Origin of the sequence: Pseudomonas neuropathica, assembly GCF_051174785.1 — a bacterium.
In the GTDB taxonomy this organism is placed as follows: domain Bacteria; phylum Pseudomonadota; class Gammaproteobacteria; order Pseudomonadales; family Pseudomonadaceae; genus Aquipseudomonas; species Aquipseudomonas neuropathica_A.
Genome location: NZ_CP195111.1, coordinates 4,763,906 through 5,221,352, shown reverse-complemented (window position 1 = coordinate 5,221,352; position 457,447 = coordinate 4,763,906). Strand labels below are relative to the sequence as shown.

429 protein-coding genes, 2 tRNA genes and 1 riboswitch (1 of these 432 only partly in view) are annotated in these 457,447 nt (G+C 59.3%); of the genes, 178 read left to right on the top strand and 253 right to left on the bottom strand.

The features are described from left to right. Window positions 1-341 precede the first annotated feature (341 nt). Window positions 342-1,967 carry a methyl-accepting chemotaxis protein gene (locus tag ACRRSD_RS23635; RefSeq protein WP_435035631.1) on the bottom strand — a complete coding sequence of 542 codons (1,626 nt, stop codon included), beginning with the start codon at window positions 1,965-1,967 and terminating at the stop codon, window positions 342-344. Between the two features lie 130 nt (window positions 1,968-2,097). Continuing rightward, complete coding sequence (locus tag ACRRSD_RS23630) at window positions 2,098-3,153, bottom strand: amidohydrolase family protein (protein ID WP_435035629.1); 1,056 nt, start codon at window positions 3,151-3,153, stop codon at window positions 2,098-2,100. Between the two features lie 128 nt (window positions 3,154-3,281). Between ACRRSD_RS23630 and ACRRSD_RS23625 the strand changes: the two genes are divergently transcribed. Both ACRRSD_RS23625 and ACRRSD_RS23620 read left to right on the top strand, forming a co-directional pair. Next, window positions 3,282-3,698 carry an OsmC family protein gene (locus ACRRSD_RS23625; RefSeq protein WP_435035627.1) on the top strand — a complete coding sequence of 139 codons (417 nt, stop codon included), beginning with the start codon at window positions 3,282-3,284 and terminating at the stop codon, window positions 3,696-3,698. Window positions 3,699-3,759: 61 nt separating this feature from the next. Next, window positions 3,760-4,626, top strand: coding sequence for a pirin family protein (locus tag ACRRSD_RS23620; RefSeq protein WP_435035626.1), 867 nt, complete (start codon window positions 3,760-3,762; stop codon window positions 4,624-4,626). 373 nt (window positions 4,627-4,999) lie between these two features. On the opposite strand, the gene ACRRSD_RS23615 is transcribed toward ACRRSD_RS23620, so the two are convergent. The 4 genes from ACRRSD_RS23615 to ACRRSD_RS23600 all read right to left on the bottom strand — a co-directional run bounded on the left by ACRRSD_RS23615 (window position 5,000) and on the right by ACRRSD_RS23600 (window position 8,709). Further along, window positions 5,000-5,728 carry a dienelactone hydrolase family protein gene (locus ACRRSD_RS23615; RefSeq protein ID WP_435035624.1) on the bottom strand — a complete coding sequence of 243 codons (729 nt, stop codon included), beginning with the start codon at window positions 5,726-5,728 and terminating at the stop codon, window positions 5,000-5,002. 68 nt (window positions 5,729-5,796) lie between these two features. Then, window positions 5,797-7,701 carry a molecular chaperone HtpG gene (gene htpG / locus ACRRSD_RS23610; RefSeq protein ID WP_435035623.1) on the bottom strand — a complete coding sequence of 635 codons (1,905 nt, stop codon included), beginning with the start codon at window positions 7,699-7,701 and terminating at the stop codon, window positions 5,797-5,799. A gap of 82 nt (window positions 7,702-7,783) precedes the next feature. Next, window positions 7,784-8,236, bottom strand: a complete 453-nt coding sequence (locus tag ACRRSD_RS23605) for a PaaI family thioesterase (protein WP_435035621.1) — start codon at window positions 8,234-8,236, stop codon at window positions 7,784-7,786. Beyond that, window positions 8,233-8,709, bottom strand: coding sequence for a PaaI family thioesterase (locus ACRRSD_RS23600; RefSeq protein ID WP_435035620.1), 477 nt, complete (start codon window positions 8,707-8,709; stop codon window positions 8,233-8,235). Before ACRRSD_RS23600 ends, ACRRSD_RS23605 begins: the two co-directional genes overlap by 4 nt. Before the next feature lie 158 nt (window positions 8,710-8,867). On the opposite strand from ACRRSD_RS23600, the gene ACRRSD_RS23595 reads away from it, so the two are divergent. Further along, a complete protein-coding gene (locus tag ACRRSD_RS23595; protein ID WP_007919867.1) occupies window positions 8,868-9,104 on the top strand; it encodes a hypothetical protein in 237 nt (78 codons plus the stop codon). A gap of 78 nt (window positions 9,105-9,182) precedes the next feature. On the opposite strand, the gene ACRRSD_RS23590 is transcribed toward ACRRSD_RS23595, so the two are convergent. After that, complete coding sequence (locus ACRRSD_RS23590; RefSeq protein WP_435035618.1) at window positions 9,183-9,584, bottom strand: MAPEG family protein; 402 nt, start codon at window positions 9,582-9,584, stop codon at window positions 9,183-9,185. Beyond that, window positions 9,584-10,321, bottom strand: coding sequence for a DUF599 domain-containing protein (locus ACRRSD_RS23585; protein ID WP_150752224.1), 738 nt, complete (start codon window positions 10,319-10,321; stop codon window positions 9,584-9,586). The genes ACRRSD_RS23590 and ACRRSD_RS23585 overlap by 1 nt, the downstream gene beginning before the upstream one ends. 233 nt (window positions 10,322-10,554) lie before the next feature. On the opposite strand from ACRRSD_RS23585, the gene ACRRSD_RS23580 reads away from it, so the two are divergent. Further along, window positions 10,555-11,790, top strand: a complete 1,236-nt coding sequence (locus tag ACRRSD_RS23580; RefSeq protein ID WP_435035616.1) for a hypothetical protein — start codon at window positions 10,555-10,557, stop codon at window positions 11,788-11,790. Between the two features lie 95 nt (window positions 11,791-11,885). Here ACRRSD_RS23580 and brnQ read toward each other — a convergent pair whose 3' ends face one another. The 10 genes from brnQ to sdhC form a co-directional block, all read right to left on the bottom strand. Further along, on the bottom strand, window positions 11,886-13,199 hold the full coding sequence (gene brnQ / locus ACRRSD_RS23575) for a branched-chain amino acid transport system II carrier protein (protein ID WP_122600289.1): 1,314 nt from the start codon (window positions 13,197-13,199) through the stop codon (window positions 11,886-11,888). 319 nt (window positions 13,200-13,518) lie between these two features. Then, on the bottom strand, window positions 13,519-14,400 hold the full coding sequence (gene sucD, locus ACRRSD_RS23570; RefSeq protein WP_007919877.1) for a succinate--CoA ligase subunit alpha: 882 nt from the start codon (window positions 14,398-14,400) through the stop codon (window positions 13,519-13,521). Further along, window positions 14,400-15,566 (bottom strand): ADP-forming succinate--CoA ligase subunit beta, encoded by a 1,167-nt coding sequence (gene sucC / locus ACRRSD_RS23565; protein ID WP_007919879.1) that lies wholly within the window; start codon window positions 15,564-15,566, stop codon window positions 14,400-14,402. The genes sucD and sucC overlap by 1 nt, the downstream gene beginning before the upstream one ends. A gap of 199 nt (window positions 15,567-15,765) precedes the next feature. Then, window positions 15,766-17,202 carry a dihydrolipoyl dehydrogenase gene (gene lpdA / locus ACRRSD_RS23560; protein ID WP_102356807.1) on the bottom strand — a complete coding sequence of 479 codons (1,437 nt, stop codon included), beginning with the start codon at window positions 17,200-17,202 and terminating at the stop codon, window positions 15,766-15,768. A gap of 97 nt (window positions 17,203-17,299) precedes the next feature. After that, complete coding sequence (odhB, locus tag ACRRSD_RS23555; protein ID WP_435035615.1) at window positions 17,300-18,523, bottom strand: 2-oxoglutarate dehydrogenase complex dihydrolipoyllysine-residue succinyltransferase; 1,224 nt, start codon at window positions 18,521-18,523, stop codon at window positions 17,300-17,302. Window positions 18,524-18,567: 44 nt separating this feature from the next. Further along, window positions 18,568-21,399 (bottom strand): 2-oxoglutarate dehydrogenase E1 component, encoded by a 2,832-nt coding sequence (locus ACRRSD_RS23550; protein WP_038363948.1) that lies wholly within the window; start codon window positions 21,397-21,399, stop codon window positions 18,568-18,570. A 251-nt stretch (window positions 21,400-21,650) separates the two neighbouring features. Then, window positions 21,651-22,355, bottom strand: coding sequence for a succinate dehydrogenase iron-sulfur subunit (locus ACRRSD_RS23545; protein ID WP_007919888.1), 705 nt, complete (start codon window positions 22,353-22,355; stop codon window positions 21,651-21,653). 11 nt (window positions 22,356-22,366) lie between these two features. Then, window positions 22,367-24,139, bottom strand: coding sequence for a succinate dehydrogenase flavoprotein subunit (gene sdhA, locus ACRRSD_RS23540; protein WP_038363946.1), 1,773 nt, complete (start codon window positions 24,137-24,139; stop codon window positions 22,367-22,369). Window positions 24,140-24,142: 3 nt separating this feature from the next. Continuing rightward, window positions 24,143-24,511: a succinate dehydrogenase, hydrophobic membrane anchor protein gene (sdhD, locus tag ACRRSD_RS23535; RefSeq protein WP_007919900.1), complete on the bottom strand. Its 369-nt coding sequence runs from the start codon at window positions 24,509-24,511 to the stop codon at window positions 24,143-24,145. Further along, a complete protein-coding gene (sdhC, locus tag ACRRSD_RS23530; protein WP_038363944.1) occupies window positions 24,505-24,879 on the bottom strand; it encodes a succinate dehydrogenase, cytochrome b556 subunit in 375 nt (124 codons plus the stop codon). The genes sdhD and sdhC overlap by 7 nt, the downstream gene beginning before the upstream one ends. 362 nt (window positions 24,880-25,241) lie before the next feature. Here sdhC and gltA point away from each other — a divergent pair, with 362 nt between their 5' ends. Continuing rightward, complete coding sequence (gene gltA, locus ACRRSD_RS23525) at window positions 25,242-26,531, top strand: citrate synthase (protein ID WP_007919904.1); 1,290 nt, start codon at window positions 25,242-25,244, stop codon at window positions 26,529-26,531. A gap of 1,155 nt (window positions 26,532-27,686) precedes the next feature. Here the strand turns inward: gltA and ACRRSD_RS23520 are convergent. The 3 genes from ACRRSD_RS23520 to ACRRSD_RS23510 all read right to left on the bottom strand — a co-directional run bounded on the left by ACRRSD_RS23520 (window position 27,687) and on the right by ACRRSD_RS23510 (window position 30,746). Further along, entirely contained in the window at window positions 27,687-29,345 is a 1,659-nt protein-coding gene (locus ACRRSD_RS23520) for a cation acetate symporter (RefSeq protein WP_435035613.1), read from the bottom strand. Continuing rightward, the gene (locus ACRRSD_RS23515) at window positions 29,342-29,653 is read right to left on the bottom strand and encodes a DUF485 domain-containing protein (protein WP_008087300.1); all 312 of its coding nucleotides are present in this window, start codon (window positions 29,651-29,653) and stop codon (window positions 29,342-29,344) included. The genes ACRRSD_RS23520 and ACRRSD_RS23515 overlap by 4 nt, the downstream gene beginning before the upstream one ends. A 241-nt stretch (window positions 29,654-29,894) precedes the next feature. Continuing rightward, window positions 29,895-30,746 (bottom strand): glycine betaine ABC transporter substrate-binding protein, encoded by an 852-nt coding sequence (locus tag ACRRSD_RS23510; RefSeq protein WP_435035611.1) that lies wholly within the window; start codon window positions 30,744-30,746, stop codon window positions 29,895-29,897. A gap of 285 nt (window positions 30,747-31,031) precedes the next feature. On the opposite strand from ACRRSD_RS23510, the gene ACRRSD_RS23505 reads away from it, so the two are divergent. Continuing rightward, window positions 31,032-32,627 (top strand): glycosyl hydrolase family 17 protein, encoded by a 1,596-nt coding sequence (locus ACRRSD_RS23505; RefSeq protein ID WP_435035610.1) that lies wholly within the window; start codon window positions 31,032-31,034, stop codon window positions 32,625-32,627. A gap of 107 nt (window positions 32,628-32,734) precedes the next feature. Here the strand turns inward: ACRRSD_RS23505 and ACRRSD_RS23500 are convergent, their stop codons facing one another. Then, complete coding sequence (locus tag ACRRSD_RS23500; protein WP_435035609.1) at window positions 32,735-33,103, bottom strand: hypothetical protein; 369 nt, start codon at window positions 33,101-33,103, stop codon at window positions 32,735-32,737. Between the two features lie 224 nt (window positions 33,104-33,327). Between ACRRSD_RS23500 and ACRRSD_RS23495 the strand changes: the two genes are divergently transcribed. Together ACRRSD_RS23495 and ACRRSD_RS23490 are read left to right on the top strand one after the other, a co-directional pair. Further along, window positions 33,328-34,626 (top strand): serine/threonine protein kinase, encoded by a 1,299-nt coding sequence (locus tag ACRRSD_RS23495; protein ID WP_435035608.1) that lies wholly within the window; start codon window positions 33,328-33,330, stop codon window positions 34,624-34,626. After that, entirely contained in the window at window positions 34,619-35,407 is a 789-nt protein-coding gene (locus tag ACRRSD_RS23490; RefSeq protein WP_122608270.1) for an MlaA family lipoprotein, read from the top strand. Before ACRRSD_RS23495 ends, ACRRSD_RS23490 begins: the two co-directional genes overlap by 8 nt. A 128-nt stretch (window positions 35,408-35,535) precedes the next feature. Here the strand turns inward: ACRRSD_RS23490 and ACRRSD_RS23485 are convergent, their stop codons facing one another. Beyond that, the gene (locus tag ACRRSD_RS23485) at window positions 35,536-36,450 is read right to left on the bottom strand and encodes a DUF808 domain-containing protein (RefSeq protein WP_435035606.1); all 915 of its coding nucleotides are present in this window, start codon (window positions 36,448-36,450) and stop codon (window positions 35,536-35,538) included. Window positions 36,451-36,585: 135 nt separating this feature from the next. On the opposite strand from ACRRSD_RS23485, the gene ACRRSD_RS23480 reads away from it, so the two are divergent. Further along, window positions 36,586-37,191, top strand: coding sequence for a TetR/AcrR family transcriptional regulator (locus ACRRSD_RS23480; RefSeq protein WP_007919931.1), 606 nt, complete (start codon window positions 36,586-36,588; stop codon window positions 37,189-37,191). A gap of 114 nt (window positions 37,192-37,305) precedes the next feature. Here ACRRSD_RS23480 and ACRRSD_RS23475 read toward each other — a convergent pair whose 3' ends face one another. Both ACRRSD_RS23475 and ACRRSD_RS23470 read right to left on the bottom strand, forming a co-directional pair. After that, window positions 37,306-37,764: an REP-associated tyrosine transposase gene (locus ACRRSD_RS23475; protein WP_150794398.1), complete on the bottom strand. Its 459-nt coding sequence runs from the start codon at window positions 37,762-37,764 to the stop codon at window positions 37,306-37,308. Between the two features lie 213 nt (window positions 37,765-37,977). Next, a complete protein-coding gene (locus ACRRSD_RS23470) occupies window positions 37,978-38,418 on the bottom strand; it encodes a GlcG/HbpS family heme-binding protein (protein ID WP_095050212.1) in 441 nt (146 codons plus the stop codon). 268 nt (window positions 38,419-38,686) lie between these two features. Here ACRRSD_RS23470 and gcl point away from each other — a divergent pair, with 268 nt between their 5' ends. From gcl to ACRRSD_RS23430, 8 genes are all read left to right on the top strand, one after another. Beyond that, the gene (gene gcl, locus ACRRSD_RS23465; protein WP_008083509.1) at window positions 38,687-40,462 is read left to right on the top strand and encodes a glyoxylate carboligase; all 1,776 of its coding nucleotides are present in this window, start codon (window positions 38,687-38,689) and stop codon (window positions 40,460-40,462) included. Window positions 40,463-40,655: 193 nt separating this feature from the next. Further along, complete coding sequence (gene hyi / locus ACRRSD_RS23460) at window positions 40,656-41,438, top strand: hydroxypyruvate isomerase (RefSeq protein WP_435035604.1); 783 nt, start codon at window positions 40,656-40,658, stop codon at window positions 41,436-41,438. 159 nt (window positions 41,439-41,597) lie between these two features. Next, window positions 41,598-42,491 (top strand): 2-hydroxy-3-oxopropionate reductase, encoded by an 894-nt coding sequence (locus ACRRSD_RS23455; RefSeq protein ID WP_007919937.1) that lies wholly within the window; start codon window positions 41,598-41,600, stop codon window positions 42,489-42,491. Window positions 42,492-42,644: 153 nt separating this feature from the next. Beyond that, a complete protein-coding gene (locus ACRRSD_RS23450; RefSeq protein WP_435035602.1) occupies window positions 42,645-43,919 on the top strand; it encodes a glycerate kinase type-2 family protein in 1,275 nt (424 codons plus the stop codon). Beyond that, on the top strand, window positions 43,916-45,331 hold the full coding sequence (gene pyk, locus ACRRSD_RS23445; protein ID WP_435035601.1) for a pyruvate kinase: 1,416 nt from the start codon (window positions 43,916-43,918) through the stop codon (window positions 45,329-45,331). Before ACRRSD_RS23450 ends, pyk begins: the two co-directional genes overlap by 4 nt. Before the next feature lie 219 nt (window positions 45,332-45,550). After that, entirely contained in the window at window positions 45,551-46,465 is a 915-nt protein-coding gene (locus ACRRSD_RS23440) for an urea transporter (protein ID WP_435035599.1), read from the top strand. Between the two features lie 21 nt (window positions 46,466-46,486). After that, window positions 46,487-47,311: an ion transporter gene (locus ACRRSD_RS23435; protein WP_122844877.1), complete on the top strand. Its 825-nt coding sequence runs from the start codon at window positions 46,487-46,489 to the stop codon at window positions 47,309-47,311. 104 nt (window positions 47,312-47,415) lie between these two features. Then, entirely contained in the window at window positions 47,416-48,414 is a 999-nt protein-coding gene (locus tag ACRRSD_RS23430) for a sulfate ABC transporter substrate-binding protein (protein ID WP_435035597.1), read from the top strand. A gap of 240 nt (window positions 48,415-48,654) precedes the next feature. Here ACRRSD_RS23430 and ACRRSD_RS23425 read toward each other — a convergent pair whose 3' ends face one another. Continuing rightward, window positions 48,655-49,266, bottom strand: a complete 612-nt coding sequence (locus ACRRSD_RS23425; RefSeq protein WP_435035596.1) for a hypothetical protein — start codon at window positions 49,264-49,266, stop codon at window positions 48,655-48,657. Between the two features lie 241 nt (window positions 49,267-49,507). On the opposite strand from ACRRSD_RS23425, the gene ACRRSD_RS23420 reads away from it, so the two are divergent. After that, a complete protein-coding gene (locus tag ACRRSD_RS23420) occupies window positions 49,508-50,695 on the top strand; it encodes an MFS transporter (protein WP_435035594.1) in 1,188 nt (395 codons plus the stop codon). Window positions 50,696-50,764: 69 nt separating this feature from the next. On the opposite strand, the gene ACRRSD_RS23415 is transcribed toward ACRRSD_RS23420, so the two are convergent. After that, on the bottom strand, window positions 50,765-51,169 hold the full coding sequence (locus ACRRSD_RS23415) for a type II toxin-antitoxin system HicB family antitoxin (protein WP_064390887.1): 405 nt from the start codon (window positions 51,167-51,169) through the stop codon (window positions 50,765-50,767). Then, on the bottom strand, window positions 51,169-51,381 hold the full coding sequence (locus ACRRSD_RS23410; protein WP_435035593.1) for a type II toxin-antitoxin system HicA family toxin: 213 nt from the start codon (window positions 51,379-51,381) through the stop codon (window positions 51,169-51,171). Before ACRRSD_RS23410 ends, ACRRSD_RS23415 begins: the two co-directional genes overlap by 1 nt. A 506-nt stretch (window positions 51,382-51,887) precedes the next feature. Here ACRRSD_RS23410 and ACRRSD_RS23405 point away from each other — a divergent pair. Further along, a complete protein-coding gene (locus ACRRSD_RS23405; protein ID WP_016987495.1) occupies window positions 51,888-52,355 on the top strand; it encodes a helix-turn-helix domain-containing protein in 468 nt (155 codons plus the stop codon). Then, window positions 52,352-52,927, top strand: coding sequence for a PIN domain-containing protein (locus ACRRSD_RS23400; RefSeq protein ID WP_435035591.1), 576 nt, complete (start codon window positions 52,352-52,354; stop codon window positions 52,925-52,927). Before ACRRSD_RS23405 ends, ACRRSD_RS23400 begins: the two co-directional genes overlap by 4 nt. Window positions 52,928-52,984: 57 nt before the next feature. On the opposite strand, the gene ACRRSD_RS23395 is transcribed toward ACRRSD_RS23400, so the two are convergent. The 10 genes from ACRRSD_RS23395 to ccmA all read right to left on the bottom strand — a co-directional run bounded on the left by ACRRSD_RS23395 (window position 52,985) and on the right by ccmA (window position 60,365). Next, on the bottom strand, window positions 52,985-53,389 hold the full coding sequence (locus ACRRSD_RS23395; RefSeq protein WP_016987493.1) for a hypothetical protein: 405 nt from the start codon (window positions 53,387-53,389) through the stop codon (window positions 52,985-52,987). A 25-nt stretch (window positions 53,390-53,414) separates the two neighbouring features. Beyond that, window positions 53,415-54,617: a c-type cytochrome biogenesis protein CcmI gene (gene ccmI / locus ACRRSD_RS23390; protein WP_435035589.1), complete on the bottom strand. Its 1,203-nt coding sequence runs from the start codon at window positions 54,615-54,617 to the stop codon at window positions 53,415-53,417. Beyond that, window positions 54,614-55,084: a cytochrome c-type biogenesis protein gene (locus ACRRSD_RS23385; protein ID WP_160038807.1), complete on the bottom strand. Its 471-nt coding sequence runs from the start codon at window positions 55,082-55,084 to the stop codon at window positions 54,614-54,616. Before ACRRSD_RS23385 ends, ccmI begins: the two co-directional genes overlap by 4 nt. Further along, window positions 55,081-55,617: a DsbE family thiol:disulfide interchange protein gene (locus ACRRSD_RS23380; RefSeq protein ID WP_158830022.1), complete on the bottom strand. Its 537-nt coding sequence runs from the start codon at window positions 55,615-55,617 to the stop codon at window positions 55,081-55,083. The genes ACRRSD_RS23385 and ACRRSD_RS23380 overlap by 4 nt, the downstream gene beginning before the upstream one ends. Beyond that, window positions 55,614-57,602, bottom strand: coding sequence for a heme lyase CcmF/NrfE family subunit (locus tag ACRRSD_RS23375; protein WP_435035587.1), 1,989 nt, complete (start codon window positions 57,600-57,602; stop codon window positions 55,614-55,616). The genes ACRRSD_RS23380 and ACRRSD_RS23375 overlap by 4 nt, the downstream gene beginning before the upstream one ends. Before the next feature lie 3 nt (window positions 57,603-57,605). Then, a complete protein-coding gene (ccmE, locus tag ACRRSD_RS23370) occupies window positions 57,606-58,061 on the bottom strand; it encodes a cytochrome c maturation protein CcmE (protein ID WP_034151526.1) in 456 nt (151 codons plus the stop codon). Beyond that, entirely contained in the window at window positions 58,058-58,234 is a 177-nt protein-coding gene (gene ccmD / locus ACRRSD_RS23365; RefSeq protein WP_435035585.1) for a heme exporter protein CcmD, read from the bottom strand. The genes ccmE and ccmD overlap by 4 nt, the downstream gene beginning before the upstream one ends. Continuing rightward, window positions 58,231-58,986: a heme ABC transporter permease gene (locus tag ACRRSD_RS23360; RefSeq protein ID WP_435035583.1), complete on the bottom strand. Its 756-nt coding sequence runs from the start codon at window positions 58,984-58,986 to the stop codon at window positions 58,231-58,233. Before ACRRSD_RS23360 ends, ccmD begins: the two co-directional genes overlap by 4 nt. 78 nt (window positions 58,987-59,064) lie before the next feature. Further along, window positions 59,065-59,733, bottom strand: coding sequence for a heme exporter protein CcmB (gene ccmB / locus ACRRSD_RS23355; RefSeq protein WP_007919970.1), 669 nt, complete (start codon window positions 59,731-59,733; stop codon window positions 59,065-59,067). Next, the gene (gene ccmA / locus ACRRSD_RS23350; RefSeq protein WP_435035580.1) at window positions 59,730-60,365 is read right to left on the bottom strand and encodes a cytochrome c biogenesis heme-transporting ATPase CcmA; all 636 of its coding nucleotides are present in this window, start codon (window positions 60,363-60,365) and stop codon (window positions 59,730-59,732) included. The genes ccmB and ccmA overlap by 4 nt, the downstream gene beginning before the upstream one ends. 197 nt (window positions 60,366-60,562) lie before the next feature. Here ccmA and ACRRSD_RS23345 point away from each other — a divergent pair, with 197 nt between their 5' ends. Then, a complete protein-coding gene (locus tag ACRRSD_RS23345) occupies window positions 60,563-62,137 on the top strand; it encodes a flagellar hook-length control protein FliK (RefSeq protein WP_435035579.1) in 1,575 nt (524 codons plus the stop codon). Further along, the gene (locus tag ACRRSD_RS23340) at window positions 62,134-62,463 is read left to right on the top strand and encodes an EscU/YscU/HrcU family type III secretion system export apparatus switch protein (protein WP_141128997.1); all 330 of its coding nucleotides are present in this window, start codon (window positions 62,134-62,136) and stop codon (window positions 62,461-62,463) included. Before ACRRSD_RS23345 ends, ACRRSD_RS23340 begins: the two co-directional genes overlap by 4 nt. A 118-nt stretch (window positions 62,464-62,581) precedes the next feature. On the opposite strand, the gene ACRRSD_RS23335 is transcribed toward ACRRSD_RS23340, so the two are convergent. From ACRRSD_RS23335 to flhA, 14 genes are all read right to left on the bottom strand, one after another. After that, a complete protein-coding gene (locus tag ACRRSD_RS23335; RefSeq protein WP_158959466.1) occupies window positions 62,582-62,977 on the bottom strand; it encodes a DUF2802 domain-containing protein in 396 nt (131 codons plus the stop codon). A 1-nt stretch (window position 62,978) separates the two neighbouring features. Then, a complete protein-coding gene (locus ACRRSD_RS23330) occupies window positions 62,979-63,464 on the bottom strand; it encodes a chemotaxis protein CheW (RefSeq protein ID WP_095050193.1) in 486 nt (161 codons plus the stop codon). 90 nt (window positions 63,465-63,554) lie between these two features. Then, a complete protein-coding gene (locus ACRRSD_RS23325) occupies window positions 63,555-64,520 on the bottom strand; it encodes a CheW domain-containing protein (RefSeq protein ID WP_435035578.1) in 966 nt (321 codons plus the stop codon). Between the two features lie 116 nt (window positions 64,521-64,636). After that, on the bottom strand, window positions 64,637-65,425 hold the full coding sequence (locus ACRRSD_RS23320) for a ParA family protein (protein WP_008077691.1): 789 nt from the start codon (window positions 65,423-65,425) through the stop codon (window positions 64,637-64,639). A 43-nt stretch (window positions 65,426-65,468) separates the two neighbouring features. Next, window positions 65,469-66,359: a flagellar motor protein MotD gene (gene motD / locus ACRRSD_RS23315; RefSeq protein ID WP_435035576.1), complete on the bottom strand. Its 891-nt coding sequence runs from the start codon at window positions 66,357-66,359 to the stop codon at window positions 65,469-65,471. A 12-nt stretch (window positions 66,360-66,371) separates the two neighbouring features. After that, window positions 66,372-67,112, bottom strand: coding sequence for a flagellar motor protein (locus tag ACRRSD_RS23310; protein ID WP_003222929.1), 741 nt, complete (start codon window positions 67,110-67,112; stop codon window positions 66,372-66,374). Continuing rightward, entirely contained in the window at window positions 67,112-68,260 is a 1,149-nt protein-coding gene (locus ACRRSD_RS23305) for a protein-glutamate methylesterase/protein-glutamine glutaminase (RefSeq protein ID WP_435035575.1), read from the bottom strand. Before ACRRSD_RS23305 ends, ACRRSD_RS23310 begins: the two co-directional genes overlap by 1 nt. Window positions 68,261-68,310: 50 nt before the next feature. Continuing rightward, window positions 68,311-70,584 (bottom strand): chemotaxis protein CheA, encoded by a 2,274-nt coding sequence (locus ACRRSD_RS23300; protein WP_435035573.1) that lies wholly within the window; start codon window positions 70,582-70,584, stop codon window positions 68,311-68,313. A gap of 54 nt (window positions 70,585-70,638) precedes the next feature. Further along, complete coding sequence (locus tag ACRRSD_RS23295; protein WP_007920000.1) at window positions 70,639-71,427, bottom strand: protein phosphatase CheZ; 789 nt, start codon at window positions 71,425-71,427, stop codon at window positions 70,639-70,641. Between the two features lie 18 nt (window positions 71,428-71,445). Further along, the gene (locus tag ACRRSD_RS23290; protein WP_008072643.1) at window positions 71,446-71,817 is read right to left on the bottom strand and encodes a chemotaxis response regulator CheY; all 372 of its coding nucleotides are present in this window, start codon (window positions 71,815-71,817) and stop codon (window positions 71,446-71,448) included. A 166-nt stretch (window positions 71,818-71,983) separates the two neighbouring features. Beyond that, window positions 71,984-72,724, bottom strand: a complete 741-nt coding sequence (fliA, locus tag ACRRSD_RS23285) for an RNA polymerase sigma factor FliA (RefSeq protein WP_007920004.1) — start codon at window positions 72,722-72,724, stop codon at window positions 71,984-71,986. After that, window positions 72,721-73,551 carry a flagellar synthesis regulator FleN gene (gene fleN / locus ACRRSD_RS23280; RefSeq protein WP_003222917.1) on the bottom strand — a complete coding sequence of 277 codons (831 nt, stop codon included), beginning with the start codon at window positions 73,549-73,551 and terminating at the stop codon, window positions 72,721-72,723. Before fleN ends, fliA begins: the two co-directional genes overlap by 4 nt. 116 nt (window positions 73,552-73,667) lie before the next feature. Continuing rightward, window positions 73,668-75,008 (bottom strand): flagellar biosynthesis protein FlhF, encoded by a 1,341-nt coding sequence (gene flhF / locus ACRRSD_RS23275; RefSeq protein WP_008077677.1) that lies wholly within the window; start codon window positions 75,006-75,008, stop codon window positions 73,668-73,670. An 11-nt stretch (window positions 75,009-75,019) separates the two neighbouring features. After that, window positions 75,020-77,149, bottom strand: a complete 2,130-nt coding sequence (gene flhA / locus ACRRSD_RS23270; protein WP_435035569.1) for a flagellar biosynthesis protein FlhA — start codon at window positions 77,147-77,149, stop codon at window positions 75,020-75,022. Window positions 77,150-77,758: 609 nt separating this feature from the next. Here flhA and ACRRSD_RS23265 point away from each other — a divergent pair. From ACRRSD_RS23265 to ACRRSD_RS23255, 3 genes are all read left to right on the top strand, one after another. After that, on the top strand, window positions 77,759-78,118 hold the full coding sequence (locus ACRRSD_RS23265) for a DUF6124 family protein (protein WP_435035568.1): 360 nt from the start codon (window positions 77,759-77,761) through the stop codon (window positions 78,116-78,118). 319 nt (window positions 78,119-78,437) lie between these two features. Next, a complete protein-coding gene (locus ACRRSD_RS23260) occupies window positions 78,438-81,659 on the top strand; it encodes a hypothetical protein (protein ID WP_435035566.1) in 3,222 nt (1,073 codons plus the stop codon). Window positions 81,660-82,314: 655 nt separating this feature from the next. Next, window positions 82,315-82,674 carry a DUF6124 family protein gene (locus tag ACRRSD_RS23255; protein ID WP_435035565.1) on the top strand — a complete coding sequence of 120 codons (360 nt, stop codon included), beginning with the start codon at window positions 82,315-82,317 and terminating at the stop codon, window positions 82,672-82,674. 126 nt (window positions 82,675-82,800) lie between these two features. On the opposite strand, the gene ACRRSD_RS23250 is transcribed toward ACRRSD_RS23255, so the two are convergent. After that, window positions 82,801-83,058: a hypothetical protein gene (locus tag ACRRSD_RS23250; protein WP_435035564.1), complete on the bottom strand. Its 258-nt coding sequence runs from the start codon at window positions 83,056-83,058 to the stop codon at window positions 82,801-82,803. A gap of 619 nt (window positions 83,059-83,677) precedes the next feature. Here ACRRSD_RS23250 and ACRRSD_RS23245 point away from each other — a divergent pair. Then, window positions 83,678-84,037: a DUF6124 family protein gene (locus tag ACRRSD_RS23245; protein WP_435035562.1), complete on the top strand. Its 360-nt coding sequence runs from the start codon at window positions 83,678-83,680 to the stop codon at window positions 84,035-84,037. Window positions 84,038-84,222: 185 nt separating this feature from the next. On the opposite strand, the gene ACRRSD_RS23240 is transcribed toward ACRRSD_RS23245, so the two are convergent. The 53 genes from ACRRSD_RS23240 to ACRRSD_RS22980 form a co-directional block, all read right to left on the bottom strand. Then, window positions 84,223-84,897 carry a hypothetical protein gene (locus ACRRSD_RS23240; protein ID WP_435035561.1) on the bottom strand — a complete coding sequence of 225 codons (675 nt, stop codon included), beginning with the start codon at window positions 84,895-84,897 and terminating at the stop codon, window positions 84,223-84,225. Between the two features lie 178 nt (window positions 84,898-85,075). Further along, window positions 85,076-86,215 carry a flagellar biosynthesis protein FlhB gene (gene flhB / locus ACRRSD_RS23235; RefSeq protein WP_435035560.1) on the bottom strand — a complete coding sequence of 380 codons (1,140 nt, stop codon included), beginning with the start codon at window positions 86,213-86,215 and terminating at the stop codon, window positions 85,076-85,078. A gap of 3 nt (window positions 86,216-86,218) precedes the next feature. Then, window positions 86,219-87,004, bottom strand: coding sequence for a flagellar biosynthetic protein FliR (gene fliR / locus ACRRSD_RS23230; RefSeq protein WP_435035558.1), 786 nt, complete (start codon window positions 87,002-87,004; stop codon window positions 86,219-86,221). Window positions 87,005-87,007: 3 nt separating this feature from the next. Further along, window positions 87,008-87,277, bottom strand: a complete 270-nt coding sequence (gene fliQ, locus ACRRSD_RS23225) for a flagellar biosynthesis protein FliQ (protein WP_038363854.1) — start codon at window positions 87,275-87,277, stop codon at window positions 87,008-87,010. Next, the gene (gene fliP, locus ACRRSD_RS23220; protein WP_016984314.1) at window positions 87,274-88,032 is read right to left on the bottom strand and encodes a flagellar type III secretion system pore protein FliP; all 759 of its coding nucleotides are present in this window, start codon (window positions 88,030-88,032) and stop codon (window positions 87,274-87,276) included. The genes fliQ and fliP overlap by 4 nt, the downstream gene beginning before the upstream one ends. Beyond that, the gene (gene fliO, locus ACRRSD_RS23215) at window positions 88,032-88,484 is read right to left on the bottom strand and encodes a flagellar biosynthetic protein FliO (RefSeq protein WP_038363852.1); all 453 of its coding nucleotides are present in this window, start codon (window positions 88,482-88,484) and stop codon (window positions 88,032-88,034) included. Before fliO ends, fliP begins: the two co-directional genes overlap by 1 nt. Beyond that, window positions 88,485-88,934, bottom strand: a complete 450-nt coding sequence (gene fliN / locus ACRRSD_RS23210; protein ID WP_007920031.1) for a flagellar motor switch protein FliN — start codon at window positions 88,932-88,934, stop codon at window positions 88,485-88,487. A 56-nt stretch (window positions 88,935-88,990) separates the two neighbouring features. Beyond that, window positions 88,991-89,959: a flagellar motor switch protein FliM gene (gene fliM / locus ACRRSD_RS23205; RefSeq protein WP_038363850.1), complete on the bottom strand. Its 969-nt coding sequence runs from the start codon at window positions 89,957-89,959 to the stop codon at window positions 88,991-88,993. A gap of 9 nt (window positions 89,960-89,968) precedes the next feature. After that, window positions 89,969-90,472: a flagellar basal body-associated protein FliL gene (fliL, locus tag ACRRSD_RS23200; protein ID WP_007920033.1), complete on the bottom strand. Its 504-nt coding sequence runs from the start codon at window positions 90,470-90,472 to the stop codon at window positions 89,969-89,971. 350 nt (window positions 90,473-90,822) lie between these two features. Beyond that, window positions 90,823-92,193, bottom strand: coding sequence for a flagellar hook-length control protein FliK (locus ACRRSD_RS23195; RefSeq protein ID WP_435035555.1), 1,371 nt, complete (start codon window positions 92,191-92,193; stop codon window positions 90,823-90,825). 104 nt (window positions 92,194-92,297) lie between these two features. Continuing rightward, window positions 92,298-92,645 (bottom strand): Hpt domain-containing protein, encoded by a 348-nt coding sequence (locus ACRRSD_RS23190; RefSeq protein ID WP_435035554.1) that lies wholly within the window; start codon window positions 92,643-92,645, stop codon window positions 92,298-92,300. A gap of 31 nt (window positions 92,646-92,676) precedes the next feature. Continuing rightward, window positions 92,677-94,380, bottom strand: coding sequence for an ATP-binding SpoIIE family protein phosphatase (locus tag ACRRSD_RS23185; RefSeq protein WP_435035552.1), 1,704 nt, complete (start codon window positions 94,378-94,380; stop codon window positions 92,677-92,679). 5 nt (window positions 94,381-94,385) lie between these two features. Then, window positions 94,386-94,691 carry an STAS domain-containing protein gene (locus ACRRSD_RS23180; RefSeq protein ID WP_435035550.1) on the bottom strand — a complete coding sequence of 102 codons (306 nt, stop codon included), beginning with the start codon at window positions 94,689-94,691 and terminating at the stop codon, window positions 94,386-94,388. A 190-nt stretch (window positions 94,692-94,881) separates the two neighbouring features. Then, window positions 94,882-95,334, bottom strand: coding sequence for a flagellar export protein FliJ (gene fliJ, locus ACRRSD_RS23175; protein WP_122600246.1), 453 nt, complete (start codon window positions 95,332-95,334; stop codon window positions 94,882-94,884). Window positions 95,335-95,340: 6 nt separating this feature from the next. Next, complete coding sequence (fliI, locus tag ACRRSD_RS23170) at window positions 95,341-96,699, bottom strand: flagellar protein export ATPase FliI (RefSeq protein WP_435035549.1); 1,359 nt, start codon at window positions 96,697-96,699, stop codon at window positions 95,341-95,343. Further along, on the bottom strand, window positions 96,689-97,495 hold the full coding sequence (gene fliH / locus ACRRSD_RS23165) for a flagellar assembly protein FliH (protein ID WP_435035547.1): 807 nt from the start codon (window positions 97,493-97,495) through the stop codon (window positions 96,689-96,691). Before fliH ends, fliI begins: the two co-directional genes overlap by 11 nt. Window positions 97,496-97,499: 4 nt before the next feature. Then, on the bottom strand, window positions 97,500-98,519 hold the full coding sequence (gene fliG, locus ACRRSD_RS23160; RefSeq protein ID WP_007958288.1) for a flagellar motor switch protein FliG: 1,020 nt from the start codon (window positions 98,517-98,519) through the stop codon (window positions 97,500-97,502). After that, window positions 98,512-100,299 carry a flagellar basal-body MS-ring/collar protein FliF gene (gene fliF / locus ACRRSD_RS23155; RefSeq protein ID WP_435035545.1) on the bottom strand — a complete coding sequence of 596 codons (1,788 nt, stop codon included), beginning with the start codon at window positions 100,297-100,299 and terminating at the stop codon, window positions 98,512-98,514. The genes fliG and fliF overlap by 8 nt, the downstream gene beginning before the upstream one ends. 15 nt (window positions 100,300-100,314) lie before the next feature. After that, the gene (fliE, locus tag ACRRSD_RS23150) at window positions 100,315-100,644 is read right to left on the bottom strand and encodes a flagellar hook-basal body complex protein FliE (protein WP_038363826.1); all 330 of its coding nucleotides are present in this window, start codon (window positions 100,642-100,644) and stop codon (window positions 100,315-100,317) included. 127 nt (window positions 100,645-100,771) lie between these two features. Beyond that, on the bottom strand, window positions 100,772-102,163 hold the full coding sequence (locus ACRRSD_RS23145) for a sigma-54-dependent transcriptional regulator (protein WP_435035543.1): 1,392 nt from the start codon (window positions 102,161-102,163) through the stop codon (window positions 100,772-100,774). Window positions 102,164-102,168: 5 nt separating this feature from the next. Beyond that, window positions 102,169-103,362, bottom strand: coding sequence for a sensor histidine kinase (locus ACRRSD_RS23140; protein WP_435038534.1), 1,194 nt, complete (start codon window positions 103,360-103,362; stop codon window positions 102,169-102,171). A 125-nt stretch (window positions 103,363-103,487) separates the two neighbouring features. Continuing rightward, a complete protein-coding gene (locus ACRRSD_RS23135) occupies window positions 103,488-104,963 on the bottom strand; it encodes a sigma-54 dependent transcriptional regulator (protein ID WP_007920053.1) in 1,476 nt (491 codons plus the stop codon). Window positions 104,964-105,135: 172 nt separating this feature from the next. Further along, window positions 105,136-105,432 carry a hypothetical protein gene (locus ACRRSD_RS23130; RefSeq protein WP_007920054.1) on the bottom strand — a complete coding sequence of 99 codons (297 nt, stop codon included), beginning with the start codon at window positions 105,430-105,432 and terminating at the stop codon, window positions 105,136-105,138. Between the two features lie 10 nt (window positions 105,433-105,442). Next, window positions 105,443-105,838 (bottom strand): flagellar export chaperone FliS, encoded by a 396-nt coding sequence (gene fliS / locus ACRRSD_RS23125; RefSeq protein WP_003222858.1) that lies wholly within the window; start codon window positions 105,836-105,838, stop codon window positions 105,443-105,445. Window positions 105,839-105,967: 129 nt separating this feature from the next. Continuing rightward, the gene (fliD, locus tag ACRRSD_RS23120; RefSeq protein ID WP_435035540.1) at window positions 105,968-107,428 is read right to left on the bottom strand and encodes a flagellar filament capping protein FliD; all 1,461 of its coding nucleotides are present in this window, start codon (window positions 107,426-107,428) and stop codon (window positions 105,968-105,970) included. A gap of 82 nt (window positions 107,429-107,510) precedes the next feature. Beyond that, the gene (locus tag ACRRSD_RS23115) at window positions 107,511-107,867 is read right to left on the bottom strand and encodes a flagellar protein FlaG (RefSeq protein ID WP_038363821.1); all 357 of its coding nucleotides are present in this window, start codon (window positions 107,865-107,867) and stop codon (window positions 107,511-107,513) included. A gap of 73 nt (window positions 107,868-107,940) precedes the next feature. Further along, window positions 107,941-108,792 (bottom strand): flagellin domain-containing protein, encoded by an 852-nt coding sequence (locus tag ACRRSD_RS23110; RefSeq protein ID WP_016984295.1) that lies wholly within the window; start codon window positions 108,790-108,792, stop codon window positions 107,941-107,943. Between the two features lie 243 nt (window positions 108,793-109,035). Next, a complete protein-coding gene (locus ACRRSD_RS23105) occupies window positions 109,036-109,302 on the bottom strand; it encodes a hypothetical protein (protein WP_435035538.1) in 267 nt (88 codons plus the stop codon). Further along, entirely contained in the window at window positions 109,299-110,588 is a 1,290-nt protein-coding gene (locus ACRRSD_RS23100) for a motility associated factor glycosyltransferase family protein (RefSeq protein WP_435035536.1), read from the bottom strand. Before ACRRSD_RS23100 ends, ACRRSD_RS23105 begins: the two co-directional genes overlap by 4 nt. An 87-nt stretch (window positions 110,589-110,675) precedes the next feature. Then, a complete protein-coding gene (locus tag ACRRSD_RS23095) occupies window positions 110,676-111,602 on the bottom strand; it encodes a ketoacyl-ACP synthase III (RefSeq protein ID WP_134178372.1) in 927 nt (308 codons plus the stop codon). A gap of 226 nt (window positions 111,603-111,828) precedes the next feature. Continuing rightward, window positions 111,829-112,881 (bottom strand): pseudaminic acid synthase, encoded by a 1,053-nt coding sequence (pseI, locus tag ACRRSD_RS23090; protein ID WP_435035534.1) that lies wholly within the window; start codon window positions 112,879-112,881, stop codon window positions 111,829-111,831. After that, the gene (gene pseG, locus ACRRSD_RS23085; protein WP_435035533.1) at window positions 112,874-114,379 is read right to left on the bottom strand and encodes a UDP-2,4-diacetamido-2,4,6-trideoxy-beta-L-altropyranose hydrolase; all 1,506 of its coding nucleotides are present in this window, start codon (window positions 114,377-114,379) and stop codon (window positions 112,874-112,876) included. The genes pseI and pseG overlap by 8 nt, the downstream gene beginning before the upstream one ends. Then, a complete protein-coding gene (gene pseF, locus ACRRSD_RS23080) occupies window positions 114,376-115,071 on the bottom strand; it encodes a pseudaminic acid cytidylyltransferase (RefSeq protein WP_435035531.1) in 696 nt (231 codons plus the stop codon). The genes pseG and pseF overlap by 4 nt, the downstream gene beginning before the upstream one ends. After that, window positions 115,068-115,688: a pseudaminic acid biosynthesis-associated methylase gene (locus tag ACRRSD_RS23075; protein WP_435035529.1), complete on the bottom strand. Its 621-nt coding sequence runs from the start codon at window positions 115,686-115,688 to the stop codon at window positions 115,068-115,070. Before ACRRSD_RS23075 ends, pseF begins: the two co-directional genes overlap by 4 nt. Window positions 115,689-115,719: 31 nt before the next feature. Further along, window positions 115,720-116,877: a UDP-4-amino-4,6-dideoxy-N-acetyl-beta-L-altrosamine transaminase gene (gene pseC, locus ACRRSD_RS23070; RefSeq protein WP_435035527.1), complete on the bottom strand. Its 1,158-nt coding sequence runs from the start codon at window positions 116,875-116,877 to the stop codon at window positions 115,720-115,722. After that, a complete protein-coding gene (gene pseB, locus ACRRSD_RS23065) occupies window positions 116,874-117,875 on the bottom strand; it encodes a UDP-N-acetylglucosamine 4,6-dehydratase (inverting) (RefSeq protein WP_435035525.1) in 1,002 nt (333 codons plus the stop codon). Before pseB ends, pseC begins: the two co-directional genes overlap by 4 nt. Window positions 117,876-117,905: 30 nt before the next feature. Further along, window positions 117,906-120,830 carry a TIGR00180 family glycosyltransferase gene (locus ACRRSD_RS23060; protein WP_435035523.1) on the bottom strand — a complete coding sequence of 975 codons (2,925 nt, stop codon included), beginning with the start codon at window positions 120,828-120,830 and terminating at the stop codon, window positions 117,906-117,908. A 50-nt stretch (window positions 120,831-120,880) separates the two neighbouring features. Further along, window positions 120,881-121,609 carry a cephalosporin hydroxylase family protein gene (locus ACRRSD_RS23055; RefSeq protein WP_435035522.1) on the bottom strand — a complete coding sequence of 243 codons (729 nt, stop codon included), beginning with the start codon at window positions 121,607-121,609 and terminating at the stop codon, window positions 120,881-120,883. Window positions 121,610-121,638: 29 nt separating this feature from the next. Continuing rightward, window positions 121,639-122,304 (bottom strand): acetyltransferase, encoded by a 666-nt coding sequence (locus ACRRSD_RS23050; protein ID WP_038363794.1) that lies wholly within the window; start codon window positions 122,302-122,304, stop codon window positions 121,639-121,641. Beyond that, window positions 122,301-123,422, bottom strand: a complete 1,122-nt coding sequence (locus tag ACRRSD_RS23045; protein ID WP_435035521.1) for a DegT/DnrJ/EryC1/StrS family aminotransferase — start codon at window positions 123,420-123,422, stop codon at window positions 122,301-122,303. The genes ACRRSD_RS23050 and ACRRSD_RS23045 overlap by 4 nt, the downstream gene beginning before the upstream one ends. After that, on the bottom strand, window positions 123,419-124,645 hold the full coding sequence (locus ACRRSD_RS23040; RefSeq protein ID WP_435035520.1) for a methyltransferase domain-containing protein: 1,227 nt from the start codon (window positions 124,643-124,645) through the stop codon (window positions 123,419-123,421). The genes ACRRSD_RS23045 and ACRRSD_RS23040 overlap by 4 nt, the downstream gene beginning before the upstream one ends. Continuing rightward, window positions 124,642-125,202: a dTDP-4-dehydrorhamnose 3,5-epimerase family protein gene (locus tag ACRRSD_RS23035; protein WP_123376267.1), complete on the bottom strand. Its 561-nt coding sequence runs from the start codon at window positions 125,200-125,202 to the stop codon at window positions 124,642-124,644. Before ACRRSD_RS23035 ends, ACRRSD_RS23040 begins: the two co-directional genes overlap by 4 nt. Next, entirely contained in the window at window positions 125,199-126,281 is a 1,083-nt protein-coding gene (gene rfbG, locus ACRRSD_RS23030) for a CDP-glucose 4,6-dehydratase (protein WP_435035518.1), read from the bottom strand. Before rfbG ends, ACRRSD_RS23035 begins: the two co-directional genes overlap by 4 nt. Beyond that, a complete protein-coding gene (rfbF, locus tag ACRRSD_RS23025; protein ID WP_003222820.1) occupies window positions 126,263-127,036 on the bottom strand; it encodes a glucose-1-phosphate cytidylyltransferase in 774 nt (257 codons plus the stop codon). Before rfbF ends, rfbG begins: the two co-directional genes overlap by 19 nt. A 255-nt stretch (window positions 127,037-127,291) precedes the next feature. Further along, complete coding sequence (locus ACRRSD_RS23020) at window positions 127,292-130,885, bottom strand: glycosyltransferase (protein WP_435035516.1); 3,594 nt, start codon at window positions 130,883-130,885, stop codon at window positions 127,292-127,294. A gap of 109 nt (window positions 130,886-130,994) precedes the next feature. Further along, window positions 130,995-132,563 carry a flagellar hook-associated protein 3 gene (locus ACRRSD_RS23015; protein ID WP_435035514.1) on the bottom strand — a complete coding sequence of 523 codons (1,569 nt, stop codon included), beginning with the start codon at window positions 132,561-132,563 and terminating at the stop codon, window positions 130,995-130,997. A 13-nt stretch (window positions 132,564-132,576) separates the two neighbouring features. After that, the gene (flgK, locus tag ACRRSD_RS23010; RefSeq protein ID WP_435035513.1) at window positions 132,577-134,622 is read right to left on the bottom strand and encodes a flagellar hook-associated protein FlgK; all 2,046 of its coding nucleotides are present in this window, start codon (window positions 134,620-134,622) and stop codon (window positions 132,577-132,579) included. 24 nt (window positions 134,623-134,646) lie between these two features. After that, window positions 134,647-135,939: a flagellar assembly peptidoglycan hydrolase FlgJ gene (gene flgJ / locus ACRRSD_RS23005; protein WP_435035511.1), complete on the bottom strand. Its 1,293-nt coding sequence runs from the start codon at window positions 135,937-135,939 to the stop codon at window positions 134,647-134,649. 11 nt (window positions 135,940-135,950) lie between these two features. After that, window positions 135,951-137,039, bottom strand: coding sequence for a flagellar basal body P-ring protein FlgI (locus ACRRSD_RS23000; protein ID WP_042704956.1), 1,089 nt, complete (start codon window positions 137,037-137,039; stop codon window positions 135,951-135,953). A 27-nt stretch (window positions 137,040-137,066) separates the two neighbouring features. Continuing rightward, complete coding sequence (flgH, locus tag ACRRSD_RS22995) at window positions 137,067-137,762, bottom strand: flagellar basal body L-ring protein FlgH (RefSeq protein WP_038363773.1); 696 nt, start codon at window positions 137,760-137,762, stop codon at window positions 137,067-137,069. A gap of 52 nt (window positions 137,763-137,814) precedes the next feature. Continuing rightward, a complete protein-coding gene (gene flgG, locus ACRRSD_RS22990; protein ID WP_007920118.1) occupies window positions 137,815-138,600 on the bottom strand; it encodes a flagellar basal-body rod protein FlgG in 786 nt (261 codons plus the stop codon). Between the two features lie 45 nt (window positions 138,601-138,645). Beyond that, entirely contained in the window at window positions 138,646-139,386 is a 741-nt protein-coding gene (locus ACRRSD_RS22985) for a flagellar basal body rod protein FlgF (RefSeq protein WP_435035509.1), read from the bottom strand. A gap of 272 nt (window positions 139,387-139,658) precedes the next feature. Next, window positions 139,659-141,221, bottom strand: a complete 1,563-nt coding sequence (locus ACRRSD_RS22980) for a sigma-54-dependent transcriptional regulator (RefSeq protein WP_435035508.1) — start codon at window positions 141,219-141,221, stop codon at window positions 139,659-139,661. Between the two features lie 387 nt (window positions 141,222-141,608). On the opposite strand from ACRRSD_RS22980, the gene phhA reads away from it, so the two are divergent. From phhA to ACRRSD_RS22950, 6 genes are all read left to right on the top strand, one after another. Continuing rightward, window positions 141,609-142,400 carry a phenylalanine 4-monooxygenase gene (gene phhA / locus ACRRSD_RS22975; protein ID WP_435035507.1) on the top strand — a complete coding sequence of 264 codons (792 nt, stop codon included), beginning with the start codon at window positions 141,609-141,611 and terminating at the stop codon, window positions 142,398-142,400. Window positions 142,401-142,517: 117 nt separating this feature from the next. Continuing rightward, entirely contained in the window at window positions 142,518-142,874 is a 357-nt protein-coding gene (locus ACRRSD_RS22970; RefSeq protein WP_003222798.1) for a 4a-hydroxytetrahydrobiopterin dehydratase, read from the top strand. Next, window positions 142,874-144,067 (top strand): amino acid aminotransferase, encoded by a 1,194-nt coding sequence (locus tag ACRRSD_RS22965; RefSeq protein WP_435035505.1) that lies wholly within the window; start codon window positions 142,874-142,876, stop codon window positions 144,065-144,067. Before ACRRSD_RS22970 ends, ACRRSD_RS22965 begins: the two co-directional genes overlap by 1 nt. Window positions 144,068-144,338: 271 nt before the next feature. Beyond that, entirely contained in the window at window positions 144,339-144,470 is a 132-nt protein-coding gene (locus ACRRSD_RS22960; RefSeq protein ID WP_016987951.1) for a hypothetical protein, read from the top strand. Between the two features lie 70 nt (window positions 144,471-144,540). Next, the gene (locus ACRRSD_RS22955) at window positions 144,541-144,723 is read left to right on the top strand and encodes a hypothetical protein (protein WP_025113527.1); all 183 of its coding nucleotides are present in this window, start codon (window positions 144,541-144,543) and stop codon (window positions 144,721-144,723) included. Between the two features lie 114 nt (window positions 144,724-144,837). Beyond that, window positions 144,838-146,025: an MFS transporter gene (locus ACRRSD_RS22950; protein ID WP_180988110.1), complete on the top strand. Its 1,188-nt coding sequence runs from the start codon at window positions 144,838-144,840 to the stop codon at window positions 146,023-146,025. On the opposite strand, the gene arfB is transcribed toward ACRRSD_RS22950, so the two are convergent. Then, the gene (gene arfB, locus ACRRSD_RS22945) at window positions 146,022-146,435 is read right to left on the bottom strand and encodes an alternative ribosome rescue aminoacyl-tRNA hydrolase ArfB (RefSeq protein WP_007920134.1); all 414 of its coding nucleotides are present in this window, start codon (window positions 146,433-146,435) and stop codon (window positions 146,022-146,024) included. The two genes, ACRRSD_RS22950 and arfB, sit on opposite strands and share 4 nt — an antisense overlap. Before the next feature lie 157 nt (window positions 146,436-146,592). On the opposite strand from arfB, the gene queC reads away from it, so the two are divergent. Beyond that, the gene (gene queC, locus ACRRSD_RS22940) at window positions 146,593-147,291 is read left to right on the top strand and encodes a 7-cyano-7-deazaguanine synthase QueC (protein ID WP_435035504.1); all 699 of its coding nucleotides are present in this window, start codon (window positions 146,593-146,595) and stop codon (window positions 147,289-147,291) included. A 57-nt stretch (window positions 147,292-147,348) separates the two neighbouring features. On the opposite strand, the gene ACRRSD_RS22935 is transcribed toward queC, so the two are convergent. Further along, window positions 147,349-148,227, bottom strand: a complete 879-nt coding sequence (locus ACRRSD_RS22935) for a queuosine precursor transporter (protein ID WP_123535988.1) — start codon at window positions 148,225-148,227, stop codon at window positions 147,349-147,351. Beyond that, window positions 148,211-148,816, bottom strand: a complete 606-nt coding sequence (locus ACRRSD_RS22930) for a helix-turn-helix transcriptional regulator (protein WP_038364044.1) — start codon at window positions 148,814-148,816, stop codon at window positions 148,211-148,213. Before ACRRSD_RS22930 ends, ACRRSD_RS22935 begins: the two co-directional genes overlap by 17 nt. A gap of 532 nt (window positions 148,817-149,348) precedes the next feature. On the opposite strand from ACRRSD_RS22930, the gene glyA reads away from it, so the two are divergent. Continuing rightward, window positions 149,349-150,698 (top strand): serine hydroxymethyltransferase, encoded by a 1,350-nt coding sequence (gene glyA, locus ACRRSD_RS22925; protein ID WP_435035503.1) that lies wholly within the window; start codon window positions 149,349-149,351, stop codon window positions 150,696-150,698. A gap of 68 nt (window positions 150,699-150,766) precedes the next feature. Here glyA and ACRRSD_RS22920 read toward each other — a convergent pair whose 3' ends face one another. Further along, window positions 150,767-152,185 carry an amino acid permease gene (locus ACRRSD_RS22920; protein WP_435035502.1) on the bottom strand — a complete coding sequence of 473 codons (1,419 nt, stop codon included), beginning with the start codon at window positions 152,183-152,185 and terminating at the stop codon, window positions 150,767-150,769. 893 nt (window positions 152,186-153,078) lie between these two features. Here ACRRSD_RS22920 and ACRRSD_RS22915 point away from each other — a divergent pair. Together ACRRSD_RS22915 and ACRRSD_RS22910 are read left to right on the top strand one after the other, a co-directional pair. Beyond that, window positions 153,079-153,216, top strand: coding sequence for a hypothetical protein (locus ACRRSD_RS22915; RefSeq protein ID WP_003222780.1), 138 nt, complete (start codon window positions 153,079-153,081; stop codon window positions 153,214-153,216). A gap of 70 nt (window positions 153,217-153,286) precedes the next feature. Further along, window positions 153,287-154,252 carry a leucyl aminopeptidase gene (locus tag ACRRSD_RS22910; RefSeq protein ID WP_435035499.1) on the top strand — a complete coding sequence of 322 codons (966 nt, stop codon included), beginning with the start codon at window positions 153,287-153,289 and terminating at the stop codon, window positions 154,250-154,252. Between the two features lie 218 nt (window positions 154,253-154,470). Here ACRRSD_RS22910 and rluB read toward each other — a convergent pair whose 3' ends face one another. The 6 genes from rluB to ACRRSD_RS22880 form a co-directional block, all read right to left on the bottom strand. After that, window positions 154,471-155,691, bottom strand: a complete 1,221-nt coding sequence (rluB, locus tag ACRRSD_RS22905; RefSeq protein ID WP_095050147.1) for a 23S rRNA pseudouridine(2605) synthase RluB — start codon at window positions 155,689-155,691, stop codon at window positions 154,471-154,473. A gap of 143 nt (window positions 155,692-155,834) precedes the next feature. Continuing rightward, on the bottom strand, window positions 155,835-156,026 hold the full coding sequence (locus ACRRSD_RS22900) for a DUF1289 domain-containing protein (protein ID WP_034153249.1): 192 nt from the start codon (window positions 156,024-156,026) through the stop codon (window positions 155,835-155,837). A gap of 159 nt (window positions 156,027-156,185) precedes the next feature. Beyond that, window positions 156,186-157,187 (bottom strand): SMC-Scp complex subunit ScpB, encoded by a 1,002-nt coding sequence (scpB, locus tag ACRRSD_RS22895; protein ID WP_435035496.1) that lies wholly within the window; start codon window positions 157,185-157,187, stop codon window positions 156,186-156,188. A gap of 11 nt (window positions 157,188-157,198) precedes the next feature. Beyond that, entirely contained in the window at window positions 157,199-157,897 is a 699-nt protein-coding gene (locus ACRRSD_RS22890) for a segregation and condensation protein A (RefSeq protein WP_172828192.1), read from the bottom strand. 123 nt (window positions 157,898-158,020) lie between these two features. Beyond that, the gene (locus ACRRSD_RS22885) at window positions 158,021-158,650 is read right to left on the bottom strand and encodes an L-threonylcarbamoyladenylate synthase (protein WP_038363745.1); all 630 of its coding nucleotides are present in this window, start codon (window positions 158,648-158,650) and stop codon (window positions 158,021-158,023) included. 13 nt (window positions 158,651-158,663) lie between these two features. Further along, window positions 158,664-159,527: a PHP domain-containing protein gene (locus ACRRSD_RS22880; protein ID WP_160056710.1), complete on the bottom strand. Its 864-nt coding sequence runs from the start codon at window positions 159,525-159,527 to the stop codon at window positions 158,664-158,666. Window positions 159,528-159,614: 87 nt separating this feature from the next. Between ACRRSD_RS22880 and ACRRSD_RS22875 the strand changes: the two genes are divergently transcribed. The 6 genes from ACRRSD_RS22875 (at window position 159,615) to ACRRSD_RS22850 (ending at window position 163,909) form a co-directional block, all read left to right on the top strand. After that, window positions 159,615-160,214, top strand: a complete 600-nt coding sequence (locus ACRRSD_RS22875; protein WP_007919675.1) for a septation protein A — start codon at window positions 159,615-159,617, stop codon at window positions 160,212-160,214. 1 nt (window position 160,215) lies between these two features. Next, window positions 160,216-160,515 (top strand): YciI family protein, encoded by a 300-nt coding sequence (locus tag ACRRSD_RS22870; RefSeq protein ID WP_008021382.1) that lies wholly within the window; start codon window positions 160,216-160,218, stop codon window positions 160,513-160,515. A gap of 109 nt (window positions 160,516-160,624) precedes the next feature. Then, window positions 160,625-161,035, top strand: coding sequence for a translation initiation factor 2 (locus tag ACRRSD_RS22865; protein ID WP_435035493.1), 411 nt, complete (start codon window positions 160,625-160,627; stop codon window positions 161,033-161,035). 7 nt (window positions 161,036-161,042) lie between these two features. Next, window positions 161,043-161,720, top strand: coding sequence for a response regulator transcription factor (locus ACRRSD_RS22860; protein ID WP_016987937.1), 678 nt, complete (start codon window positions 161,043-161,045; stop codon window positions 161,718-161,720). 231 nt (window positions 161,721-161,951) lie between these two features. Further along, on the top strand, window positions 161,952-162,392 hold the full coding sequence (locus tag ACRRSD_RS22855; protein WP_435035491.1) for a Spy/CpxP family protein refolding chaperone: 441 nt from the start codon (window positions 161,952-161,954) through the stop codon (window positions 162,390-162,392). Between the two features lie 176 nt (window positions 162,393-162,568). Further along, entirely contained in the window at window positions 162,569-163,909 is a 1,341-nt protein-coding gene (locus tag ACRRSD_RS22850; protein ID WP_180698563.1) for an ATP-binding protein, read from the top strand. Window positions 163,910-164,228: 319 nt separating this feature from the next. Here ACRRSD_RS22850 and ACRRSD_RS22845 read toward each other — a convergent pair whose 3' ends face one another. Continuing rightward, on the bottom strand, window positions 164,229-164,795 hold the full coding sequence (locus ACRRSD_RS22845; protein ID WP_435035489.1) for a nitroreductase family protein: 567 nt from the start codon (window positions 164,793-164,795) through the stop codon (window positions 164,229-164,231). A 121-nt stretch (window positions 164,796-164,916) separates the two neighbouring features. On the opposite strand from ACRRSD_RS22845, the gene ACRRSD_RS22840 reads away from it, so the two are divergent. After that, window positions 164,917-166,371, top strand: coding sequence for a TrkH family potassium uptake protein (locus ACRRSD_RS22840; protein ID WP_435035487.1), 1,455 nt, complete (start codon window positions 164,917-164,919; stop codon window positions 166,369-166,371). On the opposite strand, the gene ACRRSD_RS22835 is transcribed toward ACRRSD_RS22840, so the two are convergent. After that, entirely contained in the window at window positions 166,328-167,389 is a 1,062-nt protein-coding gene (locus ACRRSD_RS22835) for an AraC family transcriptional regulator (RefSeq protein WP_435035485.1), read from the bottom strand. The genes ACRRSD_RS22840 and ACRRSD_RS22835 overlap by 44 nt on opposite strands. A 164-nt stretch (window positions 167,390-167,553) precedes the next feature. On the opposite strand from ACRRSD_RS22835, the gene ACRRSD_RS22830 reads away from it, so the two are divergent. Further along, window positions 167,554-167,865, top strand: coding sequence for a DUF962 domain-containing protein (locus ACRRSD_RS22830; protein WP_122844930.1), 312 nt, complete (start codon window positions 167,554-167,556; stop codon window positions 167,863-167,865). A gap of 14 nt (window positions 167,866-167,879) precedes the next feature. Continuing rightward, the gene (locus ACRRSD_RS22825) at window positions 167,880-168,470 is read left to right on the top strand and encodes an HD domain-containing protein (protein ID WP_435035483.1); all 591 of its coding nucleotides are present in this window, start codon (window positions 167,880-167,882) and stop codon (window positions 168,468-168,470) included. A 77-nt stretch (window positions 168,471-168,547) separates the two neighbouring features. Here ACRRSD_RS22825 and ACRRSD_RS22820 read toward each other — a convergent pair whose 3' ends face one another. Further along, window positions 168,548-169,363 carry a UDP-2,3-diacylglucosamine diphosphatase gene (locus ACRRSD_RS22820; RefSeq protein WP_435035481.1) on the bottom strand — a complete coding sequence of 272 codons (816 nt, stop codon included), beginning with the start codon at window positions 169,361-169,363 and terminating at the stop codon, window positions 168,548-168,550. 135 nt (window positions 169,364-169,498) lie between these two features. Between ACRRSD_RS22820 and ACRRSD_RS22815 the strand changes: the two genes are divergently transcribed. Then, window positions 169,499-170,263, top strand: a complete 765-nt coding sequence (locus tag ACRRSD_RS22815) for an AraC family transcriptional regulator (RefSeq protein ID WP_435035480.1) — start codon at window positions 169,499-169,501, stop codon at window positions 170,261-170,263. A gap of 132 nt (window positions 170,264-170,395) precedes the next feature. Beyond that, entirely contained in the window at window positions 170,396-171,289 is an 894-nt protein-coding gene (locus tag ACRRSD_RS22810) for a DMT family transporter (RefSeq protein WP_435035479.1), read from the top strand. Here the strand turns inward: ACRRSD_RS22810 and ACRRSD_RS22805 are convergent. Continuing rightward, on the bottom strand, window positions 171,283-171,570 hold the full coding sequence (locus ACRRSD_RS22805) for a SelT/SelW/SelH family protein (protein WP_016771139.1): 288 nt from the start codon (window positions 171,568-171,570) through the stop codon (window positions 171,283-171,285). The two genes, ACRRSD_RS22810 and ACRRSD_RS22805, sit on opposite strands and share 7 nt — an antisense overlap. Window positions 171,571-171,641: 71 nt before the next feature. Here ACRRSD_RS22805 and ACRRSD_RS22800 point away from each other — a divergent pair, with 71 nt between their 5' ends. Beyond that, window positions 171,642-173,831: a patatin-like phospholipase family protein gene (locus ACRRSD_RS22800; protein WP_435035478.1), complete on the top strand. Its 2,190-nt coding sequence runs from the start codon at window positions 171,642-171,644 to the stop codon at window positions 173,829-173,831. A gap of 119 nt (window positions 173,832-173,950) precedes the next feature. On the opposite strand, the gene ACRRSD_RS22795 is transcribed toward ACRRSD_RS22800, so the two are convergent. From ACRRSD_RS22795 to recQ, 4 genes are all read right to left on the bottom strand, one after another. Further along, window positions 173,951-175,720, bottom strand: coding sequence for a FimV/HubP family polar landmark protein (locus tag ACRRSD_RS22795; RefSeq protein ID WP_435035477.1), 1,770 nt, complete (start codon window positions 175,718-175,720; stop codon window positions 173,951-173,953). A gap of 127 nt (window positions 175,721-175,847) precedes the next feature. Further along, on the bottom strand, window positions 175,848-176,282 hold the full coding sequence (locus ACRRSD_RS22790) for a MarR family transcriptional regulator (protein ID WP_007919713.1): 435 nt from the start codon (window positions 176,280-176,282) through the stop codon (window positions 175,848-175,850). A gap of 332 nt (window positions 176,283-176,614) precedes the next feature. Then, window positions 176,615-177,756 (bottom strand): IS3 family transposase gene (locus ACRRSD_RS22785; protein ID WP_435034309.1). Its coding sequence is split into 2 segments (ribosomal slippage): window positions 176,615-177,495 and window positions 177,495-177,756, totalling 1,143 coding nucleotides; the frame shifts between segments, so codons are not numbered across the junction. 116 nt (window positions 177,757-177,872) lie between these two features. Next, window positions 177,873-180,002, bottom strand: coding sequence for a DNA helicase RecQ (recQ, locus tag ACRRSD_RS22780; RefSeq protein ID WP_223025336.1), 2,130 nt, complete (start codon window positions 180,000-180,002; stop codon window positions 177,873-177,875). 377 nt (window positions 180,003-180,379) lie between these two features. Here recQ and ACRRSD_RS22775 point away from each other — a divergent pair, with 377 nt between their 5' ends. The 3 genes from ACRRSD_RS22775 to ACRRSD_RS22765 all read left to right on the top strand — a co-directional run bounded on the left by ACRRSD_RS22775 (window position 180,380) and on the right by ACRRSD_RS22765 (window position 182,101). Beyond that, window positions 180,380-180,967, top strand: coding sequence for a UPF0149 family protein (locus ACRRSD_RS22775; protein ID WP_435035476.1), 588 nt, complete (start codon window positions 180,380-180,382; stop codon window positions 180,965-180,967). 10 nt (window positions 180,968-180,977) lie between these two features. Further along, complete coding sequence (locus ACRRSD_RS22770; RefSeq protein ID WP_435035475.1) at window positions 180,978-181,373, top strand: YbaN family protein; 396 nt, start codon at window positions 180,978-180,980, stop codon at window positions 181,371-181,373. Between the two features lie 368 nt (window positions 181,374-181,741). Beyond that, on the top strand, window positions 181,742-182,101 hold the full coding sequence (locus ACRRSD_RS22765) for a DUF6124 family protein (protein WP_435035474.1): 360 nt from the start codon (window positions 181,742-181,744) through the stop codon (window positions 182,099-182,101). Window positions 182,102-182,292: 191 nt separating this feature from the next. Here the strand turns inward: ACRRSD_RS22765 and ACRRSD_RS22760 are convergent, their stop codons facing one another. Continuing rightward, a complete protein-coding gene (locus ACRRSD_RS22760; RefSeq protein WP_435035472.1) occupies window positions 182,293-190,902 on the bottom strand; it encodes a retention module-containing protein in 8,610 nt (2,869 codons plus the stop codon). 532 nt (window positions 190,903-191,434) lie between these two features. On the opposite strand from ACRRSD_RS22760, the gene ACRRSD_RS22755 reads away from it, so the two are divergent. The 3 genes from ACRRSD_RS22755 (at window position 191,435) to ACRRSD_RS22745 (ending at window position 196,503) form a co-directional block, all read left to right on the top strand. Continuing rightward, complete coding sequence (locus tag ACRRSD_RS22755; protein WP_435035470.1) at window positions 191,435-192,793, top strand: TolC family outer membrane protein; 1,359 nt, start codon at window positions 191,435-191,437, stop codon at window positions 192,791-192,793. A gap of 178 nt (window positions 192,794-192,971) precedes the next feature. After that, window positions 192,972-195,131 carry a type I secretion system permease/ATPase gene (locus tag ACRRSD_RS22750; protein ID WP_122600192.1) on the top strand — a complete coding sequence of 720 codons (2,160 nt, stop codon included), beginning with the start codon at window positions 192,972-192,974 and terminating at the stop codon, window positions 195,129-195,131. A gap of 10 nt (window positions 195,132-195,141) precedes the next feature. Further along, window positions 195,142-196,503, top strand: a complete 1,362-nt coding sequence (locus ACRRSD_RS22745) for an HlyD family type I secretion periplasmic adaptor subunit (RefSeq protein ID WP_122844940.1) — start codon at window positions 195,142-195,144, stop codon at window positions 196,501-196,503. Window positions 196,504-196,650: 147 nt separating this feature from the next. Here ACRRSD_RS22745 and ACRRSD_RS22740 read toward each other — a convergent pair whose 3' ends face one another. Both ACRRSD_RS22740 and ACRRSD_RS22735 read right to left on the bottom strand, forming a co-directional pair. Then, window positions 196,651-197,247 carry a tRNA-uridine aminocarboxypropyltransferase gene (locus ACRRSD_RS22740; protein ID WP_435035468.1) on the bottom strand — a complete coding sequence of 199 codons (597 nt, stop codon included), beginning with the start codon at window positions 197,245-197,247 and terminating at the stop codon, window positions 196,651-196,653. 5 nt (window positions 197,248-197,252) lie between these two features. Continuing rightward, entirely contained in the window at window positions 197,253-198,146 is an 894-nt protein-coding gene (locus ACRRSD_RS22735; RefSeq protein WP_007914510.1) for a LysR family transcriptional regulator, read from the bottom strand. A gap of 394 nt (window positions 198,147-198,540) precedes the next feature. Between ACRRSD_RS22735 and speB the strand changes: the two genes are divergently transcribed. The 6 genes from speB (at window position 198,541) to ACRRSD_RS22705 (ending at window position 204,118) form a co-directional block, all read left to right on the top strand. After that, window positions 198,541-199,491, top strand: a complete 951-nt coding sequence (gene speB, locus ACRRSD_RS22730; protein WP_003222717.1) for an agmatinase — start codon at window positions 198,541-198,543, stop codon at window positions 199,489-199,491. 10 nt (window positions 199,492-199,501) lie between these two features. Then, entirely contained in the window at window positions 199,502-199,924 is a 423-nt protein-coding gene (locus tag ACRRSD_RS22725) for a YybH family protein (RefSeq protein ID WP_435035466.1), read from the top strand. A 56-nt stretch (window positions 199,925-199,980) separates the two neighbouring features. Further along, window positions 199,981-201,483, top strand: a complete 1,503-nt coding sequence (locus tag ACRRSD_RS22720) for a purine-cytosine permease family protein (protein ID WP_250603639.1) — start codon at window positions 199,981-199,983, stop codon at window positions 201,481-201,483. A gap of 151 nt (window positions 201,484-201,634) precedes the next feature. Next, window positions 201,635-203,014, top strand: a complete 1,380-nt coding sequence (locus tag ACRRSD_RS22715) for a sodium:solute symporter (RefSeq protein ID WP_435035464.1) — start codon at window positions 201,635-201,637, stop codon at window positions 203,012-203,014. 86 nt (window positions 203,015-203,100) lie between these two features. Further along, window positions 203,101-203,826 (top strand): MBL fold metallo-hydrolase, encoded by a 726-nt coding sequence (locus ACRRSD_RS22710; RefSeq protein ID WP_435035463.1) that lies wholly within the window; start codon window positions 203,101-203,103, stop codon window positions 203,824-203,826. 43 nt (window positions 203,827-203,869) lie between these two features. Next, window positions 203,870-204,118, top strand: coding sequence for an acyl carrier protein (locus ACRRSD_RS22705; protein WP_435035462.1), 249 nt, complete (start codon window positions 203,870-203,872; stop codon window positions 204,116-204,118). Window positions 204,119-204,222: 104 nt separating this feature from the next. Here ACRRSD_RS22705 and ACRRSD_RS22700 read toward each other — a convergent pair whose 3' ends face one another. Together ACRRSD_RS22700 and ptrR are read right to left on the bottom strand one after the other, a co-directional pair. Beyond that, complete coding sequence (locus ACRRSD_RS22700; RefSeq protein WP_007914492.1) at window positions 204,223-204,351, bottom strand: PA1414 family protein; 129 nt, start codon at window positions 204,349-204,351, stop codon at window positions 204,223-204,225. A gap of 142 nt (window positions 204,352-204,493) precedes the next feature. Next, a complete protein-coding gene (ptrR, locus tag ACRRSD_RS22695) occupies window positions 204,494-205,387 on the bottom strand; it encodes a putrescine utilization regulator PtrR (RefSeq protein ID WP_435035461.1) in 894 nt (297 codons plus the stop codon). A 105-nt stretch (window positions 205,388-205,492) separates the two neighbouring features. On the opposite strand from ptrR, the gene ACRRSD_RS22690 reads away from it, so the two are divergent. After that, complete coding sequence (locus ACRRSD_RS22690; protein WP_435035460.1) at window positions 205,493-206,674, top strand: MFS transporter; 1,182 nt, start codon at window positions 205,493-205,495, stop codon at window positions 206,672-206,674. On the opposite strand, the gene ACRRSD_RS22685 is transcribed toward ACRRSD_RS22690, so the two are convergent. The 3 genes from ACRRSD_RS22685 to ACRRSD_RS22675 form a co-directional block, all read right to left on the bottom strand. Continuing rightward, on the bottom strand, window positions 206,619-207,587 hold the full coding sequence (locus ACRRSD_RS22685; RefSeq protein ID WP_435035458.1) for a DMT family transporter: 969 nt from the start codon (window positions 207,585-207,587) through the stop codon (window positions 206,619-206,621). The genes ACRRSD_RS22690 and ACRRSD_RS22685 overlap by 56 nt on opposite strands. Before the next feature lie 213 nt (window positions 207,588-207,800). Then, complete coding sequence (locus ACRRSD_RS22680) at window positions 207,801-208,199, bottom strand: DUF2177 family protein (protein ID WP_435035456.1); 399 nt, start codon at window positions 208,197-208,199, stop codon at window positions 207,801-207,803. A 46-nt stretch (window positions 208,200-208,245) separates the two neighbouring features. Continuing rightward, window positions 208,246-209,082, bottom strand: a complete 837-nt coding sequence (locus ACRRSD_RS22675; protein WP_435035454.1) for a CvfB family protein — start codon at window positions 209,080-209,082, stop codon at window positions 208,246-208,248. Window positions 209,083-209,423: 341 nt separating this feature from the next. Here ACRRSD_RS22675 and ACRRSD_RS22670 point away from each other — a divergent pair, with 341 nt between their 5' ends. The 3 genes from ACRRSD_RS22670 to ACRRSD_RS22660 all read left to right on the top strand — a co-directional run bounded on the left by ACRRSD_RS22670 (window position 209,424) and on the right by ACRRSD_RS22660 (window position 211,483). Next, the gene (locus ACRRSD_RS22670; protein WP_016985943.1) at window positions 209,424-209,612 is read left to right on the top strand and encodes a hypothetical protein; all 189 of its coding nucleotides are present in this window, start codon (window positions 209,424-209,426) and stop codon (window positions 209,610-209,612) included. A 206-nt stretch (window positions 209,613-209,818) separates the two neighbouring features. Continuing rightward, window positions 209,819-210,535, top strand: coding sequence for a TorF family putative porin (locus ACRRSD_RS22665; RefSeq protein WP_435035452.1), 717 nt, complete (start codon window positions 209,819-209,821; stop codon window positions 210,533-210,535). A 78-nt stretch (window positions 210,536-210,613) separates the two neighbouring features. After that, a complete protein-coding gene (locus ACRRSD_RS22660) occupies window positions 210,614-211,483 on the top strand; it encodes a DUF6279 family lipoprotein (RefSeq protein ID WP_435035450.1) in 870 nt (289 codons plus the stop codon). A gap of 120 nt (window positions 211,484-211,603) precedes the next feature. Here the strand turns inward: ACRRSD_RS22660 and ACRRSD_RS22655 are convergent, their stop codons facing one another. Next, complete coding sequence (locus tag ACRRSD_RS22655) at window positions 211,604-211,996, bottom strand: transcriptional regulator (RefSeq protein WP_435035449.1); 393 nt, start codon at window positions 211,994-211,996, stop codon at window positions 211,604-211,606. A gap of 175 nt (window positions 211,997-212,171) precedes the next feature. On the opposite strand from ACRRSD_RS22655, the gene ACRRSD_RS22650 reads away from it, so the two are divergent. The 4 genes from ACRRSD_RS22650 (at window position 212,172) to ACRRSD_RS22635 (ending at window position 214,714) form a co-directional block, all read left to right on the top strand. Next, window positions 212,172-212,906 carry a DUF899 domain-containing protein gene (locus ACRRSD_RS22650; protein ID WP_435035448.1) on the top strand — a complete coding sequence of 245 codons (735 nt, stop codon included), beginning with the start codon at window positions 212,172-212,174 and terminating at the stop codon, window positions 212,904-212,906. A gap of 73 nt (window positions 212,907-212,979) precedes the next feature. Then, window positions 212,980-213,255: a hypothetical protein gene (locus ACRRSD_RS22645; RefSeq protein ID WP_016985949.1), complete on the top strand. Its 276-nt coding sequence runs from the start codon at window positions 212,980-212,982 to the stop codon at window positions 213,253-213,255. Between the two features lie 262 nt (window positions 213,256-213,517). Continuing rightward, complete coding sequence (locus ACRRSD_RS22640; RefSeq protein ID WP_127926244.1) at window positions 213,518-214,102, top strand: papain-like cysteine protease family protein; 585 nt, start codon at window positions 213,518-213,520, stop codon at window positions 214,100-214,102. Between the two features lie 12 nt (window positions 214,103-214,114). Continuing rightward, window positions 214,115-214,714 (top strand): hypothetical protein, encoded by a 600-nt coding sequence (locus ACRRSD_RS22635; protein ID WP_435035447.1) that lies wholly within the window; start codon window positions 214,115-214,117, stop codon window positions 214,712-214,714. A 55-nt stretch (window positions 214,715-214,769) separates the two neighbouring features. Here the strand turns inward: ACRRSD_RS22635 and ACRRSD_RS22630 are convergent, their stop codons facing one another. Beyond that, entirely contained in the window at window positions 214,770-216,110 is a 1,341-nt protein-coding gene (locus ACRRSD_RS22630; protein ID WP_103306179.1) for a DEAD/DEAH box helicase, read from the bottom strand. A 192-nt stretch (window positions 216,111-216,302) separates the two neighbouring features. On the opposite strand from ACRRSD_RS22630, the gene ACRRSD_RS22625 reads away from it, so the two are divergent. Continuing rightward, window positions 216,303-217,601 (top strand): mechanosensitive ion channel family protein, encoded by a 1,299-nt coding sequence (locus tag ACRRSD_RS22625; RefSeq protein ID WP_435035444.1) that lies wholly within the window; start codon window positions 216,303-216,305, stop codon window positions 217,599-217,601. 106 nt (window positions 217,602-217,707) lie between these two features. Here ACRRSD_RS22625 and ACRRSD_RS22620 read toward each other — a convergent pair whose 3' ends face one another. From ACRRSD_RS22620 to ACRRSD_RS22610, 3 genes are all read right to left on the bottom strand, one after another. Continuing rightward, entirely contained in the window at window positions 217,708-218,574 is an 867-nt protein-coding gene (locus ACRRSD_RS22620) for a carboxylate/amino acid/amine transporter (protein WP_435035443.1), read from the bottom strand. Between the two features lie 345 nt (window positions 218,575-218,919). Next, the gene (locus ACRRSD_RS22615; protein WP_397483621.1) at window positions 218,920-219,519 is read right to left on the bottom strand and encodes an FMN-dependent NADH-azoreductase; all 600 of its coding nucleotides are present in this window, start codon (window positions 219,517-219,519) and stop codon (window positions 218,920-218,922) included. Between the two features lie 233 nt (window positions 219,520-219,752). After that, window positions 219,753-220,067 (bottom strand): 3-phosphoglycerate kinase, encoded by a 315-nt coding sequence (locus ACRRSD_RS22610; protein WP_435035442.1) that lies wholly within the window; start codon window positions 220,065-220,067, stop codon window positions 219,753-219,755. A 49-nt stretch (window positions 220,068-220,116) separates the two neighbouring features. Here ACRRSD_RS22610 and ACRRSD_RS22605 point away from each other — a divergent pair, with 49 nt between their 5' ends. From ACRRSD_RS22605 to aqpZ, 5 genes are all read left to right on the top strand, one after another. Continuing rightward, window positions 220,117-221,040 (top strand): LysR family transcriptional regulator, encoded by a 924-nt coding sequence (locus ACRRSD_RS22605; RefSeq protein WP_122608915.1) that lies wholly within the window; start codon window positions 220,117-220,119, stop codon window positions 221,038-221,040. 14 nt (window positions 221,041-221,054) lie between these two features. Next, a complete protein-coding gene (locus ACRRSD_RS22600) occupies window positions 221,055-221,858 on the top strand; it encodes an alpha/beta fold hydrolase (RefSeq protein ID WP_435035440.1) in 804 nt (267 codons plus the stop codon). A gap of 3 nt (window positions 221,859-221,861) precedes the next feature. Then, entirely contained in the window at window positions 221,862-222,425 is a 564-nt protein-coding gene (locus tag ACRRSD_RS22595; RefSeq protein ID WP_122608913.1) for a peptidylprolyl isomerase, read from the top strand. Between the two features lie 88 nt (window positions 222,426-222,513). After that, a complete protein-coding gene (locus tag ACRRSD_RS22590; protein ID WP_435035439.1) occupies window positions 222,514-224,346 on the top strand; it encodes an ABC transporter ATP-binding protein in 1,833 nt (610 codons plus the stop codon). A gap of 296 nt (window positions 224,347-224,642) precedes the next feature. After that, window positions 224,643-225,338, top strand: a complete 696-nt coding sequence (gene aqpZ, locus ACRRSD_RS22585; RefSeq protein ID WP_435035437.1) for an aquaporin Z — start codon at window positions 224,643-224,645, stop codon at window positions 225,336-225,338. A 55-nt stretch (window positions 225,339-225,393) separates the two neighbouring features. Here the strand turns inward: aqpZ and ACRRSD_RS22580 are convergent, their stop codons facing one another. Then, a complete protein-coding gene (locus ACRRSD_RS22580; protein WP_435035435.1) occupies window positions 225,394-226,518 on the bottom strand; it encodes a GNAT family N-acetyltransferase in 1,125 nt (374 codons plus the stop codon). A 283-nt stretch (window positions 226,519-226,801) separates the two neighbouring features. Between ACRRSD_RS22580 and ACRRSD_RS22575 the strand changes: the two genes are divergently transcribed. After that, the gene (locus ACRRSD_RS22575; protein WP_095119071.1) at window positions 226,802-228,124 is read left to right on the top strand and encodes a putative porin; all 1,323 of its coding nucleotides are present in this window, start codon (window positions 226,802-226,804) and stop codon (window positions 228,122-228,124) included. Window positions 228,125-228,268: 144 nt separating this feature from the next. Here the strand turns inward: ACRRSD_RS22575 and ACRRSD_RS22570 are convergent, their stop codons facing one another. From ACRRSD_RS22570 to aceK, 5 genes are all read right to left on the bottom strand, one after another. Beyond that, window positions 228,269-228,505: an anti-sigma factor family protein gene (locus ACRRSD_RS22570; RefSeq protein ID WP_435035434.1), complete on the bottom strand. Its 237-nt coding sequence runs from the start codon at window positions 228,503-228,505 to the stop codon at window positions 228,269-228,271. After that, a complete protein-coding gene (locus ACRRSD_RS22565) occupies window positions 228,499-229,110 on the bottom strand; it encodes an RNA polymerase sigma factor (RefSeq protein WP_435035433.1) in 612 nt (203 codons plus the stop codon). The genes ACRRSD_RS22570 and ACRRSD_RS22565 overlap by 7 nt, the downstream gene beginning before the upstream one ends. Window positions 229,111-229,247: 137 nt before the next feature. Next, window positions 229,248-230,369 carry a beta-ketoacyl-ACP synthase III gene (locus ACRRSD_RS22560; RefSeq protein WP_435035431.1) on the bottom strand — a complete coding sequence of 374 codons (1,122 nt, stop codon included), beginning with the start codon at window positions 230,367-230,369 and terminating at the stop codon, window positions 229,248-229,250. A gap of 328 nt (window positions 230,370-230,697) precedes the next feature. Then, window positions 230,698-234,609: an ATP-dependent RNA helicase HrpA gene (gene hrpA / locus ACRRSD_RS22555; RefSeq protein WP_435035430.1), complete on the bottom strand. Its 3,912-nt coding sequence runs from the start codon at window positions 234,607-234,609 to the stop codon at window positions 230,698-230,700. 274 nt (window positions 234,610-234,883) lie between these two features. Then, a complete protein-coding gene (aceK, locus tag ACRRSD_RS22550; protein ID WP_435035428.1) occupies window positions 234,884-236,605 on the bottom strand; it encodes a bifunctional isocitrate dehydrogenase kinase/phosphatase in 1,722 nt (573 codons plus the stop codon). Window positions 236,606-236,822: 217 nt separating this feature from the next. Here aceK and ACRRSD_RS22545 point away from each other — a divergent pair, with 217 nt between their 5' ends. Next, complete coding sequence (locus ACRRSD_RS22545; protein WP_435035427.1) at window positions 236,823-237,731, top strand: DMT family transporter; 909 nt, start codon at window positions 236,823-236,825, stop codon at window positions 237,729-237,731. A 121-nt stretch (window positions 237,732-237,852) separates the two neighbouring features. Here the strand turns inward: ACRRSD_RS22545 and ACRRSD_RS22540 are convergent, their stop codons facing one another. Continuing rightward, window positions 237,853-238,716, bottom strand: coding sequence for a DMT family transporter (locus tag ACRRSD_RS22540; protein ID WP_435035425.1), 864 nt, complete (start codon window positions 238,714-238,716; stop codon window positions 237,853-237,855). Between the two features lie 95 nt (window positions 238,717-238,811). Continuing rightward, on the bottom strand, window positions 238,812-238,976 hold the full coding sequence (locus ACRRSD_RS22535) for a hypothetical protein (protein ID WP_435035424.1): 165 nt from the start codon (window positions 238,974-238,976) through the stop codon (window positions 238,812-238,814). 295 nt (window positions 238,977-239,271) lie between these two features. Here ACRRSD_RS22535 and ACRRSD_RS22530 point away from each other — a divergent pair, with 295 nt between their 5' ends. Next, on the top strand, window positions 239,272-239,694 hold the full coding sequence (locus tag ACRRSD_RS22530) for a hypothetical protein (RefSeq protein ID WP_435035422.1): 423 nt from the start codon (window positions 239,272-239,274) through the stop codon (window positions 239,692-239,694). Then, window positions 239,691-239,888 (top strand): hypothetical protein, encoded by a 198-nt coding sequence (locus ACRRSD_RS22525; protein ID WP_435035421.1) that lies wholly within the window; start codon window positions 239,691-239,693, stop codon window positions 239,886-239,888. The genes ACRRSD_RS22530 and ACRRSD_RS22525 overlap by 4 nt, the downstream gene beginning before the upstream one ends. Window positions 239,889-239,947: 59 nt before the next feature. Here ACRRSD_RS22525 and ACRRSD_RS22520 read toward each other — a convergent pair whose 3' ends face one another. After that, window positions 239,948-240,886, bottom strand: coding sequence for an aspartyl/asparaginyl beta-hydroxylase domain-containing protein (locus ACRRSD_RS22520; protein ID WP_435035420.1), 939 nt, complete (start codon window positions 240,884-240,886; stop codon window positions 239,948-239,950). A 253-nt stretch (window positions 240,887-241,139) separates the two neighbouring features. Then, complete coding sequence (gene cysK / locus ACRRSD_RS22515) at window positions 241,140-242,114, bottom strand: cysteine synthase A (RefSeq protein WP_123465531.1); 975 nt, start codon at window positions 242,112-242,114, stop codon at window positions 241,140-241,142. A gap of 127 nt (window positions 242,115-242,241) precedes the next feature. Here cysK and ACRRSD_RS22510 point away from each other — a divergent pair, with 127 nt between their 5' ends. The 3 genes from ACRRSD_RS22510 to ACRRSD_RS22500 all read left to right on the top strand — a co-directional run bounded on the left by ACRRSD_RS22510 (window position 242,242) and on the right by ACRRSD_RS22500 (window position 245,900). After that, entirely contained in the window at window positions 242,242-243,318 is a 1,077-nt protein-coding gene (locus ACRRSD_RS22510; protein WP_435035418.1) for a DUF748 domain-containing protein, read from the top strand. 545 nt (window positions 243,319-243,863) lie between these two features. Next, window positions 243,864-244,709 (top strand): AAA family ATPase, encoded by an 846-nt coding sequence (locus tag ACRRSD_RS22505; protein ID WP_042558109.1) that lies wholly within the window; start codon window positions 243,864-243,866, stop codon window positions 244,707-244,709. Window positions 244,710-244,721: 12 nt separating this feature from the next. Further along, on the top strand, window positions 244,722-245,900 hold the full coding sequence (locus ACRRSD_RS22500) for a vWA domain-containing protein (protein WP_007956512.1): 1,179 nt from the start codon (window positions 244,722-244,724) through the stop codon (window positions 245,898-245,900). Between the two features lie 64 nt (window positions 245,901-245,964). On the opposite strand, the gene ACRRSD_RS22495 is transcribed toward ACRRSD_RS22500, so the two are convergent. From ACRRSD_RS22495 to ACRRSD_RS22475, 5 genes are all read right to left on the bottom strand, one after another. After that, window positions 245,965-246,513 carry a hypothetical protein gene (locus ACRRSD_RS22495; RefSeq protein ID WP_435035417.1) on the bottom strand — a complete coding sequence of 183 codons (549 nt, stop codon included), beginning with the start codon at window positions 246,511-246,513 and terminating at the stop codon, window positions 245,965-245,967. A 118-nt stretch (window positions 246,514-246,631) separates the two neighbouring features. Continuing rightward, window positions 246,632-247,549 (bottom strand): biotin-dependent carboxyltransferase family protein, encoded by a 918-nt coding sequence (locus ACRRSD_RS22490; protein WP_435035415.1) that lies wholly within the window; start codon window positions 247,547-247,549, stop codon window positions 246,632-246,634. Continuing rightward, the gene (pxpB, locus tag ACRRSD_RS22485; RefSeq protein WP_435035414.1) at window positions 247,546-248,250 is read right to left on the bottom strand and encodes a 5-oxoprolinase subunit PxpB; all 705 of its coding nucleotides are present in this window, start codon (window positions 248,248-248,250) and stop codon (window positions 247,546-247,548) included. Before pxpB ends, ACRRSD_RS22490 begins: the two co-directional genes overlap by 4 nt. After that, on the bottom strand, window positions 248,247-248,999 hold the full coding sequence (locus ACRRSD_RS22480) for a 5-oxoprolinase subunit PxpA (protein WP_435035413.1): 753 nt from the start codon (window positions 248,997-248,999) through the stop codon (window positions 248,247-248,249). Before ACRRSD_RS22480 ends, pxpB begins: the two co-directional genes overlap by 4 nt. A gap of 62 nt (window positions 249,000-249,061) precedes the next feature. Beyond that, on the bottom strand, window positions 249,062-250,348 hold the full coding sequence (locus ACRRSD_RS22475; RefSeq protein ID WP_435035412.1) for an MFS transporter: 1,287 nt from the start codon (window positions 250,346-250,348) through the stop codon (window positions 249,062-249,064). A gap of 159 nt (window positions 250,349-250,507) precedes the next feature. Here ACRRSD_RS22475 and ACRRSD_RS22470 point away from each other — a divergent pair, with 159 nt between their 5' ends. After that, window positions 250,508-251,419 (top strand): LysR family transcriptional regulator, encoded by a 912-nt coding sequence (locus ACRRSD_RS22470; protein WP_435035410.1) that lies wholly within the window; start codon window positions 250,508-250,510, stop codon window positions 251,417-251,419. A gap of 123 nt (window positions 251,420-251,542) precedes the next feature. Here ACRRSD_RS22470 and ACRRSD_RS22465 read toward each other — a convergent pair whose 3' ends face one another. From ACRRSD_RS22465 to ACRRSD_RS22455, 3 genes are read right to left on the bottom strand one after another with little or no spacing between them, the layout of a single operon-like run. Beyond that, window positions 251,543-252,085, bottom strand: coding sequence for a DUF2937 family protein (locus tag ACRRSD_RS22465; RefSeq protein ID WP_435035408.1), 543 nt, complete (start codon window positions 252,083-252,085; stop codon window positions 251,543-251,545). Between the two features lie 13 nt (window positions 252,086-252,098). Next, the gene (locus ACRRSD_RS22460; RefSeq protein WP_435035407.1) at window positions 252,099-252,875 is read right to left on the bottom strand and encodes a class II glutamine amidotransferase; all 777 of its coding nucleotides are present in this window, start codon (window positions 252,873-252,875) and stop codon (window positions 252,099-252,101) included. 15 nt (window positions 252,876-252,890) lie between these two features. Next, window positions 252,891-253,388 carry a hypothetical protein gene (locus ACRRSD_RS22455; RefSeq protein ID WP_038358408.1) on the bottom strand — a complete coding sequence of 166 codons (498 nt, stop codon included), beginning with the start codon at window positions 253,386-253,388 and terminating at the stop codon, window positions 252,891-252,893. Window positions 253,389-253,613: 225 nt separating this feature from the next. Between ACRRSD_RS22455 and ACRRSD_RS22450 the strand changes: the two genes are divergently transcribed. Beyond that, window positions 253,614-255,668 (top strand): S9 family peptidase, encoded by a 2,055-nt coding sequence (locus tag ACRRSD_RS22450; RefSeq protein ID WP_435035406.1) that lies wholly within the window; start codon window positions 253,614-253,616, stop codon window positions 255,666-255,668. A 200-nt stretch (window positions 255,669-255,868) separates the two neighbouring features. After that, window positions 255,869-256,342, top strand: a complete 474-nt coding sequence (locus ACRRSD_RS22445; RefSeq protein WP_102358752.1) for a cyclic nucleotide-binding domain-containing protein — start codon at window positions 255,869-255,871, stop codon at window positions 256,340-256,342. On the opposite strand, the gene ACRRSD_RS22440 is transcribed toward ACRRSD_RS22445, so the two are convergent. Then, window positions 256,339-256,623, bottom strand: a complete 285-nt coding sequence (locus ACRRSD_RS22440; protein WP_435035405.1) for a hypothetical protein — start codon at window positions 256,621-256,623, stop codon at window positions 256,339-256,341. The two genes, ACRRSD_RS22445 and ACRRSD_RS22440, sit on opposite strands and share 4 nt — an antisense overlap. A 79-nt stretch (window positions 256,624-256,702) precedes the next feature. Here ACRRSD_RS22440 and ACRRSD_RS22435 point away from each other — a divergent pair, with 79 nt between their 5' ends. The 4 genes from ACRRSD_RS22435 (at window position 256,703) to ACRRSD_RS22420 (ending at window position 258,930) form a co-directional block, all read left to right on the top strand. After that, complete coding sequence (locus tag ACRRSD_RS22435; RefSeq protein ID WP_007911335.1) at window positions 256,703-257,389, top strand: spermidine synthase; 687 nt, start codon at window positions 256,703-256,705, stop codon at window positions 257,387-257,389. A gap of 48 nt (window positions 257,390-257,437) precedes the next feature. Next, window positions 257,438-257,809, top strand: coding sequence for a YajD family HNH nuclease (locus tag ACRRSD_RS22430; RefSeq protein WP_007911336.1), 372 nt, complete (start codon window positions 257,438-257,440; stop codon window positions 257,807-257,809). Between the two features lie 192 nt (window positions 257,810-258,001). After that, window positions 258,002-258,472 (top strand): RNA methyltransferase, encoded by a 471-nt coding sequence (locus tag ACRRSD_RS22425; RefSeq protein ID WP_007911337.1) that lies wholly within the window; start codon window positions 258,002-258,004, stop codon window positions 258,470-258,472. A gap of 80 nt (window positions 258,473-258,552) precedes the next feature. After that, on the top strand, window positions 258,553-258,930 hold the full coding sequence (locus tag ACRRSD_RS22420; protein WP_134177669.1) for a YgaP family membrane protein: 378 nt from the start codon (window positions 258,553-258,555) through the stop codon (window positions 258,928-258,930). Between the two features lie 95 nt (window positions 258,931-259,025). On the opposite strand, the gene ACRRSD_RS22415 is transcribed toward ACRRSD_RS22420, so the two are convergent. Together ACRRSD_RS22415 and ACRRSD_RS22410 are read right to left on the bottom strand one after the other, a co-directional pair. Continuing rightward, window positions 259,026-260,255 (bottom strand): hypothetical protein, encoded by a 1,230-nt coding sequence (locus ACRRSD_RS22415; protein WP_435035403.1) that lies wholly within the window; start codon window positions 260,253-260,255, stop codon window positions 259,026-259,028. A 35-nt stretch (window positions 260,256-260,290) separates the two neighbouring features. After that, window positions 260,291-260,740 (bottom strand): YcgN family cysteine cluster protein, encoded by a 450-nt coding sequence (locus ACRRSD_RS22410; protein ID WP_095119093.1) that lies wholly within the window; start codon window positions 260,738-260,740, stop codon window positions 260,291-260,293. 279 nt (window positions 260,741-261,019) lie between these two features. Between ACRRSD_RS22410 and ACRRSD_RS22405 the strand changes: the two genes are divergently transcribed. Then, entirely contained in the window at window positions 261,020-261,613 is a 594-nt protein-coding gene (locus ACRRSD_RS22405; RefSeq protein ID WP_038358386.1) for a nitroreductase family protein, read from the top strand. A 124-nt stretch (window positions 261,614-261,737) separates the two neighbouring features. Here ACRRSD_RS22405 and ACRRSD_RS22400 read toward each other — a convergent pair whose 3' ends face one another. From ACRRSD_RS22400 to ACRRSD_RS22385, 4 genes are all read right to left on the bottom strand, one after another. Then, window positions 261,738-262,670: a D-2-hydroxyacid dehydrogenase gene (locus ACRRSD_RS22400; protein WP_435035399.1), complete on the bottom strand. Its 933-nt coding sequence runs from the start codon at window positions 262,668-262,670 to the stop codon at window positions 261,738-261,740. 104 nt (window positions 262,671-262,774) lie between these two features. Then, a complete protein-coding gene (locus ACRRSD_RS22395) occupies window positions 262,775-263,068 on the bottom strand; it encodes a YcgL domain-containing protein (RefSeq protein WP_435035397.1) in 294 nt (97 codons plus the stop codon). Next, complete coding sequence (gene rnd, locus ACRRSD_RS22390) at window positions 263,065-264,198, bottom strand: ribonuclease D (RefSeq protein WP_435035396.1); 1,134 nt, start codon at window positions 264,196-264,198, stop codon at window positions 263,065-263,067. The genes ACRRSD_RS22395 and rnd overlap by 4 nt, the downstream gene beginning before the upstream one ends. Before the next feature lie 228 nt (window positions 264,199-264,426). Then, window positions 264,427-266,076, bottom strand: coding sequence for a phosphoethanolamine transferase (locus ACRRSD_RS22385; protein WP_435035394.1), 1,650 nt, complete (start codon window positions 266,074-266,076; stop codon window positions 264,427-264,429). A gap of 415 nt (window positions 266,077-266,491) precedes the next feature. Between ACRRSD_RS22385 and ACRRSD_RS22380 the strand changes: the two genes are divergently transcribed. Together ACRRSD_RS22380 and ACRRSD_RS22375 are read left to right on the top strand one after the other, a co-directional pair. Beyond that, window positions 266,492-267,685 carry a cyanate transporter gene (locus ACRRSD_RS22380; protein ID WP_435035393.1) on the top strand — a complete coding sequence of 398 codons (1,194 nt, stop codon included), beginning with the start codon at window positions 266,492-266,494 and terminating at the stop codon, window positions 267,683-267,685. A 176-nt stretch (window positions 267,686-267,861) separates the two neighbouring features. Further along, window positions 267,862-268,797 (top strand): LysR substrate-binding domain-containing protein, encoded by a 936-nt coding sequence (locus tag ACRRSD_RS22375; protein WP_435035392.1) that lies wholly within the window; start codon window positions 267,862-267,864, stop codon window positions 268,795-268,797. Between the two features lie 3 nt (window positions 268,798-268,800). On the opposite strand, the gene ACRRSD_RS22370 is transcribed toward ACRRSD_RS22375, so the two are convergent. The 6 genes from ACRRSD_RS22370 to ACRRSD_RS22345 form a co-directional block, all read right to left on the bottom strand. Further along, window positions 268,801-269,166 (bottom strand): 5-carboxymethyl-2-hydroxymuconate Delta-isomerase, encoded by a 366-nt coding sequence (locus tag ACRRSD_RS22370; protein ID WP_435035390.1) that lies wholly within the window; start codon window positions 269,164-269,166, stop codon window positions 268,801-268,803. Window positions 269,167-269,347: 181 nt separating this feature from the next. Further along, the gene (locus ACRRSD_RS22365; RefSeq protein WP_034153162.1) at window positions 269,348-270,268 is read right to left on the bottom strand and encodes a LysR substrate-binding domain-containing protein; all 921 of its coding nucleotides are present in this window, start codon (window positions 270,266-270,268) and stop codon (window positions 269,348-269,350) included. Between the two features lie 74 nt (window positions 270,269-270,342). Continuing rightward, window positions 270,343-272,439 carry a DUF6311 domain-containing protein gene (locus ACRRSD_RS22360; RefSeq protein ID WP_435035389.1) on the bottom strand — a complete coding sequence of 699 codons (2,097 nt, stop codon included), beginning with the start codon at window positions 272,437-272,439 and terminating at the stop codon, window positions 270,343-270,345. After that, window positions 272,436-272,822, bottom strand: coding sequence for a GtrA family protein (locus ACRRSD_RS22355; RefSeq protein ID WP_435035387.1), 387 nt, complete (start codon window positions 272,820-272,822; stop codon window positions 272,436-272,438). Before ACRRSD_RS22355 ends, ACRRSD_RS22360 begins: the two co-directional genes overlap by 4 nt. Beyond that, window positions 272,819-273,535: a class I SAM-dependent methyltransferase gene (locus tag ACRRSD_RS22350; protein ID WP_435035385.1), complete on the bottom strand. Its 717-nt coding sequence runs from the start codon at window positions 273,533-273,535 to the stop codon at window positions 272,819-272,821. The genes ACRRSD_RS22355 and ACRRSD_RS22350 overlap by 4 nt, the downstream gene beginning before the upstream one ends. Before the next feature lie 3 nt (window positions 273,536-273,538). Next, the gene (locus tag ACRRSD_RS22345) at window positions 273,539-274,504 is read right to left on the bottom strand and encodes a glycosyltransferase family 2 protein (RefSeq protein ID WP_435035384.1); all 966 of its coding nucleotides are present in this window, start codon (window positions 274,502-274,504) and stop codon (window positions 273,539-273,541) included. 277 nt (window positions 274,505-274,781) lie between these two features. Between ACRRSD_RS22345 and ACRRSD_RS22340 the strand changes: the two genes are divergently transcribed. Continuing rightward, complete coding sequence (locus ACRRSD_RS22340) at window positions 274,782-274,973, top strand: YegP family protein (RefSeq protein WP_016984684.1); 192 nt, start codon at window positions 274,782-274,784, stop codon at window positions 274,971-274,973. A 117-nt stretch (window positions 274,974-275,090) separates the two neighbouring features. Here the strand turns inward: ACRRSD_RS22340 and ACRRSD_RS22335 are convergent, their stop codons facing one another. The 6 genes from ACRRSD_RS22335 to dapA all read right to left on the bottom strand — a co-directional run bounded on the left by ACRRSD_RS22335 (window position 275,091) and on the right by dapA (window position 282,682). Beyond that, window positions 275,091-278,591, bottom strand: a complete 3,501-nt coding sequence (locus tag ACRRSD_RS22335) for a glycosyltransferase (protein ID WP_435035383.1) — start codon at window positions 278,589-278,591, stop codon at window positions 275,091-275,093. 396 nt (window positions 278,592-278,987) lie between these two features. Beyond that, window positions 278,988-279,077: transfer RNA gene (locus tag ACRRSD_RS22330), tRNA-Ser, on the bottom strand. An 83-nt stretch (window positions 279,078-279,160) separates the two neighbouring features. Next, window positions 279,161-279,874: a phosphoribosylaminoimidazolesuccinocarboxamide synthase gene (gene purC, locus ACRRSD_RS22325; protein WP_007911389.1), complete on the bottom strand. Its 714-nt coding sequence runs from the start codon at window positions 279,872-279,874 to the stop codon at window positions 279,161-279,163. A 28-nt stretch (window positions 279,875-279,902) separates the two neighbouring features. Beyond that, on the bottom strand, window positions 279,903-280,664 hold the full coding sequence (locus ACRRSD_RS22320) for an MBL fold metallo-hydrolase (RefSeq protein ID WP_122608856.1): 762 nt from the start codon (window positions 280,662-280,664) through the stop codon (window positions 279,903-279,905). Between the two features lie 6 nt (window positions 280,665-280,670). After that, the gene (bamC, locus tag ACRRSD_RS22315) at window positions 280,671-281,786 is read right to left on the bottom strand and encodes an outer membrane protein assembly factor BamC (RefSeq protein WP_435035382.1); all 1,116 of its coding nucleotides are present in this window, start codon (window positions 281,784-281,786) and stop codon (window positions 280,671-280,673) included. A gap of 17 nt (window positions 281,787-281,803) precedes the next feature. Next, window positions 281,804-282,682, bottom strand: coding sequence for a 4-hydroxy-tetrahydrodipicolinate synthase (gene dapA / locus ACRRSD_RS22310; protein WP_435035381.1), 879 nt, complete (start codon window positions 282,680-282,682; stop codon window positions 281,804-281,806). Between the two features lie 330 nt (window positions 282,683-283,012). Between dapA and ACRRSD_RS22305 the strand changes: the two genes are divergently transcribed. Then, complete coding sequence (locus tag ACRRSD_RS22305; RefSeq protein ID WP_034153153.1) at window positions 283,013-283,573, top strand: glycine cleavage system protein R; 561 nt, start codon at window positions 283,013-283,015, stop codon at window positions 283,571-283,573. A gap of 10 nt (window positions 283,574-283,583) precedes the next feature. Then, window positions 283,584-284,057 carry a peroxiredoxin gene (locus ACRRSD_RS22300; RefSeq protein ID WP_435035379.1) on the top strand — a complete coding sequence of 158 codons (474 nt, stop codon included), beginning with the start codon at window positions 283,584-283,586 and terminating at the stop codon, window positions 284,055-284,057. A 139-nt stretch (window positions 284,058-284,196) separates the two neighbouring features. Here ACRRSD_RS22300 and ACRRSD_RS22295 read toward each other — a convergent pair whose 3' ends face one another. Together ACRRSD_RS22295 and ACRRSD_RS22290 are read right to left on the bottom strand one after the other, a co-directional pair. Continuing rightward, the gene (locus ACRRSD_RS22295; protein WP_034153151.1) at window positions 284,197-285,267 is read right to left on the bottom strand and encodes an AI-2E family transporter; all 1,071 of its coding nucleotides are present in this window, start codon (window positions 285,265-285,267) and stop codon (window positions 284,197-284,199) included. Window positions 285,268-285,297: 30 nt separating this feature from the next. Continuing rightward, a complete protein-coding gene (locus ACRRSD_RS22290) occupies window positions 285,298-285,537 on the bottom strand; it encodes a sulfurtransferase TusA family protein (RefSeq protein ID WP_435035377.1) in 240 nt (79 codons plus the stop codon). 98 nt (window positions 285,538-285,635) lie between these two features. On the opposite strand from ACRRSD_RS22290, the gene ACRRSD_RS22285 reads away from it, so the two are divergent. Further along, complete coding sequence (locus ACRRSD_RS22285; RefSeq protein WP_007911401.1) at window positions 285,636-287,069, top strand: M48 family metalloprotease; 1,434 nt, start codon at window positions 285,636-285,638, stop codon at window positions 287,067-287,069. 79 nt (window positions 287,070-287,148) lie between these two features. On the opposite strand, the gene ACRRSD_RS22280 is transcribed toward ACRRSD_RS22285, so the two are convergent. From ACRRSD_RS22280 to rpoE, 4 genes are all read right to left on the bottom strand, one after another. After that, window positions 287,149-288,579 carry a DegQ family serine endoprotease gene (locus tag ACRRSD_RS22280; RefSeq protein WP_435035375.1) on the bottom strand — a complete coding sequence of 477 codons (1,431 nt, stop codon included), beginning with the start codon at window positions 288,577-288,579 and terminating at the stop codon, window positions 287,149-287,151. A gap of 210 nt (window positions 288,580-288,789) precedes the next feature. After that, entirely contained in the window at window positions 288,790-289,755 is a 966-nt protein-coding gene (locus ACRRSD_RS22275) for a MucB/RseB C-terminal domain-containing protein (RefSeq protein ID WP_435035373.1), read from the bottom strand. A gap of 8 nt (window positions 289,756-289,763) precedes the next feature. Then, the gene (locus ACRRSD_RS22270) at window positions 289,764-290,351 is read right to left on the bottom strand and encodes a sigma-E factor negative regulatory protein (RefSeq protein ID WP_034153146.1); all 588 of its coding nucleotides are present in this window, start codon (window positions 290,349-290,351) and stop codon (window positions 289,764-289,766) included. A 30-nt stretch (window positions 290,352-290,381) separates the two neighbouring features. Beyond that, window positions 290,382-290,963, bottom strand: coding sequence for an RNA polymerase sigma factor RpoE (gene rpoE / locus ACRRSD_RS22265; protein ID WP_003172477.1), 582 nt, complete (start codon window positions 290,961-290,963; stop codon window positions 290,382-290,384). A 558-nt stretch (window positions 290,964-291,521) separates the two neighbouring features. On the opposite strand from rpoE, the gene nadB reads away from it, so the two are divergent. Continuing rightward, complete coding sequence (nadB, locus tag ACRRSD_RS22260; RefSeq protein ID WP_435035371.1) at window positions 291,522-293,138, top strand: L-aspartate oxidase; 1,617 nt, start codon at window positions 291,522-291,524, stop codon at window positions 293,136-293,138. Here nadB and ACRRSD_RS22255 read toward each other — a convergent pair. Together ACRRSD_RS22255 and ACRRSD_RS22250 are read right to left on the bottom strand one after the other, a co-directional pair. Next, entirely contained in the window at window positions 293,107-293,559 is a 453-nt protein-coding gene (locus ACRRSD_RS22255; RefSeq protein WP_435035370.1) for a protein YgfX, read from the bottom strand. The genes nadB and ACRRSD_RS22255 overlap by 32 nt on opposite strands. After that, window positions 293,543-293,797 carry a succinate dehydrogenase assembly factor 2 gene (locus tag ACRRSD_RS22250; RefSeq protein WP_435035368.1) on the bottom strand — a complete coding sequence of 85 codons (255 nt, stop codon included), beginning with the start codon at window positions 293,795-293,797 and terminating at the stop codon, window positions 293,543-293,545. The genes ACRRSD_RS22255 and ACRRSD_RS22250 overlap by 17 nt, the downstream gene beginning before the upstream one ends. A 149-nt stretch (window positions 293,798-293,946) precedes the next feature. Between ACRRSD_RS22250 and ACRRSD_RS22245 the strand changes: the two genes are divergently transcribed. Together ACRRSD_RS22245 and ACRRSD_RS22240 are read left to right on the top strand one after the other, a co-directional pair. Further along, window positions 293,947-294,888, top strand: coding sequence for a YgfZ/GcvT domain-containing protein (locus ACRRSD_RS22245; protein ID WP_435035367.1), 942 nt, complete (start codon window positions 293,947-293,949; stop codon window positions 294,886-294,888). Window positions 294,889-294,923: 35 nt separating this feature from the next. After that, window positions 294,924-295,745: an HDOD domain-containing protein gene (locus ACRRSD_RS22240; protein WP_435035365.1), complete on the top strand. Its 822-nt coding sequence runs from the start codon at window positions 294,924-294,926 to the stop codon at window positions 295,743-295,745. A gap of 109 nt (window positions 295,746-295,854) precedes the next feature. Here the strand turns inward: ACRRSD_RS22240 and ACRRSD_RS22235 are convergent, their stop codons facing one another. Together ACRRSD_RS22235 and ACRRSD_RS22230 are read right to left on the bottom strand one after the other, a co-directional pair. Continuing rightward, window positions 295,855-297,240 carry a sensor histidine kinase gene (locus ACRRSD_RS22235; RefSeq protein ID WP_435035364.1) on the bottom strand — a complete coding sequence of 462 codons (1,386 nt, stop codon included), beginning with the start codon at window positions 297,238-297,240 and terminating at the stop codon, window positions 295,855-295,857. After that, window positions 297,233-297,904, bottom strand: coding sequence for a response regulator (locus tag ACRRSD_RS22230; RefSeq protein ID WP_034153139.1), 672 nt, complete (start codon window positions 297,902-297,904; stop codon window positions 297,233-297,235). The genes ACRRSD_RS22235 and ACRRSD_RS22230 overlap by 8 nt, the downstream gene beginning before the upstream one ends. Before the next feature lie 236 nt (window positions 297,905-298,140). Here ACRRSD_RS22230 and ACRRSD_RS22225 point away from each other — a divergent pair, with 236 nt between their 5' ends. From ACRRSD_RS22225 to ACRRSD_RS22205, 5 genes are read left to right on the top strand one after another with little or no spacing between them, the layout of a single operon-like run. After that, window positions 298,141-299,433 (top strand): OprD family porin, encoded by a 1,293-nt coding sequence (locus tag ACRRSD_RS22225; protein ID WP_435035363.1) that lies wholly within the window; start codon window positions 298,141-298,143, stop codon window positions 299,431-299,433. Between the two features lie 53 nt (window positions 299,434-299,486). Then, a complete protein-coding gene (locus ACRRSD_RS22220) occupies window positions 299,487-300,464 on the top strand; it encodes a Bug family tripartite tricarboxylate transporter substrate binding protein (protein WP_435035361.1) in 978 nt (325 codons plus the stop codon). A gap of 56 nt (window positions 300,465-300,520) precedes the next feature. Further along, a complete protein-coding gene (locus tag ACRRSD_RS22215; RefSeq protein WP_095119119.1) occupies window positions 300,521-300,979 on the top strand; it encodes a tripartite tricarboxylate transporter TctB family protein in 459 nt (152 codons plus the stop codon). 1 nt (window position 300,980) lies between these two features. Next, window positions 300,981-302,495 carry a tripartite tricarboxylate transporter permease gene (locus tag ACRRSD_RS22210; protein WP_007911435.1) on the top strand — a complete coding sequence of 505 codons (1,515 nt, stop codon included), beginning with the start codon at window positions 300,981-300,983 and terminating at the stop codon, window positions 302,493-302,495. After that, window positions 302,488-303,522 (top strand): AbrB family transcriptional regulator, encoded by a 1,035-nt coding sequence (locus ACRRSD_RS22205; protein ID WP_095119120.1) that lies wholly within the window; start codon window positions 302,488-302,490, stop codon window positions 303,520-303,522. The genes ACRRSD_RS22210 and ACRRSD_RS22205 overlap by 8 nt, the downstream gene beginning before the upstream one ends. Before the next feature lie 127 nt (window positions 303,523-303,649). Here ACRRSD_RS22205 and ung read toward each other — a convergent pair whose 3' ends face one another. Next, window positions 303,650-304,342, bottom strand: a complete 693-nt coding sequence (gene ung, locus ACRRSD_RS22200; RefSeq protein ID WP_007911441.1) for a uracil-DNA glycosylase — start codon at window positions 304,340-304,342, stop codon at window positions 303,650-303,652. A 132-nt stretch (window positions 304,343-304,474) separates the two neighbouring features. On the opposite strand from ung, the gene ACRRSD_RS22195 reads away from it, so the two are divergent. Then, window positions 304,475-305,587, top strand: a complete 1,113-nt coding sequence (locus ACRRSD_RS22195) for an enoyl-CoA hydratase/isomerase family protein (RefSeq protein ID WP_435035359.1) — start codon at window positions 304,475-304,477, stop codon at window positions 305,585-305,587. A 68-nt stretch (window positions 305,588-305,655) separates the two neighbouring features. Here ACRRSD_RS22195 and ACRRSD_RS22190 read toward each other — a convergent pair whose 3' ends face one another. The 5 genes from ACRRSD_RS22190 to ACRRSD_RS22170 form a co-directional block, all read right to left on the bottom strand. Further along, window positions 305,656-311,199, bottom strand: a complete 5,544-nt coding sequence (locus ACRRSD_RS22190; protein ID WP_435035358.1) for a calcium-binding protein — start codon at window positions 311,197-311,199, stop codon at window positions 305,656-305,658. 2 nt (window positions 311,200-311,201) lie between these two features. Further along, a complete protein-coding gene (locus ACRRSD_RS22185) occupies window positions 311,202-312,056 on the bottom strand; it encodes a hypothetical protein (protein WP_435035357.1) in 855 nt (284 codons plus the stop codon). 1 nt (window position 312,057) lies between these two features. After that, a complete protein-coding gene (locus tag ACRRSD_RS22180; RefSeq protein WP_435035356.1) occupies window positions 312,058-313,302 on the bottom strand; it encodes a glycosyltransferase family 4 protein in 1,245 nt (414 codons plus the stop codon). Between the two features lie 196 nt (window positions 313,303-313,498). Continuing rightward, complete coding sequence (locus ACRRSD_RS22175) at window positions 313,499-313,906, bottom strand: hypothetical protein (RefSeq protein WP_435035354.1); 408 nt, start codon at window positions 313,904-313,906, stop codon at window positions 313,499-313,501. A 181-nt stretch (window positions 313,907-314,087) separates the two neighbouring features. Then, window positions 314,088-314,351 carry a hypothetical protein gene (locus ACRRSD_RS22170; RefSeq protein WP_435035352.1) on the bottom strand — a complete coding sequence of 88 codons (264 nt, stop codon included), beginning with the start codon at window positions 314,349-314,351 and terminating at the stop codon, window positions 314,088-314,090. A gap of 283 nt (window positions 314,352-314,634) precedes the next feature. After that, window positions 314,635-314,735: riboswitch (guanidine-I (ykkC/yxkD leader) on the top strand. A gap of 63 nt (window positions 314,736-314,798) precedes the next feature. On the opposite strand from ACRRSD_RS22170, the gene ACRRSD_RS22165 reads away from it, so the two are divergent. The 15 genes from ACRRSD_RS22165 (at window position 314,799) to ACRRSD_RS22095 (ending at window position 330,676) form a co-directional block, all read left to right on the top strand. Next, entirely contained in the window at window positions 314,799-315,866 is a 1,068-nt protein-coding gene (locus ACRRSD_RS22165; RefSeq protein WP_435035350.1) for a putative urea ABC transporter substrate-binding protein, read from the top strand. 18 nt (window positions 315,867-315,884) lie between these two features. After that, window positions 315,885-316,700, top strand: a complete 816-nt coding sequence (locus ACRRSD_RS22160) for an ABC transporter permease (RefSeq protein WP_435035349.1) — start codon at window positions 315,885-315,887, stop codon at window positions 316,698-316,700. Beyond that, a complete protein-coding gene (locus ACRRSD_RS22155) occupies window positions 316,697-317,485 on the top strand; it encodes an ABC transporter ATP-binding protein (protein WP_435035348.1) in 789 nt (262 codons plus the stop codon). The genes ACRRSD_RS22160 and ACRRSD_RS22155 overlap by 4 nt, the downstream gene beginning before the upstream one ends. A 25-nt stretch (window positions 317,486-317,510) precedes the next feature. Beyond that, entirely contained in the window at window positions 317,511-318,236 is a 726-nt protein-coding gene (locus ACRRSD_RS22150) for an urea amidolyase associated protein UAAP1 (protein WP_435035347.1), read from the top strand. An 11-nt stretch (window positions 318,237-318,247) separates the two neighbouring features. Next, on the top strand, window positions 318,248-318,889 hold the full coding sequence (locus tag ACRRSD_RS22145; RefSeq protein WP_435035345.1) for an urea amidolyase associated protein UAAP2: 642 nt from the start codon (window positions 318,248-318,250) through the stop codon (window positions 318,887-318,889). Window positions 318,890-319,167: 278 nt separating this feature from the next. Continuing rightward, a complete protein-coding gene (gene uca, locus ACRRSD_RS22140) occupies window positions 319,168-322,815 on the top strand; it encodes an urea carboxylase (RefSeq protein ID WP_435035344.1) in 3,648 nt (1,215 codons plus the stop codon). 24 nt (window positions 322,816-322,839) lie between these two features. Continuing rightward, window positions 322,840-324,612, top strand: a complete 1,773-nt coding sequence (gene atzF / locus ACRRSD_RS22135; protein ID WP_435035343.1) for an allophanate hydrolase — start codon at window positions 322,840-322,842, stop codon at window positions 324,610-324,612. Between the two features lie 385 nt (window positions 324,613-324,997). Next, window positions 324,998-326,485, top strand: a complete 1,488-nt coding sequence (locus ACRRSD_RS22130) for a sensor domain-containing diguanylate cyclase (protein ID WP_435035341.1) — start codon at window positions 324,998-325,000, stop codon at window positions 326,483-326,485. Next, a complete protein-coding gene (locus tag ACRRSD_RS22125; protein WP_435035339.1) occupies window positions 326,478-326,708 on the top strand; it encodes a cysteine-rich CWC family protein in 231 nt (76 codons plus the stop codon). The genes ACRRSD_RS22130 and ACRRSD_RS22125 overlap by 8 nt, the downstream gene beginning before the upstream one ends. Before the next feature lie 33 nt (window positions 326,709-326,741). Then, a complete protein-coding gene (locus ACRRSD_RS22120) occupies window positions 326,742-327,434 on the top strand; it encodes a pseudouridine synthase (protein WP_435035338.1) in 693 nt (230 codons plus the stop codon). A gap of 316 nt (window positions 327,435-327,750) precedes the next feature. Further along, window positions 327,751-328,635: an alpha/beta fold hydrolase gene (locus ACRRSD_RS22115; RefSeq protein ID WP_435035337.1), complete on the top strand. Its 885-nt coding sequence runs from the start codon at window positions 327,751-327,753 to the stop codon at window positions 328,633-328,635. A gap of 158 nt (window positions 328,636-328,793) precedes the next feature. Further along, window positions 328,794-328,867, top strand: a tRNA-Gly gene (locus tag ACRRSD_RS22110). A gap of 316 nt (window positions 328,868-329,183) precedes the next feature. Continuing rightward, window positions 329,184-329,909 (top strand): zeta toxin family protein, encoded by a 726-nt coding sequence (locus ACRRSD_RS22105; protein ID WP_077571504.1) that lies wholly within the window; start codon window positions 329,184-329,186, stop codon window positions 329,907-329,909. Next, window positions 329,906-330,064 carry a hypothetical protein gene (locus ACRRSD_RS22100; protein ID WP_176091699.1) on the top strand — a complete coding sequence of 53 codons (159 nt, stop codon included), beginning with the start codon at window positions 329,906-329,908 and terminating at the stop codon, window positions 330,062-330,064. Before ACRRSD_RS22105 ends, ACRRSD_RS22100 begins: the two co-directional genes overlap by 4 nt. Window positions 330,065-330,271: 207 nt before the next feature. Beyond that, window positions 330,272-330,676, top strand: coding sequence for a type II toxin-antitoxin system HicB family antitoxin (locus ACRRSD_RS22095; RefSeq protein ID WP_077571503.1), 405 nt, complete (start codon window positions 330,272-330,274; stop codon window positions 330,674-330,676). An 86-nt stretch (window positions 330,677-330,762) separates the two neighbouring features. On the opposite strand, the gene ACRRSD_RS22090 is transcribed toward ACRRSD_RS22095, so the two are convergent. Next, entirely contained in the window at window positions 330,763-331,125 is a 363-nt protein-coding gene (locus ACRRSD_RS22090; protein WP_435035335.1) for a DUF6124 family protein, read from the bottom strand. Window positions 331,126-331,690: 565 nt separating this feature from the next. On the opposite strand from ACRRSD_RS22090, the gene ACRRSD_RS22085 reads away from it, so the two are divergent. Then, window positions 331,691-332,419: a class I SAM-dependent methyltransferase gene (locus ACRRSD_RS22085; RefSeq protein WP_435035334.1), complete on the top strand. Its 729-nt coding sequence runs from the start codon at window positions 331,691-331,693 to the stop codon at window positions 332,417-332,419. Between the two features lie 236 nt (window positions 332,420-332,655). Here the strand turns inward: ACRRSD_RS22085 and tam are convergent, their stop codons facing one another. Next, window positions 332,656-333,426 (bottom strand): trans-aconitate 2-methyltransferase, encoded by a 771-nt coding sequence (tam, locus tag ACRRSD_RS22080; RefSeq protein WP_435035333.1) that lies wholly within the window; start codon window positions 333,424-333,426, stop codon window positions 332,656-332,658. A 166-nt stretch (window positions 333,427-333,592) separates the two neighbouring features. On the opposite strand from tam, the gene ACRRSD_RS22075 reads away from it, so the two are divergent. Continuing rightward, window positions 333,593-334,003 (top strand): low affinity iron permease family protein, encoded by a 411-nt coding sequence (locus tag ACRRSD_RS22075; RefSeq protein WP_426618156.1) that lies wholly within the window; start codon window positions 333,593-333,595, stop codon window positions 334,001-334,003. Between the two features lie 88 nt (window positions 334,004-334,091). On the opposite strand, the gene ACRRSD_RS22070 is transcribed toward ACRRSD_RS22075, so the two are convergent. From ACRRSD_RS22070 to ACRRSD_RS22020, 11 genes are all read right to left on the bottom strand, one after another. After that, entirely contained in the window at window positions 334,092-334,595 is a 504-nt protein-coding gene (locus tag ACRRSD_RS22070) for a DUF4142 domain-containing protein (protein ID WP_102900233.1), read from the bottom strand. A gap of 76 nt (window positions 334,596-334,671) precedes the next feature. After that, on the bottom strand, window positions 334,672-334,827 hold the full coding sequence (locus ACRRSD_RS22065) for a KGG domain-containing protein (RefSeq protein WP_007911485.1): 156 nt from the start codon (window positions 334,825-334,827) through the stop codon (window positions 334,672-334,674). A gap of 159 nt (window positions 334,828-334,986) precedes the next feature. After that, window positions 334,987-335,625: a LysE family translocator gene (locus tag ACRRSD_RS22060; protein ID WP_435035330.1), complete on the bottom strand. Its 639-nt coding sequence runs from the start codon at window positions 335,623-335,625 to the stop codon at window positions 334,987-334,989. 60 nt (window positions 335,626-335,685) lie between these two features. Continuing rightward, window positions 335,686-336,102: a fosfomycin resistance glutathione transferase gene (gene fos / locus ACRRSD_RS22055; protein WP_435035328.1), complete on the bottom strand. Its 417-nt coding sequence runs from the start codon at window positions 336,100-336,102 to the stop codon at window positions 335,686-335,688. A gap of 4 nt (window positions 336,103-336,106) precedes the next feature. Further along, a complete protein-coding gene (locus ACRRSD_RS22050; RefSeq protein ID WP_435035327.1) occupies window positions 336,107-336,832 on the bottom strand; it encodes a hypothetical protein in 726 nt (241 codons plus the stop codon). A 29-nt stretch (window positions 336,833-336,861) separates the two neighbouring features. Further along, the gene (locus tag ACRRSD_RS22045) at window positions 336,862-337,602 is read right to left on the bottom strand and encodes a hypothetical protein (protein ID WP_435035325.1); all 741 of its coding nucleotides are present in this window, start codon (window positions 337,600-337,602) and stop codon (window positions 336,862-336,864) included. Window positions 337,603-337,953: 351 nt separating this feature from the next. Continuing rightward, window positions 337,954-339,285, bottom strand: coding sequence for an MFS transporter (locus ACRRSD_RS22040; RefSeq protein ID WP_435035323.1), 1,332 nt, complete (start codon window positions 339,283-339,285; stop codon window positions 337,954-337,956). A 185-nt stretch (window positions 339,286-339,470) separates the two neighbouring features. Further along, the gene (locus tag ACRRSD_RS22035) at window positions 339,471-340,397 is read right to left on the bottom strand and encodes a hydroxymethylglutaryl-CoA lyase (protein WP_435035322.1); all 927 of its coding nucleotides are present in this window, start codon (window positions 340,395-340,397) and stop codon (window positions 339,471-339,473) included. Next, on the bottom strand, window positions 340,394-341,587 hold the full coding sequence (locus tag ACRRSD_RS22030) for a CaiB/BaiF CoA transferase family protein (RefSeq protein WP_435035321.1): 1,194 nt from the start codon (window positions 341,585-341,587) through the stop codon (window positions 340,394-340,396). The genes ACRRSD_RS22035 and ACRRSD_RS22030 overlap by 4 nt, the downstream gene beginning before the upstream one ends. 250 nt (window positions 341,588-341,837) lie before the next feature. Continuing rightward, complete coding sequence (locus tag ACRRSD_RS22025; RefSeq protein ID WP_435035319.1) at window positions 341,838-342,749, bottom strand: LysR family transcriptional regulator; 912 nt, start codon at window positions 342,747-342,749, stop codon at window positions 341,838-341,840. A gap of 63 nt (window positions 342,750-342,812) precedes the next feature. Then, window positions 342,813-344,117, bottom strand: coding sequence for a hypothetical protein (locus ACRRSD_RS22020; RefSeq protein ID WP_435035317.1), 1,305 nt, complete (start codon window positions 344,115-344,117; stop codon window positions 342,813-342,815). A 221-nt stretch (window positions 344,118-344,338) separates the two neighbouring features. Here ACRRSD_RS22020 and ACRRSD_RS22015 point away from each other — a divergent pair, with 221 nt between their 5' ends. Continuing rightward, a complete protein-coding gene (locus ACRRSD_RS22015; protein ID WP_435035316.1) occupies window positions 344,339-344,950 on the top strand; it encodes a hypothetical protein in 612 nt (203 codons plus the stop codon). 29 nt (window positions 344,951-344,979) lie between these two features. On the opposite strand, the gene yiaY is transcribed toward ACRRSD_RS22015, so the two are convergent. Then, entirely contained in the window at window positions 344,980-346,128 is a 1,149-nt protein-coding gene (gene yiaY, locus ACRRSD_RS22010) for an L-threonine dehydrogenase (RefSeq protein ID WP_435035315.1), read from the bottom strand. A 157-nt stretch (window positions 346,129-346,285) separates the two neighbouring features. On the opposite strand from yiaY, the gene ACRRSD_RS22005 reads away from it, so the two are divergent. After that, complete coding sequence (locus tag ACRRSD_RS22005; protein ID WP_435035314.1) at window positions 346,286-347,305, top strand: DUF4917 family protein; 1,020 nt, start codon at window positions 346,286-346,288, stop codon at window positions 347,303-347,305. A gap of 113 nt (window positions 347,306-347,418) precedes the next feature. Here the strand turns inward: ACRRSD_RS22005 and ACRRSD_RS22000 are convergent, their stop codons facing one another. From ACRRSD_RS22000 to ACRRSD_RS21990, 3 genes are all read right to left on the bottom strand, one after another. Continuing rightward, on the bottom strand, window positions 347,419-347,763 hold the full coding sequence (locus ACRRSD_RS22000) for a YegP family protein (protein ID WP_435035313.1): 345 nt from the start codon (window positions 347,761-347,763) through the stop codon (window positions 347,419-347,421). 183 nt (window positions 347,764-347,946) lie between these two features. Further along, the gene (locus ACRRSD_RS21995; protein WP_435035312.1) at window positions 347,947-348,252 is read right to left on the bottom strand and encodes a ribbon-helix-helix domain-containing protein; all 306 of its coding nucleotides are present in this window, start codon (window positions 348,250-348,252) and stop codon (window positions 347,947-347,949) included. A gap of 13 nt (window positions 348,253-348,265) precedes the next feature. After that, entirely contained in the window at window positions 348,266-348,847 is a 582-nt protein-coding gene (locus tag ACRRSD_RS21990; RefSeq protein ID WP_007916312.1) for a DJ-1/PfpI family protein, read from the bottom strand. Between the two features lie 278 nt (window positions 348,848-349,125). On the opposite strand from ACRRSD_RS21990, the gene ACRRSD_RS21985 reads away from it, so the two are divergent. Next, a complete protein-coding gene (locus ACRRSD_RS21985; RefSeq protein ID WP_435035311.1) occupies window positions 349,126-350,031 on the top strand; it encodes a DMT family transporter in 906 nt (301 codons plus the stop codon). A gap of 66 nt (window positions 350,032-350,097) precedes the next feature. Here the strand turns inward: ACRRSD_RS21985 and ACRRSD_RS21980 are convergent, their stop codons facing one another. The 5 genes from ACRRSD_RS21980 to ACRRSD_RS21960 form a co-directional block, all read right to left on the bottom strand. Then, complete coding sequence (locus ACRRSD_RS21980) at window positions 350,098-351,315, bottom strand: class I SAM-dependent methyltransferase (protein ID WP_435035310.1); 1,218 nt, start codon at window positions 351,313-351,315, stop codon at window positions 350,098-350,100. Between the two features lie 175 nt (window positions 351,316-351,490). After that, window positions 351,491-352,633: an IS481 family transposase gene (locus ACRRSD_RS21975; RefSeq protein WP_435035308.1), complete on the bottom strand. Its 1,143-nt coding sequence runs from the start codon at window positions 352,631-352,633 to the stop codon at window positions 351,491-351,493. Window positions 352,634-352,894: 261 nt separating this feature from the next. Next, window positions 352,895-353,512 (bottom strand): TPM domain-containing protein, encoded by a 618-nt coding sequence (locus tag ACRRSD_RS21970; RefSeq protein WP_150792583.1) that lies wholly within the window; start codon window positions 353,510-353,512, stop codon window positions 352,895-352,897. 33 nt (window positions 353,513-353,545) lie between these two features. Continuing rightward, a complete protein-coding gene (locus ACRRSD_RS21965; RefSeq protein WP_435035307.1) occupies window positions 353,546-354,310 on the bottom strand; it encodes a TPM domain-containing protein in 765 nt (254 codons plus the stop codon). Between the two features lie 13 nt (window positions 354,311-354,323). Further along, complete coding sequence (locus ACRRSD_RS21960) at window positions 354,324-354,932, bottom strand: LemA family protein (RefSeq protein ID WP_093438567.1); 609 nt, start codon at window positions 354,930-354,932, stop codon at window positions 354,324-354,326. 261 nt (window positions 354,933-355,193) lie between these two features. On the opposite strand from ACRRSD_RS21960, the gene bglX reads away from it, so the two are divergent. After that, the gene (gene bglX / locus ACRRSD_RS21955) at window positions 355,194-357,485 is read left to right on the top strand and encodes a beta-glucosidase BglX (RefSeq protein ID WP_435035305.1); all 2,292 of its coding nucleotides are present in this window, start codon (window positions 355,194-355,196) and stop codon (window positions 357,483-357,485) included. 141 nt (window positions 357,486-357,626) lie between these two features. Here bglX and ACRRSD_RS21950 read toward each other — a convergent pair whose 3' ends face one another. The 9 genes from ACRRSD_RS21950 to ACRRSD_RS21910 form a co-directional block, all read right to left on the bottom strand. Next, window positions 357,627-358,784, bottom strand: coding sequence for a phospholipase D-like domain-containing protein (locus ACRRSD_RS21950; protein ID WP_435035304.1), 1,158 nt, complete (start codon window positions 358,782-358,784; stop codon window positions 357,627-357,629). Window position 358,785: 1 nt separating this feature from the next. Continuing rightward, entirely contained in the window at window positions 358,786-359,376 is a 591-nt protein-coding gene (locus tag ACRRSD_RS21945) for a YceI family protein (protein WP_435035302.1), read from the bottom strand. Window positions 359,377-359,526: 150 nt separating this feature from the next. Beyond that, window positions 359,527-360,297, bottom strand: coding sequence for an IclR family transcriptional regulator (locus ACRRSD_RS21940; RefSeq protein ID WP_435035300.1), 771 nt, complete (start codon window positions 360,295-360,297; stop codon window positions 359,527-359,529). Between the two features lie 59 nt (window positions 360,298-360,356). Then, window positions 360,357-361,814 (bottom strand): amidase, encoded by a 1,458-nt coding sequence (locus ACRRSD_RS21935; protein ID WP_435035299.1) that lies wholly within the window; start codon window positions 361,812-361,814, stop codon window positions 360,357-360,359. After that, window positions 361,811-363,121, bottom strand: a complete 1,311-nt coding sequence (locus ACRRSD_RS21930) for a citrate-proton symporter (RefSeq protein WP_038358244.1) — start codon at window positions 363,119-363,121, stop codon at window positions 361,811-361,813. The genes ACRRSD_RS21935 and ACRRSD_RS21930 overlap by 4 nt, the downstream gene beginning before the upstream one ends. Before the next feature lie 81 nt (window positions 363,122-363,202). Beyond that, a complete protein-coding gene (locus tag ACRRSD_RS21925; protein WP_435035298.1) occupies window positions 363,203-364,378 on the bottom strand; it encodes a M20 aminoacylase family protein in 1,176 nt (391 codons plus the stop codon). Window positions 364,379-364,649: 271 nt separating this feature from the next. Beyond that, on the bottom strand, window positions 364,650-364,946 hold the full coding sequence (locus ACRRSD_RS21920) for an amidase (protein ID WP_435035297.1): 297 nt from the start codon (window positions 364,944-364,946) through the stop codon (window positions 364,650-364,652). Then, the gene (locus ACRRSD_RS21915) at window positions 364,943-366,016 is read right to left on the bottom strand and encodes a serine hydrolase domain-containing protein (protein WP_435035296.1); all 1,074 of its coding nucleotides are present in this window, start codon (window positions 366,014-366,016) and stop codon (window positions 364,943-364,945) included. The genes ACRRSD_RS21920 and ACRRSD_RS21915 overlap by 4 nt, the downstream gene beginning before the upstream one ends. Before the next feature lie 167 nt (window positions 366,017-366,183). Next, window positions 366,184-367,062 carry an acyl-CoA dehydrogenase gene (locus ACRRSD_RS21910; protein ID WP_435035294.1) on the bottom strand — a complete coding sequence of 293 codons (879 nt, stop codon included), beginning with the start codon at window positions 367,060-367,062 and terminating at the stop codon, window positions 366,184-366,186. Window positions 367,063-367,215: 153 nt separating this feature from the next. Between ACRRSD_RS21910 and olsB the strand changes: the two genes are divergently transcribed. Together olsB and ACRRSD_RS21900 are read left to right on the top strand one after the other, a co-directional pair. Beyond that, window positions 367,216-367,971: an L-ornithine N(alpha)-acyltransferase gene (gene olsB / locus ACRRSD_RS21905; protein WP_007916280.1), complete on the top strand. Its 756-nt coding sequence runs from the start codon at window positions 367,216-367,218 to the stop codon at window positions 367,969-367,971. Next, window positions 367,971-368,765 carry a lysophospholipid acyltransferase family protein gene (locus ACRRSD_RS21900; protein WP_435035292.1) on the top strand — a complete coding sequence of 265 codons (795 nt, stop codon included), beginning with the start codon at window positions 367,971-367,973 and terminating at the stop codon, window positions 368,763-368,765. Before olsB ends, ACRRSD_RS21900 begins: the two co-directional genes overlap by 1 nt. Window positions 368,766-368,869: 104 nt before the next feature. On the opposite strand, the gene ACRRSD_RS21895 is transcribed toward ACRRSD_RS21900, so the two are convergent. After that, on the bottom strand, window positions 368,870-369,454 hold the full coding sequence (locus tag ACRRSD_RS21895; protein ID WP_435035290.1) for an ACP phosphodiesterase: 585 nt from the start codon (window positions 369,452-369,454) through the stop codon (window positions 368,870-368,872). A 170-nt stretch (window positions 369,455-369,624) separates the two neighbouring features. Here ACRRSD_RS21895 and ACRRSD_RS21890 point away from each other — a divergent pair, with 170 nt between their 5' ends. From ACRRSD_RS21890 to ACRRSD_RS21880, 3 genes are read left to right on the top strand one after another with little or no spacing between them, the layout of a single operon-like run. Then, window positions 369,625-369,927, top strand: a complete 303-nt coding sequence (locus ACRRSD_RS21890) for an ArsR/SmtB family transcription factor (protein WP_007917068.1) — start codon at window positions 369,625-369,627, stop codon at window positions 369,925-369,927. Window positions 369,928-369,961: 34 nt separating this feature from the next. Further along, the gene (locus tag ACRRSD_RS21885; protein WP_007917078.1) at window positions 369,962-371,128 is read left to right on the top strand and encodes an MFS transporter; all 1,167 of its coding nucleotides are present in this window, start codon (window positions 369,962-369,964) and stop codon (window positions 371,126-371,128) included. Window positions 371,129-371,156: 28 nt separating this feature from the next. Further along, window positions 371,157-372,206 (top strand): alkene reductase, encoded by a 1,050-nt coding sequence (locus ACRRSD_RS21880; protein WP_435035289.1) that lies wholly within the window; start codon window positions 371,157-371,159, stop codon window positions 372,204-372,206. Between the two features lie 474 nt (window positions 372,207-372,680). Here the strand turns inward: ACRRSD_RS21880 and emhR are convergent, their stop codons facing one another. Then, window positions 372,681-373,313: an efflux system transcriptional repressor EmhR gene (gene emhR / locus ACRRSD_RS21875; RefSeq protein WP_150651422.1), complete on the bottom strand. Its 633-nt coding sequence runs from the start codon at window positions 373,311-373,313 to the stop codon at window positions 372,681-372,683. A 266-nt stretch (window positions 373,314-373,579) separates the two neighbouring features. Between emhR and ACRRSD_RS21870 the strand changes: the two genes are divergently transcribed. From ACRRSD_RS21870 to ACRRSD_RS21850, 5 genes are all read left to right on the top strand, one after another. After that, a complete protein-coding gene (locus ACRRSD_RS21870) occupies window positions 373,580-374,737 on the top strand; it encodes an efflux RND transporter periplasmic adaptor subunit (protein ID WP_435035288.1) in 1,158 nt (385 codons plus the stop codon). A 3-nt stretch (window positions 374,738-374,740) separates the two neighbouring features. Next, window positions 374,741-377,890 carry an efflux RND transporter permease subunit EmhB gene (gene emhB, locus ACRRSD_RS21865; RefSeq protein ID WP_435035286.1) on the top strand — a complete coding sequence of 1,050 codons (3,150 nt, stop codon included), beginning with the start codon at window positions 374,741-374,743 and terminating at the stop codon, window positions 377,888-377,890. Further along, entirely contained in the window at window positions 377,887-379,347 is a 1,461-nt protein-coding gene (emhC, locus tag ACRRSD_RS21860; protein ID WP_435035284.1) for an efflux RND transporter outer membrane subunit EmhC, read from the top strand. The genes emhB and emhC overlap by 4 nt, the downstream gene beginning before the upstream one ends. Before the next feature lie 378 nt (window positions 379,348-379,725). Further along, complete coding sequence (locus tag ACRRSD_RS21855) at window positions 379,726-380,985, top strand: OprD family porin (RefSeq protein ID WP_435035283.1); 1,260 nt, start codon at window positions 379,726-379,728, stop codon at window positions 380,983-380,985. Window positions 380,986-381,279: 294 nt separating this feature from the next. Next, the gene (locus tag ACRRSD_RS21850; protein WP_435035282.1) at window positions 381,280-382,083 is read left to right on the top strand and encodes a methyltransferase domain-containing protein; all 804 of its coding nucleotides are present in this window, start codon (window positions 381,280-381,282) and stop codon (window positions 382,081-382,083) included. 147 nt (window positions 382,084-382,230) lie between these two features. Here the strand turns inward: ACRRSD_RS21850 and pcaC are convergent, their stop codons facing one another. The 11 genes from pcaC to pcaR form a co-directional block, all read right to left on the bottom strand. Next, the gene (gene pcaC / locus ACRRSD_RS21845; RefSeq protein WP_007917093.1) at window positions 382,231-382,623 is read right to left on the bottom strand and encodes a 4-carboxymuconolactone decarboxylase; all 393 of its coding nucleotides are present in this window, start codon (window positions 382,621-382,623) and stop codon (window positions 382,231-382,233) included. Between the two features lie 13 nt (window positions 382,624-382,636). Beyond that, window positions 382,637-383,425 carry a 3-oxoadipate enol-lactonase gene (gene pcaD, locus ACRRSD_RS21840; protein WP_435035280.1) on the bottom strand — a complete coding sequence of 263 codons (789 nt, stop codon included), beginning with the start codon at window positions 383,423-383,425 and terminating at the stop codon, window positions 382,637-382,639. Window positions 383,426-383,437: 12 nt separating this feature from the next. Continuing rightward, window positions 383,438-384,802: a 3-carboxy-cis,cis-muconate cycloisomerase gene (locus ACRRSD_RS21835; RefSeq protein ID WP_435035279.1), complete on the bottom strand. Its 1,365-nt coding sequence runs from the start codon at window positions 384,800-384,802 to the stop codon at window positions 383,438-383,440. Between the two features lie 46 nt (window positions 384,803-384,848). Next, complete coding sequence (locus tag ACRRSD_RS21830; protein WP_007917096.1) at window positions 384,849-386,144, bottom strand: MFS family transporter; 1,296 nt, start codon at window positions 386,142-386,144, stop codon at window positions 384,849-384,851. A 137-nt stretch (window positions 386,145-386,281) separates the two neighbouring features. Then, window positions 386,282-386,848 (bottom strand): protocatechuate 3,4-dioxygenase subunit alpha, encoded by a 567-nt coding sequence (gene pcaG, locus ACRRSD_RS21825; RefSeq protein ID WP_435035278.1) that lies wholly within the window; start codon window positions 386,846-386,848, stop codon window positions 386,282-386,284. Between the two features lies 1 nt (window position 386,849). Then, on the bottom strand, window positions 386,850-387,554 hold the full coding sequence (pcaH, locus tag ACRRSD_RS21820; RefSeq protein ID WP_008080089.1) for a protocatechuate 3,4-dioxygenase subunit beta: 705 nt from the start codon (window positions 387,552-387,554) through the stop codon (window positions 386,850-386,852). A gap of 36 nt (window positions 387,555-387,590) precedes the next feature. Then, a complete protein-coding gene (gene pcaF, locus ACRRSD_RS21815) occupies window positions 387,591-388,796 on the bottom strand; it encodes a 3-oxoadipyl-CoA thiolase (protein ID WP_191625105.1) in 1,206 nt (401 codons plus the stop codon). Beyond that, a complete protein-coding gene (locus ACRRSD_RS21810; RefSeq protein WP_077571458.1) occupies window positions 388,793-389,572 on the bottom strand; it encodes a CoA-transferase subunit beta in 780 nt (259 codons plus the stop codon). The genes pcaF and ACRRSD_RS21810 overlap by 4 nt, the downstream gene beginning before the upstream one ends. After that, a complete protein-coding gene (locus ACRRSD_RS21805) occupies window positions 389,572-390,429 on the bottom strand; it encodes a CoA transferase subunit A (RefSeq protein ID WP_435035276.1) in 858 nt (285 codons plus the stop codon). The genes ACRRSD_RS21810 and ACRRSD_RS21805 overlap by 1 nt, the downstream gene beginning before the upstream one ends. 263 nt (window positions 390,430-390,692) lie before the next feature. Continuing rightward, complete coding sequence (locus ACRRSD_RS21800) at window positions 390,693-392,039, bottom strand: MFS transporter (protein ID WP_435035275.1); 1,347 nt, start codon at window positions 392,037-392,039, stop codon at window positions 390,693-390,695. Window positions 392,040-392,333: 294 nt separating this feature from the next. Then, a complete protein-coding gene (gene pcaR, locus ACRRSD_RS21795; RefSeq protein WP_007917109.1) occupies window positions 392,334-393,176 on the bottom strand; it encodes a pca regulon transcriptional regulator PcaR in 843 nt (280 codons plus the stop codon). Between the two features lie 653 nt (window positions 393,177-393,829). Between pcaR and ACRRSD_RS21790 the strand changes: the two genes are divergently transcribed. Together ACRRSD_RS21790 and ACRRSD_RS21785 are read left to right on the top strand one after the other, a co-directional pair. Beyond that, window positions 393,830-394,030 carry a hypothetical protein gene (locus ACRRSD_RS21790; protein WP_008080067.1) on the top strand — a complete coding sequence of 67 codons (201 nt, stop codon included), beginning with the start codon at window positions 393,830-393,832 and terminating at the stop codon, window positions 394,028-394,030. Window positions 394,031-394,401: 371 nt separating this feature from the next. Further along, window positions 394,402-395,877, top strand: coding sequence for an inorganic phosphate transporter (locus ACRRSD_RS21785; RefSeq protein ID WP_007917114.1), 1,476 nt, complete (start codon window positions 394,402-394,404; stop codon window positions 395,875-395,877). A gap of 1,033 nt (window positions 395,878-396,910) precedes the next feature. Here ACRRSD_RS21785 and ccoM read toward each other — a convergent pair. Both ccoM and ACRRSD_RS21775 read right to left on the bottom strand, forming a co-directional pair. Continuing rightward, window positions 396,911-397,024 carry a cytochrome c oxidase subunit CcoM gene (gene ccoM / locus ACRRSD_RS21780; protein WP_003222396.1) on the bottom strand — a complete coding sequence of 38 codons (114 nt, stop codon included), beginning with the start codon at window positions 397,022-397,024 and terminating at the stop codon, window positions 396,911-396,913. Window positions 397,025-397,168: 144 nt separating this feature from the next. Continuing rightward, window positions 397,169-397,330, bottom strand: coding sequence for a hypothetical protein (locus tag ACRRSD_RS21775; RefSeq protein WP_273914343.1), 162 nt, complete (start codon window positions 397,328-397,330; stop codon window positions 397,169-397,171). Window positions 397,331-397,512: 182 nt separating this feature from the next. Between ACRRSD_RS21775 and ACRRSD_RS21770 the strand changes: the two genes are divergently transcribed. From ACRRSD_RS21770 to ACRRSD_RS21760, 3 genes are all read left to right on the top strand, one after another. Continuing rightward, window positions 397,513-398,379: a LysR substrate-binding domain-containing protein gene (locus ACRRSD_RS21770; RefSeq protein WP_435035271.1), complete on the top strand. Its 867-nt coding sequence runs from the start codon at window positions 397,513-397,515 to the stop codon at window positions 398,377-398,379. Between the two features lie 88 nt (window positions 398,380-398,467). Continuing rightward, window positions 398,468-398,938, top strand: coding sequence for a RidA family protein (locus ACRRSD_RS21765; protein ID WP_435035269.1), 471 nt, complete (start codon window positions 398,468-398,470; stop codon window positions 398,936-398,938). Continuing rightward, window positions 398,935-400,146 carry an aminotransferase class V-fold PLP-dependent enzyme gene (locus ACRRSD_RS21760; protein WP_435035267.1) on the top strand — a complete coding sequence of 404 codons (1,212 nt, stop codon included), beginning with the start codon at window positions 398,935-398,937 and terminating at the stop codon, window positions 400,144-400,146. Before ACRRSD_RS21765 ends, ACRRSD_RS21760 begins: the two co-directional genes overlap by 4 nt. Here the strand turns inward: ACRRSD_RS21760 and ACRRSD_RS21755 are convergent. Further along, window positions 400,116-400,457, bottom strand: coding sequence for a hypothetical protein (locus tag ACRRSD_RS21755; protein ID WP_003222394.1), 342 nt, complete (start codon window positions 400,455-400,457; stop codon window positions 400,116-400,118). The two genes, ACRRSD_RS21760 and ACRRSD_RS21755, sit on opposite strands and share 31 nt — an antisense overlap. A gap of 254 nt (window positions 400,458-400,711) precedes the next feature. On the opposite strand from ACRRSD_RS21755, the gene rapA reads away from it, so the two are divergent. Next, window positions 400,712-403,558, top strand: a complete 2,847-nt coding sequence (gene rapA / locus ACRRSD_RS21750) for an RNA polymerase-associated protein RapA (RefSeq protein ID WP_435035265.1) — start codon at window positions 400,712-400,714, stop codon at window positions 403,556-403,558. A 171-nt stretch (window positions 403,559-403,729) separates the two neighbouring features. On the opposite strand, the gene ACRRSD_RS21745 is transcribed toward rapA, so the two are convergent. Then, window positions 403,730-405,079 carry a spinster family MFS transporter gene (locus ACRRSD_RS21745; protein ID WP_435035263.1) on the bottom strand — a complete coding sequence of 450 codons (1,350 nt, stop codon included), beginning with the start codon at window positions 405,077-405,079 and terminating at the stop codon, window positions 403,730-403,732. Between the two features lie 301 nt (window positions 405,080-405,380). Between ACRRSD_RS21745 and ACRRSD_RS21740 the strand changes: the two genes are divergently transcribed. Continuing rightward, a complete protein-coding gene (locus tag ACRRSD_RS21740; RefSeq protein ID WP_435035261.1) occupies window positions 405,381-405,749 on the top strand; it encodes a YkgJ family cysteine cluster protein in 369 nt (122 codons plus the stop codon). A 149-nt stretch (window positions 405,750-405,898) separates the two neighbouring features. Continuing rightward, entirely contained in the window at window positions 405,899-408,181 is a 2,283-nt protein-coding gene (locus tag ACRRSD_RS21735) for a putative bifunctional diguanylate cyclase/phosphodiesterase (protein WP_435035260.1), read from the top strand. Here the strand turns inward: ACRRSD_RS21735 and ACRRSD_RS21730 are convergent. Then, a complete protein-coding gene (locus ACRRSD_RS21730) occupies window positions 408,072-408,968 on the bottom strand; it encodes an NAD(P)-dependent oxidoreductase (RefSeq protein ID WP_435035258.1) in 897 nt (298 codons plus the stop codon). The genes ACRRSD_RS21735 and ACRRSD_RS21730 overlap by 110 nt on opposite strands. A gap of 196 nt (window positions 408,969-409,164) precedes the next feature. On the opposite strand from ACRRSD_RS21730, the gene ACRRSD_RS21725 reads away from it, so the two are divergent. After that, window positions 409,165-411,363, top strand: a complete 2,199-nt coding sequence (locus ACRRSD_RS21725) for a hypothetical protein (RefSeq protein WP_435035257.1) — start codon at window positions 409,165-409,167, stop codon at window positions 411,361-411,363. Between the two features lie 273 nt (window positions 411,364-411,636). On the opposite strand, the gene ACRRSD_RS21720 is transcribed toward ACRRSD_RS21725, so the two are convergent. Continuing rightward, window positions 411,637-411,957: a DUF2288 domain-containing protein gene (locus ACRRSD_RS21720; protein WP_435035256.1), complete on the bottom strand. Its 321-nt coding sequence runs from the start codon at window positions 411,955-411,957 to the stop codon at window positions 411,637-411,639. A 352-nt stretch (window positions 411,958-412,309) separates the two neighbouring features. Here ACRRSD_RS21720 and ACRRSD_RS21715 point away from each other — a divergent pair, with 352 nt between their 5' ends. The 9 genes from ACRRSD_RS21715 (at window position 412,310) to ACRRSD_RS21675 (ending at window position 420,058) form a co-directional block, all read left to right on the top strand. Then, window positions 412,310-413,437 carry a branched-chain amino acid ABC transporter substrate-binding protein gene (locus ACRRSD_RS21715; protein ID WP_166220952.1) on the top strand — a complete coding sequence of 376 codons (1,128 nt, stop codon included), beginning with the start codon at window positions 412,310-412,312 and terminating at the stop codon, window positions 413,435-413,437. A gap of 230 nt (window positions 413,438-413,667) precedes the next feature. Continuing rightward, window positions 413,668-414,591, top strand: coding sequence for a high-affinity branched-chain amino acid ABC transporter permease LivH (gene livH / locus ACRRSD_RS21710; RefSeq protein WP_435035255.1), 924 nt, complete (start codon window positions 413,668-413,670; stop codon window positions 414,589-414,591). Next, the gene (locus ACRRSD_RS21705; protein WP_435035253.1) at window positions 414,588-415,844 is read left to right on the top strand and encodes a high-affinity branched-chain amino acid ABC transporter permease LivM; all 1,257 of its coding nucleotides are present in this window, start codon (window positions 414,588-414,590) and stop codon (window positions 415,842-415,844) included. Before livH ends, ACRRSD_RS21705 begins: the two co-directional genes overlap by 4 nt. Then, a complete protein-coding gene (gene livG / locus ACRRSD_RS21700) occupies window positions 415,841-416,608 on the top strand; it encodes a high-affinity branched-chain amino acid ABC transporter ATP-binding protein LivG (protein ID WP_435035251.1) in 768 nt (255 codons plus the stop codon). The genes ACRRSD_RS21705 and livG overlap by 4 nt, the downstream gene beginning before the upstream one ends. Next, window positions 416,609-417,310 carry an ABC transporter ATP-binding protein gene (locus tag ACRRSD_RS21695; protein WP_008082262.1) on the top strand — a complete coding sequence of 234 codons (702 nt, stop codon included), beginning with the start codon at window positions 416,609-416,611 and terminating at the stop codon, window positions 417,308-417,310. A gap of 301 nt (window positions 417,311-417,611) precedes the next feature. Then, window positions 417,612-417,917 (top strand): BufA1 family periplasmic bufferin-type metallophore, encoded by a 306-nt coding sequence (locus ACRRSD_RS21690; RefSeq protein WP_273914339.1) that lies wholly within the window; start codon window positions 417,612-417,614, stop codon window positions 417,915-417,917. Between the two features lie 25 nt (window positions 417,918-417,942). Further along, window positions 417,943-418,830, top strand: a complete 888-nt coding sequence (gene bufB / locus ACRRSD_RS21685; protein ID WP_435035250.1) for an MNIO family bufferin maturase — start codon at window positions 417,943-417,945, stop codon at window positions 418,828-418,830. Next, window positions 418,827-419,585, top strand: coding sequence for an HvfC/BufC N-terminal domain-containing protein (locus tag ACRRSD_RS21680; protein WP_435035248.1), 759 nt, complete (start codon window positions 418,827-418,829; stop codon window positions 419,583-419,585). The genes bufB and ACRRSD_RS21680 overlap by 4 nt, the downstream gene beginning before the upstream one ends. Further along, complete coding sequence (locus ACRRSD_RS21675) at window positions 419,582-420,058, top strand: DoxX family protein (protein ID WP_435035247.1); 477 nt, start codon at window positions 419,582-419,584, stop codon at window positions 420,056-420,058. The genes ACRRSD_RS21680 and ACRRSD_RS21675 overlap by 4 nt, the downstream gene beginning before the upstream one ends. 109 nt (window positions 420,059-420,167) lie before the next feature. On the opposite strand, the gene ACRRSD_RS21670 is transcribed toward ACRRSD_RS21675, so the two are convergent. Beyond that, complete coding sequence (locus ACRRSD_RS21670) at window positions 420,168-421,082, bottom strand: LysR family transcriptional regulator (RefSeq protein ID WP_435035246.1); 915 nt, start codon at window positions 421,080-421,082, stop codon at window positions 420,168-420,170. Between the two features lie 104 nt (window positions 421,083-421,186). Between ACRRSD_RS21670 and ACRRSD_RS21665 the strand changes: the two genes are divergently transcribed. The 3 genes from ACRRSD_RS21665 (at window position 421,187) to ACRRSD_RS21655 (ending at window position 424,210) form a co-directional block, all read left to right on the top strand. Then, the gene (locus ACRRSD_RS21665; RefSeq protein ID WP_435035244.1) at window positions 421,187-421,786 is read left to right on the top strand and encodes a short chain dehydrogenase; all 600 of its coding nucleotides are present in this window, start codon (window positions 421,187-421,189) and stop codon (window positions 421,784-421,786) included. 59 nt (window positions 421,787-421,845) lie between these two features. After that, the gene (locus ACRRSD_RS21660; protein WP_435035242.1) at window positions 421,846-422,499 is read left to right on the top strand and encodes a COG3650 family protein; all 654 of its coding nucleotides are present in this window, start codon (window positions 421,846-421,848) and stop codon (window positions 422,497-422,499) included. Window positions 422,500-422,596: 97 nt separating this feature from the next. Then, a complete protein-coding gene (locus ACRRSD_RS21655) occupies window positions 422,597-424,210 on the top strand; it encodes an NAD(P)/FAD-dependent oxidoreductase (RefSeq protein ID WP_435035241.1) in 1,614 nt (537 codons plus the stop codon). Between the two features lie 138 nt (window positions 424,211-424,348). Here ACRRSD_RS21655 and ACRRSD_RS21650 read toward each other — a convergent pair whose 3' ends face one another. After that, window positions 424,349-425,443 carry a PLP-dependent cysteine synthase family protein gene (locus ACRRSD_RS21650; RefSeq protein ID WP_435035240.1) on the bottom strand — a complete coding sequence of 365 codons (1,095 nt, stop codon included), beginning with the start codon at window positions 425,441-425,443 and terminating at the stop codon, window positions 424,349-424,351. 250 nt (window positions 425,444-425,693) lie between these two features. Here ACRRSD_RS21650 and nhaA point away from each other — a divergent pair, with 250 nt between their 5' ends. The 6 genes from nhaA to ACRRSD_RS21620 all read left to right on the top strand — a co-directional run bounded on the left by nhaA (window position 425,694) and on the right by ACRRSD_RS21620 (window position 429,868). Next, a complete protein-coding gene (nhaA, locus tag ACRRSD_RS21645; protein ID WP_435035239.1) occupies window positions 425,694-426,881 on the top strand; it encodes a Na+/H+ antiporter NhaA in 1,188 nt (395 codons plus the stop codon). Between the two features lie 122 nt (window positions 426,882-427,003). Next, window positions 427,004-427,273 carry a hypothetical protein gene (locus ACRRSD_RS21640; protein ID WP_034154984.1) on the top strand — a complete coding sequence of 90 codons (270 nt, stop codon included), beginning with the start codon at window positions 427,004-427,006 and terminating at the stop codon, window positions 427,271-427,273. Next, window positions 427,270-428,010: a zeta toxin family protein gene (locus ACRRSD_RS21635; protein WP_435035237.1), complete on the top strand. Its 741-nt coding sequence runs from the start codon at window positions 427,270-427,272 to the stop codon at window positions 428,008-428,010. Before ACRRSD_RS21640 ends, ACRRSD_RS21635 begins: the two co-directional genes overlap by 4 nt. A 189-nt stretch (window positions 428,011-428,199) precedes the next feature. Beyond that, a complete protein-coding gene (locus ACRRSD_RS21630) occupies window positions 428,200-429,387 on the top strand; it encodes a colicin E3/pyocin S6 family cytotoxin (RefSeq protein WP_435035235.1) in 1,188 nt (395 codons plus the stop codon). After that, complete coding sequence (locus ACRRSD_RS21625) at window positions 429,384-429,614, top strand: DUF7683 domain-containing protein (protein WP_250603317.1); 231 nt, start codon at window positions 429,384-429,386, stop codon at window positions 429,612-429,614. Before ACRRSD_RS21630 ends, ACRRSD_RS21625 begins: the two co-directional genes overlap by 4 nt. After that, on the top strand, window positions 429,611-429,868 hold the full coding sequence (locus ACRRSD_RS21620) for a DUF7683 domain-containing protein (RefSeq protein ID WP_371043141.1): 258 nt from the start codon (window positions 429,611-429,613) through the stop codon (window positions 429,866-429,868). Before ACRRSD_RS21625 ends, ACRRSD_RS21620 begins: the two co-directional genes overlap by 4 nt. Window positions 429,869-429,930: 62 nt before the next feature. Here the strand turns inward: ACRRSD_RS21620 and ACRRSD_RS21615 are convergent, their stop codons facing one another. Continuing rightward, the gene (locus ACRRSD_RS21615; RefSeq protein WP_008086349.1) at window positions 429,931-430,395 is read right to left on the bottom strand and encodes a glycine zipper 2TM domain-containing protein; all 465 of its coding nucleotides are present in this window, start codon (window positions 430,393-430,395) and stop codon (window positions 429,931-429,933) included. A gap of 180 nt (window positions 430,396-430,575) precedes the next feature. On the opposite strand from ACRRSD_RS21615, the gene ACRRSD_RS21610 reads away from it, so the two are divergent. Next, window positions 430,576-430,812, top strand: coding sequence for a hypothetical protein (locus tag ACRRSD_RS21610; RefSeq protein ID WP_435035234.1), 237 nt, complete (start codon window positions 430,576-430,578; stop codon window positions 430,810-430,812). 5 nt (window positions 430,813-430,817) lie between these two features. On the opposite strand, the gene pdxH is transcribed toward ACRRSD_RS21610, so the two are convergent. The 5 genes from pdxH to dinG form a co-directional block, all read right to left on the bottom strand. After that, window positions 430,818-431,465 (bottom strand): pyridoxamine 5'-phosphate oxidase, encoded by a 648-nt coding sequence (pdxH, locus tag ACRRSD_RS21605; RefSeq protein WP_016986574.1) that lies wholly within the window; start codon window positions 431,463-431,465, stop codon window positions 430,818-430,820. A gap of 24 nt (window positions 431,466-431,489) precedes the next feature. Then, on the bottom strand, window positions 431,490-432,596 hold the full coding sequence (locus tag ACRRSD_RS21600) for an OmpA family protein (protein WP_435035232.1): 1,107 nt from the start codon (window positions 432,594-432,596) through the stop codon (window positions 431,490-431,492). A gap of 113 nt (window positions 432,597-432,709) precedes the next feature. Then, window positions 432,710-433,855, bottom strand: coding sequence for a serine hydrolase domain-containing protein (locus ACRRSD_RS21595; RefSeq protein WP_435035231.1), 1,146 nt, complete (start codon window positions 433,853-433,855; stop codon window positions 432,710-432,712). A 196-nt stretch (window positions 433,856-434,051) separates the two neighbouring features. Continuing rightward, a complete protein-coding gene (locus tag ACRRSD_RS21590; RefSeq protein ID WP_435035230.1) occupies window positions 434,052-436,532 on the bottom strand; it encodes a beta-agarase in 2,481 nt (826 codons plus the stop codon). A 95-nt stretch (window positions 436,533-436,627) separates the two neighbouring features. Continuing rightward, a complete protein-coding gene (gene dinG, locus ACRRSD_RS21585) occupies window positions 436,628-438,772 on the bottom strand; it encodes an ATP-dependent DNA helicase DinG (protein WP_038358136.1) in 2,145 nt (714 codons plus the stop codon). 98 nt (window positions 438,773-438,870) lie between these two features. Here dinG and ACRRSD_RS21580 point away from each other — a divergent pair, with 98 nt between their 5' ends. Then, window positions 438,871-439,335 (top strand): CopD family protein, encoded by a 465-nt coding sequence (locus tag ACRRSD_RS21580; protein ID WP_150646996.1) that lies wholly within the window; start codon window positions 438,871-438,873, stop codon window positions 439,333-439,335. A 220-nt stretch (window positions 439,336-439,555) separates the two neighbouring features. Here the strand turns inward: ACRRSD_RS21580 and ACRRSD_RS21575 are convergent, their stop codons facing one another. From ACRRSD_RS21575 to ACRRSD_RS21560, 4 genes are all read right to left on the bottom strand, one after another. After that, the gene (locus tag ACRRSD_RS21575) at window positions 439,556-440,314 is read right to left on the bottom strand and encodes a hypothetical protein (RefSeq protein ID WP_095119206.1); all 759 of its coding nucleotides are present in this window, start codon (window positions 440,312-440,314) and stop codon (window positions 439,556-439,558) included. After that, entirely contained in the window at window positions 440,307-440,588 is a 282-nt protein-coding gene (locus ACRRSD_RS21570; RefSeq protein ID WP_122600769.1) for a DUF1145 domain-containing protein, read from the bottom strand. Before ACRRSD_RS21570 ends, ACRRSD_RS21575 begins: the two co-directional genes overlap by 8 nt. Window positions 440,589-440,750: 162 nt before the next feature. Continuing rightward, window positions 440,751-441,473, bottom strand: a complete 723-nt coding sequence (locus ACRRSD_RS21565; RefSeq protein WP_435035228.1) for an OmpA family protein — start codon at window positions 441,471-441,473, stop codon at window positions 440,751-440,753. Between the two features lie 91 nt (window positions 441,474-441,564). Next, complete coding sequence (locus ACRRSD_RS21560; RefSeq protein ID WP_007918596.1) at window positions 441,565-442,260, bottom strand: OmpA family protein; 696 nt, start codon at window positions 442,258-442,260, stop codon at window positions 441,565-441,567. 199 nt (window positions 442,261-442,459) lie between these two features. On the opposite strand from ACRRSD_RS21560, the gene ACRRSD_RS21555 reads away from it, so the two are divergent. Genes ACRRSD_RS21555 through ACRRSD_RS21540 form a run of 4 tightly spaced genes read left to right on the top strand, consistent with a single transcriptional unit; the run spans window position 442,460 to window position 444,175 of the window. Next, entirely contained in the window at window positions 442,460-442,957 is a 498-nt protein-coding gene (locus tag ACRRSD_RS21555) for a DUF6231 family protein (protein WP_435035226.1), read from the top strand. Window positions 442,958-442,961: 4 nt separating this feature from the next. Next, complete coding sequence (locus tag ACRRSD_RS21550) at window positions 442,962-443,438, top strand: YchJ family protein (RefSeq protein WP_435035225.1); 477 nt, start codon at window positions 442,962-442,964, stop codon at window positions 443,436-443,438. 42 nt (window positions 443,439-443,480) lie between these two features. Next, on the top strand, window positions 443,481-443,975 hold the full coding sequence (locus tag ACRRSD_RS21545) for an LEA type 2 family protein (RefSeq protein WP_435035223.1): 495 nt from the start codon (window positions 443,481-443,483) through the stop codon (window positions 443,973-443,975). Then, complete coding sequence (locus ACRRSD_RS21540) at window positions 443,972-444,175, top strand: SEC-C metal-binding domain-containing protein (protein WP_034154967.1); 204 nt, start codon at window positions 443,972-443,974, stop codon at window positions 444,173-444,175. Before ACRRSD_RS21545 ends, ACRRSD_RS21540 begins: the two co-directional genes overlap by 4 nt. A gap of 156 nt (window positions 444,176-444,331) precedes the next feature. Here ACRRSD_RS21540 and ACRRSD_RS21535 read toward each other — a convergent pair whose 3' ends face one another. Beyond that, window positions 444,332-444,889, bottom strand: a complete 558-nt coding sequence (locus ACRRSD_RS21535) for a cysteine hydrolase family protein (protein WP_435035222.1) — start codon at window positions 444,887-444,889, stop codon at window positions 444,332-444,334. Window positions 444,890-445,035: 146 nt separating this feature from the next. Here ACRRSD_RS21535 and ACRRSD_RS21530 point away from each other — a divergent pair, with 146 nt between their 5' ends. From ACRRSD_RS21530 to ACRRSD_RS21485, 10 genes are all read left to right on the top strand, one after another. Beyond that, window positions 445,036-445,680 carry a glutathione binding-like protein gene (locus ACRRSD_RS21530; RefSeq protein ID WP_435035220.1) on the top strand — a complete coding sequence of 215 codons (645 nt, stop codon included), beginning with the start codon at window positions 445,036-445,038 and terminating at the stop codon, window positions 445,678-445,680. Between the two features lie 191 nt (window positions 445,681-445,871). Next, on the top strand, window positions 445,872-448,322 hold the full coding sequence (locus tag ACRRSD_RS21525) for a penicillin acylase family protein (protein ID WP_435035219.1): 2,451 nt from the start codon (window positions 445,872-445,874) through the stop codon (window positions 448,320-448,322). 510 nt (window positions 448,323-448,832) lie between these two features. Further along, the gene (locus tag ACRRSD_RS21520; RefSeq protein WP_435035218.1) at window positions 448,833-449,867 is read left to right on the top strand and encodes a ligase-associated DNA damage response exonuclease; all 1,035 of its coding nucleotides are present in this window, start codon (window positions 448,833-448,835) and stop codon (window positions 449,865-449,867) included. Further along, the gene (locus tag ACRRSD_RS21515) at window positions 449,864-451,552 is read left to right on the top strand and encodes an ATP-dependent DNA ligase (protein ID WP_435035217.1); all 1,689 of its coding nucleotides are present in this window, start codon (window positions 449,864-449,866) and stop codon (window positions 451,550-451,552) included. Before ACRRSD_RS21520 ends, ACRRSD_RS21515 begins: the two co-directional genes overlap by 4 nt. 357 nt (window positions 451,553-451,909) lie before the next feature. Next, entirely contained in the window at window positions 451,910-452,692 is a 783-nt protein-coding gene (locus ACRRSD_RS21510; protein WP_007918608.1) for a transporter substrate-binding domain-containing protein, read from the top strand. A 56-nt stretch (window positions 452,693-452,748) separates the two neighbouring features. Beyond that, entirely contained in the window at window positions 452,749-453,477 is a 729-nt protein-coding gene (locus ACRRSD_RS21505; RefSeq protein ID WP_122600778.1) for an ABC transporter permease, read from the top strand. Beyond that, the gene (locus tag ACRRSD_RS21500; RefSeq protein WP_007918610.1) at window positions 453,474-454,184 is read left to right on the top strand and encodes an ABC transporter permease; all 711 of its coding nucleotides are present in this window, start codon (window positions 453,474-453,476) and stop codon (window positions 454,182-454,184) included. Before ACRRSD_RS21505 ends, ACRRSD_RS21500 begins: the two co-directional genes overlap by 4 nt. 13 nt (window positions 454,185-454,197) lie before the next feature. Further along, complete coding sequence (locus tag ACRRSD_RS21495; RefSeq protein WP_435035214.1) at window positions 454,198-455,316, top strand: succinylglutamate desuccinylase/aspartoacylase family protein; 1,119 nt, start codon at window positions 454,198-454,200, stop codon at window positions 455,314-455,316. A 13-nt stretch (window positions 455,317-455,329) separates the two neighbouring features. Next, window positions 455,330-456,094: an ABC transporter ATP-binding protein gene (locus ACRRSD_RS21490; RefSeq protein WP_007918612.1), complete on the top strand. Its 765-nt coding sequence runs from the start codon at window positions 455,330-455,332 to the stop codon at window positions 456,092-456,094. A gap of 192 nt (window positions 456,095-456,286) precedes the next feature. Further along, a protein-coding gene (locus ACRRSD_RS21485; protein WP_435035213.1) for a ligase-associated DNA damage response DEXH box helicase crosses the window boundary here: on the top strand, window positions 456,287-457,447 show its 5' portion. Its footprint extends 1,329 nt past the window's final position; only the first 1,161 of its 2,490 coding nucleotides appear in the window; the start codon lies at window positions 456,287-456,289; the stop codon falls past the right edge of the window.

The window sequence follows — 457,447 nt, the reverse complement described above, 5'->3', positions numbered from 1 at the left end:
GTGCCAGGCTCGCCCCTCACCCCAGCCCTCTCCCAAAGGAGAGGGAGCCGACCGAGCTGTCTGGCGCTATGCATCGACCTGAAAAATCGAGTCGATTATGGATTCTCCAAAGCAAGATCAGGTCGGTGTAACTCGCCAGTCTCCCACGGACAGCCCCCTCTTCCCTTGGGCGAGGGAGCTGACCGAGATGTCTGGCGTTATCCATCGAACTGAAAGATCGAGTCGATTATGGATTCTCCAAAGCAAGATCAGGTCGGTGTAACTCGCCAATCTCCCACGGTCAGTCCCCTCTCCCCCTGGGAGAGGGTTAGGGTGAGGGCATCCTCAGGTTCACCACACACTCAAACCGAAAACTTCGCCACCATGCTGTTCAGATCCACCGCCAACCGCGACAACTCCTGACTCGCCGCACTGGTCTGATTCGCCCCCGCCGAGGTCTGCATCGCCAGATCACGAATGTTCATCAGGTTGCGATCAACCTCACGCGCCACCGCCGCCTGCTCCTCTGAAGCACTGGCGATCACCAGATTGCGCTCGTTGATCAGCGTGAACGCTGAGGCAATCTCTTCAAGTGCAGTCCCGGCCGCCTTGGCCAGCTCCAGCGTCGAACGCGCGCGCACATTACTCTGCTGCATCGAACTGACCGCCGAATCGGTGCCCTGCTGAATGCCGCCAATCATCTGCTCGATCTCTTGCGTCGACTGCTGCGTACGATGCGCCAGCGCCCGCACCTCGTCGGCTACCACCGCAAACCCGCGCCCGGCATCACCGGCCCGCGCCGCCTCGATCGCAGCATTCAAAGCGAGCAGATTGGTCTGCTCGGCAATCGAACGGATCACGTCCAGCACCTTGCTGATGCTGTAGACCTTCTGCGCCAGATCTTCCACCTGACTCGCATTGGCCGTCACATCATCGGCCAGCGACTCGATGGACAACACCGTTTGATGCACCTGTTCACGGCCATGCTGGGCAATACGATCGGATTCACGAGAGGCCTCGGACGTGGCCACGGCATTGCTTGCCACCTCCTCCACTGCGGCCGTCATCTGATTAACCGCTGTAGCCGCTTGCTCGATTTCCAGACTCTGCTGGTGCAAGCCGCGCGTAGCGTCCTCCGTGACGCAACTCAGCTCCTCCGACGCCGAGGCCAATTGGCTGGAGGACTCGGAGATTCGCCGAATCGTGTCGCGCAGGTTGTGCTGCATGCTCTTGAGCGCCTGCAGCAGTCGCGCCGGCTCGTCCTTGCCGCTGATGCTGATATCGCCCGTCAGATCACCACCGGCCACCACCTCAGCGATACCCAACGATTGCGCCAGCGGCAGGACGATGCTGCGCGTCAGCAACAGGGCCAGGCCAATGGTGATCAGCGCGGTAACGCCGATCATCACCCCGACCCACACCCGCGAATTGATAAACACCAACCGCGCTGCTTCGGTGGCGAGATTGGCATTGTGTTTGTTCAGCTCAACCAGTTCGCGCAAAAGCACTGCGATCTCATCGGCCAAGGGACTCATCTGACCGTTGAGAATGGTCGCAGCCTCCTCGACCCGATTCTGCGCCGACAACTGCATCACCTGCGCCTGAAACTCCAGATACTGGTGCTCGGCAACCTTGAAGCGGTCGAACAGCTTGCGCTCCTCGGGCAGTACGATCAGCACGTCGTAACGCTGCTGGGCCTCACTGAGCACACCGCGTAATTCATTGAGTTTGGCAACGTTCTGTTCGAGTGCCTGCGGATCCCGATTGAGCAACAGGCGCATGGTCAGCGCCCGCAGGCGCAGCATGTCCTGACTCATCTCACCGACCGCCATGACGCTGGGCAGCCAATTGTTATCGACCTCGTCAGACTGCGCGCGCATGTTCGACATTTGCAGCAGGGCGAACGCGCCCAAGGCAAACACCATCAACGCCAACAAGCCAAAACCGAGGCCGGCGCGCGGGGCAATATTGAGACTTCGAATACTCATTGCTCTGGTTCCTTCCAAAAGCGCTGCATCGACCCTGCAGCTGGTTGCTTTAGAAGGTATCGGCCCGGCGAAAAATTGCGTAAGACGAAAAGGCGATATCAAAAGGCCTTGATCCTTCGAACTTTCGGCATTAACGATTCAGCGTGCTTTTACCGGACTTGAGCACCGTTCGCGGCAAGATCGCCAGAAAGTTATCCCGCGCAACTTTTTCCGCAACGTCCTCGGGCAATGCATCAAGGAATGGCTTGAAGCTGTGCATTTCCTCACCAAGTTTGTTGAATCGCCCAACCACGTCCGAGCCGAGCATGAAGCGCTCCGGGTGTTTCTCGACCAGCGCCAGCCACTCCGCGCGCGGCTTACCCTGCTCATCCAGCAAATATGGCGTGAGCATGCTCCAGGACAGGTCGATAAACAGGTTGGGATACGCCTCAAGCATGCGCGTCAGCGTGGGCAGCAAGAACTTCAGTTGCGTCTGATGCCGATGGATTTCAGCGCTGGTGCCAGCGTGCGCCCAAATGAATCGCGTATGCGGGTGATTGCGCAGCGGCTCTTCGATTTCCTTCAGGTAGAGCGGATTCTTCTCACGCTTGGAAGTGATGTTGGAATGCAGCATCACCGGTAGATCGTTCTCGGCGGCCAGGTGATAGATCTTGGTCATCGCTTCGTTGTTTGCGCGCGGTGTGTCGCCAGAGGTCAGCGCCGTGAGATCGTCATGGCGGGTAAAAACTTCGCCGATGCCCTGCCACAGCCCCGGATACAGATCGAGCATGCGCTGGATGTGTGCGGCGGAGTTCTTGTCGTTCGGGTTGAAGCCCGACAGAAACGGATGAAAGTACGAGCGCTGCTCGGGCGACAACTTTTGCACCGCATCAGCAACGATCACATCGGTGGCGCTATACCAGTAAGCATCGGCGTCATCACCGGCGTAATAGCGCGGGCGCTTGGGTTCGTCCTCATGCCACTTCTTCGCGACCGGAATGCCGGAAATCATCACATGCTCGATGGAATTGTCCTTCATCGCCGTCAGTAATTTCGCCATGCCCGCGCTTTCCTGGAAAAAATCCACGTAATGCAGGTGCGCATCGCTGTAGGTGTATTCGCGGGCGCTGACGTTGCCGGCAAATACCAATAAACAGGCAAGACTCAAACGATACAGGGACACAAGTAATCTCCAGGAAGTCGGCATAGCCTAGACCGCGCCCCGACAACAAGGGTTCATCCCGCAGGAAAGTGGAACGCGTACCGGTGGGAATGCTCTATAACTGCAAGGTCTTTTTTGATCGAACGACTTTTCCTACTGCCAGTGAGGTTCCCATGACCGTTACCGTCAATACCGTCTCCGCTGAAGGTTTCCGTCACACCGTACAGATTGATGATCACGAACTGTTTGCCGATGTGCCGAAACCCGCCGGCGGCGAAGGCTCGGCACCTGAGCCGCACGACTACTTCGATGCCGCGCTCGGCGCCTGCAAAGCGCTGACCCTGAAGATGTACGCGAAGAAGAAAGACATCCCGCTGACCGGCGTCGGTGTCGACGTCAAACGCGACAACAGTGAAGAGCAGAAAGGCAAATACGTGCTGCACGTCACCCTCACCCTCAAAGGCGTACTCACCGATGCCCAGCGCGAAGAATTGCTGCGCGTCGCCGACCGCTGCCCGATCCACAAGCTGATGACCACCAGCGAAGTGACGATCGAAACCCACGCCCCGCAAGGCTTCGATAGCCAGTAATCCTCCTCATGCCAGCGGCGGGTTATGCTTCTGGCATCACCCGCTCAGCCTGGAATGCACCATGGACACGCAACCTCTGATCATCCGCCCACGCGCCGAAGACGTCGAAGGCCAGCCGATTCTGCGCCCGCTGCCGTCAGCCAAATGCCGCAGCGTCGGGCCTTTCGTGTTTTTCGACCACATGCTCGAGACGGTTTATCCGACGGGCAAAGGCATGAACATCCGACAGCATCCGCACATTGGTCTGTCGACACTCACGTATTTGTTTGAAGGGCAGATCCAGCATAAGGACAGCCTTGGCTCCGATCAGGTAGTCAGTGCCGGCGACGTCAGCTGGATGACTGCCGGTAGCGCGATTGCTCACGTTGAACGCACGCCTGAGCAGTTGTGGGACGAAAGCTTCACCATGCACGGTTTGCAGATCTGGTTAGCATCGCCCAAGGATCATGAGCGAGGCCCGGGGCATTACAGCCATCACCCAGCGGCGACCTTGCCGGTCAGCGATAACCTTGGCGTGCTGATTCGCATGATTGCCGGGTCCGGCTTTTGCCTGAAATCGCCGGTGCCGGTGCTTTCTCCTACGCTGTATGCGGAAGTGAAGATGCGAACGGCGACCACTTTGCTGATTCCGACCGAGCATGAAGAACGGGCGGTTTATGTGCTGAGTGGGGATGCGCAGTTGAATGGCGAGCCGATTGAGCCGCATGCACTGGTGGTGTTGCCGGCCGGGGAAGAAATGAGCCTGTCTGCCGACAGCGATGTACACGCCGTGGTGTTTGGTGGCGCGCCGCTGGACGGGCCTCGGCGGATCAACTGGAATTTTGTTGCGAGCGATCCGGCGGCGATTGATGAAGCGCGGCGCAAGTGGGCGGCCGGGGATTGGCCGACGGTGCCGGGGGAAGTTGAGCGGATCGAGTTGCCGCGCTGAAAAGCACCCTCACCCCAGCCCTCCCGAAACGTCGGACCGCCCAGAGGGAGAGGGAGCCGACCCGAGGTGTCTTGCGTCATACATCGACCTGAAAAGTCTTGGCGATTATGGATTCACCAAGACACTTTCAGGTCGACGCGTTGTTGAGCACCCACCATCAGTACCCTCACCCCAGCCCTCTCCCAGAGGGAGAGGGAGCCGACCGAGGTGTCTTGCGTCATACATCGACCTGAAAAATCCTGGCGATTATGGATTCACCAAGACACTTTCAGGTCGGCGTAACCCTCAAGCATCCCCCAGTCAGTCCCCTCTCCCTCCGGGAGAGGGTTAGGGTGAGGGGCTTTTGGCTCTTCAGGCTTTTGATTTTCAGGCTTCAGCCCTTAAACACCTCATCCAGCAAATCATGCATCGATTTGAACGCACGCTTGGCGGTCTTCGCGTCGTACATCATCTTGCCCGGCACATTCGCATGCGGGTCAGTAAACGAATGCACCGCACCGCCGTAGCTCAGCAACTGCCAATCGACCTTCGCAGCGTTCATCTCGTCTTCAAACGCCGGCAATTGCTCCTTCGGCACCAACGGATCGGAAGCACCGTGGAGCACCAGCACCGAGCCTTTGATGTTCTGCGCATCAGCAGGATTCGGCGAATCCAGCGTGCCGTGGAACGACACCGCAGCCTTCACCGTCGCGCCAGTGCGGGCCAGATCCAGCGCACAGCAACCGCCAAAGCAGAAACCGAACACTGCCAGTTTCGACGTATCGACCGCTGCTTCGCCTTGCTTCTGCAGTTGCTCGAACGCCGCCTGCATACGCTTGCGCAGCAACGCCCGATCATCCTTCAACGGCATCATCGCCGCGCCGGCCTGATCAGCATTCTGCGGACGCACAGCCTGACCGTATACGTCAGCAATCAACACCACGTAGCCCTCGGCCGCCACTGACTTGGCGATTTCTTCTGCACCGGCGCTGACGCCCATCCAGTTCGGCGCCATCAACAAACCCGGACGCGCACCTTTATGCTCGGCGTCGAACGCCAGACGACCTTCATAAGGCTGGCCGTCGATCTGATAGACCACGGAACGTACAGTGACTTGGCTCATTTCTGACTCCTGATTTGTTAAACACCAGAATGAAAAAACCCGCCGAAGCGGGTTTTTCTATGACTTGGTTAAACCGACAGTTCAACCAGCAGCTTGTTCAGACGGCGCACATAAGCGGCCGGATCTTTCAAGCTGTCACCCGCCGCCAGCGCAGCCTGGTCGAAGAGGATGTGCGACAGGTCGCCAAAACGCTCTTCGCTCTGCTCGCCATCGAGTTTCTCGATCAGCGGGTGGCTTGGATTGAATTCGAAGATCGGCTTCGAATCCGGAACCTTCTGACCGCTGGCTTCGAGGATCTGACGCATCTGCAGACCCAGATCCTGTTCGCCGATGGCCAGGATGGCCGGCGAATCGGTCAGACGATGCGATACGCGTACTTCCGCCACGGAATCGCCCAGCGCGTTTTTCAGACGCTCAACCAGACCTTCTTTGGACTTGGCGACTTCTTCTGCGGCTTTCTTGTCCTCTTCCGAGTCCAGGTTGCCCAGATCAAGATCACCACGTGCCACATCGACGAAAGTCTTGCCGTCGAACTCGCTGAGGTAGCTCATCAGCCACTCGTCGATGCGGTCGGTCAGCAGCAGCACTTCGATGCCTTTCTTGCGGAAGACTTCCAGGTGCGGGCTGTTCTTGACCTGCGCGTAGGTTTCGCCGGTGAGGTAGTAGATCTTGTCCTGACCTTCCTTGGCGCGTGCCAGGTAGTCGGCCAGACCAACGATCTGCTCGCCGTCGTCGCCTTGGGTCGATGCGAAACGCAGCAGACCGGCAATTTTCTCTTTGTTGGCGAAGTCTTCTGCCGGGCCTTCTTTCATGACCTGACCGAAGTTCTTCCAGAAGCCCTTGTATTGCTCAGGCTCGTTTTTCGCCAGTTTTTCCAGCATGTCGAGCACGCGCTTGGTCAACGCGGTCTTCATCGAGTCGATGATCGGGTCTTTCTGCAGGATCTCACGCGACACGTTCAGCGACAGGTCATTGGAGTCGACCACGCCTTTGATGAAGCGCAAGTACAGCGGCAGGAACGACTCGGCCTGATCCATGACGAACACGCGTTGCACGTACAGCTTCAGGCCTTTTGGTGCTTCACGCTGGTACAGGTCGAACGGTGCGCGAGCCGGCACGTACAGCAGCGAGCTGTACTCAAGCTTGCCTTCGACTTTGTTGTGGCTCCAGGCCAGCGGATTTTCAAAGTCGTGAGCGATGTGCTTGTAGAACTCCTGGTATTCCTCGTCCTTCACTTCAGTGCGCGGACGGGTCCACAGGGCGCTGGCGCGGTTGACGGTTTCCCATTCAACGGCCGGAGCCTCTTCACCTTCGGCAGCCGCAGCTTCTTTCGGCAGCTCGATCGGCAAAGCGATGTGGTCGGAGTACTTCTTGATGATGTTGCGCAGACGCCAGCCATCGGCGAACTCGTCTTCTGCAGCCTTCAGGTGCAGAACGATACGGGTACCGCGCTCTGGCTTGTCGATGGTGGCGACTTCGAACTCGCCCTCGCCTTTCGACGACCAGTGCACGCCTTCGCTGGCCGGGGTGCCGGCGCGACGGGAGTACACATCAACCTGGTCAGCAACGATGAAGGCGGAGTAGAAGCCCACACCGAACTGACCGATCAGGTGCGAATCTTTCTTCTGATCGCCCGAAAGATTTTTCATGAAATCGGCAGTGCCGGATTTGGCGATGGTCCCCAGGTGGGTGATCACATCGTCACGGTTCATGCCGATACCGTTGTCTTCGAGGGTGACGGTCTTGGCGTCCTTGTCGAAGCTCACACGGATTTTCAGATCAGCGCCGCCTTCAAGCAACTCTGGCTTGGCCAGGGCTTCGAAGCGCAATTTATCTACAGCGTCAGAGGCGTTCGAGATCAATTCGCGAAGGAAAATTTCCTTGTTGGAATACAGCGAATGGATCATGAGGTGCAGCAGCTGCTTTACCTCGGTCTGGAAGCCCAGGGTTTCCTTTTGAGTTTCCACACTCATGGTCATCAAACTCCAATCAGATGGCAGTGGCCGCGACCCGAAATGGTCGGCGGCGGGTTGTCTTGTGAGTTTGGGGCGCTGTTCAGGATTTCAAGGGGTCATCGATTTTGAAGTGTGCACGTGCAGTGGCAATCGGTTCGCTTTCGGTGCTTTGCCAGGCAGTGATTGCGACGTTGGCGACACGCCGGCCCTGGCGGCAGACCTGACATCTGGCCCAAGTATCGCGGAATTGCCCGGCACGCAGGTAATCGAGGGAGAAGTCGATAATCTTCGGCACCCCGGGCGCACCGGTGAAGATCAACAGATGCAGGGCGGCGGCCAGCTCCATGAACCCGGCAATCACCCCGCCGTGGATCGCCGGCAATAAAGGGTTACCAATGTTGTCCTTGTTCGCCGGCAGCTTGAACAGCAACTCATCGCCAACGCGCGAACATTCAATACCGATCAGTCCGGCGTACGGGATCAGTTTCAACAATGGCGCATAGTCGCCCTGTGCATGGGCGTGCTGCAGTTGTTGCTTGAGGTCTTCGCTCACCGACTTTCTCCCTTTATCGCGCCGCCGAAACCTTTGGTGCCTTTGAGGCCCTTGCCCATGCGCATGAAGGTGCCGACCACATGGGCGATGGGTTGCTCGGGATTATCCTGGTAAGCGAAGCCACGGGCGAAGATCACATCGGTGGTCACGCGATAGCACTGGGCGAAGCCATACACATCCTTGTTCGGCTCGGCGGCGTGCATGTAGTCGATGCGCAGGTCGAGGGTCGGGCACACCTCGAATTCCGGCAGCACGCACAACGTCGACATCCCGCAGGCCGTGTCCATCAATGAAGTAATGGCGCCGCCGTGGATGACCCCGGTTTCGGGGTTACCGACGATTTGCGGGCTGTAAGGCAGGACCACGGTCAGACCTTCGCTTGAGGCGCTGTGCACCTGTAAACCCAGTACCTGACAGTGACGCAACGCCGATAGAAATCGCGTCGCACGCTCAAAAACGGGGTTTTCGGCCATATGATAATTACTCTCGTTAGAGCCTTTTGCCAGTAGTAAGCAATACAGCAAAAGTTCCGTGTAAAAACAAACTTATATATCTGAAAGAAATGAGGAACTTAACCTGTAGCGCCGAGTTCTTAAGGCCAGTAGTTATTTTCCATAAGGAGAAACACCCCATGCGTAAGACTTTTGCTATTGCCTTGATGTTGACCGCTTCCCTCGGTCTCGCTGCCTGCGATAAAAAATCCGAGGACAAAGCTCAAGATGCCAACCAACATGCTGAACAAGCTCAGCAAGACATGAACAAAGCTCAGGATAAAGTGAACGACGCTGCGAAAGAAAACGCCGAAGCTGCCAAAGCTCAGGCTGAATCGAACGCTGCTGCACAAGAAGAAGCTGCCAAGAAGCAATAATTCGCTTTTTGCTGCAGATAAAAGAAAACCCGCCAAGTGCGGGTTTTCTTTTGCCTGACATTTAGTGTCCAGATCGCCTTAGAGCAAGACCGTTCTAAAAGTCGGACTAATCATCAGTAACAGCGAGCACACTATGCCAACTGTCCAGGCCAGACTGCGCAGCTTGGGAAGATCGGCGAGATAGAACCACAAGTAGATGATCCGTGCGATCACGAAAATGATCGCCAACGTATCGATCAGCCATCCTGCCGTTTGGGTGGTATGCGCCATCAGCACCCCAACCGCGAACAATATAAACGCTTCGATCGTATTCTGATGTGCCGCCAGCGCCCGCGCGCCGTAACCGGTCAGTTGTGCCTGTTGCTGACGCGGCAGGTGGTTGTTGTAACCGCCCTGCTCTTTCATCGCCTTGCCCACCGGCATGCGCGCGATGTAAATCAACAGCGCAGTGATAAACACACACCAGAACGGAATACTCATCAAGCGACCTCTTTGTTTGTCTCGGGAATGGGAGCTTCTGTAGGGGTATAGACCATGACATCGAGAACGTCGGAATGAAACTCGCGACGGTACAAGACCAACACCACCCCAGCGCTCATCAGCATGAACAGCCACGGACTGACGAACCACGCCAGCATGGTCATCCCGAAGTAGTAAGAGCGCAGCCCGAAGTTGAACTGGTTAGCCGCCATTGAAATCACCCGCGCCGCCCGCGCAGCGAACGCCTTGCGCTCCTGTTCGGAGACATGGCGCTCACCGATCATTGGCGCCGAGCCGACCAAAACCGCAGCAAAATTGTACTGACGCATACACCAGCTAAAGGTGAAGAACGCGTAGACGAACACCATCGCCAGACACAGCAACTTGATCTCCGACATGCCCTGCGACGCCTGCTGCACCATCGGGATGTCTGCCAGCAACGACACTGCCCGCTCTGACGCCCCAAGCACGGTGAGAATACCGGCGAGGATAATCAGCGTGCTCGAGGCGAAGAACGAAGCGTTGCGCTCCAGATTGCCGATTACGCTGGCATCGGCAATGCGGTTATCGCGCAGCAACATGCGGCGCATCCAGTCTTCTCGGTACAGGTGCAGCACGCTGGCCAGGCACGCAGTGTCGCGAGCCTTCCAACCGGCATAACGGGTGTAGCCGCCCCAGCAGATGACAAACCAGACGGCGGCGAGCAAGTGGATCAGGTTGGCTTGGATGAACGACATTCGTTTTCCTGAGCATGAGGAATGATGGGAGTAAACCTTTGGTTCGACGTATTGGCTCGCAAAAAGACACGCTCATTCGAGAGTCGAATTTATTCAAAAATAGACCGTAGCTATTAATTTTCGAAGGCTGATACCTGTCAACTCTGACAGTAGCACCGAGGGTGAGGCGGGCATAAGGTTGTTTCTGACCAGAGAATACTGACAGGCACGCTTATCCAGACAAGGACTCGATCATGACACCTTCGAACGCTGCACTGCCCATTGACGCAACATTCGGTAACCAAGGGTATGCCGACTCTTTTGCTCCGGGAAGCCAGGCGTTGAGCATCGCAGGCTTACGCCCTGATGGAAAAATCCTTCTCGTGGGACAGACCTTTGTAGACGGCAAGGCAAGTTTTCATTTGGCGCAGTTACTGGCGGACGGCACTAACGATACTGGCTTCAACAAAAACGGTTTGATCGTAGGTACGTTTACAGGTTCGGGACAAGCGAGCGGAACTGGCGCCTGTCTTTATAAAGACGGGAAGGCGCTGCTTTTCGGGTATCAATATGATCAGGACCAAGGGAACCGGTTTGCGCTTGCCAGATTTTTCGCTGACGGTGAAAGAGATCGCGAGTTCGGTGCCGATGGGACGGTTTACATCCCTTTCCTGCCACAGTCCGAATCGCAATTGCCAAAACCTGAGGCATCCATCACCTCGCGATCCAGAACCAGGTTAGCACTGACCGCTGATGAAAAAATTCTCGTCGGTCAAAGCAACCGATTGTTCAGACTTGATCAGAAAGGAGTTTTTGATACCACTTTTAACGGAAAAGGCTGGCTAGATCTTGCACCGAGCATCTCTTCGATTTCGGTTGCTGAGAATGGAATGATCACAGTCGCAGGCACCATGGAGGGATCTCAAAAAGGAATGATCGTGCGCCTGAATGTGGATGGAACGCCCCATGGCGGCTTCGGCGATGATGGCAATGGAACTGTCCATTTTCCATCGGATTACCCGACCCGCGTACGAAACCTGATGCTACGAGCTGACGGTAGTTTCTTTGTCGCTGGCGAAGTCGACACCGCTCCTAACGACGATTGGGGTAAAGGACGCAGAGGAATGATGGCCGCGTACAACCCGAAGGGTAAACCAAATATTGCATTCAATCAGGGTAAGCCTATCGTCACTGATCTTGGATTAACCGACGGTTGCAGTTGGTTCGATCTGAGCGGGGAGCCCAAGGATGGTCTGGTCGTGGTCGGAGGTACAGGGCAAAGAACGAGGGAGCAAATGCTCACCTGCCGCTATCTGGCAACAGGTGAACTGGACACAAACTTTGGTGAAGGCAAGGGGTACGTTACTCAATACTTGGGGCCTGGTATGCAGTGGATTTCGGTGGCAGTGCAGCCCGACAAGCGAATACTCCTGAGCCGCGACAGCGACAACATCAATCTAGGTGCTCTGGTCGTACGTTATCTAGGCTGAGGATTATCAGCTTTCATAAAAAATGCCCCGTATCGATTGATACGGGGCATTTCTGTTTAAGCGTTGAAGACCCGCTTTTGGCGGGTCAGACAACATCAGGCAACCGCTTCGCTGCGCTTGCCCAGCAGGCGATCGCAAACCACTGCAACCACCAAGGTCATCACGCACGGCACCAGCCACGCGAGGCCCTGCTCACTCAGTGGCAGGTGCGACAACTGCGATGGCATCCAGCCGGCCAGACCGGCGCCTTTCAGCGCGTCGATGGTGCCGAAAATGAACGACACCAGCATCACCGGACCGAGGATACGGCCGTGCTCATGCCAGAAGTCTTTGCAGAAGCTCAGCGCCACCAACACGATGCACGGCGGATAGATCGCCGTCAGCACCGGGATCGAGAAGGCAATCAGCTTGGTCAGACCCAGGTTAGACACCAGCAACGAGAACGCCGCCAGAATGATCACCAGAGTCTTGTAGGACAGTGGCAGCACACGGCTGAAGTATTCAGCGCAAGCACAGGTCAGACCGACCGCCGTCACCAGACACGCCAGCGAGATCAGCACCGCGAGGAAACCGCTGCCCAGCGAACCGAAGGTGTGTTGCACGTATGCGTGCAATACCGCCGCGCCGTTGGTCGCGCCCGCAGCCACTTCGTGGCTGCCGGAACCAAGACGGAACAGGCTGACATAGACCAGCGCCAGACCGACACCGGCAATCAGGCCTGCGATGATCGCGTAACGGGTGATCAGCGCCGGCGATTCGACCCCACGGGAGCGGATCGCGTTAACGATGACGATGCCGAACACCAGTGCACCCAGAGTATCCATGGTCAGGTAACCATTGATGAACCCTTGGGAGAACGGTGCCGCCACGTATTCCGGCGTGCCGTGGCCGATGTCACCCGCCGGCAAGGCGAATGCAGCGATACCAAGGACCGCCAGCGCGATGATCTTCAATGGCGCGAGGAAGCGGCCAACGGTGTCCAGCAAACGCCCTGGGTAGAGCGAGATGAAGAACACCAGCAGGAAGTACACCGAGCTGTAGAGGAACAGCGCCAGCGGACTTTCGCCGGTCAGCGGCGCCAGACCCACTTCAAAGGACACGGTCGCGGTACGCGGGGTGGCGAACAACGGGCCGACCGCCAGGTAGCACGCAGCCGCCAGAATGCCGCCGGCGATCTTGCCGATAGGGCTGCTCAGCGCATCCATCGCCCCACCGACCTTGGCCAGTGCGACGACGGTGATCACCGGCAGACCGACCGCAGTGATCAGGAAGCCCAGTGCAGCCATCCAGACGTGAGGTCCGGCCTGCAAGCCAACGATCGGCGGGAAGATAATATTGCCAGCCCCAACGAACAGGGCAAATGTCATAAAGCCAAGTGCCAGGATGTCCTGACCTTTCAAAACTTTCATTAAGGTAATACCACACTACTGAATCGGAATTTAGAGGGGGATTGCCCTGTGTAATTAGGGAAATGCTGTCGATCCGTATGGGACTGACCCTTAAAGCGCGTTGCATGCCTTGTGGGCGGCAGACGCAAAAATGGCTGCTAGCCTAACTAATTTGGCCTGCAAACGCACTGTTAGAGGGCGAACTATCCGATACGCGACGTTTCCGTGTCGCGTTTTTGCATGTAATTGGGGGCAAGCCTATAAATCAGCGAATGCCAGAAACGACAAAGGCCACCCGAAGGTGGCCTTTGTTTGGTAAAGCGTCAGTTAAGCGCGAGGCTTACTTGACAGCCCAACCAGTCAGCTCAGCCAGGGCCTTGCCGATGTCTGCCAGCGAACGCACGGTTTTAACGCCTGCGTCTTGCAGCGCAGCGAATTTCTCGTCTGCAGTGCCTTTGCCGCCAGAGATGATTGCGCCAGCATGGCCCATGCGCTTGCCCGGAGGAGCAGTCACACCAGCGATGTAGGAAACAACCGGCTTGGTCACGTGTGCCTTGATGTAGGCAGCCGCTTCTTCTTCAGCCGAACCGCCGATCTCACCGATCATTACGATCGCTTCGGTCTTCGGGTCTTCCTGGAACAGCTTCAGGATGTCGATGAAGTTCGAACCCGGGATCGGGTCACCACCGATGCCGACGCAAGTCGACTGACCGAAACCGGCGTCAGTAGTCTGCTTAACAGCTTCGTAGGTCAGGGTGCCGGAACGCGAAACGATACCGACCTTGCCTGGCAAGTGAATGTGACCTGGCATGATGCCGATTTTGCACTCGCCCGGAGTGATCACGCCTGGGCAGTTAGGGCCGATCAGGACTACGCCCAGCTCGTCGCACTTAACTTTAGCGTCCAGCATGTCCAGGGTAGGAATGCCTTCGGTGATGCAGACGATCAGCTTGATGCCGCCGAATGCCGCTTCCAGGATCGAATCTTTGCAGAAAGGAGCCGGAACGTAGATCACGCTGGCGGTAGCGCCAGTGGCTGCTACTGCGTCTTTAACGGTGTTGAACACTGGCAGACCCAGGTGCTCGGTGCCGCCTTTGCCCGGAGTTACGCCGCCAACCATCTTGGTGCCGTATTCGATGGCTTGCTGGGTGTGGAAACTACCTTGCGAACCGGTAATACCCTGGCAGATAACTTTGGTGTCTTTATTGATCAGGACGCTCATTATTTGCCCTCCGCAGCTTTGACAACTTGTTGAGCAGCGTCGGTCAGGCTGGTAGCAGCGATGATGTTCAAACCGCTTTCTGCCAGTACTTTAGCGCCCAGCTCAGCGTTGTTGCCTTCAAGGCGAACAACAACCGGGATTTTCACGCCGACTTCTTTCACAGCGCCGATGATGCCTTCGGCAATCATGTCGCAGCGAACGATGCCGCCGAAGATGTTGACCAGTACTGCAGCGACATTGGTGTCGGACAGGATGATCTTGAACGCTTCGGTTACGCGTTCTTTGGTAGCGCCACCACCTACGTCGAGGAAGTTGGCTGGCTTGCCGCCATGCAGGTTGACGATGTCCATGGTACCCATGGCCAGGCCAGCACCGTTGACCATGCAGCCGATGTTGCCTTCCAGTGCTACGTAGTTCAGTTCGAACTTGGCAGCGTGCGCTTCGCGCGGATCGTCTTGCGACGGATCGTGGAAAGTCTTCAGCTTAGGCTGGCGGTACATGGCGTTGGCGTCGATGTTGATCTTGGCGTCCAGGCAGTGCAGATCGCCGTCAGCCTTGATCACCAGCGGGTTCACTTCCAGCAGAGCCAGGTCGTGATCCTTGAACAGTTTGGCCAGACCTACGAAGATCTTGGCGAACTGAGCAACCTGCTTGCCTTCCAGACCCAGCTGGAATGCCAGCTCGCGACCCTGGAATGGCTGAGCGCCAACCAGTGGATCGATAGTGGCTTTAAGAATTTTTTCTGGAGTGTCGTGAGCGATTTTCTCGATGTCCACGCCACCTTCGGTGGAAGCCATGAACACGATGCGACGGCTCGAACGGTCAACGACAGCGCCCAGGTACAGCTCTTTAGCGATATCAGTGCACGATTCAACCAGGATCTTGGTGACTGGCTGGCCATTGGCGTCAGTCTGGTAAGTCACCAGACGCTTGCCCAGCCACTGCTGTGCGAAGGCTTTGGCGTCTTCTTTGCTGCGAACCAGCTTGACGCCGCCCGCTTTACCGCGACCACCAGCGTGGACCTGGGCTTTGACAACCCACTCACTGCCGCCGATTTTGTCGCAAGCTTCTGCTGCTGCTTCCGGGGTGTCTACTGCGTAACCAGTGGAAACTGGCAGGCCGTATTCAGCGAACAGCTGCTTACCCTGATACTCGTGAAGATTCATGCTTTTTACCGTCTTCGTTAGGTACTGCGCATTCGGCGCTGCGCTCGTTTGAGTGCCGCGCCACCTGTGACTGCTGCTTGCGTAGCCTTTCCGGATACCCGGTGCAGCTACGCAAGACTGCGTCCAGCGGACATTCCGCGGTGAGACTTGCTCGCAAGGCTCACGACGGGCCGTTACCGCCGTGGTTTCTTATTGTCTGTTAACGCTTTTTGCGGTTGGCAATGTGTATGGCGCCGCCATTCACAGCCAGAGCAGCTTCGTGCAAGGCTTCAGACAGGGTCGGATGGGAGAAAACCATCATGCCCAGGTCTTCAGCGCTGGTGCCGAATTCCATACCGATCGCGCCCTGCTGAACCAGTTCTGCAGCGCTCGGGCCAATCACGTGCACGCCCAATACGCGGTCAGTCTTGGCATCAGCGATGACCTTGACGAAACCACCGGTATCATTGGCGGCCATGGCACGACCGGAAGCGGCGAACGGGAAGGTGCCGACGTTAACTTCAACGCCTTCAGCTTTCAAGGCCTGCTCGGTTTTGCCAACCCACGCGATTTCCGGGTGAGTATAAATAACCGAAGGGATCAGGTCATAGTTCATCTGGGCTTTGTGGCCCTTGATGCGCTCGACAACCATGATGCCTTCTTCCGAAGCTTTGTGCGCCAGCATCATGCCGCGAACCACGTCACCGATGGCGAAAACGCCCGGCACGGTGGTCGCGCAGTGATCGTCAACGTGCACGAAACCGCGCTCGTCGAGGGTCACGCCGCTGTCGGCAGCCAGCAGATCAGTGGTCACCGGACGGCGACCAACGGCTACGATCAGCTTGTCGAAAGTGATGGTCTGTTCGCCGTTGGCATCGGTGTAGTTCACAACGACTTCGTCGCCATTCACTTTCGAGCCGGTTACGCGAGCGCCCAGTTTGATGTCCAGACCTTGTTTGGTCAGGGTTTTCAGCGCTTCCTTGGAAACAGCGGTGTCCGCTGCCATCAGGAAAGTGTCCAGAGCTTCCAGAACAACCACTTCGGAACCCAGACGCGACCACACCGAGCCCAGTTCCAGACCGATCACGCCAGCGCCGATCACGCCCAGACGCTTAGGTACGGTCTGGAATTCCAGTGCGCCAGTCGAATCGACGATGACTTTCTGATCGACCGGAGCCGGTGGAATGTCGATCGGACGCGAACCTGGAGCCAGGATGACGTTTTCAGCTTCGATGACTTCAACCGAGCCGTCTGGCTTGGTGACTTCGACTTTCTTGCCAGCCAGCAGTTTGCCGTGGCCCTGGATCGAAGTAACGCCGTTGGCCTTGAACAGGGTGGCAACGCCGCCGGTCAGGTTCTTGACGATGCCAGCCTTGCGGCCAACCATCGCAGCGACGTCCATTTTGACTTCGCCAGTCGAGATACCGTGAACGTTGAAGCTTTCTTTCGCTTCCTTGTATTTCCAGGAACTGTCGAGCAGCGCCTTGGAAGGAATGCAGCCCACGTTCAGGCAGGTGCCGCCCAGGGCTTGCTTGCCTTCTGCGTCGGTGTACTTCTCGATGCAGGCAGTGGTCAGACCCAGCTGCGCGGCCTTGATGGCAGCCACGTAGCCACCAGGGCCAGCACCGATCACTACTACGTCAAATTTCTGCGACATTCAAAAAATCCTCTTTAGCGAAAAGCTTCAAGCCGCGCGCCCCAAGCCAAGCTGCCCTTTCCTGCAGCTTGCAACTTGAAGCCCGCGACTGCTTCTATCAGATATCCAGCAACAGACGAGCCGGATCTTCCAGCAGGTTCTTGATGGTCACCAGGAAGGTCACAGCTTCTTTGCCATCGATCAGACGGTGATCGTAGGACAGTGCCAGGTACATCATCGGACGGATAACGACCTGACCGTTGATGGCCATAGGACGCTGGATGATGTTGTGCATGCCCAGAATCGCTGCCTGCGGCGGGTTGACGATCGGGGTCGACATCATCGAACCGAAGGTACCACCGTTGGTGATGGTGAAGGTACCACCGGTCATCTCGTCCATCGACAGTTTGCCGTCACGGGCTTTCTTGCCGAAAGTGGCGATGCCGCCTTCGATTTCAGCCAGGCTCATCAGCTCGGCGTTACGCAGAACCGGAACAACCAGGCCACGGTCGCTGGAAACGGCAACGCCGATGTCCGCGTAGCCGTGGTAAACGATGTCGCCGCCGTCGATCGACGCGTTGACAGCCGGGAAGCGTTTCAGCGCTTCGGTAGCTGCTTTAACGAAGAACGACATGAAGCCCAGGCGTACGCCGTTGTGGGACTTCTCGAACAGATCCTTGTACTTCGAACGCAGGGCCATGACTTCGGTCATGTCGACTTCGTTGAAAGTGGTCAGCATCGCCATGTTCGACTGTGCTTCAACCAGACGCTTGGCCACGGTGGCACGCACGCGGGTCATCGGTACGCGCTTCTCGATGCGGTCGCCAGCAGCGAACACCGGAGCGGCAGCCGAAGGAGCAGCAGCCTTGGCAGGCGCGGCAGCCGGAGCGGCTTTCTTGGCAGCAACCGCTGCAACCACGTCTTCCTTGGTCACACGACCACCTTTGCCGGTGCCGGCAACGGAAGCGATGTTGATGCCGTTTTCTTCAGCCAGCTTGCGTGCAGCAGGAGCAGCAACAGGATCGTCTTCGCCTTCGCCAGCAGCCGGTGCAGCGGCAGCAGCGGCCGGAGCAGCAGCGGCGGCTGGAGCAGCGGCAGCAGAGCTGCCCTCTTCGATCGAGCCCAGTACCTGGTTGGAAAGAACGGTATCGCCTTCGTTGGCAACGATTGCGCCCAGCACGCCGTCAGCTTCAGCCAGGACTTCGAGTACGACTTTGTCGGTTTCGATGTCGACGATCAGGTCGTCACGCTTGACGGCCTCACCTGGTTTCTTGTGCCAAGTGGCAACGGTGCCATCGGCAACCGATTCCGGGAATGACGGGGCTTTGATTTCGATAGCCATTATCTGTGGGTCCTTAAAATTCGGTTTCAGTCAGCGCGAAGGCGTTAAACAGTGAAAGCATCTTGCAGCAGTTTTTCCTGCTGCTCGGCGTGCATCGATGCGTAACCACAAGCAGGTGCAGCAGAAGCCTCACGGCCCGCATACTCAAGTACGAGAGACTTGTCGAGGTTACCGATGCTGCGACGCAAGTGATGTTGGCTGCAGTACCAGGCGCCCTGGTTCATCGGCTCTTCCTGACACCAAACGGCATGTTTGACGTTGGTGTATGGAGCCAGGACTTCTTTCAAGTCGTCCTCAGGGAACGGATACAGCTGCTCGATACGCACGATGGCGATATCTTCACGGCCTTCGGCACGGCGTTTTTCCAGCAGGTCGTAGTAAACCTTGCCGCTGCAGAGAACAACGCGCTCGACCTTTTTCGGATCCAGTGCATCGATTTCCGGGATCACGGTCTGGAACGAACCTTCGGCCAGATCTTCCAGGGTCGAGATGGCCAGCTTGTGGCGCAGCAGCGACTTTGGAGTCAGAACGATCAACGGCTTGCGCAGCGGACGAATCACCTGACGACGCAGCAAGTGGTAGATCTGTGCTGGCGTGGTCGGTACGGCGACCTGAATATTGTGCTCGGCGCACAATTGCAGGTAACGCTCAAGACGTGCCGAGCTGTGCTCAGGGCCCTGACCTTCGTAACCGTGTGGCAGCAACATGGTCAGACCGCAGAGACGGCCCCACTTGTGCTCGCCGCTGGTGATGAACTGGTCGATCACAACCTGTGCGCCGTTGGCGAAGTCGCCGAACTGGGCTTCCCAGATCACCAGCGCATCCGGCGTGGTGGTCGAGTAACCGTATTCGAACGCCAGTACCGCTTCTTCCGACAGGAACGAGTCGTACAGGTCAAAGCGTGGCTGACCGTCGTACAGGTGCTGCAGCGGAATGTAGGTGCCCGCGTCTTTCTGGTTGTGCAACACAGCGTGACGGTGCGAGAACGTGCCGCGGCCAATGTCCTGACCGGTCATGCGGATCGGGTGACCTTCGAACGCCAGGGTCGCGTACGCCATGGTTTCGGCGTAACCCCAGTTGATCGGCAGGCCGCCGGCTTGCATCTTCTGACGGTCTTCGTAGATTTTCGAGACCTGACGCTGCACCACGAAACCTTCTGGAATTTCCAGCAGCTTGGCGGACAGTTCTTGCAGGGTCTTGAGATCGAAACGCGTGTCGTGACGCGCAGTCCAGGCGTGGCCCAGATACGGACGCCAGTCCACGAACAGCTCTTTGTTCGGCTCTTTGACCAGCGATTTCACGACGTGCAGACCGTTGTCCAGCGCATTGCGGTATTCGTCGACTTTCGCCTGAACACGCTCTGCGTCGAGTACACCGCCCTGGGTCAGACGATCAGCGTACAGCTCACGAGTGGTGCGCTGTTTGGTGATCTGCTGATACATCAGAGGCTGGGTGCCGCTTGGCTCGTCGGCCTCGTTGTGGCCGCGACGACGGTAGCAGACCAGGTCGATCACCACGTCACGCTTGAACTGCATGCGGTAGTCGATGGCCAACTGGGTCACGAACAACACGGCTTCCGGATCATCACCATTCACATGGAGGATCGGCGCCTGGATCATCTTCGCAACGTCGGTGGCGTACTCGGTGGAACGCGAGTCCAGCGGGTTGCTGATGGTGAAACCAACCTGGTTGTTGATCACGATGTGCACGGTACCGCCGGTCTTGAAACCGCGGGTCTGCGACATCTGGAAGGTTTCCATGACCACGCCCTGACCTGCGAAAGCAGCGTCACCGTGGATGGAGATCGGCAGAACCTTCTCACCGGTCGGGTCGTTACGACGATCCTGACGGGCACGAACCGAACCTTCTACCACCGGGGAAACGATTTCCAGGTGGGACGGGTTGAACGCCATGGCCAGGTGAACTTCACCGCCGGCGGTCATCACGTTGGACGAGAAGCCCTGGTGATATTTAACGTCACCGGAACCCAGCTCGACCTTCTTCTTGCCTTCGAACTCGTCGAACAGCTCGCGCGGGTTCTTGCCGAAGGTGTTGACCAGCACGTTCAGACGGCCACGGTGGGCCATGCCGATGACGACTTCCTTGGTGCCGTAGGAACCGGAACGCTGGATCAGTTCGTCGAGCATCGGAATCAGGCTTTCGCCGCCTTCCAGACCGAAACGCTTGGTGCCCGGGTATTTGGTGCCCAGGTATTTCTCCAGGCCTTCACCGGCAGTCACGCGCTCAAGCAGGTGGCTCTTGATGTCGGCGGAGTATGTCGGACGACCACGCACGCTTTCCAGACGCTGCTGGAACCACTGGCGCTGCTCGGAATCGGTGATGTGCGTAAATTCAGCGCCGATGGTGCGGCAATATGTCTGCTGCAACGCTTCGTGAATTTCGCGTAGGCTCGCTTCCTCTTTGCCGATGAACAGGTCGCCGGCACGGAAGGTCGTATCAAGATCGGCATTGGTCAAGCCGTAATGATTGATCGACAGGTCTGCAGGTGCAGGACGCTGCCACAGCCCCAGCGGGTCAAGCTGGGCTGCCTGGTGGCCACGCATACGGTAGGCCTGGATCAATCGCAACACTTCAACTTGCTTCTTCTCGTGCTCACTGCTCACGCTGCCGGCGGAAACCGGTTGGGCGCGGCGCTGGTTCTTTGCCAGCAGCACGAAATGGTCGCGAATCGTGGAGTGCGAAACATCAGTGGCAGAGTTGCCGTCGGCAGGCAACTTCTGAAAGTAGGTGCGCCACTCTTCTGGCACAGCGTTAGGGTCGTGCAGGTAGAGCTCATAAAGCTCTTCCACATAGGCAGCGTTTCCACCTGAAAGGTAGGCGCTGTTCCACATGCGCTGCATCACGCTTTCTTGCATGCTTGGTCACCCTCGGTTAGGGGAACACCATCGATGTCGACACCGAGCAAACTTGCAGAAGTCCGAATGCAGCGACTAAAACAAGCCACTTAGGATCACACTGATAGTCCGGGTACCAGCCCGGATGCCCCTGCTTGTCTCATTTCTTCAAAATAAGAGCCGCAGCTTATGGCTACTGCTCTGGTTATAGCCATGACGCGGGTTGAAGCCCGCGCCACAGCCTCTACGGTGCAGCGGTTACAGCAGCTGAATCACACGCCGCTCGAAAGCAGCATGTTACGGATGTGACCGATGGCCTTAGTCGGGTTCAGGCCTTTCGGACATACGTTGACGCAGTTCATGATGCCCCGGCAGCGGAAGACGCTGAACGGGTCATCGAGCGAAGCCAGACGCTCGTTGGTCTTGGTGTCACGGCTGTCTGCCAGGAAGCGATAAGCTTGCAGCAGCGCAGCTGGACCCAGGAACTTGTCCGGATTCCACCAGAAGGACGGGCAAGAGGTCGAGCAGCAAGCGCACAGGATGCACTCGTACAGACCGTCGAGCTTTTCGCGCTCTTCTGGCGACTGCAGACGCTCGATGGCCGGAGCCGGCGTGTCGTTCTGCAGGTAAGGCTTCACCTTCTCGTATTGCTTGTAGAAGATGCTCATATCGACAACCAGGTCACGGATAACCGGCAAACCTGGCAGCGGACGAACGATCAACTTGTTACCTTTTACAACGGCGGACAGCGGCGTGATGCACGCCAGACCGTTCTTGCCGTTGATGTTCATGCCGTCGGAACCGCAGACGCCTTCACGGCAAGAGCGACGATAGGAGAAACCCTCGTCCTGCTCTTTGATCAGGGCCAGCACGTCCAGCACCATCAGGTCTTTACCACCGGTATCAACCTGGAATTCCTGCATGAACGGCGCAGCGTCCTGATCAGGGTTGTAGCGATAAACACTGACTTTCAACATGGCGGTCACCCTTAATAAGTCCGGACTTTAGGTTCGAAAGTCGGAACAGTCTTCGGCGAGAAGTTCACGGCACGCTTGGTGACGCGCTTGTCACCCGGGAAGTACAGGGTGTGGCACAGCCAGTTTTCGTCGTCACGATCTTCGAAGTCTTCACGGGCGTGAGCACCGCGCGACTCTTTACGTACTTCGGCAGCGATGGCGGTAGCTTCAGCCACTTCCAGCAGGTTTTGCAGTTCCAGCGCTTCGATACGGGCCGTGTTGAACGCCTGCGACTTATCGTTGATCTTCACGTTGGCAATGCGGGTACGCAGGTCAGCAAGCTGAGCGATACCTTTCTGCATGTATTCGCCGGTACGGAATACGCCGAAGTAGTTCTGCATGCAGCTTTGCAGCTCGCGACGCAGGGTGGCTACGTCTTCGCCGTCAGTACGGTTGTTCAGTGCATTCAGGCGCGACAGGGCAGCTTCGATGTCGGCTTCGGTAGCGTCGTCGTATTCGATGCCGTCGGTCAGCGCTTTTTCCAGGTGCAGACCAGCAGCGCGGCCGAATACCACCAGGTCGAGCAGCGAGTTGCCACCCAGACGGTTGGCACCGTGCACCGATACGCAAGCCACTTCACCTACTGCGAACAGACCAGGGATGATCTGGTCCACGCCTTCGGCGTTCTGGGTGATCGCCTGGCCATGAATGTTGGTGGCAACGCCGCCCATCATATAGTGGCAAGTCGGAACAACCGGAACCGGCGCAACAACCGGGTCAACGTGAGCGAACGTCTTCGACAGTTCGCAGATGCCTGGCAGACGACTGTGCAGCACTTCCTCGCCCAAGTGGTCGAGTTTGAGCATTACGTGGTCGCCATTCGGACCGCAACCGTTGCCGGCGATGATTTCTTTAACCATCGAACGGGCAACCACGTCACGACCGGCAAGGTCTTTGGCGTTCGGAGCATAACGCTCCATGAAACGCTCGCCGTGCTTGTTGATCAGGTAACCACCTTCACCACGGCAACCTTCGGTAACCAGTACACCGGCGCCGGCGATGCCGGTCGGGTGGAACTGCCACATTTCAATGTCTTGTACCGGCACGCCAGCACGCAGAGCCATGCCGACGCCGTCACCGGTGTTGATCAGGGCGTTGGTGGTGGAAGCGTAGATACGACCTGCACCGCCGGTAGCCAGTACGGTGGCCTTGGCGCGGATGTAGGTGGTTTCGCCGGTTTCGATGCAGATCGCGATCACACCGACGAATTCGCCTTCCTGGTTTTTCACCAGATCGACAGCGTAGTACTCGTTCAGGAACGTGGTACCGGCTTTCAGGTTGCCCTGATAAAGAGTGTGCAGCAGTGCGTGACCGGTACGGTCGGACGCCGCGCAAGTACGTGCAGCCTGACCGCCCTTGCCGTAATCCTTGGACTGACCGCCGAACGGACGCTGGTAGATACGGCCTTGCTCGGTACGCGAGAACGGCAGACCCATGTGGTCCAGCTCGAAAACAGCGGCCGGGCCTTCCTGACACATGTATTCGATAGCGTCCTGGTCACCGATGTAGTCGGAGCCCTTGACGGTATCGTACATGTGCCAGCGCCAGTCATCGTTCGGGTCAGCGGACGCGATTGCGCACGTGATGCCGCCTTGGGCGGATACAGTGTGCGAACGGGTCGGGAAAACCTTGGTGATCACGGCAGTCTTGTGACCGCCCTGTGCCAGTTGCAGCGCAGCGCGCATGCCGGCACCGCCACCACCAATAATGATGGCGTCGAAAGAAATCGTTGGAATGTTAGCCATGACTCAGATACCCCAGAGAATCTGCACACCCCAGACGAAGTAAGCGAACATCGCGATGCCGCAAACTGCCTGGAAAAGGAAACGTACTGCAGTCGCGGACTTGCCCAGCGCCATTGGCGTCAGGTAGTCGGTCGCGATGGTCCACATGCCGACCCAGGCGTGAGCGCCAAGGGCAACGAGGGCCAGCAGACTGAAGATACGCATCCCGTTGTGAGCGAACAGGCCGTGCCACTGGTCGTAGCCAATGCCCGGATTCGCTGCAAGGTATCCGATCAGGAAGATGAAATAAGCCGCGAGAACAACCGCAGACACACGTTGCGCCATCCAGTCATAGAGGCCCGAACGCGAAAGGTTCGTAACGCTGGTTACCATATCCAAACTCCTGCCAGAACGATCAGCACCACGGAAATGGCGATGATGATTTTCGAGCCCAGGCGGCCGCCTTCCAGCGTCTCACCGATGCCCATGTCCATGATCAAGTGGCGCACACCGGCTACCAGGTGATACAGCAGAGCGGACAGGAGGCCCCATGCTACGAACTTGGCCAGCGGACTGGTCAAGCATGCCTTCACTTCGGCAAAACCTTCCTCGGAACCCAGAGATTTGCCCAATGCATAAAGCATGAAGCCGATACCCAGGAAGAGGATGATGCCGGAAACACGGTGAAGAAACGACGTAACGCCGGTGATGGGGAGTTTGATGGTCCTTAGGTCTAGGTTTACAGGTCGTTGGCTTTTCACGGCTTTTTTTTCACACTGAAGAGCCCCTAACAATCAGGGCAAAGTTGTTGGGGAGTGCACTGGTCAGGTAACCACCACCCAGGGATGCGACCCCCAACAAAGCTGGCCCAAAAGCCCTTGGCGGTCGGTGGCCGAGTATAGACAGTTAGGTTACTAATGACAACGCAATCACCTACCCCAAATAGCGGATTGCACAAGTCGTATAAAAGGCGTAAATGGCAGTCAATTTCGAGGAAAAAGTGCGCTTAAAGCCTTCTGGAGCAAGACTTTAGGCAAATTGACATTCGAATTTATCTCACTATAGTGGTGCGGGCCCTGCGTGGGGGGTCTGTCTGATGGTTCAAGCATAAATAGGAGGCCACATGGCTGACAAAAAAGCGCAGTTGATCATCGAGGGCGCAGCCCCCGTCGAGCTGCCCATTTTAACCGGCACCGTTGGTCCCGATGTAATCGATGTTCGGGGCCTGACGGCCACGGGCCGCTTCACTTTCGACCCTGGTTTCATGTCGACCGCCTCGTGCGAATCGAAGATCACCTATATCGACGGCGACAACGGCATTCTGTTGCACCGCGGCTACCCGATCGAACAACTGGCTGAAAAGTCGGACTACCTGGAAACCTGCTACCTGCTGCTCAACGGCGAACTGCCGACCGCAGAACAGAAGGCCCAGTTCGTCAGCACCGTGAAAAACCACACCATGGTTCACGAGCAGTTGAAAACCTTCTTCAACGGTTTCCGTCGCGACGCCCACCCGATGGCCGTCATGTGCGGTGTAGTCGGCGCCCTCTCGGCCTTCTACCACGACTCCCTGGACATCAATAACCCGCAGCATCGCGAAATCTCCGCGATCCGGCTGGTTGCCAAGATGCCGACCCTGGCAGCGATGGTTTACAAGTACTCCATGGGCCAACCCATGATGTACCCGCGCAACGACCTGACGTACGCGGAAAACTTCCTGCACATGATGTTCAACACCCCGTGCGAGATCAAACCGATCAGCCCGGTGCTCGCCAAGGCCATGGACCGGATCTTTATCCTCCACGCCGACCACGAGCAGAACGCATCGACTTCTACTGTGCGTCTGGCCGGCTCTTCGGGTGCCAACCCGTTCGCCTGTATCGCTGCCGGCATCGCCGCACTGTGGGGCCCTGCCCACGGCGGTGCGAACGAAGCCGTGCTGACCATGCTTGACGAGATTGGCGATGTTTCGAACATCGACAAGTTCATCGCCAAAGCCAAGGACAAGAACGATCCGTTCAAACTGATGGGCTTCGGTCACCGCGTTTACAAGAACCGCGACCCTCGCGCGACTGTAATGAAGCAGACCTGCGACGAAGTACTGAAGGAACTGGGCATCAACAACGATCCGCAACTCGAACTGGCCATGCGCCTGGAAGAGATCGCGCTGACCGACCCGTACTTCATCGAACGCTCGCTGTACCCGAACGTCGACTTCTACTCGGGGATCATCCTCAAGGCGATCGGCATTCCGACCAGCATGTTCACGGTGATTTTCGCGCTGGCACGTACTGTTGGCTGGATCTCCCACTGGAAGGAAATGCTTTCCAGCCCGTACAAGATTGGCCGTCCGCGCCAGTTGTACACTGGTTACGAGTCGCGTGATATTTCCAAGCTGGAAGATCGCAAATAAGATTTGTCTTGCGATAACGTCTTAAGTTGTACCGGGAACGGCCTCTATTTATATAGGGGCCGTTTTTGTTTGTGTGGTCTCAGCGGCCTGTGGGCCGACTGGTTTTTGGGTATTGGGTGTATATCCGTTGCTGCGGGTGTTGCCGCTGGCGGTTTCGCTCTTACAGCGACTCACTTTTCCAAACGCCGAAAAGTAAGCAAAAGGCTTTGCCCCTGGCGTACGGCACTTCGCTGAGGCTCAGTGTTCCCTCGCTACGGTGTCCATCCGGGGGCATCGCCTACGGTTTGCTTCGCTGCACCTCCTCTCGATGAATGCGGCTTCGCCGCACGGCGCTGCGCGCCTAACCCCCGGATGAACACCTCCGCTCGGCCTGCCGATGGGGCAAAAAATCAAAAGCCAAAGCCAAAGCAAGATCAAAAGCCAGATCAAAAGCCCCTCACCCTAGCCCTCTCCCGGAGGGAGAGGGGACTGATTGAGGTGTTTGGGGAAGTTACGCCGACGTGCGATACCGCGTTGAACCCAGGCTTTGAAAAGCACCGAAATCAGCACCCTCTCCTTCCACTCCCGGAGGGAGAGAGGATTGATCAAGGTGTTTGGGGGAGCTACGCCGACGTGCGATACCGCGTTGAACTCAGGTTTTGAAACGCCCGAAAATCGGCTCCCTCTCCCTCGGGAGAGGGCTGGGGTGAGGGGCGAATCCACCAAAAAAACAAAGCCGAACCCCCGTTCTTCACCACTCAATAGGCCGAGTGTCAGCTCGCCTGCTTTTGATCTTGATTCACGGGCGACATCGGAAGGCTGAGTGGAGGGATTGATCCGGGCGTGGGAGCGCAGCGACCGTTTGGCGAAGCCAAATACAGCGAGAGGAGGTGCAGCGAAGCAAACCGTAGGCGCTGCGCCCGGATCAATCCCGGAGCGAAGGGACCCCGAGCCCCAGCGAGCGGGCCGGACGTAGGAGCAAGCGTTTTTTGCTTACTTTTTTTGGCGTTTGAAAAAAAGTGAGTCGCCGTAAGGGCGAAACCCTAATCAGCCGTTACCGCAGCAACGGATATACACCCAATAAAAAACACACCAAAGTCCGATAACCGCCCACAAAAAAATGCCCCGATCTCTCAACCGGGGCATTCAGCACAACATTACAAAACCATCAAACCATCAATGCGATACCGCCCCGCTCGCCCCCAACCCAGTCTGCGAACGCACAAACTGCGGGAAGAACAGCGCCCGCTCGTTATCCGCAGCCGCCGACTTGTCAGTGATCGAGAAGAACCAGATCCCCACAAACGCAATGATCATCGAAAACAGCGCCGGATACTCGTAAGGGAAGATCGCCTTCTCATGATGCAGAATCTGCACCCAGATGGTCGGGCCAAGGATCATCAGCCCCACCGCACTCACCAGCCCCAACCAGCCGCCAATCATCGCACCACGAGTGGTCAACTTCTTCCAGTACATCGAAAGCAGCAGGACCGGGAAGTTACAGCTAGCCGCGATGGAGAACGCCAGGCCCACCATGAACGCAATGTTCTGGCTTTCGAACAGAATGCCCAAGCCAATCGCCAGCACCGCCAAGGCAATGGTGGTGATCTTCGAAACGCGGATCTCATCCTTCTCGTTCGCCTTGCCCTTCTTGATCACACTGGCGTACAGGTCGTGAGAAACCGCCGAGGCACCGGCCAGCGTCAGACCTGCCACAACCGCCAGAATGGTCGCGAACGCCACCGCCGAGATAAAGCCGAGGAAGATACTGCCACCGACCGCGTTGGCCAGGTGCACCGCCGCCATGTTGTTGCCGCCCAACAGCGCGCCAGCCGCATCTTTGAAGGCCGGGTTAGTGCTGACCAGCAGGATCGCGCCGAAGCCGATGATGAAGGTCAGGATGTAGAAGTAACCAATGAAGCCAGTTGCGTAGAGCACGCTCTTGCGAGCTTCTTTTGCGTCACTCACGGTGAAGAAGCGCATCAGAATGTGTGGCAGGCCAGCGGTACCGAACATCAGCGCCAGACCCAGCGAGAAGGCCGAAATCGGGTCCTTGACCAGACCGCCCGGGCTCATGATCGCTTCGCCTTTGGCGTGAACCTTGATCGCTTCGGAGAACAGCGTGTTGAAGTCGAAGCCTACGTGCTTCATCACCATCAGCGCCATGAACGAGGCGCCGGACAGCAACAGCACAGCCTTGATGATCTGTACCCAGGTGGTCGCCAGCATGCCGCCGAACAGTACGTACATGCACATCAGCACCCCGACCAGAATCACCGCGACGTGGTAGTCCAGACCGAACAACAACTGGATCAGCTTGCCGGCACCGACCATTTGCGCGATCAGGTAGAACGCCACCACCACCAGCGAACCGCAGGCAGACAGCGTGCGAATCTGGGTTTGCCCGAGGCGGTAGGACGCCACGTCGGCAAAGGTGTATTTACCCAGGTTACGCAGACGCTCGGCGATCAGGAACAGAATGATCGGCCAGCCCACCAGGAAGCCGATCGAGTAGATCAGGCCATCGTAGCCGGAGGTGAACACCAGCGCGGAAATCCCCAGGAAGGATGCCGCCGACATGTAGTCACCGGCAATCGCCAGACCGTTCTGGAAACCGGTGATCTTGCCGCCCGCCGCATAGTAGTCGGCCGCCGAGTTGTTTTTCTTCGAGGCCCAGTAAGTGATGTACAAGGTCGCACCAACGAAGGCGACGAACATCAGGATCGCCGGAATGTTCAGGGGCTGTTTGGCCACTTCACCGGTCAGCGCGTCAGCTGCCCAGACACCCGGGGCGAACATTGCGACGCTCAATAGAGCCAGTAGACGCCGGATCATTGCTGAGCCTCCTTGAGAATCGCATTGTTCAGGTCGTCGAACTCGCCATTGGCGCGGCGCACGTAGATACCGGTAAGAATGAACGCTGAAAGAATGAGTCCGACACCGATTGGAATGCCCCAGGTAATCGAGGATTCCGGACTGAGTTTCGCACCCAGTATGTGCGGCCCGTAAGCGATCAACAGAATGAAGCCAGAGTAAAGCCCGAGCATGATTGCCGAGAGAATCCAGGCGAATCGTTCCCTTTTCTGAACCAGCTCCTTGAATCGGGGACTGTTTTGAATCGAGAGGTAAATGCTGTCGTTCATTGTTTTTATCCTCGCAGCACAGATTATTGTTGGAACATAGCTAATGTATGCGGCTGCGAGCGCGGTAACAGACGACCTTAGTAGTAGAACGCCATGACACTTTTGCCAATTTCCGGTACGCCACAAAACAACTGTGGGAGCGAGCCTGCTCGCGAAGGCGTCAGATCAGTCGATATTTGCATCAACTGACAGATCGCATTCGCGAGCAGGCTCGCTCCCACAGGGTTAGGCGGTGAGGCTTTTATTTAGTCCAGTCAGCCACGCGATCCGGGTGCTTGGCTACCCAATCTTTCGCTGCTGCGTCAGGCTTGGCACCGTCCTGAATCGCCAGCATGACTTCGCCGATTTCGTCTTTCGAGGCCCACTGGAAGTTCTTCAGGAACTTGGCCACTTCCGGTGCCTTGGCTTCCAGGCCTTTGCTGCCGATGCTGTTAACGGTTTCAGCCTGGCCGTACACGCCTTTCGGGTCGTCGAGGAAGCGCAGTTTCCACTTGGCGAACATCCAGTGCGGCACCCAACCGGTGACGGCGATGGATTCGTTTTTCTTCTCGGCACGGGTCAGCTCGGCGATCATGCCGGCGCCGGAACTGGCTTTGAGAGTGTATTTGTCGAGGCCGTAATCCTTGATCGCCTGATCAGTCTTGAGCATCACACCTGAACCGGCGTCGATGCCGACGATGCGATTTTTGAAGGTGTCATCGGTTTTCAGGTCTTCGATCGACTTGGCTTTAACGTACTCCGGCACGATCAGGCCGATTTTCGCGTCCTTGAAGTTCGGGCCGTAATCGACGACCTGATCCTTGTTCTTCGTCCAGTAATCGCCGTGTGTCACCGGCAGCCACGCCGACAGCATGGCGTCGAGTTTGCCAGTGGCCACGCCCTGCCACATGATCCCGGTGGCGACGGCTTGCAGCTTCACGTCGTAGCCGAGTTTCTGCTTGATCACTTCGGCTGCCACGTGAGTGGTCGCCACGCTGTCGGACCAGCCGTCAACGTAACCGATGTTCAGGGTCTTGGTTTCCGCACTGGCCAGTGTCGCACTCATCGCCAGCGCCAGAGCGGCACCTGCGCCTAAAAGTCGTCGCATCTTCATCGTTACTTCCCCGAAATGCTGCGCCCGACGGATGGCGGGCGACGTCAACGTATTGTTATGGTGCACAGCGCCCCCATCACGCCTGACCGCAAACCCACTCAAACATCAGCGGAGTACTGATGCCCTGATCATCAACCTGACGACGCTCGCGACCTGCTCTGCCAGCGACCTCAAGACAACGAGAAACGACATCACAAGGCCATTAATCGCGACTATATAAATGACGCCAAATAATCCGCCCGAACTTTGCATGTCAAAATCATGCGAGCCACCAACCCTCTATAAATGCAGGTAACATGCGTCGCTTTGCAGCCACTCGGCCTGACCATGTCCGCGACCTCCCGTTTTCCTTTTCTGCCGTATCTTTTCGCCTGCCTGCTTGGGCTGTTTGCCCTCGGGGGCTTCTGGTACGGCCTCGGCCAACCGGTGATTCTGCCGGATGCGGCGACGCCGACGCACAAGCTGCAGTGCGCCTCGTACACACCGTTCGATAAAGACCAATCACCGTTCGACGTGCCATTCAAACTGCGCCCCGAGCGCATGGACGCTGACCTCGCGTTGCTGGCGACACGTTTTGAGTGCATTCGCACCTATTCGATGACAGGCCTCGAGGCGCTGCCGGATCTGGCGCGTAAACATGGTCTGAAATTGATGATCGGCGCCTGGGTCAACAGCAACCCGGTGGACACCGAGAAAGAAGTCGACCTGCTGATTGCCTCGGCCAACGCCAACCCGGACGTGGTCAGCGCGGTGATCGTCGGCAACGAAGCCTTGCTGCGCAAGGAGGTCACTGGCACGCAACTGGTTCGACTGATCAACAAGGTCAAGAGTCAGGTCAAGCAACCGGTGACGTACGCCGATGTCTGGGAGTTCTGGCTCCAGCATCCGGAAGTCGCGCCGGCAGTGGACTTCCTGACCATTCACTTATTGCCGTACTGGGAAGATGATCCGTCGAATATCGACGTCGCCCTGCAGCATGTCGCGCAAGTGCGTCAGGTGTTCGGCAATAAATTCGCGCCCAAAGACGTAATGATCGGCGAAACCGGCTGGCCGAGCGAAGGCCGCCAGCGTGAGACCGCCCTGCCGAGCCGGGTCAACGAGGCCAAATTCATTCGTGGTTTTGTCGCGATGGCCGAGAAAGAAGGCTGGCATTACAACCTGATCGAAGCGTTTGACCAGCCGTGGAAGCGCGGCAGCGAAGGTGCGGTTGGCGGTTATTGGGGGCTGTTCGACGCGGATCGTCAGGACAAAGGCGTGCTGGCCGGGCCGGTGACCAATGTGCCGTTCTGGAAAGAATGGCTGGCGGTCGGCGGGCTGATTTTCCTTGGCACGCTGATCCTTGGCGGTCGCGTTCGTACCACGCGTTCGGCGCTGGTGTTACCGCTGCTGGGCGCCCTCGCCGCTTGCTCGATTGGCGCCTGGGGTGATCTGGCGCGGGTGACCACAAGGTTTACCAGCGAATGGCTGTGGGTCAGCTTGCTGACAGCGCTGAATCTGTTGGTATTGGCACACGCCGCACTGACGCTGAGCGCGCGCAACGGTTGGCGGGAACGGGCGTTCAATCTGCTGGAGCGCCGCGCCGGCTGGCTGGTCGCGGCAGCAGGCTTTGCCGCAGCGGTGATGATGCTGGAGATGGTGTTTGATCCGCGTTATCGCAGCTTTGCAAGCATGGCGTTTGTGCTGCCGGCGCTGGTTTATCTGTGCCGGCCGGTGAGCGTGCCGCGTCGGGAGATTGCGTTGCTGACGTTTATTGTCGGGGCGGGGATTGCGCCGCAGTTGTATCAGGAAGGTTTGCAGAATCAGCAGGCGTGGGGTTGGGCGGTTGTGAGTGGCTTGATGATGGCTGCGTTGTGGCGCTGCCTGCGCGTTCGCAGCCTCTGATCTTCAGAGTGGCATCAGGCCTCTTCGCGAGCAGGCTCGCTCCCACATTGGATCTGTGGCGTTCACAAATCCCCCGTGGGAGCGAGCCTGCTCGCGAAGACTGACTGTCAGGCGCTACGGGACTCGCGCACCAGACGCAACCCGGCAATCACCAACGCAAACACCGCCAACGTGGTGTTGTACAACGCCAGAGCTGGCACTCCGAATACCAGCGCCAGCACCGCCAGCCACCACCCTGCCCGCCCCGGCAAGACAAAACCGATCAACGCCGCACCCAACGCCGTCCAGCCCAATACCTTGAAATGAATCATCAACCCAAGGTTCGAACGCAGCTGGCATTCCCAGCGACTGGCCTCATCCACGCAGATACCGACCCACCGCCCGTCTTCCATAAAGCCATAACGTGCGCCATAGCTGGCGGCCAACCATAACGGCAACAGAACGAGCAGCAACATCACGGGCAAACGGCGGGACATGAAACACTCCAATCTTCGGAAATCGGCGGCCAGCTTAATCTGCCGCCAGCCGTGTGCAAGAACTAACAACTGTTAACTGTTCATTCAGGGCGTGCAAAGTGTATCGTCCAGCTACTATTACTCCGAATTCTGCCTGTTTGGTGCCGCAGCATGGCACTTTGGTGCAAACCCGGTGGTCATAGCCTGCGAACTTCATTCGGCACCTTCCTCTAAGGGATCTAGTCATGCTCCGTTCCTTGCGCTTCGCCGCGCTGTTCAGCGGCCTTATTTTGAGTGCGTCCGCACTGGCGGTGGATATCGACGCCGCCAGTTATGGCTACCCCCTGACCAACCCGTTCGAGGCGACCATCGCCACGACGCCGCCGGACTTGCGCCCGGAATTGCCGCTGGACGACGACATCAATCAGTCGGACCGCAGCCTGACCTTGCGCCCGGAGCGCGAGTTCATTCTGCCGGACAACTTCTGGGCGGTGAAAAAACTCACCTACCGCATCGCCACCCAGGACAAGCCAGCACCGCTGATCTTCCTGATCGCTGGCACCGGCGCACGCTATGACAGCACGCTCAACGAATACCTGAAAAAGCTCTACTACAAGGCCGGCTACCATGTCGTCCAGTTGTCGTCGCCAACCAGTTTCGACTTCATCAGCGCTGCCTCGCGTTTCGCCACCCCGGGCGTAACCAAGGAAGACGCCGAAGACATGTACCGGGTGATGCAGGCTGTACGGGCGCAGAATCCGAAACTGCCGGTGACAGAGTATTACCTGACCGGCTACAGCCTCGGCGCGCTTGATGCCGCGTTCGTCGCGCATCTGGACGAGACGCGCCGCAGCTTCAACTTCAAGAAAGTCCTGCTGCTCAACCCGCCGGTCAACCTTTACACTTCGGTCACTAACCTCGACAAACTGGTGCAAACCGAAGTTAAAGGCATCAACACCAGCACGACGTTCTATGAACTGGTGCTGGCCAAGCTGACCCGCTACTTCCAGCAGAAAGGCTACATCGACCTCAACGATGCACTGCTTTATGACTTCCAGCAGTCCAAGCAGCACCTGACCAACGAACAGATGGCGATGCTGATCGGCACTTCGTTCCGCTTCTCTGCAGCCGACATTGCGTTCACCTCGGACCTGATCAACCGTCGCGGCCTGATCACCCCGCCGAAATTCCCGATCACCGAAGGCACCAGCCTCACGCCGTTCCTCAAGCGCGCGCTGCAGTGCGACTTCGACTGCTACCTGACCGATCAGGTGATTCCGATGTGGCGTGCGCGCACCGACGGCGGCAGCCTGCTGCAACTGATCGATCAGGTCAGCCTGTATGCGCTCAAGGATTACCTGCACGACAGCCCGAAAATCGCCGTGATGCACAACGCCGATGACGTGATCCTCGGTCCGGGCGACCTCGGTTTCCTGCGCAAGACCTTCGGTGATCGACTCACCGTTTATCCACTGGGCGGCCATTGCGGCAACCTTAACTACCGCGTCAACAGCGACGCCATGCTGGAGTTCTTCCGTGGCTAAACATCTCCTGCTGATTGCAGCGCTACTCTGCGCAGGCGTGGCCCAGGCCGACAACAGTAAAGCCAACGCGCCCGTGGTGGTCGACAGCGACGGCTTTAAAGAGCCGCTATCCAAACTCAAATTCAACCCGGGGCTGGATCAGCGCGAATTCGAGCGTTCGACGCTCAACGCGCTGAATGTCTACGACCCGCTGGAGTCGTGGAACCGCCGGGTTTACCACTTCAACTATCGCTTCGACCAATGGGTGTTCCTGCCGGTGGTCGACGGCTATCGCTACATTACGCCAAGCTTCGTGCGCACCGGGGTAAGCAACTTCTTCAACAACCTTGGTGACGTGCCGAATCTGGTCAACAGCCTGTTGCAGTTCAAAGGCCAGCGCTCGATGGAAACGACCGCGCGCCTGCTGCTCAACACCACCATCGGCATCGCCGGTCTGTGGGACCCGGCCACCGCCATGGGCCTGCCACGCCAGAGCGAAGACTTCGGCCAGACTCTGGGCTTCTACGGTGTACCGGGCGGCGCCTACTTTGTACTGCCGATCCTCGGCCCGTCGAACATCCGTGACACTGCAGGCCTGGCTGTCGATTACACCGCTGAATCGGCGATCAACTTCCTCAACGTCTCGGAAGTCAGCTCCAACCACCCGGAAATCTGGGCCCTGCGCGCGGTGGACAAGCGCTATCAGACCAGCTTCCGCTACGGCCAGATGAACTCACCGTTCGAGTACGAGAAAGTGCGTTACGTGTACACCGAAGCGCGCAAGTTGCAGGTCGCCGAGTAAAAACGGCTGCCACAAAACACTGTGGGAGCGAGCTTGCTCGCGAATGCGGTAGTCCAGTCAATATTTAAGTCGACTGATACTCCGCTTTCGCGAGCAAGCTCGCTCCCACATTTGTTTTGTGTCGCTGGTTAGCCCTTCACGGCTTTCCATATCTTGCCGACGACGGAAACAACCGCCAACACCACCGCACCGGCAATGATCCCCGCCACACCATTGAGCAACATCGGCACCGCAAACCCGACACTGCCGGCCGCCGCGCCAACGCCTTCAATCCAGTCATGCAGCACCGGCACGCCATGGGTAAGGATGCCGCCGCCGACCAGGAACATCGCCGCCGTACCAACCACCGACAAGGTTTTCATCATGTACGGCGCGGCGCTGAGGATGGCGCTGCCGACTTTTTTCGCAAACTGCCCAGGCTTTTGCGTCAGCCACAGGCCGAGATCGTCGAGTTTGACGATACCCGCTACCAGCCCATACACGCCCACCGTCATTACAATCGCGATGCCGGACATCACGATCACTTGCTGAGTCAGCGAAGCAGTAGCCACGGTGCCCAAGGTGATGGCGATGATTTCTGCCGAGAGAATGAAGTCAGTGCGAATCGCGCCTTTGATCTTGTCCTTCTCGTATGCCACCAGATCAGTTGCCGGATCGGCCACGGCCTCGGTCAGCTGAGCGTGTTCGGCATCATCTTCGGCCTTGCTGTGGAGAAACTTGTGCGCGAGCTTCTCGAAACCTTCGAAGCACAAATACGCACCGCCGACCATCAACAACGGCGTCACCAGCCACGGCACGAATGCACTGATCGCCAGCGCCGACGGCACCAGAATCAGTTTATTGACGAACGAGCCTTTGGCTACGGCCCAAACCACGGGAATTTCCCGCTCGGCACGCACACCGGAGACCTGCTGGGCATTGAGCGCCAGGTCGTCACCGAGCACGCCGGCAGTCTTCTTGGCGGCCATTTTGCTCATCAACGCCACGTCGTCCAGCACGGTGGCAATATCGTCGACCAGCACCAGCAAACTGCTTCCTGCCATGAATCCTGTTTCCTTTTATGTATGAATGTTGCGAAGCATAACGCGACCTTAGACCACGCGGGGCATTCTTGAGCGTCGCGCGAGGCCGGTGCTACCATGCGCAACCGCCAGAACAGGCAAGGAACCACCGGGTTTATGAGCACAATCCGCGAGCGCAACAAAGAACTGATCCTGCGTGCCGCCAGTGAGGAGTTTGCCGACAAGGGCTTCGCTGCGACCAAAACCAGCGACATCGCCGCCAAGGCGGGATTGCCCAAGCCCAACGTCTATTACTACTTCAAGTCCAAGGAAAACCTCTACCGCGAGGTATTGGAAAGCATCATCGTGCCGATTTTGCAGGCCTCGACCCCGTTCAATCCGGACGGCGTGCCGAGCGAGGTGCTGAGCGGCTACATCCGCTCGAAGATCCGCATCTCCCGCGACCTGCCGTTCGCCTCGAAAGTATTCGCCAGCGAAATCATGCACGGCGCCCCGCACCTGAGCGCCGACCTCGTCGAGCAGCTCAACGGCCAGGCCAAACATAACATCGACTGCATCCAGAGCTGGATCGACCGCGGGCAAATCGCCCCGATCGATCCTAATCACCTGATGTTCAGCATCTGGGCCGCAACCCAGACCTACGCCGACTTTGACTGGCAGATTTCTGCGGTCACGGGTAAGGACAAGCTGGATGAAGCCGATTATGAAGCGGCGGCGCAGACGATTATCCGGTTGGTGTTGAAAGGGTGTGAGCCGGACTGATAGCCCGCGGTGACTGTTTCGCGAGCAAGCTCGCTCCTACATTGGATCTGTGGCGTTCACAAATCCCCTGTGGGAGCGAGCCTGCTCGCGAATGGCGGCAACACAGAATAACGCTCAAACCCAAATCGCATCCCACAGCGGATAGTCGCCAAGCTTCTTAACCAAACCAGCCCGCAACGGATTAGCCACGATATACCGAGCCAACTTCACCAGATCTTCTTCTCTGCGCAATGCACGATCATGAAAGCCTGATTGCCAAAGACTGGTCTGTCGACCCGTCGAGAGATTTACGGCTTTGGTGCTGAGGGATTTTGTACGCTGCATCAACTCTCCGAGCGAACCGCGCTTCAACTCAATCAGCCAATGAAAATGATCTGGCATGACAACCCAGGCCAACGTACTGGCAATGCCCATTTCCTCTGCGACGTGAAATTGGCTGGCGACCAATCGACCCAGTGCAAAGTTGCTGAAAACAGGCTGCCTTCCCGCCGTATTGGTTGTCAGCAGGTAGATGCGGTTGTGTTCGGAGTAACGACCAATGCGCAAACGATTTGAAGCAGATAGATTCAGCATTCCTTCGCCTTTTCATGTCCTGATCAGGAAAAGGCTAGCTCTGTGAATGTGGGAGGAAGTGTCAGGTTTTTAGCAAGATGTGTTTTTGAGATCGTATTCGCGAGCAGGCTCGCTCCCACAAGGGGCTTGGGGTATTCAGACATTTTGTGTCTGAGCACAAATCCAATGTGGGAGCGAGCCTGCTCGCGAAGGCGGTTAATCAGACGCTACAAATCAAGCAGCCACCCCCGCATCCGCCCTCAACTCCAACGCCTCCACCGCCCTGATCGCCACCTGCTCATCAATATCCGACAAATCCCCGCTAATCCCGATCGCGCCCAGCACATTGCCCGCCTGATCCCGAATCAACACACCCCCCGGTGCCGGCACGACGCTGCCCTGGCCCATGCTGTTCAGCGCGGCAATAAACGCCGGGCGTTGTTGCGCGTCGAGTGCCAGCAGGCGCGAGCCTTTACCCAGAGCAATCGCGCCCCAGGCTTTGCCGATGGCGATGTTCGGGCGCAGCAGGCTGGCGCCGTCTTCGCGTTGCAGGGTGATCAGGTGGCCTCCGGTATCGAGTACCGCAATGGTTAGCGGCGCGGCGTTGATGCCGCGCCCTGCAGTGATGGCTTGGTTGACCAGGTTGACTGCGACTTTCAAGGTTAAAGCGCTCATGGTGCCGTCCTCATTTTGTTATAGGGAAAGTCGTGGGACTGCGGTTTTCTGCCGCAGGCCGATGCAACAAATAGAACACAATGAGTTATTTTTTTGTATACAATAATTCTCGAAAAGCGCTACATGCGACGAAAAGCCACACTCAGAGAGGCTTCCGACGAATGAAACAGACGCTTGAGAAAATGGATTGACCTGCGCCGTCCGCCGTGAATAAACTCTGCGCAAAGCCACTTGTATACAATTACAAAACGTAAAGAGGCACAAAACCATGAGCAAAATGAGAGCAATCGAAGCCGCCGTTCTGGTGATGCGCCGTGAAGGGGTTGATACCGCTTTTGGCATCCCGGGCGCTGCCATCAACCCGCTGTACTCCGCCTTGCAGAAAGTCGGTGGCATCGATCACGTCCTTGCTCGCCACGTTGAAGGCGCCTCGCACATGGCCGAGGGCTACACCCGCACCAAGGCCGGCAACATCGGCGTGTGCATCGGCACTTCCGGCCCTGCCGGTACCGACATGGTCACCGGGCTCTACAGCGCCTCGGCCGACTCGATTCCAATCCTCTGCATTACCGGCCAGGCACCCCGCGCCCGTATGCACAAGGAAGACTTCCAGGCTGTCGACATCACCAGCATCGTCAAGCCAGTCACCAAGTGGGCGACCACTGTTCTGGAACCGGGCCAAGTGCCTTACGCGTTCCAGAAAGCGTTCTTTGAAATGCGCTCCGGCCGTCCAGGCCCGGTGCTGATCGACCTGCCATTCGACGTACAGATGGCCGAGATCGAATTCGACATCGACGCCTACCAGCCGCTGCCACTGGCCAAGCCGACCGCGACCCGCGTTCAGGTCGAGAAGGCTTTGGCTTTGCTGGATCAAGCCGAGCGTCCACTGTTGGTTGCCGGCGGCGGCATCATCAACGCCGACGCCAGCGATCTGCTGGTTGAATTCGCTGAACTGACTGGCATTCCGGTTATCCCGACCCTGATGGGCTGGGGCACCATCCCGGACGATCACCCGCTGATGGTCGGCATGGTCGGTCTGCAAACGTCGCACCGTTACGGCAACGCGACGATGCTGAAATCCGACGTGGTGTTGGGTATCGGTAACCGTTGGGCCAACCGTCACACCGGTTCGGTTGACGTGTACACCGAAGGCCGCAAGTTCATTCACGTCGACATCGAAGGCACGCAGATCGGTCGTGTGTTCACCCCGGATCTGGGCATCGTTTCCGACGCCGCTGCTGCGCTGACCGTGTTCATCGAAGTCGCTCGTGAATGGCAAGCCGCCGGCAAACTGAAAAACCGCAGTGCCTGGCTGCAAGATTGCCAGCAGCGCAAAGCCAGCCTGCACCGCAAGACCCACTTCGACAACGTGCCGGTCAAACCGCAACGCGTTTACGAAGAAATGAACCAGGTGTTCGGCAAGGACACCTGCTACGTCAGCACCATTGGTCTGTCGCAGATTGCCGGCGCGCAGTTCCTGCACGTCTACAAGCCGCGTCACTGGATCAACTGTGGCCAGGCAGGCCCGTTGGGCTGGACCATTCCGGCAGCGCTGGGCGTGGTGAAGGCCGATCCGAACCGCAAAGTCGTGGCCCTGTCGGGGGACTATGACTTCCAGTTCATGATCGAAGAACTGGCGGTCGGCGCTCAGTTCAAGCTGCCGTACATCCACGTCGTGGTGAACAACTCGTACCTGGGTCTGATCCGTCAGGCACAGCGCGGGTTCGAAATGGACTACTGCGTGCAGCTGTCCTTCGATAACCTGAACGCGCCGGAACTCAACGGTTACGGTGTTGACCACGTCGCAGTGGCTGAAGGCCTCGGCTGTAAGGCGCTGCGTGTGTTCGAACCGTCGGAAATCGCCCCTGCCCTGCGCAAGGCCGAACAGATGATCGAAGAGTTCAAGGTGCCGGTGATCGTCGAGATCATTCTGGAGCGTGTGACCAACATCTCCATGGGTACCGAGATCAACGCAGTCAACGAATTCGAAGACCTGGCGCTGGTCGGCAACGATGCGCCAACGGCGATTTCGCTGCTTGATTGATCGCTTTTAGCCCCCTCTCCCTATGGGCGGTCCGACGTTTCGGGAGGGCTGGGGTGAGGGAAAGGTTTTGCGGTGATCGCAAAATTCGGATCAGACTCAGGATCCCCCTCACCCTAACCCTCTCCCCCAGGAGAGGGGACTTGATCGCGTTCAGTCTGACCAACCGTGTCACATCCGTTTTTAGGAGACCACCATGCCGCGTTTCGCAGCCAACCTGTCCATGCTGTTCACCGAACAGGATTTCCTTGCCCGTTTCGACGCCGCCGCCAAGGCCGGTTTCAGCGGTGTCGAGTACCTGTTCCCGTACGACTTCAGCTCCGCCGAAATCAAGGCCAGGCTCGACGCCAACGGTCTGACCCAAGTGCTGTTCAACCTGCCGGCCGGTGACTGGGCCAAGGGCGAGCGCGGTATCGCGTGCCTGCCGGATCGGGTCGAAGAGTTCCGCGCCGGTGTCGATCTGGCGATCGCTTACGCACAAGTGCTGGGCAACACCCAGGTCAACTGCCTGGCCGGTATCCGCCCGCAAGGCGTTGACGATGCCACGGTAGAAAAGACCTTCGTCGCCAACCTGAAATACGCCGCCGACAAGCTGCAGGCAGTGGGCATCAAACTGGTGATGGAAGCGATCAACACCCGCGACATCCCGGGCTTCTACCTGAACAACACGGCGCAGGCCCTGTCGATTCGCGAGCAGGTCGGCAGCGCCAATCTGTTCCTGCAATACGACATCTATCACATGCAAATCATGGAAGGCGATCTGGCCCGCACGCTGCAATCGCACCAGGGCGAGATCAACCATGTGCAGCTCGCGGACAACCCAGGACGCAACGAGCCGGGCACGGGTGAAATCAACTACCGGTTCCTGTTCGAACACCTCGATCGCATCGGTTATCAGGGTTGGGTTGGCTGTGAATACAAGCCGCTAACCACCACCGAAGCAGGTCTGGGCTGGCTGAAAAGCCACAACGCAATTTAAGAACACTGCAAAAACCCTGTGGGAGCGAGCTTGCTCGCGAATGCGGTGGTTCAGTCAACACGGATATTGAATATTCCACCGCATTCGTGAGCAAGCTCACTCCCACACAGAGCAGCTCCCCTATTTGCTTGAGCAAGACAAAAACAAGAGGATTTTCTCATGGCTAAAATCGGATTTATCGGCACCGGCATCATGGGCCACCCAATGGCTTCGAACCTGCAGAAAGCCGGTCACAGCCTGTTCCTGTCGGCGCACCACGACGCTGCCCCTGCCGATCTGGTGGCCGCTGGCGCCGTTGCCCTGGCCAACCCGCGCGAAGTCGCGCAGGAAGCTGAATTCATCATCGTCATGGTCCCGGACACCCCGCAGGTCGACGACGTACTGTTCCGCGCCGACGGCGTTGCAGCCGGCCTGAGCAAAGGCAAAATCGTTATCGACATGAGCTCGATTTCGCCGACTGCCACCAAAGCGTTCGCGGCGAAGATCAACGAGAAAGGCGCGCAGTACCTCGACGCACCGGTTTCCGGCGGTGAAGTCGGCGCTAAAGCCGCAACCCTGAGCATCATGATCGGTGGCGACGCCGATGCCTTCGAACGCGCACTGCCGCTGTTCCAGGCCATGGGCAAAAACATCACCCTGGTCGGTGGCAATGGCGACGGTCAGACCGCCAAAGTTGCCAACCAGATCATCGTCGCCCTGAACATTCAGGCTGTCGCTGAAGCCCTGCTGTTCGCCTCGAAAAATGGTGCCGATCCAGCCAAGGTGCGTGAAGCACTGATGGGCGGTTTCGCGTCCTCCAAGATCCTTGAAGTGCACGGCGAGCGCATGATCAAAGGCACTTTCGATCCAGGCTTCCGCATCAGCCTGCACCAGAAGGACCTGAACCTGGCCCTGCAAGGCGCCAAGGAGCTGAACATCAATCTGCCGAACACCGCCAACGCCCAGCAAGTGTTCAGCACCTGCGCAGCGATCGGTGGCAGCAACTGGGACCACTCGGCGCTGATCAAAGGTCTGGAACACATGGCCAACTTCTCGATTCGCGACAACAAGTAAAGCCTACGCAAACCCTGTGGGAGCGAGCCTGCTCGCGAAAGCGGTTGCACATTCAACATCCATGTTGGCTGACACACCGCCTTCGCGAGCAGGCTCGCTCCCACAAGGGTTCCGAGTTGCCCTTTCGAATAACAAGAATTCCGGGAGCCCGCCATGTCGGTCGATCCGCAACAACTGCTGCGCGAGCTGTTTGCCACAGCCATCGACGCGGCCCATCCGAACCAGGTCCTCGAAGCCCATCTGCCTGCCGACCGTAGCGGTCGGGTGATCGTCATCGGCGCCGGCAAAGCCGCCGCCGCAATGGCGCAAGTGGTCGAGCGCTGCTGGGAAGGTGAAGTGTCTGGCCTGGTTGTGACCCGTTACGGTCACGGCGCCCCGTGCGAAAAAATCGAAGTGGTCGAAGCCGCGCATCCGGTGCCGGACGCTGCCGGTCTGGCCGTAGCCAAACGCGTGCTCGAACTGGTCAGCAACCTGACTGAAGACGACCGCGTGATCTTCCTGCTCTCCGGTGGCGGCTCGGCCCTGCTCGCATTGCCGGCTGAAGGCATCACCCTCGCCGACAAGCAGTCGATCAACAAAGCCCTGCTCAAATCCGGCGCGACCATCGGCGAGATGAACTGCGTGCGCAAGCACCTCTCGGCGATCAAGGGCGGCCGCCTCGGCAAAGCCTGCTGGCCTGCCACTGTTTATACCTACGCGATTTCCGATGTACCGGGCGACCTCGCCACGGTCATCGCGTCCGGGCCGACCGTGGCCGACCCAAGCACTTCCGCTGAAGCGTTGGCGATCATCAAACGCTACGGCATCGAGATCCCCGCTTCCGTACGCAACTGGCTGCAAAGCCCTGAGTCGGAAACCGTCAAACCCGGCGATCCGAGTCTGGCGCGCAGCCACTTCCAGTTGATCGCCCGCCCGCAGCAATCGCTGGATGCGGCGGCGGTGAAATGCCGCCAGGCCGGTTTCAGCACGCTGATCCTCGGCGACCTCGAAGGTGAGTCGCGCGAAGTGGCAAAAGTCCACGCCGGCATCGCCCGCCAGATCATCAATCATGGTCAGCCATTGGCAGCGCCGTGCGTGATTCTCTCCGGCGGCGAAACCACTGTGACCGTGCGCGGCAATGGCCGTGGTGGTCGCAACGCCGAATTCCTCTTGAGCCTGACCGAGAACCTCAAAGGCCAGCCCGGCGTTTACGCCTTGGCCGGTGACACCGACGGCATCGACGGCTCGGAAGACAACGCCGGCGCGATCATGACCCCGGACAGCTACGCCCGCGCCACCGCCCTTGGCCTGAGCGCCAGCGACGAGCTGGATAACAACAACGGCTACGGCTATTTCGCGGCGCTCGATGCGCTGATCGTCACCGAGCCGACCCGCACCAACGTCAACGACTTCCGCGCCATTCTGATCCTTGAGAGCTGCAAATCATGACGCCTGATAAAAAGGTCAAAATCCTCGCCACCCTCGGGCCAGCTGTCGATGGCATCGAAGACATCCGTGAACTGGTCGAGGCCGGGGTGAATATCTTCCGCCTGAACTTCAGCCACGGCGATCACGCCGACCACGCCAAACGCTATCAGTGGATCCGCGAAGTCGAGCGCCAGCTCAACTACCCACTGGGCATTCTGATGGACTTGCAGGGGCCGAAACTGCGCGTCGGCAAGTTCGCCGACGGCAAGGTGCAACTGCATCGTGGGCAGGCGTTCCGTCTGGATCTGGACGCGACGCCGGGCGATGAACGCCGGGTAAATCTGCCGCATCCAGAAATCATCGCCGCACTGGAAGCGGGCATGGACCTGCTGCTCGACGACGGCAAGCTGCGTCTGCGCGTGGTCAGCAAATACGCTGACGCGATCGACACCACCGTGCTCAACGGTGGCGAACTGTCGGATCGCAAAGGCGTCAACGTGCCGCAAGCGGTGCTCGACCTCAGCCCGCTGACCGCCAAGGATCGCCGCGACCTGAGCTTCGGGCTGGAACTGGGTGTGGATTGGGTCGCGCTGTCGTTTGTGCAGCGACCGCAAGACATCATCGAAGCGCGCGAACTGATCGGCGACAAAGCCTTTCTGATGGCGAAAATCGAGAAGCCTTCCGCTGTTGAACAGTTGCGCGAAATCGCTGAATTGAGCGACGCGATCATGGTCGCTCGCGGTGACCTCGGCGTCGAAGTGCCGGCGGAAAGCGTGCCGCAGATTCAGAAGAACATCATCACCACTTGCCGCGAACTGGGTAAACCGGTGGTGGTGGCGACGCAGATGCTGGAATCGATGCGCTTCTCCCCTGCCCCGACCCGCGCCGAGGTAACGGACGTTGCCAACGCCGTGGCCGAAGGTGCCGATGCGGTGATGCTGTCGGCGGAAACTGCGTCCGGCGAGTACCCGCTGGAAGCCGTGCAGATGATGAGCAAGATCATTCGTCAGGTGGAGAACGGCCCGGATTATCAGACGCAGCTCGACGTCAGTCGGCCGAAGGCTGAAGCGACTGTTTCCGATGCGATCAGCTGCGCGATCCGTCGTATCAGCAACGTGCTGCCGGTGGCGGTGCTGGTCAACTACAGCGAATCGGGCACCTCGAGTTTGCGTGCAGCGCGGGAACGGCCGAAAGCGCCGATCCTCAACCTGACGCCGAACCTGCAGACCGCACGGCGTTTGAGCGTGGCATGGGGCATTCACTCGGTGGTCAACGATCGCCTGCGTCAGGTCGACGAAGTCTGCTCGACCGCGCTGGAAATCGCCCAGGCCCAAGGCATGGCCGAGCGTGGTGACACGCTGCTGATCACTGCCGGTGTGCCGTTCGGCCAGCCTGGATCGACTAACTCGCTGCGGATCGAAACGTTGATCTAAAGACAGCGACACAACCTGTGGCGAGGGGGGCAAATCCTCTGGACACAGAGTTCCTATGACAAAGAGATTCATCGTTTTTACTGGCCTCTTCGCGAGCAAGCTCGCTCCCACAGTTAATTTGTGTGAATCACAAACTCAATGACTGAACAGAGATTCAGTGTGGGAGCGAGCTTGCTCGCGAAGCAGGCGACTCGGTTTCACTGACTTTCAGAACTGCCCATGCCTGCCAATCATTTCAACACCCACTGCCCCGACTGGGCCGAGGCTTTGCTCAACGGTTTCAGTCAGATATTCCTCCAGCGCCATCCGCTGTGCGGCCTGCTGTGCCTGCTGGCGATCCTGCTGACCGCGCCGGTGCTGTTCGCCGGTGCGCTGCTCGGTGCCGTTGCCGGATTGCTCACCGCGCAACGACGCAACTACGCCAAGGCTGATCGTCAGGCCGGACTGTTCAGCTACAACGGCATCTTGCTTGGCCTGTTGCTGAGCCTTTATTTCCCTTGGTCGCCGCTGCTGCCACCGCTGATTCTCGCCGCTGGCGGCCTGAGCGCGATGATCACGCAGCAGTGGCTTAAATACGTGTACAGCAGCCGATCGATTCCGGCCTATACCTCGCCGTTCGTGGCCATGAGCTGGGTATTGCTGCTGTTTGCCGAACCTTCGGCGCCGATGGCGCACATCGAGATGAACACGCTGAACGTGCTTGCCGCCGAATTGCGCGGTTTGGGCCAAGTGATGTTCCTTGGTCATCCACTGGCCGGCGCATTGATCGCCATCGGTTTGCTGATCGCTGATCGCCGGGTGTTTTGCTGGGCAATGCTCGCCTCGGCGATCGGCCTTGGTTCGAGCCTGTTGCATCACGAAACCAGCGCCGCTTTGCTCGGTCTCGGCAGCTACAACGCCGTGCTCGCCGCCCTCGCCTTCAGCACGCAACGCCAACAACCATGGCTACCGCTGCTCGGTATCGTGCTGGCGCTGCTGGTCACGCCACTGTTTGCCGCCGTCGGCCTCGCTACTCTGACCGCGCCGTTCATCCTCGCTGGCTGGCTGATCCGCGCCGGGATTCAGATGCTTGGCAAAGCCGTCGTCGAGCGTGCGCCTTGCGCTCATGGGGAGAATCAACCTAGGCTGCGCTGATCTTCGATTCAGGCGTTATCCATGGACAGCAGCAACGATTGGCGCGAACGGCTTTACGTGATGATTTTCCAGAGCGACACCCGCGCCGGGCGTCGCTTCGACGGCATTCTGCTGTTGATCATCCTCGCCAGTCTGGTGATCGTGATGCTCGACAGTATCGACAGCATCCACCAGAACTACGCCGATGTGCTGGCCTACATCGAGTGGGGCTTCACGATCATCTTTCTCGGCGAGTACATCCTGCGTCTGTACTGCTCGCCCAAGCCGTTGCGCTACGCCTTCAGCTTTTACGGGCTGGTGGATTTGCTGGCGATCGTGCCGGGCATCCTCGCCCTGTATTACAGCGATGCGCAGTACCTGCTGATTATCCGGATCATTCGGATGTTGCGGATCTTCCGCGTGCTCAAGCTCAGCCCGTACCTCAAGCAAGCCAATTATTTGATGTCGGCGCTGCGCGGCAGCAAGCAGAAGATCGTCGTGTTTTTGGTCAGCGTCTGCACGCTGGTGACGGTATTCGGCACCTTGATGTACGTCATCGAAGGCCCGGAACACGGTTTCACCAGCATCCCCAAAGGCATCTATTGGGCGATCGTCACGTTGACCACCGTGGGTTTCGGCGACATCGTGCCGAAGACCCCGCTGGGCCAGGTAATTTCATCGCTGGTGATGATCACCGGTTACTCGATCATCGCCGTGCCGACGGGGATTTTCACCGCCGAACTGGCCAACGCCATGCGCGGTGAACAGCTGCAACACGACTGCCCGGTGTGCAAGAAAAACAGCCATGAACATGGCGCGGCGTTTTGCTCGCGGTGTGGCAATGCACTGTTCAAGAAACTGGAATAAGCAAAGAGCTTTTTAATCTTTAAACGACTATGCGCGCCCCGTTATAGTCAGTGGCAATTGAACATCACCCCCTGCTCCTACACAGATAAAACAAGGAATGCGCAGTGAAAAAACTCTTTGGCGCCTCACTTCTCGCCGCCGGTCTGGCCTTGGCCAACATCGCTCAGGCAGCCCCGACGCTGCTTAACGTTTCCTACGACGTGATGCGCGATTTCTACAAGGACTACAACACTGCGTTCCAGAAACACTGGCAAGCCGAACACAACGAAAACATCACCGTGCAGATGTCCTTCGGCGGTTCGAGCAAGCAAGCGCGCTCGGTGATCGACGGCCTGCCGGCCGACGTCATCACCATGAACATGGCCACCGACATCAACGCCCTCGCCGACAACGGCAAACTGGTGCCGGAGAACTGGGTCACCCGTCTGCCGAACAACAGCGCGCCGTTCACCTCGGCCACGGTGTTCATCGTCCGCAAAGGCAACCCGAAAGCCTTGAAAGACTGGCCGGATCTGCTCAAGGATGGCGTGCAAGTGATCGTGCCCAACCCGAAAACCTCGGGTAATGGCCGCTACACCTATCTGTCGGCCTGGGGTTATGTGCTGAAGAACGGTGGCGATGAAAGCAAGGCCAAGGACTTCGTCGGCAAATTGTTCAAGCAAGCGCCGGTGCTGGATACCGGTGGCCGCGCCGCAACCACCACGTTCATGACCAACCAGATCGGCGACGTGCTGGTGACCTTCGAAAACGAAGCGGAAATGATTGCCCGCGAGTTTGGTCGTGATCAGTTTGAAGTCGTCTACCCAAGTGTTTCGGCTGAGGCTGAGCCACCAGTTTCTGTGGTCGACAAAGTGGTCGACAAGAAGGGTTCACGTGCGGCGGCGGATGAGTACCTGAAGTACCTGTGGTCGCCGCAAGGTCAGGAGATTGCGGCGGCAAACTACCTGCGTCCGCGTGATCCGGCGGTGTTGGCGAAGTACACCGACCGTTTCCCGAAAGTTGATTTCCTCTCGGTGGAGAAGACCTTTGGTGACTGGCGCACGGTGCAGAAGACGCACTTTAATGATGGTGGGGTTTTCGATCAGATTTATAGCGGGCAGTAAGGTTTAGGCTGGTATGAAAAAGGCGATCCACTGAGGTCGCCTTTTTTTGTGGCCGCAATACCCTCACCCCAGCCCTCTCCCGGAGGGAGAGGGAGCCGACCGAGATGTCTCGGGTCAAACATCGACCTGAAAGATTGCGTCGATTATGGATTCACTGAAGCACGTTCAGGTCGGTGTACCTCTCAAGCATCCCCCAATCAGTCCCCTCTCCCTCCGGGAGAGGGTTAGGGTGAGGGGCTTTTACATCGGCGGAGTGACGCCATCCTTGCCGGCGGAAATCGATTGCGCCGTCAGCGTGCCATCCGCACTCTGCGTGACGAACGTAACGATCTTCACCCCAACCTTCAGCAAGCTCCGATCCCCCGGCACCAAATTCACAATCGGCACATCCTCCGGCACCAGAATCTTCTGCTGCCCGCCCTTGTAGTTCACCGTCAACACCCGCCCATTGCTCACCACCAGATCGCCGACGCTGCCATTGGTCATGCTGCTGCCCTTGGCCAGATCGAGCGGTCGATGCCCGTCGCCACTGCCCGCCAGTTCCGGCGGGAACACATGCACCTCCAGCGCCTTGAGCGTGCCATCCTCCTGCGGTATCGCCGCCGAACCGATGTAGCTGCCAGGTTTGATGTCTTCGATATTGGCCAGGGTGACCGCGCGAACCTTGGTGTCGCCAGTCAACTGGATCACCACGTTCTCGCCGCTGTTGACGTGGACTTTCAAGGTGTCGGCGCTGACCCCAGTGATCTCGCCGCGCACACCCATGCGCATCCCCGGTGCGTCGGCGGCCTGCACGCTCGTCGCGCCGAGCAGGCTAGTCAGGACAATCGTTGCGATAAGACGAAGCTTCATTGCAATCCTCCGGTCATGAATGTTGAACAAGCCGATGAAACATAAGCACGCTATCGAACAGGATGTAAGTGAATGTATCATCGACCCACAACGGCCGGACGCAAAGTCCGCCGATGAATGACGCGCCGTTAGCCCCAGGTCATTCCGCAATGGAATAACTGATATCAACCGCCCGCGCCTTCTGCCCTTGCGGATTAATCCTTAGCCTCACCGCATCCCTTTCGCTGGATCGAGAAACGATATGACCGCCACAACCCACACAATGACCCGAGGCATGGTGCTGCTGTTCGCCTTCTGCTGCGGCGCCATCGTTGCCAACATCTACTACGCGCAGCCGATCATCGGCCTGATCGCGCCCGACATTGGCCTGAGCGACACCATGGCCAGCTTCATCGTCTCGCTGACGCAGATCGGTTATGCGCTGGGCCTGTTTTTCCTCGTGCCGCTGGGTGATCTGCTGGAGAACCGCCGATTGATGATCATCACCACGGTGGTAGCGATTGCCAGCCTGCTGGCGGCGGCGTTTACCGATCAGCCGAATGTGTTTCTGCTGATCTCGTTGCTGGTCGGTTTTAGCTCGGTGTCGGTACAGATTCTGATTCCACTGGCAGCGCATCTCGCACCGGAAGAGTCTCGCGGTCGTGTGGTCGGCGGGATCATGGGCGGCTTGCTGCTAGGTATTCTGCTGGCGCGGCCGGTGTCGAGCGTGGTGGCCGACCACTTGGGCTGGCGCGCGATGTTCATGATTGCGGCTGCATTAATGGCGGCGATCAGCGTTGTATTGGCGCTGACCGTACCCAAGCGCCAACCGGATCACAGCGCTACTTATGGCCAATTGATCGGCTCACTGTGGACGCTGCTGCGCCAGCAACCGGTATTGCGTCAGCGCGCGTTTTATCAGGGCTGCATGTTCGCCACGTTCAGCCTGTTCTGGACCGCGGTGCCGCTGGAACTGGCGCGTAACCATGGCCTGTCGCAAAGCGAAATCGCCATCTTCGCCCTGGTCGGCGCCATCGGTGCCATCGCCGCGCCGATCAGCGGACGCCTGGCCGACGCCGGCCACACCCGCATCGCTTCGCTGCTGGCCATGCTGTTCGCCAGCCTGAGCTTCCTGCCCGCCTTCATCCACCCGGCCTACAGCGTCATCGGCCTGGCCGTGACCGGCGTGGTGCTCGACTTCTGCGTACAGATGAACATGGTCCTCGGCCAACGCGCGGTCTATTCGCTGGACGCGAAAAGCCGTGGCCGTCTGAACGCGCTGTACATGACCAGCATCTTTATCGGTGGCGCATTCGGTTCGTCGGTGGCCAGTGCGGTGTATGAACATGGCGGCTGGCTGTGGATCGTGATTGTGGGGAGTGCGTTCCCGCTGCTGGCGTTGTTACGGTTTTTGAGTGCTTCGCAGCGCAGTTCATTGGCAACGGCGTAAGGTGGCAAAAGCTTCGCGAGCAGGTTCGCTCCCACAGGTTATTCACTGAGCCTGGGGGAGCGATGAAGCTTAATAACGAACCAGTTTCTCCATCGCCGCATCTGCCAGAAAGGAGGAGCGGCTTTTGACGTTGTGTTCGCGCACATAACGGTCGATGCGCTGAATCACATAACCGGGCAGCGTTACGTTGACCTTCTCGGTCTTGCCGAGATAGGGCGAAATGTCCAGCTCGAGCATGCCCCAGCCCATGTCGGCAAAGTCCGGATTACTACGATGAGCGGATGCCGAAGTCGGCATAGGAATCGACTCCCCGTCCGCCGCAATCTCCTGCAGCATGATGTGGGCGACTTCGACCGCCGCCTTGTAGGCATCTTCAAAGCTATCCCCTGCCGTTACTGCGCCGGGAATATCGGGGATCTGAATACCGATGGCGGTATTTTCGTCACCCCATTCAATGCAGATTGGATATTGCATTATGGATTTCCTTGATAACTGGCTGGCGGGTTGTGCAACCCGGCACGCCTCCTGATGCTTTTGACCGTCCCCAGTGGCAAATCCTTTTTCGGGTGAGGAACGGGAATGGTGTACGGGTTGTATCGGTGCCTGAAGATGTGATGACTGCCAGTGACCCGATCCAGCGTCCAGCCCGCCTCCTCCAACTCCTTGATCAATAGCCTGCTTTGCACCAACCGCCTCCTTGCCTTGGCCTCATAAAAATAACTCTAGAGTTACCTTTGCTCAAGCAAAGAAATTCTGGAGGCGACGTCCGGTTGTTTTACAGAATGTGATTGATTGCATCGCAACCGGACCCGATCACACTTAGCGGCTCACATCCAAAGCCCTGAATAATAGAAGACCAGAAGAGATTGCTATGGCAATGGCGGTTTCTACCTTCATAACAGAGCGGCTTCATCACCGGGCAGACATTGTTCGTCGATGGCGGCGCCTCGGTCGGTAAAGCCTCGTTTTAATCAACAACACGACTCCCCGTAGGGGTGGACGCTGCCGGATCAGGATTTGTGTGCGGTGTTTCCGACGGGCGGATGGCGAGTGCCAAGGCAAGGGCGATTGTTGAGTGTGTCCACGGGCTTCTAGTGAGCAACCATTGACGCCTAAAGTTTCGTTTATTGCGATTTTCGTTTAATTCGAATAACGTCCCGACATTGTCTTTTCAGAAAGCTGGAACACCATCATGTCGATTGTTATTCATCCGCCGGTCACCCTCCCCGTAGAGCGCGAGATCAAAGCCGCCATCGAGGGCCAGCGTGCCTTGGCCGCTTACCTCGCTACCCAATTCGAAACCCAGCACATACAGATCTTCGATGAGCAGAACGAAGCTCATCGTGTCGAGTTGCCAACGTCGGCCCTGCGCCTGCTTGCTGACATTCTTGCAGCGCTGGCAGAGGGCAACGCCGTTAAAGTCGTGCCAGTACACGCCGAACTGACCACTCAGGAAGCCGCTGATCTGCTCAATGTCTCACGCCCGCACATGATTAAACTGCTGGAAAGTGGCGAGATTTCCTACCACAAAACCGGCAAGCACCGACGTGTGCGCTTTGCCGATCTGATGGATTATAAGACCCGGCGTGACAGCGCCAGCGAGCAGGCAATGATGCTTCTCGCAGAGCAGGCACAAGCGTTAAGGACAGGTTACGAGTGAGGCATTCCTCTTTCACTGCTGTATACGATGCATGTGTTTTGTACCCAGCCCCATTGAGAGACTTTTTGATGTGGTTAGCCCTCTCAGGGCGATTTCGGGCACGATGGACAAAGGAGATTCACGGCGAATGGAAACGCAATCTGTTGAAGAACCGCATTGACCTGACAATCGAGCAATTGGATCGCACCTCGGAGCTGATGGATCAGGCGATTCCCGATGCCTGGGTCTACGACTATGAAGATTTGATCAGCGGATTGTCATTGCCCGATCTGGATGACCGCCATGTTCTGGCAGCCGCGATTCGTTGCAATGCTGGCGTGATCGTGACGTTTAATTTGAAAGATTTTCCTGAAAAACACCTCGCCCCTTTCGGTATTGAGGCGCAACACCCGGACGAGTTCGTCGAAAACCTGTTTCATCTGGATTCGGCAGCCGTTGTCGCGGCCGCACAGCGTCAGCGCAAACAGTTGAAAGCACCCACGCTGGACATTGAATCGTTTTTAAATCTGTTGCAGCGCCAAGGGCTGACGCAATCAGTTCAGGCACTCAGCGGGTATCGCGCCATGCTTTGAGTTCACTACGCGCAAACGACAGACAGCAAAACGGCGATCCGAGGATCGCCGTTTCATTCACTGCCCGAACTGCTTGCCCAATCCCGGTGGCACGCCGTGGATGTTGGTGTCTTCCCACGGGCCGTTGGGGCTGACCGAGCGGCTCCAGCCGTTGTTCCAGCGGTAGTAGGTGCGCTGGCGGTAGAAGGTGTTGGTCTGGTCGTCGAGGACATAGACGCCGAGTTTCTGATCCCAATGGCTGTTGCCGCCCGGTGGTGGGGCGAAGCTGGCCGAGGTGCGCGGCACCGGTTTGGCCGGTTTCGCCGGGATGCTTTTGCCTGGGGTCGGCGAGGTCGATGGGGTCGGGCTTGGCTGCGACGGCGGGATTGGCGGCAGATTAGTGGTCGGTTCCGGTCGTTGCACCGCACATGCACTCAAGCCCAGGGCCAGTGTGAGGACTGTGATTCGGGCGATGGTGTGCATGGCGGTGCTTTCCTGTTGTGTCCGGCTATTTGTCCGGGCTGTCGATGGTCAGTTTTTGTAGCGCAGTGGTGCTGCTGGCCAGAGGGCCGCTGCGACCGACCCACTCGCCGGCAGTCGGTTGGCCGGCGCGGGAGATGCGCGCAACCAGTTGGACTTCAGGGAAGTTCGACAGTTTCAACTGCGGCATCATTGCATCGGCATCGCCGAGTTCAACGGTCACCGGGAGATCGGCCACGGTCAGGCGTTTGGCTGCCAGCGGCGCCGGTGGGCCAGAGGTGGCGCGAGCAAAGATGAACACGCTGTCGCCCGGTTGCACTTTGCCTCTGAGTTCGCTGGCCAGATCGACGCTGACTTTCAACAGCGCGGCTTTTGCGGCTACCGGTGCCTGAGCGACTTTGCCGCCACTGGCTTCCAGACGCTCGGCGGCACGTTTGATCCCGCTTTGCAGCGCGGCGCGGGAGTTATCCTCCGGCGGCAGTTGCGCCAGCAAGCGGTTCCAGTAATCGATGGCTTGCTGATAACGCTCGCCTTCAAACGCAGCGATACCGAGCAAACCAAGGCTGGTGACTTCTTTCGGATCCGCCTTCAGCGCTTCGTCGGTCAGCGCCTGAATCTTGTCCGACCATTTCTTGCCGTCAGCAAAGTACTGCGCCTGCGCCCACTGGCCGAGCAGCTCCGGTTGACGACCGGCCAGATTGGCGGCGCGTTCGAACATCTTCGCCGCGTCCGCCGGACGCTCTTGCGCCATGTAGGTACGGCCGAGGAAATACAGGCCTTCAGCGGAATCCGGTTGCGCCGCGACAGCACGCTCCAGACGCTGGGTCATCTCTTCCATCGACTGCGGTGCCTGGGCAAATTCGCGGGTCAGTTCGACTTTGTCGGCAGCGCCGAAGTGCATATACAGACCCAGGCCCAAAACCGGCACCAGCACAGCGGCCAACAGCGGCAACGGTTTACCCAGTCGGGAAACCCGTGGCGCGCTGACGCCTTCGGTATCCGCCAGCAACTCACGTGCAGCTTCGGCACGACCGCTGTCCATTTGCGCAGCGTCGAGTACGCCTTCAGCCTGCTGCGATTGCAACTCGGCGACGCGCTCCTGATACAACGCGACGTTCAGGGCAGTACGATCCTCTTCACGCTGGGCGCGACGCTCACGCAAAACCGGGATCAGCAGAAAACTCAGGGCGACCAGAAGCAACAGCCCTGCGGCAAGCCAGAAATCAATCATTCTTGGTTTTTATCCAACAGTTGGTCGAGGCGCTGACGCTCTTCACTGGACAGCGCTTGCGGAGTCTCGGCGCGCTGACCGCGACGACGGCGGACGATCACCGCGATCACCACAACACCGCCGAGCAGCAGCCCGGCCGGGCCGAACCACAACAGTGCGGTCTTGGCATTGAGCGCCGGTTTGTAGCGGACGAAATCACCGTAGCGATCAACCATGAAGTCGATGATCTGCTGGTTGTCCTTGCCCTCGCCGAGCATGCGGAAAATCTCTTTGCGCAGGTCAGCAGCAATCGGCGCGTTGGAGTCAGCGATGTCCTGGTTCTGGCACTTGGGGCAGCGCAGCTCTTTGGTCAACTCGCGAAAACGCTCACGGTCGCCTTCTTTGGCGAACTCGTAGGTGTCGATGGCGGCATGCGCGACACCGACCAGACTCAAACCCAATACCAGCGCAGCCATAAAACGCTTCATGGCTTGGCCTCATCGACCAGCGCCTGATACTTGGCCGCAAGTTTTTCGCGCCAGACCTGCTCGTCGATCACGCCGACATACTTGTCGCGGATGATGCCCTTGGCGTCGATGAAGAAAGTTTCCGGCGCACCATAGACACCGAGATTCAGGCCCAGCGAGCCTTCGTCGTCACGGATGTCCAAGACATAGGGATTGTGAAACTCGGCCAGCCACTTCAAGGCATCGGCGTTGGTGTCCTTGTAGTTGATGCCGTAGATCACCACGCCGCGCTCGGCGAGTTTGTTCAGCACCGGATGCTCGACCCGGCAGGAAATGCACCAGGTGCCCCAGACGTTGACCAGTGCCGGTTTGCCGAGAATGTCAGCCTTGGTCAGGTTCTTGTCGCCCTGCACGTTCGGCAGGGAAAACTCCGGGAACGGCTTGTTGATCATCGCCGACGGCAACTCCGCCGGATCGAGGTACAGACCGCGATAAAGAAACACCGCCACCAGCAGGAAAATCGCCAGTGGCACCAGCATCAACCAACGTCTCATGCAGCCGCTCCCGTCATGCCCAGCGCTTCGCGCACCTTGGCTTTCACCTTGACTCGATACCGTCGATCCAGCGCCGCCAGCAATCCACCGAAACCAGTGAGCAAGCCGCCGAACCAGATCCAGCGCACGAACGGTTTGACATGCACGCGCACCGCCCACGCGCCGTTGTCCAGCGGTTCGCCGAGGGCGACGTAAAGGTCACGGGTGAAACCGGCGTCGATGCCGGCTTCGGTCATCACCGAGTTCTGCACGGTGTACAGACGTTTTTCCGGGTGCAGCACGCTGACTTCCTTGCCGTCACGAATGACCCGAATCGTGCCTTTGTCGGAAGTGAAGTTCGGCCCTTCGAAGTGCTTGGCGCCTTCGAAGACAAAGTGATAACCGGCCAAATCCATCGATTCGCCCGGGGCCAGACGCAGATCGCGTTCGGCACTGTTCTGGCTCGACAACACCACGCCCAGCGCGCACACGGCGATGCCGAGGTGAGCGATCTGCATGCCCCAGTAGCTGCGGGTCAGGGTCGGCAGGCCTTTGATCAAACCTTTGTGGCGAGTCTTGTCGACGATGTCGCGCACGCCCGCGAGCAACACCCACGCGGCCAGCAGGAAAGTCGCGATCACTGCCCAGTTGAAATCGCCGTAAGCGACACCGGCCACCACGGCCAGCGCGACGCTGCCGAGCAGCACTGGCGTCAGCATGCTGGCCAGCCATTTCACCGGGGTGTCTTTCCAGCGCACGATCACGCCGACCGCCATCACCATCATCAGCAACGCCATCAACGGAATGAACAGCGCGTTGAAGTACGGCGGGCCGACCGACATTTTCGCGCCGCTCAGGGCATCGAGAATCAGCGGGTACAGTGTGCCGAGCAGAATCATCGACGCGGCCACCACCAATACCAGGTTGTTGCCCAGCAGCAGGGTTTCCCGCGACCACAGGTTGAAGCCGACCTGACTCTTGACCACTGGCGCACGCAGGGCAAACAGCGTCAGCGAGCCGCCGACGACAAACAACAGGAAGATCAGAATGAACACGCCGCGCTCAGGATCGGAGGCAAACGCGTGCACCGAAGTCAGCACGCCGGAACGCACAAGGAACGTGCCGAGCAGGCTCAGCGAAAACGCGGCAATCGCCAGCAATACCGTCCAGCTCTTGAACACGCCACGTTTTTCCGTAACCGCCAGCGAGTGAATCAGCGCGGTGCCGACCAGCCACGGCATAAAGGAAGCGTTTTCCACCGGGTCCCAGAACCACCAGCCACCCCAGCCGAGTTCGTAATACGCCCACCACGAACCGAGGGTGATGCCGATGCCGAGGAAGGCCCAGGCGACGATCGTCCAAGGACGCGACCAGCGCGCCCACGCGGCATCCAGTCGACCGCCCATCAACGCGGCGATGGCGAAGGCGAACGCCACCGAAAAGCCGACGTAGCCCATGTACAACATCGGCGGGTGAACGATCAGGCCGATGTCTTGCAGCAGTGGATTGAGGTCAGCGCCATTGCTCGGCATTTGCGGCAGGATGCGTTTGAACGGGTTGGACGTAAGGATCAGGAACAGCAGGAAACCGGTGCTGATCATGCCCATCACCGCCAGTACACGAGCGAGCATGACTTGCGGCAACTGCCGCGAGAACACCGACACGGCAAAGGTCCAGCCGCCGAGGATCAGGGCCCACAGCAGCAACGACCCTTCATGGGCGCCCCACACCGCGCTGAATTTGTAATACCACGGCAACGCGGTATTGGAGTTGTTGGCGACATAGGCGACAGAGAAGTCATCAGTCATGAATGCGTAGGTCAGAATGCCGAACGCGAACAGCAAAAACGCAAACTGCCCCCACGCGGCCGGCTGGGCCAGACTCATCCAGAAACGGTCACCGCGCCAGGCGCCAATCAATGGCACCACGGCTTGCACCAGTGCAAAACACAGCGCCAGAATCATCGCCAGATGGCCCAACTCAGGAATAAAAATCGCCGAGGTCATCGATCAACCCTCCTTCGCAGGCGTTGGTGCCGATTGACCGCTGTCTTTCAAGGCTTTGGTCACTTCCGGCGGCATGTATTTCTCGTCGTGCTTGGCCAGCACTTCATCGGCCACTACTACGCCGTCGGCGTTGAGCTTGCCGAGGGCGACGATGCCCTGCCCTTCGCGGAACAGATCCGGGAGGATCCCGCGATAGGCGATGGTCACGGATTTATTGAAATCGGTGACGACGAATTTGACGTCGAGGGAATCCGGCGAGCGTTGCAGCGAGCCCTTCTCGACCATGCCGCCGGCGCGGATGCGCGTGTCTTGCGGTGCTTCGCCGTTGGCGATCTGCGTCGGCGTGTAGAACAGATTGATGTTCTGCTGCAGGGCGCTGAGGGCCAGGCCGACGGCAGCGCCGACCCCGACCAGAATGGCCAGAATGATGATCAGACGTTTCTTGCGCAGCGGATTCACTTGCCGTTCTCCCGGCGCAGACGACGCGCCTCTTGTTGCAGATAGCGCTTGCGGGCCGCAATCGGCGCCATCACGTTGAGGATCAGTACCGCCAGACAGATGCCGTAGGCCGACCAGACATACAGGCCATGATGGCCCATGGCGAGGAAGTCGCCGAATGAAGCAAAACTCATCGAACGGCCTCCAGACTGTGCTGCACTTCTTCTTTCACCCAACTGGCGCGGGCTTCGCGCTTGAGCACTTCAAGGCGCATGCGCAGCAACAGCACGGCGCCGAAGAAACAGTAGAAACCCAGCACGGTCAGCAGCAGTGGCAGCCACATTTCCGCCGGCATCGCCGGTTTTTCCGTGAGGGTGAAGGTCGCGCCCTGGTGCAGGGTGTTCCACCACTCCACCGAGTATTTGATGATCGGAATGTTGATCACGCCGACGATGGCCAGCACGGCGCAGGCCTTGGCGGCGCTGTCGCGGTTGCTGATGGCATTGCCCAGCGCGATCACGCCGAAATACAGGAACAGCAGAATCAGCATCGAGGTCAGGCGCGCGTCCCAGACCCACCACGAGCCCCAGGTCGGTTTGCCCCAGATCGCCCCGGTGACCAGCGCTACAGCGGTCATCCACGCGCCGATCGGCGCGGCGCATTGCAGGGCGACGTCGGCCAGTTTCATCTTCCACACCAGCCCGACCACACCACACACCGCCAGCATCACGTAGATCGACTGTGCGAGCATCGCGGCAGGTACGTGGATGTAGATGATGCGAAAGCTGTTGCCTTGCTGATAATCCGGTGGCGCGAAGGCCAGGCCCCAAACGACGCCGACGCCAATCAGCAGCAACGCTGCGATGCTCAGCCACGGCAAGAACTTGCTGCTGATGCCGTAGAACCACTTGGGCGAGCCGAGCTTGTGAAACCAGGTCCAGTTCATACTGTTTCCATCACGGGTGCCGCTCATCGGTGTGAGCAGTCTCAGGGTCTTTGCTGGTTAAATTTTAACCAGACCTCATTATTCGCCGACGCTGATCTTCAGGCCAGCAGCTATTGCAAAGGGTGTCAGGGTGATCGCCAGGGCGGTCAGGCTACCCAGCCACAGCAGATACCCGGTCGCCGGCATGCCTTGCAAGGCGGCCTGCAAGGCGCCACTGCCAAGGATCAACACCGGGATGTACAACGGCAGAATCAGCAGCGCCAGCAACAGGCCGCCACGCTTCAAACCGACCGTCAGTGCCGCGCCCACCGCGCCGAGCAAGCTCAGCACCGGTGTTCCCAGCAACAACGAAAGCAGCAAAACCGGCAGACAGGCGGCAGGCAAACCGAGCATCAACGCCAGCAGCGGTGAGAGCAGAACCAGCGCCAGACCGGAGAAAAGCCAGTGTGCCAGCACCTTGGCCAAGACCAGAAGTGGCAGCGGGTGCGACGAAAGGACCCACTGCTCCAGGGATCCGTCTTCGAAATCACTGCGGAACAGCCCGTCCAGCGAGAGCAGGACCGACAACAGCGCCGCCACCCAGACTAACCCGGGGGACAGGTTTTGCAACACTTGAGTTTCCGGGCCGACGGCCAGCGGGAACAAAGCGATGACGATGGCGAAGAAAATCAGCGGATTGGCCAGCTCCGCCGGGCGGCGAAACAGCAATCGGGATTCACGGGCAACCAGCAGGCCAAACACACTCATACTGCCCAATTCCCCAGATCGATGTCGCGATAACCGGTCGGCATGCGGCTCAGCGTGTGGTGCGTGGTCAACACCACCAGACCACCGCGCTCGCAGTGCCCGGCCAGATGCTCTTCGAGCTGCGCCACGCCTTGTTTGTCGAGGGCGGTGAACGGCTCATCGAGAATCCATAGCGGCGGGCTGTCCAGATACAGGCGTGCCAGCGCCACGCGGCGTTGTTGGCCGGCGGACAGACTATGGCAGGGAACATCTTCGAATCCGCGCAATCCTACAGCTGCCAGCGCTTGCCAGATGGCCTCGCGTTCGGCGGGATGATGCAGGGCGCAGAGCCACGACAGGTTTTCTTCCGGGGTCAGCAGATCCTTGATCCCGGCGGCGTGGCCGATCCACAGCAGGTTGCGGGCAAGTTCGCTGCGTTGTTCGGTCAGCGGCTGGCCATTGAGCAGGACTTGCCCGGCGGTCGGCTGCATCAGCCCGGACAACAGGCGCAAAAGGCTGGTCTTGCCGCTGCCGTTGGGACCGCTGATCTGCACCATATCGCCACTGGCGAGTCTCAATTCGAGATTTTCGAAGAGCAGCCGCAGATCACGTTCACACGCGAGGGCAACGGTTTGCAGGACAGGACTGGTCAAGGGATCACGGGCCTTATACGGTTCAAGTCGGCTCTGGCGCGGCCGTTAAAGAGATGCAGCATAGATGTATTGACGGCTCGATCTAGAGAGCTGGGTCAAACAATTGCTATGTTTTTTATTCGAAGCGCAAGACGGGCGGCATTATACATGTCGTGCCTTACTCTCAAGAGTGCATTTTCCTCAGGTTGTGTCCGCGTATGACAGGCGAAATGAACATCCTCCCGCTCCCGCCCACCACCCCGGCGACCGTTCGCCCGCAGGTCGGTGAGCTGCTCAAGCTGCTGACCCCGGTCGAAGGCCTGATCGGCGCCGGGCAAAGCGCCAAAGCCGAGGTGTTGTCGCTCAAGCAGGCGGATCAGACCTTTCAGTTATTGCTCAAGGTGACCGTCGACGGCGGACGCCAGACCACTGTGCAAGCGACCAGCAATCTGCCGTTGCCCCAAGGCACCAGTCTGGCGATCACTCAGCCCTCGGCGGGCAATCTGGCGATTACTGTGCAGCAGGCGATTGCCAGCAGCGTCGCCACCCTCACCCGCATCGACACCGCGCAATTGCCGGTCGGCACGCTGCTGCAAGGCAAAGTGCTGACCTCGCAGGCGCTGCCGCAGACGCCGGGGCAGGCAGCGGTGTTCCGCTCGCTGGTCAGCCTGCTCAACACCGCACAGAGCGGCAGCACATTGACCATCGACAGCCCGCAGCCGCTGCGCATTGGCACCTTGCTGTCGGCGTTGGTCGAAGATGCACAAACCCTGAAATTCCTGCCGATGAGCAGCCGCCAGGAACAACTGGCCGTCAGTCAGCAACTGCTCGGCCAGCAAAGTCGTCAGGCTTCGCTCAGCGGGCTGTTGAATGCATTACAGAATCTGCCACCCGCCACCGACCAGACTTCTGCGGATCTACGCGCGGTGGTCGACAAACTGCTCGCCAGCCTCCCGGACGTGCAACAACTGAGCACCGCCAAAGGCGTGGCACTGGCGCTAGCCAATAGCGGCGTGTTCCTCGAAGCCAAGCTGCTGACCGGACAAACCCCGACGCTGCCCCCGGACATGAAAGCCGATCTGCTCAAGCTGATCGCGCAACTGACCCCGGGCCTGCCGAGCAGCACCAGTTTCAACGCGATCATCGCCGCCAACACTCTGGCGCAAGCGCTGCCGAGTTTCGTCCGCAACGCCCTCGGCATGCTTGGCCAGGTCAGCGCCAAGCCTGTGCCAAGCAGCTTCCCGCTGCCCGAACGCTTGCTGCAAAGTCAGGACGGCGAAGGCGATCTGGAACAGTTGCTGCGTCTCGCCGCTGCCGCTGTTTCGCGGCTGCAAAGCCATCAACTGTCGAGCCTGGAACAAACCGGCGTTACTGATGACGGACGCCTGCTCAGCACCTGGCAACTGGAAATCCCCATGCGCAACCTGCAAGACATCGTGCCGTTGCAAGTCAAGTTCCAGCGTGAAGAGGCTCCGGAGCGCGAACCGCAACCGAACGAACGTCGCGATGAGCGCGAGCCCAAGCAACAACTGTGGCGCGTCGATCTGGCGTTCGACATGGAACCGCTCGGGCCGCTGCAGATTCAGGCGCAACTGATCGCCGGCAGCCTGTCCAGCCAACTGTGGGCCGAGCGGCCGTACACCGCCGACCTGATCGAAAACAACCTGTTCGCCCTGCGTCAGCGTCTGCTCGATCGCGGGCTCAACGTCGGCGACCTCGACTGCCACCTCGGCACGCCGCCGCAAGGCAACCAAACCCGCCTCGAACACCGCTGGGTCGACGAAACCGCATGAACGATTCCACTGCCCCACGCCAGGCCATCGCCCTCAAATACGACGGCAACCACGCCCCGACCCTCACCGCCAAAGGTGATGACGAGCTGGCCGAAGAAATCCTGCGCATCGCTCGCGATTGCGAGGTGCCGATTTACGAGAATGCGGAATTGGTGCGGTTGTTGGCGCGGATGGAACTGGGCGACAGCATTCCCGAGGAGCTGTATCGCACCATCGCCGAGATCATCGCGTTTGCGTGGAATCTGAAGGGGAAATTCCCTGAGGGGCAGGATCCGAATGCGCCGATGGTCGAGAAAGATGTGACCCTGCGCGGCGATGATTATTAAGCCTTAAAAGCAAAAGATCGCAGCCTTCGGCAGCTCCTACAGGAAAACGCATTCCAATGTAGGAGCTGCCGAAGGCTGCGATCTTTTGATTTTGCTTGCAGCTAAAAGCTCGAAGCTCTTAGCTGCCCTTATGTAACTTACGCATCAACTCCGCCTCAGCCTGGGTCAACCCGCAGGACTGAGTCAGTTCATCGACGCTTGCGCCCATCCCCACCAGTTTCGCCGCCTGGGCGAACGACAGGCTCGACGGGTCGCGCTGTTCAAGCGCGACAATCTTGTCCGGCAACGGACTCACCACCGCGCGCAGCTCGTGCAGGGCCTCGCCCATGCGCACGTTGCCGTTCTGGTAATCGTCGACACGCTTGGCCAGGTCCTTGATGCGCTGATCACGCAGCGCATCGCCCTGAGCCTGTTGCGCAGCAATGACTTTTTGCGCCTTGATGTACGACACAAACATTGCCAGTGTGCCTGCCCAGAAGAGGAACAGGACAATGACCGCGACCTCGAGAATCAAATCAGATGCTCTCCAGTTCCGACCATTCTTCTTCGCTCATCATCTTGTCCAGCTCGACCAGAATCAGCAACTCGTTGTTCTTGTTGCACACGCCCTGGATGAACTTGGCTGACTCTTCGTTGCCGACGTTTGGCGCGGTCTCGATTTCCGACTGACGCAGGTAAACCACTTCGGCGACGCTGTCGACCATGATGCCAACGACTTGCTTGTCGGCTTCGATGATGACGATACGGGTGTTGTCGCTGATCTCACCGGTGCTCAGGCCGAAGCGCTGACGGGTGTCGATCACGGTGACCACGTTACCGCGCAGGTTGATGATGCCCAGCACGTAGCTTGGCGCGCCCGGCACCGGAGCAATCTCGGTGTAGCGCAGCACTTCCTGCACGCGCATCACGTTGATGCCGTACGTTTCGTTGTCCAGTTTGAAGGTCACCCATTGCAGGATCGGATCTTCAGAACCTTTTGCATTCGTCGCCTGACTACTCATACCCTGACCCCTCGAAAAAACCGCTCTGGGCGGTGTGTGTTCTGTGTGGCGGCATTCAACAATGCCGTCGCCTGATTGTTATGTCGGCTGCTATGTCGGTTTATGTAGCGGCTTGTGGCCGCCGAGGTGCTTTGCCCCACCGCTGGCGATCAACTCGGCCAGTGCGGAAACGTCAAGCAATGCACACATGTGCTCAATCACCGTGCCGGCGAGCCATGGCCGCTGACCCCGGTGACTTCTCCATTTGATTTCATTCGGGTCCAGACGCAACGAGCGGCTGACCTGATGCACCGCCAGCCCCCACTCGTAACCTTGTACCGAAATCACGTACTGCAAGCCCTGACGGAAGTCATCGCGATAGCGATCCGGCATGACCCAGCGCGCGGTGTCCAACACTTTCAGATTGCCGGCCTGGCTCGGCAGGATCCCGAGGAACCACTCCGGCTGACCGAACAGCGGCGTCAGTTCATGGCCGGCCAGCGAATAAATCGAGCCGAGGCACACCAACGGTACCGCCAGGGTCAGACCGGCTACGTCGAACAGCAGGCATTCGAACGCTTCGGAGGCCCAGGCCGGACGGCCATCGGTTTCCACCGGTGGTGGCGTGTTGTTGGGCGGCAGGTGCACTTCCACCAGCGGCGGGACCAGCGTTTGCTCGACGGGTGCGGGTGCAATCGGAGCTGGAACCGGAGCCGGTTCGACCACGGCCGGTTCCGGCGCGGTTTTCAGCAATTGGGTTTGCAGCAGCGGTGCCAGTGTCGACACCGATGCGCGAACCGGCGCGGCCTCTTCGATCAGTGCCACCGGTGCCTTGGTCACCGCAGCGACGGCAGGCGCGACAACCGGCGCAACAGGCCTGGTCGCTTTCTGTGCATCACGCGCCTGCTCTTCCAGTACCGCTGCCTGGAACTCGTCCAGCGCCTCAGTGCTTTCGACAACTTCAGGCTGCGCCTCAATGACCGGCGGCAGCTCCTCAGGAATTTCCAGCAGCAAATTATCCAGATAAGACTGCAGCGCCAATTGCGGCTTCGACGTCAACTTGACCGGCCGATTCATACGCAACCCCATGTAGGAGCTGCCGCAGGCTGCGATCTTTTGATCTTTTCAGGAGCGCCACTAAGCAAGATCAAAAGATCGCAGCCTGCGGCAGCTCCTACAAGGTTCAACGTCATTCAAGCCACCTGCGGAACAAGTTGTTGCGCCAACAGATGCTTGAGCAGCGCGCGATACGCCAGCACGCCACGGCTCTTGCCGTCGAATTGCGAAGGCGTGACACCGGCTCGGCTGGCATCGCGCAGACGGGTATCGACGGGGATATAACCCTGCCAGATCTCGTCGGGAAATTTGTCACGCAGCACGCGTAAGGTATGCATCGAAGCTTGCGTACGGCGATCGAACAGGGTCGGCACGATGCTGAACGGCAGCGCCTGTTTGCGCGAGCGGTTGATCATCGCCAGGGTATTGACCATGCGCTCGAGACCTTTGACGGCCAGATGCTCGGTCTGCACCGGGATCACCAGTTGCTGGCTCGCTGCAAGGGCATTGACCATCAGCACGCCGAGCAACGGCGGGCTGTCGATCACCGCGTAATCAAAGTCTTGCCACAGCTGCGCCAGACTCTTGGCGATCACCAGACCCAAGCCACTCTGTCCCGGCGACTGACGCTCAAGGGTCGCCAGTGCGGTGCTCGACGGCAACAGCGAAATGCGTTCGTCACTGGTCGACAACAGCAACTGCCCCGGCAGGCCTTGCGGCACGCTGCCCTTGTGCAGAAACAGGTCGTAATTGCTGTGTTCCAGGCTGTCGGGGTCGTAGCCGAAATAGCTGGTCATTGAGCCGTGCGGGTCGAGATCGACCACAACCACGCGCTTTCCCGCCTCGGCCAGCAATCCGGCTAAAGCGATGGAAGATGTGGTTTTACCGACACCACCCTTTTGATTGGCGACTGCCCAGACTCTCATTCGGTTCGTTCCTCCCGGCCGATATGCTCGACCGAGACATAGCTCAGCGTGTTAATGCGGGTGACGGAGAATTGACGGCACTCTCGCGTCCCGGCGTCTTGACCGGGGTCGGTGCAGTTTGTGTGCCAGCACGCTTCAACGCAGCATCCGGTTGTGCATTGGCGGTACCGGTGCCGGTCAGGCTGCGACGCACATCGAGATTGCGCGACACCACCAACACCACACGACGGTTCTTCGCGCGACCTTCAGCGGTGGCGTTATTGGCCACCGGCTGGAACTCACCGTAACCGACCGAGGCCAAGCGACCAGGGTTCACGCCCTGCATGGCCAGCATGCGCACGATGCTCGCCGAACGCGCCGAGGACAGCTCCCAGTTGGTCGGGTACTGCGTCGTGCGGATCGGTTGATCATCGGTGAAACCTTCGACGTGGATCGGGTTGTCGAACGGTTTCAGAATCGCCGCGACCTTGTCGATGATGTTGAACGCGATGTCACTCGGCATGGCGTCACCGCTGCCGAACAACAGGCTGGAATTGAGTTCGATCTCGACCCACAACTCGTTGCCGCGCACGGTCATCTGATTGGAGCTGATCAAGTCACCGAACGCAGCGCTGATGTCATCGGCGATGCTTTTCAGCGGGTCACTGGCGCCGGCGATACCGGCGTCGACCTGTTCGGCGTCCTTGACCAGCGGCTTGGCCGGGGTCACGGTCTTCGGTCGTTCATCACCAATCGGGATCGGTTTGAGCGAGCGATCGGAGTCGGTGAAGACCCCGATCAATGCTTCGGAAATGACTTTGTACTTGCCTTCGTTGATCGACGAAATCGAGTACATCACCACGAAGAACGCGAACAACAGCGTGATGAAATCCGCGTAGGACACGAGCCAGCGCTCGTGATTGACGTGTTCTTCCTGATGCCTGCGACGAGCCATTAGGTTATTCCCTTAATCCATGAAGCCTTGCAGCTTCAACTCAATGGAGCGAGGGTTTTCACCTTCGGCGATCGACAAGATCCCTTCCAACAACATTTCGCGATAACGCGACTGCCGCAACGCGATTGACTTCAGCTTGGCCGCGACCGGCAGCAATACCAGGTTGGCACTGGCCACGCCGTAAATGGTCGCGACGAAAGCCACGGCGATGCCGCTGCCCAGTTGCGTCGGATCGGCGAGGTTGCCCATCACGTGGATCAGGCCCATCACTGCACCGATGATGCCGATGGTCGGCGCATAGCCGCCCATGCTTTCAAAGACTTTTGCGGCTTCGATGTCGCGGGCTTCCTGGGTATAGAAATCCACTTCGAGGATGCTGCGGATCGCTTCCGGCTCGGCGCCGTCAACCAGCAATTGCAGGCCTTTGCGCGAGTAGTTGTCGGGTTCGGCATCGGCCACGCCTTCCAGACCCAGCAGGCCTTCCTTGCGTGCGGTGAGGCTCCAGTTGACGACACGATCGATGCCACCGGCCAGATCGACCCGTGGCGGAAACAGAATCCAGGCAAGGATCTGCATGGCGCGTTTGAACGCGCTCATCGGCGATTGCAGCAGTGCGGCACCGATGGTGCCGCCCAGTACGATCAATGCCGCCGGGCCGTTGGCCAGCGCACCGAGGTGACCACCCTCAAGGTAGTTACCACCGATGATGGCGACGAACGCCATGATGATCCCGATAAGGCTTAGAACATCCATCAGAGACACGCCTCGACAATGTGTTTGCCGATGTCGTCGAGGCTGTACACCGCGTCGGCGAGGTCGGCTTTGACGATGGCCATCGGCATGCCGTAGATCACGCAGCTTGCCTCATCTTGTGCCCACACCGCGCTGCCGCCCTGCTTGAGCAGGCGCGCGCCTTCACGGCCGTCGGCGCCCATACCGGTCAACACCACCGCCAGAACTTTGTCGCCGTAGGATTTCGCCGCCGAACCGAAGGTGATGTCCACGCACGGCTTGTAGTTCAGACGCTCGTCGCCCGGCAGAATCTTCACCGCGCCACGGCCATCGATCATCATTTGCTTGCCACCCGGAGCGAGCAACGCCAGGCCCGGACGCAGAATGTCGCCATCCTCGGCTTCCTTGACGCTGATGCGGCAGAGCTTGTCGAGACGCTCGGCAAACGCCTTGGTGAATGCTGCCGGCATGTGCTGGATCAACACGATCGGCGCCGGGAAGTTCGCTGGCAATTGCGTCAGCACGCGTTGCAGGGCGACCGGGCCGCCAGTCGACGTACCGATGGCAACCAGTTTGTAGGCTTTGCGTTTCGGTGCCGGCGACGAAGCGCTGGCAGCCGGAGCACGGCTTGGAGCAGGTGCATGCACAGGCGCAGGTGCCGGACGTGCCGGTGCGCTGGTGCTGTGGCTGCTGAAGCTGGATGGCGCCGGAGCCGGTGCAGGCGTGGGTGCCGCGGCTGGAGCCGGCGCGCTGTAAGCACTGAAACGACGATTACTGCGCGAGATGCTATGGACCTTCTCGCACAGCAGTTGCTTGACCTTATCCGGATTGCGCGAGATGTCTTCGAAATTCTTCGGCAGGAAATCCACCGCGCCTGCGTCCAGCGCATCCAGGGTGACCCGGGCGCCTTCGTGCGTCAGCGAGGAGAACATCAACACCGGGGTCGGGCAGCGCTGCATGATGTGCCGCACCGCCGTGATGCCGTCCATCATTGGCATCTCGTAGTCCATGGTGATCACGTCCGGCTTGAGCGCCAGCGCCTGATCGATCGCCTCTTTACCGTTGGTTGCAGTGCCGACCACTTGAATGCTCGGATCCGCAGAAAGAATTTCCGAGACGCGGCGGCGGAAAAAACCCGAATCGTCCACCACCAGGACTTTGACTGCCATAAACACTCCATTAGGTGCGGCGGGGACGTTGTCGCCCCGCCGCCCCGGATTCAAATACGCCGTGCGGCGTAACGCTTGAGCATGCTTGGAACATCGAGAATCAGCGCGATGCGGCCGTCACCGGTGATGGTGGCGCCGGACATGCCCGGAGTGCCCTGCAGCATTTTGCCCAATGGCTTGATGACCACTTCTTCCTGACCGACCAGTTGATCGACGACGAAGCCGATCCGCTGCGTGCCCACCGAAAGGATCACCACGTGGCCCTCACGCTGCTCTTCGTGAGCGGCGGAGCTGACCAGCCAGCGCTTGAGGTAGAACAATGGCAGCGCCTTGTCCCGCACGATCACCACTTCCTGACCGTCGACGACGTTGGTGGTCGACAGGTCGAGGTGGAAGATTTCGTTGACGTTGACCAACGGGAACGCAAACGCCTGATTGCCGAGCATCACCATCAGGGTTGGCATGATCGCGAGGGTCAGCGGCACCTTGATGACGATTTTCGAGCCCTGGCCTTTGGTCGAGTAGATGTTGATCGAACCGTTGAGCTGGGAAATCTTGGTCTTCACCACGTCCATGCCGACACCGCGGCCGGAGACGTCGGAGATCTCGGTCTTGGTCGAGAAACCCGGGGCGAAAATCAGGTTGTAGCACTCGGTATCGCTGAGGCGATCGGCCGCGTCCTTATCCATCACACCACGTTTTACCGCGATGGCACGCAGGACATTCGGGTCCATGCCTTTGCCGTCATCGGAAATCGACAGCAGGATATGGTCGCCTTCCTGTTCGGCGGCCAATACCACACGACCGCCACGGGCCTTGCCCGACGCTTCGCGTTCCTCGGGCGACTCAATGCCGTGGTCGACCGCGTTGCGCACCAAGTGGACCAGCGGGTCGGCCAGCGCTTCGACAAGGTTTTTGTCGAGGTCGGTTTCTTCACCGACCAGTTCCAGGTTGATTTCTTTCTTGAGCTGACGCGCGAGGTCGCGAACCAGACGCGGGAAGCGCCCGAAGACCTTCTTGATCGGCTGCATCCGCGTTTTCATGACGGCGGTCTGCAAGTCAGCGGTGACCACGTCGAGGTTCGACACGGCCTTGGACATGGCTTCGTCGCCGCTGTTGAGGCCCAGGCGCACCAGACGGTTACGCACCAGCACCAGCTCGCCGACCATGTTCATGATTTCGTCGAGACGTGCCGTGTCGACACGCACGGTGGTTTCGGCTTCGCTCGCCGGTTTTTCCGGTGGCGGTGCAGCGGCAGCACGGGCCGGAGCCGGTGCAGCAGCGGCAGCCGGTTTCGGCGCTTCGGCTTTCGGCTCAGGCTTGGGCGCCGCTTTCGGCGCAGCAGCCGGAGCGGCAGCAGCCTTGGCAGCAGGCGCAGCCACCGTCGAAGCAGCGCCGGCAGTCGCGGCGCCAACGTCAGTGAACTTGCCTTTGCCGTGCAATTCGTCGAGCAGCGATTCGAACTCGTGATCGCTGATCAGATCGCTGCCAGCCGCGGCGGCCACGGGAGCCGCAGACGCCGGTGCCGAGGCAATCGCCGACTCCAGCGCATCGACGGCAAAGTTGCCCTTGCCATGCAACTGATCAAGCAGGGCTTCGAATTCGTCGTCGGTGATGTCAGAGCTGTCACCCTTGGCCGGTGCCGCTGGGGCTGCCGCCGCTGGCGCAACCGCGTCCACCGCGAACTGCCCCTTGCCGTGCAGTTGATCGAGCAATGACTCGAACTCGGCATCGGTGATTTCATCGCTCGCGGCTTCAGCGGCCGTTTGCGCAGGTGCAGCAGCGGCCGGAGCCTCGGCTTCGGCCTTGACGGCGTTCAGCGAATCCAGCAGTTGTTCGAATTCGTTATCGGTGATGTCGCCCGACGCGTCGCCTTCGACGACCAGTTCTTCGATCATCTCGGCCACTGGCGAAGCCGGGGCTGCGTCCGCCGATTGCGGTTCGGCCAGACGCGCCAGGGCAGCCAGCAGTTCCGGGGTAGCAGCGGTGATCGGTGCACGTTCGCGGACTTCGCTGAACATGCTGTTCACCGCGTCCAGTGCTTCGAGGACAACGTCCATCAGTTCTGCATCAACGCGACGCTCACCCTTGCGCAGGATGTCGAACACGTTTTCGGCGATGTGACAGCACTCCACCAGCTCATTGAGCTGAAGGAAGCCGGCGCCCCCTTTTACAGTGTGGAAACCGCGAAAAATTGCGTTGAGCAGATCTGCGTCATCCGGACGGCTTTCCAGCTCGACCAGTTGTTCGGACAGTTGCTCAAGAATCTCGCCGGCCTCAACCAGGAAATCCTGAAGGATCTCTTCATCGGCGCCGAAGCTCATTAATGGGGTGCTCCTACAGGTCTAAAAACCCAAAAAACCTAAAATTCCAAAACTCTAGAACCCGAGGCTGGATAACAAATCGTCCACATCGTCCTGACCGGACACAACGTCTTCTCGTTTATCGGCATGAATCTGCGGACCTTCACCCTGCGAGAGATGTTTTTGTGGATCTTTTTCTGCAAGCATCGCGGCGCGATCATGTTCGATGCCCGCAAAGCGGTCCACCTGGCTGGCCATGAGCACGAGTTTGAGCAAGTTGCTTTCGACTTCGGTGACCAGTTGGGTCACACGCTTGATCACCTGACCGGTCAGGTCCTGGTAATCCTGGGCCAGCAGGATGTCGTTGAGATTGCTCGACACCGCACGGTTGTCCGTGCTGCTGCGTGACAGAAAACCGTCGACCCGGCGCGCCAGTTCGCGGAACTCTTCAGCTCCTACCTCGCGACGCATGAAGCGACCCCAGTCGGCACTCAAGGTCTGGGCTTCATCAGCCAGACTGTTGACCACCGGCGTAGCGCTTTCCACCAGATCCATGGTGCGGTTGGCCGCGGCCTCTGTCAGCTTGACCACATAGCCCAGGCGTTCGGTGGCGTCGGTGATTTGCGACACTTCCTCGGCCTGCGGCATGTTCGGATCGATCTGGAAGTTGACGATCGCACTGTGCAGTTCACGTGTGAGCTTGCCGACTTCCTGATACAGGCCACGGTCACGGGTCTGATTGAGCTCATGGATCAGTTGCACCGCGTCGCCGAACCTGCCTTTTTCAAGGCTTTCGACCAGTTCGACCGCGTGTTTTTTCAGGGTCGATTCGAAATCGCCCTGTGAAGATTCGTTATGCTCCATAGCTCCCCCGCGCGTTCATCAGCCGATGCGTTCGAAAATCTTCTCGATTTTGTCTTTCAACGCCTGAGCCGTGAAAGGTTTGACTACGTAGCCGTTCACACCGGCCTGAGCGGCCTCGATGATCTGCTCGCGCTTGGCTTCTGCAGTCACCATCAGCACTGGCAGGTGCTTGAGTTTTTCATCGGCACGCACGTGACGCAGCAGGTCGATACCGGTCATGCCCGGCATGTTCCAGTCCGTTACCAGAAAGTCGATGCTGCCGCTGTTGAGCACCGGAATGGCGGTAATGCCATCGTCAGCCTCGACGGTGTTGGTGAACCCAAGATCACGCAGCAGGTTCTTGATGATCCGCCGCATCGTTGAGAAGTCATCAACGATGAGGATTTTCATGTCTTTGTTCAATTCGACCTCCAAGCAGTCTTAAACGCGCCCAGCACCTGGACGCGCCACTTCAATCAATCGGCGCAGCACTCGAAGACTGTCTGGAGCACAACAGAGCAAGACCGGTGCCGTTCATCACCGCACCAGCCTCGTTCGCAGTGTCCCCACACTGCCTTCAGCGCGCTCGCCACTCCCCCAAACGCCCCCGCAAACGGGCCGCGCACTGGCTGTGTAACTGGCTGACCCGCGATTCACTGACGCCAAGGACTTCACCGATCTCCTTGAGGTTCAGCTCTTCGTCGTAGTACAGCGCCAACACCAGTCGCTCACGCTCCGGCAAATTGGCAATCGCGTCCGCCAGCGCTGCCTGGAAACGTTCATCTTCCAGATCGCGTGACGGCTCGAGATGAGCACTCGCGCCATCCTCGTGCAGCCCTTCGTGTTCGCCGTCCTGCAACAGGTCGTCGAAACTGAACAGGCGGCTGCCCAAGGTGTCATTCAAAATCCCGTAGTAATCGTCGAGACTCAATTGGAGTTCGGCCGCAACCTCGTGATCTTTAGCATCACGGCCGGTTTTAGCTTCAATTGAGCGAATTGCGTCGCTGACCATACGGGTATTGCGGTGAACCGAGCGTGGCGCCCAGTCCCCTTTGCGCACTTCGTCGAGCATCGCGCCGCGGATTCGTATGCCCGCGTACGTTTCGAAACTGGCGCCTTTGCTGGCGTCATATTTGGTCGAGACTTCGAGCAGGCCGATCATCCCGGCCTGGATCAGGTCTTCGACCTGCACACTCGCCGGCAAGCGCGCCAGCAAGTGGTAGGCAATGCGTTTGACCAGTGGCGCGTAACGCTCGATCAACTCGTACTGCGCGTCACGTGCCGACTTCTTGTAGTAGTTCATACCGCTTGCGGTCATAGCACGGGCCCTGCCGTTTGCTGCACGAGGCGCTCGACGAAAAACTCAAGGTGGCCACGCGGGTTGGCGGGCAGCGGCCAGGTGTCGACCTTCTGCGCGATCGCCTTGAACGCCAGTGCGCACTTGGAACGCGGAAAGGCTTCGTACACCGCGCGCTGCTTCTGCACCGCTTTACGCACGCTTTCGTCGTAAGGCACGGCGCCGACGTATTGTAGGGCCACGTCGAGGAAACGATCCGTGACCTTGGTCAACTTGGCGAACAGGTTGCGCCCTTCCTGCGGGCTCTGCGCCATGTTGGCCAGAACGCGGAAGCGGTTCATGCCGTAATCGCGGTTGAGCAATTTGATCAGCGCGTAGGCGTCGGTAATGGAAGTCGGCTCATCGCAGACCACCAGCAACACTTCCTGGGCTGCGCGTACGAAACTGACTACCGAGTCACCAATACCTGCAGCGGTGTCGATCACCAGTACGTCGAGATTGTCGCCGATGTCGCTGAAGGCCTGAATCAGGCCGGCATGTTGCGCCGGACTCAGGTGGACCATGCTCTGCGTGCCGGACGCCGCCGGCACGATGCGAATGCCACCGGGGCCTTGCAACAGCACGTCGCGCAATTCGCAACGGCCTTCGATGACGTCAGCCAGCGTGCGTTTAGGGGTCAGCCCCAACAATACGTCAACGTTCGCCAAACCGAGGTCGGCGTCCAGCAGCATGACCCGACGGCCAAGCTCTGCCAGCGCCAGCGACAAGTTCACTGACACGTTAGTCTTGCCGACGCCACCTTTGCCGCCGGTCACCGCGATCACCTGTACGGGATGCATGCTGCCCATGTTATTTCTTTACCTTGTCTTGCATAGACGGAGGCCACATTACTGGCTGCGCGTTCACAACCGGAACAATGCATGGCAGACCATCGATGTAGGTACAAAAACTGTTCATGAATACCTCAGCCTACCTGCTTGGTCGGGCTGTGATAGATATCAGCGAACATGTCAGCCATGGCTTCTTCGCTGGGTTCTTCCTGCATTTGCACGCTGACGGCGCGGCTGACCAGTTGATGACGGCGCGGCAGATGCAAATCATCCGGAATCCGTGGGCCATCGGTCAGGTACGCGACCGGCAATTCATGACTGATCGCCAGGCTCAACACTTCGCCAAGGCTGGCCGTTTCATCCAGTTTAGTCAGGATGCAGCCGGCAAGCCCGCAACGCTTGTAACTGTGATAAGCGGCGGTTAGAACCTGTTTCTGGCTGGTGGTTGCCAAGACCAGATAATTTTTTGAGCGGATGCCACGCCCGGCCAGACTTTCCAGCTGCATGCGCAGCGCCGGATCGCTGGCCTGCAGGCCGGCAGTATCGATCAACACCACGCGTTTGCGCAGCAGTGGATCCAGCGCTTGCACCAGCGATTGACCCGGATCGACGTGGGTCACCGGCACATTGAGAATGCGGCCCAGGGTCTTCAGTTGTTCCTGCGCACCGATGCGGAAACTGTCCATGCTCACCAGCGCGACATTCTGCGCGCCGTATTTCAGCACATAACGCGCGGCGAGCTTGGCCAGCGTGGTGGTCTTGCCCATGCCAGCAGGGCCGACCATGGCAATCACACCGCCCTCTTCCAGCGGTTCGACTTCCGGTACGGCAATCATCCGCGCCAGGTGCGCGAGCAACATGCGCCAGGCCTGACGCGGTTCTTCGATATCGGTGATCATCGCCAGCAGATCGCGCGACAACGGGCCGGACAAGCCGATACGTTGCAGACGGCGATACAGGTTGGCTTGCGCCGGGCGGCTGCCTTGCAGCTGATTCCAGGCCAGGGTGCCGAGCTGGACTTCCATCAGCTCGCGCAGGCTGTTCAATTCAAAACGCATCGAATCCAGTGCACGCGGATCAACACCGCCGGAGGACTGCGCAGGCGCCGGAGCCGGGCGCGCTGGTGCGGCGTAAGTCGGCTCGCTCAGCGGTTCAGCGGCGGTCAGCGGCAGGCCAGCGGTCAACGGCAGGCCGGCGAAGATCTGGCGATTGCTGTTGCCGTCGGCTTCGCCACGCAGGCTCAACTCGGCCTGGGCGGTGACGATGCGCGACTGGGTCTTGCGCAGCTCGTCTTCGAGCTCCATGTTCGGAACCCGTGGCGCCAGCGCCGACAACTTGTAATCCAGTGCCGCCGTCAGCTCGACGCCGCCGGCAATGCGGCGATTGCCAATGATGGCGGCATCAGCGCCCAGCTCATCACGAACCAGCTTCATGGCCTGACGCATATCGGCGGCAAAGAAACGCTTAACTTGCATAAACCACTACCTCAGCCGTTGGGCCCTACTGTCGCAACGATGGTCACTTGCTTGTTGTCCGGTATTTCCTGGTAGGCCAACACATGCAATCCAGGGACTGCGAGGCGGCCAAAGCGCGAGAGCATCGCGCGGATCGGGCCAGCGACCAAAAGGATCACCGGCTGACCTTGCATTTCCTGACGCTGCGCCGCTTCGATGAGCGAACGCTGCAGCTTCTCGGCCATGCTTGGCTCCAGCAGAACACCCTCTTCCGAGCCTTGTCCTGCCTTCTGCAGACTATTGAGCAATATTTGTTCCAACCTTGGTTCCAAGGTGATCACAGGCAGCTCCGACTCAGTGCCTACAATGCTTTGGACGATGGCGCGGGATACGCCGACCCGCACAGCGGCGACCAACGCGGCGGTATCTTGACTCTTCGCGGCGTTGTTGGCGATGGCTTCGGCAATGCTGCGGATATCGCGTACCGGCACATGTTCGGCGAGCAACGCTTGCAGCACTTTGAGCAACTGCGACAACGTGACCACGCCCGGCACCAGCTCTTCCGCCAGTTTCGGCGAGCTTTTGGCCAGCAATTGCATGAGTTGCTGCACTTCTTCGTGGCCGATCAGCTCACTGGAGTGCTTGTACAGAATCTGATTCAAGTGGGTCGCCACCACGGTGCTGGCATCGACCACGGTGTAACCGAGCGATTGTGCCTGGGCACGCTGGCTGATTTCGATCCACACCGCTTCCAGGCCGAAAGCCGGATCTTTGGCGTTGATCCCGTTCAGCGTGCCGTAGACCTGGCCCGGGTTGATCGCCAGTTCGCGATCCGGGTAGATCTCGGCTTCGGCGAGGATTACCCCCATCAGGGTCAGGCGATAGGCGCTTGGCGCCAGATCGAGATTGTCGCGGATATGCACGGTCGGCATCAGGAAGCCCAGATCCTGCGAGAGCTTCTTGCGCACACCCTTGATCCGCGCCAGCAATTGCCCGCCCTGATTGCGATCCACCAGCGGGATCAGGCGATAACCGACTTCCAGACCGATCATGTCGATCGGCGTCACGTCATCCCAGCCCAGTTCCTTGGTTTCCATGGCGCGGGCCGGCGACGGCAGCAGCTCCTGCTGACGCTTGACCTCTTCCAGCGCCACGACTTTGGCAACGTTCTGCTTCTTCCAGAACAGGTACGCGCCGCCAGCGGCCAGCGCAGCCATGCTCAGGAACGAGAAGTGCGGCATGCCCGGCACCAGGCCCATGACTGCCATCAAACCTGCAGCCACCGCCAGCGCTTTGGGCGAGGCGAACATCTGGCGATTGATCTGTTTGCCCATGTCCTCCGAACCGGAAGCACGGGTCACCATGATCGCCGCCGCTGTCGATAGCAACAGTGATGGCAATTGCGCCACCAAACCGTCACCAATGGTCAGCAAGGCGTAAACCCGACCGGCATCACCGAACGTCATGCCATGCTGGAAGATACCGACGGCCATGCCACCGATGAGGTTGATGAACAGAATCAGCAGGCCGGCGATGGCGTCACCGCGAACGAACTTGCTGGCACCGTCCATCGAACCGTAGAACTCGGCCTCTTGGGCGACTTCCTGACGGCGCGCCTTGGCCTGGTTCTGGTCAATCAGACCGGCGTTGAGGTCGGCGTCGATCGCCATTTGTTTGCCGGGCATCGCATCGAGGGTGAAACGCGCGCTCACCTCGGAAATCCGCCCGGCACCTTTGGTGACCACGACGAAGTTGATGATCATCAGGATCGCGAAGACCACGATACCAACCACGTAGTTACCGCCGATCACCACCTCACCGAAGGCCTGAATCACCTTACCGGCAGCGGCGTGGCCGTCCTGACCGTGGAGCATGACCACCCGCGTCGAGGCCACGTTCAACGCCAGCCGCAGCAACGTCGCGACCAGCAGAATCGTCGGGAACACCGCAAAATCCAGCGGCCGCAGCGCATACACGCAGACCAGCAGGACGACGATCGACAGGGCAATGTTGAAGGTGAAAAACACGTCGAGCAGGAACGGCGGCACCGGCAACATCATCATCGCCAGCATCACCAGCAACAGCAACGGCACGCCCAGATTGCCTCGACTGAGGTCGGCAACGTTTGTGCGAGCAGTGTTGAATAACTGAGAGCGATCCACCGGTTTTCCCCGTTCCTTTAAAGCAAACTTTTGACGCCCAGAGCGGGCTCACGGCGGGTACTGCAAGAAGCTTTCCAACTTTTGCCGGGGAATGAAATAGCGAGGGAATAAACACGCCCCCTGTAGGAGTGAGCCTGCTCGCGATAGCGGTCTGTCTGGTTCGAATCCATCGACTGAAAAAGCCCCATCGCGAGCAGGCTCACTCCTACAGGGGATTGCATTCCAAATGTGGGAGCGAGCCTGCTCGCGAAGGGGCAAGTGAAGTCAGCGCAAATCGCCTTTTAAACGCAGGTGTTTAAAAGACACCTTCAGACACGCCTTTCAGGCTACAAATCCTTGCGCCATTGCCTACAGCCAAGCCAGAATCCGCCGGCTTGTGCACCCTGGGGTCGGATTCTATTGTGGGTCGGTCGCTGACACATCAGTGATCGGGTCTCGCAGCCCGTCGATCTCTGGACGCACAACATCCGCTTTGCTTATGGCGGCTGTACGTGGGAGACCTTAGGGTCTGCCGGTTCTAGAGTCCCGGTCTGCGACCCGCGTATAGCCGCCACCCTCATTCGTCTCGCAGCGAACGTTGGCAGCTCCAATGACTCTAGGAGCTTCACCATGATCAAACCAACACCCAACCCACCCGAAACCGACCCCACCTCCCCCTACGAATCCCTCGATTCAAAAAAACTCCACGAAGCCGCCGACCGCGCCCTCGATCACTACCTCTGCCCACCCGGCTCCACGCCACCGCCACGCAAAACCCGCCGGATGTACGCCGTTACCGCCGACTTCAAAAACGAGGAACTGCTGGCCGACGCCAGCGAAACACTCGCCTCAGCCCGAACCATCGCCCATGACTTCGCCCACCTCATACCCGCATCGCAGCGCAGGACGCTATTGGGCATCGCGCAATTGATCATGCTCGGCGAGCTGGCGGTAAATCGGGTGATGGATAATCTGGAGTTGCCGCGGTGATACGGGCCGGCTGAGTTGTTTGGTGCCACTGCCTGTTCGCGATGGATTATTCACAGGCAACACCTATCTGCCGACAGTCAAAACCCACCGCCCTCATCAACCGGGGCGGCGGGTTTTACGTTTGAGCGTGGTAACTCGACTCTTTGCGCTTTCAAGGAAGGGCCGGCACGTCGAACGAAACTTGAGCGCGCAGCTGTGCCCCGACCACTCGTCTGAAACACGAATTTACCTGTCAGATATGACAGTGGGCGAAATGCTCAAAACGGTATGTGATAGCGCTTCACTCACATGCCGGCCTGTCACGGGTCAGGAGCGCGTCATGGAAACTCACTCGACCATTGACATCCAATCCGACGATCTGATTGAAGTATTCAAGTTGTTCCCGGTATTCATACCCGGCTGGTTGACACCGGTGAGGCCGTCCGGACTTGCTCACGGCGGCGTTCCGAGACGCCTCTTCACCGGCACACCGGAAAGCGTGCGGTGTGTGGTTGATCCGTGGACTGAACTACTAAATCGAGGCGTGGCAGCACTGGCCGAGTACGATTCAGTCGCATTGTTTATTAATGATGGGGCGACACCCGTGGACAGTCACACTGTCGAGCCCGGCGAGGAAAATAAACGAGTCGCGCTGTACGCCCCGAAATCCAAGTTCGTAAACGGCATCAACAAGCTGCATTACGTTGTTGAACGGCTCGGCGGCAATAACGAAAAATCGGAAATATTGTCGGTGCTGTACCACCTGCACCCCCATGCCAATTTCAAGCTGATTATTCCTTCCGAGGTGATCGCCAATGGCATTACCCCTGAATTGGCACAAAACGGTGTCAAGTTCGAAATGCGTTACACGACCAAAGAACCTTTCGATCAAGTGATATTGAAGCTGGGCAATGCGACGTTCACGGTGGACGTTACGGATCCCTTGGCACCAGTGAGCAAGACGCTGTATACAGCTGATTTTGAGAACTTTGCTGACGGCGAGATAAACGTCAACTTCGAGGTAACTGATCAGCTGGGACAATTTGGCGAATCGCCGAACGAGACGATGAACATTCGTCTGAAAGAGAAATTGCCGGCCCCGACGCTAACCAACGTATTGGACGCCAACAATACAGAAGTGCCGGAGGGTGCCAGCACCACCAGCACCACATTGGTACTCAAGGGCACCGCCAGCAAAGGGAAAGATGTCGAACTTTTTGATGGCAACGGTGCAAGTGCAGTACCGAAAGGAATTGCGACAGCGGATGAAATCACAGGTCGATGGGAGCGGGCCATTGACGTGGTTCTCGGGGCCCGCCGACTTTATGCCCAATCGCGGTATCACCCCACGCCTACCTATTCCAACGTGCGCCACGCGAGCGTGATTGAGAACGTGGCTCCGTCCATTGACTCAGTCAAAGGCTCTCCCAGCGGTGTCGAAATCCCTCAAGGCGGGGTCACGGTGGAAACGGCCGTCACCCTGAGCGGCGTCGCGGCAAAGGGCCAGAAAGTCGAAATCTCTGACGGCACCGTCTCCAAAGGACCGGCAACTGCAGATCCCACAACCGGTGTCTGGACGTTGCTCGTCAGTGCCCTGACTTTGGCTGCACACAGCTTTACCGCCAAGGCGTTGTACGGCTCGGGCGCGACGTCGGCCGCCAGAACACTGACCGTCGTACAAAACATCGTGCCCGAACTCCGTTTGATCACTGACTCAGCACTGGTAGAGATTCCCAACAACGGTCAAACCATCCATACAACGATCATCTTGAGCGGGATTGCCGGCCCAGGCACTGTGATCGACTTGGTCAACTATGGTGCACCTCTGCCCAACACCAACATTCAAGTCGATGCAAAAGGTACGTGGACGTTTCAACTCATCGGACTCAGTGTCGGGACCACCTATAACTTGCGCGCCAGACGCAAAGGCGGATCGGTTTCGAATGCCCGGAACGTTATGGTCGTGGCCGCAGTTGTAGCGACGCTGGACAATGTTCTGGACGACAAAGGAGTGGAAGTTCCCCAAAACCAGACGACCGTCAGCACGACGCTAAAACTCAAAGGCACAGCCAGCCCAGGACAAAAGGTCGAAATCTTTGATGGTAACGGTGCGAGCGCAGTATCCAAGGGGGTTGCGACGGCCCATGCAACCACGGGTATCTGGGAACACTCGATCACCGTGGCATTGGGTGCTCGCCGGTTATATGCAAAAGCGCTTTATGCCGTGAATCCGGTGTTTTCGAACGTTCGCAACCTGACCGTTACAACCGCCACCGCTCCGACTTTGACATCGGCCAAAGGCTCTCCCAGCGGTGTCGAAATCCCTCAAGCTGGGGTCACGGTGGAAACGGCCGTAACCCTGAGTGGCGTCGCGGCCAAGGGCCAGAAAGTCGAAATCTTTGCCGGCACCGACTCCAAAGGTCCGGCAACGGCACACGCCACAACCGGTGTCTGGACGCTGCTCGTCAGTGCCTTGGCTGTGGCAGCACACAGTTTTACCGCCAAGGCACTGTACGGCTCTGGCGCCGTGTCTGCCGCCAGAACACTGACCGTCACAGCCGCCATTGCTCCGACTTTGACATCGGTCAAAGGCTCACCCAGCGGTGTCGAAATCCCTCAAGCCGGGGTCACAGTGGAAACGGCCGTAACCCTGAGTGGCGTCGCGGCCAAGGGCCAGAAAGTCGAAATCTTTGCCGGCACCGACTCCAAAGGTCCGGCAACGGCACACGCCACAACCGGTGTCTGGACGCTGCTCGTCAGTGCCTTGGCTGTGGCAGCACACAGTTTTACCGCCAAAGCTTTGTATGGGAGCAATCCTGTGTCGGCAGCACGGACCTTTACCGTGGCAGTGGCGACGGCCCCGACCATAGCCTCTGTCAAAGGCACTCTCAGCGGAAGGGACATTCCGCGGGGCGGAACAACAGCCGAACTGGCGGTGACCCTCAGAGGTATAGCTGCCAAAGGACTAAAAGTCGAGGTTTTCGATCATGCAGTGTTCCAACGTGAAGCAACCGTCGATGGTGCCACTGGTGAGTGGACCATTAACGTAAATGGTCTCGGCAGGGTAGAACACAGTTTCAAAGTAAAAGCACTATATGGAACGAGGCCAGAGTCAGCGCCTTGGAACTTTACAGTTCTAAAAGCCATACATATTCCACAGGGAAGGCTATTAATCGGCCAGTCTATAAGTACTGAAACGTGTAGGATTACGTTTTTGCATCAAAATCAAGTGAACTGTTATATAGACTGCGAGCATTGGAGAATCTTTCCGTATGTGCCGTACTCGCCAGGATCAATTACATATCAACTCGACTTTATTGGCCAAACGACAGAACGAGTAAATCTCAAGGCCAATGGGGGGAACATTCTAGGCCCAACGACTATCACCTTTGCTTTTCTTAATTCATCCGGAGCAACGATGGGCACCATAAGCAAGACTATTAACAGGTGGGCGGAGTACCATTTAATTGATTCAGGAAGATTACCTGGGATTGCGTCGGTAAGGATAACTGTAACCGGCCAAATTTATATTACTGATTGGGAGTTTGGCAAGGTGCCATAGGCAGACTTTTTGCCCTCGCTTTCGGGTAATTGCAGAAATGCAGCCGACGTAAAACCCCGACCGAGTTTGAAGCTCGGCTGGGGAGAAAAGGGTACAGACTTATCTACCGTCAACTTTGGCCAAGGACTGAAAGAGAGAGGTGTGAGCGTGAATTGTCCGCTAACCGGAAATGCCCCTTTCGCGAGCGGGCTCGCTCCCACAAAGAAATGCACTCCCAATGTGTGAGTGGAATGCAATTCAACTTTGGGAGCGAGCTTGCTCGCGAAGGAGCCAGTGAAGTCAGCGCAAATCGCCTTTTAAACTCAGGCGTTTAAACGACACCTTCAGATACGCCTTTCAGGCTACAAATTCTTGCGCCATTGCCTACAGCCAAGCCAGAATCCGCCGGCTTGTGCGCTTTGGGGTCGGGTTCTATTGTGGGTCGGTCGCTGACGAATCAGCGATCGGGTTTAGCGACTCGGACCATCTCAGTGCATCAGCGTTCGTGGCTTCGTTGTGGGACTTTTCGCCCGCAGTTACGTTATGGCGGCTGTATGCGGGAGACCTTTGGGTCTACCGGGGTGCCTGTGACCGGTTCGCTAACCTGCGTACAGCTGCCACCTTCACTTGTTTAGCGACAGGGAAAGAGTGGCTCCATAACCTCAGGAGCTTCACCATGATCAAACCAACACCCAACCCGCCCGAAACCGACCCCACCGCCCCCTACGAATCCCTCGACTCAAAAAAACTCCACGAAGCCGCCGACCGCGCCCTTGATCACTACCTTTGCCCACCCGGCTCCACGCCACCACCGCGTAAGACCCGCCGGATGTACGCCGTCACCGCCGACTTCAAAAATGAAGAACTGCTGGCCGATGCCAGCGAAACACTCGCCTCAGCCAGAACCATCGCCCATGACTTCGCCCATCTCATACCCGCGTCGCAACGCAGGACGCTGTTGGGGATTGCGCAGTTGATCATGCTCGGCGAGCTGGCGGTGAATCGGGTGATGGATAATCTGGAGTTGTCGGATTAGTTCAGGTACAGATCATTCTCACGCGCCGCAAAGGAATGCCTCAACGGACGCTCCGCGTTTGGCTTTATAGAGACGCGGAGTGTCCGGGGCTGGTTTCCTTCGCTGCGCGAGGGAATGATCAGCTACTTAAAAACGCAGCTTTGTCACTTCTAGCTCCCCCTCCTTCACCAGATCAAAAACAACCTTTAAGCCCTTTTTGAAGTTCATCTTGTGCTTATGTTCTGGAGGCACCACAAAGAAGTAATCAACCGAATCATTGATCCATGGACGAAGCTTCTCCGCATCATCCGGGCAAGTGCCGGAATCACTGAGGGGCTTGGAACAAGGAGTAAAGACCCAATGGATAATGCCCCGTCCCTCTTCTTCGTCATAGCTCGAATACACCGTCTATATCTTTAACTTTCATCTCTCTTATCCTTTGCTATCGCAAAAGTATGCGCACGAAATGTGCGACATCACTCAGCAATCACAACGCAAAAGCACGCCTCTCACACCTGTAAAACCTGACAGGTTAGACGCGCTTTCAGACGAAAGGTAAATCTGAGAGTCACGCCATAAGCCCGGTGACATCGGCCAATCACCCTCGAGGCTTTGTCAGGGACAGGACGCGTTTTCACCTGGACAGGTGCCCGATTTTTTGCTTTTAACCACAACGTTTAAAAGACATCTCAAGACACGCCTTAAAGGCTACATATCCTTGCGCCATTGCCTACAGCTACGCCAGAATCCGCCGGCTTGTGCGCCTTGGGGTCGGGTTCTATTGTGGTGCGGTCGCTGACGAATCAGCGATCGGGTTTAGCGATCCGATACCTTACAGACGCTCAATCCCCAGTCTCAATTGCAGCTTTGTCTATCTGCACTTGGCGTCATGGTGGCTGTGCGTGGGAGACCTTCGGGTCTACCCGGGGTTTCTGTGACCCGGATCGCTAACCTGAATACAGCCGCCACCTTTTACTTGTTTAGCGATGAGCCGTGGCGGCTAAATCAACCACGGAGTCTCACCATGATCAAACCAACACCCAACCCACCCGAAACCGACCCCACCTCCCCCTACGAATCCCTCGATTCGAAAAAACTCCACGAAGCCGCCGACCGCGCACTCGATCACTACCTCTGCCCACCCGGATCCACCCCACCGCCACGCAAAACCCGCCGGATGTACGCCGTCAACGCCGACTTCAAAAACGAGGAACTGCTGGCCGACGCCAGCGAAACCCTCGCTTCCGCCAGAACCGTCGCCCATGACTTCGCCCATCTCATCCCCGCGTCGCAGCGCAGGACGCTATTGGGGATCGCGCAGCTGATCATGCTCGGCGAGCTGGCGGTTAATCGGGTGATGGATAATCTGGAGGTGCCGGGTTGACGCAGGCATTGGGGACACCAGTTGATTGATCCAGCGTCAATTCTGACGCCTTCGCGAGCAGGCTCGCTCCCACCGTTGAACGGCTTCCAAGGTGGGATCGCGAATTCTGGCTAAGGCGCAACACAAAACCTTGAGGCAGAAAAAAACCGCCGCCCCGTTTCAGTCGGGGCGGCGGTTGCAGATCACTACGCCGTTAAAACCTGTTCAGGTGTAATCGGGCCGAAACCGAGCTTTTTGCCGTTGATATAGCGCGCGCCCTTGAGCAGCTCCGTACCTTCGATAACGACGACCTCGTCCTGCGTGTACATAAACGTCACCACCGATACCGGCGTCGTACGCTCCGGCAGCCCCCAGGACACTTTTGTCCGCTGCTCTATAAGGGTAAGAGCCCAATCAAACCAAATGATGGGGAGATCTTCGATCTTGATTTCGCGCTCCGGATTCTCCCAACGAAAGTCCTGCCGCGCCGTTATCAAAAGCGCATTTCCCTCTATGACGAATTGCGGCTTGCCAAATCGCCTCTCCATATCATTGTTGATCCAGCCATCCAGGTACAAATCCGGGTTGGTGAAGAGTTCGAAAAGCATCGCACTGTTAACGATTTTTCCTGCAGAAGCACCAATCACACTGTAGTGATTGTGGTACGCCAACCCCTCCAGTTCCGGCCGAATCGCGTTGTTCGACACTTCCAGATAATTGGCGCTGTAGGCGTTGGCCATCTGCTTGAAATGGGTGAAATCCAGCATCAACTTGAAAGTCACGGTGTAACCGATTGCGCGATCGGCTGTACGCTGCTCCAACACTCCCGAGACGAATTCAACCTCCATACCTTGCAACTTTATGTAGGGCTGGTCTGCCATGATTGCTTCCTCTGAAACCTTATGCAGGCGCCAATCCCTGGTACTCGTATCAGATGATCAGAGCGACCAATGCAGGGAAATGCCGGGAGAATTCCCATGCCAATGAGAGCGCCGGCGGGAGCAGCCGTCTACTGGCAGACTTGACAGGTTCAGAGGTTTTCCAGACAGACGGTAAGCGTCAGGAATCGCGGCGCAGATCCGGCGGAATCGGCAAATCGTCCTTGAGCGGGTCCGGACGCTTGCCCTTGCCCGCACGGAACTGGCGGATCTGGTAGACGTAGGCCAGTACCTGCGCAACCGCCAGATACAGCCCACCAGGAATTTCCTGATCGAGTTCGGTGGAGTAGTAAATCGAACGCGCCAACCCCGGCGATTCGAGGAGCATGACGTTGTTGGCCACGGCGATTTCGCGGATTTTCAGCGCGAGGAAGTCGCTGCCCTTGGCAATCAGCATCGGCGCCCCGCCCTTCTCCGAGTCGTACTTGAGCGCGACGGCGTAGTGGGTCGGGTTGGTGATAACCACGTCGGCGTCGGGAATCGCCGCCATCATGCGGCGCTGGGACATTTCGCGCTGGGTCTGGCGGATGCGCTGTTTGACCTCCGGACGACCCTCCTGATCCTTGTGCTCGTCGCGCACTTCCTGCTTGGTCATCAGCAGTTTCTTGTGGCTTTCCCATAGCTGCACGGGCACGTCGACCGCCGCGATGATGATCAAGCCGCAGGCCAGCCACAACGTACTCCAGCCGACCAGCAACACACTGTGGATGATCGCCATTTCCAGCGGCTCGTGGGCGATCCGCAAAAAGTCATCGACGTCCGCCGACAACACCACCAGCGCCACACCTAAAGTGATCAGAAACTTGGCCAGCGCCTTGAGCAACTCGATCACTGACTTGAACGAGAACATCCTTTTAAGGCCTGCAGCGGGGTTCATCCGACTGAACTTGGGGGCCAGGGAACCCGCCGCGAACAGCCAGCCGCCGAGGGAAATCGGCCCGATCAGCGCCGCCAGCAACAAGGTGATCATGATCGGCTGGATCGCCAGCAAAGCCATCTGGCCTGACTGCAACAGGAACGCGCCCATGGAACCCTGATCCATGATCACTTCGCGCGACAGCGTGAAGTTCAGGCGCATCAGTTCCATCAGGTCTTCGGCGAGCATGCCGCCGAACACCAGCAGCGCACCGGCACCGGCCATGGTCACGGCCAGGGTATTGAGTTCTTTGGAACGGGCAATCTCGCCCTTCTCACGGGAGTCCTTTTTACGTTTCTCCGTGGGGTCTTCTGTTTTGTCCTGACCGCTTTCGCTCTCTGCCATGACTCAGCGCGCCCGTGCCAGTTCGCGTAACAGCTGCAAGGCTTCAGTGGCCAGCGGCTGGTACTGATTGAGAATGTCCGCCAGCCCGACCCAGACAATGAACAGACCGAGCACCAGGGTCAGCGGAAAACCGATGGAGAAAATGTTCAGTTGCGGCGCGGCGCGGGTCATCACGCCGAACGCAATGTTGACCACCAGCAACGCCGTGACCGCTGGCAATACCAGCAACAGCGCCGCCCCCAGCACCCAGCCGAGTTTGCCGGCCAGTTCCCAGTATTGTGCGGTCATCAAGCCGCCGCCGACCGGCAGCGTAGTGAAGCTTTCAGTGAGGACTTCGAACACCACCAGGTGGCCGTTCATCGACAGGAACAGCAAAGTCACCAGCATGGTGAAGAACTGCCCGATCACTGCCACCGATACACCGTTAGCCGGATCGACCATCGAGGCGAAACCCATGCCCATCTGGATCGCGACAATCTGCCCGGCCACGGCAAACGCCTGGAAAAACAGTTGCAGGGAAAACCCGAGCACCGCACCAACGAGGATCTGTTCGGCAATCAACATCAAGCCACTCAGATCCAGCGGACTGACCGCCGGCATCGGCGGCAGGCTCGGGGCAATACACACGGTGATCGCCACGGCGAAATACAGGCGAATCCGCCGCGACACCAGCGTGGTGCCGAACACCGGCATGACCATCAGCATCGACGCCACGCGAAACAGCGGCAACATGAACGAGGCCACCCAGGTACTGATCTGGGTGTCGGTCAGCTGAAGCAGCGATTGCATGGCTTAGCCGATGACCATCGGGATGTTTTTGTACAACTGAATGATGTATTCCATGAAGGTCTGCACGATCCACGGACCACCGATGATCAACGTCACCAGCATCACCAGCAGACGCGGCAGGAAGCTCAGGGTCTGTTCGTTGATCTGGGTTGCAGCCTGGAACATCGCCACCAGCAAGCCGACCAACAGGCTCGGCACTACCAGAATCGCGACCATCAATGTGGTCAGCCAAAGGGCTTCACGAAAGATATCGACCGCAACTTCCGGCGTCATGGCGAGACACCTCCAAAACTGCTGGCCAGAGTGCCAATGATCAGCGCCCAGCCATCGACCAGCACGAACAGCATGATCTTGAACGGCAGCGAGATGATCAGCGGCGAGAGCATCATCATACCCATCGCCATCAGCACACTGGCCACGACGAGGTCGATGATCAGGAACGGAATGAAGATCATGAAGCCGATCTGAAACGCGGTTTTAAGCTCGGAGGTGACGAACGCCGGCACCAGAATGGTCAGCGGTGCCTGATCCGGCGTGGCAATGTCGGTGCGCTTGGACAGGCGCATGAACAGCTCGAGATCGCTGGTGCGGGTCTGGGCGAGCATGAAGTCCTTGATCGGCACCTGAGCCTTTTCGACCGCTTGCTGGGCGGTAAGGGTTTCCGCCAGATACGGTTGCAGCGCGTCCTTGTTCACCCGGTCGAACACCGGGGCCATGATGAACATGGTCAGGAACAGCGCCATGCCGGTGAGGATCTGGTTCGACGGCGTCTGTTGCAGGCCGAGGGCCTGACGCAGGATCGAGAAGACGATGATGATCCGGGTGAAACTGGTCATCAGAATCACGGCCGCCGGGATGAAGCTCAGGGCGGTCATTATCAACAGGATCTGCAGACTGACCGAATATTCCTGCGCGCCATCGGCGTTGGTGCCCAGCGTGATCGCCGGGATCGACAACGGATCGGCGGCGAACGCCAGCGGCGCGGCCAGCATCAGGGCCAGCGTCAAGACGATGCGTAACGCACCCATTACTTCGTATCCTTCTGATCCTTGCCGAGTATCTTCAGCAACTGCTGGGCAAAATCCGGAGTGGCTTTTTCACTGGTGCTCGGCACCGGCACCGGCTCCTTGAGCACATGCAGCGCGGTGATGGTGCCGGGACTGAGACCGAGCAGAATCTGCTCGTTGCCGACTTGCACCAGCATCAACCGGTCACGCGGCCCGAGCGCGCGCGAACCGATCAGCTCGATCACCTGGCCCTTGCCGGCCGGACCTGCCTGCTGCACCCGGCGCAACAGCCAGGCGAGGAAGAAGATCAAACCCAGCACCAGCAACAGGCCGAACACCAGTTGTGTCAGTTGCCCGGCCACGCCGCTGTTGACCATCGGCGCGGTGGCGGCAGGCACGGTGGTGGCTGTCGACGGCTCGGCGGCCAGCACGCTCAATGGCAATGCCAGCAAAGCCCAGAGAAACCGTTTCACTCAGCGCAGCTTCTTGATGCGTTCGCTTGGGCTGATCACGTCGGTCAGGCGGATGCCGAACTTCTCGTTGACCACCACCACTTCACCGTGCGCGATCAGGGTGCCGTTGACCAGTACGTCCAGCGGCTCACCGGCCAGACGATCAAGCTCGATCACCGAACCCTGATTGAGTTGCAGCAGGTTGCGGATGTTGATGTCGGTGCTGCCCACTTCCATCGAGATCGACACCGGGATGTCGAGGATCACGTCCAGGTTCGGGCCGTCGAGGGTAACCGGGTCGTTGTTCTTCGGCACGCTGCCGAACTCTTCCATCGGCAGACGCGAGCCGCTGGCTGCGTCGGCGGCCAACAGCGCGTCGATGTCAGCTTGACCGTCACCGGTTTCTTCCAGGGCAGCAGCCCATTCGTCAGCCAGTGCCTGGTCGTCCTGGGCGTTCATATCGTCGTTCATCATTTGTCCTCGGCGGGCAAAAATTCAGTTAAATGCTTGGGGGTTGGAGCGCCGCTTCAGCGACGCTCGATCGGCTCGATCACTTGCAACGCGAGGTTGCCTTTGTGCGAGCCCATCTTGACCTTGAAGGCCGGCACGCCGTTGGCGCGCATGATCATTTCTTCCGGCATCTCGACCGGGATCACATCCCCCGGCTGCATGTGCAGGATGTCGCGCAGCTTCAACTGGCGGCGAGCCACGGTGGCACCGATCGGCACGTCGACATCGAGCACGTCCTGGCGTAGCGCGTTGACCCAGCGCTCGTCCTGATCGTCGAGGTCCGACTGGAAACCGGCGTCGAGCATTTCGCGCACCGGCTCGATCATCGAGTACGGCATGGTCACGTGCAGGTCACCGCCACCGCCATCGAGTTCGATGTGGAAGGTGGAGACCACAATCGCTTCGCTCGGGCCGACGATGTTGGCCATGGCCGGGTTTACTTCCGAGTTGATGTACTCGAAGTTGACTTCCATGATCGCCTGCCAGGCTTCTTTCAAATCGACGAAAGCCTGCTCCAGCACCATGCGCACCACGCGCAGTTCGGTCGGGGTGAATTCACGCCCTTCGATCTTGGCGTGACGGCCGTCGCCGCCGAAGAAGTTGTCCACCAGTTTGAACACCAGTTTGGCGTCGAGGATGAACAGCGCGGTGCCGCGCAACGGCTTGATCTTGACCAGGTTAAGACTGGTCGGCACGTACAGCGAGTGTACGTATTCGCCGAACTTCATCACCTGCACGCCACCGACGGCAACGTCCGCCGAGCGGCGCAGCATGTTGAACATGCTGATGCGGGTGTAGCGGGCAAAACGCTCGTTGATCATTTCCAGAGTCGGCATGCGTCCACGGACGATGCGATCCTGACTGGTCAGGTCGTAGCTTTTGACACTGCCGGGTTCGGCAGCGTTATCGGTCTGTACCAGACCATCGTCGACGCCATGCAACAGCGCATCGATTTCATCCTGGGACAGCAGATCCTGCACGGCCATGTCGTGTTCCTACTGCAGTACGAAATTAGTGAAAAGCAACTGTTCGATCACCACTTTGCCCAGCTCTTTCTGCGCCACTTCCTGGACGCTGGCGGTGGCCTTCTGGCGCAACATCTCCTGGCCGACCGGGGTCGCCAGTGTGGCGAAGTCCTGACCGGAGAAGAGCATCACCAGGTTGTTGCGGATCACCGGCATGTGCACTTTGAGCGCTTCTAGATCGGCCTGATTACGCGCCAGCATGGTGATGCTCACCTGCATGTAGCGCTGACGGCCGTTCTGGTTGTAGTTGGCCACGAACGCAGGGGCCATCGGCTCGAAGATCGCTGGCTGCTTGCCGACAGGCGCCGCATCGGCGGCCTCGGCAGGCTTGCTCTGGGCACTGTGCATGAAGAACCAGGTCGCCCCCACGGATGCACCAATGGCCAACAGCAACGCCAGCACGATCACAATGATCAGCTTGAGTTTGCCTTTGGTTGCGGGGTCTTTCACTGCTGCTGTTTCGCTCTTCGCCATGCCAATAATCCGTCACTAATCGGGTTTTCACAGTCGCACGGCAAGGCAAGAGCAAGTGTTATGCCAGAAGTGTCGGTGGTCGTGGAGACAACGCTAAAGTCAAAGGCACCCTCACCCCAGCCCTCTCCCGGAGGGAGAGGGGGCCGACCGAGGTGTCAGACGTCAAACATCGACCTGAAATACCGAGTCGATTATGGATTCACAGCAGAAGCCGTGAGACATCGACCTGAAAGACCGGGTCGATTATGGATTCACGGCAGAAGTATCAGGTCGGCGCACATCGCGAGCATCCCCGGATCAGTCCCCTCTCCCTCCGGGAGAGGGTTAGGGTGAGGGGCTCTTGATCTTGATCAGGCGTAATAGTCGACCGCGCTGGTGCCAATCACGCTGGTAGTTTGCGCAGCGGCTTCAGCAATGGCGGCCGGCGCCAATTCTTCATCCGCCGAGTCGAGGCGACCGCCGGCAGCACTGGTGCGACCGCTCTGGCCCTGCTGCGCCTGCTCCTGACCTTGCTGGCCCTGCCAGCCACGGTTCTGGTCGGAGACATTGACGTCAACCTGGCCCATGCCCTGCTGGTTGAACATTTCGCGCAGACGATGCATCTGCCCGTCGAGCGCTTCACGCACGCTTGGATGCGCGCTCATGAAGGTCACTTGCGTCTGCTGGTCCGGGACCATGTTGACGCGAATATCCAACCGCCCGAGTTCAGCCGGCTGCAACTGAATGTCCGCTGCCTTCAGATTGGCGCTCGACAAATACATGACGCGGTTGACCACTTCTTCGGTCCAGCCGCTCTGATGCATGGCGATTGGCTGGTTCACCGGCACGGCATTCGCGGTCTTCGGCGTGGCAGCTTGTGTCAGTGCCGCCAAGCGGTTGGCGAAGTCATCCACGCGCGTGTCGCTGGTCGCAGTCTTGAGATCTTTGAGGCCGTCGTCGATCAAACCGCTGAAGGCTTTTTCGCCGCCCTGGCTGGTGCTGTCCTTGTCGGCTTGCACGTCAAGCATGCTCGCCATGCCGGCGGCGAAGCTCTGCGCCGCAGTCAATTCGCCGTCGGCCTGAGCCTGAGCGGGCGACGCTTTCGGTTGCGCCTGGCTGGCAGCGGAAATGTGCCCGCCCTGCTCCATCGCCATGCGCACGGCCGGCAGCGAGTCGAGCGGATCGGCCGAAGGGTCGAAATCGCTGTCAGTGGTCGGTGCCGGATCTTTGACCATACCCGGCAATGCGGCCAGCGCAGGGGTTTCGGTTTCTGGCTGGGCAGTGGCGACAACAGCCGGGGCCTGCACCACGGGTGCCGTGACCACAGGCTGTACAGCGGCAACCAATGCCGGATCAAGCGTCGGGTCAACCGACGCGGCATCAACCACTGGGGGCTGAGAAGTATCCGAGCTGTCGTCACTGCTGGCGGTGGTGTCATCGGTCGCTGCGGTTTTATCGGCAGGCAAGTCGTTGCCGCTTTCGGCAACCGCCGGTTGTGCAGCGGCAGACGGATCTTTGCCAATATCCTTTTTGCCACTGTTGTCAGCGACCTTGTCACGTGACGGCTTGGGCGAATTGTCAGCGGTGGCGACAGGCTTGCTCGATCCCTGATCGGCGAACACTTTGGCGAAGCTTGAGGCTTTATCCCCAGTGTCTACGGCCATAGCCGACGTTTTGGCCGAGGCGGCTTGCGCCTTGGCCTGAGCGGCATTTTGAAGAAGGATGTTGGGGGTCGCAGGCATGAAACGGTCTCCGCTGCACTGGGATCGTAGGTACAGTTGCGGAGATAGCTGCAAGTGCCGGGCCAGTTTTGTCCGGCGCCTCAGAAAAGCGCCGGACGGCGGGATCAGTGCGTGTGAGCGGGATGTTTTTCGCTTTCGTAAACCGGGCGAACTTCAGCAAATTCGCCACTGATCTCAGCGACCAGTTTGACTATTTCCGCCGGGCTCTTGTCTTTTGCGTCCGATTCGAGTTCCTGGCAGAGCGCCGCCAAGCGGACAGCGCCCATGTTGCTGGCGCTGCCCTTGAAACTATGGGCAACTTCCGACAACACCTTGGCATCAGAGGTCTTTTGCAACTGGCCCAAGCGACTTTCGGAATCCGCCAGAAAGGTATCCAGAAGGTCTGGATAACCCTCCTCCATGACTTCGCGCAGTACGCTCAGCGCCTCGCGATCAATATGTGTGTCAGCCACTTGTTCACTCCTTGATCAAGAATTGCGCGGATTATGCCTCAACCTCCCAGGAAAACTCCACGCGGGCACTACGACCTTCGTCCGACCAACTGGCGTTGCGCCCCAATTGCCGGACCAGACTGACGCCGCGTCCCGACAAACGGACACCGTCCAGCGGCCGCTCCATGACCCGCGCGACATCAAACCCCTTGCCGCTATCTTCAACGCGAATGATCAGTCGGCCGCCCTCGCCGTGTGGCTGCACCTGCAAATGCACGCGCACGAAACCGTCCTGCAACGCCTCGAGACGATCGTTGCGCTGCTGATAGTAGCGAGCGAAACCCGCCGCATCGCGCTTGAGGCTGGAATCCAGACCGAGCACGCCATGCTCCAGCGCATTGGAATACAACTCGGCCAGCACGCTGTACAAAGCACCACTCTGCGCCCGCAACCCATGCACCTCAAGCAGCAACTGCAACAGGTACGGCAACGGATTGAAGCGCTTGAGCGTGGCGCCACGAAACTCGAAACTTACCGACCAGTCGAGCGGGCACGATTGGCCGCTGTCGGAGTACACCGGCGCCGACAGGTTGACCTGCGCAGTTTCCAGCAGGCTGACCTCGACCATACTGACATCGTCGCGCGCCTCACCGCGAAAATCCTGCAGCGCCTGCTCGATATCCTCGAACAAGCGATCCGGCTCGCGATTGGCGGCGAACACCTGCTGCAAACGCTCGACACCGAACAACTGATCGTTGGCATCACTGGTGTCGATCACCCCGTCCGACAACAGAAACACCCGATCACCAACGGCCATCGGATGCACTTCCGTACAGTCATCGAACGCTTGCGCGCTCAGCACCCCTAGCGGCAAGTGCCGCGCGGCCAGCGGCACACGCTCGCCAGTGGCAATCCGATGCAGATAACCGTCAGGCATGCCGCCATTCCACACTTCGACCGAACGCCGCTGAAAGCTCAGACAAAGCAGCGTGGCGCAGCAGAACATGTCCACCGGCAAGATCCGTTTGAGCTTGGCATTCATCTCGCGCAGGGTTTCCGCAAGGCCGTAGCCCTTGGCAGTCATGCCATAGAAGACTTCGGCGAGCGGCATGGCGCCCACTGCTGCCGGCAAACCATGACCGGTGAAATCGCCGAGCAGCACATGCATGTCGCCCGCCGGCGTGTACGCCGCCAGCAGCAGATCACCATTGAACAAAGCATAGGGCGATTGCAGATAACGGATATTCGCCGCGCTCAGGCAACCGGAGTGCGCAACCTTGTCGAACACCGCCTTGGCCACGCGCTGTTCGTTGAGCAGATAATCGTGGTGCTTGGCGATCAGGTCGCGCTGTTGCAGCACGGTTGCCTGCAAACGGCGCAAGCGATCCATCGCCTTGATTTTGGCGGCAAGGATCACCTGGTTGTAGGGCTTCGCCAGAAAGTCGTCACCACCGGCCTCCAGACAACGGGCCAGCGCTTCGCTTTCGGTCAGCGAGGTGAGGAAGATGATCGGCACCAGCGTCTCACCCGCCAGCGCCTTGATCTGCCGCGCGGCTTCGAAGCCGTCCATCACCGGCATCATCGCGTCCATCAGCACCAGATCGGGTTGCTGGCGGCGAAACAGATCGAGTGCTTCGGCACCGTTGGCTGCCGTCAGGACTTCGTGACCCTGACGACGGACGATGGTCGACAGCAATAAGCGATCGGCGGCGCTGTCTTCGGCGATCAGGATCGTCAGCGGCTCTTGCACCTGCATGGCCGTCAAGTGATGTCGAAGAGTTTGTCGAAATTGGAGATGGCGAGGATCTTGCGCACATCGGAGTTGCTGTTAATCACCTGCACATCCGCGTCGTCACCGCCCGCGTGATCACGCAGCAAGAGCAGCATGCCCAGCGCCGAACTATCGAGGTAGGTAGCTTCTTTCAGGTCGACCACAATGGATTCGGGTTTCTCTTTGAGTCGCTCATAGGACTCACGAAATTCCTGATGGCGCCCGAAATCAAATCGCCCCTTGACCGAAATCGTCAGTTTTTGACCATCTGGAGAGACTTCTGTAACGACTGACATTGACTGGCTTCCTTGTCATTGACGAACCTGTACAAGGTTTAGCACTTGGACAGGGTTGCAGCAAGGCGCATCACAGAACCAAATGTGGGAGCGAGCTTGCTCGCGAAGGCGTCGTGCCAGTCAACACTTGAGTCAACTGACCGAATGCCTTCGCGAGCAAGCTCGCTCCCACAGGGTCTCGCGGTGCGATTTAGAATGGATTCTGTCGCGGCAAGCGTTGCGACAACTCATCGAGCAGCTTCTGCTCGCGCTTGTCTTCGAGGCGCTGCGCCTCTTCGCGATAGCGCTGCACCAGTTTGCGCAGGCCTTCGACCTTGGCAAACGCCTGCTGCCATTCCTCGCGGGCCTTGTCGAGCTTGTTCTGGTGCCAGACCAGGCTCTGGCGCTGCTGGTCAACGGCGGTGTCGAGTTGCGCCAGAAAGCCCTGAAAGCCGAGCAGCCATTGCCCGCTCACGCCGGTGCTGCCGCGCACGATCCATTGCTGCGAGTAATCCAGACGGAAGGCATTGAGGTCGGCCAGTTTGCTTTCAGCGACTTTCACCTGGCCCTGAAAATAGCCCAGCCGTTGTGCGGCAGTTTTCTCGGCCTGCTCGGCCATGTCCACCACCGGCGCCAGACGCGCGGCTCGACTGACAGTGGCCATGAGCAGTTAGCCGCCCGCCGCAGGGGCAAACAGGGTTTCGAGGTAAGCCTGGCTTTCGCCCATGTTGATTTTGTCGTTGAGGCCCTGACGCTGATACCGGACCAATTGCGGTTGCAGAGAGATCGCCAGATCGGTTTCGCGGTCGCCACCGGCCACGTAGGCGCCGACGCTGATCAGATCGCGACTCTGCTGATAGCGCGACCACAACTGCTTGAAGTATTGCGCGCGCTGCATGTGATCCGGCGAAACCACCGCCGGCATTACCCGACTGATCGAGGCTTCGATGTCGATGGCCGGATAGTGCCCCTCTTCGGCCAAGCGCCGGGACAGCACGATGTGGCCGTCGAGCACGCCTCGGGCCGAGTCGGCAATCGGATCCTGCTGATCGTCACCTTCGGACAACACGGTGTAGAACGCGGTAATCGAACCGCCGCCCTTCTCTGCGTTACCGGCACGCTCAACCAGTTTCGGCAATTTGGCGAACACCGACGGCGGATAACCCTTGGTCGCCGGCGGCTCGCCGATGGCCAGAGCGATTTCCCGCTGCGCCTGAGCGAAACGGGTCAGCGAATCCATCAGCAACAGGACGTTCTTGCCCTTGTCGCGGAAATACTCGGCAATGCGCGTGCAATACATCGCTGCGCGCAGACGCATCAGCGGCGCATCGTCCGCCGGCGAGGCGACGACCACGGAGCGCTTGAGGCCTTCTTCACCGAGGCTGTGCTCGATGAATTCCTTAACTTCTCGACCGCGCTCACCGATCAGGCCAACGACGATAATGTCGGCTTCGGTGAAGCGGGTCATCATGCCCAGCAGTACGGATTTACCGACACCGGTACCGGCGAACAGACCCAGACGCTGGCCACGGCCGACCGTCAGCAAACCGTTGATGCAACGGATGCCAACGTCCAGCGGCACGCTGATCGGGTCACGGTTGAGCGGGTTGATCGTCGGGCCATCCATCGGCACCCAGTCTTCGGCTTTCATGCCGCCCTTGCCGTCCAGCGCACGACCGGCGCCATCGAGCACGCGACCGAGCATACTCATGCCCATCGGCAAGCGCCCGGTTTCAGCCAGCGGCACCACGCGGGCGCCCGGTGCAATACCGGCGACGCTGCCGACCGGCATCAAGAACACCTTGCCACCGGAAAAGCCCATGACTTCCGCTTCCACCTGAGACGGGTGATAGCTGTCGTCATTGATCACCAGGCAACGCGTGCCCATGGCCGCGCGCAGGCCTTCGGCTTCGAGAGTGAGGCCGACCATGCGCAGCAGGCGACCTTCAAGAATAGGCGCGCCGGCAATCTCGGTGGCCTCGGCGTAAGTGCTCAGGCGCTTGGCGAAACTGGTGCGTTCAAGGCGCATCGGGGTTGTCCGCGAGCGGCTCTTCAGGCGTGGCCGCCGGTTTTACGTCTTCTGGAATGTCCAGGCTCAGATCCGCTTCAGCCGGGTGCAAAGCCTGTTCGTGTAACTGATCGAACAATTTCGCCATGACCTGAGCGACGCGGGTTTCAATGCTGGCATCGATGCGGCTGTGCTCGGTTTCAACCCGGCAGCCACCCGGCAACAGCGATTCATCTTCGACGATGCGCCAGGTTTCTTCGTGACGCTCGCGCAGGGCCTTGGCCTGTTCGAAGTCCTGCGGATTGACGTACAGACGCACGTTTTCCACACCCAGCGGCAACAGCTTGAGCGCATCGCGCATGACGTGTTCGATCTGGCTGGAATCGATGGCCAGTTCGCGCTTGATCACCTGTTTGGTGATGTGTTGCACGAGGTCGACCAGCGACTTTTCGATTTGCGTGTCTTGCTCGGCGATCGGTTCGAACAGATTCGCCATCAACTGCTCAAGGCTGGCAAGTTTTGCCGCCAGCGCCACTTCGGCTTCCTGACGGACCTTGAGCGTGGCGCTGTGAAAGCCTTCCTTTTCGCCGATGCCAAAGCCCTCGTTGTAAGCCTCCTGACGGATGCTTTCGAGTTCTTCCAGGGTCAGTGGCTGGACTTCTTCCAGCGGCACTTCTTCCATTTCCGGCGGTTCGGGCTCCGGCTCAGGTTCGGGTTCCGGCTTCGGCGGATCGAAGCTGGGCAGTGCCCAGGATTCGAAACCACGGACATCGCGGGCACGGATCAGATCCGTCACATCGTCGTCGTGCTTGTCCATGGGCTTAGATCATTTCCTCGCCGCCCTTGCCACCGAGGACGATTTCTCCGGCTTCGGCCATACGGCGGGCGATGGTGAGGATTTCCTTCTGCGCGGTTTCGACGTCGCTGACGCGCACCGGGCCTTTGGCTTCGAGGTCGTCGCGCAACAGTTCGGCGGCACGTTTGGACATGTTCTTGAAGATCTTCTCTTTGACGCCTTCGTCCGAACCCTTGAGGGCCAGTACCAGCACGTCCGAGGACACTTCGCGCAGCAACGCCTGAATACCGCGGTCGTCGACATCGGCAAGGTTGTTGAACACGAACATGAGGTCTTCGATCTGACCGGACAGGTCTTCGTCGACTTCGCGGATCGAGTCCATGAGCTGACCTTCGATCGAGCTGTCGAGGAAGTTCATGATGTCCGCCGCACGCTTGATGCCACCCAGGGTGGTGCGCGAGGCATTCGAGTTGCCGGAGAACTGCTTCTCGAGAATCTGGTTGAGTTCTTTCAGTGCCGCTGGCTGCACAGTGTTCAACGACGAGACGCGCAGGATGATGTCCAGACGCACTTTGTGGTCGAAGTTGCCGAGTACTTCACCGGCCTGATCCGGGTCGAGGTACGCGACCACGATTGCCTGGATCTGCGGGTGTTCGTAACGGATCACGTCGGCAACCGCACGTGGCTCCATCCATTTCAGGCTGTCGAGGCCACTGGTGTTGCCACCGAGCAGGATGCGGTCGATCAGGCCGTTGGCCTTGTCTTCACCCAGGGCCTGGGTAAGCATTTTGCGCACGTAGTCGTCGGAACCGACGCCCAGGCTGGTCTGGTCGCCGACGATGTCGACGAACTCGCTCATGACCTGCTCGACCTGTTCACGATGGACGTTGCCCATCTGCGCCATGGCCACGCCCACACGCTGAACCTCTTTCGGGCCCATGTGGCGCAGCACTTGCGCAGCATCGGTCGAGCCCAGGGACAGCAGCAGAATTGCGGCTTTGTCGACCCGGGAAAGTTTAGCGACAGCGGCTCGGTTATCACTCATCTGCGTTAATCCACTCTTTCACGACCTGGGCCACGCGACCCGGGTCTTCTGCCACCAGACTCTTGATTGCATTCAGTTGCGCGTCATAACCCTCGCTCGGGCTCGGCAACAGAATGCTCTGCGGACCACCGAGGCTCACGCGGTCGTTGGAAAGTTCGCCGTCCAGGCCGCCCATGCCACCGAGTTCCACGTCGCTGCCAAGACCGGCCAGCTCCTTGCCTTTGCCACCGCCGGTGATGTTGTTGAGCACCGGACGCAGCACACCAAACACCAGCACCAGGATGAACAACACACCCAGCACTTGTTTGACGATGTCCCAGAACCATGGCTGGGAGTAGAACGGAATATCGGCAATCACTTCGCCGCGCTCGGCAGAGAACGGCATGTTGATCACGCTGACGCTGTCGCCACGGCTGGCGTCGAAACCGACGGCGTCCTGCACCAGGCGGGTGAAGCGCGCCAATTCGTCGGCGCTCCACGGCGCACGGCTGGTTTCACCGTTGGCCGCGTTGACCTTGACCTGATCGTCGACCACCACCGACACCGACAGACGATTCAGGCGACCCTGCTGCTGTTTGGTGTGGCTGATTGAACGGTCGAGTTCGAAGTTCTTGGTCGATTGCTGACGCTTGTCGGCCGGGTACGGCGCGAGCATCGGCTGGCCGGTGGCCGGGTCCATGATCTGCTGGCCGTTGGCGTCAACCAATGGCTGACCTGGCTGCACCATCGCGGCCGGCGCGGCGGCGCCACCGGTGGTTTGCGGCGCCGAGGCTGGCGACGGCGGCTGGTTGCTCAGGGCACCCGGCACACCTTGCGGGCCATTGCTGGCAGTGCGCTGTTCGTTGACCGACTGCTCGCTGCGCAACGCCGGTTGATCCGGGTTGAACTGCTCGGCAGTCGACTCGACTGCATTGAAATCGATATCGGCCGAAACTTCCGCCTTGTAGCGATCATTGCCCAGAACCGGCTGCAGGATGTTGTGCACGCGCTGGGTGAGCATGCTTTCCATGCGGCGGCTGTAATCGAACTGCTTGCCGGCCATGGTCATTTCGGAGTTTTCCGCCTGATCGGAGAGCAGGTTGCCCTTCTGATCGACGACGGTGATCTGCGATTTGCTCAGCTCGGGAACGGAGGTCGCCACCAGGTTGATGATCGCGATGACCTGACCTGGCTCCAGCGAACGACCGGAGTACAACTCGACCAATACCGAAGCGCTTGGCTTGCGCTCGTCCCGCACAAACACCGAACTCTTCGGAATTGCCAGGTGCACGCGGGCACCCTTGACGTTGTTCAGGCTGGAAATGGTCCGCGCCAGTTCACCTTCGAGGCCACGACGGTAACGCGTCGCTTCCATGAACTGACTGGTGCCCAGACCCTGTTCCTTGTCGAGGATTTCGAAACCGATGTTGCCGTCGCTGGGAGTGACACCAGCAGCGGCGAGTTTCATCCGCGCACGGGACAGGTCATCGGCCTTGACCAGCAAGGCGCCGGAATTCGGTTCGACGGTGTAAGGGATGTCGGCAGAGGCCAGGGTTTCCATGACCTGCTTGGCGTCCAGGCCGGCAAGGCTGCCGTACAACGGACGATAATCCGGCTGCTGCGACCACAGCACCACGGCAAAGCCAATCGCCACGCTCGCAGCCAGGCCGACCAACAGGCCCACCTGACGCAGCACGGTCATCTCGGAGAGGTTTTCCAGGAAGGACAGGCCGAACAACGGCGGTTTGCCGTCTATCGGGGTGGCCTTGGCCGGAACGTTATCGGCGACTGCTTCTGCCATGACTCAATCTCGTCCTTAAACCGGCATCTGCATGATGTCTTGATAAGCCTGAACCAGCTTGTTGCGTACCTGGGTCAGAGCCTGGAACGACACGCTGGCTTTTTGCGAAGCGACCATCACGTCCGTCAGATCGACGCCGCTCTTGCCCACTTCAAATGCGTTGGCCAACTGAGTCGACGCCTGCTGGGTATCGCTGACCTTGTTGATCGCCTGACCGAGCATGTCGGAAAAGCTGCTGCCCGCCAGTTCAGGGACAGCGGTCGTCGATTTCGGTGCAGACATGGCGTCCAGTTTCATGGCCTTCATGTCCATCATCAACCGATTAAATTCAATACCTTGGCTCATGGTCTACTCTCTTGGGCGGCCCGCAATTTTTTGACACTCACTCGGCGGGTACACAGGTATTAGCAACAAGGGTGCCAGCTCATGGGCACCCCTTTCAGAAAAGCGTTTTCAATCGTTGCGCCAGACGTCAGGTGGCGAACAGATAACCTTCGACGTCCATCCCGGCATCGCGCATTTGCGCCAGCTTGTAGCGCAGGGTGCGCGGGCTGATGCCGAGTTTTTCCGCAGCTTCCTTGCGGCGGCCACGTTCGGCACGCAGGGTATCGATGATCATCTGAAACTCCCGGCGGCGCAGGTCATCGCCCAGAGCGCCGGCCGAATCCGCTTCGATTTCCACCTCGCGAAGCACCGCCGACACCGGCGCGGTGACAGGCATCGCGGTGTACGTCACGGGACCGGCCAGACAGAAATCCTGCGGCTGAATCACGCCACCCTGCTGCAAAATCAACGCGCGCTGAATGGCGTTGTCCAGTTCACGCACATTGCCCGGCCACGGGTAAGTGGTCAGGCATGCTTGTGCGTCGGGTGAGAGTTTCGCCGCCGCGTGCTTCATTTTATTGACGTGTTTGGCCAGCAACCTTTCCGCCAGCGGCAGGATATCGGCAGTGCGCTCGCGAAGTGGACGCCAGGCCAGGGGGAAAACCGACAAACGGTAGAAAAGATCTTCACGGAAGCGCCCCGCCGCCACTTCGCCCGCCAGATCACGGTTGGTGGTGGCGACCACGCGAATATCCAGGGCAATCGGTTTACGCGCACCGACGCGCTCGACCTCACGCTCCTGCAACACGCGTAGCAGTTTGGCTTGCAAGCCGAGCGGCATTTCAGAGATTTCGTCGAGCAGCAGCGTGCCGCCGTCAGCCTGTTCGAACTTGCCAGCCTGCGCCGCAATGGCGCCAGTGAACGAACCCTTCTCGTGGCCGAACAGCGTTGCTTCGAGCATGTTGTCCGGGATCGCGGCGCAGTTGATCGCAATGAACGGCTGATTGGCGCGATGGGATTGCTGGTGAATGTAGCGCGCCAGCACTTCTTTACCGGTGCCGGACTCGCCAGAGATCAGCACCGTGGAATCACTGCGCGCCACCCGCGCCGCCAACTCCAGCAATTGCGCACTGGCCGGCTCGACCGCTACCGGACCTTCGCCGTCACTTGCACCGATGCTGCCTAGCGCATGCCGCGCCACCAGGTCGAGCAAGGCCTTGGGTTCAAAGGGTTTGACCAGATAATCCGCCGCGCCCTGACGCATTGCGTCGACCGCGCGCTCGACCGCACCGTGAGCGGTCATCAGCAACACCGGCAATTGCGGTTGGCGGGCACGCAACAATGCGAGCAGTTGATGACCATCCATGCCAGGCATGTTGACGTCACTGACCACCAGACTGAACGCCTCGCGCCCTACCGCTGTCAGCGCCTCTTCAGCGCAACCGACCGCGTGGTAATCGTGCCCGGCCAGCAGCAATGTATCGGCCAGCGCCTCGCGCAATGAGCGGTCATCCTCGACCAGCAAAACCTTGATGCCCATGTCGTTTACTCAGCTCCGTGTACAGCGGAAAACAGCGGCAGGATCACCTGCGCGCACGTGCCGCGCCCGACTCGCGAGCGCAGCAGCAATTCTCCCTGATGCGCCCGGGCCACAGCCTTGACCACGGTCAGGCCCAGGCCGGTACCGGTGACTTTGGTGGTAAAAAAGGGTTCGCCGAGACGCGCCAGAACGGCAGGTTCAATTCCGCTGCCACTGTCGCTGACACTGATACGCAACGCGTTATCGCGGGAGTAGCAATGCACCTTCAGGCGCACAGCACCGGCACTGGCCTGAATGGCGTTTTCGATCAGGTTCAACAGCGCGCCGACCAGGGTGTCGCGGTTGCACAGAAGTTCGCCGACATGGCTGTCGCACTGCCAGCGGATTGGCAGATCCTGCACATGAGTCAACGCCGCCGCTTGCAGCGCCTGCATCAAGGCGTTGGGCGTCAGGCGATCGGTCAGCGGCAATTCTCCGCGTGCGAACACCAGCATGTCGCGCACCTGATGTTCGAGTTCATGCAGTCGCTCTTTCAGGCGACCGGCGAAACGCTGCTGAGTGGCGACTGGCAACTCCTGCTCAGTCAAATGACTGGCGTAGAGCAAAGCGGCGGACAGTGGCGTGCGGATCTGATGCGCGAGCGAGGCGACCATGCGCCCCAGCGAGGACAAACGCTCGTGGCGCGCCAGTTGATCTTGCAGATGACGGGTTTCTGTCAGGTCGTTGAGCAGCACCAATTGCCCCGGCTCGGCATCCAGCGAGCGGGTGGCAATCGACAGGCGTCGACCGTTTTTCAGGGAAATTTCATGACCGTCGTCTTCACGCGGGGCAAAGCAGCGCGCAATCACCTGGCGCCACAACTCACCCTCAAGCGGCAGGCCGAGCAGCTCGATGGCGGCCGGATTGGCTTCACGCACCATGCCGTGACCGTCAATGACGATGACGCCACCGGGCAACAGATCAAGGAGGTTTTGCAGGCGGTTGGCCAAGCGTTCTTTTTCCGCCAGCTCCTGCATACGCTGGGCGCTGACCACCGCCAGCTCACCCTTGAGCTCGGTCACCCGCGCTTCAAGCATGCTGTAGGAGTCAGTGAGTTGGCTGGACATCTGGTTGAACAGTTCGAATGCCTGCTCAAGACCCTGTCGGCTCGCCTGCTCTACGGAGGACGGCTGCCCCTCGGGACTGGAGGCAGAAGACATCTGGGCGTGGGGCATTGTGCTTTCTCGCTTGGCTGACCGTCAGTTAAACGGAACGTTGCGAGGGCGGTAGCAATACCCGTGCCTAAAAAAAACCGCTTATAAATGAAGCAGTTGAAAAACAGGCGTCAATCCTCCGCCTGTTCATCTCCATCGCGCCGGCTCATGCCGTACTTGCGCATCTTCTCGACCAGGGTGGTACGACGGATGCGCAGGCGCTCAGCGGCACGCGCCACAATGCCGTTGGCATCGTCCAGCGCCTGTTGAATCAGGCCCTGCTCCAGACCACCCAGATAGTCTTTCAGGTCCAGACCTTCCGGCGGCAGCATGGCGTTGGCAGTGAAGTCCGGCGTATGGCCATTGATCGCCACGCGCTCTTCGAGATCACTGCGTAGGCTGTCGACCATTTGCTCGTCTTCGTCATCGACGTAACGGAATTTCTTCGGTAGCTCGACCACACCGATCACCCCGTACGGATGCATGATTGCCATGCGCTCGACCAGGTTGGCCAGCTCGCGAACGTTGCCCGGCCAGCCGTGGCGGCACAGCGACATGATCGCCGCCGAGTTGAAGCGGATCGAACCGCGCTTCTCGTGCTCCATGCGCGAGATCAGTTCGTTCATCAGCAACGGGATGTCTTCGACGCGCTCACGTAGCGGCGCCATCTCGATCGGGAACACGTTCAGGCGATAGTAGAGGTCTTCGCGGAAGGTGCCGATCTCGATCATGCTTTCGAGATTCTTGTGCGTTGCAGCGATGATGCGCACATCGACGCTCTGGGTCTTGTTGCTGCCCACGCGCTCAAAGGTGCGTTCCTGCAGGACGCGCAGCAGTTTGACCTGCATCGGCAGCGGCATGTCGCCGATTTCGTCGAGAAACAGCGTGCCGCCATTGGCCAGTTCGAAACGACCGGCACGACTGGTGATAGCGCCGGTGAAGGCACCCTTCTCGTGACCGAACAATTCGCTTTCAAGCAGCTCTGCCGGGATCGCCCCGCAGTTGACTGGCACGAACGGCGCGTCGCGGCGCTTGGAATGGTAATGCAGGTTACGTGCAACCACTTCCTTGCCGGTGCCGGACTCACCGAGGATCAGCACGCTGGCATCGGTGTCGGCAACCTGCTGCATCATCTGGCGCACGTGCTGGATCGCACGACTGGTGCCGACGAGGCTACGGAACAGGTTAGGTTCGCGATGACGACCACGCTCGCGGGCCTGGTCATACATCTCGCGATAGACCTGGGCACGGTGCAGGGAGTCGAGCAATTTGCTGTAGCTGGGTGGCATTTCGAGGGTCGAAAGCACACGGCGACGCTGGTCTTCAGGCAAGTCAACGGAAGAATTATCGCCCATCAACAAAACCGGAAGGAACTCATCCCAGGTTGAGAGTGTCTTTAGCAAGCCCAAAAGCGCACCAGGAGCATTAACGGTCCCGATCAGTACGCAAATGACCTCACGACTAGACGACAAAGAGCCGACTGCCTGCTGCCAGTCATGGCTGCCGCAGGGTAAATTTTCTTCGCCGAGAAAATTTAGAATCACCGCCAGGTCGCGGCGGCGGACGCTATCGTCATCGATCAGCAGAATTTTGGTTTCACGCCACATGCAATAGCAACTTCCCTAGTCAACTCAATGCCCAAAATAAGGGGCAAGCGAGACGCTTGCAGGACACCATGTGCCTGTAGACGCCTGAAATCTGAAAACAGCCACTAGTTAAGTCAAAAAACCGTGCACAGTCAAATTTATGGCGCACATGTCTGGATTAACTGGGGGTTAATTAACCAAACAGATGGTAAACCTTTGCCGCCTTTTGCGCTTGGGTGATCTGCGACATCTCGTTGGCTATCGCCTGCCGCTCACCCATCGCCACCTCAAGAAGCTCTTTGTAGACGTGGAGCAGCTCTTCAAGATTGTTGCGCAACGCGTCTTCATCCAGCGCAGCTTCAGCCATGACGTCTTCCATGCAGGAACGGCAAGCCAGATCCAGCTCGCCAATGGCTTCCCAATTGCGTTCGGCCAGCGCAGTGACCAACGCTTCACGGGTATCGGCGATTCGCTGCAATACAAGACTCATGGTGATCTCCTTAGAACTGGGGGCCTGGCGGAGCGATGCCGTCCCAGCCTTCCTTCACGGTGCGCAACAGGCCGGCAACTTCGTCGAGAATCTTCGGGTCACTGCTGATGTTGGCCTCAGCCAGACGCTTCATCATGTAGATGTACAGCTGGTCGAGCTCACCCACCGTATCGGCGCAGTTATCCAGATCCAGACCTTCGCGCAAGCCACTGATGATGCCGATAGCCTTGCTGATCGATGTGCACTTGCCCGGAATATCCTTGCGCTCAATGGCGCCTTTGGCCTGAGCGATGCGATCCAGGCCACCTTCCATCAACATTTGCACCAGACGGTGCGGGCTCGCTTCGGACGTCTGTGCATGCGCGCCGACTTTCTGGTATTGCCGAAGGGCTAACATCGGATTCATGTTCTACCTCATTGCCACAATGACTCGTATAACCAGTGTATCGCCACCGAATCAGAGAACTTTAGATCAAAAGACAAAAACCCGGCACACGCCGATAAAGCGTAGCCGGGTTTTTGTCGTGGCTGCCTGTTACTTCGCGGACTGCTGAGCAGTCAGCGAGCTGAAGAACGACGTAATGTTGCTCGCCGTCGCTTTCATTTGCCCTACCAGCAAGTCCATGGCGTTGTACTTGGCCGTCAACGTCTGGGTCAGGTTGGCGACACGCAAGTCCAGCGCCGCTTGCTGATCGGTCAGGTTTCGGGTGTTTTTGGTGAGAATGGCCATGCGCTGATCGAGCAAGCCGCTACCGGTCAGATTACCTGCCGCTGGCTTGAGATACGGATCAACAGCCTTGCTCATGCGCGCGAGCAGACCATTGGTGTCGTTGGTGCCAGTGAACAACTGCTGAACCTGGCCGGTCATGCCTGGTTGCGCCATGGTTTTGGTGAAAGCAGCGGTATCGAACTTCAGGTTACCGGTGTCACGGTCGGTCATCACACCCAACTGGGACAGCACCGCCAACGGGCCGCCAGCCCCTTCCGCCGTCAACTGACCACGAATATCGGCAATCAGCGCGCGTGGCATCGCGTCACCAGTAAAAGCGGCCTGCACAGTCAGCTTGCCATCGGCATCCGGCGTCGCCTTGGACAGCGTGTCGATGGTGGTCTTCAACGTGTTGTAAGCGTCGACGAACGACTGAATCGATGCCTGCAGACCTTTGGTGTTGGCCTCCACGCTGACAACAGTAGGCGTCGCAGCGCTACCCACGACAGGGCTGACCGTCGTCAGATTCAGGGTCAAGCCACTGATGGCGCCGGTCACCGTGTTGCTTTTGCTGGTGACTGCAAGGCCATCGATGGTCAGCTTGGCGTTGCCCGCAACGTCGTTGACGGCGCCTGAAGCGCCTGCAGCCGGGTTAAGACCCATCTTCTGAGTGCCGTCAATTTCCAGACCGGCAATACCGCTGACTTTAAGGTCTGAACCTTCGCCGGTCTTGCTCGAACTGATCACCAGGCGCGAAGCACCGGAGGCGTCGGTCACAATGTTGGCGGAGATACCGTTGGCGCCCTGCGCCTTGTTGATGGCGTCGCGGGTGGTCTGCAAAGTGGAGTTGGCAGGAATGTCGACGTTGTAATCAGTGCCATTCTGACTGATTTTCAGGGTACCACTCGGAATGGCACTGGCGGTTCCGCCGGCGAACGAGGCGCTGGCGATTTTCGAACCAGTGGCCAATTGAGTGACAACGACGTTGTAGCTGCCCGCCACTGCGGTGCTGTCAGACGTCGCGCTCAGATTCGTATTGCTCGCAGTCGCGGTGAAGCCGGCAAATGCAGGATTGGTCTTGCTGCCCAGATTGGTCATCGCCGTCTGGAACGCGGTCAACGCGCTCTTCAGCGAACCAATGCCGGAAATTTTCAGCGTGTTGGCTTTGGTCGCGGTGTCGATCTGCGTCTGCTTCGGCGCTTTGTCAGCGTCAACCAGTGCAGTGACGATCGCACCGATGTCCAGGCCGGAACCCAGTCCGGAACCCGGTAGAATTGGACTTGCCATGTGCATCTCCCTTCAGATTGTTGCCATTCTTTTGACCGTTACACGCGTCCTGAGAACAGACAAACATTATTCATGCCAGCTATCAGACTTTTGCGTCGAACAACACGTGGCTTGCATTGGCCAGGCTGTCTGCCAGCTTGAGGGCTTCTGCGGAGGGAATCTGTCGAACGACCTCACCCGTCTCGCTTGCGATCACTTTGACAATGACCTTGCCGGAATGCTCGTCAATCGAGAACTCCAGATTGCGCTTGATCGATTGGACGAACTTCTCGATCTCCTGCACCGCCAGCTTCAACTTGGCGTCATCCGAATCCTGACTCTTGGCAGCGACCGGCGCTTCAGTCTTGGCAACCTTGGGCGTCTCTGACGGTTTGTCAGCAACCGGCGGAACTGGCTTGGGAGCCGGATAAGACTGGTTAAGCTTGACGCTCATGTCCATGCTCATCACCTCCTAACGTAAAAAGGCGAGAGAGCACGACCAGCGCACCCTCCCGCCCAAACTTGTTCCGAAATTACTGAAGCAGCTTCAGTACAGCGGAAGGCAGTTGGTTGGCTTGAGCCAGAACGGAGGTCGAAGCCTGCTGCAGAGTTTGCTGCTTGGTCAGGTTAGCAGTTTCTGCGGCGAAGTCGGTGTCTTGTACACGACCCTGTGCAGCGGTGGTGTTCTCAACGATGTTCTGCAGGTTGGAGATGGTGCTGGTCAGACGGTTTTGCGAAGCACCCAGGCTCGAACGAGTGCTGTTGATCGTTGCAATTGCAGCGTCGATCGCGGTGATTGCGTTGTCGATGTTGGCAGCAGCGCCCGATACGCTTGCACCGGTCAGAACTACAGTACCGCTACCTACGGACAGGCTGACGGCGTCGAACTTGGAGCTCAGTACCAGGTCGATGTGGTTAGCCGAACCGGTGTTTGCGCCCACTTGCAGGGTCACAGTACCAGCCGAACCGTCCAGCAGGTTTTTGCCGTTCAGGTTGGTCGAAGCAGAGATACGGGTCAGTTCGTCCGACATCTGGGCGAATTCGTCGTTCGTTGCTTTCTGGTCGATGCTGCCGTTGGTACCGGTACGGGCTTTAACAGCCAGTTCACGCATACGCTGCAGAATGTCGGTCGAAGCTTGCAGAGCGCCTTCAGCGGTCTGAGCAACGGAGATACCGTCGTTGGCGTTCTGGATCGCCTGGTTGCCACCACGGATCTGGGAAGTCATACGGGTAGCGATCTGCAGGCCAGCGGCGTCGTCTTTAGCGCTGTTGATTTTCAGGCCGGAAGACAGGCGCTGCATCGAAGTCGACAGAGCGTCGGAAGCGCGGTTCAGGTTTTTCTGAACGTTCAACGACGTAGTGTTGGTGTTTACTGTTAAAGCCATGACGAATTCCTCGTTGGTTGGGTACTGCGGCTTCCGGCCCTGGCAACCGCCGGGTATGGCCTAGAGAACCTTCGTAATAGTTATCGTCGGGTTTGCAGGTTGCTTGAGGGCTTTTTGAAAAAAATTTGCCATCACCCTGCCACTCCCAAAAAAACAAGGGCTTAGCGCGCCCCACCCACGAAAAAATGACGCCATAAAACCGCCCCTACCACCAACGCCTGTGCCAGAGCGCTCCCTCTCGGCTCAACGCTGCGCACCGTCGAGCAATTCAATCAGTTCATACTCGATGAAATCGGCGAGCCCCAGCCAATCCTGGCGTTCCTGACACGCCAGTATATCTGTCAGGACCTGTGTCCAGGCCTGCTGGACATCCTGACCGGAGAGCGAAAAAAACTGCTGCGCCTCGTCGAATACATCGACCATGATCAGCGCCGCTTCGACATCACGGCCCAAACGAAACAATCCGGCGCATTGCCGGCATGCGCTGATGCACATCACCTGCGCGCTCATTGCACAAACTCCGGATTGAATTGCGTGCCTGCGATCATCGCCCCTGCCCGACTGCTGTTAAGGAAACTGACCTGTGGATGCAAAGCGATATAACGCTCCAGCACGCACAGGTAGCCACGAAAATTCAGCTGAGTCCGGACCCGCTCGCCATTGCCGTCATGCACCCAGTGCCGAGCCTGCTCAACGGGCGGCCCCAGGTCGCCATCGTCCCATCCGGCATGTGTCTTGTTCATTGGGAAGGCAAAGTCGGCGCCGAACAGCGTGATGCGCGTGCCGCCCATTTTCACGGCCAGATCCACGGCGGGGTGAATCACGCTGCCGCCGGCATTCAATTCGGCTCGCGGGTGCTGCTCACGCAACGTGGCGTAGACCGGGCTGGCGGTATAAGCGCCATAGCGTTTGCCCCGCCAGGCCTTCAACACCGTCGGCGAGCTCATGGGCAGGTACACCAGCGGGATGCCGTCAGACTCCTCGAAAGGCAGATGCCGAAAGCTGATCAACTGATCGATCGTCACCACCAGATCGGGGATGATCCCGTGCTGACGCAAAGGCCGATAAGCCGTGTCGACACAAATGAACAGCGGCCGCTCGGCCTGACTGCGCACCGCCGCCAGTCGTTGAAAATGGCCTTCCAGGCTCGGCCCGGTGCCGATCACATAGATTTCGCGGCCGACGCAGGTGCCGAACAGTTGCGCCACGTCATCATCGGCAAGCAGCACCTCCAGGCTATCGCGCAAACGCTGCTGAATCGCCGGCAGTTGCGGATCGAACTGGCGATTGGTGAAACTCAGGTGAACTTCATTGACTAGCCGATCACGAATCTTCGCGCTGAAGTCATCGGCCAGGAGCATTTCGGCGGGCAGCGCAAAAAACGGCGTGTAGATATCCGCATGATCGCCGGCGTACATCAGTTCCACTCTAGGGTCTTCAAGCCATTGCCGCTGGTCGAGCAACTGTAGAACCAGGGCAAACAAGGCGCCGTTGAGGACGTGCACGTACAACCGTTCAAGTGCGGCCTGCTCCAGCAAAACCGATGGCAGGTCGCCAAGGCCAGTGCCGTAGACGTGCACCCGAGGTTTTTCCGCAAGGCTGGCCGCCTGGACCCGGGCCTCGTGGATCCGGTCGTGGCGGCTGGTCAGTTGAATCCCGTCGACACTCAGCGTAGAGCCCAGGCCTTGCACCAGTTCAGCTTGAATCGCCGAAGTATCTTCAGTCACCAATCGTGCAAACAGCGCCGGCCAGCGCCGCTGCAACACCTCGGCGTTGGCTTGGAAAAACTCGCTCATGGCGCCTCGCGCTCCCTTACAGGCAAAAAAATAGCGCTCAAGGTTAACCTTGAACGCTATTTTTGTATCCGCCGTTTTTGATCGGACTCAAGGGCGATAGATGATCGCTGAGCCCCACGACAAACCAACACCAAAGCCGCTCAGCGCAATACGCTGCCAATCGGAATCGATGACGTGTTTTTCCAGCAGCAACGGAATGCTCGAAGACACGGTATTGCCGGTCTCGACCATGTCTTTGATGAACTTCTCCGGCTCGCCTTCGAAGCGCCGCGCCACGGCATCGACAATCGCCGCACTGCCCTGGTGGATGCAGAAGGCATCGATGTCATCGGCCTTCAGACCAGAGTCATCCAGCAACTCGTGCAAGTGTGCCGGGACTTTCAGCAACGCAAAGTTGAACACCTGACGACCGTTCATGAAGAACACGCCATCGGTGACTTTCAAGTGCGGCGCACCGGAGCCGTCAGTGCCGAACTTGGCCTTGCCCAGCGCCCAGACCGGATCTTCGCCCATCCACGTAGCGGTCGCGGCATCGCCGAACAGCATGGTGGTATTGCGGTCTTCCGGATCAACGATTTTCGAATACGGATCAGCGGTGATCAGCAGGCCGTTCTTCAGGCCGGCGGCTTCCATGAAGCCCTTGATCGCGTAGATGCCGTAGACATAACCGGAACAGCCCAGGGAAATGTCGAACGCCGCCACGTTGGTCGGCAGACCGAGTTTGTCCTGCACGATCGCGGCGGTGTGTGGCAGGCCTTCTTCATCACCGTTCTGAGTGACGACGATCAACGCATCGATCGATTCACGCTTCAGCTCAGGGTTACTGGCGAACAGCGCATTGGCCGCTTCCACGCACAGATCGGAAGTTTCTTGTTCAGCGTCTTTGCGCGGCAGGAACGCCGAGCCGATCTTGCCAAGGATGAATTCTTCATCCTTCTCGAATTTTGCACCTTGTGCGTAATTGTCCACGCCGGCTACAGGAACGTAGCTCGCAATGCTTTTTATGCCAATCATTACGGCTTCCCAATAAAAAACAGCCCAAGACCACCGCTCGCAAGGATTTCGAGGGGCGCCGACAAACAGAAAACGGCCGCCACAACGGGCAGCCACGGGGAGCGCAAAGGGCTATCACTGGAATCGAAAACGAGCCAGGCGCCATCACCCCGATCAATACAATACAGTGAAGATGCGCGTTATGACTCGCAGGTCACGCTATTTTGCCGAATCGGTGCAGATCGGGTTATTCGACCAACGACCAGTCCAGCGGCGTACCGCGCTTGATCGGCGTGCGTGCGCGGCGGCCGAGGACGGCGTCGGTGTGCTTGGGCGGCAGACCGAGGCCGGGTCGAATAGCACGCAGATTGTCCCCGCTAAAGGTGTCACCAGCGGCCATGTCGGCGGTGACGTACAGCGAGCGGCGATAGACCAGCGACTTGCGTTCCGCCTCTGTAACGCCGTAATGCACCTGGCCCATGGCTTGCCAGGCACGCTCGGTTTCCACCACCAGACTGGCCATTTCCGCCGGCTCCAGGGAGAAACTGGCATCCACCCCGCCCGCTGAACGGTCGAGGGTGAAGTGTTTTTCCACCACGGTCGCACCGAGCGCCACGGCCGCCACAGACACACCGACGCCCATCGAGTGATCAGACAGCCCGACCTCGCAACCGAACAACTCACGCAGATGCGCGATCGTGCGCACGTTGCTGTTAAGCGGTGTCGCCGGATAAGTGCTGGTGCATTTGAGCAGCACCAGATCCTTGCAACCGGCCTCACGTGCGGCGCGCACGGCTTCATCAAGCTCGGCAATGCTGGCCATGCCGGTGGAAATGATCAAAGGCTTGCCAGTAGCCGCCACACGGCGGATCAACGGCAAATCGGTGTTTTCGAAACTGGCAATCTTGTAGGCAGGCACATCGAGGCTTTCGAGAAAGTCCACGGCGCTGTCATCGAACGGCGTGGAAAACGCGAGCATGCCCAGCTCTTTCGCTCGGGCGAAAATCGGCGCATGCCATTCCCACGGCGTATGGGCCTTTTCATACAGATCATAAAGCGAAGTGCCGGCCCACAGACTGCCCGGATCCTTGATGAAGAATTCCCCCTCGGCCAGATCCAGGGTCATGGTATCGGCGGTGTAGGTTTGCAGTTTCAAGGCATGCGCACCGGCCTTGGCCGCGGCCTCGACAATTTGCAGGGCAACGTCCAGCGACTGGTTATGGTTGCCGCTCATCTCGGCAATGATGAACGGCGGCGCGTCGGCGCCGATCAGGCGGTTGCCGATCTTGAAACTAGTCATGCGGGTGATCCTTCAAAACACGGGTGAACGCACAGGCACTTTGAGTAAACCCGGCGTCACGAAACACATTCAATGAGGGGCGGTTGTCAGGCAACACCTGAGCAGTGATGACCTGCAGCTGCGGCCAGTGCGCGGCAACAAATGCCTCGCCACAGGCCAACAGCGCCCTGCCCCACCCCAGCCCCATCCGCCGTTCGAGCAAGTAGATCGAGACTTCGGCTTCAAACCCGCGCAGGTCATAACGCACAACGCCGACCGCGCCGTCGTCCGCCTCGGCGATGAGCAGCAGGCGCTGCGGATTGCGCAAGCTCGCCGTCAGCCAGTTCAGGTGCTGCGGCCAATCGATCACGCCGCTGTCCAGCGACCAGCGCCGTACCGTTTCGGCATTGCGCCCATCAAACAGCAACTGCGCATCGTCCAGCGTCGCCGCGCGCACCTTCAGCACGGCACCGGCCAGTGCCGCCGCGACACGCTCGGCGCCGCGCCCGTCGACCAGTTGCCGCGAGCGCTCGGCCAGGCTCTGGCGCAAATAATGATTGCCGGTGACAAAGCCGATGGCGTCGCGCAATTGCTCGACACTGACCTGCTCGCGGGCGCCCATGAACACATGCGCGCCGGCTGCCGCCATGACTTCGCCGTTGGCCTGCTGATTGTTCGACACGGCAATACAGATCGTCGGCAGCCCCATCGCCGCCCGCTCCCAACTGGTACCGCCGCCGGCGCCGATAAACAGATCGGCTTCGGTCATGCGCTGATGGAAATCGCTGACAAAACTGTGCAGACGCCAGTTCGGCCGTGTCTCGGCCAGCGCCTGCATCTGCGCCCAGGCCGGATTGTCGGCACCGGCGACAAAGTCCACCTGCAGCTCAGGAAAATCGGCCAGCGCGAGCATGGCGTGATGGGTTTGCTGCGCGGCATCGAAACCGCCGAAGTTGACCAATACCCGTTGGGCCCGGTGTTTGATCTCGATGGCCGGGCAGCTGAATTCTTCACGCAACATGGCATAGCGTGGGCCGAGCAAGGTGCGGCACCCTTCAGGCAACAGCGGCTGATAATTTTCGTGCAGGCCCGAGAGATTCTGATTGAGCAACAGATCGACGCTGTAGCGCCGCGAGGCAAGATCATCCACTGCTGCAATCCGTGGCGCCCACTGTCGAGCAGCCGTTTGCCATTGGTGATCGAGGCCGTAGTGATCGACGATGACCCAGTCGAACTCGGCGTGCCCCTCGAGCACCGCAGCCAACGCGTCGATGTCGGCCTGCCACGGCAGCATCGATTCGATGGCTTGCTGCGGGTCTTCAGCGGCATAGCGCTCAGGCAGCGCAAACGTCTCGAAGCCCTCGGCGCGCAAGGCATCGAGGCGATGCCCCGGCAGGCGCCGGCAGGCAAACGCGACGTGGCTGCCCTGCCCGCGCAACACTCGCGCCAGCGTCAGGCAGCGGGCAATGTGGCCGCTGCCAATGGTTGGCGAGGCGTCGGCACGAATCAAAACTCTCATTGCAGCTCTCCACCGGCCTTGAGCGCGGCGTAAAGATATTCGGCGCGTTTCCAGTCATCAAGGGTGTCGATGTCCTGCACCAGATGACGGGGCAGAATCACCGGCAGACTGGCTGGCGAATAGAGCACTTCGCCACGCAACCACGCTTCACTGCGCCCCCAGTAAAACTGGCCGGCGTCCTGAAAGGCTTCGGGCAGGTCCTGGGAGCGAGTCTCGCGAAATTCGGGATACAAAGCAGTCAAGGCGCCCTGCGCATCCAGTGTCAGTGCACGCTGCACCGGAAAACCAAACCCGCACACGGAGAACGCGAAAGACTTGTCTGGATGTTGCTCGAGCAACTCGATGCCCTGGCGCAAATAGCGTGCCTGCAACAGCGGCGCCGTGGCGTACACGCAACAGGCGTAATCGAAGGCCGGTAGCTGCTGCAAGGCATGCACGATCACCGCCGCGGTGCCGGTGTAGTCATCGGCCAGCGCCGCCGGACGCATGAAGGGCACCTGCGCACCGTGCGCTCGCGCCACATCAGCAATCTCGGCATCGTCGGTGCTGACCACCACCTGGTCAAACAAGCCTGAATCCAGCGCCGTGCGGATCGAACGGACCATCATCGGCACGCCATCAAACGGCGCCAGGTTCTTGCGCGCAATACGTTTGCTGCCGCCACGGGCCGGGATAATTGCGACGTTGCTCAAGGGCGTTTTTCCAGCAGAAACCAAGTGATATCGTCCACAGGAAACTGCGGATCGCGGTGATAGACAAAACCATAATCCAGCAGCTGCAGATCGGCATAACGGTCGAGCATTTCGCCGGCGAAATCACGCTTGAACAGCTTGCCGCTGTTGCCACGATAAGACACCTCCACGGGCGCCGGATTGTAATACTCGGCGATCAGGATGTAGCGCTGACTCAACTCATACAACTGCGCATAAGCCGTCGGCAACAGCTCCGGGGCCAGGTGGATCAGCACGCCTTTGCTCAATGTCAGGTCGTAGCGGCGCTCACGCGGAAAATCGAACAGCGAGCCCTGCCAGATCCGGGCAATGCCCAACGTCCGCGCCTGTGCACAGGCGTTATCGTTGATCTCGACACCGAACAGCTCGCAGCGTGGCAGCAGTTGATGCAACGCCTGCAGATTGTTGCCGACGCTGGTGCCCAGCTCTAGCAGACTGTCGATACCTGCGGCACGGCTCAGCGCTTGGGCAAACAACGCCAGGTTCGCCGCCACCAGCGGTTGCCCGACATTGCGCTCGAAGTACCGGTTACCGAAATCGCCCTGCCAGAACTGTTCCTGCTCACTCAAGGGACGCATTGCAGATACTCATCCGTTGCCACAGCGGCAGTTATTCGGTCAGCCGACGCAATTGCTCGACCACGTAATCCTGTTGTTCATCGCTCAACAGCGGAAATAGCGGCAGGCTGATCGCCTCGGCGTAATACCGCTCGGCTTCGGGGAAATCGCCCTCGGCGAAACCCAGGTCGCGATAGTAGGGCTGCAAGTGCACAGGAATGTAATGCAGATTCACGCCAATACCGGCACTGCGCAAGCCCTCAAACACCTGACGGTGGCTGAGGCCGATGCGATCGGTCTGCAAACGAATCACATACAGATGCCAAGCCGACTCTGCCTCAGGCTGAAGGCTGGGCAACGTCACCGGCAAGTACGCCAGCAGGCGATCGTAACGCGCCGCCAGTTCGCGACGCCGGGCAATGAAGTCGTCGAGCTTGCCCAGTTGCGACAAACCCAGCGCGGCTTGCAGATCGGTGATGCGGTAATTGAAACCCAGCTCGATCTGCTCGTAGTACCACGGACCGTGGCTCGGTTCGCTCATTTGCTGCGGATCTCGGGTCATGCCGTGGCAACGCAGGCGTTGCAGACGCTCGGCCAGCTCCGGGCGATGGGTCAAGACCATACCGCCCTCGGCACTGGTGATGATCTTCACCGGGTGGAAACTGAATACCGTCATCGCCGCGAATTGGCCGCAGCCGACCGGACGTCCTGCATAGGACGCACCGACCGCGTGCGACGCATCTTCGATCACCGTGAAGTTATAGCGCTCGGCCAGCTCGGCAATCCTGCGCATGTCGCAGCTCTGCCCGGAGAACGCCACCGCCACCAGCACTTTCGGCAGGTTGGCGTCCTGTTCGGCCTGATCGAGTTTCGCTTCGAGGGCGAAGGTATCGAGGTTCCAGGTCAGCGGATCGATATCGACGAAATCGACCTCGGCGCCGCAATAACGCCCGCAATTGGCCGAGGCGAGAAAGGTGTTCGGGGTTGTCCACAAACGATCGCCCGGCCCCAGGCCCGCAGCCAGGCAGGCGATGTGCAACGCCGCTGTGGCGTTGCACACCGCGACGGCGAAGTGCGCCTGGCAACGTTCGGCCATCGCCTGCTCGAAGCGCTCGATGGTCGGCCCTTGGGTCAGCCAGTCCGATTGCAGCACCTCGACAACCGCGTCGATGTCTACCTGATCAAGGCTTTGCCGACCGTAGGGAATCATACCGAGAGCTTCGCGTGCAGGTCAGTGATCTGCCCGACCGAGAGGAAGTGCGGATTGGTGTCGGAGCGGTACTCGAAATCTTCGCTCACGGCACGCCCCTGCTCGCCAAGATTGTCGACGGCAAAATCGACATCGACGCTGGTGAAGCGGATCGACGGCTGGATGGTGTAGTGATCCTCAAACTCCAGGGTCATCCGCGCATCGTCCAGCGGCACCATCAACTCATGCAGCTTCTCGCCGGGACGAATGCCGACGTTCTTGTGCGGCAGATGTTCGGCCATGCCCCGCGCCAGATCGACGATGCGGATCGACGGAATCTTCGGCACGAACACTTCACCACCGTGCATGCGCGCAAAGCTGTCGAGGACAAATTGCACGCCGTGGTCGAGGGTGATCCAGAACCGCGTCATGCGCTCGTCGGTGATTGGCAGCTCCTGAGCACCGTCGGCGATCAGCTTGCTGAAGAACGGCACCACCGAACCGCGCGAGCCCGCCACATTGCCGTAGCGCACCACGGCAAAACGGGTTGGCTGCTCGCCGGCAATGTTGTTGGCGGCGACGAACAACTTGTCCGAGAGCAACTTGGTCGCGCCGTACAGGTTGATCGGGCTGGCCGCCTTGTCGGTCGACAGTGCCACGACTTTCTTCACGCCATTGTCGATGGCGGCGGCGATGATGTTTTCCGCGCCATTGACGTTGGTACGGATGCATTCAGTCGGGTTGTATTCCGCTGCCGGCACCTGCTTCAACGCGGCGGCATGCACCACGTAGTCAATGCCGCGCATGGCCTGCCGCAGACGGTCAGCGTCGCGCACATCACCGATGAAGTAACGCATGCACGGCGCGTTGAACGTCTGCTGCATCTCATACTGTTTCAGTTCGTCACGGGAAAACACCACCACGCGCTTGGGCTGGTATTGCTCCAGCAGACGGGCGATGAATTTGCGCCCGAACGAGCCGGTGCCGCCGGAGATGAAAATCGATTTACCGTTGAACATGTCTGGATTCCTGTGTCCTGGTCGCCGGGCTTAGCCGAGCAATTGCGCCCAATTGATCGGGGCACTTTCGCCCAGGGTAAAACCTTTGCCGGTCAGCGCCAGGTTGGCGTTGTACGCCGGATCCTGAGCAAAGGCCGCGCTCCACTTCTCACGCAATGCGGCCAATGCTTCAGGGGTTTGCGGCAACTCGCCGGTGTGCAACACCTGCACCAGCGGCGTCCACACGGTGAGGTAACCGGCCTGCCCGGCCTTGAGACACAGATCAACGTCGCTGAAGCCATCGGCGAAGGTCACTTCGTCCAGACCACCCAGCGCGTTGAACAATTCTTTGCGCACCATCAGGCACACCCGCGATACCGCCGAATAGTTCTGCTCGACCGCCAAGCGTTGCATGTAACCCTCGTTAGTGTGTTTCTCGCCGATGAAGGCCGAAGCCACCCCGTCGTTCAACCCGAGAATCAAACCGGCCTGGGCGATCTTGCCGTCGCGGTCCACCAGTTTGGCACCGACGATGCCGACCTCAGGACGCTGGGCGTGATTGAGCAACGACTCGATCCAGTTCGGGTTGACCACTTCACTGTCGCTGGCCAGCAGCACCAGATATTCGCCCTGCGCCTCTTGGCTGGCCGCGTTGTACAACGCCACCGGGTCAAGCGGACGATCGGCATGCAGCACCCGCACTTTGGCGTTGCGCTGCGTTCCCAGCCAGTCATTGATCTCGGCCGACTGATTCGGGTTGACCGCCACCAACAACTCATAGCGGGTGTAACGGGTTCTGAGCAGCACGGCGTCCAGGCAGCGTTGCAATGCGCCCAAATCGTCGCCAGCGGGCACGATCACCGAGACCAGCGGTCGCTCGACATGGCGATAGTCGATCTGCCAGGTGCCAGGCTGCGTCGAGGTGACCTGAGCCTTGTAACCACGATTGCCCAAATGCCGCAGCAGCGCCTGACGCTCGTGAGGATTTTCTGCCAGCTCCGGCGCCCGGGTGATCAGCAATGGCTCATCGAGATGGGCGAGGCCGTCGAGGCCGCCCTGCTCGATGATGCGCAGCAGCACATCCAGTTCCAGCGCCTTGCTGAAATCGGCCTGATAACCACCAAGCCCCGTCAGCACTTCGCGACGAATCAACCAGTGCCGCGCCATCAGTGACGGAACGCTTTGCAGCAGATCGAGGTTGAAGCCCGGGCGGAACATATCCACCAGCGCACCATTTTCCAGACGCTGAATCTCATCGGTGGCAACCGCACGCACACCCGGCGCAGCCATCAGTTCCAGGCTCGCCCGCAGGAGGCCGGCCGCCGTGAACTCTTCACCCGCCTCAGCCAGCAGCAGCCAGTCGCTGGTCGATTGATTAACACTCTGATTGAGCTTGTCGACGAAGTTGCTTTGGGTCACGCGCACAAAGTGCAGGGTATTTTGCGCAGTGGTTGCAGCAGGCGGTTCGCCTGTGGTGAAGACCACGACCTTGAAGGCTTTGCTGTGACCTTCGAGCAAGCTGTCCAGGGTGATCTGCAACTTGTCGATGTCGTTGTCCAGATCGAGCAGGAAAATGCCGAACTGCGGACCACCGGCATTGTCTGCCAGATAACCGGCAATCGCCGCGGCCTGCTCGGTATCCGGCTCACGTGCAGCGAGCCACTCGAGCAGTCGGCCGGTGAGCATCCTGGCGAATGTCGGCTGATGACCTTCGAGCAACACCGTGTCCAGACGCGCGACCCAGTCGCGCAGCACGGGCACGTCGCCTTCTTCGTCCAGCGGTTGCAATTGCGCGATCAGTTGCTTGATCACCGCGCGATTGAACACGTTGGCGTCGTGTGCCTGCCACAAGCGGTCGAGCACGCTTTGCGGGGTGTCATTGTTGCGTTCCAGCATCAGGCTCTGCTGGCGAGCCCAGATACCTTCCAGTTCCTGGAGCTGAACGCGTCCGGCAGGCATCGCGTGCAACAGAAACTCGAATTGCGTCAGCTGATCGAAAAACACCTGATTGTAGAACGGCATTTCCACGTATTGCTTCGGACCGAACCGACGCTGCGGGTCCGTCGCGATATCGACCCAGGTCGACTCGAAAATCAACTCGGCGGTGAGTGCCCGATAGTTCTGCAGGCTGTCGGCCAGCGTGGCAAAACTCTTCAGAGCAAACTGTTTGCCCTGCTGTGGATCCTGATGCTGGAGCTGGGTCGGCAACCCCGCCAGGAATTCGGCAAACGCTTCACGTCCGGCCACGCTCTTGGCGTCCATGTAGGCCAGGGTGTGATAGATCTCGGTGTTGTGATCGGACTGGCCATAGTTGATTTCGCGCACGACATAAGGAATCGGCAGAATCCGCACCTTGCCGCGGGCCAGCATGTAAAAGGTGTGACCGACTTCCTGCCACTGGAAGATCGTGTCTTGCGGCATGGCTGCGTACCAGTCGCGCAAGATCGCCGTACGCTGCACGGCATAGAACGGCGGCAGGTACTGATGCATGTAATCGAGCAAACGCTCTTCGGCCTGATCGGCCGAGTAGTCTTCGCAGACTTTCTTGTCACGACGGTAGTAGTTGACGCTGTTGGCCATTGCCAGATACATCAGGCTGTAGCCATGGCACAGGCTGTAATCGGGGTTGGCCTCCATGAATGCCACCGCTTCGTGCAGGGCATCATGCACAAGGAAGTCATCGTCGGCGGCAAACACCATGTAAGGCGTTTGCAGCTGCTCGACACCGTACGCCAGCTTGGCGCGAATGCCCCAGTAGCCGAACTGCGGCAAGTGCTGATAATCCACGTGGGTGAATTCGGCAGGGATACCTGTCAGCGCCACTGCCGACGAATCCAGCACCAGAATCCTGCACGGCAAGCTGCTGTAGAAGCGCATGGCTCTACGCAAAAACGCCGGGCGTTCGTGGGAGATCAGCACAACGGTCAACTGTTCGTTGAGTGCCAGATCGGTTACAGAAGTGTTCTTGCCTTGCATATATTCCCCACAAACGGCGCGTCGCCGAAAACCCATCGTTGTTGTGTCGATTAACGCACGCGACGCAGATAACCATCCGGCGCGACTGTGATCAGCAATTTGCTGTGAATCGCCTGATCGATCTCGAAGTCGCGATTCTCTTCCAGGTAAGCCCACACCGCGGTTTTCGGGTTGTCACCCTTGCCCCACGGACGATCCGGGAACGCATCGGCCGGCATGTCTTCGACCACGGTGTCCATGACCACGCAATAGCTGCCCACCGAAACCAGAGGTGCATACAGACGCAGTTCTTCGAGGACATGCTCGTGGGTGTGGTTGGAGTCCAGCACCACCAGCACTTTTTTGCCCTGCACGCGCTCGCGCACCTGATCGACGATGGCGTTATCGATGCTCGAACCCTGGATCATGCTGATGCGTTTGAACATCGGGTGCGCTTCGATGGCTTCGCGGTTGTGCTCGCGAATATCGATGTCGATGCCCAGTACTTCGCCATGCCCGATCAGTTCCAGGATCGAGGCGTAGAACACCAGCGAACCGCCGTGCGCGATACCCGTCTCGACGATCACGTCCGGACGCAGGTTCCAGATGATTTCCTGCATCGCGACCATGTCCTGCGGGAACTGAATGATCGGCCGGCCCATCCAGCTGAAGTTGTAGGTGTACTTGTGTCTGGCCGTGGTGCCGACCCAGTCGAGAGACTCGGTCTGCAGGGCCTGGTCTTTCTGCAGGCCTTCGATGTTGGCTTTTACTTCTTCGCGAAACTGTTCATGCGGATTCATTGCAACTCTCCAAAAATTCGGGAAACGGCTTACCTGAACACCCTGGCATCCGGGTAAGGCACTGCGTTGGTCTTGATGATCCTGGCGGGATTGCCCACCACGACCGAAAAATCCGGAACATCTTTGGTGACTACCGCACCGGCGCCGATGGTCACCCAGCGACCGATGCGCAGGCGCGGCAGGATCGTGGCGTTGGTGCCGATAAAGGTCCCGTCGCCGATTTCCACACAACCGGCGATACACACGCCCGGCGCCATGAACACCGAGTGGCCGATCTGCCCTTCATGTCCCACGACACTGCCGGCGCTGATGCTGGTGTTGTCGCCCAGTGTCACTTCAGCCTGCATCAGCACGCCTTCCTGCAGATAACTGCCCTGCCCCATGCGGATCATGCTCAGGTCGATACCCGGATGAACGAACTGGCCAAGGCGTGCACCGGCATCCACCAGCTGACAGGTGGTTTCGTAGCGTAACCGGGTACTGCCGGTGATCAGATTGACGAAGCGCACGTCCTCGCCATTGAGTTCGCCGACTAGTTCGCAGCCACCGAGCACCGGCACCCCGTAGAACAGCGTGCCGTGCTTGCGCGGATCGTTGTCGAGAAAGGCGAATTCGATGTTCGGCGTGCTGCGCTTGACGGCGTGCAGCATGCGCACCGCTTCCGGGTTGGCGGCCCCCAGCAGATACATCTTCACAATGTGTGCCTGCGCGCCAGCAGATCCAGCACCACTTGCACCACACGCTGTTGATCGGCGTCGGTCATGTCGTGATAGCTCGGCAGGTTGAAGGCACGCTCGGGCAAGGCAAACGCCAGCGGCGTATCGACCGCGTATTCGCTGAACATCGGCAGCGACGACAGCGGCCAGAAAAACACCCGGGCGTCGATGTCGGCGGCCTGAAAGGCGGCGATCATTTGCTCGCGGTGGATACCGGTATCGGCATCGAACACCACGGTCGGCATCCAGTAGCCATTGCGGCCATGGGCCGGTTCGGGATTGAGCGACACACCCGCTACGCCTTCGAGCGCTCGCGCGTAGTGGGCAAAAATCGCCCGTTTGCGTTCGATCAACTCATCGATTCGCTCGACCTGAGCACAGCCGACAGCGGCCTGCAGATTGCTCATCTTGTACTTGAAGCCGACAAACTCCGGCCAGAACTGCTTGGTGCATCCCGCCACGCGACCATGGTTGGACAGGGTCAGGACCCGCTCATACAAGGCCTTGTCCGAGGTGACGAACATGCCACCCTCACCGGTGGTCATGGTCTTGGTGCCATGAAACGAAAAAGCGCCGAAAGCCCCCAGCGAGCCGGCAGCCTTGCCGCGCCATTGTGAGCCGATGGCTTCCGCCGCGTCTTCGATCACCGGGATGCCGAACTCGCGACCGATGGCGAGCAGCGCGTCCATGTCACACAGATTGCCGTACAGATGCACAGCGAGAATCGCCTTGGTGCGCGGGGTGATCGCCTTTCTGACCAGTTGCGGATCCAGGCACCAGCTGTCCGCCAGTACATCGACGAACACCGGCGTGGCGCCCAGATAAGTGATCGGTGCCGCCGAGGCAATCCAGTTGGTGTTGGCCAGGATCACTTCGTCGCCAGCGCCGACACCCAGCGCGGCCATACCCATGTGCAGCGCGCCGGTGCAGCTGGAGGTGGCGATGGCGTAGGTGGCGCCCAGATGCTCGGCAAAGCCGTGCTCGAAACGAGTCAGGTATTCGTAGCAACGTGCGCCCCAACCGTTCTGCACGGCGTCCAGGGCATACTGCGCTTCGAGTTCGCCAACGCTGGGTTTGGTGTAATGAATTCTGCTCATTGAATGCTCAACTCCGGAACGGCGACGACAAAGCGTGCGCCCCATGCCTTGGCAGCAGACAGCTGCTGCGTCACTTCGCTCAACAGGTTCCACGGCAACACCAGAATGTAGTCAGGCCGCTCCTGGGCAATACGCTCAGGCGCAACAATCGGGATGCGGCTGCCCGGCAGGAACTTGCCCTGCTTGTGCGGGTTGGCATCGGCCACCCAGGCCAGCAGGTCCGGTTTGACCCCGGCGTAGTTGAGCAAGGTGTTGCCTTTGGCGGCAGCGCCATAACCGACCACACGTTTGCCTTCAGCCTTGGCCTGCAACAGGAAGCGCAGCAATTGATGCTTGATGCTTTCTGCCGCAGGAGCGAGCGAGGCGTAGTATTCGGCGGTTTTCACCCCGGCAGCGAGTTCGGCTTGCAGTTGCTGCTGCACCGCCGCTTGTACCGGACGACGCTGGCCGTCCTTGCGTTGCACGAACACCCGCAACGATCCGCCGTGCGTCGGTAGTTGGCTGACGTCGAAGACTTCCAGACCATTGCGCTCGCACAGGGTCTGCACGGCCGTCAACGAAAGGTAGGAATAGTGCTCGTGATAGAGCGTGTCGAACTGCGCGCCCGCCATCAGCGTCAGCAGTTGCGGGAATTCGAACGTGGCCACGCCGGTCGGCTTGAGCAGCGTGGCGAAGCCGCCGAGGAAATCGTTGATGTCCGGCACATGCGCGAGCACGTTGTTGGCCGCCATCAGATCAGCGCCCCAGCCCTCGCCTTGCAACTGCGCGGCGGTGTCGCGACCGAAGAACAGCTCACGAATCTGCAGGCCTTTTTCCCGCGCCGCCTGTGCGGTGCTGCGGGTTGGCTCGACACCCAGGCACGGGATGCCACGTGCGGCGACGTATTGCAGCAGGTAACCGTCATTGGCGGCGACTTCCACTACGCGGCTGTCGGCAGTCAGGCCGAAGCGCTCGACCATCTCGGCGACATAGCGTTCGGCATGGGCCAGCCAGGTGCTGGAGAACGAACTGAAGTAGGCGTACTCGGCGTCGAACAGGCTGTCGGCGCGGGTGTAATCCTCGGTCTGCACCAGCCAGCATTGTTGGCACACCGCGACTTTCAACGGCACCCACTGCTCGGCCTGCTCCAGGCGATCAGCATGGACGTAGGCGTTGGACGGCGGCGAGGTGCCAAGGTCGATCAGCGGCAGGCTCAGCGGTGCGGCGCACCCACGGCAGTTCATAGACGCACTCCAGCAAAGTGTTGATCAAGCGCGGGATGGCTGGAATCACGCGCTGACAAATTATTGACAGGCAACGGCCAGGCAATCGCCAGCCGTGGATCGTTGACCGACAGACCGCCCTCATGCTCCGGCGCGTAATCGGCGCTGTGCAGGTAGAGCAATTCGGCATCTTCGGTGAGGGTCTGGAAACCGTGGGCGAACCCGGCCGGGATCAGCAGGCTGCGCCCGTCACCGGCCTTCAGGTGTTCGGCGTGCCAGTGCAGAAACGTCGCGGAATCGGGGCGCAGATCCACCGCCACGTCCCACACTTCCCCACGCAGGCAGGTGATCAGTTTGGCTTCCGGCGCGTTGCCATTCTGATAATGCAGACCGCGCACACTGCCCTTCTCGCGGGTGCAGGAATGGTTGATCTGGCGGATATGGAATTCGCTGCCGAACGCACTCAGGCTGCCTTCGCAAAACAGCCGGGCGAAGTGCCCGCGTTGATCTTCGAAACGTTTGTGCTGGACGCTGAACAGTCCGGCCAACGGCAACGCCTTCAGGGAAAACTCGCTCACAGCGCGCCTCGGTACAGGTTCAGTTGGCCGAGGGTGACGCCGCGCATGTCATCGCCGTTCTGCCACGCCAAATGCCAGTCGAGGGTCTGGGTCAGACATGCCTGCAAGGTCCAGCGTGGCTGCCAGCCGAGCACTTGGCGCGCGCGGCTGCTGTCCAGGCGCAACAGGCCAGCCTCATGCAACTCGCTTTTTTCGATGCGCAGACCACGTGCCTGCGGCCAGCGGCTGGCGAGCAATTCGACGACTTCGCCAACGCTGCACATGTCCGCTTCACCCGGGCCGAAGTTCCACGCACCGGCGTATTCCGGGCCTTGCTCGTAGAGGCCGGCGGCCAGTTGCAGGTAACCGGCCAGCGGCTCCAGCGCGTGCTGCCATGGGCGCACGGCTTGCGGGTAACGCAGGGTCACCGGTTCGTCTGCGGTCCAGGCTTTGAGCACGTCGGGAATCAGTCGCTCAGGGGCAAAATCACCGCCGCCCAGAACGTTGCCGGCGCGCGCGGTAGCCAAAGCCAGACCGTGTTCGGCGTACTTGTCGGCCGGGAAGAACGACGCGGCATACGACTGTGCGAGCAATTCACAGCAGGCCTTGCTGCTGCTGTAAGGATCGTGACCACCGAGGGCTTCGTCTTCGCGGTACGGCCACAGCCATTCCTTGTTGGCGTAGACCTTGTCGGTGGTCACCAGCACGCAGGCACGCACGCAACCGACCTGACGAATCGCTTCAAGCAGGTTCAGCGTGCCCATGACGTTGCTGGAGTAAGTGCCGAGCGGATCACGATAGCCTTCGCGCACCAACGGCTGAGCGGCCAGGTGCAGAACGATCTCCGGCTCGGTGTCAGCGATGATTTCCAGCAAGGCGCCGAGATCACGCAGATCACCGCGCTGATCGTTGATGCCTTCGTGCACGCGCGCCAGTTCGAACAGGCTCGGTTCAGTCGAAGGATCGAGAGAGAAACCGCTGACTTGCGCGCCGAGGCTTTGCAGCCACAGGGTCAGCCAACTGCCTTTGAAACCGGTATGTCCGGTGACAAGAACGCGTTTGCCGCGCCAGAAATCCGCACTCAGGCCCATTGCTTCCATGGGGCCTCCCCGCTCTGCCACAGGGCTTCGAGGTGGTTCTTGTCGCGCAGGGTGTCCATGGGCTGCCAGAAGCCATCGTGCTGAAACGCCATCAGCTCACCACGCGCAGCCAGGCCGTCGAGCGGACCGGATTCCCACGACGTCGAATCGCCTTCGATCAGCGGCAGGACCTTGGGCGACAGCACGAAAAAGCCGCCGTTGATCCAGCCTCCGTCCCCGCGTGGCTTCTCGGTGAAACCCAGCACCCGGTCGCCTTCGCGATCCAGCGCACCGTAGCGTCCCGGCGGTTGTACGGCGGTGACGGTGGCCAGTTTGCCGTGAGTCAGGTGGAAATCGACCAACGCGCTGATGTTCAAATCGGAAACGCCGTCGCCATAGGTGAAACAGAAGGCTTCTTCATTTTCCAGATAGCGCGCGGCTCGCCCCAGGCGGCCACCGGTCATGGTTTCTTCACCGGTATCGATCAGCGTCACGCGCCATGGCTCGCTGTAATTCTGGTGAACGTCCATGCGGTTTTCGCGCATGTCGAAGGTCACGTCGGAGGTGTGCAGGAAGTAGTTGGCGAAGAAGTCCTTGATTGCATACCCCTTGTAGCCCAGGCAAATCACGAAGTCGTGAATGCCGTGGGCGGAGTACTGCTTCATGATGTGCCAGAGAATTGGCTTGCCGCCGATCTCGATCATCGGCTTGGGCTTGAGGTGCGACTCTTCACTGATGCGCGTGCCCAGGCCACCCGCCAAAATAACTGCCTTCATCCTCTCCCCTCTAGTTCGTCACAGCGCTGCGCGTCGCTTTCTTGAGCGTTGCGGCCTTCTGGCTAAACCTTTCTGCCGTTTCGGGCGCAGGGGCAATGACCGCGAGCGCTCGTTTTATGGCGATTTGAGGGGGACTTGCAGGAAACGCGCCAGCTCGGTGCGCTATGTGTCGCAGGACTTGCAGCCATGAAAAAAGGGATGAATCCGTCACCGGACTCATCCCTTTCATCGAGCTGTTTCAACGATTGGAACCGGTCAGTCCGCCAGCCAGCCATTTTCCCAGTAACGCAGGTTGTCGCCACGCAGCACGTAATCGCGCAGCACCACCTCACGCAACTCGTCGCCCATGCGGTAACTGGCATCGGGATCGGCCAGGTGCATGCGAATCGCCTGCAGCCATTCATCGGTGGTGTTGGTCTTGACCCGCGTGCACGGCAGATAGCCGCGATAGGCTTCGGTGTCAGTGCAGATCACCGGATAGCCGCAAGCGCCGTACTCCAGCAGCCGCAGGTTGCTCTTGCAGTCGTTGAAGATGTGGAACTCCAGCGGTGCCAGGGCCAGATCGAGGTTGAGGCTGGCCAGTTTCGCCGGATACACGTCGAGCGGGATCACCCCGTGGAACTCATGCATGTATGGCCGCAGGTCATCCGGGCACATGCCGAAGAACACCCAGTCGACTTCATTGGCCAACTCGCGAACCACCTCCGCGATCACTGCCAGGTCGCCGTGGTGGCTGGTGCCACCGCCCCAACCGACCCGTGGCTTTTTCGACGTACGCCGTTGGCTGCGCAGGTTGCTCCAGAGGTCTTTGGCGAGCATGTTCGGCACCACACGAATATCGTGGTGCATGTCCGACAGCGCATTGGCCAGTGGTTGCGTCGACACGACCACCCGATCGCAGAGGCCGATCGCCCGACGCACCATGCGCTCCATGTCCTGCTTGATCGGCATGTTGCGGATGTGGGCATTGCGATGAGGAACGTCGATGACATAGTCATCCAGCTCGAAAATACGCCGGGCGCTGAAATACTTTTTCAGGGGCGGGATTTCATCGATGGCGTGCTCCGAGTAGCGCCCCTGCAGCACGATCACGTCGGGGGCCTGACGCTCGATGTCGACAATCGACGGCAAGCCGTAACAGATGCGCCCTTCGACCCGGTTGGCTGCCTCCAGCTCGATCATCGGCTGGCTCATGCGGTAATGGCCGATGGCAGACGCGTTGATCGGCACCACGAGGACGTTGGGCAGACTCGACTTGGAAAACGCACGCCAGCCGCTCAGCAGACCCGGCTCGAGACTGAAGTTGGTGGCCCCGATACCCTGTAGCGCAAGGTTGACGTTGTAGGCCGGATCGCGCGCAATCAGCGGCAACCAGCGCTGGTAAAAAGTATCCTGCTCGCGCTCGTGCTGTTGTTGCTCTTCGCTCGTTGCCACGGCGCTCGGGCGTGTGCCCAAAGCCAGCCTGGCATGTGGGTTCCACACCACCAGGTAACCTTCGCGACCGACACGCAGGCACAGATCCACGACGTTGTAGGCAACCTTCAAGTCCTGATCGTCGAGCCCCGCGACTTCTTCGAAGACCGACTTGCGAACCATCAGGCAGTCACCGCCGACGGCGCTCAGATCCTGCACCGCCTGCAGTCGGAACATATAGCCCTCCGACTGCATCGGTTGCCCGAGGAACGGCAGCCCGGCCGGCCCCTGCAAGCCGAGAATCAGCCCGGCATGCAAGATCCCGCCGTCCGGGTCGTACAACTTGGCGCCGACCACTCCGACTTCGGGGCGCTGCGCATGATTGAGCAATTCGTCGAGCCAATCGGCTTGCGTGATCACCGCAAAAGCGTTGAGCAGCAACACATACTCGCCACGCGCCTGGCTCACGGCAAAGTTGTGAATGGCGGCAGGGTTGTGCTTTTGCAGGCAGCGCAACACGCGAATCCGCTCTCCGCCCAATTGCCCCATGCCGTCGAGCCAGGCCCGAGCTTCGGCGGTTTCGCTGCCACTATCGACCAGGATAATTTCGTACTCGGTGTAAGCAGTCTTTTCCAGCAGCGTTTCGACACACCGCTGCAAGGCTGCCGTCTGATCCTGAGCGACGATGATCACCGAGACCAACGGGCGTCGGGCATGGCGATAGTCGACCCGATTGAGCAGCTCAGAGCCCTCACGTCGGGTTTCGTAGGTAATCCCGAGGCGCTGCAGATGCGCATCGAGCACCCGTGGATTCTGCTCCAGAACACCCGGATCGGTGAGCCACTGGGACAGATCGAACTTCGATTCGAGCAACACTTCGGCGATATGCCCGATCACCTGCGTGCCGTCGCTCTCGACCATGCGCCAGAGCAGGTCGTGAGGCGCCAGTTGCGCGAAGTCAGACGCCAGGCCTCCCAACTCCAGAACCCGCTCGCGCTTGAACGCCAGTGCCCGCCCGACGTAGGGATAGCTGCGCATGAGGTCGAGGTTGAAATCCGGCTTGAACGCAGGCTCTGCCGACTCGCCATTGCGCAGACTGCCTTCGTCGCTGTACAGGCAGGTGAAAGACCGCGAATGCGCGATCCGGTCGGCCATGATCAGCAACGCCGTGGCCACCGGGCGATCACCGGGTTGCAGCAGATAGAACCAGTCGGCGCCTTCCAGTTGCGGCAGCAAGCTATTGAGCTGCTCCAGCCCGTCGTCTTGCAGCGGCAGTCGAAACACGCGTCCATCCAGCTCCGCTTCGGAACAGGACGCGGACAGTACCAGCACCAGTTCCGCCGGATAATCCTGATTGGCGAGGGCCTCCAGCGTACGCTCCACACCGGCGCGACTGCCTTTGTCGTCGATGATGACCGGCACGATTCGCGGCTGGTGCGACCAACCGGCGATGGTTTCCGGCAGCAACTTGCGCTGCCCTTCGGTCAGCACCCGGCACGCCAGCCATTGCGCATAGAGTTCGCCGAAACTCAGGCTGTCCACACCGACGCCACACTCCTGGCGGCTCTGCCGGGAACCCAGGGTACGACTCAACGGCAGCTCATCCCAAACCCTTGGCGACTCATCAGCCTTTGCCAACGGGATGTAACGCACCCAGCCTGGCGCCGGCGCCGACTCACCGTTGCGGACCTTGAGCATTTGCGAGAGCCACTCGCGCTCGATGTCCATCGCGTCCTTCATCGGTTGCTGCGCGCTCAGCCGCTCCGGATAAAGACGCTCAGCGCTCAGCACATTGTTCGATACCGCCAGGTTGCCGCGTCGCAGCAGGCAGATATACAAGGCAAAATCCAGGCTGGCGACGAAGCCGCCGCCCTCCTCGGTCAAGGCCGGCAGCAGCTCGACAACGTCCGCGCGACGAAACAGCGCGTTGCTGAATCCGCCGAGCACGTTGACCGGGAATTTTTCGAATATCGCCAGTAGATCGTCACCCTTGAACAGGCCACTGACTGGCGACAGCGAGGTGTTCTCCAGACGCGCAGGCAGGATGATGTCGTTCGCGTCCCAGAGCAGTCGCTGCGCCAGCACCAGGCTGACCTCGGCACGGCGCATCTCGTGCGCCTGCTGCTCGATACAGGCGGAATAGAGCAGATCATCGTCACACAGAAACTTGATGAATTCGCCCTGCGCCTGATCCAGGCAGGCTTTCAGGTTGCCGACCAGGCCCAATGTGCGCGGGTTACGTACATAACGCACGGCGACGCCGCTCTCCTCGCTGACATTCGAGACGATGGTTTCGATCTCGACGCCACGACTGTCATCGCAAACGATGATTTCCAGATGGCCATAGCCTTGGCTGACGGCACTGCGCAAAGCACGCTCGAAAAAGCGTGGATTGAAGGCGGGAATGACAAGGCTGACGAGAGGGAGTGAATTCACGGCGGGCTCACAGGCGGTACGAGCCCGCTCGGTAAAGCGAGCCCTGGAAACCGCTAAAAAACATTACTTGAAGGATGGAGCAAACGGGCGCTCACGCGCCCGCTAACCGTCAGATCTTGTTGAACAGACCCAACTGGCTGATCTTGCTGAACGCCAACTGCGCGGCTTGCAACATGGTCTGCTGCAGGGTCAGGCGGGTCATGACTTCGGCGGGATCCGAATCACGGATCGAGCCCTGGGTCGTGGTGTTCGCCGTACTCAGGCTCAGGTTAGTCGCGGTTTGCATTTCCAGCGCCTGGCCACGGGCACCAATGGTGGTGACAGAAGCGCCAATCTGGTTGGTAGCGGCGTCGATGTTGCCGAGACCCGACTCCATGACACCCTGAAACTTCTGCTTGGCAACATCATCACCGTCGATCGGCGTATTCAATGCCGTAATCATCTGGCCCAGCGTGTCGAGCACGTTCTGGGTCTGGTGATTGTTCGGCTGGATCGAGAACTGATCGCCAGCGGCCGGCGTGTTGCCCAGCGCGAAAGTCACGCCGGCAGCGGTCGCGTTGCCGCCCGCCACGGTGCCGGACGACACGGGTTTGCTGTCTGCAGTGACTGGCGCCGCATACAGATCGAACGCCGTGGCGCTGGTGAACTTGAGCACCGCGCCGCCTTGCGGGAAGGCGTTTGTATAGGCCGACTGGTCGGTGATGGTCGAACCGGTAATCACCGCAGTAGACGGGTTGCCCGGGCTGCGCGCGGTGGTGAACGAGTCAGGTTGGGTCGACAACTGGAAGCTGTGCCCGGCAATGACTGCGTCCGGGTTGGTGTCACCCGCCTTCAGGTTGATGTTCAGCTTCAGGTCGACGCCACGGAAGCTGACCGACTGGTTGGTGCCGGTGGTGTTGACGATCGCCCCGTTCTGGCTGGCTTCGGCCGTCACGTCGTTACCCAGTGCATCGGTGATTTGCAGTTGGGTGCTGCTGACGAAGCTGACAGTGTACGGCTGACCACCGGAGAACTTGGAGTTGTAGGTGGCCACATTGCCAACGGTACCGCTGGACAGCACGACACGGCCGTCATCCACTGCCGGAGCCGTCATGTTGGTGCTGGTGCGGCCGGTGTTGATGGTCTGCTGAAAGGCATCCCAACCGGTGGTGTTGGTACCGACCGTCATACCGTCGCCGATGCCCAGGTTGATCGTGGTCTGGTCACCGTTGTAGGTGTAAGTGCCGTCGGCATTCTGTGAGTACGGCGCGGTATCGGTCTTCGAACCGGAGAACATGTAGTTGCCGTTGGCATCCTTGGAGTTCATCAGGCCCAGCACTTGTTGCTGGATCTGACTCAGTTCCGAAGCGTAAGCCTGGCGATCCTTGTCGGTGCGCGTGCCGGTGTTGGCGGCCAGGGCCAGTTCCTTGGCGCGGGCCAGCGCGGTGGTGATGGAATCCAGCGTGGACTCCTGCACATTCAACGAATTCTTGGTGGTGTCGACGTTGGTCTTGTACTGATCCAGCATCGCCGCCTGTTGGCCCAGTTGCAGCAACCGACCGGCGCCGATCGGATCATCGGAGGCGTTGGTGATGCGCTGCAGGCTGCTCGCCTCGCTGGCGGTGGCGACAGCCTTGTTGAAGTTACGCTGATAGTCCGAAGCTTGCGTTCCGTAATACTGGGCGGTGGAAATGCGCATGAATTACGACTCCTTAAAGGCTGTTGATCAGCGTGGCGAAAGTTTCCTGCGCAGCTTTGATGATCTGCGAAGACGCTGTGTAGTACTGCTGGTATTTGACCAGGTTGCCGGTTTCTTCATCCAGGTTGACCCCGGACAGCGAGTCGCGCGCGTCTTTGGCGTTATCCAGAATCGCCGTGGTCGCGGTGATATCGGACTTGCCCTGAGCGGTCTTGGTACCGACGTTGGTCACCAGCTTGTTGTAGGCGTCGGTCAGGCTGATGCCTTTGCTCGCCGAGCCGGTATCGACCGTCTGCTTGGTCTGCAGGCCAACCAGCGCTTGCGCGTTGCGGTTGTCCGACGACGCCGCGCCGGTCAGGTTCATGGTGAAGGTTTCGCCAGGCTTCGGCGTGCCGCCAACGGTGGTCTGCACCGAGAAGGTTTTCTGCACGTTCGGCGTGACGCTGGTGTCCAGTACCGGGTTGCCGCTGGCATCGACGATGCCGACTTTCAGGTCCAGCGTGTTCGATTGACCGGGAACGATGGTGCCGCTGCTGATGAGGCCGCCCTTGGCATCCACAAATTTGTAAGACTGGCTGCCACCGGTGACATCACCAAACACCAGTTTGACCGGCGTCGAATTCTTCAGCGCCGCCTGCATGTCAGCCTGGGCAGTCGGGTTGTAGATATCGATTTTGGAGCTGAGCGTCGGCTGGGTGTAATTGCCCAGACCGTTGGCGCTGGCGACACCGGTCAACGGACCGGCCGCAGCAATTTTCTTCGGATCGGTGAGCACCGTCTGGATGCTCGCGGCCGCATTGCGGGTCGGCGTCACTTTGAAGCTGTCACCGGCGCTCAACGCCCCACCCTTGAGTGCGAGGGTGAAACCGTCGATCACTGGCGGTGGATTGGTGGTGGTGCTGAAGGTGCCCAGATCGGTGCCGTCGGAACGCTTGACCGAGTAGTCGGTGGCGCTGGTGAACGTGACCTGATAATCGCTGGTGGTCAGCTTGCCGCTGTCCTTGATGGTCACATCGAGGTTGCCCGAGCCTGCGCTGTTGCCGTCCTTCGCGATGCTGCGCTGGCTGATCAGTGCGGCACTGTTGATGTTGTTGAACAGCGCTGCGCCGAAGTCACCGTTCTTGTCGATGCCCTGGGCTTGCTGGCTGTTGACTTGATCAGCGATCACCAGCGCCACTCGGCCCAGCTCGTTGAGCGACGGATCGAGAACTTCTTTGCGATAGGTCAGCAGACCACCGATTTCGCCACCGCTGATCACCGAGGTGATGTCGATGGTGCTCGAGCCGCGATCCATCTGGATGCCCATGCGCGATGGGTCATCCTTGAGCGGCACGGTGCTCAGGGAGTTGGCGGAGTTGCCAATGACCAAGGGCTGGCCGCTGCCGACGTAGATGTCGAAGCTGGTGCCGCGCTCGACGACCTGCGCGCCGGTCAGCTCGGACAACTGGCGTACGGCTTCATTACGGCTGTCGAGCAGATCGTTCGGCGCACCACCGCTGGTGGAGATCTCGCCGATCTTCTGGTTCAGGTTGGCAATCGAGGTGGCCAGTTTGTTCACCTGGGCCGCCATGTCGCCAAGGCTGCCGTTGATGGTGGTGTTCTGGTCGTTGAGCTGTTTGGCGATGGAATTGAAGCGACTGGTCAGCGCCTGCGCACCGGTCAGCACCGATTGGCGCGAGGTGTCATCGGTCGCAGACGTCGATACGCCCTGCATCGTCGTGAAGAACTTTTGCAGCACACCGGTCAGGCCGGTGTTGGTGTCGGACAACGTGGAATCCAGCGGCGTGGCCTGCGCCAGGTACGACGCCGCTTCGCTGTTGAGCGAGGTCGCCGTGTGCAGCTGGGATTCCAGGTAGGAGTTGTAGACCCGGCGTACGTCAGCCAGGGTCGTGCCCGTGCCGATGAAAACGCTGCCGTACTGCTGCGAGGATTTGGTGCCCTGCACGGTTTGCTGACGTGAATAACCGGCGGTGTCGACGTTGGCAATGTTGTTGCCTGTCGTAGCCAAAGAGGACTGGCTGGCCGACAGTCCCGACATCCCGATATTGAGCAAACTCATGGTTCAGACCTTATACCTTGTGCCTTATAAAGGCGTGGTGGATACACCCGCCGCAGCGTAGTTTTGGAAACTGTTCATCTGCTTGGCAATCTGCGAAATCTTGCTTGCGTAGTTCGGGTCGGTGGCGTAACCGGCCTTTTGCAACTCGCGTACAAACTGTTCTGGGTTATCGGCAGACTTCACGACATCTTGATAGCGATTATTGGACTGCAGCAAAGTCACCAGATCGTGGAAGCTGTCCTTGTACGAGGCATAGGAACGGAACTCGGCCGTCTCCTTGACCATCTCGCCATTGCGGAACTCGCTGGTGATCGCCCGGGCCGAATCGCCCTTCCAGTTGCTGCTCGCCTTGATGCCGAACAGGTTGTGGCTGCTGCTGCCATCCTGGGCGCGCATGACCGACTTGCCCCAACCGGTTTCCAGGGCCGCTTGTGCCACCAGATAACGCGGATCGACGCCGATGCGGTCGGCGGCTTCCTTGGCCATCGGCAGCATGGTGTTGACGAATTCGTCGGCGGAACTGAAGGCTTTCTTCGCGGGTGCCAGCGGAATCTGCGCCATGGCGCGACCGTAGACCTGCATCTGCCCGCCCGCGGCTTTTTCGCCTTCGGCGCGCGCCAGCCAGTCGCCGTTATACAGCGGCCCGGCACCGGTTGTAGCGGCAGTTGCGGCGCGTTGCGGCAGCTGTGTTGTCGCTGTCGGCGTGGCCGACGGCACCAGCCCGGCGAGCAAACGATCGGCCAGTTTCGGCGGCAAGGCCAGACGACGCTGGTTGATCATTTCCATGTCATTGCGATGGGCGAGTTGCGTGTTCGGCGCATTCACCGAACGCGACGCCCACAACGGACGCTCGCCATTGAGGCGCGACAACGGGCCGTTGGTGGCAACGGTGCCAGCGGCAACCGGTGTGACCACGGCCGCGGCTTTTGCCTTGGCTTCTTCCTGCTTGGCCGCGGACGCAGCAGCGGCCTCGCCCGGCGCCATTGGTTTGTTCTTCGACATCTGCCGCATCAGCACGTCGGCCAGACCAATACCACCGCCCTCGCGGGACATGGAAACGGCCAGTTGCTGGTCGTACATTTCCTGATACTGCTTGGCTGCCGGTGTGTTCAGCGGGTTGTCTTCACCCAGGGCGTTGGTCGCCGAGCGCATCGACTTGAGCATTTCGCCGAGGAACAGCGATTCGAATTCCTGCGCGACTTTGCGCAGGTTCGCATCGCTGTTCTTGTCGCCGACCTTGAGCTGGTTCAGGCGATTGAGGTCCGAGTAGGAACCCGAATCGCTGCTGCTGACCAGACCGCTTTTGCGCATATCCATAACGGTTGGCCTCAGATCACGATCAGGTCGGCTTGCAACGCGCCGGCCTGCTTCAAGGCTTCGAGGATCGCCATCAAGTCACCCGGTGCCGCGCCGACCTGGTTCACCGCCCGCACGATCTCGTCGAGGGTGGTACCCGGGCCGAATTTGAACATCGGTTTGGCTTCCTGCTCGGCATTCACCCGCGAGCGCGGCACAACAGCCGTCTGACCATTGGACAGAGGGCCGGGCTGGCTGACGATCGGGTCTTCGGTGATGGTCACGGTCAGGCTGCCGTGGGTTACGGCTGCTGGCGAAACCTTGACGTTCTGACCAATAACGATGGTACCGGTACGCGAGTTGATGATGACTTTCGCCACCGCCTGACCCGGATCGACTTCGAGGTTTTCCAGGATCGACAAGTAGTCGACGCGCTGGCTCGGATCGAGCGGCGCAGTGACCCGGATCGAACCACCGTCGATAGCCTGCGCAACGCCAGGGCCGAGCATGTCGTTGATCTTGTCGACGATACGTTTGGCCGTGGTGAAGTCGGAGCGATTGAGGTTCAGCGTCAGGCTGTTGCCCTGGTTGAAACCGCTCGGCACCGAACGCTCAACCGAGGCACCACCGGGGATGCGACCGGCCGACGGAACGTTGACGGTGATCTTCGAACCGTCACGCCCTTCGGCATCGAAACCGCCGACCACCAGGTTGCCCTGAGCGACTGCGTAGACGTTGCCGTCGATACCCTTGAGCGGGGTCAGCAGCAGTGTGCCGCCACGCAAGCTCTTGGAGTTACCGATCGAGGACACCGTAATGTCGACCTGCTGACCTGGCTTGGCGAACGCCGGCAAGTCGGCACTGATCGACACCGCCGCGACGTTCTTCAACTGCACGTTGCCCGATCCCGGCGGCACCTTGATGCCGAACTGCGAGAGCATGTTGTTGAAGGTCTGCAGGGTGAACGGGGTTTGCGTCGTCTGGTCGCCGGTGCCGTTAAGCCCGACCACCAGGCCGTAACCGATCAACTGGTTGGAACGCACGCCGGAAATGCTGGCGATATCTTTCAGCCGCTCGGCGTGGGCACCAAAAGCGGCGGACATCAGGGTCGCCGCCAGCATGAAGCTTTTCAGATTCAACGTAGCCACCTAGAAAGGGAACAGCGGGCTGAGGAAGAAACGGTCGAACCAGCCTGGCTGACTCGTATCGGCAAATGCGCCGGTACCCGAGTAGGTGATGCGTGCATCGGCGACCCGGGTCGACGACACGGTGTTGTCCGTGGCGATGTCATCGGCACGCACCAGGCCGGCGATGCGTACCAGTTCGTCACCGGTGTTCAGCGTCAGCCATTTCTCGCCACGCACGGCGATGATGCCGTTGGGCAGCACGTCAGCCACGGTCACGGTGATCGAACCGGTCAGACTGTTGCTCTGCCCGGACTTGGCGTCGCCCTTGGTCGACCGGTCGGCGCTGTAGCCGGCGTTCAGACTCAGGTCGTTGCCGCCGATCGGGTTGTTGGTGGTCAGGCTGGAGCCGAACAACGAGGTCAGACCGACCTTGTTATCGCTGTTCTTGTCCATCTGCGAGTTGGCGTTCTTGCTCGCCTGCGTGCGCTCGTTCAGGGTGATGGTGATGATGTCACCGACCCGGAAAGCCTTGCGGTCGCTGTACAGGTTCTGCTCGAAACCGGCCTGATAGATCGAGCCATTATTGGCCGCAGCTGGCAACGGCGTGCGCGGCAACACCGGGGCGTAGTAAGGGTCATTGGGCTTGGGCGTCGGGGCGACGCAGCCCGCGAGCGAGACGACCCCACTCAATGCCAGAACAGATACAAAGCGATTCATGACCCTACCTCACGGTGTTGCAGGCGACCTCATGGCCGCCTCATAGACTTGATTACAGATTCTGCGTTACGAACGAGAGCATCTGGTCAGCGGTGGAGATCACCTTGGAGTTCATCTCGTAAGCGCGCTGAGTGGTGATCATGTTGACCATCTCCTCAACGGTGCTGACGTTGGAGGTTTCCAGGGTGTTCTGCAGCGTGGTACCGAAACCGGCCAGACCCGGGGTGCCGACTTGCGGCGCGCCGGAAGCGGCGGTTTCCAGGAACAGGTTGTTGCCCACGGCTTGCAGACCGGCCGGGTTGATGAAGTCGGCGGTTTGCAGGTTGCCGATCACCTGCGACGCAGCGTTACCGGCGACGGTGATGGACACGGTGCCGTCACGGCCGACGGTGAAGGTCTGGGCATCGTTCGGAATGACAATGGCCGGTTCCAGAGCAAAACCGCTGGCGTTAACGATCTGGCCATTGGAATCGAGGTGGAAAGTACCGTCACGGGTGTACGACGTGGTGCCGTCCGGTTGCAGAATCTGGAAGAAACCGCGACCGTCGATGGCCATGTCCAGCGGCTGCTCGGTGGTTTGCAGGCTACCGGCGGTGAAGTTTTTCTGGGTGCCGACGATGCGCACACCGGTACCCAGTTGCAGACCCGACGGCAGTTCGCTGTCCTGAGTCGACTGAGCGCCTGGCTGACGCTTGATCTGATAGAGCAGGTCCTGGAACTCGGCGCGATCACGTTTGAAACCCGTGGTCGACACGTTTGCCAGGTTGTTGGAAATGGTGGTCAGGTTGGTGTCCTGGGCGGACAGACCGGTTTTGGCAACCCATAGAGCCGGAAGCATTCGATTCTCCTCGTGCGCCTGTTTTTCGGCGCGACGTTCTGATAATTAGCTGATCTGCAAGACCCGAGCCATGGCCTGGTCGTCGTCTTTGGCGGTGTTCATCATCTTGACGTGCAACTCGAACTGCTTGGCCAGAGCCAGCACCGAGGTCATCTCTTCGACGGCGTTGACGTTGCTCGACTCAAGGAAACCCGACACCAGTTTGACGTTGGCATCAGCCTGCGCCGGCTGGCCATCTTTGGTGTAGATCGAGCCGTCGAGGCCCTTGTTCATGTTCTTGATGTCCGGGTTGACCAGTTTGATCCGGTCGACTTCCGCCATGACGCGCGGGCCTTCGCCCATCGCACGAATACTGATGGTGCCGTCTTCACCGACTTCGATCTGCTGCTCGGGCGGCACGGCGATCGGACCGCCATTGCCGATCACCGGCATGCCGTTGCCGGCACGCAAAACGCCGAGGGCGTCGACGTTGAGGCTGCCAGTGCGCACGTAGCTTTCGCCGCCGTTAGGGTTCTGCACGGCAATGAAACCGTTGCCGGTCACCGCGACGTCGAGGTCACGACCGGTCTGCACCAGCGAGCCCGGGGTGAAATCGGTGGCGGGCCGTTCGCTCAGGGCAAACGCACGCGCCGGAAAGCTGTCACCGAACACCGGCATCGAACGCGCCTGCTCCAGGTCGCGCTGAAAACCGTTGGTGGAGATGTTCGCCAGGTTGTTGGCATGCGCCTTTTGCGCCAGCGCATTCTGGCTGGCGCCGGTCATTGCCACATAAAGGTACTTGTCCACACTCTTTCCTCTGCATGCCGGACGTTTGCCGCCCACCGCTGTACTGCTGAGCCATAAGCAATTTGCAGACCAACTTTTTTCTGGCGCACAAAGACCCGGTAAACAAAGGACTTGGGGGATGTTGCGGGGGAATTGGAAATGTATCGAAGTCGAAAAACCGGCGGTGTTATGCCGCTTCGCGGCAAAAGATCAAAAGATCGCAGCGTGCCGCAGCTCCTACATTTGAAATGCGTACTCCTGTAGGAGCTGCCGAAGGCTGCGATCTTTTGATCTTAAGCTTCGGGATCTTTGCCGACTTCATATTCGCGCAGTTTGTTGGCAATCGTCGTATGCGACACCCCCAACCGCTTACCCAACTGCCGACTGCTCGGATGCTCGGAATACAACCGCTCCAGCACCGCTTTCTCGAACCGCCCGACAATCTCGTCCAGCCCACCCTCCAGCGAGAAATCGCCAAGCGGCTGACGCACGCCGTAATCCGGTAGACGAATATGCTCGGCCTTCACCGTGCCGCCCTCGCACAGCGAAACCGCCTGGAACAGCACGTTCTCCAGTTGCCGCACGTTGCCCGGCCAATGGTAATGACTGAGTCGATCCATCGCCGCCGGCGCGAGTTTCGGCAGTGAGCAACCAATCTGCCGACTGGCCTGATCAAGAAAGTGTTCGACCAGCGGCGTCAGTCCATCGAGGCATTCACGCAGCGGCGGGATGTGCAGCGAGAGCACGTTCAAGCGGTGGTACAAATCCTGGCGAAACTCACTCCGCGCGCACAGTTCCGACAAGTCCACCTGGGTGGCGCAGATCACCCGCACATCCAGATAAACCTCTTCATCACTGCCGACCCGGCGGAAGCAACCGTCCTGTAGAAAGCGCAGCAACTTCACCTGCAAGCGCGGGCTCATTTCACCGACGCCGTCGAGAAACAGCGTGCCGCCCGCCGTCAATTCCAGCAGGCCGAGCTTGCCTTCAGCCCGCGCACCTTCGAAGGCGCCGGGGCCGTAGCCGAATAGTTCGGTCTCGGCCATCGACTCGGGCAGGCCGGCGCAGTTGAGCGCCATCAACGGCGACTGCCCGCGCGGACTGGCGAGGTGGCAGGCACGCGCCAGTAACTCCTTACCGGTGCCGGTTTCGCCCTCGATCAACAGTGGCGCATCCAGCGGTGCCATGCGCCGCGCTTCACGCACCACGGCGGCCATCACTTTCGAACTCTGGAAGATGCTGTCGAAGCCCCGCAGCTCCTGCTTGCGCACGTTGTAGATGCGCTCGCCAACGCGGTCGGCGCGATGCAAGGTCAGCACCGCGCCAGCCATGGCTTCGCTGTCGTCGTGTTCCGATTGCAGCGGCGCGATGTCGGCGAGAAAGATGTCGCCCTTGACCTTGACCCGCATGCCGTTGATTCGCGATTTGTTGGCGCGCACCAGTTCTGGCAAGTCGAAATCCTCGGCGTAGCGCGACAGCGGAATGCCCGGCACTTCATCGACGCGCACACCGAGCAACTGCGCCGCCGCGCGGTTGGCCGCGACGATCGAGCCGCCCATGTCGATCGACAGCACCGGAAACTCCAGTGCGCCGAGCAGGGCGTTCAACTCCATGTGCCGTCGTTCGCTGGGCATCAGCCCTACCCGCTTGACGCCAAACACCCCGGCAATCGCCTCGAACTTGGGGCGCAGCGCCTGGAACTGGATGTTGATCAGGTTCGGGCAGTGCAGGTAAATCGCATTGCCATGCTCGCCACCGACCTCACCGCGCGCGACGTTGATGCCGTACGCCACCAACAGGTTGAGAATGTCGCGCAAGATGCCGATGCGGTTCTGGCAGTGGACTTTGATGCGCATAGTAGAAAACCCGCCAAACCAGTCATTAAGTTAAATACAGAACCTGTGGGAGCGAGCCTGCTCGCGAAGACGGCGGCACATTCAACATTAATGTGTCAGACAAATCGCATTCGCGAGCAGGCTCGCTCCCACAAGGGTCAGCACCACGACTTTTCTGTCGAGGCACGCAGATAGTTGTCAAGATTATGTGACAGCCAACGCGGTTTTCAAACCTGCAAATCACCGAAAATGCGCCATGACGAGCAAACCGTAACGATAACTTTACGAATCAAAGAGAAAATTCCTACGCACAGGCCATTCAACCTGCTGCACATCAGCCCGCTCTCAGGTAATTCTGAATCCATCGCTGGACATAACAAGAACGAATTCCCCTAGCAGGAGAGCAGTATGAAGCAGACGCAATACGTGGCCCGCGAGCCCGATGCGCAAGGTTTTATCGACTACCCCGCCGAAGAACACGCGGTGTGGAACACGCTGATCACTCGCCAGCTGAAAGTGATCGAGGGTCGTGCGTGCCAGGAATACCTGGACGGTATCGAAAAACTCGGCCTGCCCCACGACCGCATTCCGCAACTCGGCGAGATCAACAAGGTGCTCGGCGAGACCACCGGTTGGCAGGTCGCCCGCGTTCCGGCACTGATTCCCTTCCAGACTTTTTTTGAACTGCTGGCCAGCAAGCAATTTCCGGTCGCTACGTTTATTCGTACCCGCGAAGAGCTGGATTACCTGCAAGAGCCGGATATTTTCCACGAGATCTTTGGTCACTGCCCACTGCTGACCAACCCGTATTTCGCCGAATTCACCCACACCTACGGCAAGCTCGGCTTGCAGGCCACCAAGGAAGAACGCGTTTATCTGGCGCGTCTGTACTGGATGACCATCGAGTTCGGCCTGGTCGACACCCCGCAAGGCAAACGCATCTACGGTGGCGGCATCCTGTCTTCACCCAAAGAAACCGTTTACTCGCTGTCGGACGAACCTGAGCATCAGCTGTTCGATCCGCTCGAAGCGATGCGCACGCCGTATCGCATCGACATCCTGCAACCGCTGTACTTTGTCCTGCCAAACCTCAAGCGTCTGTTCGACGTGGCCCATGAAGACATCATGGCCATGGTTCGCCAAGGCATGCAGCTGGGTCTGCACGCACCGAAATTTCCGCCGAAACCGAAAGCCGCGTGAACCGCGACTTTTGTTGACAATTGAGCCTGTCAGTCGTCGCCACTTTGGTTTAGCGTGACGGCATTGACGGCTCAAACGCTTTAATAAAAAAAACACACTCGATTTCAGGAATACACCATGTCCACTTTGAACCAAGCCCACTGCGAAGCCTGCCGCGCCGATGCGCCACAAGTCAGCGACGAAGAACTGCCGATCCTGATCAAGCAGATCCCTGACTGGAACATCGAAGTCCGCGACAGCATCATGCAGCTGGAAAAGGTCTTCCTGTTCAAGAACTTCAAACACGCGCTGGCCTTCACCAACGCCGTCGGCGAGATCTCCGAGGCCGAGGGTCATCACCCGGGCCTGCTGACCGAGTGGGGCAAAGTAACTGTGACCTGGTGGAGCCACTCGATCAAAGGCCTGCACCGCAACGACTTCATCATGGCCGCGCGCACTGACGAAGTGGCCAAGACTGCAGAAGGACGCAAGTAATGCACTTCGACGCCATCGGCCGGGTACCCGGCGACCCGATCCTCGGCTTGATGGAGGCGTATGCGCAGGACAGCAACCCGCGCAAATTCGACCTGGGCGTTGGCGTCTACAAGGACGCCCAGGGCCTGACGCCAATCCCGGAAGCGGTGAAAATCGCCGAAGCGCGACTGGTCGAAAGCCAGGACACCAAGACCTACATCGGTGGCCACGGCAACCCGCTGTTCGGCAAAGTCATCAACGAGCTGGTGCTCGGCGCCGACTCGAAGCTGATCGCCGAACAACGTGCCGGCGCCACTCAGACGCCGGGCGGCACCGGCGCTTTGCGTCTGGCGGCCGACTTCATCGCCCAGTGCCTGCCGGGCAAAGGCGTGTGGCTGAGCAATCCGACCTGGCCGATCCACGAAACCATTTTCGCCGCGGCCGGGGTCAAGGTCAGTCACTACCCTTATGTGGGCAGTGACAACCGCCTCGACGTCGACGCCATGCTGGCCGTGCTCAATGAAGTGCCGAAAGGTGATGTGGTGCTGCTGCACGCGTGCTGCCACAACCCGACCGGTTTTGACTTGAGCCATGACGACTGGCAGCGCGTGCTCGATGTGGTGCGCAGCCGTAATCTGCTGCCGCTGATCGACTTTGCCTACCAGGGTTTTGGCGATGGTCTGGAACAGGATGCATGGTCGGCACGCTTGTTCGCGGCAGAAGTGCCAGAGCTGCTGATCACCAGTTCCTGCTCGAAGAACTTCGGTTTGTACCGCGACCGTACCGGTGCGCTGATCGTCTGCGCGAAAACCGCCGACAAGCTCATCGACATCCGCAGCCAACTGGCCAACATCGCTCGCAACCTGTGGTCGACGCCGCCGGATCACGGCGCGGCAGTGGTCGCGACCATCCTCGCCGATCCAGAGCTGAAAGCCCGCTGGGCCGATGAAGTGGAAGCCATGCGCCTGCGCATTGCGCAACTGCGCAGCGGCCTGGTCGAGGCGCTGGAGCCACACGGCTTGCGTGAACGCTTTGCGCACATTGGCGTGCAGCGCGGGATGTTCTCTTACACCGGGTTGTCGCCGGAGCAAGTAAAACAACTGCGCGAGCATCACAGCGTGTACATGGTCAGCTCGGGCCGGGCGAATGTCGCCGGCATCGACGCCACACGCCTCGCCTTGCTAGCCGAAGCCATCGCCAGCGTCTGCAAATAGCTACAGCAATACAAACCCCTGTGGGAGCGAGCCTGCTCGCGAAGGCGGCGTGTCATTCAACGAAAATGTTGCCTGACACACTGCCTTCGCGAGCAGGCTCGCTCCCACAGTTGTTTGTGGTGACCTTTGGGTTTTGCCCTCCCCTGCGGCCATCTGTCGCATTAATTTGAATTAAAAGTCTGATTGTCATTTTTCCTGCTGTATCCTGCGCAGGCTTTCAAGAAGCGCGGATCTACCAGATCTATCAACAGACTTAGCGAGGAGCGCAACCATGCACGAGATTCCTAATCTCCCCTTCCCAAGCCTGCACGTACCTGAGCAGACGACCACGCAACAAGCCGGCGCGGGGCAACCCGAACCGAAAGAAGCCGTTGAGAGCCGCCCGGCCGACAACGAAGAGTAAGACCCGTCGTACAGACCGTGTGGAAAGCGCTAACATGCGCTTTCCACACTGCCTGAACCCCGAGCCCGCCATGACCGACGAATTCTCCGAAAGCCAAGCTGCCGTACTGATCGGCGCCACCGAGAAAATGATCGAGATCTGGAATCGTCTCTCGCCCGAGAAACAAGCCGCCCTGCTCGCCCGTTTCGGCAGCGAAGAAAATGCCCTGGCGGCGCTGGTCACCACACAACTGGTGGCCCCGGCCAAATCCTGAAGCGTCCACCCGGCAAATAGTTTTACTTTTCCCGCCCCAGATCCGTCCGCGCCGGTATCATAAGCAGCCTATCTAATCTGCCGCTCCCGTGGATCGTTACCCATGTCGTCCTCTATGCCAGAACCCCAGCGCCCCCTGGCGGTTACGCTGCAAGTCGTTTCCATCGTCCTCTTCACCTTTATCGGTTACCTGAACATCGGCATTCCGCTCGCGGTGCTGCCGGGGTACGTCCACAGTGATCTGGGCTTTGGTGCGGTGATTGCCGGGCTGGTGATCAGCGTGCAATACCTCGCCACCCTGCTCAGCCGCCCGTACGCCGGCAAGATCATCGACAACCAGGGCAGCAAACGCGCGGTGATGATTGGCCTCGCCGGGTGCGGCTTGAGCGGTGTGTTCATGCTGATCTCAGCGTGGACACCGAGCATGCCGATGTTCAGTTTGATCAGTCTGTTAATTGGCCGTCTGGTGCTGGGCAGCGCCGAAAGCCTCGTAGGTTCCGGCTCGATCGGCTGGGGCATCGGCCGCGTTGGCGCAGCAAATACCGCCAAAGTGATTTCCTGGAACGGCATCGCCAGTTACGGCGCACTGGCGGTCGGCGCACCGTTCGGCGTGTGGCTGGTCGGCCAGTTGGGTTTGTGGAGCATGGGCGTCAGCATCATCTTGCTGGCGATTCTCGGTCTGGCACTGGCGTGGCCGAAAACCGCCGCACCGATTGTGGCGGGTGAACGACTGCCGTTCATGCATGTGCTCGGCAAAGTGTTTCCCCACGGCTGTGGCCTGGCGCTGGGCTCGATCGGCTTCGGCACCATCGCCACCTTTATCACCCTGTATTACGCGACCCAGCATTGGGACAACGCGGTGCTGTGCCTGAGTTTGTTCGGCGCCAGCTTCATCGGTGCACGCTTGCTGTTCGGCAACCTGATCAACCGCCTCGGCGGCTTTCGTGTGGCGATTGCCTGCCTGTCGGTAGAGACGCTGGGTCTGTTGCTGTTGTGGCTGGCGCCGGACGCGCATTGGGCGTTGGCCGGTGCAGCGTTGAGCGGCTTTGGTTTCTCGCTGGTATTTCCGGCGCTGGGTGTGGAAGCGGTGAATCTGGTGCCGGCCTCCAGTCGCGGCGCAGCCGTCGGCGCTTACTCACTGTTCATTGATTTGTCGCTGGGGATCACCGGGCCATTGGCCGGGGCGATTGCAGCGGGATTCGGTTTTGCCTCGATCTTCCTCTTCGCTGCCCTCGCCTCGCTAAGCGGATTGGCACTGAGCGTGTATCTGTACAAGCACACCGCCAAGTATCGCGAAGACTAGAAATCCACCTTGCCGCGCCCGGCCTTGATACTGCCGCGCTTGGTTTTCGATTCGAGCCGACGCTTCTTTGAACCGAGGGTCGGCTTGGTCGGACGGCGTTTCTTTTCGACTTTGGTGGCGCTGAGGATCAGCTCGACCAGACGCTCCAGCGCATCGGCGCGGTTGGCTTCCTGCGTGCGGTATTGCTGGGCCTTGATGATCAACACGCCGTCGCTGGTGATGCGACTGTCGCGCAGCGCCAGCAGCCGCTCCTTGTAGAACTCGGGCAAGGACGAGGCCGGTATGTCGAAGCGCAAGTGCATGGCGCTCGAGACCTTGTTGACGTTCTGCCCACCGGCGCCTTGCGCGCGGATGGCGGTCAGTTCGATCTCGGCATCCGGCAGATGCACGTTGTTGGAAATCACCAGCATGGAAAAACGCCCTTAATCAGTACGCACAGGATACCGCGATTAGCCGCAAAGCGACCTGCGGCCTGCAGACGCAACTTCCGGCGCACTTATATCGAGCGTCATTTCGAGTTACCCTTGCGACCTTTAAAACTACCCGTTTAATGCAGGAAGCAGACTTATGAGCAACAAGGCAGTTATCGTTTTTAGTGGTGGTCAGGACTCTACGACTTGCCTGATCCATGCACTGACCTACTACGATGAAGTCCACTGCATCACGTTCGACTATGGTCAGCGTCATCGCGCTGAAATTGAAGTAGCGCAGCAGCTGTCGAAAAAGCTCGGCGTGACCGTGCATAAGACGCTGGATGTGTCCTTGCTCAACGAACTGGCCATCAGCAGCCTGACCCGCGATAACATTCCAGTGCCGACGGTGAACAGCTCCGGCGAGAGCCTGCCAAGCACCTTCGTTCCGGGGCGGAACATTCTGTTTCTGACCCTGGCCTCTATCTACGCCTATCAAGTCCAGGCCAAAACGGTCATTACCGGTGTCTGTGAAACCGACTTCTCGGGCTATCCCGATTGCCGGGATGAATTCGTCAAGGCGTTGAACAAAGCCCTTGAATTGGGCATGGATTACAAGCTGCAACTGGATACACCATTGATGTGGCTGAACAAGGCAGAGACCTGGGCCTTGGCGGATTACCACCATCAGCTGGATCTGGTTCGCGAGAAAACACTGACTTGCTACAACGGCATCAAAGGCACTGGATGTTCCGATTGCGATGCCTGTAATCTTCGTGCCAAAGGTTTGCATGAGTTCCTGAACAATAAAGTGCAGGTGACTCAGAGCTTGAAAAAGAAACTTTGCTTAAAGTAAAACCGCGACAGGAAGCGCTCACTCCAGCATGCTGGCAACAGTGAGCGCCCTCCCCCCTTACTGGGTCTGCGCCCCCGTCAGATACTTCTTGAACAACGACCTTGCCCCGTACGCAGGCAAGATATTAAAGAAGGCAAAACCCACCTTGATTGCGATCTGAACGTAGATCATGCCCAGTATCGCGCTATTTTCCATCGTTCCGTAAAAGGCGATGTAGCAGAACAGAAAACTGTCGATGATCACGGCAAACAATGTACTTAAAAACACTCGCAAAAACAGAAACCTGGAGTTTGTGAGTTCTTTGATTTTGCACAACAGGTACGAGTTTATATTCTCGGAAACCAGGAACGATACAGAAGATGCTACAAGGACTGCGGACAACTGACTGATAACATCATTGTAAGCGCCATCGAGTTTCCAGCCCGGCAGCCCCGGAAGATGAGTAGTGATGGCCAGCAGTATGATAATCGCGGCATTGCTGATGAACGCGAATAGAATCGCTTTTCGCGCGAGCCTCAGGCCGAACGTCTCGTTGAGCAAGTCGACGATCAGGAATGTCAGCGGATAGAGGAAGGTGCCCGGCGTTACGACAATATCGAAATACTCGAGGTAGATCGGTTTTGTCGCAGCAATACTGGTAAAAATGTAAAGCGTGAACAGCATCAGGTTCAGGATGATGTAAATCATCCAGGAACTCTCATGGCGGTCATTTATTTCGTAAGCGGTAAGTGCTCCGCCCTGGGAGTAAAACTTTTTGTAGAGGTTTTTAACTTCGATTTTATTCAGATTATCCATAATCTCACTATTCAACACTTCACTTAGCTTTATTTTGATTATTTTGCCTGTCGCGATGACCATGATGACGGCCAGGCTTTTTCCATTTTCGAACCCCAGCAACTTGTACTTGCTGTTTTCAACATCAACACTGCAATCCATTAAATCGTTCCTCGATTACATCTCCGATCACGCATACACGATCCGTATCAAAGCTGCCTTCATGGCTTATAGATAACTTCGCTGTGATTTTGTCATACACCAGCTTTTCCCTGTCGCTGGTTGATGCTCCTTTCTGCACGATCAACAGATCGCCGGGTTCATTCATGCCACTGATTTCGTTTTCCAGAAGCACGCCAATCAAGTTAAAGGATGCGCCAAAATAGTAAGTCAGCGGATAAATAGTGGCCAACTCGCCAATTCTTTTATCCAGACTCTGCAGCAGCATACTTTCCTTGATGACAGGCACCGCCGCCGGATTCATATTCCCTTGCGGAGAGATACTGCTCTCAATGATTTCCTTTTCTTCAAAATCAATCGTCTCTATTTCTTCGTAAGACACGCCGAAGAAATCAGAAATCTTGCGCACAGTGGACTGTTGTACATTGACCACTTTGCCTTCAAGAATGTTGTAGATGGTAGTACGCGTCAAACCACTGGAGTGACACAAGGACAACTGCGTTTCCCCGCGACTTTTTATCAGGTATTTGATGTTGTTCTTCAGATTCTCCGATCTTTCTCTTCTGTGCATCACATGCTTATCATCCATTTTCAACTGCAATCAATGTCACGTCCCGAATGATCATTCCGGACATACACAAGTGAGGTGGGAAATTGCAGTTATATCCCTGTCAGTGCCGCGCAGGATCATAGCACTCTCCCTCCCTGGGTTCGGTATAAAAAGTCAGCTTTCACAGGCTGCTTCCGCCAACGTGCGGGGTCATTTCAGCCTCCGTACTGACTCGTCAGTTCCTGTCGACTTCCACCTCAGGCCTGAAAATCGGCCCTGGGCAATGCCTGTTTTACACCCGCAGCGACTACAAAAAGAATCATTTTCTTTGAAGAATGTTCATTTTTTTGATTAATTCTGTGGCGTTCCTCACTGAAAAATCTATGATGCGTCAACCCGGCGTCGCATTCTCGACAGTGAAAGAACGAAAAACCGGGAGGCCTGTACAGGGTTTAGTTTTGCGCGCACAGCGGTCAAAACACGGATTCGCCTGTACAGATCTGGAACGTACGGACGTGCGCATATCACGCAAAACCAGGGAAGGAATCAAGCAATGGCAGTCATTACTGAACCGCTCAAGTACCAGGCTGACTTGTTGCGTCGTGGCCTGGCGGATCTTCGCGCAGAAGATGCCGAACTGGCGGCCATTCTCGACGCTGAAGTCACGCGTCAACAGCACACGCTTTCGTTGATCTCATCGTCTTGCGCAGTGCAACCGCGAACCTTGGTGGCCTGCGCTTCAGTACTGGTCAACGTGACCGCCGAAGGTATGCCCGGAAAGCGCCACAGCGCAGGGTGCGAGAATGTCGAGTTGGTCGAATCGCTAGCCATCCGCAGGGCGCGGCAACTGTTCACGGCTCAATACGCCAACGTGCAGCCACACTCAGCGTCGAACGCCATTTACCAGGTGCTCACGTCCCTGCTTGAGCCGGGCGATACCTTGCTGGGCATGGCAGTGGAGCACGGTGGCCATCTCACACATGGCAGCCTCACTGCGTTTTCGGGTGCCTACTACAAAGCGATTCAGTACGGCACAACATCGGACGGCCTGATCGATTACGACAAGGTGCGCCTGCTGGCGCTCGCCCATCGCCCACGCGTCATCCTCTGCGGCGCCACCGCCTATTCGCGCGTCGTGGACTTCAAGCGTTTTCGCGAAATTGCCGATGAAGCCGGCGCCATCCTGCTCGCTGATATTTCGCATATCGCCGGGCTTGTCGCCACCGGACGACACCCAAGTCCGATCGATGCCGCACACGTCACCGTCACTTGCACGCACAAGCAACTCACCGGGCCTCGGGGTGGTGTGATCCTCAGCGGTCGTGACGCAAACACCAAGATTCCCGGTTTGCGGACCACCTTCAGTCGCCTGCTTGAGCAAGCCGTTTACCCGCGAATGCAGGGCGCGCCCGCCGCCAACATGATCGCCGCAAAGGCTGCCGCGCTGGGTTACGCAATGTCCGCAGAGTTCGATGCCAGCATGGCGCAGATCCGCCGTACGGCGGATGAAATGGCCCAGGCGTTTCAGGCCCGGGACTATGAAGTGGTCGGCGGCTGCAGTGAGAACCATACGGTTCTGGTTCGCTTGCGTGGCGGCATGACGGGCGCTATCGCGGAGGCGGCGCTGGGACACTGCGGGATCATCGTCAGCAAACATCGCGTACCCGAGGATCCCCGTTCGGCACTGGTTACCAGCGGGATGCGTATCGGCACCGGCGCTCTGGCGCAACGTCGGGTCGATGTCCACGGCAGCCGCCAGATCGTCAATTTGATCGGGCGGATTCTGGATACCGTGGCGCCGCTCGGCGAACAGGACTACACACTGGAACCCCTGCTCCTCGCGCAGTTTCGCTCAGAAGTCGAAACCTTGTGCAGGGATTATCCTGTCGCCGACTATCAATAGCGCCCCAACATTCGCACCCATAAAAAAACCCGGCACTCAGGCCGGGTTTTGTGTTTCTGCGTCAGCGCTTATTTGGCAGCACCTGCCGCGTGCACGGCCTGCTGCGCACCGCGCTTGTTCTTGATCACGTAGCAGACCCACATGAACACGACCCACACCGGAATCGCGTACACCGAGATCTGAATCCCCGGGATCAGCAGCATCACGCCGAGGATGAACGCGACGAATGCCAGGCAGATGTAGTTGCCGTACGGATACCACAGCGCCTTGAACAGCGGCGTCTGCTGGGTCTTGTTCATGTGCTGGCGGAACTTGAAGTGCGAGAAGCTGATCATCGCCCAGTTGATCACCAGCGTTGCAACCACCAGCGACATCAGCAGTTCCAGCGCGTGTTGCGGGATCAGGTAGTTGAGCAGCACAGCCACCAGCGTCACTGCCGCCGAAGCCAGGATCGAACGCACCGGCACGCCGCGCTTGTCGATCTTCGCCAGACCTTTCGGCGCATCACCCTGCTCGGCCATGCCCAGCAGCATGCGGCTGTTGCAGTAGGTGCCGCTGTTGTACACCGACAACGCGGCGGTCAGGACCACAAAGTTGAGGATGTGCGCGGCGGTGTTGCTGCCGAGCATCGAGAACACTTGCACGAACGGGCTGCCACTGTACGAATCGCCGGATGCATTCAGGGTTTCCAGCAGGCTGTCCCATGGGGTCAGCGACAGCAGGATCACCAGTGCACCGATGTAGAAAATCAGGATCCGGTAGATCACCTGGTTGATCGCTTTCGGGATCACGGTTTTCGGCTTGTCGGCTTCAGCAGCGGTGAAACCGAGCATTTCCAGACCACCGAAGGAGAACATGATGATCGCCATGGCCATTACCAGACCGCTCACCCCGTTCGGGAAGAAACCACCGTGGGACCACAGGTTTGTCACCGAAGCCTGCGGGCCGCCGTTGCCGCTGACCAGCAGGTAGCTGCCCAGCGCAATCATGCCGACGATCGCCACGACCTTGATGATCGCGAACCAGAACTCGGCTTCACCGAAGACTTTGACGTTGGCCAGATTGATCGCGTTGATCAGCACGAAGAAGGCCGCTGCGGACACCCAGGTCGGGATGTCCGGCGCCCAGTAATGGATGTATTTGCCGACCGCGGTCAGCTCCGACATGCCCACCAGAATGTACAGAATCCAGCAGTTCCAGCCCGACAGGAAACCGGCAAAGCCGCCCCAGTACTTGTGCGCGAAATGGCTGAAGGAACCGGCCACCGGCTCTTCGACGATCATCTCGCCGAGCTGGCGCATGATCATGAAGGCGATGAAGCCGCAGATGGCGTAGCCGAGGATCATCGACGGGCCGGCGGATTTCAGTACCCCGGCCGAACCGAGGAACAATCCGGTACCGATCGCGCCACCGAGGGCGATCAGTTGAATGTGGCGATTTTTCAGGCCGCGTTTCAGCTCGCCTGATTGCGAGGGTTGTCCACTCATGAAAAAGGTCTCACGCAAGGTTTGATGATGTTCAGTAGACGTTGCTGCCAGGTTGCGATTTCAAGCAGCCCCGATCAAACCCCAGCGCAGGCACCAGGAGTTCAGCTTATTTACAACGGTCATGCGTCACCTGTTTGTTTTTATCTGTGACGAAATCGAACCCGAAACGCTTGTGGCGCCACGGAGTGAACAAAGCGGATAGCCTTGAGATTTTTGCGATTACGCAGAGGGTCACAGTTAAAACGCGGCGCATTGTACACCGCTAACCCCCTGCTGCCAGACCCCGCTGGATCAGCGTGATGGTTGCCGGGATTGCGTGTGTCCGCCTCGAGACACTCGAGCGGCTGCAAAAAATGAGTCAGGCCTTTGCAGGCCATCGGCGTGGACGAGGAAAAAACCGTCCCACGGAGAGAGGTGTAGATCAGTCACGGCGTTCATTGCGCCTCCTTCTTGTTATGCACCTGCACGACAGGCATGGGGCGCATATCACCCTGCAAACGCCGCTGAAACAAGCGCGCCAGAGCCTCTCGCAGCCCACGGCCGTGCAGGCTTCGGCAGCTTTTCCTTACAGAGCTCATGGCGGGTTGGTTTCATTCGGTTTTAGCGACATTTTCGTAAATATTTCTTTACGATGCGTAACGCAAAGTTTCCAGTTGAGAAAATTCTGTCGGACGTCTGCAAATTGACGGTAGCTAGCTTGCTAATGAAAATGCCGACTTAGTTTTTTGTTTTTAAATAAGAAAAACCCGATGAAAAAACAGAATAAAAAGTCTATTTAAAAATTAAATGAATAATTTTTTGCATTACAAAAATCCGTGAACTAGGTTCTTCACGTCTTGCCGGCCACCTCGACCGGCCAGTCACAACCGTGAAAGTCATCTAGGAGATCGACCATGCAAGCACTGGAAAAAGACTTGGATACCGAACTGCAACTGGACGAATGGTTTGAAGCACCGACCCACGAGGCGGCTGTAGAAATGATGCAAGCCGACGCGGTAGTTCCGTTCGGCACGGCGATGTGGCCTCTGTAAGACATCCCGGGCAGGCACGATCCGGCCGGTCGTGCCTGCCGCTTTCTTCACGGTCAGTCAGGGAGGACTCATGGATAAGCCCCGCGCGATCTCACATTTCCTTTACTACCTCGAACACCACCCTGCCCTTGCCGGCCTCGACTCGGCGAAGGTATTGCTCGGCCACACGGCGGATTACCAAGCGCTGACCGGCGCCATCGCCGAACAGGCTGGTGATCATCCTCGGTTCCAGTTCAGCGCCCGACGTCTGGATCTGGAAGGCACCGCAACGCTGACCTCGGCAATCACCGACAGCGATCTATACATTTTCTTCTACGACTCTTCCACCCTGCCCAACCCGCGCCCTGATGGCCCGGAGTTCGTCCGCGCGCTGCAAGCCGTCATGGCAGAAAACTGGAAGAAGTCGCTGCTGTTCAAGGACTACGGCGAGTATTTCTACGACACCTTCAGCGTCACCCCGCAGCGGATTGCCGGGCTCAACAGTCACCTGATCCAGCGCATGTCCCAGGCGACCACGCTGAGCTTCAAGGACGACGACGGCTCATGGTTTGAAACGCCGCTGAGCAGCATCAAGAAATGGACCGACATCAACGGTGTCGGCAACTTCGACCTGGCCCCCGGCGAAATCGCCACGCACAGCGAGGCCATCAACGGCCATGTGAAATTCAAGGGCACGTTCCTCAGCACCATTCCGTTTGCGCGGAAATACGGCGTGCTGGAATCGCCGCTGGAACTGTGGATCGAGAACTCGACCATCAGCCGCATCGCCACCGACGTGCCGGGGCTGGAGCATGATTTCAACAAGTACCTGGATGCGAATCCGTCGAATCGGCGCATTGAGGAGTTGGGGATTGGTACCAACGAAGGCGTGAAGGATTTGTATGCGCGCAATGCCGGGTTTGAGGAGCGGCATTGTGGGTTGCATCTTGGATTAGGCGGTGGCGCCAAGGGCAGTCATCACCTGGACCTGATCTTTTCCGGCGGCGTTTTGGCGCTGGATGACAAGCCGGTGTTTGATGGCCGATTTGTGTTCTAGCCTGGGATTTTCTTTATTGAGGCTACCGGCCCTTTCGCGAGCAAGCTCGCTCCCACAGGGGATTTGTGTACGACACAACTCCAATGTGGGAGCGAGCTTGCTCGCGAAGAGGCCCGGTCAGACGCTATATAACTTTCGCCAGACGAAAAAAAACGCCAACCCTGAGGTTGGCGTTTTTGCTTTGGCTTGAAGCTTGCGGCTAGAAGCTCACAGCTGCCTTATTCCGGCTTTTTACGACCAAAACCCGGACGCTGACCGGAACCGGCCGGCGCACCGCGGCGCTTGCCCGACGGCTTGTCACCGTCAACCAGCTTGATCCCCGGACGCTTTGGCGCAGGCTTGGCCGGGCGCTTGTTGGTGGTGTCGGCTGGACGATCCGCCACTGGCGTACCGCGACCGGCAGGTGCACCACGCTCGCCACGCTCAGTGCGACCATTGGCCGGACGCGGAGCGCGCTCGCCGTCACGGGCGACTGGCTTGCGACCTGGACGCTCGCCTTCGATCTGCGGCTCGCGGCTTGGACGTGGGCCGGTCGGCGCGCCAGCGGCTGGACGCAGGGTACGCACGCGCTCGGTCTTGGCCATCGGCCGCGACGATTTGCGCTGCATACGCTCAAGCTTGTCTTTGCTCTTGGCGTTCAGTTGCGGCATCGCCACCGGCGTCAGGCCGACTTCAGCACTGAGGATGTCGACTTCGTACTGGCTCATTTCGCGCCAGCGGCCCATCGGCAGATCGGAGTTGAGGAACACCGGACCGAAACGCACGCGCTTCAGGCGGCTGACCACCAGACCCTGGGATTCCCACAGACGACGAACCTCACGGTTACGGCCTTCCATCACCACGCAGTGATACCAGTGGTTGAAGCCTTCGCCACCCGGCGCCTGCTTGATGTCGGTGAACTTGGCCGGGCCGTCTTCCAGCACCACGCCGGCCTTCAGGCGCTCAATCATTTCGTCGTCGACTTCACCGCGTACACGAACGGCGTACTCACGGTCCATCTCGTAGGACGGGTGCATCAAGCGGTTGGCCAGTTCACCGTCAGTGGTGAACATCAGCAGACCGGTGGTGTTGATGTCGAGACGACCGATGTTGATCCAGCGCCCTTCTTTCGGACGCGGCAGCTTGTCGAACACGGTCGGACGGCCTTCCGGGTCGTCACGGGTGCAGATCTCGCCATCGGGTTTGTTGTACATGATTACGCGGCGGACCGATTCGGCCGCCTCTTCGCGCTTGATCACCTTGCCATCAATGGTGATGGCGTCGTGCATGTCGACGCGCAGACCGAGGGTGGCGTCTTTGCCATTGACCTTGATCCGGCCCTGGCTGATCCAGGATTCCACGTCACGGCGCGAGCCGACGCCGATACGGGCGAGGACTTTCTGCAGCTTTTCGCCTGCTGGGCCGATTTCCTGGTCGTCTTTCTGAATGATGTCGCTCATCTGGGCACCTCCCGGTGTGGTCTGTTCAGGCGGCGCCTGAAGCATTGAAATCTGGGTTCTCGGCCGAAGGGATCGGCGAAGGGTCGCGAATCATACGCGGATGTGCGCCGTCGCGCATCAGAGACTAGCTGATCAGGGCAAGGTTATTTCTTTTTCCGCCGACCGGCGCCACCGAGTTTGATCAAGCGCAGCGCGGCTTCGGCGAGTACGCTGCGCTTGTCGTCCTTGTCGAGTTTCTTCCAGGCTTTGATTTCGCGCTTGCTGCGGCCGCAGCCGAGGCAGATGTCGTCGGTGAATTTGCAGAGGCTGATGCACGGGTCTTTGGTGGAACTCATTTGATATTCCTGGCTTACGCTAAACCCTGTGGGAGCGACGGTGCGACGATTCGACTTGCTCGCGAAGGCGGCATGTCAGACGCATCATCTTTGAATGACACTCCGCTTTCGCGAGCAAGCTCGCTCCCACAGGGGCCGTCATTGTTCTCCGGATTTCGGTCAGTCTTCGAACTCGCGGCGTTCGGCTTCGATGGCTTCGGCCAGGGCGCGGGCTTCGGCTTCTTCTTCGCTCAGTTCCGGTTCGGGTTCGGGTTCTGGCGCCGGTTGTTCGAGGGCGGCGACGGCGGCCAACAGCTTTTCGCGGGCTTCGGCGACGCCAAGAATGTCCTCTTCCGGTTCGGCTTCTTGCTCAGCTTCAAGTTCAACTTCGATGGTTGGCTCAGCGATCTGTGGCTGTGGCTCAGTCTCGGTTTCTGCATCAACCGTCGGCGCTTCACCATCCGCTGCATCCCGCAGCAAATCATCAAAGTCGGTCTTGATCCCCTCTTCCATGCTGTCCAGTTCCAGCAACAATGTATGGAAACTGGTTTCTTCCTTCTCTTCCTCCGGCTCGGCACTGGCATCGGCCAGTTCCTGCAAACCTTGCGGCACCGGCGCGTCGTCGAAATCGAGGACCGGGTCGGTTTCCATCTCGCGCAATTCGGCCAGTGGCGGCAGATCTTCTAGGCTCTTCAGGTTGAAGTGATCGAGAAAGCCTTTGGTGGTGGCAAACATCGCCGGTTTGCCCGGCACGTCGCGGTAACCAACGACGCGAATCCACTCACGTTCCAGCAAGGTCTTCACAATGTTGCTGTTCACCGCCACGCCGCGCACGTCTTCGATCTCGCCACGGGTGATCGGCTGGCGATAGGCGATTAGCGCGATGGTCTCGAGCAAGGCGCGGGAGTAACGCTGCGGGCGCTCTTCCCAAAGGCGGCCGACCCATGGCGAAAACTTCTCGCGGATCTGCAAGCGGTAGCCGGACGAGACTTCCTTGAGTTCAAACGCGCGCCCCTCGCAGGACTTGCCCAGCAGGGTCAGGGCTTTCTTGAAGACCGCAGGCTCGGGCCGCTCGCCTTCTTCGAACAGTTCAAACAGGCGCTCAAGGGATTGCGGCTTTCCCGAGGCCAACAGAAAGGCTTCAAGCAGGGGTGCCAGCTCGCGGGGTTCAGTCAGGTTCATGTTTCGACTCGTTATTCGGCTCGGGCTCGCACGTGGATCGCGGCGAACGGCTCATTCTGCACCAGCTCGACCAAGGATTCCTTGACCAGTTCAAGGATCGCCATAAAGGTCACTACCACACCCAACCTGCCCTCTTCGGCGGTGAACAGCTCGACAAACGGCACAAAACCGCCGCCCTTGAGCCGTTCCAGCACATCGCTCATGCGCTCGCGGGTGGACAGCGCCTCGCGGCTGACCTGATGGCTTTCAAACATATCGCCACGGCGCAGCACTTCGGCCATGCACATCAAAATCTCTTCCAGCGCGACATCCGGCAACAGCTTGCGCGCCCGGGCTTCCGGGGCGTCGAGCTTGGGCACGATCACATCGCGGCCAACCCGGCTCAGACCATCAATACCTTCGGCGGCAGCCTTGAAGCGCTCGTATTCCTGCAAGCGGCGGATCAGTTCGGCGCGCGGATCGTCTTCTTCGTCTTCAACGGTTTCGGCGCGCGGCAGGAGCATGCGCGACTTGATCTCGGCGAGCATCGCGGCCATCACCAGATACTCGGCGGCCAACTCAAGGCGCACCGACTGCATCAACTCGACATAACCCATGTACTGGCGGGTGATTTCCGCCACCGGGATGTCGAGGATGTTGATGTTCTGTTTGCGGATCAGGTACAGCAGCAGGTCGAGCGGACCTTCGAAGGCTTCAAGAAAGACTTCCAGCGCATCCGGCGGGATGTACAGGTCCAGCGGCATTTCCATGACCGCTTGGCCATAGACCATGGCAAACGGCAGTTCCTGCTGAGCGCCGGCCTGGGGATCGACAACGGTTTCCACTGCGGACATTCAGGCCTCGACCATGAACGGCGTCGGATCGCCGCAACCGACGCGGACCACTTCCGGGTCGTCGCCGGTCAGGTCGATCACGGTGGAGGCTTTGATGCCGCCAAAGCCGCCGTCGACGATCAAATCCACCTGGTGCTCGAGCAACTGGCGCATTTCGTACGGATCACTGAGCGGGTCTTCATCGCCAGGCATGATCAGGGTCACGCTCATCAGCGGCTCGCCGAGTTCGGCCAGCAACGCCAGCGCAATTGGATGGCTTGGGACACGAAGGCCGATGGTGCGCTTCTTCGGATGCAGCAAAAGACGCGGCACTTCGCGAGTGGCGTTGAGAATAAAGGTGTATGGCCCAGGCAGATGCGCCTTGAGAATACGGAAGGTGCCGGTGTCGATCTTGGCATAGTTGCCCAGTTGCGACAGGTCGCTGCAGATCAGCGCGAAATTGTGCTTTTCATCGAGCTGACGCAGGCGACGAACACGCTCGATCGCGGTTTTATCGCCGATCTGGCAACCGATCGCGTAGGAAGAGTCCGTGGGATAAACCACCACCCCGCCCTTGCGGATGATTTCGACCGCCTGTTTTATCAGGCGCGCTTGTGGGTTCTCCGGATGTATCTGGAAAAATTGACTCACATTCTCTACCTGTTCAGACGGCGGCAATATCTGTGTCATGTTTGAACCGACACCACAGGGGTGGAAGGTCCTCGGGAACCGGCCGGTACTGGCCGATCTCGGACCAGCCGCCAGGGCCATGGAAGTCACTGCCGGCGCTGACCAGCAGACCGAACTCACGGGCAAGGATTGCCAGGCTGCCCACCTGTTCCGCAGGCTGATGGCCATTGACCACCTCGATTGCATGCCCGCCTGCTTGAATATAGTCGGCAATCAGCTTTCGGCGCTTGCTGCGGGTGAAATCGTAGTGCCACGGATGCGCCAGGCTGACCCAGGCCCCGGCGGCGCGCAGTGTGCCAACGGTGTCTTCCAGCGTCGGCCAGTGCAACTTGACGTCACCCAGCTTGCCGGCGCCTAGCCATTTGCGGAATGCCTCGGCGCGATCCTTTACAAACCCTTCACGCACCATCCAGTCAGCGAAATGCGGGCGGGCCGGGGCGTTGCCGCTGTCGCCCAGTTCCTGCTGAACCTGCCGGGCGCCTTCGAGGGCACCGGGCATGCCCTTGAGGGCGAGCTTGCGGCTTATTTCTTCCGACCGCAGCCAGCGGCCATCGTGCAATTTGGCGATCGCCTCGACCAACGGTGCGGCGTTGACGTCGAAACCGTAGCCCAACACATGAATGGTCGCGCCGCCCCAGGTGCAGGACAATTCGACGCCGTTGACCAGTTGCATACCCAACTCATTGGCAGCCACACGCGCTTCGGCGAGGCCCTCGAGGGTGTCGTGGTCGGTCAACGCCAGGACTCGCACGCCGTTCTCGAACGCACGCGCAACCAGAACCGCAGGCGCCAGGGCGCCATCGGAGGCCGTGCTATGGCAGTGCAAATCAACATTCACGGGGAGTTGTAACCTCAAATCAGCTGGCGCTATCGCGCGCCCATATGTTTGTTATTATGCCGCCACATCCAGCTTCTGGCTCTCACTGTGAAACAATTCATCGATTTCATCCCGCTTCTGCTGTTCTTCATCGTTTACAAACTTGATCCACGGGTCGTCGACATCGCTGGCCATGAAGTGACTGTAGGCGGTATTTACAGCGCCACGGCGATGCTGATCATCAGTTCTCTGGTGGTGTACGGCGCGCTGTTCATCAAACAGCGCAAGCTGGAAAAGAGCCAATGGCTGACCCTGATCGCCTGCCTGGTGTTCGGCAGCCTGACGCTGGCCTTCCACAGCGAGACCTTCCTGAAATGGAAAGCCCCGGTGGTCAACTGGCTGTTCGCCGTCGCCTTCATCGGCAGTCACTTCATCGGTGACCGTCTGCTGATCAAACGCATCATGGGCCATGCGCTGACCCTGCCAGACCCGGTCTGGACCCGCCTGAACATCGCCTGGATCGCCTTTTTCCTGTTCTGCGGGGCTGCCAACCTGTTCGTCGCCTTTACCTTCCAGAGCTACTGGGTGGACTTCAAGGTGTTCGGCAGCCTGGGCATGACCCTGGTATTCCTGGTCGCACAGGGCATTTACCTGTCGCGTCATCTGCACGATGCCGATACCACAACAACACCAAAAACCGAGGACTGACATGCTCTACGCCATCATTGCCACCGACGTCGCCAACTCGCTGGAAGCACGCCTGGCCGCGCGCCCTGCGCATCTGGAACGCCTGCAAGCGCTCAAGGGCGAAGGCCGCATCGTATTGGCCGGTCCGCACCCGGCCGTCGACAGCAATGATCCGGGCGCAGCAGGTTTCACCGGCAGCCTGATCGTCGCCGAATTCGATTCCCTCAGCGCTGCGCAAGCGTGGGCCGATGCCGATCCGTACATCGCCGCCGGCGTCTACGCCAATGTGCTCGTCAAGCCGTTCAAGCAAGTCCTGCCGTAACGCTCCCCCAAGCGATGAACCTTCTCGGTTCATCGCGTTCTCAATCGCTCATTATTCTCGTTTGCCTGCCGACAACCTGCCCAATATCCATTTGGAAACAGGTGTCGCGATGCGCAAGGGTCCGTTGTGTCTGATGTTGGTCACGTTGTCGATCATGGCACCCGCCCATGGTGAGGAAACCACCGAAGGCGGCAACTCCACGCCATTGTCGTTAAGCGCCGGCAGCCAGATCACCGAGTTGCAACAGCGCCTCAAGGCCAGCGAGCAACAGCGGGAAGAACTGAGCAAACAACTGCAAAATGCCGACAATATCCGCGAAAGCGCCCAGCTAGCCCGGTTACGCCAAGAGAACCAGCGTCTCAAGCTGCAACTCAAGGAAGCCCAGGCCAGCCCCTTGCCGCGGCTGTTGACCGATCAGCAGCAGTGGTTCGTTACGGGAGGCGGAGTAGCGCTATTGGCGCTGCTCTGCGGTATCTTTGCCAGTGGAGCAAGCCGAAAACGTCGGCAATGGCTAAATTGAGTGAGTCATGAGCGAGCTGTTACTGATTGATGATGACCAGGAGTTGTGCGAACTCCTGAGTAGCTGGCTGAGCCAGGAAGGCTTCCACGTGCGTGCCTGCCACGATGGCCAGAGTGCCCGCAAGGCGCTGGCTGAAACCGCCCCGGCGGCGGTGGTGCTGGACGTGATGCTGCCTGACGGCAGCGGTCTGGAACTGCTCAAGCAACTGCGCAACGATCACGCCGATCTGCCGGTGCTGATGCTGTCAGCCCGCGGCGAGCCGCTGGACCGCATCCTCGGCCTGGAACTCGGCGCCGACGATTATCTGGCCAAACCGTGCGACCCACGTGAGCTGACCGCCCGTCTGCGCGCGGTGTTGCGCCGCAGTCATCCGGCAGCGGTATCGACGCAGCTTGAACTGGGCGACCTGAGTTTCAGCCCGGTGCGCGGCGTCGTCAGCATCGATGAGAAAGAACTGACCCTCACCGTTTCCGAAAGCCGTCTGCTCGAAGCGCTGCTCAAGCAGCCGGGCGAACCACTGGACAAACAGGAACTGGCGCAGCTCGCCCTCGGCCGCAAGCTGACCCTGTACGACCGCAGCCTCGACATGCACGTCAGCAACCTGCGCAAAAAAATCGGCCCGCATCCCGATGGCCGCCCACGGATCGTCGCCCTGCGCAGCCGTGGTTACTTCTATAGCCTCTGAACCGCGCCCATTCCCACTGTAGGAGCTGCCGAAGGCTGCGATCTTTTGATCTTGTTTTTAAAAGACAGATCAAAAGATCGCAGCCTTCGGCAGCTCCTGCACAGGGCATGTGTAAGGTCGGACGCGAAGCGTCTTTACCGAAGCTTTACGCAGTGCTGACCGCCGCTGACCTTGATCTCCGTAATCTGTACTCATCCGGAACGTACCGGGAACGAGACAAGGAGATACACCATGCGCAAGACTCTTATCGCTCTGATGTTCGCTGCCGCTCTGCCAACCGTCGCCATGGCCATGCCGCAAGATGGCGGCCCGATGGGTGGCCCGCTCGACGGCCCACGCCACGGCGGTCAGATGCACGGCATGCACGGCAAAGGCCCGTATAGCCAACTCGACCTGTCCCGCGAACAACGCGAACAGATCCGCAAGATCATGGGCGAGCAGATGCACGAGCGTCAGCAAGTGGTCGACAAGTACCTGGAAAAACTCTCGCCGGCTGACCAGAAGGCCATGAAAGACGAGATGGCGGCCAACCACAAGAAAGCCGAGTCCGATGTGCGTGCGCTGCTGAAACCGGATCAACAGAAGAAATTCGACGAGATCCAGAAGAAACAGGCCGAGCGTCGCGCCGAATGGGCCGAGTTCAAGGCGTGGAAGGCGCAAAAGGCGCAATAATGTAATAACCCCGACCCGACGGCTAAACACCGTCGGGTTTCTTGCTTTAGATCTAATGTGGGAGCGAGCCTGCTCGCGAAAGCGATGTATCAGACACATATAAACTGACTGACACTCCGCTTTCGCGAGCAGGCTCGCTCCCACCTTTTAGATCGGTGTTTGATTGAGGACTTTCTGTGCGTTCATTGTTCTGGCGTATTCTCGCGAGCTTCTGGCTGGCCATCGCGCTAGTGGCTGGGTTGTCCATTCTGCTCGGACACATGCTTAACCAGGACGCGTGGATCCTCAGCCGCCATCCGGGCCTCAACACCCTCGCCGGCGAATGGACGCAAACCTATGAAGCTCAGGGCGAAGAAGCCGCCCAGGACATTCTCGAGCAGCGCAAACGCCAATATCACATCGACGTTCAGGTCCTCAATGAATCCGGCGACCCGGTCGTGCGCGGCACCTTCCCGCGCCGTGCCGCCGCTTTTGAGGCACGCCAGAACAACGATGACCGGCGCCTGCCATGGCGGCGCCTGACCGATGAGTTCACCAGCGAAAAAACCGGTGACACCTACCTGTTCATCTACCGCATCCCGCACCCGGAACTCGACTCCTGGCACCGTGAAAGTCTGCTTTGGCCACTGAGCGCGCTGGGCATCGCGCTGGTGGTGCTGACCCTGTTCAGTTTGCTGGTGACCTTCTCTATCACCCGCCCGCTCAGCCGTTTGCGCGGCGCGGTGCATGATCTGGGGCAGACCACCTATCAGCAAAACAGCCTGGCGAAACTGGCCAACCGTCGCGATGAGTTCGGCGTACTGGCCAATGATTTCAACCGCATGGGCGCACGCCTGCAAAGCCTGATTGGCAGCCAGCGGCAGCTGTTGCGTGACGTGTCTCACGAATTGCGCTCACCGTTGGCGCGGTTGCGCATTGCCTTGGCACTGGCGGAACGGGCCAACCCTGAGGAACGCGAGAAACTCTGGCCACGCCTGACCCGCGAGTGTGATCGGCTGGAAGCATTGATCAGTGAAATTCTGGTATTGGCGCGAGTCGATGCTGACAATGCCAGTGCTGAAGAGGTGGATCTGAATGCCTTGCTCGGTACGTTGCAGAAGGATGCGAAGCTTGCATCACCCGAGCAGATTGTGCGCCTTGATGCCGAACCGCAGTTGAACCTGAAGGGCTGGCCGACCATGATCGAGCGCGCCGTCGATAATCTGCTGCGCAATGCCCAGCGCTTCAACCCGGAGGGTCAGGCGATTGAAATGCAGGCTTCGCGTCAGGGCGAGAAAATTGTCGTGAGTGTGCGTGACCATGGGCCGGGGGTGCAGGCCGAACATCTGAGCCAGTTGGGCGAGCCGTTCTATCGCGCGCCGGGACAGACGGCCGCAGGACATGGTTTGGGGCTGGCGATTGCACGAAGGGCGGCGGAGCGCCATGGCGGGAGTTTGACGTTGGCCAATCATCCGCAGGGTGGGTTTGTTGCCAGCCTGGAATTGCCGCTGGTGCCGGGGGCGGTGGTGCAACCCTGAGAGCCGCCCTCACCCCAGCCCTCTCCCGGAGGGAGAGGGGGCCGACCGAGGTGTCTTGCGTCATACATCGACCTGAAGAACCGAGTCGATTATGGATTTGGAAGCCTGATCAACTTTGAATTCGACTTAAACCGAAGCCGATTCTGGATTCCACGAAATCAACTCAAACCGAATTCGATTCTGGATTCCGCGAAATCAACTCAAACCGAATTCGATTCTGGATTCAGCGAAGAGCGTTCAGGTCGGCGTACCTCTACAGCATCCCCCAATCAGTCCCCTCTCCCTCCGGGAGAGGGTTAGGGTGAGGGGCTTTTGATCTTCAGGCTGTACCGGGCCAGGCGCTGACGAACTCAGCCAGATCAACCTTCTCCGCCACACGCGGCTCTTTCTGCGGCGTGCCGAGGTACAGGAACGCAATCACCTCTTCACCCTCCGCCAGCCCCAAACCTTTGGCTACGTGCTGCGAATAAGCCAGATCCCCCGTACGCCAAACCGCACCAATCCCCTGCGCATACGCCGCCAGCAAAATTCCGTGCGCCGCACACCCCGCCGCGAGTAACTGCTCAGCCTTCGGATATTTAACGTGCTCCTGCAATTTAGCGATCACCACAACCACCAGCGGCGCCCGCAGCGGGCCGTTGCGCGCCTTGTCGATCATCGCTTCGGTGACTTCGCCTTCCTGCTGCTGCGCCGCTTCGGCCAGCAACTCGCCCATCTGCTCACGCGCTGCGCCTTCGACCGTCAGGAAACGATACGGCTGCAAGTGCCCGTGATCCGGCGCGCGCAATGCTGCGCCAAACAGGGCTTCGCGCTGCTCGGCAGTGGGGGCCGGTTCGACCAGTCGTGGAACGGAAACACGGTTGAGCAACGCGTCGAGAGCCTGCATCGGCCACCTCCTGAGAAAAATGTGCGGCTATTCTAGCTTCATCTGCCAACAGGATGCCGGTTTACATGCCCTGCCCCACGGGTAGAATGGCGCCCTTCTCACATCAGCCCGAGCGGACTTCATGGCGTTGCCGACCTTACGGATCATTGGTTTCATCATCGGCATCTTCCTGATCACCCTGGCCGTGGCCATGGTCGTGCCCATGGCGACCCTGGTGATGTTCGAACGCACCAGCGACCTGCCGTCGTTCCTCTGGGCGAGCATGATCACCTTTGTCGCCGGCCTCGCGCTGGTGATTCCCGGGCGTCCGGAACACATTCACCTACGCCCGCGCGACATGTACCTGCTGACGGTCAGCAGTTGGCTGGTGGTGTGCATTTTCGCTGCGCTGCCGTTTCTGCTGACCCAGCACATCAGCTACACCGACTCGTTCTTCGAAAGCATGTCGGGCATTACCGCCACTGGTTCGACCGTGCTCAATCATCTCGACGACATGTCTCCGGGCATCCTGATGTGGCGCTCGTTGCTGCACTGGATCGGCGGCATCGGCTTTATCGGTATGGCGGTGGCGATTCTGCCGCTGCTGCGCATCGGTGGCATGCGCCTGTTCCAGACCGAATCCTCGGACCGCTCGGAAAAGGTCATGCCGCGTTCGCACATGGTGGCGCGGCTGATCGTCGCCGCGTACGTCGGCATCACCATCCTCGGCAGCCTGGCGTTCTGGTGGGCCGGGATGAGTCCGTTCGATGCGATCAACCACGCTATGTCGGCGATTTCCACCGGCGGATTCTCGACCTCCGATCAATCCCTGGCCAAGTGGACGCAACCGGCGGTGCACTGGGTCGCGGTGGTCATCATGATTCTCGGCAGCCTGCCGTTCACCCTGTACGTGGCGACGTTGCGCGGCAACCGCAAGGCGCTGATCAAGGATCAGCAAGTGCAGGGTTTGCTCGGGATGTTGCTGGTGACCTGGCTGGTGCTCGGCACCTGGTACTGGTGGACCACCAACCTGCATTGGCTGGATGCGCTACGCCACGTGGCGTTGAACGTGACCTCGGTGGTCACCACCACCGGTTTTGCCCTCGGTGATTACAGCCTGTGGGGCAACTTCTCGCTGATGCTGTTTTTCTATCTGGGCTTTGTCGGTGGCTGTTCCGGTTCGACGGCGGGCGGGATCAAGATTTTCCGTTTTCAGGTCGCCTATATCCTGCTCAAGGCCAACCTTAATCAACTGATTCACCCGCGCGCGGTGATCAAGCAGAAGTACAACGGTCACCGCCTCGACGAAGAGATCGTCCGTTCGATTCTGACCTTTTCGTTCTTCTTCGCCATCACCATCTGCGTGATCGCCCTGCTCCTGTCACTGCTGGGCGTCGACTGGATGACCGCACTGACCGGCGCCGCCAGTACCGTGTCCGGCGTCGGCCCGGGCCTGGGCGAAACCATCGGCCCGGCGGGCAACTTCGCCACCCTGCCGGACGCGGCCAAGTGGATCCTGTCGTTCGGTATGCTGCTCGGCCGACTGGAGATCATTACGGTGTTTGTGCTGTGTATTCCGGCCTTTTGGCGTCACTGATCGCACTCGGCGCCTGCAACAGCCGCGTCCGGTAATCGCCGGGCGTGGTGTCGAACCAGCGGCGGAACGCGCGAAAGAAGTTGCTCGGGTCGGCAAAACCCAGGAGATATGCGATTTCCAGCAAGGTCATGTTCGGCTGCGCCAGATACTGCTCGGCCAGTTCGCGGCGCGTGTCATCGAGCAGTTGCTGAAAACTGGTGCCCTCCTCCTGCAAGCGGCGCTGCAAGGTACGCTGCGATAAATGCAGGGTCTGCGCCACGGTGTCGCGCTTCGGCTCGCCTTGTGGCAGCAAACGGCACAACACCTGCCGCGCCTTGTGGGTCACGCGGCTTTCGGAAAATCGCGCCAGATATTCCCCGGCAAAGCGGTCATGCAACAGCGCCATGGCCTCGTTGGCGGTGGGCAGCGGCGCCTCCATGTCGGCGCGTTCGAAGATCAGCGCATCGTACGGCGCGTTGAACACCAATGGCGCGTGGAAGGCTTGTTTGTAGGGTTCCAGATTTTCCGGCTGATCACCCTGCACCAGCACTTTGACCGGGTGCAGCGTGCGTCCGGTCAACCAGCCGCACAGGCCCAGCGCACAGGCCAGCGAGGCTTCGGCGCTTTGCCGGGTCGGCGGCAGATGATCGCCGTGCACCGTTAGAATCAGTGCGTAACCTTCTTCCAGCAGACGGAAACTCAGGTCGGCACTTTCGGCGATGATGCGTTGATAGCGCACCAGTCGCTGGAAGCCTTCGGCCAGGGTATTGCTCGACATCAACGCGTAGCCGGCGACATGAAACGACGCCGGTCGCACCACCTTGCCCATGTTCAGACCGATCGCCGGATTACCGGACAACTCGACCGCCCGTTGCCAGAGGCGGGTCATGGAATCTTGCGGGAAACGCGCATCCGGATCATCCAGAGCCGTGTAATCGAGCCCCAGTTGCTTGAACAGAACCCGGCAATCCAGGCCGTCCATCTCCAATGCTTTGACAATCCCCATCGCCCAGCTTGCAGAAGTCGTTCGTTCGCTCATGGCGTTTTTCTTTTACATGAGGGGCCGCATGTTACGGCCTGATTTGCGAAGGATACTAAAGTGGCGCCGATTGTCACTGGCCCACGCCAATGATCACTCTAGACTCAAATAAGCTACCCGCAGAACAACTCGTCGCCAGAATAATAACCACAGAGAACGCGGTCGTGGAAAACATAAAGCATTTCAACAGCTTCGCTGAGTTCTATCCGTATTACCTCAGCGAACACAGCAACAGCACCTGCCGGCGCCTGCATTTCATCGGCACCACGCTGGTGATTTTCATTCTGGCGATGACCATCGCCAAAGGCGCCTGGCTGCTGTTATGGGCCGTGCCGCTGGCCGGTTACAGCTTCGCCTGGGTCGGGCACTTCTTCTTTGAAAAGAACCGACCGGCGACTTTCCAGCATCCGCTCTACAGCCTGCTCGGCGACTTCGTCATGTACCGCGACATGATTCTGGGTCGCGTGGCGTTCTGAATGAGGATCAGCCAATGAATGCCAATGCCCGCTTCACCCATATGAAGGACGGCACGCAGGAAGACTGGGCGATCATCGCCGCTGACTTCAGTGCCTACGCCAAACAATTGCCCGCACGGATCACGACTCACCTGAAACTGCTGCAAGGCGATTTCGGTGGCTTCCCCGTGGATCGCCTGACCCACTCGCTGCAAACAGCCACCCGTGCGTTTCGTGACGGGCGCGACGAGGAATACGTGGTGTGCGCGTTGCTGCATGACATTGGTGACACCCTGGGTTCGTACAACCATCCGGACATTGCTGCGGCAATTCTCAAGCCATTCGTCAGTGCCGAAAATTTGTGGATGGTCGAGAAGCACGGGGTGTTTCAGGGTTATTACTTCTTTCATCATCTGGGCATGGATCGGCATTTGCGCGAGCAGTTCAAGGAGCATCCGCAGTTTCAGGCAACGGCCGAGTTTTGCGCCAAGTACGATGCGGCGGCGTTTGATCCGGGCTATGACACGCTGCCGTTGAGTTTCTTTGAGCCGATGATGGAAAGACTGTTTGCGCAGCCGAAGAACTCGATTTACAAGGCGGCGATGGAGGAACACAGCCCGGCCTAAGATCAAAAGATCGCAGCCTTCGGCAGCTCCTACACAGGTCACATGTAGGAGCTGCCGAAGGCTGCGATCTTTTGCTTTTATGCGAGTTCTGCGCCTTTGGCAGCCCTGAGTTCTGCCTCACGCGCCTGCGCATCCGCCAGCCGATACAGCTCGATCGTGCCGTCCCAATGCTCGATCAGCGCCGTGCATGACTCCACCCAATCTCCGCAATTAAGGTAATCCACCTCCCCCACCTTGCGGATCTCGGCATGGTGAATGTGCCCGCACACCACGCCATGCAACTCGCGTTTCACGCATTCATGGGCGATGGCTTCTTCAAAGTCGCTGATGAAACTCACTGCCGTCTTCACCTTGTGTTTCAGGTACGCCGACAGCGACCAGTAACCGTAGCCATAGCGCGCACGCCAGTGGTTGAGCCAGCGATTGAGGGTCAGGGTGAACTCGTAGGCGGAGTCGCCAAGGAAGGCCAGCCAGCGGTGATAACGGGTGATCACATCGAATTGATCACCATGAATCACCAGCAGATGCCGCCCGTCGGCCGTGATATGCACGGCCTCGTCGACCAACTGAATATTGCCCAGAATCAGCCTGGAATACCGACGCAGGAATTCGTCGTGGTTACCGGTGACGTAAATCACCTCGGTGCCGCGCTTGCTCATGGTCAGCAAGCGCCGGATCACGTTGGTATGCGCCTGCGGCCAGTACATGCCGCCGCGCAGTTTCCAGCCGTCAATGATGTCGCCGACCAGATAAATCTTGTCGGCGTGATAGCCCTTGAGAAATTGCGACAAGTGCTCGGCCTGACAATCTCGCGTGCCCAGATGCACGTCGGAGATCCACAGGGTGCGCACGCGTTGTTTACGGCTGGGTCTGGCGAGCTCGGCGCTGGTCATGGGCAACCCTCTGCGATGTTTTCGTCACTCTGCGCGCGCCCGGTTAATCGACCATGACAAGCATGAGTCAGTCCTGTGACAACGCATCCGGCGCGCGTCGGTGTAGACTGGCGATCACTTCGGAGACCACCTGCCATGCGACCGATCCTCACCCTGCGCCAGTACACCCACGACTTGATCGTGCACAGCCACGAGCACGCGCAATTGGTGTTCGGCTTGTCCGGTGCGCTGGATTTCGAGGTCGAGGGGTGTGGCAGTCAGGTGCGTCAGCAGAGTTTCGTAGTGATTCCGTCCGGCGCTCATCATGCCTGCGGCAGTCCCGACGGCAGCCGCTGTCTGGTCCTCGACATCCCTGAGGGGCAATGGGTAAAGGACTCGCTGGGTGAGCACGCCGAGGCCAGCCAACGTTTGCTTGACCTGCCGGCGCGACTGTCACTCGATGCGGGGCAAAGCCAGTTGGTCAGCTGGCTGGCGAACAGTCCGGTCAGCGATCCGTTGATTGCGCAACAAGGCGCGGTGTTGCTGCTGGCCAGTCTCAATCACGCGCAACCCGGCGAACTCGTCGCGCGGCGCCTGCCCTACGCCGCCTTGGATGCGCACATAGAGCAAAACGCCGCTTATCCGCTGCAAGTCGCCGATCTGGCACGCGTGGCCGGGTTGTCCAGCGCGCGCCTGCATGCGCGGTTCATGGCCGAATGCGGGCAGACGCCGATGGATTACATTCGCAGTCGACGCCTGCATCTGGCAGTACAACTGCTACGCGACACAGCCCTGCCGATCGGCGAAGTTGCCAGTCGCGTCGGCTACAGCTCGCAGAGTGCCTTCTCGGCTGCCGTCCTACGTGAGTTCGGTGCATCACCCGGCCAGCTTCGGCGCGATTCCTACGACAAAAGACGATAGCCTGGCGACAGACTTATTTACCTCTACACGCTTAAATGTAGGAGCTGCCGAAGGCTGCGATCTTTGATCGTTCCCACGCTGCTGCGTGTGATCGATCAACAGTTGAATTGTGTTTGCGATAGAAGGATTGCAATGACTCCGCGTACCGCCCTCGGCGCTCTGCATATCGGCGCCTTGATGTTTGGCCTGACCGGTGTGTTCGGCAAACTCGCTGCTGCGTCCCCCGCCGTGATCGTCTTCGGTCGCGCTGCTTTTGCCGTACTTGCCCTGGCGTTCTTCGCCCGTTTCGCCAGCCAGAGCGGCTGGCAGAAACTGCAGGCCGTGGACTGGCGGCGTCTGGCCCTCAGCGGCGTGTTGCTGGCCGGGCACTGGGTGAGCTTCTTTGTTTCAGTGAAGATCGCCGGCGTCGCCATCGCAACATTGGGCTTTGCCAGTTTCCCGGCCTTTACGGTGATTCTTGAAGGGCTGATTTTCCGCGAACGCATCCGCGCCAATGAAATCATCCTCGTCGTCCTGGTGACGGTTGGTCTGGTGCTGGTAACCCCGGCGTTCGATCTGGCCAGCGGCGCAACCACCGGCCTGCTCTGGGCGGTGTTGTCGGGCCTGCTGTTCTCGCTGCTGTCACTGACCAACCGCGCCAGCTCCGGGCGCATCCCGGCGGTGCAGGCGGCGTTGTGTCAAAACGTGGTGGTGGCGCTGTGTCTGCTGCCGGTTGCGGCGCCGCAACTCAGTGAAGTGCGGGCACTGGACTGGCTGTGGATCGGCTTGCTCGGGGTGTTCTGCACCGGCGTCGCTCATAGCCTGTTCGTCGCCAGTCTGGCGGTAATCAAAGCACGCACGGCGGCGGTGGTGTTTGCCATGGAGCCGGTTTACGGCATTACCATCGCCTGGCTGCTGTTCAACGAAAACCCGACGCTACGGATGTTGATGGGCGGCGCACTGATCATCATCGCCATCGTCGTTTCCGCGCGGATGTCCGGCAGCGCCGACAAGAAAACCGTCGCCGCCGAGGCTGCCTCTCACTGAGTGCGGTCGTTATGGCCGAGGTCGCGGTCAGGATCGATCTGATCGCGAACCCGCTGTTTCAGCACCTTGGCCTCCGGAAACCCACCGTCGGCCTTGCGTTCCCAGATCTGCACGCCGGCGCAGGTGATGTGAAATACCCCGCCAGTGCCCGGCACCAACGAGACTTTGCCGAGGTCATCGGCAAAGGTGCTGAGCAGTTCCTGCGCCAGCCATGCGGCGCGCAGCAGCCATTGGCATTGGGTGCAATAGGTGATGACAACTTCTGCTTTTGCGACAGTCATGTTCGCTGAAACTCCTGAGACAGAGGGCGCCGCTATAATAGCCGGCTTTAACGCTTGCCCCGAGACTCACAATGCGCCGTCTGCTGTTCTGCCTGCTGCTTGGTTTCCTTCCTCTGCTTGTCCATGCCAGTGAGGCGTCACGACCAAAGGTCGGCCTGGTGCTGTCCGGCGGTGCCGCGCGCGGGCTGGCGCATATCGGCGTACTCAAGGCGCTGGAAGAGCAAGGCATCAAGATCGATGCGATCGCCGGCACCAGCATGGGCGCGGTGGTCGGTGGCCTGTACGCCTCGGGTTACAAGATCGATGAGCTGGAAAAACTCGCGCTGAACATCGACTGGCAAGCCGCGCTGTCCGACGCCCCACCGCGTGAAGACGTGCCCTTTCGACGCAAGCAGGATGACCGCGACTTCCTGGTGAAACAGAAACTGAGCTTTCGCGACGACGGCAGTCTCGGCCTGCCACTGGGCGTGATTCAGGGCCAGAACCTCGCGCTGCTGCTGGAAAGTCTGTTGGCGCATACCAGCGACACCCGGAATTTCGACAAACTGCCGATCCCCTTCCGCGCCGTCGCCACCGACATTTCCAATGGCGAAAAAGTGGTGTTCCGCAAAGGTCATTTGCCTCAGGTGATCCGCGCCAGCATGTCGATCCCGGCGGTATTCGCCCCGGTCGAACTCGATGGCCGGCTGTTGGTGGACGGCGGCATGACCGACAACATTCCTCTCGATGTGGCGCGGGAAATGGGCGTCGACGTGGCCATCGTCGTCGATATCGGCACACCGCTGCGCAATCGCAAACAACTGACCACCGTAGTCGATGTGCTGAACCAGTCGATCACCCTGATGACCCGCAGTAACTCCGAAGAACAACTGGCCGCGCTGAAACCCTCCGATGTGCTGATCCAGCCGGCGCTGGCGGCATTCGGTGTCACTGATTTCGGTAAAGCCCAGGACATGATCGACGCCGGTTACCGGGCGACCCGAATCCTCGACGCGCGGCTCGCTCAGCTCAAACCCGACGTGTCTCAGGACGCCGAACTGGACGCTGCACGCTCACCGGGGCAGCGTACGCCGATCATCACCGCGATCCGCGTCGAGAACGACTCGAAGGTCGACGACGATGTCATTCGCTATTACATCCGCCAGCACATCGGCGAGCCGCTGGATCTGGGGCGTTTGCATTCGGACATGGGCACTTTGTATGGCCTCGACTACTTCGAGCAGGTGCAATACCGCGTGGTGCACAAGGGCGAGGATCACACACTGGTGATCAGCGCTCGGGGCAAGCGCAGCGGCACCGATTACTTGCGGGTCGGCCTCAATCTGTCGGATGACATGCGCGGCGACAGCGCCTTCAATCTCGGCGCCAGCTACCGCATCAACGGCATCAACCGCCTCGGCGCGGAATGGCTGACCCGTGCGCAGATCGGCGACAAACAAGAGCTGTACACCGAGTTCTATCAACCGCTGGACGTCGGATCGCGTTACTTCGTCGCACCGTACGCCTCGTTCGAAGCGCAGAACGTTGAAGCGGTGCTCGACAACGATCCGATCGCGCAATACCGCGTCGAGCGCTACGGCTTCGGCCTCAACTTCGGCCGACAGATCGGCAACAACGGCGAAGTGCGTTTCGGCGTCGGCGAGGCGTGGGGCAAGGCTGATGTGCGCATTGGCGATCAGGATCTGCCGAGCGAGAACTTCAACGAAGGCTTCTACGCGCTGAAGTATTCGTACGACTCGCTGGATAACGTGTACTTCCCTCACGAAGGCAAGGACGTCAGCCTGACGCTGACGCAGTTCGAACCGGGCCTGGGCTCGGACACGCGTTATCGACAGTGGGATCTGAAAATCGACAAAGCCATGAGCCATGGCCCGGATACGCTGATTCTCGGTGGGCGCTACGGGCGCACGCTGGATGACGCCAACGTGGTGACATCGAGTTTCCTCCTCGGCGGTGCGCGGCAGCTCTCGGGTTTCCGTGAGGACGCGATTTCCGGACAGAACATCAGCCTGATGCGCGCGGTGTACTACCGCCGGTTGACGCCCCGTTCGTATCTGCCGCTGGATTTCCCGCTGTATGCCGGCGCCTCGCTGGAGCGTGGACGAGCGTGGAACAACGACAATGAGTTCGACAGTGGCTACATTAACGCCGCAAGCGTGTTTATCGGGTTTGACACGCCGCTGGGGCCGTTGAATTTCAGTTATGGCTTGAATGATGCGAATGAGCAGGCGGTGTACCTGAATCTGGGGCAGACCTTCTGATCAGGTCGCCTGACAATCCGTCTTCGCGAGCAGGCTCGCTCCCACGGGGGAACGCATTCCAATGTAGGAGTGAGCCTGCTTGCGAAGCGATATCAGCGCCACCGCAAATCAATCGGGGATCAGCGAATCCCCGCCAGCAACGTCCGCGCCGTTTGCTTCAACGGCTCATCCCCTTCCTTGAGCAATTCATTGAGCAGCGCAATCGCACTGTCGATATCGCCGTCGTCAATGCACGTCTGCGCCTGTTCGAGCTTTCCGGAATTTTCGTCGTGTACTGGCTCTGGTGTCTGCAAGTCCAGCGGTTGCAACCCCAGTGACGGCTCGGCATCAGCAAACTCATTGAGAAAATCTTCATCCAGCGGCTCGGAGCCCGATTCAGGGATCCACTCGAGTTCGGCGTCCTCACTGGCCGCCTCTGGCAATTCAAAATCCTGCGGCAGTACTTGCAGGCCGGAACCGAGGGCCGAAGTGTCCGCCGGCGGCTCCACCGTGGCCGGGCGACTGTCCTCCAGATCCCAACTGGAATCCATCGACAGCTCGCCCAGATTCAACTCGAAATCATCTTCCGCCGCCGGTGGCGCAGCAACGATAGGGGCCGCCGCAACAAGCGGTGGTAGCGTGGCCAATGGCGCGGCACCCACCAGCTTCGGATGTCGGGCGCGCGTATCCTGCAACGCCTGGGCATCCACGCCCAGCTCACGCAAACGGTTTTCCTGTTGTTCATACGCAGCGCTGTCACCCTGGCGCCCCAGCACTTCAAGCAACTGCAAACCGATATCGCTGCGCTCCGGCTCTTTGTCCAAGGCATCGCGCAGCAGCCCGGCGGCTTCGCCCAGTCGGCCATAGGCCAGATAGATCCCCACCGCCTCCAGCACATCGCCTGCCGCCGGTTCTTCACGGTGTTGTTCTGAAGCTTGAGATCTGACGGGTTCTGCGTTTGCGGCTTCAGCTACGTCCGGCTCATTATCCAACGGCAACAGCGGCAACGGCTCGTCGGTGGGTACCTCTTGTTGCCGGCGACGGTGGATCAACAACCCGGCCAGAGCCCCCAGCAACAGCAACAAACCACCGAGCAATGGCCAGTTCAAAGCGTCATCGCTGGATTCAACCGGCAGCACAACCGGTGCCGGAGCAGGTGCCGGTGTCCCCACGGTCGGTGGCGGCGCTTGCTGAAGTTCGACCAGGCGCGTTTGCAGGTCAGTGATCTGCTTCTTGCCATCGGCAATCTGCACATCCTGTGTCTGCAGTTTTGTGTTGAGTTCGTCGACGGTCTTCTGCAGTTGCTGGCTCAACAACACACTGGCGGCCAATTGCTTGGCCAACGCATCGTTGGCAGGCGCGGGCGCAGCCATTGGCGCCGTATCGCGCTTGGCCTGAGGTGCCTGCGGCGCCGCCACAGCAGGCTCGACAGTGGGAAACGCGGAGGATTGCGCACGCGGATCCGGCTCATCGGTGGCCGGCACAATACCCGGTGAACCCGGCGGATCAATCAATACCGTGTACTCACGCAGCAAACGGCCATTGGGTTGATCGAGCTGCACAAGGAAATTCAGGAAGGGTTCGTTGACCGGTTTGCTGGAGGTCACCCGGATCATCTGGCGATTGCCATGCAGGATCGGGATGAACTTGAGGTCGTTGAGGAAGAACACCCGTTCGACCCCGGCCTCGGCGAACTCATCCGCCGTGGCCAGGCGCACCGCCAGATCGTTTTGCGTCAGCCCGCCGACATCGACCAACGCGATATCGGCCTTGAGCGGCTGATTGAGGCCGGAGTGAACAGTGATGTCACCCAGCCCCAAGGCCATCGACCAGGCCGAATAACTGAAAACGCCAGCGACCAGCAACCATTTGGCGCCACCGCGCAGTACCACGTGCCGACTTGCGAGCATGAGCATCCCTTAAATAAGCAAAACCGACTTCTATGCGTTCGCACATCCGGTACGAACACGATATTGCCCAGTAGTTCTTATAGTCGGCTCAGCGCGATCTCTCAAAGATACGGCACGTGGATGTGCCTCAAGATTTTTCCAGGTTGGCCAGAATGTGCCCGTGAACTCGCATGCACACCTTCAAATCCGCCTCGTCGACGCCTTCGAACAGTTCGTGACGCAGTTGTGTGGCAATGGTTTCTATTTGTTCGATCAGCGGCAGGGCCGGCGCACAGAGGACGATTTTTTTCGCCCGGCGGTCTTCCATCACGGACTGGCGTTGCACCAGGCCCTGACTTTCCAGACTATCGAGCAAGCGCGCAAGTGTCGGACCTTCGACGCCGACACTCTGCGCCAACTCACGTTGGGTCGGCGCTTCTTCAAAGCGCGCCAGATGCAGCAGCACCAGCCAGCGCGCCTGGGACAGACCCAGCCCGGCCAGTCGGCGGTCCAGTTCGGCACGCCAGCCACGGGACATCTGGGCCAGTTGCATGCCAAAGCGGTGTTGATCGGTTAACGGCATAAAACACTCACGGTTAGACTGAAAATAAAGAAAATCTAATTATTAGCCAGCTAAGCATGAGCTGCAGTTATAGGCAAGTGGCGGCCTGTACTGAATCGTTACATCTTGAAAGCCCCTCACCCTAACCCTCTCCCGGAGGGAGAGGGGACTGATTGGGGAATATTTGGGAATTACGCCGACGTGGTACATCGGCGCTGAACCCATAATCGACTCGATTTTTCAGGTCGATGTATAACGCAAGACACCTCGGTTGGCCCCCTCTCCCTCGGGGCGGTCCGACGTTTGATCTGGTCAAACGATACTGGACAAAGTTATAGGGTTTAGGTCATTTCTCATGCTGCCAAGGCTTCCATTGCTACCGGAGTCCGATATCCGTTGTAACTGTGCAGCCTGATCCGATTGTAATAATGGGTCAGGTAGCGCAACACATCGGTACTGGCCTCATCTTCGTTTCGGTAGCCAGCCTTGGGTATCCATTCAGATTTCAAACTGCCAAAGAAACGCTCCATCGGGGCGTTATCCCAGCAGTTTCCTCGTCGACTCATGCTTTGTTTTATGCGCATGTCCGCCAGCGTTTCACGAAACATTTTACTGCTGTAATGACAGCCCTGATCCGAATGGAACATTAGGTTTTCAGGGCGTCCTCGCGACTCGAAAGCCATCTTTAACGCTCGACAGGTCAGAGCTGAATCCGGACTTCTGGACATCGCCCAGCCGACGATGCGGCGGGCATGCAGATCAAGTACAGCAGCCAGATAAACCCAGTAAGTACCGGCCCAAATGTAAGTCACGTCGCCACACCACACTCGATTGGGGGCCTCGACATTGAATTTACGCTCCAGATGATTGGGGGCGTATTGAGCCTCCGCGCCGCTAGGTTTGTAACGATGCCTGCGCCGTTGCTGGCTCTTCAAACCGAGCTCGCGCATCAGGCTACGAGCCATGTAACGACCTACCGACTCTTTTTCGTTACACAGCGCTTTTGACAGGCTGCGCGCGCCCATTGAGCCGCGACTTTGCTCATGTAATTCAGCAGCCTTGATCTTTAGGCGATCGCGCTCGACATCCACTTTCGCCCGCTGTTTCAGACGCTCGTAATAACTGCTGCGGCTGATTCCAAATACGACGCACAACTCGGATCTTGGATATTGCTCGCTTAACTCCTCGACCAGCCTTACCGATCGAGGGAATCCGACATCAAGAGAGCTGTAGCCTTTTTTAAAATTTCCTTTTCGCGCTCAATCCGTCGGATTGTTGTTTCCAGCTCCTGAATGCGTTGTTGGTCAACGGTCATGGCCTTGGACTTCTCAGGCGTCTTGCCGCTGCGCTCCGCACGCAGTTGCTCAACCCAGCGGCGCAGAGCTGTAGGGCCCACGCCCATTGCTTCACAGGCTTCGCTCACCGAATAGTCTTTATCCAAAACCAGGCAAGCCGCGTCCCGTTTGAAATCTGTCGAAAAATAGCGTCTGGTCAAATCACACCTCGTCGTTGGGCGTAGATTACCGCCCTTTAGGGGTGTCCAGAATCATTAAGCCAGATCAATTTCGGGAGGGCTGGGCGCGCGGCGTTCCGATGAGGGGTACGGCCAAATTACATCTCGAATTCCGACTGCAACGCAGCCCGCACGCAATACAGCACGCCTTCCGGCACACGCCCGGCAAACAGCTCGGCGACTTCGGCGACCGACGGCAACTCGCCTTCGCCATCGAGGAACGCGTCCTGCACTTCGCCCATCAATTCTTCAGGCAAATCCAGCGCCTGTTCCAGCGACAACTGCTGCTTGCCGATCGCCTCGGCAAGCATGGTGTAGACGTTCTTCTCCGAGCACTGCAACTGACCGGCGATCTGCAGCGGCGTCATGCCGGCCCGAGCCAGGGTAATCAGTTCGTGGCGCACATCGGCCACCGCTTTCGGCGCCTCGACCTCGCCGCCGAGCACTTCGAGGAAGGCATCGCCATAGCGCTCCAGTTTGCGTGCGCCGACACCGCTGACACGGGCCATTTCCGCCAGCGAAGTCGGTTGGCTGCGGAGCATTTCCAATAACGTGGAATCGGGAAAGATAACGTACGGCGGCACGCCATGTTCTTCGGCCAGTTTGCGCCGCAGCGCGCGCAGGGCTTCCCACTGTTCGCGCTCTTCGCCGCGCACCAGTTGGCTGGCCGGGCTCTTGCTGGCGGTTTTGGCGGTAACCTGGGGTTTGAGGTCGCGGCGCAACTCCAGCGTGACTTCGCCCTTGAGCAACGGCCGGCAACTGTCATTCAGACGCAGGCCGCCATAACCCTCGTGATCGACATCCGCCAGACCCCGCGCGACCAGTTGACGGAACAACGAGCGCCATTCGCTCTCGCTCAACGCCTTACCGACGCCCCACACCGACAGGTGCTGATGGCCGAAACTGCGGATTTTTTCGTTGTCCTTGCCCAGCAGCACATCGACCAGATGGCCAACGCCATACCGCTGGCCGGTACGGAAAATCGCCGACAACGCCTGACGTGCGGGCTCGGTGGCGTCCCAGGTCTGCACGCCATCGACGCAGTTGTCGCAATGGCCACACGGCTCAGGCATGTCTTCATCGAAGTACGCCAGCAGGGTCTGACGACGGCAACGGGTTTCTTCACACAGCGACAGCATGGCGTCGAGCTTGTGTTGCTCCAGACGCTTGTGCCGCTCATCACCTTCGGAGTTCTGCAGCATCTGCTTGAGCATCACCACGTCTTGCAGACCGTAAGCCATCCACGCATCCGCCGGCAGGCCGTCACGGCCGCCGCGCCCGGTTTCCTGGTAATACGCCTCAAGGGATTTCGGCAGATCGAGGTGCGCAACGAAGCGTACGTTGGGCTTGTCGATGCCCATGCCGAACGCCACCGTGGCGACCATGATCAGACCTTCCTCATTGAGGAAGCGCTTCTGATTGAAGGCACGCAAATCGTTGGGCAGACCGGCGTGATACGGCAGTGCCGGAAAACCCTGCTCGCTCAAAAACGTTGCGACTTCTTCGACTTTCTTGCGAGACAGGCAATACACAATGCCCGCGTCGCTACGGCGTTCGGCCAGAAACGCCAGCAACTGCTTGCGCGGCTGCTCTTTGGGCACGATTCGGTAAAAGATGTTCGGGCGGTCGAAGCTCGACAGGAAGCGCTCGGCATTCTGCAGATGCAGACGCGTGACGATTTCTTCGCGGGTGCGCTTGTCGGCGGTGGCGGTCAAGGCGATGCGCGGCACGTCGGGAAACATCTCGGCCAATTGACCCAGTTGCAGGTATTCCGGACGGAAATCGTGACCCCATTGCGATACGCAATGCGCTTCATCAATGGCGAACAACGCAATGTTCAAGCCTTGCAGGAACGACAGCATGCGTGGCTGTACCAGACGCTCGGGCGCCAGATACAACATTTTCACTTCGCCACGCTTGATCCGTGCGGCAAGGTCGCGCTGCTGTTCGGCGCTCAAGGTGGAGTTCAGCGCGGCAGCGGCCACACCCAGCTCTTCGAGGGTAGCGACCTGATCGTCCATCAGTGCGATCAGCGGCGACACCACCACCGCCAGACCATCGCGCAGCAGCGCCGGCACCTGAAAGCACAGGGACTTGCCGCCACCGGTAGGCATCAGCACCAGCGCATCACCGCCGCTGGCCACGCGCTCAATGATTGCACCCTGACGGCCACGGAAACTGTCGTAGCCGAAGATGTCCTTGAGGACGCGTTGAGCCTGTTCGAGCATAAAAACTCCAAAAATCTACCGATACATCCCTGCGCAGGCTGGTTCAGAACAGCCACGGCTGCTTAAACAAAACGTAAGAGCGCATTGCACGACAGCCGCAAGGCGGGCAGGGATCGCAAAACGCGGCAGTATACCCGAGCCCTCCCCTGCACAGGGCGACACCCGTCGATACAATCGCTGATACCTGTGTAGGAGCTGCCGAAGGCTGCGATCTTTTGATCTTGTCTTTATTAAAAGCAAATCAAAAGATCGCAGCCTTCGGCAGCTCCTACAGGGTGTATGCAGGGTATGGCAGGTCAAATCTGCCATGCGGCTGGCTTGAGCGCGCAAGAAGGCCTAGAATTCCCGCATTGTTTATTCCCCAAGGTAGCCCCGTAATGTCCTTCGCTGAGCAACTGACCCGCCTGCAAGTTTTCCTCGACGCCGACGAACTGCATGACGAAGCGCTGGATTACGTGGCCGCTCACGGCTACCTGACCGCACTGTCGATCTGCGCAGAAGACGTACCGGAGCGTGAGTGGATCGACGCCCTGTTCGCTGAAGAGCCGCATTACAGCAGCGACGCCCAGCGCGAAGAGATCGAAGCCACTCTGATCGGCCTCAAGGCCCACATCGCCCGTCAACTGGCTTCGGATGAAGAATTCGAACTGCCTTGCGATCTGGATCTGGGCGAAGAGCCGGACGATTCCGAACTGCGCGGCTGGTGCATCGGCTTCATGGAAGGCGTGTTCCTGCGTGAAGCGGCCTGGTTCGAAACCGCCGAAGAAGAAGTCAGCGAAATGCTCCTGCCGATCATGGTTGGTTCGGGCCTGTTCGACGAACAACCCGAGTTCGAAGACATTGCCAAGGACGCCAACCTGATGGACGACATGATCGTGCAGATCCCGGAAGCCCTGACCGCGCTGTACCTGCTGTGCCAGGCGCCCGACGAAAAACCGGCGATCCTCAAACCACGTCACCACTAAGATCCGGCCTATGGACAATCCCATAGGCAACCGCCCCCTGATGTTGCGCTACTTCTTGCTGGCCGTCGGCTGGCTCAGCGTGGCATTGGGGGTGATCGGGATCTTCCTGCCCGTCCTGCCCACTACCCCTTTCCTTCTGCTCGCCGCAGCCTGCTTCGCGCGCAGCTCTCCGCGTTTCTATCAATGGCTGGTCGAACATCCACGACTCGGGCCATGGATCCGCGATTACCTTGATGGCAACGGCATTCCACTGAAGGGCAAGGTCTACGCGATCGGGCTGATGTGGGCGAGCATTCTGTTCTCGTGTTACCTGGTGCCGTTGCCGTGGGCGCGGGGGTTCATGTTGACCAGCGCGGTGTTGGTGACGGTTTATATCCTTCGCCAGAAGACTTTGCGCAAATCCTGAGCCTCTTTGCCTTTAAACAACATTGTTTAAAAGACACCTTCAGACACGCCTTCCAGGCTACAAATTCTTGCGCCTTTGCCTACAGCTACGCCAGAATCCGCCGGCTTGTGCGCCTTGGGGTCGGGTTCTATTGTGGTGCGGTCGCTGAAGAGTCAGCGATCGGGTTTAGCGACCCAAATCTGTAATAGGTGCATCAGCGCTCCATGCTTTGTGGCAGATTCAATGTCTGCAACTTCGCTATGGTGGCTGTATGCGGGAGACCCTCGGGTCTGCCGGGTGCCTATAACCGGTTCGCTAACCTGCGTACAGCCGCCACCTTCCTGTTTAGCGACAGTTCTGGGCGGCTCCATTCTTATAGGAGCTTCACCATGATCAAACCAACACCCAACCCACCCGAAACCGACCCCACCTCCCCCTACGAATCCCTCGATTCAAAAAAACTCCACGAAGCCGCCGACCGCGCCCTCGATCACTACCTCTGCCCACCAGGCTCCACGCCACCACCGCGTAAGACCCGCCGGATGTACGCCGTGACCGCAGACTTCAAAAACGAGGAACTGCTGGCCGATGCCAGCGAAACCCTCGCCTCAGCCAGAACCATCGCCCATGACTTCGCCCACCTCATACCCGCGTCGCAGCGCAGGACGCTGCTGGGGATCGCGCAACTGATCATGCTCGGGGAACTGGCGGTGAATCGGGTGCTGGATAATCTGGAGTTGCCGCAGTAGGTCAGACAACCGATCGTTCCCACGCTCTGCGTTCGGCTCTGGATGGGACGCGGAGCGTCCCGGGCTGCATTCCCACGCAGAGCGTGGGAACGATCACGAATGAGCAACGCCATACCATCAGACAGAAAAAACCCGCCGCCCCATAACCGGGACGGCGGGTTTTGTCGTTTCAGGCGCGAATCAAAAGCCGCTTACACCGTATCCACCTTCAACGAATGATCATTCAACATCCCGCTGATGATCGTCGCCGTGTCATGCCCGCCAGCCACCACCCCGCCCGCCCCCGGCGTCACACCGTAGTGGCTGGCGAGGTTGACGCCGGCCAGGTCGATGGTCTGGTTGGGCGTTGCGCCGGCCATGGCGCTGACGTCGATACTGGTAAGCACCGAGGCGCCGCTACCGGTGACGGTGAAATGCAGGTAGTCATCCAGTGAGGCGGTGGTGCCATTTTCGCCCTGCAGCAGTTGCGACAGGTCGAGCTTGTCGGTGCCGGGGGTGAAGTCGGTGATCAGGTCATGGCCGCTGTTGCCCTTGAGCCACTGGAAGGTGTCGGCGCCTGAACCACCGGTCATGGTGTTGTTGCCCATGCCACCGATCAGCAGATCGTCACCGCCGCCACCGTTGAGGATGTCGTTGCCCAGGCCTCCGTTGATCACGTTGTTATTGTTATCGCCGGTCAGCGTGTCGTTGAAGTTCGAGCCGACGAGGTTTTCGATGCCGGTCAGAGTGTCGGTGCCGGCGCCGAGAGTGTTTTGCGCACCGAGCAGACCGAGGTTGACCGTGACCCCGGCGGTGGCGTGGGCGTAGCTGGCGGTGTCGCTGCCAGTGCCACCGTCGAGCAAATCGTTGCCCGGGCCGCTGTAGAGCAAATCGTTACCGGCGCCGCCGTGCAGCTCGTTATTGCCTGAGCCTGCGGTCAGCACATCGTTGCCGTCGCCAGCGTTGATGATGTTGTCGCCGCTACCGGCCACCAGCACGTCATCCCCCGCGGTGCCGGTGAGGGTGTGGCCGTCCTGATAGCTGATGCTCACATTGGCGGTATCGCTGCCGCCATGGTTGTCGTTGGCGGTGTAGCTGCCGTGGAAGTCCGGGGTGATGTCATGCGCCCCGGCGTAGTTGAGGGTCATGGTCAGCTGATAGTTTTCCGCCGCGTTGGGGTTACCGCCGCCGGTGGGGTTGGTGATGTTGGTGATGTGGATCTGGTAGACCCCATCCGACGTCGCGGTGAGGGTTTGCCCATCCGCCAGCGCGATGTAGGCGCCACCGTTGATCGAGTACTCCATGGTGACTTGACCGGCCGCCAGGTTGTGATCGAGGTTGAGGGTTTCGCCCTGGCGCAGGTTGACGGTGATGCGGTCTTCATCGTTGGCGTTGCTGTTGGTCACTGCACCGAGATAGCCGCTGACCACCAGCAAGGCAGTCATGGTCGCAGCGTTGGCGCTGAACGAACTGCGCACGTTGGCCAGGTTCTGGTTGGCGGCGGTGTTGACGTTGGTGCCGGTGAAGTTGATCGCCCCGGTGCCGGTGAAATCCGCCGCTTTCGAGATCCAGCCGGTGTTGAAACTGGTGGGCGTGGCGTTGAGGGGATCGCCGTTGGGGTCGGTGTCATTGGCCAGCAGCAGTTCGCCCGGCACGACGATGTTGCCCGAGAGCACGTTGGTGATGACGTGGTCGTCGACGGCCACTGGCGGCGCATTGGGGATGACTTTCACGGTCAGCGTCGAACTGGCGAGATCGCCGTCGTTGTCGCTGACGGTGAAGCCGATGTTCTCGGTGATGACCACCGCCGTGGTTTTCTGCGAGGTGTAGGTGTAGTCGCCGCTGTCGAGGTTGATCAGCAGTGTGCCGCCATTATTGGTGGCGATGCTCAACGTGTTATTGGCCGTGTTGAAGGTGCCGTGATTGATACCGCCGCTTGGCGTCAGCGAGCCTTGGCCGCTGAGTGCTTTCGGATCGTAGGTGTAAGTGGTGCCGTCGACCACGATGGACTTGATGAAACCGCCATCGGCACCAAAGGTACCGCCATCGCCCAGCAACGAACCGGTGACCGGCGCGCCCTGCACGGTGCCGGACAGCACCGAGTTGAGCTGGTTGAGATCGGTGACCACCACCGCATTGGTGTTGGTGTGGCTGATGCCGTCATACGCCAGCGGGTCGAGGTTGGCGTTGCTCACACCGCTGCCGAGGCCGATCGCGTAGTTCTTGATGTTGTTGGCATCAAGGAAGGCTTTGAGCGTCGCTTCGTCGGCAGTACCGATATCGCCCTCGTTGGGTTTGCCGTCGGAGAAAAAGTAGCCGACGTTCTGCGCCCCGGTGAGTTTGCCCGAGGTGTTGAACGCGTTGTACATGGTCGCCACGGCAGCGTCGTAGTTGGTACCGCCGCCAGCGGTGAGACCGGCTAGCAGGGTCTTGGCGGTTGCCACATCGACCCACACCGAGGTGCGGTCAGTGGCGTTGCTGCTGAAGGTGACGAGCTGCACTTTCACATCACCGAGGTCGTCGTACTTGTCGAGCAAGGCGCTGATCGCCTGCTTGGCCAGCGCCAACCGCGACAGGCCCGGCACACCGGAGGCATCGGCCATACTGCCGGAGATGTCGAGGACGATAAGCAGGTTGGAATCGATCTCCACCGCTGCTACTGAACGATCCGACGCCACGGCTTTTGGCACGTCATCCACGATGTTGACCACGAGGGTACTGGTGGTGCTGTTGCCCAGTGCATCGGTGGCTTTGTAGGTGAAGCTTTCGCTAAGGGTGTTCGCACCGTCGTTGGCGCTCGGCGAAGTTTTCGGCGCCGAGGTCAGCGTGTAGGTGTAGGTGCCGTCGGCATTGAGCTGAATCTGCCCGTAGCTGCCGGTGTCGCTGCCGACCAGGGTGTAAGTGATCGCGCCCGTGCCGCCAGTGACCGCGCCGACCAGCGTGCCGGTGGCGGTTTCGCCGGTGTTGCTCGGGTCGCTGCCGGTGACCGTGCCGGGGGCCAGATCCGCGCCGTCCTTGCTCAGATCGAGGGCTTTCTCATACACCGTCACGTCCTGATCGACCGAGGCCAGCAGTTTGCTGTCAGCGACGTTGATGGTGATGGTCGTGGTGCTTTCATCGCCGTCGCTGTCGCGGATGGTGTAGGTGAAGGTATCGGTGGCGCCCGGTGGGCTCACCGAGTTCGGGTTGCTGTGATAGACGGCGTTGCCGGCCGCATCGAGGGTCAGGTAACCGAAGTTGCCATTGATGTTGCTGTTGAGGCCGCCGATGGCCGAAGTGCCGGTGTTGCTGCCGGCACGCACGCCGACCACCGTCGCGGCGCCATCGGCACCGCTGGTGTCATTGCCCAGCACGCTGACATTGACCGTGCCGCCCTCGGCCACCGAGCCGGTGTCAGGTTTGGCGGTCGGTAGATCGTCGATGATGTTGACGTTGATCTGACCGTTGGCGGTGCTGCCATCGGTATCCGTCGCCACCACGTTGAAATTCTCGGTGAGGCTGTTGGCGCCGTTGGCGTTCGGGTGAGTTTCGTTGTCGACCAGGGTGTAGCTGTAACTGACCACGCCCGTGGCCGGGTTGTAACCGGTGACGGTGAAAGTGCTGCCCAGCGGCGAGACGACGGATTGCGGGAAGCCTGCGGCCACACCGTTGGTGACCACGGCAATGCCACCGACGGTGAGGGTTTGCAGGCCATCGAGCGCAGTGACGGTGAAGGTGCCGCTCTGGGTCAGCGCCGGGGTGTCGGGGCTGGTGCCGTCGCTGAGATTTTTCTCGTAAACAGTTAGTTCGCCGCCATTGACGTCGAGGCCGTTGAGCACCACCGGATCGTCGTTGTTGTGGACGTTCAGCACCAGGTTGGCGGTGCTGGTGTCGCCGTCGGCATCGGTCAGGGTGTAGGTGAACGTCTCGGTGCCGTTGCCACCGCCGTGCAGCGCTTTGAAGTCGGCGTCGTTGCCGTCCAGCGTGTAGGTGTAGGTGCCGTTGGCGTTGAGCACCAAGGTGCCGTAAGTCCCGACGATCGTGGCGGGCGTGATCGGCCCGGCATTCGGTCCGGTCGCGACCACATCGGCGCCTTGCACATCGTTGGTCAGCACATTACCGGTCAGGATCAATTGCGTTTCGGAGGCGCTGTAGGCGTTGCTGTCGTTCACGGCTTTTGGCACGTCATCGACGATGCTCACAACAATGGTGTTGGTGACGATGTTGCCCAGCGAATCGGTGGCCTGATAGGTGAAGGTTTCGCTCAGGCTGTTGGCGCCATCGTCGGCATGCGGCGTGGTGCTCGCCGGCGAGGTTAGCGTGTAGGTGTACGTGCCGTTGGGGTTGAGGACGATTTGCCCGTAGTTGCCGGTGGCGCTGCCGACCAGCGCATAGCTGATCGCGCCGACCGCCCCGGTGACCGAGCCGACCAGGGTGCCGGACGCGGTTTCGCCGGTGCTGGTCGGGTCGCTGCCGGTGACCGTACCGGCGGCCAGATCCGCGCCGTCCTTGGTCAGGTCGAGGGCTTTTTCGTAGACGGTGACGTCGGTGTCGCTGACTGCCTTGAGGCAACTGTTGTAGACGTCGATGGTGATGGTGGTGGTGCTTTCATCACCGTCGGAATCGCGCACGGTGTAGGTGAACACATCCACCGCGCCCGGGCCGCTCACAGTGTTGGGATTGCTGTGATAGACCGCGTTGCCGTTGGCGTCCAGGGTCAGGTAGCCGTAGGTGCCATTGATGTTGCTGTTGAGGCCGCCAATAGCCGAGGTTGAGGTGTCGGCGCCGGCGCGCACGCCGACCACCGCACCGGTCACAGCCGGGCCGTCGGCGCCGCCGATGTCATTGTTCAGGACATTGCCGCTGACCGTGCCGCCCTCCGCCACCGATGCGGCGTCAGGATGGGCGCTCGGCAAATCATCGACGATGTTGACGTTGATCTGGCCGTTGGCCGTGCTGCCATCGGTGTCCGTCGCCACCACGTTGAAGTTCTCGGTGATGCTGTTGGCGCCGTTGGCGTTCGGATGGGTTTCGTTGTCGACCAGGGTGTAGCTGTAACTCACCACACCGGTGGCCGGGTTGTAACCGGTGATGGTCAACGTGCTGCCGAGTGGCGTGACGATCGATTGCGGGAAGCCTGCGGCCACGCCACCGGTGACCACGTTGATACCACCGACAGTCAGGGTTTGCAGGCCGTCGAGGGCGGTGACGGTGAAGGTGCCGCTCTGGGTCAGCGCCGGAGTGTCGGGGCTGGTGCCGTCGCTGAGGTTTTTCTCGTAGACGGTGAGCTCGCCGCCATTGACGTCGAGGCCGTTGAGATAGACCTGATCGTCATTGTTGTGGATGTTCAGCACCAGATTCGCGGTGCTGGTATCGCCGTCGGAATCGGTGATGGTGTAGGCGAAGGTTTCTGTGCCGTTGCCGCCGCCGTGGAGGTTTTTGAAGTCGGCGTCATTGGTGTTAAGCGTGTAGGTATACGTGCCATTGGCGTTGAGGACCAAGGTGCCGTAAGTGCCGGTGAACGTGCCGGGGGTTACTGGTCCGCTCGGTACGCGGTCGGCACCTTGCACATCATTGGTCAGCACGTTGCCGGTCAGGGTCAGTTGGCTTTCTGACGCTGTTCCGTTGCTGTCATCGTTGGCCTTCGGCAGGTCATCGACGATGTTGACGTCCAGCGTGCCATTGGCGGTGGTGCCGTTATCGTCAACGACCGTGACGGCGAACTGCTCAGGCAGGTTATTCGCGCCATTGGCATTTGGATGCGCTTCGTTATCGGCCAGGGTGTAGCTGTAACTCACCACGCCCGTCGCGGCGTTGAAACCGGTGATGGTCAGCGTGCTGCCCAATGGCGTGGTGACGGATTGCGGAAAGCCTGCGGCTACACCGTTGGTGACCACGGCGATGCCGCCGACGGTCAGGGTCGTCACGCCGTCGAGTGCAGTGATGGTGAACGTACCGCTTTGGGTCAACGCGGTGGAATCCGGTGCGCTGCCGTCAGTGAGGTTTTTCTCGTAGACGGTGAGTTCACCGCCATTCACGTCGAGGCCGTTGATGATCACCGGATCGTCGTTGTTATGGATCTGCAGAACCAGATTCGCGGTGCTGGTATCGCCGTCGGAATCGGTAATGGTATAGGCAAAGGTCTCTGTGCCGTTGCCGCCGCCGTGCAGATTTTTGAAGTCGGCATCGCTGGTGTTCAGCGTGTAGGTGTAGGTGCCGTTGGCATTGAGCACCAGCGTGCCGTAGGTCCCGGTGAATGTGCCCGGAGTGACTGGCCCGGTCGGTACGCGGTCGGCGCCTTGTACATCGTTGGTCAGCACATTGCCAGTCAGCGTCAGCAAGGTTTCCGAGGCGGTGCCATTGGCGTCGTCGACCGCTTGGGGAACATCGTCGACGATGTTCACATCAAGGGTGCCGTTGGCGGTGGTGCCGTTGTCATCGACCACGGTGACGGCAAACTGCTCAGGCAGATTATTCGCGCCGTCGGCGGTTGGGTGCGCTTCGTTGTCGACCAGGGTGTAGCTGTAGCTGACCACGCCGGTGGTGGCGTTGAAACCGGTGATGGTCAGCGTGCTGCCCAAAGGTGTGGTGATTGATTGCGGAAAGCCTGCGGCTACACCGTTGGTGACCACGGCGATGCCGCCGACAGTCAGGGTCGTCACGCCGTCGAGTGCAGTGATGGTGAACGTGCCGCTTTGGGTTAGCGCGGTAGAGTCTGGCGCACTGCCGTCGCTGAGGTTTTTTTCGTTGACGGTGAGTTCGCCGCCATTCACGTCCAGGCCATTGATGATCACCGGATCGTCGTTGTTATGGATCTGCAGAACGAGGTTGGCAGTGCTGGTATCACCGTCGGAATCGGTGATGGTGTAGGCGAAGGTCTCTGTGCCGTTGCCGCCGCCGTGCAGATTTTTGAAGTCGGCATCGCTGGTGTTCAGCGTGTAGGTGTACGTGCCATTGGCATTCAGCACCAAGGTGCCGTACGTGCCGGTGAATGTGCCGGCGGTGATCGGCCCGGCACTTTCGTTGGTCACCACACGATCGGCGCCCTGCACGTCATTGGTCAGCACGTTTCCGGTCAGTGTCAGTTGCGTTTCAGACGCCGTGCCATTGCTGTCATCAAAGGCTTTGGGTACGTCGTCGGTGATGTTCACGTCGAGCGTGCCGTTGGCAGTGCTGCCGTTGTCATCGACCACGGTGACGGCGAACTGCTCAGGCAGATTGTTCGCGCCGTTCGCGGTGGGATGCGCTTCGTTGTCGACCAGGGTGTAGCTGTAACTAACTACACCGGTGGTGGCGTTGAAACCGGTGATAGTCAGTGTGCTGCCCAACGGAGTTGTGATCGATTGCGGGAAGCCTGCGGCCACGCCATTGGTGACAATGGCGATGCCACCGACGGTCAGCGTTGTTACACCGTCCAACGCGGTGATGGTGAACGTGCCGCTTTGAGTCAGCGCGGTGGCGTCCGGCGTGCTGCCGTCGCTGAGGTTTTTCTCGTAAACCGTCAGCTCGCCGCCCTCGACGTTCAGGCCATTGATGACCACCGGATCGTCGTTGTTGTGGATCTGCAGGACGAGGTTGGCAGTGCTGGTATCACCATCGGAATCGGTGATGGTGTAGGCGAAGGTTTCCGTGCCGTTTCCGCCACCGTGCAGGTTTTTGAAGTCCGCGTCGTTGGTGTTTAGCGTGTAGGTGTAAGTGCCGTTGGCGTTCAACACCAAGGTGCCATAAGTTCCGGAGAACGTGCCCGGGGTTACCGGTCCGCTCGGTACGCGATCCGCACCTTGCACATCGTTGGTCAGAACGTTGCCGGTCAGCGTCAGCTGGGTCTCTGACGCCGTGCCATTGCTGTCATCGAACGCTTTCGGGACGTCGTCGGTGATATTGACGTCGAGCGTGCCGGTCGCGGTGTCGCCATTGCTGTCGCCGGCAATCACCGTGAACTGTTCGCTGAGATTGTTCGCGCCGTCGCCGGCCGCGTGGCTTTCGTTACCGTTGAGGGTGTAGCTGTAAGTGACCACGCCGGTCGCCGGGTTGTAACCGGTGATGGTCAGGGTGTTGCCCAGTTGCGAGGTGATCGATTGCGGGAAGCCGATCGGCACACCGCCAACGATGACGTTGATGCCACCGATGCTCAGGCTGGTCAATCCGTCCGGCGCCGACACCGTGAAGGTGCCGCTTTGCGTCAGTGCACCCGGGTTGGCCGACGAACCGTCAGGCAGATTGGCTTCACTGAGGTTCAGTTCCCCTCCAGCCACGTTCAGGCCTGTGAGGGTCACCGGATTGTTCACCGGTGGCGGCACCACGACAGCCGGGGTGTCATCGCCGTTGTCGATCACCGCGTTGTGGCGTTCTTCAGGGAATTCGGGAATACCGCCGAAACCGGCGGTGGGGAAACCGATGATCGGGTCGACGCGTCCGCCGACTTCCGTCAGCAGGACAAAACTGTGGCCGCCGCCCGCCTCTCCTGGCGCGCCGCCCGGGGCATTCGGGCCGGCGGCAGTGGCTTCGGCACTTTTAGTCGGGTCATCACCGGCGGCGATGGCTTTCTGGATCTGCTCGACGTCGGTCAACTGCGCGTCGCTCGGGGTCACTGCCTCCGCGGCATTTACATGCACCGCCTGACCCGCCAGCAGTTCACCGGTCATGGTCATGCTGCTGCCGCGTCCGAGGGTCAGTTCCTTGCCGTTTTCCAGCTTCACCGCCACCGCGCCTTCCGCGCCAGTAATCAGTTGATCACCTGCTACCAGGCGATCCCCCTCAACCAGTGCGCGTTTAGTGCCGTCGGCTGACTGGGCGAAAACCTGGCCAATGACTTTAGTGACTGTGCCGATGAGCGTTGCCATGTGAAATCCTCCGCTGCCGACCACCGTCGGCACTGGTAAGCGAAGCAGCCCATGGCTCAATCGGGTTGTCGGAGGGGACGCTCGCACCCTCGACAGTTCGTTTCGCAGGTGGCTTCTGTCGGAAACATCAGTGCTATCAAGCACTTCCGCATCCTGATCAAAGCCATACGCCCACTAACGCTACGTAACGCTGATGAATCACTCGGGTGACAAAAATCTGTCGCCCCTCAGCCGCTACGCGTCCCTCCCCTTCAGCAGTACTTCGCCGTATGTCGCAAAGTGAATGGAACTTTCCTCAAGCCTTTTTGCGCTCCCTAAAGCGCATAAAACAAAGGCTTTCATGCTGAACAATGTGCCGGTTTTTACAAAGCGCATAAGTTTTTTTCGGCATAAGCCTTATGAAAATTTTTTCTTAGCTACGCTTCAGGATGTTCTTAGCTCTGTTGTTACAAGAGTGAAACGCTTAGACCTAAAAATATCGTCAAATATTTGGCGACAGTAACACACCATCAGGACTCAGGGAGATGCACCCATGCGCGTTCTAACCCCCCTCTGCAGCGCGGTTTTGCTGGCCATGGCTTGCACTTCCCAAGCCCAGGCCATGAACCTCACCGAGGCTATTCAAAGCACCATCGCCACTCACCCGGAACTGGCCTCGCGCGTGGACGCGCGCCTGTCGGCAGATGAACAAGTCAAAGTGGCCAAGGGCGGCTTCTATCCGTCCGTCGATTTGAACGCCGCCTACGGGCGTGGCTACAGCGACAACACCAACACCCGGGCCTTCGGTAATCACCACACCGAAATCCTCAATTACACCCAGTCCGAGCTGCGTCTGCGGCAGATGCTGTTCGACGGTTTCAACACCGCCAACGAAGTCGAGCGCACCAAAGGCGTGTCCAATTCACGCGCGTACTACGCGCAAGGCACCGCCCAGGATCTGGCCCTGCGCACCATCGAGGTCTACCTCGAAGTGCTCAAGCGTCGCGAACTGGTGACCCTGGCCAAGAACAACCTGCAGGCGCATTTGCGCGTCAATGACCAGATCGGTCTGCGCACCGAGCGTGGCGTCGGCAGCACCGCTGACTCGGATCAATCGGTCGCTCGCAAGGCCTTGGCACAGAACAACCTCGACACCGCTGAAGTCGATCTGGCCGACGCCGAATCGAACTTCTACAGCGTGGTCGGGCGCATGCCCGATGAGCTGGAAACCCCGGCCTCGACCCGTGGCGAGTTACCGACCAGCCTGCCGGAAGCCCAGCAGAGCATGGTCGAAAACAACCCGTACCTGAAATCCGCGCAGGCTGACGTGCAATCGGCCGAGAGTCAGTACGAAGTCGCCAAGTCGCCGTTCTATCCGCGTTTCGATGCTGAAGCGGCCGTCGGCGCGAACAACAACGTGCAGGGCGATGAAGGCCACGACAACGAATGGCGCGTGGGCGTGGTGATGAACTACAACCTGTTCCGTGGCGGCAGCGACAAGGCGCGACTGGCCTCCGACGCGCACCAGATCAACCAGGCGATGGACATCCGCAACAATGCCCTGCGTCAGTTGAACGAGAACATTCACCTGGCTTGGAACGCCATGCTCAACGCGAAAAAACAGACCCCGACCGCCCGCGAGTATGCGGAAACCACCAAACGCGTACGCGCGGCCTATCAGGATCAGTTCGGCCTCGGTCAACGCACCCTGCTCGATTTGCTCGACAGTGAAAACGAGCTGTACAACGCCAACCGGCGCTACACCGAAATCCGCTACACCGAGGAATATTCGATGTACCGCGTGCTGGCAAACATGGGCCAGTTGCTGAGCAAACAACGGGTGGTGCTGCCGGCCGATGCGATCGCCGCAACTGAGGTCAAAAACGAAGCGCGCCTGCCGGAACTGAAATAAGTCCCATGTTGATCGTTCCCACGCTCTGCGTGGGAATGCCTCAATGGACGCTCTGCGTCCGCTTTGGGACGCGGAGCGTCCCGGGCTGCATTCCCACGCGGAGCGTGGGAACGATCACGCATCGACCGTAGAGCGTGGGAACGATCAAACCAGAGTCCGTTCAACAGAGGCGATCAATATGACCAGCATGGAACCCGGCCACACCGGGATCGATCCGCGGCTGAGCTTCGATGATCCGTTACTCGACGGTCTGTTGATCCTCTGCAAACTGCATGGCGCCACGGTCAGTCGCGCCAGCCTGAGTGCCGGGCTGCCCCTCAATAAACAACGCCTGAGTCTGGACCTGCTGCCCCGCGCCGCTGCCCGGGCCGGGTTACAGGCGCGCATTTTGCGCCGCGAGCTGAAAGACATCTCACCACTCAATCTGCCGATCCTGCTGCTGCTCAACGACGGCCGCACCGCCGTGCTGCGCCGTTTCGGCGACGACGGCAAAGCGCTGATCCTGCCCAGCGAAGCCGATGGCGGCGAACAATGGATCAGCCGCGACGAACTCACTGAACACTACAGCGGCCAGGCCCTGTTCGCGCGCCCGCGCCACGAACTCGAAGACCTGCGCTCGCCGCTGGTGCCACGGGTGCATGCGTGGTTTCGCGACACCCTGAAGCTGTCGAAATGGCTCTACAGCGATGCGATTCTCGCCAGTTTCCTGATCAATCTTTTAGGCCTGATGGTGCCGCTGTTCGTCATGCAGACCTACGACCGCGTGGTGCCCAATCAGGCCACCTCGACCTTGTGGGTGCTGTCGATCGGGCTGCTGATCGGCACCGGTTTCGAACTGGTGTTGCGAGTGGTGCGTGCGCACCTGCTCGACACCGCCGGCAAGAAAACCGATGTGATCCTTTCCGCGACTTTATTCGAACGCATCACCGGCATGTCGATGAAGGCACGCCCGGCGACCATCGGCGGTTTCGCCCAGAGCATTCATGACTTTCAAGGCCTGCGTGAATTCCTCACGGCGGTGACCTTGACCAGCCTGATCGATCTGCCCTTTGTGGTGCTGATGCTGGTGGTCATCGGCCTGCTCGGCGGCTGGCTGGTGGTGATTCCACTGTTGGCCTTTCCGATCACAATCATCTTCGCGATGATCATTCAGGTGCGCCTGCGCGACACCGTGCAAAAGAGCCTGAGCCTCGGCGCTGAACGCCAAGCGGTGCTGATCGAAACCCTCGGTGGCCTGGAGACCCTCAAGGCCTGCAGCGCCGAAAGCGAGCGCCAGCACAAATGGGAAAGCACCCACGGCGCCCTTACCCGCCTCGACAGCCACGCGCGCAATCTATCGGCACTGGCCACCAACGGCACGCTGTTCATTCAGCAGTTCTCGGGGATGGCGACGATTGTCGCCGGGGTCTACAGCATCATCGCCGGTAACCTCAGCGTCGGTGCACTGGTCGCCAGTTACATGCTCGGCAGCCGCGTGCTCGCGCCGCTGGGGCAGATCGCCGGGCTGATTACCCGCTATCAGCAAGCGCAACTGACCATGAAAAGCACCGATGCGCTGATGGCATTGCCGCAGGAACGCGACGGCAAACAGCGGCCGCTGGAGCGCACGCAATTGCAAGGTGCGCTGGACGTCAGCGGCGTGACCTTTCATTACAACGGCCAGAATGCGCCGGCGCTGAGCAATGTCAGCTTCAGCCTGAAACCCGGTGAGCGGGTCGGCATCATCGGCCGCAGCGGTTCGGGCAAAAGCACGTTGGCGCGATTGGTCATGGGTTTCTATGAACCCGAAGAAGGCCAACTGCTGCTCGATGGCCTCGACCTGCGCCAACTCGATGTCGCCGACCTGCGCCAGCAAATCGGTTACGTTGCCCACGACCTGCCGCTGCTGGCCGGCAGCCTGCGCGACAACCTGACACTCGGCGCACGCTACATCAGCGATTCGCGGATGCTCGAAGTCGCCGAACTGACCGGCGTTACCGAACTCGCTCGCCAGCATCCGCAAGGTTTTGATCGACCGGTCGGCGAGCGCGGACAATTGCTTTCCGGCGGCCAACGTCAGGCCGTTTTGCTCGCGCGATCGCTGCTGCTCGATCCGCCGATCATGCTGCTCGACGAACCCACCAGCGCCATGGACAACAGCAGCGAGGACTTGCTGCGGCAGAAGCTGCACGGCTGGGTGCAGGGCAAGACGCTGCTGCTGGTCACCCACCGCACCTCGATGCTGAGCCTGGTGGACCGCTTGCTGGTGCTGGACAACGGCCGGGTCGTCGCCGACGGTCCGAAAGAAGCAGTCATCGATGCACTGCGCAAGGGCCGCGTCGGCTCGGCGGCGGTCTAGGAGTTGCCCCATGTCTGCTTCCACCGATAGCAAAGAACGCGGCTACTTCGACAGTTTCGGCAAAAGCGCCGAAGCCGAATTCATGCCGGAAACCGCCGGCGCTTCATTGCAGGACTCGCCGCGCTGGTCGCGGATCACCGTGTGGCTGGCGGCGGCGCTGCTGATCAGCGCGGTGGTCTGGGCCAAGTTCGCCGTGCTCGAAGAAGTGACCATGGGCGAAGGCAAGGCGATTCCGTCGAGCAAGGTTCAGGTGATCCAGAACCTTGAGGGCGGCATCGTCACCGAGATCTTTGTGCGTGAAGGGCAAATGGTGAACAAGGGCGATACCTTGCTGCGCCTGGATGACACGCGCTTTCGCTCGAACAAGGGCGAAAGCGAGGCTGATCGTTATGCGCTGACGGCGCAGGTCGAACGGCTGTCGGCGGAGGCCGAGGGCCGGCCGTTCAAGCTCTCTGCAGAGGTGATAGCCAAGGCACCGCAGGTCGCCGAAGACGAACGCTCGCTGTACGAACAGCGTCAACGCCGCTTGGCCAGCGAGCAGCGCACGTTGAGCGAACAACTGCGACAGAAAACCCAGGAGCTTGCCGAGTTTCGTTCCAAGCAAGGCCAGTTCAGTTCCAGCCTGGCGTTGCTCCAGCAAGAGATGAACATGTCCGAACCGCTGGTAAAAACCGGCGCGGTGTCACCCGTGGAAATCCTCCGGCTCAAACGCAGCGCGGTAGAAATCCGAGGCTCGTTGAACGCGACGACGCTGGCCATTCCCCGCGCCGAATCGGCGATTGCCGAGATCCGCAGCAAGATCGACGAGTCAGAGCAAACCTTCCGCTCGGAAGCGGCGAAAGAGCTGAATGAGAAACGCACCGACCTGTCGAAAATCACCGCCACCAGCATCGCCATTGATGACCGAGTGACCCGCACCACGGTCATATCGCCCGTGCGCGGCGTGATCAAGCAAATGAAAGTCAACACCATCGGCGGCGTGGTCCAGCCGGGCAGTGACATGGTCGAAATTGTGCCGTTGGAAGACAATCTGCTGATCGAGGCCAAGGTGCGGCCGCAGGATGTCGCGTTCCTGCATCCGGGGCAGAAGGCGATGGTCAAGTTCAGTGCCTATGACTACACGATTTATGGTGGGCTGAGCGCCAAACTGGAGCTGATCGGTGCAGATACGATTACCGATGACAAGGGCAACAGCTTTTATCTGATTCAGGTGCGCACCGATAAAAACCATTTGGGCGGGGATGTGAAACCACTGCTGATCATCCCTGGGATGGTGGCGACGGTGGACATTATTACAGGGGAGAAAAGTGTGCTGGACTATCTGCTCAAACCGGTATTGAAGGCGCGGACCGAGGCGATGCGCGAACGCTAGACACTGCGAAATTGCGTCGATAGATCTGACGCATTCGCGAGCAGGCTCGCTCCCACAAGGGGGTTTGTGGTGAACACAGAGTTTGTGTGCACCTCCGATCAAATGTGGGAGCGAGCCTGCTCGCGAAGAGGCCAGCCGCCTCAGCACTCATCTTTCTCCATGGTTACGCTGAAACGTCTCCTCCCCCATCGCCGCAATCTGCCCCTCGATCAACGCTTCGAACGGCTTGAGCAACGGCTCGAATGACACCGGCGCCTCCAAGGTCTGCAACGCCTGCACAATCGCCTCAATCGTCGACAACGCTCCCGGCCCCGGCGCCTTGCGCAAGCGATAGCGCGACACGCCACCCTCAACCAGCGTCACCCGCGGCAACGCCGCCAGCAGCGGATTGAGGTGCAGCATCTTGCGTGCCTTGCGCCACGTGCCATCCGGAACGACCAGCAACAGTGGTTCATCAGACTCGCCGTAAGCCTCTATCGGTTGCGCATCATCGGCCGGAAACAACAACCGCGCCTGATACCCCGGACGGTTCAACAGCGCCGGCAAATCCTCGAACACCTCGCCGACGATCAGCTCGGCATTGGTCAAACCGAGTGCCGCCAATCGAGCAGTATTCAACGCATGATTGACCTCGCTCGGATGCTGCAACAGCAGCACCCGCGTGCGGCTGTCGAGGCTCGGGATCAGCGGGCACAGGCAATGGGTTTGTGGGCGCAGGCAGCGCGGGCATTGAGGTCTGGACATCTTCTTTAAGCCTGATTGAGCTGTGCTTTGAGCAAATCGCGGAAGGTCTGAATCAGCGGTTCACGGCTACGGCCCCGGCGCATGATCATCGAAAACGGTGCCTGATAACCAAACGTCGCCGGCAGCAACACGCGCAAATCGCCCTTGTCGGCCCACGCCTGAGCATAGTGCTCCGGCAAGTAACCAATGTAGGCACCGGACAGCACCAGAATAAGCTGCGCTTCCATACTTTCCACGGTGGCGGCGCTGTGTTTGAAACCGTGCCGTGCGAGTTCCGCCTGACTCCAGTAACCACGTCCGACCATGCGTTGCTGAGTGATGACTTGCTCGGGAATACGCCGCTCGTTGAACAACGGATGCCGGCTACTGCAATACAGCCAGTGTTGTTCGCGGTACAGCGGCATGTAGATCAGACCGCTCATGCGCGTGGAAAACGCACCGATGGCCAGATCAAGCCGGTTGTCCTGCACGCCGAGTTGCAGTTCATACGGACTCATTACCGAGAGATGCAAATGCACTGCCGGGTGTTCCTGACTGTAGGCGCCGATGGCTTCGGCAAATGGCAAAGCCTTGTCGCTGACGGTGGAGTCGATCACGCCGAGGTTGAGCGTACCGCGCAGTTCGCCCTTGAGCGCTGCAGCGTATTGCTCGAAACCTTCGAGTTCGGCGAGCAGACGTAGGGTTTCCTGGTGGAACAGCTCACCTTTGCTGGTCAGGCTGAACCCGCCACGCCCGCGATGGCAGAGCACCAGACCGAGCGCGGCTTCGAGCTGGCTCATGTAGGTACTGATCGCCGAGGTCGACAGGTTGAGTTCCTGTTGCGCGTTGGCAAAACCCTGATGGCGCACGACGCTGACGAAGATGCGCAACAGTTTCAGGTCGGGTAAAGCGTTAGCCATGTCTACTCCGGGCTTGGCAACTGTGTGTCTGTGGAAAAGCCCCTCACCCCAGCCCTCTCCCCGAGGGAGAGGGAGCCTACCGAGTTGTCATGAGGATCTACGCCGACCTGCAATATCGAGTCGAACTCAGGATTAGAAAGCAATGGAGATCAGCTCCCTCTCCCTCCGGGAGAGGGCTGGGGTGAGGGCAGCAATCCCCAGCCGATCACAATCCTGAACCCGACAAAGTCTAATCGCCCCTCTCCCATTAGTTTAGAAAAATCTGAACTAAGTTTTTGCCCGTAGCGATTCTTCCGCCGCACTACATTTCGCATCATCGGCCCCACAGCGGCGTCCGAACCCGTGCTCTACGGCGCGCCGACATAAATAAAACAAAGACGATGAGGCCCTACCCGTGGACAAGATTCTTCACCAACCACTGGGCGGCAACGAAATGCCGCGCTTCGGCGGCATCGCCACCATGCTCCGACTCCCCCATGTACCGACCGCTGCCGGCCTGGACGCTGCCTTCGTTGGCGTGCCCCTGGACATCGGTACTTCGCTGCGCCCCGGCACCCGCTTCGGGCCACGCGACATCCGCACCGAATCAGTGATGATCCGCCCCTACAACATGGCCACCGGCGCGGCGCCGTTCGACTCGTTGTCGGTCGCCGACATCGGTGACGTGGCGATCAACACCTTCAACCTGCTCGACGCCGTGCGCATCATCGAAGAAGCCTACGACAACATCCTCGAGCACAACGTGATCCCGATGACCCTGGGCGGCGACCACACCATCACCCTGCCGATCCTGCGGGCCATTCACAAGAAGCACGGCAAGGTCGGTCTGGTGCACATCGATGCCCACGCTGACGTCAACGACCACATGTTTGGCGAGAAGATCGCCCACGGCACGACCTTCCGTCGCGCCGTTGAAGAAGGTCTGCTGGACTGCGACCGTGTCGTGCAGATCGGTCTGCGCGCTCAGGGTTACACCGCTGACGACTTCAACTGGAGCCGCGATCAAGGCTTCCGTGTGGTGCAGGCCGAAGAGTGCTGGCACAAGTCGCTGGCACCGCTGATGGCCGAAGTGCGCGAGAAAGTCGGTGGCGGCCCGGTGTACCTGAGCTTCGACATCGACGGCATCGACCCGGCCTGGGCGCCCGGCACCGGTACCCCGGAAATCGGTGGTCTGACGACCATTCAGGCGATTGAAATCGTTCGCGGCTGCCAAGGCCTCGACCTGATCGGTTGCGATCTGGTAGAAGTCTCGCCCGCTTATGACACCACCGGCAACACCTCGCTGCTGGCCGCCAACCTGCTGTACGAAATGCTCTGCGTACTGCCTGGCGTGGTTCATCGCTGAGGGTCGGGTCATGAACGAACGTGATCAGGTTTTGCAAGCGGCCGCCGCGCTGGTGGACGCCTTCGCCCGTAACGATCGCGAAGCTTACTTCGGCGCGTTCAGCGCCGATGCGAGTTTCGTTTTCTACACCCTCGAACAGCCGCTGCTGTCGCGCGATGCCTATCAGGCCTTGTGGGACAACTGGCGCGCCGAGGATGGCTTCGAAGTGCTCTCGTGCACTTCGAGCAACGCCTTCGTCAGCCTGCAGGGTGACATGGCGATTTTCATCCATGACGTGGCCACCGAGCTGCGCATGCAAGGGGAGCAACATTTCAGCCAGGAGCGCGAGACGATTGTGTTCAAGAAACACGCGTCGAGCCTAGAACAACAAGGCCATTGGCTGGCCTGCCACGAACATTTGTCCGCAATGCCGGAAGGGCTGCCATCCCCTTAGCCAAACAGGTGACGCCTCACACACGATGAGGCGCGCCTTTATGATCGGAGCAGATCATGAATAACAACAACAACGACCAAAGCCTTACGCAGATTGAAACCCACGGGGTCGAGCAGATCCCGGACCACGAACGCAGCGCAGGCCCGACGGACTTGTTCCGGATGATCTTCGGCGGTTCGAATACCTTTGCCACCGCCGTGCTCGGCAGTTTCCCGGTGCTGTTCGGTCTGTCTTTTCAGGCCGGTGTCTGGGCGATTGTGCTGGGCGTGCTGCTTGGCTCGCTGATCCTCGCACCGATGGGCCTGTTCGGCCCGCTCAACGGCACCAACAATGCCGTGTCGTCCGGTGCGCATTTCGGCGTGCACGGGCGAATCGTCGGTTCGTTTCTGTCGCTGTTGACCGCTATCGCGTTTTTCTCGCTCTCGGTGTGGAGTTCGGGGGATGCGCTGATCGGAGGTGCGAAACGCCTGATCGGTCTGCCGGAAACCGACCTGACTCTGGGCCTGGCCTACGGTCTGTTCGCGATTCTGGTGCTGACCGTGTGCATCTACGGCTTCCGCTTTTTGCTGTGGGTGAACAAGATCGCGGTGTGGAGCGCCAGCCTGTTATTCCTGCTGGGGATCTTCGCCTTCGCCGGTCCTTTCGACGTCAACTACGCAGGCACGGTGAATCTCGGTCAGCCAGGATTCTGGGCCGCGTTCATCGGCGCTGCGCTGGTGGCGATGAGCAACCCGATTTCCTTCGGCGCGTTCCTCGGCGACTGGTCGCGCTACATCCCGCGCGAAACCTCCAAGCAACGGATCATGGCGGCGGTGGTGCTGTCGCAGATCGCCACGTTCATCCCGTTCCTGTTCGGCCTGACCACCGCGACCATCGTCGCGATCAAGGCGCCGGACTACATCGCGGCGAACAACTATGTCGGCGGTTTGCTGGCGGTGTCGCCGAGCTGGTTCTTCCTGCCGGTGTGCCTGATCGCGGTGATCGGCGGCATGTCCACCGGTACCACCTCGCTGTATGGCACCGGGCTGGACATGTCCAGCGTATTTCCGCGAGTGCTGTCGCGGGTGAAAGCGACGCTGCTGATCGGCGTGCTGTCGATTGCCTTCATCTTCATCGGCCGTTTTGCGGCCAACCTGGTGCAGAGCGTGTCGACTTTCGCCGTGCTGATCATCACCTGCACCACGCCGTGGATGGTGATCATGATCATCGGCCTGCTGGTGCGTCGCGGCTTCTACTGCCCGGATGACCTGCAAGTGTTCACTCGCGGCGAACAGGGCGGACGCTACTGGTTCAGCCACGGCTGGAACTGGCGTGGTCTGGGCGCATGGATCCCGAGTGCGGCGGTTGGCTTGTGCTTCGTCAATTTGCCGGGGCAGTTCGTTGGCCCGCTGGGTGAAATGGCCGGCGGCATCGACATCAGTTTGCCGGTGACATTGGGCCTGGCTTCGGTGGTGTACCTGACGCTGCTGAGCCTGTTCCCGGAACCGCGCGAAGTGTTCGGCCCGAAGGATGCCCGGCGTGAAGCCGCAGTAAAACCTCAACTGCGTCAGGCCGCCTGACGCAGATCTCCCTGTGGGAGCGAGCTTGCTCGCGAAGACTTCAGCACATTCAACATTGAAGTGACTGACAGACCGCCTTCGCGAGCAAGCTCGCTCCCACAGGAGACTGAATTCAGCCTCACATAAAAAAGACAATCGGAGACACGCCATCATGGCTTTGGATTTATTCGTCGTCCTCATCTACGCCGCCGGCATGCTCTTGCTCGGCTACTTCGGCATGCGTAAGGCCAAGACCAACGAGGACTTTCTCGTCGCCGGTCGTAACCTCGGCCCGAGCCTGTATATGGGCACCATGGCCGCAACCGTTCTGGGCGGTGCGTCCACCGTCGGCACCGTGCGTCTGGGCTACGTGCACGGCATCTCCGGTTTCTGGCTGTGCGCGGCACTCGGTTGCGGCATCGTTGCGCTGAACCTGTTTCTCGCCAAACCGCTGCTGAAACTGAAGATCTACACCGTTACCCAAGTGCTGGAAAAACGCTACAACCCGATGGCCCGCTCGGCGAGCGCAGCAATTATGCTGGCTTACGCGCTGATGATCGGCGTGACCTCGATCCTGGCGATCGGCACCGTCCTGCAAGTGCTGTTTGACCTGCCATTCTGGGTTTCGGTACTCGTCGGTGGTGGCGTCGTGGTGATCTACTCGGCGATCGGCGGCATGTGGTCGCTGACCCTGACCGACATCGTCCAGTTCATCATCAAGACCGTGGGCCTGATGTTCATCCTGTTGCCGATCTGCCTGTACCGCGTTGGCGGCTGGGACGAACTGGTGCTGAAACTGCCGGCGACCGCCTTCAGCTTCACCACCATCGGCTGGGACACGATCATCACCTACTTCATGATCTACTTCTTCGGCATCCTGATCGGTCAGGACATCTGGCAACGGGTGTTCACCGTCAAGACCGCCAAAGTCGCGCAATACGCCGGCAGCATCGCGGGCATCTACTGCATCCTCTACGGCCTGGCCTGCGCGCTGATCGGCATGGCTGCGCACGTGCTGATCCCGGATCTGGACAACGTCAACAACGCCTTCGCCGCCATCGTCAAACTGTCGCTGCCGGACGGCATCCGTGGTCTGGTGATCGCTGCGGCACTCGCCGCCATGATGTCCACCGCCAGCGCCGGCCTGCTCGCCGCCGCCACCACGCTGACGGAAGACCTGCTGCCGAAACTGCGTGGCGGCAAACAGTCGAGCCTGGGCATCAACCGCCTGTTCACACTGCTGACCGGTGTTGTCGTGCTGGGTATCGCGCTGGTGGTGAATGACGTGATCAGTGCGCTGACGCTCGCTTACAACCTGTTGGTGGGCGGCATGCTGGTCCCGCTGATCGGTGCGATTTTCTGGAAACGCGCGACCACCGCCGGCGCCATCGCCAGCATGGGTCTGGGTTTTGCCACCGCGCTGCTGTTCATGTTCAAGGACGGTCTGGATGCCAACACGCCGATCTACTACAGCCTGGCTGTGGGTCTGGTGAGTTTTGTGGTGGTGAGCCTCGCCTCGCGCCGTCCTGTCTCGGTGGCTCGCGCGATCTAAGCTGAAACATTACGACTTGATGCTTTCTTCGACGAGTGTGGCGTCGGTTGCCACACTCGTTTTTTTACGCCGGGAGAAAAGTACTGATGAAGATTGTTTCTCGCGATCAGTGGTTTGAGGTGCAGCACCTGAGCGATGGCATTCGGCTGATTCATGAGCCGTATATTCGACCGTTCTACCGCTGCAATCTGTGGCACGTTCAGGGCCGCGACAAAGACCTGTTGCTCGATAGCGGTTCGGGTCTGGTGAGTCTGCGCGAGCAGTTGCCATGGATCACCGAGCGGCCGCTGGTGGCCGTGGCCAGTCATTGCCATTTCGACCATATCGCCGGCCATCATGAATTCGCCGAACGACTGGTGCATCGCGCCGAAGCGGACATCCTTGCGGCGCCGGATGGCGAGAATGATTTGAGCCGCGCGTTTGTCGGCGATGACATGTTCGAAGCGCACCCGGATTGCCCGTTGTGCTACGCCGAATACCGGGTCAAAGCCGCGCCGGCCACCGGGTTTGTCGAGGACGGTGATGTGCTGGATCTGGGCAATCGCACGCTGCAGGTGCTGCATACACCGGGGCATTCGCCGGGCGGGATCAGCCTGTATGAGGCGGCGACGCAAACCCTGTTCAGCGGCGACATCATCTACGACGGCCCGCTGATCGAAGACGCCTACCACTCCAATCTTGAGGATTACGCCAGCAGTCTGCGACGTTTGCAGGCGTTGCCGATTAGCACGGTGCATGGCGGGCATTTCGGCAGTTTTTCCGGCAAGCACCTGCGTTCGATGATTGACGAATGGTTGCGCCGCCGCGACTGAGGCCTGCTGTACTCAAGCAAAACAACAATCAGAATGATCTGCCATGAGAAGAGCTGCCGTACGTGCCGCCGTGCACCGATACATCAGGCGTCTGCTGGAAACCCGTGAATTCAACGACAACGCCAGCCTGGTGCAACTGGGCCTGGAGAAAGCCGATATCGAAGATCTGATCTTTCATCTGGAAGATGAATTCGGACTGACGGCGTTCACCGCCGAGGAAGACCGCATGCTCAAGACCGCGAAGACGGCGAATGACTTGAGCCGGTTTTTGCTTGAGATCGGCAGACATTAAAAGCAAAAGATCGCAGCCTTCGGCAGCTCCTACACGGATTAATGCAGGAGCTGCCGAAGGCTGCGATCTCTTGATCTTGAATCCTTGATCTCGGATCGGGGGCGTTACCGGCGCCGTTGTTGACGGCGGCGCTGCTCGTCATCGGTGCGGATCGGAACAGGTTGCAGAGGCGGTTCGATCAAACCGAGGGCGACACCCAAATCATGCAGCCAGTTTTGAATTTTCTCTTTCATCGTCGTGCCCCCTTCAGGGTGGTGCTGAGCGGCCGGAATTCTGAGGCCGCTTCGCACTGATAATAGTCCGAAGTCCTACGCAATGCTCGACCAAATCCGCAATGATCTGTTACTGAATTGAACAGAGTTCGCCGTCATTGGTTCAGGCTGTTTCTCGTGTTTCGATCTGAGCCGCAGGATAGACAGCCTGCTGCACCTCAATCCACGCATTGAGGTTGGCGCCGAGCATGCCCTTGCGCCACATGAGCCATGTTGTCGCACCCACGAACGGCTCGGCCAACGGATGAACCGCGACGCTGTCACGCCCCGGCAGACTGGCGAGCATCGACTCCGACATCAGCGCCACGCCACTGCCGGCAATCACACAGGCGAGCATGCCCTGATACGATTCGATTTCCATCGCCCGGCCCATTGCTGCGTGGTAGTGCGAAAACCACGCTTCCAGGCGCATGCGGTAGGAGCAACCCTGGCGAAAGGTAAACACCGAGCGTCCTTCGACATCCCGGGCGCTGCGTACCGGCAGGTGATCGATTTCAGTGATCAGCACCAGCCGCTCCTCGCACAACGGCACGCCGTCGAGCCCGGCCAGTTCCAGTGGCCCGTCCACCAGTGCAGCGTCGAGGCGCCCGGTGAGCAACCCTTCCAATAGCTCCCCGCTCGGCGCCGACTGCACCTGCAGATTCACCGCCGGATACTGCTTGTGATAGCGCGCCAGCAACTCGGGCAAATGAATCGCCGCCGTGCTGTACATGGTGCCCAACGCAAAATCGCCGGCCGGTTTGCCGCCCATCACCGCCGCACTGGCCTGATCACGCAAGGCAAACAGTTTGCCGGTGTAGTCCAGCAGGACTTTTCCCGCAGGCGACAGTTGCAAACGCTGACGCTCACGGACGAAAAGCTCGACACCCAGTTGCTCTTCGAGCTGTTTCAGCCGGGTCGACAGATTCGACGGCACCCGGTGCAGACGTTCGGCCGCGCGGGTGATCGAACCTTCTTCGGCCACAGCCTGAAAAATCCGCAGTTGGCTGAATTCCACAACCTTTCTCCAGAACAGAACAAGTTACTCACTATTATTCAATTTTAAAGAAAGTCAATCAGTCCTAGCCTGACGGTCATTGATCCTTCAAAGGAATCCACGACCATGTCGCCACTGATTCGCTTATCCGCCTGCTTCGTGGCCCTGATGATGGCCATGGGCATCGGGCGTTTCGCCCTCACGCCACAAATGCCGCACCTGCTCAGTGAAGGCCAGATCGACCTGACGGCCGCCGGTCTGATTGCAGCGGCCAACTACCTCGGTTACTTGCTGGGCGCGGTGGATGCGATGTTCGCGCATCGCCCGCAACAGGTTCAGCGGCGCCTGCATGGCGGCCTGTGGTTGTGCGTGCTGCTGACGCTGGCGTCGTTCTGGGCCAATGGATTCTGGTCGCATTTGATATTGCGCTTCGGCACCGGGGTGGCGAGCGCCTGGGTGCTGGTGATGATCACCTCGTTGAGTCAGCCGCTGGCAGCGGCGGCAGGTCGGCCACGACTGGGCGCTCTGGTATTTGCCGGACCGGGTCTGGGGATTTTTCTCACGGGTTTGTTGGCGCTGATCTCACATCTGTTGCAGCAGACGTCCGCGACGTTATGGCTGATTTATGCGGCGGCTGCGCTGGTGATGATGCTGGGGGTCTGGCGAATTCTGCCAACGCCCGTCACAACGGCTACGGTTGCTGTGGCGGCGGCCAGCCCATCAAATCAGGGCATCGGGCGGTTGGCCGTGATTTATGCGCTATATGGCGTCGGCTACATCATTCCGGCGACCTTCCTCTCGCAAATGGCCAATGCGCAGTTTCACGGGCAATGGCAGGCGGATCTGTTCTGGCCGTGTTTCGGTCTGGCCGCAGCGCTTGGCGTGTTGCTGGTGAGTCTGCGACGTCACGATCCCGAAAGCACCCGCCACTGGTTGCTGGCGACATTGTGGCTGCAAGCGGCCGGTGTCTTTGCCTGCCTGCTCGGCAGCGGCCTCGGTCTCGCGCTGGGCGTGATCCTCTGCGGCACGCCGTTCCTCGCCTGCATGCAACTGGTGATGCAGCGCTCGCGGGAACTGGCGCCGCACGCCACCCAGCGCAATGCCGGCATGCTCACCGCGTGCTTCGCCGGCGGCCAACTCAGCGGCCCGTTGCTGGCGGCGTTGAGCAGCCATTTCAGCGGCGGCCTGGATCCGGCGCTGATAATCGCCGGCAGCGGTTTGCTGATCGCTGGTGGCCTGGCGATGCAGTCGGCTAGCGCTGGCCCAGCGCTTTGCGCAAACGCCGACGCAACCACTGCTCGGCGCTGACAAAGGTGATGCCAAGCAACACCAGCACGGCGCCGATGACGAAGTTCACGCTCAATTGTTCGCCGAGCAGCAGCACGCCAAAGGTCACGCCGAACAACGGCGTCATGAACGAAAACACCGCGAGGTTGGCTGCCAGATACCGGCGCAGCAACCAGAACCAGATCAGGTAACTGAAGAACGACACCACCAACCCTTGGAACAGCACGCTGGCCACCGCCGCGGTGGTCAGGCTGACATGGGTGATCTGGCCGCTGAACAACGCAATCAAGAGCAGCCCGACGAAGCCAACGATCAATTGATAGAACAGGGTCAGCGTCACCGGTGCTTCCGACAGACGCGAGGCGCGCACTACCACTGTGGTTGCGCCCCAACAGGCACCAGCCAGCACGCCAAAGGCATCGCCGAGCAGCATGCGCCGGTCGAGGTTGTCCCACGACACGCCGCCGGCGAAGGCAGTCGCGATGCCGATAAACGCGAGCAGAATGCCCAGCCATTGCAGCGGTCGCAGGCGTTCACTGGCCAACAGGAAATGCACACCCAACGCGGTGAAAATCGGTGCGGTGTAGAGAAATACTGACATGTGTGCGGCGGTGGTCATCTGCAAACCTTCGGCGATGAAGAAGAACTCCAGACCGAACAGCGCACCGGCCAGCAGCCCGCCACGCCAAGTCACGCCAACCTGATCCCAGCCGCCCTTCCAGCAGATCAGCAAGCCGACCAGCAACGCAGAAATCCCGGAGCGCGCCGCCGCTTGCATCACTGGTGCAATGTCCGGCGCCGCCCATTTGATCATCACTTGTTGCACGCCCCAGATCAGGCAGAGGCCGATCATCACTTGCAGGGCAAAGCTGTCGGCGTTACGCCGCTCGACAATCACCGCAACACCTCGAACCCACACAACATGGCAGGCCATCCAATGGTCAGAAAACAGTGCCGGGGATTATCAATCAGTCAGACGGAAAAAGCCGTCTGGAAAAGACATTTTGTGCTTCAGTGGCGCCAGTGGTGGATGGCTGTCGGCTGCGCCGCCATTCGCGAGCAAGCTCGCTCCCACAATTGGAATGCATTTCCCTGTGGGAGCGAGCTTGCTCGCGAAGAGGTCCGCAACGCCAACCCGCATTTCGGATCAGACCGTGGCAAACCGCCTCGCCAACAAAAAACCGACAGTACAAGCCACCGCCGTGGCAAACGTCCCCCACGCCCAATCCATCAACGTCACCTGCACCGACCAGCCGCGCAACGTCGCCCAATTGGTCAGGTCATACGTGCCATACGCCACCAGCCCCAACAACGCGCCGCGCTTCGCCGCCCACTGCCATGTCGCCGCTGGCAGCACCACAAACACCACACAGCCTAAAACATACAGGCAATAAAAAACCGCTGCCGGAACCAGCAGCGGTTTATCGAGCATCAGCGAACCGAGCAGTTCGCGATAGGTCGGAGCCATCAACAGACCGAGCCAGAGACCGTCGAGCAACAGAAACGTCAGCAGCGTGGCAACGTAGGCAATCAGCGCTTTTTTCATCGACCCGACCTCATGTGTGTCCCATGCAAGATGGGCCACCCAAGGCTCAGGTTAGTTCAATGCGATCGGCATGAATAACGATCTTGCCTTCCTTGTACAGCGCACCGATGGCCTTCTTGAAGTTGCCCTTGCTGACGCCGAACAGGCTGCTGATCAACGCCGGATCGCTCTTGTCGCTGACCGGCAGGGTGCCGCTGTTGTCGCGCAACTTGGCGAGGATCTTCGAGTTCAGGCTGCTGGCCGCTTCCTGGCCAACCGGTTGCAGGCTCAAGGCGATCTTGCCGTCGGCACGGACTTCCTTGATGTAGCCCTTCTCTAGCATGCCGGCGCGCATGAACTTGAAGATTTCGTTCTTGTGAATCAAGCCCCAGTGCTTGTTGTTGATGATCGCCTTGAAGCCCATGTCGGTGGCTTCGGCAACCAGCAGATCAACTTCCTGGCCCTGGCTGTAGTTCGCCGGGGTCTTGTCGAGGTAGCGATCCAGACGCGCGGTCGCGGTGATGCGGCGGGTGTGCTTGTCGAGGTAGACGTGCACCACACAGTATTCGCCGGCAGTCATCTGGCGCTTTTCTTCGGAATACGGCAGCAACAGATCCTTTGGCAGCCCCCAATCGAGGAACACACCAATGCTGTTGACTTCAACGACTTTCAGACTGGCAAATTCGCCGACCTGAACTTTCGGTTTTTCCGTGGTAGCGAGAAGTTTGTCTTCGCTGTCCAGATAAACAAATACGTTGAGCCAATCTTCATCTTCGGTAGGAATATCTTTCGGGATATAACGATTGGGCAAAAGTATCTCGCCGTCGGCACCGCCATCCAGATATAAACCGAAGTTAGTGTGTTTAACCACTTGCAAACTGTTGTAACGCCCGACTAAAGCCATTTTCCGAAACCCTCATTGCGTGGGCGGCATTCTACCCGTTTTTGGCGTGGCCGTCGGGCGGCAGATCCGCACGCTGTTGAAACCCGCTCAACGCCTTGATTTTTCTTGCTCGCGCCAGTGCTTGAGTGCCGCTCGTCAGGCAGGCACAAGCGCTTGCGGGTGAAAATCCGAATGCCGCAACACCTGAACGTTCTTATTTAAAACAGCAGGTTAGCCGAATATTTCGAACATTTAATCGAGAATAATGCAGCAATGAGGTTGGTTATTCCCGGGGATATTTACCAAGCAATTGTCAAGTTATTCCTGTACGATGCCTGGCCGAGTTACTTTTCTACAGGTTAATGGCCGCCATGCGTGTAAAAGCATCCACCAGCAAAGCAAAGCCAGCTCCAGCCGTTGAAACCAGCGAATCGATCAACGATCAGATCGCAGCGTTCCTCAAGTCCGGCGGCGAGATTCAGCAAATTGCCAAAGGCGTCAGTGGCCAGACATTCGGCCCGTCCAAGCAGATCAGCCTGGGCAAGAAGTAATACCCGGTTTACACCCGTCCAGAGGCGCTTTGAGCTTCGAAGCGTCTGGACTGGCACCGCGCAACATACCCTTCACATTAAACAAAAATCCTTTTAAATCGACGAACGGCCTTCAATGCCGAGCATTCGCCGGTATCCTTGCACGCGTCTAGATCAAGCGTTTCAGCAGGCCCGCCGCCCTGCCCTCGCTGTTCATGGAGTGACGCATGCGCAAAACATCCTGTTTATTACTCGTAGGCATATTGGCCAGTGCCACCGCGCACGCGCAGATTTTCCAGCGTGAACTCGGTGACTTCGACCTCAAACTCGGCACCACGCCGACGCGCAGCATGGCCCAGGGCCTGGTCAAACCAGCGGCAGTCGGTTCCTTTCACGGCGGCCTCGACCTTAGCCACGACAGCGGCCTCTATGTCGGCCAGTACGCACCGAGTATGGGCATCTCCCCGGGCAAAAACCTCGAAATCGATTCCTACGTCGGCTTTAAACAACCTTTCGATCAGACCCTCGGTTATGAAGTCGGGATGATCCACTACAGCTATCCCAAGGTAGACACCCTCGACAGCCAGGAGCTGTTCGGTGGCCTGACCTTGCTCGGTAGCCGTTTCGGCGTGGCCTTCAGCAACGACCCGGATAAACAGAACAACACGTTGTTTGCCGATCTTGGCGGCAACCAGCCATTCGGCATCGGCGTCAGCATGAAATACACCACCCACCAACTGAACACGCCCGTCGCCGTGGACGGTGGTTATGTCAGCAGTTTTACCGACTGGTCGGTGAAATTGTCCCGGCCGTTCATGGGCGTCGACCTCGACCTGATCTACAGCAACTCCAGTCTCAGCGGCAGCGATTGTTCGGCCTACTCCGGGCACAACAGCGAGTGCGACGGCCTCGTCACCCTCAAGGCTGCGCGCGCGTTCTATTGATTGGCTGAACTGCCGGGTTCATTCTGCGTTCACATAGGAATCAGTCCCTCGAAGCCAGGCTCACGCAAGGATTCGCCCATGTCTCGCTGGTTCAAACACATCGCCGCGCTACTGATCTTTACCCTCGCCCTCGGCGCCTGCAGCCGTGTCGGCCTGGCCTACCGCAATCTCGACGTGATCATTCCGTGGACGCTCAGCGACTATCTGGACATGAACGGCGAGCAAAAAGACTGGTTCAACGAGCGACTCAAGGAGCATTTGAACTGGCATTGCACCACGCAACTGCCGGGTTATCTGGATTGGCTCGATCGTCTACAGGCAATGGTCGAGACCAATCAGATCACCGATGCCGCGTTGCAGGCGCGTACTGTCGAAGCCAAACAGGCAATAGCCGAAACGGCGAAGGAAATCACGCCGTCGGCCATCGAGTTGTTGCAGGGTCTGGATGACAAGCAAGTGGCTGAGATGAATGACGCGTTTGCCAAGGATCTGCGCAAGCGTCAGCAGGAATACCTCAAACCACCGCTTGATCAGCAAATTGCCGAGCGTGGCGCGCGAATGGTCAAACGCCTGAACGACTGGCTCGGGCCATTGAACGCCACTCAGGAACAGCGGGTAGTGGCGTGGTCGACCGCGCTGGGCGATCAGTACACCCAATGGATTGCTAACCGCGCCCATTGGCAGAAGCAATTCAGTGCCGCCGTCGCCCAACGCAAAAGCCCTGAATTCCCACAGAGAATCGAGACGCTTCTGGTCAATCGCGAGAGTTTATGGACAGCCGATTACCGCAAGGCCTTTGCCGATACTGAAGCGCAGGGACGCTCGCTGGCGGTGGACTTGATGGCCCAAAGTACGCCGCAACAGCGCCAGCGGCTGTTGAAGAAGATCGAAGGGGTGCGCAAAGACTTCAACGACCTCAAATGCCTCAAGGCCGCGCAAAAACCGTGAGCATTACGCATTCAAGTGTAGGAGTGAGCCTGTTCGCGATAGCGGACTTCCAGGACATCAATGTTGACTGGAAGTCCGCTATCGCGAGCAGGCTCATTCCTACAGGGGATCTGCATGAACTCAGGCGATCTGGGGTTTAGACGCCAGTTCATCAAAGGTCGCTTCAGCCAGCGCATCCTCCTGCTCATCCAGCACCTGACGCGGATGGTCATTGCCGGGAATGCTGCTGTCGATCAGGCTTAGCAGGCTTGATCCCCGCGTGGTCAGCTTGAAATTGTTGCCTGTGCTGCCCTCGGCATCGGAGCGTGGCTCGATGTATCCACGATCAAGCAGCAGACTTTCATATGAACAGGCCTGCGTTTTCAGATGATCCAGATTCTCGATCGGCTCGCCGGCGCTGGCTTTCGCCGCCGCATAATCTTCGGCGTAGGCCCGAGGGGCAAAACTGTGGCCGGCACTGTTCTGCACTTCGTGCAGCAAGCGTTCAATCAAATCCCAGTTATAAGTCGTCATCCTGATCCAACCTCCGGTGCGCGTGATTTATGGCGCGTTCATAGGTTGTGACCGGAGTGGCTCGCAGCCGTTCAGCCGCATTTGCCGAGCCGACCGACCGGCGGTCTGTCGATTTCCCGCAGGGTTAAACGACTAGTCTGAAACAGACGGTTTCAACCCCGCAGGAGAAATCATCATGAACGTTGAGAATCATCCGGTGGTATCGCGCGAAGAATGGCTCGCCGCCCGTAAGCAACATCTCTCCGACGAAAAAGCTTTCACCAAAGAGCGCGACCGGCTCAGCGCCGAGCGTCGTGCGTTGCCATGGGTAAAAGTCGATAAGGATTACCACTTCCAAGGTCCCAACGGTGAGCTGAAACTCGCTGACCTGTTCGGCAAACACAGCCAATTGGTGGTTTACCACTTCATGTTTGCCAAAGAATGGGAGGAAGGCTGCCAGGGTTGCTCGTTTCTCAGTGACCACATCGATGGCGCCAACCTGCATCTGGCGCATCACGATATCGCCGTTGTGGCTGTTTCTCACGCCCCCTTCAACGAGTTCCAGGACTTTAAACGGCGCATGGGCTGGAAGTTTGACTGGGTGTCGTCAGAGGGTTGCGACTTCAACTATGACTTCGGCGTTTGCGCACGGGCTGAGGATGTCGCGGCGGGAAAGGCTACGTACAACTACGAAAAGACTGACAGCGCCGAGGAAGAAATGCCCGGCCTGAGCGTGTTTTATCGTGATGCAAAGGGCGACATCTTCCACACCTACTCAACTTACGCTCGCGGTCTCGATATGCTGGTCGGTGCCTACAACTATTTAGACCTCACGCCCAAGGGCAGGAATGAGGACGAGATCATGGAATGGGTTCGGCATCATGATCGTTATGAAGGCGATTCCAGGTCGAGCTGCTGCCACTCTGAGTGATGAGCAATGAACTTTTCTCCCGCTCAAGGCCTCAACCGATTAACCGCCTTAACCGGAACTGAGGCCTGCCCCGATGAAAACCCTGATCAAGCTCACCCTCGCCGCCACCCTGGCCTGCGCCCTGCCCGTCTGGGCCTGCACGCCGGAAGAAGCCACCGCCAAGCGCGAACAACTGGCCAAGGAAGTCTCGAAGCTGACCGAGCAGAATCCGGCCAAGGCCAAGGAGATCAATGCTGAACTGCAAAAAATGGACCTGGGCACGGCCAGCAAGGATCTGCCGGACAAGTGCCAGTTGATTGATCAGCGGTTGAAAGAACTGAATTCTGCCGAGAAGAAGACCGAGGGCTAACAGCAAGATCAAATGATCGCAGCCTGCGGCAGCTCCTACACAAAACCCTGTAAGAGCTGTTGCAGACTGAGATTTTTTGCGCTTAAAAATGCACCAGTGCATTTATTTATTTGCATTAACGCATATTCATGACTAGGGTTACCTCGAGCAAGGAGATCGGAACCGGCCACAGAAAATGGCAACCGTTAAGCACCGATCGCTCAGCAATACCGCAACACCCACACAAGCTGGACGCTTGTTTTCACTCATGGAGGATTGAAAAATGTTAACCACAGCAGCAACACAATTCACCGGCGAATCACTGCCAAGGTGCCTGGCCGGTCACCTGCTCGACCCGCAACTCGCCGAAGTCGAAGCCGCTGAACAGCTCAGCGCACTCGCCGCCGGCAGCCTCAACTTCAACATGCAGAAACAGACCCAGACCAACTGGTGCTGGGCCGCCGTGTCCGCCTCGGTCGGCAACTATTACGGCACCGGCAACTGGACGCAGTGCGGCGTAGCCAGCACCCAGCTCGATCGCAATTGCTGCAATCAGCCGGGGCCGTGCAACGTCTACGGCTACCTGGACTCGGCCTTGCAAACCACCCGTAGCTATAACGGCATGAATCAGGGCTCGCTGCAGATGTCGGCCATTCAGAACCAGATCAGCATGGGCCGCCCGGTCGGCTTGCGTTGCGCCTGGTACGGTGGCGGTGCGCACTTCCTGACGATCTACGGCACCAATGGCGATTACGTGTTGGTCGCGGACTCGATCTACGGTTATTCGACCCGAGCACTGAACGCATTCCCCCGCGCCTACAACGGCGGCGGCAACTGGACTCACACTTACTTCACCGTGAAAAACTAGGAGGGCGAGATCATGCAACTGACTTATCCAAAGGCGCCTTCCAACGGCGTTCAGACTTTGCGCCCGGCGCTGCAAGCCGCGCTGCAAACCCAAGGCTTTGGCGCCAATCGCCAGTTCGCCAATGCGCTACCTGCGAAAATCAGCCTCAGCGAGGCGTACCGTGGCTACTCGCTGAATCTGGAGGACCTGAGCCACGGCAAAGGCCTGAAGGATGCCCGCCTCGGCGACTGGCATTACCTGGTGTTTGCCGACGGCGTGACGATTGCCGATGCGCAATTGGCCGAGGTTCGCGGGCATGTCGAGTTTGCCTCGCTGAACCACGGCGATCACGCCGCTGCTACGGTGGGTGCGCTGAAACTGGCGGAACAAGCGCCGCAACTCCAGGGCAAGACCGTTGAGTTGCGCGTGCTGTTTGTCTCGGCCCTGCACGTTGTCGCGATCTGGCTGCATGCCGACGATGAAGACGTGCTGATCCCGATCGAGCCGACACCGAAAGAACTGGCGACCACGCGGTTGTACAGCGAAGCAACACTGCTCGCCGCACTGAAACCGGCAGCGGATCAAGCCAAGCGGCGCTTTGACGCCGACACCAGTGGCCAGTTAGGCAACTGATGGACGAAAAAAAACCCGGACACTGTCCGGGTTTTTTATACACGTCTGAAATGCCTTACTCAGCCGCAGGCTCTGCTGGCTTGCGGCGCTTCAGCGGGGCCATGCCGTCGCTGCTGACCAACGAGTCCGGCTTCGGACGGTTGACGCTCTTGCGCTTGGTCGGCGTCTTGGCGGCGGTTTTTTTCTTGTCGCCCTTGGCGTCAGTCTTTTTCTTCTTGACGCCAACGGCTTTACCCGAAGCCTTGACCTTTTTCGGTCCACCGTAGGTGCCTTTGACTTCCTTGATGGTGCGGCGCTCGAAGCTCTGCTTCAGGTAGCGCTCGATGCTCGACATCAGGTTCCAGTCGCCGTGGCAGATCAGCGAGATCGCCAGACCGTCGTTACCGGCACGACCGGTACGACCGATGCGGTGCACGTACTCGTCGCCGCTGCGTGGCATGTCGAAGTTGATCACCAGATCCAGGCCATCAACGTCCAGACCACGGGCCGCGACATCTGTGGCCACGAGGATCTTCACGCCGCCCTGCTTCAGACGATCGATCGCCAGTTTGCGATCCTTCTGGTCTTTCTCGCCGTGCAGCACGAACGCTTTGTATTCCTGAGCCACAAGACGACCGTAGATGCGGTCGGCCATGGCGCGGGTGTTGGTGAAGACGATGGCCTTCTGATAGGTCTCGTTGGCCAGCAGCCAGTTCACAATCTGTTCTTTGTGCTGATTGTGGTCGGCGGTAATGATTTGCTGACGGGTGGTCGAGTTCAGCTGGCTGACCGCGTTGAGCTGCAAGTGCTCAGGGTTGTTCAGCACCTTGGCGATCATCTCGCGCAGGCCGGAACCGCCGGTGGTCGCGGAGAACAGCATGGTCTGCTGACGGTTCGGGCATTCGTCGACCAGACGCTGCACGTCTTCGGCGAAGCCCATGTCGAGCATGCGGTCGGCTTCGTCGAGCACCAGCACTTCGACTTCTTTCAGGTCGAGGTTGCCGGCGTTGAGTTGCTCGATCATCCGGCCCGGGGTGCCGATGAGAATGTCCGGCACCTTGCGCAGCATCGCCGCCTGGACCTTGAAGTCTTCACCGCCGGTGATCAGGCCGGACTTGATGAAAGTGAACTGCGAAAAGCGTTCAACTTCCTTCAGGGTCTGTTGGGCCAGCTCGCGGGTCGGTAGCAGGATCAGCGTCTTGATGCTGACGCGGACCTTGGCCGGGCCGATCAGGCGATTGAGGATTGGCAGAACGAAAGCGGCAGTTTTGCCGCTACCGGTTTGCGCCGTCACCCGCAGATCACGCCCTTGGAGCGCCAGCGGAATGGCCGCGGCTTGCACAGGCGTTGGCTCGACAAATTTCAGCTCGGCCACAGCTTTAAGCAGGCGTTCGTGCAGGGCGAATTGGGAAAACACGGGTGCTACCTCGAAGATATGCAAAAAAACAGCTGCATAGGTTACCGGTTTCGAGCGCTCAGGCCGAGTTTCTTTATGCAAACGGACGTAATCAGTGGCTTTTTTGTTGCTCGATTTGTCTCCAACGGTAATACACGGCGTCTTAAATGCTCTAATCGCCCATCGCGTCTTAACAGAAGAATCGTTGCTCTCATGGATATCAAACAGCTCTGGCTCAACGCCCAGGACCTCTGGGGCACTCTCGAACAGCATCCACTGTTGCAGGCCGGCCTCGCGCTGACCTTGCTATTGGTCATCGCGCTGGTGCTCGGACGAGTGGCGCGTTACCTGATCCTGCATGCCAGCCGCATGCTCGGGCGCCAACCGGCGCTGCACTGGATCAATGACTTTCGCCACAACAAGGTGTTTCAGCGCCTGGCGCAGATGACGCCGTCGCTGGTCATTCAGTTCGGCCTGCACTTGGTGCCCGAGCTGAGCAAAACCGCCATGACCTTCCTCGGCAATGTGGCGCTGTCGTTCACCATTCTGTTCCTGCTGCTCTCGGTCAGCGCCCTGCTCAATGCCCTGCTCGACATCTATGCACGCACCGAACACGCCCGCACGCGCTCAATCAAAGGCTACGTGCAACTGGCGAAAATGGTCTTGTACGTGTTCGGCGCGATCATCATCGTCGCCACACTGATCGACCGTTCACCGCTGTTGCTGCTCTCCGGTCTGGGTGCGATGTCGGCGGTGATTCTGCTGGTCTACAAGGACACACTGCTGTCATTCGTCGCCAGCGTGCAGTTGACCAGCAACGACATGCTGCGCGTCGGCGACTGGATCGAAATGCCACAAGTCGGCGCCGACGGTGACGTGGTCGACATCACCCTGCACACGGTCAAGGTGCAGAATTTCGACAAGACCATCGTTTCCATTCCGACCTGGCGGCTGATGTCCGAGTCGTTCAAGAACTGGCGCGGCATGCAGCAATCGGGCGGGCGACGGATCAAGCGCAGCCTGTTCATCGACGCCAGCGGCGTGCGTTTCATCCGTGATGACGAGGAAGAAAAGCTCTCCCAGGTGCACCTGCTCACCGACTACATGAGCCGCAAGAAAGCCGAACTCAAGGCGTGGAACGAGGCGCAGGGCAATGTCGCGGCGATGTCGGCCAACCGCCGGCGCATGACCAATATCGGCACTTTCCGCGCGTATGCGCTGGCGTATCTGAAGAGTCATCCGGAGATTCAGCCGAACATGACCTGCATGGTCCGGCAGATGCAGACCACCGCGCAGGGCATTCCGCTGGAGATTTACTGCTTCACCCGTACTACGGCGTGGGCCGATTACGAGCGGATTCAGGGGGATATTTTCGATTATCTGCTGGCGGTGCTGCCGGAGTTCGGGTTGAGCCTGTATCAGCAACCGAGTGGTGAGGATCTGCGTTCCGGGTTGCTGCCGGCGGTGCTCGGCGCAGCCAGCATTCCCGAGCCGCAGAAACACCTGATGTAACCCAAAGATCAAATGTGGGAGCGAGCCTGCTCGCGAATGCAATGTGTCAGTCACCCCATACTTATCTGACCCAGCGCCTTCGCGAGCAGGCTCGCTCCCACAGGGGTTATGCAGTGACCGGGGATTTGCGGATGCCCAGTCGGCTGATCCATACGGCAGCGAGGATGACGCTGCCGCCAAGGAACAACCGCCCCAGTTCCTCATGCTGATTCCAGATCAGCAGATTCAGCAGCAACCCCACCGGCACATGCAGGTTGTTCATCACCGCCAGTGTGCCGCCGTTGACCATGCACGCGCCCTTGTTCCACCAGTACAGGCCCAAGGCGGTCGAGACCAGACCAAGGAACAGCAACACGCCCCACTGCAGCGGTGCTTCCGGCAGGAAATTCGCTTTGCCGAACATCAGGAATGCAGGCAGCACCACGGCCAGTGCACCGAGGTAGAAAAAGCCGAAACGCCGATAGTGCGGCAGATCGCTCGGGTGCTTGGCCACAAGATGCTTGTACATCACCTGCCCGGCGGCGTAGGTGAAGTTGGCCAGTTGCAGCAACAGGAAGCCCATGAAGAAATCCGGACTGATGCTGTCGAAACGAATCACCGCTGCCCCGCCCACTGCCACCAGCGCGGCGATCAGCGCCCACGGGTTGAAGCGCCGGTTCAGTGCATCTTCGATCAACGTCACATGCAGTGGTGTGAGGATGGTGAACAACAACACTTCCGGCACCGTCAGCACACGAAAGCTCAGATAGAGGCAAACGTAAGTCACGCCGAACTGCAACGCGCCGATCAGCAGCATGCCGCGCATGAACGAAGGTTCCACCGAACGCCAGCGCGTCAACGGAATGAACACCAGCCCGGCCAGCACTACGCGCACCAGCACCGCGAAATAACTGTCGACGTGACCGGCCAGGTATTCGCCGATCAGACTGAAGGAAAACGCCTGGATCAGCGTGACAAAAAGTAGATAGCCCATGCTCGCCTCGAAATCGAATGGCGGCGACGATAGCGGTTTTTTGGTCTCACTGCGAATAGCCGGAAATACAAAATTCCCCTGTGGGAGCGAGCCTGCTCGCGAAGGCAGAATGTCAGACGGCAGATACTTGTCTGATACACCGCTTTCGCGAGCAGGCTCGCTCCCACAAGGAGTTTTGCGTCGTTCAAAAAATACAGGCAAAAAAAGCCCGATCTCGCTAATGCGTTCAATCGGGCTACAGCACTCAGGAGCAACAAGTGCAAAGGGAGGTTCGATGCGCGTAGAGCCTTGAAGGGGTTGCGCCAGGTCACTTAAACAATCGGCGATTATCTGGCGATTAACATATCAAGCGACCTGGGACAACTTGGCGTTGGCCTGATTCAGACCCTTCTCCTGGAAATCACCGCCGAGGTTCATGCCTTCGGCGTGAATGAACGTCACGTCGTTGATGCCGATGAAACCCATCACCTGACGCAGGTACGGTTCCTGATGATCCGCCGGGCCGCCGGCGTAAATGCCACCGCGAGCGGTCAGCACGTAGGCACGTTTGCCGCTGAGCAGGCCTTGCGGGCCGGTTTCGGTGTACTTGAAGGTCACGCCGGCACGCAGCACGTGGTCGAGCCAGGCCTTGAGGGTGCTCGGGATCGCAAAGTTGTACATCGGCGCGGCCATCACCAGCACGTCGGCGGCGAGCAACTCATCGGTCAATTCGTTGGAGCGGTCCAGCGACGATTGCTCGTTGGCGTTGCGCTGCTCGGCCGGCTTCATCCAGCCGCCCAGCAGATTGATGTCCAGATGTGGCACCGGGTTCACGGCGAGGTCACGCACGGTGATCTGATCGGCCGGGTGCGCCGCTTTCCACTGACTGATGAAAGTCTGGGTCAGTTGACGGGAAACCGAATCTTGCTGGCGGGCGCTGCTTTCGATGATCAGAACGCGGGACATGGTGTGTAGCCTCCATCCGAGAATGTTGTAGGTCGATGGAGTGAAGGTTAAACAGAGTCGAATCGATGAAAAAGCGCAAATAATTGCTGCAAAGTATCGAAAAATTCGTTTAGATGCTTACGCATACCCTGTGGGAGCGAGCTTGCTCGCGAAAGCGGTGTGTCATTCAACAATGATGTCGACTGAAACGGCCAATTCGCGAGCAAGCTCGCTCCCACAAGGGATTGACGTCGTTATTTCGGGCTGCAGGTCAGTTTGATGCGCAACTTGATGATTTCGCGGGTGAACTTGGCCGTGGCGTTTTTATGTTTGCCCGCTGGCACATCAATGCTGCGCGTGCGTGGTGCTTCCGGGCCGTTGTTGAACACCGCTTTGCAGGTCGCATCGACATCGCCGTAGTTGGCCACCCGAATCGAGCCGATGTCGTTATCGGTGTCGAAGCTCTCGTAGTCGATCTTCATGCCGTTGAGATCTTTCTGCACATCGATCGGGTACGCAAAAGCCGTCAGCGGAAGCAGCGCCAGCAGCACACAACAGAATTTTTTCATTCGGCAGTCTCCATGAGGGACGGCCAGCTTAGGACAAGAGGAGCTATTGATGAAAGCGCCCCGCGTGACCCTTGATCAATGGCGAACATTGCAGGCCGTGGTCGACCACGGCGGATTCGCCCAGGCCGCCGAGGCCTTGCACCGTTCGCAATCGTCGGTCAGTTACACCGTCGCCCGTATGCAGGACCAGCTCGGCGTGCCGTTGCTGCGCATCGACGGGCGCAAAGCCGTGCTCACCGAAGCCGGCGGCGTGTTGCTACGTCGTTCGCGACAATTGGTGAAACAGGCCAGCCAACTGGAAGACCTCGCCCATCACATGGAGCAAGGTTGGGAAGCCGAAGTGCGGCTGGTGGTCGACGCCGCCTATCCAAGCGCACGCATCGTTCGCGCGTTGACCGCGTTCATGCCGCAAAGTCGCGGTTGCCGCGTGCGTCTGCGTGAGGAAGTATTGTCGGGGGTCGAGGAAGTGCTGCTCGAAGGCGTGGCCGATCTGGCCATCACTGGTTTGAGCATTCCCGGTTACCTCGGCGCGGAACTGAGCGACGTCGAGTTCGTCGCCGTGGCCCACCCCGATCACCCGTTGCATCGGCTCAATCGCGAGCTGAGCTTTCAGGATCTGGAAACCCAGATGCAGGTGGTGATCCGCGACTCCGGCCGCCAACAACCACGGGATGTCGGCTGGCTCGGCGCCGAGCAGCGCTGGACTGTCGGCAGCCTCGCCACCGCCGCCACGTTCGTCAGCAGCGGCCTCGGGTTTGCCTGGCTGCCACGGCACATGATCGAGCGCGAACTGAAAGATGGTTCGCTCAAGCTGCTACCGTTGGACAGGGGCGGTACCCGCAACTCCAGCTTCTATCTGTATTCGAACAAGGACAAACCCTTGGGCCCGGCCACGCAAATCCTCATCGAACTGCTGCGCACCTTCGACACCTTGCCGCTGGACGCACCGTTCGCCGCCCCTGAACAAGCCTGACACGGAGTTCACCGATGGCGTATTTCGAGCACGAAGGTTGCAACCTGCACTACGAGGAATATGGCCACGGCACGCCGTTGCTGCTGGTTCACGGGCTCGGCTCGAGCACGCTGGACTGGGAAATGCAGATCCCGACATTGGCCGTGCACTACCGGGTGATCGTCCCGGATGTGCGTGGCCACGGGCGCTCGGACAAACCGCGCGAGCGCTACAGCATTGCTGGTTTCAGCGCCGACCTGCTGGCGCTGATCGAGCACTTGAACCTCGGCCCGGTACATTACATCGGGCTGTCGATGGGCGGCATGATCGGCTTCCAGTTCGGCGTCGATCATCCGCAAATGCTCAAGAGCCTGACCATCGTCAACAGCGCGCCCGAAGTCAAACTGCGTAGCCGCGATGACTACTGGCAGTGGTTCAAGCGCTGGAGTCTGATGCGCGTGCTCAGCCTCGCCACCATCGGTAAAGCCTTGGGCGGCAAACTTTTCCCGAAACCGGAACAAGCCGATCTGCGGCAGAAAATGGCCGAACGCTGGGCAAAAAACGACAAACGTGCTTATCTCGCCAGCTTCGATGCGATTGTTGGCTGGGGCGTTCAGGAACGACTTTCCCGCGTGACCTGTCCAACGCTCGTCATCAGCGCCGACCGTGATTACACACCGGTGGCACTGAAAGAAACCTATGTAAAACTGCTGCCGAATGCGCGGCTGGTGGTGATCGCCGATTCGCGCCACGCCACCCCGCTCGATCAACCCGACCGCTTCAATCAAACGCTGCTGGAGTTTCTCGCCGCAGCCGATACTCAATCTCAGGATCACTGACCCATGCTGAAAAAACTCGCCCTCGCCGCTGGTACTGTGCTGTTTGCCGCCAACCTGATGGCTGCCACGCCGGCCAAGGCACCGCACGTGCTGCTGGACACCACCAACGGTCAGATCGAAATCGAACTGGATCCGGTCAAGGCGCCGATCAGTACCAAAAACTTTCTCGATTACGTCAACAGCGGTTTTTACACCAACACCATTTTCCACCGTGTGATCCCGGGCTTCATGGCTCAGGGCGGCGGCTTCACCCAGCAAATGCAACAGAAAGACACCAAGGCACCGATCAAGAACGAAGCCAGCAATGGCCTGCACAACGTTCGCGGCACCTTGTCGATGGCGCGCACCTCCAACCCGGATTCGGCCACCAGCCAATTCTTCATCAACGTGGCTGACAACGCGTTCCTTGATCCGGGCCGTGACGCCGGTTACGCGGTGTTCGCCAAAGTGGTCAAGGGTATGGACGTGGTCGACATCATCGTCAACTCGCAAACCACCACCAAAAGCGGCATGCAAAACGTGCCTGTCGACCCTGTGATCATCAAGTCGGCCAAAGTCATCGACTAAGCTGTACAGGGCGTATCGAGCGGCGTGAATTCAACCTCACGCCGCTCACACCGATAAAAGGAGAGCCCGTACTCCGGGCGGTTATCTGATGCTCTATCGCCGTTTCGAACAACTGATCGACATATTCCGTGAAGCCCCGACGGCGTCTCCGCCGGACCGCGTTCTCCCCTTCTACACCTATTACCTCAAGCAGGTCTGGCCGAGTTTCGCCGCCCTGCTCGTTGTTGGCCTGTTCGCCGCGCTGATCGAAGTGGCGCTGTTCAGTTACCTGAGCCGCATCATCGACCTGGCCCAAGGCACCCCCAACCCGAATTTCTTCAGCGACCACGCCCTCGAACTGACGTGGATGCTGGTGGTTGCCCTGGTGCTGCGACCGATCTTCTTCGGCCTTCACGACTTGCTGGTGCACCAGACCCTGAGCCCGGGGATGACCAGCATGATCCGCTGGCAAAACCACAGTTACGTGCTCAAGCAGAGTCTGAATTTCTTCCAGAACGACTTCGCCGGGCGCATCGCCCAGCGCATCATGCAGACCGGCAACTCGCTGCGTGACTCGGCAGTGCAAGCGGTCGATGCGCTGTGGCACGTGGTGATCTATGCGATCAGTTCGCTGGTGTTGTTCGCCGAGGCCGACTGGCGCCTGATGATCCCGCTGCTGATGTGGATCGTCGCCTACATTGGCGCGCTGTATTACTTCGTACCGCGCGTGAAAGAGCGCTCGGTGGAAGCCTCCGACGCGCGCTCGAAACTGATGGGCCGCATCGTCGACGGCTACACCAACATCGCCACGCTGAAGCTGTTCGCCCACACCAACTTCGAACAGCACTACGCCAAGGAAGCCATCGAAGAACAGACCGTCAAAGCGCAGATGGCCGGTCGCGTCGTCACCAGCATGGATGTGGTTATCACTGCCATGAACGGTTTGCTGATCGTCGGCACCACGGCGTTGGCCCTGTGGCTGTGGACGCAGTCGCTGATCACGGTCGGTGCGATCGCCCTGGCTACCGGCCTGGTGATTCGCATCGTCAACATGTCCGGCTGGATCATGTGGGTGGTCACCGGCATCTTTGAAAACATCGGCATGGTTCAGGACGGTCTGCGCACCATCTCGCAACCGGTCAGCGTCACCGATCACGAGCAGGCCAAACCGCTGGACGTGGTCCGTGGCGAAGTACGTTTCGAGCACGTGGATTTTCACTACGGCAAGAAGCGCGGGATCATTGGCGACCTCAATCTGAACATCAAACCGGGTGAGAAAATCGGCTTGATCGGGCCGTCCGGCGCCGGCAAATCGACCTTGGTCAACTTGCTCCTGCGTCTTTACGACGTCGAAGGCGGACGGATCATGATCGACGGCCAGAACATCGCCGAAGTCGGCCAGGAAAGCCTGCGCGCGCGGATCGGCATGATCACCCAGGACACTTCGCTGCTGCACCGTTCGATCCGCGATAACTTGCTGTACGGCAAACCGGATGCGACCGACGCCGAGTTGTGGGATGCAGTGCACAAGGCTCGCGCCGATGAGTTCATTCCGCTGCTGTCGGACGCTGAAGGTCGCACGGGTTTCGATGCGCATGTTGGTGAGCGCGGAGTGAAGTTGTCCGGCGGCCAGCGCCAGCGCATTGCGATTGCGCGGGTGCTGCTCAAGGACGCGCCGATTTTGATCATGGACGAAGCGACCTCGGCGCTGGATTCGGAAGTCGAGGCGGCGATTCAGGAAAGCCTGGAAACGTTGATGCAGGGCAAAACCGTGATCGCGATTGCCCACCGTCTCTCGACCATTGCGCGCATGGATCGGCTGGTTGTGCTGGAGAACGGCAAGATTGCCGAGAGCGGCACCCATGCTGAACTGCTGGCCCACCGTGGCTTGTATGCGCGGTTATGGGCGCACCAGACCGGGGGGTTTGTCGGCATCGATTGATGCACTGGATTTCCCTGTGGGAGCGAGCTTGCTCGCGAAGGCGCCGTGTCAGTCGATACTTGCGTTGCTGATCCACCGTTTTCGCGAGCAAGCTCGCTCCCACAGTGGACATGCGACAACTCCAAAAACCGCCACAGCCCTTTAACCACGGGCGCTGGCGGTTTTTTTGTGGCAGCTGGAAATCGGCAAAAAGCCTGCTGTACTCAGCCAAGGTTCCGGAACGGAGCCTGTCGTAAGTCTGCAAGGACGCACAACTCGATGCAGTCTCGATAGCAGGGCTATCAAGGACGCCTCTCATGTCTCTGTTCAAACGTTCAGTCACTGAGTTGTTGGGTACGTTCTGGTTGGTATTGGGTGGTTGCGGCAGCGCGGTGATCGCCGCGTCTTCACCGCTGGGAATCGGCGTGCTGGGGGTGGCCCTGGCGTTTGGTCTGACGGTGCTGACCATGGCATTCGCCATCGGCCACATCAGCGGATGTCATCTCAACCCGGCCGTGTCGGTCGGTCTGTTTGTCGGCGGCCGGTTTCCGGCCAAAGAGTTACCCGCCTACATCATCGCGCAGGTGCTCGGCGCGATTCTCGCGGCAGCGCTGATCGCGCACATCGCCAGCGGCAAGGAGGGCTTCGACATCGCCGCTGGCCTGGCGTCCAACGGTTATGGCGAGCATTCGCCGGGCAAGTATTCGATGGCGGCGGGATTCATCACTGAGTTGGTGATGACCGCGATGTTTGTGATCATCATCCTCGGCGCCACCGATAAACGCGCACCGCCGGGACTGGCACCGATCGCCATCGGCTTGGGCCTGACGTTGATCCACCTGATCTCGATTCCGGTGACCAACACCTCGGTGAATCCGGCACGCAGTACCGGGCCAGCGCTGATGGTCGGCGGCTGGGCGATCGCGCAGTTGTGGATGTTCTGGGTCGCGCCGTTGATTGGCGCGGTGGTCGGTGGCGGGATCTATCGCTGGTTGGGCAAGGAAGAAACCTGAGTGGTGCCTGAGATCCCTTTGTAGGAGCTGCCGAAGGCTGCTCCTACAAAGGGATTTATGCCTGGCGGTAGGGCAAGGCTGTTCTGGCTTCTTCGGCATACGCGAGGACGCCGGCGCGTTCCTGTTGCAGGAAATCTTTTACCGCTGCCTTCAACCCCGGATGCCGCAGGTAATGCCATGAATGGGTGATCACCGGTTCGAACCCGCGAATCAGCTTGTGCTCGCCTTGGGCGCCAGCATCGAAACGCTGATAACCCTGCGCGATCGCGTAATCCATACCCTGATAAAAACAGGTTTCAAAGTGCAGCCGATCGAACTCGGCCAGACACCCCCAATAGCGCCCGTAGAAACTGTCGCCACCCACCAGACTGAAGGCCATCGCCACCGGCCGTGAGCCCTGTTTGGCCAGCACTACGCGGATCGCCTCGGGCATGCGCTCGGCCAACAGACTGAAAAACTCCCGCGTCAGGTACGGCGTTTGCCGGCGCACGGCATAGGTATTGGCGTAGCAGGCGTAAACAAAATCCCATTGCGCCTCATCCAGCTCACGCCCCTCCAGCCATTCAAATTCGAAGCCCTGCCCCGCCACTTGCTCGCGCTCCTTGCGCATCTGTTTGCGCTTGCGCGAACTGAGCACGTCGAGGAAATCCTGAAAGTCGCGATAACCGCGATTCTGCCAGTGATATTGACAGCCAATGCGTTGCAGCCAGCCCGGCTGTTCGGCCATCGCCGCGTCGGTAAAAGCGTCGGTGAAATTGATGTGCGCGCTGGAAAGTCCTTCGATTTCCAGATAGCCCGGCAGGCTCTTGAGCAGCTCAAAACCGTCCTTGACATTGGCCGCCAGCAAGCGCGGGCCGCTGACCGGACTGAATGGTACGGCGGACAAAAGCTTGGGGTAATAATCGATGCCGGCGCGGGCGCAGGCGTCGGCCCAGCCATGATCGAACACGTACTCGCCGTAGGAATGCCATTTGCGATAACTGGGTAACGCGGCGATCAATCGACCATCTTCGATGTGCAGCAAATGCTCAGGTTGCCAGCCGCTGTGGGGGCCAACGCTACCACTGTCTTCCAGCGAACTGAGAAAGGCGTGGCGCAGAAATGGCTGGTTTTCAGGCACCAGCGCATCCCAGCTTGCCGAGGCGATTTGCGACAGGTTTTGCAGGCGTTGCAACGGCATCAACAAGCTCTCCACAACAGGACTTCAGCGCCCGGCGAGTATCGCCGATTGCACGGCTTTGCACACCCGCAATCGGCCGACAGTGCTCTAGATCAATAGTTCAGGACGAATCGATATCGTCATCAACCTGCCATCACTGTGCCACTGCTCTGTCATAAACCATCGCGATACTGGCGCCTGTTTTTAGAGCGCCGGGTTCTACCCGGACACTGTTTTCCGACGTTCGAATCGTCGGTTGTGCCCCGGATGGCTATGCCATCCCCTCTCATCTTCGGAGATTGCTATGCGTCTTGCTTCCACGAAAACTGCGGCGGCCCTGTGCGGTGGCTTGTTGCTGGCCATGAGTGTTCCGGCCAGTGCTGCAGTCGACGCCAAACTGCTCGACATGCTCAAGGCTAACGGTTCCATTTCCCAGGCGCAGTACATCGAACTGCAAACTGAACTGGCCAAGGATCAGAAGGCTCAGCAAATCGCGCAGCAGGCCCAGCAAGAGACCAACGAACAAGTCGCTGCTGTTGCGAAGAAAACCAACGAACAAAGCGTCTTCGACCAGAAACTCGCGTGGGCGGCCAAGACCCAGTTCAAGGGCGATGTGCGTATCCGTCAGGAAACCATCAAGATCGATGGCGAGCCGAACAACGGCGGCCGCGACAAGGATCGTCAGCGCATCCGTGCCCGTCTGGGTGCCTACACCGAGATCAACCCGCAGGTTGACACCGGCATCCGTATCGCCACCGGCGGCGGCGATGACGCCCGTTCGACCAACCAGGATCAGGACAATTACTTCGACAAGAAGCAGATCTGGCTGGATCTGGGCTACATCGACTACCACCCTGACCAGATCAAGAACCTGCACATTATCGGCGGCAAGATGCTTCAGCCGTGGGTCAGCATGGGCGACGTGATCTGGGACAGCGACATCAACCCGGAAGGTCTGGCCGTTACCTACAAATACCCGTTGGGCAGCAGCGCCGAACTGTTCGGCAGCCTGGGTAACTACAACCTCAAGGACAACGTCGACGGCGATGGCGTGCAATTCCGTCACGACCTGCGCCTGACCGCCGGCCAGTTGGGTAGCCGCTTCAACATCAGCGACAACCTGAAAGTCACCCTGGGCGGTAGCGTCTACGCCTACCAGAACGACGAAGACAGCCGCTGCACTGGCACTTCCACACCGTGTGCGCTGGCAGTCAACGGCAACTCGGCCAACAACGAATTCCGTCTGTATGAAGGGTTCAGCCAGGTCGACATCGGCGGTCTGCCGATGCCACTGTCGTTCTACGGCCAGTACGTGAAAAACAACGATGCTGTGACCGATCAGGACACCGCGTGGCTGTTGGGTGCCAAGTCGAAAGTCTTCGGCCTGAACCTCGATTACAACTATCGTGACGTGCAGCGCAACGCCGTAGTCGGCGCCTTCACCGACTCCGACTTCGCCAACGGCACTACCGGTTCCCGTGGTCACAAGTTCAAGGTCGGTTACGACATCGACAAGAACTTCGCCATTGGCGCTACGTACTTCCTGACCAAAGCCGACTTCGCCAGCCGCACCCAGCGTGACGCTGACGCCAACACCTTGCAGTTGGACGCGGAAGCCAAGTTCTAAGAAAACAGCTACAAGCTTCGAGCGACAAGCTGCAAGTCACCGCTCCCCTTGCGAATTGTCGATCGAAGCTGATTTTCCTACGGCCCGGTGCAATTACAGCGATCCCCATCATCCGTTCGCTGTCGCTGCACCGGGCTGTGTTTTTTACGGGCTATCGTCCCGCCGCTGCGCCGCCAGACGCTCAGCCAGCGCATCCACCCCCTCCTCCGGTTTCTCCGGCAGCGCCCTCAGGGTGGCTTGCATCAAACGCATCTGACGCATGAAACGTCGGCAGTTCGGGCAAAACATCAGGTGATGACGCACCATCCACTTTTCCCGAAAGCTCAACTGGCCATCGAGATAATCGCTGGATCGTGCCACTTGCTCCTTGCAGGTCAACATTCTCCTGTCTCCTCAAAATGTTCTACGGTCGCGAAGACCTTCAAACGTGCCCGATGCAGCAGCACGCGGACATTGGAGAGTGAGATCTCCAGAAGATTACAGATCTCTTCCAGCTCCAGCCCCTGCCGCTCGCGCAACAGCAAAACGCTGCTTTGCAGTTCCGACAGGCTCAGCAGCGTGTGCTCCAGGCACTCGCGCAACTCGTCTTCAGTGAGCAGGGCTTCGGGGGTGTCCTGGTGCCAGGCGAAGGGCGCGACCAGCCAATGGCCGTCACCGGCAGAGAAGCGGTCGTCGTCGATCGTGCCATGGGGCGATGGCAGATCATCCATCAACACTTCGCGGCGATTGTGTTTGTAACGGCTTTTGGCCGAGTTGGCCGTAATGGTCAACAGCCAGGTCTTGAGACTGGAACGACCTTCGAAGCTGCCGATGTGGCGCACCACTGACAGCCAGGCGTCCTGCACCACTTCTTCAACATGACGCTGACCAACAATGGCATACGCCACCGCGCGCATGGCGCTCTGATAAGTGGTCACCAGTTCCTTGAAAGCCTGTTGCTCACCGGCCAGCAAGCGCGCAAGCAGTTGAGTGTCGTCAGCCGCCATCCAAAAATCTCCTTGTGCCGATTCCGAAAATGACAGCGGCAGGTCTTCACCTGCCGCCATTTCCGAAAAATTACAGCGTTTGAGCCGATTCGGATGTAGGAAAGGTCAGCGCGATTAAGAAGAAATTAAACCTATTTTCAACGCTTGCGCAGAATCACACTGCCGATCGAATAGCCGGCGCCGAATGAACTCAGCACCGCCAGCGAGCCGCTCGCCAGATCATCCTGATACTTGTGGAAGGCAATCACCGAACCTGCGGAGCTGGTGTTGGCATAAGTGTCGAGGATTACCGGTGCTTCTTCTTCGGTAGCCTCTCGGCCGAGCAGTTTGCGCACAATCAGGTGGTTCATGCTCAGGTTGGCCTGGTGCAGCCAGAAGCGCTTCACGTCGCCAACGTTGAGCTGGTTCTCTTGCAGATGCTCGCCAATCAGCTCGGCAACCATTGGGCAGACATCCTTGAACACCTTGCGGCCTTCCTGCACGAACAGTTTGTCGCGGGTACCGATGCCCTCTTCCGCCGCGCGGTTGAGGAAGCCGAAGTTGTTGCGGATGTTGTTGGAGAACTTGGTCAGCAGCTTGGTGCTGACCACATCGAACTGGTATTTGGACGTAGCGGTGTCAGCGCGTTCGATGATCACCGCAGTCGCGGCGTCGCCGAAGATGAAGTGGCTGTCGCGGTCACGGAAGTTCAGATGCCCGGTGCAGACTTCCGGGTTGACCATCAGGATCGCCCGGGCCTGGCCCAGTTGTACGCTGTTGGCCGCGGCCTGAATGCCGAAGGTCGCCGAGGAGCAGGCCACGTTCATGTCGAAACCGAAACCCTGAATGCCCAGGGCTTCCTGGACTTCGATGGCGATGGCCGGGTAGGCGCGCTGCAGGTTGGAGCAGGCAACGATGACGCCGTCGATGTCAGCGGCGGTTTTGCCGGCGCGTTGCAAGGCTTGTTCGGCAGCGCCAATGGCCATCTGGCAGAGCACCGACCATTCGTCGTTGGAACGCTCTGGCAGGCGCGGAGCCATGCGTTGCGGATCGAGGATGCCGTCCTTGTCCATGACAAAGCGGCTCTTGATGCCCGAGGCTTTTTCGATGAAGGCAGCGCTGGATTCGGTCAGGGCCTGGACTTCGCCTCTGGCGATCGCATCGGCGTTGTCGGCATTGAACTGGGCGACGTAGGTATTGAAAGACTGCACCAGCTCTTCGTTGGAGATGCTGTTGGCCGGGGTGTACAGGCCGGTGCCGCTGATGACGACGTTATGCATGGTCGTTTCTCTAATCTGTTCAGGCAGAAAGTGCTGGAACCGTCGTACCAACACACAAAGGGTCTATTCCCGTCCGGGGGACGCAAACCTGGCATCGCTTTATTCCGTCTCGCACCACGGCCGAAGGCTCTGGGTCGCGAAACCGGTGTTTATGGTCGCGAAGTTTGCCATAAACGCAGGATTTTGGCGCCTTTCTCAAGCACAACCCAGATCCCAATGTGGGAGCGAGCCTGCTCGCGATTGCGTCGTATCAGTCGCTATTGCGTTGACTGACACTCTGCTTTCGCGAGCAGGCTCGCTCCCACAGGGGATTGCGCATGGCTCGAGGTCAGGGTTCTACCTGGCTCCACTGTTTGTTCAGGCGCTTGTCGGAAATCGGCACTTTGGTGCCCAACTGTTGGGCAAACAGCGACACCCTGTATTCCTCGAGCCACCAGCGGTACAGCTCAAGCTGCGGATCGCGTTTGCCTTCCTGCGCATGTTTGGCTGCGCGGGTCTGGTATTGCGCCCAGAGGCCGGCGAGTTCGCCGCTCCAGACACGATCCTTCTGCACCTGCGCGCCGAGTTTCTCGAAACGCTGCTCGACCGCTTTCAGGTAACGCGGCAGCTCTTTGAGCCACTGCATCGGCGTCTCGCGGACAAAGCCCGGATAAACCAGATTGTTGATTTGCTGCTTGATGTCGTTCAGCGCCACAGCCTGAGCCAGATCAATCTTGCCCTTGAAGCGTTTTTGCAGACCGTGCCACAACTTGAGGATTTCCAGCGTCAGGCGCGCCACGCGCTCGGCGTGCTCGGTCCAGTTGCCGCGTTTGCGCTCGGCCAATGCCGCCAACCCGGCACCGTCTCGCGGCAACGGGTCTTCGCCTTCGAGAATGCAGCTGTCGAGACTGGCCAGCAGAATGTCTTCGACCAGCGCATCAACCCGACCCAACTCGCGATAGAGCAAACCCAGTTCGGTCTGCCCCGGCAACTTGCCGCGCAAGAACTTGGCCGGCTCCGCCAGTTGTTGCATCAACAAACGCTGCAAGGCGCGACGATGCTGGAACTCGGCCTCGGCCGGGGTGGAGAAGCGCCCTTCCTTGACCGTACCGCTTTCTTCGACAAGCGCCGGGTACACCGTCATCGACAGCCCGGCGATCTTCTGCTGAGTCTTTTCCGCCACCGGCGCGAAGACCTTGGCCTCCACCGGCTGCTGACTTTTCGCGCTCTGCGGCACCGCCAACGCGGCCTGACTGGCTTCGGCAAACCGTGCGGTCAGTTCGGCCAGATCGCGGCCTTCGCCGAGGAACTTGCCCTGGCCGTCGACGATTTCCAGGTTCATCCGCAGATGCCCCTCGACGCCTTGCTCGGCTTCTGCCCACGCTTCATCGCTGACCCGCGCGCCGGTCATGCGCAACAATTCGCGGCCCAGTGCCTGCGGCAACGAACCCTCAGCAAAGGTCATGCGTTGCAACGCGGCTTTGATGAAGTCCGGCACCGGCACGAAGTTCTTGCGCAGCGCTTTCGGCAGGTTGCGCACGAGGGCGATGCACTTGGCTTCGATCATCCCTGGCACCAGCCACTCCAGACGCTCCGGCGGCAGCATCGGCAGCAGCGGTGCGGGCACACGCAGGGTCACGCCATCGCGCGGATGATTGGGTTCAAAGTGATAGCTCAGCGCCAGTTCCAGATCGCCGATGTGCAGCGTGTCCGGGTAATCGCGCGCGGTGACTTCACTGGCCTCGCGGGCCAGCACGTCTTCCTCACGCATGATCAACAGTTGCGGGTTCTTCTGGCTGTTGACTCGATACCAACTGTCGAAGGTTGCGGTCTGGTGGATCTCCGCTGGCAACCGTGCATCGTAGAACGCATACAAGGTTTCTTCGTCGGCGAGAATATCGCGGCGACGGGCCTTGGCTTCCAGTTCGTCGAGCTGTTCCAGCAGTCGCTGATTGGCCGTCAGGCATTTGGCTTTTGACTGAATTTCGCCGCGCACCAAGCCTTCGCGGATGAACAGTTCACGGGAAACCACCGGGTCCACCGGGCCGTAATGCACCGGCCGGCGGCCGACCACGATCAGCCCGAACAAAGTGATCTGTTCGAACGCCACGACCTGTCCGCGCTTCTTCTCCCAATGCGGTTCAAAATGGTTTTTCTTGATCAGATGGCCGGCCAGCGGCTCGATCCAGTCGGCGTCGATCTTGGCGACCATGCGCGCATAGAGCTTGGTGGTTTCCACCAGTTCGGCGGTCATCAGCCATTGCGGGCGCTTTTTGCCGATGCCCGACGACGGATGAATCCAGAAACGTCGCTGACGCGCGCCGAGGTAATCGCCATCTTCGGTTTTCTGACCGATCTGGCTGAGCAGACCGACCAACACCGCTTTGTGCAGTTTCGGATAGTCCGCTGGCTCTTTATTCAGGCTCAACTGCATGTCGCGGCAGATCAGGCTCAACTGCCGATGGGAATCGCGCCACTCGCGCAGACGCAGGTAGTTGAGGAAGTTCTTGCGGCACCAGTTGCGCAACGGGCTGGCGGTCAAAGCTTGGCGCTGCTCTTCAAAGCCACGCCACAGATTCACCAGACCGGCGAAATCCGAATCGACATCCTTCCACTGTGCGTGAGCCTGATCGGCCGCTTGCTGACGCTCCGGCGGCCGCTCGCGTGGGTCTTGAATCGACATGGCGCTGGCGACGATCAGCACTTCCTGCAGGCTGCCGAGTCTGGCCGCTTCGAGCAGCATGCGGCCCATGCGCGGATCGACCGGCAGGCGCGCAAGTTGACGACCGAGCGGGGTCAACTGGCTGTTGCGATCCACCGCCGAGAGCTCTTGCAGCAGGTTGAAACCGTCGCTGATCGCCTTGCCATCCGGCGGCTCGATAAACGGGAATGCAGTGATCTCGCCGAGACGCAGATGCAGCATCTGCAAAATAACCGCGGCGAGGTTGGTGCGCAGAATCTCCGGATCGGTAAATTCCGGGCGGCCAAGGAAATCTTCCTCGCTGTACAAACGAATGCAGATACCCGGCTCGACCCGGCCGCAGCGACCTTTACGCTGATTGGCACTGGCTTGGGAAATCGCCTCGATCGGCAGACGCTGCACCTTGGCGCGGTAGCTGTAACGGCTGATGCGCGCGGTGCCGCTGTCGATCACGTAACGGATGCCCGGCACGGTCAGCGAAGTCTCGGCGACGTTGGTCGCCAGCACCACGCGACGCCCCGGGTGCGACTGGAAAATCCGCTGCTGTTCGGCCGGCGACAGGCGCGCGTACAACGGCAGGATTTCGGTGTGTTTGATTTGCGCCTTGCGCAGCATGTCGGCGGCGTCACGAATCTCGCGCTCGCCCGGCAAGAACACCAGCACATCACCGGGGCTACGACGCTCGCTGCGCTCGTAAGCGGCGATTTCGTCAAGGGTAGCGAGGATCGCCTGATCCACCGTCAAGTCATCCTCGACACGGTTGCCCTCTTCGTCCTGCTCCAGGGTCAGCGGGCGATACCAGGTGTCCACCGGGAAGGTACGACCGGAGACTTCAACAATCGGCGCGTCATCGAAGTGCTTGGAGAAACGCTCCAGATCGATGGTCGCCGAGGTGATGATGACTTTCAGATCCGGACGACGCGGCAGCAGGGTTTTCAGGTAACCGAGCAGGAAATCGATGTTGAGGCTGCGCTCGTGGGCTTCGTCGACGATGATCGTGTCGTAGCGTTCGAGGTAGCGATCATTCTGGGTTTCCGCGAGCAGGATGCCGTCGGTCATCAGTTTGATCAGGGTGTTGGAATCGCTCTGATCCTCGAAACGCACCTGATAGCCGACCAGCGAACCGAGCGGCGTAGCGAGTTCTTCGGCAACCCGGCTGGCGACGCTGCGTGCTGCGATTCGACGCGGCTGGGTGTGGCCGATCAGACCGTGCTGACCGCGACCGATTTCCAGACAGATTTTCGGCAACTGGGTGGTTTTGCCCGAGCCGGTTTCGCCGGCGATGATCAGCACCTGGTGTTTTTCCAGTGCCTTCTTGATCTCGTCGCGCTTGGCCGCAATCGGCAAACTGTCGTCGTAACGAATCACCGGCAGGCTGGCCTTGCGCGCCAGCACTTGATCACAGGACGCCTGCATGCGCGTCACCCACTGGGCCAGTTTGGCCTCGTCGGGTTTCTTGCGCAGCTCAAGCAACTGCCGCCGCAGCCGGTGACGGTCGGCGAGCATGGCGTGATCGAGGTTTTTCAGCAGTTTGTCGATGGAGGGCGATTCGTCGGTCATCGGGTAGGCAATTCGGTCGTCTATTTATGCAGGGGGCGGATTGTCGCAGATTTGGGGGATGTTTGGAGTGTCAGGGGGATTGCAACCCTCACCCTAGCCCTCTCCCAAGGGGAGAGGGGACCGACCGAGTCAACTTTGCCAGTTTCACCGACCTGAACGTGCATCACCGAATCCATAATCGCCAAGCTCTTTCAGGTCGGCGCTCGACTTGAGACACCTTGGTCGGCCCCCTCTCCCTCCGGGAGAGGGCTGGGGTGAGGGGCTTTTAAAAGAGCTACTCGTTGGCGAGGCCTTTACGCCGATACGGAAAGACATCAATAACCTTCCCCGCCCGAATCGCCTCCTGCAGGCTCTTCCAGTAATCAGCGTTATACAACTCGCCATGCAACTGATCGAACAACTTGCGTTGCCCCGAATCGGCAAACAGAAACGGCGGAAACTCCTCGGGAAACACATCCAGCGGCCCGATCGAATACCACGGCTCCGAAGCCATCTCATCTTCGGGCGTGCGCGGCGCAGGAATGTGGCGGAAGTTGGCCTCCGTCAGAAAGCAGATTTCGTCATAGTCATAAAACACCACACGCCCATGCCGGGTGACGCCAAAATTCTTCAGCAACATGTCGCCGGGAAAGATGTTCGCCGCCGCCAATTGCTTGATCGCCAGGCCGTAATCCTCCAGCGCCTCGCGCACCTGTGCATCGTTGGCGTTCTCCAGATACAGATTGAGCGGGGTCATTCGCCGCTCGGTCCAGCAGTGACGGATCAGCACCGTTTCGCCCTCGACTGACACCGTTGATGGCGCCACCTCCAGCAGTTCTTCAAGACACGCCGGATCGAACTTGCTCAGCGGAAAACGGAAGTCGGCGAACTCCTGGGTATCGGCCATGCGTCCTACCCGATCGACACTTTTTACCAGCCGATACTTCTCGATCACCGTGGCGCGATCGACGTTTTTCGACGGCGAAAAACGGTCTTTGATGATTTTGAACACAGTGTTGAAACCCGGCAGGGTGAACACGCTCATGACCATGCCGCGCACGCCCGGCGCCATGATGAACTGGTCATCGGTGTTGGCCAGATGATTGATCAGCGCCCGGTAGAACTCGGATTTGCCGTGTTTGTAGAAGCCGATCGAGGTGTACAGCTCGGCGATGTGCTTGCCCGGCAAGATGCGCCGCAGGAAACCGATGAATTCCGCCGGCACCGGCACGTCGACCATAAAGTACGAACGGGTGAACGAGAAGATGATCGACACATCGGCTTCGTCGGTGATCAGCGCATCGATCTGAATCCCGCGCCCTTCGCGGTGCAGCAGCGGGATCACCAGCGGCCATTGCTCGTCGCGGGTGTAGATGCGCCCGACCAGATACGCGCCCTTGTTGCGGTACAGCACCGAGGAAAACAGCTCGACGCTGAGCTCAGGATCCTTGCACACCCAGTCCGGCAGGTTCTCGCGCAGTTGCGCTTCAAGCCGGAGCAAGTCACCCGGCAAATCAGCGTAATCCTCGCTGAAACGATAGTCGGCAAAAATGCTCGCAAGCATTCCCGACAACTGCCCTTGCGGCTTGTAGGTGCGCGTTTGTGCGGCGCGGGCACGGCGCAGGCTCGGGCGCGTGGTGTGGATGAACATGCAACCGTCGCTGATCAGGTCGTGACTGAACAGCCCGCAGAAAATCGAGTTGTACCAGGTCTCGGACAGCTCATCGTCGAAACGCAGGTCGATGACGCTAATGTAGGCGCTTTTCACCAGCGGCCAGCAGCTGACGTTCATCAGCGTTTCGTCGTCGAAGTATTCGCGCAGACGGGCGATGGTTTCGCCGACCTTTTCTTCATAGAGATTGATCCGCGCCGCCGACGCCGTTTGCGTCTCCTGCCAGCGCGCCTGCTCGAAGCGTTCACGGGCGCCGTCGGTGATCCGTCGGAAATGCTCGCGATAATCGTCGAAGCCATCGAGGATCATCCGGGCGATGTCGGTGGCTGGCCATTGCTGCGACATAGATAAGACCTCGGCTTAGGTGTGGAAATCTGTGCCTGAGCTTAGTCACGCAAGCGTGTGCGCGTGAAGTGCAATTTCGGCCAAATCCGAAGCGCAAGTGTACGCCGACGCTTTTTTTCAGGGAGCTGCGCCGGGAAGATTTAATTGCCCGATTAGCGGTTGCCATCGGCAAGGCGCTCGGCAACACTCTCGTCCCGATCAAGGAAGGAGACCCGCCGTGAGCCCTGTCGATATTTTCCGTATGTTGTCGCTGGCGGCCATCTGGGGCGCGAGTTTTCTGTTCATGCGCATTATCGCGCCGGTGATTGGCACGATCCCGACCGGATTCTTTCGCGTGTCGATTGCGGCCGTTGGCCTGCTGGTGATCCTCGGGTTGATGCGCGTGCGCTGGGATTTCAAAGGCAAACTGAAAACCGTGATGCTGCTGGGCGTGATCAACTCGGGAATTCCGGCGACGCTGTATTCGGTCGCCGCTCAGGTGCTGCCAGCCGGCTATTCGGCGATTTTCAATGCCACCACGCCGCTGATGGGCGTGCTGATTGGCGGGGTGTTCTTCAGTGAAAAACTCACCGTAGCCAAACTGGGCGGGGTGTTCCTCGGCCTGTTCGGTGTTGGCGTACTGACCCGCGCCGGTCCCGTGGCATTTGACATGCAACTGTTGCTGGGCGCCCTCGCCTGCTTGCTCGCGACCACTTGCTATGGCTTTGCCGGTTTCCTCGCGCGCCGTTGGCTCGATCAGGCCGGCGGGCTGGACAGTCGTCTCTCGGCACTGGGCAGCATGCTCGGCGCAACGTTGTTCCTGTTGCCGTTGTTCGGCTACAGCGTGATCACCGCACCGCCGGTCAGTTGGGGTGGCTGGAATGTCTGGCTGTCGCTGCTGGGCCTGGGTCTTGGCTGCACGGCGTTCGCCTACATCATTTACTTCCGCCTGCTCAGCTCGATCGGTCCGGTGAAGTCGATGACCGTGACCTTCATGATTCCGCCGTTCGGCGTGTTGTGGGGGGCGTTGTTGCTGGATGAGCCGTTGTCGATGGCGCACATTTATGGCGGGGTGTTGATTGCTGCGGCGTTGTGGCTGGTGTTGAAGCCGGCGGTGGTGAAACCGGCTGAGGTGCCGGCCCGATAAATTAGTGCTGTTGCCAAAAAGGCAATCGCGAGCAGGCTCACTCCTACAATTGGAATGCATTCCCCTGTAGGAGTGAGCCTGCTCGCGATCGGCGGACTAAAAGCCGCCACCTGACGATCTGTTACCCCCTTTCACGAAACACAAATGCCAGGCCGACCACAATCAACAGCATCCCCAGCACACTCAACGCCGCCAGGCGATTGCCGAAGATCAGATAGTCCATCACCGCCGTCACCGCTGGCACCAGGTAAAACAGACTGGTGACATTCACTAGATTGCCCCGCGCAATCAACCGATACAGCAACAGCGTCGCCAGCACCGAGACCACCAGCCCCATCCACAACACCGGCACGATGAAACCTGTGCTGTGTTCAAAGTGGAACGGCTGAAACGGCGCGAAAATCCCGCACAACAACAGCCCGGCCAGGTACTGCACAGGCAGTGTGCCGAGGGGATTGTCAGTGATGCGTTTCTGCATGATCGAGCCCAGCGTCATGCTCGCCAGCGCCAGCAGACCAAACAGCATCCCCGCCCAGGACATCCCGGCCAGGCCGATGCCTTGGTAAACCACCATGATCAGGCCCGCCAACCCCAGGGCCAGACCGAACATCCGGCTCGCCGAGCGCTGCCGCTCCATCAACACCACGGTGAGAATCGGCTGCACGCCCATGATGGTCGCCATCACGCCCGGAGTGACTTTGGTGTTGAGCGCCAGTAGATAAAAAATCTGATAGGCCCCCAACAACACCACGCCCGTGGCAATCGCAAACAACATCGGCCGCCCGCCCTTGGGCAACTTCAACTTGAGCAACGGCGCCAGCAGCACCAGCCCGCACAAGGCAATCACAAAGCGAATCAACAGAAAGGCAAACGGTGACGCGTGGGCCAGCCCCCATTTGGAGAAGATTGCGCCGCTGCTCCACAGCAGAACGAACAGGCTCGTGGACGCGGCCGCGAGCGCGGATTTTTTCGACAGGACAAACATGAATACCACCTGTAGTCAGGCAAATAGCCAACTCAGCCGAAGCTGAAATTCAGTAGGTTTTTCTGGCGGGCGCAGGGGTCAGCAAAAACTGCCGATCAGCCCCAAACGCCAACGCCCGGCAGTGATACGACTGCGCACACCGGCGTGCTACTGACAGGTGGAGGGTAATGACTGATCTGCTTGGGCTGCTGATTCCCGCACGGCACGACGCCAGCGTTGACCGCTGAACCGACTACCGCGTTGATGAGGGATGCAGGCATTTGCGCAGATCTTTTTTGAAGGGCTGGAAGGTGAACCATGGGGCTCACGAGCGCCGACTATAACCAGCGGGCGACATCGATTGCAATGATTTGGACAAAGGGCCAGTAGGGACAGATCCATGAGAGCTGAATAGGCTGTTGAGCAACCGCAACATCTATCGATGGGGAGACATGGAATGCTCGAAATCATATGCCAAGGGAACCGAGTTATCTGCGCTATCAGTTGTATCGGTCGCTGGCCAGGAAGCAGGCAAGCATCGCCACTGCTCTGTTGCAGCTACCAGCGGGACAGGACTTGTCGAAAGTACGCTTTGAACCTATCGATGCCAAAGCACTAGGTGCGTTTGAGCTTTGGGATGATCCGCATTTTTGCTGGCGAGAGATTGCCGAATGGAAGTCACGAGAACCTTTGTCCCTGGATATCGCGATCTGGTTTGAAGAACAGCTGTGCGGGCTGTGTTTTGTCAACCCGAACAAAAGCCGCCAGCGAATTCGAATCGTACGATTGGAGGGGCGGCCCGGAGTGCCTCACCCGCTTAAAAAGCGTATTGCGCTTTTGTCGATGGTGGCCATCGATGAGTTTGCGCAAATAATCGGCAGTAAGTGCATTGAAGTCCAGGAACCGATACCAGGAGCAATTCCTGTTTATACAAAACTCGGTTTCAAATTTGATTTTGAAGGCCGCCTTGTCCTCGCAGTGGAGAGTAAAGTATCGTGAAAACTGTTCAAGTAATGATCAACGAGGGCGGGAACATGCGTAAATCTGTGAAAAAATCCCCCACTAAGAAAAGATCAATCAAAACTGACGAAAAGCTTATCTCCTCCGAGCTATCAGCCAATCAGCAGCGCTTTCTTCAGCTATTGATTACAGGCATCGAAGACGAACCCAACGTTCTCGCTGGACGGCGCTGATTCGCAGGCAATAAAAAACCGCTCACAAGGAGCGGTTTTTTATTGCCTGCGAATCAGCCTCAACCAAACAGCCAATACCCCAACAACGTCAACACCACCACCGCCAGCACCGGTCGCATCACGCGGTAGGCCCTCGGATGACGACGTTTCCACTGTTTGACCACTCCACTGAATTTGTCGCTGAAGCTCTTGCTCCAGGCGTAGGCCTGGTTGATCCCGCCGACGCGCTCGTCGTCGAGGTTCTGCGGTGCGGTGGCACGGCCGAGCCAGGCGCTGATCGAGCGGTTGATGCGGGTCATGAGGCGGTTGCTCAGCGGACGCTCGACGTCGCAGAACAGGATCACGCGGGTTTGGTCGGTTTCGTTCTTGACCCAGTGCACATAGGTTTCGTCGAACATCACGTCTTCGCCGTCACGCCAGGCGTAAACCTGACCATCGACGAAAATCCGGCAATCGTCGGAGTTCGGCGTCGACAAGCCGAGGTGATAACGCAGGGAGCCGGCGAACGGATCGCGATGCGGGTTCAAGTGGCTGCCACCCGGCAATAGCGCGAACATCGCGCCTTTGACGTTGGGAATCGCACTGACCAGCGCCACGGTTTTCGGGCACAGGGTTTCAGCCGACGGCAGCGGTTTGTCGTACCACTTGAGGTAGAAACGCTTCCAGCCCTTCTTGAAGAACGAGCCGAAACCGGCGTCGTTGTTCTTTTCCGCCGCGCGAATATAGCCTTCGTCGAACAGGTGCATGGCCTCGTCGCGAATGGTTTCCCAGTTGTCGCGCAGCACGTCCAGTTCCGGGAATTTGCTGCGATCCAGATACGGCTTCGACGGCACGCCGGAAAACAGGTACATCAAGGCGTTGTAAGGAGCGAACAGCGCCGAGTGGTTGACGAACTGACGCAGAACCGGCAAACGCGCCTTGCCGCGCAAATGCACATAGAGCGTGCTGCCCAGAAAGAGCAGCAGCACAAACGCCTTGGCGGCAAACGAAAAGGTCATCAACAACTCCTTGAATAAAGACAACGCTGCGCAATGCCCTTTACCCGGCATGGCAGCCGGCCATGATAAACACTACCGGCTTCGGGCAAAACCCGCCTTTCACAAGATTCAGTGTTAAGAATTGCGCAACAAAGCATTTATTAGCATAACGATCCTGAACCCCGGCTGATCGAGATCAAGAGATCGCAGCCTGAGACAGCTCCTGCTCGATCATGCAGGAGCTGCCGAAGGCTACGATCTTTTGATGTTGCTTTTACTGCTGGTTCTCCTGCTCAGTAAACAGATCGCTGAACAACATGCTCGACAGATAACGCTCACCCGAGTCCGGCAGAATCACGACGATGGTCTTGCCCTGCATTTCCGGCGTCTCCGCCAGACGCACCGCTACTGCCATCGCTGCACCGCAGGATATGCCGCACAAAATCCCTTCTTCCTGCATCAAGCGCAGCGCCATGGCCTTGGATTCGTCGTCGGTGACCTGCTCGACCCGGTCGACCATCGACAGATCCAGGTTCTTCGGCACAAAACCGGCACCGATGCCCTGAATCTTGTGCGGGCTCGGTTTGATCTCTTCACCGGCCAGCGCCTGGCTGATCACCGGCGAGGAAACCGGTTCCACCGCCACCGACAGGATCGGCTTGCCTTGGGTATTCTTGATATACCGCGAAACGCCGGTGATGGTTCCGCCGGTGCCGACGCCGGCCACCAGTACATCCACCGCACCATCGGTGTCGTTCCAGATTTCCGGACCGGTGGTTTTTTCGTGAATCGCCGGGTTGGCCGGATTATCGAACTGCGATGGCATGAAGTACTTGTCAGCATCGCTGGCAACGATTTCAGCGGCTTTCTCGATTGCGCCTTTCATGCCTTTGGCCGGTTCGGTCAAGACCAGTTCGGCGCCCAGAGCCTTGAGAACCTTGCGACGTTCGATGCTCATCGAGGCCGGCATGGTCAGCATCAATTTGTAACCACGGGCGGCGGCAACGAAGGCTAGACCGATCCCCGTATTACCCGATGTAGGTTCGACAATGGTCATGCCCGGCTTGAGTTTGCCGCTGCTTTCGGCGTCCCAGATCATGTTGGCGCCGATCCGGCACTTGACCGAATAACCGGGGTTGCGCCCCTCGATCTTGGCCAGAATGGTCACGCCACGTGGCGCGATGCGATTGATCTGCACCAGCGGCGTATTACCGATGGAATGGGCGTTGTCAGCGAAAATACGGCTCATGGCTGGGTCCTTATGCAGCATTGAATTCAGCCTTCAAAGGTATGCCTGTTGCCCATCACAGTCCAGTCGGGTCGAACGTCTGCGCGACGTAACAGTCAATCGCTTACATCGTCAGGGAATTGCCGTCATGAAGCGTCGCTACAGTTGGCCACTAGGGATTTTCGCCGTCGTCGTTGTGTTGCTGATCGCGCTGCACATCGCCCTGCCCTACATGGTGCGTGACTACCTGAACGGCAAGCTGGCGGACATGGGTGATTATCGGGGCCAGATCACTGATGTCGACCTGGCCCTATGGCGCGGCGCTTACAAGATCAATGGGCTGAAGATCGTCAAGGTCGACGGCAAGGTACCGGTGCCATTCGTCGACGCACCGTTGATCGATCTGTCGGTCAGTTGGCATTCGCTGTGGTACGACCATGCCGTCGTGGCGCAGGTGAGTTTCGTAAATCCTGAAGTCAATTTCGTCGATGGTGGCGCTAACAAACAGAACTCACAAACAGGTCAAGGCACCGACTGGCGCGCGCAACTGGGCAAGTTGCTGCCGATAACCCTCGACGAAGTACAGATTCACGACGGCAAGATCAGTTTCCGCAACTTCAATTCAAAACCTCCAGTGAACATGAACGCGACCAATGTCGACGCGAGCATCTACAACCTGACCAACGTGGTCGACAAACAGGGCAAACGCGACGCCCGCTTCGAAGGCAAAGCCCTGCTGCTGGGCCATGCACCGCTGGAAACCACCGCAACGTTCGACCCTCTGAGCAACTTCGAAGACTTCGAATTCCGTCTGCGCGCCAAGGACATCGAACTCAAACGAATGAACGACTTCGCCTCGGCCTACGGCAAGTTCGACTTCAACGCCGGCCACGGTGATGTGGTGATCGAAGCCCAAGCCAAAAAAGCCAAGGTCAACGGCTATATCAAACCACTGCTGCGCGACGTCGAAGTGTTCAACTGGCAGCAGGACGTGGAAAACAACAACAAGAGCATCTTCCGCTCGGTCTGGGAGGCACTGGTCGGCGGCACGGAAACCGTGCTGAAGAACCAGGCCAAAAACCAGTTCGCCACCAAGGTCGAACTCAGCGGCAACGTGCATCAGCAAAATATCAGCGCGTTCGAAGCTTTTTTACAGATTTTGCGCAATGGTTTCGTAAAGGCATTCAATGCGCGGTATGAGCGGCCGAAGCCGGATGCGGGTTAGGGTTCATTTCTGGAAAAGCATCCAGATATAGAGTATCGGCGCCAATCTGAATATCCGGGGCCGGCTATTCAACGGTCCAACCTTTATCGCCCAAGATGGCAGTCGCAAAGACTTGGGGATCAAGCAATGGCTGCAACTGCTTATACGTATGGATATCTCGAATCAAATCGAGTGTCAGCGATCGACGATCAACAAAGCAGAGTGCAAGCCGGCTATCAGAGAGCGCAGTAACTGCCGCCAAGCGTGGTCGTTTCATGGATAGCATCAATTCAGCGCCTCCGGGCATAGGGGGACTGCTTCGCAGCTCAGCGGGAGCAAGCTCCCTCGCCACAGAGTCAGTGGACAACCTGAAAGCTATCGCCAAATCAACGAGGCCTGAATACTGGCCATCGGCCGAGACTGAGTCAACATGTGACGCCCCATTCAGAGACTGAATAACCCGTCTGCGTTCACAGTCGACCGGCCTGCGCGCTATAGTCGGGCATCCGATTATTTCGCCCCCGCCCTGCCCGATCAGGTCGGCGTTACCGTTCGAGGATTAGCAGATGAAGTTCGAAGGCACCCAGGCCTACGTCGCCACCGATGACCTGAAGCTGGCGGTCAACGCCGCCATCACCCTGGAGCGGCCGCTGCTGGTCAAGGGCGAGCCGGGCACCGGCAAGACCATGCTCGCCGAGCAACTGGCCGAATCGTTCAATGCCAAGCTGATTACCTGGCACATCAAGTCCACCACCAAGGCTCATCAGGGCCTGTACGAGTACGATGCGGTCAGCCGTCTGCGCGACTCGCAACTGGGCACTGAAAAAGTCCACGATGTGCGCAACTATTTGAAGAAAGGCAAGCTCTGGGAGGCTTTCGAGTCCGAAGAGCGGGTCATTCTGCTGATCGACGAGATCGACAAGGCCGACATCGAGTTTCCTAACGACTTGCTGCAAGAACTCGACAAGATGGAGTTCTACGTTTACGAGATCGACGAGACCATCAAGGCGAAAAAACGCCCGATCATTATCATTACTTCGAACAACGAAAAAGAGCTGCCGGACGCTTTCCTGCGCCGTTGCTTCTTCCACTACATCGCCTTCCCCGACCGCACCACCCTGCAAAAAATCGTCGACGTGCACTACCCGGACATCAAGAAAGATCTGGTCAGCGAAGCGCTGGACGTGTTCTTCGATGTGCGCAAGGTGCCAGGCCTGAAGAAGAAGCCGTCGACCTCGGAACTGGTCGACTGGCTGAAGCTTTTGATGGCCGACAACATCGGCGAAGCGGTGCTGCGCGAGCGCGATCCGACCAAAGCCATTCCGCCGCTGGCCGGTGCTCTGGTGAAGAACGAACAGGACGTGCAACTGCTTGAACGCCTGGCGTTCATGAGCCGTCGCGGCACCCGCTAAGAGGCTGATGCCATGTTGCTCAACCTGTTCAATGAAATGCGTGCAGCCAAGGTGCCGGTGTCGGTGCGCGAGCTGCTCGACCTGATCAACGCGCTGAAACAGCGCGTGACCTTCGCCGACATGGACGAGTTTTATTACTTGTCGCGGGCGATTCTGGTCAAGGACGAACGCCATTTCGACAAGTTCGACCGCGCGTTCGGCGCCTACTTCAATGGCCTCGAAAAGCTCGACGATCATTTGCAGGCGCTGATTCCCGAAGACTGGCTGCGCAAGGAGTTCGAGCGTTCGCTGACGGATGAGGAACGTGCGCAGATCCAGTCCCTCGGTGGCCTGGACAAGCTGATCGAAGAGTTCAAGAAGCGTCTGGAAGAGCAGAAGGAACGCCATGCCGGCGGCAACAAGTGGATCGGCACCGGCGGCACCAGCCCGTTCGGTTCCGGCGGCTTCAACCCGGAAGGCATTCGAGTCGGCGATGCCGGCAAGCGTCAGGGTAAAGCGGTAAAAGTCTGGGATCAGCGCGAGTACAAGAACCTCGATGACTCGGTGGAACTGGGCACGCGCAATATCAAAGTCGCCCTGCGCCGACTGCGCAAATTCGCCCGCCAAGGCGCGGCAGAAGAGCTGGACATCGACGGCACCATCGACCACACCGCCAAGGACGCCGGTCTGCTGAACATCCAGATGCGCCCGGAGCGGCGCAACACCGTAAAGCTGTTGCTGCTGTTCGATATCGGCGGCTCGATGGACGCCCACGTGAAGATCTGCGAGGAGCTGTTCTCAGCGTGCAAGACCGAGTTCAAGCATCTGGAGTACTTCTACTTCCACAACTTCATTTACGAATCGGTGTGGAAGAACAACATGCGCCGCACGTCGGAGCGCACTTCGACTCAGGATCTGCTGCACAAGTACGGCGCCGACTACAAAGTGATCTTCATCGGTGACGCCGCCATGGCACCTTATGAAATCACCCAGGCCGGCGGCAGTGTCGAGCACTGGAACGAAGAACCGGGCTACGTGTGGATGCAGCGCTTCATGGAGAAGTACAAGAAGCTCATCTGGATCAATCCGTATCCAAAAGATACCTGGGGCTATACCTCGTCGACCAACATCGTGCGGGATTTGATCGAGGATCAGATGTATCCGTTGACGTTGCGCGGGCTTGAGGAAGGCATGCGGTTTTTGTCCAAGTAAGATTGCAAAGGTAAATACTGAAAGGCAAACCGCATGAAAGCGGCTGCCTTTCAGGCTCGCGGATTTACCAACCTGTCGCGAGATAAGACTTGCAGAGCCGGTCCATGAAAGAGGTGTCGAGAATCGCGGGGCCGACAGCAGTCGTTTTTTGCCCACGGCGTTTTTTCTTCCCTTTGGCGAGAACTTTCGCCCCACCATTTTCCAGCGCTACCCTGCGATTTTTTTCAATGTCCGCTTCAGGACTCAGGATCACCTCATTCTTCATCTCGCCCTCTGGGGACAGAAAACGAAACCTGACCCGGGTCGCCTCCGTTTCGCAGCCTTCCCCCTCAGCAATCAGCTCCATGGATTGCCCACTTGCCTCTGTGCGGTGATTCCATTGAAACATACGCATCATGTCGACCGTTGCGGTGGACATGAGTGTCTCGATACGCGCAACGATGTCCTGATCACCGGCATGTTCGGCGTCCAGTCGTTGCACATTGTAGAAACGATCGATGCTCGCCCGATAAACCGGCACGCTGCCCACATCCTCATAAAAACCGACAATGTGCCCATCGACACGGTTCGCACACTCGCCCTCTGACCGGGCCATCACTTTCATAAAACGCATCTGTAACTTCCTTGTAAAAGATGAAGACCGATAGTTCCACACCCTCTCGACGCGTGATGTAGGGCGACTTACCAAAGTGTCAGGAAACGTCTCGGTCTTCAGTCCGAAATACGGTCAATTACAAGTAGGATTTCAGGTAGTTGATATGGTCCTGCCATGCACGCTCTTGCATGACCGGTGTGAAGCACACCTTGTCACCCGGCAGACGCTGCGCCAGCCTCGCCAGCGCCAAAGGCGTCAACGCGCCCAACCGTGGATAACCACCAATGGTCTGGCGATCATTGAGCAAGACGATCGGCTGCCCGTCCGGCGGCACCTGCACCGCACCGAGAGGAATTCCTTCTGAAATCATCGGTTGCCCCTGATAGTGCAAGACGCTGCCCAACAAGCGAATGCCCATGCGATCAGCGCGACTGTCCAGCGTCCAAGCCGTGTTGAACACGTCAAACAGACTCTGTCCGCTGAACTGGCCGATCTGCGCGCCGAGTACCAGATCCAGCGGTGCATTCGATTGCAAATCCGGCCGTAACGCCAAAGGCACTTCGCGCAGCAACAGCGATTCACCGCGATAACTCAGCGTCGCCCCCTTCACCAGCGGCACGCCCAAGCCATCCAGACCACCGAACTCTTCGCGCACCACTGTCGCGCTGCTGCCCAAGACCTTGGGGGCTTCGAAGCCGCCGGGCGCCGCCAGATAAGCCCGGGCACCGAGCAACGGTTGCGTGAACAGCAACTTCTGTCCTTTACCCAACTTGAAACTGCGCCACGGCGCCAGCGGCTGACCGTCGATCTGCGCGCCAAGATCAGCTCCGGCCAGTGCCAGCAAACAATCGTCTTCAGCGACTACGGCAAACCCGCCAAGCGTGATTTCGATTACCGGCACATCCAGTCCGTTGCCCAGCAACCAGTTGGCCCAGCTCATCGAACACCAATCCGCGGCGCCGCCCTGGGTAACGCCCAGATGGCGCACGCCGAAACGTCCTGCATCCTGCAACAGACAGAGCGGTGTACTCGCTTCAATCGTCAGTCGGCTCATGCCTGCACCTCCAGTGGCGTGTCATCGCCGCCCAGACTGACGAACTCGGCGTGACTGACCGCTTCGAATCGCACCGTGTCGCCGGGTTGCATCAGGCTGTAGCCATCGCGATTGCGGTCGAACAACTTGGCCGGGGTGCGGCCGATCAGGTTCCAGCCGCCGGGAGAGACCACGGGGTAAGCCGCCGTCTGCCGTTCGGCAATGCCGACGCTACCGGCAGCGACTTTTTTGCGTGGCGTACTCAGACGTGGCGCGGCCAGAATCTCTTCGACCAGCCCCATAAAGGCGAAGCCCGGCGCAAAACCCAGGGCGAACACCTGATATTCCCGCGCACTGTGCCGCCGGATCACCTCGGCCACAGCCAGACCGCTGCGCTCGGCGAGCAAGCTCAACTCAGGGCCGACGCTCAAGTCATACCAGACCGGCAGCACATGGCATTGGCCAGCGGTTTGCGCATTCGGTGACAGATCGATCAACGCTTCGGCGATCAATTCCCGCGCCTGACTCGGACTCAGTGCGGTCAAATCGTAATGCACCATCAACGTCGTATAAGACGGCACCAGATCGATGAGTTGCTCACCGAATACCGCACGCAAACGCTCACTGGCAGCGAGCATCCACGGCATGTTGGCTTCGGCGATTTCATCGAACAGACGCAGCATCAGGCAATCCAGTGCCACCACTTCAATCCTTGGGTTCATGAGGCGCTCTGCTGATTCAAGGCTTCGCAAATGCGTTGCACGGCGGCCACCGAACTGGCGTTGTCGCCGTGTACGCAGAGGGTGTTGGCATGCAGACGCAATGCGCTGCCGTCGCTGGCGGTGAGGTTGTCGCCACGGGCAATGGTCAGGGCTTGCTCGATGATTTTTTCTGGGTCGTGATGTACCGCGCCCGGCAGTTGTCGTGAAACCAGTTTGCCGGCGCTGTCGTAGGCGCGATCGGCGAAGGCTTCAAACCACAGGGTCACACCATACTCATCGCCGATCTGCTGCGCGGCGGAGTTATCGCGGGTGGCCATCAGCATCAAGGGCAGGCTGCGGTCGTAAGCGGCCACCGCCTGAATCACTGCACGCAATTGCGCCGGGTTGGCCATCATGTCGTTGTACATCGCGCCGTGAGGTTTGACGTAACTGACGCGCCCGCCCTGGGCCTTGCAAATGCCGTCGAGCGCGCCGATCTGATAATGCAGGATGTCTTGCAGTTCTTGCGCCGAATACGCCATGGAGCGGCGGCCGAAACCGACCAGATCCTGATAGGCCGGGTGCGCACCGATCTGCACGCCGTGGCTCAACGCCAGGCTGACGGTCTTGCGCATGATGCTCGGGTCGCCGGCGTGGAAGCCGCAGGCCACGTTGGCGCAATCGATGAAGGGCATGACCTCGGCATCCAGACCCATGGTCCAACTGCCGAAGCTCTCGCCAATGTCGCAATTCAATAGCAGGCGGCTCACGGTGAACACTCCTGTAGGTACTTGTCTTTTTATCTGTAGGACTGTGCTTGGCAGGTTATCAGTTACTGCGCATCGAGTTGCTTGCCACGGGTTTCCGGCAGGCTCAATGCCGCGATAATCACCACGCCGTAAGACACCGCCGCAAAGGCGCCAATGCCCACGCTCAACGGTACTTTCTGGCTGAGCAGACCGATCAGCAGCGGAAACAAGGCCGCCAGCGCCCGACCGATGTTGTAGCAAAAGCCCTGCCCCGAACCGCGAATTCGCGTAGGAAACAGTTCGGTCAGAAACGCGCCCATGCCACTGAAAATCCCCGAGGCGAAGAAGCCCAGCGGGAAGCCCAGCCACAGCATCACGCTGTTGCTCACCGGCAGCTGCGTATAGAGCAGAACGATAGTGAACGAGCCGACCGCGAACAGGATGAAGTTCTTTTTTCGTCCCAGCAGGTCGGTCAGATAGGCGCTGATCACATAACCGACGTAAGACCCGACAATCACCATCGCCAGATAACCGCCCGTGCCGAGTACGCTCAAACCGCGCTCGTTTTTCAGAAAGGTCGGCAGCCAGGAAGTGATCGCGTAATACCCGCCCAGCGCGCCCGTGGTCAGCAGCGAAGCGCGGAACGTGGTGAAAAGCATGCCCGGCGCGAAGATCTCGTAGAACTTCGATTGATTCTCCGGCGTTTGTTGGGCTTTAGCCTCGCGGTAGATCTCCGGATCTTTCACCAGTCGACGGACGAAAATCACGAAAATCGCCGGCACGATGCCAAGGATGAACAATGCGCGCCAGGCATCTTCCGGCGGCAACACGGAAAACAGCAGCGCATACAAAATCGCCGTCAGCCCCCAGCCCAGTGCCCACCCGGATTGCACCATGCCCACTGCTTTGCCGCGATCCTTGGCGCGAATCACCTCGCCGATCAGCACCGCACCGGCAGTCCATTCGCCGCCAAAACCGAAGCCCATCAACGTCCGCGCGATCAGCAGTTGTTCGTAGTTTTGCGCGAAGCCGCAGAGGAAGGTGAAGAAGGCGAACCACAGCACCGTCAGTTGCAGGGTGCGCACGCGACCGATGCGGTCGGAAAGGATCCCGGCGACCCAGCCGCCGATGGCCGAAGCGATCAAAGTACTGGTGTGAATCAGTCCCGCTTCGCCGGTGGTGATGCCCCACATCGCAATCAGCGTCGGCACGACGAAACTGAGCATTTGCGTGTCCATGCCGTCCAGACCGTAGCCGATCTTGCAGCTCCAGAACGTGCGACGCTCCTGCTGGTTGATGTTGCGATACCAGTCGAACGGCCCCGGACGCGCCGTTGCCTTGGGTACTTCTAGGGTGTCGGGAGCACGCATGGCTTATCTCCGCAGGTTTTTTATTGGTCTTGTTCGTAGCCCCGACGACGCCTATCGTGGGGACCGGATGCGTCGATTTTTCGTCGCGCGGCCCTGCTGCGTCCAACGAATAAAAACCCGCCTTAGCCATAAGAAAAATTTGTCACCCGAGCCTTGCCCATGAACCTGAAGTTTCTCGAGACCTTTGTCTGGGTCGCCCGACTGAAGAGTTTTCGCCTGACCGCCGACAAGCTGTTCACCACCCAGGCCTCGATTTCCAGCCGCATCGCGGTACTGGAAGGTGAGCTGGGGGTGAAGCTGTTTTTGCGCGATTCACGCGGTGTCAGCCTGACGCCCGAAGGCCTGAAAGTGCTGGAGTACGCCGAGCAGATGCTCGACACCATGTCAGCGCTGAAACAGTCGATCGAGACCCGCTCGAGCAAAGTCGGCCGCGTGCGCATTGGCGTGATGGACACGGTAATCCACACCTGGCTCAGCCCGTTGGTGGCACAGATGACCGATCTGTACCCTCGGGTGGAAATCGAGCTGGTGGCGGATACCTCACTGAACCTCTGTGATCAGTTGCAAAAAGGCTTTCTCGACATCGTTCTGCAAACCGATCTGATCCGCCATGAAAGCGTGCGCAGTCTGGAGCTGGCCAGCCATCCGCTGGGCTGGATTGTCGCCAGTAATTCGATCTACAACCGCGATTACGCCGACCTCGCCGAACTGGCGCAGGAGCGGATCATCACTTACTCGAAAAACTCCCGGCCGCATCAGGACCTGTTGGCTTTGATGCAAGCCAGTGGCGTACTCGCGCCACGCTTGAATTGCGTGAACTCGGTGTCGGCGATTACCCGGTTATTGCGTGATGGATTTGGGATTGGTGTGCTGCCACCGGTGTTGGTGGCTGAGGAATTGGCGCGGGGGGAATTGACGTTGTTGGCCATTGATCAACGGCCACCGAATCTGCAGGTGGTGGTGTCGTGGCGGGTGGGGGTTGAGTGGGTCGAGGAGATTGTGACGCTGTGTCAGCAGGTGCTGGCGGGGTATGCGCACAAGGTGGGCAAGGACTACATCGCGTTAAGTTGATCGTTCCTGCGCTCCGCGTGGGAATGCAGCCCGGGACGCTCCGCGTCCCTCGAAAGCCGAACGCGGAGCGTCCGATGAGGCATTACCACGCAGAGCGTGGGAACGATCCTTACTGCGCTGATCTCAGAGGCCGCGCACGTCGCGGTCTTCGATCGGCCGGCTCTGGCGCAGACGCCGGCCACCGAGTACGACCCAGTCGATCAAGCGGAACAGGCACTCAATCCCGAACGACAGCAGCAACGCGCCGCTCATGCCCCAGATCATCGCTTCCGGGGTCAGCAGAATCTGGTAGCTGTAGCCATTCCAGGTTTCCTTGCGGATATCCGGATCAGCCGCCAGCACGACTTGCAGGAAGCGGATGTACCACGGCCCTTGCATCGCCTGGAACTGCTTGTCCAGCGCGATCTGACGGCTGAGCATAGTGCTCAGGCTGTCGGCGTCGCTGCGAAACACCGGGTCTTCACTGGCACGATAATGCGCGACCAGCGCCTGCATATCGCCCTTGAAGAACTGCTCTGCGGTGCCCTGAAACCCGCGCAGGCCCATCTGCGCCTCGATCAGATGCGCCTCGACCCGCTTCGCGTAATCGTTGATGAAGCCCGGCACCTGGACACCGATCAGCAGGCCCACCGCAAACAACACCAGCCGTACATAACTGAGCAACATCAGGGATAGATCCTTATTCGGTCTTGCCTTGGCTGACACATTCGCCGCGTCGCCACAGGCTCCATTGGCCCGGCTCGTAGCGGGACCAGGTTTCGTTTTCGGTCAAAGGCTCGGTGGCGATCACCGTGACTACGTCGTTGGGCGTGGTTTCCGCCTGGAAATCGACGATGACATCGACGTCCTTCAAGCGTGCCGGGCCAAACGGTGCGCGCCGGGTGATCTGTGCGAGTTTGGTCGAGCAATAGCAGAACAGCCAGTCGCCATCGCTGAGCAGGCAGTTGAACACGCCTTTGCTGCGGTATTCGGCGCACGCAGCGACCAGATCCGGCAACAGCTCTTCTATATCGACCGGTTCCGGGAATGCTGCACGCACGCGGTTTAGCAAATCGCAGAAAGCCGCCTCGCTGTCGGTATCGCCGACCGGGCGGTAAAAGCTTTTGATCGGGGTGAAATCGGCGAGCTGGCCGTTGTGTGCGAAGCACCAGTTGCGCCCCCACAGTTCGCGGACGAACGGGTGGGTGTTGGACAGGCAGACCTTGCCGACGTTGGCCTGGCGGATGTGGCCGATGACCACTTCGCTTTTGATCGGATAACGCTGCACCAGATTGGCGACTTCCGACTCGCTACTCGCCGCCGGGTCCTGAAACAGACGCAAGCCACGGCCTTCATAGAAGGCGATGCCCCAGCCGTCGCGGTGCGGGCCGGTACGGCCGCCGCGCTGCATCAGGCCGGTGAAGCTGAACACGATATCGGTCGGCACGTTGGCACTCATGCCCAGTAATTCACACATGTGCGGACTCTCGGGTTACAGACGCGGCTCGACCCGCATGCGCTGCGGATTGTTCGGTACTGGCGGGCGACCGTAACGGTCATCACCGGCGCCGCCAAACGGTTGATCGTCATCGCGGTCATCGGCACGCGCGGCGGCCTTGGCGGCTTCGGCTTGTTCCCGGCGCGCCTTCGAAGCACGTTCGAGCGGGAAGCGGATCAGCACGAAAATCAAGTAGATGCCGAAAGCGATCATGCCGTACATGAACAGATCGGAGACTGCACGCCAGGCGTTGTTGCCGACCTTGAAGGCCAGATCCAGCGCGGTGATGGCGATGGCCGGCGCGACTTTTTCCTTGACCGGGTCAATGATGGTCGGGCTGAACAGCAACACCGCCATCAACACACGCAGCGGCTCGCGCAACCAGCGCCACATCCAGGTAGTCAGGCGCATCCATACCAACAGGCAGCCCACAGCGGCAAAGGCGTAGAGGCCCCAGGCGATCAGATAGTCGTTCTCGGTCATGGTGTCCATGGCAAGGCAGGCAAAGAGGCGCTTATAGTAACGACTTTTCGCCCGTGCGGCTTGTCCCAATAGACATGCGACCTGTGGGAGCGAGCCTGCTCGCGAATACGGACTGTCAGTTGAAACATTGTTGTCTGACCCACCGCTTTCGCGAGCAGGCTCGCTCCCACAGGGGCCTGCGACGGTTTCAAGCGCTGCGAAACTCCTATTCCGTAATTTGTCCGAGAGCCTTCCATGCCCCAATCCGCCAACGTCATCAGTGCCCCGATCGCCCGCAAGGCCGCCGGTGCCGACCCGTATGCCTGGCTGCAGGAGCGCGACACCGACGCGGTGCTCGATTACCTCAAGGCCGAAAACGCCTGGCAGGAGGCGCAAACCGCCGATCAGGCCGAACTGCGTGAAACCCTGTTCGAAGAGATCAAGGGCCGGATTCTCGAAACCGACCTGTCCCTGCCCTCCCCATGGGGCCCGTACCTGTATTACACGCGCACCACGGCGGGCGACGAATACGCCCGGCACTACCGCTGCCCGCGTCCGGCGGACGACAGCCTGACCCTCGATGAGAGCCGCGAGCAACTGCTGCTCGATCCGAATGAGCTGGCCAACGGCGGGTTCTTCTCGCTGGGCGCGTTCAGCATCAGCCCGGACCATCAACGTTTGGCCTACAGCGTCGACACCTCGGGCGATGAGATCTACACGCTGTTCGTCAAGGAACTGTCCAACGACAAGATCAGCGAACTGGAATTTCAAGACTGCGACGGCAGCATGACCTGGGCCAATGACAGCCTGACCCTGTTTTTCGGCGTACTCGACGATACCCACCGCCCACACAAACTGTTCCGTTATCGCCTCGACGGCACTGCGGCCGAAGAAGTTTTCCATGAGCCGGACGGGCGTTTCTTCCTGCACTGCTACCGTTCCAGTTCCGAGCAGCAATTGCTGCTGTCGCTGGGCAGCAAGACCACCAGCGAAGTCTGGGCGCTCGATGCCAATCAACCGCACCTGCCGTTCACCTGCCTGGCGCCACGGGTCGAAGATCATGAATACGATGTCGATCACGGCCTGCTCGATGGCGTGTGGACGTGGTTCATCCGCACCAACCGCGACGGCATCAACTACGCCCTGTATCAGGCCCCGGACACCGGCATCGCGCCGACCGAAGCCGACTGGCAGAACCTGATCCCCCACAGCGACACGGTGATGCTTGACGGCGTCAGCCTTAACACCGAGGCGATGACCCTGAGCCTGCGCGAAGGTGGACTGCCGATTATCGAAGTTCACCCACACGGTCTGACGCCTTATCGCGTGCAACTGCCGGATGCGGCCTACAGCCTCTATGTACAAAACAGTCTGGAATTTGCGAGCGACCGCATTCGTCTGCGCTACGAAGCGTTGAATCGTCCGGCACAGGTTCGCCAACTTATCCTCGCCAGCGGCGAACAAGCGGTGTTGAAAGAAACCCCGGTACTCGGCCCGTTCGACGCCGACGCTTACGTCAGCCAGCGCCTGTGGGCGACCGCGCCGGACGGCACGCAAGTGCCGATCAGTCTGGTGATGAAGCGCGAAATGGTCGGCAAACCGGTGCCGCTGTATCTGTACGGTTATGGCGCTTACGGTTCGAGCCTTGATCCGTGGTTCTCACATGCCCGTCTGAGTCTTCTGGATCGAGGCATGGCCTTCGCCATTGCTCATGTGCGCGGCGGCGGTGAGTTGGGCGAGGCCTGGTACCGCGCTGGTAAGCAGGAGCACAAGCACAACACCTTCAGCGACTTCATTGCCTGTGCCGAATTTCTGATCCTCAACGGCATTACCACAGCTGAAAAACTGGCGATAAGCGGTGGCAGCGCCGGCGGCCTGCTCATCGGTGCAGTGCTCAACCAGCGTCCGGATCTGTTCGGCGTGGCGATTGCCGAAGTGCCATTCGTCGACGTGCTCAACACCATGCTCGATCCGGATCTGCCGCTGACCGTCACTGAATATGACGAATGGGGCAATCCTGAAGAGCCGGAGGTTTACGAGCGGATCAAGGCTTACGCGCCGTACGAAAACGTCAGCGCGCAGGATTATCCTGCAACGCTGGTAATCGCCGGCTACAACGACAGCCGCGTGCAGTACTGGGAAGCGGCCAAGTGGGTGGCGAAACTGCGCGCGACCAAGACCGACAACAATGTACTGCTGCTCAAGACTGAACTGGGCGCCGGGCATGGCGGGATGAGCGGGCGTTATCAGGGATTACGTGACGTAGCGCTCGAATACGCATTTGTTTTCAAGGTTTTGGGCCTGGCCTGAGGAACTCCACCGGTCACTTGGGTCTTAACTCCAGACCCAAGAGGCCGATACCCCACAGATCCCCTGTAGGAGCTGCCGCAGGCTGCGATCTTTTGATTTTGATTTTTTCAAAGGCAAGATCAAAAGATCGCAGCCTTCGGCAGCTCCTACCAGGGCCGGGTGTAGCCTGAAATCCGAGACAATAAAAAGACCGTCACGACATGTCAGAACCGACCTTACTGAACAACGAAATCCGCGACTGGCTGATGGACTGCGGCCTGTTCGATCAATTGCAGCTGGCCGACTTTGCGGCCGCTTCCGGCTACTTCAGCATCAGCACCGTGGCGGAAGGCGAGGCGATTTTCCGCGAGGGCGATGCTGGCAGTTTCATGTGCATCCTCCACACCGGCCAGGTCGCCGTGCAGAAAACCGGGCCCGATGGTCAGGTGATCACCATGGCCACCCTGCGCAGCGGTCGGGCGTTCGGCGAAATGGCCGTGCTCGACGGCGAACGCCGTTCGGCGACCTGCATCGCAGCGAGCAACTGCCAACTACTGAACCTCGGCAAGGACTCGCTGGAAAAAATGCTCAACGACGCGCCGAAAATCGCCGCAAAGATCATCCGCGCCCTCGCCGTGTCCCTGTCGAAACGCCTGCGCATGGCTGACGGTCAACTGGCGGCGCAACAGATTTAACCGCCGGGAGATTTTGCCTTGCTGCCGCTCGGTTCAATGCCCGGCACCGGTTGATCCTTGCTCGGCGGACTGGGCATTTCGATCGGCACCAGCGGCGGGCTGCCACTGCCGGCGCCGGACTTGGGAATGGTGATCGGCGTGATCTGCGGGTACGGTGTCGGCGTTGCAGTACCGGGCGAGCCGGGTTGCGGCGCCGGGCTCACCGGAATGGCCTGCTGCGCCCGCACTGCAGTAATCGAGAGCGCGGCCAGGGCAATGACCGTTAGAATGGTGCGCTTCATCAAGGGCTCCGTTTGGCCTTAGTCTGCGCTCAGGCTACTCCCAACGGGCCTGCTTGCCTTCCCCCTTGTAGAGATTTCCATGAAACGTTTCGTTCTGCTCGACACCACCCCGATCCCGGAAAGCGGCGGTGCCCTGTGCCTGTTCGAGTATGGCGAGGATTTCGTCATCAAGATCCAGGGCGGCGACGGCGGGCAATTGATGAACACGCGCATGCACGGTTCAGAAGATGCACTGGCCGAAATTCCTTGCCGCAAGGTCGCTGGCCGGCCGGATTCGCGGGTGCTGATCGGCGGTTTGGGCATGGGTTTCACCCTCGCCTCGGCGCTCAAGCATCTGGGCAAGACTGCCGAAGTGGTGGTCGCTGAGTTGGTGCCGGGGGTGGTCGAGTGGAACCGTGGCCCGCTCGGCGAGAAGTCCGGCCGGCCGCTGCTCGATCCGCGCACGGTGATCCGTCAGGAAGACGTGGCCAAGGTGCTGCAAAGCGAACCGAACGGTTTCGACGCGATCATGCTTGATGTCGACAACGGCCCCGAAGGCCTTACGCAGAAGGCCAACAGTTGGCTGTACTCGGCCGCTGGTCTGAATGCCTGCGCCAAAGCCCTGCGCCCGAAAGGCGTGCTCGCCGTGTGGTCGGCCAGCGCCGACCGGCTGTTTTCCGACAAATTGAAGAAGGCCGGTTTCAAGGCCGAAGAAGTCCAGGTCTTCGCCCACGGCAACAAGGGCACGCGCCACACGATCTGGATTGCCGAGAAGCTCAAGGGCTGAGCTAAACTCTGCACATTACCGTCATCAGTCTTTTACAAAGGTGAACCCATGAGTTCGTCCACCCCAACCAACACGTCGAAGCTGGATCGCATCCTCGCCGACAACCAGCGCGACAAGGAAATGGGCTACCGCGACAAGGCCCTGAAGATGTACCCGCACGTCTGTGGCCGCTGCACCCGTGAATTTTCCGGCAAGCGCCTGAGCGAACTGACCGTGCACCACCGCGACCACAACCACGACAACAACCCGCAGGACGGCTCGAACTGGGAGCTGCTCTGCCTGTACTGCCACGACAACGAGCACTCGCGATATACCGATCAGCAGTATTTCAGCGAAGGCTCGCTGAGCACGCCGAAGATTGCCAAGGCCACGCACAACCCTTTTGCCGCGTTGGCCGGGTTGATGAAGAAAGAAGACTGATGATCTTCAGCGCCTGAACTGGCCCCTTCGCGAGCAGGCTCGCTCCCACATTTGATCGATGGTGTACACAAAATCAATGTGGGAGCGAGCCTGCTCGCGAAGGCGGCCGGCCAGACACCACATATCTCGAATCTGCCCGCCCTCTCCCAATCCCCGTATAATCGCCCTCTTTTTCCCGAAGGCACCCCGCTCGTGGCAGACAAACGGTACAGCTGCATTGGTTTGTATAACCCCAAATCACCGGAGAACGTCGGTTCGGTGATGCGCGCCGCAGGCTGCTACGGCGTGGCATCGGTGTTTTACACCGGCAAGCGTTATGAACGCGCCGCCGACTTCGTCACCGACACCAAACGCGTGCACTACGACATCCCGCTGATCGGCATCGACGATCTGAAAAAGATCCTCCCGCTCAACTGCGTTCCGGTCGCCGTGGAACTGGTCGAGGGCGCCCGCCCGCTGCCGGAATACACCCACCCGGATCGCGCCCTGTACATCTTCGGCCCCGAAGACGGTTCGCTGGATAAAGAGATCCGCGACTGGTGCGAAGACGTCGTGTACATCCCGACCACCGGCTGCATGAACCTCGCCGCCACGGTCAACGTCGTGCTCTACGACCGTATGGCCAAGGGCTTGAACACCCGCTCCGGGCCGAAATTCCGCTGAAGCGTCGCACATCCGATGGAACGAGCTGACTGCTCTGGCAGTCAGCTAATTTATCCATTACTCATTCCTGGAGAAAGATCATGACCGAGCTCAAACGCGTCGAACGTATCGAATCCACCCCGTTCCAGAGCCATTCCGAGCAGAACGTCGAAGGTTGGGAGCGTATCGGCTCGCTCGCGGGCGGCGTGATCATGGTCGGCAAAGGCCTGCGCCGTGGCGGTGTGTTCGGGTTGATTCAGGTGGCGATTGGCGGTGTAGCGATGGCCCGCGGGATTACCGGGCACAGTTCGGTGAAAAGCCTGATCGAGAAGAGTCGTCAGGACATGAACAACGTGCGGGCGAAGATCGAGCGGGCCGGGGAAGAGTTGAGCAAGCTCAAGGCGAATGCTGAAGCGGCGACCAGCACCGCCACCGTGACCGGCAATGATTCAGTGAAATCGCCGAAAGCCGGGGGTTGATAGCTTAAAAGCAAAAGATCGCAGCCTGCGGCAGCTCCTACAGGGAAAACGCATTCCACAGGTAGGAGCTGCCGAAGGCTGCGATCTTTTGATCTTTACTGTAGCAACGCGGTATCAAGGACTTTGGAGGATTCGCCAAGAACGCTCTCAGCCAGTTGCACAAACTCCTTGGTACTCACCGTGCCCAGATGCATCGCCCCACGCAACACATCATCCAGCGAACGCTTGTTGCGCGTCTTCAAGCGAATCTCGCGATCCAGCTCCTGCAACACCACCACCGCTTTCGCCACCTGCGCCGGGCTGATCTGTTCGCCGCGCAGCGTCGTGACTTTCTGACTGTCCCTGGCCTGTTTCGCCTGCAGACTCTGATAGCGCTCATCGCTCATGCCACCGGCACGGCGCACCAGTTCGATCGCGTAATACTCGGCAAAGCCTTCGCTGATCCAGTCACTGCGCTGCTCGTCGTTAATGCGCCCGAACACCTGCGCCAGCTCACGCACCAGCGCACTGCTGCCGCTCTCGCTGACCAGCGGTAATCGTGTGTTCAGATAAATCGACTCATGGGCACCGAGGCTGCCGCGCCACATCGGGTCGCTGGCGCCGACGATCAATAGTTTGCTGGGATGGCGTGGATAAACGGCCTGCACCTGCGACCAGACGAATGTCAGCAACGTCAGCACATCCATGCGGCGCATGCCCTGCCCTTGCGGCGAGGCCACGGTGACTTCGGTTTCGCCCAAGCGTGTGCGGCGGCTGCCGAGGTGGCCGGCGAGCATCCAGCCGGTCGGTCGGTCGAACAGCCGTGACGGGTTATCGATACGAAACTTGTTTTTGCCGATGCGCGGCCAAGCGGTTTCGATGCTCTTCCAACCGTCGGGCAAGTCGAATTGCAGACGCGCGACCAGTTCGGTGCCGTCCTGCTGATCGAGTTTGGCTGGCGGCACCAGTTCGTCGCCACGCATCAACGCCCAAGTCGGGGTCATGCGCGTGTCGAAGCTGCCGTTCTTGCGGCCGTGGCTGATACGTACGCGGTAGGTCAGACTGGCCTTTTCGTTGGCGGGACGCCAGACCCCGCGCGCCTGTTTGCCCGGGCTCAGCAGCCACTGGCCGTCAGCCTTGAAGTCGCTGTAATGGCTGCCGTCGCCAAGATCGAAGTCGAGACTGCGCACCACCTCGCCTTTGGCCAGGGTCAGGCGTACTTCGGCCTGATCGCTCTGTGGCAACAGGCGCACGTGATAATCCAGATCGACTTTCTTCGCCGCCCATACCGGCGCGCTCAGCGCCAGCAGCGCAATCATCAACGCTCGCGACAATCCGACAGCCATACACACTCCTTGGTAAAGCTTGAATCCGCAGGTGTTCAGCCCGCGCGGAAAATCAGGTGATCTTCCCAGTCATCCTCCGGCACGCTGCCCTCGGCGAGCATGCGTCCGGACTGGGAAATCCGCTCGTGGTGCACCGCGTCGCGATCGCCACAGACCAGGTGATGCCACAACGGCAGATCCTTGCCTTCGCTGACCAGTCGATAACCACAGGTCGGCGGCAGCCATTTGAATTCTTCGGCCTGGCCCGGGGTGAGCTGAATACAGTCCGGGACAAACTTGATGCGATTCGGGTAATCGCTGCACTGGCAGGTGTTCAGGTCCAGCAGTTTGCAGGCGATTCGCGTGTAGTAAACGCTGTTGTCTTCCTCATCCTCGAGCTTTTGCAGGCAGCACAGACCACAGCCGTCGCACAGCGATTCCCATTCCTGGTGATTCAGCTGATCGAGGGTTTTGCGTTTCCAGAACGGTTCGACTTCGGCGGCCATGGCTCAAGCATCAACATCAGGTGGTGAAAAGGCCGCCAGTCTAGTGCTCAAGGCCTTGCGGGCCAAGCGTTGGCGACTGCCGGTTGTGCGGGACTTGTCAGTTTTTGTGGCGGCGCGTAGCTTTGCCAGTCGCAAGGAGCCTTGCCCGCAAGCCATTAACGCTCGACCGCGTTGCATTGTGGTGAACCCTCAGGCTCGGAAAACCCCATCGTTCAGCACAACTGATCCCGCCGGGTTTTCATGCAAATCCCTGACTCAAACGTAGCAAGGAATCTCTCGATGAGTGCCAACCCTCGCGTTGCCGATTACGCCATTCACCCGCAATTCACCGACCGCTGGTCGCCGCGTGCCTTCACCGGCGAAGCGATCCCGCAAGAAACCCTGCTGAGCTTCTTCGAAGCCGCGCGCTGGGCGCCCTCGGCGTACAACTCGCAGCCTTGGCGTTTCCTCTATGCGCGTCGCGATACGCCGAACTGGGAGCGTTATCTGGGCCTGCTCAATGAATTCAACCGCAGCTGGGCGCAGCACGCATCGGCGCTGGTCATCGTTATTTCGAAAACCACGTTCACTGCACCGGGTGCGACGGAAGAAACCCCGGCGTTGTGGCACACGTTCGACACCGGTTCCGCGTGGGGCCATCTGGCGCTGCAAGCGAGCCTCAGCGGCTGGCACACCCACGGCATGGCCGGGTTCGATCAGGAGCTGACCCGCAAGGAGCTGAATATTCCGGAAGGTTATGCGCTGCACGCGGCCGTAGCTGTCGGCAAACTCGGTGACAAGGCAACGCTGGCTGAATACCTGCAGGCTCGCGAAGAGCCGAGCCCGCGCCGCCCGCTGAACGAACTGGCGGCTGAAGGCGACTTCACCCTCTAAGCCAGCACAAAAACAAATGTGGGAGCGAGCCTGCTCGCGAAAGCGGTGTGTCACACAATGATGATGTTGGCTGACACTCCCCCTTCGCGAGCAGGCTCGCTCCCACATTTTATTCGGCGGACTTTCAATATCCGCGGTTGAAATCCACTTCCCCGCGCAACGCTTCGCTCGCCTGATACGCCTTCAGGTTCTCGACAAACAACTGCACCATCAGCGCCGGCGAAGTCGGTGCCGAGCTGTGCCCGGTCAGCAGCAAGCCCCATGCGGTCCAGAACGGATGCCGTTGCGGCAGTGGCTCCTGACGGCAAACGTCGATCACCGCCCCCGCCAGATGGCCTTCCTTCAACGCTTCCACCAGATCGGCATCGACCACCGCGACCCCGCGCCCGGCGTTGATAAACAAACCGGTCGGTTTGAATTGCTTGAACAGCGCCGCATCGTAGATATCGTGGGTATGTTCGGTGTTCGGCAGCAGATTGACCACGTAATCCACTTCGCCCACCAGCCGCGGCAGATCGGCCATCGAGCCGACTTCGACAAACGGCGTCTGCTCGCGGGCAGTGCTGGCGATACCGTACAACTCGATGCCGAATGGCAGCAGGAACTGCGCCACGCTCTGGCCGATGTCACCCGTGCCGACGATCAGCACTTTGCGTCCGACCAGGCTCTGGCCGCTGCGGTTGTCCCACTTGCGCTCGACCTGGCTGACCAGGCGCGCCAGCACTTCGCGCTCATGGCCGAGGATATAGGTCAGCACGTACTCGGCCATCACCTGACCGAAAATCCCCACCGCACGGGTCAAACGATAATCACGGCGCAAACCGTCCGCGAGCAGTGGCGTGATGCCGGCCCAGGTCGATTGCAGCCACTGTGGTTGATGGCCTTGGCGCAGCAGGGTCGCAAGCAGGTCCGGCTGGCCCAGCCACACCGGGCAATCGGCCGCCTGCCGAGCCAGCTCGGCGGAGTCGCCGCTGGTCAGTACTTCAAGCTCGGGCGCTGCCTGACGCAGCAGCCGGGCGTATATCGCGTGGTCGTGTTCAGCAATCAGAACGCGCATCTTCAAACCTTTCGCAAACCGTGCAGACGGCCGCCGGATTCGGGCGGCCATCGCGGTGAAAACAGTTCCAGGGTAAACCGAGACTCAGAACAGAGCCTCGCAGATCAGACCGGATCGTTGCGTCGCAGCAACTCTTCGGGCAAGTGCTCGATGTACTCGTCCTCGGCAGGCGGCATTTGCAGGTGGTAGCCCTGCTTGTAGAGGTTTTCCAGGACCACGACGATGTCTTCGCTGGCCAGTTTGCGCTCGGGCGACAGTACCAGATCGAAGGAATGCTTCGGCTTGCCGAACGCCAGCATCAACGCTTCCGGCACACGCTCGAGCGCATCGCTTTTGAGCACATAAAGGTACATGCCGCTGCGCTTGGAGCTTTGGTAGATGGAACAGATACGTTTCAAGGCTGTTCTCCGGCGGTGGCCAGGCTGTCGAGCAGCTTCTGGCCCATGAGTTCGCGGCGCCAGCCACGCAACGACTCAGGCAATTGGTAAGGACCCTCGGGGTAGCCGCTTTTGACCAGGGCCTCGAGGGTTTTCTTGCGCAGCATCAGTTCCGGGGCGATACCCAGACGCTCGGCCTCAGCCTGGCCCAATGCGCGCAGTTGTTTGATCAACGCAGCGGCTTCGATCGGCAATGGCTCCGGCACCGCTGGCGGCCATTGATCAGGCCCCACACTGCCAGAGCGCTTGATCAGATCAAGCAGAAATTGGCCGTCCTGACGCACGGTACGCGGGTGCATGTCTTCGATCTTGCCCAGCGCCGCAAGGTTGTCCGGCTGCGTGCGGGCCAACGGCCACAGCGAATGCTCACGAACGATGCGATTGCGCGGCAGATCGCGGGCGCGGGCTTCTTTTTCACGCCAGGCGCACAACTCACGCAGAACCGCCAGTTGCGCACGCGAGAGTTTCCACGCCAGTTTGGCGTCGCGGTAAACCTCGTACGGATCGGTTTCGCGGCGCAGGTTGGCGACCAGTTCGGCACCGTCCTCCAGCACCCAGGCGAACTTGTCGTCGGACAGTTTCGGCCGCAGTTGTACGAAAACTTCCGCCAGATGCACCGCATCTTCGGCGGCGTAGCTGATTTGCGTGTCGGACAACGGGCGCTGCAACCAGTCAGAGCGGGTTTCACCCTTCGGCAGTTCGATGCCGAGCACTTCCTGCACCAGTCGCGAATAGCCCATCGAGAACCCTAGGTTCAGGTAAGCGGCGGCCAGTTGCGTGTCGAACATCGGCGCCGGCAGGCTGCCGGTCAGGCGCAACAGCACTTCGAGGTCTTCGCTGCAAGCGTGCAGGACTTTGAGCACTGCCGGGTTTTCCAGCAGAGCGGCTAGCGGCTGCCAGGCGTTGATGGTCAGCGGATCGATCAGGTAGGCGCGTTTGCCGTCGCCCACCTGCAGCAGGCCGGCAATCGGGTAGAAGGTGTCGACCCGCATGAATTCGGTGTCGAGGGCAACGAACGGCAGTTGCTGCCACTCGGCGCAAAACTGCGCGAGGCTTTCGTTGTCGCGAATCCAGTGAATATCGATGGCCACACGGCTCTCCCTTGAAGAATGGCGCGCAGTATATATCGCCACTGGCGATTTACGCGCCTGCGAAGGGCAAGAGCTGTAACGAAATGTCCTGCCAAAGGGCAAGAATAGTCTGACAGAGCAAGCCGAAAGGCCTGCTATGCACAGGAGTTGCCGAAAGCTGCGATCTTTTGCTCCTGAAAGCAAAATCAAAAGATCACAGCCTTCGGCAGTTCCTACAGGTGAAGGGTTTCAGTCTTTGGCCAAAACGCCGTCGATCACCGCGCCACGGCATCCGGCGAACATATCCAGATCCGGCTGATAGACCGAGCTCTTCACTTCCAGCAAACCAAGCATCGAATGGAACAGATTGTCCTGGCTCAGCGGTTTGTCGCGACTCATCTGCAGGCAGTGAGTATCGACCGAATAGGCCTTCTGATAGTTGTCGGAGAACCACGCCAGCATCGCCACATGCTTTTGTTGCTCCGGCGCCAGCATGTACGGCGTACCGTGCAGGAACAGGTTGTACTCGCCCAGCGACTCGCCGTGGTCCGACAGGTACAACATGGCGGTATCGACTTTGTCCTGATTGCTGCGCAATACATCGATCAGGCTCGACAACACATGGTCGGTATACACCAGTGTGTTGTCGTAGCCGTTGACGATACTTTCACGGCTGCAATTGTTCAGCGCGTTACTTTCACACACCGGAGTGAAGTGCTCGTATTCCTTTGGATAACGCTTGAAGTATTCCGGGCCGTGACTGCCCATCTGGTGCAGGACCAGCACCGTGTCTTTGTCCAGATGATCGATAAAGCTTTGCAAACCCTGCAGGAGGATCTCGTCACGGCATTCGCTGTTGGCGCACAGCGCCGGATCTTTCAGATTGCTGACATCCTGCAAGGTAACCCGATCACAAGTGCCCTTGCAGCCAGACTGGTTGTCGCGCCAGATCACATCGATACCGGCCCGCTTGAGCACATCGAGCAGGCCTTCTTCATTCTTCGCTTTGCTCGCGTCGTAATCCTTGCGACCCATGTTGGAGAACATGCACGGCACTGAAACGGCGGTTTCAGTGCCGCAGGAATGTACATCAGTAAAGGCGATCAACCCGGCTTCCTTGTCGAGTTGCGGCGTCGTATCGCGGTTGTAGCCAAGGATGCCGAAGTTCTCCGCCCGGGCGCTTTCGCCCACCACTAACACGGTCAGGGATTTACGCGGCTGAAGCTTCACTTGCGGATTACGCTGCGCATCTTCGCCGATCTTGATGAATGGCTGCTGCGCCGAGACCACTTGCTCACGCAGGTAACCGGCCGACGCGCCGATGTAGTTGCTCGGCACCAGCATCAGGCGAATTTCGTGATGGTTGCGAAACAGTGAGGAAAGGCCCTGATAGTTAGCCAGGGCCACGCCGCCAATTACCGCTGCCGAGGCGACACTGACAATAACTTTACTGAACAACTCACGGTGCCAGCGACGATAATTAATCGGTAACTTCCACAACAACCATGAGGGCAAGACACCGAGCAACAGAATATAAGTAAACAACTTCAACGAGAGCAGATCACGCACTTCCGTTGCATTGGTTTCGGCAAAGTTGCGAAACATGCCGGCGTCAATCATGACACCATATTGACTCATGAAGTAAGCCACCCCGGCGCTGATCAGGAATATCAGCGTCAACAGCGGTTTGAGCAGTGGACGGAAAGCGAGAACCGTCAGCACGATGTTGAATGCCGCAAGGATCATCACGCCGAACGCCACGCGCATGGCGATGCCCTTGCCATCGGCGGCGGTGATCTCGAACAGATGCTGCCATAGCACAACATTGCAGCCGACTAAAAGAAAGGCGCTGGTAATCAACGTCACCCATTCCGGGCGCACGGCTTTTAACTTCAACATGGCAAGGGGCAATTCCTGAAAAGAACAGCCTCGGGCGCTGACGAGAAATTCACTTGTGAAAATTTCATCAACTAAGGCATGACAAACTTTAAGCAGGCAACCATCAATTTTTTGTGAAAAAGACGCCAACGATTAGTTGGCTGTTGGCAATGCGATGAAACTTGTGAAGTATTTGAGAATGATTCAGCTTTTATTCAGTAAAAAGAACTCGGCTGACCATTGTGGGAGCGAGCCTGCTCGCGAAGAGGCCGACACATGCAATATTTTCGGTGGCAGATAACCCGCTTTCGCGAGCAGGCCCGCTCCCACAGGGGTAATGGGGTTATCGAGTTTTTAAATACTGCTGTGGATTTTCTGGTTTGCCCGACACAAGCGGTTCCGCGCCTAATCGTCTGCCCCGCTCAAAGGTCTGATGATGGAAAACCTCCGCGCTACCGCTCGCCCCGCTGTCTGGTTGATGTTCGCCATCATTTTCGTCGCGCTCAATTTGCGTCCGTCGATGGCGGCGGTCGGCCCCTTATTGTCGACCATTCGGGGGGACCTCCCGCTGAGCTTCAGTGTCGCTTCACTGCTGACCATGCTGCCGGTGATGGCGATGGGGCTGGCGATGTTCTTTGGTCTCGGTATCAGTCAGCGGCTGGGTGAACAACGGACGGTGCTGCTGTCGTTGCTGATCATTGGCTTGGCGACGCTGTCGCGGCTGTTTATCGAATCGGCAGCCGAACTGATCGCCAGCGCCGTGCTGGCCGGCATCGGCATTGCACTGATTCAGGCATTGATGCCGGCGCTGATCAAATCGCGCTTCGCCGACAACGTCGCTGTGTGCATGGGCTTGTACGTCACCTCGATCATGGGCGGCGCAGCGATTGCGGCCTCGTTTGCACCGTTGGTGCTGGTGCAGACCGGGAGCTGGCGCAGCGGTTTGGCCATCTGGGCGATTCTGGCATTACTCGCGTTTGTGCTCTGGTGGTCGCAACGCGGCCAGTTGACCTCAACGGTGCCGACGGGAACGAGGAAGGATTGGTTCTTTGCCAATTCCCGCGCCTGGTTACTGGCCTTGTTCTTTGGTTTGGGGACGGCGTCCTATACCTGCGTTCTCGCCTGGCTCGCGCCGTACTACGTGGAAAAAGGCTGGAGCGAACAAAACGCCGGGCTATTGTTAGGTTTTCTGACGGCCATGGAGGTGATTTCCGGTCTGGTGGTTCCCGCTATCGCCAATCGCAGCCGTGATCGCCGCGTGATATTGATGGCGTTACTGACGCTGATCATCGCGGGGTTTTGCGGCCTGATCCTCAGCCCGCAACAGTTCAGCCTGCTGTGGCCATGCCTGTTGGGGTTGGGTATTGGCGGTTTGTTTCCGATGAGCCTGATCGTCTCGCTCGATCACCTGGAAAACCCGCAACGCGCCGGTGGCCTGACCGCCTTCGTGCAGGGCATCGGCTACCTGATCGCCGGCCTCTCGCCGCTATTGGCTGGGGTGATCCGCGACCGACTCGGCAGCTTCGAATGGGCCTGGTGGTCGCTGACAGCTGTGATGGCGGTGATGTTGCTGATGGTCTGGCGCTTCAATCCTCGAGATTACGCTCGACACTTTCCCGCATCGAGCTAGAGGCCTCTGGCCATCTTTGTGCGGATTAATTGTTGACGTCGTGTTACTAAAACTTTCTGTCCCACAACTGACCGTGAAATGTCCTACAGGGGTTTCTCCTGGCACCATCGTTCCGCTACGATCGTTCGCACACGTTTGCGCGGATTCAGCGCAAGAAGCACAGCGAGACAGTACGGATGCTGAACAGTAACTTGCTTCGAAAGCTCGACATGCAGGATCTCATGGTGTTTATCGCCGTTTATGAGCAGAGCAGCGTCACCGATGTATCTGAAACCCTGTTCGTCAGCCAGTCCACCGTCAGTTACTGTTTGAAAAAACTGCGCACCAGTTTCGAAGACGAACTGTTTATCAACACCCGCACCGGCATGCGTCCGACCTATAAGGCCAGCACCATGTACGGCCATGTGCAGAAGATCCTCGAAAGCATCAACCTGTGCCACGCCGGCGCCCCTGCGTTCGACCCGACCCAACAAGCCATCACCTTCAACATCTGCGCCCCGGAATACTTCGAGCAACTGATTCTGCCGCGCCTGCTCAAGCGTTTCGATTTCGATGATTTGCCGGTAATGGTCAACATGCACAAGTTCGAGACCGACGTCCCGGCGGATGAATTGCGCGACGGCAGCCTCGATCTGGTGATCAGCTTCGGCCCCAACTTCCACCGCCATCACACCGACCTGAAATCACGGATGCTGTTGGAGGATGATCTGGTCTGCGTCTTCGACAAACGTGCCACGCCACTGGAACCGCGCCTGAGCCTGCAGGCCTTTACCGAACGCCGGCATGTGTTCCCGACGCCGTGGACGTCGACCACCAACATGGTCGATGGCTGGCTGGCGCGGCAGGCGCAGAAGCGCCAGATCGTCGCGCGCTCGAACAGCTACAGCGCGGCATTGAAAATGATCACCGGAACCGACTTCATCCTCACCCTGCCCCGTCGCATCCAGCGCTTGCTGACCAACGAGGCGGTGTTCAACCACTGTGAGGCGCCAAACGGCTTGCCGGGCTTCACTCTCGACATGCAGTGGAGCCAGAGCGTTGATCAGGACAGCGCCAACCTGTGGTTGCGCGAGCAGGTGGTCAAGGTGTGCAGCGAACTCGAAGCGGCCTGATTCCTACACGCCAATGGCGGTTTTGCTGTAGGACTCGCGATCGATGTCGACCAGCTCGACACACAGCTGCACTTCGACGCCGGTCGGCCATTCGCACAGGTCCTGCAACACCGCCAACAGGCTTTCTGACAACTGCTTCTTGATCTGCGGTGAACGCCCGCTGAGCAGCGCCAGCTTCACATAGACGAAGGCGCGTTCGGCCATGGCGGTGCCGACCTTGAAGGTCTCGACTTTCACCGCACGACTTTTGATATCGAACTCCGCCGCGAACTGACCAGACCCCACTAGTGTGTTGTTGAGGCGGATCAACGCGACGTCGGCGTTCAACTGCGGCAGGTTGGCGGTGTATTCCATGTGCAGGTGTGGCATTGCAGATCCCCGATGAGTTGGCAGAAAGGTCGTACGTATAGCACAGCTCTGCCCAACCCTCCCGGTGACTTTCCAATGTGGGAGCGAGCTTGCTCGCGAATGCGGTCGTTCAGCGACACTTAAGGTGCCTGATACATCGCTTTCGCGAGCAAGCTCGCTCCCACAGGGTATGTGATGCTCATCAGGATGAGGTCAATGGCCGCTCGCTCATGAATTGTTCCAGCCTGGAGCGCAACCAGCGCTCCGCCGGATCACTGTCGACGTGGCTGAGCCAGACCATCGACAAATCCAGCGTCGGCGTCTTGAACGGAAACGGTTCCTTGAACAGCAGCCCTGAAGTGGCCATGGCTGCCGCCGTGTAATCCGGCAGGCTGGCAATCAGGTCAGTGCCCGCCAGCAGCGCTGGCAACGCACTGTATTGCGGCACCGACAGCACTACCTGACGGGTGCGGCCAAGTTCGGCCAGCCACTCATCGGCGAATCCGCTGACGTTGGCCGTGTGCGAAACCAGTACGTGCGGACGTGCGCAATATTCATCTAGCGTCAGCGGCGTATCGCTGGCGTCGGCGCGCAGAATGCTCGGCTGGATATGCCGCAGCAGTTTGCGCTTGGCATTGGCCGGCAGACCTCGGGTCTGGCTGATGCCGACCGTGATGTCGCCCGCCGCGAGCAGATCGGGAATCCGCCAGTAATCGACGTGTTGCACCACAAACACCACGTTCGGCGCTTCCTGACGTAACGCACGCAGCAGCGGCGGCAGCAGGCCGAACTCGACATCATCGGACAGGCCGATGCGAAAAGTCATGGTGCTCACGGCCGGATCGAAATCGCGGGTCAGGCTCAGCGCGACCGACAGTGAATCCAGCGCCGGCTTGAGATGGCGGAAAATATCTTCGGCCCGGGCCGTCGGTTCCATGCGATGACCGACGCGGATGAACAGCGGATCGTTGAGCATCGTGCGCAAACGATTGAGCGCCGAGCTGATGGTCGGCTGGCCGAGAAACAGCTTCTCGGCCGCGCGGGTCACGTTGCGTTCGAGCATCAAGGTCTCGAACACCACCATCAGGTTGATATCGGCCTTGCGAAGTTCATTGCGGTTCATCCATTGCCCCCTGCCCCCCGGAATACCGGCAGTGTAGAAAGGCCGGGGCCCCGGCGTCCATCGCCATTGGCGGGTCAGTTCACCGTCAAACGCTTCAAGCCAAGCCCCATGACCCGTGAATCGTCATTGATGCCCAATTGTTCCGGGCTGATGGCGTCGGGCAAATGCAACTCGATCGTCAGGCGATCATTGTCTGCCAGATGCTGACGGATCGCAGGACTGATCGGGATTTCCAGATGATTACCCTGATGTTGCACCAGCCGCGTGCTCAGCACCTGCTCGCCATTCAGACTGACAATCACTCGCTGCGTCGGGTGTTGCGGCAAAACGAATGCCATGACCTCCAGCGCAATCGAGCGCGCCTCGGGCGATACACGCAAGTCGAGCTGCGCCTGCTGCCCCGCCGACCATGTTCCCCAGTTTTCCGGAGCCGACCAGCCGCTGACCAACTGCCGGGCGGAGTAGTTGAAGATCAGCGTCTGACCGGGGCGCATCAATGCCAGCAGTGACATCCGCCGTCCTTCATCCGGCACGCTCAGGCACTGCGAACAACGCTTCCAGCCCGGTGCCAGCACCACCAGGCCATCCACTCGGGTCAGCAGATCCGTTTCACTGTCGACGCTTTGGGCGGCATCAGCCAACACGGTATCGTCGAGGATGTACAACGAGTCGGCGTCGTACTGCCCAGACTCAAGCATGCGCTGCGCTTTTTGCCGCGCCTGCTCCAGCGCTTGGGAACTCATCCGCCCCAGATAAACAGCGTCGGTTTTCAAACCGTGGGTCGCGGCGAAATCGGCAATCACTTGCCAGCGCTCGGACTGATTCTGTGGCATCAGACTGCGCACGTTCGGGTAATGCGCCGCCGCATTCTCCCAGAACGGATCACGCATCGGCGTTGGCCATTCTGCGGACGGCGTCATCATCTTGCTGTTGCGCAAGCCCATCCAGCCGTTGCGCGTATCCACGATCTGCATCGTCAACGCCAGCGCCAGCAGCGCGACGACAATGCGTGGCCGATAACCGCGCACCAGCAGGAACAGCACTATCAAGATGAGCGCGTACAACACCGGCCAGAACATCCGCCCCGAGGCACGAAAAACATTCGCCAGTTTGATGGCGACTTTCGGTAGCGGGTAGCTGAACGTGTGTGCGCCGACCCCGATCTGGTTAGATAGCGCGAACAACGATAAACCGATCAACGCCAGCAATAACCAAGGGCGAACGCGAAGCTCACTCTTCAGCGCCTGGCGGTTTCCAAGCCAGGCAATCAGTGCCAACGGCACCAGCAACAACACGCCAAGGCCCGGATAGTTGAAGCCTTCGTAATCGCCACTGGCTTTCGGCAAATTCGGCAAAATCAACGACCAGCCTGCCGGATCCAATGGCGACAGCAAGTTCATCCGGTACAAACCGAAACCGCCGGATTGCGCGCCATCAGCAATAGCGAAGTAACCGACCTGCCAGCAGCACACACTCACCACGGCAAACAGCGAAACGCCTTCGAGCAGACCCTGGCGCCGGGTCAATTGTTGGCTGAAGGTCTTGCCGAGCAGATCCGCCACCCAGATCAGCGCCACCATCGCCAACAGGTAGGCATGCACCATCGCCGTCACCGCCAGCAACGCGCCCCAGGCCAGACGACGTCGATACAGATTCGGTAATAACGCCAGGTACAACGCCGCCAGAATCAGAAAATGCCCGGACAGGGAAAGGTGCCCGCCCATGCGCAGGAACATCGGCGGCGAAAACACCAGCAAACCGCTGCCCAGCAAGCGAATCAGCGGATTCCCCGTCATCAGCCCTAGCAGTTTCCAGCCAAACCACGCTTGCAGAACGAAACATGCCAACAGCCACAGACCGAAATACTGGAACGTCGCTGGCAACCACGCATTGAACGGTTTGAACAGCAGCGCCAGCAGCGGATTGGAGTCGGAGAAAATAATCGAATTGCCCAATTCCAGACCATAGGACGGGTTAAGGCCCAGCGGAAAGGTCCAGGGTGAATGGCGGAAATATGCCCAGCCCAGATAATGCGTCGCCGGATCGCCCTGCTCCAGCCAGGCAATGTTTTGCGGATCCAGCGCTTGTGGCCCGATCACGCAGAAAAAGGCCAGAACGCCGAGCAGCAAAGGCAACAGGCCCAGCGCCGGATGGTGTCGTGAATCCTTCATCGATACGTCCAGAAATTGTGCAAGACAAAGGTGAACGCCGGAATCGTCAGCGCCACCGCGACGATGCCCAGCAGATAGTGCAGCCCGGCAATCTGTGCGGCCCAGGCAACGAACATCGCCAGGAAAAAGCCGCCCACGGAGACCATCAGGAACCGCAGCAGGGTTCGGCCGTGCAAACGGGCAGAAAAACTCCAGGTGGTGTTGATCACATAGGACACCACCGTTGCCACCGCAAACGCGACGCCGTTGGCTAGCGGTGGTTGTGCGGCGATGAAATTGATAAATAGCACCGCCACCAGCGCATGCAGCGCGGTGACAAACAGCCCGGTCACGGCGAAGCGCACACCACGCTGGATCAATGCTGATTTTTGCGCCGAGGTCACGGTTTTTGAGCCAGCACGAACACGCTCAACCCGGCCAGGCGATTCATGCCCATCAACGGCAGTTCGAGGCGGCACAAGGTCTTGAGAACGCCGTTCACCAGCGGATGATGGCGCTTGAGCTGCGAGCGTGGCGTTTGGGTTTGGGTTTGCGCACCTTGCGCCAACAAGCGCAACGCCGCCGAAATCGGGAACACCGCGCCGAAATAATAAGCACCGCGCTGCACCGTCAAACCGGCATCGCGCGCGAGGGTTTCGAACTGCGCCAGAGTGTAGCGGCGCTTGTGCTCGAGAAAATCATCGTGCCCGCTCCACAAGAACTGGAACGCCGGGACTGTCATCAGAAAGCGGCTGCCCGATGGCACTTTATCAACGTACATCTTGAGCAAACCGAGGTCGTCATCGACATGCTCCAGCACGTCCATCAACAGCACCAGATCGGCATCGATAGTTTCGATCCCGCGACGGTAGTGCACCGGTTTGCCGGCAGTGGTGCTGCTGGAGTCGGCGGGATAGCTGATATCCACACACCACGCTTCGCGCGCATCGGTGTGCATCAGCAAATGGTGGGAGAAAAATCCCGAGCCAGCGCCGACATCGAGGATGCGGGTAATCGGCCCCTCACCGAGCAACCGTGTGGTGGCTGCAGCTTTCGAGCAGTAATACCAATGCTCGCCGATGCTGTCGCCGAGGATGTCGGTTTCCTTGAGATCCATGTATCAGTCCTTGGGGTCGTAGACGCGACGCACCAGAAAAACCGGCCGGCGTTTGGATTCGATATAGGTGCGGCCCAGGTACTCACCGAGCACTCCGATGCCAATCAGTTGCAGTCCGCCGAGAAAGGTCACGGCCACCATCAGCGAGGCATAACCGGGCATATCGACACCGTGAATCAACGTACGCAAAACAATGAACATGGCGAAGGCAAAAGACACGAACGACACCAGCGCACCCACATAGGTCCAGATCCGCAGCGGCTCGGTGCTGAAACTGGTGATGCCCTCCAACGCAAAATTCCACAGGCGCCAGCCATTGAACTTGCTCTGCCCCGCCACCCGCTCGGGGCGCTCATAATCGACATGGGTGGTGCGAAAACCGACCCAGGCGAACAGGCCCTTCATGAAGCGCCGGGATTCGGGCAAGGTCAGCAAGGCGTCGACCACACAACGATCCATCAAACGAAAATCGCCGACGTTCTCGGGCAAAGGCTGTTCGGCGATCTTGTTGTGCAGGCGGTAGAACCAGTGAGCGGAAGTCTGCTTCGCCCACGTGTCGCTGCGACGGCTGATGCGGTGACCGAGCACCACTTCAAAGCCTTCTCGCCAGCGCTCGATCATCTGCAGAATGACCTCCGGCGGGTCCTGCAAGTCAGCATCGATCGGCACCACGATTTGTCCGGTCGCGATCTGCAAACCGGCGGACAGCGCCGCTTCTTTGCCGAAGTTGCGGCTCAGGTCGACGATACGCAGGCGCACATCCTGGCGCTGATGTTCGAGCAGGCGTTCGAGCGTGGCATCGGTGCTGCCATCGTTGACGAACACCAGCTCAAGATCGATCGACATCTGTGGCTGAAAGACTTCATTGATGCGCCGCAAAAAGGTGTCGAGGCTGTCCTCCTCGTTAAAAACGGGGACCACCAGCGATAACGTCACCTGCCCGGCCTGTTGCGTTCCGTGCTCAATCAAAGGAGTGCTCTTTTTATAGTGTTTGTCGGTCGCCGAACGATATTCGACGCCATGAGCCGTCTCGTATTAAGCAGGAGCGTCGACGGCGTTGCAAGGATCAGACAGCGTCATATTGGCCAATCCACAGGCCTATCACCCGCTCTGGGCCGCGCCCTTCAGAAACATCCGCGAACGATTGGAAACAAATGTCCGATAGCCAAAAAAACCCTCTGCGCTAGGCTTGCGAGCATGCGCCACACAGGCTGTCGCACAAATAAAATCGCATGGAGCGAACTGAATGTATTTCGAGATTTACAGGCAATCCAGAGGCACCCCGAGCACCGGCAAAGGGCAATGGCGCTGGAGACTGAGGGCGGGCAACCACGAGACCATCGCCAGTGGCGAGTCTTATGTGAACAAAGCGGATTGTTTGCATGTGATCGGGTTGATCAAGGCTGTGCAGGGGGAGACGCCGGTCAAGGAGATTTAACCGCTCTGCACGACCCTGCAGAAATGCAAAAGCCCCACAGTTTTAAGGCTGTGAGGCTTTTTTTCGGATCAGTATCGAAATAGCTTGAAGAAGCAGCGCGCAACGCTGGCTTCTTGTTCAGTCCGCCAGCCAGGCGTTTCGCCACGCCAACAGATGTTCGTCCTTGAGCATCCAGTCATCGAGTACAACGCTGCGCAGAGCCTCTCCAGCCCTGGCGCTGGCATCGGGTTCCGCAAGATGTTCGCGAATAGCGGCAATCCAGTCTTGCGAACGGCTCCTGACCCTCGTCACCGGGAAATCACCCCGATAACAAACGATGTCCGAGCAGATCACGGGGAAACCACAGGCGCCATATTCCAACAAGCGCAAATTGCTTTTGCAGGCGTTGAAAAAGTTGTCTTTGAGCGGTGCCAAAGCCAGATCCAGATTCAGGCCGGCCAGTCTTTGCGGGTATTTTTCGATACTCACCCCTCTGTGAAACTCATGGACATAGGGACGCAGTGCCGGTGGGCACATCCCCATGAACACCCATTCAACTTCCCCTTCCAGCGCACGAACCACTTCGGCAATGACTTGCAGGTCGGCGCTGTGGCTCGAGCCGCCGGCCCAGCCAACCCGAGGCTTGCGGCCTTGTTGGCGCTGGCTGGTCAGGTCGCTCCACCAATGGCTCGGCAGACGGTTTTCCATCACCCGGATGTCGGCGTTGAACCCCTTCAGCGCATTGGCCAGCGGCTCGGTCGACACCACCAACCGATCGCACAGTCCTACGGCTTTCTTCAAGCGTTTGGTGATGTCTTTGGGAAGCAGCTCGTGGTTCAAGTTGCCTGCGGGCACGTCAAGAATGTAGTCATCCAGCTCGTAAACCTTGAACGCCCTGGAGAATGCCTTGGTGTCCTGCATGTACTCCAGATGCGGCGTTGTGTGCTGCCCCTGGAAAATGATCGTGTCCGGCGCAATGCGCTCCAGTTCGGTCGGTTGCAGTCCCTCGTCGCTCACCACTCCGCCGATCAGCTGCGCGGCTTTCAGGGCAGCGAAAGGCTGACGCACGCGGTAGTGTCCGCTGCCGAAAGAGTCGAGGGGGTGACACAGCACGTGAGGCAACTCACGACTGGCAAACGGGTGCCAGTCAGTATCGGTGCGGTATTTGGAGGAGAAGCCACTGCCTTCCAGAGTCAGGTTGCGGTTGTAGGCCGGATCGTTGGCGATTTGCGCAAGCCAACGCTGGTACATCACCGACTGTTCGCCCTTGAACCGTTTGCGTTTGGCTTCTTCCTTGGTCGTGTCGACGTTGTTCTGGCTCACACTGGCTTCGTGAACGAGCAGCGCATAAGGCGTCCAGACAATCAGCCGTCCAGCCTGGCCGACTTTCAGGCACAGATCCACATCGTTAAAGGAGACGGCCAGGCCGACCTCGTCCATTCCACCCACTTGCTTGTACAGCTCGGTGCTGATCATCAGGCAGGCGGCGGTGACCGCGCTGTAGTTCTGATCAAGATGCAAGCGGTGAAGATAGCCGTTGGACTGCATTGCATCGCCGATAAACGGGTGGTCTGCAACGCCACGCAACCCGAGTACCACGCCTGCGTGCTGAACAGTCCCGTCGAGGAACAACAGTTTGGCGCCCACTATCCCCACTTCTGGCCGCTGGGCGTGATGGAGCAGCGCACCAAGCCAGGCGCCATCAATGATCGCCGTGTCATTGTTGAGCAGCACCAGGTAATCGCCGCGGGCATGGCTGGCGGCAAAATTATTGATTGCCGAATAATTGAACGGGTGTGGATAGCGCAGGATGCGCACCTTGGGATTGTTCAACAGTTCCATACCGTTGAACCATTCCCGGGCTTCGGCGGTTTCGCTGTTGTTGTCGACGATGATCAGTTCGTAATTGGTGTAGCTGGTTTTCTCCATGATGCTTTCGATGCAGCGCAGCAGCATCGGCAGGCAGTCCTTGGTGGGAATAAGGATCGAGACCAGCGGCTGCTCCGCATGTTGGTAGACCACACGGTTAGCCATTGGCAAGGGGCCGGCCTGCAGCTCATGAGCGACGCCCAGGCGCTGCAGGTGCGCCCCGACGATGGCTGCCGAGTTCGCGATGACCTGGGGTTCACTGAGCCACTGGGGGAAATTGATGGCCTGATGCACCAGCACATCCGCGAGGTGCCCGACCGTCCCCAGACCGTGAGTTTCAATCAGCCGAAAAAGCAAATCATGGGGCGCCAGTTCGCTGAAGGCGGGATCAAAGCCGTCAGCCGCCAGTGCGGCCTCGCGACTGAAGGACAGTGCGCGGCCGACATACGGATAACTGCGCAACATATCCAGATTCAAATCCGGTTTGAATACCGGACCCTGGCAGCCTTCAGCGGTCAGTGAGTCTTCATCGCTGTAGCACGCGCTGACACCGGGATTCAGCGCGATGCCTTCGGCGAGCAAAAGCAGCGCGTGAGGATCAAGTTCGTCTCCACCCCGTAGCAGGTACCACCATTCAACCTCGATCTCCTGCAACAGCTCATTGAGCTGGCTCGGCCAGGATTCGGCCAGCGGTAGCCAGACCAGATTGTCGGCCGGCGTCACGCCAACAGGTTCGACGTTAGAGAGCACCACGATAGCCGCCGCCTGGTAAAGCTGACGATCGATGCTTGCCAGGCTGGAACGCAACAGCCCGATGTCACCCGCAGTGTCGGTCAACACCAGCAATACGTCCGGTTGCCGCGGCCAGCTCGCCAGTCGCGCGGGTAAACCTTCGATCTCAACGGCAGCCAGTTGCCGACTCGCCAGCCAGCGCTGATAAAGGTCGATATTGCGCTGCTGGCGGCCAACATTCGCCAGAACGCCGAAAAATCGATCCAACGTGTGTGCGAGGGTGCCGTCGAGCTGGCCGCTTTCAGCTTCGAAATCGTTACCCGTGAGCTGCATCCGCTCCAGTGGAGCAAACACTTCAGTTCGCGCAAAGAACATGGTGCCGGAAAAATAATCCGCTTCGTTGATGCCTTGCGGATCAATGCCGCTACGCTCGGCCAAGGTGACAAGCAACGCACGATTGCTGTCGCTGAGCAAATGGGTAACTGGCAGCAGGTATCGCTGGGGACCCAGCATTGGAACGTGCACCGGGTCGGCAAGTTGTTCCAGCGCTCGACTGAATCGTACCGGGCCGAGCAGATCATCGAATAGTTCAACGCCGCAGTCGTTCTCCCCGCCCAAGTGCAGCGAACGGTTGGTGTGCAGCTTGACCAGCGTGCGGATGTTATCGGCACGCAAGAACGGCAGCACTCGCAGAAACGGCAAAGCGTCCCTGCCGTGGTTCGGCACTCGGTATAGCGAAAAACCCAATCTGCTGGCAGTCAGCTGAGCACGGACCTCATCGTCACGACCGGCTACGCAGGTTACGTAGAGATGCAGGCGTTCAGGCAGTTTAATCAAACGGCGCAGGATATCTTGCAGCACTTCGGGGTAAGACGCATGGATAACCACGCCGACTGGCGGCTCGCCATCCTCGAATAATGGCGGCTGCGCAACCAGTACTTCGCACTCTTCGACGTGGGGTGCGGCGCTGCTGCCTGAGTTGACGGACTGACGTTCAGAAACGCGGTGAGCACCTTGGGCCGATGGTGGAATTATCATATTCAAACCAATTCAAATAGGGAGCGAGGCTGGAACTCGCTGGATGCGCCTTTCACCGCCGAGGTGAGCAAGTCTCCACTTTAGTGAGAGCGCTGGCCTCATGGCGGGACAGAGGATAAACGACGACAGGCGTGTTCTGCTGCTGATCGCTGGCCATAATGACAGCCCCTATTCTACGAACGCGGCTTTAAACGGGTCGACGAGTCCTGCGAGCGTCGTATCTCTAATGTCGGCAGAGGCGGCGTTGACTTAAATTGCCTCTCCGATGACCTAACCGTGCCAGACCCGCTTCAGCGCTATCGCTATCGCTATCGCTATCGCTATCGCCACGAATACCGGATTCGCAGAAACGAAAAAGCCCCGTAGATTTTCATCTACGGGGCTTTTTCTATGTAATGGCGGAGAGATAGGGATTCGAACCCTAGGTACCGGTGAAGGTACAACGGATTTCGAATCCGTCCCATTCGGCCACTCTGGCATCTCTCCAACGGCGCGCATCATAACAACACTTTTACCGAAAGCAAACCCTCTTTCGAAAATTTCTTCGTGCTATCAGATGCTTGCGTCGATTAAAGCGGTACGCCCAGACGATTGGCGACTTCTTCGTAGGCTTCGATGACGTCACCGAGGCCCTGGCGGAAGCGGTCCTTGTCCATCTTCTTCTTGGTGTCCTTGTCCCACAGACGGCAGCCGTCCGGGCTGAACTCGTCGCCGAGGACGATCGAGCCGTCGCTGAACACGCCGAACTCAAGCTTGAAGTCGACCAGCAGCAGGCCGGCGTCGTCGAACAGCTTGGTCAGGACTTCGTTGACCTTGAGCGACAGTTCTTTCATGCGAACCAGTTGCTCGGCGGTGCCCCAGCCGAATGCCACGACGTGGGATTCGTTGATGAACGGGTCACCCTTGGCGTCGTCCTTCAGGAACAGCTCGAAGGTGTAAGGGTTGAGCTTCAGGCCTTCTTCGACGCCCAGACGCTTGACCAGGCTGCCAGCAGCGTAGTTACGCACGACGCACTCGACCGGGATCATGTCCAGCTTCTTCACCAGGACTTCGTTGTCGGCCAGCAGTTTGTCGAATTGGGTCGGTACGCCGGCCGCTTCGAGCTTCTGCATGATGAAGGCGTTGAACTTGTTGTTGACCATGCCTTTGCGGTCGAGCTGCTCGATGCGCTTGCCGTCGAACGCCGAGGTGTCGTTGCGAAACAGCAGGATCAAGCGGTCAGCGTCGTCGGTCTTGTAAACCGATTTGGCTTTGCCGCGGTAGAGTTCTTCACGTTTTTCCATGATGGGCTCCGCTTGCTAAGTAGGTGGGCTAGGCGATGTGGCGCCAGTCGAGCCCTGAATCTTGATCGGCCAGTTGCAGCCAGTCCGGGTCGCACCCGAGGGTGTCGACAAAACATTGCCGGGCCAGCTGCGGCAGGTTGTTCTTGCTGCTCAGGTGGGCCAGGACCAGGTGTTGCAGCCCCTGCCAGCCCAACTCGGACACCAGGAATGCCGCCTGATGGTTGTTCAAATGTCCCAGCTCGCCGCCCACCCGCTGCTTGAGAAAGTACGGGTAATGACCACGGGCCAGCATGTCGCGACAATGGTTGGACTCGATCATCAACGCATCGAGGTCCCGATAACCGTCCAGCACCCGCTCGCAGTAGGAACCCAGGTCGGTCAGCAGGCCGAAACGCCGCTGCTCGTGATCACTGAAGACATACTGGGTCGGTTCCTGCGCATCATGGGCCACGGCAATGACCCCGATGTTCAGAGCACCGATCTGCAGTTGCTCGCCGCCGGCCAGAAAGCCTGCGGGTTCAATCGGTTTGCGCATCCCGCGCAGTGTGCCGCGACTGAGGTAGACCGGTAGATTGTAGCGCCGAGACAGCAAACCCACGCCATGCACGTGGTCGGCATGTTCGTGGGTTACGAGTATCGCGCTCAGTTGCGCCGGGCTCACACCCAGGCGCAACAGGCGTTTTTCGGTTTCCCGCAGGGAAAAACCACAATCCACCAGCACGTACGTATCAGCACTGGCGATCAGCGTGCCGTTCCCTTGGCTACCGCTGCCGAGAACGGCAAAACGCATGGTTGATCAGCCCAGGTTGTCCTGAATCACGCTCAACACTTTACGTGCCACTTCAGCCGGCGCGACGGTGTTGATGTTTTTCTCGACGGTCACCTGAATGTTCTCGCCAACCTTGCTCAGGCGAACCTGATAGCGCTCGGCACGGGCTTCAACTTCTTCCTTGCTCGGCGCACTGCCGAACAGGCTGCTGAAGAAACCAGGCTTGTCGTCTTTCTTCTCGGCTTTTTCGGCCAGGTTGATGTAGTACAGGCCCAGGCTGCGGTTGATGTCTTCAACGCGCCATTCGCCTTGTTCCAATGCACGGCCAACGCTCGACCAGGCACGGTCCAGATCGGTACCGACGTTCAACACCGGGTTACCGCTGCCGTCTTCGCTGAGGCTGACACGGCTGGGGGTATCGAAATCACGCGAGGCCAACATCGACACCGAACCGCCCTTCTCGGAGATCCGGCTCATGCTCGCGAGCATGTCGTCGACCAGGGCTGCGTCCAGGCCAGTGTTGACCGAACGGTTGGTGAAGGCCACGTCGGCCGTGCTGCCGGCAGGACGCTCGGCGCTGACCACATAGATTTCACTGGTGTTGCGCTGCACGCCCGGCTCGATGCGCACACGCACGCGGGTTTCGCTGTCGCTGGCGATACCGGCTGCGCTCAAGCGCTTGGCCATGGACGCGGACAGTTCGTCGGAATGCTGCCAGGTGGTGGTAAATTCGCCGGTTTGCGGACGCTGTTCATCCAGACGGAAGCCGTTGTCCTGGAAGAACTGCACCGCCACTGGCCAGACTTCGGCCGGTGGGTGCTGGGCCACGACCCAACGCGAATCACCGCTCTTCTGCAGCGAGTAATCGCTGGCGTCGGCAACGGCCGACAGCGGCTGAGGACGCGGAACTATGTATTCGCCCTTGGCGGTGTCGTCAGCGACGTTACGCGGGATCGGCAGCAGCGGATCCAGACGTTTGGAAGTGTTGACATCCGGTGGCAGTTGCATAGGTGCAGTCTGTTGCGCTTCCAGGTAATCGCTACCACGGTCACGGAAATAACCTTCCGGGCCCCAGACCCATCCGCAGCCACTGGTGCTGGAGATAATCAAGGCAAGTGCGGAAAGTCCGGCCATTCGCTTCATGCGTTGTACTTCCTCAATTAAACCAGGACGCGGCACTGGCGCAGGGCCGAGCGCAGCGTTTCATGACAAGGTGTGCTCAGCCAGGTCAGTGGCAAGCGGATGCCTTCGTGCATCAGGCCCATTTCTACCAAAGCCCACTTCACCGGAATCGGGTTGGCCTCGATGAACAGGTCTTTGTGCAGCGGCATCAGTTTTTCGTTGATCGCCCGTGCAGTGTCGGCGTCGCCCTTGAGCGCGGCCTCGCACAGGTCGGCCATTTCGCGTGGAGCGACGTTGGCAGTAACGGAGATGTTGCCTTTGCCACCCAGCAGGATCAGCTCGACGGCGGTCGGATCATCGCCAGACAGCACGATAAAGTCCTTGCTCACGCCATCAATGATCGCTTTGGCTCGTTTCAGGTCGCCAGTGGCTTCCTTGATCCCGATGATGTTCGGTACGGTGGACAGGCGAATCACGGTCTCGGCCTGCATGTCGCACGACGTGCGGCCGGGAACGTTATAGAGAATCTGTGGAATGTCGACCGCTTCAGCGATGTGCTTGAAGTGCTGGTACAAACCTTCCTGAGTCGGCTTGTTGTAGTACGGAACGACCAGCAGGCAGGCATCGGCGCCGGCTTCTTTGGCGTTGCGGGTCAGCTCGACGGCTTCACGGGTCGAGTTGGCGCCAGTGCCGGCGATGACCGGGATGCGCCCGCCAACCTGTTTGACCACGGCTTTGATGACGGCGATGTGTTCTTCTACATCAAGGGTTGCCGACTCGCCGGTAGTACCGACGGCGACAATGGCATGGGTGCCGTTCTTGAGATGGAAGTCCACGAGTTTGCTGAGGCTGTCCCAGTCAAGACGCCCTTGTGCATCCATGGGAGTGACCAGTGCCACCATACTGCCCGCAATCATGAAACCGCTCCTGCCGGAAAAAGAGAGCGGTAATGGTACTGGCGCCAAGATGCTTGCACAAGCGAAGTACTGCGCTGCCGCCATTCCCCTTGGCGCCGCTTTTCGCTACCCTTCAGACTTTGATCGGTACTGATCAGCTTGTACGCCGGGTTCCTGCCTCCCTTTACGGCCTCCCAGACCCCGTTCCTGCGTCGCATCGACGCGCTCCCGCTATAGTGGAGCGAGCCGCGAGCGCTGGCCGGGTCGCTTTGTACGGACAGCCAGAACAGGCCCTCCCCGGCAGCCAACGCCTGTAACCCTACCGACCGCTCATCGCTTTAGGAATGCTGCATGTCCACCCCCACAGTTCGCGAACAATTCCTTGTCATCAGTGCCCTCGGCGCCAACCCCATGGAGCTGACTAACGTCCTGTGCCGCGCCAGCCATGAAAATCGCTGCGCCGTGGTTACATCGCGCCTGACTCGCCACGGTGAGTGCAGCGCTTTGGTCCTCGAGGTCTCCGGCAGCTGGGACGCCCTCGCTCGCCTGGAAGGCAGCCTGCCGGGCCTGGCCAAAAAACATGCTTTCACCGCCAACGTAGTGCGCAGCGCGCCGCTGGAAAATCGTCCTCAAGCCCTGCCGTATGTGGCTTATGTCAGCTCGGCGTATCGCCCGGACATCATCAATGAGCTGTGCCAGTTCTTCATGGATCACAATGTCGAGCTGGAAAACCTCACCTGCGACACCTATCAGGCGCCACAGACCGGCGGCACCATGCTCAACGCCACGTTTACCGTGACCCTGCCGGCCGGCACCCAGATCAGCTGGCTACGCGACCAGTTCCTCGATTTCTCCGACGCGATGAACCTGGACGCACTGATCGAGCCTTGGCGCCCACAGAACCCAATGTAAGGAAGCTTTCATGACCGTTGTCATCGACCAACCGGTTGCCGATTTCGAAGCACCTGCCACCAGCGGGCAGACCGTCAAGCTGTCTGCCCTGAAGGGCAAGCAGGTGGTGATCTACTTCTATCCGAAGGACAGCACCCCGGGCTGCACGACTCAGGGTCAGGGCTTCCGTGATCAACATGAAGCGTTCAAGGCTGCCAACACAGAAGTCTTCGGCATTTCGCGCGACAGCCTGAAGTCCCACGAGAACTTCAAGGGCAAGCAGGAATTTCCCTTTGAGTTGATCAGCGACAAGGACGAGGCGGTTTGCCAGTTGTTCGACGTGATCAAGTTGAAGAAGCTGTATGGCAAGGAATACCTGGGCGTTGATCGCAGCACCTTCCTGATTGACAAGGACGGTGTGCTGCGCAAGGAATGGCGTGGTGTGAAGGTGCCGGGGCATGTGGATGCCGTTCTGGCCGCGGCTCAGGATTTGAATAAAGCCTGATGGTTTTGCGTCGCCCTCATTGACGCCTTCGCGAGCAAGCTCGCTCCCACATTGGACTTGTGAGCGCCACAGATCCAATGTGGGAGCGAGCTTGCTCGCGAATAGGCCCTAAGTGTTACCAAACAATTTGGATCAACCACTACAGCAGTGGCGCCACCGCCGGCTCTTGGCGCGGCCACGCATCCAGCACAGCCTTGAAAAGCGTCGCCAGCGGAATCGCAAAGAACACCCCCCAGAACCCCCACAACCCGCCAAACAACAGTACGGCGCAGATGATTGCCACCGGGTGCAAATTGACCGCCTCCGAGAACAGCAATGGCACCAGCACGTTGCCATCCAGTGTCTGAATGATCCCGTACACCGCCATCAGATAGATGAACTGATCGCTCCAGCCCCACTGGAACAACGCGATCAACAGCACCGGCACGGTCACCACCACGGCACCGACATACGGCACCACCACCGACACACCGACCAGCAACGCCAGCAGCGCCGCATAGTTGAGCCCCAGGGCGACAAACGCGATGTAGGTCACCCCACCGCAAATCACGATTTCAATGACCTTGCCGCGAATGTAGTTGGCGATCTGCCGGTTCATTTCCTGCGCAACCCGAGTAATCAGCGCGCGCTCACGCGGCAGATAGCCACGCACCCACTCACCGATCATGGCCCGGTCCTTAAGGAAGAAGAACACCAGGATCGGCACCAGCACCAGATAGATCATGATGTTCACCAGCAGCGGCAGACTCGACAGCGAGAACGTCAATGCCCACTGGCCGAACTTGCCGATCTCGCCGCGCGCCGCTTCGATGGCTTGCAAGACTTGTTCATCGGAAACCAGATGCGGATAACGCTCCGGCAGCAACAGCAGCAGCGATTGCCACTTGGCGAGCATGCCCGGCAGCTCATTGAACAGGGTGATCAACTGATGCCAGAGCAACGGCAGCACCACGACGATGAACAGCATCAACACGCCCATGAACAGCGCGAACACCAACCCCACCGCCACACCACCCGGCACGCGCAGCCGTTCCAGCGTAACCACGAGGCCCTGCATCAGATACGCCAGCACCATCCCCGCCAATACTGGCGCGAGCATGCCGCCAAGGGTGAGAACCGCGGTGAAGGCGAGAAACAGCAGCACCGCCAGCACCACGGCTTCTTCATCGGAGAAGTAGCGCTGAATCCAGTCGCGTAACACTTTGAACATCAATAATCCTTAGATTTAACGCTGTCGGTTTCAGGCCTTTTTCAACCAGTAACGGTAAACGCCCGCATCGTCTTCTTCGCGCAGCAGCGTATGACCGGCCAATTTGGCGAAGGTGCGAAAGTCGCGCTGCGAGCCGGCATCCGTGGCGATCACCTTGAGGACGGCGCCGCTTTGGAGTTTGTTGAGTTCCATTTTTGCCTTGAGCAACGGCAACGGACAATTCAGGCCACTGGCGTCCAGTTCCACGTCATGGGCTACAGCGTCGGTCATTGCGTCACTCCGGTTCAGGTCGTCGAGCTGCCTAGAATATCTGGTCGCAGCTCCGGTGTCCGGCTACAGTAAGGTCTTTGTCTTCTAAGGCTTTGTGCATGACTTTTCTGCGCCCTACCCTGCTGACGCTCGCTTGCCTGCTCGCCTCACCAGGCTTTGCCGACGATCTGCCGTCACTCGGCGACGCCAGTTCTGCCATTGTCTCGCCGCAACAGGAATATCAGCTCGGCCGCGCATGGCTGGCGATGTTGCGTAGCCAGGTTTCACAGCTCAACGATCCGCAACTCAAAGACTACGTCGAATCCAGCGTGTACAAGTTGGTGGAGACCAGCCAGGTCACCGACCGGCGTCTTGAGTTCATTCTGATCAACAGCCCACAGCTCAACGCCTTCGCGGCGCCGGGTGGTGTGGTCGGTGTCAACGGCGGTCTGTTTCTCAATGCGCAGACCGAAGGTGAATACGCTTCTGTACTCGCGCACGAATTGGCGCACTTGTCGCAACGCCACTTCGCTCGTGGTGTCGAGGCTTCGCAGCGGATGCAGGTGCCGATGATGGCCGCACTGCTGGCGGGGATCGTCATTGCCGCGGCCGGCGGCGGTGACGCCGGGATCGCGACCATCGCCGGTACGCAGGCGGCGGCAATTCAATCGCAACGCACCTTCTCCCGGCAGAACGAACAGGAAGCTGACCGTATCGGCATTCTCAATCTGGAGAAGGCCGGGTATGACCCGCGCTCGATGCCGACCATGTTCGAGCGCCTGATGCGTCAATATCGTTTCGACGCCAAGCCCCCGGAATTCCTGCTGACTCACCCGGTGACCGAATCGCGTATCGCCGACACCCGAAACCGCGCCGAACAGGCCAAACCGGGTGGCATCGAAGACTCCAAGCGCTATCAGTTGATCCGCACACGCGTGCAACTGATCTACGAAGAAACCCCGGGCCTGGGCGCCAAGCGTTTCCGTGCGCAGCTGGATGAGAACCCGAAAAACGACGTGGCGCGCTATGGTCTGGCGATTGCGCAGATCAAGGGCGGCCAATTGAACGAGGCGCGTGAGAACCTCAAGCAATTGTTGGCAACGTCACCGAACGAAATCATCTACAACCTTGCTCAGGTCGATCTGGACATCACCAATAATCGCCTGCCGGATGCGCAATCGCGAGTTGACCGAATGCTCACGCAGTATCCGGGCAACTATCCGCTGAATCAGGTGCGCGTGGATCTGCTGCTGAAACAGAATCGCGCGCCTGATGCCGAAAAGGCGCTGGAAGCGTTACTCAAATCACGCCCGGATGATCCGGACGTCTGGTATCAGGTCGCCGAGACTCGTGGCTTGTCGGGCAATATCATCGGCCTGCATCAGGCGCGTGCTGAATACTTCGCACTGGTCGGCGATTACCGTCAGGCGATCCAGCAGCTCGACTTTGCCAAGCGCAAGGCGGGCAGCAACTTCCCGCTGTCTTCACGCATCGATGCTCGCCAGCGTGAGCTGATGGAGCAGGAGCGCATGATCAAGGACATGATGGGCTGATCGTTACCCGCCGGGACAAAAGCTCCAGGCATAAAAAAACCGCCTCTTTCGAGGCGGTTTTTTTTACCCTACCGCTGGATTATTCAGCCAGCTTGAAGGTGATGAAGCTGGCACGACCTTGACGCAGTACGCGCATCGACACCGAACGGTTCTTCGGCAGCGCTTTGGCGATCTCGCCGAACTCCTTGCTGGAACCGATGGCCTGGTTGTTCAAGTGCGTGATCACGTCACCTGGCTGCAGACCGATCAACGCCGCAGGACCGTCCTGCACTTCCTTGATCACCACACCACCTTTGAGGTCGTAGGTTTTCTTCTGCTCAGCGGTCAGTTCGCCTACCGAAACACCGAGGCGATTGCTGGTGCTTTCAGTGCCGGACTTCGGCAACGCATCCAGCTCCTTGTCTTCGTCCGGGATCGCGCCAACGGTCAGCTCGACGTTCTTGCGCTTGCCTTCACGAATCACTTCCAGATTGGCTTTGGCGCCCGCTTTCAGTGCGCCGACCAGGTGTGGCAAGTCAGCAGACATGACGATCGGCTGGCCGTTCATGCTCAAGATCACGTCACCGACTTGCAGGCCACCCTTGGCTGCCGGGCCGTCATCCTGAATCTGCGCAACCAGCGCACCGGCCGGTTTATCCAGACCGAACGACTCGGCGAGATCCTTGTTCACTTCCTGGATAACCACGCCCAACCAGCCACGGCTGACCTTGCCGCCGCTCTTCAACTGATTGGATACGTCCATCGCCACGTCGATCGGGATCGCGAACGACACGCCCATGAAGCCGCCCGAACGGGTGTAGATCTGCGAGTTGATGCCGACCACTTCACCATTCAGGTTGAACAGCGGACCACCGGAGTTGCCCGGGTTGATTGGCACGTCGGTCTGAATGAACGGCACATAGTTTTCGTTCGGCAGACTACGACCGACGGCACTGACGATACCCTGGGTCACAGTGTGGTCGAAGCCGAATGGCGAACCGATTGCCACGACCCATTGGCCGGCTTTCAGGTCCTGGGATTTGCCGAGCTTGAGCACCGGCAGATCCTTGCCTTCGATTTTCAGCAATGCCACGTCGGAGCGCGGGTCGGTGCCGATCAGCTTGGCTTTCATTTCACTGCGGTCGGCGAGGCGTACGAGGATTTCGTCGGCATCGGCAATCACGTGGTTGTTGGTGAGGATGTAACCGTCCGGAGAAATGATGAAGCCCGAACCCAGCGATTGCGCTTCACGCTGACGATCACCGCGCGGCGAACGCTGCTGAGGCGGCATCCCGCGCTCGAAGAACTCGCGCAGCATCGGCGGCAGGCCTTCCAGATCAGGCATCTGCTGATTCACTTTGCGATCCGGCAGTTTCTGCGTGGTACTGATGTTCACCACCGCTGGCGAAGCTTGTTCGACCAATTGGGTGAAGTCAGGCAGATCAGCCGCCTGCGCAGCAGGCACCGCCTGACCGAGCAACAGCACGGTGGCGAAAATGGAAAGACAGGATTTCAAACTTGGTATCGACATACAGCTCCCGTTACGACGAGCAGGGTTAAGCGATATGGAGCAAGGAACACCGGAAACCACCGACCGGCATTTTTGTTCCGGGAACAACAAACAAGGCCAGAGCCGTGAGGCTCTGACCTATAAAAAATTTTCGGGGTATTTGCAAATGAAAATGCTCAGCAAACATTTCATCTACGTCTCGACGAAGAAATGGTAATGACTGAAATCAGCTCACTGCTTGCTGGTTGCAGCGCCATCGGTATTACGCATCGACAGAGCAATTCGCTCAGCGGTACCAATCGGTATCTCACCGACCACTGTCACCATCATTTCGCCTTGAGGCGTTGTCAGGCGGCGGGAAACAGCAACGGTCGGGCCCAATTGAGTCCGAGTATCGGTGACGGTTGCGCCGTTCAATGGCTCAAGGAAAACCGAAAAACGCGCCAGACCGTCGTCATACAGCAAGCTGCTGACCTGAGTCTTGGTTTCGGGATCTTTGTGCGAGTTACTGCTGGTCAATTCGAAGCCCGGCGGTAGCCAGTCAGAATGCCAGACTTGCGCGGTCTTGACCGCCGAAGCCTTGTCGCTGTCGAGTGTAATGGCCTTGCAGTCGGCATCGGCCTGCAAGTCTTTGTCCGAGGGGACTTCATCAGTATCAAGACTGGTGAACTGGAAGCGTTCGAGCAACTGCCCTTTGTCGTTCAGCAACAACGACTTCAACGGCAAGCCGGTTTTCTTGTCCAGATGCAACTCAAAACCGTAACGATGCTGGTCGCGAGGCGTCAGCGATACGATCACTGCATCTCGCCCGGCCACGCGCGATTTGCCAATAACGGCAAGGTCATACCAGCTTTTCAGCTTTTTCGGATCGAGAGGACGAGCGGCTGAGTTGGGAGAATCCCCCAGCCCGGCAATCAGGGTGCCGCTGACGCATTGAGTATGTCCATCAATGCGCACGACTTCCTGTGCCGAACCGTCGAGCTGGAGTAAACGCTCGCGGACCTGGCCATTCTGGACGCGATGCCAGATGTTATGGGTAGAAAAGCTACCGTTACGCTCGTAAACGAATGTGCCGTGAAAGCTCTGCTGCTGCTCGGCCTGGCCCAGACGGGTCAACCAGTCCTGGGCCTCATCAGCATGGGCTGGAACAATGAACCAGCCACTGAGCAGAAGCGAAAGTAGAGGTATGGCGCGCATGATCCTCCTTAACGGTTTTCCAGACTTGCTGCACGTGCGTATGGCAGTGCGCTTTCAGTGCCTTTCAGTGCGGCCTGTTGAGCGTGCTGACGCAGGTAACCTGGCAGACGCTGATCATGCCAGCCTGGTTGACCTTGCAATACGCCGTTGGCCATCGGGCCAGTGGCTTCCGAACTCTCACTATAGCCAGCCAGAACAGCCGGTCCTTTGACCTGCGGGGTCGCAAGGGTTGGCTGGTTGGATTGCTGAGCCAGTTCGACACCAGCGATTTCATCCTGGTTGTACAGGCGAACACCGGCCAGAACGGCAACAGTTACCGAGGCTGCAACAGCCAGACGGCCGAGGTTGCGCCATGGGCTGCGAGATACTTTGGCCGGAGCCGTTTCGTCTTCCAGTGCAGCAGACACTGCCGCAGCGATATCCAGACGTGGAAGCAGCAGATCCTTGTGCATGGCTGCCCGAGCGATCTGGTAACGAGCCCAGGTCTCACGGGTATCAACATCATCCAGTGCATTGAGCACTCGACGCAGTTCCAGTTCGTCCGCTTCGTTATCCATCACTGCGGACAGCGATTCCTGCAGGGCTTCACGACTCATGGCGTTCCTCTCTTGGCTGTCGCCGCTGTCTCAGTTTTCCTGCAACAACGGCTGCAGGGCTTTATCGATGGCCTCCCGGGCGCGGAAAATCCGGGAGCGCACGGTACCCACCGGACATTGCATGACGCTCGCAATGTCCTCGTAACTCAGACCATCGAATTCACGTAAAGTTAAAGCCGTACGCAAATCCTCTGGCAGTTGCTGGATGGTTCGATGGACGGTGCCTTCGATCTCATCCCGCAGCAGTGCACGTTCTGGTGATTCGAGATCCTTGAGGCCGTGATCGCCATCGTAGAACTCTGCATCCTCGGAACTTACATCGCTATCCGGCGGCCGGCGGCCGCGTGAAACCAGGTAATTCTTCGCCGTGTTAATGGCAATACGGTACAGCCACGTATAAAACGCACTGTCGCCGCGAAAGTTTCCAAGTGCTCGATACGCCTTGATAAAGGCTTCCTGAGCCACGTCCTGGGCTTCATGGGTGTCGTGCACGAAACGCACGATCAACCCGAGAATCTTGTGCTGATACTTCAGCACCAACAGATCGAAAGCTCGCTTGTCGCCGCGTTGAACGCGCTCGACCAGCTGCTGATCCTCTTCCTGGGTTAGCATGAACACTCCTCGATAAGCCCGAAGGAGACTTGCATAACTAAACGACCAGACTTGCAAACATAGACTCGGGCTTTTCGCAAAAGTTCTCCCCCTCCAGGCAAGTTTCCTGCGGGCTCTGATTTGGCACGCACGAAAAACGCAGCGCGGGATAAACCGGCTGCGCGAATAATCTTGTTATCGGTTTCGCCGGGCAGGAATCCAACCGCAGATTCCGCACTGAAGCCGACACGTCCCTTGTTTCTGGCACCGACTATTGATCTTGGGCCTTTGGCAAAAGTTCCAATTATTTATAGCCGCACCGCCCAGACATTGGGCAACCCTGAGCAGAAAAAACCTGTTTCAGCGCCGATACAGTCGTGTTCTCCCCAAAAGGGTGAAAAAAACTTCCGACGAAGCACCCGGTTTTTTCCGTCACAGTAGTTTCACAATGCCATATCGGCTCGGCTATTGTGCCGTCCCCCCCCTCTATATACTAGTGGGCTGTGTGGCTGTCTTGACTTGCCGATCCAGCTGTCTTGCGCCACCCCCGACCCGGGTCGCTTTGAGCGGAATCCTGTAATGAGCCAACAATTCCAACACGATGTTCTGGTGATAGGCAGCGGTGCTGCCGGTTTGAGTCTCGCGCTGACCCTCCCGGGTCATTTGCGCATTGCCGTATTGAGCAAAGGCGATCTCGCCAACGGCTCGACGTTCTGGGCTCAGGGTGGCGTCGCTGCCGTACTCGACGACACCGATACTGTCGAATCCCATGTCGATGACACCCTCAATGCGGGCGGCGGCCTATGTCATGAAGACGCCGTACGCTTCACCGTGGAGCACAGCCGCGAAGCCATCCAATGGCTGATCGACCAAGGTGTGCCCTTCACCCGCGACGATCAGTCCGGCACTGAGGACGGCGGATTCGAATTCCACCTGACCCGCGAGGGCGGTCACAGTCACCGACGCATCATCCATGCCGCCGACGCCACCGGCGCGGCCATCTTCAAAACCCTGCTGGCCCAAGCCAAAGAGCGCTCAAACATCGAGCTGCTGGAGCAGCGGGTTGCCGTCGACCTGATCACCGAACGACGCTTGGGCATGGAAGGCGAGCGCTGCCTCGGCGCCTATGTACTCAATCGCAAAACCGGCGAGGTCGACACCTACGGCGCGCGCTTTGTGATTCTGGCCTCGGGCGGTGCCGCCAAGGTCTACCTCTATACCAGCAATCCCGATGGCGCCTGCGGTGATGGCATCGCCATGGCCTGGCGCTCGGGTTGCCGGGTGGCGAATCTGGAATTCAACCAGTTCCACCCGACCTGTCTGTATCACCCGCAGGCCAAGAGTTTTCTGATCACCGAAGCCCTGCGCGGCGAAGGCGCCCATTTGAAGCTGCCCAATGGCGAACGCTTCATGTCTCGCTTCGACAAGCGCGCCGAGCTGGCACCGCGCGACATCGTCGCCCGGGCCATCGACCATGAAATGAAGCGCCTGGGTGTCGACTGCGTCTATCTCGACATCAGCCACAAACCCGAAGACTTCATCAAGACGCACTTCCCCACTGTTTATGAGCGCTGCCTCGGTTTTGGCATCGACATCACCAAACAACCTATTCCGGTCGTACCCGCCGCGCACTATACCTGCGGTGGAGTGATGGTCGATCAAAACGGTCGCACCGATGTGCCGGGCCTGTACGCGATCGGCGAAACCAGTTTCACCGGCCTGCACGGCGCCAACCGCATGGCCAGTAATTCGCTGCTGGAATGTTTCGTCTATGCCCGTTCGGCAGCAGCCGACATTCTCGCGCAACTGGACCATGTCGCCGCGCCAAGCGCCCTGCCCGCGTGGGACGCCAGTCAGGTGACCGACTCGGACGAAGACGTGATCATCGCGCACAACTGGGATGAACTGCGGCGATTCATGTGGGACTACGTCGGCATCGTGCGCACCAACAAGCGCCTGCAACGGGCGCAGCACCGTGTGCGCCTGCTGCTGGACGAGATCGACGAGTTCTACAGCAACTATAAGGTCAGCCGCGATCTGATCGAATTGCGTAACCTGGCACAGGTCGCAGAACTGATGATCTGCTCAGCCATGGAACGCAAGGAGAGTCGCGGCCTGCATTACACCCTCGACTATCCCGATCTGCTGCCCGAGGCACTCGATACTATTCTGGTGCCGCCCACCTACGCCGGCTGAACTTGAGCCGTACCCGCAGGTGTCGGTGCAGATCCGCCGCCTGCGAGTCCCGTGGCACGCAGATCGATCTGACCCACCATTCGCCGCGCAATCTGAATCTCAGCACCACAATCAGCGGTAGCGCCAGACTGTCCGGGCGCAACTGCACCGCCTGCCAGCCCTCCGCCTGACTCCACAACTGCCAACCATCGGCGTCCCGACGCAATCCACGAAACGCCTTGGGATGATTCAACAGAATCTGCCGAGGCAACACCCAAACGCCATGCAGCAGGCAGACTAAAGCCCCAAGCAGACTGGCCCAGAGAGGAATCGCAAGCAGAAACAACGCACCCAGTGCGAACGCCTGGGCCAACAGATACGCCGCCAGCAACTGCCGTGAGGCATGCCAGCGGCATTCGAACGTGTTACTTGGGCTGGACACGATCCAGGATCATGCGAACCATGCGCTGCAGTTCAGGATCTTCAGACTCGCTGCGCTCCATGAACCAGCCGAACATGTCCTGATCCTCGCACGTCAGCAGACGCACATACAACGCGCGATCCACCTCGTTCAGATCGGCATAAACCTCTTTCACGAACGGCACCAGCAACACGTCAAGCTCAAGCATGCCGCGACGGCTGTGCCAAAACAGGCGATTCAGTTCAACTTGTTCGACCATGGAGCCCTCCTCAAATTTGCCGGCAAGTATACAGCCCCGAGACGGGGCGCACAGTCGGCTTTGGTCGGGCACCACCGATCCTTTATCAACTACCCATTTCACCAACGCGCCCTTATGATGTGCCCCAGTCTATTTACCTGCGATGACCCATGGCCGATTCTGCTTTTTTCTGCACCCTGTCTCATGAAGGCGTTCTCGCGGTTCGCGGTTCGGATGCCGGAAAGTTCCTGCAAGGCCAGTTGACCTGCAACCTCAATTACCTGAGCGACAGCCGCGCCAGCCTCGGCGCCCGCTGCACGCAGAAGGGCCGGATGCAGTCGAGCTTCCGCATTTTGCTCGAAGGTGACGGTGTGGTCCTGGCGATGGCCAGCGAGCTGCTGGAGCCGCAACTGGCGGACCTGAAAAAGTACGCGGTGTTCTCCAAATCGAAACTGACCGACGAAAGCGCCGCTTGGGTGCGTTTTGGCCTGAGGTCGGGCGACGCCGCACTGAGCAGCCTCGGCCTGAATTTGCCAGACGAAACCGACAGCGTTGTGCGTAACGAAGGCCTGATCGCGATTCGCGTCTCGCCCGATCGCGCCGAACTCTGGGCACCGGTGGATCAGGCTGACGCGATCAAAGCCAAATTGTCCGCCGCCGTGCCTGAAGCCGAGCTGAATCAATGGTTGCTGGGTCAGATCCGCGCCGGTATCGGCCAGGTCATGCCCAGCACCCGCGAGCTGTTTATCCCGCAAATGCTCAACCTGCAAGCCGTTGGCGGCGTGAGTTTCAAGAAAGGCTGCTACACCGGCCAGGAAATCGTCGCGCGGATGCAGTACCTGGGCAAACTCAAGCGTCGTTTGTATCGCTTGAGCCTGGACGCTGCTGATTTGCCGGAGCCTGGCACACAACTGTTTGCGCCGAGCCACAACAGCTCCATCGGCGAAGTGGTGCTGGCCGCCAAGGCCGGGCAAAACATTGAACTCCTGGCGGTGCTGCAGGCCGAAGCTGCCGAAGCCGGTGATTTGCATCTGGGCACCCTCGAAGGTCCCGCGCTGCATCTGCTCGACCTGCCTTACGAACTGGATCGCGACCGCGAAATCCAGCGCTGATCGCAGCATTTGTTGCAACACCCTAGAGAGTTTAAATGAGCGAACTGGCGGAAAAGGTCCAACAGGATTTGGTTGAGGCCATCGATAACGATGACCTGGTTCTGCCCACGTTACCGGAAGTGGCCCTGCAGATTCGCAAGGCCGCTGAAGACCCGGAAATCAGCGTCAGCGACCTGAGCAAAGTGATCGGCCGGGACACGGCGCTGTCGGCGCGCCTGATCAAAGTGGTCAACAGCCCGCTGCTGCGCGCCGCGCAGGAAGTCACCGACCTGCATACCGCCATCACACGGCTGGGCATCAACTACAGCAGCAACCTGGCGATCGGTCTGGTGATGGAGCAGATCTTCCACGCCCGCTCCGAAGTGGTCGAACAGAAGATGCGCGAAGTCTGGCGCAAAAGCCTGGAAATTGCCGGGGTCAGTTACGCGCTGTGTCGCCGTTACACGCAGCTCAAGCCCGATCAGGCGGCCCTCGGCGGCTTGGTGCATCAGATCGGTGTGCTGCCGATTCTGACTTACGCCGAAGATCACTACGAGCTGCTGTCGGACCCGGTCAGCCTCAACCATGTGATTGATCACATTCATCCGCTACTGGGTGACAAGTTGCTGCGCGTCTGGGAGTTCCCGGAGCGACTGGTGGAATTGCCGGGGCGCTATCAGGACTTCAAGCGCGACTCGACGGCCATTGATTACGTCGATCTGGTGCAGGTGGCGAGCCTGTATTGCCACAAGGACACGGATCACCCTTTTGCGCGGATTGATCCAATGACAGTTCCGGCGTTCAGAAAGCTTGGGATCGATCAGGAGAACAAGGCGTTGTGTGAAGATCTGGAAGAGTCGCGGTCGATGTTTTACTGATTAAAAACCGAGGCGTGCCCTTCGCGAGCAGGCTCGCTCCCACCTTGGAATGCATTCCCCCTGTGGGAGCGAGCCTGCTCGCGAAAGGGCCTGCAAGAACACCGCAGAATCACCCGGCAATAAAACTGACCCGCACCTTCAACCCCGCCTGTTCGCCATCATGCAAAGTGATCTGCGCCAGATGCGCCCGGCAGATCTCACCAACAATCGCCAGACCCAGCCCCGAACCCGCGACCTGCTGATTACGCCGGTAGAACCGCTCGAACACCCGATCGCGCTCCTCCAGCGGAATCCCCGGCCCGTCATCTTCAACCTCAAGCACCGCCGGCGCGGTCACCCGCAAAATCACGTTGCCGCCCGGTGGCGTGTGCGCCAAGGCATTGTCCACCAGATTGCTCAGCAACTCATTCAGCAGAGTCGGCTCACCGCGCAGCCAGACCGGTTCGTCCGCCTCCAGCGCCAGCGCCACCCCGCGCTTGTGCGCCAGCGGCGCCATGGCCATGCCCAGCTCTCGGGCCAACTGGCTCAGATCGAGCAACTGCGCACCGCCCTCGGCGATCGCCCGCGCACCGTTTTCGACGCGCGCCAGCGACAGCAACTGATTGGCCAGATGGGTCAGGCGATCAGTGCTTTGTGCCGAAGACTCCAGCGTCGAACGCCAGACTTCGGCATCGTTGGAGCGCAGGCCCAACTCAAGCCGCGCCTTCAGCGCTGCCAAAGGCGTACGCAGCTCATGGGCCGCATCAGCGATAAACTGCGCCTGCCGTTCGAACTGACCACGCAAGCGCTCGGTGAAATGATTGAGCCCGCGCACCAGCGGCCATAGCTCATGCTGCACTTCAACCAATGGCAGCGGCCGCAAGTCGTCGGGCTGACGCTCTTCCACCGCTGTACGCAAGCGCTCCAACGGGCGCAAAGCCGCACTGACCGCAAACCACACCAGCAGCAACGCTCCGATCGCCAACATGCCCAGGCGCAGCAAAGTATCAGCCGCCAGACTGCGCGCCATGCTCACCCGCGCTTCGTCGGTTTCGGCCACGCGGATTTCCGCCATGCCGTTCATGTTCGGTTCGGTCACCGCCTTGAGCAGGCTGACCACACGCACGTTTTGCCCTTTGTAAGTGGCGTTGTAGAAACGCGCCAACGCGGGATAACTGTCGGTGCGCGGTGTTCCCGGCGGCGGCCCGGGCAGGTTTTCATAGCCGGAAATCAGCTTCTGATGGATGTCATTGACCTGATAGTAAATCCGCCCGGCGCTGTCATAAGCGAAGGTGTCGAGTGCGACGTAGGGCACATCGGCGCTCAGCGTGCCGTCACGTTGCGACAGACCCGCCGCGATGGTCCGTGCCGAGGCCAGCAACGTGCGGTCGTATGCCGTGTCGGCAGCTTCACGACCATTCCAGTACGCGCTCAATCCGCTGGCGAGCATCAACACCACCAGCAACAACGCGAGGTTCCACAGCAAGCGCCAGCGCAGGCTGCTGGGCTTATGCATCGCGGCTTTCCAGCAGATAACCGAGGCCACGGAAGGTCACGATCGCCACCGGTTGGCCGTCGAGTTTCTTGCGCAAACGGTGCACGTAGATTTCGATCGCATCGGGGCTAGCTTCTTCGTCGAGGCCGAACACCTGCGCGGCCAGTTGCTCCTTGCTCATCACCCGCCCCGGTCGGGCTATCAGCGCTTCCAGCACCGCTTGCTCGCGAGAGGTCAACGTCAGTAATTCTTCGCCAAGGGTGAAGCGCCGGGTGTCTAGGTCGTACGCCAGCACGCCGCAGCGCTGCTGACGCTCGCCCCCCAGCACACTGCGGCGCAACAAGGCTTTGACCCGCGCTTCCAGTTCAGTCAGTTCGAACGGTTTGGCGAGGTAATCGTCAGCGCCCAGATTGAGGCCGTGAACACGATCCTTCACATCGCTGCGCGCCGTCAGCATCAGCACCGGCAGATTTTTTCCACGTGCGCGCAACCGCGCCAGCACCTCGAAACCATCCATGCGCGGCAGGCCGACATCAAGGATCGCCACGGCGTATTCCTCACTGCCCAGCGCCAGATCGGCGGCCACGCCATCGTGCAACACATCCACGGTCAGACCGGTGCTTTTGAGCGCCTGAGCGACACTTTCGGCCAGTTGCAGATGGTCTTCGACGAGCAGGACACGCATGGATTTTTACCTCGTTCAGGGATGGCCAACGCCACGCTTTGCCGCGGAGTTTACAGCCGCAACCGCCGCTGTGAAGCCCGAAAACCTTGAAAGTCGGCTGAAAGGTTAGCGAAAGGTTAGCTGGTTACAGTCGGCCCACGGACAGTTCCGACTGCCGTCGCTGATGCCACACAGCGCAAAGAAAAACGCCTCGAAGCGTTTTCGACCAATAAGAACAATAAACGGAGTACACCCGCATGCCGTCCATGCAGCCTCAGGCGTCCACGCTTGTTCGCCCTTGCCGTTTCAGCCACACCGCCCTCGCCAGTGCCGCCGCTCTTGCCGGTTTTTCGCCGTTGAGTTTTGCCGACTTCATTGAAGACAGCAGCGCCACCTTCGAAACCCGCAACATGTACTTCAACCGCGACTTTCGCGATGGCACCAGCGCCCAGCAATCCAAGCGTGACGAATGGGCCCAGGGTTTCATGCTCAATCTGCAATCGGGTTACACCGATGGCACCGTGGGATTCGGTGTCGATGCTTTAGGCATGCTCGGCGTCAAACTCGATTCAAGCCCGGACCGCACCGGTACCGGCCTGCTGCCGACCCACGATGACGGACGCGCGGCAGATGAGTACTCCAAGGTCGGCCTGACCGGCAAAGTAAAAATCTCTGCCACCGAACTTAAAATCGGCAGCCTGATTCCTGAACTGCCGATTCTCAAACCGAACGACGGGCGCATCCTGCCGCAGACCTTTGAAGGCGGTTTACTGACTTCCAAAGAGATCAAGAACCTGACGTTCACCGGTGGCCGTCTGGAGAAAGCCAAGGATCGCGACAGCACCGATTTCGAGGACATCGCCCTCAACAACAAGAACAGCCGTTTTGCCGGCACCGCTGCCGGCAAGCACTTCGACTTTGGCGGCGTGGACTACAAGTTCACCGACAAGATCACCGGCAGTTACCACTTCGCCCAACTTGACGAAGTCTACAACCAGCACTTCTTCGGTCTGGTCGCCTCACGGCCGATGGGCCCGGGCACGTTTGCCACTGACTTGCGCTTTGCCGTCAGTGATGACCAAGGCGCGGCCCGTGGCGGCGAAATCGACAACCGCTCGCTCAACGGTCTGGTCAGCTATGCGCTGAGCGGGCACAAGTTCAGCGCCGGTTATCAGCACATGTCCGGCGACAGCGCCTTCCCGTATGTCGATGGCAGCGACCCGTATCTGGTCAACTTCGTGCAGATCAACGATTTCGCCGGCGCAGAAGAACGCTCCTGGCAGGCTCGCTACGACTTCGACTTCGCCAAACTCGGCATCCCTGGCCTGAGCTTCATGAGCCGCTACTTGAGCGGTGACAACATCAAGCTCAAGAACGGCGAAGAAGGCAAAGAGTGGGAGCGCAACACCGAGATCAAATATGTAGTACAAAGCGGCGCCTTGAAGGATGTCGCCGTGCGTTTGCGTAATGCCACTTACCGCTCCAACTACTCGGCTCGCGATGCAGACGAAGTGCGTTTGCTGGTGAGCTACAGCGTCGCGCTTTGGTAAATGCCCGTAAGTGAAAAACACGTCGAATAACAACAATGCCCGTGGAGAATCGAATGAACCTGTCACTGCGTAAAGTTGCACTGGCCGCCAGTTGCATCCTGTTTGCCGGCCAACTGATGGCCGAACCGAAACGTCCGGAATGTATCGCCCCGGCCTCCCCCGGCGGCGGTTTCGACCTGACCTGCAAACTGGTGCAGAGCGCACTGGTCAACCAGAAACTGCTGAGCAAACCGATGCGTGTGACCTACATGCCCGGCGGTGTCGGCGCAGTGGCCTACAACGCCGTTGTCGCGCAACGTCCGGCCGATGCCGGCACGCTGGTGGCGTGGTCGAGCGGTTCGTTGCTGAACCTGGCTCAAGGCAAGTTCGGTCGCTTCGATGAAACCAACGTGCGCTGGTTGGCAGCGGTTGGCACCAGCTACGGCGCCATCGCGGTGAAAAGCGATTCGCCCTACAAGACCCTCGACGATCTCGTTCAGGCATTGAAGAAAGATCCAAGCTCGGTGGTGATCGGTTCCGGCGGCACCGTCGGCAGCCAGGACTGGATGCAAACGGCACTGATCGCCAAGGCTGCCGGGATCAACCCGCGTGACCTGCGTTATGTCGCCCTCGAAGGCGGCGGCGAAATCGCTACCGCCCTGCTCGGTGGTCACATCCAGGTCGGCAGTACCGACATCTCCGACTCCATGCCGCATATCCAGAGCGGCGACATGCGTCTGCTCGCGGTGTTCGCCGACAAGCGTCTGGATGAGCCGGAAATGAAAGACATTCCGACCGCTCGCGAGCAAGGCTATGACATCGTCTGGCCGGTGGTACGCGGCTTCTACCTGGGGCCAAAAGTCAGCGATGAAGATTACGCCTGGTGGAAAGATTCGTTCGACAAACTGCTGGCCTCCGATGAGTTCGCCACGCTGCGCGATCAGCGTGAACTGTTCCCGTTCGCCATGACTGGCGTGGAGCTGGACACCTACGTGAAGAAGCAGGTCGCGGACTACAAAGTGCTGGCCAAAGAGTTCGGCCTGATTCAGTGATCGTCCCTGTCTAGCGGCTGCGTTCCCGATTGCGGGGACGCGGCACAGGAGCTCCCATGCTTATTCAACGCATTTTCGCCTCAGTGCTGTTGCTGGTTTGCGCCGGCCTGGCATTGATGGCGTGGCCGTACCAAGCGGCTTTTTCCTACGAACCGGTCGGCCCGCGCGCCTTCCCCCTGCTGATGCTTGGCCTGATGGGCGCAGCACTGTTGTACATGGTGTTTCGCCCGGCGCCGATCAAACACAGCGATGACGAGCCGCCACTGGATCGCGAAACCCTGACCAAGATTGCTATCTGCGTCGCACTGCTGCTGGTGTTCGCCGGCCTGTTCGAACCGCTGGGTTTCATTCTCAGCAGCATCCTCATCGGCATTCCGATGGCGCGCCTGTATGGCGGTCGCTGGATGCCGAGCATCGTGGTGACCACGCTAATGGCTATCGGTCTGTACCTGCTGTTCGACCGTGTGATGGACGTTCCGCTGCCCCTTGGCCTGCTCGACGTGCTGGAGAACTGATATGGATACCCTCGGTTATTTGGGTCAAGGCTTCGGCGTCGCGCTGAGCCCGTACAACCTGGTCACGGCCCTGACCGGCACGCTGATCGGCACTGTCGTCGGCCTGCTGCCGGGCCTCGGCCCGATCAACGGCGTGGCACTGCTGATTCCGATCGCGTTTGCCCTCGGTCTGCCGCCCGAGTCGGCACTGATCCTGCTGGCAGCGGTATACCTGGGTTGCGAGTACGGCGGGCGGATCAGCTCGATTCTGCTGAACATCCCCGGCGAAGCATCGACTGTGATGACCACCCTCGACGGCTACCCGATGGCCCGCAAAGGCCTGGCCGGCGTAGCGCTATCGCTGTCGGCGTGGAGTTCGTTTATCGGCGCGTTTATCGCTACCTGCGGCATGGTCCTGTTCGCGCCGCTGCTGGCGAAATGGGCGATTGCCTTTGGCCCAGCGGAATACTTCGTGCTGATGGTGTTTGCGATTGTCTGTCTCGGCGGTATGGCCGGTGACCGACCGTTGAAGACCTTCATCGCGGCATTGATCGGCCTGTTCCTGTCAAGCGTCGGCATCGATGCCAACAGCGGCGTTTACCGCTTTACCGGCGACAACATTCACCTGACCGACGGCATTCAATTCGTCGTACTGGTGCTGGGTCTGTTCTCGGTCAGTGAGATTTTGTTGTTGCTGGAGAAGACCCATCGCGGCCAGGAAGCGGTGAAAGCCACCGGGCGGATGATGTTCAACTTCAAGGAAGCCTCGTCGGTGTTCGTGGTGAACATCCGTTGCGGCCTGCTCGGGTTCATCATGGGCGTGTTGCCGGGTGCCGGCGCGACGCTGGCCAGCGCCGTGGCTTACATGACCGAAAAACGCATCGCCGGTGCCAGCGGCAAATTCGGTCAGGGTGATGCCCGTGGCCTCGCCGCGCCGGAAACCGCCATTGGCGCGTCAGCCTGCGGTGCGCTGGTGCCAATGCTGACGCTGGGCGTGCCAGGTTCGGGCACCACGGCGGTGATGATCGGCGCGCTGTCGCTGTACAACATCACCCCGGGCCCACTGCTGTTCCAGCAACAACCGGACATTGTCTGGGGCCTGATCGCCTCGTTGTTCATCGCCAACATCATGCTGGTGATCCTCAACATCCCGATGATCCGCATCTTCACCCGCATCCTCGCGGTGCCGAACTGGGCACTGGTGCCGGTGATCGCGATCATCACCGGGATTGGTGTTTATGCGGTGCACGCCACCACGTTCGACCTGTTCCTGATGGTCGGCATCGGCATCTTCGGTTACATCCTGCGCAAGCTCGACTTCCCGTTGTCGCCGGTGCTGCTGGGCTTCATTCTCGGCGGTCTGATGGAGCAGAACCTGCGTCGTGCGCTGTCGATTTCCAACGGTGCGCTGGAGATCCTCTGGTCGAGCCCGATCACCTTCGGTGTCTGGGTGCTGACCGCGATCATGCTGCTGATGCCACTGTTGCGCATCTGGCGCAAACGTTCGGTCGCGCGTCGCGCCATTGCCGATGTTTGATCGCGCCTCACTGAAGTCCTGGTGGGGAACCCCGCTGGTCGGTCTGCTCGGCGGTTACCTCGCCAGCCAGATCGGCTGGCCACTGCCGTGGATGGTCGGCTCGTTGCTGGCGATCATCCTCGTGCGCTGCCTGACCCCGTGGCAACTCACCGAAATCCCTGGCGGCCGCAAGTGCGGCCAGTGGATTGTCGGCATCGGCATCGGCCTGCACTTCACCCCGGTGGTGATGGAGCAGGTGCTCAGTCATTTCGGTTTGATCTTCTTCGGTGCGCTGGTCACCAGTGTCTCGGCGGTGGTCGGCGTGTGGTTGATGCGCCGCACCGGTGAAGATCGCGCCACAGCGTTTTTCTCCAGCATGCCGGGCGGTTCCGGGGAGATGGTCAACCTTGGCGCGCGCAATGGCGCGATGCTCAGCCATGTTGCGGCAGGGCAGAGTTTGCGGGTGCTGGTAGTGGTGTTGTGTGTACCAGCAGCTTTCAAATATTTGCTTGGCGATGGCAACCCGATTTCCCACGCTGGCAGCGTCGATTGGCGTTGGCTGGCGATTCTGTTTCCGGCGGGTGGTTTGCTCGCCTGGCTCTGGCAGCGTTTACGCCAACCCAACCCGTGGCTGTTCGGGCCGTTGCTGGTGAGTGCGGCGGTGAGCATTGGCTGGGATCTGCACATTGGTTTGCCCAACGGCGGCAGTCAGATTGGCCAGTGGCTGATTGGCAGCGGCTTGGGGTGTCACTTCAACCGGCAGTTTTTCCGCCGTGCGCCTTCATTCATGGGGCGGACGTTGATCGGCACGGCGTTGACCATGTTGATTGCGACGTTGGCGGCGTTGGGGCTGAGTGCGCTGACCCATCTGGATTTGCGTTCGCTGACCCTGGGCATGATGCCCGGCGGGATTGCCGAGATGAGTCTGACAGCAGAGACCCTGCAATTGTCGGTGCCGCTGGTGACAGCGATGCAGGTGATGCGATTGCTGTTTGTGCTGTTTCTGGCGGAGCCGTTGTTCAAGTACTGGAATCGTAATCCGGAGTAAGACCGCGTCGCCCTTTTCGCGAGCAGGCTCGCTCCCTCAGGGTTTTGAGGTGTGCGCACAATCTGTGGCAACCACAAGAACCTGTGGGAGCGAGCCTGCTCGCGAAGGGGCCGGCTCAGTCAGCCCATCAAATCGGCGGCAAACGCCACTCGATCGGCGTCTCGCCATTCTGCTCGAGAAACTTGTTGGTCCGGCTGAAGTGCCCGCAGCCCAAAAACCCGCGATACGCCGACAACGGCGACGGATGCACCGACGTCAGCACCAGATGCTTGGTCGCGTCGATCAGCTTCTGCTTGCTCTGCGCATGAGCGCCCCAGAGCATGAACACCAGATGCGGCTGCCGCTCACTGACCAGTTCAATGATCCGATCGGTGAAGAACTGCCAGCCCTTGTCCTTGTGCGCATTGGCGTTGGCGCGCTCGACGGTCATGGTCGTGTTGATCATCAACACGCCTTGGTCGGCCCAGCTCTGCAGGTAGCCGTGATTGGGAATGTCGATGTTGAGGTCGCGTTTCAACTCTTTATAGATGTTGACCAGCGACGGCGGCGCCGGCACGCCCGGTTGCACCGAGAAGCACAAACCGTGAGCCTGCCCCGGGCCGTGATACGGGTCCTGACCGAGGATTACCACCTTCACTTTATCCAGCGGCGTTGAATTCAAGGCGTTGAAAATCATCGGTCCCGGCGGATAGATTTCCTTGCCGGCCGCCCGCTCCTGCTGCAGAAACTGGCGCAACTCTGCCATGTAAGGCTGGTCGAATTCAGCACGCAGTGCCTCCTTCCAGCTCGGTTCGAGTTTGATACGGTCGTCAGCAGTCATGGTCATACCCGGCAAAAACAATGGGGCGAACCCTAGGAAAGCCGACCACGCTTGTCAATTGATCTGACGCAGATCCGGCACTTTCCCACACAACGATCATACTGATCGTTCAAATTCCCGATCGAGGTCACGATGAATCTGCACTTCGAAGAACTCACCGGCACCGACGGCGCCCGCATCGGTATCGCCAGCCTGGATGCTGAAAAGTCGCTGAATGCGCTGTCCCTGCCGATGATCAACGCCCTCAGCGACAAGTTGAACGCCTGGGCCAAGGATCCGCAAATCGTTTGTGTGCTGCTGCGCGGCAACGGTGCCAAGGCCTTCTGCGCCGGCGGCGAGGTGCGCAGCCTGGTCGAGGCCTGTCGCGCCCATCCCGGCGAGGTACCTCCGCTGGCCGCGCAGTTTTTCAGCGCGGAATATCGCCTGGATTACAGCCTGCATACTTATCCAAAACCGCTGATCTGCTGGGGCCATGGTTACGTGCTCGGCGGCGGCATGGGCCTGCTGCAAGGCGCGAGTACGCGGATCGTCACACCGAGTAGCCGGTTGGCGATGCCGGAAATCACCATTGGTCTGTATCCGGACGTCGGCGCCAGTTGGTTTCTCTCGCGGCTGCCGGGCAAGCTCGGTTTGTTCCTCGGCCTGACCGGCGCGCACATGAACGCTCGTGATGCGATCGATCTGGATCTGGCTGACCGATTCTTGCTCGACGAACAGCAGCCACAACTGATCGAAGGCCTGTTGCAGCTCAATTGGCAGGAACAGATCGACGTGCAACTCAACAGCCTGCTCAAGGCGTTGCAGCAGGAAGCCGTAGCGCAGATGCCCGAGGCGCAATGGTTGCCGCGGCGTCAGCAGATCGACGAACTGCTCGACGTCAGCGACGTCACCTGTGCGTGGAAAGCCATCAGCCTGCAGCGCGACAGCAGCGATCCCTTGATCGCGCGAGCGGCGAAAACCATGAGCGAAGGCTCGCCGCTGACCGCGCATCTGGTCTGGGAACAGATCATTCGCGCCCGGCACATGTCGCTGGCCGAAGTCTTTCAGATGGAATACACCCTGAGCCTCAATTGCTGCCGGCATCCGGAGTTCAGCGAAGGGGTTCGCGCGCGGTTGATCGACAAGGATCAAAAGCCGCACTGGCACTGGCCGGACATCAACAATGTGCCGGATGCCGTGGTTGAGGCGCACTTTCACAAGGTATGGGAGGGGCGGCATCCGTTGGCGGATCTGACGCAGTATTGAACTGACGCGATGCTCGCGATGACGACAGGATTCCCATCGCGAGCTGGCTCAATCGGTCGCCATACGACTCAGACATTCAGCTCGTAAAACTGAATGATCTCCGTCATCGCCCGCTGCGCTTCTTCGTCGCCCTTTATCAAAATGTCTTCGACATCCCTCAATGGCGGAAGAGGATGCAGACGTTCAGCAATCTGCATCGCGCTGTAGTCTTGAGTCGCTGTTCCTTCGCTGACTCTTATGAAGCCGATAGCGCTTTCGCCTGCGGCAAAATGATTGGAAACCCGGATTTTCGGTGCCATGCCGTAATCCACCACGATCACCAGATCATCGCGCTCACGGTGAAACTTCAAGTTGTCGATCGTCAGCCTTCGTTCGGAAAAATCGATCCGGTCAAGGCCGTCTCCCCGATTGATGATCACGTCCCTGCCGAGGCCATCGTATCGGTAGATATCATTTCCGGCGCCGCCGGTTAGCGTGTCATTGCCCGGCCCACCCAACAGCAGATCATCACCGGGGCTGCCCGTGAGCACGTCATCCCCTTCCATGCCTCGAATTTCCCCCGCGCCGCTTATCGTGTCGTTGCCTCGACCACCGACTAACGGCAGCGCCCGTCCGTCTCGCAGAGACGTAAAGCGCGTTGAATTGTTAACGGTTACCCCCGTATGAAAAGTCTCGGGCGCAGGGCCCAGCTGACTTGACTCCACGAGTTGTTTCAAACTCACGATCGACCCATCGGCGAAATTCAAGAGCTCAATCCCGGCCCCCTCAAGTTCACCGTTGAGGGGCAAGACGATGCGAACTTTCTGTATCCCACCCCAATTGATATCGAGTGTCGGATGGAGCATTTTCGCTCTTGGCGGATTGCGGTGTGCCCCGCGACCCGGGTTGGGTTCCAGCTCGACATGTGTGGTTTCTATCAGCGCAGCACCCCAGCTCAATTGCAGTGCATCGCGCTGCGCATCTGCTGGAAGGACGACCGTGTCCTGATCGATCAATCCGTACTCGTCTTTCCACCCCGCTGCGCCAACTTCTGCTCGGTGGAAAACAGAGTTCGGCACATCCGCAATCGTGGTAGTTGCTCCGGCGTGCGCTTGCACGATGTAGGTGTCGGCACCGTCTTCACCGTAAAGCCAATCTTCCCCTGCCCCGCTGACCAGATAGTCGGCGCCCTCGGAGCCCAGCAAGGTATCGTCACCTGCACCTGCGGATAAAAACGCGCCCGGTGTTCTGTCGTCGACAGTGCCGTAGTCAAGTGGGGAGCCTGCATAAGCGACAATCAGATCGTCTCCCGCGCCGCCGTGGAAAACGTTTTCCACTTCGACGTTGACTCGCCCGCCGGCATCGTCGCCAGGGACGATTTTGCGTTTGATCGTTTCAGTTGTGACATCCCAGCGAAACGCCTTGGGCACCGTTTCCCCCGAACCGAAGCTTGCTGCCGGATAGATGTACCAGCCCTCAAGCGCGCCGGATTCCTTACGGTCTTCAACCAATACATCTCCCGTATTGAATGAAAAGCCGGTGGCCGAGCCGGATCGATAATAGCGAGGCGCCTGACTTGAAGAGGCTATCGCCCCACCGGCTTTCACCTGTTTATGTTCGACACGGGTTGTGGTTTTCGACTGCCTTTCACTGACCACGGCATGTCCTGCATCAACCTTCATCCATGGCGGCGTTTCAGACAGTGTTCCCGCTTCGACGCCGTCATCGCTCAGCTCGGTGTGCGTGATGTAACCGGTGTCGCTAGTCGTGATATGACTGCGAACCCAGACGCCTTGATCACTCAAGGTGAAACCTGTGGCATGTTTGCGGGCGTAGCGCTTGGATTTGATTTGCGCGAGGAATTTTTCAGTCCAGTCAACGGGGTGATCAGATGCCACAGGGCGTTGCGCCGCGATGGTTATATCGTCTGGCTGAACCGGATCTTCAACTTTGCTTTGCTGGATTCCTGTGGCGGTTACAACTTCCGGTACAGCTGACTCGGGCAGCTTTATCGGCGGCAATGTCTTGCGCAGGACATCCTCATAACCAAGTACAACGCCATCGCTGAAACTGAATGTGGAATCCTTCCACTGCTCGTGACTCTTGATGAGTATCGCGTCGCCCGCGCCATTGGCCAGGCGCAATACCGTGCCGACGGCAACTTCGATAATGTCGGCTTTCAGACTTTGTGCGCAAAAGCCTGCGCCGAACCTGATGATGTTGCGGCCGCCGGTATCGGTAACAATATCCAGACCATCGCCAGCGCCGAAATAGTAAACATCAGCACCGTCATGGCCTTCCAGCACGTCGTTACCGGCACCACCATCAAAAACGTTATTGCCGGAATCTCCACGAAGGTGGTCTACACCCTCCCCGCCCACTAACGTGTCGTTGCCACCACCGCCCAGCAAGGTATCGTTGCCTGAACCACCGTCCAGATAATCTGCGCCGTGTTCGGCCTCGGCTGTCTTCTCGTAATCGCCGGATAAAATGTCATCATCAGCGCCGCCATAAAGCGTGTCTGCGCCCAAGCCGCCCAAAAGGGTATCGTTTCCTTCATCGCCTTGAAGGTAGTCATTGTTGATTCCACCTGATTGCAGGTTGGACACATCACCATCCATCGCGTCATCTCCTGCCCCACCAATCAGGGTATCGGAGCCACCCATGCCCTGAAGTGTGTCATCGCCCGCTCCGCCATCAAGTAAATCATTACAGTGGTACCGAATCGGATGCTCAGCATTGTCCCCGGCCAGCACGTCGTTGCCTTCCCCTCCGAACAGCAGATCATTCGCCCCGCCGCCCAAAAGGTTGTCGTCTCCCGCACCACCGTCCAGCAGGTCATTTCCAAAAAAGTGGGCGGCGTCACCGGCAACGCCGCTCAGTACATCGTCATCCCCGTGGAGAGTGTCATTACCTGAACCACCATAAATCGCATCGGCTCCACCGTTACCAGCGAGCCAATCATCGCCACTGCCACCGTCCAATACATCGTTGCCATGGTGTTTGCTTTGCAGGCCACCTCCCCAGTCGAGGTTGTCTCCCAGTAATGTGTCGTTACCGCTTCCTCCGGCCAGGGTGTCATTCCCGCCATCCCCTCCAAGAAGATCATCTTCAGTTCCGCCATCAAGCAGATCGTCGCCCCATCCGCCATTGAGAACATCGCGACCGCCCTGGCCGTAGAGAACATCGTTATCGCCCTGCGTCGAGCTATTGAAGGAGGCCTTTGAAAAGACAGTTCGGTGACTGGTGACACCACCGTCTATAAGAACTTCGACGCGTGTGAATCCCCATTTCTGCTCCAGCGCGCCGGTCGTTTCATCCCCTGATAAAATGTCATCCCCCGCACCTCCAATCAGCGTATCCCGATCGTTACCGCCCAGAAGCACGTCCTGGGATGCCGTACCGATGAGCAAATCATGACCTGCCCCTCCATCAAGCCAATCGCCGCGAGTTGCTTTCCCTTTAGAGTCGCCAGCGGCCAGGGCTTTTTCGAGCGTCGTCTGTTTGTCCCCAAACAACTGATCGTTTCCGTCCTTACCGAACAATCGGTCTGATCCGCCAAGTCCGAGAATGACGTCGTCTTTTGCAGAGCCGTAAAGCACATCGGCCTTGTTTCTGTGTTTTACGTTGGCCAATAGCAAGGCGTTGCCCAACTCATCGTATGAGAACTGATCTCCGGGAACGTTGGGGTCGATATCTTTCGCTTTCCAGTCGCCCTGGAGGACCAGATCGGGAGCAGAGAACGTATGGTCTTGTTGTTCAGGAAGTCGGATACCCAGCATCCCGGGGCGGAAGTTCTTGATAACGACGAGATCGTTCAGGCCATATTTGATGTTGAGCGTGGGTTCAGTGAGTTCTTCGATGAGGGTCAGGGTGATGGCCTGATCTTCGGTCGACCAGATATTGCTCAAAGGGGCGCGACGTTTGAGTGAAGGAATCGGCGCGCCGTTGATCCACAGCTGCCCATTGGCGTTGGCGTCGAAGATCTCATCGATGCCATCACCGCTGGAAAACTCATAGCGGTCGCTGCCCTCGCCACCGTTCAAAGAGTCGCTACCCTTTCCTCCGACCAAAACATCATCACCGGCCATTGCATACAGCGCATCATTGCCGTCGCCTCCGGCAAGCAAGTCGTTGCCGCGTCCACCCTCGATGACATCATGACCTGCCAGTCCGTTGATCGTGTCATTGCCCGCGCCGCCATACAGATGATCAGCATTTGCACCGCCCGCGAAAGATCGCGCGCCGTCATCGCCGAACATGACCAGCGGGTTCAACACACCGATGGTCATCGGCGCCTGTTTGGCTGAGGCGAGATCGGAGTAGGAAAACTTCTGCAACGAGTGTTCGCCAAACGAGCGCTGAGTTCGGGCAATCAACCGGGCCAACATCTGCGCACGATCGGCGAGCCATTGCGCGGTGATGAAACCTTCGCCGGTCAGCGGATCGTAGAGCTCCAGTCCGCGTCCGGGGTAACCGTCATCGCGTTCTATGACGATTTCACTGAGTTGCTTCAGGGAATTGCGCAACGCCAGCCCGATGGGTGTCGACTCGCCAGCCAGTTTTGCCCATGAATTGGCGTTTCCGTATTCACCTATTGATCGGGTGACGATGCTTTGGGACTGCTCTGGTGAAAATGCCGAGAAGAATGCGTGAGCGTTGGTGGCGAAGGTTTCATCGGTGGTAGGTGGCGCTGCTGAATCGCCGTCGTAGGTGCGCTTGAACATGTCCAGGAATTCGTTTTGGCCATAGCGCAATATCAGGTCGACCACGACGGAAACCGGCGTGCCTTTCACTACATGCTGAATCAGCGGATTGAGGCTGCCACTGGCGAGCGCGATATTGATTTGCTCCGGTACGACGGAAAGCAGACTTTGCAATGGGTTGACGCCGAAATTGCTGATCGCCGCTCGCAGGCCGACACTGTATGAATCGATGGCGAACAGAATATTTTTATAGTCATCGAGCCTGTTGGCTTTTGCTTGAGTCGGCGGGCCGCCATCTTCCCCCTGCGAATCACTAGCGGAGATCAATCTCCAGGTTTCATAGGGCGGCGCTCCACCCAACAGGCTGAATCCGACGGTCCCGGACCAGCCGGCGTTATGGCTCACGGCTGTATCCTTCTCTCCGCAAGCCTCACTGAACAGTGCCTTGCCGATCGCACTGGCATCAATCTCTGCAATCTGGCTGATGGATGGAACCGTCCAGGGTGCCAGTCGACCGGCGAGGGATCCGTCGATCAAGGTATTGATGAAGTTGGCGGCAACCTGATTCGATGACAGCTGCATCAGGTTTTCACTGAAGATTTTATTCAATCTCAGTTCACCTTGCCGCGAGGTATAACCGCGAATCAGGGCGGAGTAGGCACCGTTTCCACCGTTGGCATCAATGGCCACGGCAAGCCAGAGCCTGGCGCTTTCAAGAACTTTTCCAGACTCCTCATTGACGGCGAAAACTTCAGAAATTCTTCCACCGATAATATCGAATAGCTTTTGATACAGGGGAGCGCAGCTAGCCCCAACTAATTTCAGCGCATCGTACCGAATTTTTTCTGAGCGCAGACTTATACCTTTACAAATATTCGCAGCATTAAATATTTCGGTTTTTTCAATGTCGCTAAAAACATAACTCATCGTTACTTCCTTGTAATAACAGAGTGTGAAAGATAAGCACTGAGAAACTTGAGCATCTCAGGTGCTTCGCGTAATGACGATAGACCGAGACTCACACTACCGTGCCCCCCAGCAAAGTCAAAGCTATCCAGATTCACGGTGCAGAAAAAATTTAACTTTCCGAAATTCAAAGCCTCCAATTCGGCTCTGCTGAACTTTGCCATTTTCTCGTCAGTCAGTTGTTCCTCGGAAGCCGGGCGAATCAAACCGTCGCAGTCTATCAACCGAGGCGTGCCATCACGCCGCGGCCAACCAGTGATGACGAACGTTCTAACGGAAGTCTCATTCTTGAAATGCGGCGGAGGCGCATTAAGCCATATCTCCAACCCAGGATAATTTTTCAACTTCACAATCAACTCATCCGGCCAGTTGACGTGTCGATAGCCCCGCTCATGGGGCTCGGTAGTCTCTTTTCTTGTATAAAGCCCGGCGGTCAATTTATAAAGACGCCAACTTTCAGGAGTCGGCTTTACACTCTGATCGTGGTACGACCGTATCTCCGTCCCGGTCCACCAGAAATGCCCCTTGAGCGTATTGGCAAGGCACGCTTTCTTATTCGCCAATTCAGGCATGCCCACATAAAATTCCGGGACCAGAGTCTTATCCACATAGCTGCCGCCCAGTATGGGCACCTGCTTCATGCTCGCCAGCTTCTTTTGACAGGCCTCCTGATCCGCGTAATAGATTGCCATCGCCCCGGCGACTTCTTCTTCACGGATATAAAAATCCACCACGCAATAACAGGCATAAACAAACAGACCGTATACCAACAACTTCTTAAACCATTTAACCCATTGCTTACGCAACATCCGGAACATTTCAAATCTCCCTGTCAAACTGAGGAGCAGGCTGTTTTTTGAGATACCCGGACGTTGCGCTTTCAAATACCTCGAAGTATTTTTTCGTGCCGTACTCCACATCAAATCTGCTCGCCGTCAACTTCGCAGCGCTGCGAAGGCGGTCGTACTCACCAGCGGATTCAAGAACCCTGGCAATACGTTTGGCAATAGCGTGATGATCGAAGAAGTCCACCAGCAACCCATTGTGACCATCAACGATCACCTCCCTTACCGGAGCCGTATCCGACGCTACTACCACACACCCAGACGCCATTGCCTCCAGTAACGACCACGACAAAACAAACGGATACGTCAAATAAACATGAACCTTTGAACATTCCAGAAGCGCCCGGTAAGTCTGGTATGGAAGCTTCCCTGTGAAATGAACATTGGAGTGATCGAAACTTACCTCTGCCTGCATCCTGCTGCGCCAATTTGCATATCCAACCGGCTTACTCCCGTAACTGACGTCATCACCGCCTACTATGATTATCTGTGCATCGGGACACTCAGCCTGAATAAGCGGGATCGCTCGCATAAAACTATGAAACCCGCGATAAGGCTCAAGATTTCTCGCGACATAAGTAACGATCGGCTGCCCAGCTCTCAGCTCGACTCCATTGGGCAACCTGACTGCTCCAACTTTCGCCAGGTAAGAACTTTGAATGACACCCTCGTGAATAACCCGAATGGCCGACTGATAAGCTGCAGGAAACAGACTGCGCTGCCACCGCGTAGGCGCAATCGCAATGTCACATTGTTCGAGATTCAAAAGATGCAGCGAATTGAGTATTCGCAGCCTTGACGACTCCCTTGTGGCTCGCGGGAATTCAGGGTCGAACCCGGAATCCGCGCCCTGCGCCCGATAGTAATATTCGCAATAGTGAATAAGCGGCGCGTCAGGATAGACATCCTTGACGAAGAGCGTTTCCCCCCATCCGGGGTGAGCGAGAATCACGTCTGGTCGATAACCCGACTGTTTCAGCCTGCTCAGAATTTCAAAAACCTTCTGTCCATCAGTCACCGCTTGTTCGTAACGGGTCAGGTAGGGGTGAATACCGCCCGGTGCTCGGCTGGCAGCGCGGTATCGATATATTTTTACCTCTGCGATACCCGGCGCCGTATCCCGACCTATCGCCAAAACCTCATAACGCCTGTCAAGCGCCGCCAGCACCACATGACGGAACTGGCCCGGAAAGTTTTGGTGAATCACAAGAAGCTTCATAGCGGCATCGTCCTTTTATTCGCCGCTATTGAACTGAGTTTTGCTCACCTCGATCGGCAGGAACAAACGCTAACAAATGCAAGGAAATGAAACTGTAGGAAGCGTCTGGGAATGCCCTAGGAGATGGCTAACGGGACGACTTTTTCGACGGGCATAAAAAAGCGGCGCTAATAGCGCCGCTTTCTTTTGCGTGGATTTACCAGCGATTGCCACGTCCATTGTGATCGCCACGTCCGCTGTGTCGGTCATAGTTGCCACGCGCGCGGTGATCGTTATCCCAGCCGCCGCGACGGTGGCCATCCCAGCGTCCGCGATCATTGCCGTGCCAGCGACGGCTTTCGTAGTGACGCGGGGCCGGTTGATAGTAACGCGGCGCCGATTGGTAATAGCGCGGTTGCTGGTAATACCGCGGGGCCGGCTGGTAATAGCGTGGCTGCGCGTAATACCTGCTGCCACCGTTGTAATACGTGCCACCCGTGTTGTAGTAGGCCGGTGCAGGTGAGGTGTAGACCTCTGAGCTGTAATACGAGTCCGCGTAGGAGTACGGGACGCAACCGGCAACGGAAAACATCAACGCAGCAAGCAGAAGAATTCGTCTATACATGGCGGCCTCCTGGACCGCGGGTTGGCCACACCAGCGACGCTGGCAGGCGACAGTCATTTAATCGGTGACTGTCGAAAAATCAGACAGCGTTTTCGGCATCTGGTGCGTTCCTGCAACAAGTTGAAACAAGTGATCTATGAAACCTTGTTCATCCGCAAAAACGCCGTCATTCAGCCGCTGATTAATGGTGACCACCGTGATATCCGCCGCCGTGATAACCCCGTCCGTAACCGCCGCGATAACCGTAGCCGCCGTAGTAATACCGCGCGCCGCCGTAGTAACGCGGGCCGTAATAACTGCCGTAGGAATAAGGTGAGTAATAGCCGGGGTAGTAGTAAGTAGCGGGGTAACCGCCGTAGGGTCCGGCGTAGTAATAACAACCGGACAGACCGAAACCGAGCACCGCTCCCAGCAGCACCCTTCGTAACGTTTTCTGAATAAGCATGGCGGCCTCCTGAAAGACCTGCGACAGCAGTCGGCACAGACCGGCTGACATCTGTTTTGACTGGCAAAGCCATGCCGAGTGCCGACACCCCGAAACCATCAGATCAGCGGCAAACACGCTGCATCACGGTGCAGCCGCGCACCAACTCAAAGCGCCTCACCGCCCTCGCCGCCTACCCCGTCCAACCCGTGCGCCCGTGCCAGAGCGCCTGACGCGACTTGGCACGCGTCTCGCTTTAGCAAACCCGTGCAGGAGTCATCACAGGTTCGCGGCACCACAATTTGCAATGGCTGACTAGGGTTCCGGCTCGCAAGCGCGAGTGGCTGGTCCGAGAGTTGGCGACCTCCAGTTGAGGTTACACGGCGGGACAAAAGCCCGGGAGACAAGCCACCGTTCGCGGTGCCGCGTTGCCTTCCTGTCCGCCCTTGATCAACTGGAGAATCGACCATGACCCGACTACGTTTGCCCTCCCTGCTCGCCGCCGCGTTCGCCGCGCTCATCAGCAGCCAAGCCCCCGCCGCCCAGAAAGACCACTTCAGCGTGTGCTGGACGATTTACGCCGGCTGGATGCCATGGGAATACGCCGGCAGCCAGGGCATCGTCGACAAATGGGCGAAGAAGTACGGGATCAAGATCGACGTCGTGCAGCTCAACGACTACGTCGAATCGATCAACCAGTACACCGCCGGCCAGTTCGACGGCTGCACCATGACCAACATGGATGCGCTGACCATTCCGGCCGCTGGCGGCGTCGACAGCACCGCGCTGATCGTCAGCGATTTCTCCAACGGCAACGACGGCATCGTCCTCAAGGGCGACGGCAAGAAAGTCGCCGACCTCAAGGGCATGGACGTCAACCTGGTCGAACTGTCGGTCTCGCATTACCTGCTGGCCCGCGCACTGGACTCGGTCGACCTGACTGAAAAAGACCTGAAAGTGGTCAACACTTCCGACGCCGACATTTCCGCCGCCTTCAACACCGAACAGGTCAACGCCGTGACCACCTGGAACCCGATGCTCTCGGACATCAAGGCCAAGCCGGGCGTGAGCGAAGTGTTCAACTCCAGCCAGATTCCCGGCGAAATCATGGACATGATGGTGGTCAACAGCGCCACCCTCAAAGACAACCCGGCGCTGGGCAAAGCGCTGACCGGTGCGTGGTTCGAAGTGGTCGAGTTGATGAACGCCAAGAACGCTGCGAGCAAAGCCGCGCTGGAGCACATGGCCAAGGCCTCGGGCACGGATCTGGCCGGATTCCAGGCGCAACTCGACACCACCAGATTGTTCGCCACACCGAGCGAAGCGCTGAGTTTCGCCACCAGCAAGCAACTGCCGGAAACCATGCGCAAGGTCGCCGAATTCTCCTTCCAGCACGGCTTGCTCGGCGAAGGGGCGAAAGACACCAGCGCGGTCGGCATGGCCTTCGCCAACGGCGTGACCAGTGGCGATACCGGCAACCTCAAGCTGCGTTTCGATCCGACTTACGTGCAGATGGCCGCCGACGCCAAGCTGTAAGCCACGGAGGATTTGGCCATGCGCCTGATCAATCGCCACCCGGATCGCCCCAGTCGCCTGTTGCTGGTGATCCTGCCGTTCGCTCTGTTGCTGTTCGCCTATTTCATGGGCTCGGCCGAGCGCCTGGCGGACAACCCCAACGACAAACTGCTGCCCAGCGCCGTACAGATGAGCGACGCAATAAAACGCCTGGCCTTCAATGCCGACAGCCGCACCGGTGACTACCTGTTGTGGCAGGACACCGCGTCGAGTCTGCGGCGTCTGGCCATCGGCCTCGGCATCGCCGCACTGGCTGGCCTGTGCCTGGGCATCGCCGCCGGCACGTTGCCGCTGTTCGGCGCGCCGTTGTCGCCGCTGCTGACAGTGCTGTCGATGGTGCCGCCGCTGGCGATCCTGCCGATTCTGTTCATCGTTTTCGGTCTGGGCGAGTTGTCGAAAGTCATGCTGATCGTCATCGGCATCACCCCGGCGCTCGCTCGCGATCTGGAACAACGCGCGCGGGACATTCCCGTCGAACTGCTGATCAAGGCGCAGACCCTCGGCGCCTCGACCTGGACGCTGATGCTGCGGGTAGTGCTGCCGCAACTGCTACCGCGTTTGTTGATCTCGTTGCGGCTGATGCTCGGCTCGGCGTGGCTGTTCCTGATTGCCGCCGAAGCGATTGCCTCCACCGACGGCCTCGGCTACCGGATTTTTCTGGTGCGACGCTATCTGGCGATGGACGTGATTCTGCCGTATGTGGTGTGGATCACCCTCCTCGCCTGGCTGATGGATTGGGGCCTGAAATACCTGACCCGTCGCGCCTTCCCCTGGTATGAGGGGGCAGCCAAATGAGCTTCATCACCGTGAAAAACGTCTGGCAGCAATACGCCGATCAGGTCGTGCTGGAAGGCTTGAACCTGAGCGTCAACGAGGGTGAATTCTGCACTTTGGTCGGCGCGTCCGGTTGCGGTAAATCGACTTTCCTGCGCCTGCTGCTCGGTCAGGAAACGGCGAGTCGCGGCGAGATTCTGCTCGACGCTCAGCCACTGGTCAGCGAGCCGAATGCCAGCCGTGGCGTGGTGTTCCAGCGCTACTCGGTGTTCCCGCATTTGAGCGTGCTCGACAACGTCGCCCTCGGCCTCGAACTGCCACGTGCGCCATTGCTCGGTCGCTTGTTCGGCAGCGCCAAACGTGAGGCACGCGAACAGGCAGCGGCGTTGCTGCACAAGGTCGGCCTCGGTCATGCGCTGGACAAGTACCCGGCGCAGCTGTCCGGCGGGATGCAACAACGGCTGGCGATTGCCCAGGCACTGATCATGAAACCGCGGGTGTTGCTGCTCGACGAGCCATTCGGCGCGCTCGATCCGGGCATCCGCAAAGACATGCACGCATTGCTGCTGGAGCTGTGGCGCGAGACCAAACTGACGGTGTTCATGGTCACTCATGACTTATCCGAAGGCTTCAGCCTCGGCACCCGTCTGCTGGTGTTCGACAAGGTTCGCCTCGACCCGCACGCCCCCGGCGCCTATGGCGCGCGCATCACCTATGACATCCCTTTGAACAGCGACCGCCGCGCCCAACGCGCCGCCGTCGACGCCCTGCCCTTGCCACTGGCAGGCGCCCTTCGCACCGCTTGAGAGGACTGCTTCGATGAATAAACCGATGACGGATTCAACCCAACTGTTCCCACCCTTCGCCGAAGAAATGCTCCCCGGCGGCGGCCACCGTTCCTTCGTGCTCAAGCGCGGTCAATTGCTGCGCCTGACCGATCTGCGCGGCGGCGCCAACGTCAGCCTGACCCTGCTCAACGCCAATGAAAACACCGAACGGCTGAACCTGCCCGACAGCCTCAAATGCCAACACACCGCCAAGCTCACCAGCGGCCATTGCCTGTACTCGGACATGGGCCGTGTACTCGCCGCGATCACCGCTGATACCTGCGGCTGGAGTGACAGCCTCGGCGGCGTGCTCTGCGCCGAAGAAGTCGCGCAGAAGTACGGTCAGGGCCGCTATCAGGAACTGCGCAACGGCTTCTTCCGCAACGGCACCGACAACCTGTTGGTAGAACTCGGCAAGTGGGGCCTGGGCCTCTCCGACCTGTTGATGACGCTCAACCTGTTCAGCCGCGTCAATGTCGATGAGGCCGGGCGCTTCCACTTCGTCGAAGACAACTCCAAGGCTGGCGATTACATCGAGTTGTACGCGCCGATGGACACGCTGGTGGTGCTCACCGCGCTGCAACACCCGATGGATCCGGCGTCCGAATACGCACCCAAACCACTGAAGTTGAGCTGGATGAACGCCGACGCCAGCGTCGCCGAACACTGCCGCACCTCGCGCCCGGAAAATGAGCGCGGCTTTATCAACACCGACCGTTTGTTCGCCTGAGGATCGCTGCCATGTCAGTTGCTATCGCCACTTCGCAAAACCAACCCGACGCTGCGGTGTACCGCGCCACGATCCCGGCCGGTGAACCGTGGCTGATGGAGGTCAAGGCTGGCCAGACCCTGCGTATCCTCGACCTGGAAGGCAATCAGGCCGTCGATACCTTGTTCTACAGCCTCGCCAATCCCAAAGAGCGCTACGACGTGCAGCGCACCTTGCGTCGGCAGAACAGCGTCTACCTGAGCACCGGCAGCGTGCTCTATTCCAACCTCGGCCACGCAATGCTGACCATCGTCGCCGACACCTGCGGACGCCACGACACCCTCGGCGGTGCCTGCGCGCAAGAGAGCAACACCGTGCGCTACGCCCTGGAAAAACGCTACATGCACAGCTGCCGCGACAACTACCTGCGCGCCTGCGCCCATGATGGGCGACTGGGCAAAGGTGACATCGGACCGAACATCAATTTCTTCATGAACGTGCCGGTCACGGCGGATGGCGGGCTGACCTTCAAGGACGGGATTTCGGCACCGGGCAAGTACGTTGATTTGCGTGCGGAGATGGACGTGATCGTGCTGATTTCCAATTGCCCGCAACTGAACAACCCGTGCAACGCCTACAACCCGACACCTGCGGAGCTGCTGGTATGGAACTGAAAATCAGCCGGTTGCGCCGTTGGCTTTTCGCCCTGTGCCAGGCGCGTTCTGGCCAATGCCTTAAAAAGTGAAACCACCACAAATCCCATTGTAGGAGTGAGCCTGCTCGCGATCGCGGTGTGTCAGACACATCAGTTTTTACTGATCCGACGCTATCGCGAGCAGGCTCACTCCTACAGGGGCTCGGTGGTGATCTGAAGTGTGTTTTTCATCCGGGACGACCCGGATGTCTGTCGAAAAACGGCGGGACGGCCCGCTTCCCCTTCAGGGGTTATGCCATGTTCGAAAAAGTCCTCATCGCCAACCGTGGCGCCATCGCCTGCCGCATCCTGCGCACCCTCGCTGCACTGCAGGTCAAAGGCGTGGCGGTGTATTCCGAAGCCGACGCCGCCAGCCTGCACATCCTGCACGCCGATGAAGCGCACAGCCTCGGTGAAGGCGCCGCCGCCGGCACTTATCTGGCCGTCGAAAAGATCCTCGCCATTGCCAAACAAAGCGGCGCCACGGCGATCCATCCCGGCTACGGTTTTCTGTCAGAGAACGCTGCGTTCGCCGAAGCCTGTGAAGCGCAGAACATCGCCTTCATCGGCCCGACGCCGGAACAACTGCGCGTGTTCGGCCTCAAGCACACCGCCCGCGCGCTGGCCAAACAGCACGGCGTGCCCATGCTCGAAGGCACCGAACTGCTCGACAGCCTCGACGCCGCGCTGATTGCCGGCGAACAAGTCGGCTACCCGGTGATGCTGAAAAGCACCGCCGGCGGTGGCGGCATCGGCATGCGCGTGTGCCGTAGCGCCAGCGAACTGAGCGAGTCGTTCGAAGCGGTGAAACGCCTCGGTCAGAACAACTTCAGCGACGCCGGCGTGTTTATCGAGAAGTACATCCAGCGCGCCCGGCACCTGGAAGTGCAGGTGTTCGGTGACGGTCGCGGTGAGGTCATCGCCCTTGGCGTGCGCGACTGCTCGGTGCAGCGACGCAATCAGAAAGTCCTCGAAGAAACCCCGGCGCCGAACCTGCCGGACGGCATGGCCGATGCGCTGTGCGCAGCGGCGATCAAACTGGCGAAAGCGGTGAACTACCGCAGCGCCGGCACGGTGGAATTCGTCTTCGACAGCGAGGCGCAGCGTTTTTATTTTCTCGAAGTGAACACGCGGTTGCAGGTGGAGCATGGCGTCACTGAACAGGTTTGGGGCGTCGATCTGGTGCGCTGGATGGTTGAGCTGGCGGCGGGAGATCTGCCGCCGCTGAGCGAACTCATACGTGGTTTGCAACCTGAAGGCCATGCGATTCAGGCGCGACTTTATGCGGAAGACCCGGGGCGCGATTTTCAGCCGAGCCCGGGCTTGCTGACGGCGGTGGAGTTTCCGCCGGCCAACGGCATTCAACTACGCATCGATACCTGGGTCGAGGCCGGTTGCGAGATCCCGCCGTACTTCGATCCGATGATTGCCAAAGTCATCACTTGGGCGCCGACACGCGAACAGGCGCGCGCCGAGTTGCATCAAGCGTTGGGCGAGAGTTTGTTGTACGGCGTGGAAACCAACCGCGATTACCTGCGGCAGATTCTGCTCGACACGCCGTTCGCCAGCGGTGAGCCATGGACCCGTTGCCTGGAAGGTCTGGTCTATCGCGCCAACACTTTTGAAGTGCTCAGCGCCGGCACGCAAACCAGCGTGCAGGATTATCCCGGCCGCCTCGGTTATTGGGCCGTTGGTGTACCGCCGTCGGGGCCGATGGACAGTCGTGCGCTGCGACTGGGCAATCGTCTGCTCGGCAATGCTGACGGCGCGGCGGCGCTGGAAATCACCATGAGCGGGCCGTTGCTGCGCTTCAATTGCGCAGCAGTGGTCGCGGTGACGGGGGCGCCGATTGCCTTGACGCTTGAAGGCACAAGCGTGCCGATGAACACCGCGCTGCTGATCCCGGCGGGCGCGACGTTGCATCTGGGCAGCATCAGCGGCGCCGGGGCACGCAGTTATCTGTGCCTGCGCGGTGGTTTGCAGGTACCGGATTATCTGGGCAGCAAAAGCACTTTCACCCTCGGTCAGTTTGGTGGGCACGGCGGTCGGGCGTTGCGTGCCGGAGATGTGTTGCATATCCCTGCGCTGACTGACCGCAGTGCTGGCCAGCAGTTGACCGAGCAGCACATCACCGCGTTGCCAGCGATGCGGCAGATCAGGGTGATTTACGGCCCGCACGGCGCACCGGAATACTTCACCGAAAACTACATCGGCACTTTTTTTGAAACCCGGTGGGAAGTGCATTTCAATTCCAGCCGCACCGGTGTACGGCTGATTGGGCCGAAGCCGGAATGGGTGCGGGCCGACGGTGGCGAGGCCGGGTTGCATCCGTCGAACATTCACGACAATCCGTATGCCATCGGTGCGGTGGATTTCACCGGTGACATGCCGGTGATCCTCGGCCCGGATGGCCCGAGCCTCGGCGGGTTTGTCTGCCCGGTGACGGTGATCGAGGCGGACCTTTGGCACCTGGGGCAGCTCAAGTCTGGCGATAGAATCCAGTTCATCCCCGTCGACCTTAAAACCGCCCGCGATCTCGCCCTGAAATGGGATCTCACCTGTGGGAGCGAGCCTGCTCGCGAAGGCGATATTTCAGACACATCAGTATTGAATGACCCAGCGCATTCGCGAGCAGGCTCGCTCCCACAGGGTTTAACGTCGCCTGTGGTGTTGGCGTTGGGTCAGGGTGATATGCGCTTGATCGGGCGGGTTTCTGGCGACACTCATTTACTGCTGGAAATCGGCGAGCCTGAACTCAATCTGGTTTTACGCTTCCGCGCCAACGCCCTCATGCAGGCACTGGAAAGCAAATCCCTGCACGGCGTGATCGACCTCACCCCCGGCATTCGCTCATTGCAAATCCACTACCAGCCGGAGCAACTGCCACTCGCCGATCTGCTCGGCATCGTCGCGGGCGAATGGGACGCGGTGTGCGCAGCCAACGATCTGCAAGTGCCGTCACGCATCGTCCATTTGCCGCTGTCCTGGGATGACCCGGCCTGCCAGTTGGCCATCGAGAAATACATGACCACCGTGCGCAAGGACGCGCCGTGGTGCCCGAGCAATCTGGAGTTCATCCGCCGTATCAACGACCTGCCGAACCTCGACGAAGTGCAGCGCACGGTATTCGATGCCAGCTATCTGGTGATGGGCCTTGGCGACGTTTACCTCGGTGCTCCAGTCGCCACGCCGCTCGATCCGCGTCATCGTTTGGTCACGACCAAATACAACCCGGCGCGCACCTGGACCGCCGAGAATTCAGTGGGCATCGGCGGCGCCTACATGTGCGTGTACGGCATGGAAGGCCCGGGCGGTTATCAGTTTGTCGGGCGCACTTTGCAGATGTGGAATCGCTATCGCGAAGTCGCCGCGTTCGACGGCAAACCGTGGCTGCTGCGCTTCTTCGACCAGATCCGTTTCTATCCGGTCAGCGCCGAAGAACTGCTGCGCATCCGCCGCGATTTTCCGCTGGGGCGCTTCGCTCTCAACATCGAACACAGCCAGCTCAACCTCGCCGACTATCAGGCGTTTCTCAGTCGTGAAGCCGAAGGCATCAGTGCCTTTCGCGCTCAGCAACAGGGCGCATTCAACGCCGAGCGCGAACGCTGGATAGCCAGCGGTCAGGCGCATTTCGACAGCGAAGAAGCCGTGCCGGAGTCCAGCGAAGACGCGCCGCTAGCCGACGGAAAACACAGCGTCGACAGCCACATTGCCGGCAACCTCTGGCAGGTGCAGGTCGAGGCCGGCAGCCGTGTCGCGGCGGGCGATGTGCTGGTGATTCTTGAGTCGATGAAGATGGAAATCCCGGTACTCGCGCCGCTGGCCGGGGTGGTACGCGAGATTCGCGTGCAGCCCGGTTCGGCGGTGCGTGCCGGACAACGGGTCGTGGTGCTGGAGCTCGACTGAAGCCAATTGGATAAGGATCTACTCATGAATCTGCAACTCGATGTTCTGCGCCAGGCCTATCGCAATGGCGACACCACACCACGCCAACTGCTGCTGAAACTGCGCGAGAAAGCCGCCGCGCTGAATTCGGATTATCACCTGTTCATCCACCTGCTCAGCGTCGCCGAACTGGAGCCCTACCTTGCCGCCCTCGACGGTCGCGACCTCGACAGCCTGCCGCTGTACGGCGTGCCGTTTGCGATCAAGGACAACATCGATCTGGCCGGTATTCCGACCACCGCCGCGTGCCCGGACTTTGCTTATGTGCCGGAGCGCTCAGCGACCATCGTCGAGCAGTTGATCGCCTTGGGCGCGATTCCGCTGGGCAAGACCAATCTTGATCAATTTGCCACGGGGCTTAACGGCAGCCGCTCGCCGTATGGCGCGTGCCCGAACAGCGTGCTGACGGAGTATCCATCCGGCGGTTCCAGCGCCGGTTCGTCGCTGGCGGTGGCACTGGGCGTGGCGAGTTTTGCTTTGGGCACCGATACCGCAGGCTCCGGTCGGGTGCCGGCGGCGCTGAACAATCTGGTTGGATTGAAAGCGAGCAAAGGTCTGATCTCTACCGCCGGTGTGCTGCCGGCGTGTCGTACGCTGGATTGCGTGACCACGTTTACCGCGACGGCGCGTGAGGCCAGTCAGTTGCTGGCGCTGACCGCCAAACTTGATCCGCGCGATGAGTACAGCCGTCGCAATCCGTCGTGGAATGACGGCTCGGCGTTTGGTGCGCCACGAGCATTTCGTTTCGGTGTGCCGCGCGCGCAGGATCTTGAGTTTTTCGGTTGCGTCGAAGGGCCGCTGTTGTTCGGCGATGCCATCGACCGGCTCAAGGCATTGGGTGGTGAAGCGGTCGAACTGGACCTGTCGCCCTTCCTTGAAGCCGCGCGCCTGCTTTATGAGGGGCCGTGGGTTGCCGAGCGCTATAGCGTGGCGGGCGAGTTGATGGAACAGAATCCCGAAGCCGTTCTGCCGGTGATTCGCGCCGTGCTGGCCAAAGCTCCGGCGGTGACCGGCGTGCAGACTTTCCGCGCGCAATATCGGCTGCAAGCCTTGAAAGCCCTGTGCGATCAGGCACTCGAAGATCTCGACTGCGTACTCACACCGACTATCGGCCGCCCGGTGACACTGGACGAACTGCACGCCGAACCGGTGCTGCGTAACTCCGAACTGGGTTACTACACCAACTTCATGAACCTGCTCGACTACGCCGCCGTCGCCGTGCCGAGCGCGTTCATGGCCAACGGTTTGCCGTGGGGCGTGACGTTGTTTGGCCGGGCATTCACCGATCAATATCTGCTGAGCGTGGCCGATGCGCTGCAGCGTCAGCAGAACTCGGCACTGCCCACGCCCGCAAACGTTGCACGCCATGATCGCGCACGCATCGTGGTGTGTGGCGCGCATCTGCAAGGGTTGGCGTTGAACTGGCAACTGACCCAGCGGGGTGGGCGTTTGTTGGAGACGACGTTGAGTTCGCCGGACTATCAACTGTACGCGTTGGCCGGCGGCCCACCGTTGCGGCCGGGGATGGTGCGGGTCAAGGATGGCGGCGCGGCGATTGCGGTGGAGGTGTGGGAGTTGCCGAGCAGTGAGTTGGGCTCGTTCCTGACCGGGATTCCGGCACCGCTGGGACTGGGCAAGGTACAACTGGCGGATGGGCGCTGGGAGAGCGGGTTTATCTGCGAGCCGTATGGTCTGCAAGGGGCGCAGGATATCAGCCATTTGGGGGGCTGGCGGGCGTATCTGGAAACTCGGAACTGATCCAGAAACCAGCCCTCACCCTAGCCCTCTCCCGGAGGGAGAGGGGACCGACCGAGGTGTCTGTGAGGTGATTGCCATTCGGCGATAACCCGTCGAACTCAGGTTTTGAAATCACCACAATTTAGCGCCCTCTACCTCCGGGAGAGGGGACTGACCGGGGTGTTTTTAAGATAGTTGCCATTCGGTGATACCGAGCCGAACACAATTTTTGAAATCTCCACAATCTAGCCCCCTCTCCCCCCGGGAGAGGGCTGGGGTGAGGGAGCTATCCTTCTGACACACCCTCTACGTCATATCCCCCGCCATTTCAGGCATAAATCCCGCAGTCTTTTGCCGGCCATCCCACTAGAATGCATGCCATCGGGCCACTGCCAACGGAACTGCCATGCCGCTTCGTTCTCCTCTGTACTCGCAACGTTCACTGGTTCTGACGCTGATCGCCCTGCTCGGCGCCGGTTTCCTCGCCACGTCGTTGCTCAGCTACTACGCCTCCCGCGCATCGATCCGCGACAACATCGTCAACACCGAACTGCCGCTGACCTCCGACACGGTCTACTCGGAAATCCAGAAAGACCTCGTCAGGCCGATCCTGATTTCCTCGATGATGTCCCGCGACACCTTCATGCGCGACTGGGTGGTCAACGGCGAGCAGAATCCCGAGCAGATGACCCGCTACCTCGACGAAGTCATGACCCACTACGGCGCCTACACCGCGTTCTTCGTCTCCAACAGCACCCTCACCTACTACCACGCCAAAGGCGTGCTCAAGCAGGTCAAGGTCGATGAGCCGCGCGACGCCTGGTACTTCCGCGTGCGTGACATGAAGGATCCATACGAAATCAACGTCGACCCGGATCTGGCCAACAAGGACAATCTGACGTTCTTCATCAACTACAAGGTTTACGACTATCACAACCGCTTCATCGGTGCGGCGGGCGTCGGTCTGACCGTGGACGCGGTGATCAAGCTGATCGACAAGTATCAACAGCGCTATCAACGCAGCGTGTATTTCGTCGATACCTTTGGCCGACTGGTGTTGACCGGCGCCGACGGCGGCCCCGAGGGTGCGCACATCGGCCAGAGCCTGAGTGAACTGGAGAGTATGAAGAGTCTGGTCAGCCAGTTACCCAAACCGCACAGCGGCAGCTACGAATATTCCGCTCATGGGCAAGGGCATTTCCTCAACGTGCGGTTTATTCCGGAGCTGAACTGGTACTTGTTTGTTGATAAACGCGAAGACGGCGCGCTGAGCGAAATCCGCCAGTCGCTGTATCTGAATCTGCTGATCTGCCTGCTGGTGACGCTGATTGTCCTGGCGCTGCTTAACCGCGTAATCAAACGCTATCAAAGCAAAATTCAGGCTCAGGCCACCCTCGACAGCCTCACCGAACTGCCGAATCGCCGTGGCTTCAACATACTCGCCGCGCAGGCCCTGCACGAAGCACAACGCGAAACCAAACCGCTGACGGCGTTGCTGCTCGACCTTGATCATTTCAAAGCGTTGAACGACACCTACGGGCACATGGCCGGCGATCAGGTATTGATCGGTTTTGCCCGCGACCTGCAAAGTTGCCTGCGCCACGCTGACATTGTCTGCCGCTGGGGCGGTGAGGAATTTATCGTTTTGCTGAAGGACACCGACGGCGACACCGGTCAGAAAATTGCCGAGAAGATCCGCCAACACGTCGAAGAACACGAATATGCCTACGACGGCCACCGCCTCAATCTGACGGTAAGCATCGGCGCCACCACGCTGCAACGCGATGACACCTTGCACAGCCTGCTGTCGCGGGCCGATCATGCGATGTACCGGGCCAAACACACCGGCCGCAACCGCACCTGCGTGGAAATGCCTCACTCGACTTATGCCTGATTCCGACGTTAAACCCGACCATTGCCCAGCCTGCGGCGCCCGCAACGACTGCAGCCTCGCCGACCCGCGCACCGCCGACCGCGAATGCTGGTGCTATGGCGTGAGCATCGACCCCGCCGTGCTCGAAGCGCTGCCGCCAGAGCTGCGCAACCAATCCTGCCTGTGCCCGCGTTGCGCGCAGGTCGAGGCGCAACTGCAAGCGGCCAAGCCGCCGATCCCGTAAGATGCGCGGCCCTTCATTCACCGAACTCTGAACATGCGCGTCGACCGTTTCCTCAGCAACCTGCCCCGCTACAACCGTCAGCAGGTTCGCCTGTTGCTGGTGGAAAAGCGTGTGCGGATTGACGGAAAAGTTGTCAGCGATCCGCACAGCGAAGTGCTGGAATTCAGCCGCGTCGAAGTCGATGACGAAGTGCTGCAAGTCGGCAAACCGGCGCGCTACTTCATGCTGCACAAGCCACCGGGCTGCGTCAGCGCCACTCGCGATCCACAGCATCCGACTGTGCTCGACCTGATCGATGAACCGGACAAGGACGACCTGCACATCGCCGGACGTCTGGACTTCAACACCACCGGCCTGATGCTGATCACCAACGACGGCGCGTGGTCGCGCCGCCTGACCCAGCCGCAGACCAAACTGCCGAAGGTTTATTACGTCGAGACCGAACAGGAGATTGGCGCGCAATATGCGAGCACCTTTGCCGAGGGGATCTACTTCGCCTTCGAAGACCTGACCACGCAACCGGCGCAGCTGGAACTGCTCGGCTCACGGTCGGCGCGGCTGAGCATCGTCGAGGGTCGCTACCATCAGGTGAAGCGCATGTTTGGTTTCTTCAACAACAAAGTCCTGCGGCTGCACCGCGAATCCATAGGGCTTCTGCACCTCGATAACGCGCTAAAACCGGGCGAGTACCGCGCTTTGCGCACCGAAGAGATCCATTTGTTCTAAGCCGGCGACCGCTCAGCAGAAGTTGTCGAACAATTTACCAACGGCACTTGCGCGATCCCGACTCCCCTGCTTGAATCAGGACGTCGGCCAGATTGTGACCGACGAGTCACAACATGCATCCAAGAAACTTTTTGCCGGTAGAGAGCCTTCAAGGCTCCGCCTCAGCCGGCAGACTGCCCGCCAATAACAATACCCGTCGACCGCAGTCATGGATCGACATGGGCCAAGCAAATTCCAGGCGTATGCCTACCTGTCACAAAGCTCGTGCAATCTCTATTTGCGCGCATACCCGCTTGCTTGCCAGGAGTCTTATGACATGAGGCCAGAAATCGCTGTGCTGGATATACAGGGTCAGTATCGGGTTTACACGGAGTTCTATCGCGCAGACGCCGCAGAAAAGACCATCATCCTGGTCAACGGCTCGATGGCCACGACTGCGTCGTTTGCACAGACTGTGAAAAACCTGCACCCGCAATTCAACGTGGTCTGCTACGACCAGCCCTACGCGGGCCGGTCAAAAGCCCACAACCGCCACGAGAGACATCTGACGAAGGACGTCGAAGGGCAGATTCTGCTCGAGCTGATCGACCACTTCGCCGCCGAACACGTGCTGTCGTTCTCCTGGGGCGGCGCGGCGACCCTGGTCGCCCTCGCCCACCAGCCTCGGCGCATCGAACGGGCGGTGATCAGCTCGTTCTCGCCGGTGATCAACGCGCACATGCTCGACTACCTCGAACGCGGCGTCGACTACCTCGGCCAGCGCGACGGCGACCGCGTCGGCCATCTGGTCAACAACACCATCGGCAAACACCTGCCGTCACTGTTCAAACGCTTCAACTATCGCCACGTCAGCAGCCTCGCCGAGCACGAATACGGGCAGATGCACTTCCACATCAGCGACGTACTGCACAGCGATCGGCAGTGCTATCTGAACGCAGCGAAAAAGATCAACGTGCCAGTGCTGTTTTTAAACGGCGAATGGGACGAATACACCGCTGCCGAAGACGCACGCCTGTTCGGCAACCACGTAGCGCAGAGCACGTTCACCACGCTGCAAGCCACCGGGCATTTCCTCGACATGGAACACAAGGCCGCGTGCCGCGATAGCCAGAACGCCCTGCTCGGCTTTCTGAAACCGGCGCAGCAGACCAGCCGAACGCGTTATTCGTTTGTTCAGGATCAACATGCATTGGCAATTTGAAAGAGAGTCGTTGCGAGCGAGGCTGTGTGGCTGGGATTTTGCTTTACGCACCGCAGTGCTCGCCCGCGATTGACCGATTTCAGTGACTCAAAGCGTTCATGAGTAAAAGAAAAACTTCAAATCCGTGGCCGAGTCTGGTACAAAGTCAGCCGCTCTGAGCGGGTATAGTTTAATGGTAGAACAGTAGCTTCCCAAGCTTCCGACGAGGGTTCGATTCCCTCTACCCGCTCCACTCAATTTTTGTCTCACGTTGTGTTTTTTGACGGGGGATGCAGGGATAGAAAAAAAGCCGGCCTATAGGGCCGGTTTTTTTGTGGCTGGGATTTGAGGTTTGCCATTTGGGCAGTACGGAACCTTTCAGAAACACTCCGTTGATTGCAGATTCGCCAGTCCCCTCTACGCTTCGGTTTCTCTAATGACAACAAGTGGAGTCTGTTCAAGGGAATGATCTACATGTGGCGCTCGGTACAGAAAATCCGGAGCACACGGCAAATCACTGCTCACTCTAAGAGGTTGCGCGCTCAGTGCAGGAAGATAAAAGGCAGGGAATGACGGAAGCGGAGCAGGCCATCTGGGATGGTGCAATCAAGTTCGCTCGATCAAACAAGAAAGCTATCGGTAAGCGGCTAACCGATCAGGCCACCTATCCTCCCGAAAAAGAGCCTGTTTCGGTATTCATGGCAGGTTCGCCGGGCGCTGGTAAAACAGAGGCATCATTAGCCCTGCTGAACCTCTTCTCCGATACCCCCATCCTGCGAATCGATCCAGACGAGCTCAGAAACGAATTTGAAGCCTATCAAGGTGGCAATGCCTGGCTTTTCCAAGGAGCCGTTTCAATTCTCGTCGGAAAGCTGATTGACCTTGCCCTGGAGCGAAAACAGTCTTTCCTGCTGGACGGGACGCTTTCCAATATGGAGATCGCAAGGAAAAATGTGCAGCGCTGCCTAGACAAAGGGAGATTTGTGCAAATTCTCTACGTCTATCAAGATCCTAGACTTGCCTGGTCCTTTGTCAGAGCCCGTGAGGAAGCCGAAGGACGAAGGATTCGACCGGAGCATTTCGTCGACCAATACTTTGCAGCGCGTGACGTGGTAAACACCCTTAAGCTAGAGTTTGGCAAGGACATTCATGTCGATCTGCTCGTGAAGCACATTGATAATTCTGGACGCCTCTACAAGGCTGGCGTCGACAAGATCGACTACCATATCCCCGAGAAGCATACGAGACACGATCTGATGGCCATGCTTGGGATCAATGACGGAGTAACCCCATGAAATTCGGATCCACAAAAGAGTCCACGAGTCCATTCGCAGACTTCATTCGGAATGCGAAATCGGAAGAGAAGAAGCGCGTTTACAGTGAAGTGCTCACCGAAGCTACCAAAAAACAGAATGAAGTGATGTCGGCGGCGCGTGAAAAGCAGGCGTGATTACTTTACTGAATTTTAAAAAAAGCCCGGCAAAGTGCCGGGCTTTTTCTTTCTGGTTTTACCGTACCGCAATGTCTATTCCAGTTTTTAACGTTTGCCCCGTTGCAGAATGATTCAGAAACACAGCGTTGATTGCAGAAACGCCATCCTCCTTTACGCTTTGATCTCTCTAACAAAAAGCGCTGCGTGCTCAAGGGGATGATCTAGATGCTCTATCCAATCGCAATGTCTGCCAGTGACGGTGAATGTGCCTGGGGGGTTGAGGTGCCGGATCTGCCGGGGTGTTTTTCTGCCGGTGAGGATCAAGAGGATGCCATTGAGATGGCAAAAGCGGCCATAGAGGCCCACATCGAAATTCTGGCGGAAAGTGGTGCAGCCATTCCGGTCGCTGGGAAACTTGGAACTCACTTCTCCAATCAGAAATACGCAGGCTGCGTTTGGGCGTTGGTGGATGCGGATGTCGGTCGGTGCCTCGGGAGTCCGCAGGAACTGAGTATTACGCTACCGGGCTACCTGCTGGAGCGGATTGATCTTCACGTTCACCATCATCCGGAGGAGAAGAATCGTTCGGCGTTTTTGACTTCGGCGGCCTTGCGGATGTTGGCGCCTTGAATCGTGAATGTTCGTAGGCGCAACTATAAAAAACCGGCCCTTGGAGCCGGTTTTTTTGTGTCTGCTACAAATCGACGATTTTTTGATTACTCAGCCGGCACAACCTTATCCAGGGCCTGATTCACCGCCAATTCGCCCAACATCACAACCTGCGCGATACCGAGCGCTGTCTTGCGGTGTGAGGTATCCAGCAGCGCGGCGAAGTTGTTGAGCATGGTGGTGGCCGAGCCGAGGGTTTCGCTGGCGTTGGCCAGCAGGGATTCAGTGTCGTAGGCAGGGTTGGCGAGGTACATCGGTTCGGGTTCGCGGTTGGAACCCATTATCTGCGCGGTCGGACTGAGGTAGTGGTCGAGGGCGCGTTCGGCGGCTTCGTGGAATTTCTTTGAGTTGGGTGATTCGTAGGGGGATGCCGGATCGGTTTCCGGCGGATTTGGCGTAACTTTGAACATTTGGTGTATTCCAAAATAGGGCTACGACCATTCCGCTGCTACACGAAAGGGTGGCGGCTGTACGCAAGTTAGCAGACCGGGCGAATCCACCAAAATCCCGGCGCACCCGAGGGTGCCATGCGCACAGCCACCATCAAGCACAGGAGAACCTGGCTAAATGACGCTCGTACGATTTGGTGGAAACGCGTGGCTGCTAAACCCGATCACTGGAAATCAGTGACGCGAACCAAGTTACCGACCGCCCCTAAAGCGCACAAGCCGGCGGATTCTGGCGTAGCGGTAGGCAACGGCGCAAGGATTTGTAGGCTTCAGGACGTAACACTGCACGCCTTTAAACACTGCACTCCGAAGATGTTTACGCAGCGATCACACATAGCGATTTTCCTGACATTACAGATCCACAACACTCCACCGGTTTTCACCTCACGCCCGACCGACTAGCATTTCCCCATCACCCACCGCCCTCCCCCTGCGCGGCCATCGACGAATACGCGCCATCACTTTCGAGGGATTCCAATCGCGGCCAGGTCGCCGCTGACGATCGAACTCAAAAGAGCCCTTCACCATGACGCAAAACATTTACGACGATCCCGAATTCTTCCAGGGCTATAGCCAGATGAACCGTTCAATCGGCGGCCTCGACGCGGCGCCGGAGTGGCCTGCGCTCAAGGCGCTGTTGCCATCCATGCACGGCTTGAACGTGGTGGATCTGGGCTGCGGTTATGGCTGGTTCAGTCGCTGGGCCATTGAGAATGGCGCTGCCAGTGTCTTGGGGCTGGATGTCTCGGAGAAGATGCTGGAGCGGGCGCGGGAGACCACGGCGGCGGCGAATATTCGCTATGAGCGCGCCGATCTGGAACAGCTCGACTTGCCCGCTTGCAGTTTCGATCTGGCTTATAGCTCGTTGGCACTGCATTACATCAAGGATTTGCCAGGGCTGTTTGCGCACCTGTATGCGGCGCTGAAACCGGGTTCGCACTTTGTGTTTTCCATTGAGCATCCGATCTTTATGGCGCCGCGTAATCCGGGCTGGTTGGTAGATAGCGAAGGTAACAAGCGTTGGCCGCTGGACAGCTATCAGTTGGAGGGTGAGCGGGTTACGAACTGGTTGGCTGAGGGCGTGATCAAGCAGCATCGTACGGTTGGGACGTTGCTCAATTCTTTGATCGATGCGGGCTTCACGATTCGTCATGTCAATGAATGGGGGCCGAGCGATGCCGAAGTGGCGGCGCAACCGGCGCTGGCGGAAGAGCGGGAGCGGCCGATGATGATGTTGGTGGCGGTGCAGCGCTGAGCGGGTTTACAGCTTGAGAAGCCCTCACCCTAACCCTCTCCCAGAGGGAGAGGGGACTGAACGAGTTGTTCTCTAGGGTTACGCCGACCTGAAATATCGAGCTGAACTCAGGTTTTTGAAGCAACGGCCATCGGCTCCCTCTCCCTCGGGAAAGGGCTGGGCGGGTGGCGTTCCGATGAGGGGCCCGTCCGAAAGCGCACCAAAAATCTCAAGCCAAACAATAGACTCAATTGATTTCAGCGTGTCGCAACGATAAACAACCTGGGAAATGGCAACAGCACCGAACCATCCGCCAACGCCGGATAAGCCTTCTCAACCTCCGCCAGATACTGCTTCAGGTACTGCGCCTTTTCCGCCTCGCTCAACGGACTCAAAAACGGAATCAACCCGCTCCCCTTGAACCACTCCACTACTCCCGCCGCCCCGCCAGACAACTGATGGTGATAGGTCGTACGCCACACATCGACCCGCGCGCAGTGTGGCCGCAGCATCGAAAAATAATCACTGGCGCTGGCCATGTCGGTACGCTGCCCCGCAGCGCCGCTGAGCTTGCCCGCCCACGGCCCCTTCGCAGCGACTTCACGCATCAAACGGTGGGACGGTTCATTGAGGTTATCCGGCATCTGGATCGCCAGACTGCCCCCCGCCGACAACTTGCTGGCCAACGCCGGCAACAACGTCGCGTGATCCGGCACCCACTGCAACACGGCATTAGCGAAGATCACATCAAACGGCCCTGAATCGGCCCATTTATCAATCTCGGCGACATCAAAGCGCAAATCCGGCAAGCGCTTGCGGGCCGCGTCGATCATGTCCGCCGAACTGTCCAGCCCGCTGATGCGCGCCCCAGGAAAACGCTGCACCAGCAACTCCGTCGAGTTACCGGGACCACAACCGATATCGACCACTGTTCGCGCTTCAGGCGTGGGAATCGCCGCCAGCAGATCACGGGCCGGGCGGGTGCGTTCATCTTCGAAAGCGACGTATTGTTTGGCGGACCAACTCATTGCGTTCTCCTGTCGGGGGGCATTCCAGCGGTTCGACACGATACCGCGATCTAGCGCGCCTGCCTGCCCTACCAACGTCCGGTGACGTGGGTGGATTTGTAATTAGAATTTTCCACCAGCCGCAGATGTCTGAATTTCAAGACTCTTCCCAATAAGGAACACGGCTATGAAATTCGCAAAAATCTCCCAGAAGCTCGCTCTATGGGCCGGTAGTCCGAAGACCTTCATGGGCGCATTGATCCTGATCGGGTTATGGGGAATGAGCGGGCCGATCTTCGATTACAACGACACCTGGCAGCTGATCATCAACACCTCTACCACCATCATCACCTTCCTGATGGTGTTCCTGATCCAGAACACGCAGAACCGTGACACCGACATTCTGCATTTGAAGATAGATGAATTGCTGTTGGTGACCAAAGAGGCGCAGAACGCGATGCTTGGGCTGGAGGCGCTGGATCTGAAGCAGTTGGAGGCGTTGCGCAGGCATTACCGCTCGTTGGGCGAGGGTGAGGTGTTTAACCTTGAGGGATTGGGCGAGAAGAGTAAGTCGAAGCAGGATTTGAATGAGTGTTGAGGGTTTAAAATCAAAAGATCGCAGCCTTCGGCAGCTCCTACATAAACAGGTGTAGGTGCTGCCGGAGGCTGCGATCTTTTAACCTTGATCAGCGGCTAGCCTGTAAGGCGCGAGCCTTCTCCAGATGGCTTTGCAGTTTCGGCAATGTTTCGTCGGCAAACGCTTTAATCTCCGGCACGTCGGTGGTCTGCGCTTGCTGCTGAATCTGCTCGATGGCCTCTTCAGTGGCTTTGACCTGACTCGCGGCATAGGCCTGATCGAAGGAAGCGCCGTCGGTCACTTGCGGCATCAATTCCTTGGCCTTGTCGGCCAGTTCTTCACGGGGCGCGACGGGCAGGTCGAGCTTTTTGGCGATTTTCGCCAGGTGCTGGTTGGCCGTGGTGCGGTCGTTGATGACGACGATGGTGTAGTCCTTGACCTCTTTCGACTCGGCCTTGCTATGGGCCAGACGACTGGCCTCGATGTCAGCCATGCCTTTGGCTGAGGCATCGTTGATGAAATCGGCGGGCGACTGGGCAAACGCACTGCTGGCACACAGGCCCAACAGCGATGCAAAACTCATGGTGCGTATACGGGTGGCCATCCGGCTCATGGTCGCGCCCTCCTTACTTGCGAAATTCAAGCGGGAGCTTACGCCCCCGCCTCTCAATCAAAACTACCTTCACCGACTACTTCGACTTCTGAGCGGGCTTGCGGCCCATGTCTGGTTTTGGCTCTTTGTCGACAGTCGTTGTGGTGGTTTTCCCACCTTTGCGACCTGCTTCAGAGGCCTTGGTTCGATCGTTGGCGAAGTTTCCCGAGTTCGAGTTTCTTGAATTAGGCATGATTCTCTACCTCTTGGTAATGATCGTGGCGAGCAGGTGCCCGCCTAGATTGAGAATTTCCTGGCCGGCAAAGGTTTAGAAAAATTGCAGCCGCTGCGACGAACGGCGGCGCTTTATCAACCATTTCTAACCGCTTGATTGCGCCGTCTGCTCACATCTTCAAACCTTGTTCGGCATCAGCCCCGGCAGCGCATGCACCAGCGCGTTGATGGCAAAACCGATAAACATCACGCCGCACAAGCGGGTGATAAGCAACTCATGACGCTGATACAGCGTGCGTACCCGCTGCGCGCCAACCACGCCGATGAGAATCGCGTAGGCCAGCAAGCCGCCGAGGAAACTCAGGGCAATCAGCGCCGGCAACATCGACCAGTTGAGCAGTTCGGCGCGGCTCGACAGCAGCGCGGTGAACGTTGCGACCGCCACCGGATAGGCCTTGGGATTGGTCAAGCCGAACAGAATGCCGTGCCAGAACGGCTTGCGCGCCGCGCCCTGGGGTTCGTCGCCGTTGCGACGCTGGGCACGCACCGCGCGCCAGCCGAGCCAGAACAGGTACACACCGCTGAGCACACCGAGCACATCAAACGCGGTGCTGCCGATTTCCCGGGCGCCGACAATGGCGATCAATGCTGTGCTGCACCAGACCACATCGCCGAGCAGATGCCCGCAAAGAAAGCCCGCCCCAGCCCGCCGCCCATGGGCCGCACCGATGCCGAACACCGCCAGCACTCCCGGCCCGGGCGTAATGCCGTAAATGAAACCCGAGGCCAGCACGGCCATTAGCAACGATGGAGTCATGGAAAACCTGCAAGCGCCAGAACACGTGGCCGCCAGTCTATAACAGACAAATGTGTCTGATCATGACTCGTCGTAAAAACGCATGCCGGCGTACGGTTTTTGCCGACACGCTGCCAGTCGTGATGCGAGATCGCCGACGTGAATTTCCAGCTTGTGGCCGTCGGGATCGAGAAAATAGAACGATGCACCTTCGCTGCGGTTGTCGCGCCACTCCTGCACGTTCACCGCTTTTAGCTTTGCTACGAATGTTGAGAAATCGGCTGCATTGAGGCTGAAAGCGTAATGGGTGTAATCGCTGCACGCTTCGGCTTTGCGCAGCGGATCAAGCGACAGACACAACCACAGTCCCGGCAGCGACAGGTAGGCACCGGCGTCCCACGTGGCTTCGACGCGCAACTGCAACACATCGCGATAGAACGCCAGGCTGCGGTGCAAATCGCTGACCGCGAGGGTCAGGTGGTTGAGGCCGGTGAGCATCGGGTCAGTAGCCTCTGAGGTCTTCGGGGATGATGTATTGCTGGCCGTCGTAAGTCAGGGTGATCTGTTTTTGCTTCAGACGGGTGGTATTGGAAACGCACTCTTTACCCGACTGGGTATTTTTCATTTTGCTGCCGCTGGTGGTGACGATCAAATCGGCCAGACCATGATGGCTGGAAGGACCGATCTCGACGGTTCGGCGAATCGTCTTCGTGTAACCTTCGCAATCATTCATGAACTCGCCATTGCTCTTGGCAACCACCAAGCCCTCCAGCACCGGACGCAACTCATTGCCTTCGCGAACATACAGCGCCAGATCGGTTTTCTCGTAGGGAATGGCGTGGGAACTGTGCGCGAACTTTGAACGCAAGCCGAAAGCCCGAACCTCCGGCGCCAGTCGATAACGGGCGGTGTCGATCCGCAGATCCTCAAAGCGCACGGCATCGGAGTTGTAAGCCCCCGGTTTACGGTAAGTGACGATGGGGTTGTAAGTGCTGGCGTTGACGATCGACAGATCCAGATCGAATACCCCGGCATCATCGTCGCCGGCGTCGGCAAGATAAGTCGATTTAACCGAGATCGCCTGGTTCTGCGCGGCCGGCCAGACTTTGCAGCGCGACAGGGTTTTGCCGTCGAAGTCTTTGGTCTGGCAGGCGGCCTGGGCTTGGGCGGCCATCGTTAAAAGGCCTATCGCGATGAAAGAGCCCAGCAATGTAGTACGCGAGAACATTATTCTTCCTTGAGTAAAAGACATCGGTCTTAGAGGCCTTTGAAGTCTTCAGGCATTACGTAGTTTTTGCCGTCATAGCGAAGTGTCGTCAAGACCGGTTTTTGCGTGACGGTATTGGATACACACGCCTCGCCCTCGCCCTCGCCCTCGCCAACGGTCGAGCTACGGATCGTTTTGATCATCAGATCGGCAAAGCCATGGCTGCTGGTCTTGGCCAACGCCACGGTTCGCGTAGTCTCGTAGCGCTCTCCCGCACAATTGCCATCCCACTCCCCGCCATATTCATAAACCACCAGCCGATCCATGACCGGACGCAATACGTTGCCGTCTTTCACATAGAGCGACAACCAGGTTTCATCCACAGGATTCACACGGGAAGAGCCTTTGAATCGAACCCGAACGCCAAAGGCCTGCAATTGCGGCGCGAGCTTATAGCGGGCGGTATCGAATTTCAGTTCGTCCAGCGCGATGGCATCAACAGAGAATGCCGAGGGCTGATAGAAGCTCGCTAGTGGCTGCGAGTCTGCGCTCGCCACCAAGGCCAAACGCAGATCGTAGAGCCCCACCGTCCCCTCCGCGCCATACACCGGATCGGGCGAGAAATTGGCAGCAGCGGTGAGCGTCAGCCCGGGATACGCCGGCCAATCCTTGCAGAGGGAAAAATCCATCTCATGCGCCGTGGGCGTCGGCGTGCAATCGGCCAATGCCTGCCCCGCCAGCAACCATCCGCACAATGCCGCACACCCGATCCAGCCAGACTTCACTGTCACTTCCTGCTCCTTGAGAATTTTTTCAGCCGCGCACTATCCGCTGCTGTATCGGCCCTTTCAACCGAAACATCAGTGAACCAAAGTGCATTTCCCGCTTGGTAGCGAGAAGTCGTTGACGGCGTTGCGGGTGTTGGGGCGATGTTGGCGATTGCCAGGGTGGTGTTGATTCGTGTGTTTGAGAAGAATGGGGTGGCTGTTAACTGATGGAATCAATCCGTGATTTATCAGTGTCTGGAAGTCCGTCTTCGCGAGCAGGCTCGCTCCCACAGGTGCCGAATTCCAACTGGAGGAATGCGATCAACTGTGGGAGCGAGCCTGCTCGCGAAGGCGTCATTGCAAGCGCCGCAAATCTCAGAACTTGTCTAGCGTGCGCAATTTCTGCGGCAAGCCCCACAACAGCAACGCCGCCGCAATCAGCGCCGCCACGCCAATCACATACAGCGCCGGCGTGGTACTGCCGGTCAGGTCCTTGATCCGCCCGACCATCACCGGGCTGACGATCCCGCCGAATTGCCCCAGCGTGTTGATCACCGCAATCCCGCCCGCCGCGCCAGCCCCCGCCCCGGCCAACAACTTCGGTGGCAAGGTCCAGAAGCTCGGAATCGAAGCAATGATCCCGGCGCCGAGCAAGCCCAAAGCGACGATCAGGAACGTGGTGTGGCTGGCAAATATCCCCGCACTGAAGAAGCCGATCGCCCCGACAATGACCAACCCGGCAACAAACTTGCGCCGCTCACCGGTCGCGTCCGACAAGCGCCCGATCACCACCATGCTGATCGCCCCGCAAATGTACGGAATGGCCGTGAGCAGACCGATCATCACCGGGCTCTCGGTGCCGGCACTGCGGATCAATTGCGGCGCCCAGAAATTCAAACCGTAGGACGCCACCTGAATCAGGAAATAGATCAGCCCCAAGGTCAGAAAGCCCGGAATCTTCAACGCCGCCAGTAACGAACCACCGCTCTTGTGCGGTTCATGCTGGGCGATGCGGCTGGACAGCAGTTTTTTCTCGTCAGCGCTCAACCAGTGCGCATCCTCGATGCGATCCTTGAGCTGCGTCAGCACCAGAAAACCGAGGCCGATGCACGGCACGCCGCCGAGCAGGAACAGCCAGTGCCAGCCACGCATTTGCAGCACACCGTCGAGGTGTTCCAGTACCAGCCCGGAGAACGGCGCGCCAACCAGTCCGGCGAACGCCGAGGCGAGAAACAGCATTGAAGTGATGCGGCCACGGAAATGCTGCGGGAACCACAGCGTCAGGTAATACAGCACGCCCGGGGCAAAACCGGCTTCCATCGCGCCGATCACAAAGCGCAGCGCGTAGAACTGCCATTCGCTGTTGACGAAGACCATCGCTGCCGTCGCCACGCCCCAGGACATCATGATCCGCGCGATCCAGCGGCGCGCGCCGACCTTGTAGAGCATCATGTTGCTCGGCACTTCGAACAGCACGTAACCGACCACGAACAGACCGGCGCCGAGGCCGTAAGCGGTGTCGCTCAGACTCAGGTCAGTCTGCAACTGGAACTTGGCGAAGCTGATGTTGATGCGGTCGAAAAAGGCGAACAGGTAGCAGACCATGATCAGCGGCATCAGGCGCCAGGCGACTTTGCTGACCAGGGCTTTTTCGGCGTCGTGATCGACGGACGGACTCGCGCCCGCCTCCATTACATTGAGGCTCATAGCTTTTCTCCAGGCGGACTGCCGGTGGGCGTCCGATTGTTTTTGTTGTCTGGTTATGACGCTCACTGTGGAGCGCTTTTCTGTGGGAGCGAGCCTGCTCGCGAAGGCGATGTGTCATTCACCTTTGATGTCGACTGACGCGACGCATTCGCGAGCAGGCTCGCTCCCACAGTGGATTGGTGTTGTCAGGTGGGAATCGGATGCAGGTCGCAGTTGCGTCCGGCCTTGGCCAGTTGGCCGGGGACTTCGTGGCCCAGCAGATCCGGCAAGCCGCGGGAGAGTTTCAGCAGCAGCGGCAAGTCGATGCCGGTGTGAATTCCGGTCTCATCGCAGAGGTTCACCAGGTCTTCAGTGCAGATATTGCCCGACGCACCTGGCGCAAACGGGCAACCACCAAGACCACCGAGCGCCGCATCGAAACGCCGCGCGCCGGCCTCGTAAGCCGCCAGCACATTGCACAAACCCAGACCTCGAGTGTTGTGGAAATGCAAAGTCAGATCGGCCGGCGAAACCCGCTGCAACACGCGCCGCACCAAGCGATCCACCTGTCGCGGATTGGCCATGCCAGTGGTGTCGGCGAGGGTGATGCCGGCAATGCCGAGCTCCTGATAAGCGTCGACGATTTGCAGCACGCGATCCTCGTCGATATGCCCTTCGAACGGGCAACCGAACGTCGTGGCAATGCTGCCGTTGAGGCGCACGCCGGAGCCGCTGGCGAACGCGACAATGTCACCGAACGCTGTCAGCGAATCCTCACAGCGCATGCGCATATTGGCCATGTTGTGAGTCTGACTGGCGGACATCACCAGATTCAACTCGTCGGCGCCCGCCGCCAATGCACGCTGGGCACCTTTGAGGTTGGGAATCAGCGCGACGTAAATGACCCCCGGCTGGCGTTGAATACCGGTGAAGACTTGCTCGCCGTCACGCAGTGCCGGAATGGCTTTCGGCGACACAAAAGAACCGGCTTCGATACGGCTGAAACCGGCCAAAGACAGTTGATCGATCAGGGCGATCTTGTCAGCGGTTTCCACCCACGTTGGCTCGATCTGCAAGCCGTCGCGCGGCGAGACTTCCTGGACGATCAGGGTTTGCGAATAGTCGGTGATCATTGCACCACCCCTTGGCTTTTCAGGCGTTCGATGTCGAGTTCAGTCAGGCCAAGGCCCGCGAGAATACCGTCGGTATGCTGGCCGAGTTTCGGCCCCGACCAGTTCACCCCGCCGGGGGTTTCCGAGAGTTTCGGCACGATGCCGGGCATCTTCACCGTCGCGCCGCCGGGCAGTTCGGCATTGAGCAGCATGTCCCGCGCCTGATAGTGCGGATCGGCCACAATGTCGGCCACCGAATAAATACGCCCCGCAGGCACTTCGGCCGCTTCCAGCGCGGCAAGCACGGCGTCGATCGGCAGGCTGCTGGTCCAGTGGGTGATCGCGGCGTCGAGCAAACCGCTCTTGGCGGCACGACCATCGTTGTGAGCGAATTCCGCTGCTTCAGCCAAGTCATCACGGCCAATGGTTTGCATCAGACGTTTGTAGATCGGGTCGCTGTTGCCGGCAATCACCACATAAGCGCCATCAGCCGTCACATAAGTGTTGGAGGGTGCGATGCCCGGCAAAGCGCCGCCACTGCGCTCACGGACATGGCCGAGCAGGTCGTATTCCGGCACCAGACTTTCCATGACGTTGAACACGCTTTCCGCCAGCGATACGTCGACGATCTGCCCGCCGCCCTGCCCGGTCTTGACTCGCAGGAGTGCCATCAGCGCACCGATCACCGCATGCAGCGAGGCCAGCGAATCGCCGAGGCTGACGCCGACCCGCGCCGGTGGCGAACCGGGAGTGCCCGTTGTATAGCGGATGCCGCCCATCGCTTCGCCGATCGCGCCGAAACCGGGACGGTCGCGGTACGGGCCGGTCTGGCCATAGCCAGAAATACGCACGAGGGTGAGATTGGGGTTGAGCGCGTGGAGCACGTCCCAGCCCAGACCCAGCTTTTCCAGCGCACCGGGGCGCAGGTTTTCGATGATCACGTCAGCATCACTGGCCAGTTGCTTGACCAGTTCAATGCCTTCGGATGATTTCAGGTTGAGTGCCAGCGATTTTTTGTTGCGTGATTGCAGGTACCACCACAGAGACGTGCCTTCGTGCAGCTTGCGCCATTTGCGCAGCGGGTCGCCGTGACCCATGGCTTCGATCTTGATCACCTCGGCACCGAACTCGGCGAGCATGCGCGCGGCAAACGGCGCGGCAATCAGGGTGCCGATCTCGATCACTTTGATCGCACTCAAGGGAGCAGTCATCGCGGGGTACCTCTTGTTCTTGGAATATGTAGCCAAGGCTAGAGGAACGATGATCGGGCAATCCAGCCGTCTCTCGGCAATGAGCGTTCGCGAAATGCGAACGCTGGAGGGTTTTGTGGTGGATTCAAGGCCGCCTTCGCGAGCAAGCTCGCTCCCACAGGGATTGAGTTCAGCCGCAGAGTTTGAATACACCACCAAAACCTGTGGGAGCGAGCCTGCTCGCGAAGGGGCCGGCCCAGCCACTAAAGATCTAAGCGCCCTGCCCCCGCAAATGCTCAAACAACAACCGGCTCACCGGGGCCAATCCCGCCTCATCCCGCACCACCACGATCAACGCGCGATCCGACCAGTCATCCGTCAATGGCACCGCGTGCAACCCCAGCGCCTGGCCAAACAGTTCATAAGCACGCTGCGGCAAAATGCCGATGCCCATGTTGGCCTGAACCATCCGGCAGACCGCATCGAACCCCGGCACATGAATACGAATACGCAAAACCTTGCCAGCCTGGCGCGCTGCCGCATGGGTACGCATGTTGATCGAACTGGCCGCGTGCAAACCGACGTAATCACTGTCCAGGGTTTCAGCGAACGCCACCGAGTCACGCGCGGCCAACGGATGCTCCGGCAGCATTACCACCACCAGTTTGTCCTCGCGGTACAACACGCTGTGCAGGCCTTTGGTGTCGCTGTCGTTGGAGCAGATACCGAGATCCGCCACGCCGTCGAGCACGCCCTGAATCACCCCGGCGCTGGGCCGCTCTTCAAGGTCGGTCTTGGCCTGCGGATGCTGCACGGAGAAGTCGCGCAAATCTTCGGGAAGAAACTGAATGATCGCCGACAGGTTCGCCAGCATGCGCACATAACCGCGTACGCCGTGGCTGTGTTCACCCAGTTCCAGGCCCATTTTCTCGACGTTGAACAACATCTGCCGGGCATGGTGCAGCAAGGTTTCCCCGGCCGGGGTCAGCGTCATGCCCTTGGCCTGACGCACGAACAGGCTGATCCCCAGCGCCTCTTCCAGCTCCATCAGCCGTTTGCTCGCGGCCGACACCGCAATGGCTTCACGCGAGGCGGCACGGGTCAGCGTGCCCTCTTCGTGCACGGCGACAAACAGTTGCAGGGTGATCAGGTCGAGGCGGCGGATCAGGCTTTTTTGCAGCATGGAGGGCTCGCTGACAGGGGTTCGTCCGAGTCGGCAGGATAGCCCGGATTGGCCTTGCGCTGATCAACGGGTGGGAGTGTTTCGCCGTTTGTTGACCGCTGCGGTCAGCAACCGGATCAACTGCACGCGCTCATTCCGGGTTCCCAATACCAGCACCGATTGGTCTTGCACACAGGCATCGTCGGCACGCCACTCGATCCCCGCCGCCCCATTGACATCAAACAACGGATCCTTTGTGCCATCGTCCAGAAAGCCCCCCGTCAGCAACCGACGTGTGCCGTCCGAGGTCTGGCCGACCGTGACGATTCGCGGGCCGGGGGAGTCTTTCAGCACGAATCCTGCGCTCCAGCTTTTCAGATCCAGTGGCTGCGCGGCAACGGTAAGGACTGGCGCCCCGCGGTTGAACGCGGGATCGGCCACGCCAGTGAGATCGATCCCTCTGATCAAGCCATGCTGGCGCTTCTCCCCCGCGGACGACTCGACGGCAGATCCGATCAACAACAAGCCCTGCTCCGATTGCACGACGATACGATTCACCGAGCTTTCAAGCGGTGCACCCGCATTTTGCAGTTCCAGCAGCAGCGTACCGCCCTTCCCGAACGACGTGGCAACCTGCCCGGAACGGTCGTAAGCCATGACCAGCCCCCACTGGGGTCCTTCCTTCTTGCCATGGACAAGAATCTTCCCATCGTCCAACTGCGTAACTCCGTGCAACGTGATCACCACACCGGAAAGCGTCAGGTGAATCCAGCCTTTGCCAGCAAATGCCGGGTCATCCTTGCCATCCAGAAAGAAACGCGTCAACAACCCGCTGCCCCCTTGAGAGGTGACGAAAAGCAATCTGTCCGGCAGCGCTTTCCCTGGCGTGGAGTGCGCCAGTATCAAGCGGCCGCCCGTGGCATTGTTCAGCACAGTAATACGCATCGGCACGACTCGATAGCCAGTCTGTCCATCACCAAACTCGGGATCGAGCGTACCGTCGGGTTTGAATCGAGCGATGATTTGCTCGAGCTTGCCGTCGGAATCTGCAAGCACTGCGCTCATCCAGAATGCGCCGCTCGCATCGACAACCAGACTCCCGCCTTGTGATAACCGACCGTTCGAAAACTGGCCACTCAGGTAACCACCCTGGCCGAAGCTGGTATCGAGATGACCGTCCGCGAGCAGTCGCGCCAGGCCGTAATGCGAGGCTCCCGATGCGTCGATAACCGTTGCACTGACCATGATCCGACCCGAGGGCAGCACTGCGACACTTTTACCGATGGTTTTGCGCGCGGCAGGAAACGTCAGCGTTTGCAGGCCCGAATGGGCAAACGTCTGATCCAGCTCACCGGCTGATTGTGCTTTGCGTGCATTGGTTTTAGGCATGTTCGTGTGCTCCTCGCGAGATCGGAGTCGCCCCCCGGTTGTCAGAGCATTCGATCCGAAGCAGCCACGCCAAACAACTGACAGAAATGACAGTTTTTTAGACGAAAACGAAATTGACGACCGAGAAAAAAAAGCTAAAAAACTGGTAGTTTTTACAGGTTCGAAACGAATTACGTCATGCCAATCTCTCGATTCAAATTCAGCCTGACACGAGAAGAGCAATGAGTACTCCCGATAAGCCCGATACCGAACCATTCCCGCCGACTATCACATTCCCCGAAGAGGGAAAGGAAACGGGGGTAGCAACATTGTTCCTCGGCAGCGGTACACCTGAGGCTCTGGTGCAGGTTTGGAACATTGAAGAGACATATTCGCTGGGTGGAGGAAAAGTCAGCGCAAATGGACGATGGGCGTTTAGCTTCAGCGGTGCCCAGTACCCGGGAGAGCATGGGATCAAGGCCCCCCAGGAGGTGAAAGGCGAGATGTCAGATTGGAGTGATGTGCGCAGCTATACCGTGGTACTGCGGCCGGAAATCGAAGTCCCGGTAGTTTTCGAACCAAAAGAGGGAGCACAGGTAAATACGACTCCGTTCTTTTCGGGAAATGTCACAAAGATTGGTGGCTTCGTTAGCATTTTCAATCTGGACACCGGCAAGGAGATTGCCCAAGCCAAGGTCGACAATCTCCGTTGGAGTGCTCAAGTTACTGAACCCTTACCTCTCGGACTGTGCCGGACATCCGCCATTCACAACATCGTAGGGACGGTGTCTGACTGGAGCCGTGTGCGAACGTTTACGGTGACCGCTGAAGGCAAGGGCAAGGGCAAAACCTGACCATCAAGAATTCAACCCGACCCCGTCTCTCAAAACGCATTGCGAAAAATCTCCTCGATCTGTCGCTGATCCGCCGCCCGGGGATTGGTCAAACCGCAGGCGTCTTTCAGCGCATTGCTGGCGAGCAGCGGAATGTCACTGAGTTTGGCGCCCAATTCGCGCAGGCCACCGGGAATCTCGACATCTTTGGCCAGGCAGCGGATCGCATTGATCGCCGCCTGCGCGCCCTCTTCCGCGCTGAAACCGCGAATGTCGGCGCCCATCGCGTGGGCAACATCGGTCAGCCGATCGGCGCAGACCAGCGCATTGAATGTCTGCACGTGGGGCAGCAGCACGGCGTTGCACACGCCATGGGGCAAGTCGTAAAACCCGCCCAACTGATGCGCCATCGCATGCACGTAACCGAGCGAGGCATTGTTGAAAGCCATGCCGGCGAGGAACTGCGCGTACGCCATATTCTCTCGTGCAGCGAGGTCGCTGCCATCGCGCACAGCCAGGCGCAGGTTGTTGCTGATCAGGGTCATGGCTTTCAGCGCGCAAGCGTCGGTGATCGGGTTGGCAGCAGTCGAGACATACGCCTCGATGGCGTGAGTCAGCGCATCCATGCCGGTGGCGGCGGTCAGACCTTTGGGCATGGCGACCATCAGCTCCGGGTCGTTGACCGACAGCAGCGGTGTGACGTTGCGGTCGACGATGGCCATTTTCACGTGGCGTGATTCGTCGGTGATGATGCAGAAACGCGTCATCTCGCTGGCGGTGCCGGCGGTGGTGTTGATCGCGATCAGTGGCAGTTGCGGCTTGCTCGATTGATCGATGCCTTCGTAATCACGGATCTGCCCGCCATTGGTCGCGCACAGGGCAATGCCTTTGGCGCAGTCGTGCGGCGAACCGCCGCCCAGCGACACGACGAAATCGCAGCGACTTTCCTTGAGCAGGCCCAGCCCCGACTCGACATTGGCAATGCTCGGGTTCGGTTTGGCGCCGTCGAAAATCACCGAATCGATGTCCTGCATTGCCAGTTTCTCGGCGACCATTGTGGCCACGCCAGCCTTGGCCAGCCCCGCGTCAGTGACGATCAACGCTTTGCGAAAACCGTAGTTGCGAATGGCGTCCATGGCTTCGTCGAGGCAGCCGTTGCCCATGATGTTTACCGCCGGAATGAAAAAGGTGCTGGTCATGCGCGCATCTCCTGACAGGGGGCCGAATCGACTGCTCCGAAACGGCGGATGTACACAGCATCGACCGATCGGTCACGAGCGATGTTGATCTGGCTCAATGCCCGCTCGTGATAAAGTCGCCGTCCATCAGCCCTTATGTTTTGAGACCGCCTACGCAATGACCGATTTTCTCGATGTCGACGCCAGCCTTGAAGACTGGAACACCCTGCGCGCCGCGACCGATTTCAGCGGTTTGCTGGTGGGCAATGGCGCCAGCCGTGCAGTGTGGGACGACTTCGGCTACGACTCGCTGTTCGAAAACGCCCGCACCGTCGAAGAAAAACCGCTCAGCCCATCGGAACTGGCAGTGTTCGACGCGCTGCAAACACGCAGCTTCGAGCAGGTGCTCGGTGCGCTGAAAACCACCAGCCGGGTCAACAAGGCCCTGGCCGTCAGCTCGGCGGCACCGCGCAACCGCTACTACGCGATCAAAGAGGCGCTGATCAACACCGTGCACGCGGTGCATATTCCGTGGCGACTGATGAAAGCCTCGACGCTGGCGACGCTGAATGAAGAACTGGCGCGCTATCGCACGGTGTTCACCACCAATTACGATTTACTCAACTATTGGGCACTGCAACACAACAGCGCGGCCATCGACGATCTGTTCAACGGCCCGAATGCCAGTTTCGATCTGAGCGAAACCGCCACCGACAAACCGCGCTTGTTGTACCTGCACGGCGGTCTGCATCTGGTGCGCAACCAAGACGGCACGGCGCGCAAACTGACCTCGACCGAAGGCACGTTGCTCGGCAGTTTCGCGATCAACAACACGATCAAGACGCTGGATGACGTGCCGCTGTTCGTTACCGAAGGGCCGAGTGCGGACAAGCTCAAGACCCTTCGCAGTTCGGATTATCTGTCGTTCTGTTATGAGCAGTTGTTGGGGCATGGCGGCAGTCTGTGCATCTTCGGTCATGCGTTGGGCGAGCAGGATGCGCACATTGTTCGGGCGCTGCGTTTGGCGAAACCTGCGACGGTGGCGATCTCGATTTATCCGCGCAGTGCGGCGTTCGTACAGCATCAGAAGCGCCATTACGCGCAGGTGTTTGAGGGGACGGGTGTGGAGTTGCAGTTTTTTGATGCGAAGACGCATGCGCTTGGCAGCCCGAAATTGTCGGTGCCGGTCGAGGTTTGATGCAGGCCTGCTCGCGAAGACGGTGCATCAGTCGATGATGATGTTGACTGATAAACCGCTTTCGCGAGCAGGCTCGCTCCCACAGGGGATTTGTGCTGGATTTGAAAGTGAGGTCAGAGGACGGGCAAAGTCTTGTCCTTGATCACTTTGCTCGGTCCGTTCGCCTTGACGCTGGCAATGCCTTTATCACACGCCGCCTCCGATGAATAAGCCTCGCTGCTGCCGATGACCTGATGATTGGCGGCTTTCAGGTTGAAGTATGGATGGCCGTCCTTCGTCGACTTCTTCTCATAACGCTCATCCAACGGGCTGTTGGTCTGCACCGCCGCGATGCCGCCGTCGGCCGCTGCGCGAGTGGTGTACAGCTCGCTGGTCAGAATCGTTTCGGCATTCGCCGCTTTCAACACGAACCTGAACTGGCCGTTGCTGCTTTTACTGATTTCGTACCATCCGGACATGCTCGTTGCTCCTTGGCGATTGAGAGATTTCGCGCTTCAGAGTAAAGACCAGTCCTGGATATCTGTCGCCTGTACCGGCCCCTTCGCGAGCAGGCTCGCTCCCACATTTGAGCGCATTCCTGTTGGAGAACGCGGTCGAAAGTGGGAGCGAGCCTGCTCGCGAATGAGGCAACTCGGTGCTGGTTATTTCACCACCGCCCGCACCACCGACAACTCCGGCGTATTCACCCGCCGCTGACTCAGATAGCGCGTACAACTCACCCGCAGGAACGAGGCAAAATTCACCACCTCGCCGCGATAATCCATCACCTCTTCATACAGCTTGGCGATCAACTGGTTGGTGGTCATGCCGTCGACCTCGGCAATTTCGCTGAGGATGTCCCAGAACTGATTCTCCAGGCGCAACGTCGTCACCACGCCGCAGATGCGCAGCGAGCGCGAGCGTGACTCGTAGAGAATCGGATCGGCCTTGACGTAGAGCTCGCACATCGGCGAATCCTCGTTACAGGGTAATTTTGGTGCCGAGCAAACCGAGGAACCCGGCCAGCCAGTTCGGATGCGCCGGCCATGCCGGCGCCGTGGCCAGATTGCCTTGAACGTGGCCGTCCGTCACCGGGATGTCGATGTACGTACCGCCCGCCAGTCGCACTTCCGGGGCGCAGGCCGGATAGGCGCTGCATTCGCGACCTTCCAGAATGCCTGCCGCCGCCAGCAATTGCGCGCCGTGACAAACGGCGGCAATCGGTTTGCCGGCCTTGTCGAAGGCACGCACCAGGTCGAGGACTTTTTCGTTGAGGCGCAGGTATTCCGGGGCACGGCCACCGGGGATCAGCAGTGCGTCGTAATCGGCCTCGCTGACCTTGGCGAAATCGAAGTTGAGGGCAAACAGGTGACCGGGTTTTTCGCTGTAGGTCTGATCGCCTTCGAAATCATGGATCGCGGTGCGCACGGTTTTACCGGCTGCCTTGTCCGGGCACACGGCGTGGACGGTGTGACCAACCATTTGCAGGGCCTGGAACGGCACCATCACTTCGTAATCTTCGACGTAATCGCCGACCAGCATCAGGATCTTTTTCGCGGCCATGGGGAGGACTCCTCTGGGGGGAATGCTTGGGAGTGTTCAAGGTAGACCTAATCTGGAGCTCCGGGTAACAACCCGCTACTACCTCAGACCGTGTCATCGTTCTTCGCGAGCAGGCTCGCTCCCACATTGGAATGCGATCAACTGTGGGAGCGAGCCTGCTCGCGAAGAGGCCCTCAAACTGTACGCCTAAGTCTGTGCCTAGCTGTAACAGCCCGGACTCCACGGATTATGGCTAGATGAGGACACCTTCCAGCCACCTCAACATCTGGTCTCCCATCATGTCCTCGCGCGAAAACACCGGCATGGCCCTCGGCCTGCTCGGCGTGGTGATCTTCAGCCTCACCCTGCCCTTCACCCGCATCGTGGTGCAGGAACTGCACCCGCTGCTCAACGGTTTGGGCCGCGCGTTGTTCGCAGCGATTCCGGCGGCGTTGCTGCTGTTGTGGCGCCGCGAGAAATGGCCGACCAGGCTGCAACTCAAAGGCCTGAGCCTGGTGATCGCCGGGGTGATTCTGGGTTTTCCGGTGTTGTCGGCGTGGGCCATGCAAACCTTGCCGGCCTCCCACGGTGCGCTGGTCAACGGCCTGCAACCGCTGTGCGTGGCGTTGTATGCCGCGTGGTTGTCCCATGAGCGCCCGTCAAAAGCCTTCTGGGCCTGCGCGGCGCTGGGCAGTACGTTGGTGCTCGGTTATGCGTTGTATACCGGCGCCGGCAGTATTCAGGCGGGTGATCTGTTGATGCTCGGCGCGATTGCCGTCGGTGGTCTGGGCTATGCCGAAGGTGGCCGGTTGGCCAAGGAGATGGGCGGCTGGCAGGTGATCTGCTGGGCGCTGGTGTTGTCGACGCCACTGTTGATCGGGCCGGTGCTGTATCTGGCGCTGCAACATCAGGGTGCCGTGTCGGCGAAGGCTTGGTGGGCGTTTGGCTATGTCGCGTTGTTTTCGCAGTTTCTTGGATTCTTCGCGTGGTATGCCGGGCTGGCCATGGGCGGCATTGCTCGGGTCAGTCAGATCCAGTTGCTGCAGATCTTCTTCACCATCGCGTTCTCGGCGATGTTTTTTGGTGAACATGTCGAGCCGATTACATGGCTGTTTGCGTGTGGAGTCATCGCCACTGTCATGCTCGGCCGCAAGACTGCGGTGAAATCAAATGTGGGAGCGAGCTTGCTCGCGAAGGCGGACTGACAGTCAACGCTGATGTTGGCTGTTATGGCCCCTTCGCGAGCAAGCTCGCTCCCACAGGGTTTTGCGTCAGGCCAGGTAGCCGTCGGCGCGCAGCAAGGTTTCCAGGCAATGCTCGCTGATGTTGTAGAAGGCCTTCAACTCTTCAATCTTCACCAACAACTGCGCCGTGTCCACCGGCTCGGCGCGTTTCACCGCGAGAATCATCTTGTTCTTGTTGGTGTGTTCCAGCGAGATGAACTCGAACACCTTGGTCTCGTAACCACAGGCCTCAAGGAACAAAGCGCGCAGGCTGTCAGTGACCATTTCCGCCTGCTGACCGAGGTGCAAACCGTATTGCAGCATCGGCTTGAGCAGCGCCGGGCTCTGGATCTGCAGGCGGATCTGTTTGTGGCAGCACGGCGAGCACATGATGATCGACGCGCCCGAGCGGATGCCGGTATGGATCGCATAGTCAGTGGCGATGTCGCAGGCATGCAGGGCGATCATCACGTCCAGTTCGCTCGGTGCCACGCTGCGCACGTCACCGCACTTGAACAGCAGCCCCGGATGATCGAGCTTCGCTGCGGCGGCGTTGCACAGGTTGACCATTTCTTCGCGCAGCTCGACGCCGGTGACCTCGCCCTCAGCCTTGAGCGTGTTGCGCAGGTAATCGTGAATCGCGAACGTCAAATAACCCTTGCCCGAACCGAAATCCGCCACGCGAACCGGTTGGTCAAGCGCTAGCGGTGACGAGGTCAGGGCATGGCTGAACACTTCGATGAACTTGTTGATCTGCTTCCATTTGCGCGACATTGCCGGGATCAGCTCATGCTGCGCGTTGGTCACGCCCAGATCCTTGAGGAACGGTCGGCTCAGCTCAAGGAAGCGGTTTTTCTCGCGGTTGTGCTCGGCGGACGGAGCTTCGCGCAATTGCTGAGGTTTGCTCTTGAACAGCGAGCTCTTGCCCTTTTTGCTGTATTCCAGCTGCGCTTCATCAGTTACCGCGAGTAAATGGGCATTTTTGAACGAGGCTGGCAGTAGCGCGGCAATCGTCGCCACGCCTTCGTTCAGCGGCAGGTTTTTGGTGATGTCGCGGGTTTTATAACGATAGACGAATGACAGATTCGGCTGCGATTTGACTGTTACCGCTTTGATAATGACCCGCTGCAGATCCGCTTCGTCACCGACGTACTTGGCCAGCACCAGTTTGATGAAGCCGTTCTGTTCGAGGCTGGTTTGCAGCAGCTCGATGAATTGGGCGTGGTGATCGGGCGCGGGTTTGGTGGCAAGGGCAGTAACGGACATGGAAAAGCGGCCTCGGACGGGCGAAATCGGGAATGGCGGGTATTTTAGGGGGGATGGGGGTTGGGGACACGCTCTTATTTACCGAACGGTTGGTTAAAGCGGCCCTCACCCTAGCCCTCTCCCTGTATGTACCGGAGACATGGTGGACACATGTTCGGAGACATGGTGGACGGTTTTAGATCTTCTTACCTGCCGTGACGATCTGCAAGTTCAAGTCGATTTGGGCGATGCGATGTCTACTCCAGTAGACATCGTGGATGCCGTCCTCCGTCGTTTCCCGGATAGCCACTGACCTCCCGTAAAACGCCTTCCCGACAGTGTATTCACGGTTGCCCCAGTAGATCTCGCCCTTCACCTGAACCTTCCTGACCACATCCCCATCGTCGTACTCCGGCGCCGCCGGTTGCTCCTGATATTCCCGTGGGCTGCTGCTGTAGCGAGTCGCGGGAACCTGCATGTCCAGTGCTTGGTGCGGACGCTTCTGGTTGTAAATCTCACGCCAGATATCAAACGCCCGTTGAGCATCGTCCAGATCGATGAAGAGTTGGCCTTGCAGGACTTCCCTTTTCAGGCTGCGGTGGAAGCGCTCCAGCTTTCCCTGGGTTTGCGGGTGATAAGGTCGGGAGTGGCCGACCTTGATGCCCTGGCTCATCAGCCAGACCTCCAGCGCGGTATAAACGCCGGTCTGGTCACCCCATGGCGAACCGTTGTCCATCGTCATGCGCAGAGGCAGACCATAGAGCCGAAAGGCCCGTATTAGTTGCTCCTGGACGGTTCGGCGCTGCTCATTGGCGCACGCAGCGATGCACAGTGAGAACCGCGAGTGATCGTCCAGTATCGTCAGCGGATGGCAACGCCCCTGAGCCAGGCTGATATGCCCCTTGAAGTCCATCTGCCAAAGATCATTGGGTGCTTCATGCTCGAACCGGATAAACGGTTTGACCTCGGCAGCCTTTGGATCAACGCGCGAATGACGCTGTAAAACCGCATGCACGGTGCTGACAGAGGGCATCACTTTGCCGTCGTCTTCCAACACACGCTTGAGCTTGCGAGCGCCCCAAGCGGCGTACTCCTGACTCAGGGTCAAAATCTGCTGCTCAACCTCTTCAGCGCAGCGTTTGGGTGACGTCTTTGGTCGTCGAGACTGATCGATCAACCCTTGCGCACCGAGGTTTTCAAACCTGCTGAGCCATTTGTAGGCAGTGCTTGGGCTGATATTGAATCGACGGCAAAGCTGCCGAACATTGGCCCCTTCTTGCCGAGCCAACAGCACGAATTCTGAACGAAGCTGCACAGTGGACACCTCTTTCCAAGACACAGGCCATCTCCTTCGCGATGAGCAATGTGTCTATTAAAATGTGTCCACCATGTCTCCGAACACCTGTCCACCATGTCTCCGGTACATACACTCCCAGAGGTAGAGGGGACTTACCGAGGTGTTTTCACGAGCTACGCCGACCTGAACTACCGAGTCGAACTCAAGTTTGAAAGGCCCCCGATCTGCTCCCTTTCCCCCTCTCCCATTGGGAGAGGGCTGGGGTGAGGGGCTGGATCTCTGCGTCGACGAATAATCCAGGTCTTACCCCAGCACAATCAACCGATTCGGCAACTCATTCCTCACCTGCGTCACCGGCACATGCACCTTCAGCAATTCCCCACACGCCTCAATACACGTCACAAACCCCTCCAGCGTGCGCCCCTGCCTGACCTGCTCGGTAAACGCCGCCACAATCGCATCCCAACTCTTGTTATCCAGCCGCTTGGAAATCCCCTCATCCACCAGAATCTCCACATACCGTTCAGCCTCGCAGACAAAAATCAGCATGCCGGTGCTGCCCACAGTGTGGTGCAGGTTCTGCTCGAGAAACTGCCGCCGCGCAAGGTTCGACGCGCGCCAGTGCCGTACGCGACGCGGAATCAGATGGGTGGTGATTTTCGGCAGACGAAACAGCAGGCACAGCACGATAAACGCGCCCCACTGCACCAGCAGCAGACTGCGCAGGGTCAGCCAGCCGGTCAGGTAGTGGACGATGCCCGGCACCATCAGCGCCAGCAGGCTGGCCCACAACAACGGGATGTACGCGTAGTCATCGGCGCGCGCCGCGAGCACCGTCACCAGTTCGGCATCGGTGTCGCGCTCGACCCGGGCGATCGCCTCGGCGACTTTGCGTTGTTCGTGTTCGGTCAGTAGTGCCATGTTGAAAAGTGCCTGCTCATTATTCTTCTGATATCACCAGCCGCCGGACGAACCACCGCCGCCGAAACTGCCCCCGCCGCCGCTGAAGCCTCCGCCTCCACCGCCGCCGCCAAAACCGCCACCACCGCCGAAGCCGCCGAAGCCGCCCCCTCCTCCGGAGCCACCCCGGCCGGCAGGCAGGATACCGAGCATCTGGCAGACAAACACCGTCAGGATGAACAACATCACCAAAAACACGAACAATCCCGGATGCCGCGAGATGAAATCATCGGACGGATCGCCACTGGACTCATACACCGTTGATGGCTCATCCAGCGGATTACCACCGAGCACCACCAGCATGGCCGCGACGCCATCGCTGATGCCTTTGCTGAAATTGCCGCTCTTGAATGCAGGCGTGATGACTTGATGGATGATCACTGAAGACTGCGCGTCGGTGAGCCGGTCTTCGAGGCCATAACCGACTTCGATGCGCAGTTTGCGCTCGTCACGGGCAACGATCAGCAGCGCGCCGTTGTTCTTGTCCTTTTGACCAATCGCCCAATGACGCCCGAGCTGAACGCCAAAGTCCTCGATGGTCGTACCTTGCAGATCCGGCAGCGTGACCACGACCAACTGCTCGCCGGTCGCCTGTTCGTGGGCCTGCAACTGCTGGCTCAGTTGCGTGCGCACCGACGGCTCGAGCATCTGCGCTTCGTCCACCACCCGCCCGCTCAGCGCCGGGAACGTCAACTCGGCCCGGGCGCTGACGGCGAACAGCCACAGCATCAGCACCAGGCCCATTTTCAACACACGCATGGACGACCTCGAATCAGAATTTCACTTCCGGGGCCTTTTCCGCGCCGGGCGTGGTGGCCTCGAAGGTTTCGCGGATCGGCAGATCGCTGTACATCACGCTGTGCCAGAGGCGACCGGGAAAGGTGCGGATCTCGGTGTTGTATTTCTGCACCGCCAGAATGAAATCGCGGCGCGCCACGGCAATGCGGTTTTCCGTGCCCTCGAGTTGCGATTGCAGGGCGAGGAAGTTCTGGTTGGCTTTCAGATCCGGGTAGCGCTCGGAGACCACCATCAAGCGGCTCAATGCGCCGGTCAGTTGATCCTGCGCCTGCTGGAACTGCTTGAGCTTCTCGGGATTGTCGAGAGTGCTGGCATCGACCTGGATCGACGTGGCTTTCGCCCGTGCCTCGATCACTGCCGTGAGCGTTTCCTCTTCGTGCTTGGCGTAACCCTTCACCGTCTCCACCAGATTGGGGATCAGGTCGGCGCGGCGCTGGTATTGGTTCTGCACCTGGCCCCATGCGGCTTTGGCCTGTTCGTCGAGGGTCGGGATATTGTTGATGCCGCACGCGGTCAACAGCGTGGCCAGCACCAGCAGTGTGGCGACCTGCAAACGCGAGCGATTGGTTGGGCTTACATTCATCGCAGTGATGCTCCTTGGCACATATCATTATAAAAACCGAGCGCGAAACATTCTCAGCGGGCTCTTGGGGCATAATCGGCCGCGTCGCTGGATTACGACGGGGCAATGGGCTAAAAAGTGCCCTGCGTGATCAGGCTGCCAAGTGTCGGCTGCCGTTTTTGGCTCTGTTTCTTTGAGCCTGTACCCGAACAACAATAGTCGCTCCCTAAATTTTGGCTGGCCGGCGTTGCATTGCCGCTTGGGCCCTTGAGAAAACTATTCATGAAGAAGCTGTGTTTGCTGGGTCTGTTCGTCAGCCTGGCCAGTCATCAAGTATTGGCCGCCACGACCCCGGTACCCCTGGAAAACAAGGACGCGTTCATCACGAATCTGATGAGCCAAATGACCCTTGATGAAAAGATCGGCCAGTTGCGCCTGATCAGCATCGGCCCGGAAATGCCCCGCGAGCTGATCCGCAAGGAAATCGCCGCCGGCAACATCGGCGGCACGTTCAACTCGATCACTCGCCCGGAAAACCGTCCGATGCAGGACGCGGCCATGCGTAGCCGCTTGAAGATTCCGATGTTTTTCGCGTACGACGTGATCCACGGTCACCGTACGATTTTCCCGATTCCGCTGGCCCTCGCCTCGAGCTGGGACATGGACGCCATCGGCCAGTCCGGGCGCGTTGCCGCCAAGGAAGCTGCTGCCGACAGCCTCGACATCACCTTCGCGCCGATGGTCGACATCTCCCGCGACCCACGCTGGGGCCGCAGCTCCGAAGGTTTCGGTGAAGACACCTACCTGACCTCGCGCATTGCCGGCGTCATGGTCCGCGCCTATCAGGGTGCCACCCCGAGCGCCGCCGACAGCATCATGGCCAGCGTCAAGCACTTCGCCCTGTACGGCGCGGTCGAGGGCGGCCGTGACTACAACACCGTCGACATGAGTCCGGTGAAGATGTATCAGGATTATCTGCCGCCGTACCGCGCCGCGATTGATGCTGGCGCCGGTGGTGTGATGGTCGCGTTGAACTCGATCAACGGCATTCCGGCCACCGCCAACACTTGGCTGATGAACGATCTGCTGCGCCGCGACTGGGGCTTCAAAGGCCTGGCGGTCAGCGACCACGGCGCGATCTTCGAACTGATCAAGCACGGCGTCGCCCGCGACGGTCGTGAAGCGGCGAAGCTGGCGATCAAGGCCGGCATCGACATGAGCATGAACGACACCCTGTACGGCAAAGAGCTGCCGGGGCTGCTCAAATCTGGCGAGATCGAACAGAAAGACATCGACAACGCCGTGCGTGAAGTGCTCGCCGCCAAGTACGACATGGGCCTGTTCAAGGATCCGTACCTGCGCATCGGCAAGGCTGAAGATGATCCGGCCGACACCTACGCCGAGAGCCGTCTGCACCGCGCCGAGGCTCGTGAAGTCGCGCGTCGCAGTCTGGTGCTGCTGAAGAACCAGAACGAAACCCTGCCGCTGAAGAAAGACGCAAAAGTCGCACTGGTCGGCCCATTGGCCAAAGCACCGATCGACATGATGGGCAGTTGGGCCGCCGCCGGGCGCCCTGCGCAATCGGTGACGCTGTTCGATGGCATGAGTTCGGTGATCGGCAACCAGTCGAACCTGATCTACGCCCGTGGCGCCAACATCACCAGCGACAAGAAGGTGCTGGATTACCTGAACTTCCTCAACTTCGATGCGCCGGAAGTGGTCGATGACCCGCGCCCGGCCAGCGTGCTGATCGACGAAGCAGTGAAAGCTGCCAAGGACGCTGACGTGATCGTTGCAGCGGTAGGTGAATCCCGTGGCATGTCCCACGAATCATCCAGCCGCACCGACCTGAACATCCCGGAAACCCAGCGCGAGCTGATCCGCGCCCTGAAAGCCACCGGCAAACCGCTGGTATTGGTGCTGATGAACGGCCGCCCGCTGACCATTCTCGAAGAGAACCAGTCGGCTGACGCGATCCTGGAAACCTGGTTCAGCGGCACCGAGGGCGGCAATGCCATTGCTGATGTGCTGTTCGGCGACTACAACCCGTCGGGCAAACTGCCGGTGACTTTCCCGCGCTCCGTGGGCCAGATCCCGACCTACTACAATCACCTGAGCATTGGCCGGCCGTTCACGCCGGGCAAACCGGGCAACTACACCTCGCAGTATTTCGATGACACCACCGGGCCGCTGTTCCCGTTCGGGTATGGCCTGAGCTACACCCAATTCGCCCTGAGCGACATGGCGCTGTCGTCGACCACCCTCAACGCCACCGGCAAGCTCGACGCCAGTGTCATGCTGAAAAACACCGGCAAGCGTGACGGCGAAACCGTGGTGCAGTTGTACATCCAGGACGTCACCGGCTCGATGATCCGCCCGGTGAAGGAACTGAAGAACTTCCAGAAAATCATGCTCAAGGCCGGCGAACAAAAAGTCGTGCACTTCACCATCACCGAGGATGACCTGAAGTTCTACAACGCCCAGCTCAAGTACGCGGCAGAGCCTGGCAAGTTCAACGTGCAGATCGGCCTGGATTCCCAGGACGTGACGCAGCAGAGCTTTGAATTGCTGTAACCGCAACAACACCGCAAAACCCTGTGGGAGCGAGCTTGCTCGCGAAGAGGCCATCACATTCAACATTGATGTTGACTGTCAGGCCGCATTCGCGAGCAAGCTCGCTCCCACATTGGGCTTATGTGTTTTTCGGAATTAGCGTCAGCCGCGGCGGTCGAGGATGTTGACGACCAAGCGATCCACCCAGCCCCAAACCCTCTGCTTGACCCGCCGCCACAACGGCCGGCGCTGCCACTCCTCCAGGCTCACCTGCTGACTCAGCCCGAAGTCCTTCACGAAACTCGCCTGCACCGCTGCCGTCAACGACGGATCCAGCGCCTCCAGATTCGCCTCCAGATTGAAGCGCAGGTTCCAGTGATCGAAGTTGCACGAACCAATGCTCACCCAATCGTCGACCAGCACCATTTTCAAATGCAGAAAGCACGGCTGGTACTCGAAGATCTGCACCCCGGCCTTGAGCAATCGCGGGTAGTAGCGATGCCCGGCGTAGCGCACTGACGGGTGATCGGTGCGCGGCCCGGTCAACAGCAAACGCACATCGACACCGCGCGCCGCCGCCTTGCGCAGGGATCGGCGGATTTTCCACGTTGGCAGGAAGTACGGTGTGGCCATCCAGATGCGTTTTTGCCCACTGTTCAAGGCGCGGAACAGCGACTGCAGAATGTCGCGATGCTGGCGGGCATCGGCATACGCCACACGGCCCATGCCTTCGCCCTTGTCCGGTACGCGCGGTAATCGCGGCAAGCCGAAATGCGCGGCCGGGCGCCAGGCGCGGCGATAGCGGTTGGCAATCCATTGGCGATCAAACAGCAATTGCCAGTCGATCACCAACGGGCCGCGGATCTCGACCATCACTTCGTGCCATTCGCTGCTGTCATGGCCCGGCGTCCAGAACTCATCGGTGACACCGGTGCCACCGACCACCGCCAGACATTGATCGACCAGCAGCAATTTGCGGTGATCCCGATAGAAGTTGCCGACCCAGCGTCGCCAGTTCAGCCGATTGTAGAAACGCAGTTCGACCCCGGCATGAGTCAGGCGCTGACGCAAATTGAGGGTGAAGGCGAGGCTGCCGTAATCATCGAACAGACAACGCACACGCACGCCACGCTCAGCCGCCAGGACCAACGCCTGGACGATGGTTTCGGCACAGGCGCCGGCCTCGACCAGGTACAGTTCGAGTTCGATCTGCTCCTGAGCGCCAGCAATCTGCTCGAGCATGCGCGGAAAGAATTGCGGGCCGTCGATCAACAGTTCGAACCGGTTGCCATCCCGCCACGGAAACACCGCGCCGCGCATGTCAGCGCGCCGTGAAGATCAGCACCGCACCCACCGGCACCGACAGACTGATGGCCGACAGATCGGCGAGTTTGCGCAAGCTTTCCAGCCCCGGCACCAGATCGAAATCTTCAGCGTTGATCACCAACGGCTCGAGGGTGACCACTTGAAAACGTCGATCATCGAGACGCGTCGCCAGCAGTTCGGCGGGATATTCGTGTTGTTTGCCGTGCAGATTGACGGTCAGTGGCAGGCGCAATTCCAGCTGCGCACCGGGGGCCAGATCGTTGATCGGGCGCAGATCAATCTGGGTGGTAATGGTCGCTTCGGGGAATTGCTCGATCTGGAACAGCTCCTTGCGCATGCGCTCATCGCGCAGCGGGATACCGCTGTTGATCGAGTCCAGCTCGACTTCAACTTCGGCGCGACCGTTAGGGTCGACCTTGCCGTGCAGCACCAGAAAGCGCTGCACTTCGGAAACATTGGCGTTTTTCGTGCTGACGAACGACAGCCGCGACGACTCGCCGTCCAGGTACCAATTGGCCTGCACCGGCAGCGCGACAGCGGCGAGCAGCAGGCTGGACAGGGTTGCACAGAGGGAGCGGTTGAACATTGAACACTCGTGGGGCCGATAAACCTGCACGAACCTTAACCGCCCCCAAAGTTATTGCAACATCAAGATCAAAAGATCGCAGCCTGCTGCAGCTCCTACGGGGTGGACCCGATCCTGTAAGAGCTGCCACAGGCTGCGATCTTTCGGCTGTCAGGCCAATACCTGCTGCACATCGCCAATCGTCGCCGCCAGACTATTCAGATGCAGACTCAACACCCGCTCCACCGGCGCCTGATCCATCGGCCAGTGCAGCGCCATGCTGCCCACCAACTTGCCTTCAGCACGAATCGGCAACGCCACCGCGCGAATCAGAAACGGCAAACGCACCGGGTATTCCCAATAGCCTTCCGTGCGCTGGCCAAAACCCTGATGCAACGCCTGCTCGGTCACACGAAACACGCCTTCATCACGCAACTGCTCACGCTCGGCCAGGCGCTCGACCTCATCACTGGCCAACTCGCCGAGGCACGCCCGGCCCATCGCCGAATGAAACAGGCTGGCGTGATGCCCGACGATCTGGCAGTTGTTCGGATAACGTTTGCGCAGCACCTGCGGGATCGCACTTTCCATCACTTCAACCCGCTCGCCATCGAAACACGACAGATCCGCGACCAGCCCGGTGCGCTCGCACAACTCCACTAACATTGGCGCTGCGCTCTCCACCAGATGCCGCTTGAAGCGCTGCTGACGATCGCCGAACAGGCGCTTGGCGCACAAGCGGTAACGGCGGTCACTGAGGCCGCGATAGATCCAGCCCTGCTCCTGCAAGGTCGCGAGCATCCGCGACACCGTGGCTTTCGGCAGACCCGTGAGGTAGTGCAATTCCTCCAGCCCCAGCGCCTGATGCTCGCCGAGCAATTCGACGATGGCCAGTGCCCGTTCGACCGAGCGCACGCTGCCGGTATCTGCTTTGCTGCCCATGTGTTCGATCTCCCTGCGTGCAGATGGATGAGCACTTTGTGCAGCAAAATGCGGGCCGCTCAGGCTGATTGCAGGCATGTCGGCGGGCAACGTTCGACCCAACGGGTCAGTTGTTCGTGGGCATAAGCCAGTTGCAGCACCGCCCGATCAGCCTGGGCCGGGCCGATGATTTGCAGGCCCATCGGCAGCCCGGCCGGGTTGAAACCGACCGGCACGCTGATGCTCGGCAACCCGGCCAGAGTCGGGCCGATGACCACCTCCATCCAGCGGTGATAAGTGTCCATGCTCTGCCCGCCGACGACGCGCGGCCACCGCTGCTGTGCATCAAAAGGGAACACTTGCGCGGTGGGCAACAGCAGAAAATCGTAACGCTGGAACAACTCGCTCAGGGCGCGATACCACTCGCTGCGGTCGACCGACGCCTGGTAGACATCGGCAGCGGTAAGGCGCAAACCGCCCTCGACCTCCCACTGCGCCTCCGGCTTGAGCAACGGGCGTTTATGCGGGTCGGCGTAGGCCGCGCCAAGGCTGCCCTGCAGCAGAAAATGCCGATGAGTCAGCCAGGTCTGCCACAGCCGTGCCATGGCGAAATCCGGCTGACAGGCTTCGACCTGACAGCCCAGCGTACTGAAATCCGCCAGCGCCGATTCGCACAGACTCAATACGCCATCGTCCATCGGCAGATAGCCGTTGTAATCGCCGAGCCAGCCGATGCGCACATCGGTGAAATCCTGTTGCAGGCCTTCGGCAAAGTTGCCCGGTGCATCTTTCAGCGACAGTGGCACGCGCGGATCGTAGCCGGCCTGAATCGACAGCAATCGCGCAACGTCGGTGACCGTACGCCCCATCGGCCCTTCGGTGGCCAGTTGCTGGACGAACACTTCCGGCATCGGCCCATGCGGCACCCGGCCTTGCGACGGGCGAAAACCGAAGACGTTATTGAAGGCCGCCGGGTTGCGCAGCGAGCCCATCATGTCGCTGCCATCGGCCACCGGCAACAAGCGCAAGGCCAACGCCACCGCAGCCCCGCCGCTGCTGCCACCGGCAATCAGGCTTGCGTCGTAGGCGTTGGTGGTGGTGCCAAACACGCTGTTGTAGGTCTGCGAACCGAGGCCGAATTCCGGCACATTGGTTTTGCCGATGATGATCGCGCCGCAATCACGCACCCGCGCCACGCTGATCGCATCGTGTTGCGGCACCTGCTCGGCGAACAGTGGCGAGCCCATGGTCGTGCGCAGTCCGGCGGTGGCCGCGAGATCTTTGATTGCTTGCGGCATGCCGTGCATCCAGCCTTTCGACTGGCCGCGATCGAGTTGCCGGTCGCAGTCATCGGCTTCGCGCAGCAGGTCTTCTTCAGCGCGCAACGACACCAGCGCATTGACCTGTGGGTTGAGGCGTTCGATGTGCGCCAGATAGGCCTGCATCACTTCACGGCACGACACCTGCCGCGCATGAATCGCCCGCGACAACGCCTCGGCGTCGAGGGCAACAAGCGGATCAATCGCTAACGGTTTCACGGTTTGACTCCCAGATTGAGCGCTACGGATTTCTTCGTGCGCGGCGCCTCGTGCAGACAGTAAGTACCGAGCAAGGTCAGCAGGCAAGCGAACAACACATAGAAGGATGGCGCTACCGGGGTGTTCAACACCTTGCTCAGCCAGGTGACAATCAGCGGTGCGAAGCCGCCGAACACCATCACCGCCACGTTGTAGGCGACGGACACGCCGGTGGAGCGCACTTCAATCGGGAACTGCTCGGCCAGTGCCGTTGGCGCCGGGCCAAAGAAACCGCCAATCGCACTGCACAGGAGCAGTTGCATCACCAGCAAGCGCTCGATCGATGGCGCTGCGGCGACCCACACGTAAAGCGGATAGACCATCACGAAAAACGCCAGGGTGAACGCCATCAATACTGGACGACGACCGAGGCGATCCGACAGCGCGCCGGAGAACGGAATCACCACGGTCATCAGCGCCACCGCGAGCATCTGCACCAGCAGCACCTGATCCAGCGGCAAGCCGAGGTTGGTGTGGGCGAAGGTCGGCATGTTCACCAGCACCACGTAAAACGACACCGTCGCACCGCTGGCCAGGCCCATGGATACCAACAGGCTGCGACGGTGTTCGCGGATCACCTGCCACAGGCCCGGCGCGTCACCTTTGGCTTTCTTGCGCGCTTCGAGAAACTCTTCCGGTTCTTCCATGTGCTTGCGAATCCACAAGCCGACCGGACCGATCAGCAGACCGATCACAAACGGAATCCGCCAGCCCCAGGTGTCCAGCGCCTCGGGCGAAAACACATGGGTGACCAGCGCCACCATCGCCGCGCCGGCAAACACCGCCAGGCATTGCCCGACCAGTTGCCACGACCCATACAAGCCTTTGCGATGGGCTGGCGCGCTCTCCACCAGAAACGCCGTGGCGCTGGCGTATTCGCCGCCGGTGGCGAAGCCTTGCAGCATCCGCGCAACCACGATCAACAGCGGCGCGCCCATGCCGATGGCGGCGTAGCTCGGCGCAAACGCGATCAGCGCGATCGACACGGTCATCAGCCGAATGATCAGTTGCATCGCCGCTTTGCGCCCCTTGCGGTCGGAATACATACCCAGCAGGATGCCGCCCACCGGGCGCATGAAAAAACCCACACCGAAGGTCGCCAGCGCCATCAGCAGCGAGGCGTAGCCATCTTCGGAGGGGAAGAACTGCCGGGCAATGATGCTCGCCAGAAAGCCGTAAACGATGAAGTCATACCATTCCAGCGCGTTGCCGATAACCGCAGCGACCACTTGCCGGGTACGCGAAACACCAGTGCTCGAAACCTGCATGGGGAATTCTCCATAAAGCTGTTGGGTGATCACCCGCGCGCTCGTGCGCGTGGGGTTCAGCGGCAGCAAAACGTGAAGAAGTCAGGCCGGCTTGAGCCAGCTCTCGGTCAGCGCGCCCCAATAGGCGGCGCCAGTCAGCAGGATGTCGTCGTTAAAGTCGTAAGCGGGGTTGTGCACCATCGGCCGCGACACGCCGTTGCCGATGAACAGGTAAGCGCCGGGGCAGCGCTGAAGCATCCAGGCGAAGTCTTCGCTGCCCATCAGTTTTGGCGTATTGCCGTCGACGGCGTCGGCGCCGACCAGTTCGACGCCGACTTGTCGGGCGAACTCGGTTTCAGCGGCGTGATTGACCAGCACCGGGTAGGCCGGGCGATGTTCGATTTTTGAAGTGCAGCCGAAGCTTTGCGCCTGGGTTTCGATGATGTTTCGCACGCGGTTGAGGGTCTGCTCGCGCACATCGGCATTCAGCGCGCGCAGGCTCAGGCGCAGGATCGCCTGCTGCGGAATGACGTTGGCGGCCTCCCCCGCTTGCAGTGCGCCGACGGTGACCACCGCTGCTTGCTGCGCATCGATATTGCGCGCGACCACGGTTTGCAATGCCATCACCACACTCGACGCAGCGACCAGCGGATCGACCGTCAGGTGCGGCATCGAGCCATGGCCACCGACGCCTTCGATGACCACGTTGAGCAAATCCTGCGACGCCATCATCGGCCCCTCGCGAAAGCCTAGATGCCCGGCAGGCAACCCCGGCATGTTGTGCATGCCGAACAATGCATCGCACGGAAAACGTTCGAGCAGACCATCAGCGAGCATCGCTTCGGCGCCGCCCTGACCTTCTTCCGCCGGTTGGAAAATCAGCGTAAGGGTGCCATCGAACTGACGGGTCGCCGCCAGATAACGTGCGGCGCCGAGGAGCATTGCGGTGTGCCCGTCATGGCCACAGGCGTGCATGCAGCCCTGGTGTTGGCTGCTGTAGGCGACGCCAGTGTTTTCGATGATCGGCAACGCATCCATGTCGGCGCGCAAGCCGAGTTTGCGCGAGCTGCTGCCATGGCGCAGCACGCCGACCACACCGGTTTTGCCAATGCCGGTGTGGACTTCATAGCCCCAGCTTTCGAGGGATTTGGCCACCAGTGCCGAGGTGCGGTTTTCTTCAAAACCGAGTTCGGGGTGGGCGTGGATGTCCTGGCGGGTGGCGTGCAGGTCGCTGGCCACATCGTTGAGCCAGGCCAGAATGTGCTGATGTCGGGGCATGACGGTTCTCCTCGCGCGGGTGTTCCCGGTCTTTTTGTTCGGTTCGATTTCACGACACATACAAGGCAGATCGTGCTCACCACCAGATAACCGCGAGACGCGCGCGAGGACAATCGAATGTGGTTCCACGGTGTGGAACCCCGCTTCCAGGATCAACGGAACCGCCTGTAGGAGTGAGCCTGCTCGCGATGGCGGTGTATCAGAAACGCCTATGTTGACTGACACACCGCAATCGCGAGCAGGCTCACTCCTACAGGGGGATTTGGTGTGGTCAGGGATTGAGGCGGCAGCCCTGGCGTTCGTTTTGCCATTGGGCGCTGTTGCTGCGGCCCATGCCGCTGACGGTGATGGTTTTGCTGGCGCTGTCATCGCTGAAGTCGCTGGTCGGTAGCCACTGTTTCACATAGCCACGGCAGTATTCGGCGTTGTTGTTCATCACGTATCGGCAGGAACAATATTCCTTGGCGGTATACGCGCTGATGATGTCCGGAAAAGCCCAGAGATTTTCCCGCTCGTAGCCGACCCAGCCGAACAGCAGAACCAGCAACACCAGCAAAAAGCGCTTCATGGCTGCACCGCCTTCAGCACTTGCTTGAGTAATTCGTTGTGGCGGTAACCGCCGTCGCGATCATCGGCATAACGCACGATCACCAGTTTCTCGCTGGGGATCACGTACAGCGCCTGGCCCCAGTGGCCGAGCGCGGCGAAAGTGTCGGGCGGTGCATCGGGCCACGGTGACGCCGCGCCATCTGCCGGGCGGTTCAGCCACCACTGACCACCGGGCACCGCTTCGTCCTGATGAGCCTTGTAACCTTTGAAGGGTGTCAGGTTGAACGCCAGCCATTCCCTGGAGAGCAACTGCTTGTCATTCCAGCGCCCGTCACAAGCCATCAGCAATCCGACCCGCGCCAGATCCCTTGCGGTGAGATAGGCGTAAGAGGACGCGACAAAAGTGCCCGTCGCATCGGTTTCCCACACGGCGTGGCGGATGCCCAACGGCTCGAACAGCGCCGTCCAGGGATAGTCCTGATAGCGCTGCGGGCCGACGATATTTTTCAACGCCGCCGCCAGTAAATTGCTGTCGCCACTGGAATAACGGAAAGCCTGCCCCGGCTCCGCGTAAGTGCCGTGATCAGCCGTAATAGCGGCCATGTCGCTATGACCCCGGGTGTAGAGCATCGCCACCACCGAGGATTTCAGCGGTGCGTATTCGTAGTCTTCCTGCCAGTCGATGCCCGAAGCCCAGTGCAGCAGGTCAGCGACTTTTATCTTCGGATGTTTAGCCAGCGGCGGGTAGAACTTTGCAGCGGGGTCTTCGAGCTTGAACAGGCCTTCGCCATACGCCACACCGAGCACGGCGGCCATCAGGCTTTTGCTGATTGACCAGGTCAGGTGCGGGGTTTGTGCTGTGGTCGGGCCGGCGTAGCGTTCGTAGATGATCTGGCCGTCGCGGATGATCAGCAGCGCGTCGGTGCGAATGCCTTTGCGGGTGGTGTCATCGCGGGGCGGGAAGGCGTAATTTTCCAGTGCCTCTGGATCGGTGATCGTCGTGCCGGTTGGCCATTCTTCACCCGGCCATTGTTCGGCGTGAACGGTGAAGCTGATCAGCAGCAGAAACAGCGACAGGCCTTTGCACATGGGGAGGGCTCTGGGAATGAACCTGCTGAGATTAGTCGGGGTTTATGACAGATGTGTGGTGTTGTTGAGGCCGCCTTCGCGAGCAGGCTCGCTCCCACATTTTGAGCGCATTTCAATTGAAGAAACGCGGTCCCCTGTGGGAGCGAGCCTGCTCGCGAAGAGGCCAGTCAATTCACCGCCAAAGCCTTGGCCAGACGCTTGGCCCGAGCACCGGAGGCCAACTGCATCACCCCTTGATCCCGCTGCCACATCTGCGCCCATTCTGTCGGCCCGTCAGCCAACGCCTGACTCACCTCCCCCTCCAGCGCTTCAAACTGCGCAAACAACCCACCCAGCAACACATGCCCGGCCGGATTGTTCGGCGGTTGCCGGCTCGCCTCGGCACACCCGGCCAACAGCGCCAGCAAACGCAGTTGCAGGGGCTGCGGCCAGTCACTGTCCTGGCCGACGCCATAGAGCCACGCCGTCATCGCGCTCAGCACATAGACATCCTCAAGGGTGCGAAACGGTTTGACGTAAGCATCCCAACCATCCCCCGCCAACAACTCGCACAACGCGCCATCCAGTAGCAACCGGCCATGACTGATGTCCGGCATCAACGGCAGTGCCGGCAGTTTTTCCACGGTCACGCCGGGTTCGCCGGGATAGACCACGGCCAGACTCAGGCGCGGGGTTTCGCCGGGCTCTTCACTGCGCGCAGCGATCAACAGCCAGTCCGCCGCATCGCCAGCGGTGACGAAATCCTTGCGTCCACTCAAGCGCAAATCGCTCAGCCGCGTGTGCATGTCCGCCGGGCGCAGACTGCGTTGTTCGGTCGCACACAATGCACCGAGGCTCAGCGGCGCACTCGGCCAAAGCATGCGCAATGCCGCTTGATAACCGACCAGAAACGCCAGCCCCGGCGTCGCCATCCGCCGCCCGCCCGCCACCGCCAATTCGAACGGCGTGACGTTGCCCAGTTGCTGCAACAACGTCGCAAAACCCTCGGCCAGGTCAGCAACGGCGGGCAATCGGTCACGGCTGTGCAGCAAATCTGGCCAGGGCATAAGAGGCTCCTTGTGGGCTGTCATATAAGCATCACCAAAGGTTCATGGCGATGACACCGGGGCTACATAGCCTGACTTTGCACAACACGGCTGCATAAAGAAAGTCGATCGGCTGCAACCCACGACGGGTTAAAGGCCCGTACGGAGATTCACATGACTCAGATCGCCCGCATCAGCGACACCGGCAATGAACGCCGCCTGCAAGCCGAACGCCTGATCGGCGCCGAGGCTCTGCAGCAAGCCCAGGCCTTGCGCTTCAACGTCTTCAGCGGCGAGTTCAACGCCAAATTGAAAGGCGCGGAACTGGGTCTGGACATGGATGACTATGATGTTCACTGCAGCCACATTGGCGTGCGTGATCTGAACACCGGCCGTTTGGTGGCGACCACCCGTTTGCTCGATCACACCGCCGCCAGCAGTCTGGGCAAGTTCTACAGCGAAGAAGAGTTCAGCCTGCACGGCCTCGCGCATCTGCAAGGCCCGATCCTCGAAATCGGCCGCACCTGCGTTGACCCGGCCTATCGCAACGGCGGCACCATTGCGGTGTTGTGGGGCGAGTTGGCCGAAGTGCTGAATCAGGGCGGTTACAGTTATCTGATGGGTTGCGCGAGCATCCCGATGCAGGACGGCGGCATTCAGGCCCACGCGATCATGCAGCGCCTGCGCGAACGCTATCTGTGCACCGAACACCTGCGTGCCGAGCCGAAAAATCCGCTGCCGACGCTGGATATTCCATCGAACGTGATCGCCGAAATGCCGCCGCTGCTCAAGGCCTATATGCGCCTGGGCGCGAAGATCTGCGGCGAACCGTGCTGGGATGAAGACTTCCAGGTCGCCGACGTGTTCATCCTGCTCAAACGCGACGAACTTTGCCCGCGCTACGCCAAACACTTCAAGGCGGCCGTGTGATGAGCCGGTTGCGGGTGTACGCGCGGATCGCGCGGGTGCTGCTGGTGGTCTCCCTGGGTTTGACCATGGCCAGCGTCTTCGGCGTATTTGAACGGATTGGTTTGGCACATTCGATGGAACGGCGTCAGCGCTGGTCGCGCTTCTTCATGGCGCGCCTGAGCAATGCCCTGCCCTTTCGCGTGACGGTGCACGGTGAGCTGCCGAAACAGCCGATGCTGTGGGTCAGCAATCATGTGTCGTGGACCGATATTCCACTGCTCGGCATGCTCACGCCGCTGTCGTTTCTGTCCAAGGCCGAAGTGCGCACCTGGCCAGTGGCCGGTTGGCTCGCGGCGAAGGCTGGCAGCCTGTTCATCCGTCGCGGTTCGGGCGACAGCCAGTTGATCCGCAAGCAGATGACCCGTCACCTGCAAACCGAGCACGCCTTATTGATGTTCCCGGAAGGCACCACCACCGATGGCCGCTCGCTGCGCACCTTTCATGGTCGCTTGCTGGCGGCGGCGATTGATTCCGAGGTGATGCTGCAACCGGTGGCGATCCGTTATCTGCGCGATGGCGAAATCGATGCGCTGGCACCGTTTATTGGTGACGATGATCTGCTCTCGCACCTGATGCGCCTGTTCAGTAATGACTGCGGCGATGTCGAAGTGCACCTGCTCAAGCCGATTGCCTGTCAGGGGCGTGAGCGTGCGGCGTTGGCGTTCGAGGCGCAGCAGGCGGTGCAGAAGGCATTGTTTGGTGAGGTGGCGAAACCGGTCGAACCGCGTCGCGCCGGCGAATTGATTGCCGCCTGAAACACAAATCCCCTGTGGGAGCGAGCCTGCTCGCGAAAGCGGTGTCTCAGCCAATATAGATGCTGAATGACACGCCGCCTTCGCGAGCAGGCTCGCTCCCACATTTAGATCCTCATTGGATCAGAGTTTTGGGCGAAGTCCTGGAGTTGTGGGTAGAACAAAGCGAAATCCTCACTCAACGGCTCATACAACCGCCGCAATTCCTCCATCGCCCCCGCCAGTTCCTCCGGCCGAGTCAGCCGCCGCGAGATCCCGCGCAAGACCTGCTCCAGCACTTCAAATTGCTGATACGAACCCAGCCAGTCATTGGCAACCATGTGCGGGGCAATCTTCGCCAGCCGCTCCGGCAGTTGTCGCTCGTGGGTCAATACCCGATAAACGTCAGCAGTGAAAACCTCCAGCGGCTGCTCGGCATACAAACGCCAATCCCGGGCCAGGCAATGATCGAAAAACACATCGAGCACGATCCCGGCATAACGCCGCCTCGTATCGGTAAACCGTCCCAGCGCGATGTCCACCAGCGGATGGCGATCGGTGAACACGTCAATCCGTCGATGCAGTTGAATAGCTGCTTCCACCTCCGGCGCAAACTGCCCTTGCAGCCGGCCTTTGACGAAATCGCCATACAGACTGCCGAGCAGTTGCCCGGGGCGCTGGCCACCGAGATGTAAATGTGCGAGATAGTTCATGGGCGCAGCTTAGCACTGCGGCCCATAAGCCATACACCCATGTATCGTTATAACGCGATATACCAATTTATGCTGACGTCAGATCAAAATCATATTGGTGTATCGCGATCTAACGATTTATATTTCGCCACATCGCGATATAGCGTTGTACACATGATGAGCACCCTGCCATGAACCTCGACCTCGACGAAATAATAAAAGCCCTGGCGCACCCAGTACGACGAGACATCCTCAACTGGCTGAAAGACCCGAAGAACGAATTTCCGGAACAGTTGCACAACCACGAGTACGGCATCTGCGCCGGGCAGATCGATCAACGCTGCGGCTTGTCGCAGTCGACCGTTTCTGCGCACCTCGCAACGTTGCAACGCGCCGGTCTGATCAGCAGCCAGAAGGCCGGTCAATGGCACTTTTTCAAACGTAACGAGGACGTTATCCAGGCGTTCCTCAGCACCCTCAGTAAAGAGCTCTGACCCTTAACGTCAGCCAGCCGACAAGGAAACCTGCATGCCCCTCTCGCTACTCATCCTCGCCTTGAGCGCTTTCGCCATCGGCACCACCGAGTTCGTCATCATGGGCCTGCTGCCCAATGTGGCGGCCGACCTCGGTGTGTCGATCCCCGGCGCCGGCTGGCTAGTGACCGGTTACGCCCTTGGCGTGGCGATCGGTGCGCCGTTCATGGCCATGGCCACGGCCAAACTGCCGCGTAAAGCGGCGCTGGTGGCGTTGATGGGCATCTTTATTGTCGGCAACCTGCTCTGCGCCATTGCCAGTGACTACAACGTGCTGATGTTCGCCCGGGTGATCACCGCTCTGTGTCACGGTGCGTTCTTCGGCATCGGTTCAGTAGTGGCGGCCAATCTGGTGCCGGCCAACAAGCGTGCTTCGGCGGTGGCCCTGATGTTCACCGGCCTGACCCTGGCCAATGTCCTCGGTGTACCGCTGGGTACTGCGCTGGGTCAGCAATACGGCTGGCGCTCGACCTTCTGGGCGGTGACCGTCATTGGTGTGATTGCGCTGATCGGCCTGATCCGCTTCCTGCCGGCCAAACGTGACGAAGAGAAGCTCGACATGCGCGCCGAACTCGCCGCCCTCAAAGGTGCCGGGATCTGGCTGTCGCTGAGCATGACCGCGCTGTTCGCCGCTTCCGTCTTCACCCTGTTTACCTACGTCGCCCCGCTGCTCGGCGAAGTCACCGGTGTATCGCCGCGTGGCGTGACCTGGACGCTGATGCTGATCGGCCTGGGCCTGACCGTCGGCAACATTATCGGCGGCAAACTCGCCGACAAAGGCATGGCCGCGACGTTGATCGGCGTATTCATCGCCATGGCCGTGGTCTCCACCGTGCTGACCTGGACCAGCGTCGCGTTGATCCCGACTGAAATCACCCTGTTCCTCTGGGCCACCGCGTGTTTCGCCGCCGTACCGGCGCTGCAAGTCAACGTGGTGACCTTCGGCAAAGCCGCACCGAACCTGGTGTCGACCCTGAACATCGGCGCCTTCAACGTCGGTAACGCGCTCGGCGCCTGGGTCGGCGGCAGCGTCATCGCCCACGGCTATGGCCTGACCAGCGTGCCGCTCGCAGCCGCCGCGCTGGCCGTGCTCGCCCTGCTGGTGACGCTGATTACTTTCCGCCAGAACGGCAATGCCGATCTGGCCCCTGCTACCAACTGATTAACTTTCACCTACGAGGGTTGTAGACATGGCAACTATTTTTGATCCGATCAAACTGGGCGACATCGAGCTGGCCAACCGCATCATCATGGCCCCACTGACCCGCTGCCGCGCCGACGAAGGCCGTGTGCCGAACGCGCTGATGGCTGAATACTATGTACAACGAGCTTCCGCTGGCCTGATCCTCAGCGAAGCCACGTCGGTGACGCCAATGGGCGTTGGCTACCCGGACACCCCGGGCATCTGGTCCAACGACCAAGTGCGCGGCTGGGCCAACGTGACCAAAGCGATTCACGGCGCAGGCGGCAAGATCTTCCTGCAACTGTGGCACGTCGGTCGCGTCTCGCACCCGTCGTATCTCAACGGTGAAGCGCCGGTGGCACCCAGCGCGATTCAGCCGAAAGGTCACGTCAGCCTGGTGCGCCCACTGGCCGACTACCCAACCCCGCGCGCCCTGGAAACCGCTGAAATCGCCGACATCGTCGACGCCTACCGCACCGGTGCCGAGAACGCCAAGGCCGCCGGTTTCGACGGCGTGGAAATCCACGGCGCCAACGGTTACCTGCTCGACCAGTTCCTGCAAAGCAGCACCAACCAGCGCACCGACAACTACGGCGGCTCGCTGGAAAACCGTGCGCGCCTGCTGCTGGAAGTGACCGACGCCGCGATCGAAGTCTGGGGCGCCGGCCGTGTCGGCGTGCACCTGGCACCGCGCGCCGACTCCCATGACATGGGCGACGACAACCTGGCGGAAACCTTCACCTACGTCGCACGTGAACTGGGTAAGCGCGGCATCGCGTTCATTTGCTCCCGTGAGAAAGAAGGCGCCGACAGCCTCGGCCCGCAACTGAAAGAAGCTTTCGGTGGCCCGTACATCGCTAACGAACGCTTCACCAAGGACAGCGCCAACGAATGGCTGGCCAGTGGCAAGGCTGACGCTGTGGCGTTCGGTGTGCCGTTTATTGCCAACCCGGATCTGCCGGCGCGTTTGAAGGCGGATGCGCCGCTTAATGATGCGCACCCGGAAACCTTCTACGGCAAAGGCCCGGTCGGTTATATCGACTATCCAGCACTGTAAGCAGTAGAAACACGAAGCCCCCGACTTGAGAGAGTCGGGGGCTTTTTTTGTGTTCGCCGGGAGATTGATTGCGCGGCTGAGTACGTAGCCCCTCACCCCAGCCCTCTCCCAAGGGAGAGGGGGCCGATCGGGGAAAGTTCGAAACCTGAGTTCGGCTGGATAGCTCAGGTCGACGTATCTCGAAAGAACACGTCAGTCAGTCTCCTCTCCCGAGGGAGAGGGTGCCGATTTGTGTAGTTTTCAAATTCGGAGTTCGACTGGGTTTTTCAGGTCGGTGTAACTCGCAAGAACACCTCGGTCAGTCCCCTCTCCCTCTGGGAGAGGGTTAGGGTGAGGGCAAACGGCTCACACTCATTCACACAGAAGACACAAATTCCCTACAAAATGCGTAGCTCGCTACGTATAAACTCCCCGCCGCAAACGTATATAAAGGCAGGCCAATTGACATAAGCTGTGCCAATTACGCATTTTGTTTCATTTGCGCAGGCTGGGGCTCAGGCGCAGCATATCCAACCCTGTATCGACCCAACGCTCGGCCTCGGCATGCAGCTCAAAGCTGTCCGGCGCCAGCAGCCATCCATACAGAAGGCCATCGATATAGCTGTGAATGCTGATGGCCGCACGGGCAGTGTCGAGATCTTCCGGCAACTGGCCGCGATTCACCGCATTACGCAACGTCAGAGCGATGCGCTCATTGCAATCGAGACTGACGTCCCGGCGCTGCTGGCGCAAATCGCACATTTCATCGGTGAACTCGCACTTATGAAACAGAATTTCGTTGATACGCCGGGTTTTCGGGTCCAGCGCAACTTGATGAAACAAATGAATCAGCAGTTGGCGCATGCAGCCCAGCGGGTCGAGCTCGTCTTCACTTTCGCTGGCTCTGGCCAGTTCATCCAGCGGCTCACGCAACGAATCGAGCATCGCCTGCACCAGATCGGCCTTGTTGCTGAAATGCCAGTAAATGGCACCGCGCGTGACACCCGCCAGTGTTGCGATATCGGCCAGTGTCGTACGAGCGACGCCCCTTTCATAAAAGGCTTTCTCCGCCGCTTCCAGGATCTGGCTACGGGTTTCTTGAGCTTCCTCTTTGGTACGACGGACCATGACAGTAAAACCTCAAACAGGATGTTTCAGGGATGGCTGAATATCCGCTGAATAAAGAAGGGGTGATCTCTCGCGGATCAGCTCCCCGGCCTACAATTTCAAACCCTGCGACGACTTTTGTAACAGCTTGGATACGCGGCGCAGGTATTTACAAACAACCATGAACGTAAGTATATTACTTAGCAAGCTACTTATCCACTCGGTACGCATTTTTTACCCTTTCACACTTCTTGTGCGCTTTTTGCGCGCCTGACCCGAGGATCTTCATGCAATTCAAGCCAGCTGTTACCGCTCTGGTCACTGCCGTCGCCCTGGCATCGCTGCTCAGCGGATGTAAAAAGGAAGAAGCGGCACCGGCCGCTCCGCCCCCTCAGGTCGGCGTCGTCACCCTGCAACCACAAGCCTTTACCCTCACCTCCGAACTGCCGGGCCGCACCAGTGCGTTCCGCATCGCTGAAGTTCGACCGCAGGTCAACGGCATCATTCTCAAGCGTCTGTTCAAGGAAGGCGGCGATGTCAAAGCCGGCCAGCAGCTGTACCAGATCGATCCGGCGGTCTATGAAGCGACCCTGAAAAGCGCCGAAGCCAGCCTGCGTTCGACCAAGTCGATCTCCGACCGCTACAAGCAACTGGTCGACGAGCAGGCCGTGAGCCGTCAGGAATACGACACCGCTGTGTCGAACCGTATGGAGTCGGAAGCGTCGTTGCAGACTGCGCAGATCAACGTGCGTTACACCAAGGTTTACGCGCCGATCTCCGGCCGCATCGGTCGTTCTTCGGTCACCGAAGGCGCACTGGTCAGCAATGGTCAGGCCGACGCGATGGCGACGATCCAGCAACTGGACCCGATCTACGTCGACGTCACCCAGTCTTCGGTCGAGCTGTTGGAATTGCGCCGCGAGCTGGAAAGCGGTCGCCTGCAGAAATCCGGCGAAAACTCGGCTGCGGTCAAGCTGACCCTGGAAGACGGCAGCCAGTACAAGCTCGACGGTAAGCTGGAATTCTCCGAAGTCACGGTCGACCCGACTACCGGTTCCGTGACCCTGCGCGCGGTATTCCCGAACCCGGATCACACCCTGCTGCCAGGCATGTTCGTTCGCGCCCAGTTGCAGGCCGGTGTCAACGCCGCCGCCATTCTGGCACCGCAACAAGGCGTGACCCGCGACCTCAAAGGCACCCCGACCGCACTGGTCGTCGGCGCCGACAACAAGGTTGAACTGCGTCAGCTCAAGGCCAGCCGCACCGTCGGCAGCCAGTGGCTGATCGAAGACGGTCTGAAGGCTGGCGATCGTCTGATCACCGAAGGGCTGCAATACGTGCGCCCGGGTGTTCAGGTGAACCCGACCGAAGCCACTAACGTAGGCACCAAGAACCCGGCCCCCGCTCAGGCAGCTGACAAAGCCGCCGGCGGCAAAGGGGAGTAATCCATGTCAAAATTCTTCATCGACCGTCCGATTTTCGCCTGGGTAATTGCCCTGGTGATCATGCTGGTCGGGGCACTTTCGATCCTGAAATTGCCGATCAACCAGTACCCGAGCATTGCGCCGCCGGCCATTGCGATCTCCGTGACCTACCCGGGCGCTTCGGCGCAAACCGTGCAGGACACCGTGGTCCAGGTGATCGAGCAGCAGCTCAACGGTATCGACAACCTGCGTTATGTGTCCTCGGAAAGTAACTCCGACGGCAGCATGACCATCACCGCAACCTTCGAGCAAGGCACCAACTCCGACACCGCGCAGGTGCAGGTTCAGAACAAGCTGAACCTGGCCACCCCGCTGTTGCCGCAGGAAGTGCAGCAACAAGGTATCCGCGTGACCAAGGCAGTGAAAAACTTCCTCCTGGTTATCGGCGTGGTATCGCGTGACGGCAGCATGACCAAGGACGACTTGTCCAACTACATCGTGTCGAACATGCAGGATCCGATCTCGCGGACCGCCGGTGTTGGTGACTTCCAGGTCTTCGGTGCCCAATACGCGATGCGCATCTGGCTCGACCCGGCCAAGTTGAACAAGTACAACCTGACCCCGGGCGATGTCAGCACCGCGATCTCGGCACAGAACGTCCAGGTGTCATCCGGTCAACTCGGTGGTTTGCCGGCGTTGCCGGGCCAGCAACTGAACGCGACGATCATCGGCAAGACCCGTCTGCAGACTGCCGAGCAGTTCAAGGCGATTCTGTTGAAGGTTAACCAGGACGGCTCGCAAGTGCGCGTCGGCGACGTCGCCGATGTCGGTCTGGGCGGCGAGAACTCGACCATTTCCGCACAGTTCAACGGCAAACCGTCGTCGGGTCTGGCGGTGAAACTGGCCAACGGCGCCAACGCCCTCGACACCGCCAAAGCCCTGCGCAAGACGATTGACGAGCTCAAGCCGTTCTTCCCGCAAGGCATGGAAGTGGTGTTCCCGTACGACACCACCCCGGTGGTGACCGAATCGATCAAGGGTGTGGTTGAAACCCTGGTCGAAGCGATCGTGCTGGTGTTCCTGGTGATGTTCCTGTTCCTGCAGAACTTCCGCGCGACCGTCATCACTACGATGACTGTGCCGGTGGTATTGCTGGGTACGTTCGGCATCCTCGCGGCCTTCGGTTTCAGCATCAACACGCTGACCATGTTCGGTATGGTGCTGGCCATCGGTTTGCTGGTGGATGACGCCATCGTCGTGGTGGAAAACGTCGAGCGGGTGATGAGCGAAGAAGGCTTGTCACCGAAGGAAGCGACCAAGAAGTCCATGGGTCAGATCCAGGGTGCACTGGTCGGTATTGCCCTGGTTCTGTCGGCGGTACTGTTGCCGATGGCGTTCTTCAGCGGTTCCACCGGTGTGATCTACAAGCAGTTCTCGATCACCATCGTCTCGGCCATGGCCCTGTCGGTACTGGTCGCGCTGATCTTCACCCCGGCGCTCTGCGCAACCATGCTCAAGGCGATTCCGAAAGGCGAGCACGGCACACCGAAAAAAGGCTTCTTCGGCTGGTTCAACCGTAACTTCGACCGTGGCGTTCGCAGCTACGAGCGCGGTGTTGGCAACATGCTGTCGCGCAAGGCTCCGTATCTGCTGGCGTATCTGCTGATCGTCGTTGGCATGATCTGGCTGTTCACGCGTATTCCGACCGCGTTCCTGCCGGAAGAAGACCAGGGCGTACTGTTCGCCCAGGTGCAAACCCCGGCCGGTTCCAGTGCCGAACGTACCCAAGTCGTGATCGACGAAATGCGTTCCTACCTGCTGGAGAAAGAATCCGGTGCGGTGTCCTCGGTGTTCACCGTCAACGGCTTCAACTTCGCCGGTCGCGGTCAGAGTTCGGGTCTGGCGTTCATCATGCTCAAACCGTGGGACGAGCGTGACGCGAGCAACAGCGTGTTCGCCCTCGCCCAACGTGCGCAGCAACACTTCTTCAGCTTCCGCGACGCGATGGTGTTTGCTTTCGCCCCGCCAGCGGTACTGGAATTGGGTAACGCCACCGGTTTCGACGTGTTCCTGCAGGACCGCGCCGGTATCGGTCACGAAAAACTGATGGAAGCGCGCAACCAGTTCCTCGGTCTGGCAGCGCAGAGCAAGGTGCTCTATCAGGTGCGTCCGAACGGCCTGAACGATGAGCCGCAATACCACTTGGAAATCGACGATCAGAAGGCCCAGGCCCTCGGCGTAAGCATTGCCGACATCAACAGCACCCTGTCGATCTCCTTCGGTAGTAGCTACGTCAACGACTTCATCGACCGTGGTCGGGTGAAGAAGGTGTACGTGCAAGGTCAGGCCGGTGCTCGCATGAGCCCTGAAGACTTGAAGAAGTGGTACGTGCGCAACAGCGCCGGGACCATGGTGCCGTTCTCCGCGTTCGCCAAGGGCGAGTGGATCTACGGATCGCCGAAACTGGCGCGTTACAACGGTGTAGAAGCGATGGAGATCCTCGGTTCTCCGGCGCCGGGTTACTCCACCGGTGATGCGATGGCCGAAGTCGAAGCGATTGCCAAGAAGCTGCCGGCGGGTGTCGGTATCTCCTGGACGGGTCTGTCTTATGAGGAACGTCTGTCGGGCTCGCAAGCGCCGGCGCTGTACGCCCTGTCGCTGCTGATGGTGTTCCTGTGTCTGGCCGCGTTGTACGAGAGCTGGTCGATTCCGATCGCGGTTATGCTCGTGGTGCCGCTGGGGATCATCGGTGCGCTGCTGGCCACCAGCCTGCGCGGTCTGTCCAACGACGTGTACTTCCAGGTGGGCCTGTTGACGACCATCGGTCTGGCGGCTAAAAACGCCATTCTGATCGTTGAATTCGCCAAGGAACTGCATGAACAGGGACGCAGCCTGCGCGATGCGGCGATCGAAGCCTGCCGCATGCGTCTGCGCCCGATCATCATGACCTCGCTGGCCTTCGTCCTCGGTGTTGTACCGTTGGCGATCTCCACCGGCGCAGGCTCGGGCAGTCAACATGCGATCGGTACGGGCGTGATTGGCGGTATGCTCACGGCCACGATCCTGGCGATCTTCTGGGTCCCACTGTTCTTCGTTACGGTTTCGTCCATGGGCCAGCGTAAAATCGCTGACGAGGATGAAACGCCTGAAACTCCTAAAGAGGCTGGCCAATGAGCAAGTCGCTACTCTCCATCGCAGTCGCCGCCTTCGTGCTGAGCGGTTGCTCGCTGATACCTGATTATCAGCAGCCTGAGGCTCCCGTCGCAGGCCAGTTCCCGCAGGGGCCGGCGTACTCGCCGGCCCAGGCACCGGCGCAGGCCGCTGCCGAGCAGGGCTGGAAGCAGTTTTTCCATGACCCGGCGCTGCAACAGCTGATCCAGGTTTCGCTGGAAAACAACCGCGACCTGCGTGTCGCGGCGCTGAACATCGACGCTTATGCGGCTCAATACCGCATCCAGCGTGCCGACCTGTTCCCGGCGGTCTCGGCCAATGCCAGCGGCAGCCGTCAGCGGGTTCCGGCCCGTGCCTCGCAGACCGGCGAAGCGGGCATCACCAGCTCCTACTCGGCCACCGTCGGCATCAGCGCCTACGAACTCGACCTGTTCGGTCGGGTTCGCAGTCTGAGCGAGCAAGCGTTGCAACAGTACTTCGCCACTGAAGAAGCGCGCCGCAGCACCCAGATCAGTCTGGTCGCCAGCGTCGCCAATGCTTACCTGACCTGGCAAGCGGACAAGGAACTGCTCAAGCTGACCCAAGACACCCTCGGTGCCTTCGAAGAAAGCTACAAGCTGACCAGCCGCAGCAACGAAGTCGGTGTGGCTTCGGCGCTGGATCTGGCACAGTCGCGCACCTCGGTCGAGAACGCCCGGGCACAACTGGCGCGTTACACCCGCCAGGTCGCGCAGGACGAAAACAGCCTGACCCTGCTGCTCGGCACCGGTATCCCGGCCAATCTGCAAGCGGCCAAACCGCTGGCGGATGACCTGCTCAGCGACGTACCACCGGGGCTGCCTTCGGACTTGCTGCAACGTCGTCCGGACATCCTGCAAGCCGAGTACAACCTGAAAGCGGCCAACGCCAACATCGGCGCAGCGCGTGCCGCGTTCTTCCCGAGCATCAGCCTGACCGCCAACGCGGGCAGCCTGAGCCCGGACTTGTCCGGCCTGTTCAAGGGTGGTTCGGGAACGTGGCTGTTCCAGCCGCAGATCAACCTGCCAATCTTCAACGCCGGCAGCCTGCGCGCCAGCCTCGACTACGCCAAGATCCAGAAGGACATTGGCGTGGCGACCTACGAGAAGTCCATTCAAACGGCCTTCCAGGAAGTCGCCGACGGCCTGGCCGCGCGCCAGACCTACACCGAGCAGTTGCAAGCGCAGCGTGACTTCGTACAGGCCAACCAGGATTACTACCGCCTGGCCGAACGTCGCTACCGCATCGGCGTCGACAGCAACCTGACCTTCCTCGATGCCCAGCGTCAGCTGTTCAGCGCACAACAAGCGCTGATCACCGACCGCCTCGCGCAGCTGACCAGTGCGGTCAACCTGTACAAAGCCCTGGGCGGTGGCTGGAATGCGCAAACCGCGCAGAACGAACCGCTGAAAGAAGAAGCGCCGAAGATGAAGTTGTTCTGATCATCATCGGCTGAACACAAGGAGCCCACCGATTGGTGGGCTTTTTGTTGCCTGAGAATCAAAAGATCGCAGCCTTCGGCAGCTCCGACATTTGGAATGCAAATCCCTGTAGGAGCTGCCGAAGGCTGCGATCTTTTGATCTTCAATGCTGTTCGATAATCGCCCAAAACCCGTTTTACCCAATTGAATCCGAACATCCGCCCCCCGCACCATTCGCTCCACAAAACCAATAACAACAGGTTCGACACCATGCTCCCGCGTCCTGCCCCGTCCGGCTGATTGCCGTCGTTTCACTCCTGAACACTTTTCATGTCTGCACCCCGTAAACCGGTGGCAGCGCACCCGTTCGCCTTAAAAAAACAAGAGAGACCCGAGCCCATGACAACCTCCCCTGCGCCCTACGCATTTCCCGGTCTGATCGCCTTGGCCCTGGCCGGCGCGGCGCTGCCCGCTGCGGCTGAAGAGACCGGTTTCATCGAAGGGGCCAAGGTCAACCTGAACCTGCGCAACTTCTACATCAACCGCAACTTCACCAACCCGACCAAGGCCCAGGGCAAGGCTGAAGAGTGGACGCAGAGCTTCATCCTCGACGCCAAATCCGGTTTCACCCAAGGCACCGTCGGCTTCGGCATGGACGTGCTCGGCCTGTATTCGGTGAAGCTCGATGGCGGTAAAGGCACCGGTGGCACGCAGCTGTTGCCGCTGGATCACGACGGCCGCCCGGCCGACAACTTCGGCCGTACCAACGTCGCCTTCAAAGCCAAGCTTTCCCAAACTGAAGTGAAGGTCGGCGAGTGGATGCCGGTGCTGCCGATCCTGCGTTCGGACGACGGTCGCTCGCTGCCACAGACCTTTCGTGGCGGCCAGATCACCTCGAAGGAAATCGACGGCCTGACCCTCTACGGCGGCCAGTTCAGAGCCAACAGCCCGCGCGACGACAGCAGCATGAGCGACATGTCGATGACCGGCAAAGCGGCGTTCACCTCAGATCGTTTCAACTTCCAGGGCGGTGAATACGTTTTCAACGAAAAACGCACGCAGATCGGCCTGTGGAATGCCGAACTCAAGGACATCTACAGCCAGCAATATGTCAACCTGATCCACAGCCAGCCGCTGGGCAACTGGACCCTCGGCGCCAACCTCGGCTTCTTCTACGGCAAGGACGACGGCAGCGCCCGCGCCGGCGATCTCGACAACAAGACCTGGTCGGGGATGTTCTCGGCGAAGTACGGCGGCAACACCTTCTACGTCGGCCTGCAGAAACTCACCGGCGACAGCGCCTGGATGCGCGTCAACGGCACCAGCGGCGGCACGCTGGCCAACGACAGCTACAACGCCAGTTATGACAATGCGCAGGAACGCTCCTGGCAAGTGCGCCACGACTACAACTTCGTGGCGATGGGCATCCCCGGCCTGACCCTGATGAACCGCTATATCAGCGGCGACAACGTGCACACCGGGACGATCACCGACGGCAAGGAGTGGGGCCGCGAATCGGAACTGGGCTACACCGTGCAGAGCGGCGCACTGAAGGATCTGAACGTCAGATGGCGCAACTCGACCATGCGCCGGGATTTCAGCAATAACGAGTTCGATGAGAACCGCTTGATCGTCAGCTACCCGATCAGCCTGTTGTAAAACACTGATGTTCCCCTGTGGGAGCGAGCCTGCTCGCGAAAGCGGTGTGTCAGATAAGCATATGCCGACTGACACACCGCTTTCGCGAGCAGGCTCGCTCCCACATTTGATCTCCTACAGGCAGTTATCGCCATTGGTCAGGAGAAGTGGCACTTCGCCGGCCGGCAGGTAAAGTGACCAAACCTGAAGGAGTCAGGTGCTTCACCCTTTCCGCTTCCGTCGTCGTAGTCGGTCCTCAAGCTGGGAGCCAGGTTGTCATCGGAAGACACCAACGATCACCGGAGGACCACCTCAATGATCTCTCGTCTTGCAACACCCGACTGGGACGCCAAGGCGTACCAGCAGTTTTCCCGTCTCAGGCAACGACCGGTCCATGAACTGCTTGACCGTGTGGACCTGCCGAACCCGCAACGCATCTACGACCTGGGCTGCGGCACCGGCATTGCCACGCAGTTGTTGGCCGAACGCTGGCCGCGTGCGCAGTTGCAGGGCATCGACAGCTCGGCACAGATGCTCGCTGAAGCGCGTTGTCTGCCGCTCAGGGCATCGTGGAAACACTGCAATCTGCTCGATTGGCAACCCGAGCAGCCGGCGGACCTGCTGCTCGCCGCCGCCGTGCTGCACTTTATTGGTGGCCATGAAACGCTGCTGCCGCACTTGCTGGGTTATCTCAACCCCGGCGGCTGTCTGGCGGCGCACATGCCCGACTGGCGCGATGCGCTGTGGTATCGGCTGATGCTCGACACCCTCGAAGACGCCGGCCCGGGCGGCACGCCATTGGGTACACCGGATCTGCGCCAGCGCATGGCGGCGCGACCCTTGTTGGCACTGGAAGATTACTACCGGTTGCTCGCGCCTATGACCACATCGCTGGATATCTGGGAGACGGAGCAATTGCAGGTGGTCGACGGCAAGTCGCCGGTGTACGACTGGGTGAAGGTCTCGGCGCTGCGGCCGGTGATGCAGGCGCTGGATTCAGCGGAACAGACGCGGTTTATTTATCACTACCTGATGCGGGTGCATGAGCACTATCCGCAGGAGGCGGACGGCCATACGCTGTTTGCGTTCAAGCGGATATTTATTGTCGCCAGGGTTTGAATGAGTTGTGCTGATTGATGCGCAACGGCGTCTGCCCCCTTCGCGAGCAAGCTCGCTCCCACATTGGACATGTGTCGATCACAAAACAAATGTGGGAGCGAGCTTGCTCCGGGCGGCGATCCGACGAAAGCGTAATTTCAGGCGCCGTCACTCCCGGGATTCGACTCCTAGCTCATCCCACACCGATTCAGCCAGATGAAACGTCGCATTCGCTGCCGGAATCCCGCAGTAGATCGCGCTCTGCATGATCACTTCCTTGATCTCGCCCCGGCTCACACCGTTATTGGCCGCCGCGCGCAAATGCAGTTTCAGCTCACCCTCGCGGTTCATGCCGATCAGCATGGCGATGGTGATCAGGCTGCGCGTGTGCCGAGGCAAGCCCGGACGTGTCCAGATATCGCCCCAGGCATGCCGGGTGATCATCTCCTGGAACTCCGAGTTGAACTCGGTCAGCGTGGTCAGGCTGCGATCGACATGCGCATCACCGAGCACCGCGCGGCGCACTTGCATGCCTTCGTCGTAACGTTGTTTCTCGTCCACGAAAATCCCCTTATCAGGCGTTTAGAAACGCCAACACACGATCACTGAAATCCGCGCCAGCCTGCACGTTGGACAGGTGCGCCGCATAGAACTCGGCGTATTCGGCGCCGCGTACATGCTCCTGAATGAAATGCCCACCGGCCGGCGGCGTCACCGCATCTTCAGTACCGGCGATCACCAACAACGGCAGGTTGATCGACGCCAGTTGTTCACGGAAATCGGCATCACGCACCGCCGCACAATTGGCCGCGTAACCCTCAGGCGAAGTGGCCGCGAGCATGTCGGTAATCTGCTTGGCAACTGCCGGATGTGCAGCGGAAAAGTCAGGGGTAAACCAACGGGCAATCGACGCGTCACGCAAGGCAACCATCGCTGCTGCGCCATCGCGCAGCACGGTTTCGATGCGTGGATTCCACACCGACGGATCGCCGATTTTTGCCGCCGTGTTGCAAACGATCAGCTTGTTCAGACGATGACCAGCATTGACGCCCAGCCACTGGCCGATCAGGCCGCCCATCGACAGTCCACAGAAATGCGCACGCTCAATGTGCAGTGCATCCAGCAAACCGAGCACGTCGTAACCCAGTTGTTCGATGCTGTAAGGCCCCGGCGTCACCAGCGATTGGCCATGGCCACGGGTATCGAAACGCAGCACGCGAAAGTGCTCGGTGAACGCTGGCATCTGCGCGTCCCACATGTGCAGATCAGTGCCCAGCGAGTTGGACAGCACCAGCACCGGCGCATCGACCGGGCCTTCAATTTGATAGTGCAGTTCGCCATCGGCGAGTTGAACGAAAGCCACAGCCCTCTCCTTTCAGACAGACAATGCGTTGTGTTCGGCCACCGCACGCTCGACCCAGGTTTTCGCCTGACCGAGGTAATGGGCGGGGTTCAAAAGTTGGTCGAGTTCAGCACTGCTCAACTCGGCGGTAACTTGCGGTTCGTCACCGAGCACGGCGCGTAAATGGCGCTGCTCGGCCACCGCGCGTTTGCAGCATTGTTCGAGCAAGTGATGCGCGGTGTCGCGGCCGACCCGTTGCGCAAGAACGATGCTCACCGCTTCGGCCAGCACCAGCCCTTGGGTCAGTTCGAGGTTGCGTGCCATACGTGCTGCGTCGACTTCCAGGCCCTCGGCGAGCAATTTCGCTTGTTGCAGCGAACCCGACACCAGGCAGCAGATTTCCGGCAAGGTTTCCCATTCGGCATGCCACAAACCGAGGCTACGCTCGTGTTCCTGCGGCATGGCGCTGAACAGCGTCGAAACCAGACCCGGCACGCGCGTCGCTGCGCCGATCAACACCGCCGCGCCGACCGGATTGCGCTTGTGCGGCATGGTTGACGAACCGCCCTTGCCCGGTGCCGATGGCTCGAACACTTCTGCCGCTTCGGTCTGCATCAACAGGCTGATGTCGCGGCCGAATTTGCCGAGGCTGCCGGCGATCAGACCGAGCACCGCGCCAAACTCGACCACGCGATCACGCTGGGTGTGCCACGGTTGTTCAGGCAAGGTCAGGTGCAGTTCTTCGGCCAATGCTTCAGCAATCGGCAAAGCCTGTTCGCCCAACGCGGCGAGGGTCCCGGACGCGCCACCGAATTGCAGCACCAACAGACGCGGCTTGAGTTCACGCAAGCGCTGACGGTTGCGAGTCACGGCGCCCAACCATCCGCCGATTTTCATGCCGAGGGTCACCGGCGTCGCGTGTTGCAGCCAAGTGCGGCCGGCCAGCGGCGTCGCAGCATGACGCTGTGCTTGAACAGCGAGAGAGTCAGCGAGTTGCGCCAGATCGCTTTCGATCAAATCCAGTGCCTGCCGCAATTGCAGCACCAGACCGGAATCCATCACGTCCTGACTGGTCGCGCCCAAATGCACATAACGCTCGGCTTCGGCATTGCTGGCAGCAATCTGCTTGCCCAACGCCTTGACCAGCGGAATCGCCGAATTGCCGGCCGTGGCAATCGCCTCGCCCAGCGCCGCGAAGTCATACAGACCGGCATTGCACGCCGCTGCGATCGGTGCCACGGCAGACGCTGGAATCAAACCGACCCGCGCCTCGGCCCGGGCCAGCGCTGCTTCAAAGTCGAGCATCGCCTGCACGCGGCCCTGATCGCAGAACACTTCGCGCATATCGCGGGCAGTGAAGTAGGCATCGAACAATTGATTGCCCGGTCGCTGAGTCATAAACAGTCCTTGCCGGCGCGGGCCATCATGGCCCGCGCACTTCGGGTTAGAGATCGTGGTGCAAATACGCCGCTTGTTTCGGCAAGCGCAGACTGAACAGGAACGCGATCGCCATCATCGCCGTCACGTACCAGTAGAAGGAGTTTTCCATGCCGATGTTCTTCAGGCTCAGGGCGACGAATTCCGCCGAACCGCCGAAGATCGCGTTGGCCACCGCATAGGCCAGGCCGACACCGAGGGCGCGGACTTCCGGCGGGAACATTTCCGCTTTCACCAGGCCGCTGATCGAGGTGTAGAAACTGACAATCGCCAGCGCCACGGTGATCAACACAAAGGCGAGAAACGGGCTGCTGACGCTTTTCAGGCTCAACAGAATCGGCACGGTGAACAGCGTGCCGAGCGCGCCGAACCAGAGCATCGAGTTACGTCGACCGATCTTGTCGGCGAGCATGCCGAACAGCGGCTGCATGCACATATAAAGGAAGAGCGCGCCGGTCATGATGTAGCTGGCGGTCTTGGCGTGCATGCCGGCGGTGTTCACCAGATACTTCTGCATGTACGTGGTGAAGGTGTAGAAAATCAGCGAGCCACCGGCGGTGTAACCGAGCACGGTGATGAACGCGGCTTTGTGATCGCGGAACAGCGCGGCGATGCTGCCGGCGTCCTTGTGTTCACGGGTTTCCTTGTTGGTGGTTTCTTTCAAGCTACGACGCAGGAACAGCGAAATCAATGCCGCCACCGCACCGACCACAAACGGAATCCGCCAGCCGTAGGCGCGCAGGTCTTCCTCGGTGAGGAACTGCTGCAGGACCACTACCAGCGACACCGCCAGCAGTTGCCCGCCGATCAGGGTCACGTACTGGAACGAAGCGAAGAAACCGCGCTGGCCCTTGAGTGCGACTTCGCTCATGTAGGTCGCGGTAGTGCCGTACTCGCCGCCCACCGACAGGCCTTGCAGCAGACGGGCGAACAACAGCAGGACTGGTGCCCAGACGCCGATGTCCTTGTAGGTCGGCAGGCAGGCGATCAGCAATGAGCCGAAGCACATCATCAGAATCGAGATGAGCATCGAGTTCTTGCGCCCGTGTTTGTCCGCCACCCGGCCGAAAATCCAGCCACCGATCGGGCGCATCAGGAAGCCGGCAGCGAACACACCAGCGGTGTTGACCAGTTGCACCGTCGGGTTATCGGAGGGGAAAAACGCCGGGGCGAAATAGATCGCGCAGAAGGCGTAGACGTAGAAGTCGAACCATTCGACGAGGTTGCCGGACGAAGCGCCGACAATGGCGAAGATGCGCTTGCTGCGCTCTTCGCCAGTGTAATGGGAGGTGGTGGTTGTCATTGTTTTTCACTCGATAGGGACAGTGAGAGTCTAGACATACTTTGCAACAGTCCCGTTCCACATCCTATATCGATCGTTCCCACGCTCCGCGTGGTAACGATCATGTAGGCGCTGCCGCAAGCGGCGATCTTTTGATCTTAATAATCGAAGAACACGGTCTCGGCATCAGTGCCCTGCAGAATCACATTCCACTGGTAAACACCCGACGCGTCCTTCTTCGCCAGCAAGGTCGCGCGACGTTCAGCCGGCACACATTCGAGCAACGGATCATCGACGTTGGCCGGCTCGCCTTCAAAGTAGATCCGCGTCAGCAAGTGCTTGACCAAGCCACGGGCAAACACCAGCACCACCAGATGCGGCGCCTGGGTCGACCCCTTCAGGCCTTCAACCGTGCCCGGTTTGATCGTGGTGAAACGGAAGCGCCCTTCCGCATCCACCGGCACCCGGCCAAAACCTTCAAAGTTCGGATCGAGCGGTTTGTCCTGCTCGTCTTCCGGGTGGTCGTACTTGCCGGCGGCATTCGCCTGCCAGACTTCGAGCATGGCGTCGTTAACGACATCGCCGTTGCCATCCAGCACCTGCCCGGTGATCGCCACACGCTCGCCAAGAGTCTGCTCGACGGTGAGGTTTTCGCGGTTCAGCCAGGTCAGGCCGATGTGATAGTACGGCCCGACGGTGTGGGACGTGGTCGCAGTCAGCGTCATCTTATTTCTCCATCGGCGTGGCTTCACGCCCGCGCAGCACGATGTCCCAGCGATAACCGAGGGCGTAGGACGGAATGGTTTTTTCCAGATCGAAACTGGCGATCAGGCGTTCCTTGGCCGAGGTGTCCGGCACGCAGTTGTAGATCGGGTCGTAGGCCAGCAGCGGATCGCCCGGGAAGTACATTTGCGTGACCAGGCGGGTGAGGATGCTCGGCCCGAACAGCGAAAAGTGGATGTGCGCCGGACGCCAGGCGTTGTGGTGGTTGCCCCACGGGTAGGCGCCGGGCTTGATGGTCTGGAATTGATACCAGCCGTCGGCGTCGGTGACGGTGCGGCCGGTGCCGGTGAAGTTCGGGTCCAGCGGCGCATCGTGCAGGTCGCGCTTGTGGTTGTAGCGGCCGGCGGCGTTGGCCTGCCAGATCTCCACCAGAATTCCCGGCACCGGCAGACCATTTTCGTCGAGCACGCGGCCGTGAATGATGATGCGCTCACCTTGTGGCTCGCCTTCATGCTGGGCGGTCAGGTCGTTATCGGTGTCGCCCACGCGCTCGGCGCCGATGGTCGGCCCGGTGATTTCCGACAGCGAGTGCGGCAGAAACACCAACGGCTTCGACGGCGAGCGCAGGTTGGTGGATTGATACGTCGGGTGCAGGTACTCAGGCTGAGTGCCTTCCTGCGGGCGACGGTAACCAGGCTTGTCAGACATTTCGCTTTCCTCTGTTCTTTTTCGTCACGGCTGGCGTCAGACGCGTTCGATGGCCAGGGCCAGACCTTGGCCGACACCGACGCACATGGTCGCCAGACCTTTCTTGCCGCCGGTCTTTTCCAACTGATGCAATGCGGTCAGCACCAGACGCGCACCGCTCATGCCCAATGGGTGACCGAGGGCAATCGCGCCACCGTTCGGGTTGACCTGCGCAGCGTCATCCGCCAGACCCAGCTCACGCAGCACCGCCAAGCCTTGGCTGGCAAACGCTTCGTTGAGTTCGATCACATCAAAATCGCTGACCGCTACGCCGAGGCGCTCGATCAATTTGCGCACCGCTGGCACCGGGCCGATGCCCATCACGCGAGGCGCCACACCAGCACTAGCCATACCGAGCACTTTGGCGCGGGCGGTCAGGCCGTGTTTTTTCACGGCTTCGGCGGAAGCGAGAATCAGCGCAGCGGCACCGTCGTTGACGCCGGAGGCATTGCCGGCGGTGACGGTTTTGTCCGGGCCGTTGACCGGTTTCAGCTTGGTCAGCGCTTCAATCGTGGTGTCGGCGCGCGGATGTTCATCCTGGCTGACCACGGTTTCACCCTTCTTGTGGGCAATCCGTACTTCAACAATTTCTTCGGCGAAGTAACCGGCGGCCTGCGCGGCGGCGGTACGTTGCTGGCTGCGCAGGGCGAAAGCGTCCTGATCGGCGCGCGAGACTTTATAGTCGTCGGCGACGTTGTCAGCGGTCTGCGGCATTGCATCGACGCCGTATTGCGCCTTCATCAACGGATTGATGAAACGCCAGCCGATGGTGGTGTCTTCCAGCTTCATGTTGCGCGAAAACGCTGCGTCAGCCTTGCCCATCACGAACGGTGCGCGGGACATTGACTCGACGCCGCCGGCAATCGCCAGCTCCATCTCGCCGCTGGCAATCGCACGGAACGCCGTGCCGATCGCATCCATGCCCGAAGCGCAAAGACGATTGAGGGTCACGCCCGGTACGCTGTCCGGCAGGCCGGCCAGTAACAGCGCCATACGCGCGACGTTGCGGTTGTCTTCGCCGGCCTGGTTGGCGCAGCCGAGGAATACTTCGTCGATGGCGTTCCAGTCCACCGATGGATTGCGCTCCATCAGGGCCTTGATCGGCACGGCGGCCAAATCATCAGCGCGGACAGCGGACAGTCCGCCACCAAAACGGCCAATCGGCGTGCGAATCGCGTCGCAGATATAAACCTCACGCATCATGCTTCTCCCGGTGCCTGGCCGTGGGCGGCCGCGGTGCGTGCTTCGAGATCACGCAGTGCAGTCAGTTCGACTTCAGTCGGTTCCGCAGTGCTCTCGACGTTGTCGGCAAAACGAATAGCCCAACCGGTGGCCGCGACCACTTGCTCGCGGGTCACGCCCGGGTGCAGTGCGGTGACCACAAATTCGTGGGTGCCCTCTTCCGGCTCCATGATGCACAGGTCGGTGATGATCCCGACCGGCCCGGCGCCCGGCAGGCCCAGACGTTTGCGCGAATCGCCGCCCTCGCCGTGACCGACCGAGGTAATGAAATCGAGTTTGTCGACAAACGAACGCGCCGACTGTTTAAGGATGATCAACACGCTTTTCGCCGAACCGGCAATCTCCGGCGCGCCACCGGCACCCGGCAGGCGCACTTTCGGCGAGAAGTAATCGCCGACCACGGTGGTGTTGATGTTGCCGAAACGGTCGACCTGCGCGGCGCCGAGAAAACCGACGTCGATGCGCCCACCCTGTAACCAGTAGCGAAAAATCTCACCGGTCGGTACGACGGTGTCAGCGGTTTCTGCCAACTCGCCGTCACCGATCGACAGCGGCAGCACGCTCGGCTTGGCGCCAATCGGGCCCGACTCGTAGATCAGCACCACGTCCGGCGAGGAGGTCAGGCGCGCAAGGTTGGCGGCTTTCGACGGCAGGCCGATGCCGACGAAGCACACCGAGCCGTTCTTCAGGCGACGGGCCGCAGCGACGGTCATCATTTCATTGGTGGTGTAAGTCATTACTTGGCCTCCGAAGCAGCGGCCAACTTGGCCTGGAACGCGCTGAAGTCAACGCAGCCATGGATGTATTCTTTGATCCACGCGGTAAACGTCTCACGGTCACGGGCGATCGGATCCCACGCCTGATAGAAACGATTGTCGCGCTCGGTGTAACCGTGGGCGTAGGACGGATGCGCACCGCCGGGAACGTGGCAGACCGCGCTCAAAGCCCAGGTCGGCAGGACACAGGCGTTCATTGGCGCGTTGAGGTCGTCGACAATTTCTTCCACGGTGACGATGCAGCGCTTGGCGGCCAATGCGGCTTCTTTCTGTACGCCAAGGATGCCCCACAGCAGCACGTTGCCCTGGCGGTCGGCTTTCTGTGCGTGGATCACGGTCACGTCCGGGCGCACCGACGGCACGGCCGCCAGCACTTCACCGGTGAACGGGCAAGTGACGGATTTGATCAGCGGATTGACCTTCGGCAGGTCGGAACCGGCGTAGGCACGCAGCACCGCGAACGGTAGGCCGGATGCGCCGGCGACGTAGGCGTTGGCCAGGTCGGCGTGGCTGTGCTCTTCGATTTCCAGCGCGTGCGGCCATTGCTTCTCGACCGCGTCACGCAGACGGTGCAGGGAACCCACCCCCGGGTTGCCGCCCCAAGAGAAAATCAGTTTGCGCGCGCAACCGGCACCGATCAATTGGTCGTAGATCAGGTCAGGGGTCATCCGCACCAGTGTCAGATCTTTCTTGCCCTGACGAATGATTTCATGACCTGCGGCCGTAGGGATCAGGTGAGTGAAGCCTTCGAGCGCAACGGTGTCACCATCGTTGACGAATTGCTTCACCGCGTCGTGCAGCGAAAGGATCTCAGCCATGGAGCGGGCTCCTGTTTTTGTAATGAATCGCCAGTGATAAAAAAGGCGCGAGGTTCAGCGCCGGAGTCACTGCAGATTAAGCCTGGGAAAATCGCCAAACAATCCGATAATCGACTGAGTGTTCGTTTATCGAACAGATTGTTGTCAACCTATCGGTTCGTGTTGCCTGCAAAAGATCGCAGCCTTCGGCAGCTCCTACAGGGTTACGCGTTCACATGCAGGAGCTGCCGAAGGCTGCGATCTTTTCGCTTTACATCGAAATATCAGGTCGCATCCGCATGACTGACCATGCCTTTGATCAGCACCGCCGCCGTCGCCAACGCCGCCGGAATCACCAACGCCGTCAACACCTGCTCAAAATTCCAGCCAAGGCCCAACAAGGTCGCGCCCATCCACGCCCCGAGAATCGCGCCAAAGCGGCCAATCCCCAGCATCCACGAGACCCCGGTCGCCCGCCCCTGCGTTGGATAGAACCGCGCCGCCAGCGACGGCATCGCCGATTGCGCACCGTTCACGCACATCCCCGCCACCAGCACCAACGTCGCCAGCAACGTGATGTTGCCCAGGCTCTGCCCCACCGCGTAGGCAAACACCCCGGCCAGCAGGTAGAACGTGCCGATGACCTTGTGCGGATTGAAGCGGTCCATCGCCCAGCCCACCGCCACCGCGCTCAAAACCCCGCCGAACTGGAACAACGCACCGATAAATGCCGCCTGTTCCATGCTCGCGCCACTGTCACGCATCAGCGTCGGCAGCCAGCTGGTCAGCAGATAAACAATCACCAGGCCCATGAAATAGGTCAGCCACAGCAGCAACGTGCCGGTGCTGTAGGTACCGGAGAAAATCACCGCGAACACGTTGCGCGCCTTGACGGTTTTCTGTTCCGGCACGCTGAAGCTTGCGGCCTGGGCGACGGTGAGCGGATCGATCGGCGCCAGGGTCTTGCGGATTTTGTCGGTGCCACGGTTACGGACTACAAGGTAACGCGCCGATTCCGGCAACCAGAACAGCAATACCACGGCGAGGATCAATGGCAGAACCCCGCCAATCAGCAACAGGCTGTGCCAGCCGAACGCTGGGATCAGCTTGGCGGAAATAAACCCGCCACCGGCCATGCCCAGGTTGAAACCGCAGAACATGCTGGTCACCAGCAGCGACTTCTTGCGCTCCGGGGTGTATTCCGAGAGCAGTGTGGTGGCGTTCGGCATCCCCGCGCCCAAGCCGAGACCGGTCAGGAAGCGCAGCACCAGCAGCTGTTCAACGTTAGTGCTGTAAGCCGACGCAAGGCTGAAGGCGCCGAACAGAACCACAGCGCCCACCAGTACGACTTTTCGTCCAAAGCGGTCAGCCAACGGGCCGGAACCCAATGCACCGAAAACCATGCCGATCAACGCAGCACTCATCACCGGGCCGAGGCTGGCGCGGTCGATGCCCCAGTCCTGCGACAGCGCCGGGGCAATGAAGCCCATCGCGGCAGTGTCGAGGCCATCGAGAAAGACAATCAGGAAACACAGGATCACCACCCGCCATTGATAGCGCGAGATCGGTTGGGCATTGATGAAGGTCTGCACGTCGAGGCAGTTACCCACAGCGGACTGAGGCTGGTTCATTATTTTTATTCCACGCAGAAAACGCAGTCGAACGGCGGCCGGCCAGAGAGCGGCACGGTCACAAGAATAGAAGGTCTGGATCAGGCGTTGCGGGAAACCCGGCAACAGCGGGTGGAGCGGAGACAGTCGGGGAGCATGCGCATAGTGAGTTGCCTCTTGTCGTTATTATGGGAGTCGACAGTCCGGCGGGCTCATTCACATCAGCGCCGGATGACGCTGCCGCGACATTAATGATCCGGGGGTTTTAGCGTCAATTCGATAAACGCAACACTGTGCGTTTATCGAACAGCTTCATCAGGCAAACAACTGCGCACTGAGGTCGCGACTGGCACTGAGCAAGCCCGGCAGGAAGCGCTGCTCCAGCTCGGTACGACTGACGCGACCGGCGTGAGTACTGACGTTGAGCGCCGCGACCACTTGGCCGGAAGCGTCATAGACCGGCACGGCAATCGAACGCAGGCCTTGTTCCAGTTCCTGATCGACGATGCACCAGCCCTGCTGCCGCACTTCCTGCAGGCATTCGAGCAACGCATCAGGGGTATGGATCGTGCGGCTGGTCTTGGCGACCAGTTCGGCGTGATCGAGATATTCACGCAACGATGTGTCGTCCAGTGCCGCCAAGAGAATGCGGCCCATCGATGTGCAATACGCCGGCAAGCGCCCTCCCACTGACAGGTCCACCGAAATCAACCGCTGGGTGGTCGCCGAACGGGCGATGTAGAGAATGTCGTCGCCCTCGAGCGTGGCCATGTTGCAGGCTTCGTGCAGTTGCTCGCTCATGCGGTCGAGGTACGGTTGGGCCGACACCGCCAACGGCGTCGACGACAGATACGCGTGGCCGAGGGTCAGCACTTTGGGCAGCAATGAATAAGTGCGACCGTCAGTGGTGGCGTAGCCAAGCTTGATCAGCGTATGCAGGCACCGGCGCACGGCCGCGCGGGGAATCTCCGTCCGGTGGCTGATCTGGGCAATGGTCAGATGGCGTTTGCGCTCCTGAAACGCCTGCACCACGGCCAGGCCTCGAGCCAGCGAGGTCATGAAATCCGGATCACCGGTCAGCGCCTGGATGCGTTTGGCCGGCGAGGCGACGATCGGCGGCGCCACGGAGGTGAAAGAGTTGCGCATTTGATCGTTCATTTCTTGTCCTTTTATCCGGCACGGATCAATCGGCTATACAAGCGGCTCGCCGAGAAATGCACAAGCGTCGAACCAGCAAGATTGGGCGATTATCGAACCGTCGACCGATAATCGCAAACGGTCGTGCGGCTCGCTTCAAACGCGCCAAGGGTTCAGCTCAACTTTGGCTTTTATCTGAATCTCTGCCTTAGTTGTTCGACTAAATGGCGCCAAAAACAGATCGCTCGCTAAATAGTGGGCGTCCTGCACTTCAACTTGCGACAAAAGTTGCGAGTAACAAAACAATCACACATCCGGAACCGTTTTTAACTTGGCAAAGATAGTCATTCCTGAATCGACCGCTATAATGCACCTCAGTGGCGCCTCGTTTTTAATGGTCGAGGTCGCCACCCGCTGCGGCGATGTCCATCGCCAACAGCCCGGCCAGCGCCTGACGCGCATCACTCATGCAACGCCTGCGCTCGCTGAAACAGGAAACTGATGCTGCGTCAGTTTTTATCTGGTGCCGTAGCCGCCTGTAACACGGAAGTCTTGATCGCCCCACCAATTACACCGATGCCCTCTTTCGGCGTTGGACTCGCGGTGGTGCCGTTCAATCGATTCGTTGCAGTGCGTTTCACCAGACACTTAACTCAACTCATACAGGTAGCACTGTGACGAAAGACGAACTGCGCGCGGAACTTGAGCGCCAGGAACAACGTTACAAGGAAGTTTACGGCGGGGAAGTCACCACCTACGCCGCTCAGCCCGAACCGGAACGCAAAGCGTGGCGTAAACGCCCGACCGTTCAGGATCAGGTCTTCAAGCAAGAAATCGAAAAGATCGAAAAGGAACTCAAAGCCGAAGAGCCTTGAGCACGGTTTTGGGTCTTTTGAGGTTTGCGTCCACACCGGCTACAAGCGCGGTGGAACGACGATGCCTTGCGCGCCCGCTACCCGCGGGCAGCGGCCATCAACCGGTCTGACAGACTGAGGTCGGGCGTCCTACACGTTTCACAGATATTTCAGACAAGCGTTTGAGCCCCTTACGCATGGCTGAAATCACCTGTAAAAAAACGTTTTTCCCAACAAAATCAATGCCTTGAAAAACCCTGTGTTGCGCTTGGTTTTCATGTACTGCAACAAATTAAATCGAAGAAGTGTGTAACCGATGAGCAGGTAGGGCATCGATTTCCAGTCTTTTCTGGCATAATCGCGCCCCCTTACGACCGGGTCAGAAAACCTTCATGATCGATTTATTCAGCGGACTGGATGCTTGGGTGCTTGTGAGCCTCTTGCTCGCCCTGACGTTTGTCCTCGCCTTCGAGTTCATCAATGGATTTCATGACACCGCTAACGCGGTAGCCACTGTTATCTACACCAAAGCCATGCCGCCTCATCTGGCGGTGTTCTTTTCCGGTGTGTTCAATTTCCTCGGCGTGTTGCTGGGCGGCGTTGGCGTGGCGTATGCCATTGTCCATTTGCTCCCGGTTGAGCTGCTGATCAATGTGAACACCGGCCATGGCCTGGCGATGGTGTTCTCGTTGCTCGCCGCGGCAATCGCCTGGAACCTGGGCACCTGGTACTTCGGTATCCCGGCTTCCAGCTCGCACACCCTGATCGGCTCGATCCTCGGTGTTGGCCTGGCCAATGCCCTGATCAACGACATTCCGTTGGCTGACGGCGTGAACTGGCAGAAAGCGATCGACATCGGCGCCTCGCTGGTGTTCTCGCCAATGGCCGGTTTCCTGATCGCCGCGCTGATCCTGATCGGGCTGAAGTGGTGGCGTCCGCTGTCGAAGATGCACAAGACCCCGGAACAGCGCCGCAAGATCGACGACAAGAAGCATCCGCCGTTCTGGAACCGTCTGGTGCTGGTGATCTCGGCCATGGCCGTAAGCTTCGTGCACGGCTCCAACGATGGCCAGAAAGGCATCGGCCTGATCATGCTGGTGCTGATCGGTATCGTCCCGGCGCAGTTCGTTCTCGACCTGAACAGCACCACCTACCAGATCGAACGCACCCGCGATGCGACCCTGCACCTGAGCCAGTTCTACCAGCGCAACGCCGATTCGCTGGGTGAATTCCTGGCCCTGGGCAAGAGCGTGGAAGGCGACCTGCCGGAGAAATTCCGCTGCAACCCGCAGCAGACCGAACCGACCATCAGCGCCCTGCTGCACACCCTTAAAGGTGTAGCGGACTATCACTCGCTGTCGTCGGAAAGCCGCATTGAAGTGCGTCGTTACCTGCTCTGCCTGGACGACACTGCGAAGAAGGTTGGCAAGCTGCCTGGCCTGGAAGCCCGTGAAAAGGCTGACCTCGACAAGCTGCGCAAAGACCTGACCACCACCACCGAATACGCCCCGTTCTGGGTGATTCTGGCGGTCGCCCTGGCTCTGGGCCTGGGCACCATGGTTGGCTGGAAGCGCGTGGTACTGACCATCGGCGAGAAGATCGGCAAGCAAGGCATGACCTATTCCCAGGGCATGTCGGCGCAGATCACTACTGCCAGTTTGATCGGTATGGCCAACATCTTCAGCCTGCCGGTATCGACCACGCACGTGCTGTCGTCGGGCGTGGCGGGCACCATGGTCGCCAACAAGAGCGGCCTGCAGGGTGGCACGGTTCGCACCATTCTGTTGGCGTGGGTGTTGACCTTGCCGGCGACTGTGGCGCTGTCGGCTGGGTTGTTCTGGCTGGCGTCGAAGGCGTTGGGTAGTTGATAGATAGCGGGACATGAGAAAGGCGCGATTCGAGAGGATCGCGCCTTTTTTTGTGTTTGGGGGATTGGGGTTGGGGTTGGGGTTGGGGGCATATCCGTTTTTGCGGGTGCTGCCGCAGGCGGTTTCGCTCTTACAGCGAGTCACCTTTTCCAAACGCCGAAAAGGTAACCCAAAAGGCTTTGCCCCGGCGTACGGCACTTCGCTGAGGCTCAGTGTTCCCTCGCTACGGTGTCCATCCGGGGGCATCGCCTACGGTTTGCTTCGCTGCACCTCCTCTCGATGAATGCGGCTACGCCGCACGGCGCTGCGCGCCTAACCCCCGGATGAACACCTTCGCTCGGCCTGCCGAAGGGGCAAAAGATCAAAAGCCAAAGCCAGATCAAACGCCAGATCAAAAGCCCCTCACCCTAGCCCTCTCCCAAAGGGAGAGGGGACTGACCGAGGTGATTGCGAGAGATACGCCGATGTGAAATACCGCGTTGAACTCAGGTTTTGAAACGCCCGAAAATCGGCTCCCTCTCCCTCGGGAGAGGGCTGGGCGGGCGGCGTTCCGATGAGGGGTAGCAACAACTCAAATCAAAAGCCGAACACCCGCGCTCTTCCCCACTCAATAGGCCGAGTGTCAGCTCGCCTGCTCTTGATCTTGATCCACGGGCGACATCGGAAGGCTGAGTGGAGGGATTGATCCGGGCGTGGGAGCGCAGCGACCGTTTGGCGCAGCCAAACACAGCGAGAGGAGGTGCAGCGAAGCAAACCGTAGGCGCTGCGCCCGGATCGGTCCCGGAGCGAAGGAACCCCGAGCCCCAGCGAGCGGGCCGCACGTAGGAGCAAGCGTTTTTTTGCTTACTTTTTTGAGGCGTTTGTCAAAAAAGTGAGTCGCCGTCAGGGCGAAACCCTAAGCCGCCGTTACCTAAATAACGGATATACACACCCAACAACCACAACATGGTCGGCCCAAAGGCCGCCAAGTCAAAAAAAAAGGGGCAACCGAAGTCGCCCCAAAATGCCTTGCGTGCTCATCAATCCAGAAGAATCACTTCTTGCGCTTATTCGCATCCTTCCAGATAAAAAATCCAAACCCTGCAAAAAACAGAACCATCAGCCCTACAGTCAGGACCCCGGCAAACACCACGTTATCGAAAAACATGACTGGCCTCCTGGCCCTGCTCTGCTGCGATGGAACTAAGTTACCAAACACACAGGCGCACAAATTGACCGGGATCAATACCAGCAACGAAGGAGAGTAAAGGAGGGAAAATAACTGACCTGCATCAACGGATGCAGGAGGAGATCAGCGCTTTTTCGGCTTGTTTTTCGACTTTTTCCTGGCTTTTCCCAACGGCATCGCCTGTTCGAACGCCTGGCGCACTTCGTTCAGCCGCTTCTCATTGAGGTCGTGAACACGCTTGGCGCGTTCAGTGCTGAGGTCAATCAGTTTGTCGTCTTGGCTCATGGCGTCAGTACATCACTTGAAAGAATCACAACTGCCACATCACCGGCAGGACTGCGCCAATAATGCAGCCTGATGCCCACACTGACCAGCCATTGCCAGCGACGGCCGATAACAATTGATGTACCCAACCACAGTTTTGCCCGCAGAATCTGCGCTTTGCACCAAACCCGAGGATGCTTGCCGTGCCCTTGCACCAGGATCTGCCACCGCTGATGGCCTTGCGCGTCTTTGAGGCCGTGGCCCGCCACTTGAGTTTCATCAAGGCTGCCGACGAGTTGTCGGTGACGCAAAGTGCGATCAGCCATCAGGTGCACAAACTTGAAGCGTTTCTTGATCAGCGGCTGTTTGTCCGGCGTACCCGGGCAATCGATCTGACACCCGCCGGCGCGGCCTATTATCGCCAGATCGAGCCGGCACTCGCGGCCATCGCCGCGGCCAGCCGCGAATTGCGCAGCAATCAACACACGACCTTGCGAATCGGCCTGCTGGCGTCCTTTGCCACCCTGTGGCTGGCCTCGCGACTCAGCGACTTTCGGGCGAAATACCCAGACATCCATGTCGAACTGATCCCCGCCGTGCAATTGGCCGACGTCAAGGGTGGCGAGGTCGATCTGGCCATTCGCTACGGCAAGGGCCATTGGCCGGACGTGCAAGCCCGGCGCTTCATGACTGAAACCCTGACACCGGTGTGCAGCCCGGCCTTCAAGTGTCAGGGCGTGGAAAACGGCCCCTTGCTGATGGCCAAATCACTGCAACCGTTCGAATGGACTGACTGGAGCCAGCACAGTGGCATCGATCTGGCGCAGGTGCCGAGCGTCATGCTCCACGACTACAACATCGTGGTCGAATCAGCCATCGCCGGCCAAGGCATCGCCATGGGCCGGCAATGCCTGATCGCTCGCCGTCTCGAGGAAGGCACACTGGTGCCGGCCTTTGATACCGCACCGATGCAGGGAGAGATCGGCTATTGGCTGGTGACGCCGGACCGTCCCTTGTCTGAACCGGCAGCGTGTTTCAGCCAATGGCTGGATGAAGCCGCAGACGCATGAGCCATTTCGATACATCGGATTAAATCTATCCGTTTGTCGCCCTTCCCTCGTTTCAACATGCTGAGGCCTTCATTCAGGAGGCTTCACCATGAGCGAATCACTCAGCCAGCGAGTCGAGCAACTCGGCCTGCATCTGCCAACGCCGAGCCAGCCGATCGCCAACTACGTCAACCACGTTGTCACACGAAATCTGCTGTACATCTCCGGACAGATCCCGTTGATCGACGGCAAGCCGGCTTTTATTGGCCGCTTGGGCGAAGCGATTTCCGAAGAGGAAGGCGTCAGCGCCGCCGAATTGGCAGCGTTGGGCTTGCTCGCGCAACTGGGCGATGCGCTGGGCGATGACCTGTCGAAACTTTCGCGCACAATTCGCCTCGGTGTGTTTATCGCCGCGTCAGCTGACTTTCAGCGTCAGGGCGTGGTGGCCAATGGCGCGTCGAACCTGCTGGTCAACGCGCTGGGCGACAAGGGCCGGCATGTCCGCACCGCCGTCGGCGTCTCCAGCCTGCCCGCTGGCGTAGCCGTAGAAGTCGACGCGATTTTCGAGCTCAAGCCGTGAACAGCGAGGACGTCGAACGCTTGCGAGCCGCCACGCCCGGTTGTGCGCGGATCATTCACTTCAATCATGCGGGTTCGTCGCTGCCGAGCCAGGCCACCCTTGATGCGATTGTCGAGCAACTGCAACGCGAAGCAATCTGCGGACCGATGGAGGCCGCCGACCTGCACATTCAACAGCGAGCACGCCACGCCGCCGCCCACCTGCTCAATGCCGAACCCGAGAGCATCGCCTTCACCAGCAGCGGTTCGGCCGCGTGGAGTCAGGCGTTCAATGCGCTGGGCCCGTGGCAGGCGGGTGAGCGGATTCTGGTCGGGCGCCATGAATGGGCCGGCAATCTGGCGTGCATCGCCGAAGCGGTGAAGGCCGGGGCACGCCTGGAGGTGATTCCCTGTGATGCCCACGGCGCGGTCGACCCGCAGGCGCTGGCGCAGATGATCGATCGCAACGTGCGGCTGATCGCGTTGACCTGGCTGCCCGCTAACGGCGGCCTGATCAATCCCGCCGTGCAGATCGGGCAGGTCGCGCACCGACACGGCATTCCCTACTTCATCGATGCCGGTCAGGCTTTGGGGCAGTTGCCCTGCGATGTCCAGACCTTGCGCTGCGATGTGCTCAAAGGCGCCGGACGCAAGTACCTTCGAGGCCCGCGTGGCACCGCGCTGCTTTATGTGCGGCCAGGCTTCATGCAACGTTTGCTGCCGGTGCAGCGCGATGTGCTGTCGGCACCGTGGGACGGCCAGCGCTTTACCCTGCGCGACGACGCGCGGCGTTTCGAGACCAGTGAAGTGTCATTGGCGCTGCTGGCCGGACTGGCCAATGCACTGGAGGAACACAACCGCATCGGCGCGCTGGCGATTCATCGGCGAATCGAACAGATGAGCCGCACACTGCGCCAACGCTTGCAGGATATTCGCGGGCTTTCGCTACAGGACCTCGGCCGCGACCATCAGCGCTCCGGGCTGATCGCCTTTACGCTGGAGGGCTGGGATTGTCTGGCATTGAAGCAGGCACTGGCGGCGCGGGGGATCAACATTGGCGCCAATGGCGTGGCCTATACGCCGCTGGACATGCAGACGCGAGGACTTGAGAACATTGCGCGGATTTCTCTGAGTTATCTGAACACCGAGGCAGAAATCGACGTCTTGCTGGCACATCTGACGGAACTGGCCGCCCAGCCTCAGATTTCGATATCGACCCACAAGCCCTGACGCGGCTGATCTTCCATCAGCGGCACCACCGGCACAGTGTTGTCGGCGTTCAGCTCGGTGCCGGGCACGGCCAGGTGTTCTTCCGGGTCTTCGTCAGCTTCGCGACGACGGCGATCACGTTCTTGCTGACGGCGCTGCTCTTCACGCGCCAGCAGGCGATCCTCTTCCGGATCACGCTTTTGCAGATCGATCGTGCTTTCGTTGGAGCTTTCCTGCACCGGCACCACCGGAGGAATGTCCGGCCGCTGGCGGATCGGATCCTGCTGGGAAGTGATCGGCACAGCGCTCAGGGGGAGCATCGGTGGCAACATATAAGGGGTCTCCTGTCAGCAGGCTATCGGCGTGGGCGATGATGGCTTTAGCCGCCGGTCGCAAACTTGTGACCGGGTTGGCACTGTAGGAGCTGCCGCAGGCTGCGATCTTTTAATGGGACAACACGGATTCCAAGTGTTCCCCCAAGATCAAAAGATCGCAGCCTTCGGCAGCTCCCACCCCAGTATTCCTTTGGCCTCAGGGTCGCATTCCGTTAAGATAGCCCGCTTTTTCAAGGTGGGAGTCAGGCAGCATGGCGCAGCAGTATCAACCGGGGCAACGCTGGATCAGTGACAGCGAAGCAGAGCTTGGTTTAGGCACCGTTCTGGCACAGGACGGCCGCTTGTTGACCGTGCTTTACCCGGCCACTGGCGAAACCCGCCAGTACGCGCTACGGAATGCGCCCCTGACCCGCGTGCGGTTCTCGCCGGGTGACAGCATCACCCACTTCGAAGGCTGGAAGATGACCGTGCAGCAAGTCGACGATGTCGACGGCCTGATGGTCTATCACGGTCTCAATGGGCAGAACGAAGCCGTCACCCTGCCGGAAACCCAGCTGTCGAACTTCATTCAGTTCCGTCTGGCCAGCGACCGTCTGTTCGCCGGGCAGATCGACCCGCTGGCGTGGTTCTCGCTGCGTTACAACACCCTCGAACACACCAGCCGCCAGTTGCAATCTTCGCTCTGGGGCCTGGGCGGCGTTCGCGCGCAGCCAATCGCGCACCAATTGCACATTGCCCGTGAAGTCGCCGACCGCATTGCTCCGCGCGTACTGCTGGCGGACGAAGTGGGTCTGGGTAAAACCATCGAAGCCGGTCTGGTGATCCATCGCCAACTGCTTTCGGGCCGCGCCAACCGCGTGCTGATCCTCGTTCCGGAAAACCTCCAGCACCAGTGGCTGGTGGAAATGCGCCGCCGCTTCAACCTGCAGGTCGCGCTGTTCGACGAAGAACGCTTCATCGAAAGCGATGCCGCCAACCCGTTCGAAGATACCCAACTGGCGCTGGTCGCGCTGGAGTGGCTGGTCGACGACGAGAAGGCGCAGGACGCACTGTTTGCTGCCGGTTGGGATCTGCTGGTCGTCGACGAGGCGCACCACCTGGTCTGGCACGAAGAGAAAGCCAGCCCGGAATACTCGCTGGTCGAGCAACTCGCCGAAGTCATCCCGGGCGTGCTGCTGCTCACCGCCACCCCGGAACAACTTGGTCAGGACAGCCACTTCGCCCGTCTGCGCCTGCTCGATCCAAACCGTTTCCATGACCTGGCCGCGTTCCGCGCCGAGAGCGACAACTATCGCCCGGTGGCCGAAGCCGTTCAGGAACTGCTCGACAAGGGCCGTCTCTCGGCCGAAGCGCACAAAACCATTCACGGCTTCCTCGGCAACGAAGGCGAAGCCCTGCTGACCGCGGTCAACGATGGCGACACTGAAGCCAGCGCCCGCCTCGTGCGCGAACTGCTCGACCGCCACGGCACCGGCCGCGTGCTGTTCCGTAACACCCGCGCCGCCGTGCAGGGTTTCCCGGAGCGCAAACTGCACCCGTACCCGCTGCCGTGCCCGGACGAATACCTCGAACTGCCGCTGGGCGAACACGCCGAGCTGTACCCGGAAGTCAGCTTCCAGGCCCAGCCGGACGCCAGCGAAGAAGAGCGCTGGTGGAAATTCGACCCGCGTGTCGAGTGGCTGATCGATCAGCTGAAAATGCTCAAGCGCACCAAAGTGCTGGTGATCTGCGCCCACGCCGAAACCGCGATGGACCTGGAAGACGCCCTGCGCGTGCGTTCCGGCATCCCGGCCACGGTGTTCCATGAAGGCATGAACATCCTTGAGCGTGACCGCGCCGCCGCGTACTTCGCCGACGAAGAGTTCGGCGCACAAGTGCTGATCTGCTCGGAAATCGGCAGTGAAGGTCGCAACTTCCAGTTCGCTCACCACCTGGTGCTGTTCGATCTGCCGTCGCACCCGGATTTGCTTGAGCAGCGGATCGGTCGTCTCGACCGGATCGGCCAGAAACACATCATCGAACTGCACGTGCCGTACCTGGAAACCAGCCCGCAAGAGCGTCTGTTCCAGTGGTACCACGAAGCGCTGAACGCGTTCCTCAACACCTGCCCGACCGGCAACGCCCTGCAGCATCAGTTCGGCCCGCGCCTGCTGCCGCTGCTCGAAGAGGCCGACGACGGCGAGTGGCAAGCGCTGATCGACGAAGCGCGCACCGAGCGCGAGCGTCTCGAAGCCGAGCTGCACACCGGCCGCGACCGTCTGCTGGAACTCAACTCCGGCGGCGCCGGCGAAGGTGAAGCGCTGGTCGAGGACATCCTTGAGCAAGACGATCAGTTCGCCCTGCCGATCTACATGGAGACCCTGTTCGATGCGTTCGGCATCGACAGCGAAGACCATTCGGAAAACGCGCTGATCCTCAAGCCGAGCGAGAAAATGCTCGACGCCAGTTTCCCGCTGGGCGACGACGAAGGCGTGACCATCACCTACGACCGCAATCAGGCGCTGTCGCGCGAAGACATGCAGTTCATCACCTGGGAACACCCGATGGTGCAGGGCGGCATGGATCTGGTGCTGTCCGGTTCGATGGGCAACACCGCCGTCGCGCTGATCAAGAACAAGGCGTTGAAACCGGGCACCGTGCTGCTTGAGTTGCTGTATGTCAGCGAAGTGGTAGCGCCGCGCTCGCTGCAACTGGGGCGTTACCTGCCGCCGGCCGCCCTGCGCTGCCTGCTTGATGCCAACGGCAACGACCTGTCGCCACGGGTTTCCTTCGAGACCCTCAACGATCAACTAGAGAGCGTGCCGCGTGCCAGCGCCAACAAGTTCATCCAGGCCCAGCGCGATCAGCTGACGCCACGCATCAACGCCGGTGAAGACAAGATCGCCCCGCGTCACGCCGAGCGCGTGGCCGAGGCCCGTCGCCGTCTGGCGGCCGACACCGACGAAGAACTGGCGCGCCTGACTGCGTTGCAAGCGGTCAATCCGACCGTGCGTGACAGCGAACTGGAAGCGCTGCGCACGCAACGTGAGCAGGGTCTGGCGATGCTGGATAAAGCGGCGTTGCGTCTGGAAGCGATTCGGGTGTTGGTAGCGGGCTAAACCGCCCTGCTCCACCGCTGAAAACAGAAAGGCCCGCAGTGATGCGGGCCTTTTGTTTGCCTGTTATTTATCCAGTGATGCTAATGGCCCTTTCGCGAGCAGGCTCGCTCCCACAGGGACCGAGGTCACAACGCAGATCCAATGTGGGAGCGAGCCTGCTCGCGAAGGCAATCAGACGGTCGCCGCTGCAACCTCTGGCTCAACCACAGCAACCAACCCTTCCTTCATCCGCTGCGCATCGCGCACAAAACACCGCGCCGCCAGAAACAGAAACACCATCGTCAAAAACAGCGCCACCGGAATCAGATACATCGCATCATGCAGCCCGACGGCCTTGAACGCCTCGGTCATCTGCTCAGCCCCCGCCGCCGCCATCGCGGTATGCGCAAAATGATCGGACAGACCACCCACCACCACCGGCCCCAAGCCACCGCCCAACAGATACAAACCGGCAAAGAACAGCGCCATCGCCGTCGCCCGCAAACGTGGTTCGACCACATCCTGAATCGCCGTATAAACACAGGTGTAAAAGTTGTAGGCAAACAGCCAGCCAACACTGAACACCACGACAAACACACCGATCTCGATACGCCCGGCATGCAGCGCCCACGCCGTGCACAACGTCGAGATGATCAGGCTGAACGCCGCGAACAACAGTCGCCCGTTGGCCACACGCTGGTGAATCTTGTCGGCGATCCAGCCGCCCAGGGTCAACCCGACCAGCCCGGTCACGCCAACGATAACTCCGGTGGCCACCGCCGCTTCCTGCAACGGCATGAGGAAATAGCGTTGCAGCATCGGCACCAGAAACGAGTTGCAGGCATAGGTGGCGAAGTTGAAGCACAACCCGGCCATCACCAGCCAGAGAAAGGTCGGCACCGCCAGAATCCGCCGGATCGGCTTGTCGACTTTCTCTTGCGAAACCTGCACGGTCTCCGCTGCGCCGCGCTTCGGCTCTTTGATAAAGAACATGAAAATCGCCAGAAGCAGACCCGGCACCGCTGCAATAAAGAACGGCGCACGCCAGCTGTCAAACGCCTTCACCATCCAGCCAATGGTGAAGAACGCCAGCAACAGGCCCAACGGCAAACCGAGCATGAAAATGCCCATCGCCCGCGCCCGACGATGCGCCGGAAACAAATCACCGATCAGTGAGTTGGCCGCCGGCGCATAACTGGCCTCGCCGATGCCGATGCCCATGCGCACAATCAGGAAGCTCCAGAAACTGCCGACCAGACCGTTGACCGCCGTCAGCGCACTCCACGTCGCCAGACCCCAGCCCATCAGCTTGCTGCGCGAGCCGGTGTCAGCCATCCGCCCCAAGGGCAGGCCGGCGATGGCGTAAACAATGGTGAATGCGGTACCGACAATCCCCAGTTGAAAGTCACTGAGGTGCCATTCCATGCGGATCGGCTCGATGATGATCGCCGGAATGGTACGGTCGAAGAAGTTGAACAGGTTGGCGAGGAACAGCAGGAACAGAATGCGCCAGGCATTCGCCGCTTGGGTCGAGTTCTGCATGGGTCCGTCTCTTTATTGTTATGGGGCTTCACTGCCAACGCATCCGAGCCCGGAACCTGCAATCTAGTCAGCCATGACTGGCCTGTCTGTGATCATTCGTCTGCCTGATATCGGGCCATGGCACTGTAACGAAACGTAAGCCCTTGATAAGCCTGAAATCCCCCGAAAACCGGGGCTTTTGCGGCAAAAACTTGCCACAAAAAAATAGTTTCGCGCCCCCCTTCCCAAGTTCGTGGCGAAGCCTAGAATGGCGGCCGGATCCGTCCGGATCTCCCGATCAATCCCTTTGATACCCTCGCCCATGTCTGAAGTCAGTCCGTGTCTGAATTGCGGTGCCTGCTGTTCCCATTTTCGCGTGTCTTTCTTTTGGGGTGAGTGCTCATCTTCCGGCGGCACGGTGCCTGATGAGCTGGTCACACAGATCAGCCCGAGCCGGGTGGCGATGAACGGCACCGACTGCAAATCGCCGCGCTGCACGGCGTTGGTCGGCGAAGTGGGCAGCGAGGTGAAGTGCTCGATTTATGAATTGCGCTCCAGCCCCTGCCGTGAATTCGAGTCGTCTTGGGAAAACGGCGAACAGAATGTCGACTGCGATAAGGCCCGCGCGCGTTTCGGCTTGCCGCCCCTGCAACCGGACTGGGGGCAAATCCCTCTCGAACAGATCGCTTGAGCCTTTAGCGCCAATCGCTATGACGCTAATGCCGAAATCGTTAGCGCCAATGTGCCACCACGGCTTGCACCCCGAAATCGGCCTCTATACTCCTGACATTCAACTGCGTACAACGCGCACTCGGGACGACTTCAGAGACGGGGCATGCTATGGAGTGGCTTGGTTTGCAGTTTGTTACCGAGCTGCCGGAGAGCGGGCAGGTCATCCTCGATTGCAGTCACAACCCTCTCTTGGTGATGGTTGCGTATCTAGTCGCCTGCGCAGCCAGTTTCGCTACCCTGGATATGGCTGAGCGCGTTGTAAATGCCGAAGATCCGGAGTCGCGGCGGATCTGGCGCTGGATCGGCGCGACCTGCCTGGCCGGCGGCATCTGGGCCATGCATTTCATCGGCATGCTGGCTTTCCAGACACCGATCGACATTCAGTACGACCTTGGCATCACCCTTTTCTCGTTGCTGATCGCCCTGCTCGCCTCTTGGCTGGCCATGCAAACCCTGAGCGAAGCGCAGCCGAATGCGTTGCATTGCTTGAAAACCGCGTTTGTCATCGGCCTGGGCATCGCCGGCATGCATTACGTTGGCATGGCGGCGATGAAGTCGAGCGCCACCGCCTACTATCAGCCAGGACTGTTCGCGCTGTCTGTGGCGATCGCCATCGGCGCCAGTTTCGCCGCGCTGTGGGTGGCCCGCTATCTGAGCGAAGGCAGCGGCGTGGCCCATCAGTTACTCAAGTACAGCGCTGCGCTGATTCTCGGCGCTGGCATCATCAGCATGCACTTCACCGGCATGGCTGCGCTGGATCTGGTTCTTCCCGAGGGTGGCCTGACAACGGGCGCCAGCGATACCGGGCATCTGCAACTGGGCCTGACCGTGGCGCTGATCATCCTGCTGATCCTCGGCAGTGCGATCAGTGCGGCGCTGGCCAACAAGAAACTGCAGAACAAGGAAGAGGACCTGCGCCGCGTTAATGCCCTGCTTAGTCAGCTCGACCAGGCGCGCATGTCGCTGCAACAAGCGGCCAACTACGACGCCCTGACCAACCTGATCAACCGCCGCGGGTTCAACCAGATCTTCGCCGAGAAACTCTGCCAGAAAGCCACCGAGGGCGGCATGCTCGCGGTGATGTTCCTCGACATCGACCACTTCAAACGGATCAACGACAGCCTCGGTCACGACGCCGGTGACGAACTGCTCAAGGTTATCGCCCAGCACATCAAAGGCTCGGTGCGCAGCCATGAAGACGTGGTCGCGCGTTTCGGCGGCGACGAGTTCTGCATCCTCATCAACCTGCATGACCGCGAAGAAGCCCGCAATATGGCCCAGCGCATCATGCTCAAAATGAAGGAGCCGATCGAACTGGCCGGGCGCCGCATGGTGATGACCACCAGCATCGGCATCAGTCTGTTTCCGGAGGATGGCAGCACCTGCGAAGAACTGCTCAAGCACGCCGATCTGGCGCTGTATCAATCCAAAGGCGCAGGGCGCAACGGCCTGCATTTTTTCAGTTCCAACCTCAAGACCCGCGCCAGCTTCGAGCTGCAACTGGAAGAAGAATTGCGCCACGCCTTGCGCGAAGAAAACGGCCTGATGCTCTATTACCAACCGATCTTCGAACTGAAAACCGGTCGTGTCACCAAGCTCGAAGCGCTGATTCGCTGGCAACATCCGCTGCACGGTTTGCTGACCCCGGATCGCTTTATCACCATCGCCGAAAACAATGGCCTGATCGCCGAACTGGACAACTGGGTGCTGCGCCGCGCATGCAAGGATCTGGGCGAATTGTCGCGCCATGGCTGCGAAGAACTGAAAATCGCCTGGAACTGCTCGCCACTCAACCTCGCCCGGGAAGAACTGGCCAACGAAATCGAACAGGCATTGCGCAGCGCCGGGGTGGCGCCGGAACGGCTGGAACTGGAAGTCACCGAAAATGCGCTGATGGGCAACATCGCCAACACCCTGGTGCTGCTGCGACAGATTCGTGCCCTGGGTGTGTCGTTGTCGATCGACGACTTCGGCACTGGCTACTCGTCGCTGGCCTACCTCAAGCGCCTGCCGCTCAACACCTTGAAGATCGACCGCTCGTTCATCCTCGACATTCCCACGGCAACCGCCGACATGGAGATCGTCCAGGCGATCATCGTCATGGCGCACACCCTGCATTTGCAGGTGGTGACCGAAGGCGTCGAAAGCCTGGAACAGTACGAGTTTCTTGAACGCTCGGGCTGCGATTTCATCCAGGGTTACCTGCTCAGCCGCCCGGTGCCGCTGGACGAGTTGCGCCCGGTGCTGGAGGAAATCAATCAGCGCAAGCATTCACATGCGGTCAATCCGTTGATTCTGGCGCGCGGTACATTTGCACCAGGGTCGCTGGATCCTGTGCCAAATAACCTTGCGCCCCATGCAGGCGCATCAGTTGTGCGGCCAATCCGCTGATCGGCGTCGCCGAGCCCTGTTCGCGGGAGAATTTGACGGCGGTGTCGAGATCCTTGAGCAACGTGCGCACGTGCCATTTGATCGGTTCGAAACGGCTTTCGGCCATTTGCGGGGCGAGAATCTGCAACGGTTTCGAATCGGCAAAACCGCCGGCCAGTGCTTCGGCGATCAGGCTCGCATCGACGCCAGCCTGCTCGGCCAGCGCCACCACTTCGGCAATCACCAATGCGTTGCACGCAACGATCATCTGGTTGCAGGCCTTGGTCACCTGACCCGCGCCGATGCCGCCCATGTGCGTAACGCGCTGGCCGAGACTGAGCAATACCGGGCGCACACGCTCCAGATTTGCCGCATCGCCGCCGACCATGATTGCCAGACTGCCCGCCTCGGCACCAACCACGCCGCCGGACACCGGTGAGTCCAGCCAGGCCATGCCGGTTTTCTCCAGCAGTTGCGCCGCCATTTCGCGAGTGGCCGTCGGTTCAAGGCTGGAAAAATCCACCAGCAACTGGCCGTTTTTCGCGCCTTCGGTGATACCGCCAGCGCCAAACACCACCTCGCGAACCACTGCCGTATCGGCCAGACACAACATCACCACGTCGGCGTGCTCGCACAACTCAGCGGCGGTCGCCACCTGCCGGGCACCGGCCTCGACCAGTGGCGCGCACTTGGCCGGGTTGCGATTCCACACGGTCAGCGGGTATCCCGCCGCCAACAAACGGCGGCACATGGGCAGGCCCATCAGACCGATTCCGGCGAACCCCAACGAAGGTAGCGTTGACATCATATTGCCTCTTTTCGATTAAAGATCGCCGAATAATGGCCGATTCATCAACGATCAGGAAAGGATTCCCCCCAGCGACAGTCAGGCCAAAACCCTGACGCTCGGGCTCAATTCGCGCACAAAAGACGCGAGATCTTATTCCGTGAGGTTCGCCGGCAACTGGCCGGCGAGCCAACCCAGTCCAGGTATATGGCGCACAATGACTTCTAAAAACAATCCCGCCACTGCGGTATCCGATCTGACTTTGAGCCCTGCCGCCAACAGCCCGTCATCGTCGAAGCCATTGGTCCCGTCGCGCCCGCTGTCGACTCAGCAATACCTGTACTTCACCGAAACCAATACCGACCGCATCCTCGACAATCTCGACGGCCTGCGTGATCTGGTGTTCCCGCGCCCACCGCACCTGGAAGGCGACAACGAACAGCACAACGACCAGGAATTCCCCTCGGTGTGCCTGATCGGCCTCGGTCGCTGCGGCTCCAACATCGCCCTCGACGTCGCGGAGCTGGTGTACAACGCGCGCAAGTTCTACCTCAACGAATTCAACAACGAAGACCGCGCGGCGGATCGTCGACTGGCCGACAAGGGCTACAGCCCGGCGCAGTGGATCAAGAACAACCTGCGCATCGGCCCGAACAAATCGACCAAACCGGTGTTTCTGGTCGAGCCGCTGGTGATGCTCGGCGACCTCGACAAGGACATCGCCGGGCGCATCCGTTTTTCGCGCAAGGGCGAGAAAAGCGGTTTCCTGCGCGACTACAGCAAAATGAAAATCATGGACTTGTCCGAAGTCCACGCCGGTGGCGCCGGTAACGCGCCGATCCTCGGCCAGTACCTGGCGAAGATCATCCTCAACAAGGACACCCAGCGCTTCTCCAGCCCAGACTGGAAAATGATCCACTCGTACCTGATCGACAGCTGCGGCATCAAAGCCAACCAGTCGCGCCTGTATTTCTCGATTTTCAGTGCCGGCGGCGGTACCGGTTCCGGCATGGCCTCGGAGTTCGGCCTGGCCCAGCAGCACTCGTACATGAACAAGACGTTCGACACCAAGCCGATGGACGAGCATGACGGCAAGAGCGGTCATTCGTTCGTGTTCGAACCGATCTTCACCAGCGGCATCTGCGTGCTGCCGAACATTTCCGATCACCGCAGCGAAATGTCCGAGGCGCTGCACATCAACGCCGGTCGCCTGCTGTGCAAATACCTCTCGGAAGAATGGGATTTCTCCTACAACTTCGCCAATGAAGACAGCAGCGAAGCCAGCGTCATGGGCCGTATCCGCCCATGGAACGCAATGATGCTGATCTCCAACGACATCATGCGTTACGCCGAAGAAAGCGATGACGGCAACATCCAGAACATTGATGTCAATGCGATGGAGAAGCACGCCAACCAGTACATCTCGCAGCAGATCTTCAACATTCTGACGGCGCAGGCCGTCACCACTGACTACGACCAGAACTACTTCCGCCGCGCCGGCATCGACATCGGCGAAACCATTCGCCTCGACGCCAACGACCTGTTCATGAGTCTGGCCGGCCCGGTGGCGATTGCCTACGCCGAATCGGTTGTGCCGGAAACCCCGCCGCCGAGCAGCGACAAATTCAAGGTGTTCGACAAAGAGCCGCAACGCCTGAACATCGACGACCTGTTCTTCCGCTCGATCGACCTGCCGCACTTCAACAAAGTGACTCAGGCGATCGAAGGCATCAGCCTGCTGCCGATCGAGTCCAAGCGTTATCGCGCTTCGCTGGAGCAGTACAAGAACTCCGGCTACGACGCCGCCGCCCTGCACGACCTGCACTTCTTCAAGAATTGCTCGTCGGTGGTCTCGATCGTTTCGCTGCCGAAAGACTACAAGCTGTCGTACATGGACCTGAACCGGTTGAAGACCCACCTCAACAGCCTGTTCCCGAATACCACGCTCAAGCGTTACGCACTGGTAATCGGCGCCTCGGCCAACCTGTCGCTGACCACGTTGATTGCGAAGAGCCCGTGCCTGTCGGACGACTTTCTGACCCTGATCGTCGCGTTCATCAAACGCTGCTTCGCGAAGAACCCGTACCGTTTCGATGACACCTTGGACAACTCGATCCTCGATTTCATCATCAACGAGGAGTTCGACGAAGACCGCATCGACGACCTGCTCAACGAGTTCGAGAACCCGGCGAAGATCCTTGATACCAACTGGTACGCGATCAAACCGATGTACGAGAAAAAGTACCGCGAGCTGATCAACGACAAAGAGAAGTTTGTCTCGATCAACGACATTCGCCTGTCGCGCGATTGCGTAAAGAAGTCAATCAAGTACCTGCGCGAGATCTACCGTCACCGGATTGGCAAGACCAAGGTTATTTCGCTGAATAACCATACCGGCAAGTCGTTCTCGGTCTGACCGAGTCGCCCCCTTCGCGAGCAAGCTCGCTCCCACATTTGAAATGCATTCCCCTGTGGGAGCGAGCTTGCTCGCGAAGGGGCCGGCACATTCACTAAAGATTTCAGCCTTACCAATATCCAGAAACAATTAAGCAGCCGTTAGGCTGCTTACTAAACTGTTCCCGTTACGTTTACGTCACCGTGAGCCCACCATTGCTTGTGGCATTTCTCTACGGCAACGTGCCATCACGCTACTCCGCTACACACTTTTCGCCGATGGCTAGCCGCACCATCAAGGTGCAACGTCTGCGACCAACGCCCTTTCCTGGATCAGAATCCACGGCGAAACCACCACCGCCCACAACGAAGGATCGCGCTCGAAAAGATCCAGCGCCCGCGTTTCAGACAGCTTGGCGACCTTGTCCTCGGCCAGCCAGGCAGCCACTTTCTCGCCATCATCCGACGCCACGGCCTCGGCAACAGCGATCAAATCCAGCGCAGGGTCGACCCACAATAGGGCACCCTTGGCGAAGAACGGCTCCAACTCTTTCCAGGTAATAGATGCGGTTTCACCAAGCAGCTTGGCATAGAGGGTGCTAGGTTCTTGATTCATGGGAGCTGTCCGGAAAAGAAATCGACGCGAATAATAACGTCGGTGGTCCGCCAGCAAAACCCGGTTGCAAAAAGCTGCACCGAACGAAAAGAGCAGGAACGCCAAGGAATGCTGCTGATTGGGATATATGCCCACGAACGCCCCGCCGCAATTCTGTCTTTTTCATTCAAAAATGCGACACCCCCAAGTTTTGCCCCTCGGCGCCTGCTTCCCAGGCTGACAACCGGCGCTCTACACTGTACCGGTACAGTTGCCGGGGGCATTTCCGGAGGGTATCGCAAAGATATCTGACCCGGTTCTGCTGCTACGGCGCCAGAACTCAAAAAAATTACAACAGTAAGAGTGGAGCACTATGACTAAGGCTACTAAGCAGATTTCCAAACTGTTTGCCGCTATGGTTCTGGCCGGGGTTGCCAGCCATTCGTTCGCAGCTGACACCATCAAAATCGGTATCGCCGGTCCTAAAACCGGTCCAGTAGCCCAGTACGGCGACATGCAGTTCAGTGGCGCAAAAATGGCCATCGAGCAAATCAACGCCAAGGGCGGCGTCGACGGCAAGAAACTCGAAGCCGTTGAATACGACGATGCCTGCGATCCAAAACAAGCGGTAGCGGTCGCGAACAAGGTCGTCAACGACGGCGTCAAGTTCGTGGTCGGTCACCTGTGCTCCAGCTCTACTCAACCGGCTTCGGACATCTACGAAGACGAAGGCGTGATCATGATCACCCCGGCTGCCACCAGCCCGGACATCACCGCGCGTGGTTACAAAATGGTCTTCCGCACCATCGGTCTGGACAGCGCCCAGGGCCCTGCCGCCGGTAACTACATTGCCGACCACGTGAAACCGAAAATCGTTGCTGTGCTGCACGACAAGCAACAATACGGTGAAGGCATCGCCACCGCCGTTAAAGCCACCCTCGAGAAGAAAGGTACCAAGGTTGCCGTGTTCGAAGGCATCAACGCCGGCGACAAGGACTTCTCCTCGATCATTGCCAAACTCAAGCAAGCCAACGTCGACTTCGTTTACTACGGCGGCTACCACCCGGAACTGGGCCTGATCCTGCGTCAGTCCGCTGAAAAAGGCCTGAAAGCCAAGTTCATGGGGCCGGAAGGCGTGGGTAACGACTCGATTTCGCAGATCGCCAAAGACGCTTCCGAAGGTCTGCTGGTGACCCTGCCGAAATCCTTCGACCAGGATCCGGCCAACGTTGCCCTGGCAGATGCCTTCAAGGCGAAGAAAGAAGACCCGAGCGGTCCTTTCGTATTCCCGGCCTACTCGGCTGTTGAAGTGATCGCTGAAGGGATCAAGGCTGCCAAGTCCGAAGACGCTGCCAAAGTGGCTGAAGCCATTCACGCCGGCACCTTCAAAACCCCGACTGGCGACCTGAGCTTCGACGCCAAGGGTGACCTGAAGGACTTCAAATTTGTGGTTTACGAGTGGCACTTCGGCAAACCAAAAACTGAAGTATCCCCTCAGTAAGGCGCTGCCTGACTGACTGCCAATAAAGCCCACGGCGTGCCGTGGGCTTTGTTTTACGAATGTATGGGCCGCGCTGGCGTGATCCGCCAGTCTCCCCACCTGAAAATCTCAAAACCGTCATCAGCGGTTCGCTGGCAAAACCCGGATTCGAAGTGGATAAAGATCCACGGGGCCGGGCGGGAAAATGACTCCACCAGTGAAATGCGTATCAGGTTTTTAGGAGCGCTGTAATGCCTGACCTCTATCACTTCTTCCAGCAGCTGGTTAATGGCCTGACCATTGGCAGCACGTATGCCCTGATTGCCATCGGCTATACGATGGTTTACGGCATCATTGGAATGATCAACTTCGCCCACGGCGAGGTGTACATGATCGGTTCCTACGTGGCGTTCATCGCCATTGCCGGGCTGGCCATGATGGGACTCGACAACGTCCCGCTGTTGATGACCGCTGCCTTCATCGCAAGCATCGTCGTGACAAGTTCCTACGGTTACAGCATCGAACGGATCGCCTACCGCCCCCTGCGCGGCAGCAACCGTCTGATCCCGCTGATCTCCGCCATCGGTATGTCGATCTTCCTGCAGAATACGGTTCTGCTGGCGCAAGACTCCAAGGACAAATCCATCCCCAACCTGATCCCCGGGAACATTTCCTTCGGGCCAGGTGGCGCACATGAAGTGCTGATTTCCTACATGCAAATCGTGGTGTTCGTGGTGACTCTGATCGCCATGCTCGGCCTGACACTGTTCATCTCCCGCTCTCGCCTGGGTCGCGCCTGCCGCGCCTGTGCCGAAGACATCAAGATGGCCAACCTGCTCGGCATCAACACCAACAACATCATCGCCCTGACCTTCGTCATTGGTGCTGCGCTGGCGGCCATTGCGGCCGTGCTGCTGAGCATGCAATACGGGGTGATCAACCCGAACGCCGGTTTCCTCGTCGGCCTCAAAGCCTTCACCGCCGCGGTACTTGGTGGCATCGGCAGCATCCCCGGCGCCATGCTCGGCGGGTTGGTGCTTGGGGTGGCGGAAGCCTTTGGCGCCGATATCTTCGGCGACCAGTACAAGGACGTCGTGGCTTTCGGCTTGTTGGTTCTGGTGCTGTTGTTCCGTCCGACCGGCATTCTGGGCCGTCCGGAGGTTGAGAAAGTATGACTAGAAATCTTAAACAGGCGCTGTTCAGCGCTTTGCTGGTGTGGGCCGTTGCCTACCCGGTACTCGGTCTGAAACTGACCATCGTCGGCATCAACCTGGAAGTGCACAACACCAGCCCGATGATTCTGGCGACCATCGCCATCTGCTCGGTGCTGATGTTTTTGCGGGTGCTGTTCAACCAGCAGATCAGCAAGGCGTGGAATTCCTCGCCGGGCATGCCGCTGATTCCGGCCAAGGCCAGCAACTTCCTGACCCTGCCGAGCACGCAACGCTACTTCATCATTGCGCTGATCATCGGTGCTCTGGTGTGGCCGTTCTTCGGCTCGCGTGGCGCGGTGGACATTGCGACGCTGATCCTGATCTACGTGATGCTCGGCCTCGGCCTGAACATCGTCGTCGGTCTGGCCGGTCTGCTCGACCTCGGTTACGTCGGCTTCTACGCCGTCGGCGCCTACAGCTACGCGCTGCTGTCTCACTACTACGGCTTGAGCTTCTGGATCTGCCTGCCGATTGCCGGCCTGATGGCGGCGACGTTCGGCTTCCTGCTGGGCTTCCCGGTGTTGCGTTTGCGCGGTGACTATCTGGCGATCGTGACCCTCGGCTTCGGCGAGATCATCCGTCTGTTCCTGCGTAACCTGACCGACATCACTGGCGGTCCGAACGGCATCAGCAACATCGAGAAACCGACGTTCTTTGGCCTGACCTTCGAGCGTAAAGCGGCGGAAGGCCTGCAGACCTTCCACGAATACTTCGGCCTGCAATACAACTCGATCAACAAGGTGATTTTCCTCTACCTGGTGGCCCTGTTGCTGGCGCTGGCAGCGCTGTTCATCATCAACCGCCTGCTGCGCATGCCGATCGGCCGTGCCTGGGAAGCGCTGCGTGAAGATGAAATCGCCTGCCGAGCACTGGGTCTGAATCCGACCGTGATCAAGCTGTCGGCCTTCACCCTCGGTGCAAGCTTCGCCGGTTTCGCCGGTAGCTTCTTCGCCGCCCGCCAGGGTCTGGTGACCCCGGAGTCGTTCACCTTCATCGAGTCGGCGATCATCCTCGCCATCGTCGTGCTGGGTGGCATGGGCTCGCAGTTGGGCGTGATCCTGGCCGCCGTGGTGATGATCCTGTTGCCGGAAATGATGCGTGAGTTCAGCGAGTACCGCATGTTGATGTTCGGTGCGCTGATGGTGTTGATGATGATCTGGCGTCCACAAGGTCTGCTGCCGATGCAACGCCCACACATGGAGTTGCGAAAATGAGCCGCGAGATCCTTAAAGTCGATAACCTGAGCATGCGCTTCGGCGGTTTGCTCGCGGTCAACGGTGTGGCCCTGACCGTCAAGGAAAAACAGGTGGTTGCATTGATCGGGCCGAACGGCGCGGGCAAGACCACCGTGTTCAACTGCCTGACCGGGTTCTATCAGCCAACCGGCGGCAGCATCCTGCTGGACGGCGAGCCGATCCAAGGCCTGCCGGGCCACAAGATCGCACTCAAAGGCGTGGTGCGCACCTTCCAGAACGTGCGCTTGTTCAAGGACATGACGGCGGTCGAGAACCTGTTGATCGCCCAGCACCGTCACCTGAACACCAACTTCCTGGCCGGTCTGTTCAAGACCCCGTCGTTCCGCAAAAGCGAGCGCGAGGCCATGGAGTTTGCCGAATACTGGCTGGAAAAGGTCAACCTCAAAGAGTTCGCCAACCGCACTGCCGGCACCCTGGCCTACGGTCAGCAGCGGCGTCTGGAAATCGCGCGTTGCATGATGACCCGCCCACGGATCCTCATGCTCGACGAACCGGCGGCCGGTCTGAACCCGAAGGAAACCGAAGACCTCAAGGCGCTGATCAGCGTCCTGCGTGAAGAGCACAACGTCACCGTGCTGCTGATCGAACACGACATGAAACTGGTCATGAGCATTTCCGACCACATCGTCGTGATCAACCAGGGCACGCCTCTGGCTGACGGCACGCCGGAACAGATCCGCGACAATCCTGAAGTGATCAAAGCCTACCTGGGGGAAGCGTAAATGCTGCAGTTCGAAAACGTTTCCACCTTCTACGGCAAGATCCAGGCCCTGCACAGCGTCAACGTCGAAGTCCGTCAGGGCGAAATCGTGACCCTGATCGGCGCCAACGGTGCCGGCAAGTCGACGCTGCTGATGACGCTTTGCGGTTCACCGCAGGCGCACAGCGGCAGCATCCGCTACATGGGTGAGGAGCTGGTCGGCCAGGACTCGTCGCAGATCATGCGCAAGAGCATCGCGGTAGTGCCGGAAGGTCGTCGGGTATTCGCCCGTCTGACCGTTGAAGAAAACCTATCCATGGGCGGTTTCTTCACCGACAAGGGCGACTATCAGGAACAAATGGACAAGGTTCTCGGCCTGTTCCCGCGCCTGAAAGAACGCTTCAACCAGCGCGGCGGCACCATGTCCGGCGGCGAACAGCAAATGCTCGCCATCGGCCGCGCACTGATGAGCAAGCCGAAACTGCTGCTGCTCGACGAGCCGTCGCTGGGCCTGGCACCGATCATCATCCAGCAGATTTTCGACATCATCGAAATGCTGCGCAAGGACGGTGTGACCGTGTTCCTGGTCGAGCAGAACGCCAACCAGGCGCTGAAAATCGCTGACCGGGCCTACGTTCTGGAGAACGGCCGCGTGGTCATGCAAGGCACTGGTGAAGCACTGCTGACCGACCCGAAAGTACGCGAGGCGTACCTCGGCGGTTGATGCATGTCGCCAAACAAAAAAACGGCCTTCGGGCCGTTTTTTTCATCTGCCATTACTGAATTCAACACAAGTCCCCTGTGGGAGCGAGCCTGCTCGCGAAGAGGGAGTATCAGTCAGCACATTTGCTGAATGACACACCGCATTCGCGAGCAAGCTCGCTCCCACCCTGGATTGCAGTGTCCTAAGGTTTACTCGAAAAAACTTTGCACTGCGTTGTAACGCATCGCCATGAGCTTTCTCTAGAGGGACAAGCAAGCGCAACAGCGCTTGTAAAAACCCTGAACAAGACTGGAGAAACACCATGACTGCTACCACCCGCACCCTGTCCGCTACCGCCCTGGTTCTGGCCCTCGGTTCTGCTCTGAGCATCGCCACTGTTTCCACCGCCCAGGCCGCCGACGCCAACATGGAAAAATGCTTCGGCGTGGCCATGAAAGGCAAAAACGATTGCGCCGCTGGTGCAGGCACCACCTGTGCCGGCACCGCAAAAATGGACTATCAGGCCAACGCCTGGAAACTCGTTCCAAAGGGCACCTGCGCTACCACCGAGAGCAAGACCTCGCCGACCGGTTTCGGTCAGATGGAAGCGTTCAAAGCCAAGTCCTGATCGTTGGCCTGCCTGAGTGACGACCATGCTCACCCTCAATGACCATGCCCAATCCCGCACTCAGGCAGCCCTTACCGGGCTCCCGTCCCGTGCCGGGCTGGGCCTCAAGACCGGGCACTTTCGTGAAGTGCTCGGTTCATCACCGGACATCGGCTTCTTCGAAGTCCACGCCGAAAACTACATGGTCGACGGCGGTCCGTTTCATCATTTTCTCGGTTTGATCCGCGAGCAGTATCCGCTGTCGCTACACGGTGTCGGCTTGTCTATCGGTGCTGAAGGGCCGCTGGATGAACAACATCTTCAGCGCCTTGCCGAGCTCATTCGGCGCTATCAACCGCAAGCCTTTTCCGAACACCTGGCCTGGTCGAGCCATGGCCCGGTGTTTCTCAATGATCTGCTGCCGCTGGCCTATGACACGCCGACGTTGAAGCGCGTCTGCGAGCATATCGATCAAGTGCAGAACACGCTTCAACGGCCAATGCTGCTGGAGAATCCGGCGACCTATCTGGCGTTCAAGCGCTCAACAATCGATGAGGCAGATTTCATCGCCGAGGTCGTGCGCCGCAGCGGCTGTGGCCTGTTGCTTGACGTCAACAATGTCTACGTTTCTTGCGTGAACCATCAGCGTGATCCGCTGGCGTATCTCGATGCGCTGCCATTACACACGGTGGGTGAAATTCATCTGGCCGGGTTCGCCGAAGATTGCGACAACCTCGGTGACCGGTTGCTGATCGATGATCACGGCGCGCCGATCGATCAAGCCGTCTGGGGTTTGTACCGGCAGGTGCTGCAACGCATCGGCCCGGTGGCAACGTTGATCGAGCGCGACAATCAAGTGCCGGCGTTGGCCGTGCTACTGGCGGAAGGTCAGCAAGCTGATGCGCTTTTGCGTGATGCCGGAGCGCACACATGAGCACTCAACGCGCTTTCGCTGCCGCGCTCATCGACACGCGACTACCCTGCCCCGAAGGCCTGTGCAGCGCCAACGGTGCTGATCCGGCGAGCCGTTTCGCGGTGTATCGCAACAACGTACAGGGTTCGCTGATCAATGCGTTGAGCGACAGTTACCCGGTGGTTGCGCAATTGGTCGGCGATGAATTCTTTCGCGCCATGGCGGCCGTTTTCGTACAACAGCAGCCGCCGCAGAGTCCATTGATGTGCCGCTACGGAGAAGCCTTTGCGAACTTCATTGCGGCGTTCAAACCGGCTGGCGGCGTGCCTTATCTGGCAGACGTGGCGCGTCTTGAGCACTTGCGCACCCTCGCCTACCACGCGGCCGACGCCCTGCCCGTGCGCACGGAACAGATCACGGCAGCACTGGCTGATGCGCAAACGCTGAGTGAGCTGCGCCTCGACCTTCATCCCTCCCTTCACCTGCTCGACTCAGCCTATGCCGTGGCTGAGATCTGGGCCGCACATCAGCACGACTCGACGCTGGAGGGAATCGACGTCAACCAAAGGCAACACGCGCTGGTGTTGCGCAATGGCCTGGACGTCGAAGTGTTTGCCCTCGCCCCCGGCGCCAGCAGGTTTATCCGCAACCTGATTGATGGCCAGCCACTGGTGGCAGCGATTGAAAACAGCCCTGAGTTCGATCTTGCGCAAACCCTTGGCTTGCTGATCGCGCGCAACGCCATCATCCAATTGAACAACAAGGAATTGCCATGAACACGCTCATCACTCGCGCCATCACACTGCTGGAGCAAATCCCTCACAGCCTGATCGCCCTCATTGCCCGTTTCTCGATAGCCGCGGTGTTCTGGAAGTCAGGGCAAACCAAGGTTGAAGGCTTGGCCATTGATTTGATTGACGGCACTTTCCAGCTCGGTTGGCCACGACTGGCCGAATCGACCATTCCGTTGTTCAAGAGTGAATACCACGTGCCGTTGCTGTCGCCAGAGATTGCCGCGCACTTGGCGGCGTTCGCCGAACACTTCTTCCCGCTGCTGATCCTGATTGGCTTCGCTACACGGTTTTCGGCGTTGGCGCTGTTGGGGATGACCCTGACCATTCAGCTTTTTGTCTATCCGGATGCTTATCCAACCCACGGCACTTGGGCAGCGGTGTTGCTGTACTTGATGACGACGGGGCCGGGCAAGTTGTCGATTGATCACCTGATCGCCCGCCGTTTCGCAAAATAAACAAAATCCTTGTGGGAGCGAGCCTGCTCGCGAATGCGTTGGTTCAGTCAACACATGAGTGTCTGTGAAACCGCATTCGCGAGCAGGCTCGCTCCCACAGGGGTAAGGATCAGCGCTGAAGTCGATCCAGCGCCTCGCCGCTGCGCTTGAACCAGCCGATCAGATAGTCAGCGAGTACCTGCGTGCGTTTCGGCAGTCCGCCCTGATACGAATGCACCAGATACATCGGCATGCGCCGGGTCTGAAAGTCGCGCAGGAGCCAGCGTAATCGGCCGTCAGCCAATTCCGCTTGCAGCAAGTAGGAAGGCAGCCGCGCGATACCGGCGCCACTGAGTGCAGCCTTCTTGAGGAGGTTGTAATGGTTGCTGGCAAACGGTCCTGATACTCGCACCCGCAACAATTCATGTTGCTGGTGATACAGCCATTCCTCACGTCCGCTGTAGTGGCTGTTGAGCAAGCAGCGATGCTCGGCCAGTGCCTGTGGCGTCAGCGGTTCACCGAAACGCTCGAGGTACGCCGGGCTGGCGCAGGTCATTTCCTGCCAGGCCAGCAGCGGTTTGGCCACCAGTCGTTCGTCGTTGGCCACCTCGCTGCGGATCGCCAGATCAAAGCCGTCCCGTGACAGATCGCGGTAACTGTTGTTCAGTTCCAGTTCGATCTGCACCTCGGGATATTTGTGCGAGAACTCCAGCAACAACCCATCGAAGAAGGTTTCCCCCAATGACACTGGTACAGTCATGCGCACGGGTCCGGCCATATCGTCCTTCAGCCGCGCCAAGGCCTGACGTGCCCTCTCCATCTGAACGACCAGCGCCTGCGCCTGCGGCAACAACGCTGCGCCGGCAGCGGTCAGGCTCAAACGCCGTGTAGTGCGTTGCAGCAACACCACGGAAAACTGCGCTTCGAGCTGGCTGATGCGTTTGGACAACTGGCCCTTGCTGCAGCCCAACTGCTGCGCTGCCAGGGTGAAACTACCCGCTTCGATCAACACCGCGAACGCCGCCAGATCATTCATCTCGCTCATGGATTGTTTCCAATTGAAAACCAAAGGTTGCCTATTAGCACGCTTATCCACAGAAAAAACCACCCTAGACTAAAACCTCGTTCAATCACTTGAGGTACAGCTCGATGAAGATTCTGTTGATAGGCGCTGGTGGCACAATCGGTTCGGCCGTGGACAAAGAACTCTCGCAACGCCACCAAGTCATCCGTATCGGGCGCAGCAGCGGTGATTTGCAGGTGGATATCAGCGATAGCGCGTCGATCCGCAAGCTGTTCGAACAGACCGGCAAGTTCGATGCACTGGTGTGTGCCGCCGGCAACGTGACCTTCGCCCCGCTGGGTGAGATGACGGAAGACAGCTTCGCCCTCGGCCTCAAAGACAAACTCATGGGCCAAGTCAATCTGCTGCTGATCGGTCGAGAATTCGCTAATGACGGCGCGTCATTCACCTTCACCACCGGCGTGCTCAGCCACGATCCGATCCGCAGCGGCGCCTCGGCAGCGCTGGTCAACGGCGCCCTCGACAGCTTCGTCCGCGCCGCCGCCATCGAATTGCCGCGCGGCTTGCGGGTGAACTCGATCAGCCCGACCGTACTGCTCGAAGCGATGGGCAGCTACGCCCCGTATTTCCGTGGCTACAAGCCGGTTCCCGCGGCGGATGTGGCATTGGCCTACGCGAAAAGTGTCGAAGGCCTGCAAACCGGTCAGACGTTTCACGTGGGCTAAACCCTTGTGATGAACGGCCAGGCTGCGTAACGTGGCGGCACTTGTCTGGAGAGTCGAAGATGCGTGTTGCCCGTTCGTTAGTCGTTGTTGCCCTGCTGCCGTTGTTTGCCGCTTGCCAGTTGTTCGATGGCCAGCGAGAAAGTGCCTCGCACGTCGGGCAGACGCGGATGCAGGGGCAACTGACCGCCGCTGACGGCAAACTGGTGTTTCAGCCTTGTCAGGATCAGCGTCAACTGGTGGTCAATGACATTGGTGGCACCAGTATTCTGCAAGAGGCCGCTACCCTCGCCGACGAGCAAGGCAAACTGTTCGCCGATGTGCGCGGCAAGGTCGCTGGCGACCGTCTCGATCTGACTCAGCTGTATCGCGTCGAGCGCTCCGGCGCTGCCTGCGATGACCCCAACTTCAAACTGCTGATCCTGCGCGCCGCCGGCCATGGCCCGGAGTGGAATGTCAAAGTCAGCGGCAAAGGCATGGTCATCGACCGCGAAGGTCAGCCGCCACTTGCCGTGCCGTATATTGAAGATCAATTGGGCGACGGCCGCTTCAATCTGAGCAGCGAAGCCAACAACCAGCGCATCGAATTGTGGGTCGCGCCGCAGCGCTGCGTCGACAGCAGCACCGGTAGCGTGCAGCACATGAGCGCCGAGTTGCGCATCGACGGTCAGGTGCAGCGCGGTTGCGGGTATTTCGGCGGATCGCGCAACGACTGAGCGTTTTAGCCTCACCGGATCCGGCCTTTGCGGCTTATAATCGCGGCCTTCAAACGCCTTGGCGCAGTTGTGCGCCCCGCGAACCCGGATCCTCGCCATGTTACGAATCACTGAACTCAAGCTGCCAATCGACCATCCCGAAGAAGACCTGCGCGTTGCCATCGTGCAACGTCTGGGCATCGCCAGCGATGATCTGCTCGATTTCACCTTGTTCAAGCGCAGCTACGATGCGCGCAAAAAGTCCTCCGAACTGTGCTTCATCTACACCATCGACCTCCAAGTGCGCGACGAGGCCAAAGTGTTGGGCAAGTTCGCCGACGACCGTAACGTCAACGTGGCGCCGGATGTCAGCTACAAATTCGTCGGTCAGGCGCCAAGCGACCTGAGCCAGCGTCCGATCGTTGTCGGTTTCGGCCCGTGCGGGATCTTCGCCGGCCTGCTGCTGGCGCAAATGGGCTTCAAACCGATCGTCCTCGAACGTGGCACCGAAGTCCGCCAGCGCACCAAAGACACTTGGGGCCTGTGGCGTAAAAGCGTGCTCAACCCCGAGTCGAACGTGCAGTTCGGCGAAGGCGGCGCGGGCACGTTCTCCGACGGCAAGCTGTACAGCCAGATCAAGGACCCTAAATTCCTCGGTCGCAAAGTCCTGCACGAATTCGTCAAGGCCGGCGCGCCGGAAGAAATCCTATACGTCAGCAAACCGCACATCGGTACGTTCCGTCTGACCGGCATGGTTGAAAACATGCGCGAGCAGATCCGCGCACTGGGCGGCGAAGTGCGCTTCCAGGAACGCGTCACCGACGTGCTGATCGAAGACGGCCAACTGGTCGGCGTCGAACTGGCCAGCGGCGAAACCCTGCATTCAAAACACGTGGTTCTGGCCCTCGGCCACAGTGCCCGCGACACCTTCCGCATGCTCCACAGCCGTGGCGTGTTCATGGAAGCCAAGCCGTTCTCGGTGGGTTTCCGTATCGAACACCCACAATCGCTGATCGACCGCGCCCGCCTGGGCAAATACGCCGGCCACCCGAAACTCGGTGCCGCCGACTACAAACTGGTGCACCACGCCAAGAACGGTCGCTCGGTCTACAGCTTCTGCATGTGCCCGGGCGGCACCGTGGTCGCGGCGACGTCCGAGCCCAACCGTGTGGTCACCAACGGCATGAGCCAATACTCGCGTAACGAGCGCAATGCCAACTCCGGCATCGTCGTCGGCATCACCCCGGAAGTCGATTATCCGGGCGGCCCGCTGGCAGGGATCGAGTTGCAGGAACGCCTGGAATCCCACGCTTTTATCCTCGGTGGCAGCGATTACAAGGCGCCGGCGCAACTGGTTGGCGACTTTATCAACGACATTCCTTCGACCGAGCTGGGCGAAGTCGAGCCTTCGTACAAACCGGGTGTAGCGCTGGGCGATCTGGCCTTGGCGCTGCCGGATTTTGCCATCGAGGCAATTCGTGAAGCGCTGCCGGCGTTCGAGAAGCAGATTCGCGGTTACTCGCTGCACGATGCAGTATTGACCGGGATCGAGACGCGTACTTCGTCACCGCTGCGGATTACCCGTAATGAATCGCTGCAGAGCATGAACGTGAAGGGCTTGTTCCCGGCCGGTGAAGGCGCGGGTTATGCGGGCGGGATTCTGTCGGCGGGTGTTGACGGAATTCGCATTGCTGAAGCCGTGGCGCGCGATATTCTCGGCCTCGAAGCCTGATCAGCACTCGCTGCCCCAACACAAAACCCTGTGGGAGCGAGCTTGCTCGCGAAAGCGGAGTGTCATTCAACAAACACGTTGTCTGACACACTGCCTTCGCGAGCAAGCTCGCTCCCACATTGGTTTCTGCGTTCGCCTTTAGATATTGGCGCGTAGCACTGAGGTCGGCAGCGGCTCACCGCGCTCGGCACTCGCCGTCACCTCTTCGATCAACCCTGCCAACTCATACCCCTGCGCCTTCAACCAATCCTGATCGTAATAGGTGTCGGCATACCGCTCGCCACCATCGCACAAGATCGCCACGATCGACCCCGACTCCCCCACCGCTTTCATCTGCTGCGCCGCCATCAAGGCGCCGATCAGATTGGTCCCGCTCGACCCGCCGACATGCCGCCCCAGACGCTGCGCCAGATAATGCATGGCCGCCAGCGACAAGGCGTCCGGGACCTTGACCATCGCATCGATCACCTTGGGCAGAAACGACGCTTCAACCCGCGGCCGGCCAATACCTTCAATGCGCGAACCGCACTCCAGACGCAAACTGGCGTCACCCGTCTGATAGTAATCAAAGAACACCGAACGCTCGGCATCCGCGCACAGCACGCGGGTGCAATGCTGGCGATAGCGCACGTAACGACCCAGAGTTGCGGTGGTGCCGCCGGTGCCAGGGCTGGAAATCAGCCAGCTCGGCTCCGGGTGCTTCTCGTAACGCATCTGCTGGAAAATCGACTCGGCAATGTTGTTGTTCGCGCGCCAGTCGGTGGCGCGTTCAGCGTAGGTGAACTGGTCGATGAAGTGGCCGCCATGCTCGCGGGCCAGGCGCTCGGATTCGGCGTAGATCTGCGTCGGATCTTTCACCAGATGGCTCTGGCCACCGTAGAAAGCGATCTGTGCAATCTTCTCTTTGGAGGTGGTCGCCGGCATCACCGCAATAAACGGCAGACCGAGCATCCGCGCGAAATACGCTTCAGAAATCGCCGTCGAGCCGCTGGACGCCTCAATGACCGGCGCGCCGGGTTTCAGCCAGCCGTTACACAACGCATAGAGAAACAGCGAACGAGCCAGACGGTGCTTGAGGCTGCCGGTCGGATGGCTGGATTCATCCTTGAAATACAACTCGATGCCCGCAAAACCCGGCAGCGGCAAAGGGATCAAGTGGGTGTCGGCGCTGCGCTGAAAATCCGCTTCGATGATACGGATGGCTTCGCGGGCCCACTGTCGGTTGTCGCTCATGGTGATGGTTCTCGTTGAATCGGCAGGAGATGAATCGGCTCGAAAGGCTTACTCATCAGCTTAGGAAAAATCCGATAGCGCGCACAGATACAGCTGAGTCTCAATATGTCAGACAACTGCTAGGCTCAGCTTGGCTTGAGCCAGACACCTTGTAACGACATATAACAAAAAAGAATATAACTTTTGTTTTAACAACTAACAGTACGGGTTAGGGTGTCCCACCTTTTTGACGATTCGATGGAGAGCGACCTTGCCTCTGCGTAGCACTTTCACGCGGTTCTTTCAGTTGGAAGCTGCCAGCGGTCTGTTATTGATCGCTGCGGCCATCCTGGCGCTGATTATCAACAACTCGCCATTATCGTGGCTCTACACCGGCCTGCTCGACACCCCAGTGGTGGCGCAGATCGGTGCGTTGAAAATCGCTAAACCCCTGCTGCTGTGGATCAACGACGGTCTGATGGCGATGTTCTTCCTGCTTATCGGCCTGGAAGTGAAGCGCGAAGTCCTCGACGGTCAGCTGTCGAAACCGTCGCAGATCGTCCTGCCCGGCGCCGCAGCCATCGGCGGCATGCTGGTGCCGGCGCTAATTTACTGGTTCCTCAACCGCGACAACCCGGCAGCTCTCGACGGCTGGGCGATCCCGACCGCCACCGACATCGCCTTCGCCCTCGGCGTGCTGGCCCTGCTCGGCAAGCGCGTGCCGGTGTCGCTCAAGCTGTTCCTGATGACCCTGGCGATCATCGATGACCTTGGCGCCATCGTGATCATCGCGATCTTCTATTCGGGTGAACTGTCGACCCTTTCGCTGGGCCTGGCGGCAGCGTGCATCGCGGCGCTGGTGGCGATGAACCGGCTCGGAGTGGTCAAGCTTGGGCCGTACATGATCATCGGTTTGATCCTCTGGGTTTGCGTACTCAAGAGCGGTGTGCACGCCACGCTGGCGGGCGTAACCCTGGCCTTCTGCATTCCATTGCGCACGAAAAACGCCGAGCCGTCGCCGCTGCTGACGCTCGAACATGCGCTGCACCCGTGGGTGGCCTACGGCATTCTGCCGCTGTTCGCCTTCGCCAACGCCGGCCTGTCGCTGAGCGGCGTCACCGTGGAAAGCTTCACCCATCATGTGCCGATGGGCATCGCGGTCGGCCTGCTACTGGGCAAGACCGTCGGCGTGTTCGGCCTGACCTGGCTCGCGGTCAAAACCGGCATCGCCACCCTGCCCCAAGGCGCCAACTGGGGCCAGGTGCTGGGCGTGGCGATCCTGTGCGGCATTGGCTTCACCATGAGCCTGTTTGTCGGTTCACTGGCGTTTGAGCCTGGTGTGAGTGATTACGCCGGGATGGATCGGATGGGGATTTTGACCGGGTCGATTCTGGCGGCGTTGATCGGTTATGCGGTGACGGCGGCGGCGAGTCGCCGGAATACTCTGAAAAACGCTTGAGACGCATTTTTCTACAAAAGTCGAGGCCCTTCTATCCAGAGGGACTTGGCTCTGAACCTCGCAAGTGTGCTATATCTTTGGTCGACAGCCGCACCTTCTCAGCACCGATTCTGGAGTCATCCATGTCACGTAAAGCAGAAAAACGCCCAATGACGGACGATCAGATTTCCATACAGGAGTCTCGGATTCCGGACATCGCTCTGAAGGCATTCAGCAACGCCTACAGAATGGCGCTCGCCAATGGTGCTGCAGTGCTCGTTGCTAAAGATGGTCAGCTATTTGAAGTGACAGAGAAGAGTTCTGTTGCTTTGCGCACAATCGGTACCTACGGAAACCTGAAAAGCGGTACTCGCCTGCACATCAATAAATCCTCGAAACAGGTTATTTCTTGAGCACACCGAGAATACGGATATTCGCAGGCCCGAACGGGTCAGGAAAAAGCACCTTCAATCGACTGGTTCCAGCGCATTTGCTGGGAAATTACATAAATCCTGATGACATAGAACGCTCAATCAAAGATACAGGGTATTTTGACTTCACCTCCTATCGCATCGAAGCTCACAAAGAAGACATCTTTGAATTCTTTCGTGAGCACGCTCTACTCAAGAAATCCCCTCACTCATTGGCAAAACTGGATTCCCTGAAAATCGACGGTGAAAGGCTTAGCTTCGCAAATACTGTAATCGACTCGTACGTCGCATCAGCCCTTTCCGACTTCATACGAAGATCTTTGATCAAAGAGCGAATCAGCTTTACGTTTGAAACTGTCATGTCGTCCTCTGACAAGGTCAAACTGCTCGCCGAAGCTCATGCCTCCGGTTACCGGGTTTATGTTTACTACGTCGCTACCGCCGACCTTCAGATCAACATTGCCAGGGTTGCGTATCGTGTTAAACAAGGTGGGCACAGCGTTCCTCCTGAAAAGATAGAGGCACGGTACTGGAGATCTTTGGAGCTTCTGTCTGATGCCATCCTGACCTCCAACAGAGCCTACATTTTCGACAACTCGGATGAAGGTAGCGAAGGCCTCACGCAGGTTGCGGAGATCACCGATGGCGAGCTGATTGAGATCAAATCAGATACTCAGCCACCTTGGTTCAAAGAGTTCGTGCTCGACAAATTACTGTAGTGCGCTGAACAAATTTTCCCTGCGGGCTCAATCCTCTGAGTCTCGAACAACAGCCTATCTACAGATCAGCATCCGTCGAACAATCCCCACGTCTTTAGCGACGCGTCCTACAGCCACCATTTTCCTGCTTCGTTAACGTTGCGCAGCCCTTTGCGAAGGGCTGTCGATGGATGAGCGAAAGGACGATCAGTGGCTGGCAACAAGGACATTCCCCGGGTTCAAACCCCACCGCAAGGCGACGGGCATCACGTCACCTACCGCTACATGACGGCCACTGAACTGGCCGAGCGCGACGCCAGACAAAACGCTTACGACGCCATGCTGGCGCGGCAGGAGGCTTTCGAGCGCAGCCGTGAGGTGGCGGTCAAAAAAGCCGATCCCGTGCGCGCTGGCTGCGTATTCGCCAAGTCTTGCAAACTGCCGGATGCGATTATCGATTATTCCAGTCCTGCGGGGATGGTGCCGACTGACAGCCTGAAGGATTACGGCGAGCTGATCCTGCTGGGCGCGCGTGAAGCCGATGAAAGCGGCGTAGTTCCTCTCAAGAAAATCGGCGCAACTGCTGTTCCAGTTGGATTTGGCAGTCTGGCTCTGGCGGGATCGGTGTTTGAAGCACTGCCCGCTGCTGTATCTAGTGCGGCTGTTGCGCCTTTAGTTGGTTTGGTTGCGCTGTTCATGCCATCGAGCCTTGGTGACAGCGCGCTCTATACCGACGAACAACTGCGTGGACTTGAACAGGCGCGAACCCGTGTTCGGTTGAGGGTCGAACAACAGGCCGACGGCAGCCTGAAGGGCTACGGCTTCTACACCGGCAAGAATCGCGATTGGGAAATGGTTGATGTCGTGCAGTTCAAGTTGCGTGGCAGCCAGTTCATTGCTGACTTTGGCGAAGGTGTAGAACTGATCTGGACGCCTGCTGTGGATGGCTCGGACATCCTTGGTATCCCCGCGCTGGAGGCAGCACCGCAAGCGCCGCATATCTGGGTGTATCCGCCGACGAGAGCGGCGGATGGAATTCTGGTCAATCCGGTTTATCCGCCGGAGTACCGGGATTTTATTCTGGTTTTTCCACCTGGCTCGTTGGTTCAGCCGGTATATATAGTCTTAAACGTTCCTAAAGATTTCAAATACCACCCCGCCCCTGTTTCGCTGCCGGCCTTTCCAGACGTGAAACCTGCACCACTGAAAACCTCCGTTCGCGGTGGAGGAAAAAAGCGAAGACGTTGGAAAGATGCATCGGGGAAAATTTACGAATGGGACTCTCAGCATGGCAAGGTTGAGATGTACACCAAGCAAGGAAAACATCTTGGAGAATACGACCCGAAAACAGGGGAACAAACAAAGCCTGCCGATTCCACAAGGAGAGTAGAAAAATGAAGCATGTAATAGAGGTATTCGATCGAAAGACTGAGGATTTGCTCCTGACCGTAGAGATTGCGGCGCATCACGAGGAAGCATTGAAGGCGCTGATGAACTGGCAACAACCTGAAGATGAGTTCGATGGCTCGGATTTAGACGAAGAGCAGATCAAAGTTTTGGAGGACTGGACTGGAGAAAAGCTCTTGGACGCAACTCATATAGTTCAGTTGGTGTGCATCGAATGACTTATGGCAACTTCAAGCTGAATCACACCGTCGAGGCATTTAATAAACGAACAGCTCGGTTAGTTTTCGAGATCCCCGTTCCCGATGGAAACATTGAGCGGCTCAGAGTAATCATGCATTGGGTCAATCCCGAAGACGAAATCTTTGGCTATGACCTCGACCAAGAGCAGATAAAGCAATTGGAAGCTTTAATCGGTCGAGCTTTCTACGACTCTAAATACAATTTTCAAATGGGTTGTCATGGAAGCGAGTAAATATCCTAAAAAAAAACCCCGACCAGTCACCTGATCGGGGTTTTCTTTACCCTGCATCCCGCTTAGTGCGAAACGCGGCTGGTCCCGCCAACGGTGGAGATGCGCACGCGCTCGCCAACGCGGAACACTTCATTCTCCTGAACCTGCTGCACATAGGCACGCATGCTGCCGTCGTCTTCACGCACGGTGATTTCCACACCCTGGGTGCGGGTCAGGCCTTCTTCAGTGGCCGAACCAATCAGACCGCCCGCCACCGCACCGATAACCGCGGCAACAATGCTGCCCTTGCCGCCGCCGATGGCGCTACCGCCAACGCCGCCGACCGCTGCACCGGCGATACCACCGATCGGGGTCTTGGTGCCTTCGATTTTGACCGGGCGCAGGGATTCGATGGTGCCCATGCGAATCGTCTGCACGCGACGCGCTTCGTCACGGGAGTAGGAGTCACCGGTCAGGCTCGATTGGCAGCCGGTAAGCAACATCGCCATCGTGGAAAAGGAAGCAACCAGCAGAACAGACTTACGCATAGCATCAACTCCAAAGAAACATATAGTCATTAAACTCCGTGGCTTGACGCCTGTCACGACTCAGCCCGGATAAATTGGCTTTCATTCAGGCGCGGTACAGACGCCTGCACGCTTTCCCTGACATAGCCCCTACAGTAGCGCCAAATTGCCAAATCTGCGCCACCGACACCAAGGATTTTCATGGATTACTTCATCATCGTCGTCACCACTGCCGCCGGTTTGTACTTCCATTGGTGGTTGTACGTGCGGATCAAACGCTGGATGGATCGCGACCTGGCGCTGTCGCTGGCCGGCAAAGACGAAGGCAAACGCGCCTTCATGCTCGAACAGTTGGCGAACGCTCAGGCGCAGAGGATCAAGCGCCGGGATCTACCGAAGTGGCTGGAGGCCGCTGCGGCAGGCTATCCCGCTCGGTAGACTGCTCAGGGTGCCAGACGTTCAAGAATCCAGTCAGCGCCCTGTACACGGTAGTTGAGGCGATCGTGCAGACGGCTCGGACGGCCCTGCCAGAATTCGATGCGCTCCGGCAGCAAGCGGTAACCGCCCCAGTGTTCCGGGCAGTCGGGCTGAGTATCGGAGAAGCGCTGCTCGGTAGCCTTGAGCAAATCTTCCAGTTCACCGCGCCCGTTGATCACCCGGCTCTGCGGTGATGCCCAGGCACCGAGGCGACTGCCCAGCGGACGCACTTGATAATACGCATCCGACTCCGCGGGCGTGACCTTCACCACCCGCCCTTCGATGCGCACCTGACGCTCGAGGGTTGGCCAGAAGAAGGTCATGGCGGCAAACGGATTGGCCGCCAGATGCTGGCCCTTGGCGCTGTCGTAATTGGTGAAGAAAGTGAAGCCCTGCTCGTCCAGGCCCTTGAGCAGCAGAATGCGGCAATGCGGTCGCCCATCCTGGTCGACCGTGGCCAGGGTCATGGCGTTGGCCTCCACCGGTGCCTGTTCGGTTTTCACCGCGTCGGCAAACCACTGGTGGAACAGCGCAAACGGCTCGGCCGGGGCTTGCGCCTCGGTCAGACCATCCCGGGTGTAATCACGACGCATATCTGCCAGAGCCTGGGTCATGGCGCATTCCTTTTCGTTAGCGGATCACTTCTTGGTGGCATCGGTCGCGGCGACTTTCTTGTCGGTCGCGGCGGCTTTGGCTGGCGTGGTTTTCTTCGCTGGAGCCTTGGCTGGAGCTTTTTTCGCCGGTGCCTTGGCAGCGGCTTTCTTGGCCGGAGCCTTTTTGGTTGCCGGAACAGCCGCTTTTTTCGCCGCTGGCGCCGGGGTCACCGGTTTGGCCACTGGCTTGGCGTCCTGCGCAGCAACCATGGTCACTGGCTTCGGAGCTGGCATGTTGTACTTGCTCAGCAGCGCCACCATGGTGTTTTGCGGGGTCACCAGCAGTTCGACACGACGGTTAAGGGCACGACCTTCAACGCTGTCGTTGGCTGCACGCGGCGCTTCGGAACCCATGCCGCGCAGCATCAGGCGATCACGCTGCAGACCGCTGAGACGGAAGATCGCCGCAATGGACTGGGCACGCTCCTGGCTCAGTTTGATGTTGGCAGGCGCGGCACCACTGGAATCGCTGTGGCCAAGGACCAGCACGGCGGTTTTCGGGTCGGCTTCGAGGATTTTCGCCACGCGGGTGAACGGGCCGAGTGTGACCGGCAGCAGCATGGCTGGACGATCCGGGTTGAACGAGCCTTCGACCGGCGCGGTCACGACCAGCACGTTTTCACGGCGTTCGAGTTGCAGATTACTGTCCTTGACCGCTTCACGCAGACGCGGCTCGTAGTCGTCGAGCCAGGCCTGGGTGACTTTCGGATCCGGCATTGGCACGGCTTTGGTGGTTGGCTGATCCTTGCCGCCAAACGGCCACCACCATTTGCCACCCGCATCGGCTTCAGCTTTGGCCACGGTTGCCGGTTTTTTCGCTTCCGGGGCGACTTCAGCCTTCATGTCCGCTTTGACCGCTTCATCATCGGAACCGAACGGCCAGTACCACGGGCTGCTGCTTTCAGTCTTCGCCACGGGTGCAGTGGCCGCAGGTTTCAGCGGGGCTGGGGCCGGGGCCGGTTCCTTGGCTGCGACTTTGTCGGAAGAGCCGAACGGCCACCAACTACCGCCGTCCGCATCGTTTTTCGGGGTCTGTGCACAACCGGTGATCGCTACACACAGGGCCAGGGCGAGAGTCTTTTTAGATGACATTGAAAATCCACAAAATGAAGTAATGAAAAATCAGAGCACTTTCGCCCGGATAAACAGCCGTTTTGAATCGAAAATCACGCCGAGGTTCCGGCCCTGGAACTTCTATTGACGCTTTACAGACAAGTGGCAAGCACCCGTGCGAGCTTCTGCGCGCGCGGATCCATCAAGACATACGGCCCAAGGGTATTTGTCACGAAACCGAAGGCGACATCATGCTCAGGGTCAGCAAAACCGATCGAGCCGCCTGCGCCGGGATGGCCAAACGCCTTGGAACCGAGGCCATAGGTGGCGTTGGGCACGTCCGGTTGATCGAGCATGCAGCCCAGCCCAAAACGGGTGCGGGTCAACAAGGTCTTGTCTTCACCGAGGCTGTGTTCGCGGGTCAGCTCTTCGAGCATTTCGCTTTCGAGCAGGCTGCCGTCAAGCAGACCCGCGTAGAAACCGGCCAGACTGCGCGCATTGCCGTGACCATTGGCCGCCGGTTGCTGCATGCGCCGCCACTCCGGTTTGTTGGTGCTGGTGAGCACCGACGGCGGGTTGGTGAAAGCGCGAGTGGTCATGGCGGTTGGCTCGCGCATGGTCACTTGCAGCAGACGTTGCGCGGCGGCATCACCGGCGTTGCCCTTGCTGCGCGCGATATGCGCCACGCGATGGAATTCTTCGTCAGCCAGACCGACGTGAAAATCCAGACCCAGAGGTTTAGCGACACGAGCGACGATGGATTCGCCCGGCCCGCGACCGTCGGCGCGGCGCAGCAACTCGCCGATCAGCCAGCCGTAAGTGATCGCGGCATAACCGTGGCCTGTGCCCGGCGTCCACCATGGTGCTTCTGCCGCAAGGGCATCGACCATGGTTTGCCAGTCGTAGAGGGCTTCCGGTGCCAGCAGCTCGCGCAGCGCCGGCAGCCCGGCCTGGTGGCAGAGCAATTGGCGCAGGGTCACGGACTCTTTGCCGGCGGCGGCGAATTCCGGCCAGTAGCGGGCGACCGGAACATCCAATTGCAGCTTGCCTTCGGCGACCAGTTGCAGGGCGGTGACGGCGGTAAAGGTTTTGGTGCAGGAGAACAGGTTGGCGATGGTGTCGCTGTGCCAGGCCTCAGCGCCGTCCTTGTCGGCAGTGCCGGACCAGAGGTCGAGAACGGTTTCTCCGCCGACCTTGATGCACAGGGCTGCGCCGCGTTCCTGGGGATCGTCGAACAGTGCGGCAAAGGCTTCGCGCACCGCTTCGAATTGAAGCTCGTAATGTCCCTGAATCTGCACCCGCAACTCCCCCGCGAAAACGCTCTACAAAGTGGCCCGCATTGTTCCAGCCCTTGAGGGATTTGGGAACAGCTGCGGGCCAGACGGTTAGATCAAAGACAAAGTCAAAAGATCGCAGCCTGCGGCAGCTCCTACAGAGAAACGCGTTCCCATGTAGGAGCTGCCGCAGGCTGCGATCTTTTTAGAGCATCACAGGTTAGTGACCATTGCCGGAATGACCACCGGCATGCCCTGCCCCCGGTCCTTTACCAGCCTCGCCTTTCCTGCCGCCCTCAGCCTCATGCCCCGCCGCTGCGGCCGCTTTCTCAGCCTCTTTGCCAAGCTGATCAATGGCCTGCAAATTGCTCTTGCGCACCGATTCGACAAAGCCCTGATACGGCAGATCCGTCACCCCGACCAAACCGAAATGACCGTTCTCACCATCAAGCAAACGCCCAGTCACCGGTTGATCCAGATACTGGAACCAGTGCACGCCGACAATCGACGGTTCGCTCAAGGCCTGCTTGAGGAAGTTGGCATACGCCGGGCCGCGATCTTCTTCCTTGGCCACTGGCGTGACGCCGCCCCAGAACGGGCCGCGATCCGCTGAGCCAAAGTTGAATTCGGTGATCATTACCGGTTTATCCAAAGCCCCCAACGCAGCAAAGTCATAACCATCCTGCGGTTTGAGCGTGTACATATTGAAGCTCAGCACATCGCAATACTGCGCGCAGGACGCCACGGCTTCCGGCGTACTGATGGCGAAACGGCCGCCTAGCAGCAACTGGTTCGGCGCGTGCCACTTCAGTGAGTCGGAAATGGTTTTGAAGTAGGTGTCAGCGAAGACTTTCTGGAAATATTTGAAGTCAGCTTCGATTTCCGGATGTTCCGGGCTCGGCAGCGGAGGCACAAAACCCGGGTCTTCCATCAATTCCCACGCCGGCAGATCGATGCCCCATGCCTTCGACAGCCCTGCCTGATTGCGGTATTTGTCGCGCAATTGCTTGAGGAACGCACGCTTGGCCGGCACGTCGGTGGTCATTTTCAGCGTGCCGTAGGCCAGCGCATAACGGGATTTCGGATCGTCACCGGGACCGGCCCAGGCCAGTTCGTTATCGGCGTAGTAGCCGATCAGCCATGGATCGTCACGGTGATCGCGGGCAGCGATGGCGACGGCGCGCTCGGTGGCCATGGCGAAACGCGGATCGAACGGATCGGGCATACCACCCCACCAGTCGCTGCCAGTACTGATGCTGGTGTAGTCGCCGACGATCGACAGCGGCAAGGTGTATGGCACGCGCTCGGCATCACTTAGCGAATCGGCACTCCAGTTGCCGACCGTGTTGAAGCCCCAGGCTTGCAGGCGATCGAGCGTGTGGCTGGCCCACTGCTGCTCATCGATGGTGGCCTTGCACGGTTCGGCAGCCTGTTCTGTCGTCGCTTGTACGGTTTCAGTCTTGGCCGCTTCAGCGACGCCGGACTTCGGCTCGACAGGTACAGGGGCAGGCTCGGCGGCTTGGACGGCGGCCGTTTCAGCAGCTGCAGACTTGGCCGCTTCCGCTACCCCGGACTTGCTTTTACCGTCGACTTTGCACGGTTCACCGTACACGCGCTGCAGGTTGGCGCCGTAGAAGTCGTACCAGCGCCCGTTGCCATAACCCCGGCCCTGATCAACACCATTGCCGCCACGGTTGTCGCCATCGCCATAGTACCTGGCCAAGGGATCATCAGCTTTAGGCAAGGATTCGAACATGTACTCACGACCGGCCACGTAGGTCTGGTTGACCTGCGGGCTGACGGTGTTCACGCCCAGCGAGTAAAACGGGTGACCTTCAGGCGTGACCAGATACCAGCGGCCATCGCGCTTTTCAGTGCGGAAGAAACCGCTGGCCTTGAACGCCGGGCCTTTGTTCCAGCCACCGAATTTGTCCAGCGAGGACTTTTTACGCTCGGCGAGCCAGGTTTTCAGCTGTTGCTGTTCCTTGGTGGCGGCGGATTTCAGTTGTTCGTCGTTGCTGATCTTTTCCGGCCACTTGCTGCGGGTCGATTGCCCGTAGGCGTCGACCAGATTGCCGTACACAGCTCGGGTGACCGATTCGCCGTCCTGCACACCGAAACGCTCTAGCAGCAGGCTTTGCGCGACTTTCGGCTGATCCATCGACAGGCTCACCGAGACCACTTGGCTGCGATCGATCTCGCCGCTGCTGGCGGCCAGCAGGATCCGCTGACCATCGACTGTCATCGGCATTGGCGGCCCGGCTTTCATGCCTTGGCTCAGCGGGTTAGACGCCACCAGCGGTACCAAAAGGGTTTGCGCAGGGCCGGCCGGCAAGTCGACGCGGCTGACCAGTGTGCGGCCGTCATTGCTCTGGATTTGCACGTAAACCGTCACGGCCCAGTTCATCGCGCTCTGCAAGCGCAGGGTCATCATGCCGGACTGCGACCAGTCCCACGCGCCGATCTGCGGCGTCAGACGCAAGGTCGGGCGCGCCGCCGGGTTGAACGTCACCCGGCGCAGTACTTCACCTTCAGGTGTCTGTTCGGCGTTGGCTTGCGGCAGATCGGCATTTTCGGTCGCGACTTTGACCACGTCGGCGGGGCGAACGAAGTTGAACAGGGTCTGCTGACCCGCAGGCGCCGCGAACAGCGGCGTGGCGAAGATCAAAGCGAAAACGGCAGGCAAAGAACGGCGGATCATAAGAACGGAGTTCTCCCTAACGACCAACAATGGCCAATGGAAAAGCGATGGCAGAGAGATAGACAACACGGCGGGCAAAACTGCCCACCGTTGTCTCAGGATATTTCACGACGGAAAGGAGGCAACGCATTGAGGATCGCCTTGCCATAGCGCTGGGTGACCAGCCGCCGATCGAGCAAGGTGATGGTGCCGCGGTCTTCTTCGGTACGCAGCAGACGCCCGCAAGCCTGAACCAGCTTCAGCGAAGCATCGGGCACAGAGATTTCCATGAATGGATTGCCGCCACGGGCCTCAATCCACTCCGACAACGCCGCTTCGACCGGATCATCCGGCACCGAGAACGGGATCTTGGCAATCACCACATGTTCGCAATAGGCACCCGGCAAGTCGACGCCCTCGGCGAAACTGGCGAGGCCGAACAGCACGCTGGAATCACCGCCATCGACCCGCGCCTTGTGCTTGTTCAGGGTTTCCTGTTTCGACAGGTTGCCTTGAATGAACACTTGCTTGCGCCAGTCGCGGTCGAGACCGTCGAACACGTCCTGCATTTGTTTGCGCGAAGAAAACAGCACCAGCGTGCCGCGCGAGCCTTCGACCAGATCCGGCAACTCACGGATGATCGCTGCCGTATGAGCAGCAGCATCGCGTGGATCCGCCTTCAGATCCGGCACCCGCAGCACCCCGGCATCGGCGTGATGGAAAGGGCTCGGGACCACGGCGGTGACGGCTTTTTTCGGCAGACCCGCACGCATGCGGAAACGGTCGAAAGTGCCCAGTGCAGTCAGGGTTGCCGAGGTCACCAGGCAGCCGTAAGCCACGTTCCACAGGCTGCGGCGCAATGTTTCCGCCGCCAGGATCGGGCTGGCGTTAACCTCGATGTCGAACAGCGAGCCGCTCTCGGCCAAGGTCAGCCAACGCGCCATCGGCGGGCTGTCTTCCGGGTCTTCGGCGGTGAATGCGGTCCACAATTCCCAGTTGCCGGAGGCACGGGATAACAGGCTGCCGAACAGCGGATACCACTCTTCGGCCTGATTGCTGGCGATGCCGATATTGACCTCGCCGTCCATGCCTTCCTTGAGCAGGTCGGTCAGGCGCGTGAACAGATCGTTGAGGCGCGAAAAGCCTTTCTTCAGCTCGATGCCCATTTCGCGCATGTGCTCGGGAATCACCCCGGCGACGAAACGATGGCGCGGACGCTCACGGCCCTCGACGTCTTCGCCGGGCTTGAAGTCGGCGACCTGCTCACAGGCGCTGAACATGAACTGTTGCTGGGCCTTGATCTCGCGCGCCAGCTCCGGCACCTGCTCGATCAACTTGCCAAGGTCGCCCGGCAGTGGGTGCTGGGCCAGCAATTTGGTCAGGTTCTTCGCGGTGGTTTCCAGCCAGTCGGCGGTGGAACGCAGGCGTGTGTAGTGGGCGAAGTGGCCGATCGCCTTGTCCGGCAGGTGGTGACCTTCGTCGAACACGTAAATGGTGTCGCGCGGATCCGGCAGCACCGCGCCGCCGCCCAGCGCCAGGTCAGCCAGGACCATGTCGTGGTTGGTGACGATCACGTCGACCTTGCCCATGCCTTCGCGGGCCTTGTAGAAGGCGCACTGGCCGAAGTTCGGGCAATGCCGGTTGGTGCACTGGCTGTGATCTGTGGTGAGGCGCGCCCAATCGGCGTCTTCCAGCGCATTCGGCCAGCTGTCGCGGTCGCCGTCCCATTTATTGCCGGCGAGTTTTTCGATCATGCTGGTGAATAGCTTCTGACTGGCCTCATCGACCTCGATCTTGAAGCCTTCTTCTTCGAACAGCTGGGCGGTGGCGGTTTGCGCGTGGCCTTCTTGCAAGAGCATGTCGAGCTTGGACAAGCACATGTAGCGGCCACGGCCCTTGGCCAGCGCAAAGCTGAAATTCAGCCCGCTGTTGCGCATCAGGTCGGGCAAATCCTTGTAAACGATCTGCTCTTGCAGGGCCACGGTCGCGGTGGCGATCACCAGGCGTTTGCCGGCCAGTTTCGCGGTCGGGATCGCGGCCAGACTGTAGGCCACCGTCTTACCGGTACCGGTGCCGGCTTCCACCGCGACAATCGCGGGGTCGCCACTGCGCCGGCCTTCGTCGTCGGTGTCGATATCCCCGAGGACTTTGGCGATTTCAGCGATCATCAGGCGCTGGCCGTAACGCGGCTTGAGGCTCTTGGCCTCTAGAAAACGCGAATAGGCGCCCTGGATCGTGGTTTTGAGTTCAGTGCTGATCATTAAATGTCGGGCGCAAAAACGCTGGATAAATTTTCAGTGGTTCGGTTCGGCGGCTATCATACCCCGCGAATCGATCCTGCGCAGAACGGAGTACCCCAATGACACCTTTTAGCCTCGTTTATCCCCTGCATGTGCTGTCCGCTTTAGTCTGGGTAGGTGGCATGTTTTTCGCCTGGATGGTACTGCGCCCGGCGGCTGTGAAGGCCCTCGACGGCCCTGCCCGACTGACCCTGTGGGTGGAAGTGTTTCAAGGTTTTTTCCGCTGGGTCTGGGTTGCGGTGATCCTGTTGCCGATCAGCGGCGTGGGTATGCTGCACTTGCAGCAGGTCGGATTTGAGACCGCACCGAAGTATGTGCAAGTGATGATGGGCTTGTATGTGGTGATGACGGCGCTGTTTATCCGCATTCAGGGGTTGATGCTGCCTGAGCTGCGTAAAGCGGTGGAGGCGAAGGACTGGCCGGCGGGTGCGGCGGTGCTGGGGCGGATTCGCCGGGTGGTGGGGCTTAATCTGATTGTCGGGTTGGTGTTGGTGGCGATTGCGGCGGCTCGGCCGATGTTCTGAAAATGGGGGCAAAAATCAAAAGCCCCTCACCCTAGCCCTCTCCCGGAGGGAGAGGGGACTGAATGGGGGATATTGAAGAGATACGCCGACTTGAGAGATTGGCTTTGAATCCATAATCGACTCGGTTTTGCAGGTCGATGAATAGCGTGAGTCAGCTTGGTCGGCCCCCTCTCCCTCTGGGAGAGGGCTGGGCGGGCGGCGTTCCGATGAGGGTCTGCCTTTAAAGGCGCTGCACCGTCACAGCCCCCGCCGCCCCCACTGGCCCAGGCTGGCCATCCGCCCCGGCCTTGCCGTTCTTGCCGCCATCCGCGCGATACACCAGGCAGCCCTTGGACTTGCCACCCTTCCCTGCTTTGCCGCCAACGCCCGCCGGGCCACCGTTGCCACCCGCGACATTGACCTTGATCAGCTCAGCCGGAAACTCGCGCGGCACTTCAAGACGCACCAGCGCACCCGGTGCGCCCGGTTGGCCGTCGCTGCCGTTACTGCCATCGAAACCGTGCCCGGCCGCGCCATAGGTGCAGCCCGGGTCTTCACCATTCCCGCCATCGAGGCCGACAAAACCCGGCGCGCCGGTGCCGCCACGGGCATCGACCAGCAGTTGCGGCGCGTTCAACGCCTTGAATTGCAGATTCAGATTGCGCCCCGCACGGGCGGCTTTCTCATAAGTCCCCGGCGCCCCACGCGCAGTGATCTGACTGCCTTCACTGAGTTCGGCACGGGCCACTTTCAATTCCAGAGCCTGTTCAGCGGGAACGATGGCAATGCGCGCTTCATGGCCCAGGCGCAATTCGCCTACGGTCAATTCAGTCACATTGGCAGGAATCAGCAAGGTGCCGTAGTCGGCCACGTCCAGACGTTCGAGCTGCAAGGTACTGGTGGTATTGGGCAAACGCATCAGCGAATTGGTTTCGACGCTGACCACTTGGGCACAGGCCAACGGGCTGATGAATGCAGCGAGCAAGCAAAGTTTACGCATGGGAAGAAGCCTCCGGAGCGGCCGGGGCCGGGATGGTTTGCAGGTGGAATACGCCGAACAGCAGGATGCGGCCACGGTCACGCCAAGGGTGCGGACGACCTTTGAGGCTGCGATTACACAGCAGCACCTCGAACACATGGATCAGCAACAGCAGCACGCCGGCCAGATTGACCAGCAGATGCAGCGGATGTACGAACGGCACCAGTTGATTGACCAGCACCACGCAGCAGAACAGCAGGGTCAACAAACGCCCCAGCCCCCAGAACACTTTCATACGCCCCCCGTGTTGCGAATTATTCTTTGGGCGCACAGTAACGGCTTCTGCGGGGGATAAGCCAGAGGGATAAATGAAAAAATTGCGATCGCCTGCCAAATGGCTGCCGAAACGACGCTGATCGTCGTCCGGCAGCTCTAGCCTGCGCCCTACAGAGGCGTTTTATCGATTGATGTGCAACTCCACACGACGGTTCTGCGCGCGCCCTTCATCGGTGGCGTTATCGGCGACCGGCTCACTTTCGCCGCGCCCTTCACTGGTCAGTTTGTTCGGCGCCAGGCCCTGGCTCAGCAGATATGCCGCGACACTGCTCGCACGCCGTTCCGACAATGCCTGGTTGTAGGCATCCGAACCTTTGCTGTCGGTGTGACCGATGACCTTGATGCTCACCACGTCGGCATTGCGCAGCTTGTCCATCAGCGTATCGAGCTGGGCTCTCGCCGCCGGGGTCAGGTCGGACTTGTCGAAATCGAACAGCACGTTGCCGGCATCGCTGAGGGTGATGACCTCGGTTTGCGGCGCAGGCTCCGGCACTTTTTCCGTGATCGGATACTGCGGCAACGGGCAACCACGGTGATCGACCGGGGTATTTTCCGGGGTATCCGGGCAACGGTCGCGGCGGTCGAACACGCCGTCGCTGTCTTCATCACCGTCCTGGGCATAACAGATCAGTCCGCCGGTAAGAATCCCCAGCGCTGCGCCGCCACCGGCCCAGCCAGCGCTTTCGATAGCGCCGAGGCCGCCACCGACCAGTCCGCCGATAACGCTGCAGATCGGCCACGTACGTTGATTGAGGGGTGCAGTGCCATCGCTGTGGGTGGCGCAACCGGTGAGCAAGCTGCCTAGCAGTAGCACCGGCAAGACGGACCTTGAGAAAACACTCATTGTGAAAGCTCCTGTGTCACCGGCCCATACCGGTTACACAGGAGTAAAGACCCGCATCCGCGACTGCACAAGCCGCGGATGCGAGAGGGGCTTAACGCTGGATTTTGATTTCGGTACGACGGTTTTGCGCGCGACCGTCCGCGGTTTTGTTGTCGGCCACTGGCTGGCTTTCACCCAGACCGGACACGGAAACGAAGCTGGCACGCGGCACACCTTGCTGAATCAGGTAGTCCACCACCGAGTGCGCACGACGATCCGACAGTTTTTTGTTGTAGGCATCGCTGCCCACGCTATCGGTATGACCGGTCACGGTCAGTTGCGCCGTCGAGGATTCCTGTTTCAGGCGGGTGGCGACCTTGTCGAGTACTTGCTTGTCAGGGCCGGTCAGCGTGGCTTTGTCGAACTGGAAGTGCACATCACGGATAACAATGGTTTCTTCCTTGACCACTACAGCTTCTTCGACCACGGGTGCAGGCGCTGGTGGAGGGCAACCGTCAGCGTCGACCTGTACGCCTTTAGGCGTGCCCGGGCACTTGTCGCGACTGTCCGGCACACCATCGCCGTCTTCGTCGCCATCACCGTGTACCCAGCAATAGGCCGCTGCCGTGCCACCGACCAGCAACGCACCGTAGCCGGCCCACGCCGAACTTTCGGTTGCGCCGAGACCGGCACCGACGACACCACCGACCGCCGCACAGGTCGGCCAGTCGGTTTTCTGCAAACCTGCGCAACCAGTCAACACACTGGTTAGCAGAATCAAAGGTAATGCTGTCCGAACTATGCTCATCTGGTTTTCTCCTGAGGGATCGGCTTAAAACCGATTCAGGGAGTAAAGACCGGAGTTTTAATCTCCGCCAGCAATAGGCCACGGCTGTTTGCGACCGTGTTCACAGGACTTCGGCGCTTTTGCCGCAAAGCCGCGTGACAGCGCGCTAGGCTCCGGTGATGGAGCGCGCTAGTCTTGGCGATCTGATTGAGGAGCTTCGATGAACGTCGCCATTTCTCCGCGAACGCCCCAGCAGGCGTTGGCTGCTTTACTGGATCGTTACGCCCCGGCGCGCTTGCTATTGATCGGCGCCAGCGAGTTTCCGGCATTGAGTGCCTTCAAAGAGGCGCATCCGGATACGAACGTCGCCCACACCGCGCCCGGCGCCTTGCCTGCCGAACTGGCGGCGCAGCGTTTCGATCTGGCGCTGGTGGTCGACTGCCTGGAACATTTGCCCAAACGTGATGGCCTGAATCTGTTGGGCGGGATTCGTAATCTCAACGCCAGCCGCATCGCCGTGCTGGCGGATCTGCCGGCCAGCGGCTGGCAGGAAACCGACTTCTATTCGCTGGCGCTGCAAGCCAGTGAACGCTTTCAACGCGACGATCAAGTGTTGACCCTGTTCACCTATGATCTGCTTGACTACAAACAAGTCCCCGACTGGCTCAACTCACGGTTCTGGGCCAATCCGGAAAACTTCGGGAAATACTGGTGGTAATGCAATGAGTACAGCCATTTGCCCTTGCGGCAGCGGCAATCTGCTGGATGCCTGCTGCGGTCATTATCACGACGGCCATCCTGCGCCGTGCGCCGAAGCCTTGATGCGTTCGCGCTACAGCGCCTATGTGTTGGGTTTGATCGATTACCTGGTAGCGACCACCCTGCCCGCTCAACAAGCGGGACTGGACCGCCAGTCGATCAGCAACTGGAGCGCGCAGAGCACCTGGCTTGGCCTTGAGGTAGAAAGCTCGGAAGTCTTCGGCGGTCAGCCGGAACACGCCTTCGTCACTTTCACCGCGCGCTGGCACGATGATCAGGGTGAGCACAGCCATCGCGAGCGCTCATCGTTCGTGCAGAACGCCGGCCGCTGGTACTTCATCGACCCGACGGTGCAGTTGAAACTGGGGCGCAATGACAGTTGCCCCTGCGCCAGCGGGCAGAAGTTCAAGAAGTGCTGTGCGGGGTATTTCGGCGCTTAGATTCGTCGGCGACTAGACTGGGAGCAAAAGGAGTTTTACTCGATGCTCAGTCAATGGCGCACATTCCAGGTTTTCACCCTGATGCTGATCCTCAACCTCGGCGGCTGCGCGTCGTGGTTCAGCGATGACAGCGTCGACCCCACCGTGCATCTGGTGAAAGTCGAAGTAGTGCGCGCCAAACTGCTCGAACAGAAATTCATCCTGCACTTTCGCGTCGACAATCCCAACGACAGCGACCTGACCGTGCGCGGCCTGGAATACCGCATTCATCTGGCCGACATGCTGCTGGCCGAAGGCGAGCATGAACACTGGTTCACCGTCGGGCCGAAACGCAGCGCGTATTTCAAGGTGCCCATCCGTACCAACCTGTGGCCTCGGGTAAAAGACGTGGTGAAAATGCTGAAAAGTCCCAACCAGCAGATTCCCTATCGATTGCAGGGCGAGATGGAAACCGGTTTATTCATCGCCCACTACGTGCACCTTGAGCGCAATGGCGTGATAATCCCCGCCGATTTAATTCCGGAGCAACACCGATGACCCAGCAACCTCATGTCCATGGCCCTGACTGCAACCACGATCATGACCATCATCACGAGCATGACCACGGCCATGTTCACGGCCCGAACTGCGGCCACGCCCACCAGGAACCGGTGCGCAACGCCCTGAAAGACGTCGGCCGCAACGACCCGTGCCCATGCGGCAACGGCAAGAAATTCAAGAAGTGCCACGGCGCTTGATGCACTGGGCGAAGACCCTCTTCGCCTGACCTGCCGCCTTCGCGAGCAAGCTCGCTCCCACAGTGGTTCTACGCCGAACACATTTTTTGTGGACATCCGCAGACCTTGTGGGAGCGAGCTTGCTCGCGAAGGGGCCGGCACATACGGCGAAGTTTTTCAGCCAGCCACCAGAATATGTGCAGCACTGACCACCGTCGCATACTCCCCCTGCAAATTACCCAGCGACATCCCGTGCACCTCTTCAGCAGTACGCCGCGTGCCGAAATAATCGGCCTTGTCGAAGGTGAAGCACGCATCCTCTGCCACCCACGTATCGAACCCCAGATTCCCCGCCGTGCGCGCCGTGGATTCAACGGAGTTGTTCGTTGCCACGCCAACAATGACCAACTGCCCGATCCCCACCTCATGCAACCGCGCTTCTAATCCGGTGGCACAAAACGCATCCGGCACCTGCTTCTGAATCAGCCATTCACCGTCCTGCGGCAAAAATCTCTCTTGAAACTCGACCCCTTCCTGCTCCGGCCAAAACACCGAATCCGGCGCACGCGACAGATGCTGCACATGAATCACCGGTCGCCCGCTACGCCGCCAAAGCCTCAGCAGATCAAGGATTCGCTCTTCCGCCTGCGGATTATTGCGCCGCCCCAAACGTGGCTGCAGGATGCCTTTTTGCTGGTCGATGATGATCAGTGCAGCGTTGGCCTGAAGCTCCATGGCGATTTTTCTCACGCGGGGTCATTGAATTCTGCGCAGTTCAGCATCACCTCTTCCTGTTAAGCAAGCTATCGAACGCACACGGGACGACCTGACGCCGGCGTTTGCTGTCCGCACACACGTCCATTTCTGCTTTGGAGTTTTCCATGATCGATCTGTATTACTGGACCACCCCCAACGGCCACAAGATATCCCTGTTCCTCGAAGAAGCCGGCCTGCCGTACAACGTGCACCCGATCAACATCAGCCAGGGTGAGCAGTTCCAGCCGCATTTTCTGAAAATCGCCCCGAACAACCGCATCCCGGCCATCGTCGACCACACGCCTGCCGATGGCGGCGAGCCGCTGTCGCTCTTCGAGTCCGGGGCAATCCTGCTGTATCTGGCGGAGAAGACCGGGAAGTTTCTGCCAAAAGACCTGCGCGGTCGGCAAACGGCGTTGCAATGGCTGTTCTGGCAGATGGGTGGTTTGGGGCCGATGGCCGGGCAGAATCATCACTTCAGCCAGTTCGCCCCGGAGAAAATCCCTTACGCGATCAAGCGCTACATCGACGAGACCGCGCGGCTATATGGCGTATTGAACAAGCAGCTGGCCGATAACCAATTCGTCGGCGGCAGCGAATACAGCATTGCCGACATGGCGATTTATCCGTGGATCGTTTCGCACAAGTGGCAGAGCCAGAACCTTGAAGACTTCCCGCATGTACTGCGCTGGTTCAACCACATCAAGGATCGCCCTGCGACAGTGAAGGCGTATGCGTTGGTGCAGAAAATCAATCCACCCAAATCCTGATTTAACGGCAAAAGATCGCAGCCTGCGGCAGCTCCTACATGGGAATGCATGCCTATGCAGGAGTTGCCGCAGGTTGCGATCTTTTCCATTCGACAGAAATACACAAATAACCCCTGCCCCCGCTTGCGCGGCTACCTCCTGCTCACTAACGTAGCGCCTTTACTGACGCTACCCCCCGCAGGAGCTTTGCCATGGCCTCGCCAGCCCTCACACATTTTCTTCCCCGGTTCGGCGTTGCCGCAGCAGTGGCCGGTGTATTGGGCCTGTCCGGTTGCCAGACCTGGAACGCGCAAGACACCCTCCCGCCGACCTCCGGCGTGCAGCCGCTCAAGGGCCTGGCGCAGAACGTGTCGGTGCGGCGCAATGCCATGGGCATGCCGTTGATCGAGAGCAACACCTTCCACGACGCGCTGTTCAGCCTCGGCTACGTCCACGCCAGCGACCGCATCAACCAGATGGTCACCCTGCGCCTGCTTGCTCAGGGCCGTCTGGCGGAAATGTCCGGTGCATCGATGCTCGATGCCGACCGCTACATGCGCGCAGTCAACCTGAAGAAAAGCGCCGGCGAGCTGTACAAGGCTTCGTCGCCACGCCTCAAGCGTTTCTTCGAAGTCTATGCGCGGGGCGTCAACGCCTACCTGTTCCGCTACGCCGACAAGTTGCCGGGCGACCTCGCCTCCAGCGGTTACAAGCCTGAATACTGGAAGCCGGAAGATTCGGCGCTGATTTTCGCCCTGCTGAATTTCAGCCAGTCGGCCAACCTGCCGGAAGAAATTTCCTCACTGGTGCTTGCGCAAACCGTGACCAGCGACAAACTGGCCTGGCTGACGCCGTCCGCGCCCGACGAAAACCTGCCACTGGCCGAAGCCGACAAGCTGCAAGGCCTCAAGCTCAACGGGCAGATTCCCGGCCTGACCGAGCTGAGCAACGCCAGTCAGCAACTCTCGGCACTCAACCTGCTGGGCACGACGTCTTCGAACAACTGGGCAATCGCCCCACAACGCAGCCGCAGCGGCAAGAGCCTGCTGGCCAGCGACGCCCATGGGCCGCTGGCCGCGCCATCGCTGTGGAGCTTCGTGCAGATCCGCGCACCGAAATATCAGGCGGCGGGCGTCACCGTCGCCGGTTTGCCGTTGGTCCTCGGCGGCTTCAACGGCAAAGTGGCATGGAGCACGACCAGCGTGCTCGGCGATAACCAGGATCTGTTCCTGGAAAAAATCCGTCGCCAGGGCAGCAGCCTGACCTACGAGGTCAACGGCAAATGGCAACCGCTGGGCGTGCGCAACGAAACCTACTTCGTCAAAGGCCAGCGACCGATTCGCGAAGCGGTGTACGAAACCCGTCACGGCGCGCTACTCAACAGCGCTCAAGCGGCGGCGCAGGGCAGCGGCTACGGTCTAGCCTTGCAGACGCCGAGCTTCACCGATGACAAGTCTCTGGATGCTTTTTTTGATCTGACCCGTGCGCAAACCGTTGAACGTGCCTCGGATGCCAGCCGTGAAATTCGCGCCATCGCCTTGAATCTGGTGTTCGCCGATGCGAGCAATATTGGCTGGCAAGTCACCGGGCGTTTCCCGAATCGGCGTGAAGGCGAAGGTTTGCTGCCATCTCCGGGCTGGGAAGGTCGCTACGACTGGGACGGTTACGCCGATCCGATGCTGCACCCGTACGATCAGGATCCGGCGCAAGGCTGGCTCGGCACCGCCAACCAACGCGTGATTCCTCACGGTTACGGCATGCAACTGTCGAACTCCTGGGCCGCACCGGAGCGTGGCGAGCGTTTGGCCGAATTGGCTGGCAGCGGCAAACACGACAGCCGCAGCGTGATCGCCATGCAATACGACCAAACCACCACCTTCGCCGCCAAGCTGAAGAAAGTCTTCGAAGCACCGGGCATGAAGCAACCGCTGAAACAGGCGATTGACGCCCTGCCGGAAGCCGATCGCAGCAAGGCCCGTGAAGCGTTTACGCGGTTGATGGCGTTTGACGGCAAGCTCAGCCCGACCTCCGCGGATGCGGCGATCTATGAGTTGTTCCTGCAGGAAAGCATGAAGCAGATCTTCCTCGACGAACTCGGCCCGGAATCGAGCCCAGGGTGGAAGGCGTTTATTGCTAATGGTGATTTGTCCTACGCGGCGCAGGCTGACCATTTGTTGGGGCGTGAAGACAGTCCGTTCTGGGATGACATTCGCACGCCGCAGAAAGAGGATAAAGCGGTGATTCTTGCCCATAGCTTCGCGGCGGCGATCAGCGCTGGCGACAGTCAGTTGGGTGGCGATCACCGGGCCTGGCAGTGGGGCAAGCTGCACAGTTATGCCTGGAAGAACAGCAATGGCCAGACCGTTCGGGGGCCTTTGGCGGCGGGTGGTGATCACACTACGTTGAACACGTCGGCGTTCGCCTGGGGTCAGGATTTCACCACTACGCGTGCGCCGTCGATGCGTTTCATTGTCGACTTCGGTCAGGCTGAGCCGCTGATGGGGCAGAACGGTACGGGGCAGTCGGGTAATCCGGTCAGTCCGAATTACCTCAACGGGATTGATGCGTGGCTGAAGGGGCAGTACATCGGCTTGCCGATGCAGCCGCAGAACTTTGATCGGGTCTACGGCAAAACTCGTTTGACCCTTACTCCCGGCAAATAAGGCAAAGGTCAAAAGCCCCTCCCCCTAACCCTCTCCCGGAGAGAGAGGGGACTGATTGGGGGTTGCTTGGGACATGCGCCGACCTGAACGTGCACTGCCGAATCCAGAATCAACTCGGTTCGTGCCTTGCCGAATCCGTAATCGACCCGGTCTTTCAGGTTGATGTAGCTGGCCAGATACCTCTCCCTCCGGGAGAGGGCTGGGGTGATGCGCTTTTGATCTGGTCCAGAATCTGTGTTCGACTCGGTATTTCACGTCGGCGTAGCTCTCCCGGACACCTCCGTCAGCCCCCTCTCCCTCCGGGAGAGGGCCGGGGTGATGCGCTTTTGATCTGGTCCAGAATCTGTGTTCGACTCGGTATTTCAAGTCGGCGTAGCTCTCCCGGACACCTCCGTCAGCCCCCTCTCCCTCCGGGAGAGGGCTGGGGTGAGGGTTGCTCTTCAAAGTCGATAGAACTTCTGAACACGCGCCAACCTCATAGCTAACAAGCCCCCCATTTCTGGTAACGACATGGACCTTGTTATCGCCCGCCCCGAAGGTCTCTATTGCCCTGCCGGGGATTTCTACATTGATCCGTGGCGCCCCGTCGAGCGCTCGGTCATTACCCATGCCCACGGCGATCACGCCCGTACCGGCAACCAGCATTACCTCGCCAGCAGCGCCAGCGAAGGGATTTTGCGCGCGCGACTGGGGCAGGACATCAACCTGCAAACCCTCGCCTACGGCCAACGCCTGACGCACCACGGTGTCACCCTGAGTTTTCACCCCGCCGGCCACGTCCTCGGCTCGGCACAAGTCCGTCTGGAGTACGGCGGTGAAGTCTGGGTCGCGTCCGGCGATTACAAGATCGAACCGGATGGCACTTGTGCGCCGTTCGAACCGGTGCGCTGCCACACCTTCATCACCGAATCGACCTTCGGCCTGCCGATCTACCGCTGGCAGCCACAGGCGCAAGTGTTCAGCGAGATCAATCAGTGGTGGGCGGCGAATATTGCCGCCGGCAAGGCCAGCGTGTTGTTCTGTTACTCGTTCGGCAAGGCCCAGCGGATTCTCCACGGCATCGACGAAAGCCTCGGCCCGATCCTCAGCCACGGTGCAGTCGAGCCGCTGAACCGGGTCTACCGCGAGGCGGGCGTTTATCTGCCACCGACGATCTACGCCGGCGACGTGAAAAAAAGCGACCCGATCATGCGCCAAGCCTTGGTCATCGCCCCGCCTTCAGCCGGAGGCAGCACCTGGATGCGCCGATTTGGCGAGTTCAGCGACGCGTTTGCCAGCGGCTGGATGCGATTGCGCGGCACCCGACGGCGGCGCGGTGTGGATCGCGGTTTCGTGCTCTCCGATCACGCTGACTGGCCCGGACTGCTCTGGGCGATTGAGCAAACCGGCGCGGAACGGGTGATGGTCACCCACGGTGCGATCGGCGTGCTTGTGCGGCACCTGCGCGAACAGGGTCTGGATGCTCAGGGCTTCAACACCGAATACGGCGATGACGAAGAAGAAAACATCGCTGCCGAACCGACCATCGCCGAGATGCCCGCATGAAAGCATTCGCCGAGTTGTACGCCGAACTCGACGCAACCACGTCAAGCAACGCCAAACTGGCGGCGATGCAGACTTACTTTGCCCAGGCCGAACCGCATGACGCCGCGTGGGCGGTGTACTTCCTCTCCGGTGGCCGGCCCCGACAACTGGTGCCAGTGCGAATTCTGCGCGAACTCGCCGTCGCAGTCTCCGGCCTGGAGCCATGGCTGTTTGAGGAGAGCTATCAAGCGGTCGGTGACCTGGCGGAAACCATATCCCTGGTACTCGCGGAGAACCCGCACAGCTCCGACGCCGGCCTCGCCGAATGGATCGAAGAAAAACTGCTGCCGCTGCGCGGTGAAACCCCGGAGTACTTGAGCCGCCAACTGCCCGCCCTGTGGGCGCAACTGGATCGATCGAGCCTGATGCTGTGCATCAAATTGATCACCGGCAGTTTCCGCGTCGGCGTATCGAAACTGCTGGTCACCCGGGCCTTGGCGTCGATGGCCGGGCTGGACAGCAAACGTGTGGCGCAGCGCTTGGTCGGTTACACCGATCTGTCGAACCGGCCGAACGCGGCCAGTTACCTGAAACTGATTGCCCCAGAATCCAGCGATGAACATGCCCAGCGCGGCGGCCAGCCCTACCCGTTTTTCCTCGCTCACGCCTTGTCGCAACCGGTGGAAGAATTCGAGGCGCTGATCGGCCCGGCCAGCGACTGGCAGGTGGAATGGAAGTGGGATGGCATCCGCGCGCAGGTGGTCAAACGTGAGGGACGGCTGTGGATCTGGTCGCGGGGTGAGGAACTGGTGACCGAGCGCTTTCCGGAACTGGATGTATTGGTGCACGGCTTGCCCGACGGGACAGTGATCGACGGCGAAATCGTCGTGTGGAAAAGCACGCATCCGCGCACTGAAGACGCCTTTGATCCGCAATCGAACGAACCGCCAGCCGTGCAGCCCTTCGCCCTGCTGCAACAACGCATCGGCCGCAAAACCCTCGACAAGAAAATCCTCGAAGAGGTGCCGGTGGTGGTGCTCGCCTACGACTTGCTCGAATGGCAGGGCGAAGACTGGCGCAATCAGCCGCAGGCCAAGCGCCGCGCACAACTGGAAGAAGTCATCGCCCGCTGTAACAGCCCGGTGCTGCTGGCCTCGCCGGTGCTGACCGGCAGCGACTGGTTCGACCTCGCCCGCCAGCGCGAGTCCTCACGGCGCTTGGGTGTTGAAGGCATGATGCTCAAGGCGCGTGATTCCCTGTACGGCGTCGGACGCACCAAGGACATGGGCGTGTGGTGGAAGTGGAAAGTTGATCCGTTCAGTGTCGATGCCGTGTTGATTTACGCGCAGCGCGGCCATGGTCGGCGGGCCAGTTTGTACAGCGATTACACCTTTGCTGTGTGGGACGGCCCGCCCGATTCGAGTCAGCGCGCGCTGGTACCGTTTGCCAAGGCGTATTCTGGACTGACCGATGAGGAAATGCGTCAGGTCGACAGCATTGTGCGCAAGACCACCGTGGAAAAGTTCGGCCCGGTGAGCAGTGTGAAACCGAGTCTGGTGTTCGAACTCGGCTTCGAAGGCATCGCCCTCTCCCGCCGACACAAGAGCGGGATTGCCGTGCGTTTTCCCCGGATGCTGCGCTGGCGTCAGGATAAAACCGTGGATGAGGCCGATAGCCTAGCCACTCTGCAGGATCTGCTGGCCTGACCCCTTTTCCCGTGACAACACACAACTCGATGAACGTTCCCACGCGCAGCAAAGGAATGCAGCCGGGACGCTCCGCGTCCCATAGCGGACGCAGAGCGTCCATTGAGGCATTCCCACGCAGAGCGTGGGAACGATCAGTCACCTGCCCTCAATATCGGGGTTTGATCCGAAACAGTGCAACGAAATCGCAATGCCCATTTCCGGGCATTCAATCGCTCTCATCTCTCCCCGCCCAACCTTTTAAAACACTTGTTCGGGACTCTGGTTCGGAAATTGCTACTTTCTATAGGTCGTACGCGTTCCAGTAACAATAATTCTGCGCCACAAGCGCTCATATTGGTTCTTAGGGATTGAATAATGAAAAAAGCATTGCTGACCCTTTCTGCACTGGCGTTGTGCATGGCCGCTGGCTCCGCGCTGGCCAAGGAATACAAAGAGCTGCGCTTTGGCGTTGACCCTTCGTACGCACCGTTCGAGTCGAAAGCGGCCGACGGCAGCCTGGTGGGTTTCGACATCGACCTGGGCAACGCGATCTGCGCCGAACTGAAGGTCAAGTGCAAGTGGGTCGAAAGTGACTTCGACGGCATGATTCCGGGCCTCAAGGCCAACAAATTCGACGGTGTCATCTCGTCGATGACCGTGACCCCGGCCCGCGAAAAAGTCATCGACTTCTCCAGCGAGCTGTTCTCCGGCCCAACCGCTTATGTGTTCAAGAAAGGTTCCGGCATCACCGCAGACGTCGCGTCGCTCAAGGGCAAAACCGTCGGCTACGAGCAGGGCACCATTCAGGAAGCCTACGCCAAAGCCGTGCTGGACAAGGCCGGCGTGAAAACCCAGGCCTATCAGAACCAGGATCAGGTGTATTCCGACCTGACCTCCGGCCGTCTCGACGCCGGTATTCAGGACATGCTGCAAGCGGAACTGGGTTTTTTGAAGTCGCCACAGGGCGCCGACTATGACGTCAGCAAGCCAGTCGACAGCGAATTGCTGCCAGCCAAAACCGCTGTCGGTATTAAGAAAGGTAACACTGAGCTGAAAGCGCTTTTAGATAAAGGTATCAAAGCGTTACACGATGACGGCAAATACGCCGAGATTCAAAAGAAACACTTTGGCGATCTGAATCTGTACAGCGGCAAATAATGCCCCGGCGCCCATCCTCGATGGGCGCCTTTTCCATCCGCTCAGGTTGCTGATTTATGTTCGAAAACCTCCTGCAAAATCTGGGGCTCGCAGCCTTCAGCCTCAAGGGCTTCGGCCCGTTGCTGCTGCAAGGCACCTGGATGACCATCAAATTATCGGCGTTGTCGCTGCTGGTAGCCGTGTTGCTCGGCCTCCTCGGCGCCAGTGCCAAACTGTCAAAAGTCAAACTGGTGCGCCTGCCCGCTCAGCTCTACACCACGCTGATTCGCGGCGTGCCGGATCTGGTGCTGATGCTGCTGATCTTCTACAGCCTGCAAACCTGGCTGACGACCCTGACTGACTACATGGAATGGGAATACATCGAAATCGACCCGTTCAGCGCCGGGGTGCTGACCCTCGGCTTCATTTATGGCGCGTATTTCACCGAAACCTTCCGTGGCGCGATCCTCGCGGTGCCGCGCGGTCAGGTTGAAGCCGCCACCGCGTATGGCCTCAAACGCGGTCAGCGCTTTCGCTTTGTGGTGTTCCCGCAAATGATGCGTTTCGCCCTGCCCGGCATCGGCAACAACTGGATGGTGATGCTCAAGGCCACCGCGCTGGTGTCGATCATCGGCCTGGCCGATCTGGTCAAAGCCGCGCAAGATGCCGGTAAAAGCACTTATCAACTGTTCTACTTCCTGGTGCTCGCCGCATTGATCTATCTACTGATCACCAGTGCCTCGAATTTCATCCTGCGCTGGCTCGAACGCCGCTACGCCGCCGGTGCCCGGGAGGCCGTACGATGATCGAACTTCTACAGGAATACTGGCGCGCTTTCCTTTATACCGACGGCCAGAACATCACCGGGCTGGCGATGACGATGTGGCTGCTAAGCGCCTCGATCTTCTTCGGTTTCCTGGTGTCGATTCCGCTGTCGATCGCCCGCGTGTCGCCGCATTTCTACATTCGCTGGCCGGTGCAGTTCTACACGTATCTGTTCCGTGGCACGCCGTTGTATATCCAGTTGTTGATCTGCTACACCGGGATCTACAGCCTCGCCGCCGTGCGTGCGCAGCCGCTGCTCGACAGTTTCTTTCGCGATGCGATGAACTGCACGATCCTCGCCTTTGCCCTGAACACCTGCGCCTACACCACGGAGATTTTCGCCGGGGCGATTCGCAGCATGAACCACGGCGAAGTCGAAGCGGCCAAGGCTTACGGGCTGACCGGCTGGAAACTGTATGCCTACGTGATCATGCCGTCGGCGCTGCGCCGATCGTTGCCGTATTACAGCAACGAAGTGATCCTGATGCTGCACTCGACCACCGTGGCCTTCACCGCGACCATCCCCGACATCCTGAAAGTTGCGCGGGACGCCAACTCGGCGACCTTCCTGACCTTTCAGTCGTTCGGCATCGCCGCGCTGATCTACCTGACCATTACCTTTGCGCTGGTCGGCCTGTTCCGCCTTGCCGAACGCCGATGGCTGGCCTTCCTCGGCCCGACTCACTAGGACAACCCTGCAAATGCGCCACCTGATTCATGACTTGCTGGCCCCGCTGCCGGGGACCGCACGACAGATCCACAGCTTCCACTTCGGCCCGGAGCAGGCCAAGGGCAAGGTTTACATTCAGTCTTCGCTGCATGCCGACGAATTGCCGGGCATGCTCGTCGCCTGGCACCTCAAGCAACGTCTGGCCGAGCTGGAAGCCGCCGGCCGCCTGCGCAGCGAAATCGTGCTGGTGCCGGTGGCCAACCCGGTCGGCCTCGAGCAAGTGTTGATGGACGTGCCACTGGGCCGCTACGAACTGGAGAGCGGGCAGAACTTCAACCGCTGGTTCGTCGACCTCAGCGAGGAAATCGGCAACGCCATCGAGGGCAAGTTGAACGACGATGCACAGCACAACCTCGAACTGATCCGCACGCATCTGCGCAACGCCCTCGCCCGCCAGACTGCCAGCACGCAGTTGCAATCCCAGCGCCTGACCCTGCAACGGCTGGCTTGCGATGCGGACATGGTGCTCGACTTGCATTGCGACTTCGAATCGGTGGTGCACCTCTACACCACGCCCGAAGCGTGGCCGCAGGTCGAACCGCTGGCGCGCTACATCGAAGCTCAGGCGAGCTTGCTGGCTACCGATTCCGGAGGCCAGTCGTTCGACGAATGCTTCACGCTGCTGTGGTGGCAATTGAAGGAACGCTTCGGCGAACACTTCGAAATTCCGCTCGGCAGTTTCTCGGTAACCGTCGAGTTGCGCGGCCAGGGTGACGTCACCCATCCGTTGGCCAGCCGCGACTGCCAGGCGCTGATCGACTACCTGATCCAGTCCGACGCAATCGTTGGCGAGACCAAACCGCAGCCGCCATTGCCGTTCCCGGCCACGCCTCTCGCGGGAGTCGAACCGGTAACCACGCCGGTCGGCGGCCTGCTGGTGTACACCGCCACAGCCGGGCAGGTCCTGGAGGCCGGACAGCAGATCGCCGAAATCATCGACCCGATCAACGACCGGATCACGCCTATTCATTGCACCAGCGCCGGCGTGATGTACGCCCGCTCGCTGCGCCGCATGGCCACCGCCGGCATGGTTATCGCCCACGTCGCGGGCGCTGAAGCCTATCGCAGCGGCTACCTACTTTCGCCTTGAGGATGTCTGTCCCATGTACAAACTGACCGTTGAAGGCCTGCACAAAAGCTATGGCGACCATCAGGTGCTCAAAGGCGTTTCGCTCAAGGCCAAGACCGGCGACGTGATCAGCCTGATCGGCGCCAGTGGCTCGGGCAAAAGCACTTTTTTGCGCTGCATCAACTTTCTCGAACAACCCAATGATGGCGCCATGAGCCTGGATGGCCAGGCGATCCGCATGGTCACCGACCGCCACGGCATGCACGTCGCCGACGCCGATGAACTGCAACGTTTGCGCACACGGTTGGCGATGGTGTTCCAGCATTTCAACCTGTGGAGCCACATGACCGTGCTGGAAAACATCACCATGGCCCCGCGCCGGGTGCTGGGTTGCAGCAAACAGGAAGCCGACGACCGTGCGCGGCGTTATCTGGACAAGGTCGGCTTGCCGGCGCGAGTGGCGGATCAATACCCGGCGTTTCTCTCTGGCGGACAACAACAGCGCGTGGCGATTGCCCGGGCACTGGCGATGGAACCGGAGGTGATGTTGTTCGATGAACCGACATCGGCGCTCGACCCGGAGCTGGTGGGGGAAGTGTTGAAGGTGATTCAGGGACTCGCCGAAGAAGGCCGGACCATGATCATGGTGACCCATGAGATGAGCTTCGCCCGCAAAGTTTCCAGCCAGGTTCTGTTCCTGCACCAAGGCTTGGTGGAAGAAGAAGGCGCACCCGAAGAAGTGCTGGGCAATCCGAAAAGCGAACGCCTGAAGCAATTCCTCAGCGGTAACCTCAAATAACGCCGTACACAATCCCCTGTGGGAGCGAGCCTGCTCGCGAAAGCGGTGTGTCAGTTTAGGAATTGTTGGCTGACACACCGCATTCGCGAGCAGGCTCGCTCCCACATTCGTTTTTCATCGTCTACAAAAATCAAACTTGTCCGCCCGCCGCGTGGTCACTGGAAGAACACCTCCAGAGCGCGCGCAGCCCGCATGGCGAAATCTTCCGACCTTGCAAAAACCTGGTTCAGCGCCCGCGACTGGAAGCCGTTCGCCTTTCAGAAACAGGTGTGGGCGGCGGTCGAAAACGGTGAGTCCGGTCTGCTCCACGCCAGCACCGGTGCCGGTAAAACCTATGCAGTGTGGTTTGCCGCGCTCAATCGCTTCGCCAAACCCGTAGCGGTTGTTGAATCCCCGCGTAAACGCAAAGCCCCCGCCGAACCGCTGACCGTTCTCTGGATAACGCCCATGCGCGCCCTCGCCGCCGACACCGCGCGCGCGTTGCAAACACCGGTTGATGACCTGCAGATCCCATGGAGCATCGGCCTGCGCACCGGTGACACCAGCAGCAGCGAACGTGCACGCCAGAGCCGGCGCCTGCCGACCACGCTGATCACCACGCCGGAAAGCCTGACCCTTTTGCTCGCCCGCGCCGATGCGCAGGTGGCGCTGGCGAGTCTGCGCATGATCGTCGTCGACGAATGGCATGAATTGCTCGGCAATAAACGCGGCGTGCAACTGCAACTGGCCCTCGCCCGCCTGCGCCATTGGCAGCCCGATCTGATCGTCTGGGGCGTGTCAGCCACCCTCGGTAATCAATCCCACGCCGAACAAGTGCTGATCCCACAGGGCGGCGGCGTCAGCATTCAGGGACAAAGCGAAAAATCGCTGAAGGTCGACACCCTCCTCCCTCCGGCCATCGAGCGTTTTCCTTGGGCCGGGCACATCGGCCTGAAGATGTTGCCGCAAGTGGTCGCCGAACTGGAGGCCTGCGCCAGCAGCCTGGTGTTCACCAACACCCGGGCACAATCGGAAATCTGGTATCAGGCACTACTGGAGGCACGGCCGGACTGGGCCGGGTTGATCGCCTTGCATCACAGCTCATTGTCACGCGATACCCGTGACTGGGTGGAACAGGCCTTGAAAGACGGGCAACTGAAAGCCGTGGTCTGCACGTCAAGCCTGGATCTGGGCGTGGATTTCCTGCCGGTCGAGCGCGTGCTGCAAATCGGCTCGGCCAAAGGCATCGCGCGTTTGATGCAACGTGCCGGGCGCTCCGGCCATGCGCCAGGGCGCACCTCAAGAGTAACGCTGGTGCCGACGCACAGCCTTGAGTTGATCGAAGCGGCCGCCGCCCGCGATGCCGTCGAGCAA

Excerpts from the sequence above, each read along its gene's own strand:
- ACRRSD_RS22965 (WP_435035505.1), top strand. The coding sequence starts at position 142,874 with ATGCACTTCGACGCCATCGGCCGGGTACCCGGCGACCCGATCCTCGGC.
- ACRRSD_RS23585 (WP_150752224.1), bottom strand. The coding sequence starts at position 10,321 with ATGTCGTTCATCCAAGCCAACCTGATCCACTTGCTCGCCGCCGTCTGG.
- motD (WP_435035576.1), bottom strand. The coding sequence starts at position 66,359 with ATGGCTCGTCGCAGGCATCAGGAAGAACACGTCAATCACGAGCGCTGG.
- ACRRSD_RS21665 (WP_435035244.1), top strand. The coding sequence starts at position 421,187 with ATGAAGATTCTGTTGATAGGCGCTGGTGGCACAATCGGTTCGGCCGTG.
- ACRRSD_RS22950 (WP_180988110.1), top strand. The coding sequence starts at position 144,838 with ATGCCAGAACCCCAGCGCCCCCTGGCGGTTACGCTGCAAGTCGTTTCC.
- ACRRSD_RS21625 (WP_250603317.1), top strand. The coding sequence starts at position 429,384 with ATGAAGCATGTAATAGAGGTATTCGATCGAAAGACTGAGGATTTGCTC.
- ACRRSD_RS22960 (WP_016987951.1), top strand. The coding sequence starts at position 144,339 with ATGCACGAGATTCCTAATCTCCCCTTCCCAAGCCTGCACGTACCTGAG.
- ACRRSD_RS22735 (WP_007914510.1), bottom strand. The coding sequence starts at position 198,146 with ATGGCTAACGCTTTACCCGACCTGAAACTGTTGCGCATCTTCGTCAGC.
- ACRRSD_RS22145 (WP_435035345.1), top strand. The coding sequence starts at position 318,248 with ATGTCAGTTGCTATCGCCACTTCGCAAAACCAACCCGACGCTGCGGTG.
- dinG (WP_038358136.1), bottom strand. The coding sequence starts at position 438,772 with ATGATCAGCACTGAACTCAAAACCACGATCCAGGGCGCCTATTCGCGT.
- ACRRSD_RS23305 (WP_435035575.1), bottom strand. The coding sequence starts at position 68,260 with ATGGCAGTCAAAGTCCTGGTGGTGGACGATTCGGGTTTTTTCCGCCGC.
- ACRRSD_RS21555 (WP_435035226.1), top strand. The coding sequence starts at position 442,460 with ATGAACGTCGCCATTTCTCCGCGAACGCCCCAGCAGGCGTTGGCTGCT.
- ACRRSD_RS22180 (WP_435035356.1), bottom strand. The coding sequence starts at position 313,302 with ATGAAGCTTCTTGTGATTCACCAAAACTTTCCGGGCCAGTTCCGTCAT.
- ACRRSD_RS21940 (WP_435035300.1), bottom strand. The coding sequence starts at position 360,297 with ATGGGCAGCAAAGCAGATACCGGCAGCGTGCGCTCGGTCGAACGGGCA.
- fliF (WP_435035545.1), bottom strand. The coding sequence starts at position 100,299 with ATGGCAGAAGCAGTCGCCGATAACGTTCCGGCCAAGGCCACCCCGATA.
- ACRRSD_RS21990 (WP_007916312.1), bottom strand. The coding sequence starts at position 348,847 with ATGGCCGCGAAAAAGATCCTGATGCTGGTCGGCGATTACGTCGAAGAT.
- ACRRSD_RS23060 (WP_435035523.1), bottom strand. The coding sequence starts at position 120,830 with ATGCAAGGCAAGAACACTTCTGTAACCGATCTGGCACTCAACGAACAG.
- ACRRSD_RS22835 (WP_435035485.1), bottom strand. The coding sequence starts at position 167,389 with ATGAGCGAACGAACGACTTCTGCAAGCTGGGCGATGGGGATTGTCAAA.
- ACRRSD_RS23055 (WP_435035522.1), bottom strand. The coding sequence starts at position 121,609 with ATGAATCCGCATGAACAGTTTCGCGAAGAAGTAAAAGCCAACATCGAA.
- arfB (WP_007920134.1), bottom strand. The coding sequence starts at position 146,435 with ATGCTGGTGATTTCCAACAACGTGCATCTGCCGGATGCCGAGATCGAA.
- ACRRSD_RS23040 (WP_435035520.1), bottom strand. The coding sequence starts at position 124,645 with ATGAACTGCCGTGGGTGCGCCGCACCGCTGAGCCTGCCGCTGATCGAC.
- pseC (WP_435035527.1), bottom strand. The coding sequence starts at position 116,877 with ATGATTCCCTACGGTCGGCAAAGCCTTGATCAGGTAGACATCGACGCG.
- ACRRSD_RS22650 (WP_435035448.1), top strand. The coding sequence starts at position 212,172 with ATGAACGTTGAGAATCATCCGGTGGTATCGCGCGAAGAATGGCTCGCC.
- ACRRSD_RS21490 (WP_007918612.1), top strand. The coding sequence starts at position 455,330 with ATGTACAAACTGACCGTTGAAGGCCTGCACAAAAGCTATGGCGACCAT.
- ACRRSD_RS22095 (WP_077571503.1), top strand. The coding sequence starts at position 330,272 with ATGCTCTATCCAATCGCAATGTCTGCCAGTGACGGTGAATGTGCCTGG.
- ACRRSD_RS22740 (WP_435035468.1), bottom strand. The coding sequence starts at position 197,247 with ATGTCCAGACCTCAATGCCCGCGCTGCCTGCGCCCACAAACCCATTGC.
- ACRRSD_RS23110 (WP_016984295.1), bottom strand. The coding sequence starts at position 108,792 with ATGGCTTTAACAGTAAACACCAACACTACGTCGTTGAACGTTCAGAAA.
- flhF (WP_008077677.1), bottom strand. The coding sequence starts at position 75,008 with ATGCAAGTTAAGCGTTTCTTTGCCGCCGATATGCGTCAGGCCATGAAG.
- ACRRSD_RS22685 (WP_435035458.1), bottom strand. The coding sequence starts at position 207,587 with ATGGCCTGCCATGTTGTGTGGGTTCGAGGTGTTGCGGTGATTGTCGAG.
- ACRRSD_RS23310 (WP_003222929.1), bottom strand. The coding sequence starts at position 67,112 with ATGGATGTTCTAAGCCTTATCGGGATCATCATGGCGTTCGTCGCCATC.
- ACRRSD_RS22150 (WP_435035347.1), top strand. The coding sequence starts at position 317,511 with ATGACGGATTCAACCCAACTGTTCCCACCCTTCGCCGAAGAAATGCTC.
- ACRRSD_RS23325 (WP_435035578.1), bottom strand. The coding sequence starts at position 64,520 with ATGAATCGGCCGGTCAAGTTGACGTCGAAGCCGCAATTGGCGCTGCAG.
- ccmB (WP_007919970.1), bottom strand. The coding sequence starts at position 59,733 with ATGAGTGTGTTTGGCCTGCTGGTTGCCCGTGAATCCCGATTGCTGTTT.
- ACRRSD_RS21870 (WP_435035288.1), top strand. The coding sequence starts at position 373,580 with ATGCAATTCAAGCCAGCTGTTACCGCTCTGGTCACTGCCGTCGCCCTG.
- ACRRSD_RS23625 (WP_435035627.1), top strand. The coding sequence starts at position 3,282 with ATGACCGTTACCGTCAATACCGTCTCCGCTGAAGGTTTCCGTCACACC.
- ACRRSD_RS22535 (WP_435035424.1), bottom strand. The coding sequence starts at position 238,976 with ATGCCTGCATCCCTCATCAACGCGGTAGTCGGTTCAGCGGTCAACGCT.
- sdhD (WP_007919900.1), bottom strand. The coding sequence starts at position 24,511 with ATGGTAACCAGCGTTACGAACCTTTCGCGTTCGGGCCTCTATGACTGG.
- ACRRSD_RS23455 (WP_007919937.1), top strand. The coding sequence starts at position 41,598 with ATGGCTAAAATCGGATTTATCGGCACCGGCATCATGGGCCACCCAATG.
- rluB (WP_095050147.1), bottom strand. The coding sequence starts at position 155,691 with ATGAGCGACATCATTCAGAAAGACGACCAGGAAATCGGCCCAGCAGGC.
- ACRRSD_RS22100 (WP_176091699.1), top strand. The coding sequence starts at position 329,906 with ATGAAATTCGGATCCACAAAAGAGTCCACGAGTCCATTCGCAGACTTC.
- ACRRSD_RS21830 (WP_007917096.1), bottom strand. The coding sequence starts at position 386,144 with ATGACAACCACCACCTCCCATTACACTGGCGAAGAGCGCAGCAAGCGC.
- ACRRSD_RS22415 (WP_435035403.1), bottom strand. The coding sequence starts at position 260,255 with ATGGCTGTCGGATTGTCGCGAGCGTTGATGATTGCGCTGCTGGCGCTG.
- ACRRSD_RS22475 (WP_435035412.1), bottom strand. The coding sequence starts at position 250,348 with ATGCGTGCTCCCGACACCCTAGAAGTACCCAAGGCAACGGCGCGTCCG.
- brnQ (WP_122600289.1), bottom strand. The coding sequence starts at position 13,199 with ATGAAAGTTTTGAAAGGTCAGGACATCCTGGCACTTGGCTTTATGACA.
- ACRRSD_RS22865 (WP_435035493.1), top strand. The coding sequence starts at position 160,625 with ATGCGCAAGGGTCCGTTGTGTCTGATGTTGGTCACGTTGTCGATCATG.
- ACRRSD_RS21590 (WP_435035230.1), bottom strand. The coding sequence starts at position 436,532 with ATGATCCGCCGTTCTTTGCCTGCCGTTTTCGCTTTGATCTTCGCCACG.
- ACRRSD_RS22805 (WP_016771139.1), bottom strand. The coding sequence starts at position 171,570 with ATGACTGTCGCAAAAGCAGAAGTTGTCATCACCTATTGCACCCAATGC.
- ACRRSD_RS21610 (WP_435035234.1), top strand. The coding sequence starts at position 430,576 with ATGGATTACTTCATCATCGTCGTCACCACTGCCGCCGGTTTGTACTTC.
- ACRRSD_RS21515 (WP_435035217.1), top strand. The coding sequence starts at position 449,864 with ATGAAAGCATTCGCCGAGTTGTACGCCGAACTCGACGCAACCACGTCA.
- ACRRSD_RS22970 (WP_003222798.1), top strand. The coding sequence starts at position 142,518 with ATGTCCACTTTGAACCAAGCCCACTGCGAAGCCTGCCGCGCCGATGCG.
- ACRRSD_RS23330 (WP_095050193.1), bottom strand. The coding sequence starts at position 63,464 with ATGAGTAGTCAGGCGACGAATGCAAAAGGTTCTGAAGATCCGATCCTG.
- ACRRSD_RS22800 (WP_435035478.1), top strand. The coding sequence starts at position 171,642 with ATGCGCCGTCTGCTGTTCTGCCTGCTGCTTGGTTTCCTTCCTCTGCTT.
- ACRRSD_RS21775 (WP_273914343.1), bottom strand. The coding sequence starts at position 397,330 with ATGAGCCAAGACGACAAACTGATTGACCTCAGCACTGAACGCGCCAAG.
- ACRRSD_RS23550 (WP_038363948.1), bottom strand. The coding sequence starts at position 21,399 with ATGCAAGAAAGCGTGATGCAGCGCATGTGGAACAGCGCCTACCTTTCA.
- ACRRSD_RS23240 (WP_435035561.1), bottom strand. The coding sequence starts at position 84,897 with ATGGCAGACCAGCCCTACATAAAGTTGCAAGGTATGGAGGTTGAATTC.
- ACRRSD_RS21530 (WP_435035220.1), top strand. The coding sequence starts at position 445,036 with ATGATCGATCTGTATTACTGGACCACCCCCAACGGCCACAAGATATCC.
- ACRRSD_RS23635 (WP_435035631.1), bottom strand. The coding sequence starts at position 1,967 with ATGAGTATTCGAAGTCTCAATATTGCCCCGCGCGCCGGCCTCGGTTTT.
- fleN (WP_003222917.1), bottom strand. The coding sequence starts at position 73,551 with ATGGGCAGCATGCATCCCGTACAGGTGATCGCGGTGACCGGCGGCAAA.
- ACRRSD_RS22620 (WP_435035443.1), bottom strand. The coding sequence starts at position 218,574 with ATGGGCTATCTACTTTTTGTCACGCTGATCCAGGCGTTTTCCTTCAGT.
- ACRRSD_RS23515 (WP_008087300.1), bottom strand. The coding sequence starts at position 29,653 with ATGAACGACAGCATTTACCTCTCGATTCAAAACAGTCCCCGATTCAAG.
- ACRRSD_RS22290 (WP_435035377.1), bottom strand. The coding sequence starts at position 285,537 with ATGACCGACGCTGTAGCCCATGACGTGGAACTGGACGCCAGTGGCCTG.
- ACRRSD_RS22205 (WP_095119120.1), top strand. The coding sequence starts at position 302,488 with ATGTTTGATCGCGCCTCACTGAAGTCCTGGTGGGGAACCCCGCTGGTC.
- ccmI (WP_435035589.1), bottom strand. The coding sequence starts at position 54,617 with ATGATTGATTTCTGGCTTGCCGCAGGGCTGTTGCTTCTGGTCGCCCTG.
- ACRRSD_RS21930 (WP_038358244.1), bottom strand. The coding sequence starts at position 363,121 with ATGCAGGTTTCGAGCACTGGTGTTTCGCGTACCCGGCAAGTGGTCGCT.
- ACRRSD_RS21945 (WP_435035302.1), bottom strand. The coding sequence starts at position 359,376 with ATGTTCAACCGCTCCCTCTGTGCAACCCTGTCCAGCCTGCTGCTCGCC.
- ACRRSD_RS23255 (WP_435035565.1), top strand. The coding sequence starts at position 82,315 with ATGATCAAACCAACACCCAACCCGCCCGAAACCGACCCCACCGCCCCC.
- ACRRSD_RS23105 (WP_435035538.1), bottom strand. The coding sequence starts at position 109,302 with ATGAGCGCGCAGGTGATGTGCATCAGCGCATGCCGGCAATGCGCCGGA.
- ACRRSD_RS22170 (WP_435035352.1), bottom strand. The coding sequence starts at position 314,351 with ATGCTTATTCAGAAAACGTTACGAAGGGTGCTGCTGGGAGCGGTGCTC.
- ACRRSD_RS22720 (WP_250603639.1), top strand. The coding sequence starts at position 199,981 with ATGAATAACAACAACAACGACCAAAGCCTTACGCAGATTGAAACCCAC.
- fliQ (WP_038363854.1), bottom strand. The coding sequence starts at position 87,277 with ATGACGCCGGAAGTTGCGGTCGATATCTTTCGTGAAGCCCTTTGGCTG.
- emhR (WP_150651422.1), bottom strand. The coding sequence starts at position 373,313 with ATGGTCCGTCGTACCAAAGAGGAAGCTCAAGAAACCCGTAGCCAGATC.
- gltA (WP_007919904.1), top strand. The coding sequence starts at position 25,242 with ATGGCTGACAAAAAAGCGCAGTTGATCATCGAGGGCGCAGCCCCCGTC.
- sucC (WP_007919879.1), bottom strand. The coding sequence starts at position 15,566 with ATGAATCTTCACGAGTATCAGGGTAAGCAGCTGTTCGCTGAATACGGC.
- nadB (WP_435035371.1), top strand. The coding sequence starts at position 291,522 with ATGAGCCAACAATTCCAACACGATGTTCTGGTGATAGGCAGCGGTGCT.
- ACRRSD_RS22915 (WP_003222780.1), top strand. The coding sequence starts at position 153,079 with ATGCAAGCACTGGAAAAAGACTTGGATACCGAACTGCAACTGGACGAA.
- pseB (WP_435035525.1), bottom strand. The coding sequence starts at position 117,875 with ATGTTCAACGGTAAATCGATTTTCATCTCCGGCGGCACCGGCTCGTTC.
- ACRRSD_RS21650 (WP_435035240.1), bottom strand. The coding sequence starts at position 425,443 with ATGAGCGACAACCGACAGTGGGCCCGCGAAGCCATCCGTATCATCGAA.
- ACRRSD_RS22770 (WP_435035475.1), top strand. The coding sequence starts at position 180,978 with ATGGACAATCCCATAGGCAACCGCCCCCTGATGTTGCGCTACTTCTTG.
- ACRRSD_RS21580 (WP_150646996.1), top strand. The coding sequence starts at position 438,871 with ATGACACCTTTTAGCCTCGTTTATCCCCTGCATGTGCTGTCCGCTTTA.
- ACRRSD_RS23345 (WP_435035579.1), top strand. The coding sequence starts at position 60,563 with ATGACAGGCGAAATGAACATCCTCCCGCTCCCGCCCACCACCCCGGCG.
- ACRRSD_RS21735 (WP_435035260.1), top strand. The coding sequence starts at position 405,899 with ATGGAGTGGCTTGGTTTGCAGTTTGTTACCGAGCTGCCGGAGAGCGGG.
- fliS (WP_003222858.1), bottom strand. The coding sequence starts at position 105,838 with ATGAATCCGATGTTAGCCCTTCGGCAATACCAGAAAGTCGGCGCGCAT.
- ACRRSD_RS21850 (WP_435035282.1), top strand. The coding sequence starts at position 381,280 with ATGATCTCTCGTCTTGCAACACCCGACTGGGACGCCAAGGCGTACCAG.
- glyA (WP_435035503.1), top strand. The coding sequence starts at position 149,349 with ATGGCAGTCATTACTGAACCGCTCAAGTACCAGGCTGACTTGTTGCGT.
- ACRRSD_RS22410 (WP_095119093.1), bottom strand. The coding sequence starts at position 260,740 with ATGGCCGCCGAAGTCGAACCGTTCTGGAAACGCAAAACCCTCGATCAG.
- ACRRSD_RS22360 (WP_435035389.1), bottom strand. The coding sequence starts at position 272,439 with ATGAAGGATTCACGACACCATCCGGCGCTGGGCCTGTTGCCTTTGCTG.
- bamC (WP_435035382.1), bottom strand. The coding sequence starts at position 281,786 with ATGAAGCGAATGGCCGGACTTTCCGCACTTGCCTTGATTATCTCCAGC.
- ACRRSD_RS21765 (WP_435035269.1), top strand. The coding sequence starts at position 398,468 with ATGAGCGAATCACTCAGCCAGCGAGTCGAGCAACTCGGCCTGCATCTG.
- ACRRSD_RS22295 (WP_034153151.1), bottom strand. The coding sequence starts at position 285,267 with ATGTTCAAAGTGTTACGCGACTGGATTCAGCGCTACTTCTCCGATGAA.
- ACRRSD_RS21535 (WP_435035222.1), bottom strand. The coding sequence starts at position 444,889 with ATGGAGCTTCAGGCCAACGCTGCACTGATCATCATCGACCAGCAAAAA.
- ACRRSD_RS23185 (WP_435035552.1), bottom strand. The coding sequence starts at position 94,380 with ATGCAGGTGCAAGAGCCGCTGACGATCCTGATCGCCGAAGACAGCGCC.
- ACRRSD_RS22660 (WP_435035450.1), top strand. The coding sequence starts at position 210,614 with ATGTCTCGCTGGTTCAAACACATCGCCGCGCTACTGATCTTTACCCTC.
- rapA (WP_435035265.1), top strand. The coding sequence starts at position 400,712 with ATGGCGCAGCAGTATCAACCGGGGCAACGCTGGATCAGTGACAGCGAA.
- ACRRSD_RS22445 (WP_102358752.1), top strand. The coding sequence starts at position 255,869 with ATGTCAGAACCGACCTTACTGAACAACGAAATCCGCGACTGGCTGATG.
- ACRRSD_RS22670 (WP_016985943.1), top strand. The coding sequence starts at position 209,424 with ATGGCCGCCATGCGTGTAAAAGCATCCACCAGCAAAGCAAAGCCAGCT.
- ACRRSD_RS23135 (WP_007920053.1), bottom strand. The coding sequence starts at position 104,963 with ATGTGGCGTGAAACCAAAATTCTGCTGATCGATGACGATAGCGTCCGC.
- bufB (WP_435035250.1), top strand. The coding sequence starts at position 417,943 with ATGCTCACCCTCAATGACCATGCCCAATCCCGCACTCAGGCAGCCCTT.
- ACRRSD_RS22470 (WP_435035410.1), top strand. The coding sequence starts at position 250,508 with ATGAACCTGAAGTTTCTCGAGACCTTTGTCTGGGTCGCCCGACTGAAG.
- ACRRSD_RS23245 (WP_435035562.1), top strand. The coding sequence starts at position 83,678 with ATGATCAAACCAACACCCAACCCACCCGAAACCGACCCCACCTCCCCC.
- ACRRSD_RS22655 (WP_435035449.1), bottom strand. The coding sequence starts at position 211,996 with ATGACGACTTATAACTGGGATTTGATTGAACGCTTGCTGCACGAAGTG.
- emhB (WP_435035286.1), top strand. The coding sequence starts at position 374,741 with ATGTCAAAATTCTTCATCGACCGTCCGATTTTCGCCTGGGTAATTGCC.
- cysK (WP_123465531.1), bottom strand. The coding sequence starts at position 242,114 with ATGAGCCGTATTTTCGCTGACAACGCCCATTCCATCGGTAATACGCCG.
- fliG (WP_007958288.1), bottom strand. The coding sequence starts at position 98,519 with ATGAGTGATAACCGAGCCGCTGTCGCTAAACTTTCCCGGGTCGACAAA.
- aqpZ (WP_435035437.1), top strand. The coding sequence starts at position 224,643 with ATGTCTCTGTTCAAACGTTCAGTCACTGAGTTGTTGGGTACGTTCTGG.
- rpoE (WP_003172477.1), bottom strand. The coding sequence starts at position 290,963 with ATGCTAACCCAGGAAGAGGATCAGCAGCTGGTCGAGCGCGTTCAACGC.
- ACRRSD_RS23140 (WP_435038534.1), bottom strand. The coding sequence starts at position 103,362 with ATGTCTTCTGCCTCCAGTCCCGAGGGGCAGCCGTCCTCCGTAGAGCAG.
- ACRRSD_RS22680 (WP_435035456.1), bottom strand. The coding sequence starts at position 208,199 with ATGAAAAAAGCGCTGATTGCCTACGTTGCCACGCTGCTGACGTTTCTG.
- ACRRSD_RS22070 (WP_102900233.1), bottom strand. The coding sequence starts at position 334,595 with ATGAGCCGGATGGCCACCCGTATACGCACCATGAGTTTTGCATCGCTG.
- purC (WP_007911389.1), bottom strand. The coding sequence starts at position 279,874 with ATGGAAAAACGTGAAGAACTCTACCGCGGCAAAGCCAAATCGGTTTAC.
- ACRRSD_RS22430 (WP_007911336.1), top strand. The coding sequence starts at position 257,438 with ATGAGTTCGTCCACCCCAACCAACACGTCGAAGCTGGATCGCATCCTC.
- queC (WP_435035504.1), top strand. The coding sequence starts at position 146,593 with ATGAGCAACAAGGCAGTTATCGTTTTTAGTGGTGGTCAGGACTCTACG.
- pcaR (WP_007917109.1), bottom strand. The coding sequence starts at position 393,176 with ATGAACGATCAAATGCGCAACTCTTTCACCTCCGTGGCGCCGCCGATC.
- pyk (WP_435035601.1), top strand. The coding sequence starts at position 43,916 with ATGACGCCTGATAAAAAGGTCAAAATCCTCGCCACCCTCGGGCCAGCT.
- ccoM (WP_003222396.1), bottom strand. The coding sequence starts at position 397,024 with ATGTTTTTCGATAACGTGGTGTTTGCCGGGGTCCTGACTGTAGGGCTG.
- ACRRSD_RS21505 (WP_122600778.1), top strand. The coding sequence starts at position 452,749 with ATGTTCGAAAACCTCCTGCAAAATCTGGGGCTCGCAGCCTTCAGCCTC.
- ACRRSD_RS22790 (WP_007919713.1), bottom strand. The coding sequence starts at position 176,282 with ATGCCGTTAACCGATCAACACCGCTTTGGCATGCAACTGGCCCAGATG.
- ACRRSD_RS22015 (WP_435035316.1), top strand. The coding sequence starts at position 344,339 with ATGAGTACTCCCGATAAGCCCGATACCGAACCATTCCCGCCGACTATC.
- ACRRSD_RS23500 (WP_435035609.1), bottom strand. The coding sequence starts at position 33,103 with ATGTCCCGCCGTTTGCCCGTGATGTTGCTGCTCGTTCTGTTGCCGTTA.
- ACRRSD_RS21495 (WP_435035214.1), top strand. The coding sequence starts at position 454,198 with ATGCGCCACCTGATTCATGACTTGCTGGCCCCGCTGCCGGGGACCGCA.
- ACRRSD_RS22130 (WP_435035341.1), top strand. The coding sequence starts at position 324,998 with ATGCCGCTTCGTTCTCCTCTGTACTCGCAACGTTCACTGGTTCTGACG.
- fliM (WP_038363850.1), bottom strand. The coding sequence starts at position 89,959 with ATGGCCGTGCAGGATCTGCTGTCCCAGGATGAAATCGATGCGCTGTTG.
- ACRRSD_RS22725 (WP_435035466.1), top strand. The coding sequence starts at position 199,502 with ATGAACGAACGTGATCAGGTTTTGCAAGCGGCCGCCGCGCTGGTGGAC.
- ACRRSD_RS21675 (WP_435035247.1), top strand. The coding sequence starts at position 419,582 with ATGAACACGCTCATCACTCGCGCCATCACACTGCTGGAGCAAATCCCT.
- ACRRSD_RS23475 (WP_150794398.1), bottom strand. The coding sequence starts at position 37,764 with ATGCTGAATCTATCTGCTTCAAATCGTTTGCGCATTGGTCGTTACTCC.
- ACRRSD_RS21715 (WP_166220952.1), top strand. The coding sequence starts at position 412,310 with ATGACTAAGGCTACTAAGCAGATTTCCAAACTGTTTGCCGCTATGGTT.
- ACRRSD_RS22435 (WP_007911335.1), top strand. The coding sequence starts at position 256,703 with ATGAAACGTTTCGTTCTGCTCGACACCACCCCGATCCCGGAAAGCGGC.
- ACRRSD_RS21730 (WP_435035258.1), bottom strand. The coding sequence starts at position 408,968 with ATGATGTCAACGCTACCTTCGTTGGGGTTCGCCGGAATCGGTCTGATG.
- ACRRSD_RS21960 (WP_093438567.1), bottom strand. The coding sequence starts at position 354,932 with ATGAATGTAAGCCCAACCAATCGCTCGCGTTTGCAGGTCGCCACACTG.
- ACRRSD_RS22820 (WP_435035481.1), bottom strand. The coding sequence starts at position 169,363 with ATGACCAGCGCCGAGCTCGCCAGACCCAGCCGTAAACAACGCGTGCGC.
- ACRRSD_RS23485 (WP_435035606.1), bottom strand. The coding sequence starts at position 36,450 with ATGGCAGGAAGCAGTTTGCTGGTGCTGGTCGACGATATTGCCACCGTG.
- ACRRSD_RS23290 (WP_008072643.1), bottom strand. The coding sequence starts at position 71,817 with ATGAAAATCCTCATCGTTGATGACTTCTCAACGATGCGGCGGATCATC.
- ACRRSD_RS21900 (WP_435035292.1), top strand. The coding sequence starts at position 367,971 with ATGAGCCGGTTGCGGGTGTACGCGCGGATCGCGCGGGTGCTGCTGGTG.
- ACRRSD_RS22575 (WP_095119071.1), top strand. The coding sequence starts at position 226,802 with ATGCGTCTTGCTTCCACGAAAACTGCGGCGGCCCTGTGCGGTGGCTTG.
- ACRRSD_RS23590 (WP_435035618.1), bottom strand. The coding sequence starts at position 9,584 with ATGAGTATTCCGTTCTGGTGTGTGTTTATCACTGCGCTGTTGATTTAC.
- ACRRSD_RS21575 (WP_095119206.1), bottom strand. The coding sequence starts at position 440,314 with ATGCGTAAACTTTGCTTGCTCGCTGCATTCATCAGCCCGTTGGCCTGT.
- ACRRSD_RS21560 (WP_007918596.1), bottom strand. The coding sequence starts at position 442,260 with ATGAGCATAGTTCGGACAGCATTACCTTTGATTCTGCTAACCAGTGTG.
- ACRRSD_RS22615 (WP_397483621.1), bottom strand. The coding sequence starts at position 219,519 with ATGTCCCGCGTTCTGATCATCGAAAGCAGCGCCCGCCAGCAAGATTCG.
- ACRRSD_RS22565 (WP_435035433.1), bottom strand. The coding sequence starts at position 229,110 with ATGGCGGCTGACGACACTCAACTGCTTGCGCGCTTGCTGGCCGGTGAG.
- rfbG (WP_435035518.1), bottom strand. The coding sequence starts at position 126,281 with ATGGAAGCAATGGGCCTGAGTGCGGATTTCTGGCGCGGCAAACGCGTT.
- ACRRSD_RS22365 (WP_034153162.1), bottom strand. The coding sequence starts at position 270,268 with ATGAACCGCAATGAACTTCGCAAGGCCGATATCAACCTGATGGTGGTG.
- ACRRSD_RS22320 (WP_122608856.1), bottom strand. The coding sequence starts at position 280,664 with ATGCGTTTTGCCGTTCTCGGCAGCGGTAGCCAAGGGAACGGCACGCTG.
- fliD (WP_435035540.1), bottom strand. The coding sequence starts at position 107,428 with ATGGCAAGTCCAATTCTACCGGGTTCCGGACTGGGTTCCGGCCTGGAC.
- rfbF (WP_003222820.1), bottom strand. The coding sequence starts at position 127,036 with ATGAAGGCAGTTATTTTGGCGGGTGGCCTGGGCACGCGCATCAGTGAA.
- ACRRSD_RS23505 (WP_435035610.1), top strand. The coding sequence starts at position 31,032 with ATGCAGGTAACATGCGTCGCTTTGCAGCCACTCGGCCTGACCATGTCC.
- ACRRSD_RS23295 (WP_007920000.1), bottom strand. The coding sequence starts at position 71,427 with ATGGAGCATAACGAATCTTCACAGGGCGATTTCGAATCGACCCTGAAA.
- ACRRSD_RS22270 (WP_034153146.1), bottom strand. The coding sequence starts at position 290,351 with ATGAGTCGTGAAGCCCTGCAGGAATCGCTGTCCGCAGTGATGGATAAC.
- ACRRSD_RS22495 (WP_435035417.1), bottom strand. The coding sequence starts at position 246,513 with ATGCGTTTTATGAAAGTGATGGCCCGGTCAGAGGGCGAGTGTGCGAAC.
- ccmD (WP_435035585.1), bottom strand. The coding sequence starts at position 58,234 with ATGAGTTTTGCTTCATTCGGCGACTTCCTCGCCATGGGCCATCATGGC.
- ACRRSD_RS23360 (WP_435035583.1), bottom strand. The coding sequence starts at position 58,986 with ATGAACTGGACCTGGTTTCACAAGCTCGGCTCGCCCAAGTGGTTCTAC.
- ACRRSD_RS21670 (WP_435035246.1), bottom strand. The coding sequence starts at position 421,082 with ATGAGCGAGATGAATGATCTGGCGGCGTTCGCGGTGTTGATCGAAGCG.
- flgK (WP_435035513.1), bottom strand. The coding sequence starts at position 134,622 with ATGAGTTTGCTCAATATCGGGATGTCGGGACTGTCGGCCAGCCAGTCC.
- ACRRSD_RS23340 (WP_141128997.1), top strand. The coding sequence starts at position 62,134 with ATGAACGATTCCACTGCCCCACGCCAGGCCATCGCCCTCAAATACGAC.
- ACRRSD_RS22075 (WP_426618156.1), top strand. The coding sequence starts at position 333,593 with ATGAAATTCGCAAAAATCTCCCAGAAGCTCGCTCTATGGGCCGGTAGT.
- ACRRSD_RS23375 (WP_435035587.1), bottom strand. The coding sequence starts at position 57,602 with ATGACCTCGGCGATTTTTATTCCTGAGTTGGGCCATCTGGCGATGATT.
- sucD (WP_007919877.1), bottom strand. The coding sequence starts at position 14,400 with ATGAGCGTCCTGATCAATAAAGACACCAAAGTTATCTGCCAGGGTATT.
- ACRRSD_RS23425 (WP_435035596.1), bottom strand. The coding sequence starts at position 49,266 with ATGAAGCTTCGTCTTATCGCAACGATTGTCCTGACTAGCCTGCTCGGC.
- ACRRSD_RS22935 (WP_123535988.1), bottom strand. The coding sequence starts at position 148,227 with ATGGATTGCAGTGTTGATGTTGAAAACAGCAAGTACAAGTTGCTGGGG.
- ACRRSD_RS23095 (WP_134178372.1), bottom strand. The coding sequence starts at position 111,602 with ATGATTGGCATAAAAAGCATTGCGAGCTACGTTCCTGTAGCCGGCGTG.
- ACRRSD_RS22275 (WP_435035373.1), bottom strand. The coding sequence starts at position 289,755 with ATGCGCGCCATACCTCTACTTTCGCTTCTGCTCAGTGGCTGGTTCATT.
- ACRRSD_RS21725 (WP_435035257.1), top strand. The coding sequence starts at position 409,165 with ATGACTTCTAAAAACAATCCCGCCACTGCGGTATCCGATCTGACTTTG.
- ACRRSD_RS21545 (WP_435035223.1), top strand. The coding sequence starts at position 443,481 with ATGCTCAGTCAATGGCGCACATTCCAGGTTTTCACCCTGATGCTGATC.
- ACRRSD_RS22050 (WP_435035327.1), bottom strand. The coding sequence starts at position 336,832 with ATGTTCTCGCGTACTACATTGCTGGGCTCTTTCATCGCGATAGGCCTT.
- ACRRSD_RS22640 (WP_127926244.1), top strand. The coding sequence starts at position 213,518 with ATGTTAACCACAGCAGCAACACAATTCACCGGCGAATCACTGCCAAGG.
- ACRRSD_RS22595 (WP_122608913.1), top strand. The coding sequence starts at position 221,862 with ATGCTGAAAAAACTCGCCCTCGCCGCTGGTACTGTGCTGTTTGCCGCC.
- ACRRSD_RS22285 (WP_007911401.1), top strand. The coding sequence starts at position 285,636 with ATGACTTTTCTGCGCCCTACCCTGCTGACGCTCGCTTGCCTGCTCGCC.
- aceK (WP_435035428.1), bottom strand. The coding sequence starts at position 236,605 with ATGTCGCAGCAATGGCCAGCCACCGACATCGCCCGGATGATCCTCGAT.
- ACRRSD_RS22755 (WP_435035470.1), top strand. The coding sequence starts at position 191,435 with ATGCGCGTTCTAACCCCCCTCTGCAGCGCGGTTTTGCTGGCCATGGCT.
- flgH (WP_038363773.1), bottom strand. The coding sequence starts at position 137,762 with ATGAATCGCTTTGTATCTGTTCTGGCATTGAGTGGGGTCGTCTCGCTC.
- ACRRSD_RS22240 (WP_435035365.1), top strand. The coding sequence starts at position 294,924 with ATGAGCGAACTGGCGGAAAAGGTCCAACAGGATTTGGTTGAGGCCATC.
- ACRRSD_RS22115 (WP_435035337.1), top strand. The coding sequence starts at position 327,751 with ATGAGGCCAGAAATCGCTGTGCTGGATATACAGGGTCAGTATCGGGTT.
- ACRRSD_RS21995 (WP_435035312.1), bottom strand. The coding sequence starts at position 348,252 with ATGTGCGAGCTCTACGTCAAGGCCGATCCGATTCTCTACGAGTCACGC.
- ACRRSD_RS22750 (WP_122600192.1), top strand. The coding sequence starts at position 192,972 with ATGACCAGCATGGAACCCGGCCACACCGGGATCGATCCGCGGCTGAGC.
- ACRRSD_RS22250 (WP_435035368.1), bottom strand. The coding sequence starts at position 293,797 with ATGGTCGAACAAGTTGAACTGAATCGCCTGTTTTGGCACAGCCGTCGC.
- ACRRSD_RS21720 (WP_435035256.1), bottom strand. The coding sequence starts at position 411,957 with ATGAATCAAGAACCTAGCACCCTCTATGCCAAGCTGCTTGGTGAAACC.
- ACRRSD_RS23015 (WP_435035514.1), bottom strand. The coding sequence starts at position 132,563 with ATGCGCATTTCCACCGCCCAGTATTACGGAACGCAAGCTTCGGACTAT.
- ACRRSD_RS22700 (WP_007914492.1), bottom strand. The coding sequence starts at position 204,351 with ATGAAAGAGAAAATTCAAAACTGGCTGCATGATTTGGGTGTCGCCCTC.
- ACRRSD_RS22440 (WP_435035405.1), bottom strand. The coding sequence starts at position 256,623 with ATGAAGCGCACCATTCTAACGGTCATTGCCCTGGCCGCGCTCTCGATT.
- hyi (WP_435035604.1), top strand. The coding sequence starts at position 40,656 with ATGCCGCGTTTCGCAGCCAACCTGTCCATGCTGTTCACCGAACAGGAT.
- ACRRSD_RS23620 (WP_435035626.1), top strand. The coding sequence starts at position 3,760 with ATGGACACGCAACCTCTGATCATCCGCCCACGCGCCGAAGACGTCGAA.
- fliI (WP_435035549.1), bottom strand. The coding sequence starts at position 96,699 with ATGCGCCTTGAACGCACCAGTTTCGCCAAGCGCCTGAGCACTTACGCC.
- lpdA (WP_102356807.1), bottom strand. The coding sequence starts at position 17,202 with ATGTCGCAGAAATTTGACGTAGTAGTGATCGGTGCTGGCCCTGGTGGC.
- ACRRSD_RS22775 (WP_435035476.1), top strand. The coding sequence starts at position 180,380 with ATGTCCTTCGCTGAGCAACTGACCCGCCTGCAAGTTTTCCTCGACGCC.
- ACRRSD_RS21920 (WP_435035297.1), bottom strand. The coding sequence starts at position 364,946 with ATGAAGCGCTTTTTGCTGGTGTTGCTGGTTCTGCTGTTCGGCTGGGTC.
- ACRRSD_RS21520 (WP_435035218.1), top strand. The coding sequence starts at position 448,833 with ATGGACCTTGTTATCGCCCGCCCCGAAGGTCTCTATTGCCCTGCCGGG.
- ACRRSD_RS22030 (WP_435035321.1), bottom strand. The coding sequence starts at position 341,587 with ATGACTGCTCCCTTGAGTGCGATCAAAGTGATCGAGATCGGCACCCTG.
- ACRRSD_RS22375 (WP_435035392.1), top strand. The coding sequence starts at position 267,862 with ATGCTGAACAGTAACTTGCTTCGAAAGCTCGACATGCAGGATCTCATG.
- ACRRSD_RS21570 (WP_122600769.1), bottom strand. The coding sequence starts at position 440,588 with ATGAAAGTGTTCTGGGGGCTGGGGCGTTTGTTGACCCTGCTGTTCTGC.
- ACRRSD_RS21600 (WP_435035232.1), bottom strand. The coding sequence starts at position 432,596 with ATGTCATCTAAAAAGACTCTCGCCCTGGCCCTGTGTGTAGCGATCACC.
- ACRRSD_RS21985 (WP_435035311.1), top strand. The coding sequence starts at position 349,126 with ATGTCCTCGCGCGAAAACACCGGCATGGCCCTCGGCCTGCTCGGCGTG.
- ACRRSD_RS22190 (WP_435035358.1), bottom strand. The coding sequence starts at position 311,199 with ATGAGTTATGTTTTTAGCGACATTGAAAAAACCGAAATATTTAATGCT.
- ACRRSD_RS21835 (WP_435035279.1), bottom strand. The coding sequence starts at position 384,802 with ATGACTCAGCGACCGGGCAATCAATTGTTCGATGCCTACTTCACTGCC.
- ACRRSD_RS21565 (WP_435035228.1), bottom strand. The coding sequence starts at position 441,473 with ATGAGTGTTTTCTCAAGGTCCGTCTTGCCGGTGCTACTGCTAGGCAGC.
- ACRRSD_RS22705 (WP_435035462.1), top strand. The coding sequence starts at position 203,870 with ATGAGAAGAGCTGCCGTACGTGCCGCCGTGCACCGATACATCAGGCGT.
- ACRRSD_RS22605 (WP_122608915.1), top strand. The coding sequence starts at position 220,117 with ATGAAAGCGCCCCGCGTGACCCTTGATCAATGGCGAACATTGCAGGCC.
- fliH (WP_435035547.1), bottom strand. The coding sequence starts at position 97,495 with ATGGACAAGCACGACGACGATGTGACGGATCTGATCCGTGCCCGCGAT.
- ACRRSD_RS22210 (WP_007911435.1), top strand. The coding sequence starts at position 300,981 with ATGGATACCCTCGGTTATTTGGGTCAAGGCTTCGGCGTCGCGCTGAGC.
- ung (WP_007911441.1), bottom strand. The coding sequence starts at position 304,342 with ATGACTGCTGACGACCGTATCAAACTCGAACCGAGCTGGAAGGAGGCA.
- livG (WP_435035251.1), top strand. The coding sequence starts at position 415,841 with ATGAGCCGCGAGATCCTTAAAGTCGATAACCTGAGCATGCGCTTCGGC.
- flgJ (WP_435035511.1), bottom strand. The coding sequence starts at position 135,939 with ATGGATATGCGCAAAAGCGGTCTGGTCAGCAGCAGCGATTCGGGTTCC.
- flgG (WP_007920118.1), bottom strand. The coding sequence starts at position 138,600 with ATGCTTCCGGCTCTATGGGTTGCCAAAACCGGTCTGTCCGCCCAGGAC.
- ACRRSD_RS22465 (WP_435035408.1), bottom strand. The coding sequence starts at position 252,085 with ATGTTGCTCAGTTATGTACGGCTGGTGTTGTTTGCGGTGGGCCTGCTG.
- ACRRSD_RS21980 (WP_435035310.1), bottom strand. The coding sequence starts at position 351,315 with ATGTCCGTTACTGCCCTTGCCACCAAACCCGCGCCCGATCACCACGCC.
- ACRRSD_RS21890 (WP_007917068.1), top strand. The coding sequence starts at position 369,625 with ATGAACCTCGACCTCGACGAAATAATAAAAGCCCTGGCGCACCCAGTA.
- ACRRSD_RS22860 (WP_016987937.1), top strand. The coding sequence starts at position 161,043 with ATGAGCGAGCTGTTACTGATTGATGATGACCAGGAGTTGTGCGAACTC.
- fliE (WP_038363826.1), bottom strand. The coding sequence starts at position 100,644 with ATGAGCCAAGGTATTGAATTTAATCGGTTGATGATGGACATGAAGGCC.
- ACRRSD_RS22105 (WP_077571504.1), top strand. The coding sequence starts at position 329,184 with ATGACGGAAGCGGAGCAGGCCATCTGGGATGGTGCAATCAAGTTCGCT.
- ACRRSD_RS23045 (WP_435035521.1), bottom strand. The coding sequence starts at position 123,422 with ATGAGCAGAATTCATTACACCAAACCCAGCGTTGGCGAACTCGAAGCG.
- ACRRSD_RS23380 (WP_158830022.1), bottom strand. The coding sequence starts at position 55,617 with ATGAGACGTTGGTTGATGCTGGTGCCACTGGCGATTTTCCTGCTGGTG.
- ACRRSD_RS23420 (WP_435035594.1), top strand. The coding sequence starts at position 49,508 with ATGACCGCCACAACCCACACAATGACCCGAGGCATGGTGCTGCTGTTC.
- fliN (WP_007920031.1), bottom strand. The coding sequence starts at position 88,934 with ATGAACGACGATATGAACGCCCAGGACGACCAGGCACTGGCTGACGAA.
- ACRRSD_RS21620 (WP_371043141.1), top strand. The coding sequence starts at position 429,611 with ATGACTTATGGCAACTTCAAGCTGAATCACACCGTCGAGGCATTTAAT.
- ACRRSD_RS23385 (WP_160038807.1), bottom strand. The coding sequence starts at position 55,084 with ATGAAGCGTTTTATGGCTGCGCTGGTATTGGGTTTGAGTCTGGTCGGT.
- ACRRSD_RS22235 (WP_435035364.1), bottom strand. The coding sequence starts at position 297,240 with ATGCATAAGCCCAGCAGCCTGCGCTGGCGCTTGCTGTGGAACCTCGCG.
- ACRRSD_RS23595 (WP_007919867.1), top strand. The coding sequence starts at position 8,868 with ATGCGTAAGACTTTTGCTATTGCCTTGATGTTGACCGCTTCCCTCGGT.
- ACRRSD_RS23495 (WP_435035608.1), top strand. The coding sequence starts at position 33,328 with ATGCTCCGTTCCTTGCGCTTCGCCGCGCTGTTCAGCGGCCTTATTTTG.
- ACRRSD_RS22000 (WP_435035313.1), bottom strand. The coding sequence starts at position 347,763 with ATGTCCGGATGGTACGAAATCAGTAAAAGCAGCAACGGCCAGTTCAGG.
- sdhA (WP_038363946.1), bottom strand. The coding sequence starts at position 24,139 with ATGGCTAACATTCCAACGATTTCTTTCGACGCCATCATTATTGGTGGT.
- ACRRSD_RS22590 (WP_435035439.1), top strand. The coding sequence starts at position 222,514 with ATGCTCTATCGCCGTTTCGAACAACTGATCGACATATTCCGTGAAGCC.
- ACRRSD_RS22385 (WP_435035394.1), bottom strand. The coding sequence starts at position 266,076 with ATGTTGAAGTTAAAAGCCGTGCGCCCGGAATGGGTGACGTTGATTACC.
- ACRRSD_RS22400 (WP_435035399.1), bottom strand. The coding sequence starts at position 262,670 with ATGCGCGTTCTGATTGCTGAACACGACCACGCGATATACGCCCGGCTG.
- ACRRSD_RS22855 (WP_435035491.1), top strand. The coding sequence starts at position 161,952 with ATGCGCAAGACTCTTATCGCTCTGATGTTCGCTGCCGCTCTGCCAACC.
- ACRRSD_RS22980 (WP_435035508.1), bottom strand. The coding sequence starts at position 141,221 with ATGCGCATCAAAGTCCACTGCCAGAACCGCATCGGCATCTTGCGCGAC.
- ACRRSD_RS23510 (WP_435035611.1), bottom strand. The coding sequence starts at position 30,746 with ATGAAGATGCGACGACTTTTAGGCGCAGGTGCCGCTCTGGCGCTGGCG.
- ACRRSD_RS22900 (WP_034153249.1), bottom strand. The coding sequence starts at position 156,026 with ATGAGTTCCACCAAAGACCCGTGCATCAGCCTCTGCAAATTCACCGAC.
- ACRRSD_RS21655 (WP_435035241.1), top strand. The coding sequence starts at position 422,597 with ATGTTACGAATCACTGAACTCAAGCTGCCAATCGACCATCCCGAAGAA.
- ACRRSD_RS22505 (WP_042558109.1), top strand. The coding sequence starts at position 243,864 with ATGAAGTTCGAAGGCACCCAGGCCTACGTCGCCACCGATGACCTGAAG.
- pcaG (WP_435035278.1), bottom strand. The coding sequence starts at position 386,848 with ATGACGCTGACTGCGACCACGTCCCACACCGTCGGGCCGTACTATCAC.
- ACRRSD_RS22085 (WP_435035334.1), top strand. The coding sequence starts at position 331,691 with ATGACGCAAAACATTTACGACGATCCCGAATTCTTCCAGGGCTATAGC.
- fos (WP_435035328.1), bottom strand. The coding sequence starts at position 336,102 with ATGCTCACCGGCCTCAACCACCTGACCCTCGCGGTCAGCGATTTGCAC.
- ACRRSD_RS23300 (WP_435035573.1), bottom strand. The coding sequence starts at position 70,584 with ATGAGCTTCGGCGCCGATGAAGAGATCCTTCAGGATTTCCTGGTTGAG.
- ACRRSD_RS23450 (WP_435035602.1), top strand. The coding sequence starts at position 42,645 with ATGTCGGTCGATCCGCAACAACTGCTGCGCGAGCTGTTTGCCACAGCC.
- ACRRSD_RS22540 (WP_435035425.1), bottom strand. The coding sequence starts at position 238,716 with ATGTTTGTCCTGTCGAAAAAATCCGCGCTCGCGGCCGCGTCCACGAGC.
- ACRRSD_RS22335 (WP_435035383.1), bottom strand. The coding sequence starts at position 278,591 with ATGATAATTCCACCATCGGCCCAAGGTGCTCACCGCGTTTCTGAACGT.
- ACRRSD_RS21925 (WP_435035298.1), bottom strand. The coding sequence starts at position 364,378 with ATGCCCCGACATCAGCACATTCTGGCCTGGCTCAACGATGTGGCCAGC.
- ACRRSD_RS22675 (WP_435035454.1), bottom strand. The coding sequence starts at position 209,082 with ATGGCTTTAGTCGGGCGTTACAACAGTTTGCAAGTGGTTAAACACACT.
- ACRRSD_RS23320 (WP_008077691.1), bottom strand. The coding sequence starts at position 65,425 with ATGAGAGTCTGGGCAGTCGCCAATCAAAAGGGTGGTGTCGGTAAAACC.
- ACRRSD_RS22955 (WP_025113527.1), top strand. The coding sequence starts at position 144,541 with ATGACCGACGAATTCTCCGAAAGCCAAGCTGCCGTACTGATCGGCGCC.
- ACRRSD_RS22765 (WP_435035474.1), top strand. The coding sequence starts at position 181,742 with ATGATCAAACCAACACCCAACCCACCCGAAACCGACCCCACCTCCCCC.
- fliJ (WP_122600246.1), bottom strand. The coding sequence starts at position 95,334 with ATGGCCACTGTCAGTCGAGCCGCGCGTCTGGCGCCGGTGGTGGACATG.
- ACRRSD_RS22125 (WP_435035339.1), top strand. The coding sequence starts at position 326,478 with ATGCCTGATTCCGACGTTAAACCCGACCATTGCCCAGCCTGCGGCGCC.
- ACRRSD_RS22160 (WP_435035349.1), top strand. The coding sequence starts at position 315,885 with ATGCGCCTGATCAATCGCCACCCGGATCGCCCCAGTCGCCTGTTGCTG.
- pdxH (WP_016986574.1), bottom strand. The coding sequence starts at position 431,465 with ATGACCCAGGCTCTGGCAGATATGCGTCGTGATTACACCCGGGATGGT.
- ACRRSD_RS23520 (WP_435035613.1), bottom strand. The coding sequence starts at position 29,345 with ATGATCCGGCGTCTACTGGCTCTATTGAGCGTCGCAATGTTCGCCCCG.
- ACRRSD_RS23435 (WP_122844877.1), top strand. The coding sequence starts at position 46,487 with ATGGACAGCAGCAACGATTGGCGCGAACGGCTTTACGTGATGATTTTC.
- ACRRSD_RS22420 (WP_134177669.1), top strand. The coding sequence starts at position 258,553 with ATGACCGAGCTCAAACGCGTCGAACGTATCGAATCCACCCCGTTCCAG.
- ACRRSD_RS22215 (WP_095119119.1), top strand. The coding sequence starts at position 300,521 with ATGCTTATTCAACGCATTTTCGCCTCAGTGCTGTTGCTGGTTTGCGCC.
- gcl (WP_008083509.1), top strand. The coding sequence starts at position 38,687 with ATGAGCAAAATGAGAGCAATCGAAGCCGCCGTTCTGGTGATGCGCCGT.
- ACRRSD_RS22225 (WP_435035363.1), top strand. The coding sequence starts at position 298,141 with ATGCCGTCCATGCAGCCTCAGGCGTCCACGCTTGTTCGCCCTTGCCGT.
- dapA (WP_435035381.1), bottom strand. The coding sequence starts at position 282,682 with ATGATTGCGGGCAGTATGGTGGCACTGGTCACTCCCATGGATGCACAA.
- ACRRSD_RS22195 (WP_435035359.1), top strand. The coding sequence starts at position 304,475 with ATGAATCTGCACTTCGAAGAACTCACCGGCACCGACGGCGCCCGCATC.
- ACRRSD_RS21885 (WP_007917078.1), top strand. The coding sequence starts at position 369,962 with ATGCCCCTCTCGCTACTCATCCTCGCCTTGAGCGCTTTCGCCATCGGC.
- phhA (WP_435035507.1), top strand. The coding sequence starts at position 141,609 with ATGAAGCAGACGCAATACGTGGCCCGCGAGCCCGATGCGCAAGGTTTT.
- ACRRSD_RS22460 (WP_435035407.1), bottom strand. The coding sequence starts at position 252,875 with ATGTGTGAATTACTGGGCATGAGTGCCAACGTGCCGACCGATATCGTG.
- ACRRSD_RS22350 (WP_435035385.1), bottom strand. The coding sequence starts at position 273,535 with ATGGATCTCAAGGAAACCGACATCCTCGGCGACAGCATCGGCGAGCAT.
- ACRRSD_RS23075 (WP_435035529.1), bottom strand. The coding sequence starts at position 115,688 with ATGCGTCCCTTGAGTGAGCAGGAACAGTTCTGGCAGGGCGATTTCGGT.
- ACRRSD_RS21810 (WP_077571458.1), bottom strand. The coding sequence starts at position 389,572 with ATGACTTACACCACCAATGAAATGATGACCGTCGCTGCGGCCCGTCGC.
- ACRRSD_RS22710 (WP_435035463.1), top strand. The coding sequence starts at position 203,101 with ATGAAGATTGTTTCTCGCGATCAGTGGTTTGAGGTGCAGCACCTGAGC.
- ACRRSD_RS22035 (WP_435035322.1), bottom strand. The coding sequence starts at position 340,397 with ATGATCACCGACTATTCGCAAACCCTGATCGTCCAGGAAGTCTCGCCG.
- ACRRSD_RS23580 (WP_435035616.1), top strand. The coding sequence starts at position 10,555 with ATGACACCTTCGAACGCTGCACTGCCCATTGACGCAACATTCGGTAAC.
- ACRRSD_RS22930 (WP_038364044.1), bottom strand. The coding sequence starts at position 148,816 with ATGCACAGAAGAGAAAGATCGGAGAATCTGAAGAACAACATCAAATAC.
- ACRRSD_RS21705 (WP_435035253.1), top strand. The coding sequence starts at position 414,588 with ATGACTAGAAATCTTAAACAGGCGCTGTTCAGCGCTTTGCTGGTGTGG.
- ACRRSD_RS22810 (WP_435035479.1), top strand. The coding sequence starts at position 170,396 with ATGACTCCGCGTACCGCCCTCGGCGCTCTGCATATCGGCGCCTTGATG.
- ACRRSD_RS22845 (WP_435035489.1), bottom strand. The coding sequence starts at position 164,795 with ATGCAGGCTCTCGACGCGTTGCTCAACCGTGTTTCCGTTCCACGACTG.
- hrpA (WP_435035430.1), bottom strand. The coding sequence starts at position 234,609 with ATGACCGACGAATCGCCCTCCATCGACAAACTGCTGAAAAACCTCGAT.
- ACRRSD_RS23545 (WP_007919888.1), bottom strand. The coding sequence starts at position 22,355 with ATGTTGAAAGTCAGTGTTTATCGCTACAACCCTGATCAGGACGCTGCG.
- ACRRSD_RS22040 (WP_435035323.1), bottom strand. The coding sequence starts at position 339,285 with ATGAGCCTCAATGTAATGGAGGCGGGCGCGAGTCCGTCCGTCGATCAC.
- ACRRSD_RS22220 (WP_435035361.1), top strand. The coding sequence starts at position 299,487 with ATGAACCTGTCACTGCGTAAAGTTGCACTGGCCGCCAGTTGCATCCTG.
- ACRRSD_RS22610 (WP_435035442.1), bottom strand. The coding sequence starts at position 220,067 with ATGAAAAAATTCTGTTGTGTGCTGCTGGCGCTGCTTCCGCTGACGGCT.
- ACRRSD_RS23615 (WP_435035624.1), bottom strand. The coding sequence starts at position 5,728 with ATGAGCCAAGTCACTGTACGTTCCGTGGTCTATCAGATCGACGGCCAG.
- ACRRSD_RS21660 (WP_435035242.1), top strand. The coding sequence starts at position 421,846 with ATGCGTGTTGCCCGTTCGTTAGTCGTTGTTGCCCTGCTGCCGTTGTTT.
- pseG (WP_435035533.1), bottom strand. The coding sequence starts at position 114,379 with ATGAGAGTTTTGATTCGTGCCGACGCCTCGCCAACCATTGGCAGCGGC.
- ACRRSD_RS22300 (WP_435035379.1), top strand. The coding sequence starts at position 283,584 with ATGACCGTTGTCATCGACCAACCGGTTGCCGATTTCGAAGCACCTGCC.
- ACRRSD_RS21880 (WP_435035289.1), top strand. The coding sequence starts at position 371,157 with ATGGCAACTATTTTTGATCCGATCAAACTGGGCGACATCGAGCTGGCC.
- ACRRSD_RS22005 (WP_435035314.1), top strand. The coding sequence starts at position 346,286 with ATGACCGATTTTCTCGATGTCGACGCCAGCCTTGAAGACTGGAACACC.
- ACRRSD_RS22455 (WP_038358408.1), bottom strand. The coding sequence starts at position 253,388 with ATGGACACCATGACCGAGAACGACTATCTGATCGCCTGGGGCCTCTAC.
- ACRRSD_RS22490 (WP_435035415.1), bottom strand. The coding sequence starts at position 247,549 with ATGAGCCGACTGACGATTGAAGCGAGTACACCGCTCTGTCTGTTGCAG.
- ACRRSD_RS22795 (WP_435035477.1), bottom strand. The coding sequence starts at position 175,720 with ATGCTCGCAAGTCGGCACGTGGTACTGCGCGGTGGCGCCAAATGGTTG.
- ACRRSD_RS22825 (WP_435035483.1), top strand. The coding sequence starts at position 167,880 with ATGAATGCCAATGCCCGCTTCACCCATATGAAGGACGGCACGCAGGAA.
- ACRRSD_RS21550 (WP_435035225.1), top strand. The coding sequence starts at position 442,962 with ATGAGTACAGCCATTTGCCCTTGCGGCAGCGGCAATCTGCTGGATGCC.
- ACRRSD_RS23480 (WP_007919931.1), top strand. The coding sequence starts at position 36,586 with ATGAGCACAATCCGCGAGCGCAACAAAGAACTGATCCTGCGTGCCGCC.
- ACRRSD_RS22920 (WP_435035502.1), bottom strand. The coding sequence starts at position 152,185 with ATGAGTGGACAACCCTCGCAATCAGGCGAGCTGAAACGCGGCCTGAAA.
- ACRRSD_RS23600 (WP_435035620.1), bottom strand. The coding sequence starts at position 8,709 with ATGGCCGAAAACCCCGTTTTTGAGCGTGCGACGCGATTTCTATCGGCG.
- fliR (WP_435035558.1), bottom strand. The coding sequence starts at position 87,004 with ATGCAATCGCTGCTTCAGCTGACCGACACCCAGATCAGTACCTGGGTG.
- ACRRSD_RS22165 (WP_435035350.1), top strand. The coding sequence starts at position 314,799 with ATGACCCGACTACGTTTGCCCTCCCTGCTCGCCGCCGCGTTCGCCGCG.
- ACRRSD_RS22815 (WP_435035480.1), top strand. The coding sequence starts at position 169,499 with ATGCGACCGATCCTCACCCTGCGCCAGTACACCCACGACTTGATCGTG.
- ACRRSD_RS22065 (WP_007911485.1), bottom strand. The coding sequence starts at position 334,827 with ATGCCTAATTCAAGAAACTCGAACTCGGGAAACTTCGCCAACGATCGA.
- flhB (WP_435035560.1), bottom strand. The coding sequence starts at position 86,215 with ATGGCAGAGAGCGAAAGCGGTCAGGACAAAACAGAAGACCCCACGGAG.
- ACRRSD_RS21805 (WP_435035276.1), bottom strand. The coding sequence starts at position 390,429 with ATGGCTGAGATCCTTTCGCTGCACGACGCGGTGAAGCAATTCGTCAAC.
- ACRRSD_RS21755 (WP_003222394.1), bottom strand. The coding sequence starts at position 400,457 with ATGTTGCCACCGATGCTCCCCCTGAGCGCTGTGCCGATCACTTCCCAG.
- ACRRSD_RS22090 (WP_435035335.1), bottom strand. The coding sequence starts at position 331,125 with ATGTTCAAAGTTACGCCAAATCCGCCGGAAACCGATCCGGCATCCCCC.
- ACRRSD_RS22690 (WP_435035460.1), top strand. The coding sequence starts at position 205,493 with ATGTCGCCACTGATTCGCTTATCCGCCTGCTTCGTGGCCCTGATGATG.
- ACRRSD_RS23115 (WP_038363821.1), bottom strand. The coding sequence starts at position 107,867 with ATGGACATGAGCGTCAAGCTTAACCAGTCTTATCCGGCTCCCAAGCCA.
- ACRRSD_RS22060 (WP_435035330.1), bottom strand. The coding sequence starts at position 335,625 with ATGACTCCATCGTTGCTAATGGCCGTGCTGGCCTCGGGTTTCATTTAC.
- yiaY (WP_435035315.1), bottom strand. The coding sequence starts at position 346,128 with ATGACCAGCACCTTTTTCATTCCGGCGGTAAACATCATGGGCAACGGC.
- ACRRSD_RS21745 (WP_435035263.1), bottom strand. The coding sequence starts at position 405,079 with ATGCAGAACTCGACCCAAGCGGCGAATGCCTGGCGCATTCTGTTCCTG.
- ACRRSD_RS22745 (WP_122844940.1), top strand. The coding sequence starts at position 195,142 with ATGTCTGCTTCCACCGATAGCAAAGAACGCGGCTACTTCGACAGTTTC.
- htpG (WP_435035623.1), bottom strand. The coding sequence starts at position 7,701 with ATGAGTGTGGAAACTCAAAAGGAAACCCTGGGCTTCCAGACCGAGGTA.
- livH (WP_435035255.1), top strand. The coding sequence starts at position 413,668 with ATGCCTGACCTCTATCACTTCTTCCAGCAGCTGGTTAATGGCCTGACC.
- fliA (WP_007920004.1), bottom strand. The coding sequence starts at position 72,724 with ATGACCGCAAGCGGTATGAACTACTACAAGAAGTCGGCACGTGACGCG.
- ACRRSD_RS23180 (WP_435035550.1), bottom strand. The coding sequence starts at position 94,691 with ATGTCAGTCGTTACAGAAGTCTCTCCAGATGGTCAAAAACTGACGATT.
- fliP (WP_016984314.1), bottom strand. The coding sequence starts at position 88,032 with ATGGGTGCGTTACGCATCGTCTTGACGCTGGCCCTGATGCTGGCCGCG.
- ACRRSD_RS23440 (WP_435035599.1), top strand. The coding sequence starts at position 45,551 with ATGCCTGCCAATCATTTCAACACCCACTGCCCCGACTGGGCCGAGGCT.
- olsB (WP_007916280.1), top strand. The coding sequence starts at position 367,216 with ATGACTCAGATCGCCCGCATCAGCGACACCGGCAATGAACGCCGCCTG.
- pcaH (WP_008080089.1), bottom strand. The coding sequence starts at position 387,554 with ATGTCTGACAAGCCTGGTTACCGTCGCCCGCAGGAAGGCACTCAGCCT.
- ACRRSD_RS22600 (WP_435035440.1), top strand. The coding sequence starts at position 221,055 with ATGGCGTATTTCGAGCACGAAGGTTGCAACCTGCACTACGAGGAATAT.
- ACRRSD_RS23145 (WP_435035543.1), bottom strand. The coding sequence starts at position 102,163 with ATGGGCATCAAGGTTTTGCTGGTCGAGGATGACCGCTCATTGCGCGAG.
- ACRRSD_RS22185 (WP_435035357.1), bottom strand. The coding sequence starts at position 312,056 with ATGTTCCGGATGTTGCGTAAGCAATGGGTTAAATGGTTTAAGAAGTTG.
- ACRRSD_RS22305 (WP_034153153.1), top strand. The coding sequence starts at position 283,013 with ATGTCCACCCCCACAGTTCGCGAACAATTCCTTGTCATCAGTGCCCTC.
- ACRRSD_RS23470 (WP_095050212.1), bottom strand. The coding sequence starts at position 38,418 with ATGAGCGCTTTAACCTTGAAAGTCGCAGTCAACCTGGTCAACCAAGCC.
- ACRRSD_RS22510 (WP_435035418.1), top strand. The coding sequence starts at position 242,242 with ATGAAGCGTCGCTACAGTTGGCCACTAGGGATTTTCGCCGTCGTCGTT.
- scpB (WP_435035496.1), bottom strand. The coding sequence starts at position 157,187 with ATGAACCTGACTGAACCCCGCGAGCTGGCACCCCTGCTTGAAGCCTTT.
- ACRRSD_RS21970 (WP_150792583.1), bottom strand. The coding sequence starts at position 353,512 with ATGGCACTACTGACCGAACACGAACAACGCAAAGTCGCCGAGGCGATC.
- pcaF (WP_191625105.1), bottom strand. The coding sequence starts at position 388,796 with ATGATGCGTGAGGTTTATATCTGCGACGCGATTCGCACGCCGATTGGC.
- ACRRSD_RS22245 (WP_435035367.1), top strand. The coding sequence starts at position 293,947 with ATGGCCGATTCTGCTTTTTTCTGCACCCTGTCTCATGAAGGCGTTCTC.
- ACRRSD_RS21500 (WP_007918610.1), top strand. The coding sequence starts at position 453,474 with ATGATCGAACTTCTACAGGAATACTGGCGCGCTTTCCTTTATACCGAC.
- ACRRSD_RS22025 (WP_435035319.1), bottom strand. The coding sequence starts at position 342,749 with ATGCTGCAAAAAAGCCTGATCCGCCGCCTCGACCTGATCACCCTGCAA.
- ACRRSD_RS22560 (WP_435035431.1), bottom strand. The coding sequence starts at position 230,369 with ATGCATAACGTCGTCATCAGCGGCACCGGCCTGTACACCCCGGCCAAC.
- ACRRSD_RS23195 (WP_435035555.1), bottom strand. The coding sequence starts at position 92,193 with ATGCCTGCGACCCCCAACATCCTTCTTCAAAATGCCGCTCAGGCCAAG.
- ACRRSD_RS22500 (WP_007956512.1), top strand. The coding sequence starts at position 244,722 with ATGTTGCTCAACCTGTTCAATGAAATGCGTGCAGCCAAGGTGCCGGTG.
- ACRRSD_RS23405 (WP_016987495.1), top strand. The coding sequence starts at position 51,888 with ATGTCGATTGTTATTCATCCGCCGGTCACCCTCCCCGTAGAGCGCGAG.
- ACRRSD_RS22520 (WP_435035420.1), bottom strand. The coding sequence starts at position 240,886 with ATGACCTTTTCGTTTGCCGCCAAGGCGTTTGTGCTGCTGCTCTTTCTG.
- ACRRSD_RS23265 (WP_435035568.1), top strand. The coding sequence starts at position 77,759 with ATGATCAAACCAACACCCAACCCACCCGAAACCGACCCCACCTCCCCC.
- uca (WP_435035344.1), top strand. The coding sequence starts at position 319,168 with ATGTTCGAAAAAGTCCTCATCGCCAACCGTGGCGCCATCGCCTGCCGC.
- fliL (WP_007920033.1), bottom strand. The coding sequence starts at position 90,472 with ATGGCGAAGAGCGAAACAGCAGCAGTGAAAGACCCCGCAACCAAAGGC.
- ACRRSD_RS23630 (WP_435035629.1), bottom strand. The coding sequence starts at position 3,153 with ATGCCGACTTCCTGGAGATTACTTGTGTCCCTGTATCGTTTGAGTCTT.
- ACRRSD_RS22870 (WP_008021382.1), top strand. The coding sequence starts at position 160,216 with ATGCTCTACGCCATCATTGCCACCGACGTCGCCAACTCGCTGGAAGCA.
- ACRRSD_RS22280 (WP_435035375.1), bottom strand. The coding sequence starts at position 288,579 with ATGTCGATACCAAGTTTGAAATCCTGTCTTTCCATTTTCGCCACCGTG.
- ACRRSD_RS22570 (WP_435035434.1), bottom strand. The coding sequence starts at position 228,505 with ATGTTGACCTGCAAGGAGCAAGTGGCACGATCCAGCGATTATCTCGAT.
- ACRRSD_RS22645 (WP_016985949.1), top strand. The coding sequence starts at position 212,980 with ATGAAAACCCTGATCAAGCTCACCCTCGCCGCCACCCTGGCCTGCGCC.
- ACRRSD_RS23100 (WP_435035536.1), bottom strand. The coding sequence starts at position 110,588 with ATGAGCGAGTTTTTCCAAGCCAACGCCGAGGTGTTGCAGCGGCGCTGG.
- ACRRSD_RS21695 (WP_008082262.1), top strand. The coding sequence starts at position 416,609 with ATGCTGCAGTTCGAAAACGTTTCCACCTTCTACGGCAAGATCCAGGCC.
- ACRRSD_RS21680 (WP_435035248.1), top strand. The coding sequence starts at position 418,827 with ATGAGCACTCAACGCGCTTTCGCTGCCGCGCTCATCGACACGCGACTA.
- ACRRSD_RS22380 (WP_435035393.1), top strand. The coding sequence starts at position 266,492 with ATGGAAAACCTCCGCGCTACCGCTCGCCCCGCTGTCTGGTTGATGTTC.
- ACRRSD_RS22120 (WP_435035338.1), top strand. The coding sequence starts at position 326,742 with ATGCGCGTCGACCGTTTCCTCAGCAACCTGCCCCGCTACAACCGTCAG.
- ACRRSD_RS22450 (WP_435035406.1), top strand. The coding sequence starts at position 253,614 with ATGCCCCAATCCGCCAACGTCATCAGTGCCCCGATCGCCCGCAAGGCC.
- ACRRSD_RS22760 (WP_435035472.1), bottom strand. The coding sequence starts at position 190,902 with ATGGCAACGCTCATCGGCACAGTCACTAAAGTCATTGGCCAGGTTTTC.
- ACRRSD_RS21690 (WP_273914339.1), top strand. The coding sequence starts at position 417,612 with ATGACTGCTACCACCCGCACCCTGTCCGCTACCGCCCTGGTTCTGGCC.
- ACRRSD_RS21740 (WP_435035261.1), top strand. The coding sequence starts at position 405,381 with ATGTCTGAAGTCAGTCCGTGTCTGAATTGCGGTGCCTGCTGTTCCCAT.
- ACRRSD_RS22370 (WP_435035390.1), bottom strand. The coding sequence starts at position 269,166 with ATGCCACACCTGCACATGGAATACACCGCCAACCTGCCGCAGTTGAAC.
- recQ (WP_223025336.1), bottom strand. The coding sequence starts at position 180,002 with ATGCTCGAACAGGCTCAACGCGTCCTCAAGGACATCTTCGGCTACGAC.
- ACRRSD_RS22175 (WP_435035354.1), bottom strand. The coding sequence starts at position 313,906 with ATGTATAGACGAATTCTTCTGCTTGCTGCGTTGATGTTTTCCGTTGCC.
- atzF (WP_435035343.1), top strand. The coding sequence starts at position 322,840 with ATGAATCTGCAACTCGATGTTCTGCGCCAGGCCTATCGCAATGGCGAC.
- ACRRSD_RS21800 (WP_435035275.1), bottom strand. The coding sequence starts at position 392,039 with ATGAACCAGCCTCAGTCCGCTGTGGGTAACTGCCTCGACGTGCAGACC.
- ACRRSD_RS21915 (WP_435035296.1), bottom strand. The coding sequence starts at position 366,016 with ATGTGCAAAGGCCTGTCGCTGTTTCTGCTGCTGATCAGCTTCACCGTT.
- ACRRSD_RS22635 (WP_435035447.1), top strand. The coding sequence starts at position 214,115 with ATGCAACTGACTTATCCAAAGGCGCCTTCCAACGGCGTTCAGACTTTG.
- ACRRSD_RS23260 (WP_435035566.1), top strand. The coding sequence starts at position 78,438 with ATGGAAACTCACTCGACCATTGACATCCAATCCGACGATCTGATTGAA.
- ACRRSD_RS21910 (WP_435035294.1), bottom strand. The coding sequence starts at position 367,062 with ATGCCCTGGCCAGATTTGCTGCACAGCCGTGACCGATTGCCCGCCGTT.
- bglX (WP_435035305.1), top strand. The coding sequence starts at position 355,194 with ATGAAGAAGCTGTGTTTGCTGGGTCTGTTCGTCAGCCTGGCCAGTCAT.
- ACRRSD_RS21540 (WP_034154967.1), top strand. The coding sequence starts at position 443,972 with ATGACCCAGCAACCTCATGTCCATGGCCCTGACTGCAACCACGATCAT.
- ACRRSD_RS22405 (WP_038358386.1), top strand. The coding sequence starts at position 261,020 with ATGAGTGCCAACCCTCGCGTTGCCGATTACGCCATTCACCCGCAATTC.
- ACRRSD_RS22020 (WP_435035317.1), bottom strand. The coding sequence starts at position 344,117 with ATGCCTAAAACCAATGCACGCAAAGCACAATCAGCCGGTGAGCTGGAT.
- pxpB (WP_435035414.1), bottom strand. The coding sequence starts at position 248,250 with ATGAACCCAAGGATTGAAGTGGTGGCACTGGATTGCCTGATGCTGCGT.
- ACRRSD_RS21855 (WP_435035283.1), top strand. The coding sequence starts at position 379,726 with ATGACAACCTCCCCTGCGCCCTACGCATTTCCCGGTCTGATCGCCTTG.
- ACRRSD_RS23000 (WP_042704956.1), bottom strand. The coding sequence starts at position 137,039 with ATGCTGGCGGCGACCCTGATGTCCGCCGCTTTTGGTGCCCACGCCGAG.
- ACRRSD_RS22625 (WP_435035444.1), top strand. The coding sequence starts at position 216,303 with ATGGATATCAAACAGCTCTGGCTCAACGCCCAGGACCTCTGGGGCACT.
- ACRRSD_RS22665 (WP_435035452.1), top strand. The coding sequence starts at position 209,819 with ATGCGCAAAACATCCTGTTTATTACTCGTAGGCATATTGGCCAGTGCC.
- emhC (WP_435035284.1), top strand. The coding sequence starts at position 377,887 with ATGAGCAAGTCGCTACTCTCCATCGCAGTCGCCGCCTTCGTGCTGAGC.
- ACRRSD_RS21525 (WP_435035219.1), top strand. The coding sequence starts at position 445,872 with ATGGCCTCGCCAGCCCTCACACATTTTCTTCCCCGGTTCGGCGTTGCC.
- tam (WP_435035333.1), bottom strand. The coding sequence starts at position 333,426 with ATGAGTTGGTCCGCCAAACAATACGTCGCTTTCGAAGATGAACGCACC.
- ACRRSD_RS21785 (WP_007917114.1), top strand. The coding sequence starts at position 394,402 with ATGATCGATTTATTCAGCGGACTGGATGCTTGGGTGCTTGTGAGCCTC.
- ACRRSD_RS21640 (WP_034154984.1), top strand. The coding sequence starts at position 427,004 with ATGTCACGTAAAGCAGAAAAACGCCCAATGACGGACGATCAGATTTCC.
- ACRRSD_RS22155 (WP_435035348.1), top strand. The coding sequence starts at position 316,697 with ATGAGCTTCATCACCGTGAAAAACGTCTGGCAGCAATACGCCGATCAG.
- ACRRSD_RS22340 (WP_016984684.1), top strand. The coding sequence starts at position 274,782 with ATGTATTTCGAGATTTACAGGCAATCCAGAGGCACCCCGAGCACCGGC.
- ACRRSD_RS22840 (WP_435035487.1), top strand. The coding sequence starts at position 164,917 with ATGGCGTTGCCGACCTTACGGATCATTGGTTTCATCATCGGCATCTTC.
- ACRRSD_RS22910 (WP_435035499.1), top strand. The coding sequence starts at position 153,287 with ATGGATAAGCCCCGCGCGATCTCACATTTCCTTTACTACCTCGAACAC.
- ACRRSD_RS21615 (WP_008086349.1), bottom strand. The coding sequence starts at position 430,395 with ATGCGTAAGTCTGTTCTGCTGGTTGCTTCCTTTTCCACGATGGCGATG.
- ACRRSD_RS22580 (WP_435035435.1), bottom strand. The coding sequence starts at position 226,518 with ATGCCGTTGCAACGCCTGCAAAACCTGTCGCAAATCGCCTCGGCAAGC.
- pseI (WP_435035534.1), bottom strand. The coding sequence starts at position 112,881 with ATGACTAGTTTCAAGATCGGCAACCGCCTGATCGGCGCCGACGCGCCG.
- ACRRSD_RS21965 (WP_435035307.1), bottom strand. The coding sequence starts at position 354,310 with ATGCGTGTGTTGAAAATGGGCCTGGTGCTGATGCTGTGGCTGTTCGCC.
- ACRRSD_RS22715 (WP_435035464.1), top strand. The coding sequence starts at position 201,635 with ATGGCTTTGGATTTATTCGTCGTCCTCATCTACGCCGCCGGCATGCTC.
- ACRRSD_RS21510 (WP_007918608.1), top strand. The coding sequence starts at position 451,910 with ATGAAAAAAGCATTGCTGACCCTTTCTGCACTGGCGTTGTGCATGGCC.
- ACRRSD_RS22230 (WP_034153139.1), bottom strand. The coding sequence starts at position 297,904 with ATGCGTGTCCTGCTCGTCGAAGACCATCTGCAACTGGCCGAAAGTGTC.
- ACRRSD_RS21950 (WP_435035304.1), bottom strand. The coding sequence starts at position 358,784 with ATGCGCGGCGCGGTGTTTCCGTGGCGGGATGGCAACCGGTTCGAACTG.
- odhB (WP_435035615.1), bottom strand. The coding sequence starts at position 18,523 with ATGGCTATCGAAATCAAAGCCCCGTCATTCCCGGAATCGGTTGCCGAT.
- ACRRSD_RS23415 (WP_064390887.1), bottom strand. The coding sequence starts at position 51,169 with ATGCAATATCCAATCTGCATTGAATGGGGTGACGAAAATACCGCCATC.
- ACRRSD_RS23395 (WP_016987493.1), bottom strand. The coding sequence starts at position 53,389 with ATGCACACCATCGCCCGAATCACAGTCCTCACACTGGCCCTGGGCTTG.
- ACRRSD_RS23130 (WP_007920054.1), bottom strand. The coding sequence starts at position 105,432 with ATGAGTCTTGTATTGCAGCGAATCGCCGATACCCGTGAAGCGTTGGTC.
- ACRRSD_RS21895 (WP_435035290.1), bottom strand. The coding sequence starts at position 369,454 with ATGAACTATCTCGCACATTTACATCTCGGTGGCCAGCGCCCCGGGCAA.